Origin of the sequence: Yoonia maricola (genome assembly GCF_002797915.1) — a bacterium.
Lineage (GTDB): Bacteria > Pseudomonadota > Alphaproteobacteria > Rhodobacterales > Rhodobacteraceae > Yoonia > Yoonia maricola.
In genome coordinates this window covers 689,823-1,136,694 of sequence record NZ_PGTY01000001.1, presented here as the reverse complement: position 1 = coordinate 1,136,694, position 446,872 = coordinate 689,823, and the positions used below count along the sequence as shown (strand labels likewise).

The window sequence follows — 446,872 nt, the reverse complement described above, 5'->3', positions numbered from 1 at the left end:
CAGCGCGGAAGGGATCGGTGCGAGCGCTGCCCGTTCAGCAAGGGGCGTGCAGGCGGCACATGCGGCAATGGCCAGAACCATAAGGCGTGAGAACATAATCTACCGTCCAATCAACAGGGAATTAGGGTTGCGTTCAATCGCGCGCGCAAGGGAAGAAATGGCATCAGATGCCTCTTGAATATCGCGCAGTGTGGCCAGTGTTTCCGCGCTGAACCGTGAGCGTTCGCCATAGCTGTTCACCACAGCCTCGGTCTGGGTGACCAATGCATTGGCGCGGGCGGCAAGGGCGGGCAGGGTGCTGACGGCGTCTTCGACAGCGCGTGCAGCCTCGCTGGCAGAGGCAAGGGCCGCGTTGACATTTGCAACGGCACCACCTTCGCGCACGTCATCCAGTAGTTCGCGCATGGTTGATAGGGCGGCATTCGCTTCACCGGGGAATGCGATCGCATCATCGGTGCCAAGGAACGCATCAATCGCATTCAAGGATTCGGTGGCAGAGGCAACCAGCGCCTCAAGTTCCAACGCATTGGCACGCGCGGTCAGCGCTTCGATATCTTGCGTGATCTGCGGCAGGTTCTGGGTGGCAACTTCGATATTGGTCGCAACCTGTGCTGCGGTTGCGATGGCACTATCAAGATCGGTCACAAGGTTTGCTTCGGTGGCAGCGGTCACAAGGCCGTCCAGATCACCAATAACACTGCGCAGGTCGCCGGGTATTGCCTGAACATCGTCTGAATTGATCAGTTCACGGGATTCGTCCAACAGCGTAACCAGTGCCGCAGGTGCCGCGCGCGTGTATTCATCATTGGCCAAACGCTCAAAGCTATCCATCAGGTCAATCGCCCCATCCATCAGTTCTTCGACGGGCAGGGCATTGATCCGGGCCAGCAGACCTTCGGCAGTGGCAGCAACATCAGAGATTTCCGAGTCCGTCGTCGGGATCACCGGGAAATCGCCTGATGTCAGGTTCATAATGGCAGGCAGGGCATCTTCCACCTCGACCAGTTCCACATACAGCGTTCCTGACAGGATATTGCCGGTCACCATACGCGCACGCAAACCGCGTGTGACAAAATCTGATAGCAGTGCAAGCGCCTCCTCGGTCGTTGCATCCGGCCCCATACCCAGGCGGGACGGCTCCACCGCCAATGTGGCTTGCAGGCGTACTTGGGCATCTGCGGCCTGGCCTACAACAATCGCGTTCAGGTCGCTGACTTCGCCAATCCGGATACCCTGAAAGCGCACTTCTGATCCAACGGTCAGGCCACTGACCGATTGTTCAAATAATACGGCCACTTCCAAGACGTCTGCGTTTGGATCAGTGAACAGACTGTCGCGTGCCGTTTCCTCGCTTGGGAAAATATCAAAGCGATGCCCGTCCCTGATCGGCTCTCCACCTGAAACAACGGTATCAAAAGCGATGCCGCCTTCGATAACTGACGCCAGCGAACTCACATTAAGCGATACGCCGCCCGTGCCAAATGACACGCTGAACCCAGAGGTATCCCAAAACCGGGTGCTGCTTGTGATGCGTCTGTCATAGGGGCTTTCGATAAAGGCACTTACAACCACCTGACGACCGTTAAAGGACAGCTCCGGTGCTTCCAGATACCCGACCTCAATCCCCTTATGAAGGACTGGCGCGCCTGCGGCGATGCTGCCGCCGTCATCGGCACGTAAAACAACGCGGGTCCCGCGCTGCCCGGCACGGGTCAGGACCGGCCGTTCCAATCCGGTAAACTGTGTTTGGGCGACATCGGCCTGCGTGTCCCAATTACCCTCGATAAAGACACCAGAGAGGACGGTTTCCAATCCGGTGATCCCGCGCACGGACACGTCAGGGCGCACGACCCAGAATTGCGCATCATCATCCAAAAAAGGCGCTACCGTTTGATCGATCCGGGCATGGACCAACACAACGGAAAGACCCTCTGCAAACTCGACTTGTTCGACTTCGCCAATGGTCACGTCTCGATACTTGATTGTGGTCTCACCCGATGTGATCCCGGAGGCATTTTCAAAACTGATGGTGATCAACTTGCCGCGGTCTGCATAGCTTTGCCATGCCGCCCATAGCGAAATAGCCAGCGCCACGAATGGCACCACCCAGACAAGGGATAGCCGTCGCCAGATCCGTCGTTTGACGGGTCTTACATCGAACGGCACGGGGCCGGTATCATTTGCGTCACTCATTCCTTGGTCCTGGCTACATCCCAAATCAAGCGGGAGTCAAAGGCTTGCGCTGATAGCATGGTGAAAATCACCGACAAAGCAAAGCTGACAGCTGCAATGCCGGGGTTCACTGTGGCAATAGTGTCGAGTTGCACCAGCGCTGAAAGGATTGCAACGACAAAGACATCAATCATCGACCAGCGCCCAATGAATTCAACAACCTCATAGGCCTTATGCCGCTCATGCTGGTTTGCACGCGACCGTCGCTGGACGCTGATCGCCAGATAGATGATTGCCACGAATTTCCCCACAGGGATCATCACGGAGGCCACAAAGACAATGATCGCGATCCCCCAGGATCCATGTTCGACCAGATCGAAAACACCCCCGATGATCGTACTTTCCGACCGTTCAACCAATGTCGACGTCAACAGCATCGGATAGATATTGGCCGGGATATAGGCGATCATCCCCGCAATCAGCCAGGCCCAGACCTTTTGCAAGCTGTCAACGTCACGGCTTTGCAGGCGTCCCTCGCATCGTTTGCAGACCTGCGTACCCAACGGATGCACTTGCCCGCATTGCTGGCATGCAACAAGCCCCGCATCGCGGGCTGTGATCATGCTGTGGCTTTGTCCAGCGCTTCCCAAATTGAATACCTGCAAATCAGTTGATCTTTGAGTACGGTAATCACCACCACACCAGCGAAGGCCCAGAAGGCGGGGCCGATGGTCACAGCGGCCAGACCCGCCACTTTGATCAAGGCAACAGTCACGCCCACGATAAAAATTTCGGCCATGCTCCAGGGACGCAAACGTTCGGCCAGCGCAAAGGCCTTGCGCGCACCCTGACGGGGCTTTTTTTCGCGCACCAGCGGACCAAGGGCGTAGATCAGCGCGACAAGCCGCATCAGGGGGATGACCACGATGAAAAAGGCCACCGCGACCGCCAGCGGAAAGGCATAACCATCATTAAAGGCCAGGACCGCATCAATGACGGAGGTCGCATTGTGCAGCCCGCCCGCATCCAGCGTCAGGAAAGGGAAACTGACGGCGGCGATCATCATGATGAAAGCGGTCAACGCAAGGCTGAGGATACGCGCCATCGCGGCCGGTTGCGAGGTCATCAGAACGATACCGCATTGCTGACAATGCGCACTTGTTTGTTCCGGCAGCATACTGGCCACATGCAGCGTATCGCATTGCGGGCAGGCGACCAGATCGTCAAGGGGCGTTGTGTGCATAGTCACGCAGATAAAGGCTCCTGTAGGTCAATGAGGCTTGCTCTAAAAGTAACACAACGTTATCGCGTCGGTGCTAGATATGCCATGCCTGATCGACTGAAACACTACACGCAGAGAGTGCTATGACAGACACAGTTTTCCCACCCCATCCAACACCCGTGATCCCTGTTCAAGGGGACGCCGGTTTTCCTGTGCGACGGATCTTTTGCGTGGGCCGCAACTACGTCGATCATGCCGCCGAAATGGGGCAAGTGGTCGATCGCGCCGCACCTTTCTATTTTACGAAATCGCCACAGGCGGTGCTTTTGTCGGGGCAAGACATGCCCTATCCCACACGTACCCAGGACTTGCACTACGAAATGGAACTTGTCGTTGCGATTGGGGGCACAGCACACAACATTTCCGAAGCCGACGCCATGGAGGTGGTTTTTGGTTATGGGTGTGGTTTGGACATGACCCGACGCGACCTGCAAGCAGCCGCCAAACTCAAACGTCGCCCTTGGGACACGGGCAAAGACTTTGACAATTCTGCTATTATTGGGCCGTTGACGCCCAAGCAAAGCAATGCCGATATCGGTCACCTGATGATAAGACTCGAAGTCAACGGTACGGTGCGTCAACAGGCCGACCTGGCCGACATGGTCTGGTCCATCCCCGAAATGATTGCCGATCTTTCGACACTCTACGTCCTGCACCCCGGCGATCTGATTATGACAGGCACGCCTGCAGGCGTTGGTCCTGTTGTACGAGGTGACGCATTACGCGGCACAATTGGCGATTTTGCCCCAGTCGAGACGACAATTGTCTGATTGATTGTCTCTTGCGGCCCACCGCTGGATCAGAATACTGCCGCCAGAGTTGATGCCTGATGGAGGAACATCATGACACGCACCCGCCGCATGTTGATAGGGGCTTTCGCCGCTGCCTGTCTTTCAACAACCACAGTCGCGCAAGAGGTCACGCTGCGCCTGCACCAGTTCCTGCCAGCACAGGCCAATGTGCCAGCGCATATCCTTGATGTCTGGGCTGACAATGTAGAGGCCGACAGCAACGGCCGTATCAAGATTGACAGGTTTCCATCCATGCAACTGGGCGGCACGCCGCCACAACTGATTGATCAGGCGATTGATGGCGTGGCCGACATTGTCTGGACGGTGGCAGGTTATACCCCCGGTCGCTTTCCCCAGTTAGAGGTGTTCGAATTGCCCTTTATCTCGCCCGATGCCGAAGCGACCTCGCGCGCTTATTGGGAACTGGCCGAAGCACGGATGATGGAGAGTGATTTTGCTGATTTCAAACCGTTGGGCCTCTGGGTTCATGGGCCCGGTGTAATCCATGCAAACCGCCCCATCATCGATATCGCCGATCTGCGCGGCCTGAAACTGCGCGCGCCGTCGCGGACCACGACAACGCTGTTTACCGAATTGGGTGCCACGTCTGTGGGTATGCCAGTGCCTGCTGTGCCAGAGGCGCTGTCGCGCACCATCATTGATGGCGCCGTCATCCCATGGGAAGTCGTGCCTGCGCTGAAAGTGCAGGAAATGGTGACCTATCACACGGAATTTCCCGGCGACGCGCTTTATACGCTCGCCTTTATCATGGCGATGAACCAGGATGCCTATGATGCGCTGCCGGCTGATCTGCAAGTGGTGATCGACGCGAACTCCGGTTTGGAATTCTCGGCCTTTGCCGGGCGCACCCAGCAGAATGATGATGCACCGGGACGCGCGCTGGCGGTCGAGCGTGGCAATACAATCATCACACTGGATGAGGGCCAAGTCGCCGCATGGCGCGCCGCCAGCCAACCCACAATCGACAATTGGATTGCCGAGGCGACGGCTGCGGGCCTTGATGGACAAGGCATTTATGACGACGCGGTTGCATTGATCGCCAAACACAGCACGGGCAATTAAGGGCGCGTCATGCTACACGCCGCGATCCGACAACTTGCACAGGTCATGGCATTGCTGGGCGGTCTGGTGCTGTGTCTTCTGGTGGCCATGGTCTGCATCAGTGTCAGTGGTCGTGAGTTGAGCGATCTGGCGCATTCCGGCGCACTGCGCAGCCTTGGCGATTGGCTGGTTGAGCTTGGGATCGGGCCCATTCTGGGGGACTTCGAACTTGTCGAAGCCGGGGTTGCCTTTGCGATATTTGCCTTCCTTCCACTCACCCAGCTCAAAGGGGCACATGCCAATGTCGATGTCTTTTCCAAAGCGATGGGGCCGGGCGTGAACCGTGCGCTGGGCACCTTCTGGAGCGTGGTTATGGCCGCGATCATTGTTTTGATCACATGGCGGCTTTATGTCGGGATGCAGGATAAAATGCGCTATGGCGAGACGACCTATCTGATCCAGTTTCCGATCTGGTGGGCCTATGCCGCAAGTCTGATCGCGGCGATCAGCGCCAGCATCGTCAGCATTTATTGCGCAGTCATACGGCTAACAGGTCAGCGCACCCTATGACCGACCTCGCGCTGGGCTATCTGTCCTTTCCCTTTCTCCTCCTCTTGATCTTCCTGCGCGCGCCTATCGGGCTGGCGATGTTGCTTTGCGGGATCGGGGGGCTGTGGCTGGCCACTGACGGGACAAACGTTTTCATGGCGCGGCTCAAGTCCGAAGTTTTCTCGACTTTTTCCAGCTACAACCTGTCGATCATCCCGATGTTTCTGCTGATGGGGCAGTTCGCCACCCATTCCGGCATGTCACGATCGTTGTTCAAAGCGGCAGAGGCATGGTTGGGCCACCGCAAAGGTGGCATGGCCATGGCTTCGGTCGGGGCATGTGCAGGGTTCGGGGCAATCTGCGGGTCATCGTTGGCGACGGCCGCCACGATGAGCAAGGTCGCTTTGCCGGAATTGCGCAAATACGGCTACTCCGGTGGGTTTTCGACGGCAACACTGGCGGCAGGGGGCACTTTGGGTATCTTGATCCCGCCATCGGTTATCTTGGTGATCTACGCCATCCTGACCGAACAGAATATCGCCAAACTTTTCGCGGCAGCTTTTATTCCCGGTCTTCTGGCCGCTCTTGGATATATGATCACAATCGCGATTTATGTGCGGATTTACCCCGATCAGGCGGGCACGCGAGAACGGATCGACTATGCAGATCGGTTTAAGGCACTGGGTGCCGTATGGCCGGTGCTGGTCGTCTTTGGTCTGGTTGTCGGCGGTATTTACAATGGCTGGTTCACGCCCACCGAAGGGGCGGCGGTGGGTGCGATGGGAACAGGGCTTATCGCGCTCTTTTCCGGCGCACTGAACTGGCAGGTTTTCGGCCAAAGCATCACTGAGACTGCGACAGGCACCGGCATGATCTTTTTCATCGTGCTGGGGGCAGGGTTCTACAATGGCTTCCTCGCGCTGACGCAGGTACCGCAAGAACTGTCGGCTTGGGTCTCGATGCAGGGTTTCAGCCCTTGGATGGTGATGGTCCTGATCCTTGTGTTCTACCTGATCCTTGGCTGCCTGATGGACAGCCTGTCGATGATCCTGCTGACAGTGCCCATCTTCTGGCCGGTCATATCCGGCCTTGATTTCGGTATGACGACCGAGGAACTGGCGATCTGGTTCGGGATCATGGTGCTGATCGTGGTCGAGGTCGGGTTGATCACGCCGCCGGTGGGGATGAACCTGTTTATCATCAACAGTATGGATAAAGAGACACCGATGACGGCGACCTATAAGTCGGTTCTGTTCTTTGTGGGGTCAGACGTGGTGCGGGTTTTCATCCTGCTGATGTTTCCCGCGATCACGCTGGTCTTTGTCTAGCCGTTCTGCGCAGGCTCACCGTTCAGATCAATATCGCAAGGTAACGCACGGTCGATGACCCGCTGCGCGTTTTGAATATCATTGCCCTCGGCGCGGCGGGTGGCGACAGCAGAGGAATAATTCAGGCTCAGCCAACGGTGAATCAGCCGCGCGCGCAACTCTGGCATAGGGACATTCACGCGCACAGACAGGTCCCAAAGCCCGGCCAGCGCCGACCAGGGTGGTTCATCGAACATCAGGTAATTGCCTTCGACAATCACCACCTTGGCCGCGTCCGGCACAGCCACTGACCCGGCAATCGCCAGATCACGGGTGCGGTCAAAGGATGGGGCAAAGACCTCTTCCCCAGTTTTCAGCGCATGGATCAAGCGTAGAAAACCGGGTGCGTCAAAAGTTTCAGGCGCGCCTTTGCGCTGGCTTAGGCCACGCGCCTCCAGAATCGCATTATCAAGGTGAAATCCGTCCATCGGCACAACAATGGATTTGCGCCCCTGCGCATTCAGACGTCGGGCCAATTCGCTGGCAAGGGTGGATTTCCCACAGCCCGGCGCGCCGGTAATGGCCACCAGCATGCGGTCACTGTCACGGCTCAAAACACGCTCTGCGAGCGTGTTGGTATGTGCGGTCAGGGTATTCACTGCGTCTGCCTCTGGTGTCAGGGTTTGCCCCTGTTTTGTGAAACCCTAGCGCGCATTGACCTGTGACGCGACATATTTTTGCAATCCAGCGGGCAAATGCCGAAAGCTGTGACAATCATTTGCCAAGAAAAGTGGCGGTTGCCTGCGCGATGGCCTAGGGTGATCCACAGAGGGTAACACGAGTAGGCGGTCAAAAGCGTGGCGATCATTCTCAAGGTTTGGCGTGTCTTGGTCGCGGTCTGGACCACCGCGAGCGAGAAGCATCTTGGCCTCATCGCAGCCGGCGTTGCGTTCTTTGGGATGTTCGGGATTTTTCCTGGTATCGCGGCTGTTATCGCGATTTTTGGGCTGATTGCCGATCCGGTCGTTATCGCCGAACAGCTCGCCCTGATGGAAGATATCATTCCGCCCGATGCCTATAACCTTATTGCCAGTCAGGTGTTTCGCTTGGTGGCCGCCCCGTCAGACGCTTTGGGTTGGGCCACTGCTGTATCCATCGCGCTTGCGCTATGGTCGTGCCGGGCAGGGGTCGCGGCACTTATTGGCGGGCTCAACGCGATTGCCGGACAGCGGATGCGCAACGGAGTTTGGCAAATGGTTGTGGCATTGATGCTGACCGTTGCGTTGGTGACCTTGGCGATTGTAGCACTGACTGTCGTGGTGATCGTGCCGATTGGGCTGGCGTTCATTCCTGTCGCAAACTCAACCGCGTGGCTGTTAGAGGGTATCCGCTGGCTGGTTGCCTTGGGTGTATTGATGATTGGCTTAAGCCTGCTGTACCGTTTTGGCCCTGCACGTATCGGTAGCCGGGGGCGCTGGATTACGGTGGGCGCCTTTGTGGTCGTTGTCCTTTGGGTCGCCGCATCTGCGGGGTTGTCTTACTACCTGACCAACTTTGCCAGCTATAACGAAGTCTATGGCTCTATCGGTGCTGTCATTGGCCTGCTGTTGTGGCTTTACGTCAGCGCCTACCTGATCCTTCTGGGGGCGGCGCTAAACGTTGTGGTGCATGGCTATGACAGCCCGCCAGACGTTGAAGATACGACCTACATCTGATCAGGTCACACCGGATACCTGTTTGTAGACCGGATCATCCCACAGTGCGTTATCCATCACATCGGCAATGACGTTGACAGCGATATCCACGTCGCCCGCGTCAATAAACAAGGGGCAAAAGCCGAAACGCATTATGTTTGGTGCGCGGAAATCACCCACCACATTGCGCGCGACGCAGGCCTGCATCGCGGCATAGCCATGCTGAAACGCAAAGGACACCTGACTGCCCCTTGCATGCGGGTCACGTGGGCTGGCGAGGGTCAGTTGCGGGCAAAGTGCCTCGACCCCCGTGATAAACTGTTCGGTCAATGCGATGGATGCGCTGCGCAGGGCGTCCATATCCACCTGATCCCAAATATCGAGTGATGCATCAAGCGCTGCCATCTGCAAAACGGGTGGTGTGCCAACCCGCATCCGCTCGATCCCCGTGCCGGGGCGGTAATCAAGGTCAAAGGCAAAAGGTGCTTCATGCCCCAACCACCCTGACAGTGCTGGCTGGCAGGTCTCGATATGGCGCGGAGAGACATAAATAAAGGCTGGCGCGCCGGGCCCTGCGTTAAGGTATTTATAAGTGCAACCTACCGCAAAATCCGCGTTGCATCCTTGTAGATCAACCGCCATCGCCCCCGCCGTATGCGCCAGATCCCAACAGGTCACAGCGCCCGCTGTATGGGCTTGGGCCGTCAACGCCTGCATGTCATGCAGGCGGCCTGTGCGGTAATCGACCTGTGTGAGCATCAGCACAGCCAAATCATCATTGATGTGGTTTGCCACATCCTGTGGGTTCACCACACGCAGTTCATGTCCACGCCCCAGTGATTTGATCAGCCCTTCGGCCATGTAAATGTCCGACGGAAAATTCCCGCTATCGGTCAGGATCACTTTACGATCCGGCACCAGATCAATTGCTGCCGCCAAGGCCTGATAGACCTTGATCGACAGGGTATCACCCAGCACGACATGGCCCGGCTCCGCCCCGATCAGTCGCCCGATCCGGTTACCCAACGCAGTCGGTTGCGCCATCCAGCCCGCGCGGTTCCAACCGGTAATCACTTTCTCGCCCCATTCGGCGGTCACTGTCCGTGCCACCCGCGCCGCCGTCGCCTTAGGAAGTGGTCCAAGCGAGTTGCCATCAAGGTAAATCATACCTTCCGGCAGATGGAACATCGCTTTGGTAGCGGCGAAATCGGTCATCAGATTTGGCCCCCTGATATCTGGATGGTCTGACCATTCACACTGCGCGCACCATCCGAGCACAGCCACATTGCCGCAGTGGTCGTTTCATCTACCTCCAAGAGCTTACGATGGCGGTTTCCTTTGGAAATCGCATCAATCGCCCCCTGTTCATCCACGCCAAAGCGTTTCATGAGCCCCGGTATTTGGTTGCGCACAATATCGGTGTCCACATAGCCGGGACAAAGCGCGTTAAAGGTGATGGGACGGCGCATGAATTCCTCGGATAGCCCGCGGATCAGACCAATGACACCATGTTTGGTCACCGTGTAAGGGATCGCATTTTTCAGCCCGCGCACCCCTGCGATGGAACTGACAACAATCATGCGGGCAGGGGTCGCGTCCTCCAGCGTGGCCATAGCTGCCTGAAAGGTCAGGAAAACACCGTCAAGGTTAGTCGTCATCGTCTTGCGCCATTGGGCGAGCGTTGTTTTCTCAAACGGGCCGCCTTCAGCGATGCCGGCGTTGGCCACACAAATCTGGATCGGTCCGCGCGCCGCTGCCGCTTGGGCGATGCCATCCCGGACGGATGTTTCGTCATCCACATCCATCACCAAGACATGTATGCGTTCAGAGTTTGCGGCCAACGCCTCTAACTTGTCAGCTCTGCGCCCCGTGATCGTGACCTCGGCCCCGGCCTCGGCCAAGGCCAGAACAATGCCCGCCCCAATACCCGTACCACCACCAGTGACCAGCGCGTGTTTGCCTGCATGTTCCATGATTTGTCCTCCGTTGTGACAGACCCTAGCGGGAAGCAAGGCATGGACAAGGACAAAGCGCTGCGGCACAAGAACGGGTATGAAATGGATCGATATACCGCCTGTATGGTTGCTGTTCGCCCTCATGGTGACGTGGTGGATCGGGCAGTTGCAGCCGATGGGCTGGGCGATTGGCGGAGCGGCCACAGATCTGTTGGGCGGATTGCTTGTCGGCGGCGGGCTGGTGCTTATCTTGCTTGCCGCGGTCGAGATGCGCAAACAGCACACCACCATCGTGCCGCATATGGAAGCCGATCACTTGGTGAGTTCAGGTATTTTCAAGCGCAGCCGCAATCCGATCTATCTGGGCGATACGCTGGTGCTGGCCGGGCTCGCTTTGCGTTGGGAGGCGCCCATCGCCTTGCTGCTGGTTCCGCTTTTCATGTTTACGATTACGCAGCGTTTTATTGTCCCCGAAGAAAACCGCCTGCGGGTGAAATTCCGTGCCGAGTTCGCGCGTTACTGTCAAAAGACGCGACGTTGGGTGTGACTGTTAGCACATGACATTAAATGTCATAGCCGCCAGTCCCTTGCGAAATATTCTTACGCGCTATAGTGCATCTGCACTGCGAGAACAGATATGGGGGATGGTCCGTGAAGATCGGCACACCAAAAGAGATATTTGAAGGCGAAGACCGGGTCGCGATGACACCGGCCTCCGCCAAGGATCTGCAAAAACTCGGCTATGAATGCATGATCGAAACGGGTGCCGGTGCAGGGGCTGGTTTCTCGGATCAGGCTTACAAGGATGCCGGTGTTGAGGTCGCAAAGACCGCCACGGCCCTTTACAAAGCCGCCGATATCGTCGCCAAAGTGCGCCCGCCCTCGGATGCGGAAACCAAGAAACTGCGTGAAGGGCAAACCCTGATCTCGTTCTTTTATCCGGCACAAAATGAAAAGCTGATGGAGGCTGCCAACAAGAAAGGCGCCACAGTCATCGCCATGGACATGGTGCCGCGGATTAGCCGCGCGCAGAAGATGGACGCACTGTCGTCGATGGCAAACATCGCAGGTTACCGTGCTGTTATTGAAGCCGGTAACAACTTCGGTCGCTTCTTCACCGGTCAGGTCACAGCCGCCGGTAAAGTACCGCCTGCTAAGGTGCTGGTTGTTGGTGCGGGTGTGGCAGGTCTTGCTGCCATCGGGACGGCGACATCGCTGGGTGCCATCACATACGCTTTCGACGTGCGCCCCGAAGTGGCAGAGCAGGTTGAATCAATGGGGGCCGAGTTCGTCTTCCTTGATTTCGAAGAAGAACAGCAGGACGGCTCTGCTACAGGTGGTTATGCCGCTGTGTCCTCGCCGGAATTTGCGGCTGCACAGTTGGCCAAGTTTCGTGAAATCGCACCTGACATCGACATCGTAATCACCACAGCCCTGATCCCGGGCCGTGATGCGCCGGAACTGTGGACCAAGGACATGGTCGACAGCATGAAGCCCGGTTCGGTCATCGTGGACCTTGCGGCGGAACGTGGCGGTAACTGCAAACTGACCGTGATGGACGAAAAGATCGTCACCGATAATGGTGTGACCATCATCGGCTATACTGACTTCCCCAGCCGGATGGCCGCACAGTCTTCGACCCTTTATGCGACAAACATTCGTCACATGATGACGGACCTGACGCCTGAAAAGGACGGTATGCCAAACCACAACATGGAAGACGATGTCATCCGTGGGGCAACTGCGACCCACAAAGGCGAGATTACCTTCCCGCCGCCACCACCCAAAGTGGCCGCGATTGCGGCAGCGCCCAAGAAAGAAGCGCCAAAAGAGCTGACAGCGGAAGAAAAACGCGCAGCCGAAGTGGCCGCCTTCCAAAAAGAGACCAAGACACAAGTGGGTCTTCTGGCCGCTGGTGCTGCACTGATCCTTGGCATCGGGCTCATTCCCGGCATGCCAGCCAGCTTCATGCAGCACTTTATCGTCTTCGTTCTGTCCGTCTTCATCGGCTTCCAGGTGATCTGGAACGTGGCGCATTCGCTACACACACCGCTGATGGCTGTGACAAACGCGATCTCATCGATCATCATTCTGGGCGCATTGATCCAGATCGGATCAAGCAGTGCGCTGATCACGCTGCTTGCAGCACTCGGTATCTTCATGGCGGCGATCAACATCTTCGGTGGCTTCCTCGTGACACGGCGTATGCTCGCCATGTTCCAAAAGTCTTAAAGGGGCAGGGCAATGGATAACGCATTCACAATCGCGGCCTATGTGGTCGCAGGTGTTCTTTTCATTCTATCGCTGGGCGGTCTGTCCGGTCAGGAAAGCGCAAAGCGGGCCGTCTGGTACGGGATCGCAGGCATGGCGCTGGCCGTCTTTGCGACACTTGTCGGGCCGGGTGCCGGTCTGGGGCTGTTGTCAGTTATATTGATTGGTCTGGGCGGTGCTGTTGGCTATCAACTGGCCACGAAGGTCGAGATGACGCAGATGCCCGAACTGGTTGCTATCATGCACTCAATGGTGGGTCTGGCAGCGGTCTTTGTGGGATTCAACGCCGATATCATGATCAACAACATGGCGTCGTTGTACGAGGCGAATGGCCAAGTGCTGGGTGCAGTTGGCCCTGATGGGATCACTGCAATCGGATTGCCGAAAGAGGCTTATGATGGCCTCAGCGCCTTTGGCCAATTGATCGCCAAGAAATCCAGTGTTGAGATTAGCATCCTGCGGGTTGAGCTGGTCTTGGGTATCTGGATTGGTGCGGTGACATTCACTGGCTCTGTGATCGCCTATGCCAAGCTTGCGGGTAACTCTAGCCTGCTGCCGTTTAAGGTCGACACAGGTGCAAACAAGCTGCCCGGTGGGCACTTCCTGAACGCGGGTGCCGCTGCGCTCTCTGTGATCTTGCTGATCATGTACATGGGCGGCTCTGGCTCTTGGGCATTGGTCCTGCTGACATTGGCTGGCCTGTTTATCGGCTATCACCTGATCATGGGCATCGGCGGCGCGGATATGCCTGTCGTTGTGTCCATGCTGAACAGCTATTCCGGCTGGGCGGCAGCGGCCATTGGTTTCAGCCTCGGCAATGATCTGTTGATCGTGGTCGGTGCGCTTGTCGGTTCATCCGGTGCGATCCTGTCTTATATCATGTGTAAGGCGATGAACCGGTCTTTCGTGTCGGTCATTTTGGGCGGCTTTGGCGGCCCTGCCGGTGAACAGATGGCGGTTGAAGGCGAACAGGTCGCGATTGATGCCGACGGTGTTGCCACAGCGCTGAACGAAGCTGACAGCGTCATCATCATCCCAGGCTACGGCATGGCCGTGGCACAGGCGCAGCAGGCCGTGTCTGAACTGGTGCGCAAACTGCGCGCCAAAGGCAAGAACGTGCGCTTTGCGATCCACCCGGTCGCCGGGCGTCTGCCGGGGCACATGAACGTACTGCTGGCCGAAGCGAAGGTGCCTTATGACATCGTGATGGAGATGGACGAGATCAATGATGACTTCCCGGACACGGACGTTGCTATCGTGATCGGGTCCAATGATATCGTAAACCCCGCGGCACAGGACGATCCGAACAGCCCGATTGCGGGGATGCCGGTATTGGAATGCTGGAAAGCCAAGCAGGTGTTCGTGTCCAAGCGGGGGCAGGGAACCGGGTATTCCGGTATCGAGAACCCACTGTTCTTCAAGGACAACACGCGGATGTTCTATGGCGATGCAAAAGCATCATTGGATGCGCTGCTGCCGAAGATCGACTAGAACGATTAACACCCCCGCGCGTCATAGCAAGACAACGCCGCGCGGGGCATGGCCACAGCTGACTGCTTTTGCTACGTGTTGTTGATCAAAACGTCTCATCCAGATTGGACCTCACTTGGCTATTCCTGATATTCTTGGCGCACGCCTGATTGAAACCGTGAAGGATAACGATTTGGGTGGTGCGTTCCTTATGTTGGGGCGCCAAAGTTGGAAGGGCCGCGGCAGAGGTGCAGGGGCAGAAGTCTTTGATGAGACCCTTGCCAAATATCTACCCAACATCGATGCAGAAGACCTCAAAAACCCTGACGATCGCTATTCGGAGCGTTTCTTTGAAACCTTGGGATTTAGCAGCGTTGATTCCTTGGATTTTTCCGATTTCGAGAAGGCGTCAATCGTTCAGGATCTTGGTGGCACGCTCCCATCCGAACTTGAAAACCGCTTTGACGTTATCTTCGATGGCGGCACATGTGAGCATGTTTTTGATTTGCCCACGGCCTATCGCAACATTGACAAAATGCTACGACCGGGTGGCGTATTCATATCTCATGCACCAGCGAACAACTGGGTGGCGCACGGGTTTTATCAGATCAGCCCCGAAATCGTTTTTGGCTTTTGGGCGCAGAGCATGGGTTACGAGGTATTACACTGCGTTTTCCAACCAATCAGACCGCGGGCGGCGCGTCGTGTTGTGGCGATAACCAACCCGCTTGTCACCGGAAAGCGGCCCAAGCTAAAGGGGGCTTTGCCGCGTGGTATGCCAGTGATCATGAACTTCGCGGTGCGTAAATCGAAAGATCCTGTTGAGCCCAAAAGCAGGGTTCTTCAAAGCGATTATGTCGTGCGGTGGGAAGCGGCCCGGAAGTGATACTTATGGCGTGGGTCCGCACATAGGCGGATCCATCGCATAAGCATCATTGCGCTGGAACGGCAAACCGATCGGGCAGGGCGGTTGTTTCGCGAAGACACAGAAGTAGCAAGGTGCAGCCGAGATGCTAAAGCCCTCTGATCCTTGGATCAAGCGCGTCGCGCAACCCGTCGCCGATGTAATTCACAGCCAGCACGGTCAGCGAAATCGCCAGACCGGGCCATAGCACACGCTCGGGAAAGGCGGTCATCCGGTCTACGCTATCAAACAGGATCTTGCCCCATGTGGGGAAGTCCGACGGGAAACCCAGACCAAGGAAGGACAACGCGCTTTCCGTGATGATCGCGGTTGCCAGTCCCAACGTGGCCGACACCATGATCGGCGACAGCACATTAGGCAGAATATGCCGCGTAATCATCCGGCGCGGTGGGGTCCCGATAGAGCGCGCGGCCAGCACGAACTCCCGCTCTTTCAAAGCCATCACGTCGCCGCGCACAATCCGCGCGGTCTGCATCCATGATGTAATGCCAATACCAAAGACAATCAGCAGAAAGATCCCGTTCTCAGGCCCGAAAGCGGCCCGTAAAGGATCGCGGAACAAGAGCATCATCACCAGAAGAAGCGGCAGCAGGGGCAGCGACAGCACCAGATCGGTAAAGCGCATCAGGCCCCAGTCCAGCCGTTTGAAATAGCCGGCCAACACGCCTACCAGCGTGCCAATCAAGATCGCCAGGATCATCGCCGTCCAACCCACGGCCAGCGAAATGCGTCCGCCTTGCATGATATTGGCCATGATATCGCGGCCCAGATGGTCGGTCCCCATAGGCCGCGCCCAGCTGGTTTTCGCGTCGCCATCCCAGATCGCCACGTAAATCGGGCGCACGTCCTTGTTGCGGATATCCAGCTTGCCGGGGTCCACATCCCAAACGAACGGGCCGAAGGCGCAAAACATTGTGATGAAGATCAAAAAGATCAGCCCTGCCATGGCACCTTTATGCGAGCGGAACTGATCCCAAACGTCCAGCCACTGGTTGCGCGCCTTCTCTTCGGGCTCGAAAGGGGCGTTGGGGTCGACGTGGTCGACGGGCTGCACTTGGGCTGAAATATCAGTCATAGCGGATCCTCGGGTCAAGGACGCCGTAGAGAATATCGGCAATCAGGTTCATCATCACGATCAGCACCGCCAAAAGGAAGGTTATCGTCATGACCATTGGAATATCAGAGCCTTGCAGCGCGATAATCAGCAACTGCCCAAGGCCGTTCACCTTGAACACCTGCTCGGTGATGATCGCACCCCCAAAGATCGACGGAATACCCAAGGCGATGACAGTCACGACGGGGATCATGGAGTTGCGCAGCACGTGGCGCATGACCACAACGCTTTCTGACATACCCTTGGCCCGCGCGGTGCGGACATAGTCTTGGCCAAGATTATCGAGCATTGAGGCACGCATATAGCGGCTGACCTGCGCTGTGGTCTGCAAGGCCAGCACCATGACGGGCATGATCATCTGCTGCAGCTGAAACTTGAATGTATTCCAATCAACCACCCTATGGGTGGTATCATAGATCGACGGCAACCAGCCCAGTTGGACCGAGAAAATAACGATCACCAGAACGCCCGAGAAGAAGGGCGGCACCGAAAAGCCGATCATGCTGACAAAGGTGCCCGCCTGATCAAAGACCGAATACTGCTTGTAAGCACTGATAATCCCGATAGGCAGGGCGATGGCCACGCCAACCACATAAGACATGCCGACCACCCAAAGGGTCTGAGGCATCCGCTCTGCGATGGTGTCAAACACGGGGCTACGGGACTGGAAGCTAATGATGCGCTGTGCGCCATCGGCAAAATTGGTGCCAAATGCGTTGTCGATCCAATACTGAGGCTCAACAATAAAGAACTGCTTCAGCCAAAGCGGAAAGCGCACCCACCAAGGTTCCCCCAGCCCAAGCGCCTCACGCATTTGCTGGCGGACCTCGGGTGGAATTGTCAGTGGCATGCTGGCCATTGGGTCACCGGGGGCGAGTTCCAGAAGCATGAATATAACGAAAGCAATAAACAAAAGCGTCGGAACCGACAGGACCAATCTACGGATGGTGTAGTTGAGCATGAGAGAACGCCTTGGGTTATGGTTTTCGGAAGGTGGCTGTAAGGCGGGGAAGAACCCCGCCTTACGGGTTGTGTAGGTCGGGGTTCACCCCGACTTGGACTTAACGGTTATCGCCGGTCCGGTACCAGTCAGCGGCGTTCCACAGCTCACTGTCCCAAACGTTCAACTGAACGCCGCCAAGTGTTTTGGCATGGGCAGAATTACGGCCACGGTGCGTCAGCGGCAGGATGATATATTCTTGCATCAGAATATCGTTCATCGCTTTGGCAATGCGGGCACGTTCGTCGATATCACCGGTGACCGCCATTTCAGCGCGCAACGCGTCATATTCTTCAGAGCAGAAGCGTGGCATGTTGTTGCCCTGCCACTGGTTTTCTGGCTGCGGTGCCTGATCGCAGGTCCAACCTGCCATGTAAGCCTCTGGGTCTGTGCCATCGAAGTTGTTGGTGAACATTTCGACATCGGCAAAGAACTTTTGGAACGTATCAGGTGAACCGGGGTCCGACCCAAAGAACACCGACGCATCGATGTTGCGCAATTCGGTTTCGACACCGATCTCTTCCCACCATTCCTTGATCAGCGCCTGATAGTCCTGGCGCACAGCGTTGGTCGAGGTCTGGTACAGCACTGACAGACGCACACCGTCTTTTTCGCGCACACCGTCACCACCAACGGCCCAGCCCGCTTCATCAAGAAGGGCCTTGGCGCCTTCAAGATCTTGCGTCAGGCAGGCATCGTTGGCGTCTGAGTTGTAGATTGCAGGTGCGGGAAGCACGTTGCAGGTCAGACGGCCAAAGTCACCATAGCCGATTTCTGTCAGCAAAGCGCGGTCGATGGCCATGGACATGGCTTGACGCACGGATTTGTCTGTCAGGAAGGGGTGTGGGTTTCCGATCACGCCGCGCTGGTCACCCAAAGCGGGGTCAACATTGGTCATGTTCATCAAAATACGCTCAACCGAGGTCCCGAAGGACACGACATTTTCGCCCAGACCAGCCTCGGCCATGCCGCTCAGCACATCAGGTGCCAGTTGCAGGTTCCAAGCATAGTCATATTCGCCCGTTTCATGCACAGCACGGCCTGCTGCGGCTGCATCACCGCCACCTTTGAAGGTGACTGTTGCAAAGGCGGGCTTGCCTTCCTCACGGTAGTTTTCGTTTGCGGCCAGCGTGATCACATCATTTGTACGGAACTCTGTCACAACAAACGGGCCGGTGCCGATTGGGTTAAAGTTCTGCTCGGTGCATTCCGGGGCGCGTGGGCCAAGGCAGTCTGCAAACTGCGCCGCCTGGATGATAGGGGCTTGTGCGCCGACGAACGGACCATATGGGAAAGGCTTGGCGACGCTGAAGTTGACGACAACGGTACGGTCGTCAGGGGTATCTACACTTTCGACATCAAGATATTTTTCGGATTGAGCGCATCCACCGCCTTCGGCTGTGCAGTATTCCCACGAAAATTTGACATCTGTGGATGTTACCGGTGTGCCGTCAGACCACAACAGTCCTTCTTTCAAAACCCATGTGATCGAGGTCAGGTCTTCGGAAACGCCGCCGTTTGCAACTGTTGGCACTTCTTCGGCCAACCAAGCCACCAGATTGCCGTCAGTGTCATACCGAGCGAGCGGTTCAATCACGAGGCTGGCAGCCTCGAGTTCTTTTGTACCCCCCGACAGATAGGGGTTCATGATCGACGGCGCCTGCCAATAGATAATGCGCAGTTCGCCATCGCGGCCGCGTTCACCTTCATGCGCATCGGCATAGGCCATTTGCGCCATACAGGCTGTCGCAACAGCGCCCATCAGGGCTGTTTTGAGTTTCATGTTGTCTTCTCCTTGTTGGTCGTCATGTTGTTTGCTCTTTTTTGGGCCTCAGGACCTGCCGTTATTCGGCAGTGTCATTTGCATCGTTGTACAGATGGCAGGCGGTAAACCGGCCGGGTTGTACTTCACGATAGTCGGGCTCCACGCGCTTGCAGATGTCCATCACAGACGGGCAGCGGGTGCAGAAATTACAGCCCTCTGGCGGGTTCGAGGGCGAGGGGACATCACCTTTGAGGATGATCCGCTCGGTTGTGCGGGCAAGGCTGGGGTCCGGTTCAGGCACGGCAGACAGCAACGCCTTGGTGTAAGGGTGCAGTGGGTCGGCATACAGGCCTTCACGCGGGGCCAGTTCAACGATCTTGCCCAGATACATCACCGCTACGCGCGTTGCGATATGGCGCACCATGGACAGATCGTGGCTGATAAAGAGATACGTGAGACCAAACTGCTCTTGCAGGTCTTCCAGCAGGTTCACGACTTGCGCCTGAATGGACACATCCAGCGCCGCAATCGGCTCATCGCAGACGATGAACTTGGGATTCAAGGCTAATGCACGGGCAATTCCGATCCGTTGTCGCTGGCCACCAGAGAACGCGTGCGGGTATCGTTTTGCAAACTTGCGGTTCAAGCCAACGGCGTCCATCAGCTCGCTGACCTTCTTGCGCTTTTCTGCGTCAGTTCCGGTTGTGTGCTCGTCCAGTGGTTCCTTGATGATGTCTTCGACCGTCATGCGCGGGTTCAGCGATGCTTGCGGGTCTTGAAATACCATCTGCATGGTCGGGCGCATTTCGCGCAGATCAGGCTGCGGGGTTGCACCAATCTCGCGATCATCAATCTGAATCGAGCCTGAGGTGATATCATAAAGGCGCAGTACCGCACGGCCACAAGTGGACTTTCCGCAACCGGACTCGCCGACCAGACCCAAGGTCTCGCCCTCGAAAACGTCAAAGCTGACACCATCAACCGCTTTCACCTCACTCACGCGGCGGCGCAAAAGCCCGGCATGGATCGGGAAATGCATCTTAAGGTCTTTGACCGAAACGAGGGGTTTTTTGCCGTCATCAAGCATCGCGGGGTCCCCTCGTGCGCACATCATAGAAACAGGCCGCATCATGCCCATCGCCCAAATCATAGCGTGGCGGGTTCTCAACAGCGCAGCGATCAAACGCCACATCGCAACGGTCGCGGAACGGACAGGATGTCGGCGCACCGGCCATAATCGGTGGCTGCCCTTCGATGATGGTCAACCGGGCCGCACGCTCACCCTGAATGGTCGGGATCGTCTTCAATAAGGCGCGGGTGTAGGGATGCTGTGGATCGGTAAACAGTGCATGCACCGGGGCATGTTCAACGACCTGCCCACCGTACATTACCATCACACGGTCAGCGATGCCTGCGATGACGCCCAGATCATGGGTGATCCAGATCACCGCCATGCCCAGCTTGTCGCGCAGGTCTTTCATCAGTTCCAGAATTTGCGCCTGAATGGTCACATCAAGCGCTGTCGTCGGCTCATCCGCGATCAAGACTTGGGGGTCGCATGCCAAGGCAATGGCAATCATGACGCGCTGGCGCATGCCGCCAGAAAACTGGTGGGGGTAGTCAAGCAGCCGTTGCTTGGCATCTGGAATGCCAACCAATTCCAGCAATTCCTGCGCGCGGGCAGCTGCCTCGCGTTTGTTCATGCCCATATGCTTGCGCAGCGGTTCCATGATCTGAAATCCCACCTGATACACCGGGTTCAGCGATGTCATGGGGTCTTGAAACACGAAACCAATCTTGCCCCCGCGCACCGACCGCAACTGTTCGGGGGTGACGTTCAACAGATCCTTGCCGTCAAATTTCACGCGTCCACCACGCACATCCGCAGGCGGTGACGGCAAGAGCCCAAGCAACGACATCATGGTCACGGACTTTCCGGACCCGCTCTCACCGACCACTCCTAGTAACTCACCAGGCTTCAGCGAGAAGCTGACGTCATTTACGGCGTGGACTTCGCCACCGCGCGTTTGGAAAACAGTTTTGAGGTCCTGGACATCCAGGACGGGCAGCGCCCCATCGGGCATATAGAACCTCCCAAGTGGTTCAGTCGTCTATATTTTTCGCGCTGATCTTATAATAATCAGTCACCCACTCGCAGACGGTATCATCAAATTTCGATCCCGCAAGTCGAATCCTGTTTGCGGCCCGGCCTTTGACAGGTCACACTGGCATTGCTGTTGTTTTGCGCAGAAAATGATCTCGCATCATCGAAATACGGCTGATCTGGAAAGGACCCATATGACCCTCACTGCCCGAGATTTGATGGATCGTCTTGTGGGTTTTCCCACGGTGAGTCGCGACAGCAATCTGGAATTAATTGATTTTGTTGAGGAATATCTGGAAGGATTCGGCGTCCAATCCACGCGCGTGCCGAACGAAGACGGGACCAAAGCCGCCCTTTACGCTCACATCGGACCGCAAGTGGACGGCGGCGTCGTTCTGTCCGGCCATACCGATGTCGTGCCTGTCGATGGGCAAGTATGGGACACAGACCCTTTCACAGTGACGGAACGTCATGGCAAGCTTTATGGACGCGGTACCTGCGACATGAAGGGGTTTGATGCGTTGGCTCTATCCGCAGTACCGCTGGCGCTAGAGCGGGGACTTAAACGGCCGTTGCAAATCGCACTCAGCTACGATGAGGAGGTGGGCTGCACCGGCGCGCCGCCAATGATCGACCATATGGTCAGCATGGGAATGCCGCGCGCAGATACTGTGCTGGTGGGCGAGCCTTCGATGATGAAAGTCGTGACAGGCCATAAAGGCGGGATCGGCTATCAGATGCATTTTCGCGGGTTCGAGGTGCATTCGTCACTGGCCCCAACCGGCGTGAGTGCCATCATGATGGCCGCCAAACTGATCAATTGGGCCAATGAGGTGAACGACGAAAACGCCGCCAAAGAACCCAGCGATCTGGCGGCAGATTTCTTTCCGCCCTACACCACGCTGCATGTTGGCACGATCAGCGGTGGGACGGCGCATAATATCACCGCCAAGGACTGCCACTTCGGGTTTGGTTTCCGCATCGTACCGGGCGAAGATATCGACACATGGAGAGCGCGGTTCATGGCAAAAGTGGCAGAGCTTGAGGCCGAAATGAAAGCAGTACGGCCTGAGGCGGGGATCACGGCAGAGCCGCTGTTCAACGTACCGGGGCTGGTACCAGAGGATCAAGGCAAGGCCGAAGCGCTGGTGCGCCAACTGACAGGCGAAAACGCCAGTAATGTCGTCAGCTATGGAACGGAGGCTGGACAATTTCAGGAACGCGGCTATTCGGCCGTGATCTGCGGGCCAGGCGATATTGCGCAGGCCCATCAACCAAACGAATTTATTAGCGTCGATCAATTTCAAAAAGGCGAAGCATTCATCGGACGACTGGTGGAAATGCTCGCAAAATAACCCACATAACAAATACCACTCATTGGAGAAGTTTATTATGCCAGTTAAGAATAGGTTTGCGGAGTTACTGCCCGAAATTACTGCGTGGCGTCACGACTTGCATGCGCACCCCGAAATCCTTTTTGACACGCACCGGACCTCAGGGATCGTGGCCGAAAGACTCAAGGAATTTGGCTGCGATGAAATTGTCACCGGCATCGGGCGGACGGGCGTTGTGGGGGTGATCAAGGGCAAGTCTGATACATCTGGCAAAGTCATCGGATTGCGGGCCGATATGGACGCGCTGCCGATGCAAGAAGAAACGGATTTACCCTTTAAATCCAAGGTTGATGGCGCCATGCATGCCTGCGGTCATGACGGGCATACCGCGATGCTGCTGGGGGCCGCGAAATACCTATCTGAAACCCGTAATTTTGACGGCACCGTGGTGGTTATTTTTCAACCCGCCGAAGAAGGCGGTGGCGGCGGCAAGGAAATGTGCGACGACGGCATGATGGAACGCTGGGGTATCCAAGAGGTCTACGGCATGCACAACTGGCCGGGGTTGCCCGCAGGGCAGTTTGCGATACGCCCCGGTCCGTTCTTTGCCGCGGCCGACCAGTTCGAGGTGGTGATCGAAGGCAAGGGCGGGCATGCGGCCAAACCGCACACAACGGTCGATACCACGGTTGTCGCCAGCCATGTGGTGATCGCGCTACAAACCATCACCGCGCGGATCGTGAACCCAACCGAACAGATTGTGGTTTCCATCACCAGCTTTGAAACATCGTCGAAGGCGCATAACGTCATCCCGCAAAAGGTGCACCTGCGCGGGACAGTACGCACCTTATCTGATGAAACGCGCGATCTAGCGGAAAAGTCATTCATCGAAATCGCACAAGGCACGGCCGCTGCTTTCGGTGCGACTGCAACGATTGATTACATGCGTGGCTATCCGGTGATGGTCAATAGCGAAGAGCAAACCGCCTTTGCCGCACAGGTCGCCACATCAGTGGCAGGCTCTTGCGGATACGCAGAGCAGACGATGGGCGGCGAGGATTTTGCCTTCATGCTCGAAGAACGGCCCGGCGCCTATATCTTTGTCGGCAACGGCGAAGGGGCTGAGGTGCACCACCCCGAATATGCGTTCAACGATGAAACAATGCCCGCAGGCTGTTCATGGTGGGCCGAGATTGTCGAGCAACGGATGCCTGCCAGTTGAGACGCTTCAATATCTAACCGGCTGGGTCGCACTGTGCCTCCAACGCATGGCATAAGCCGTCAAGATAGCGATCTTGAACGCCACCCATTGCGTAGATGGATACCAGCTTAGGCTCAAGGTCCGGCAAACCAAGGCGGGCGCCGACATCGACCAAGGGTGCAACGATGGCGACTTGCGGCATGACCGAGATCGCCAAACCAGCAGCAAGCACGGCACGCAATCCGATGGGGTCGGGATGTGACTGCAAAGAGGCGGCATGTGCGCCGCCTTTATCAAGGGCGGCAAAGGCATGTCGGCGCAGATCTCGCGCGTCCTCCAAAAACGCGAGCGGTAAGGGTTTTGTGTCATCATGCACATACTTGTCGCCTGCAACCCAAGACAGTTTTGTGCGCATCGTTGCCTGACGCGCCGCATGGGCACCTTGATCAAACATAAGTGCGACATCAATCTCGCCCTGTTCAAGCAGGTCAATAAGGTCGTGGCTGCGCGCTGTTCTAACGGTGACGCGCCGGGTATTCGTGCGATCTGCGCAGGCTGATATGGCCTTGGGGATGACTGAAAGCGCAAAGGTAATGGTTGTTCCCAATCGCAAGGGCGTCATACCAGCCGCAGTTTCGGGACGGCGTGCCATTTCATCTGTCAGGGCCAGCAAGCGACGGGCTTGCACAAGAAAGGCGGCACCATCTGCCGTAATCGTCACAGGTTGACCGCGCCCCCGTTTGATCAGCGTCCTGTCCAATTGCTGCTCCAAAAGCATGACGTGCGTACTAATTGCTGATTGTACGGTATTGGCGCGCGCGGCTGCCGTCGAAAAGCTTAGCGTTTCGGCGACAGAGACGAAGCTTTCAATATGCTTTAGATCGAATGCCATAGGTATCTTCATAATCGATTTTTATTATCAATAAAAACTGTTTTACGAATTGCAGAAAGGCTTTTAGCCAATCGCCATGACGTTTGAATCCTACCTTGTCGCGGCCTTCGCCGTTATCATCACAGGTATCTCCAAAAGTGGTTTTGCGGGCGGGCTTGGGATACTTGGCGTGCCCTTGGTGGCGTTGACCATGCCACCCCAAGCAGCAGCGGTGCTTTTATTGCCTGTTCTGATCGGCATCGATATGCTGTCAGTATGGCGCTACCGCGCGGCATTGAAACCGCGCATGATCGGCTTTCTGCTTCCCGGAGCCAGTATTGGAATTGCCCTTGGAATGTTCAGCTTTTCAAGGGTTAACCCAGACTACCTCCGCATCGCTATCGGCATCATGGCCATTGGATTTGTTGCCCGTTTTGTGTGGTCAAAGGGGGCCGCTGCGCAGATCCATGTAAGGCAAAACCGGGGGGGCGTTTTGATCGCAAGCGTGCTATCAGGATTTGCAGGATTTGTGGCGCATGCGGGCGGCCCGCCAATCAAAGGCACGTTGCTGGGGATGAATCTCGACAAGACCGCCTTCGTTGGGACAAATGCGTTTTTCTTCTTTCTGCTCAATCTTGCCAAGGGGGGCGGGTATGCTGCACTCGGTTTGTTCTCGACGCATGGTCTATTGGCGTCAGCCTCGCTCGTGCCGTTTCTGGTGATAGGTGTTTGGCTTGGTTTCAGCTTGCACAAACGCGTGCCTCAGCAGGCTTTTATGCGCTTGGCCTACGGTTTGCTCGCAGTGGCCGGGTGTAACCTATTGGTTCTGGGTGTCGTCTCGGTTTCCGGCGCGGCTGTTGATTGAAGATGCGTTGGCGATCACCCCCGTATCACCCACCCGTATGCGACATATGCCGACTGACCTGCCCATCGACCTGCTGGCGCGAATAATCAAAATCGTGCCCCTTCGGCTTCAGCGCAATCGCCGCACGGATGGCGTTTTCCAGATCTGCATCGGCTTCGGACGCCCGCAAAGGTGCCCGCAGGTCTGAATGGCCTTCTTGGCCGAGGCATGTGTAAATCTCGCCTGTGCAGGTAATCCGCACACGGTTGCAGCTTTCGCAGAAGTTATGGCTAAGCGGTGTAATAAACCCGATTTTCTGACCCGTCCGCTCAACCCGCACATAGCGCGCAGGACCGCCCGTCTTTTCCGGCAGATCAGTCAGCTCCGAGCGTGCGGCCAGCCGCGCGCGCAGGTCTTCGAGCGACCAATACTGGCCAAAGCGGTCTTCATTGCCCAAATCACCCATTGGCATGACCTCGATAAAGGTCAGGTCCATATCGCGAGATGCGCACCAGTCGGTCAGCGTCTCAAGTTCATCCTCGTTAAAGCCCTTCAGCGCGACGGTATTGATCTTCACCCGCAAGCCTGCCTTTTGGGCTGCATCAATACCACGCATCACCTGGGGCAGGCGGCCCCAGCGCGTAATCTCGGCAAACTTCGCCTCATCCAGCGTATCAAGCGAGATATTGATCCGTCTTACCCCGGCGGCAAACAGATCATCCGCGTATTTCTCAAGCTGGCTGCCATTGGTCGTCAGCGTCAATTCATGCAGCGCGCCGCTTTCCAGATGCCGCGACATGCTTTGGAAAAACGTCATGATGCCGCGGCGCACCAAAGGTTCGCCCCCCGTAATGCGCAGCTTTCGCACGCCAAGTCGGACAAAGGCCGAACACATGCGGTCCAGCTCTTCGAGCGTCAGCAGTTCCTTCTTAGGCAGGAAGGTCATATTTTCGGACATGCAATACACACAACGAAAATCGCAGCGGTCCGTGACCGACACCCGAAGGTATTCAATTGTGCGGGCAAAGGGATCGATCAAGGGCTCTGTCATACCCGTTAACCTATGCTTGAGCGTACCCCTGCGCAAGCGCCAAGCGCGCCGTTGCACGCAGGCCATTCGCAGCATAATGTCGCGATATGAGACTGATTTTGATCCTGCCCATCGCCGCAGTTGCTGGCTGTTCCACCCCCTCTTTTCAAGGCTTGTTCGGGACCACGCAACCCCCTGCCATCACCGCGCCTACGCCTACGCTGGATCCCACACCGCCACCGCCACCGCCTGCAAATGCTGTGACTGCTGACGAATTCGACACGACGAGCGAGGAAGATCGCGCAGCCGCTGTGGTTGAAGAAGAACCTGCCGGTGATCAGGCCCTAGGCACCACGATTGCCGCCTTGGGACCACCAGCAGAGCCGGGTATCTGGCTGAAGACGCCGTTGGTGGATGCACTGACCCCAGGTCGGATCAGCTATCAGGGCAAGACCATCAATGTTGAACTACGCCCTTCAGGCGGGGCCGCAGGCTCTGGCAGTCAGATCAGCCTTGCCGCGATGCGCCTGATCGAGGCACCTTTGACGTCATTGCCGGAACTGACGGTTTTTGCGACTGGCGCCTAGGCGGCAGCTGGTCCAGATCGTCACTGCGATTACTGCATGAAAAAGGCACGGATCATCATTGTCGCATTACTCCTCTTTGCGGCGGGCACCATGACGCAGGCCCAAGACTATAGCTTTGACAGGGGCTGTCGCGTTGTATCGGCAGATGGCACGACGCAGTTTCAGCTTTTGAACATCCTTGCTGATTTGCCAGCTGCCACAAAAAGGTGGCTTGCGACGGTGCCAGACAATGGCGGTATCATACAGGTACCGGGGCTCGATGTCGTTCATGATGGTCGGATGATCACCAGCTTTGTCCTGACGACCGATGACTGGGTCATTTTGGATGGAATCACTGTTGGAATGACAACAAGCGATGTTGTGGCAACAGAGGCCACTCTTGACGAGCTGGGGGGTGTATTTGGTGATACGATGGATGATCCGTACCGGTTATGCGTCATCGATTTAGAAGTTGGCAAAGACGGCACTGTCACGAAAATAACAACGTTTCATGCGCCCATGTCGATCACATGGCTGCCAGAGCCGCCCATGCCAGCCCCTGAATGACCAGCGAAGCCCGGACCTGCGCCTTACTCAGGCAGCTTGCGCCCGGCCTCTTTCACTGCAAAGGGCTTCATGTCGGCACCATGACGATCCAGAAAGTGGCGCACCCGTTCCGGATCATGCTTTGACAGCTCACGCAGCCACCATGCGATTGCCTTTTGTATAAACCAGTCATGGTCGGTGACATAGCCAGCGGCCCATCCCAACACCCGGTCACGAATTGCCAGATCGGCAGGCTTGGGGTGGTTCTGCTTGGTCCAAGGCAGCGTCATTACAAGTGCTGCGCGGCGCGTCCACATGTGATCTGACGTGGTCCAGCGTGCGACCTGATCAAGGCGGGTTGGGTCCGCGACCAGCCGCTTCTGCCCTGCAATACTCGCATGATCGGCCACAGCCCACGCATCGAATTCGGGGACCCATGACACAATCAACGCCCAAGCGCCTGCATCATCTGGCCTGATCCTTGCTTGAGTAAGTAGTTTGGCCGCTGCAATGCGCCCTTCATGTGTGTTGCTTTTCCAAAGGCCCTTGGCAAGCGCCAGCCGCTGCTCAAGATCAACCTCGGCGCGCCATGATTTGACCTGTTCGTCGATCACAGGGTTGGCCACGCCCAGATAGGGGCGATCCACCTTGTGGTACTTGTGCATCTCGGCCGCTTTGACCGGATCACCCAAAGCGCGCAAGGCGGCAATCGCGGCCTTCGGCGTCATGGCAGAATATCCGTGGGCAGGCCATCCAGCGTGGTCTGGTTGCGTTCTTCCCAATAGCGCGCGACACCGTCTTCGCCTTTATCAGCGGTCCATTTCAGTAGCGTCTCACGGTCGCCCTTCTGCTCCATAAAGGGGACAGCATATCCACAGGATGTCTGCACCATGTCAATGGTTTGCACATAGATCTGACGGGCGCCGGGCAGGGCGGGCAGTTGGGCCGCCATGTCATCCCACGCCGCGTCACGCGGATGCAGGGTCCGCGCAGTGCCATAGGTACGCAGGATTTGCGGTTTGATGTCGAAACTGCACCACATCAGCGTCATACGTGGGTGATCCAGCAAGTGCCCCGCCGTCTCATTCCCGCTGCCTGTCACATTGACGTAGGCGATCGTATTGGCGTCCAGCACCCGTAGACTATCCATGCCTTTGGGCGAGATATTGACCTTGCCATCGCGCGCCGCCGTGCCGGTAAAGAACATCGGTTGCGCCGCGATGAATGCCATATGCGCGTCGTCGAGGTGATCGAATTGCTTGCCCATTATTCCACCGTCACTGATTTTGCGAGGTTGCGGGGTTGGTCCACATCCGTCCCTTTGGCGACCGCCGTATGATAGGCCAGCAGTTGTGCGGGGATCGCATAGAGGATCGGCGCAAGGAAGGGATCAATCTCGGGCATGATGATCGTGTCCCAGACACCTTCACCAGCTTCATCCGCGCCTTTTTGATCGGTGATCAACAAGACCTTACCGCCGCGCGCCATAACCTCTTGCATGTTGGAAACGGTTTTGTCGAAGAGGCTATCGCGCGGCGCCATGACGATGACAGGCACGTGTTTATCGACCAACGCGATGGGGCCATGTTTTAATTCGCCAGATGCATAAGCTTCTGCGTGTATATAACTGATTTCCTTTAACTTTAATGCACCCTCAAGTGCGAGGGGATACATTGCACCACGCCCCAAGAATAGAATATCCCGCGCCTCCGCCAGTTTGCGCGAGATATCTTTCGAGGTCTGCTCAATCCCAAGCGCATGGTTCATCAAACCCGGCAAGGCGCGTAAGGCGGTCAGTTTCTCGGCCAATTCCACATCGCTCAGCTTGCCACGCATCTGTGCTGCACGCAGCGCGAGGATCGCCAACGTCGTGAGCTGACAAGTGAATGCTTTGGTCGAGGCGACCCCAATCTCGGTTCCAGCCAAGATCGGCAAAGGTAGGTCACTTTCCCGCGCGATAGAGCTTTCGGGCACGTTGACGACCGACATAATCTTATCTGCCTTGCCCTCCATATACCGCAGTGCGGCCAACGTATCGGCGGTCTCACCCGATTGGCTGACAAACAGCGCGACGGTTCCGGCCGTCACAGGCGGTTCGCGATAGCGGAACTCGGATGCCACATCGACCTCCACCGGCACGCTCGCGATCTGTTCGAACCAATATTTGGCCACCAGACAGGCGTAGAACGCGGTGCCGCAGGCCACCATTGTCATCCGCTCGACTTTTGCAAAGTCGATCTCAGGCTCGGGCATTGTCACAGCCGTGCCATCTGCACTGATGTAATGCGACAGCGCGCCTTGCAGCACGACAGGTTGTTCGGCGATTTCCTTGGCCATGAAATGCTTGAACCCGCCCTTATCAACACGCGTTGTGTCAATCTGGATCGCCTTAACAGCACGGTTAGCTATCGCGCCATTCACATCCCGAATTTCAACGCCATCGCGTGTAACCACCGCCCAATCACCCTCTTCGAGATAGCTGATCCGGTTGGTCATTGATGCGAGCGCGATGGCATCTGAGCCCACGAACATTTCACCGTCACCATATCCAATTGCCAACGGTGGGCCTTTGCGCGCGGCGATCAGCAGATCGTCTTCGCCATCAAAGAGGAAACACAGGGCATATGCGCCTTCGAGCCGCGCAATTGTCTGCTCTGCAGCATCGCGCGGGCTTAACCCCTTATCGCGATAGTAATTGGCCAACAATGCCACGGTTTCCGTATCCGTATCAGTTTCAAATCCAATGCCTTGGTCAGCCAGAAAGGCGCGCAACTCGCGGAAATTTTCGATAATCCCATTATGTACAACAGCCACACTGCCCGCACGGTGCGGGTGGGCGTTGCCTGCATTGGGCGCGCCATGCGTCGCCCAACGCGTATGGCCAATACCCGCTTTGCCGGGCAGGGGATCATGCACCAGAACGTCTGACAGGTTCACCAGCTTGCCTACGGCACGTCGCCGGTCCAGCCGCATATCGTTGATCGTGGCAATCCCGGCGCTGTCATAGCCGCGATATTCTAATCGTTTCAGGGCCTCGACCAATAAAGGTGCCGCCTCGTGATCGCCTAATACACCAACAATGCCACACATGGTTAAGACCCTTTTGCTTTTCTGGCTTTCAGTTTTTCAAACAGGCGCACCGCAAAGCCTGCCTTGTTTTCTTGTTTCGCGCGGGCGATGGCCAAATCACCAGGGGGCACGTCTTTTGTCACAACCGATCCGCTGCCCGTCATCGCTGCATCACCCACGTTTACCGGCGCCACAAGCATGGTGTTGGAGCCGATAAACACATCCTCACCAATCGTCGTTTTATGCTTGAACACACCATCGTAATTGCAAGTAATCGTGCCTGCGCCAATATTGCTGCTCGCACCGATAGAGGCATCACCGATATAGGACAGGTGATTGACCTTGGCCCCTTCAGCCACTTGCGCATTCTTGATTTCAACAAAATTACCGACCTTCACACCCTCGGCCAGTTCTGCACCGGGGCGCAGCCGGGCGTAGGGGCCGACGACGGCATCGCGCGACACATGGCAGCCTTCCAGATGGCTGAACGCACGGATCATGGCGCCGGATTCGACCGTCACACCGGGGCCAAAAACGACATTGGGTTCAATCACCGTGTCACGTCCGACCACCGTGTCATAGGCGAAGAAAACAGTTTCAGGTGCAGTCAGTGTCACCCCGTCGGTTTGCGCCGCAGCGCGGGCTTGTGCCTGAAACAGTGCCTCCGCGTTGCTAAGCTCTGCACGCGAGTTGATGCCCAATGTTTCGGTCTCATCACAGCGAACGACTGTGGCTGAAAGCCCGCGGGCGCGGGCGATGCCAATAATGTCGGTAAGGTAGTATTCACCTGATGCGTTGTCATTGCCAACCGCATCAATCAGATCAAAAAGCGTTGCGCAATTCGCTGAAATAACACCACTGTTACAGAGTGTTACTGCGCGCTCTTTGTCTGTGGCGTCCTTGAATTCCACAATCCGATCCAGCTGATCATCCTTTATGATCAACCGCCCATAGCGCCCAGGATCAGCTGCCTCGAACCCCAGCACAACAACGTCATGGGTCAGGCGCGCGGCGGTCATGGCTGCCAGCGTTTCAGGTTGGATAAACGGCGTATCGCCATAAAGCACAAGCGCGTCACCATCGAACCCGGCCAACGCATCGCGGGCTTGTCCCACGGCGTGGCCGGTCCCCAACTGTTCGGACTGGATTGCGACCGTCACATCGGGGTCATAGGCCTTGGCTGCTTTCTCGACCAATTCAGACCCATGCCCCGCCACCACGACAGTGCGTTCAGGATCAAGTGCCGCGCCTGATTTCATCGCATGCACCAGCATAGGTGCGCCCGCGATTTCATGCAGCACCTTGGGCATATCAGAATTCATGCGCGTGCCCATGCCTGCGCCCAGAATAATAAGTGCGGTTGCCATTGCTGCCTCGAACCTTGTTGTTGCCTGCGACTTCTACTGCCCTTTTTGATTATCACAAGGGGATGGGGGTTCACATCAGTTTACATGGCGTTACAGAAGAAACAGATAATCAAAAGGGAACCCCATGAGCAAACGCACTGTGATCTTCGATCTTGATGGCACGCTTGCTGACACCAGCGGCGATCTGATCGCAGCGGCGAACACCTGTTTTCGGGGGCTGGGGTTGGGTGACCTGCTTGATCCGGCGACGGATGCCGCGACCGCGTTGCGCGGCGGGCGGGCGATGCTGACCTTAGGTTTTTCGCGGGTAGAAGGGTTCGGCAAAGCCCAAGTGGATGCGCAATACCCGGTTTTGCTAGCTGCCTATGCCGAGGATATCGATACGCATACAGTCATGTACCCCGGTGCGATGGATGCGGTCGCACGCTTGCTGTCTGCTGACTATGCCGTGGGAATTGCGACGAATAAGCCCGAAGGCCTTGCAGAAACACTCATGACCAGCCTTGGCGTGCGCGATGCCTTCGCATCGCTCATCGGCGCAGATACGCTGCCGGTCCGCAAGCCGGACCCCGAACATCACTTTGAAGCGGTCAGACGGGCAGGTGGCAATCCCAAGCGCTCGCTCCTGGTCGGTGACACGGCCACCGACCGCGATACATCCCGCAACGCCGGTGTACCATCGGTTCTGGTCACATTCGGGCCGGGGCGCGATGATGTGCTCGCCCTTGATCCTGAGGCGACGATCGACAGCTATGAAGACCTTGATGCGGTCGTGACCCGCCTGATTGGCTGAATTGGCCTTAAAGCCTGTGCCAAAGTGGCCATTTGACGTTGCCTGAAACCGCTTACACAATAACATTATGACAGAGATATTTACCGGCAGCTTCACCCAACAAGAACCCATCCCCGAAGCAGGGATCGCCGCGGCCAACGCTGTGATGCAATCGGGGCGCCTGCACCGCTATAACACCAGCGGGGATGAAATCGCAGAAGTGGCACTGCTGGAAGAAGAATTCGCAGAAACAGTAGGGTCCAAATACTGCCTTGCGGTCGCCTCTGGCGGTTACGCGATGACGACGGCTTTGCGCGCCACCGGTGTGCGGCATGGTGATAAGGTGCTGACCAATGCCTTCACGCTCGCCCCTGTGCCGGGCGCGATTGCAGCGGTGGGTGGCGTGCCAGTCTTCGTTGGCGTGACCGAAGACCTTGTCATCGACCTTGATGATCTTTCCGCCAAACTGGACCAATCCAACGTGCTTCTGCTGAGCCACATGCGCGGCCATATCTGCGATATGGACCGCCTGATGGCGATGTGTGACGCGGCAGGTGTGACTTTGATCGAGGATTGTGCACATACGATGGGGGCCGCCTGGAACGGCGTCCCAAGCGGGCGCTGGGGGCGGTTCGGGTGTTACTCGACTCAGACCTACAAACACATCAACTCCGGCGAGGGTGGTTTCTTGATTTGCGACGATGCCGAAGATATGGCGCGGGCGATCATGCTGTCTGGCAGCTATATGCTCTTCGAAAAGCACCGTGCCGCACCACCGGTCGAAACCTTCGCCAAGATCAAATACGAAACACCAAACATCTCTGGCCGTATGGACAACCTGCGTGCAGCAATCCTGCGCCCGCAGCTACGCAACCTTGCAGAGCAAGCAAAACGCTGGAACGCGCGCTACCGCGTACTTGAGGAAGGTCTGGCCAACACCCCCGGCCTACGCCTGATCCCGCGCCCTGAGAAGGAAGAATTCGTCGCCTCGTCCTTTCAGTTCCTGTTGCTGGATTGGTCACCAGAGACGGTTCAATCCGTCCTGGATCGATGCACCGCACGCGGGGTTGAGCTCAAGTGGTTCGGCGGTGCTGAACCCAAAGGTTTCACCTCGCGCTACGACAGTTGGCAATACGCGCCTTCCAGCCGAATGCCGGCTTCTGACCGCGTATTGGCAGGCGTCGTGGACATGCGTCTGCCATTGACCTTCAGCCTTGAGGATTGCGCTCTGCTCGCCCGCATCATTCGTGCAGAAGTCTCTGCGGTTTATCAAGGTGATGTCGCGGCTGAATGACTTGTCGGGCAGGCTTTGACCGCTAGCTTTAAAGCCCATGACAGACAGACCTGATATTGCTCATTGTACTGATGCCGCCACCTTTAGAAAGTGGTATTACCTCAAAGACGAGCTTGTGACCTACGCGCGTAGCAAGGGGATCAAAACAGCAGGTGGCAAATTCGAGATCGCCGACCGGATTGCCTATTTCCTTGACCACGGCGAACCGCCCGTTGAAGCGAAAAAGACGAAACGGGTGCAATCAAAGTTTGACTGGCACTCAGAGCCGCTTGGCCCTGAAACGGTGATCACCGACAGCTATAAAAACACCCAGAACATGCGGCGTTTCATGCAAGCCGCTATTCCGGGATTCAAGTTTTCGCTTCCATTCATGGATTGGATGAAGGCCAACGCAGGTCGGAATTTGGCTGACGCGGTCATCGCGGCCCAGAAAATCGAAGCTGACAAGAAGGCGGGAAAAAAGCAGCCAAATCAACCACACAACCAATACAATGCGTATACACGCGCTTACTTTACACACGCGCCTAACGGAACGCACAAAGAGCTACGCAGGCTCTGGGCCTTGCGTCGCCAGAAACCGGGGCCCTACGTCTTTGCGCCCGCCGATCTGGATCTGCTCAAAGAGAAATGACTGGACAGGGCGCGCCCGTGCATCCTATTATTGAACAAGCGTTCAATTAATTCCGGAGCCACCGATGTTTCACGCCTCTATGACCTTCGATCTGGGTGAAGATGTGAACGCCCTGCGCGACATGGTGCACGACTGGGCGCAAACGCGGGTGAAACCGATAGCGGCAGAGATTGATCAATCGAATGCGTTTCCACCCGCGCTTTGGCCTGAAATGGGTGAGCTGGGGCTCTTGGGTGTCACCGTCGATGAAGAATATGGCGGGGCGGGCATGTCCTATCTCGCGCATACTGTCGCGATTGAGGAAATCGCGCGGGCGAGTGCCTCGGTCAGCCTGTCCTATGGTGCCCATTCCAACCTGTGCGTCAATCAGATCAAGCTGAACGGGACGGCGGAGCAGAAAGCGAAATACCTGCCGCGCCTGATTTCGGGTGAACACGTCGGTGCCTTGGCGATGTCGGAGGCGGGGGCGGGGTCCGACGTAGTGTCCATGTCCTTGCGGGCTGAAAAGCGCAATGACCACTACCGCCTGAACGGCAACAAATACTGGATCACCAACGGGCCGGACGCCGACACGCTGGTGGTCTACGCCAAGACGGACCCCGACGCAGGCTCCAAAGGGATCACGGCCTTCCTCATCGAAAAGGAAATGACCGGATTTTCGACCTCGCCTCATTTCGACAAGCTGGGCATGCGCGGCTCCAATACGGCCGAACTCATCTTTGATGACGTGCAGGTCCCTTTTGAGAACGTCTTGGGCGAAGAAGGCAAAGGCGTCCGCGTCCTGATGTCCGGTCTCGACTATGAACGGGTCGTACTGGCCGGTATCGGCCTGGGTATCATGGCCGCCTGCCTGGACGAGGTGATGCCCTATGTCAGCAGCCGCAAACAGTTCGGCGAACCCATCGGGAACTTCCAACTGATGCAGGGTAAGCTGGCGGATATGTACACGGCAATGAACTCTGCCCGCGCCTATGTGTATGAGGTCGCGCGGGCCTGCGATCGGGGCACGGTCACGCGGCAAGATGCGGCGGCCTGCTGTCTTTATGCCAGCGAAGAGGCGATGAAACAGGCGCACCAAGCGGTGCAGGCGATGGGTGGTGCCGGGTTCCTGAACGACGCGCCAGTCGCGCGCATCTTCCGCGATGCCAAGCTGATGGAAATCGGCGCAGGGACGTCGGAGATCAGACGGATGCTGGTCGGACGCGAGATGATGGGGGCGATGGGGTGAGGTGGATTGTGCTTTCTTGCTTGCTGGTGTGCCCACCCGTTACTGCTGACGTGCTTGGAAGCGGTCCCCCGCTAACACACCGCAGTTATTCAGTGGATGCCGCTCTGTTGTCAGATTGTGTATCGACAGCAGCCATTGAACGAGATGCTGACTTTGTTATGGAGGCCGAAAGTGCATGTGTTGGGCAAGGCTTTACACAATGCTCTGAGATGCGGAACGACCGTGTGACTATGATCACTTGCCTGTCCTTAGAGCGGCAATACTGGGAGTGGCGCCTAGACCGTATGGTCGAAGGATTGTCCGGTGCTTACTCGCCTCCCGAATTCGTGCAGGGCGTCCAAATGACTGCACCGGAATTGCAAGCAACTGTCATAGTATGGCGGGCTTATGCAGAAACAAAGTGCAGCTATCTTACAAGCCAGTATGGAGTTGGTCGGTCGCGTGGGAGAGAAGGAGATATAGTAGAGTATGCCTGCTTGAATGGAGAAACCGCCCGGTTTTCACTCGAGATAGAAAATCGTCTGAAGGAGCACTGCAGATCGGGACGGCGTCCTGTTTACGGTGAGATTTGCGAGGATTTATCGTGACCCGTGCGTACCTCTTCCTCCCCCTCGCAGCCCTCATCGCCTTTGCAGCCTACCTTGGCCTGCAATGGGGCAAAGTGCCGTCAGAGACCGATATCATCAACCGCTATGCGGCGGCCTATATGGAAACCGCGCCCAGCGGGGCAGCCCCAACCGATTGCGCCGCCACCTCGCATCCTGATCCGGCGGTGCGCATGGTGATCAATTGCACCCATCCTTTCGGGGTCATCACGACCTACTATGTCGGACCACGCGGCGAGGCATTGCCAGAACCAGCGGGGCCGGGGGCATGAAGATTTGGATGGCGATACTGACCTGTGGCGCGCTGGGCGCGGTTCCTGCGCAGGCGCAGGACCTTGTATTTTCGGACATTCACACCGAAGCCTGTCTGCAAGAGGCCTTGGGCGCGGGTGAGCGTCACGCTTGTATCGGGGCATCGGCCAATCAATGTATGACCAATACACCGGGTGGCGAAAGCACCGTTGGTATGGGCGGCTGTCTGGAGCGCGAACGCAGCTATTGGGATGGCCGTTTGAACGATGTCTATCAGCAATTGTTGGCGCAACAGGGCGATGACGCGGCCGTCACGAACAACCTGCGCGCCATGCAGCGCGCCTGGATCACCTACCGCGATGCCCGTTGTGACTATGAATACGTGCAATGGGAGGGTGGCACGGGCGGTGGCCCTGCGCTGCTGGCCTGTCTGATGCAAACAACGGGCGAACAGGTCCTTGTTTTGGAACAATACCTCAGATGAGCGACCGTGATCTGCACCTGCAAGCACTCGAAGATGTGCGTTTGGCGGCCGAGGCCGCAGCGCTTGGCGGCGGTGAGAAATCCCGTGCGCGCCATCTGAGCCGGGGTAAGATGTTGCCGCGTGATCGCGTTGCGGGATTGCTGGACCCCGGCAGCCCGTTTCTGGAGGTGGGTGCGACCGCGGCACATGGTCTGTATGACGGGGCCGCCCCTTGCGCAGGTGTGATCGCAGGGGTTGGCCGGGTGAACGGCCATGAGGTTATGGTCGTCTGCAATGATGCCACCGTCAAAGGCGGTACCTACTATCCGATGACCGTCAAGAAACACCTGCGCGCCCAAGAAATTGCAGAAGCCTGCCATCTGCCCTGCGTCTATCTGGTCGACAGCGGCGGGGCGAACCTGCCCAATCAGGATGAGGTCTTTCCGGACCGCGACCACTTTGGCCGCATCTTCTATAATCAGGCGCAGATGTCGGCCAAGGGTATCCCGCAGATCGCTGTGGTCATGGGGTCTTGCACGGCTGGCGGGGCCTATGTGCCCGCAATGGCCGATGTGTCGATCATCGTGCGTGACCAAGGCACGATCTTTCTGGCGGGGCCGCCTTTGGTCAAGGCGGCAACGGGCGAGGTGGTATCAGCCGAGGACCTTGGCGGCGGGGATGTGCACACAAGGTTGTCTGGCGTAGCCGATTACCTAGCCGAGGATGACGCGCATGCTTTGGCGCTGGCGCGGCAGGCGGTGGCATCGTGTAACATCGATAAATCACTGCAAGGCAATCGGTTGCCGCCTGAACCTCCAGCTTTAGACCCCGATACGCTCTTCGATGTGGTTCCTGCCGATCTGCGCACCCCCTACGATATCTGCGAGGTGATCAAGCGGATCGTGGATGGCTCGCGCTTTGACGAATTCAAAGCACGCTTTGGCGAAACCCTGGTCTGCGGCTTTGCCCATATCGATGGCTGGCCCTGCGGGATTGTCGCCAACAACGGGGTGCTGTTTTCCGAAAGCGCACAAAAGGGCGCACATTTCGTTGAACTGTGCAGCCAACGCAAAATCCCGCTGGTGTTCCTGCAAAACATCACCGGTTTCATGGTGGGGCAGAAATATGAAAACGAAGGCATCGCGCGGCACGGGGCCAAGATGGTCACGGCGGTGGCGACCACAAAGGTTCCCAAGATCACAATGGTGGTGGGCGGGTCCTTTGGGGCTGGAAATTATGGCATGGCAGGAAGAGCTTATAGCCCGAATTTCATGTGGTCATGGCCAACGTCGCGCATTTCGGTGATGGGTGGGGAACAAGCAGCAGGTGTGCTTGCCACAGTGAAGCGCGACGCGATTGAACGAAGCGGCGAAAGCTGGTCGGCTGAAGAAGAAGCGGCGTTCAAACAGCCCACAATTGATATGTTCACAGAGCAGTCGCATCCGCTCTACGCCAGCGCGCGGCTTTGGGACGACGGCATCATTGACCCACGCAAAAGCCGCGAAGTGCTGGCGCTGTCGCTGGCGGCCTCCATGAATGCGCCCATTGAGGACACACGCTTTGGCGTGTTCCGGATGTAGTTGAGTTTGAAACGATGACCCAACCCCGTTCAATCAAGGACAAACTGCTGGATCAGCTGCCTGCGTTGAAGATGCCAACATTGGGCAAGGTTGCCGATATACCGGTCTATGTTATCCACAACAGCAGCGATCCAGAGGACTATTTCTTCATCTTTGATTTTGAGCAGTTTGTGGAACGGTCCCGTGCAGGGATGTTTGTGCGACCAAAATTGACCGTCTGGGCAGGCCGCGAAGACTTTGGCCGCGCCGCTTTTGCCAGACAGTTTCGTGAAAGCTTTGGGCGCGAATTCGATGCCGCCCGCACGGCCTTGGCCGCGGGCGGTGGCAAAAGAAACGGCTGGTTCAGCTGGGGGCTGGGTAAGGACCTGCTGACTGGCGCGATCAGCGGATTTGTCGCTAATATCGTGCTGCTGGTCGCAACCTCGGCAGGCAAGAAGATCTGGTCGTCGCTGCCTTTGCCCAGTTTTCTGCGCGAAAAGAGCGATGCAGAGAAGTTGGAGGCCAGCATCACAGAAACACAAGGCAAGGTGGATGCGGCATTGGCCGAGATGGAGATCACGCTGCACCGAGAATTGCATGACCACGCACGTAGGCATGGGCCGGTGCCGCGGCGCAATCTCGATTACGATGCCTGGCCTTTACCTTCCTACGTCCGCGATCATCTTTCTGACCGGACCTCAACGTCGTGGTGGTAGTGCATGTTCACTAAAATCCTCATCGCCAACCGCGGCGAAATCGCCTGCCGTGTGATCCAGACAGCGCGGTCGATGGGGGTGCGCACGGTTGCCGTTTATTCCGATGCCGACGCACAAGCGCTGCATGTGGCCCAAGCGGACGAGGCCGTGCGCCTTGGCCCGGCACCTGTCGCCGACAGCTATTTGCGTGGTGATCTGATCATTCAGGCGGCGTGGGATACAGGGGCAGAGGCCATTCATCCGGGTTATGGGTTTCTGTCCGAAAACCCCAATTTTGTTGATGCGGTCACGACGGCGGGGCTAACGTTCATTGGACCCTCGGCCGATGCCATCCGCGCCATGGGGCTGAAAGATGCAGCCAAGGCGCTGATGGTCAAAGCCGGTGTGCCGGTGGTGCCGGGCTATCATGGCGAAAATCAGGACCCTGATTTTCTGAGCCAGCAAGCGGAACAGATTGGCTATCCGGTTTTGATCAAGGCGGTTGCGGGTGGTGGCGGCAAGGGCATGCGTTTGGTCGAGGCCGCATCAGATTTTCTGGAGAATCTGGCCTCTGCACAGGCCGAAGCACAGACGGCCTTTGGTAATCCGGCTGTACTGATCGAGAAATACATCACCGCCCCGCGCCATATTGAGGTACAGGTGTTCGGTGATGGCACTGACGCCGTGCATCTGTTTGAACGCGATTGCTCGCTCCAGCGTCGTCATCAAAAGGTGATTGAAGAGGCGCCTGCGCCGGGAATGACAGATGATGTGCGGCGGGCCATGGGCGATGCGGCTGTCAAAGCAGCCAAGGCCATTGGCTATGCAGGGGCCGGGACGATTGAGTTCATCGTTGATGGGAGCGACGGGCTGCGCGCTGATGGCTTTTGGTTCATGGAGATGAACACGCGTTTGCAAGTCGAACACCCAGTGACCGAGGCGATCACCGGGGTCGATCTGGTCGAATGGCAATTGCGGGTCGCGGCGGGACAGCCTTTACCGCTGTCGCAAGATGCCTTGTCGATCAGGGGTCACGCGTTCGAAGCGCGACTATACGCCGAGGACGTGCCGGCAGGGTTTTTGCCTGCCACGGGCACAATTGATCATCTGATCTTTCCGGCAGAGGCCCGGATTGACAGCGGCGTGACCATGGGGGATGCGATATCACCTTGGTATGATCCGATGATTGCCAAGATCACGGTCCACGCGCCACACCGCGCACGTGCGTTGCAGTCTTTGAGCGCAGCATTGGATGCCACCCAAGTCGCAGGTACCGTAACGAACCTTGATTTTCTGCGTGGCCTGTCGCGCGTGAGCGCATTTGTGGCCGGTGACGTTGATACAGATTTGATTGGGCGACATAGCGACACGCTGACCGCGCAGCCTGTAGCTGATGTCGATGCAATCGCTGTCGCTGCTGCGACGGCGGCAGGCCTGCCTGATGATCCCCTTTCAGGGTTTACGCTTTGGCAGCCGCTCAAACGCCAGATCATATTGCGGTTTGCAAGCGATGAAATTGCCGTGTCGCTTGTGGTCACTGGTCCTGCGTCTTGTCAGGTAAAGGTTGGCGACGCACAAGTAGATTTGCACCGCAAAGCCGGTGGGTGGGGCATGCACGCCGTGCGACATGGTCGCTGTGTAACGGTTTTTGGTGCCCAAAACCTGACCTTTGATATCGTGGACCCATTGGATCGCGTGACTGATGCGACCGGTGGGAATACTGTGTTGGCGCCGATGCCGGGGCTTGTGCGCGATGTGGCGGTGACCGTGGGCCAGCAGGTCGCATCCGGTGATAGGCTGGTGGTGTTGGAGGCGATGAAGATGGAACATGTGTTGCGTGCCCCGCGCGATGGGGTGATTGCAGAGGTGACAGTACAAAGTGGTGATCAGGTCACGGCGGGGGCTTTGATGGCCCGGCTGGAGGATGAGACATGATCCGCCTGCATCACTGTCCCCAAACCCGCTCAATGCGCAGCCTTTGGTTGCTGCATGAACTGGATGTCCCGTTTGAGGTGATCACCTATCCTTTCGACAAAACCCTGCGCGAAGAACCCTATCGCAGCCTCAACCCGGCGGGCCGTGTGCCCACGCTTGAGATTGACGATATTGTCCTGACCGAAAGCGGGGCGATAGCGGAGTATCTTTGCGAGCGTTTCCCGCAAAGGGGCTTGGGTCGAGACCCAAGTCACACGGAACGTCCCTTGTGGCTCAATTGGATCCATTTCGCCGAGACGATATCGCAGCATACGGCGGCACTGACCCAGCAGCATATCGCGCTTTACGATGATGCAATGCGTTCACCCATTGTCATGCAGCTTGAGGCCAAGCGATTGGCCAAGACCCTTGGGTTGATTGAGCAGCGTTTGGTGGGGGACTATCTGCTATCGGATTTTTCTGCCGCGGATATTGGTGTGGGGCAGGCCGTTTACATGGCCCGACATTTTGTTGCACTGGACGGTTTTCCGCGCCTGTCGGACTGGTTTGCGCGGCTTGAGGCGCGCCCAGCCTATCGGCAGGCCCTGCCTGATGGGCCGGGCCTTTATGCGCGTGATTTCTATGCCCCGTGGGAGGTGAAGGCGTGATTGGGCCAGCGTTGTCAGGCGCGCGATGACAGGGTTTGTCCGCATCCATGAGGTTGGTCCGCGCGACGGGTTGCAAAATGAACCCGGTGCGATTTCTGTGACCCGTAAGGTCGCCTTGATTGATCTTCTGTCGCGGTCAGGGTTGTCCGATATTGAGGTCGGGAGTTTTGTCAGCCCCAAATGGGTGCCGCAGATGGCCGATACCGATCAGGTGCTCGCCCGGCTGACACCTGTTGCGGGGGTGCGTTACGCGGTGTTGGTGCCCAATTTGCGCGGTTGGGAGGGGTTTTTGCAGGCGCGCCGCCAGGATATGATGATGGATATCGCTATTTTTATCGCGGCCTCTGAAGGGTTTTCGCAGAATAATCTGAACTGTTCGATCGCTGAATCCGTGGCGCGTCTGCGCCCGGTTGTTGCGGCGGCACAGGAGGCCGGTGTCGCGGTGCGTGGCTATGTCTCTTGCGTTACGGATTGCCCTTTTGATGGGCTGATACCACCCGGGCAGGTGGCCGATACCGTTGCATCATTGCGCGATCTGGCGCCGATGCCGGTGTCATTGGGTGATACCATTGGCAAAGGCACGCCGGAACGGGTTGGCGCGATGCTGGAGGCGGTGATGGGTGTGGTGCCTGCCAGTGAACTGGCCGGGCATTTTCACGATACAGCCGGGCAGGCTTTGGCCAATATTGACGTCTCGCTTGATCTGGGGCTGCGCGCCTTTGACAGTGCTGTGGGTGGTTTGGGGGGCTGTCCTTATGCCCCCGGCGCCCCCGGCAACGTGGCGACCGAGGCAGTTTTGGATCTGCTGGAACGACGCGGCTATCAGACCGGGGTGGACCACGAGGTGATTGCGCAGGCGGCACAAGTGGCAAAGGGGATGCGATGATTGAACGATCTGTGGATGCGCGGGGTGTGGCGACCTTGGCTCTGGCGCGGCCGGATAAGCACAATGCCTTGTCGCAGGGGTTAATTGACGCGCTATACGCTGCCGCGCAAGAGATAGCGGCGGACCGGTCCATTCGGGTCGTCGTGCTGACAGGGCAGGGCCCATCGTTCTGTGCAGGTGGTGATCTGGGCTGGATGCAAGAGCAGATGGCCGGTGATGCCGCCATGCGCCGGGCCGCTGCACAATCCATCGCGGGCATGTTGGGGGCAATCAACACATTGCCACAGCCGGTGATTGGCCGGGTGCAGGGCAATGCCTTTGGCGGTGGGGTTGGTATGGCTTCGGTATGTGATGTAGCGATTGCCGTGGACAGCGCCAAATTCGGCCTGACCGAGACGAAGCTGGGCCTGATCCCGGCAACCATCGGCCCGTACGTGCTTGCGCGCATGGGCGAGGCCCATGCGCGGCGGGTCTTCATGTCGGGGCGGCTGTTCGATGCGGCCGAAGCAGTGGATCTTGGCGTTGTGGCCAAGGCAGTGCCGGAGGCGGCATTAGACGCTGCCATTGAGGCAGAAGTTGCGCCATACCTGCAATGCGCGCCGGATGCCGTGGCCGCAGCCAAGGCCTTTGCCCGCAGTTTGGGCTCGACAATCGACGAATCGGTGGTTGCGCGTTCCATCGACGCTTTGATCGCCCAATGGGAGAGTGGTTCAGCCAAAGAAGGCATTTCCGCCTTTTTTGAGCGTAGGAAACCCGATTGGGACGTCACACGCGTGCCTTAATCGTCAGAATTGTGTCTCACTTCTGACCGATTTCGCAGCGCATTCTGTCTCTGAAAGAGGAGACAGCAATGCCGTTTGTATGGCCCACAAGTGAACAAGTCATTTACCGTGTTACACGCTTGCGTCGTTTGATTGCGCTGGCTGTTTTTGTTCCTGTGGTGGTGATGCTGGGCGTCGCTTTGCTTGATCCTGCGGTTCTCTCGCCAGAGCGGGCAACGCTTGCCTCGGTGGCTGTTGCCTTGTTGGTCGTCGGGCATGTCGTTCTGTTCCCCAATGTGACCTTGGAAACGATCAGCCTGTCTTTGTCCGTGACCGCCTTGGTGGTCGCGATGCCAGTTATCAAGATTGTGGCCGGATGGGCGCCAGCTGAACAGCAATCGGCGGCGCTTGTGATCCTTGTGGCGCTTGCCGTCGGTGCGATGGGTGTCTTGATGGCGCTTCTGCAAATCGCCCTGAACGCCTTGGCCTACAGCGGACCGATGTTGCGCCTGCGGCTGAAAACACGGCTTGATTTACCTTGCTCTGCGACTGTGGCGCGACGCCAATGTGCCTTGCAGCCGAACACCCGCCGCGGTCGTGTTTTGACAGGTGCTGCGGATGAAAACGGGTTCTTTGATGTCGCTGTGGCGTCGCATCATGTGCAAGACCCCGAAAACCCTGACCAGCCTTTGATTGTGAAAGTTGATGCAAAGGTGCTGAACACATCCGAAGATCAGCATGACGTCATGATCGTTTTGCCCAATCAATCTGTCACGGTTACCTCACAAACATTTGCGTCGACACAAGACGGTTGCCGGATTGAAGTGACTGATATGCCGGGTGATTTCACGGCTGGCATGCATGCCATGTTTTGGCTGACAGACCAGCAGGCGGACAACCTGACCGAGATGTCAGACGTTATTCTGGGGCATGACGCGCGGGCCAATGGTTTGGCGCATGGGGTGTCGCTTTTGTCGGTGGCAGGCATGATTTTGTCGCCGCGCCAGCCGGTCGCGAACCGCGCCGACTAATTCCATCGCAAGAGGCGGTCTGTGACACGCCGCTTGGTTGACGCTGCGAGGCAGCGACGGTATGCATCTTGCAGCTAACAGACGGCACGCCGACGCGCGGGCCGAGCCGAAAGGAAAACGCCGTGCAGGACATGCTTTCAGAATATCTGCCGATCATGATCTTTCTGGGTCTTGCGATTGCGCTGGGCCTTATCCTGATCATTGCGGCAGCCATTGTCGCTGTGCGCAATCCTGACCCTGAAAAAGTGTCGGCCTATGAGTGTGGGTTTAACGCATTTGATGATGCGCGGATGAAGTTCGATGTGCGCTTTTACCTCGTCGCCATCCTCTTCATCATCTTCGACCTTGAAGTTGCGTTTCTCTTCCCATGGGCTGTTGCCTTCCAAGATGTCAGCATGGTCGGCTTCTGGTCGATGATGGTGTTTCTGGGGGTATTGACCATCGGTTTCGCCTACGAATGGAAAAAAGGCGCACTTGAGTGGGAGTAGACCTGCGCACATGCGCGCGGGCTGTTCAATCTGCACGGCACTGATTTTCACAAAAGAACCGTGGTTTGTCCCTAACGGCGCAGGTTCAAGCTAACCCAATTTGCGGGTTTTATGTCGTGCCATTTGTCGCACGTTGTCACTGTAAAACACCGGGTCCGTCGTGCCACTTGTCTTGGCGTGGTACATCGCGCGGTCTGCATTCTTTTGTAAGTCTTGCCAGCGTAAATTTGGCGAGCCGACCGCGATGCCAATCGATGGCGTGATGGCATGCGCGTTTTCACCAATCCGGAGCGGGGGAGAGGTTGCATCCTTGATCCGGTTGGCGATCTTTTCGGCCGTTGAGGCAGGGTGATCGTCAACCAGCACGCAGATAAATTCATCCCCACCGACGCGCACGATAATGTCGTCGTTGCGCAACGCGCCATTGACCCGCTCGGCAAATATCTTAAGCGCCATATCCCCTGCGTCGTGTCCTTCGGTATCGTTGAGTTTTTTGAAATTATTCAGATCAAGATAGATTATTGCGACCGTCCCCTTCGCGATGGCATCCTTGATCGCTGGCGACACGATAATGTCTTCCAACCCTGCGCGATTGATAAAACCAGTCAGGCGATCTGTCCGCGCAATCTGGCGTTGTTCCAGCAGTGCGGCAGTCTGCGCTGATGCGTTCCTGCCGACCAGTAAAGTTGTCAGAAACGTCAAAGCAGCAAGGGCCAAGACGATAGGGAGTGTCGTATTCAACAAAGCTTGCCCTGGGCGACGCGCCGTCCAAGCCAACTCTGCGATGGGCGCACCATCAATCCCTCGTAGGTTTAAACTGGCCTGAGGTCCGATCTTGGCCTGTCTGCCAAAAGCGATCTGCGGCTTGGCAGCGTTGAGGTCAACATCGGTCAGCAAAAGCCCGCGTGCAATATGATCTAACCGGTCCTGCGTGAGCCGGGTTCCCGCAATCATTATGGGAAAGTCAGACGCGCTGCGACCGCTGTTATTATCAGGACGCATACGCGTGGCAGAAACGGCGGCAAGATGTTCGCCTTCATAGGCGAAATGTGATGCGACAACGTGGTGCATCATCGGAACATCTGCAATTTTGGCATAAAGGTCAGCGCTGAGCTGCGGATCAATGATTGCCATGTCCGATCCGGTGCCACCGCTTTGATAGGCGTAAAGCGGCGAGCCATTCGTATCAAGGAGATAAATGAAATCAAAGGTGGTGGATGTTGTCGCCCCGGTACCGAAGATTTCATATATTTCGTCTGTTTGTCGTTCCGACATCAACTCGACCGCATAATCCCCATATGCGTAATCTCTGGTGCTGATGACAACCTTGTCTAATTCTGCGCGCAAAGCCGTTTCAAAAAGCGTTTGAGAGGTGGCGCGTTCCTGCATATTTGCTTGCCCCGCCAACCAAATGGCAAGGCCCACGATGACAGCAATCGTCACAATTCCGTTCACGACGGACATCACAAAGATATGTCTGGCGAGGCGTTGGGCCTGCTGCTGTGGCGGCTTACCGCGCAATGCCGTTCCCGTCATGTTATCCGTCCAATGCAAGCTCAACGGTTCGTAGCGGGGAGGGATTAATAAACACTTTACTTCTGGCAAGATCAGAGCGGGCGCCGATGCCGCAGTCTGCGCTTGTTGACTTGACCTTCGGCGGGGCTGGGCGTAGTCCAAAGTAAGGGAATAAAGCCATGGGAGAGCCTGCATGGGCGTGATGACCGGAACCTCTGTTGGGGCCGACAAAGAGCACGGCGCGCAGCTGATCAATTCAGAGCTGCAGGACAAGGGTTTCCTTGTCACCTCAACCGCTGACATCGTGAACTGGGCGCGCACGGGCTCTTTGCACTGGATGACCTTTGGTCTGGCCTGCTGCGCGGTGGAAATGATGCATACCTCTATGCCCCGCTACGATTTGGAGCGGTTCGGGACAGCGCCGCGTGCGTCCCCGCGTCAGTCTGACCTTATGATCGTGGCGGGCACGCTGACCAACAAAATGGCCCCTGCTTTGCGCAAGGTCTACGACCAGATGCCAGAGCCGCGTTACGTGATCTCAATGGGGTCATGTGCCAACGGCGGTGGGTATTACCACTACAGCTATTCCGTGGTCCGCGGCTGTGACCGCATCGTACCCGTGGACGTCTATGTGCCGGGCTGCCCGCCCACGGCAGAGGCGCTGCTGTATGGCATTCTGCAACTACAGCGTAAAATGCGCCGGACCGGGACAATTGTGCGGTGAGCGCAGAGATTAAACTTGGTGATACGGTATCACTCAAGAGCGGTGGACCTACAATGACTGTTCGTGGAGTTTGCGAGGATGGGATGGTTTGTCAGTGGTTTAGTAAGTCTGAAACCCTGAAGAAAGACGTTTTCCCAGACTTCATGTTAATGCCCGCGGATGATGTTGGCGGTTTCACAGTGATTATCGACTCCGATGCAGACAAACTTTGAGGATATTTGATGACTGAAGCCCTGCAAGAACTCGGCACTCATCTGGAACTGAAGCGCACTGATTGCGTTTTGTCGTGGGACGTGGCCCATGATGAGTTGACAGTGACCGTTGCCCCATCTTCAATGGTCAGCTTTGTTGAATTCCTCAAAAACGATGCGACCTGCAAGTTCTCGTCGCTTGTTGATATCACAGCCGTTGACTATCCCAGCCGCGCCAAGCGGTTCGATGTCGTCTATCACTTCCTGAGCATGTATCAGAACCAGCGCATCCGCTTGCGGGTCCAGATACGTGAGGAAGATATGCTGCCCTCAATCATGTCCATTCACCCGTCCGCTAATTGGTTCGAGCGTGAGGTGTTCGATATGTTCGGCATCCTCTTCTCCGGCCACCCGGACCTGCGCCGTATCCTGACGGACTATGGGTTCCGTGGGCACCCGTTGCGCAAGGATTTCCCGACAACGGGCTATACCGAAGTGCGCTATGACGAAGTGCAAAAGCGGGTGGTCTACGAACCCGTCAGCCTTGTGCAGGAATATCGCCAGTTCGACTTTATGTCGCCATGGGAGGGTGCTGAATACATCCTGCCGGGGGATGAAAAGAAAGAAGAGAAAGCGGGCTGATGGCCGATGCGGCACCTCTGCAAGGCGCATGCCTTTGTGGGGCGTGTAGCTTTACAGCCACCCCGGCGACGACATCCGCCAATGTCTGCCACTGTGGCATGTGCCGTCGCTGGACCGGGGGCATGTATATGGCCGTGTACTGCGGGAATAGCGTGACTTTCGCCAATACAGACCGGCTTGGGTCCTACAAGGGGTCCGAATGGGGGGAGCGCTTGTTTTGCAAGGATTGCGGCACCTCTTTGATCTGGCAGATGCAAGATGGCAGCGGTTCAAGCGTATCCATCCATGCCTTTGATGATCCGGCGCAATTCACACTGACCGACCAGTGGTTTATCGACAAAAAGCCCGACACATATGGGCTGACCAATGACACGCGCAGCCTGACCGAGGCCGAGACATTGGCGCTTTTTACACCACAGGATGAAGGCTGATGGCGGCGTTGAATGGCAAATGCATGTGCGGCGCTTGTGCTTTCACCGCGACACCCACGCCGGGTGGTCTGGGGGCAGGGGCGTGCCATTGTGGCATGTGCCGCAGGTGGTCGGGTGGCATGTATCTGTCTGTCGACTGCGGGTCGTCAGTTGTGTTTGAAGACGGCGCACCAGTGGGGTCCTATAAAGGCTCTGAATGGGGTGAGCGGTTGTTCTGCACAAACTGCGGGTCGTCGCTGCTGTGGCAAACCCAGGATGGACAGAACCAGCATGTTTCGATCCAAGCTTTTGAAGACCCCAGCCAGTTCGAGATCGGCATGCAGGTTTTCATCGACAAGAAGCCGGATAACTACGCGCTGGCCGGTGAGACGAAGACGATGACCGAGGCCGAGGTCTTTGCGATGTATGCGCCGGAAGGTCAGGACTGATGACCGCGCCGACCCTTCTTTACTGCATCGGTGCCACGAAAGCAGGCACCACTTGGCTTTATCGCTATCTGCATGACCATCCGGAATGCGCCATGCCAGCGGTGAAGGAAGCCCATTATTGGGATACTTTCGATACCGACAGGCGCGAGAAGCAGCTGATCGCTTATCGCGCCCGTATCCGCGAAATGCGTGCGGCCAAAGCAGAGGCTATTGCCGCCAATCGTGGCTGGCAGGTCGACAATATGGATCGTCGCATCAACGAGATGAAAGGGCTGATCGCCGCCCTTGAGGCCGACCGGACCGGTGACAGCGCCTATGCTGCTTGGCTGACGGAAGGGCGGAGCGGAGCGAAGTTGGTTGCTGACATCACCCCCAACTATGCAACGCTTTCGGATGAAGATCTGGCGCGCATGCGCGACCTTTCACCCAATACCAAGTTCCTCTACCTCATCCGTGACCCGCTTGATCGGCTTTGGTCGCATATTCGTATGCAAGCACGCCGCCAACGACAGGCGCATGAGCAGTATGAGAAGAAAGCGAACAACATCCTTTACCGCATGCTCAATCGCGGCCATGAGACACATATACTTGAGCGGGGGGATTACCCTAAGATCATTCGTAAATTGCGGCGGGTGATCCCCGAAGGACGTTTGCTGATCCAGTTTGCCGAAGATATGTTCACGCCTGAAGGGTTGGCGCGGATTTGTACGTTCTTGGGTATCGCCCCGGCGAAACCCGCGGTAGAACGGACCGCAAACAAAGGTCCGGAGGTCGTGATGCTGGACAAACTGCGCCCAAGGGCGCTGGGACTATTGAACGAACACTATGAATGGGTGGCCCGCAATGTCGGCCCCCTGCCACAGCGGTGGCAAGATAATTTAGCAAGGGGTTAGGCCATGATGGACGGCGATATCCGTGTAAACACATATGATGATGGATCATCTGATGCGGCGACTGATGAGCAGCAGATCAGAAATTTCAACATCAACTTCGGCCCGCAACACCCCGCAGCACATGGTGTTTTGCGTCTGGTGCTGGAGCTTGATGGCGAAATTGTAGAACGCTGCGATCCGCACATTGGCCTGCTGCACCGCGGCACGGAAAAGTTGATGGAAAGCCGGACGTATTTACAGAACCTGCCGTATCTGGATCGGTTGGACTACGTGGCGCCGATGAACCAGGAACACGCTTGGTGTCTGGCCATTGAGCGTCTCACAGGCACCGAAGTGCCACGTCGCGCCTCTCTGATCCGGGTGCTCTACTCCGAGATCGGGCGCATTCTTTCCCACCTTCTTAACGTCACCACACAGGCGATGGACGTCGGTGCATTGACGCCGCCGCTCTGGGGCTTTGAAGAGCGTGAAAAGCTCATGATCTTTTACGAGCGTGCCTGCGGTGCACGCCTGCACGCGGCCTATTTCCGCCCCGGTGGTGTGCATCAGGACCTCCCGGACGAGCTGGTCGAGGATATTGATGCATGGGCGGTGGAATTCCCCAAGGTGCTGGATGATATCGACGGTTTGCTGACCGAAAACCGCATCTTCAAACAGCGCAATGCCGATATCGGTATCGTGACCGAGGAAGACATTCAGGATTGGGGCTTTTCTGGTGTCATGGTCCGTGGTTCTGGCCTTGCGTGGGATTTGCGCCGCGCGCAACCCTACGAATGCTACGACGAATTTGAATTCCAAGTGCCTGTCGGCAAAAACGGCGACTGCTACGACCGCTACCTCTGCCGTATGGAAGAAATGCGCCAGTCTACGCACATCATCCGCCAGGCCTGCGAAAAGCTACGCCATGAGAAAGGCGACGTGATGGCGCGGGGCAAGATGACCCCGCCAACACGGGGTGAGATGAAAACCTCAATGGAAGCGCTGATCCATCACTTCAAGCTTTATACCGAAGGGTTCCACGTACCCGCGGGCGAGGTTTACGCCGCCGTCGAAGCACCCAAAGGCGAATTCGGCGTCTATCTGGTGGCTGACGGCACAAACCAGCCATATCGGGCCAAGCTGCGTGCGCCGGGCTATCTTCACCTGCAGGCGATGGACTATGTCTGTAAGGGTCACCAGTTGGCAGATGTAAGCGCGATTATCGGAACGATGGACGTCGTGTTCGGCGAAATCGACAGATGACAATGGGCGATCTGATCCTTGGGCTGCTTGTCGCCTTGGGGTTTTTCGTCTCTGCGGCGGTGTCGCGCATCTTTCGAGGCCGGATGGCGGGCATTTTTATCGGTGGTGTGACAGGATTGGCCGTCTCTGTGTTTATACTCGTCTACGGCCTGACAGATGTGTTCAGCATCGCAGCACCTGCGGCTGAGAATTAAAAAAGGAAGCCTGATATGATCCGCTCCATGACCCTTGTTGCCTGCCTGACGCTCTCGGCCTGTGCTGTGCCTGTTGCTGTGCAAGTGCCGACGCCCACGCCGACACCCATGCCCGCACCGATTGAAGCACCGCAGTCCGCCAAAGAACGCTTTGTCACCAGTGTGGCATCCAATGGCTGTGCGTTCACGAGTGGCAACAGTGATCTGATCATGGCCGATGCCGTGCTGTCACGCGAAGATCTGGCGCGTGTCATGACAGAGTTGAGCGCCGAAGGGCGTGGCGTGATTGATGGCGATGCGTTTCGTGTAACCTCGGGCGCCTGCGCTTGAGCGACAAATCCCTTGCCCGGCGTGGCCGGTGTGTTAGGGGATACTGAGACTATAAAGATGACCGGAAAGACCTGATGCTACGCCGCCTTTACCACGACCAGCCCGAAACATTCGCCTTTACGCCCGACAACCAGAAATGGGCCGAGGCGCAGATGAAGAAGTTTCCCGAAGGCCGCCAGGCCTCGGCGATCATCCCGATCCTTTGGCGGGCGCAAGAGCAGGAAGGCTGGTTATCACGTCCTGCAATTGAACATGTCGCAGCGATGCTTGATTTGGCCTATATTCGCGCGTTGGAAGTGGCCTCGTTCTACTTCATGTTCCAGCTGCAACCTGTGGGGTCGGTTGCGCATATTCAGGTCTGCGGTACGCTATCTTGCATGATCTGCGGGGCGGAGGATCTGATCGGCATCTGCAAGGATAAGATTGCGGACAAACCCCATGCCCTGTCGGCTGACGGCAAGTTTTCATGGGAAGAGGTCGAGTGCCTTGGATCTTGTGCGAACGCGCCAATGGTCCAGATTGGCAAGGACTATTATGAAGACCTGACAACCGAGCGTTTGGCTGAAATCATTGATGAACTTGCTGCGGGTCGCGTACCGGCACCGGGCCCGCAAAACGGGCGTTATGCGGCAGAGCCGCTCAAAGGGCTGACCAGCCTGAAAGACTATGAAAGCGGCAAGGCGCAGTATAACGCCAGCGCCCAGCTTGCCACAGATATCGGCGATACGGTTAAGCGGATCGACGGGACTGAAGTGCCTTTGCTGACCCCTTGGGTAAAAGACACCAAGGCAGCACCTTCGCCAAAGGCAAAGGCCACGACGCCGAAACCGAAAGCCGCCAAACCAAAACCTGTGAAACCGGCACCAAAGCCCGCGGCCTCTGGCGCGGAAAAGCAGCCCGAAGTCCTCAGCGCACCACGCGCTAGCGGGGCTGATGATCTGAAAAAGATCAGCGGTGTCGGGCCAAAGCTGGAAGGCGTGCTGAACGATCTTGGCTTTTACCATTTTGACCAGATTGCGAAATGGACCGCAGATGAAATCGCTTGGGTCGATAGCCGTTTGAAGTTCAAAGGGCGCATTGAGCGTGATGATTGGATGGCCCAAGCGGCAAAGCTGGCCAAGGCCAAGTAAGCGCCTTGTTTTTAGGCGATCACGCGCGCAAGCCGTCAAGACCGCCAAAGGGCAATAGCAGTAATTCTTTACCCTATGCCTGTCTATCGGGTAGAGGTAACAGGTATCGGGCGCTTTTGCCGCAAGGCAGAGCCCCGAAACTTATCTGCAAGGCTGCTCTTGCGGTCACCTGAGGGAGAAGACGGAAGATGAAAGATACAGCACCAATCAGCCAAGGGATCATCGCGGTTGCCGCATTATTTGGCGTTATCGCAGCGGGCGTTGCCTATGTGCTTTATGAATATGGGCTTTTTGGATCGGCCTTTATTGGCGGTATCGTCGCGATCATCGCGGCCATCGTTCTTGCCTTGGGGTGGCGTAACCCTGCACCGGGCCCGAACACCATGTCGGCCCCTGTTGCGGAAAAACCTGCTGTGGCTCCCGCGCCTGCGGCTGCTGCACCCGCACCTGCGCCAGAACCAACTCCCGCACCGGCGCCGGAACCAACTCCCGCACCGGCCCCCGCACCTGTAGCAGAAGCACCTGCCGCATCTGACGATGGCACCCCTGAGTTCTTGAGCGCGGCACGCGAGGGTGGTCCTGATGATCTCAAGCAAATCAAAGGTGTAGGCCCGAAACTGGAAAAAACCTTGCACGGCATGGGCATTTACCACTTCGACCAAATCTCGACATGGGGCCCGAAAGAGCAAGCCTGGATTGACGACAACTTGGAAGGCTTCAAAGGCCGCGCGACCCGCGACAATTGGGTTGAGCAAGCCAAAGTGCTGGCTGCCGGTGGCACGACCGAGTTTTCCAAAAAGGTCGACAAGGGCGACGTATACTAAAGCGTAGCCAAGGCCATGACCCAGCAAGGACATACTGATCAGGGCAAAGCTGGACAACGCGTCGCGTTGATTATGGCTGGAACCGGTGTTTTCTGGGTGGTGGTCATCCTCGTTGGTGACGAATATGGCTGGTCAACCCGCACACGCGCGCTTTTTGATCTTGCAGCGCTCGCCGGTTTCGGGTTTGCCCTGTGGCAGACATTTAGGCTTTGGCGTGCGCGCCAGAATGAAAAGGGCGATGAGTAATGCTCAAGGATGAGAACCGGATTTTCACAAACCTTTACGGGATGCATGACCGCACGCTGAAAGGCGCGCAGGCGCGGGGCCACTGGGATGGCACGGCGGCCATTATCAAAAAGGGCCGTGAGTGGATCATTGATGAAATGAAAGCTTCTGGCCTGCGCGGCCGGGGCGGGGCGGGCTTTCCGACGGGGCTCAAGTGGTCTTTTATGCCGAAGGAAAGCGATGGGCGTCCGGCCTATCTGGTCGTCAACGCTGACGAATCCGAGCCCGGCACATGCAAAGACCGCGAGATTATGCGCCACGATCCGCATACGCTGATCGAAGGTTGCTTGATTGCGTCTTTCGCGATGAACGCAAACGCGTGCTACATCTACATCCGTGGCGAATACATCCGCGAGAAAGAGGCGCTGCAAGCCGCGATTGATGAATGCTACGAAGCGGGTCTTGTTGGACCGAACGCCGCGAAATCTGGTTGGCCGTTTGATATTTATCTGACCCACGGGGCAGGGGCCTATATCTGCGGCGAAGAAACCGCACTGCTCGAAAGCCTTGAAGGCAAAAAGGGCATGCCGCGGATGAAGCCACCGTTCCCGGCGGGTGCGGGTCTTTATGGTTGCCCGACCACCGTGAACAACGTGGAATCAATTGCGGTGGTCCCAACGATCCTGCGCCGTGGCGGCGACTGGTTTGCTGGCATGGGCCGTCCGAACAACGCGGGCACCAAGTTGTTTGCGATTTCCGGCCATGTGAACAACCCTTGTGTGGTGGAAGAGGAAATGTCGATTTCCTTCGAAGAACTGATCGAAAAGCACTGCGGCGGTATTCGCGGCGGCTGGGATAACCTCAAAGCGGTGATCCCCGGTGGGTCTTCGGTGCCTTGTGTGCGCGGCGAAAACATGCGCGACGCGGTGATGGATTTTGATGCGCTGAAGGAAAAGGGATCATCCCTTGGCACTGCGGCGGTCATCGTGATGGATAACTCCACCGATATGATCAAGGCGATCTGGCGCTTGTCGAAATTCTACAAACACGAAAGCTGCGGGCAATGCACTCCGTGCCGCGAAGGCACCGGCTGGATGATGCGCGTCATGGCGCGTCTGGTCGAAGGCAACGCCTCAGTGGAAGAAATCGATATGCTGCTCGACGTGACAAAGCAGGTCGAAGGGCATACCATTTGTGCACTTGGTGATGCGGCCGCATGGCCGATCCAAGGGCTGATCAAGAACTTCCGGGACGAGATTGAGGACCGGATCAAAGACAAACGCATGGCAGGGATGGCAGCAGAATGATGACACGTGGATTGATGTTTGGTGCGGCTTTGACACTGGCCGCTTGTGCAACTGGCGGGCGGAACTTGGACGATCCAGCCGTTCAGAAACTATTCAACATGTCGACGCCGATGTATTATGCAAACCTGACAATTGCGAACCAGATCGCGCAGAACTGTGCCCGTTACAGCTATGACACCGGGCTTGATGCGGCACTGAATGATGCGCGCAACGAGGTCGGTCGCGGCTCGCTCGCCTCTAATAGTCAACGTGCGGGGATTGAACTGGAAACAGATGTCAGCCAGCGCAGCTTTGAAGCAAAGCATGGGGTAGAGCTATCATCGAGCGATTTGTGCCCGGCAGGGGACGCCGAAGTGCTTGAAGGCTCGGGGCTCAGCGCGCTTTTGATCCCGTCGTAAGCGACACATGGCATTTCGCAATATTCTAGATGGGGCCGCGAGCTTTGGCGCGGCCTTTGTCACGTCTGCTATATGCGGCTTGCCCGCGTGGTTTACGGTCGCGGCCGTCCGGTCCGAGATTGCGCCGGTTTGGGCCTATGCCGCAGCCGCTGGTTTGGCCGTGATCGGCGTGATCCTGACTGTGGCCTTCATCCGCAAAGGCTCGGCCGGTGTTGCCCCGACAAGGCAAAGACGGCGTTGATATGAAGGTGATTGGCCGTGGGGGAAATTCACAACATTTGATGAGAAACCCTATGCATGTCGCTAGACTTGACATCGTTCACCTACCAGCCGCCACAAGTGATCCCCGCGTGGTAAAACGACACGACCGTGAAACCTATGGTGAGAGTGATTGCGCTTTCGGTTGCGATTGGCTGCGTGTGGGGGCAGCGCAATGACCCATCATCTTGCGGAATTCAATTTCGGCACCCTGCGCTACCCATGGGGTGACCCGCGCATCGTAGGGTTTGAGGATGCTGTGGATCAGGTCAATGCCATCGGGGCACGCAGCCCCGGTTTTGTCTGGCGTATGCCGGATGATGAGATGGAATTCGCGCAGGAAGACCCCGCCGGGTCACTTTATGATCGTCCCAACACTGCATCCACCCTGTCAGTCTGGGAAGACGCAGGCGCGCTTTACCGCTTTGTCACCAAAACCCTGCATGCCCGCATTATGAAAGGCGCACCGGACTGGTTTGTGCCGGGCGATAGCGGGCATCTTGTTTGCTGGCGGGTGCCGCAAGGCCATCGGCCGGATGTAGCCGAAGGCTTGGCCAGGTGGCATGTCTTGCAAAGGCAAGGTGAGAGTGAAAATATATTCGGTGCCAATATGTTACGGCGCTTGGCCACGCAAAATGCGGCGTAAACATACCTATATCAATACGCTGATATTGAATATCTACGCCGAAATCGCGATCTCTTACGCGACAAAGGCGGCATCCAAGCCGTCACGCAGGAGATATCAGATGAAGAAACTGGCCCTAACTGCCGTATTGACCTTCGCAACCGTGATTTCCGCCGGTCACCTTTCGGCGCAAACCGCTTTGAAAGATGTGGCCAAGGTCCGCGATGGGATTATTTTCGTAGGCATGGCTTATGAAATCTCTGAGCGGTGCGACAGTATCAACGCGCGCCTGTTCCGTGGTCTGAACTACCTGCAATCCTTGCGCAGTCATGCCCGCGATCTGGGATATTCCGAGGCCGAGATTGATGCCTATATCAATGATGATGCAGAGAAAGACCGGCTCGAAGGGATCGCCCGTAGGCAGTTGGCGGACCTTGGCGTTATACGCGGCGATGAGGCCACATATTGCAGCGTTGGCCGCGCCCAAATGGATGCAAATACCCGTGTGGGCTGGCTGTTGCGCTAAGCCGCTGTCAAAGACACGAAAATTGATCGTTTTTTTGTCGATCTGACTGGCATCGCGGTGTCTCACGCGTTAGAACGCGGGGCAACGCGTGTGGTCCCTGCGGTCCATAGCGCGATAGGGAACACATAGGACACGCCATGTCTGATCTGCGCAAAGTCGTCATTGATGGAAAAGAGGTCGAAGTTGACGGGGCCATGACCCTGATACAGGCCTGTGAAGAGGCCGGTATCGAAATCCCGCGTTTCTGCTATCATGAACGGCTTTCAATCGCGGGCAACTGCCGGATGTGTCTGGTTGAGGTTGTGGGCGGCCCTCCCAAGCCTGCGGCGTCCTGTGCCATGCAGGTGCGCGATTTGCGCCCCGGTCCGGAAGGCCAGCCGCCTGTTGTGAAAACCAATTCGCCGATGGTCAAAAAGGCCCGCGAAGGCGTGATGGAATTTCTGCTGATCAATCACCCGCTGGATTGCCCGATCTGCGATCAGGGCGGCGAGTGTGATTTGCAGGATCAGGCGATGGCCTACGGTGTTGATTTCAGCCGCTTCCGTGAACCCAAACGCGCGACCGAGGATCTGGATCTTGGCCCGCTTGTTGAAACCCATATGACCCGCTGCATTTCCTGCACCCGCTGCGTGCGCTTCACGACTGAGGTCGCGGGCATTCACCAGATGGGCCAGACAGGCCGCGGTGAGGATGCGGAGATTACGTCGTACTTAGGCGAAACGCTCGATTCGAATATGCAGGGCAATATCATTGATCTTTGCCCGGTTGGTGCGCTGGTCTCAAAGCCTTATGCTTTTACCGCCCGTCCATGGGAACTGACCAAGACGGAATCGATTGATGTGATGGACGCCCTCGGCTCTAACATCCGGGTCGATACCAAAGGCCGCGAAGTCATGCGCTTTCTGCCACGCAACCATGACGGCGTGAACGAAGAATGGATTTCCGACAAGACGCGTTTTGTCTGGGACGGGCTGCGCAAGCAGCGCCTTGATACACCCTACATCCGCGAAAATGGCAAGCTGCGCAAAGCAAGCTGGCCCGAGGCGCTGTCGGCCGCGGCCGCCGCGATGAAGGGCAAAAAAGTTGCTGGCCTCGTCGGTGATCTGGCCCCCGTCGAAGCGGCATTCGCGTTGAAACAACTTATCGAAGGGCAGGGCGGTAACGTCGAATGTCGTACCGATGGCGCGAAGTTACCCGTGGGTAACAGATCGGGCTATGTTGGGACGGCGACCATCGAAGATATTGATGACGCCAAGATGATCCAACTGATTGGCACGAACCCCCGATTAGAAGCGCCGGTCCTGAACGCGCGTCTGCGCCGCGCTTGGTCAAATGGTGCAAATATCGGGATGATTGGCGAACAGGTTGATCTGACATTTGATGTTGTTCCTGTCGGGACGGATCGTCAGGCCCTGGTTGATACGGCTGCGAAAGACATGGGTGCCGTGAAAGACATGGACAGCCTTGTTGTGATTGGCATGGGCGCGCTGCGTGAAGCAGATGGTGAAGCTGTGTTGAGCCAGGCAATGGCGCTTGCCGACAAAACAAAATCCAAGTTCTTGGTGCTGCACACTGCCGCTGGTCGTGTTGGTGCGATGGATGTGGGTGCTGTGACCGAGGGCGGTCTTGATGCGACACTTGCGGGTGCCGAGGTGATCTATAACCTTGGCGCGGATGAAGTTGATATCGATCCCGGTGCTTTCGTGATCTATCAAGGCAGCCACGGTGATCGTGGTGCACATCGCGCGGATATCATTCTGCCGTCGGCAGCCTATACCGAAGAAAACGGCCTGTTCGTCAATACCGAAGGCCGCCCGCAATTGGCGCTACGCGCCAGTTTCCCGCCGGGTGAGGCCAAGGAAAACTGGGCGATCCTGCGGGCGCTCTCGGCCGAACTTGATGCGACACTGCCCTTCGATAGCATGGCGCAACTGCGTCAGGCGTTGGTTGCGGCACACCCACATCTGGGCGACATCGACGAAGTGGCGGAAAATGAATGGCAGCCGCTGACGGTCAAAAAGCCCGGCAAGGCCGATTTCCGCAACGCCATCACCGATTTCTACCTCACGAACCCGATTGCACGCGCCTCCAGCCTGATGGCAGAGCTGAGCGCGAATGCAAAGGCACGTAAATCCGCGCCCATGGCAGCGGAATAAGGACGACGACAATGGTTGAATTCTTTACCAATACCAACCTTGGCATCGTCATGGTGATCTTGTTTCAGTGCCTACTGGTTCTGATCCCCCTTTTGGTGGCACTTGCGTTTCTGATGTATGCCGACCGCAAGGTCTGGGCTGCTGTGCAGATGCGCAAAGGGCCAAACGTCGTGGGTGCATTTGGTCTGCTGCAATCCTTTGCCGACTTTTTGAAGTATATTGTTAAAGAGATCGTTGTGCCTGCGGGCGCAGATAAGTTCGTCTTTTTCCTCGCTCCGATGATTGCCTTTGTTTTGGCTGTGATTTCATGGTCAGTGATCCCCTTCAACGAGGGCTGGGTGCTGGCCGACATTAACGTGGCCATCCTTTATATCTTCGCGATTGGGTCGCTCGAGGTTTACGGCGTGATCATGGGCGGCTGGGCTTCAAACTCCAAATACCCATTCCTTGGCTCATTGCGGTCTGCGGCGCAGATGATCTCTTACGAGGTGTCCATCGGCCTGATCATCATCGGCGTCATCATCTCCGCCGGTTCCATGAACTTTGGCGCCATTGTTGCCGCACAAGACGGTAATGCGGGCCTGTTCAACTGGTTCTGGGTTGCGCATTTTCCGATGCTATTCCTGTTCTTTATCAGCGCCTTGGCGGAAACGAACCGCCCACCGTTTGATCTGCCAGAAGCAGAATCAGAACTGGTCGCGGGCTATCAGGTGGAATACTCCTCCACCCCGTTCCTCTTGTTCATGATCGGCGAATTGATGGCGGTTGTGCTGATGTGCGCACTGATCTCGCTGCTCTTCTTCGGCGGCTGGCTGTCACCCATTCCGGGGCTGCCAGACGGCATCCTGTGGATGGTGCTGAAGATGGGGCTGGTCTTCTTCATGTTCTCAATGGTGAAGGCCATCACACCACGCTACCGCTATGACCAGTTGATGCGGATCGGCTGGAAAGTGTTCCTGCCGATGTCGCTGGCTTGGGTGGTGATCGTGTCTTTCCTGGCAAAATACGAAGTACTCGGCGGCTTTTGGGCGCGCTGGGCAGTGGGGGCGTGATGCAAGTAGCTGATCGTCATCCAAAACTTTGGATTGCCTACCTGCTGGCTCTTCTGTCTGGGCAAACTGGTCTTTATCATCTCTATTTGGGACGTGCCGGCTCGGCGGTCATCATGACTGGTGCGATCATCTTTGTTATTGCGATATCCCTTGCCGCTCCTTCGCAGCTCACCGGATTGATAGTGATCGTGGTGTTTATTGCCCTAACGGTAATCTGGATATTTGACCTCGTAAGAATGAAGGGTTTTGTGACCTCAGCCCATCATGCGAAGCTTCAAAAGGGGAGCATCTAAGATGACCCAAATCGACTACACCCGCGCTGCGAAATACTTCCTGTTGCAGGATTTCTGGAAGGGCTTCAGCCTTGGCATGAAGTACTTTTTCTCGCCCAAGGCCACGCTGAACTATCCACATGAGAAGGGGCCGCTGTCCCCTCGTTTCCGGGGTGAGCACGCCTTGCGTCGCTATCCCAACGGCGAAGAACGCTGTATTGCCTGTAAGCTGTGCGAAGCCGTTTGCCCGGCGCAGGCCATCACAATTGACGCCGAACCGCGCGATGACGGCAGCCGCCGCACAACCCGCTATGACATCGACATGACCAAATGCATCTACTGCGGTTTCTGCCAAGAGGCCTGCCCGGTCGATGCAATCGTCGAAGGCCCAAATTTTGAGTTCAGCACCGAAACGCGCGAAGAGCTGTATTACGACAAGGAAAAGCTGCTCGAAAACGGCGACCGTTGGGAATCAGAGATCGCGCGCAACCTTGAACTGGATGCGCCTTACCGATGAGCCTTGATCAACCCACATATGAGCGTGGCAAAGCCTTGTCTGAACAGGTGAACCCTGGCATGGAGGACGCATTGGCCGCCCGCTATGACGCGCTGGTTCCGGGCCTGTCTCGTATGGTGGTTGAGGTGCCTTATGGCACTTTTTACGCCCGTGGTGTGGTTGACGAAAAAACGCGGCTTTTGGCTACCGTGGCGGCTTTGACCGCCCAGGGTGGGCAGACGAAACCGCAGTTGAAAGTCAATATTGCAAGCGCGCGCGCCGTTGGTGCAAGCCGTGAAGAGATTTGCGAAATCATCTATCAAATGACGCTCTATGGTGGTTTTCCGGCAATGATCAACGGGCTGAATGCCGCTATCGAGGTCTTCGAGGCGGAGGAGGGCGCATGACCGATCAGAACCCCTTTGAAGCCATGATGAAGATGTCCCAAGACTGGGCCAAATCGATGAATGTCGATATGGATGCCTTCACGCCCAAAGGGTTTGAGAACCTCTGGCCGACCATGCCTGCCGAGACGATGGAGATGTTCTTTGGCAAGGGCGTTAACCCCGAAGGTTTGGACGCGAAAACCCGCCTGATGCTGACGCTGGCCGGGCTGACCGTGCTGGGTGCGCAGGCTGAGGCGCAGATCAGGCTGACGGTCCGCCATTTGGTGGAAGCAGGGGCCAGCAAACAGGAAATCGCCGAAGTCATCGCACAGATGGGCATGTTCGCTGGCGTGCCGGCCATGACCAAAGCCATGGAACTGGCCACAGACGTATTGGATAAGGACGACAACGCATGAGTGTTTTCGCGTTCACATTTTACCTATTCGCGGTGACGACAGTGGCCGGGGGGCTGATGACCGTCATCGCCCGCAACCCGGTGCATTCGGTGCTGTGGCTGATCCTCGCCTTCCTGTCTTCTGCCGGTTTGTTCGTGACCTTGGGGGCAGAGTTCGTCGCGATGCTCTTGATCATTGTCTACGTCGGTGCCGTCGCCGTACTTTTCCTTTTCGTTGTGATGATGCTGGACGTTGATTTCGCAGAATTGAAAGCGGAGATGACGAAATACCTGCCGCTTGCCCTGCTGATCGGCGTGGTGATCATGATGCAACTGGCATTGGCCTTTGGCGTCTGGGGGTACTCTGACGGGGTCGAAGGGCGGATCGCCGCACCAACCGGTGATCTGGATAACACCCGCGCGCTGGGGCTGCTGATCTATGACAAATACATCCTGCTGTTCCAACTCTCTGGCCTGATCCTGCTGGTCGCGATGATCGGGGCGATTGTCCTGACACTGCGCCACCGTGTGGATATCAAACGCCAGAACGTATTGGCGCAGATGTACCGTGACCCTGCCAAGGCGATGGAATTGAAAGACGTCAAACCTGGGCAGGGGCTCTGATGCAAGATTTTTCGCGAAAAATCTTAGTGTCAAAAGAATTTTATCTAAAATTCTTTGCTGTGGGGTTGGCGATGGCAATGGCCACGCAAGCCAACGCCCTGACACTGGCCGATTGCAAACGCACGACCCACCCCAGCCATGGCGGTGAAATCCGCCATATGGACTTGGGCGAGGGCCGTGTGATGTGGATGGACTGGTGGTCGCAGGAAGGCACCGCCAAGGGTTTTTCCCTTGTGGAATGCGCGAGTGGCGAGACGCTGCGTTTTCGCAGTGCTGAGGAAAATATGGGCCGCCGCAGTGCGTTTGACCGCACCGATGACGCGATCGAGGTTTTGGACCGCCATCAGGCCGGTTCCCGCATTTTTGCGACGTTTGAACGGATCGCGAATGATCTGGAGTTCATCGCCCGCGATATCGCGATCACGACAGAAACAGTTGAGACATGCGCCTGCGCTGCGGCTTACCCCGCGCTGCGTGGCGAGAAGACAGAATTTATGCTCGCGGGTTAGACCGCGCTGCAACAGACAAGAAGATCGGGGCGCAGTGCCTCGGAGGGACGAATGAATGATCGGACTTGAACATTATCTCACGGTGGCTGCGGCCCTGTTTGTCATCGGGATCTTCGGATTATTCCTGAACCGCAAGAACGTGATTATCCTGCTGATGAGCATCGAATTGATGCTGCTGGCGGTGAATATCAACCTTGTGGCGTTCTCTAGCTTTCTCGGCGATCTGGTGGGGCAGGTCTTTACCCTCTTTGTCCTCACCGTTGCCGCCGCCGAGGCCGCTATTGGCCTTGCGATCCTTGTATGTTTCTTCCGCAATCGCGGGACCATCGACGTTGAAGACGTCAACGTGATGAAGGGCTGATCGAAAATGGAAACCATTATCCTCTTTGCCCCGCTGGTGGGTGCCATCCTGTGCGGGTTCGGTTGGAAACTGATCGGTGAGACCGCTGCGCAGTGGACCGCGACGAGCCTTCTGTTTCTTGCCGCGATCCTGTCTTGGGTTGTTTTCCTGACGTTTGATCCGTCGGCCCATCCCAACGGCACCTATACCGTCAATATCCTACGCTGGATCGAGAGCGGCACGTTGAGCACTGACTGGGCCATTCGCATGGACCGTCTGACCGCGATCATGCTGATTGTGATCAACACCGTGTCGGCCCTCGTGCACCTATATTCCTTTGGCTACATGGCCCATGACGAGAACTTTAAAGAGGGCGAAAGCTATCGCCCCCGCTTCTTTGCCTATCTGTCGTTCTTTACCTTTGCGATGTTGATGCTGGTGACAGCCGATAACCTTGTGCAGATGTTCTTTGGCTGGGAAGGCGTGGGCGTGGCGTCGTACCTGCTGATCGGTTTTTACTACCGTAAACCATCTGCTGGGGCCGCCGCGATCAAAGCCTTTGTCGTGAACCGCGTGGGTGACTTTGGCTTCGCGTTGGGTATCTTTGCCCTTTATATGGTGACCGATAGCATTCGCTTTGAAGATATCTTTGCCGCAATCCCTGATCTGCAAGATCATACGATGACCTTTGCATGGCGCGAATGGAATACGTTGAACCTGATTGCCTTCCTGCTGTTTATCGGCGCGATGGGGAAATCTGCGCAGCTGTTCCTGCACACATGGTTGCCCGACGCGATGGAAGGCCCGACCCCGGTGTCGGCCCTGATCCACGCCGCGACCATGGTGACCGCTGGTGTCTTTCTTGTTTGCCGCATGTCGCCGTTGATGGAATATGCGCCTGCCGCGACTAACTTTATCGTCTTCCTCGGTGCATCGACCGCGTTTTTCGCCGCTACAGTTGGTCTGGTCCAGAACGACATCAAGCGCGTCATTGCGTATTCTACCTGTTCGCAGCTGGGCTATATGTTTGTCGCCGCTGGCCTTGGTGTCTATTCGGTTGCGATGTTCCACCTGCTGACACACGCGTTCTTCAAGGCGATGTTATTCCTTGGGGCGGGTTCGGTCATTCACGCGATGCACCACGAACAAGACATGCGGAACTATGGTGGTTTACGCCACAAAATACCCAAGACGTTCTGGATGATGATGATCGGCACGCTGGCCATCACTGGCGTGGGTATTCCGTTGCTTTACGTGGGCTTCCCGATTGGTTTCGCGGGCTTTGTGTCCAAGGATGCTATTATCGAAAGCGCTTATGCAGGCACCGCTGGTGGCTATGCCTTCTGGATGCTGGTGATTGCCGCACTGATGACCAGTTTCTACAGCTGGCGTCTGATGTTCATGACCTTCTATGGCACCCCACGCGGGGATGCGCATACGCATGAGCACGCCCATGAAGCGCCGAACACGATGCTGTTCCCGCTTTATGTGCTGGCCATTGGTGCGATCTTTTCCGGTATGGTCTGGTATGGGTCTTTCTTTGGTTCCAACGACAAGGTCGGCAAGTTCTTTGGGACACCCTACGCAGAAGCGTCTGAACATGGTGATGAAGCAAGCCATGGGGATGATCATGCGGATGATCACGGCGAAGACCACGCCGCCGAAGCTGGCCACGGCAAGGCCCACTACAACCTTGTTGGCGCGCCGGGCGAGGGGGCTATTCACAACAGCCCTGACAACCACGTCCTGAATGATGCCCATGAGGTGCCTGTTTGGGTCAAACTGGCCCCGTTCTTTGCAATGTTGGCGGGTCTGGGTTTGGCCTATCAGATGTACATCCGTCGCCCTGACTGGCCGCGCAAACTGGCCGAGCAGCAAGCGCCGCTTTACCAGTTCCTGCTGAACAAATGGTACTTTGACGAGATCTATAACTTCATCTTCGTCCGCCCTGCCTTCGCCTTGGGCCGCATCCTGTGGAAGCAGGGCGATACCAAGACGATCGACGGTGGGATCAATGGCGTGGCTATGGGGATTGTACCGTTCTTGACGCGGCTCGCGGGCCGTGCGCAATCGGGGTATATCTTTAGCTATGTCTTCGCGATGGTTCTTGGCATCGCAATCCTGCTCACCTGGATGACGCTGTTCGGGGGGGCGAACTAATGGGCAATATCCTTTCACTCACAACGTTTCTGCCTTTGCTAGGCGCTGTCATTCTCGCACTTTTCCTGCGCGGCGATGATGAGGCGGCACAGCGCAATGCCAAATGGGTTGCGCTGGTCACCACAGTGGTCACTTTCATATGCTCGCTTTTCATTCTGGCGAACTTCAACCCCGCCGACACCGGATTCCAGATGGTGGAAGCGCGCGACTGGTTGTTGGGCTTGCAGTACAAGATGGGCGTCGATGGCATCTCGATCCTCTTTGTGATGCTAACCACGTTCCTGATGCCGTTGGTGATTGCGGCCTGTTGGGATGTGAACACGCGCGTCAAGGAATACATGATTGCCTTCCTGATCCTTGAGACATTGATGCTGGGCGTGTTCCTTGCCCTTGATCTGGTGCTGTTCTACCTGTTCTTTGAGGCAGGGCTGATCCCGATGTTCCTGATCATCGGCATCTGGGGCGGCAAGAACCGGATCTATGCGTCCTTCAAGTTCTTCCTCTATACCTTCCTCGGCTCTGTCCTGATGCTGGTGGCGATGGTCGCGATGTTTGCGGATGCGGGCACAACCGACATTCCAACGCTGATGACGCATACCTTCGGGACCGAAAACTTCAGCGTTCTGGGCGTGCAGATCGTGGGTGGCATGCAAACGCTGCTGTGGCTTGCGTTCTTTGCCAGCTTCGCCGTCAAAATGCCGATGTGGCCGGTGCACACTTGGCTGCCGGACGCACACGTACAGGCGCCAACAGCCGGGTCCGTGGTGCTGGCGGCGATCCTGTTGAAGATGGGCGGTTACGGTTTCTTGCGCTTTAGCCTACCGATGTTCCCTGTGGGTTCCGAGGTGATGGGACCGCTGGTGCTGACCCTGTCGGCCATCGCGATTGTCTACACATCGCTGGTGGCACTGGTGCAGGAAGACATGAAAAAGCTGATTGCTTATTCGTCCGTCGCCCACATGGGGTACGTGACGATGGGTATCTTTGCGGTGAACCAGCAGGGCATTGATGGTGCAATTTTCCAGATGATCAGCCACGGCTTTATCTCTGGCGCGCTCTTCCTCTGCGTCGGCGTGATCTACGACCGGATGCACACGCGCGAGATTGACGCCTATGGCGGTCTGGTGAACCGGATGCCTGCCTATGCGCTGATCTTCATGTTCTTCACGATGGCGAATGTAGGCCTGCCGGGGACATCGGGGTTTATTGGTGAATTTCTGGTCCTGATGGGTATTTTTCAGGTGAACACATGGATCGCGATCTTTGCGACATCCGGTGTGATCCTGTCCGCGGCTTACGCGCTGTGGCTGTATCGTCGCGTTGTGTTCGGCGACCTGATCAAGGAAAGCCTGAAAACGATTCAAGATATGGGCACGCGCGAGCGGGTGATTTTTGCGCCGCTGGTTGTGATGACCCTTCTGTTGGGCGTCTACCCCGCCCTTGTCCTCGACATTATCGGCCCAAGCGTGTCAGCGCTGGTCGGCAACTATGAAACTGCGCTTGCGACCTTTGAGGCCGCGACGCAGTTCGCTGCGAATTAAGGAAAGCCCGTTATGATTGGCGCTGATATCCAAATCCTGATGCCCGAAGTTGTGCTGGCGATCTACGCCATGGGCGCCTTGATGGCGGCGGTTTACACCACCAAAGACGGCATGGCGCCGTTGCTGACATGGGCAACCTCGGGTCTGTTTGTACTGCTTGCGGTGTGGATCGGGATCAACGGGCAGGGGACGAACATCGCCTTTGGCGGGATGTTCGTCGATGATGGCTTTGCGCGGTTTGCGAAGATCACGATACTGATCTCTGCGGCGGCGGTTCTGCTGATGTCCGAAAGCTATATGCAACAGCGTGGCCTGCTGCGGTTTGAGTATCCGATCCTTGTGGCTTTGGCCGTTGTTGGCATGATGGTGATGGTGTCAGCCGGTGATCTCATGGCGCTTTATATGGGACTGGAGCTGCAATCTCTGGCGCTCTACGTTGTTGCATCGCTGCGCCGTGATAGTGTGAAATCGACCGAAGCGGGCCTCAAGTACTTCGTCCTCGGCGCGTTGTCTTCTGGTTTGCTGCTGTACGGTGCATCGCTGACATACGGTTTTGCAGGTACGACCCTTTTCGCCGGCATCATCGAAGCGACCGCGGATGAGCCATCGCTTGGCTTGCTCTTTGGCCTTGTCTTCCTGATCGCGGGCTTTGCTTTCAAAGTATCTGCCGCGCCGTTCCATATGTGGACACCTGACGTTTACGAAGGCTCACCCACCCCGGTCACAGCTTTCTTTGCAACAGCACCCAAAGTCGCCGCCATGGCGCTGTTTGCACGCGTTGTACATGATGCGTTCGGCGGGATCGTCGGCGACTGGCAACAGATTGTGGCCTTCCTTGCGGTTGTCTCTATGTTCCTTGGTGCGATTGCGGCGATTGGGCAAAAAGACATCAAGCGTCTGATGGCTTACTCTTCCATCGCGCATATGGGTTTTGCCTTGATGGGTCTTGCTGCTGGCACAGCCTTTGGCGTCCAAGCGATGCTGATCTATATGGCGATCTACGTCACCATGAATATCGGCACCTTCGCTTTTATCCTGTCGATGGAACGTGACGGGCGGCCCGTCACCAATATTGACAGCCTCAAGATGTATTCCAAACGCCAACCGTTACGTGCTTTGGCGATGCTCGTGCTGCTGTTCAGTCTTGCCGGTGTACCGCCGATGGTTGGCTTCTTCGGCAAGTTTTATGTGCTGCGTGCCGCCTATGATGGCGGGCTTGCATGGCTCGCTGTGGCTGGTGTCATCGCATCCGTGATCGGTGCCTTCTATTACCTGCGCATCGTCTACTTTATGTACTTCGGTGAAGAGGGCGAAACGCTGGACGGCAAGATGAACCCGGTGCTTTGGGGCTTTCTAATGGGATCTGCGGCCATCATGTTGATCGGCGTTGTGAATCTTTTCGGGATTGAACCTATCGCTGCTGCAGCGGCGGCAACGCTTGTCAATTGATCCCCATGATCACGGGCCGTGGCCAGAAGGCTATGCCCGCATCGTGCTGGACACCGTTGACAGCACCATGGCCGAGGCCGCGCGGCGTGCGACCGACATTGACCGCCCGACATGGATCATGGCCAAGACCCAGACAGCCGCGCGCGGACGGCGCGGGCGGACGTGGATTGTGCCAGAGGGCAATCTGAACGCGACACTGATTTTCCGGCCGGAAGCGACCGCGGCAGAGGCAGCGAAGCGATCGTTCCTTGCCGCTAACGCGCTTTATCAAGCGCTGGCGATCTATGTTTCTGTCGATAAGCTATCGTTGAAATGGCCCAATGATGTGCTGCTGTCTGGCGGCAAGGTGGCAGGCATCCTTCTGGAAAGCAGCGGACAGGGGCCATTTGTGGACTGGCTCTCTATCGGGATTGGTGTGAACTTGGCACAGACGCCGGAAGGTGTGAAAGACGCCAGCTTTGCCCCGACCAGCCTGTCTGAGGCCGGTGGCGAAGCTGTATCGCCCAAAGATTTCCTTTCAACCCTTGCCGATGCATATGCCACGCAAGAGGCAAAACTGCTGCGCTTTGGTTTTGAACGCATCCGTGACGACTGGCTGGCGAATGCCGCACGGCTGGGCGAGATGATCACAGCACGCACGGCGCGCGAGAGTGTGACTGGCATTTTTGACAGTATCGACAGCGACGGCAATCTTGTTCTGATCACCGGCACCGGCCCGCGCGCAATTCCGGCAGCGGACGTATTTTTCTAAAGAAGAAGGAGGCGATCTCATGCTTCTTGCCATTGACTGCGGCAACACCAACACCGTGTTTTCCATCTGGGACGGAACTGAATTCATAGCGACATGGCGCACCAGCACCGAATGGCAGCGCACCGCGGATCAGTATTACGTCTGGCTCTCTACGCTCATGCGGTTTCAAGAGATCGATGCGGTGATTGACGAAGTCATCATCAGTTCGACGGTGCCCCGTGTGGTGTGGAACCTGCGGGTCTTTGCGGACCGCTATTACAACTGTCGTCCCTTGGTTGTGGGAAAGGCTGATTGCCTGCTGCCTGCTGATCCGCGCGTGGATGAAGGGACCCAAGTCGGCCCTGACCGGTTGGTCAATGCGGCCGGCGCCTTCGACCGGCATGGCGGGAACCTGATCGTTGTTGATTTTGGTACGGCCACAACTTTCGATGTGGTGGCCGAAGATGGCGCCTATGTGGGCGGCGTGATCGCCCCCGGCGTCAACCTGTCGCTTGAGGCACTGCATAGTGCGGCCGCCGCCCTTCCACACGTCGATATCACCAAGCCGCAGGCTGTCATTGGCACCAATACTGTGGCTTGCATGCAATCTGGCGTTTTTTGGGGTTACATCGGCCTCGTGCGTGAGATATGCGCGCGCATCAAGGCCGAACGTGGCGTGCCGATGCAGGTGATCTCGACCGGTGGCCTCGCCCCTCTTTTTCAACAGTCTGAGCCGCTTTTCAATGCGTTTGAGGACGATCTGACGATCCACGGTCTGACCGTGATCCATAAGTACAACAAGGACAACGCATGAGCGACCGCCTGATCTATCTCCCACTTGGGGGCGCCGGTGAAATCGGCATGAACGCCTATGTTTATGGCTATGGTGCGCCGGGCAAAGAGCGGCTGGTCGTGGTCGATCTGGGCGTGACTTTCCCGGATATGGACGGCACACCGGGGGTAGATCTGATCCTGCCGGATATCGCGTGGCTGCGGGAGCGGAAGGCGCAGATCGAAGGCATCTTCATCACGCACGCGCATGAAGACCATGTGGGCGCGATTGGGCACTACTGGGAACAACTGGGTGCGCCCGTCTATGCGCGGCCTTTCACTGCGAATATTGCGCGGCGTAAACTGGACGAGCATGGGCATCCGGAAAGCGTGGTAAAGGTTGTGGGTGTTTACCCTGAGATGATCAAATGCGGCCCGCTGACGGTTTCTTATCTGCCGATCAGCCACTCGATCCCAGAAAGTGCGGGTTTGTTGATTGATACCCCCGAGGGTCGCGTATTGCACTCAGGCGATTTCAAAATCGACGAAACCCCAGTGGTGGGTGACCCGTGGAACGAGGCGCTTTGGGAAGAGGTCTCAAAGGATGGCGTCAAGGCGCTGATCTGTGACAGTACGAACGTGTTTTCCCGTGATCCCGGACGGTCGGAGGCCAGCATCGGCGACGCCATTGCGGATATGATGAAAGAGGCGACGGGGATGGTTGTGGCCACAACCTTTGCCTCCAACATCGCGCGGTTGAAGACATTGGCGATTGCTGCACAGAAAGCCGACCGTTCGGTCGTACTGCTGGGCCGGGCGATGCGGCGGATGGTGGAAGCGGCAACCGAAGTTGGTATCTTGGAAGGGTTCCCATCGGTCGTGTCGCCGGAGGACGCGCTGCAAATGCCGCGTGAAAACGTGATGTTGCTGGTGACCGGGTCACAGGGCGAACGGCGCGCGGCGTCGGCCCAACTGGCGCAAGGGTCGTATCTGGGGATCAAATTGAAGGAAGGAGATACCTTCCTGTTCTCATCGAAAACCATTCCCGGCAACGAACGTGGTGTGATCCGCATCATGAATCAACTGTCTGAACTGGGTGTGGATGTGATCGACGACGCAGGCGGCAAATACCACGTTTCCGGGCATGCGAACCGGCCTGATCTGGCGCGCTTGCATCAGATCACCAAACCCCAAACGCTGATCCCGATGCATGGCGAACACCGGCACCTGCGCGAGCATGTGAAGCTGGGGGACGAAGCGGGCCTGTCAGGGATCGTCGCGGTCAATGGGATGATGATTGATCTGTCCGGCAACCAGCCCACGGTGGCTGAATATATCGAGACCGGGCGGACTTATCTGGATGGGTCTGTCCAGATTGGTGCGTTGGACGGCGTGGTGCGCAACCGTATTCGCATGGCGCTGAACGGACACTTGATCGTGACGCTGATCATTGATGAAAACGATGAACCGCTGGGCGATCCTTGGGTGGAAACCAACGGTTTGGCGGAAACCGGGCGCAACAACGCGGCCTTGGTTGAGGTGGTTGAGGAAGACCTGAGCCAATTCGTGAACCGTGCCAATGCCAAGACACTGCGGGATGACGTGAAGCTGGAAAAAGAGCTTAAAACGATTGCACGGCGGTCAGCGCAAGGCGAGATCGGAAAGAAGCCAGAGGTGACGGTGATTGTGTCGCGGTTGGGATAGGGTGTCGTGCGACATGTCTATCTGATGCAATATGCCCGCACGTTTCGCGATGTGGGCAGTGACCAGCATAGCGTACCGCGAAAAATGACCTACATATCGCCACAGTTTTGACCCCATAGATTAAGCATCCTGAGCGCATGTTTGAAATCGATTGAGGTACATGAGATGACACACAAACACCTGCTGCCTGTCGTGGCCGCCCTCACCCTGACCGGCTGTGTGACGACAAGCCCCGACAGTTATCTTGTGGGCACGCAAGGGGCGAACAACGTTTATGAGTTCAGCGTTACACACTATGCTGATAACGTGGGGCGCCAATCCTACGCCCCGCTACGGGATAATCTTGCCAGTCGGTTGTGCCCTCAGGGATATCGCATTATCGACGAGCGCAAAGACGTAAAGATCACGCAGGCGGGTGTACGACAGCTGTCAGAAAATGTGATCCGGATTTCTTGTCCACCGCAATAGGTGCTGCGGCTAAATAGGTCGGGGTCACAGCTATCCTTTTGCGCGCTCCGCGAAGCTGAGTGCGATAAATGCGGGCGGCTCATCGCCCATGCCAACAACCTTTGGTCCGGCGTCCCGACGGTCATTGCCACGACCACGTCCACCACGCTTGCGCTCTTGCCGGGGCTTTTCTTCGGCCTTCGCATCTGATTTTGGTGCCTCAGTTGGCGTCGCTTCATCGGCTTCCGGCACGTCCGTTTTTGCGGCGGGCGCGTCATCTTTCTTGCGGCGGGTGCGCGTGCGCTTGGGCTTTTCCGCGACAGGTTCAGCCTCAGCCGGGGCAGGTGCCTTACCGCCCGGCGCGTCCAGACGCGGGATCGTTTCCTTGACCAGGCGTTCCACGTCCTCAAGGTTCTTCTCGTCCCGCGGCACACAAATCATGATCGCGGTTCCTGTGCGCCCGGCACGCCCCGTGCGTCCGATGCGGTGCACATAGTCTTCGGCGTGGCTAGGCACATCGAAGTTAAAGACGTGTGTCACGGCAGGAATGTCCAAGCCTCGTGCTGCCACGTCAGACGCCACAAGGATGCGCAATTCATTGTCGCGGAACTTGTCGAGCGTTTTGGTCCGGTGGCTTTGGTCCAGATCACCATGGATCGGAGCCGCCTGATAGCCGTATTTATTCAATGATTTTGCAACGATATCCACATCCGACTTGCGGTTGCAGAAGATAATCGCGTTGGTGCAGGCCTCGCCTTCGGCATCTATCAGTTTGCGCAACAGGGCACGCTTTTCTGACGGCTCTTTGGGTTTGGCTGACCCTTTGAACATCACAACACCTTGCTTGATGTTAGTGTTCGTTGTCGCGGCACGGGCCACTTCGATCTTGGCAGGGTTTGACAGGAACGTGTTCGTGATCCGCTCAATCTCTGGCGCCATTGTCGCGCTGAAGAACAGGGTCTGGCGGGTAAACGGCGTGCGTTTGAAGATTTCCTCGATATCGGGGATGAACCCCATATCAAGCATCCGGTCGGCCTCATCCACCACCATGATTTTCACATCTGTCAGGATCAGTTTGCCGCGTTCCAAATGATCCAGCAAACGGCCGGGTGTGGCGATCAGCACGTCGACGCCTTTGTCGATAATCTTGTCTTGATCCTTAAAGCTCGTGCCGCCAATCAGCAGGGCCCGCGACAGTTTTGTATATTTGGCGTATGCATCAAAATTCTCGGCCACCTGTGCCGCCAATTCCCGTGTCGGCGCCAGCACCAGTGAACGGGGCATCCGCGCCCGTGCGCGGCCACGCCCCAAAAGGGTGATCATCGGTAGCGTGAAGGCTGCTGTCTTACCCGTACCGGTCTGGGCAATGCCCAAAACATCGCGGCCTTCAAGTGCAGGTTCAATTGCACCTGCCTGAATGGGGGTGGGGGTATCATAGCCGGTTTCAGCGACTGCCTTGAGAACCTTGGGGGCAAGGTTCAAATCAGAAAACTTGGTCATATACGTCCTATACATGCGGATCGGTCCGCATTTTTGTGAAAGGACGCATTGTGCCGAGCGTCCCGCGTCGTGGGCCCTTGCAGGCCGTTATTGCCGATACCGGATATGGTGTTCTGCGTCAAGTTGAGCGCAACGTCGCAGCCCGGTCGCGCATGATGGCAAAGCGGCGAAAGACAGTGCCGTCGTCTTGGTTGAGGATCGTGAGCAGGTGCCGGGTCAGGGTGCCGATGTTAGGTGCGCTTTCGGCGTCGCGCCAAAGCGGGGCCAGCAGATGCGCCTCTAGATCGCCTTGCAGCACAGAGAAATCTTTCATCCCCATCGGTAGCGGTGATTTGTTGCGATTTTGGGTGCGAAACGGCTCTTGCGCAGCGTTGCCGGAAAAACACCGCTCGGCCTCGTAGATTTTCATCAATGAGAACAGCATGTTCATCCGGGCCGCCAGATTGCGGTCGGCTTCCGTTATCCCGTGCTCGGCGAATGTGATGACGGCCGAAATGAGCCAGCGCGTGGGTAGATTGGCCAGCAACCACGCCTCTTCTTCGGTCCAAAGGCGCAAAAACAGGGCAGGTGCGCTAGCGGGGTAGGTGTGCTTGCGCAGATGTGAGATGAGAAGGCCGTGTAGCAATGCTAACTCGCTATGGCCTGCCAATTCGCCTAACAGCATATGCCGCTTTTTTTCAACGCGTGTCAGGCCATCTGGTCGCGGCAACGTCTGCGGGGGCAGCGGCGTGGCCGCCAAAGCTTTCAAATCGACGTCAAGTGGAGGCAGATCAGCCCCAGTGAGCAACGCCCGCCGTTTTTGGTATTGTGGCAGCAGGGATGCGATGCCGCCGGGAAAGGTGTCTTGGGGCTTATTCATAGGGGCAGTATCCCGAGGCTTGTCTATGCTGACAACCCCGCAGATGGGTGCAACACCGCAAGGTAGCCTGCCGCCAGCACGCGCATGCTGGGTTCAGGTGTCAGCACCGTCAACATCCCCTCGGGGCGTGCCTGCGGTGCACCGTAGCCATCCGGCGTATAAGGCAACGCCTGATCGTCCCACAGCAGACAGGGCAGCTCGTCTACGAGACCGAAGATGCCATTGGGCAGATTGGCAGCCGCGGCCTGATATCGTATTTGGGCACGTTTCCGAGTCACACGCGCCTGATGAAGTGCGTTATCCATCGCCATCCGGTCAGGCACCTGGCCCGCCGCAGCCCCCCATGCATCGCGGTAGGCATGATAGGCAGACCGACGACAATAATGGCATGGGCGGTGACCCGCAGACAGTGCGACGGCCTCATCCAGAAAGAACAGTGGCGACCAGCCGCGCTCTGGCAGCGGTCCGTGATAGCGGCCTTTGGGGTGCTTTAGTGTGCAGATCAACCAGTGCTTATGCGCCCAGCGACGGGTACCCAAAGTCCCGTCGGATTTATGCAAAATGCCACGATTACCTGTGAACAACCCACGAGACGGGTGCGAGATAATATCGCCAGTGGGCTGAACACGGTTCTGTAAAGGCATAGGTCGAGTGTAAGCACAATTCGCGTCGGTTAAAAGTGACAGTTAAACCATCATCTCTTTCGTCGCCGTCAGTGTCACGTCCGGATAATCACGCCCAACCCGGTCGATATCCCATTGCAGCCGTGTCAGGAACACTGTGTCCCCGTCGTTGTCGGTTGCGATGTGCTGCTTGTTGGCATCGGCGAATTTATCGACCGCGTCCTTATCACCGGCCACCCAACGGGCGGAGGTGAATTGTGACGCTTCAAATCGTACCGGTAGCCCGTATTCCATTTCGATCCGGCTGGCGAGCACTTCGAATTGTAAGGCCCCTACGACGCCGACGATGAAACCGGACCCGAAGGTGGGCTTGAACACCTTGGCCGCCCCTTCTTCGGCAAACTGCATCAAAGCTTTTTCAAGGTGCTTGGCCTTTAACGGATCACCCGCGCGGCAGGTTTGCAGCAGTTCTGGCGCAAAGGATGGGATGCCGGAAACGCGGATCGCCTCACCCTCGGTCAGCGTGTCACCGATGCGCAATTGCCCGTGGTTGGGGATACCGATGATATCACCTGCCCAGGCTTCCTCGGCCAGTTCGCGGTCGGCTGCAAGGAAAAGGACAGGGTTCGCAATCGCCATCTGTTTTTTGCTGCGCACATGGGTCAGCTTCATCCCACGTTGGAAATGACCGGATGCCATGCGCACGAAGGCGACCCGGTCGCGGTGCTTGGGGTCCATGTTGGCTTGGACTTTGAAGACAAATCCCGCAACCTTTTTTTCTTCGGGCGCGATGTTGCGCGGTTGCGCAGTCTGCACTTGCGGTTCAGGGCCATAGGTCGCCAGGCCGTCCATCAGTTCCTTCACACCGAAAGAGTTCATTGCAGAGCCGAACCAGATCGGCGTCATCGAGCCGTTGAGCAGTGATTCCGGGTCGAGCGTTGGCAGCAGTTCCTTCGCCATCTCGATTTCTTCAAGGAATTTCTCAAGCAGATGTGCGGGGACGTGTTCGGCCAGTTTGGGGTCATCCAGACCGCTGATTTCAATGCTTTCCGCCACCTTATTGCGGTCGGCGCGGTCCATGATTTCTAGTTTGTCGCGCAGGATGTCGTAACAGCCCATGAATTCGCGGCCCACACCGATGGGCCATGACGCAGGGGTCACGTCAATCGCAAGGTTTTCCTGAATTTCGTCAATGATCTCAAACGTATCGCGGCTTTCGCGGTCCATCTTGTTACAAAACGTCAGGATCGGCAGATCGCGCAGGCGGCAGACCTCAAACAGCTTTTGGGTCTGGCTTTCCACGCCCTTTGCCCCGTCAATGACCATGACGGCAGCATCCACAGCCGTCAGCGTGCGATAGGTATCCTCAGAAAAATCCGAGTGGCCGGGGGTATCGACCAGATTGAACCGGTATTTTTCAAAATCAAAGGACATGGCCGAGGCCGAAACAGAAATCCCCCGGTCCTTTTCCATCTGCATAAAGTCCGAACGCGTCCGCCGCGCTTCACCTTTCGCACGTACCTGTCCGGCCATCTGAATAGCGCCACCATAGAGCAGAAACTTTTCAGTCAGCGTCGTCTTGCCCGCGTCGGGGTGCGAGATGATCGCAAAGGTGCGGCGGCGCGCGATTTCGGGGGGCAGGTCAGGGCGATTTGTCATGGATGACGCTTTATGCGGTTGGGGGACAAAGGGCAATCATATGGCGCGTGCTTAACGGAAGATTTGGGAGTTGGCGTTAAACCGGCGCGGGGAGGGGCCATGTACCGCTTTACGATGACCTTGGTTTTCTTGTTCTGGCTTGCCGCCTGTGGTGGTGGCGGGGGTGGCAGTGACCGCGGCGGGATTGACCCACGCCTTGCCCGGTTGAACATATATGAGGCGCAAAAACTGCGGGTGCTGGGTGATCCCGGGGCCGGAGTGATGGGGATGCCCAGGACTGCGGATGAAAACCTGCCGATGGGGACGATGGACTTTTCCGGCTCTGGCACGATGCGGGTGGAAAACGGTGTCACGCCAATCGTTATCTTTGGTGATGCGACTTTGCGTGTTGATTTTGGCAGTGGCGATGCTGCCGGTGCGATAGAAAACGCCTTTGGGACAAACAGCGCTGATGATCTGGTTGACTACGGCGGCACGATCACGTTGCAAGGTACGGCTGCAGGGCAGGATATGCCGTTGGATTATGCTGGCACTCTCAGTGAGGGTGATCAGACCTTTGGGTTTGATGGCACATTGACTGCCGTTTTTTTGGGTAATCCGACAACTGCGCTTTCGGGGGCAGATCTTGAGGCGGAGATTGATCACAACGGCGTCATGCGCAGTGGTACGCTTGTGATCACTTTAGAGGAAACTGATGCGCCATAACCGTTAACGTGCCGACGCCTTGCGCAGCAACGTCGCGGCCTGTTCTGTTGGGATCAGACTGGTCTTGACCTCATAATCCAAATGCGGCCTGTGGCCGTGATCGGGGGACGCCACGCCAGCGGGCAAGGCGTGGCGGGTGTGTGGACCGATAAGATGGGATTCTGCGCCGATGCCTTCGGCATAGATGATGTGATGGTCATCGAAGATCAGTTGGTAATAATCGACAAACCCACCGCGGCGACGCAGTACAGTGCTGTGATCCACCAGATGGCGTGCCTTGATCAACACCTCTGGGCGGCCTGCGCCCAGATGATCCTCGCGTTGATAGATAAACAGGCGGTGGTCTGGGCGCACCACCAGATCACGTTCGTTGTGCAAAGTACCTTTGGTAATCACAACAGGTGCAAAACGGCCCGTCGCACGCAGGGTTGCCTGCCCGATATGGCGGATCGGTTGGCGGCCAGCATCGCGCGTCAGAACCATGTCACCAGCGGCCAAAGCCTCGATCAGGCGCTGGCGCCCGTCGCCCATGGTAATCTGCGTACCCTTCGCAAAGGACCCGCTTGCCGCTTCGGCAAAACGGCGGGTGGCCGTGTGCCGTTCAATCCCGATCAGCCGGTAGTCCACCAAAGGCAGCAGCTCTCCCAACGGTAGCAGAAAGATATCTGCGGCGCTGTTATCCTCAATCTCGACCAGGATCAGCGCCTCATGTGTGCTGCCATCAGGGCCCATCATGGTCAGGCAGCTATCCAGATGCACCCTGTTACAGAGGCCGTTGGCCAGACGTAGGCCGGTGTCATCAGCCAGCAGGTCCAATGCCATTGTGGTCGCATCGCTCGCGATTTCAAATACATCATCCATCACCAGTTCATCGGCAAAGGACAAAGGCTCACCCCGCATCACACCACCGCTGACTTTGATGTGGGCGGCATGCAGTACGTCGATTGTGAGGGGGCTTTGGGGCATGGCAAAAGGGGTTACACCCACGCGCCGCCAAGGCCAAGCGAGAACAGCAATTCTGTGCGATGGGTTTGCCGAAGGCAGGGTGCAGTGCTAGGTCCAGATCGACGACAATGAAAGGGATGACATCATGGATCTTGGGATCAAGGGAAAACGCGCGCTTGTCTGTGCATCTTCAAAGGGCTTGGGGCGCGGCTGCGCCGAGGCATTGGCAGCGGCAGGTGTTGATCTGGTGCTGAACGGGCGCGGGGCCGAAGCGCTGGAAACGACGGCGTCGGAAATTCGCAGCGCATATGGGGTTGAGGTTGTCGCAGTGGCCGCAGATGTTTCTGCACCCGAGGGGCAGGCCGCACTTTTGAAAGCGGCGGATGGCGTTGATATCCTTGTGAATAATGCTGGTGGTCCTCCGCCGGGCCTGTGGTCTGATTGGGACCGGGATGACTTTATTGCGGCATTGGACGCCAATATGTTGGCGCCCATCGCGCTGATGAAAGCGCTGATGCCCGGTATGATCGACAAAGGCTGGGGGCGTGTTGTGAACATCACATCCGGTTCCGTGAAAGCGCCCATTCCGCAGTTGGGGCTGTCCAATTCCGCCCGCGCGGGGTTGACCGGCTATGCCGCTGGCACCGCACGTCAGGTTGCCCAGTTTGGCGTGAACGTGAACAACATGTTGCCCGGCATCCATGCCACTGACCGCGCCATCAGCCTTGATACTGGTGTGTCGAAGGCGCAGGGCATCGACCTGGCGCAGGCCAAGGCCAATCGCGAGGCGACGATCCCCGCACGCCGCTATGGCACCAAGGAAGAGTTTGGCGCGATGTGTGCTTTCTTATGTTCGCAACATGCGGGCTTTATCGTTGGCCAGAATATCGTGTTGGACGGCGGGGCAATCAACGCAACCATCTGATCACACGTTCGAAATCGCTGTGGGGTAAAGGTGCAGACCTTGCCCCGCAGCCCAACTGTTGTTAGGTGCGCTATACCTTAATGTTTTCGTCAGGGATAAGCCCAGCACCCATGCAGCCCCCCCGCCTTGAGATCAGCAATATCGTCAAAGACTTTGGCGGCCGCCGGGTGGTGGACGATGTTGACCTGACGGTCATGCCGGGGCAGGTGACCTGCCTTTTGGGCCCGTCTGGCTGCGGCAAATCCACGACCCTGCGCATTATAGCTGGGGTGGAAAGCCAGGATAGCGGTACGATCAATGTGGATGGCAAACTGGTGTGCAATGGTGCAATGTCACTGCCGCCCGAGCAGCGCAACATTGGCCTGATGTTTCAGGATTTTGCATTGTTCCCGCATCTGACCGTCGCGCAAAACGTGTCCTTTGGGCTGGCTGGGCGCAAAGTAACGGACCGCGTGCATGAATTGCTGGGCAAGGTCGGCATGGCGTCGCATATCGATGATTATCCGCACCAGCTGTCGGGGGGTGAGCAACAGCGCGTCGCACTCGCCCGCGCGCTCGCTCCGCGCCCCCGGATCATGCTGATGGATGAGCCGTTTTCCGGCCTTGATGACCGCCTGCGCGACGATATTCGCGATGAGACGCTGGCGGTTCTCAAAAGTGAGGGCACTGCTGTTTTGCTGGTCACACATGAACCGGGCGAGGCGATGCGCATGGCTGATGAGATTGCGCTGATGCGGGACGGTAAAATCGTGCAGCGTGGTGCGCCCTATAACATCTATAATGCGCCGGTTGATATTCAGGCGGCGGCTTTCTTTAGTGATATCAACGTAATACGTGGCAAAGTTGAGGGCGCTTTGACAGATACGCCTTTTGGTCAGTTCCTCGCCCCCGGTGTGCCGGATGGGACAGATGTTGATATTGTGATCCGCCCCCAGCACCTGAAAATTGAATTCGACCGCGCCGGACGCGGCCCCAGCCCCACACCTGTCGAAGGCACCGCCGCGCGCGGCGTGGTGGAGCGGGCAAGGTTCATGGGGGCATCAAGCCTGGTCGAGTTTCGCATGGATTTTGACGGGTCGATTTTGAAAGCTGTGGTGCCGTCGGTGTTCCTGCCGAAACCGGGGATGCCGCTGTGGCTGATGATCCGGCGGGACAGGTGTTTTGTGTTTGCGAAAGAGTAATGGCGTTCAATGCCTTCGAAGAGCCGATACATGATAAAAAGCTGATTGCGGTGTATCTACGTTCGCTTTATGTTCTGCTTAAATCTTGAGCTCTAGGAAAATCGCATGACTAAAATCGCAGTGCTCCTAACGCAGGGTTTTGCCGATTGGGAATATGCGCTGATTGGTGGGACTGGTGGCCCCTTTTATGGTCTCGATGTTCAATATTTTTCGCCTGATAGCGGTGAACTCGACTCTCAGGGTGGGCTCAGGGTGCTTGTTTCTCAGGGGTTGGCCGAAATGGTGGAGTGGCACCCGAAAGTTGTTGTGGTCGTAGGTGGGACACTTTGGGAAACGGAAGAAGCACCTGATATTAGTGGTGTTCTTCATACGCTTCATGAGGCTGGTACCTGTATCGGTGGTATATGTGGCGGTACTCTGGCATTGGCCCGTGCAGGCCTGCTGGACAAAGTCCGACATACGTCGAATGATAAAGAGTTTCTCAAGAAGAATGCGGCGCACTACGACGGAGAGGCGCATTATCTTGCAAGCGCATCTGCCATTGGTGCGGATCGGATAATAACGGCACCCGGCACCGCGCCTGCCAGTTTCACGGCGGCAGTTTTTGAAGCTGCAGGCCTTCCGAAAGAAGCCGTGACGCAATTCAAAGGCATGATGGCCGCTGAACACGGCTGAATACAGAACGACTGCTAATTTGTAGAAATCGTCTTTGTCATCGCTTGAAAGAAGTACTTTTTACCTAACAGGCCATTGCCCAAAGGTCCGCGGCTGACGCCACCTTGCGGCACCCAGTTTTCGCGACAGTTGGTAGTGACGTCATCTACCAATTCTTCAAGTGTTAATGCGAAGACCACTTTATATTGCAGCATAGATTTTTCTCCTGCATCCAGCGTTCCACGGTGGGTGTGATGCTACTTTACTTTTGCCGCCCGTCCGCCGCGCCGCTTCGCGATCTGACCTGCCCGCGTTGGTAACTCCGCCATCACCGCCTTGCGTGCCTCCACGGACATCCCCGACCATGCCCCGATTTCATCAATCGACCGTAAACACCCTGTGCACAGGCGGCTTTTTGGTTCGATCACGCAGACCTTGACGCAGGGGCTGTCGATTTCGGCCCGTTTCCAGATGTCGTCGGTGTTTTCAGGGATGTTCACGAGTGCGTCCTTATATGCGCCATGCGGTCCAGCATGCCTTGCAAGATATAGCCGGCGGCCACGTGGTCAATGACCTCTGCGCGACGTTTGCGTGACGTATCCGCCTCAAGCAGCGCGCGTTCGGCGGCGACCGTGGATAGGCGTTCGTCCCAGAAGGTGATTGGTAGAGGGGTCAGTTTTTCCAAGTTACGCGCAAAGGCGCGTGTCGCCTGACAGCGTGGCCCCTCGGACCCGTCCATGTTCATCGGCAGTCCCAGCACCAGCCCGGTCACCAAGCGGTGTGTTGTCAGCTCCAACAGTTTGGTCGCATCGACACCGAATTTCTTGCGTTTGATCGTCTCAAGCGGGGTCGCGACCGAACGCATGACGTCTGAGACCGCCACCCCGATCGTCGCCGTCCCAAGGTCCAGCCCTGCCAGTGCGCCCATGTCAGGGATTTCAGCGACAAAGGCTTCTGGCGTGTCGCAAATCATTCCTCTAATACGCCTGCATCACGGGCGGCGTTGGTCAGAATTTCCATGCCCCGCATGCTGCTGACAAAGACTTGCTGCGCTTCGGTCCAGACCATGCGCGCGGCCTCTTGATCGCCCAGAACACCGTAGGCCCGGATCAGGCGAGCCCAGTCCTGCGCAGGGCCGCCTTCGGTGGCCAGCCTGCTGGCAAGGCCAGAGACCATGCCGCCGATCATCGCTTCGCGGTCCTCAGCCGACATATCCGAGGCCGCATCCATCTGTTCAAACGACGGACCGCGCGCCTCTGGTACGGCATATTCAATGCCTGCGCGGAAGGCGGCATCGCTGACCTGTGACCGCGCACTGGCGATATGGAAATTGTTTGGGTCACCTGTTTCGATGATGTCGCGCCAAAGCCGCAGTGCGAGATCTGGGCGGTCGGTCTGGTTATAAAGCGCGCCCAGATAATAACGCGCCGCTGTATTTTGCTCATCGCGGTCAAAGATCTGGCGGATCACCTCTTCGGCTTCGGGCGAGACCAGACCACCCGCCGCAACCACCAGAAGGTCCAGTAGGCGTTGCAGATCCGCAATCTCAGTCGCCTCGCCTTTGATCAGATTGACCTGCGCTTGCGCATCTGCGGCCCCGGCATAATTGCGCAACTCAACCTCGTGATAGGCAAGCCTGCTCCATGCCTCCAGATCATTGGGGCGGGTGGGGGCGATAACGCGCAACTGGTCAATCGCTTCGCGATAATCATCCGGTACTTCGACAGGGGGCGGGGCGGGGGCTGCGGCCTCTAACGCGGCTTGGGAGGGGCGGTTGGCGCGCATCTCCTCGCTTGCGGCAAGCCGTGCTTGCAACGGCAAGTCCGGGTACCCCGGTGCGCCCAGCGTCCAGTACGTGCCAAAACCAAGGGCGAGCACCACTGCAACAATCGCAGCGGCCAACCAACGGGTCGGTGTGGTTATCCCGGCAGGCGCAACAGCGGCTTTGTTGGCCGCCAGCAGGCGGCGTGCCACTTCGGTGCGCGCGCGCTTGGCCTCGTCCGTCGCCAGCAACTCGCGTTCCAGATCGCGGTCAATTTCGGCCAGTTGGGCGCGGTAAATGGCGATATCGGGGTTGTCGTCGCCCATCTCTTTGGGACGCAACAAAGGCGTTACCATCACCGCTGTCACTGCGAGCGTCATTACAGCGCAAACAAGCCAGAACATCATCAGTTTTGCGTCCCTTACCTTGCAGGTCACATAACCGCCGCGGGGCCGCGTGAAAAGGGGCTGCGACGCCGTGACAATTCACGACATCGCCAGCATGTCGTAAAATGCAAAATATACGCCGCTGTGAGGAACCACTTGGACCTGTGCAAGGTCCAGATAGAGTGGGTAGACGCTGCATGCCTGCCACAAGCATTTGGGACCCCGATGAAACGCTATTCCGCCTTTGCAATCGCTAAAGAAGCCATGCGCCAACATACCGGCTGGGACCGGGCGTGGGCCAAACGTGAGCCGAAGAAGAAATATGATGTGATCATCGTGGGGGCAGGTGGGCATGGTCTGGCCACGGCGTATTTTTTGGGCAAGAATTTCGGGATCACCAATGTGGCGATCCTGGAAAAAGGTTGGCTTGGTGGTGGCAATACGGGCCGGAATACAACGATCATCCGGTCCAATTATTTGCAAGACCCCTCTGCCGCGATCTATGAAAAGTCCCGCTCGCTTTATGAGACGATGTCACAGGACCTTAACTACAACGTCATGTTCAGCCCGCGCGGTGTGATCATGCTCGCTCAGACACAGCATGAGGTGCGGGGGTACAAGCGCACGGCCCATGCCAATGCCTTGCAGGGTGTCACAACCGAATGGATTGAGCCTGCGCGCGTCAAGGAACTTTGCCCGATCATGAACATCGACGGGCCGCGTTACCCGGTTCTTGGTGGGCTGTGGCAAGCGCGTGGCGGCACCGCGCGCCATGATGCGGTCGCTTGGGGGTATGCCCGTGCCTGTTCCGATATGGGCATGGATGTGATCCAGCAATGCGAAGTCAAGGCGGTGCGGCAAGAGGGTGGCAAGGTCGTCGGCGTCGATACATCCAAAGGGCCGATTGATTGCGACAAGCTTGGCATGGTTGTGGCCGGGCATTCTGGTGTGATGGCGCAGATGGCGGGCTTCCGTCTGCCGGTTGAAAGTGTCGCGCTGCAGGCGCTGGTGTCAGAGCCGATCAAGCCAGCGATGGATATTGTTGTGATGGCCAACACCGTGCACGGCTATCTGTCACAGTCCGACAAAGGCGAGATGGTCATTGGCGGCGGAACCGATGGCTTTAATAACTACACCCAGCGCGGGTCGTTCCACCATATCGAGGAAACGGTGCGCGCCTTGGTCGAAACCTTCCCGATGTTGGCACGGCTCAAGATGTTGCGGCAATGGGGCGGGATTGTGGATGTGACAGGGGATCGCTCTCCCATTCTGTCAAAAACACCGGTCGAGGGTATTTTCGTGAACTGTGGCTGGGGCACCGGCGGGTTCAAAGCAACGCCGGGGTCAGGCTGGGCCATGGCCGAGTTGATGGCCAAGGGGCAATCGCCGCTGACGGATGAATTCAGCATGTTCCGCTTTCGCGAAGGCAAGTTCATTGATGAAAGCGTGGCAGCAGGGGTGGCGCACTGATGCTACTCGAACCCATCCTCATCGTCATCGGACAGTCCGCCGCGCATGCGGTCGATGACCATAAAAACAATGGCAGTGGAGAGCACGCCTCCGAGTGTGATCAGCAGAAGTTCCATGACAACAGGATAACATCTGGATTTGGTTCGGCGACCCCGGCGGCGGTCAGCCGAAGGATATCGGCGGAAATGGCTACGGTTTGCTCAAATCATCCGGGGATTTCCGCTTATGTTCCTTTTTCTTATGGGGCTGCGATGTTGGTGGCATCTAAGGAGGAGAATACACCATGGATGAATTCAGTCACACAAACTCCAATACCTCGAGTGGAAGTGGGGTCGGTTTCCTTGTGGCGGCCGTCATTGTTGTTCTGGTTCTGCTTTACGCGCTGTTCGCAGGTGGCGGCGCCAGTACGACCGTTGATCCAGCGACTGTTGGCACAGCCCAAGATGGCGCCCCAGCAATTGAAGAAACGGCACCTACACAACCGGTTGCCCCGACAGCGGGCGAATAACACCAACACCACTCATACCAAAACGACGAAAGGCGGGCGCAGTCATGCGCTCGCCTTTTGTGCGTTTGTGACATCTGCGTGTGCAGGCTGTGTACGCTATTTGTACGCTTTGCATACCTCCAGTATTAAAGGTGCCTCATGCTGATTTTGCGTTGCCCCTATTGCGGCGTCGAGACGGACGAAACTGATTTGCAAGGTGGCGGTCAGGCCCACCTGAAACGCGAAGGGCCGGGGTCCTCGGATGATGATTTTGAGGATTATCTTTTTATGCGCGAAAACCCCAAAGGCGTGCATTTTGAACGCTGGCGTCATGTTTATGGGTGCGGCAAGTGGTTTCTGGCGGCCCGCTGCACCAATACCTTAGAAGTTTTCGGCACCTATCCAGCCCAAACGCTGGAACCGCCGCAGGAGATCAAGGATAAAATCACGGCCAAGCGCCCCGGTTGGTCATGGGGGACGTTCCAATGAGCACCCGTTTGGCCAGTCAGGGCCGTTTGATCAACAAAGACAAAGCCGTCGCTTTTACCTTTAACGGCAAGCACTTGCAGGGGTTTGAGGGCGACACCCTTGCCTCTGCCTTGCTGGCTAATGACCAGATGCTGATCGGTCGTTCCTTCAAGTACCACCGCCCCCGTGGTGTCGTGGCTTCTGGCGCGGAAGAACCTAATGGGTTGGTTAATTTGGGTAAGGGCGCGTCCTTTGAACCCAACGCCCGTGTCACCACGACCGAGCTGTTTGAGGGGCTGACCGCCACGTCGCAAAACCACTGGCCCACGTTGGAATTTGATGTCGGTGCGATCAATACGCAGTTGTCGCGGTTCTTGCCTGCCGGTTTCTACTACAAGATGTTCATGTATCCGCGGTCGTTCTGGAAACATGTCTACGAACCGATCATCCGCAAATCTGCTGGCTTGGGCAAAGCGCCCAAGGATCGTGATCACGATACCTACGAACACTTCCATACACATGTCGATGTGCTGGTTGTTGGCGGTGGGATTGCCGGCCTCGCCGCAGCGAAGGCAGCAGGCGAGCGTGGTGCGCGTGTTTTGCTCATAGAACAGACCGCCGATTGGGGTGGTCGCGCTGTTGTCGATACGCCCACGGTTGACGGTATACCTGCACAAGAATGGATTAATAACACCATTCAAGTACTTGAAAATATGCATAATGTTGATATGCGCCTGCGCTGTATGGGTGCTGGTGTATATGATCACGGATATACGCTGGCCTATGAACGTTTGACCGATCACGCGCCCGGCGACGAAGGCCCACGCCACCGTCTGTGGTGTATTCGTGCCAAACAGATCGTGACGGCGACAGGTGCGATTGAGCGGCCACTGTCCTTTGCCGCTAATGACTTGCCGGGCGTTCTCTTGGCCTCTGCCGTGCGTGACTATGCGGTGAATTTTGGTGTGTCCATCGGTGATCGCACTGTTGTCGTCACCAATAATGACGATGCCTATCGCACGGCGATTGTTCTTAAGGAAGCTGGTCTTGATGTGCCTGTCATCGTCGATGCGCGCGTGCAAGCAGAGGGTGAATTGATCGATCGCGCCCGTGCGCTGGGTATTCGCGTTGAGATGGGCAAAGGCGTTGCATCCGTCAAAGGCGGCAAGCGCGTGACCGGCGTGGCCCTTTGCGCGCAGGCGGGTGAGGGTGCTGTGCTGGAAGAGATCGATTGCGATTGTGTGGCCATGTCCGGCGGCTGGTCCCCGGTCGTGCACCTTTGGTCGCACTGCGGTGGCAAATTGGACTGGGACGCGGATCAAGTCATGTTCCGCCCTGACCCCGAACGCGCGCCTACCGGCGCAGATGGCCAAGCCTTTGTTATCACTGCCGGTGTCGCCAATGGCCACCTGTTTACCGCAGAGGCGGTCAGCGATGGTTGGGCCGCTGGTCGCGCCGCGGCGAAGGCTGCTGGATATACCAAGCGCGGTGCGCAGGCCCCGATGGGTGAAGATGCGGCTGAGGGCCCGATTTCTCCGGTTTGGTTAATGCCGCAAGGCGCGCGCCACGCATTGCGCGCGAAAGCGTGGTTGGATTTTCAAAACGATGTAAAAGTCTCTGACGTGCAACTGGCCGCGCAAGAGGGATTTGAGAGTGTTGAGCACGCGAAGCGCTATACGACCCTAGGTATGGCGACTGACCAAGGGAAGTTGAGCAATATCAATGGCCTCGCGATTCTTTCGCAGTCATTGAACGCCGATATTCCGAACGTGGGTACAACCACGTTCCGCCCCCCGTATACGCCTATCTCTATGGCTTCGATTGCGGGTGTCGCGCGTGACGACCTGTTCCAGCCCATTCGCATGACGCCCGTTTCGGAATGGTCTAACAACAATGGTGCCGACAACGAACCTGTTGGCCAATGGCGCAGGCCATTTGCCTATGTGCGTCCCGGCGAGAGTGTGCAGACGGCCGTCAACCGCGAGGTCAAGAACACGCGTGAGAACCTTGGGCTGCTGGATGCTTCGACCCTTGGCAAGCTGATCGTCAAAGGGCCGGATGCAGGTAAGTTTCTGGATATGATGTACACCAACATGATGTCGACGCTGCCTGTCGGCAAATGCCGCTACGGGCTGATGTGTTCTGAAAATGGCTTCCTGTCTGATGACGGTGTTGTTGTGCGCATGGCCGAGGATACATGGCTGTGCCACACCACGACGGGCGGGGCCGAACATATCCACGCACATATGGAAGACTGGCTGCAATGCGAGTGGTGGGACTGGAAAGTCTATGTCGCCAACGTGACCGAGCAATATGCGCAGATTGCCGTTGTGGGCCCTCATGCACGCAAGCTGCTGCGCAAGTTGGGCGGGATGGATGTAAGCGCGGAAGCGCTGCCGTTCATGCAATGGCGCGAGGGCAAGATCGGTGATTTTGATGCACGGGTCTTCCGTATCTCCTTCTCTGGTGAGCTGTCTTACGAAATCGCCGTGCCTGCGGGGCAGGGTGCGGCCTTCTGGGAAGCGCTGATGGAAGCGGGTGAGGAGTTCGGGATCATGCCTTATGGTACCGAGACACTGCACATCCTGCGGGCTGAGAAGGGCTTTATCATGATCGGGGACGAAACCGATGGCACGGTGATCCCACAAGACCTTAATCTGCAGTGGGCGTTGTCGAAGAAGAAAGAGGACTATCTTGGCAAGCGCGCACATGAGCGGTCCCATATGGCCGATCCCGACCGCTGGAAACTTGTTGGGCTGGCAACAGAGGACGGTTCCGTTCTGCCAGACGGGGCTTACGCCATTGCCGAGGGCGAGAACGCCAATGGGCAACGTAATACGCAGGGCAGGGTGACCTCGACCTATTACTCTGCCAATCTTGAGCGCGGGATCGCGATGGGGCTGGTTCATAAGGGACCGGAACGCATGGGCGAGGTGATTGAGTTCAATAAGGTCGATGGGACGACGGTGCGTGCCAAGATCGTCGATCCGGTGTTCTATGACAAAGACGGGGAGAAGCAGAATGTCTAATGCTGTCAGCGCACTGCAAGGCAAAATTGCCCCCGGTGAGGTCACAATCCGCGAGGCGGGATTGCGCGGTATGATCATCCTGCGCGGTGATCTGAGCGATAAGAAATTGCGCAAGGTCTGTGCTGATATAACCGGGGTGAAGATGCCCGACCGGGGCCAGGCCAATTGCGACGGTGACAAAGGGCTGTGCTGGATGTCGCCGGATGAGTTGCTTGTTCTGGTGCCCTATCCGGAGGCGGCGCAGGCCGTTGGGCAGCTTGATGCGGCTTTGGCTGGTCAGCATTATCTGGCGGAAAACGTATCCGACGCGCGCGCCTTGCTGATCGTCGAAGGCACCTTTTGTCGTGAAGTGATCGCCAAGCTGGCCCCTGTGGATTTGCACCCTGATGCGTTCAAACCGGGTGACTTCCGGCGGACACGTTTAGGGCAGGTGGCGGCAGCTTTTTGGATGCGTGACGAGGATACCTTTGAGGTGATCTGCTTTCGGTCTGTTGCGGGCTATACGTTTGATTTGCTGGCGGCGTCGGCCAAGGCGGGAGCGGTTGGACATTTGGGGTAACGAAAGCGGCCAATCACAGTATCGGTTCATGTCTGCTTGAAGCCCATATCACCATTTTTTCGCGGCGCAGCGAAAGTCCTGCATCAGGACGGCCGACGCGCGTTTCCACAAGCTTAGAAGACCTTTGCAAGACAATTTCAAAGAGCATCCAACTGGGGTGCCCTGTTTTCAATCGATTGTTCATATGCGAAGTCGCAGTCTCTTTGGGAGGCGTCCTAAAATGGTCACATTTATCGTGATAGGATCACATGTCTCAAATATTTTTGGATGACCGCAGTGAACACGCAACTTGCTCTGGCACATGAACTTTTGCTTCTGGCCGAAGAGCGCCGCGCGAACCAGATTGGACAATGGGAATTTGAGGAAAGCAAACGTAGGCTTCTTAAACTGCCGCGTTCTCGTATTCCCGGCGTGATAAGAAACCTGTTGGCGTGTCTTATTGTCAATCTTGTGCTTCTGGCGCTGGCTGTTGCCTTTCCAACATATGCAAAAATGGTGGCGGTAGCCCTACTCATCGTCTTTGTCTATCTGCTGCTGGCGGGCGGGCATTTGCTATCGAAGGTGGCAACAGCAGGCAGGCGTGGTGGCGGCTCTTCGCGGGCGGTCGACTGGGATCACGGTATGCGACACGTCGCTAGTACCGGTTGGTCTAGTCTTGGCATTTTCAAGAACCGCAAGGACTAGACAATGGAGCAAGACCATGATGTGACGCGAGAAGTGGCAAAGCTGCGGTTTATGCGAGATCGTGGGGACATTTCCGAACGTGAATACCTGCGGGCCGGTGCCCTTTTGTTTGGTGAGAAAGACAGTCCACTTCGCACGATTGTGGGGGCCGCGCTGCTTATCGTTTTGAACCTTTTGGTCTTGGCGGCGAGCGTCAGCATCGCCATCAACGCAACCTAGAAATGATCTATCAATACATTACGCAATGACAGTGTGGCGTCGACGTTCTAACTTGCTGAACACCTCGACGTTTCCAGAAGCGGCCATTGAGACGAAACTGATCAATGGTAACTTCGTCCCGCCTTTAAGCATTTCAGACGGCAGGTCACGAAGGTCTGCTGATCACGAACCAGCCATTCGCACCGATCGCGGCGAAAAAGTTATGCGAGCCGTTTTCGACAAATGCTTCGCGATGTTGTAATGGCTGTTGGCAGAGATATCGCCCGAATTGGCGAAACTGAGCTGTGCTTCTGATCTACTCGCACAACCTTGCCCACAAAAGCGGAGGTGGGAATGAAGATAACTGGTGGCTGTCATTGTGGAAAGATCACCTACGAGGGAGAGATAAACCTTGAAAACGTGGTGATCTGTCACTGCACTGACTGCCAGAGTTTGTCCGGCTCCGCATTTCGAACTGTTGCAATGACCGAAAGGGGAGCCTTCAAGTTTCTTACAGGTGAACCCAAAACTTACGTAAAAACAGGAGATAGCGGTAAAAAGCGCGAGCAAACCTTCTGCGGGGACTGCGGATCTCCAATTTACTCTACCTCTGTCGGCGAAGGTTCCAAAACTATATGGAGTTAGGCTCGGTACAGTCGATCAACGAAATCAGATAGCTCCCAGGAAACAGAAATGGATTGGATCATCACAGTCTTGGACGCAAGAAATCAGTCTACTGCCTCTGACAGATAAGAAGTAAGGGTGTACTCATAAATCTCTGTCATCGGAGTCAGCCGCCGTTTGTGACGTTTCGATGTTACCGGCAGCGGGACTTGGCCAAGGTCCACTCCGTCCACTTGCATTCAAGATGGCGGAGAAAGTGACAGACCATCAAATGATGTAAAAATTGCAAGGTCCGTTTTCGAAAGTGTTGACGCGCGGCGAAAGTGATATGCGAGCGACATAGCCACATGCGCAAATCCGAACTGTAGGATGCGTTCTTCGCTAAGGTTGGTGTGCAAAGCGAATAGCCGTGCAAGTTCCAGCATCCGTTCAGGCGTGGCAACGCGATCTGGTTCGTTGGTGGGATTACGAAAAACCACCGCGAATTCGTAACATGGGTCAGCGATGATCCCTTTTGGATCGATAGCCAACCAACCACGGTCCGATTGAATAATGTTGTCGAAATTCAGATCGCCATGCATCAGTTTTGGGCTTTCGGTTGTTACCAGAAGCCATTTGAGCAAAGCCTGCGCCCGAGCGAACGCGGGCTGTTGTTGCTTAGGGAAGCTTTCAATCTTGGTAGATAACAGCGCACCTCCAAAATGATCTTCAAGAGCTATGTAGCCGTCTGCTGGAGGACGATGCAACTTCAGCGATATCTCCGCGATGACCTGTGCCGCAATCGCGTCTTGTCCCTTTCTCACTGTCGCAGCTAGAGACTTGCCATCGAGCCACTCTATGAGAATGGCATCTTCGCTTTCGTCAATGAGACGCACGGCCCCGTCACCATCCCAGAGCCGCAAGAGCCTTGTTCCAATGGTATCGCCAACCTTGAGACCTCTTGCCGAAAACACCTTTAGGACTGCGGGTCCATCATGTCTTTCAACGCGCCAAAGCTTAGCACGAGGGGTTTCAGCCAAAGAGATAGGATTTTCGACTGAGAAGAGGGTCAGATATGGATCAAGGTTCATTCGCCCTTCATACTTTACTAGCCCGTCATTTCCCAATGCAGACATTGACGCAGGTGCAGCGAAAGTTCACTTCGTCCGCGTAGCTCCCTTTCACGCCGTCAAAGACCCACGGCGTCCGACCACCCCCTTGACCTTCGCGTCGCATGTGACATCTAAACCCTTATCACTTTCCTCAACACAGAAAGACCGATCACATGGCATTCTCACTCCCCGATCTTCCTTATGCACATGACGCGCTGGCGTCCAAAGGCATGTCAGCCGAAACACTCGAGTTCCACCACGATCTGCACCACAACGCCTATGTCACCAATGGCAACAAGGCGATTGAGGGGACTGAGTGGGAAGAGAAAACGCTCGAAGACATCATCGTCGGCACCTATGACAAGGCCGCTGTTGCCCAGAATGGGATTTTCAACAACATCAGCCAGCTTTGGAACCACAACCAGTTTTGGGAAATGATGGGACCGGGCGACAGTGCGATGCCGGGTGAACTGGAAAAAGCGTTGGTGGACAACTTCGGTTCTGTCGATGAGTTCAAATCGCAGTTCAGTGCCGCAGGTGCCGGGCAGTTTGGTTCCGGTTGGTGCTGGCTGGTCAAAAACGCTGATGGATCGCTGGCCGTGACCAAGACCGAAAACGGTGTCAATCCGCTTTGCTTTGGCCAAACCGCTCTGTTGGGCTGTGACGTGTGGGAGCATTCCTACTACATTGATTTCCGCAACAAGCGTCCTGTCTATCTAACGAACTTCCTTGATAATCTGGTGAACTGGGAAAACGTCGCCTCGCGCATGTAATCCCCGATCATCTGGACAATCTGCAAGGCCCGTGGGACATCTGTCTGACGGGCCTTTTGCGTGGGAGATTGGGATGACTGGACCAAGTTTGGATGAGATCATCGCGGCCAAAGCAGAGGTGCAGGCGGACCTGATCGAGACGCCCGTGCTACCGCTGACCGCGGCGCGTTGGGACGGTGTTTTACCGCAATGTGCTGGTGTCACCGTCAAGCTTGAGCTTTTTCAGCAGACAGGGGCATTCAAGGCGCGTGGCGCTTTGCTGGGTATCCGCCGTTTGACGGCGGATCAGCGCGCTGCAGGCGTCGTTGCGGCCAGCGGTGGTAATCATGCGCTGGGTGTGTCCTGGGCGGCAAGGGCGGCTGGCGTCGATGCACTGATCACCATGCCCAAAGCGACCGACCCGGCGCGTATAGCGGGTTGCGAGGCGCTGGGGGCCACTGTGACCTTGCATGATGATATGGCCGCAGCCTTTGCGGCGATGAACGCAGCGGCCGAAAGCGGGCGGAGCTTGATGCATCCTTTTGAGGCAGAGCATATGGTGCTGGGTGCGGCCACTTGTGGTTATGAATATGCCCGGCAAGTCCCACAGATTCAGACCTATGTGATCCCCATTGGTGGTGGCGGGATGATCAGTGGGATGGCGTGTGCGATCAAACAGATGAACCCGGACGCGCGCGTCATCGGGGTGGAGCCTTTTGGTGCAGATAGCATGTCGCAAAGCTTTGTCGCCGGTGAGCCAGTGCGGATTGAAAAAGTAACCACCATTGCTGACAGCCTTGGCGCGCCTTTGGCGATGCCGCTGACCTATGGTGTGGCGCGGGCGCATGTTGACCGGATCGTCAAGATCGACGACCGGGAGATGCTGGCGGCGATGGATATTTATCAAAACCTCTTGCGGATCACGGCAGAGCCCGCTTGTGCGGCGTCGCTTGCCGCTATCGTCGGGCCGCTGAAGGATGATCTGGCAGGCCAACATGTGGGGATCATCGCATGCGGATCGAATATTTCCCTGACCCGCTATGCTGAACTGATGTCTGCGTTATAGGACGCAAATACTGGGCCGCCATGTTGCGGGTTTTATGATTGCTCGTGTTCGGGCTGTTTGCAGTACAGGCCTGAAAGAACCAGCGGTCATCTATGCGGTAACGTGAACGGATTTCTGCATTCTATGGTGAATCAGATCGCATCGGGCTAGCATTTCATTATGGCCAGTCATTCCGAAATCCACCGTCCCGACAATGTGCCTTTGGGTGTCGCGACGATTGTCGGAACGGTTTTGGCTTTGTCTTTGGGCGACGCGCTGATCAAGTCGCTCGGTGGCGGCGGTGGAATGGGGCTATGGCAACTCTTTTTTGTGCGCTCTTTGTTGGCTTTTCCTGTTCTTCTTGGCGCAGCACTTGTTTTCTTTAGCAGAACTCGTCTGGCTCCGAGATCGGTTGGCTGGATCGCAATACGATCTCTTTTGCTGACTGCGATGTGGATTGCTTATTATCTGGCGCTGCCGCTCCTTCCGTTGGCTGTTGCGGCGGCGGCTTACTATACTCTGCCGCTTTTCATCGTGGCCTTTGCCGCGTTGTTTGGTGGGGAAACCGTCGGGCGATCCCAATGGGTGGGCGTCGCAGTCGGGTTCATCGGTATACTTCTTGTTTTGCGACCCGGCAGTGACGCTTTTGTCTGGTCCGCGTTGCTCCCCATCTTGTCGGCTGTGCTCTATGCCTTGGCGATGATCCTGACACGCACCAAGTGCCGTAATGAGAATCCTGCTACGCTTGCCCTTGGTCTTAATGCGGCTTTTGTCCTTGTCGGTTTCACAGGGTTGCTGGTCGGTTGGCTCTTTCCTGTTGGAGCGGTAGGGTTCCTATCGCCAGATTGGACCACCATGGGATCAGACGCGTGGCTGACGACTGGTATTCTGGCTATCCTGATCCTTATGGCTTCTGTCGGAACAGCTGTGGCTTACCAAGCGGCGCCCGCATCAACAGTCGGTACGTTCGATTTCGCTTATGTCGGGTTCGCCCTGATCTGGGGGGCTTTGTTTTTTGCTGAGCGGCCTGACAATATGGCACTGGCTGGTATTGCTCTTATCGTCATTGCTGGCGTGCTGGCCGTTCAGCGATCCTGAGGTTGAAAGCGCCCTTTCGTCAAAACCGGACGAAGTTTGGAACGACAACGGGGTCCTGACCCTAACGCCTGATGGCGTTCTGGATTGCCAGATCTGACTGAGGTAGCGTCGACGCACTATCGATATGGTGGATCGCATTCATCTTCAGGATCATCGATAATGCTCAGAACGGAGGTCGATATATGTTGAAAGGAACATGCCATTGCGGTGCGGTTGGCTGGACACTGGGTATGATGCCTAGGTCGGTGACGACCTGCAATTGCACGATCTGTCGTCGCTATGGCGCCATGTGGGCCTATGGCTACGAGGGCGATGATATTGAAGCGACCGGGCAGACGATGACGTATCGGCGTGATGATAGCGGGGACATTGATTTCCACTTTTGTATGAATTGCGGGTGTGTGACGCATTACGTGGGCTGTGCCGCCGACGAAAACGGGCGCAAGCGGGCCGCTGTAAACGTTCGGATGGCTGCGCCCGCATCAATCAACGCGCTGCCGATCCGTCACTTCGAGGGGTACGACAGTTTCAAAGACCTTCCGCGCGATGGCCGTACGGTACGGGATATGTGGTTTTGAACTATTTGCCGATCAGGCGCGGCAAGGGGTGGCTGTCTCGAACGTATGTCTGAGGAAGCCTTCAAATTTGTTAAAAACTGCTGCGTAGCTTTTCTTGCAGATCGTCCACATCTTCAGCCACTTGCACAAAACCAAGGATGTCGTCACCTGCAAAGCCATTGTCGACGACATGTTGCAGCAGATCGCACAGCGGATCCCAGAACCCGTCGATATTTAGCAAGATCAGCGGTTTGTTGTGCAATCTTAACTGCCGCCATGTCAGCGCTTCGAAAAACTCATCCAGTGATCCCGCACCACCGGGCAATACGACGACCGCATCGGCGTTCATGAACATGACCTTCTTGCGCTCGTGCATCGTCTCGGTGATGACAAACTGATCGAGGTCGCGCTTGCCTACTTCCCAATCCAACAGGTGGGTTGGGATCACGCCAAAGGTCTGCCCGCCCGCGTCTTGCACTGCGTTGGCGACGCGGCCCATCAGCCCGACGTCGCCTGCGCCATAGACCAGACGCCAGCCATTCGCGACCAGCATCTGTCCGGTATCAGTTGCAGCCTGTGCGTATTCAGGCGCGTTGCCGTCGCGCGACCCGCAATAGACACAAACCGATTTTAGATTTTCAGACATTCTGATCCCTTTGGGCTAGCTTCACTTTGACCGGTCATAGCGGCGTTGGTAAGGTGGCTCAACCATCGCGGATGGGTCGGCCATGGATTGGCGCTGCAAAAGGGATAAAACGTGACAGAAGAGGCGAAATCAGGCGCAAAGCCTGTCGTTTTGGGCGGGATCGCGGCTGCGGTCATTGGTCTGGTTATTTTCGTGCTGATGCCACAGCCCGATATTGCCGATGCGCCGGTAGCTGCAGGCGATGATGCCGCAGCCGAAACCACGATAGAGGCTGATGACACCACAGAGGTCGCTGCCGAGGTGCCTGAACCTCAAGCGCCTGCTTTTGATACGTTTCGTGTCGAAACTGACGGGAGTATCGTTATCGCCGGGCGCGCATTACCCGGACAAACCGTCGATGTGATGCTTGCCGGTGCGGCGATTGACCGGGTGCAGGCGGATGGCTCTGGCAGTTTTGTGTCTTTGCCGGTTGCAGGCCCTTCTGATCAACCGCGCCGCCTGTCTTTGCTGGCTGATCCAGAGGGGGCTGCGGTTGCATCGACGACCAGCTATATTGTGGCCCCGATTGCAGCGCCAGCGGTTGTGGCTGCCGCACCCGCGCCTGAGGAACCGACAGACACCCCGGTCGGTGATGCCCCCGAGGCACCTTCCGCCCCGGTCGTGGATGCTCCTGTCGCTGCTCCGGCACCGCCGACCGTATTGCAGGCCGATGCGGGTGGGATCCGCGTGGTGCAGGGGGCGCCAACTTTGGAAAGCCCGCAAGTTGATGCCAATGTCGCCCTTGATGCGATCACCTATGACCCGGAAGGCGAGGTGCAGCTTTCAGGGCGCGCGACCGGTGATGGTGCAGTGCAGGTCTATATTGATAATGAACCGCTGACGGCATCCCCTGTCACCGAAGGTGGTGATTGGCGCATTGATTTGCCCGACATTGATACGGGCGTTTACACCCTGCGCATTGATGAGGTTGACACCGCCGGTGACGTTGTATCGCGTCTTGAGACGCCCTTTAAACGCGAAGAACCCGATGATGTCGCCGCCGTCCTGGCAGAGGAAACATCTGTCGAAGGGTTCGAGGTTGCCGTGCGCACAGTGCAACCCGGCGCCACGCTGTGGGCCATTGCGGAGGAAAACCTTGGCAACGGCATTTTCTTTGTCGAGGTTTTCGAGGCCAACAGCGACCTGATCCGCGACCCCGACCTGATTTACCCCGGCCAGATTTTTCGTATGCCGGAGATCACGCAATAGGCCACCTGCCTCTGGTCATCCATGTCCCCCGACCCTAGGTAGGACGTTCGCTGTTGTGGAGTTTTTATGCGTGGCCTAGCCAAAACCGAAGCCAATCTGAACGACGCCCAAATCCAAGGTTGGAGCGTGATCCGCCGCGTTGTGCCCTACCTTTGGCCAGAGGGGCAGGGTTGGGTTAAACGGCGCGTCATCATCGCCTTGGCGGTTTTGATGATATCCAAGCTGATCGCGGTGGGCACGCCGGTTCTTTATAAGCAGGCCGTGGATGCGCTGGCGCCTGAGGGGGCGGATGCAGCTACGGTGCTTGGTCTTGGTGCTGTTGGTCTGACACTGGCCTATGGGTTGGCGCGTTTGATGACCGTGGGTTTTCAACAATTGCGCGATGTCGTCTTTACCAAGGTGGGGCAACGTGCGCTGCGTCAGCTGGCGCTTGAAACATTCACTCATATCCACCGCCTGTCGATGCGCTATCACATCACCCGCAAAACCGGAGGACTGTCGCGGATTATCGAGCGCGGGGTGAAGGGCGTTGATTTCCTGCTGCGCTTTTTGCTGTTCTCAATGGGACCGCTGGTGCTTGAGTTGTTGATGATCTCGGTCGTTTTGTTTTTTCTGTTTGATGTCTGGTATTTAGCGACCGTTGTTCTGACGATCGCGCTTTATGTCTGGTTCACTTTCAAGGTGACTGAATGGCGGGTTAAAATCCGCAAAGAGATGAATGACCAAGACACGGACGCCAACCAGAAGGCCATCGACAGTCTGCTGAACTTTGAAACGGTTAAGTACTTTGGTGCCGAACAATGGGAAGCGGACCGTTATGATGTGGCGATGGCCAATTACGAAAACGCGGCGATCCGGACGAATTATTCACTGGCCTTCCTGAATTTCGGGCAATCGGTCCTGATCACGGGCGGCTTGGTGGCTGTCATGGTGATGGCGGCCTTTGGCGTGCAACGTGGCGATCTGACAGTGGGCGATTTCGTGATGGTAAACGCCTATATGATCCAGATCACCATGCCCTTGAACTTTCTTGGCACCGTTTACCGGGAAATACGGCAGGCATTGATTGATATGGGGGATATGTTTGATCTGCTTGAACAGCCCGCCGAGGTGAAGGACAAGCCGGGCGCGAAGGCGTTGGAGGTGAATGGCGGTCGTGTGGCCTTGCAGGGTGTGACCTTTGGGTACGATGCGGCCCGGCCCATCCTGAAGGGTGTCAGCCTTGATGTGCTACCGGGGCAGACCGTTGCCATTGTCGGTTCATCAGGGTCCGGCAAATCGACCATCGGGCGCTTGCTGTTCCGATTTTATGATGTGGGCGATGGGGCGCTGTTGATTGACGAACAAGACGTGCGCGATGTGACACAGGACAGTCTGCATGCGCAGATCGGCGTTGTCCCGCAGGATACTGTGCTCTTTAACGATACGGTGCACTACAACATCGCCTATGGTCGTCCGGGGGCATCAGAGGATGAGATCATCGCGGCGGCCAAGGCGGCCAAGATTCATGATTTTATCACCAGCCTGCCGGATGGGTATCAAACGACGGTGGGTGAACGCGGGCTCAAGCTGTCTGGCGGCGAAAAACAGCGGGTCGGTATTGCGCGGACCTTGCTGAAAAACCCGCCGATCCTGCTACTGGACGAGGCGACAAGCGCTTTGGATACTGAGACCGAGATGGAGATTCAGGCCGAATTGAAAGCCATGGGGCAGGGGCGCACGGTCATCACGATTGCCCACCGCCTGTCCACGATTGCGGATGCAGACCGCATCGTGGTGCTGGAAGATGGCGTGATCGTCGAAGAAGGTCGCCACGACGATCTGCTGGCGCGCCAAGGACGCTATGCAAACCTGTGGAACCGCCAGTCTGAAGAGGAAACGGCTTAGGACCGGGTTTTATACGACCCCCGTGGAGCATATCGTGATCTTGTTTTTTTACTCTGTAAAAGACGCCGCCTTTAGCACTGCATCCAGAGCTTCAATATCTGTTTCTGCCCAGACCTGAATACCGGCCTGCCCTAGCGCTGCTGCCGTGGCCCCACTACCTTGTTTTGTTTTTCCCAAGAAAGTTCCGTCGTAAATGAAGCTTGAGCCGCAAGACGGCGAGCCATCTGTCAGAACAGCGTGACGGCAACCTTTTTCCTGCGCCAATACAACAGTTTCGTGGGCCGCTCTTACATATAGCTCTGTTACATCCCTGCCAGTGTCTTCAACGATAGATGCATGTCCTGCAAGCACATCTGATCCCTGAAAATCACCCATGGACCCGTTGATGGGCCCACGTATTTCGGCAGGTGGTCGTGGCGTCGGGAAGCCAACGGAAATTTCCGGGCAGATTGATACGAGCCGATGTTCGGTCTTCCAGCGGGCCAAGATGTCGTCGCTGCCGCATGCTTTGGCCGTCCCATTATAGCGTACTGGACGGCCAATAAGACAAGCTGAGATAAGAATGCGCTCCATACCACTTAGATACAGATTTTAGGTCACCCCGCCAAGACACAGTGTCTGTGACACAGTATCATAAAGGGGGGCATTCGCGCTGCCGCGGAAAGTTAAACTAAAGAGCGCTCTGCGATCAATTGAGCCCCTCATGGTGTCGCTCAGCCCTGACTGTTGATCATCTCCCCCAGCTTATCCAGTGCTTGGTTCCAGCCGCCTTCGCCAGCCGTGCCAGCGGGCACGCCCACGTGCACCATGGTCATCTGGGTTTTGCCGTTCTCCTCGCTGAGTTCGACAATGACCTCGGTGATGTCCGGGCTGCCTTCGGGCATGCCCATGCTTTGCGGTGGGATCAGTGTGCCGTCGGGTTCACACATGCTTTCGGTGTAGACAAGGCGATGTGGTGCGTTGATTTCTTTATAGACGCCGATGAACCACATGCTCATCTCGCGTTCGGGCGTTTTCATTGTCATGTTGACCTTGCGGGTGCCGCCGACCTGAACGTCCATTTCGGCGGTCGGGACGCGCATGCCCATGGGACCGTACCATTGCTTAAAGAGGTCGGGGTCGGTCCACATGTTCCAAACCTTGTCGATCGGTGCATCGAATGTGCGCTGCAAACGCACCCAAGTTGGTTGGTCACTCATCTTTTGCATCCTTCATGTTATTGAGTATGCGATCCATCGCATCGAACCTTACGTCCCATATGTGACGGTATTGGTCGGTCCACAGCGCCACAGCCGCAAGCGGCTGCGCATCAAGTGTGCACGGGCGAAACTGGGCATTGCGCCCCCGTTTGATCAGCCCCGCCTTTTCAAGCACGCGGATATGTTTTGAGATCGCAGGCAAGCTCATCTCGAATGGCTCTGCCAAAGTGTTCACGGTTGCCTCGCCCTCGGCCAGACGCGCAAGGATCGCACGTCGAGTGGGGTGGGCTAGGGCCGAGAATGTGGCGTCGAGCTGATCTGAACTGTCCATAGGGCTACTATTAAACCAATTAGTTAATTAATCAACTTGGAAAATAAGCGCGCTGTCGCGATCAAGCAAAAAACACGTTATTACAAATGCTTGCTTTGCATCACCCCTCATATTAGCTAGCAAACACATGTTTTAGGAGTTCTAACTATGCGTATCTTGATCGTGGCAACGATTGTCTGTGTTGCTGGTGTAGGGGCTTTCTTTGTGTGGACTACAGGCAAGACCGAGATGGCACTGCCTGTAGAGTGTGCTGTTCTTCAGGCAAACGTTTGGCCCGAAACAGAGGCGTCCCCGTCAGATGAGAAACCATTGGCGCCCTTTGACGACATACTCGGTTTGCATACCGGTATGGCGGCGGACGCTGCGTGTCGCGCGATGATCGAGCGGGGGTTTGCACTGGTTGATCACGAAAGGCGCCCGATCACATTTGGATCACCGAGCAAGGACATGAGCTATGTTAGAGAGATGACTTTTGAGGCCCCAACTACGCCACTGGGTGTATCGCAGATGCATCAGGCGACGGTGGAGTTGTCTATTGGTTTGCCGGTTACCGGGTATCAGGTCGAGGCGATAGAAGTCAGTTATTTCTTTGCTGATCAGAGTACAGAAGAGCCCGAAAACGATGACATTTACGCTGGGTTCACCGCAAAATACGGCGTCCCGACATCGTCGGATCTGTCCATTGGCGCCCCCTACGCCTTTTGGGTCCTGACAGAGCAAGGGCTGGCAGATGTGCCGCACGACGTTGCATGTGACCGTTTGCATCTGCGTTATCAGACAATGGGCAGCATTCTTGATGGTCCGGCGGATGCGAGTTGTCAGGGTGTCTTAAAGCTAGACTATGGTGGCAACATGAATGAGGAAATCACGACCGCGCGTTACATGCGGTATCGTTTCAATGACAATGCGCGTATCTGGAACAACCGCATCGCCGAGTATGAGATTTCGCAGGCTTACAGAAATCGTTCGTTTTGAGCGGTGAACCATCACTTTTATGAAGTAAAGGGCCCGAATAATATCGGGCCTTTACTTTATTCTGCTGCTTGCACCGCAGCTTTCAATTCAAGCGGCGGTGCTTTTGCCGGTTCGCCATCGTCCCAGATGAACTCGGGGTGTTTGATCCGTTTCGCCTGACGTGCCAGTGCCCAGTCGCGTGCCGCTTTGCTGCTGCGGCCCATTGAGAGTTTCGCGAGCAGTTGCGCGAACCATTGCACATAAGTGACGAACCAGACGCGCACGGCCAGCATAGATGGCGTGAATACCAGCGTCAGCATGGTGGCGATCCCAAGCCCGAAGACAACGGCGGTGGCCAGTTGTTTCCACCACAGTGCTGTCGGGCTGTCGATCGAATAGCCGCCATTCATGAAATCAAGGCTGAGGCCGAACATCATTGGCGCAAGACCTGCCATCGTCGTAATTGTGGTCAGTAACACGGGGCGGATACGCGCCTCTGCTGTGCGCGTGATCGCCTCGGTCCGCGGCATGTATTTGCTGTATTCCTGATAGGTGTCGATCAGAATGATGTTGTTGTTCACCACGATACCCGCGAGTGCCACGATCCCAGTGCCCGTCATGATGATCGAGAAGGGTTGATCCATCACCAGCATCCCCACCAGCGAACCCGCTGTGGACATAACCACGGCCATCAAAACAAGGATGGAGTTGTAGATGCTGTTGAACTGCGCCAGCAGGATGATGAACATCAGACCCAAGGCCCCTGCAAAGGCGGTTTGCAGGAAGGCGCCTGATTCAGCCTGATCTTCTTGATCACCGGTCCATTCCCATTCGATTGAGGCGGGCAGGGGCGTGGTTTCAAGCCATTCTGTCAGTACAGCGATCCGTTCGTTTGCGTTGAGCGGCGTCTCGGAGATATCATCGTTGTTGACATGTTCCGTCAGGCTGGCAAAGGTTGTGTCATCCAGCAGCGTCACCACATCATAGCGGTCCATGCCGGTAGCATCTTCGCTGATGATACGCACCACGGCGATGGTTTCACCATCAACGCTCAGGTTTGTCAGCCCTGTTGCGACACCTGCCTTTACATCGAAATATCGCTTCTGTTCGATCCGGTCGATCTGGGCGAGCTTTTCAACAGGCGTCCGCGTGATGAAGTTCGACAGCGGGATTTGCCCCTGATTTGTGCGCACCTTGAGATTATCAAGTGTGGACAGCACACGGTCTTGTTCGGGCAAACGGACGCGGATTTCGATTTCTTCGTCAGAGCTGTCAACGCGCATGGTGTCCAGCAGAATGCCCCGCGTGACCATCTGTACCATCGCACCAACGGTGGCCACATTCGCGCCGTAGCGGCCTGCTTTTTCCACATCGACGTCGATTTGCCAATCGATGCCGGGCAGGGGGAGCGAATCCTCAATTGTGATCAGGCCGGGCGTTTGGTCGAATTGCGCGCGCGCAATGCTTGTGGCCGCGCGCAGCTCTTCAAAGTTGTCGCTTTTCAAGCGCAGATGCACCGGTTTGGCCGAAGCAGGCCCGCGCGATTGGGCCAGAATTTCAGTCTCGATGCCGGGGATCGTGTTGAGCTGTTCTTGCAATTCGGCCAAAACCACATCGCCATCAAGTTCGGCAATACCGGCGCGGTCTTCCCAAGGGATTGTCTCAAGCTGGACCTGACCGACCGTATCGCCGGGGATGCTGGCCCCGCTGGCATCCGTGTTCAGCCCGCCGTCGCCCGCGAAGGAAAATGCCGTGATAACACCGGGGTGAGCCAGCACGATGTCTTCGGCCTGCCGCACCAGATCGTCTTTTTCCTCAAGCGACAGGTTGCCACGGGCGCGCACGTAGACGATGGCTTGCTCTGGTTCGGATTCCACGAAGAATTCGACGCCATTGTTGTTGTTGCCATAGTAGCCAAAGATCGAAATGACGATGAACACCACGGCCCCAACGGTGACCAGCGGCATCACCGGATTTCCTGCAATAAAGTGCATGATACGGCCAAAGGGTGTGCGGCGGTAGCCTGCCTTGATGGTCTTTGCCTCGCGTTCGATCTTGGCTGCACCGATGGTGATGGACAACAAAAACGCGCCAATAAGGAACAGGATCATACCGGGCAAGCTGTCACTTAGTCCGCTGGTTTGTACCGCTTGACCGGTCAGATAACCGGGGTTGAGCGTGAGCATGGCGCCAGTAAAGACCACCATGATCGCCGGCAGCACCAAGAGCGCGCGTACAAACCACGGCAGCCGCGCACGTAGCGCATCGGATGCGTTGCCGAACAAGCGGCTCATCCGTCCTGTCACGCCGCCCATAACGGGCAGGTAGACCAGTGCAACGACCAGAGATGCCGAAAGAACAAAGATCAGTGTGACGGGGAGCATGCCCATGAATTGCCCCGGCACGCCGGGCCAGAAAAGCATTGGCAGGAAGGCACAGAGCGTCGTCGCGGTGGACGAGATGATCGGCCAGAACATGCGTTTGGCCGCTTCGACATAGGCGTGCATCGGGCCGCTGCCCTCTTTGATGCGCTTGTCGGCATATTCGACCACGACGATGGCCCCATCTACCAGCATACCCACCGCAAGGATCAGGCCGAACATAACGATGTTCGAGATGGTGATTTCCATCACCGCCAGCAAGGCAAAGCATAACAGGAACGATGTTGGGATCGCGAAGCCAACCAGCAGCGCAGGACGCGTGCCTAAGGCTGCCAACACCACGATCATCACCAGCGCAATAGCGGTCAGCACCGACCCTTCCAACTGACTGACCATGGAGGCCACGTTGCGGGACTGATCGTTTGAGGTGCCGACCTGAATGGCCGATTGCAGTTCGGGCGACCAGCTTGCGCGCTCCTCCTCGACCACCTCTTTCACGAGGGCAGCCGTGTCGATCAGGTTGAACCCTTTGCGTTTGACCACTTGCAGGGCCACCGTATTCACCCCGTTAAAGCGCGCCGTGCCAGCGCGATCTTCAAACGTCAGGCGGATCAGCGCCAGATCGCCAAGTGTGATCACCCGGTCACCATTGGTTTTGACGGGCAGGTTATAAATGTCTTGCGGTTCATCGAAAGATGATGGGATTTTGACCGCAAATGTCCCTTGCGCCGTTTCGACCTCACCTGCCGCGATGAGCAAGTTGTTGTTGCTGACAACATTGATCAATTCGTCAGCGGTAACGTTATAGGCCTCCAGCCTTAGAGGGTCGATCACCACCTCCAGCATCTCGTCACGCTGCCCGGCAAGCCCCGCTTCGAGCACGGCATCAAGCCCCTCGATGCGGTCTTGCAAGTCTTTGGCAACGCGCAGCAGTGTGCGTTCCGGAACCTGACCTGTCAGGTTGACGATGACGATGGGGAATTCAGAAAAGTTGATTTCATTGATTGAATACTGGTCCGCACCGCTTGGAAATTGCGCCTCTGCGTTGTTCATGGCCGAGCGGATATCGGCAAGGATCTTGGTTTTATCCCAGCCAAACTCAAACTCAAGTGCCACGCCGGCATAGCCTTCGGCAGCCGTCGCGGACATGGTTTTCAAGCCGTCCAGATCGGAAAGTTCGGACTCCATCGGTTTGACTAACAGGGTTTCGCTGTCTTCGGCGGAAATGCCGGGGAAGGGGACCGATACGAAGATCGCAGGGATTTCGATGTCCGGCTCACCCTCTTTGGGCAGGCCGACATAGGCCATGCCCCCCGCCAGAAGCGAGAGGGCAATGAAGGCCAGAACCATCCGGGCGCGCGAGGCGGCCCAGTCAACCAGTCCAGTCATCCTTTGGCCTCCGTGAATGTTGGTGCGATCTGAACGCCATCGACCACGAATTCCTGTCCAACCGTGATGATATCAACCGTTTCAGGTAGGTCGGTGACCCAGACGCCTTCGGCGGTGTCGCGCAGCAAGGTGACGGGCATGAACTGTGCCAGGTTGCCTTCGGCTACGGTGCGCACGCCCAAGACCCCGTCATCATCCAGCGTCAGTGATGATTGCGCGATCAGATGTGCGGTGCGTCCGTCAGAGGCGATCAGGATTTCAGCCGTCTGACCATCGCTGATTGCAAGGTCTTCATTTTCGACGGTGACTTCCACTCGGAAGGTGCGCGTCAATTCATCAGCGCTGCGCGATAGGAAAGTCACCTGACCTTCCACTTGTTCACCGCTGGTCAGGCGGGCACCGGCCATCGCGCCGACACTGACCTTAGACACATCGGTTTCAGGCACAAAGCCCACCAGTTTGATGGGGTTGAGTTGGATGATCGTCGCACAGGGCGACCCGGTTTGCATCAATGAGCCGAGTTCCGCAGTGTCGGTTTCCAACAGGCCAGAGAAAGGGGCGGTGATCGCCAATTTGTCAATCTCTCGCGCGGCAGTGGCGACAGCCGCTTGCGCAGCTTCGATACCAGCCTCAGCCGAGGTCACCGCAGAGCGGGCGGCCTGCATACCGGCGGTTGCCGCCTCCATGGCGGCTTCTGCGCTGACAAGCTGCGTCTCGGACGCAAAGCCATCCACGGACAGGCGCTGGGCGGCATTGAGGTTGATCTCAGCCTCGCGGACGCGGGCGCCGGCCTCGATCACGCCTGCTTCGGCTTCGGGGACGCGACTTTGCGCTTCGGCGAGCCGCGCGCGCGCTTCGGCCAGCGACGCTTCGCGTGTGCCGGGGTCAAGGTTACACAGCATCTCACCTTCGTTGATGAACGCCCCTTTACGGCGCGGTTCGGAAATCACCAGACCAGAGGTTTCTGCCGCAACGGTTACCTGGCGGGCTGCCTCTGTCCGACCGCGCAGGATGACCGCACTGTCGATGGTCTGAGCAACCGAATGCGTGGCCACGACACCGACAAGGGCTGCTTCGTTTTCTGTTGTTTCTGCCGCTGTCTCATCCGGTGCGACCGCAATAATATCTTCGCCAGCAGGACCTTGGGCAAATGCGACCAGCGTGTCGCGTTCAAATACAACCATATAAAGGCCAGCCAAAACCAGAACGGCGGTGATCACCGGTATTATTTTCATGTCGTTGTCCCCTTTGGCCGAATATCAGACATACAGCCATTCTCTTGGTCTGCTTATTTTTACGCCGCGTCTTAGGACGTGGATCACAAAAATATACTAAACCATTCAGTTCAGTTTATACATAAGATGCCGTTACGGCAAGCGCACTTTTGCGTGTGGATGGCGGGATTCATCCGCCCATTTGCGGCTGGCCTCTTGTTCATTGTGTTGGCTTCACGATATGTACCCGCAAAGACCTTTATAAACCTGCGAGAAATTGGGGACCAAGGTGAGCGACACCGACAGTTTTATCAATGAAGTCACCGAAGAAGTGCGCCGTGAAAAGCTGTATGGCTATTTGCGTCGCTATGGCTGGATTGCAGTTGCGGCGGTTCTTGTGCTGGTCGGCGGGGCGGCTTGGAACGAATATCGCAATGCGCAGGCGCGCAATGCGGCCCAGGCCACAGGTGATGCATTGATGACTGCCCTGGACGAACAAGACCCTTCAGCCCGCGCCGCAGCCATGGCGCAGGTCGAGGGTGAAGGGGCTGCCGCTGCGGTGACATTGCTTTTGCGCGCAGCGACGCAGCAAGAAGCGGGTGATACTGTCGCATCGGCGCAGACGCTGAACGAAGTTGCGATCAACCCTGACATTCCTGAAATGTACCGCGATGTTGCTGCGCTCAAAGCGGCGATGCTGCCGTCAGATGATGCAACCGCGCGCCGTGCAAACCTTGATGCATTGTCGCAGCCGGGCCAGCCGTTTCGCCTGCTGGCGCTTGAGCAGATTGCCTATATGACCCTGGCGGAGGGTGATACGGACGGCGCGATTGTAACCATGCGCCAGATCGTGGAAGACGCTGGCGTATCACGTGGCTTGCTTGAGCGGGTGCAGACCCTCATGGTGGCATTGGGCGAGCCTTTGCCCGACCCTGTGACCCAATAAAACGCAGATTGGATCAGACCCTTGAGAGTAAAAGTAAGCATCGCCGTCGCTCTGAGCCTTTTTGTCTTGGCCGCTTGTGGGGACGAAGACGTGATTTTGCCGGGCGACCGGTTTGATATCCGTGCGCAGACCGCTGCGGAGAACCAGGTCTTACCGGTCAATGTCCCCGCAGCCCGCGCGAACGCGGACTGGGGACACCGCAACGGCAACCCAAGTCACAGCATTGCGCATCCCGCCCTTGGCGCTGATCTGAGCCCTTTGTTTGTCGCAGATATCGGCGCGGGCGATAGTAGCCGTGCGCGCATCACATCCCATCCGGTTGTTGCGGGGGGCGTGATCTATACCGTTGATGCCAGCGCGCTGGTGACCGCGACCTCTGTTGACGGCGCCACCATCTGGACCCGTAACCTGACACCCACACGCGACAATGCAGGCGATGCCTCTGGCGGTGGTATCTCTGTGGGCGGTGGGCAGGTTTATGTAACCACCGGTTTTGGCGAGATTGCAGCGCTTGACGCTGCGACTGGTGCGGAAATCTGGGTGCAGGACCTTGATGCGCCTGCAAACGCGGCCCCCACGCTGCGTGGTGATCTGGTCTATGTTGTCGGGCGCGACAGCACAGCCTGGGCGCTTGATACAACGAACGGACGCATCCGCTGGCAGCGCTCTGGTGCGCCATCGACGGCGAATTACGCCGGTGGGGCATCGCCTGCCGTCAGTGGCGAATTTGTTGTTTTCCCCTTCGCATCAGGCGAAGTGCTGGCAACATACCCGCGCGGCGGGCTGACGCGTTGGTCTACCGTCGTGTCCGGAGAACGTCTGGGGAATGCGGCGGGTATCATCAGCGACATTTCGGGCGATCCGGTGATCGACGGCGACCGTGTTTATATTGGCAACTTTGGTGGTCGTACCGTTGCGATCAATCTGGATGATGGCACGCGGGCGTGGACTGCGACCGAAGGGGCCCTAGGCCCGGTTTGGCCTGTGGGCAACGCCGTGTTTCTGATCAATGATCTGGGCGAGCTGGTGCGGCTTGATGCGAACACCGGCAACCCGGTATGGCGGACGGCCTTGCCAACCTTTGAGGATGAGGAAAGGACGCGCCGTCAAAGGCGTATCTTTGCGCATTATGGCCCTGTTTTGGCGGGTGGTCGTTTGATCGTGACCTCTTCAGATGGGTTCATCCGGCAATTTGACCCCGCCTCTGGCGCATTGATTGGCGAAATTGATTTGCCCGGTGGTGCCGCCTCTGGCCCGGTTGTGGCAGGTGAGACCCTTTACGTCCTGAACAAAAACGGGCAATTGCACGCTTTCCGTTAAGCTGCAACTGGTGTAGCTGCGCGGAAGACATGCCGTCAGGAGCCTTAAGATGAGCTTTACCCTCGCAATTGTGGGTCGCCCGAATGTGGGCAAATCCACCTTGTTCAACCGTTTAGTGGGCAAGAAACTGGCCTTGGTCGATGACCAGCCGGGGGTGACGCGCGACCTGCGTGAAGGCGAAGGGCGCATTGCGGATCTGCGCTTTACTGTGATCGATAGCGCTGGTTTGGAAGAGGCGACCGACGACAGCCTGCAAGGCCGCATGCGTCGTTTGACGGAACGTGCGGTTGAAATGGCTGACGTCTGTTTGTTTATGATTGACGCGCGGGCAGGGGTGCTGCCTGCGGATGAGGTCTTTGCCGATATCCTACGCAAGAAGAACGCCAATGTGATTTTGGCTGCGAACAAAGGCGAAGGCAAAGCGGCCGATGCCTCTATCCTTGAGGCTTATTCACTGGGTCTGGGCGAGCCGATCCGCATGTCTGCTGAACATGGCGAAGGCATGGGCGAGTTGATGGACATGCTGCGTCCGATTGCGGACGCGCGCGCAGAGCAGGCGGCGGCTGATGCACCCGAGGTCGATGTTGATGTTGGCGATGATGATGAGGATGCGGCGCGTGTGCCAACGCGCGCTAAGCCTTTGCAGATCGCTGTTGTGGGGCGCCCGAACGCTGGTAAATCCACGCTAATCAACAAAATTATCGGAGAAGAGCGTTTGCTGACCGGTCCAGAGGCTGGGATCACCCGAGATGCAATTTCTGTCCAGCAGGACTGGGGCAGCGTTCCGATGCGTATCTTTGATACGGCGGGCATGCGCAAAAAGGCCAAGGTGCAGGAAAAGCTGGAAAAGCTGTCTGTATCTGATGGTCTGCGCGCGGTGAAGTTTGCCGAGGTTGTTGTTGTACTGCTCGACGTGGAAATCCCGTTTGAGCAGCAGGATTTGCGGATTGCTGATTTGGCCGAGCGTGAGGGCCGTGCTGTTGTCGTGGCCGCAAACAAGTGGGACGTCGAAGGCGAAAAGCAAAGTAAGCTCAAAGAGTTACGTCAAGATTTTGAACGTCTTTTGCCGCAGTTGCGCGGCGCGCCTTTGGTGACTGTTTCTGCCAAGACTGGCAAGGGGCTCGACCGTTTGCAGCAAGCCATCATGCGCGCGCATGAGGTCTGGAACCGCCGTGTATCGACTGCGCACCTGAACCGGTGGTTGACGGGTATGCTGGAACAGCACCCGCCACCTGCGCCCGGCGGCAAGCGCATCAAGATGCGGTATATGACGCAAGTGAAGACGCGTCCGCCTGCGTTCGTGGTGATGACCTCGCATCCCGATCAAATGCCTGAAAGCTATAAGCGTTATCTTATCAATGGTTTACGCGCCGATTTTGATATGCCGGGTACACCCATTCGGCTGTTCCTGCGCGATCAGGGTGACAAGAACCCTTATAAAGATAAAAAGTCATCGCAGCCGTCACGCCTGTCAAAGCATCTCAAGAAGGGGCCGAGCGACCGTTAGCGCGTGTCGCAGCGATCAGGGTCAGTAGGATGACGATGCCGGTGCCAGCGAGGGCGCTGACGATCCATGCGCCCGTGCCATTGGCCACGATAATCCCGATCAGCGCCCAGATGACTGTTAATCCATAAGGCGCTGCGGGCCTGCGTAGCAGCACGGTGCTTGAGACAGCCAAGGCACCGATGATGCCGATATAGGCCCAGCCTGTCGCATCTGTCAGCACGTCATAACCTGCAGCGGTCGTGCCCAGCGACACAAAAGAGGCCGCCGTCAGCCAACCTGCATAGATGGCCACCGGCGCTTTGAAGGCCCAGTAATCTGTGTCAGGCGCACGTAGCAACGCCGCCACGGCGGTGATGGCCATCACGAAGATCAATATGGTGGCCCAAATCGCGCTTGCATTGGCAATGGCAAGCCATGGGGTGCCAACAGCGAGGCTCAGGATCAATGGTTTGCGCGCCCAGTCCCATGCGGCGTCCCGCAGCCGTTTGACCATGCCGTAAACCGCTGATGCGACAAGCCAGGCATAGATCAGTCCCCAGATCGCAAAGGCATAGCCTTCGGGCTGGATCGGTGGGTCAATCTGTGGGATCGGCAGTTGATCGGCGCGAAACCCGGTGAAGGGGCTGGTCAGGGCGGGGGACAGCACAAAGCTGGCGGTGAAGAGAAGCGTCAGAGCGGCATAAATCTGTTTCATATTTACCAACATAGACCGGTCTGATGCGGTTCCATCCCAAGGTCGGGAAAAGCCGACTTGTTGATGGGCTGACGTTGGGTCAGACTTTGGCCATTTAGCCAAGGACATTACCATGAAACGTATTGCGATTTTTATTGATGGCACGTGGAACCGGACCGATGCGGAACACCCGACGAATGTTGTGCGCCTGTCACGCTGCATTTTTGGCAGCGACGATGAGGGCAACACCCAGCAAGTGATTTACTCACCTGGCGTGGGCTCTGGTGCGGGAAACAACTGGCTGGGCAAGAAGATGGACACAGTCTTTGGCGGTGCTTTGGGGTGGGGGCTTTTGAACCTGATCGAGGACGTCTACCGCGACCTTGTTTTTGCCTATCAGCCCGGCGATGAGGTCTATATTTTCGGATTTTCGCGGGGTGGTTTCGCGGCGCGGTCCTTAGCCGGTTTGATCCGGTCATGCGGTATCCCGCCACGCCGCCATGTTGCGCGCATCCCAGAAGCGATTGCCCGTTACGTCAGCCGTGACAAAGATACAAAGCCAGATGATCCATCCAGCTATCTGTTTCGCGAAGATTTTGCGCCCTACACGGCGACCAGCGCATCCGAGTTCAAATGGCGCTTGGACCGGGGTGATACGGCGGCCATTAACCTTAAAATTGCCTATCTGGGGGTCTGGGATACGGTCAAGGCGCTTGGCATTCCGGCATTTTTGCCGGGTGCCAAGAGGTTTAATGCAAAATATCAATTCCATGATGCCGACCTTAGCCGCTCTGTCAGCGCTGCCCGTCATGCCATTGCCATTGATGAACGGCGCAAGACCTTTCCCGCGTCACCATGGGCCAATCTAGATCGCTTGAACAGCGACGATGATACCCGCGAAACCCCATTGTATATGCAGCAATGGTTTCCGGGCAATCACGGCTCTGTCGGTGGGGGTGGGTCACGCATAGGGCTGTCATCCGTCCCGTTGATCTGGGTCACGCAAGGGGCAGAACAGGCTGGTTTGCGCATCGACTGGGGCGAATTTGACCGGGTGGCGGTGCGCTTTGACCCGGTGACAGAGGCATTGGACAATAAATTCGGCCCTGTTGGCATATCCGGGTTTTTGTTAAATGGATTGCAGGCCTGTCGCAGCGGTCCGAAAGAGGTTGAGGACATTGCGGTAGCGACGCTGGATCGGTTTCGGGCGGATGCAGGATATCGTCCGGATACGCTGAACTTCGTCAAAGACGATTTGGAGGGCCGCGCTGTATCAGAGCTGGATGCGCTGCGTGACTTTCTGGTCGCCCGCGACGGCCTGCCGACCCACGAAGTAGACAGCTCACTGCGCCCACGAGGGTGGGAAGCGCCACGGAATGCAGCGCTTCCATCAGATCACTAGACCAACTGGCCGTCTGCGTTGATACGGGTCTTGCCCCGTAAGTAAGGGAGCAATGCGGCGGGCAGATCAACCGATCCGTCCGCTTGCTGTCCGTTTTCGACAATAGCGATCAGCGCCCGGCCCACGGCCAACCCTGAGCCGTTCAACGTATGTACAAACTGCGGTTTGCCACCGCCTTCGGGCTTGTAGCGCGCGTTCATGCGACGTGCTTGGTAGTCGCCTGCAACAGACACAGAACTGATCTCGCGGTATGTGTTCTGACCGGGCAGCCATACTTCGATATCGTGGGTCTTGCGCATCCCAGCGCCAAGGTCACCTGTGCAGAGCACCACAGTGCGGTAAGGCAGTTCCAGCTTTTCAAGGATCGCTTGGGCACAGCCCGTCATCCGGTCGTGTTCGGCGGCACTATCCTCTGGCTTGGTGACGCTGACCATTTCGACCTTTTCGAACTGGTGCTGGCGCAGCATGCCGGATGTGTCGCGCCCGGCAGACCCTGCTTCGGAGCGGAAGCATTGTGTATGTGCCACGTAGCGGCGGGGCAGATAGCTTTCGTCAACCGTCAGACCGTTGACGATATTGGTCAGCGTCACCTCGGCCGTAGGGATCAGCCACCAGCCGTTCGTGGTCTGATAGCTGTCTTCACCAAACTTGGGCAACTGGCCCGTGCCATACATCATTTCTTCACGCACCAGCACAGGTGTCATTGTTTCTGTCAGCCCATGTTCTTCTACATGCACATCCAGCATGAACTGCGCTAAAGCGCGATGCAGACGAGCGACGGCGCCAGAAAGCAGAACAAAGCGGCTTCCAGAGAGTTTGGCCGCAGTTTCAAAATCCATGCCAGGACGGATGGCGGGGATGTCAAAATGTTCGACCGGGTCGAACGCAAAGTTCTTTGGTGCGCCAAAACGGTGAATTTCGACGTTATCATCTTCGTCGGCCCCATCAGGGATGCTGTCATCGGGCAGGTTTGGAATACCCATGAGCATATCTTTCAGGGCGGTATCCTCTGCCTTTGCCTCATCGTTCAGAGCCGCAACCTGGGCTTTTTTTTCACCTACCAATGCGCGTAGTCGTTCGAATTCGGCTTCATCACCGCGGCCCTTTGCGGCGCCCACTTCCTTGGCGGCTTTGTTGGCCTCGGCCTGTGCTGTCTCGGCGGCCAAAATCTTGGCGCGGCGCGCTTCATCCATGGCGAGGATTTGGGACGATACCGGCGCAATCCCACGACGAAACAATGCCGCATCAAAGGCAGCGGGGTTGTCACGGATGGTGCGAATATCATGCATGGCATCGTTCCTTTTGCATCGTTTCAGTGACGGTGATATGCCTCATCGCGCAGGCCAAGTGAACCCGCGAAACACAGTCAGATCGCAGTGATGTTTTTGTAAATGTAAGGAGGCCGTAATGGAGCCAGATGAAATACTGACCATTAGCGGTGATCAAATCGGCTCTTATTCGTCTTTGTTCGCGTCGGGCAATAACGAGGACCGTGTCGTAGAGCTGAGCGATGTGACCGCTTTAGGGTCAAGTAGCGACGTCTACACCATTGAGGTTTTTCAAACGAACGGTGCTGACCAATTTCAAAATGGTCAAAGGGTGACCATTACTGATCAAGACGGCAACGTCATTGTCGACAACAGAACTATCCAGCCTGATCTGGAGCAGGGGATGGCGTCAGGTGATGAGCATCTGATTATTCCCGGTCAGAACGGTGAGCAGAATATTGTTATCGATGTAGGTGGCGTCCCTGAAGGGCCAACAACGGTCGACTATGGTCAAGTGGATCAAAACGCGGTCGAAGGTGTCGACGACGACGACGGCAATCTGGATTTCGATGCGGTGGTCGCGAATTCGTCTTTTCCGTGCCTTGCTGCCGGAACGCAGGTCGAGACGCCCGACGGATTAATTACGGTTGAGGATCTGCTGCCGGGTATGCAGGTCATGACCGATGGTGATGTGCCGCGCGCCGTTCTCTGGGTCGGTATACGTACGCTTCGCTTCGGCGATCAGCAAACCGATCAACGCCCGGTCTGTTTTGCCAAAGAGAGCCTTGGGCCAGATCTGCCCCGGCGCGATCTTGTCGTTTCGCCGGGTCATCGGATGTATTTCAGTGGTCCATTGTCTGAACGGTTGTTTGGTACCCCAAATGTCCTGCCTGTCGCACGCGGGATGACGCCACTGCCCGGTGTTCGTATCATGGAAGGCAAGCGGCAGATCACCTATGTTTCGGTTTTGCTGGACCAGCATGCGTTAATGAAGGCCGAAGGTGTGCTGACCGAAAGCTTTTATCCCGGACCTTATGCCATGCGTATTATTGGACGCGGCATGCGGCGCGAAGTGCGCAACCTTATCCCCGGTTATGATCGTCTTGGCCCGCAGGCTTACGGCCCGCCCGTAGCCCGTTTCCTGCGATTGCAGGAAGGCCGCGCATTGGCGCGGGCCCACCGCAAAGCATTGCAGGATCATGGTCATGCTGCTTGGGATGATCTTTCTCCAACGATGCACATGGCCGTTAGATAGGTGAACTGGGCCAGCCGTTCATTTCTTGCTTGTGTTGCTGTTGTCCTGTGCGTGGCTTTTGCGATGCCCACGAACAGTTATGCAGATACACCGCCACAAGATGGTTTGCATCTGGTGCTTGAGGTTGATCTGGCCGAGGCGCATGCGGCCGCGCTGGATGACTTTTGGCCCAGCGTGCGTGATGCATTGGCCGCCGCGCGCGATGACGTGGGCTTTGTTGTGCGCGAGGACAGCCCACCCGGCCAGTTGCATGTATCGATCACCAATGAAGCAGGGATTGAAACTGCGACTGAGATTGTGCGCGCCTTGGGTGCACCGGTGGCCGCTGCACAGACAAACATCGACGTGCAAACCAAAGGGGCGATGCTGATGATCACGCTGAATAGTGCGCAGATTGCAACGCTTGACGCGGTGACGCTATCGCATACCGTCGATGCTCTGCGTCAAAGGCTTTATGAGGCAGGGGCAAGTGATGTTCTTGTCGCGCATCAGGATGGGGCGCGCATTGGCGTGGCGGTCATAGGTCCTATGCAAAGCGATGAAATCATATCGTTATTGCGTGCAACGGCGCGGCTTGGCTTTCATACCGTCATAGGCACCTCTGCCGATGCTGACAGTGATCCGGGTACTGGCAACATGCTGGTGCCCTCTCGACAGGATCCTGCGCTGTTTTACATCATCGCGCGCAGACCCGTTGTCACTGGCAAGGATTTTGCTGATGTGCAGGTCAGGCCGGAACAAAACGGCAGTTCCTCGGTGACGTTCAGGTTGAACGCCTTCGCCACACAAAGATTTGGGCAGTATACGGGGGACAACATTGGATCACCTTTCGCAATCGTCCTGAACGATGAGGTGATCAGCGCACCAGTCATACAAAGCCAGATTCCCGGTGGTTCGGGCATTATCGCAGGGCACTTTACCCACGCAGAGGCGGTGAACTTGGTGAATATGCTGCGCGCGGGGCCATTGCCCGGTGCGCTGACTGTTATTTCGGAACGGCCTATCGGCCCGCCGGTGGTCGCGGGCGAATAGGCAAAGCACTGTAGTGCCTTAACGCATCTTTACAGGTCAGATGCAGCAAAACAGTGGTTCCCGTTTGCTTTCCTTCCAGCTTGTCCCCATATGCCACCAAAGCCCGATCAAAACCGCCCAATCGCGGTTGCCAATCATGGGTGCCGGACATAATGTGCCGCGAGTTTCCAAGGCCTAAGCGCCACACGACCAAAAGGGATGGAATATGAGACCTGCCGACCTGATTATGTTGCTACTGATCTTTGGGATCATGTACTTCTTGTTGATCCGTCCACAGCAAAAAAAGATGAAAGAGCACGCCGCCATGCTGGCCGCATTGCGCCGCGGTGATCAGGTGATCACGCAAGGTGGTCTTGTTGGCAAGATCGTGAAGGTGAAGGAAGACGACAGCAACGAAGTTGAGGTCGAGATTGCCAAGGATGTCAAAGTCCGCGTGGTAAAATCCACCATCGCCACCGTGATCAACAAGACCGAACCGGCAAAAACCTAATCACTGGCCGGCGAGGCGCGCTTTATGCTGAATATTTCGTTTCCCAAGCTGCTGCTGATCTGGCTGACAGTCGTGGTTGGTTTGACCTTTGCGATGCCCAACGGGTTTTATGGCCGGGTCGAGACCCATAATGACGCGATGGCGATCATTGAAACGGGTCAGACTAATGCAGAGCTTGAGGCCGATGCAGCCCAATGGCCAAGTTTCCTGCCTTCCAACCTTGTCAATCTTGGCCTTGATCTGCGCGGTGGTGCGCATTTGCTGGTTGAAGTGCAGGTGGAGGATGTGCATGCGTCCTTCCTCGAAGGGTTTTGGCCGACGGTCCGTGACGCGCTTGCGGCAGAGCGCGATACCGTCGGTTTTGTGACCCGCGACGAGAGCCCTGCAACCGAACTTCGCATCCGTATTTCGCAAGCTGATGGTGCAACCCGCGCGTTTGAGATTGCACGCGGGCTGGCCACGCCTGTGGCCTCTTTCACCGGGGCAGCTGCGACCAATATCGACGTCAGTATCAATGGCCCGGTGCTGACCATCACTCTGAGCGATGCTGAGATTGCTGCGATGAATGAGCGCACGATCCTGCAAACGCTTGAGATTATTCGCCGCCGGATTGATGAAGTCGGCACGCGAGAGCCCACTATCCAGCGTCAGGGGTCCGAGCGTATTCTGGTGCAGGTGCCCGGTGTGGGATCTGCCAATGAGATTATCGAATTGCTTGGAACGACGGCACAGTTGACGTTCAACCCGGTTGAAGCTCCGACGGCCAACCCTGATCAGAACCCCGGCACTGGGAACATGATTCTGCCGTCGCTGGATACGCCAGGGCAATATTACATTGTCGAGCGCCGTCCTGTCGTGACCGGCGAAGATCTTGAGAACGCTCAGCTTGATTTTGATCAGAACGGGCGGCCTGCGGTTGCTTTCCGGTTTAACACTTCGGCGGCGCGGGAATTTGGCGATTATACGCTGGAAAATGTCGGCAGCCCTTTTGCGATTGTGCTGGATAACGAGGTGATCTCTGCCCCCACGATCCAAAGCCATATTCCGGGTGGATCAGGGATTATCACCGGCAATTTTACAGTCGATGAGGCCACGAATTTGGCCGTGTTGCTGCGCGCTGGTGCGTTGCCTGCCGAGCTGACCTTTCTTGAAGAACGAACCATCGGGCCAGAATTGGGTGCGGACAGCATCGCCGCCGGTCAGATTGCCTGTATCGTCGCAGGGATCGCAATTCTTGTTTATATGATCCTGAGTTACGGTTTGTTTGGCGTCTTTGCCAACATCGCGCTGGTGATCAACGTGGGCCTGATCTTCGGCTTGCTGAGTATTGTCGGGGCAACCCTGACGCTGCCCGGCATCGCAGGCATCGTCCTGACGATTGGTATGGCGGTCGACGCCAACGTGATTGTGTTTGAGCGGATACGCGAGGAACTCAAAACCGCCAAAGGCCCCGCGCGTGCGATTGAGCTGGGGTATGAAAAGGCGCTGTCGTCGATTGTTGACGCCAATATCACGACGTTCATTACAGCCGTCATCCTGTTCACTATGGGCTCTGGCCCGGTCAGCGGCTTTGCTGTGACCTTGGGCTTTGGCATCATTACGTCCGTCTTCACTGCGATCTTCGTCACCCGGTCACTGATCGTGATCTGGTTCGCGCGCACCCGCCCCAAGACAATCGAGGTTTAATCATGCGTCTGAGACTGGTTCGCGAAAATACGTCGATTGATTTCTTCAGCAAGGCACGGATTTGGCTGGGGATTTCGATGGTTGCCATGGTCATCGCCTTTGCGTCGTTCCTGATCCAAGGGCTGAACTATGGTATCGATTTTCAGGGTGGGACGAGCATCCGGACGGATAGCTCTGTGCCAGTTGATGTTGCGGAATATCGCACAGTGCTTGAAGGATTGAATCTGGGTGATGTCTCTATAGCAGAGGTCGATGATCCGCTGTTTGACGAGGATCAGCATGTTGCATTGGTACGTGTGCAGGCCCAAGAGGGTGATGAGCGTATCGCGACCCAGACCATCGAAGCGATCCAGAGCGCGTTGCAGACAATCGACCCTGACATGACCTTCCCATCTGTCGAATCCGTTGGCCCTAAGGTTTCGGGCGAGCTGATCCAGACAGCGATTATCGCGGTGGCTTTGGCTGTTGTGGCGATCCTGCTTTATATCTGGCTACGCTTTGAATGGCAGTTTGCTGTTGGTGCTGTGCTGGCGCTTAGTCACGATGTGATCCTGACGATCGGGATATTCTCGGAACTCCAAATCAAGTTTGATTTAGCGATTATCGCGGCCTTGCTTACCATTGTGGGTTATTCGATCAACGACACCGTGATTGTGTTCGACCGCGTGCGGGAAAACCTGCGCAAGTACAAGAAAAAGGACCTCAAAGAGGTTCTGAATATCTCGATCAATGAAACGCTCAGCCGGACCTTGATGACCTCGGTCACCACGATGCTGGCGTTGCTGGCGCTGTTCATTCTGGGTGGCGACGTGATCCGCGGCTTTGTCTTTGCGATGATGTGGGGCGTTTTGATCGGGACCTATTCATCGATCTTCGTGGCTTCTGCTATTCTGTTGGTGCTGGGCGTCAAGCGCGATTGGTCGAAGAAAGACCCAAGCGCTGGCACCAAATACGGTCATATCGACACCTAAGCGGGGGGGAACCCATGCGCCTGAACGAGATCAGCTATAACGATGCGGTGCCTATTGATGGCTATGGTCCGGGGTTCTTCCGGGTCGGTGGTAAGAAATACGATGGTGCCTTGCTGGTATTGCCAACTGGTGTGAGCAATTGGGGCGGGTTCGAGGATACCGCTGCCGTGTTGGAACATGTTGCTGATATTGATGTGCTGTTTGTCGGGACCGGGGCAGAGATCGCACACCCGCCCAAAGATTTCCGCATGACGCTGGAAGACGCAGGTATCGGCGTGGAGGCGATGGCGTCACCCGCTGCCTGCCGCACGTACAACGTGCTTTTGTCAGAGGGGCGGCGCGTGGCAGTTGCCCTGCTGCCTGTCTAATGCTGACCGTTCAAAACCTGACCTGCGCGCGCGGCGGTGTGCCGGTGCTGGCCGATGTCAGCTTTGCAGTTGAGGCAGGCCGGACGCTGATCTTGCGCGGGCCGAATGGCATTGGGAAAACAACGCTGTTGCGCACCTTGGCCGGTTTGCAGCCTGCTATCGGGGGGGAAGTGACATTCCCCGAGGACGAAGGCGCATATGCCAGCCACGCCGACGGGATCAAGACCGCACTGACCGTGACCGAGAACCTCAGCTTTTGGGCTGACGTACATGGCGCGCCTTTGCCTGATGGTATCTTTGAAACCTTTGATCTGGCTGACCTGCGGGACCGCTTGGGCGGGACGCTCTCTGCAGGGCAAAAGCGCCGCCTTGGGTTGGCACGGTTGGGGGTGATCGGGCGCAAGGTTTTGTTTTTGGATGAACCAACGGTGTCGCTGGATGGCTTCTCGGTGAAGCTATTTGCCGACTGGTTGCAAAACGCGCATCTGGCGGCCGGCGGTATTGCCGTCATTGCGACCCATATTGATTTGGGACTGGATGCACCCGAACTGGACCTGACCCCGTTCAAAGCTGCGGATGATGCAGGCGGCGGGTCGGATGAGGCGTTCTTGTGATTGCGCTGCTCCTGCGTGACCTGCGGTTGGCGATCAGGGCAGGGGGTGGCTTTGGACTGGGGCTGGCATTCTTTCTGATCGTTGTCGTGCTGGTCCCTTTTGGGGTGGGGCCAGAAACAGAACTGTTGTCGCGGATTGCGCCGGGGATACTTTGGGTCGCTTCGCTTTTGGCAGCGCTTTTGTCGCTAGATCGGATTTTTGCACTCGACTACGAGGATGGGTCGTTGGCATTGCTGGCTACTTCGCCGTTACCTTTGGAAGGGGCGGCGATGGTCAAGGCGCTGGCGCATTGGATTACGACTGGATTGCCGCTCACACTGGCAGCGCCTGCGCTGGGATTCTTGCTTAGCCTTGCGCCCGAGGCCTACGCGTATTTGTTGGTTTCGCTAATGATCGGCACGCCGGCATTGTCGATGATCGGCACCTTTGGCGCGGCACTCACCGTGGGCTTGCGGCGTGGTGGGTTGTTGCTATCACTGCTGGTTTTGCCGCTCTATGTCCCTACGCTCATTTTTGGGGCAGAGGCCGTGCGCCGCGGCGCTGAAGGGCTGGATCCGACTGGCGCGCTGATGTTGATGGCCGGGATCACCGCAGGGTCATTCGCTTTGTTGCCCTTTGCCACTGCAGCTGTGTTACGGATCAATCTGCGGTGATCAGGGATTGAGGGCTGCTATAAGGAAGGATAGATAAAGCCGATGTCGATGTGGGAATATGCCAATCCAAAGCTTTTTATGGGCTGGACCAGACCGGTCCTGCCATGGATGTTTGCGTCGGCCGGGGTCTGTCTTGTGGTGGGGCTCGTTTGGGGGTTTTTCTTTACACCCGATGACTTCCGCCAGGGATCGACCGTCAAGATCATCTACCTGCATGTGCCATCCGCACTGATGGCGATCAACGCATGGATCATGATGCTGGTCGCCTCGTTGATCTGGGTCGTGCGCAGGCACCATGTGTCGGCACTTGCCGCAAGGGCTGCGGCCCCTGTGGGCGTCGTGTTCACGTTGATTGCGCTCTTTACTGGCGGTATCTGGGGCCAGCCGATGTGGGGAACATATTGGGCATGGGACCCGCGGCTGACGTCCTTCCTGATCCTGTTTTTGTTCTATCTTGGCTACATCGCCCTGTGGGAGGCGATTGAAGACCCTGACACCGCCGCTGATTTGACGTCAGTTCTTTGCATGGTCGGATCGGTTTTTGCGATCCTGTCGCGCTATGCCGTGTTGTTTTGGAATCAGGGGCTGCACCAAGGAGCATCGTTGTCGCTGGACAAAGAAGAGAATATCTCGGACGTGTTCTGGTTCCCACTGTTGGTCTGTATCGCGGGCTTTGTGTTGCTGTTTGTTGCATTGGTACTGATGCGCACTCGTACCGAAATCCGCGCGCGCCGTATCCGCGCCTTGGAAGCGAGGGCGCGCCGTGCCTGATTTGGGTGACTACGCGATTGAGGTTCTGTCGGCCTATGCGGTCAGTATCCTGCTGATCGGTGTGCTGATTTGGCTGAGTTGGCGCCGCTATGCGAAGGTCCGCGCGTCCTTGGAGAAGGTTGAGAAGAATGGCTAAAGTCTCACCCCTGATGATCATGCCGCCGGTGATTTTCGCAGCTTTTGCCGGGCTCGCTCTGGCAGGGATTTTGCGGGATAACCCCGATGAGTTGCCTTCGACATTCGTGGGCAATCAAGCCCCCCCCATCCCGGCCGAGGCGGTACAGGGAACCGTACAGCTGACGGCGGACGACCTGCGCGCAGGTGACATCACATTGGTGAATTTCTGGGCCAGCTGGTGCCCGCCATGCCGGGCGGAGCATCCGAATCTGCTGGACCTGGAGGCGCAGGGATATCGCGTTGCGGGCATCAACTTTCGCGATCAGCAGTCGATGGCGTCTGAATATCTGGAGAACTATGACGACCCGTTCTTTGCCACCGCTTTTGATTTGCGGGGCCGGACCGCGATTGACTGGGGTGTGACGGCACCGCCAGAGACGTTTATCGTGGATGGAGACGGGACGGTGCTGTACCGGTTCGTCGGGCCGTTGGTAGGGTCGGATTATGAGCAGCGGTTTTTGCCGGAACTGGTAAAGGCGGTGGAGTAACCGTCATGGGTGTGGGTTTCACCCACCCTACGTAGGGTGGGTGAAACCCACGAAATCAAGCAGCTTTCGCCAAGTTCTGCAGCACATAGTGCAGCACGCCGCCGCTTTTGATGTAGTCGATCTCAACGGCTGTATCGATGCGGCATTTCACGGTGATCTTTTTCAATGTGCCATCGCCCATCGTGATCTTTGCTGTCAGCTCTTGCAGCGGTTTGACCTCTGACAACCCTTCAATGGTCACCGTTTCCTCACCAGTCAGGCCGAGTGAGTTGCGGTTATCGCCGCCGGTGAATTCGAAAGGTACAACGCCCATGCCGACAAGGTTGGAGCGGTGGATGCGTTCGAAGTTTTCAGCAATAACAGCCTTTACGCCTAAAAGCGCTGTGCCTTTCGCCGCCCAGTCGCGCGAGGAACCAGCCCCGTATTGTTCGCCAGCAAAGACGACCAGCGGGGTGCCTTCGGCCTGATGCGCCATGGCTGCGTCGAAGATCGACGTCTGTGCGCCATCCGGACCTTTGGTGTAGCCACCTTCGACCCCATCCAGCATCTCGTTCTTGATGCGGATGTTGGCGAATGTGCCGCGCATCATGACTTCATGGTTGCCGCGGCGTGAGCCGTAGGAGTTGAATTCGCGGACAGGCACCTGACGTTCCAGCAGGTATTGACCCGCGGGGGTGGTGTCTTTGAAAGACCCGGCAGGGCTGATGTGGTCGGTTGTGACCATGTCGCCGAGGACGGCGAGGACTTTGGCGTCAACCACATCGTTGATCTCACCTGCGTCTTTGGACATGCCTTGGAAGTAGGGCGGGTTCTGAACGTAGGTTGACGTGGCGGGCCAGTCGTAGGTTTCGCCTGTTGATGTCTCGACCGCTTGCCACTTTTCGTCGCCTTTGAAGACGTCAGCGTATTTGCTGATGAAGGCTTCGCGGGTCACCGTCTTTTCGACGAGTTCGTTGATCTCGGCCGAGGTGGGCCAGATGTCTTTCAGGAATACATCGTTGCCGTTCTGGTCCTGACCCAGCGGTTCGCTTGAGAGGTCAATGTCCATCGTACCTGCCAGCGCGTAGGCCACGACCAGTGGTGGCGAAGCGAGGTAGTTCGCGCGTACATCCGGTGAAATCCGTCCTTCGAAGTTCCGGTTACCCGACAGGACCGATGTCGCTACCAGATCGCCCTCGGCAATCGCGTCAGACAGTTCTTTCTGGATCGGGCCAGAGTTACCGATGCAGGTGGTGCAGCCATAGCCCACGAGGTTGAAGCCAATCTTATCAAGGTCATCTTGCAGGCCTGCGGCCTCAAGGTATTCCGATACAACCTGCGAGCCGGGGGCGAGCGATGTTTTTACCCATGGCTTGCGGTCCAAGCCAAGTGCGGCGGCCTTACGTGCCACAAGACCCGCGCCGATCATCACGTAGGGGTTTGATGTGTTGGTGCAGGAGGTGATCGAGGCGATCACGACCTTGCCGCTTTCCATGGTGTAGTCTTCGCCAGCGACAGCCACTTCTTTGCCCATGGGGCGCTTGAAGGTTTCTTCCATTTCCTTGGTGAAAGCTGATTTGGCATTTGTCAGTGCCACGTAGTCCTGCGGGCGTTTGGGGCCCGAAATCGCAGGAACGATGGTGCCCATATCGAGGTGCAGGGTGTTGGTGTAGACGGGGGCGTAATCCGCGCCACGCCAGAAACCGTTTTCCTTGGCGTAGGCTTCGACCAACGCGATGCGGTCTTCGTCACGCCCTGTGTTACGCAGGTAGCGCAGGGTTTCATTGTCGATGGGGAAGAAGCCGCATGTCGCGCCGTATTCAGGTGCCATGTTGGCGATTGTGGCACGGTCGGCCAGTGGCAGGACGTCGAGCCCGGCACCGTAGAATTCAACGAATTTGCCCACAACGCCGAGTTCGCGCAGCATTTCGACGACTTTCAGTACAAGGTCAGTTCCCGTGGTGCCTTCCATCATTTTGCCCGTCAGCTCAAAGCCCACGACTTCAGGGATCAGCATGGACACAGGTTGGCCGAGCATGGCCGCTTCCGCCTCGATCCCGCCAACGCCCCAGCCAAGTACGGCGAGGCCGTTGACCATGGTTGTGTGGCTGTCGGTACCGACGAGCGTGTCAGGGTAGGCGACTTCTTCGCCGTTTTGGTCTTTGTCGGTCCAGACGGTCTGGGCGAGGTATTCGAGGTTCACCTGGTGGCAGATGCCTGTGCCCGGTGGCACCACGCGGAAGTTGTTGAACGCGCCTTGGCCCCATTTCAGGAACTGGTAGCGTTCCATGTTCCGCTCATATTCGCGGTCCACGTTCATCTGGAATGCACGGGGATTGCCGAATTCGTCGATCATGACCGAGTGGTCGATGACCAGATCGACAGGGTTGAGCGGGTTGATCTGCTGGGCGTCGCCACCCAAGGCCACGATGCCGTCGCGCATGGCGGCAAGGTCAACCACTGCAGGGACGCCGGTGAAATCCTGCATCAGCACGCGGGCGGGGCGGTAGGCGATTTCGCGGGGGTTCTTGCCCCCCTGATCGGCCCAGGCAGAGAAGGCTTTGATGTCGTCCACGGAGACAGAAAAGCCGCCATCTTCGAACCGCAGCAGGTTTTCGAGAACCACCTTCAGGGCCGCTGGCAACTTTGAAAAGTCACCCAAACCCGCAGCTTCCGCCGCCGGAATAGAGTAGTAAGCGACCGACTGGTCACCGACTGACAGGGTTTTACGGGTGTTTGCGGTATCTTTGCCGACTGTGATCGTCATGGCGTTCCCTTTCGTGGCTGATGCGCGAGCGTGGCTATAGTGATAGGTGATGCACCATGTAGATTCGTCATGCAATGCGGCGCCTTCGCGCGTTGTATACTATTGCACACAATAAAGATCAACGACGTTTGGCGCTGAAACATAGTTAACTTTGTACTCGCAATTCATTGATTGGTTATTTCAGTCATAGCTGATTAAACCGAGTGAGCGAATAATAAATCCCGAGGCCTGCCATGCGTTCCCTTTTAGCGATATTGTCTTTTGCCGGTGTGTTGAATGCAACGCAGGCTATGGCAGAAGACGGCCCCGTCGTGATTGAGCTTTACACCTCGCAAGGGTGTTCATCCTGCCCGCCTGCGGATGCAATGTTGCATGATTTGGCCAAACGCGACGATGTGATCGCGCTTGCGCTGCATGTCGACTATTGGGACTACATTGGCTGGAAAGACAGCTTTGCCAACCCCCAGTTCACCGAACGTCAGCATGCCTATGCCAACGCCGCGAATGCGCCGACCGTCTATACCCCGCAGATGGTGATTGGTGGGGTTGATCATGTGATTGGATCGCGGCCCATGCAGGTGATGGATGCATTGCAAGCGCGCAGCCGCGAGGGCAACGTATTTGATGTCAGCTTGACCCGGCGTGGCGAGTCGGTGCTGGTGACAGCGGTGCCGGGTGATGGTGGCGATTATGTCGTGCAACTGGTGCGCTATACGCCGGAAGAAACAGTCTCGATCCGGCGCGGTGAAAATGCGGGACGTGAGCTGAGCTATGCTAATATCGTCACCTCATGGGATGTGATCGGGCGCTGGGACGGGCGCGCGCCATTGGCGCTGGAGGCTGACGCGCCGGGTGATAGCCCGGTTGTGGTCATCTTGCAGCACGCCACGAATGGCCCCATTGTTGGTGCTGCAGAGCTGAAGTGAACCCAGCTACTTCCAGCGGCGATGCACCCAGAACCATTGTTCCGGGTGTTGCGCGATATGTGCCTCAAGCCGCGCATTCATTTCCAATAACATCTCTTCTGGTGACGCAGGTCTAACCGGCGCCTCGACCTTGACCGCGAACGACAGCCCGTCGGGCTGTCTGATGCCGAAATAGGGGATGACAAGCGCGTCGAGTTTCAGCGCGATCTCCGCGGCGGACAGTGACGTGCGTGCCGGATGCCCCAGAAAGGGCAGCCGCGCACCGGGGGCGGAGACATCGTAAAGCAGCGTGCCGAACCCGCCGTTGCGCAGGTGCCTGACAAAGCCCATCGTGCCCCGGCGCCCTTGGGCAAAAACCGGGCCGCCCCATGATGTCATGGTCTTGGCATAGTGATCATTGAAGTAGGCGTTCTGCATGGGGCGGTAGAGCCCGCCGATTGTGTGGCCCATTCTGGTTAGCACATGGCGCGGAGCCTCGTGGTTGCCGAAATGAGCGGTGACAAAGATGACGGGGCGTTGTGTTTTGGCAGCCTGCGCAAGGGCCGAAAGCCCGTCACCGGTCGCTTCGGTCGTTGACAGCCTTTGGCCGAATTCTTCCCATGAATAGTTTTCGATGATCGTACGTCCGAAGTTTTCGCAACATTTCTCTGCCAACTGGCGCCGGTCAATGACACCCATGTCGGGATAAATGAGGGCCAGATTATCCTCGGCCCGTTTGCGATAGCCGGTTAGCGGGCCGATGGCACGGCGCAGCGCGCTGCCCATCATTGCGACGCGTGTGTCATAGGGCAGCCGCATCAACGTGGCGATCAGCCCGCGCAGGGCGCGGTCGGCCAGCCAATCGGCGCGTGTGCCGTCAGGGACCTTTTGCGCGCTCACGCAGTATCCGGTGATTTGGGCAGGCCGGTGCCGATCATACTGTCGCGGGTGACGAGCGCGGCCAGTGCATCGGCGCTCCAGCCTTCGGTTCCTGCGGGCCGTGCGGGGATTACCACATAACGCATGTCGGCGGTACTGTCATGAACGCGTACAGTGGTTGTGTCGGGCAGGGTGACGCCGAACTCGGCCAGTACCTTGCGTGGTTCCTTGACGGTGCGCGACCGATAGGCACGCGATTTGTACCAATCAGGCGGCAGGCCCAGCAGATTGCGCGGATAGCAGGAACATAAGGTGCAGACGACCACGTTATGTTCATCAGCGGTGTTTTCCAATGCGATCAGACGCATGGGGCCTATGTCAAAGCCCATCTCGCGGGTGGCTGCGCTGGCGTCTTGCAGCAAATCGGCGCGAAATGCCGGATCTGTCCAGGCGCGCGCCACAACGGCGGCCCCTTGCGCGGGGTTTCGTGCATCCATCGCATCGATCTGCGCGCTGATCTCTTGCGCTGTGGTCACGCCTTTTTCGATCAGCAACTCGCGCACGGCGATTTCCATTTGTTGCCAATAGGTCAAAGGGTGGTCATCGTCGGGCCGATACGGGTGGCCAGAAGGGGACATATGATCGTGGTGGTCATGGGGCATGAGGGGCCTCTGCCGGTTCAAGCCAGTGACTGTAGATTTCGGCATCTATCGTGTCATCCGGGGCGTCAGTGGCATTGCCCCAAACCTCTGCCATAGAAAAGCGAATACGCATCAGGGGCAGGGGTGTGGCATTGCGCCCATAGGCCAGTTGTTCGGGGTTTGGAAAGGGGCCAAGAGTGCGTTCCACCCAGCCCACCTTGCCGCGCAAATAGGATGGTGTGCGCACATGGCCGGGGGGCATATCGGCCCGCACGCGCATATATCGGCGTTCAGTCACAGGTTGCCTCACCATAGGTGGGGCCACGCGCGGCGACCTTTGACATACGCTGGGCGAGTTCGGCGGTGGTGTAGACGCCAGCCTCGATCAGGTTCTGGTTGACCGATGCGATCCAGCGTTCGTAGTAGGTCATGGTTTCAAAGGCCTCTTCGCCCATGTCCTCAAGCACGCGGCGCAAACCATCAACGGTGAAATGGCCCTTGCCTGATGCAATGATCATCAATGCGTCAACGCGCTTTTCCCAAAGCGCAAAATCATGCTGCTCTGTGGGAACAGGGCCAGCCGCAGTGCCGCCCATATCATGCCAGCGGCGGCCATCGAATGTGGTGTCCTTCCTCATAGCGCAAAGTCTAGACCATTCTGTTGAGGACATGAATCACTAAATGTAGCAAGTAGGTCAGCTTCGACTTGGTGGGGGGGAAGCTGCCCTTTTGCTGTGTGCGGAGGAGGGTCGGCTGCGTAGCTGTTAAGTATTGCTAAAATGGTCTATTTGAACTTCATGCGCGGAACGCTGAAAAGGCTCTCTATTGCTGTCCTGCTTGTCGGAGCGGGCCTGTGGTTTGGCAATTCATCGCTTTTTGTGTCTGGCCTTGAGCGGCATGAGACGCGCTTGATTGCGCATCGTGGTGTCAATCAGGTTTATACTGGTTCTGACCGTTCGAATGATGCCTGCCATGCATCTCCTGTCGCGCCGGTTAAACACAGCTTCATTGAAAACACGATCCCCTCCATGCGGGAGGCATTTCGCCTGGGTGCAGACGTGGTTGAGATTGATGTTCATCTGACGACAGACTCAGTGTTTGTCGTCTTCCATGATTGGACCCTCGACTGCCGCACTGATGGGACCGGCGTCACAAACGAGAAAAACCTTGCGACGTTGCAAAGTCTTGATGTTGGGTACTGGATTGATGATGGCACAGAAGCTTACCCACTTAGGGGGCAGGCAGTTGGGCTAATGCCCACGCTGGACAGCGTCTTTGAAGAGAATATGGAAGGTCAATTCCTTATCAATTTCAAGAGTCGACGTCGTGATGAAGGTGCTGCGCTCGCCGCGATACTGGAGCGTTCAGAGGTGCGTGATAAAGTCTATGGCGTCTACGGTGGACAGCGACCAACACGCATCGCGATTGAAGCGACGCCCGATCTCCGAGGCTTTGACCGATCGTCGTTGGAAGCCTGCCTGATCCGCTATCTCGCATTGGGTTGGAGCGGGTATGTACCAGAGAGCTGTCACAACACAATCGTTCTGATTCCTCAGAACTATGCAAGATTCCTATGGGGATGGCCGCACCGGTTTACGCGTCGTCTCAAATCCGTCGGAACAGATGTCATTCTTGCCGGAGCCAATGATGGTTCAGGATTCTCAAGTGGTATCGATGATGCAGACAGTTTTCGCGAGGTGCCAGAGGCGTTTGATGGATACATTTGGACAAACCGTATTGAATTGATTGGTCCACTGAATTCTTCCCGCGAATAGAAAGCAGCCCTTTTGATATGCAGCAGCACTTGTCGATATGGGTTCTCTCAACTTTCGTCACAAGTTGCCCCAAGGATTGCGCTCCCCGCTTTGGTCGAGTTTCAATGGAAACGCCAAAGCCATCTGATGTCCCCGGCTCCTCCTAGGTCCCGCTGTCGTCCTCGTCTGTCTCATCGGGGTCGATCAGTGTGATCACCCCAGCATCTGCCATTTCGCGAATGGCGGTCGTGATTGCGGCCATTGCCTTTTCGGCGTCGGCTTTCTTGATGGCCCCACGCTCTTCCGCGTCTTCGCGCAGTTGGGTTGCCATCCGTTGAGACACACTGTTGAGTATGAATTCGGCCGATGCCACAAGTGCGTCATCCCCTTTCAGCGCGGCTGCTATGGCCGTTAGCAGCACATCACCGTCCACGTTGCGGATGGTGTTGGGAATGTCGGTTGGTTTGACCCGCGGTGCGATATCTTTGAAAGTGAAGATGGCCTTGCGCACATCTGTTGCGAATTCGGCGTCCTCTTGGTTCAGGCCGGTCAGCACATCTTCGCGTGTATCAGTCATGGTGGAGTTCAGGATCGCGCCGAGTCGTTGGACCGGTGCCTTTTCAAAGGCCAGATCCGCAGGATGCCCGTATTGTTGTGCCAAGGCGGCCCCGATCCGTCGCACGGTATCGGGTGGGATGCTTTCGGTTTGGGACATCGCATATGTGATTCGTCGTGCGCGTTCGCCGGGTGTGTGCGACAGCACTTCTGCGGCTTTTGCAACCGGAAGCTTTGACAGGGTTACGGCACAGATTGCCGTGCTTTCGGCGAGCATGATGGCGGTAATCCGCTCAATGCTTAACTCAACCACGATGGGCCAATGGTCGCCATTGCGCACGCTGGCCAGTTGGTTGCGCAAATTGCTTGCGATGTCTGGGCTAAGATGATCGGCCAGCGTGGTGATCGCCCCATCGCGTGTGCCTGGTGCGGTAAGGCCAACCGCCTCAAGCTCGGCTGTGAATTCTTCGGCAACGGCTGATACGGTTCCTTTATCGATCAGCCGCAACGATCCAAGTTCTTCAGTTAAGAGAAGTTGCAAAGACGCCGGAAGCTGCCCCAGTGGAAGTGAACCGCCATCGTCAAGCAGCATTTGTACAACCATGGCGGCCTTACGCCGGCGGGTCAGTGTGGTTGCGGGGGATAAAGATGCCAGTGTATCCATACCCTAGCATGCATAAAATAATGTTAAATATCGGTTACTTGTATCGCCTATGATCCCGGATGGGTCACCATAACAGACATTTTTTTTAGTTGCTCGACAGTTTCATCTTCAAGACGGGCTGTCTCGGCGGTGTTTTCGTGAATGCGCGTCGTGATTGCTTCGATCTGCGCAACCTCTTCTGGGGTGAATTCGCGGTCAGGGTGAGCGAAACCACCAATGCTGCGGCTGTCGCCAGAGGCCACGGCAATCACAACCCCGAACTTCATCCCGTATTCCGTCGCCTTTTCCAGCACGCCAGCAGGGTCTTCCAGGTCTGACCATTTTTGGTTGCCGGTGTTTTCAAAACCCCATGCCACCATCGGATCGTTCATGATCAATCCGTTGCTGGAATAATAATCCAACCATGCTTTGGGATACGTCTGAAAGACAAATTTCGGGGTCGTGTACTCGATATGGAAGCCGAGTGCGTATCCCGCGTTTGCGATCTCATGTAGTTGCCCAAGTGCTTCGCTGATCTCAAATTGTGCAGAACTCATATCGTCCAACTCGCTTTCCGGTTGCCAAGCTGCGTAATAAACAAATATTATAGGCGGGACTATGTGTCGACTAAGTTTAAATGCAACTAGGTCGGGCTAACAAGAGCTTTTCTGAAGGGAGGCTCTCTTGAGGATTTTGAATGTCGAAACTTCTTGGTCTGGATGAGATAGGGCAACTTGCCCCGTCAGGCCACTATATTGCGTTGCGCATAGGGTTTGCCTTCCCCATGGAAGAAATCAACGAGCTACGTCCTGATTGGGTAAGCCACTATACAAAGCAGCGGTTTGCCCTTTTTGACCCGGTGCTTAGATGGTCTTATGCGAACGTCGGTGCAGTACGCTGGAGTGAGTTTCCAGTGGATGATCCAAAGGGTATTCTTGCCCAAGCCAAGACGTTTGGCATGGCATATGGCGTATCAGTTTCGGTCTTCGACAGCAGCGCGGACGCGCAGAGGTCATTTGCATCTTTTACGCGATCAGACCGTGAATACACCGCTCTGGAAATCAAGCTGTTTCAAGCCTATCTCACTCGCCGCCACAATGATACGGCACCACCCACCAATTTGACCAAGGCGGAACTAGAGGCTTTGGGCATGGTGAAAGACGGCAAGCGTCTCAAGCAAATCGCCTTTGAGTTGAGCGTTAGCGAGGGGGCGGTCAAGCAGCGCCTTAGGAATGCTAAGTTAAAACTTGCCGCAAAAACGAGCACTCAAGCTGCTACGCTGGCGAATCAGTACGGCTTAATCTGAGAAAACATAAGCCTTTTTTTCTTTCTTCTGAACAATTAGAGCTAAATTGTCGACGGTGCGGTACCGTCGGCTTTTTCGGCGACGGGGGCCGCCATTACTCACGCTACAACCAGAGGGAACACTATGGAGAATATCACTTTTAACCTGACAGAGCTTCACAAGCATGGATCTGCGTTCTTTGAATTTCTTGCACTGCGCAAACAATTTTTTGTGGATCAGCTTGGTTGGGACATTCCGCATGATGATGATGTCGAGATGGATCAATATGACAACCCAAAGGCGTATTACTCGCTTGTTGTGAAGGACGGAAAGGTCGTTGGCGGCATGCGTACGATGGCCACAACAGCGCAATGGGGCTCACATACCTATATGTTGCGTGATGCGGTTGATGGGAAACTGATCGGCATTCCAGCCGATATTCTGCCAGCGGCGGAAGTGACACCGACAGTCTGGGAAGCGACGCGTATCGTTATCTCTGAAGATATCAAAACGCATGCGGAACGGTCGGCATGTTTGGGCATGCTGCTGGATGGTGTGGTGTCGCAGGCACGTGAACATGGCGGGACCGAGATTATGGCGCTATGTCCACCGGTGTTCGCGCGGACGATGCGCCAGCTTGGCTACCCGGTTTATCCGATCGGCGAACCTTACATTAACGCGCATGACAATCGTAAGTATGTCGCGATGAAGGGTAAGATTGCTGGCATCCGTGCAAAAACGTCAGATCAAACAGATGCCGCAACGAATCAGGCCGCTAGTCTGTCTCGGCCCACATATGTGGTGCAGCAAAACGCTGTGCATGCGCCGTCAAAGATCTAACATCGGCATCACAGCAGCCAGCGCAGCATTGATTGTGCCGGGTAGCTAATCCTAGTGTGTCTTAAAGACGCGCGCAAAAATCGTATCAACGTTTTTCATGTGATACCCGAGATCGAATTTTTCCTCGATCTCTGCCGGGGAAAGTGCGTCTAAAACATCCCCATCAGCAAGGAGCTCGGTTTTAAAATCGGCTCCTTGTTCCCAGACTTTCATTGCGTTGCGTTGCACCAGTTTATAGGCATCTTCGCGGCTGACGCCTGCTTGGGTCAGGGCCAAGAGAACCCGCTGGGACATGATTAGCCCACGGAATTTATTCATGTTTGCCAGCATGTTATCGGGGTAAATTACTAATTTTTCGACAACGCCTGCAAGGCGGTTCAAGGCAAAGTCCAGTGTGACGGTCGTATCCGGGCCAATCGCGCGTTCGACAGATGAGTGGCTGATGTCACGCTCGTGCCAGAGGGCTACGTTTTCCATCGCGGGCACCACGGACATGCGAACCAGACGGGCAAGACCGGTCAGGTTTTCGGTCAGCACAGGGTTGCGTTTGTGCGGCATAGCAGACGACCCCTTTTGGCCTTTAGAGAAGAACTCTTCCGCTTCCAGCACTTCGGTCCGTTGCATATGCCGGATTTCGGTCGCGATGTTTTCAATGCTGGAGGCGATGACACCTAATGTCGCAAAGAACATCGCATGGCGGTCGCGGGGGATAACCTGCGTGCTGATCGGCTCGGGCGAGAGGCCCAGTTGCGCGCAGACGTGTTCTTCGACTGATGGGTCGATATTGGCGAAGGTACCGACGGCACCAGAGATGGCACCGGTGGCGATTTCTTCGCGGGCGTTCACCAGGCGCGCACGGCCCCGGTCCATCTCTGCGTAGAAACGGGCGAAGGTCAGGCCCATTGTTGTTGGTTCGGCGTGAATTCCGTGGCTGCGCCCAATGCGGACGGTGTCTTTGTGTTCGTAAGCGCGGGTCTTTAGAGCCGCGAGCACGCGGTCCATATCTGCGATCAACAGGTCAGCGGCACGGACCAGTTGGACATTCAGTGTTGTATCGAGCACGTCTGACGATGTCATGCCCTGATGCACGAAACGGGCGTCGTCTGATCCGATATGTTCGGCGAGGTGCGTTAGAAATGCGATGACGTCGTGTTTGGTGACTGCTTCGATTTCATCAATGCGGGCGACGTCGAATTCAACATCCTTGGCTTTCCATACTGCTTCGGCGTTCTCTTTCGGGATCACGCCGAGCGCTGCTTGCGCGTCACATGCATGGGCCTCGATCTCGTACCAGATGCGAAATTTCGTGGCCGGCTCCCAGATTGCAGTCATTTCCGGGCGAGAATAGCGAGGGATCATGGGCAAGCACCTTATGTCGGGGGTGGGCAGAGGATTCCCGACGCGTCATAAGGGGCCGGGGCAGAACCCTCAAGGGAGAGATGCGTATGTTGTGGACATTGGTGGGGGTCTGATGGTGACAGCGGCAGCATTTGTCGGGCCGTGGGCGTTGCAACGCACGATCCGGGATCACTTGCATGGTCAACATGGCACGCTGCAAGGGCAGGCGATCTTTACGGCAACCGGCTCGATGCATCTGAGCTATGAAGAAATCGGGACGCTGACGCTAGAGAGCGGCGCGCAACTGGAAGCCAAGCGTCGTTATTTCTGGGCGTTCACGCCCGACATTGTGATCGTTACTTTTGAAGACGGGCGTCCGTTTCATCAGTTTACGCCCGTCGGCCATGCTGTGGGGACTGATCACCCTTGCGGTGACGATTTCTATACTGTTCGTTATGACTTCACCGCTTGGCCACAGTGGCGGGCCGTCTGGACAGTCAAAGGCCCGCGCAAGAATTATGTATCGACGTCGCTTTACACGCCAGCGCCGTCCCGGACCTGATCCGGGGCAGTGTTGCGCTTCGTTCTACTTGCGCCGCCTCGCGGCATCGGCAATAAAACCTCCAACGACATAAACAATATGGGAGAGCGGCAGATGGCCCTCGCACTCAACGACAAAGTTCTGACAGAGGCTTTTGGCCCATCCGAGGGGACCGCATTGCGCGTCAAACAGGCCGTGATGGTGGTTTTGGGGATCATGGCCCTCGCGATCTTGGCCAAAGTTAAGGTCGCCGTACCGGGCAGCCCCATTTACATCAGCATGGGGACATTTGCTGTGCTCATGATTGGTGCAGCCTACGGCCCACGTCTGGGTCTTGCGACGATCATCGGCTACATGATTATCGGCATGTTGGGCTTTGATATTTTCCAAAGCTCAACAGCCGAGTTGAATGGTCTGGAGTATATGATGGGCGGCACTGGCGGCTATCTTGTGGGCTATGTTCTGGCCACTTTGGCGCTGGGATTTGCGGCGCGTGCTGGTTGGGATCGGTCGGTTGTCCTGATGGCCGTTGCGCTGCTGGTGGCAAACGTGTTGATCTATGTCCCCGGCGTTGCCTGGTTGACCGTGCTTTATGAAGGCAAAGGGTTGGCTTGGGCCATTGAGGTTGGTTTGACACCGTTTGTTATCGGTGACGCGCTTAAGCTGGGTCTTGCGGCACTGCTTGTACCGGGTTTGTGGAAGCTGATCGGCGACGCGCGCACTTAGGCGTTTGAAATTGAACGACGCAAAAAGGCGCTGCATCACGCAGCGCCTTTTTTCATGCCAGATGGGTTGAGACTGTAGAGGCGCGTTCTAGCGTGCGATGAACAGGGCACTTGTCCGCGATCTCAAGCAGCCTTTCGCGTTGTTCATCGGTCAGGTCGCCTTCGAGCCTGATGGACCGATCAAAGTGGTCTACCTTTGCGCCTGTCTGGGCGGCGGCATCGGCGGCGTGTTCCTTGGCGTGGGTGATATCGACGCTGACCCCAGTTAGCGGCCAGCCTTTACGCCTTGCGTACATACGGATGGTCATTGATGTGCAGGCACCCAGACCTGCAGAGACCAAGCCATAGGGTGTCAGCCCTTTATTGGTGCCGCCGTATTTGGCTGGTTCATCGGCCAGCATATGATGCGGCCCGGATTGTACATCTTGCAGGAAACCATTCGCGTCGGCCTCTGTCACCCGCATGATGCCTTCGGGGACGGCAGCAATGGCTTTGGGTTCTTCTAGTTTGAGGTAGCGTTTGGACCACGCTGCGATCACGTCTGCGGCGTATTCGGCGTCTGCGGGCCTTGTGATCAGGTGATCAGCGTCATCCAAGGTGACAAAGCTTTTGGGGTGTTTGGCCGCGAGGAAGATGTCAGAGGCGTTCTCAACCCCCACTGTCGCATCGCGGGGGGCGTGCAGGACGAGCAGGGCAGCACCTAGCTTGGCGATGGAGGACTTGAGGTTGGCCTGGCTGACATCCTCGACAAAGTCTTTGCTGATGCGGAAGGGGCGACCACCCAGCGAAACTTCGGCGACGCCGTGATCCACAATCTGCGGGATGGCATCGGCAAAATTGTGGGTCACATGTTCAGGATCGAAGGGCGCGCCGATCGTGACGACGGCCTTGACGCTGTCCATCATGGGTGCAGCTTTTAGCACAGCGGCACCGCCCAGCGAGTGCCCAATGATCAATGAGGGCGCCAAGCCGCGCGCGTCCAGCGCTTTGCTGGCCGCGATCAGATCATTGACGTTGGAGGTAAAGCTGGTGTTTTCGAACTCACCTTCAGAATGGCCCAACCCGGTGAAATCGAACCGTAAGACCGCGATCCCCATCGAAGACAGGCGCGCTGCAATCCGTCGGGCAGCGGTGATGTCTTTGGAGCACGTAAAGCAATGCGCAAAAAGCGCTGTCGCCTGATGCGGCCCATTGGGCGTATCAAGGCGTGCGGCGAGCGTGTGGCCTGAATGCCCGGTGAAGGTGAGCTTTTCGGTTGGCATGAACGGACCCTTTCCGTGGCGGTCTGCGTAAAAACTGCGCAAGAGATGGGCGTAAGATGCGCATGCGGCAATGTTTATTGGCCACAATCGCGGCAAGGTGAGAGATGTTACGACAATGAAGGTCTTGGTTTTAATGATGCGTGCGGGGGCGGTTTGCTTGCTGCTTGCCGTGTTCTTTGGCTTTGCGGGTGGTCTGCATCCTGCGTTTGATAGTCTGGCCTTGTTGCGCCTGCCATTGGCGATCATCTGTCTGCTGGTGCTGGTCTTTCCGATGGGCGCGCGCTTGCAGCTGATGTTGGTGGCAGCGGTGATGCTGGGGGCAGGGACGACCGTGCCGATGTTTTTTGGCGCACAACGGGCGGATGATCTGCGGATCTATTCCAAGAACATGTGGTTCGGGAACCGCGAATTGGTCGCACTGGCTGCTGATATTCGCAACAGCGGTGCGGATGTGGTGGCTTTGCAAGAGGTATCCCTGTCCAACCGCGCAATGATGGCAGACCTACGCGATATCTATCCGTATCAGCATATCTGCACATTTTCGGGATGGAGTGGGATTGCGGTGTTGTCGCGCACACCAATCTTGCAAAACAAATGTTCCGACAGACGTGCAGCCGCCGCCGCGCAGGTGCAAAATGACCAAGGGCCAGTTTGGGTGGTTGCGGTGCATCTGCGTTGGCCGTTCCCTTATAGCAATGCGACCTCTGCGCGGTCTGCCACGCGGCTGTTGGAGGCGTTGGACGGGCCTGTTGTGATGGCGGGCGATTTCAACATCTTTCCTTGGGCCAACAGTGTGCACGATATGCAAAGGGCGGCCCGGTTGCAGGTAGCGCAACCTGTGCGCCCGACATTTGATCTGCGCGGCATGCCTTTGTTGCTGGATCACGTCCATGCGCCGGGGGGTGGGACGGCGCAGTATCGTGGCCTGCTTGGGTCCGACCACCTTGGTGTGCTGGCGAATGTATCTTTGACGCGCTAAAGCCCCATCAATGCCGGATCATGTGGATATTTGGTCAGGTTCTCGTAGCCGTCTTCGGTGATCAGAACCTGATCTTCCAGCTTGATGGAAAAGTCGCCACCTTCTGGGCTGATCAGCGCTTCGACACAAAGCGTCATGCCTGCCTCAAGTTCATAGTCAAAGGCACCCGGCACCATCTTGTCAGGGTAGGCGACCAAGGGCCATTCATCGCACAGGCCGACACCATGCATCAGACAGCCGTATTTAAGTTTCTGGTACTTGTCTGGCAGCACATGGGTGTTGCGGCTTAAGTCTTGGATATTCACGCCGGGTTTGAGCATATCCATGTTGTAGCGGATGTGTTCGACGCCTGTTTTCATCGCCTCGATCATATCCAGGCGCGGCTTTTGATCCCCGATCCACCATGTCCGGCTGATGTCCACACAGATGCCGTAAGCGCCCACAAGATCCGTATCAAAGGCCACGATTTCATTGTTTTGCACGATCCGCCCGCCGCATTCCTGAAACCATGGGTTCGTGCGCGGGCCGGATGAGAGCAGGCGGGTTTCGATCCATTCACCGCCGCGTTTGATGTTTTCGGCGTGCAGGACCGCCCAGATGTCGTCCTCTGACATATTGCCTTGGGGTACGCCCACGCGGGCTGCGTCTTCCATGGCATAGCATGCGGCTTCGCAGGCATGGCTGGCGCAGCGCATGGCGCGGATTTCATCGGGGCCTTTGATGCTGCGGGCTTTCTCGGTCAGTTCTTCGCCGGGGTAGACGGTGAAACCGACCGCCTCTAGCGCGCGCAGGCCATGGAGCATGGGTTTATCTACGCCCAGTGCCATGTTGCCGCCGCCGTGTTCGATGATCAGGTCGCGGACTTCACCCGCGAAATTATCAGCGGCGGGTTCCAGTTTGTCGCCACGGTCGAAATAGAACAAGTCAGCCCCGGTGCGTTGTTCATTAACCAGCGGGTTGAACTTGCTGAGGAACATCCCGTTCTTGTAGTCCCACATCACCATGTAACCGTCGGCGCAGACGATACAGGCGCGGAACGGGTTGTGGCTGTTCCATAGCTGCATATTGGTGCTGTCGGTCGCATAACGGATGTTGAGCGGGTCGAACATCAGGATGCCGCCATAATCGCGGGCGTTGACCGCATCGACCAAGCGCTTGTGCCGCCAGGCGCGCATTGCGGGCAGATTGGGCAGTTTCAAACCCGCCGCGGCCCATTCGTGAAAGGCCAGTTGGGTTGGTCCAATTTCGACTCTGTCCTGATCGTTGGGTGTGCCATCGCCGAGTGTTGCACCGCGCGTCGGGTCGATCTTGCGGGTGTCGCGGTAGTGGGTGTTCATCGGGATTGTCCTTGGCCTTGTGAGGCCAAGTATGCGGGCGTTCCCCTTCAGATCATGTCTGTTTTCGACATTTCCCGGTCTTTGCAGCAGGCTATAGACCGGGGTCCAGAGCACCTTGCGCTACCAAAGCATCGTATTTCTCGCGGTCAAACCACCAGAAATCCATATTGCGGAAGAAATCGTAAGGCGCGGGTTCTTCGGGGATGCCGAAGATGTCCCACACGGCCACGCGGTGATTGTCAATCGACCAACCCGGCACCCAGATATGTTTGGACCGCAGCACACGGTCCAGCGCACGGGCGGTGGTGTTCAGCTCCTCTCGTGACTCAGCGATGACCACACGTTCGATCAATGCATCGACAACGGGGTCTGCGATCCCTGTCAGGTTGTTGCTGCCTTCGGCATCTGCGGCGGCCGAGCCGTAGAAGGCGCGCAGTTCGGTGCTTGGCGTTACAGCAACCTGCCATGCGGTGGAGGAGAGATCAAAATCGAAAGCCTGCCTGCGTTGTGTCCATGAACTTGGGTCAATGATATCGAACTCCACATCGATACCCAGCGCTTTCAGGTTTTCCGTGTACGGGATCATGATGCGTTCAAGGCCACGGCTGCTGTCAGGGAAATCCAGTTGCATCGGCTCGCCTGCGGCATTGCGGCGGACCCCGTCATCGCCCACAACCCAACCAGCGGCGTCCAGCAACTCGCCCGCTTTGCGTAATGCGGCCCGGTCACGTGGGCGGTTGCCACTGACATTGGGAACAAAGGCGGGTTCCGTAAAGATTTCGGGTGGTAGCTGATCGCGGAACTCTTCCAGCAAAGCAAGTTCGGCGCCTTCGGGCAGGCCGCTCGCCTGCATGTCGGTGTTCTCAAAGAAGCTATCTGTGCGATAGTATGCGCCGTAAAAAATCGTCTCATTCGTCCATTCAAAGTTGAACGCATAATCGAGCGCCTGACGAACGCGAATGTCTTGCAGCACGGGGTTGCGCATGTTCAGCCATATCCCCTGCGCGCTGCCGGGGCTTCCGTCGGGGATCAGCATTTGTTTGACAAAGCCGGCTCGCGCTGCCGGGAAGTCATATCCGGTCGCCCAGGAGGACGAGCGGTATTCGACCCGCATGTGGTATTCACCGGCGGCGAAGGCCTCTAGTCCTACGGTGTCGTCGGCGAAGTATTCGTAATTGAAGCAGTCAAAATTATTGCGACCGACGTTCACGGGCAAGTTTGCGGCCCAGTAATCCGCGTGCTTGCAGAAGGTGAGCGTGCGCGGCGCGTTAACGTTTGTCAGCTCATAAGCCCCCGAGCCGAGGGGGGTATCCATCCAGCTGTCAGCAAACGGGACGGTATCATAGAAGTGTTCAGGCAAAACCGGTAGCTCTGCAATTGCCCCCAAGAGTCCGCTGCCTGCGTTCCCTGCCAGATCAAAACGCACGCGCAGATCGGTTTCGGCTTCGACGTTCAGGACATCTGCAAAGCGGTTGCGGTAAAGCGGATGCCCTTCGGTCCGCAGCGCGTTGAGCGTAAAGACCACGTCTTGGGCCGTCACTGGTTCCCCGTCATGAAAGCGTGCCTCTGGCCGCATGTTGAAAGTGACGTAGGATAGATCTTCGGGGTATTCGATCGTTTCCGCAATCAGCCCATAAAGCGCGTCGGGTTCATCATTCGCCCGCACCATCAGGCTGTCATATAGATGCACGCTCACCTCCGGTGCACTGTCACCTTTGATGATGAAGGCGTTCAGACTGTCGAAGGTATCGTAACCGAACAACTGTCGCTGGCTGAGTGTGCCGCCTTGGGGTGCGTCAGGGTTGGCGTAGTCGAAATGCGTAAAATCCGGCCCATACTTCAGATCGCCAAAGGTGGAATAGCCGTGGCTGATGGTGACATCGGCGAAGGCAGGGATGGCGAGCGCCACAAAGGGCAGGACGAGGGCAAGACGAGGGTGCATAGCGTGCTTTCGATAGCGTGAAACCGGTGGGCATTACCAGATGGTAGCGCTTCTGCCGAATGCTTCAACATCGCTTTGTCGGTGGTCTCATGTGTCCGGTTGAGCCGTGCAAAAACAGAATTGGCGGGCAGATGCCCGCCAATTCAAATGCTAAACTGGTGCGGCTTACCACTGGAAGGAAACGCCTGCTTTTCCGCCTGCTGTGCCGTCTGCCGCAGCAATGCCGAGGTAGACGATTGTGCTGCCGGTTTCACCGACACGGCCAGCGCCTGTCACAGCGAAGGCACCTTCGCCATCGTGGAAACCCGTGCCGACGTTCAAGCGGAAGTTAGAGCCTGGATCGGGTGCAAAGACCTCCATCGCGTTCGACATGGCCAGACCTTTGTTCAGATCGCCGCGCAATTCAGACAAACCATCCTGAAGGTCAACAATATCTGCCGCATTGGTCGCGATGTCGGCGGTGTTCGTCGCGATGTTATCAGCGTTGGTCTGGATGTTGGTGACGTTGGTTGCAATGTTATCGGCGTTTGTCTGGATGTTGGTGACGTTGGTCGCGATATTGTCGGCGTTGGTTTGGATGTTGTCGGCGTTGGTTTGGATGTCTGTCACGTTGGTTGCGATGTTGTCCGCATTCGTTTGAATATCCGTGTCGTTTGACGCGATGTTGTCAGCGTTTGTCTGGATATCGGTGTCGTTGGCCTCAATGTTGTCCGCGTTTGTTTGGATATCGGTGTCGTTGGCCGCAATGTTGTCCGCGTTTGTTTGGATATCGGTGTCGTTTGACGCGATGTTGTCGGCGTTTGTCTGGATATCGGTGTCGTTGGACGCGATGTTGTCAGCGTTTGTTTGGATATCGGTGTCGTTTGACGCGATGTTGTCAGCGTTTGTTTGGATATCGGTGTCGTTTGACGCGATGTTATCGGCGTTTGTCTGGATATCGGTGTCGTTGGCCGCGATGTTGTCAGCGTTTGTTTGAATATCGGTGTCGTTGGCTGCGATGTTGTCCGCGTTTGTCTGGATATCGGTGTCGTTTGACGCGATGTTATCGGCGTTTGTTTGGATATCGGTGTCGTTGGCTGTGATGTTGTCAGCGTTTGTTTGGATATCGGTGTCGTTTGACGCGATGTTATCGGCGTTTGTCTGAATATCCGTGTCGTTGGACGCGATTGCACCTTCTGCTGTTGTGAGGCGCCCATCGTGCGCATTTACTACGGTTTCGACTGCTGTCATATCGCCGTCGTCACAAAGATTTGTAACAGCACCGCCGTCATCCGTATTGCAGGTAACGCCGAGTGTCTGCGCTTGGGCCGCAAATGGCGCGTTGATGCAAAGTGCAGCAACAGCGGCTAATCCTAATGTTGAAAATTTGGCTTGATTGGTCATTCGGAACTCCAGTTTGAATACATGAACTATGCTTGTTCACATCATCTACGCGCTGGGTCTGGGAACTATTCTCAAGAAAATTAACCATCTGGCAAAAAAAATGAGGCGCCCTTGTCAGACGCCTCATTACAAGTGTTATTCGGAGGAATTTAGCAGCTGTAGTACAGCTTATATTCCATTGGGTGCGGTGTGTGCTCGTAGGCGTAAACCTCTTCCCACTTCAGCTCCATGTAGCCTTCCAGCTGATCTTTGGTGAAGACGTCACCGGCCAGCAGGAAGTCGTGGTCTGCTTCCAATGCTTCGAGCGCTTCGCGCAGGGAACCACAGACCGTTGGGATCGCCGCCAGCTCTTCCGGCGGCAAATCGTAAAGGTCTTTGTCCGAAGACGCACCGGGGTCGATCTTGTTCTTGATACCGTCAAGGCCAGCCATCAACAGGGCTGCAAAGCACAGATATGGGTTTGCGGCCGGATCGGGGAAGCGAGCCTCGACGCGCTTGGCCTTGGGGCTTTCGGCCCATGGGATACGTACACAACCCGAACGGTTACGGGCAGAGTAGGCGCGCAGAACGGGGGCTTCAAAGCCTGGGATCAGACGCTTGTAGCTGTTTGTAGATGGGTTGGTGATCGCGTTCAGCGCTTTGGCGTGCTTGAGGATACCGCCGATGAAGTAGAGCGCTTCCTGCGACAGATCAGCGTATTTGTCGCCTGCAAAGAGCGGCTTGCCGTCTTTCCAGATCGACATGTTCACGTGCATGCCGGTGCCGTTGTCGCCGGCGATCGGCTTGGGCATGAATGTGGCGGACTTGCCGTAGGCTTGTGCGACGTTGTGGATCACGTATTTGTATTTCTGCAGTTCATCCGCCTGATGGGTCAGCGAGCCAAAGATGAGACCCAGCTCGTGCTGGCAAGACGCCACTTCGTGGTGGTGCTTATCGACCTTCATGCCCATGCGCTTCATGGTCGACAGCATTTCAGAGCGCATTTCCTGCGCATCGTCGATCGGGTTGACGGGGAAGTAGCCGCCTTTGACGCCGGGACGGTGGCCGGTGTTGCCCATCTCGTATTCGGTGTCTGTGTTCCATGCGCCGTCAAGTGCATCGACTTCGTAGGACACTTTATTCATGGACACGCTGAAACGCACGTCATCAAAGACGAAGAATTCAGCTTCCGGGCCGAAATAGGCGACGTCGCCGATGCCAGAGGACTTGAGGTATTCCTCTGCCTTCACGGCTGTGCCGCGTGGGTCACGATCGTAAGCTTCCATTGTGTCGGGCTCAACGATGTTACAGTTAATGCAGACTGTTTTTTCCGCATAGAACGGATCGACATAGGCGCTTTCGGCCTGGGGCATCAGTTTCATGTCGGATTGATCAATCGATTTCCAGCCAGCGATTGAAGATCCGTCGAACATGAAGCCTTCTTCGAGGAAGTCTTCGTCGACCAGATCAGCCACAACAGTGACGTGTTGCAGCTTGCCGCGTGGATCAGTGAAGCGGATGTCGACGTAATCGGCTTCCTCGTCTTTGATTAGTTTCAGAACAGCTTTATTGTCCATCGATGATGTCCCTTTTTTACAGTCGTTTTGGATTAAAGTGCGTCGTCGCCGGTCTCGCCGGTACGAATGCGGATGGCTTGTTCAACGGGAGATACGAAAATCTTGCCGTCGCCAATCTTGTCGGTTTTAGCGGCGCCGATAATAGCTTCGATCGCGCCATCAACTTGATCCTCTGAGAGGACCACTTCGATTTTCACCTTGGGGAGGAAATCAACGACGTATTCGGCGCCGCGGTAAAGTTCCGTATGGCCTTTCTGGCGTCCGAAGCCTTTGACTTCAACAACGGACAGGCCCTGTACGCCGACCTCTTGCAAGGCTTCTTTTACTTCGTCGAGTTTGAACGGCTTGATGATCGCTTCGATCTTTTTCATGCCAACGACTCCCCCTTTGGTGTTTCGACAGTGGTGAGACCATTTCTCTTGCATAGGGACAATTCGTAGCAGAACCTGAGAGCAAGCCCGTCAGACGAAAGACTACGCGTTGCTCAAATTTTGTGCAACTTGTCCGTTTGGTGGGCAAATTGAGAACTCTGGGTGCTAAAACCATGACTGAACTGCTGACCGCTGCCCAAATGCGCGCTATTGAACAGGCCGCGATTGCATCCGGCGAAGTGACCGGGCTGGAGTTGATGGAACGCGCGGGCAGGGGGGTGGTGGAGGCTATTTTCGAGGAATGGCCAGAGTTAGCGCCGTCTTGGGGGCCAGCCCCCAAACCCCCGGAGTTTTCCGGCCAAGATGAAGAGGGGCACCGTGCCGTGGTGCTGTGCGGGCCGGGGAATAATGGTGGGGATGGGTTTGTTGTCGCGCGCCTGCTGAAAGAAGCCGGGTGGGCGGTTGAGGTGTTTCTCTATGGGGATGCCGAGAAGCTGCCGCCTGATGCGAAAGTGAATTATGAGCGGTGGGGGGAGATGGGAGAGGTTCTACCGCTCACGCCGCAAGCATCGCTAGAGCTAGCGCACCGGCACATCGTGATTGATGCGATGTTTGGAACGGGCTTGGCACGGCCTCTGTCAGGGTTGGGTCCCTTTCTTAGAGACATCTGTGACTGCGTAGATGCAGGAGGCTCCTTGCAACTTCAGGAACGTTGGCCTTTTTCGCCGCCGGTCGTCGCGATTGATATTCCCTCTGGTATATGTGCCGATAGCGGTCGACCAATCTTTGACGAAGCCGCTGCTGAGAGAATTAGACGAGGTTCCAGTCCGGTTTGTGCGGCAGCTAACCTGACGGTTAGTTTTCATGCTCGAAAACTTGGTCATGCACTCGCATTGGGTGGGTTTTGGTGCGGCAAGGTTGTCTGTGCGGACATTGGAATTTCAAGCCAAGCTTCGCGGACGTTGCCACGGTCTGAATTAGTTAAAATGGCCAATGAAAGCGGATCGCGTTTCAAACGAAATGGGCATAAATACTCCCACGGCCATGCCGTGATCCTTTCTGGTAGTGTCGGCAAAGGCGGCGCAGCACGTCTTGCGGCCCGTGCAGCGTTGCGCGTTGGGGCAGGGGCCGTCACGCTGGGTTGTCCGCCCGCCGCCGTGATCGAAAATGCGGCGCAGTTGAACGCAATTATGCTGCGCGCGGTGAAGGGTGTGGATGGGTTTAACGCAGCGCTGGAGGACGACCGCATCAACGCGCTGTGTTTGGGTCCCGGCATGGGCGTGAGCGATGAGAGCCGTGGCCTCATCGAGGCGGGCTTGAAGAGCGGGCGGGCGATGGTTTTGGATGCGGATGCTTTGACGCTGATCGGGCGCGATGCGCTGCTGTTTGGTATGTTGCATGAAAAATGCGTTTTGACGCCACACGGCGGCGAGTTTGCGCGTCTGTTTCCTGACCTGGCCGAGACGCTGGCCGCACCTGCGACCACAGGCCCCGCGTACTCAAAGGTGGACGCCACGCGTGAGGCGGCAAAGCGGGCAGGGTGCACAGTGCTATTCAAAGGACCTGATACGGTGATTGCTGACCCATCGGGGCGGTGCAGTATTAATGCATCGGTTTATGAGCGCAGCGCGCCATGGTTGGCGACCGCCGGGTCAGGCGACGTTTTGGCGGGCTTTATCACCGGCCTTTTGGCGCGTGGCTTCGCGCCCATGCGGGCGGCAGAGACGGGCGCATGGCTGCATACCGAATGCGCCCTTTCTTTCGGTCCGGGGCTGATTGCCGAGGACTTGCCCGAAGAATTGCCAAAAGTCTTTCGTGCCTTGGGCATTTAAGGCGATTTTTCCTCTCGCATCCCCCGCATTCCTTTGCTAGACAGCGCGCAACCGGGGGCAGGCCCAAAACCTGCCCCTTTTGATCATGCGGGTGTGGCGGAATTGGTAGACGCACCAGATTTAGGTTCTGGCGCCGCAAGGCGTGGGGGTTCAAGTCCCTTCACCCGCACCAAAGTCTTAGAAGAAGAAGGACAGCACATGAAGGTCACTGAGACCCTGAACGAAGGCCTCAAACGCGGTTATGCGATCACCGTCACGGCGGCTGAACTGGATGCCAAGGTTGAAGAAAAGCTGAAAGAAGCGCAGCCAACCGTTGAGATGAAGGGCTTCCGCAAGGGTAAAGTTCCCATGGCGTTGCTGCGCAAGCAGTTTGGTCAGCGTCTGATTGGCGAAAGCATGCAGGAAAGCATCGATGGTGCACTGTCGTCCCATCTAGAAGAAACAGGTGATCGTCCGGCGGCCCAGCCAGAGATGAAGATGACCAACGAAGACTGGAAAGAAGGCGACGATGTCGAAGTTTCCGTGTCTTATGAAAAGCTGCCGGAGATTGACGATGTTGATTTCAGCAAGATCAAGCTGGAGCGCATGGTTGTAAAAGCCGACAAGGACTCCGTGAAAGAGGCCCTTGATAACCTTGCCGAGAGCCCGCAAGCGGTTGATTACCAGCCCAAGAAGACCCAAGCCAAAGATGGCGATCAGGTTGTTCTGGATTTTGTTGGTAAGGTCGATGGTGAGCCGTTTGAAGGTGGTGCTGCTGAGGATTACCCACTGGTGCTGGGCTCCAACTCTTTCATCCCCGGTTTCGAAGATGGCCTGCTGAAGGTCAAAGCAGGCGATGAAAAGGATGTCGAAGTGACCTTCCCTGAGGATTATCAGGCCGAGGCACTTGCCGGTAAAAAGGCTGTCTTCTCTTGCACCATTAAAGAAGTCAAAGGCCCCAAAAAGCCAAAGATGGATGATGAGCTGGCCAAGAAGTTCGGTGCTGAGGATCTGGACGCACTGAAAGCGCAGATCACCGAGCGTCTGGAGGCTGAATATACTGGTGCATCACGCGCTGTTGCCAAGCGCGGCTTGCTGGATGCGTTGGATAAGAAGGTCAAGTTTGATCTGCCTGCGTCCTTGGTTGAAGCTGAGGCGAACCAGATTGCCCATCAGCTGTGGCATGAAGAAAACCCAGAGGTCGAAGGCCATGATCACCCAGAGATCAAGCCCACCAAAGAGCACACCAAACTTGCGGAGCGTCGTGTGAAGCTGGGTCTGTTGCTGGCTGATATCGGTCAGAAGGCTGATGTAAAAGTTTCTGATCAGGAAATGACCCAAGCCATCATGAACCAGGCGCGTCAGTACCCCGGCCAAGAACGCCAGTTCTTTGAGTTCGTGCAGCAGAACGCGCAGTTCCGCCAGCAGCTTCAGGCGCCAATGTTTGAGGACAAGGTCGTTGACCACATCTTTGAAAACGCGGCCATGAAGGACAAAGAGGTCAGCAAGGATGACCTTCAGAAGGCTGTTGAGAAGCTTGAAGAAGAGTAAGTTTGACTGATATTAGTTTTGTAAAAGGGCGCCATTGCGGGCGCCCTTTTTCGTAGATCTGGCTACATTTCAATGCGGAAGAGGGCGAAGCCAGTTTCGCTGGTGCCTGCGGGTGTAATCGTCATTCCTGCCACGCTGTCGGCATAAGCGGCACCGGCCGGGCCGGTTTCAAATATAAGCGATGTGTCTGGCAATGGCGCGAAAGACCAGTTCGCATCTGCCTTGGGATCAATCGTGCCTTGCTCTATAATATAACGTACGATGACATCGCGGTTTGTGTCTGGTGCTTCGAACACAATTGTATCGCCTAGCGCACCGGGAAAACTGCCGCCTCCAGACGCGCGATAGTTATTTGTCGCGATGATGAATTCCTGATCAGGGTCAATAGGTTGCCTTTCGAATTGCAGGTTCACGATACGGTTTGCACTTGCGTTGATCACAGCACCTTCCCGGTCGAATTTCGACGGTTGGGTCAGGTCAATCTGATACGTCACCCCATCCATCACGTCGAAATTGTAACTTGGGAAATCGGGGTTCAGCAGTATGGCATCTGTCGCACCCGGTTCCACCTGATTGAACATGCCAGCAGACCGCTCGAGCCAGTCCTTGACCTGCGCACCGGTGACTTTCACAGCGCGGACTGTGTTCGGATAGAGGTAAAGGTCAGCTACGTTCTTGATGGCCACATCGCCGGCGGGTACGTCGGTGAAGTACTCTGGCCCGCCACGACCGCCCGCCTTGAAGGGAGCTGCGGCGGAGAGAATGGGCAGTCCCTCAAATTCTGTACCGGTCAGTTGGTCCGCAATGTACCAACGTTGGGCGTTTGAGACGATCTGGACCGATGGGTCATCGGCGACCAATGCGAAGTAGCTATGCAGTGGTGCCGCCGTTTTGCCCACCGCGGTACGGACGTAGGCCAGCGTTTCATCATGCACGTCTTGCACGGATGCCAATACCGGGGCGAAGTCCTCGACCAGTGGTGTGACGCTACGATCTTCTTCGCGCCGCGAGATGGGGCGGGCCTCTGCCGTATGCGACAGCACACGCCAGCCCGATCCATCGCGTTCCAGCAAGAGATCAAGCAGACCCATATGGCTGCCCCAGAAACCTGCCATCACACCGGGCTTGCCGCCGATGGTGCCCGCGGCCACATCTACGCCCGCCCAGTCATCGTAGTCTGATGATGGGAAAACGAGATGGCTGTGTCCTGTCAGGATCGCGTCAATCCCATCAATCGCGGCGAGCGGGATTGATGCGTTTTCCATGCCGTCTTCAGCGTTTGCCCCGCCTATGCCGGAATGGGCGAGAGCCACGATAATGTCGGCGCCTTCTTCCTTCATTTGCGGGATATAGGCCTGGGCAGTTTCGATGATGTCGCGCGCCTGCACGTTGCCTTCAAGGTGCTTGCGATCCCAATTCATGATCTGCGGTGGCACAAAACCGATCAGCCCGATCTTGATGGGGGTGGCAGTGCCGTCGCCGTCGATGATGTCACGCTCAAGGATCGTGTAGGGCGGCACAAGGGTTGTATCGGCTGTTGGCGTTGCCCCCATTTCCTTGACCACATTGGCGGACACAATGGGGAAGGCTGCCCCGGCCACGGATTTCATCAGGAATGACATACCGTAGTTGAACTCATGGTTGCCCAAGGTGGAGCCGTCAAAGCCAAGTGTGTTCATCGCTGTGATGACCGGATGCATGTCGCCTTCGTTCATGCCACGCTCATAAGCGATGTAGTCGCCCATGGGATTGCCTTGCAGGAAATCCCCGTTGTCGAGCAGGAGCGAATTGGTTGATTCCGCGCGCACCCCTTCAATGATGCTTGCCGTGCGCGATAGGCCGACCGTATCGACCGGTCGGTCTGCATAATAGTCGTAAGGAAAGACATGCACATGCAGGTCAGTTGTTTCCATAAGCCGCAGATGCGCTTGCCCGGTGGCGGCGTTGACGGAGAACGGATGCATGGCAATCAGGCTGGCAGACCCTGCGATGAAATGACGACGATCAAGACGTAGTGACATTTGAACCCCCAATGTATGAATGATGAGATCAGTAAACGCCTGCATCAGTCATGTGACAAGAGCATATCATCCCAAGGGTACCCCATCGGCGGTCCCTGTCCCGTGTTTTGGTGTCGCAACAAAAAAGGCCGCCCCTGAAAGGAGCGGCCTGACTTTTTGCAAGAAGGCGAGAAGATTATTCTTCTTCGGTCTCTTCTGCTGGTGCTTCTTCTGCGACTTCGACGCCGGCTGATTCAGCCAGTTCTTCGTCGTCAGATGCAGCAGCGCCAATATCGTCAAACAGCTCCTGAATTTCGAATTCAGCAGCGGCTTCTTCTTCGGCGGCCAGTTCAGCAATAGATTTACCAGCGGCTTGCAGTTCTGCTTCTTCGGTAGAGCGCGCAACGTTCAATGTGATTGTCGCGGCGACCTCTGGGTGCAGTTCGACTGAAACGTCGTGCAGGCCCAGTTCTTTGATCGCGCCCAACAGGACAACTTGCTTTTTGTCGACAGAGAAACCGGCTTCAGTTGCAGCTTCGGCGGCGTCACGTGTTGTGACGGACCCGTAAAGCGAACCAGCATCGGATGCAGAGCGGATGATGATGAAGGTTTCACCGTCCAGCTTTTCAGCCAGTGCTGCTGCTTCTTTTTTGGTTTCCAGGTTGCGCGCTTCCATCTGGGCCTTTTCAGCCTCGAACCGTGCCATGTTGGCAGCATTCACCCGCAGAGCTTTGCCCTGTGGCAGAAGAAAGTTACGTGCGTAACCTTGCTTGACGGACACAACTTCGCCCATTTGGCCAAGCTTTGCCACGCGCTCAAGTAGAATAACGTCCATGTGCTTTGCTCCTTACTTGACTGCGTATGGCAGCAGGGCAAGGAAACGGGCACGCTTGATCGCACGGGCGAGGGCGCGCTGGTTCTTGGCACCAACAGCAGTAATACGGGCGGGAACGATTTTGCCGCGCTCAGAGATGTAGCGCTGCAAAAGGCGGGTGTCTTTGTAGTCGATCTTGGGGGCGTTATCGCCCTCAAACGGATCGGACTTACGACGGCGGAAAAATGGTTTAGTAGCCATGATTTTTGTCCTTATCCTAGATCAGCGGCGCTCGCGGCGTTCGCCACGTTCTTCGCGTTTTTGCATTTGCACGGACGGGCCTTCTTGGTGTGCATCGACCTTGATGGTCAGCACGCGCATAACGTCTTCATGCAGGCGCATCAGGCGTTCCATTTCCTGCACGGCAGGAGCAGGGGCGTCTGTGCGCATAAAGGCATAATGCCCTTTGCGGTTCTTGTTGATCTTATAGGCCATCGTTTTGACGCCCCAGTATTCGTTCTCCAGCATCTTGCCGCCGTTGTCGGCAAGAACGGTTCCGAAATGTTCAATAAGGCTTTCAGCTTGCGTGTTGGACAGATCCTGACGCGCAATCATGACATGCTCGTATAGCGGCATGCGTACTCCAGTTCATATATCAGCGCATTTCAAAGGATGGGCGGTTCACCTTGCATGCGTCCCATCCACGAGAGGCTGCGCAGTTCATACGTTTTGCAGCAAGGATGCGGCCTTATACAGCCCATCTGCCGTGATGCAAGCCATGAAACACAAGGAAAAGCTGCGTTTTGGCAACAACTGCAAATATCTTAACCCCGCCTTGAGGTTGCCCCTTTATTGCCGCGTTTAGCAACGATTCTACTGCTGATCAAAAGAGGAGTGGGCACAATGACAGATATGAATGCGACCACCGCAGATTTTTCGACCGTTAGTGCGCGAATTTCGCCCTTTGGCGTGGAAGACGTATTTTGGGGATATAAGATCGGTTCCGGTCATGGCGTGCCGCTTTCCGTTATGGCCGGGCAGGCGATTTGCTTTTTCTTCGGCGTGTGTCTGATGACCGCAACCTTCGGGTTGCTGCTGTTGCCAGCCCTGTTTTTTGACGGTGGTGTCGGCATCATGCGCCTTGGTGCGGCAACGTTGATGGGGGCCGCGGCGTTTTATCTTTTGTGGTTCGCTAGCCGCGGAACCTTGCCCGAAATTCATATCGATACCCGCCAGAATGAAATTCGCCAGGTCGTTTGCAACCGTTCCGGCAAGCCGACAACTGTTGCCACATATACGTTTGATGAGATTGGCGGTATTTTCCTTGAGCCTGATACACAGACGGGTCAAAGCCTTCTTTTGTTGGGATACCTTGATACCGACCAGACAATCGCAGTTGCCACAGGCACAGAGGCGCAGTTGTTGCCCTTGCGTGACAGGCTGGCGCGGGATTTGCTGGGTGCTGACGTGATGTTGCGCGCAGAGGCGGCCTGAGCCGCCAGCGCCTTTTCGCCTGCCTGTTTGCGTATGGATGAACAAGTTGTGTTCATTTTTGAAGCTAGGCAGCACCTGATGATGCCCTAAGTATGTATTCTAGACATGCAAACCTTGGAGACGCATCATGAAATCCCTTTTTGCCACGGTGGCTATCGCTGCTGCAACGCTGACAACCCCTGTTTTTGCAACATCGGGCGACTATGTCCTTGATCCGAGCCACAGTCAGATCGTGTTCACCTACGATCACTTGGGTTATTCCACCACCTACAGCATGTTTTCGGGTTTTGAGGGCGAAATTTCTTTCGACCAGGAAGACCCGGCTGCGTCTTCCGTGAGTGTATCCTTCCCTGTTCAAACGATGCTGACAGGGTGGGAAGCCCGGTTTGACCATTTCATGGGCAGCGATTTTTTTGATGCCGCCGCCGATGAAATGGTCACGTTCACATCGACCGCCATCGAAGTTACGGGGGAAGACACCGCATTGATCACCGGTGATTTGACGCTGAATGGCGTCACGCAGGCAGTTGTACTGGATGCCAAGCTTAATCAGGCAGGGATGCATCCGATGGCTGAAAAGCCTTGGCTTGGGTTTGATGCGACGACGACACTGCTTCGCTCTGACTTTGAAGTCGGCAGTTTTGCCCCCTTTGTTAGTGATGAGGTCGAAGTGCTGATCTCAATCGAGGCGATGCAGGCCGAATAGCGGCGGCAAAAAACCACGCATGACAAAGACTGCTTCCGTGTGACGGAGGCGGTCTTTTTGCGAATATGCTGACCCTAACGGGTTGCTGTCAGTGCGATATCGACTTGCACGGCGAAGGCGAGGTTGCTTTCGTCGTTCATGCTTTGCCCGATATTGAATGTGCGCCGGTCAATCGTCACGGACCCTGCCATTTGCCCAGTATCTTCATCAAGCACCAAGGTGAACGGCAAGCTGAGGGGGGCTGTGACATCTTTGATCGTCAATGTGCCATCAGCCAGATAACTACCATCGTCTGCTGCGGTAATATCTGCAGCGAACACAGCTGTAGGGAAGTTGTCGGCGTTGAAGAAATCAGCGCCCATCGCCTCGCTTGTGACTGACCCCAGTTCCAGTGAGCCAATGGCGATTGTGGTTTCGACATTGCCCAACACGCCTGTTGCAGTTTCATCAAAGGTGATAGCTGCGGTCCAGTCGTTGAATGCGCCGCTGACGGGGCTGCCGAATTGAGTGATGGTGAGGGCGATGTCGCCTTCTGTGACCGTCCACTCGGATGAGACCGTGTCCAAGCTGACCTGATTGACGGTTGTATCTTTCACATAGAGCCCTGCCGCTGCACCGGCTGCTGTGGCTGCCACGTAGATAGCAACGGCGATAATGGGGGCAGTCAGGTTGCTTGCGTGATTGCCAGCCACATAAATAGGGCGTCCAAACCACATTCGCCGCAGTGTCGTATCTTTGTCGATAATGTGATGTTTGAGTGCGCCTGCGATGTGTAGCAGGATCGCTCCGATCATAATCTTGCTCCAGACCCAATGTAGTCCGGCAAAGACATTAGCGATGCTTTCATCGTTGGGCACGAAGGGCAGTTCCTGGCTGATGGGCAGCAGTAGCGGCGCGAACCCTTCGGTTGCTGCGTGGTGGATCCATCCGGTCAGAGGCACAGCCACGAGGGAGATATAGAGCAGCCAGTGCACCAATTCCGCCAGCATCGTTTCGACCTTGCGTTCGGGATGTAAAGACGCAGGCTTGGTTTGCGTCAGTGCCCAGATGATCCGGGCCAGCGCTACAACAAAGATGATGACTCCAAGCGTTTTGTGAAACGAGAAAAGCTGTGCCTTGAAGGCGAGTTGTTCATTGGTTTCATACGGGAGCCTGTTGGCGATTGCGCCCAGCGGAATGACCGTCAGGATCAACAGCGCAGTCAGCCAGTGAAAGGTCTTGGTGACGGTGCCGTAGGTTGTGGATTGCTGTGTGGTGGACATGCGGGTCTCCGAAATCTGGCTTGGTTTGGCTTAACATCTTGGTACGCTTACGCACAGGGTGTGGTTTTTCTTCTCTGATCACGTCAACTTGTGCGTCGCGCTGTGGCGCGTTAAGCCTCTCAGAACAAAAGCAATAGACGGGGAGCGTATCATGCGCGCATTTGTATTTCCGGGGCAGGGTGCACAGACAATCGGGATGGGTAAGGCGCTGGCAGATGCCTATCCCGCGGCGCAGGCCGTATTTGATGAGGTGGATGACGCGCTGGGTGAAGATCTTTCCGGTTTGATCTGGGAGGGTGATATTGAAGAACTGACCCTGACCGCGAATGCGCAGCCTGCGTTGATGGCCACATCAATGGCGGCAATACGTGCTTTGGAGGCTGAAGGTGTTGGCATTGAGTCCGCGTCTTTTGTCGCTGGTCATTCATTGGGTGAGTATGCGGCACTGGCGGCGGCTGGGGCGATTTCATTGGCCGATACGGCCCGCTTGTTGCGCGCTCGTGGCAAAGCGATGCAGGACGCCGTACCTGTTGGTGTCGGTGCCATGGCGGCTGTGCTGGGCCTTGATCTGACGGCTGTGAAAGAGGTGGCACAGGAAGCTGCGCAGGGTGACGTGTGTCAAGCCGCCAACGACAATGACCCCGCCCAAGTCGTTGTGTCTGGTCATAAGGCTGCCGTGGAGCGCGCGGTGGATATCGCCACGGCGAAGGGCGCGAAACGTGCGCTGTTGTTGCCTGTGAGTGCCCCTTTCCACTGCAGCTTGATGCAGCCTGCAGCGGATGCAATGGCACAGGCGCTTGCCGATGTTGTCATTGTGGACCCCAAAGTGCCGGTTGTGGCGAATGTTCTGGCGCAAGCCGTTTCGGATGGTGCGTTGATCAGGGATCTTTTGGCTCAACAAATTACCGGTGCGGTGCGCTGGCGTGAGAGTGTGATGTATATGGCCGCACAAGGTGTGACTGAAGTTTATGAGATCGGGGCGGGCAAGGCGCTGTCAGGTATGGTTAAGCGTATTGACCGTGGGCTGGCGACGGCTGCTGTTGGTACACCGGACAATGTTATCGCAGTTGCTGCTGCGATAAATGAATAGAATAAAGAAGGGATTGTAAATGTTTGACCTGAATGGAAAGAATGCGCTGATCACCGGCGCCTCTGGTGGTATCGGTGGTGCGATTGCGAAGTCCCTTTACGATGCGGGTGCTACTGTTGCTTTGTCGGGTACGCGGGTTGCGCCGTTGGAAGAATTGGCAGCCTCTTTAGGCGAACGCGCGCATGTTTTGCCTTGCAACCTGAGTGATGCGGAGGCCGTAACCGCGCTGCCCAAGCAGGCGGCTGATGCGATGGGATCTGTCGATATATTGGTCAACAACGCGGGGATTACGCGTGACAATATCTTTATGCGTATGTCTGACGACGAATGGGCGTCGGTACTGGAGGTGAATCTGACCTCGACCATGCGTTTGTGCAAGGGCGTGATCCGCGGCATGATGAAAGCCCGTTGGGGACGTATTGTGAATATTTCGTCCGTTGTGGGTGCGACCGGTAATCCGGGGCAGGCGAACTATGCCGCCTCCAAAGCCGGTATGGTCGGCATGTCAAAATCGATTGCGTATGAGGTCGCGAGCCGTGGGATTACTGTGAATTGTGTGGCGCCCGGCTTTATCACCACGGCGATGACCGATAAGCTGACGGATGAGCAAAAGTCTGGTATTTTGACCCAAGTCCCTGCGGGGCGTATGGGCGATGCAGAGGAAATTGCGGCGGCAGTGCTGTATCTTTCCAGTCCAGAGGCTGCTTATGTCACCGGGACGACCTTGCATGTCAACGGCGGCATGGCCATGTTCTGATCAGTGGTCACTTTCGATGACCGAAAGCGTTTGCCAATGCGGAATTCTCTGTTATAGGCCACGCAGATTTGCAGGAATGCGCATGTGACGCCACGTCAAATGTTGCGCGATGCAAATACGAACGCGGCCCGTCAGGGGCGCAAAAGAATGGGTGCAAGCCCGAAAGAACAACGGGCGCAAGCCCCTAGAAACGTAAGGATTTGATATGAGCGACGTTGCAGACCGCGTACGCAAGATTGTTGTTGAGCATCTTGGTGTTGAAGAAGACAAAGTGACGGAAGCTGCGTCCTTTATTGATGATCTGGGCGCTGATAGCCTGGATACCGTTGAGCTGGTTATGGCTTTCGAAGAAGAGTTCGGGATCGAAATTCCTGACGACGCTGCCGAAACTATCCAGACATTCGGTGACGCTGTGAAGTTTATCGACGGCGCAAAGTAAGCGTTTCGTAAGAATTGTCAGGCGGCGTCCCTTGGGGCGCCGTTTTGCGTTTTTGTAATGACCCGTTTTGCAAGAACAATAGTGTTTTGGCCATGTGTCCTGATCCTTGCCGATGTGCATTGCTGCCCTTGCCCCTAGGCCATTCAACGGGTTATCACTGACGCTAAATACGCCAAAGGTGAGGGCAGAATATGCGTCGAGTTGTCGTGACAGGATTGGGGTTGGTCACACCCCTTGCAGACGGTGTGGAAAAATCGTGGGAGCGTATTCTGGATGGCCAGTCCGGTGCGGGCACGATCACGGGCTTTGATCCCAGCAGGTTGACCACGCAATACGCTTGCGAGGTTCCATTGGGCGACGGGTCTGACGGGACATTTAACGCGGATCACTATCTTGACACCAAAGAGCAGCGTAAGGTCGATACCTTTATCATTTTTGGCATGGCTGCGGCGCAGCAGGCAATCGAAGATGCAGGTTGGACGCCCGAAGATCGAGAGGACCTGGAACGTACGGGTGTGATGATTGGTTCCGGCATCGGTGGGCTGAATTCCATCGCCAACACCGCCGTGATGATGGCTGAAAAGGGCCCGCGTCGCGTGTCACCCTTCTTTGTGCCGGGGGCGTTGATCAATCTGATTTCCGGGCAAGTGTCGATCAAATATGGCTTCCGAGGCCCGAACCACGCTGTTGTGACCGCTTGCTCAACCGGTGCCCATGCGATTGGTGATGCCTCTCGCTTGATCCAGCATGGTGATGCTGATGTGATGATCGCGGGTGGTGCCGAGGCTGCGATTTGTGAAGTCGGCATAGCGGGATTCAATGCCTGTAAGGCCTTGAGCACAAAACACAATGATGATCCAACCAAGGCGAGCCGCCCTTGGGATGCTGACCGTGATGGATTTGTGATGGGCGAGGGCGCGGGAATTGTGGTGCTTGAGGAGTACGAGCACGCCAAGGCCCGTGGCGCGAAGATTTATGCTGAGGTGTTGGGCTATGGGTTAAGTGGTGATGCATATCATATCACCGCCCCACCGCCAGATCATGAAGGTGCGGAACGTGCCATGCGTGCCGCCTGCCGTAATGCGGGGATTGAGCCAAGCCAAATCAATTATGTGAACGCACATGGCACATCGACGATGGCGGATACGATTGAGTTGGGCGCTGTGGAGCGTTTGGTGGGGGATGCGGCATCTTCGTTGAAGATGTCGTCCACAAAGTCTGCGACAGGTCACCTTTTGGGTGCTGCTGGTGCGATTGAGGCTATTTTCTCGATCCTGGCGATCCGTGATCAGGTGGCGCCGCCGACGATCAACCTTGATACGGTGGATTGTGAAACGGTGGTGGACCTGTGCGCCAATGAGAAGAAGCCAGCGAAGATTGATGTTGCCTTGTCCAATTCTTTCGGCTTTGGCGGAACAAATGCCAGCGTTGTCTTTGGAAAAATAGACTGATGTGGCGCCATATTGCGTCAAATGCGTTTACGTTTCTGATTGTTGGCCTGTTTCTGGTGGCTGGCGTTGTGGCATGGGGAACCCGCCAGTATTCTGCTGCAGGCCCGCTGGAGGCCGCGATTTGTTTTGAGGTGCCCGGCGGGGGGACCATGTCTCGTGTGACGGCTGATCTTGTTGATCAGGGTGCGATTTCGTCGGCTTTCATTTTCGAGGTTGGTGCGGATTATACAGAAAAATCCGGTCTGCTGAAGCAAGGCCGGTTCCGGGTGCCAGAGGCGGCGTCCATGGAAGAGATTGTGGACATTATCACCCGTGGTGGGCGCAATACCTGCGGTGCGGAAGTAATATATCGTGTCGGGATTAATCGTACGATTGTTGATGTGCGCGAACTTGATCCCGCGACGAATGAATTTGTAGAACTGGCGGGTTTTGTGGTGTCCGATGAGGAACCACCTGCTGCTTATCAAGAGGTGAAGGCGGACGGTGGGGCCACTTTCCGGGTTGTTATCGCGGAAGGTGCGACCAGTTGGCAGACGATGACCGCTTTGAGCCAGATCGATATTTTGCAAGCCGATGTGACGGAGCCGCCTGCTGAAGGGTCGCTGGCCCCGCGCGACTATGAGATTTCTGATGGTGAGACGGTTTCATCGATACTCACCCGCATGCAAGAAGCGCAAGCGGTGATCTTGGACGAGGCCTGGGACAACCGCGCGAATGGCCTGCCGTTGGAGACACCTGAAGAGGCATTGATCCTTGCCAGTATCATCGAGAAAGAGACCAGCATTCGCGATGAGCGTCGTCAGGTGGCCAGTGTATTTGTCAATCGCCTGAACCGCGGCATGCGCCTGCAAACCGACCCGACTGTAATCTATGGTATTACTCAAGGTGAAGGTGTTTTGGGTCGTGGCCTGCGCCAGAGCGAGTTGCGTGGTGCAACGCCATGGAATACCTATGTCATCGAAGGTTTGCCGCCAACACCGATTGCAAACCCCGGTCAGGCCGCTATTGAAGCGGCATTAAACCCTGATACGACGGATTATATTTTCTTCGTGGCTGACGGTACGGGTGGGCACGCTTTTGCCACAAATCTGGAAGACCATAACAGTAACGTTGCCGTGTGGCGCCAGATTGAAGCAGAACGTGCCAACGACGGGTAAGTCTCTGATATTATTAACCAACCGTTAATTCACAGTGCGTGGAGCCTGTCTAGTTGGGTTGACAGTTGATGTGTAATTGCGGTAATTTGTCGCTGCTAGAAGACTGGGATCGGTGAACATGATCCTTGCCGCTCGACCGTAACGGAAGTTCCCTTACAGGTCTGAATTTACAATGAATGAAATGAATGATGAGAGGCCAAGTGCCTCTGACTTGGCAGCTGAACGGCTGGCTGAGGTGGATGCGTTATCACGCGATATTCGGAAGCTGCTGGAGCAGATGACTACCGCGTGTCGCGAAGGCGAAGACGTGAGCATCAAAGAAGTCGTCAACAAGTTAAACGAGTTACATGCAGCGCACCTCAAGGTGATCTCTGCTGAGGATAGATTTCATGCAAAAACCGGAACCGACGTCGACGCAGATGCTATCGATTATGATGAAATCCGGTTTGATATCGGGTGCAGACTTGATCGCATCCGCCGAAGCCTCTTGGCAGAGGCAGTTTCTGGAGACGCTGACACCGGAGCAGTTGGCGAGCTTGCCTTATCTGTTCGACTTTTGGGCGATGCCGCATCAGATAGCGCCGAGCGGTGACTGGCGGACCTGGGTGATTTTGGGCGGACGTGGTGCGGGGAAAACCCGCGCTGGCGCTGAGTGGGTTCGCAAGATGGTAGAGGGGGCTGTGCCGCATGCGCCCGGTACCGCCCGTCGTGTGGCTTTGGTGGGTGAAACCATGGATCAGGCGCGTGAGGTCATGGTGTTTGGTGATAGCGGTATCTTGTCTGTCTGTCCGCCGGATCGCCGTCCTCAGTGGATTGCGGGCCGTCGTTTGCTGATTTGGCCTAATGGGGCGGAGGCGCAGGTGTTTTCGGCCCATGACCCCGATAGTTTGCGTGGCCCCCAGTTTGATGCGGTGTGGGCCGATGAATTGGCAAAGTGGCGTAAGGCGGAAGAGGCGTGGGATATGCTGCAGTTTGCTTTGCGCTTGGGGGATCGTCCGCGCGCTTGTGTCACGACGACGCCCCGCAAGTCACAGATGCTGCGCGATTTGCTGGAATTGGATACGACCGTCAACACCCATGCGCCGACGCAGGCGAACCGGGCGAATTTGGCGACAAGTTTTCTGAAAGAGATTGAGGTGCGTTATGGCGGGACATCTTTGGGCCGTCAGGAGATGGAAGGCCTGATGCTGACAGAGGTGGAGGGTGCGCTTTGGACGGACGCGGATTTGGCACGCTGTCAGGTAGCTGAAGCCCCGCCGTTGAACCGTATCGTCGTGGCGATTGATCCGCCAGGGACGTCGCACGCAGGATCTGATGCGTGTGGGATTATCGTTGCGGGTATCAGTATGCAGGGTGATGTGTGTGATTGGCATGCGGTGGTGCTGGAAGATGCCAGCATGTCGGCGGCGCGTCCCACGGCTTGGGCCGAAGCTGCGATTGCTGCGATGCGCAGGCATGGGGCGGATCGGTTGGTGGCCGAGGTTAATCAGGGTGGCGATATGGTTGAGGCTGTGTTGCGCGGGGTTGATGCGATGGTGCCGTATCGGTCGGTGCATGCCACCAAGGGCAAGGTCGCGCGGGCTGAACCGGTTGCGGCGCTTTACGAACAAGGTCGCGTGAGCCATGTGCGGGGGTTGTCTGACCTTGAGGATCAGATGGCGCAGATGACAAGCCGTGGTTTTGAAGGCACAGGCTCGCCGGATCGTGTCGATGCACTGGTTTGGGCATTGTATGATCTGATGATTGAGCCCGCCGCGAAGTGGCGAAAACCCAGTATTCGTGGGCTTTGAGGGTGTTGCGGGCCGTGCGGGACGGTGCTGTCGCGATTTCCTAAACCATTTAATTCAAATTGTTTTTCGTGAACTGCAGATGGTCACCACCGGCCGGCACTAGGAGTTTTGAATGTTTGAATTTTTAAACCGTACCAAGCCAGATGCGGCCCCGGTTGAGGTGAAAGCTTCGGCCACGGGGCGTGTGATGGCGATGTCTAGTGCCGGTCGTGTTGCCTGGTCGCCGCGCGATGTTGTGTCGCTGACGAAGGCTGGATTTTCGGCCAATCCGATTGGCTTTCGTGCGGTGAAACTGATTGCTGAGGCCGCCGCTGCTTTGCCAATTGTGTTGCAGGATGCGGATCGTCGTTATGAGACGCATCCGGTGCAGGCGTTGTTGGCACGCCCTAATGCGGGGCAGGGCCGGGCGGAGTTGCTCGAGGCTTTGTTTGGGCAGGTTTTGCTGACAGGGAATGGGTATCTGGAGGCAGTGGCCGACGATGCGCTGCCGGTTGAGATGCATGTGCTGCGCTCTGATCGGATGTCTGTTGTGCCGGGGGCAGATGGCTGGCCCGTTGGCTATGAGTATATGGTGAATGGCCGCAAGCATCGCTTTCAAGTAACAGAAGGGTTGAGCCCGATTTGCCATATCAAGAGCTTTCATCCGCAAGATGATCACTATGGGTTTTCGGCTTTGCAGGCGGCGGCCTCGGCCATCGATGTGCATAATGCAGCCTCGCGGTGGTCGAAGGCTTTGTTGGACAATGCGGCTCGTCCGTCTGGTGCGATTGTATATCGCGGGGCGGATGGTCAGTCGGCCTTGAGCAATGATCAATATGCCCGGCTTTTGGATGAGATGGAGAGCCAGCATCAGGGCGCGCGCAATGCGGGGCGGCCGATGTTGTTGGAGGGCGGCCTTGATTGGAAGCCGATGGGGTTCTCGCCTTCGGATATGGAGTTTCAGAAGACTAAAGAGGCCGCAGCGCGTGAGATTGCGATTGCTTACGGTGTGCCGCCGATGCTGTTGGGTATTCCCGGCGATGCGACCTATGCAAATTACCAGGAGGCGAACCGCGCATTTTACCGGTTGACGGTGTTGCCGCTGGCGACGCGCGTGATGTCTGCGATTGCCGTTTGGTTGTCGGACTATGCGGGCGAGGATGTCAGCCTGCGTCCTGATCTGGATCAGATTCCTGCTTTGTCTGCGGAGCGTGATGCGCAATGGAAGCGTGTGAGTGATGCGGATTTTTTGACCGATGCGGAGAAACGCGCGCTGCTGGGTCTGCCTGCTTTGGAGGTTGGCGATGGCGCGTAATGTTGTTGAAATGGACGGCAAGCCGCGCCGTGATGCGCCGCCGCCGGTGTCGGATTTTTGGTTTGCGCAGGTCGATGTTCGGTTGGGCCGGATTGAGTTCATGGTGTCCCGTCTGGAATGGCAGGTCTGGATCATTGTCTGCGGCTGCGCCGGCTTGTTGGTTTTTGAAATTGTTAAAGCGCTGAGTGGAGCACCATCATGAATTTGGAACATAAGTTTTGTGCGCTTGGCACTGAGGTGACGGTCACTGATGGCACGATCATCAGCGGATATGCATCGCTGTTCGGTAAATCCGATCAGGGTGGCGATACGGTTGAGAAGGGGGCTTATGGTGCCTCTCTGGCTAAGGGCCGCGGTGTGAAGATGTTGTGGCAACACGACCCAGCCCAGCCGATTGGTGTGTGGGATGAGGTGCGTGAGGATGCCATGGGTCTGTGGGTCAAAGGCCGCTTGCTGACGGATGTGGCCAAAGGCCGTGAGGCGGCGTCGCTGATTGCGGCCAAGGCGATTGACGGGCTGTCCATCGGATACCGGACTGTGAAAGCCCGCAAGGATGACAAGGGCGGTAGGCTTTTGTCGGAGTTGGAGCTTTGGGAGGTGTCTTTGGTCACATTCCCGATGCTTCCTGATGCGCGTGTGGGCGCCAAAGGGGATGACCCTGCGGAGACTGCAATGCGCGAGATGGCTGCGGCATTTGAGGGTGCGCGCCAAATGATGGCGCGGGACTGAGCCCGCCCGAGCAACGATCAAAGGATTGATTGATGAGTAAGACTGAGACCACGTCTCGGGCCGGGGAAGATATGTCTCCTGCCCAGTCTCTGAATACGGCGATTGCCGGGTTCATGAGCGATTTCAAAGACTTTTCCCACGGCGTGAATGCCAAACTTCAAAAACAGGATGACCGGATGAATAAGCTGGACCGAAAGACAATGATGAACGCCCGCCCTGTGCTGGCACAGGCGGCCGCCGAAGATGCACCGCATCAGAAAGCCTTTGCTGCGTACCTGCGCTCGGGCGATGATGACGGGCTGCGTGGCCTTGAGATGGAAGGCAAGGCGCTGGGCACGGCAGTGGCTGCTGACGGTGGCTATCTTGTGGACCCGCAGACGGCGGACACCATTCAGAACAGCCTGTCTTCGACCGCTTCTATCCGGTCGATTGCGAGCGTCGTGAACGTTGATGCGACGTCTTATGACGTACTGGTTGACCACTCTGACATGGGTGCCGGTTGGGCAACCGAGGCGAGCTCTGTTGGTGAAACCGATACGCCAAAGATCGAGCGTATTTCCATTCCTTTGCATGAGCTTTCCGCATTGCCCAAAGCATCGCAGCGTTTGCTGGATGACAGCGCTTTTGACATCGAAGGTTGGCTGGCTGGCCGGATTGCCGACAAGTTTGCCCGTGCCGAAGCGATGGCATTCATTGAAGGTGATGGCGTGGACAAGCCGACAGGCATGTTGACCTACCCAACAGTGGAGAACGATAGCTGGACCTGGGGCAATCTGGGCTATGTCCCATCTGAAACCGCTGGTGGTATCACCCGTGCTGATCCGATCATTGATCTGGTTTATGCGCTGGGTGCTGAGTACCGCGCCAATGCGACATTCGTGATGAATTCGAAAACGGCGGGTCACATTCGCAAGCTGAAGGACAATGACGGGCGTTTTGTCTGGGTTGATGGCATTGCCGAAGGTGAGCCTGCGCGCCTGCTGGGCTACCGCGTTTTGATTGCTGAGGACATGCCGGATATTGATGACAATTCGATGTCTGTCGCGTTTGGTGACTTCTCTGCGGGTTATACCGTGGCTGAACGCCCTGATCTGCGCGTGCTGCGCGATCCGTTCTCTGCCAAACCCCATGTTCTGTTTTACGCCACCAAGCGTGTTGGCGGTGCTGTGAGCGATTTTGCGGCAATCAAGCTGCTGAAGTTCGCGGTCAGCTAAGGCTGAAACCGTGAAACGGGTGCCGCCTTGAAAAGCGGCATCCATCCCCGGCTGCGCATTCAGACAATCCTCGCATTGTCTAGCAGCTCCCTTCCGTCCGAGCAATGCGGGGGGCGGTGCGGCCGGGGGTCTATCGCCCATAGGGCTAAGAGTTTTCGGAGTAATTCCATGATGTTAGTCGAAGAGACCACCGTGCCCATGTCGGCGCTTCCGGTCGCTGAGTTCAAAGACCATTTGCGCCTGGGATCGGGGTTCGCCGACGATGGAGTTCAAGATACGGTGCTGGAGAGCTATCTGCGTGCGGCTATGGCCGCGATTGAGGCCCGCACCGGCAAGATCCTGATTGAGCGCGAGTTTAGCTGGACCTTGACCGCGTGGCGCGACGCGCGCCGTCAGCCGCTGCCGGTGGCCCCGGTGAACGCTGTCAGCGCTGTGACGCTGCTTGATATGCAGGGGATTGAGACAGTCGTGGATGTGGATAGCTGGTATCTGGAGCCTGATATGCAGCGCCCAAGTTTGCAGCCTGCGGGCACGTGTTTGCCATCCCTGTCGACAGGTGGATCGGTGCGCATTGGCATGCTGGCGGGCTTTGGCCCGGAGTGGAGCGATTTGCCCAGCGATCTGGCGCAGGCTGTCATGCTGCTGGCCGCCCATTTCTATGAATATCGTCACGATGTGTCGCGTTCTACGCCTGCGATGCCTGTGGGTGTGCGGGCTTTGATTGAAAGCTATCGCACGGTCCGCCTGTTCATGGGTGGTCGCGTATGAGTGCGCCACAGCTGAACCGGTCGCTCGTGTTGGAGGCCCCGTTGAAGGTGGCGGATGGCGCGGGCGGTTATACCCGTGATTGGGAGCCGCTGGGCGTGTTATGGGCCGAGGTAAAGGCCGGGACAGGTGCGGAGAAGGCAGAGACGGCGATGACATTCTCGCGCGTGCCTTATCGGATTACCGTGCGTGCCGCACCTTATGGCGCGCCGTCACGCCCGGTGGCCGGACAGCGCTTTCGCGACGGGGCACGGGTGTTTGAGATCTACGCCGTGGCCGAGCAGGGGGTGCGGGCCGCCTATCTGACGTGTCATGCGCAAGAGGAGGTGGCTCCATGAGTTATGGTGTTGCAGCGGCCCTGCAACGGGCTGTGTTCCAGCGATTGAGTGGCGATAGTGCCTTGGCCACATTGATTGGTACGGACATCTATGATGCTTTGCCTACCGGTGCATTGCCCGCCCTTTATGTGGTGTTGGGGGCTGAGGATGTGCGCGATGCGTCGGACAAGACCGGCGCGGGGGCTTGGCATCAATTCACGGTCACGGTTGTGACCCAGAGCGCAGGGTTTGCGGCCGCGAAAGCCGCGGCTGCTGCGGTGAGCGATGCGCTGGTGGATGCGCCTTTGACCTTGGATCGCGGTGCTTTGGTTTCACTGAATTTTTACAAGGCGAAGGCCGCCCGTGTGGGGACGGGCGCTGTCCGCCAGATCAACATGATTTTTCGTGCCCGCGTAGCGGATGACACGTAACCCAATCTGAATATGAGGAGTACGCCTGATGGCTGCACAAAATGGTAAGGACCTGTTGGTCAAAATCGATATGACCGGTGGGGGCATGTTTGAAACAGCCGCTGGCTTGCGCGCCACGCGGATCAGTTTGAATGCTGAAACGGTGGATGTGACCAGTCTGGAAAGCACGGGCGGCTGGCGTGAATTGCTGGGTGGGGCGGGCGTGAAAACCGCCTCGATCTCGGGCTCTGGTGTGTTCAAGGATGAGGCCACGGATGAGCGTGCGCGTCAGATTTTCTTTGACGGCGAAACGCCCGATTTTCAGGTGATTGTGCCGGGGTTTGGCACGCTGCAAGGGCCGTTTCAAATTACGTCGGTTGAATATGCAGGGTCACATAACGGCGAGGCGACCTATGAGCTATCATTGGCCTCTGCTGGTGCGCTGACCTTTGTGGCGTTGATCTGATGACGAACCCCTGGGCCGGTGAGGTCGCTGTTGTGATTGATGGCGTGCCGCATGATTGCAAGCTGACGCTGGGTGCGTTGGCGGAGTTGGAGGCAGCGCTGGGCGAAGGCTCTCTCGTTGATTTAATTCGCCGGTTTGAGGGGGCCGCATTTTCCGGCGCCGATGTGATGGCTGTGGTTGTGGCTGGTCTGCGTGGTGGCGGTTGGGCCGGCACGTCGGCGGATTTGATGACGGCTGAGATTGCGGGTGGTCCGGTGGGTGCGGCGAAGGCGGCGGCATTGATGCTGGCACGTGCTTTTGCGGTGCCGGAGTAACCGATGGATTGGCCGGGGCTGATGCATGCAGGTCTGCATCTGTTGCGGTTGAGCCCGGACAGTTTCTGGGCGCTTACCCCGGCGGAATTGCAGATCATGTTGGGGGCGTCAGGTGCTGCGGTCCCGATGGCCCGCCCGCAGCTTGATGCTTTGCTGCGCGACTTTCCTGATGACGTGAAGGACAAAGATGATGGATGACATCGACAAGATAGACACGCTGGAAGACGGTGTAGGCGCGTTGGAGGCTGCATTAGGCGATGCCTCAGCCATGACGGCGGCGTTTGAAGATCAATTGCATTCGGTGCAGTCATCCTTGGCTGATACAACGCGCGATCTGGGCAATTTGGAGCGTGGTTTTTCCCAAGGTTTGCGTTCCGCCTTTGACGGGCTGGTTTTGGATGGTCAGAGCCTGACTGATGTATTGGGTGGTTTGGCCGAGAAGATGGTGAATACTGCCTACTCGGCGGCTGTAACCCCGGTCACGAACCAACTGGGTGGGCTGCTGTCAGATGGATTGAATACGGTCGTGTCCGGTTTGATGCCGTTTGCCGATGGTGGCACCTTTACGCAAGGCCGAGTGATGCCCTTTGCCAAGGGTGGTGTCGTCAGCAGCCCCACCAGTTTTCCCATGCGAGGCGGCACTGGCCTCATGGGTGAGGCAGGACCAGAGGCGATCATGCCCTTGGCCCGTGGCGCTGACGGCAGTTTGGGTGTGCGCGGTGCGGGTGGGGGTGCCACAACCATCAACATGAATATTACCACCCCAGACGCCCAAGGTTTTCAGCGCAGCCGTACCCAGATCGCAGCACAGATGAGCCGCGCGCTGGGCCGTAGCGCCCGCCATCAATAGGAGCCGTTATGACATTCCATGATGTAAGATTTCCCGCCTCACTGAGTTTTGGTGCCTTGGGTGGACCCGAGCGCCGGACCGAGATTGTCACGCTGGCCAATGGGTTTGAGGAGCGTAATACGCCTTGGGCGCATGCCCGCCGTCGTTACGACGCGGGCTGTGGTCTGCGCTCGCTTGATGATGTGGAGGCGTTGATTGCATTTTTCGAGGCCCGTCAGGGCCAGTTGATCGGGTTTCGTTGGAAGGATTGGAGTGACTATCTGTCATGCAAGCCGTCATGTGCTGTGGAAGCCTCAGACCAGCTACTTGGCTTGGGTGATGAGGTGACACGGGACTTTCAGCTGATGAAGTCTTATCGGTCCGGGGATGCTGTCTATCGGCGCCCGATTACAAAACCAGTCCAAGGTTCTGTGCGCGCTGAAGTCGGTGGCGATCTGGTCCAGCAAGGCGTCGATTTTGAGGTGGACCATAACAGTGGCCTGCTGACCTTTGTGAATGCGCCCGATGAAGGCGCAGAGGTGCGCGCAGGCTTTGAGTTTGATGTGCCGGTCCGTTTTGACACCGATGCGATCATGACCTCGGTGTCCAGTTTCCAAGCGGGTGAAGTGCCTGATGTTCCAGTGGTCGAGGTGCGGATATGAGTGAAGACATCCTTTATGACCATCTACGCAGAGGCGTGACGCATACCTGCCATTGCTGGCTGATCCGCAGGCTGGATGGTACGGCGCTGGGCTTTACCGATCACGACGCCAGCCTGCAATTCGATGGGATTGTCTTTGCCCCCCAAAGCGGGCTGAGCGCACGGGCGATTGCGAGCACGACGGGTCTGTCGATCAACAATACCGAGGCCTTCGGCGTGCTGTCAGATGACGCCATCACCGAAGCTGATATTCTGGCTGGTCGCTATGACGGTGCCACCGTGCAGGTTTGGCTGGTGTGTTGGGATGATGTCGCAGCGCGCAAGACCCTGTTTCGCGGGTCCTTAGGCGAAATCACCCGTGGGGCGGGCGGATTTGAAGCGGAGTTGCATGGTTTGACTGAGGTTTTGAACCAGACCCAAGGCCGCACCTATATGAAAACCTGTGGCGCTGTTTTGGGCGATGCCCGCTGCCGGTTTGCGGTGGATCAGGCGTCGTATCGGCTGGACTATACGTTGACCACGGCCACGGATGGGCAGGTTTTTACGCTGGAGGGCGTTGAAAACTTCAATGCGGGCTGGTTTGAAAGCGGACTGCTTGAGGTTTTGACCGGCGCTGCGGCGGGGCTGAAGGATGTCATCAAATCTGATGTGGGCGAGGGGGACCGCGTACTGACGCTCTGGTCGCCGTTGAACGCGGTGATCGTGCCGGGTGATGTGCTGCGTGTGACGGCGGGGTGCGACAAGACGGCGGCGACATGCCGGGAAAAGTTTGACAATTTCCTGAACTATCAGGGGTTTCCTGACATGCCCGGTGAAGACTGGATGGTCAGCGTGCCGCGTTCGGATGAAACCAACGCCGGCGGCAGCCTGAACCGATGAGTGCGCAGGTGGTCGGTATCGCGCGTGCCTGGATTGGGACGCCCTATTTGCATCAGGCCTCTGTGCAGGGCGTAGGCTGTGATTGTCTGGGTCTGTTGCGGGGCATCTGGCGCGAGGTTTATGGACAAGAACCCGAAGCGATCCCGGCCTATACCCAAGATTGGTCCGAGCCGCAGGGGGCCGAGCGACTGCTGACCGCAGCGCATCGGCATTTGAAGGATGTATCAAATGCCCCCTTTGCGGCCGGTCAGGTGATCCTGTTTCGGATGCGCCAAAGGGCCGTTGCCAAGCATCTGGGGCTATTATCGCATGATGAAGATGCTCTGAAATTTATTCACGCCTATCAGGGGCATGGCGTTGTCGAAAGCCCGCTTTCTGCGCCTTGGCGCAAACGTATCGCGGCGCGGTTTGCATTCATTGAAAGGGACGACTGATGGCAACGATTGCACTTTCCGCCGCCGGAGCGGCGCTTGGCGGCTCTATCGGGGGTGGCATCTTGGGCCTGTCCATGGCGACAATCGGGCGTGCCGCGGGGGCCGCGATTGGCCGCCGGATTGACCAACAGTTGTTTGGCAGCGGTAGCGAGGCGATTGAAACGGGCCGCATTGACCGCTTTCGTGTGACGAGTGCGGTTGAGGGGGCGGATGTCCAGCAAATCTACGGTCGGATGCGGGTTGCAGGACAGGTCATCTGGGCGTCGCAGTTTCTGTCATCGACGACGACCTCTGGCGGAGGCAAGGGAAGCTCTCCTTCCACCCCGGAAACCACGACCTATTCCTATTCGGTCAGTCTGGCGGTTGCCCTTTGTGAGGGGCAGATCAGCCGGATTGGCCGGATCTGGGCCGATGGGACAGAGATTTCACCCGATACGCTGAACATGCGGCTTTATACGGGTACGGATGACCAATTGCCCGATCCCAAGATTTCTGCTGTGGAAGGGGAAGAGAATACACCAGCCTATCGCGGTACAGCTTATGTTGTGTTGGAAGACCTTGCTTTGGGTCAGTTTAGCAATCGCGTCCCACAGCTGACCTTTGAGGTGATGCGCCCCGATCAGAATGCGTCTGGTGATGTCGCCAATATGGTGCAGGGTGTGGCGCTGATGCCGGGGGCAGGCGAATACGCTTTGGCGACATCGCAGCTTTATACGGCCTCAGGTTTTGCTGCGAAGACAGCGATCAACACGCATTCGCCGCTGGGTGGCAGTGATTTTACCGTATCCATGAATGCGCTTGAGGCGGAGATGCCAGCCTGCGGATCGGTGATGCTGCCGATCCATTGGTTTGCCGATGATCTGCGCTGTGGGGACTGTCAGATCGCGCCCAAAGTGGTGCAGGGGCAGCGTGATGCAAGCGCTATGTCTTGGGTTGTCAGTGGTATGACACGCAGTGCGGCGGGCGTCGTCGTCGAGGTGGATGATGTGCCGGTTGCCGGTGGCACGCCAGCGGATGCTGCCGTGGTGGAAGCCATAACTGAGCTGAAAGCGCGCGGGCTCGAGGTGGTTGTGAGTCCGGTTTTGATGATGGAGCAGCTTGACGGAAATATGCTGCCAGACCCGCTGACGGGCGGCACGGGGCAGGCTGCATTGCCCTGGGTCGGGCAGATCACCACGTCTATGGCACCCGGCATTACTGGCTCACCTGATGGGACCGCTGCGGCGGAGGCCGAGGTTGCCGCTTTTATCGGGCAGGCTAGTGCTGCCGATTTCGCCGTGTCCGGGACAAATGTAAGCTATACTGGTGCTACAGAGACCAGCTATCGTCGGTTTATCCTGCATTATGCCCATCTTTGTGCTGCCGCAGGGGGCGTTGACGCCTTTTGCATCGGAACCGAATTGGCGGGGCTGACAAAGGTGCGCGGCGCAAGCGGATTTCCTATGGTTACAGCGCTGCGCAGTCTTGCCGCAGACGTGCGTCAGATTTTGGGGGCCACATGCAAGATCAGCTATACCGCGGATTGGTCCGAGTATCACGGGATGCAACCTGCCGGGACCTCTGACAAGATGTTCCACCTTGATGCGCTTTGGGCGGATGCAAATATTGATTTCGTAGGAGTCTCTGCGGCGTTCCCGCTGGCTGATTGGCGCGACGGCACGGACCATCGCGACGTGAGTGCAGGCGCGATCTATGGGCAGCCCTATTTGCAATCCAACGTTGCGGGTGGCGAATATTACGACTGGTCCTATCCGACCCCAGAGGCACGCGAGGCGCAACGGCGCATTCCGCTGACCGATCCTGACAATGAACATTGGGTCTGGCGTGCGAAAGATTTTTACGGTTGGTGGGCACATCAGCACCACGACCGGGTTGATGGCGTCAGGCAAAGCTTGGCGACAGATTGGGTGCCGCAAAGCAAACCCATCTGGTTTACCTCTGTGGGCTGTCCCGCGATTGACAAAGGGGCCAATGACCCGGGGCATGTTTTGTGCGGGTCAGAGCAGTTGCCTTACGCCTCAAACGGGAACCGTGATGACCTGATGCAGATGCAATATTTGCGGGCCATGACCAGCCATTATGCCCTGTCCGACAATAACCCTGTCTCCACCATATATGCCGGACGCATGGTAGATACCGCGCATATGCATGTTTGGGGGTGGGATCCGCGCCCTTATCCCTATTGGCCCGGCAATACGACGGCCTGGTCTGATGGCGACAGCTTTGCTACTGGGCCATGGCTGAATGGGCGGGTGACACATCGGTCGCTGGCCTCTGTGGTGGCGGAGATTTGTACACGCTCTGGCTTGACGCAATACGATGTCAGCGGGCTTTTTGGTGTGGTGCGTGGCTATAACGTAAGCGATACAGGCACCGGGCGGGCGGCCTTGCAGCCGTTGATGCTGGCCTATGGGTTTGATGCGGTTGAACGTGACGGTGTACTTGTGTTCCAAAATCGGGACGGGCGTGTGCATCATGATCTGAAAGATGCAGAGATCGCCTTTGATCCTGAGACAGATAGCAGTGTATCCCTTAAACGCGCGGCTGCCGCCGAAATCGCGGGCCGGGTTCAGTTTGCCCATATTGATGCCGATAGCGATTATGCTGCGGTTGCAAGTGAAATCGTCCTGCCCGACGACCAGACACTGATCATCACCCGCAGCGAGGCACCCATCGCGTTGACCCGCGCTGAGGGCAAGGAGGTGGTGGCCCGCTGGTTGCAAGAGGCGCGGATCGGCCGCGAAACCATCAGCTTTGCCTTGCCGCCTTCGCAGTTGGCGGTCGCTGCGGGCGATACTGTCGCGCTCAATACGGACAGTGTGAGCGGTACCTACCGCATTGACAGGATCGAGGAGGCCGGGCTGCGCCTGATCGAGGCGACACGGGTGGAGCCCGAAGTCTATCGCAAACGCGCCATCCCCGAAGAGAGCGTGCAATTGCAGGCGTATGTTGCACCAACCCCGGTGGAGTTGTCATTCCTTGATCTGCCTTTGCTGACGGGTGATGAGCTGCCGCATGCGCCATATGTTGCGGTCGCAGGCCTACCTTGGCCGGGCAGTATCGCGCTTTATGGTGCGGCGCAGGACAGTGATTATACCTTGCATGATATCATGCATGATCCTGCCACTGTTGGCGTCACGCAGACAGAACTGGCGCGAGGGCCGGTGGGTATCTGGGACCGTCAAAGCGGGGTCGAGGTGGCATTGACCAATGGCACGCTCAGTTCAGCCCTGTACGAGGCTATGCTGGCGGGTGCGAATACGCTGGCCATCGGTGATGGGTCCAATGACAATTGGGAAATCCTGCAGTTTCAAAATGCCGCTGTGGTTGGCGACCGGGTTTATAGGCTGTCAGGTCTGTTACGTGGTCAGGCTGGCAGTCGGGGGCTGATGCCGGATAGCTGGCCTGCTGGATCGCGTGTTGTCATAATGAACGGTGTGCCAAAGCAAATTGCCTTGGCCACGGCCACACGCGGCACTGAACGGCATTTCCGCTATGGACCGGCCACGCAGGCGATGGATGATGCCAGCTTTCGTTATGAAACACAGACCTTCGCAGGCAACGGCCTGCGGCCTTACCCCGTGGCCCATTTGCGGGCGGAAACAGTGGGGGGCGACATTGCCTTTTCATGGATCAGATGCAGTCGGATTGACGGTGACATCTGGGCGGATGGGGATATTCCTTTGGGGGAAGACAGTGAGCGTTACCGGGTCCGTGTGTCAAAATCAGGCAGCCTCATACGCGAAGAGATCGTGACGACCCCTGCATGGACGTACACCAGCACCGATCTAAGCGCGGATATCGGATATGGATTTTACACCATTGAGGTGGCGCAGATTTCGGACCGTTACGGCGCTGGGCTGAGCGTTGAGATGCTGAAGTACCTATGAGGCCAGTCCAACTGGCCGATATCGAAATGGCGGCGCGCGTTCTGATGGGGGTGGCCCCTGCGGCGCGCGATGCTGTGATGCGTGATATGATCATACAAGCACAGACAGCCGATGCGTATCGGCGCTTTCATGGCAAACCGCATCCCCGGTTTGGCTCTGGCGCGGTTCTGTCTTGCGCGGCGCGTCAAGACCCGGTCCCGCGTCCAGCGGCGCTTGGGCTGGATGCGCTTGCGGCTTATGCTATCGTGATCCAAACGCTTTTGGCCGATGCGTCATATCAATCATCGTGAAATAGGCCATCACAGCTTTGTTCTTGGCTTGGCGGCCCTATCTGATCTATCAAAGAGGTCTGAATAACCGCGAGGTGCGTGCCATGGCGCAACCAAAACACAACCTGACCGAGCTTGATCCTGTCTGGCATCGAATCTGCCAAGAGGCAGAAACAGCTATCCTCAATGAGCCTTTGATGGGGGGGCTGATCCACGCCGGTGTCTTGCACCACACATCGTTTGAGGGTGCGCTTGCCTACCGGATTTCGATGAAGCTGGCCTCGCCTGAGATGTCGGAACAGATTTTGCGCGAGATTGCGGACCAGGCCTATGTTGCGGCACCAGAGCTGGTTGCAGCGGCGCGTGCCGATATCGTGGCGACCTATGATCGTGACCCGGCGTGCCACCGGTTTATGAAACCTTTGCTGTTTTTCAAAGGGTTTCAGGCCGTGCAAGCCTATCGGCTGGGCCACTGGCTCTACCGACAAGACCGCAAGGATCTGGCCTATTTCATCCAGATGCGTACAAGCGAAATGTTTGGCGTTGATATCCACCCCGCCGCCAAGATCGGGCAGGGGATTATGATCGATCACGCGCACTCCATCGTTGTGGGTGAAACTGCGGTGGTGGGCGATAACGTCTCAATGCTGCACTCGGTGACTTTGGGTGGCACAGGCAAGGAAGATGATGACCGCCACCCCAAGATCGGTGATGGCGTGCTGATTGGTGCTGGCGCGAAGGTGCTGGGCAACATCAAGGTCGGACATTGCAGCCGGATCGCCGCGGGCTCCGTGGTGCTTGAGGAGGTGCCGCCGATGAAGACAGTGGCAGGTGTACCTGCCAAGATCGTGGGCGAGGCGGGATGCTCGCAGCCGTCGATTTCAATGGATCAGATTTTGAACACGATGAAATGAGAAAAGGCGGCCTTTGGTGTGCCGCCTTTCTCTTTTGATGTCAGGTACTTAAGCCAACATGGTCATCGGGTTCTCAAGGTTGTCCTTGATCGCGTTCAGCAGGTTTGCACCCAATGCCCCGTCAATTACACGGTGATCTACCGATAGCGTGGTCGACATCACGGTGCCTACCGTCAGTTCACCATCTGGCCCAACGATTGGCTTTTTCGTACCGGCACCGACCGCAAGAATGGCCGCATGTGGCGGGTTGATGATCGCATCGAAGTTGTCGATGCCGAACATGCCAAGGTTTGAGATCGCAAAGCTGCCGCCAACATATTCATGCGGGGCAAGCTTGCGGTCGCGCGCGCGGGTGGCGAGGTCTTTCATCTCTGCAGATAGCGCCGACAGCGATTTCATCTCGGCGTCTTTCAGGACAGGCGTGAAAAGGCCGCCTTCGATGGCGACAGCCACAGCAACGTCTGATTTTTCAAGCTTCAGTGTGCGGTCACCGGCCCAAACGGCGTTGGCTTCTGGTTCTTGTTGCAGGGCCAAGGCGCAGGCCTTGATGATGAAATCGTTGACCGACAGCTTGACGCCGCGTGGTTCCAACTGTTTGTTCAACTGGCTGCGGAACTTCAACAGCGCGTCCAGTTGAATGTCCCGGCGCAGGTAGAAGTGCGGCACGGATTGCTTGGCTTCGGTCAAACGGGCCGCGATGGTTTTGCGCATGCCGTCCAGCTGGACCTCCTCAAAGGGGCGATCCGCGTAGGTTTTGAGCACGACATCGGCATCAGGACCAGCAGCCATTGTCGCGGCTGGTGCGGGGGCCTTGGCAGCAGGTGCGGCACTCTTCGGCGCAGCCGTGGCGTTCTCAACATCGGCTTTCACAATACGGCCATGCGGGCCAGAGCCGGTGATGGTTGTCAGGTCCAGCCCTTTGTCAGCCGCGATGCGGCGTGCCAATGGCGTTGCAAAGATACGCTCGCCATCTTTGGCAGGTGCTGCAGGCGCGGGCTTATCGGCCGCTGGCGCGGCACTCTGCGCAGGTTCAGGTGAAGACGACGCAGGCGCGGCTGATGAACCGGCGGAAACGTCCCCGATATCATCAGCATTTTCACCATCTTCCAGCAACACGGCGATCACATCGTTGACCTTCACACCTTCGGTGCCTTCCGGCACGATGATCTTGCCCATCACACCTTCATCGACGGCTTCAAATTCCATCGTGGCTTTGTCGGTCTCAATCTCGGCCATGATATCGCCAGAGGACACGGTGTCCCCCTCTTTCACGTGCCATTTGGCGAGCGTCCCTTCCTCCATTGTCGGGGACAGGGCGGGCATCAGAATTTGTGTAGGCATACTCTTGCCCTCCGTGTTTAAAGCATTCCGCCATCATTGTTGTTTGTCGGATTGGCGATTTCGGCCTGATAAGCGTCGCGGATCGCGGTCAGTGCGCGGTCTTCGGTCGTAGCCAAGCCCGCATGAGCCAAAGCGCCTGCCATATGCTGTTCAATCGAAGCCAAAATAATTCCCACATTCTCTGCAGAACCAAGTTGATCTGTATCGATTTGAACGTTGAAATCACCCTCTTCATCCACATACCCAACAAGCAGTGGCAGTGCTTCATCGATTTCAAAATCAATTTCTATATCATCCATCGGCATCGCGCTGGCTCCTTAACGGTAGGTGACTTTTTTGCAGGCATCGACGACTTCGTCGGCGGTCAGCAAAGCGTGTTTTTCAAGGTTGGCGGCATAGGGCATCGGCACATCTTTCCCTGTGCAGGTGATCACCGGCGCGTCCAGATAATCAAATGCCTCTTGCATGATCACACCGCTGATGTAGCCACCCACGCTGCCTTGCGGCCAGCCTTCTTCGACGGTGACACAGCGGTTGGTCTTGCGCACCGAGGCGAGGATCGTCGCCGTATCCATAGGACGCAAAGAGCGCAGGTTGATGACCTCCGCGTTGATCCCATCAGCAGCGAGCTTTTCAGCAGCTTCCAGCGCGTAAGTCATCCCGATGCCGAAGCTGACGATAGTGACATCGTCGCCCGCGCGTTCGATCTTGGCCTTCCCGAAAGGAATGGTGAAATCATCCATCACCGGTACATCAAAGGACTTGCCGTAAAGGATTTCATTCTCAAGAAAGATCACCGGGTTCGGATCGCGGATCGCCGTCTTCATCAGACCTTTGGCGTCTGCCGCCGAGTAGGGCATAACGACCTTCAGACCTGGGATCTGCATGTACCATGCCGCATAATCCTGGCTGTGTTGCGCACCCACGCGGGCTGCGGCACCGTTTGGACCGCGGAACACCATTGGCGCACCCATCTGACCACCCGACATATAGAGTGTCTTGGCGGCAGAGTTGATAATATGGTCAATGGCTTGCATGGCGAAATTAAATGTCATGAACTCCACGATTGGCTTCAACCCACCAAAGGCCGCGCCCACCCCGATCCCGGCAAAACCATGCTCGGTAATGGGCGTGTCGATCACGCGTTTGGCGCCAAATTCGTCCAGCAGACCTTGGGAAATCTTATAGGCACCCTGATATTCGGCCACTTCCTCACCCATGAGGAAAACATCCTCATCGCGGCGCATCTCTTCGGCCATCGCATCGCGCAGGGCTTCACGCACTGTGGTCTGCTTGACCTCAACATCTGTGTCCCAATCGGGGGTTGCATCAGCGACCGGTGCTTCGGGGGCAGCGGCGGCAGGCGCGGCCGCGGGGGCAGGTGCCTCAGCGGCGGGTGCAGGGGCAGCAGGTGCGGTTGCACCGGCGGCAGGTACATCTTCGCCTTCTTCCACAAGGATCGCGATGACGTCATTCACCTTCACACCTTCGGTGCCTTCGGCGATGACGATCTTGCCAACGATACCTTCGTCGACGGCTTCGAATTCCATCGTGGCTTTGTCGGTTTCGATCTCGGCCATGATGTCGCCGGATGAAACAGTGTCACCCTCTTTGACAAGCCATTTGGCCAATGTGCCTTCTTCCATGGTGGGCGAGAGGGCGGGCATCAGAATTTCAGTTGCCATGGCTTACGCCTCCACTTCTGCGTAAATATCTGTCCAAAGCTCGTCCAAAGCAGGCTCCGGGCTCTCTTTCGAGAACTCAGCCGCTTCGTTCACAATCGCTTTGATTTCCTTGTCGATGGCCTTGAGGTCATCATCTGTGGCGTGTTTGCCGGTCAGCAGCATATCGCGGATCTGCTCGATCGGGTCACGCTCGTCACGCATCTTCTGCACTTCTTCGCGGGTCCGGTACTTGGCTGGGTCGGACATAGAGTGTCCACGGTAACGGTATGTTTTCACTTCCAGAATATAGGGGCCTTTGCTTGCGCGGCAGTGGGCGACAGCGCGTTCACCAGCCTCTTTGACGGCCAGAACGGACATACCGTCCACCTCTTCACCGGGGATGCCGTAGGCGGCACCACGTTCCCACAAAGACGGGGACTTGGTGGAACGTTTCACCGATGTGCCCATGGCGTATTGGTTGTTCTCAATGACGAAAACAACGGGCAGGTCCCAAAGTTCGGCCATGTTGTAGGTTTCGTAAACTTGTCCTTGGTTCGCAGCGCCATCACCGAAATAGGCGAAGGTGACGCGGTCATTGCCTTTGTATTTGTCGGCGAAGGCGAGGCCAGCACCCAGCGGCACCTGTGCGGCAACAATACCGTGACCCCCATAAAAATGTTTCTCTTTCGAGAACATATGCATGGAGCCGCCTTTGCCCTTCGAAAAACCACCTTCGCGGCCCGTCAGCTCTGCCATGATGCCCTTTGGGTCCATGCCACAAGCCAACATATGACCGTGATCACGGTAAGACGTGACGCGCTTGTCGCCTTCGTCTGCCGCAGCCTCAAGGCCCACAACAACCGCTTCCTGTCCGATGTAGAGGTGGCAGAAACCGCCAATCAGGCCCATGCCGTATAACTGGCCTGCCTTCTCTTCAAATCGCCGGATCAACAGCATTTCACGGTAATGTCCCAGCAGTTCCTCGGCTGAGACGTTGGGTTTCGCGGCGGCCTTTTTGGGCGGCATGAGCACTCCTCCAGCGTATTCGTATATAGTTTAGTATTAAACTATATTCTAAAGCATGCGCGCAAAAATTGCGAGAGTCAAAGTGACCCTTCGTCAAGCGCAGCCAACATAGCTGCGTTGCGTAAGCCGAATGACGGGTTTTGGTTTAGCGGATCACGATTTCATCTGCGCGGATCATGCCCAGCACGTCGCGCGCTTGTTGATCCAGCAGGTCAAGATCAAGAAAGTTGTCGGACAAACGCGCGGTCAGGTTTTCCATCCGCGCAACCTCTTCCTGCAAGGCCGCCAGTTCAACCGCCAGCGCATCGCCTTCCGCTTTCACCTCGATCCGTTTGAACAGCCCATAATCGCCCTGCACGGCCGCAAAGGTGAAATACAAACCCAGCATGATCATGCCAAGAAAGTAAAACAAAGCACCAAGTTGGGGGCCACTGCGTCGGATCATGTCTCTGCCTCAAACGTCACCTCTGACGGGCGACTGGGGGTAAGAATCGCACATCTGATTCGGAAAGGGAATCCCTTAAATGCATGAAACTGCTTAAATTCAGTCGCTGACTACGGCGTAACTTCGCCACGGACTATGGATTTCTGGATGCTGCGTGCCTTGCGCAATCGATGTCGCCGGGCGTAAACGAACTGACAGAACCGCGCCGTCAGACATGTCGTCGGCCCCGCGTCCAGAACGATCCTGTCCCGCCAGAGACATCCGCCATCCACAGGCTGGACGCTGAGCGTATGATCCCAACGCTTGATCGCCTTGTTGTGCTCGCGGCTTTGAACAATACGTGCATCCCGGTCAAGGCGTTCAACATGCATGCAGTGATCCCGCGTTTTAAGAATTTTGAACATTGTGACATCAACGTAAATTGTATCACCTTGCTGCACGGCGCGGTCGGGCAAGCCCTCATAGACGGCAAGACCCTTCATAGCCTCCTGCATTTCTGAAAAATCCAAAGCATCCTCAAAGACGCGATCTGCATCCGCGCCATAGGTGGCGTCGACCGTAATTGTATAAGGCATTCAGGGACTTCCTAGTGTGGTACAATGCCCGGTGTGACTTATGCTTTCCCGCGATAAATATCCATCAGCTTGCCCAGCATCGCCAACGCATCATCCCGGTCACGCTGGAATGAGTTACGCCCGATGATCGACCCGTTGCCGCCACCACCGCGGATGGCGCGCGCATCGTCATAAACCGCATCAGCGCCTTTGGCCGCACCACCCGAGAAAACCATCAACCTGCGCCCATCAAACGCGCTTTGCACGCAATGGCGCACGCGTGCAGCTTGGGTCGCAATGTCGATCTTTTCGCTTTGATAAACCTTCTTCGCCTCAGGCAGGCTCAGGTGATCCGTGCTCAACTTGATCTTGATGATATGCGCGCCCAACAGTGCGGCAATCTGGGCGGCATAGGCTGCGATGTCGATGGCGGTCTCGCCCTCTTTATCCAGCGCCTCACCGCGTGGGTAGGACCAGATCACCGTGGCGATGCCCTTGGCTGCGGCCTCTTTGCGCATTTCGGCGATGTCGCTGAACATGTTTAATGCCGCAGATGAGCCGGGATAGATCGTAAATCCAATAGCCGAGCAGCCAAGGCGCAGGGCGTCATCAACGGATGCCGTAATCGCCTGCGTCTTGGGTGCAGCGTCCGGGATCAGTGAGTTGGCAGAGTTCACTTTCAGAATTGTCGGAATCTGGCCTGCAAAGGTATCTGCGCCTGCCTCGATCATGCCCAAGGGGGCGGCATAGGCATTAAGCCCTGCGTCAATCGCCAGCTGATAGTGATAGTGGGGGTCGTATCCGCCGGGGTTGGGCGCGAATGACCGGGCTGGCCCATGTTCGAAGCCCTGATCCACCGGCAGGATAATCATCTTGCCCGTGCCACCCAGCTTACCATTCATCAATATACCGGCCAGCTTCGCCTTTACGCCGGGCGTTTCACCTTCATAGTTGGACAGGATTTTTTGAACGGTTCTGGTGGTTTTCATAACAAGCCCCTTTTCAGTGTTAATGCACCGATAGGGTCACTGAGCTGGGGTTGCAAATATGTTAGCGCAACCGGGTGTGATGTTATCGCAAACAGCTAGCCAAGAGCGGCCACACCCGGCAATTTCTTGCCTTCCATCCATTCCAAAAATGCCCCTCCGGCCGTCGAGATATAGGTGAAATCATCCGCAGCGCCCGCCTGATTGAGGGCTGCCACCGTATCGCCGCCGCCTGCAACCGAAATCAATCGGCCTGCTTTTGACAGAGAAGCCGCTTTGGCCGCGGCGGCATTTGTGGCTGCATCAAAAGGTGCGATCTCAAAGGCGCCCAGCGGGCCGTTCCAGACAAGGGTTTTGGCTTTGTCGAGAATGTCACTGATATAGGTGACCGTCGCTTGCCCCGCATCAAGGATCATCGCATCTGGGGGGCAGGCGTCGGGTGTCAGTGTTTCGTTGGCGGCACCTGCTTTGAATTCACGCGCCACGACAATGTCGTGGGGTAGAATGATCTCGCAACCAGCGGCCTCGGCTTTGCCCAAAATCTCGCGCGCTGTCTCTGCCAAATCATGCTCGCAAAGCGATTTGCCCACATCCATGCCCTGTGCGGCCAAAAATGTATTCGCCATGCCGCCACCAATCACCAGATGATCAACCTTGCCGACCAGATTGCCCAGCAAATCCAGCTTGGTAGAAACCTTTGCCCCACCCACAACAGCAACCACAGGTCGCTCCGGCGTGCCAAGCGCCTTTTCCAGCGCGCTCAATTCTTCGGCCATCAAACGGCCTGCGCACGCGGGCAGAAGGCGGGCAATCGCCTCGGTACTCGCATGCGCGCGGTGGGCGGCAGAGAAGGCATCATTGACGTAGATATCACCAAGGCTCGCCAGTCTCTTGGCAAAACCTTCATCGTTCTTCTCTTCGCCGGGGTTGAAACGCAGGTTTTCCAGCAACAGAACCTCGTCGCCTTCCATCTCGGCCACGGCATCGCCGTAGTCAGAATTGACCCAAGTGACCGGCAAACCAAGCACGTCCGCGACTGCAGGCGCGATATGTTCCAGTGACATCTCTGGCACAACCTGACCTTTTGGCCGCCCGAAGTGAGCCATCAAAATGACCTTGCCGCCTTTGTCCTGAATATCATCGACTGTGGGGATGATCCGTTCAATCCGGGTGGTGTCCGTGACCACACCATCCTCAACAGGGACATTGATATCCACGCGGACCAAGGCGCGCTTGCCTGCAAAATCCATGTCATCAAGTGTTTTCCAAGCCATCGTCCTGCTCCTGTCCGTGTGCGATTTGATACTGGTGTTGCGGCAATCAAGCGCCCGCGTCAACCGGACTGGCTTGGCAATCGTGTCTTTGGGTCATATGTCAGGGGCGAACGAGAATTTAAGGAGCGCCCCATGGCCGATATCAAAGACCCCGAAAACACCATCATCATGACACTCAAAGACGGTGACGTGACAATCGAACTGCTGCCCGATGTGGCCCCTGCGCATGTCGCACGGATGAAGGAACTGGCGCGCGCAGGTAAATACGACAACGTGTGTTTTCACCGGGTGATTGACGGCTTCATGGCGCAAACCGGCGACGTGGCCAACGGCAATATGGAAGACAATTTCAACATTGGTCGTGCAGGCACTGGCGGGTCCGATATGCCTGATCTGCCCGCAGAATTTTCCAAGATCCCGCATGCGCGCGGGTCCATTGGTGCAGCGCGGTCGCAGAATCCAAACTCGGCGAACAGCCAGTTTTTTATCAATTTCAAGGACAATGACTTCTTGAACGGTCAATACACTGTATACGGCCAAGTCGTGTCCGGCATGGAGCATGTAGATGCCATCATGCGTGGCGAGCCACCGATGAACCCTGATCGCATGATCAGTGTAAAGGTCGCTGCGGATGTTTAAGTATGCCGCAATCCTGGCTGTTGTTGCCACGCCTGCATTAAGCGCGGGTCTGGAGATTGATGTCAAAGGTCAGGCCAACGGCACCATCGTAATCGACCTCTTCGAAGAGACGGCACCGCTTCACACGGCCCAAATTACCGCGATTGCAGAGGCGGGTAGCTATGATGGCGTGGTTTTTCACCGTGTGATCGACGGCTTTATGGCGCAGACCGGTGATGTGCAAAACGGTGTGATGGGTGGTGATCTGTCCCGCGCTGGGACCGGCGGATCTGAATTTGGCGATCTGCCGGCGGAATTCTCGGATATTCCATTTGAACGCGGTGTTGTTGGTATGGCGCGCGGGCAAAACCCGAATTCGGCCAATAGTCAGTTTTTCATCATGTTTGAGCCGGGATATTTCCTGAATGGTCAATATACCGTTGTTGGCGAAGTCACCGAAGGCATGGAACTGGTAGATCAGATCAAGCGCGGCACCGGTGCCAATGGTGCTGTGATCGGTGAGCCTGATATGATGTCAGCGGTGCGCGTGACGGAATAAAGCTGCGCGCCAGCATCAAGCCTTGATGCTGGCGGTGAACGTTTGATTGGCCGAAGAAAGACTTGGCCTAAGTCCCGCAAAATGTCCGTGTGACCTGCTCGTCTTTGCTGGGTGCGCGGGCGAAATCGGGGTGCAGCTGATCAGGCTGGGTCACGGCAGCCAAAAGAGCATGGAACGGCGCATAGTCGCCGTGCCGGCCTGCCACGATAACCTCTTCAATGCGGTGATTGCGCGGGATGACCTGCGGGTTGGCCCGCATCATCAGATCATGCGCCGGGTTGCGTTGATGCCAGCGTTGCGCCCAGGCATCAAATGCATCGCGATTGATGAATTGATCGCGCGCGGCGGCGGTATGCAGATTGGAGAAAGTATTGGTAAAGTCGGCCCCGTCCTTGGTCATCAGATCAAGCAGATCGGTGATTAAGGAGTGGTCACCTTCGTCAGGATTTGCAATGCCAAGCTTTGTTCGGAATACATTTAACCACTCGGTCTCGTAAATGCCCGGCATGCGATGAACTGCGGCGGTGAAATCCGTGATTGCAGCTTCGCGCTCGGGCATCAGCGGAATGAGGGCTGTCGCGAATTGCGCCATATTCCACGCGCCGATGCCCGGTTGATTGGAGTACGCATAGCGCCCGAATTGGTCGATGGCACTGAATACACTGTCGGGATGAAAGCCATCAATGAAGGCGCAGGGGCCGTAATCGATCGTTTCACCCGCGATGGACACGTTATCGGTATTCATCACCCCGTGAATGAACCCCAGCCCCATCCATTTCGCGATCAGCCCCGCATAGCGGGCGATTACCAGATCAAGCAGTTCGGCGGGACCGTTTGCCTGCGGGTAGTGCCGTGCGATGACATGGTCGGTCAGTGCGTGTAGCGCTGTCATGTCGCCGCGACTGGCGAAATATTGGAAAGTGCCGACACGGATATAACTTTGGGCAACGCGGGCGATGACGGCGCCGGGGAAAACTTCTTCTCGGTAAACATCCTCACCCGTGGTCACGGCGGCCAGCGCGCGGGTTGTGGGGACACCCATTGCATGCATCGCCTCAGAGACGAGGTATTCGCGTATCACTGGGCCCAGCCATGCGCGCCCGTCGCCCTGTCGTGAATAGGGGGTGGGGCCGGAGCCTTTAAGTTGGATATCGCGACGGATACCATCCGTGCCCACGACCTCACCCAGCAAGACCGCGCGGCCATCACCAAGTTGCGGATTCCAATTGCCGAATTGATGACCTGCGTAGACTTGCGAGAGTGGGACGGCACCATCGGGGATGTGGTTGCCTGCGAAGACCTGAGCGGCCTCTGGTGTATCAAGGTCAGCCGGATCAATGCCAAGGATCGCCGCAAGATCAGCGTTATAGGCGATCATCTGCGGTGCGTTGACAGGCGTTGGCAGTTGCGCGGTATACATTTGCGCAGGCAGTTGTGCGTATGTGTTATCAAATGGGATATGCATCCTAGAGCCGTGCCAGACGGGCCGCAAGCAGCGCATAGAACCCCGATGCGTCGATGTCCTTCATGAACATTGCATTTGCGGGTCGGTCAGTGACGCGCCACCAATCGGCGACGGTCATGCCCAAGGTCAGTTCGGCCTCTGTTTCGATCTCGACATTGATATGGCGGCCCTCAAAAAGCTGCGGTTCGATCAGATAGGCAATGGTGCAGGGGTCGTGCAGCGGCGCGCCTTCAGAGCCGTATTTTTCCATGTCGAAGCGTTCGAAAAAGTCGGTCCATGCGGCGACCATATCGCCCACTTTCGTATGCATGGAGCGGAAAGCGTCGATGCGGTTGCGCGTGGTCAATGCCTTGTGCGTGACGTCCAGCGGCATGACAACCAAGGGCGCGCCTGCGCCGAACACGATCTTGGCGGCCTCTGGGTCCACGTAGATGTTGAATTCTGCCGTCGGGGTGATGTTGCCGACCTCAAAATAGGCGCCGCCCATCAGGACAATCTCTTGCACACGCTCGATGATGTCGGGCGCACGTTCAAATGCAACAGCGATATTAGTCAGTGGCCCAATAGGGCAGAGCGTGACGGTGCCTGCCGGTTCGGACCGTAGCGTTTCGATGATGAAATCGACCGCGTGCTGGTCTTGCAGCGGCATCGTGGGGTCAGCCATTTGCGGGCCGTCAAGCCCGGTTTTGCCATGCACATGCTCTGCCGTGACCAGTTTGCGTTTCATTGGTGCAGCGCATCCTGCGAAGACCTTTGTTTCAGGCTTGCCAGCCAATTCACACACAATTCGTGTGTTCTTTTCGGTCAGGGGCAGCGGCACGTTGCCTGCGACAGCGGTAATTCCCAGCACCTCGATATCCTCGGGCGAAGCGAGGGCGAGCAAGATCGCGACAGCATCGTCCTGGCCGGGGTCTGTGTCGATAATGATCTTGCGGGGGGCCATATTCTGATCCTGTCTTGCTTGCCCGCTAAGGTGCGCCGAAGGGCGGGCAGGGGCAAGGGGTCAGACGCGACCTTCGGCTTTGAGCCGCTGATAAAGTACCTCTGAGACGGGATCACCAAGCTCCAGTGCGAAGATATAGGCGTGGGTGAGGTAGAAACAGGCGGCATCAACGTTGTTGGTGTTGTCGGCAGCTTCGGCATAAAGCGTGACAAGCGCTTTGCGGTCATCGCGTGCATGCGCCGCTAGCAAACGGTCTTGGAGCGTTTTCATACGCGCGCGACGTGATCCGCGATCCAATCATGAAAGCAATGGGTGGGGCCGTCCATCGCCGGGCTAAAGCGGCCACCGTCAAAACCGGGGGCATGGCGGCCTTGTTGCATGCCTTCGACGACAAAGACGTCCTCTTCAAAAACCTCACGCCATTGGGCCGTGTTCTTTGCGCGCAAGGCGTCATCCGTTTCAGCGGCGGAATAATAAAGATGTATATGTTCGCGGGTCTGGGCATGGTTCACGGGTTCCAGCACGATGACAAACATATGGTCACGCTGCACCCCCAACAGGACATTGGGATAGACGGTGATGTATTCGCCGCCCTCGGTCCATTTGTCATCAAGGTCCGCAAAATCGGGGAAGACGACACCATCGTCACCCGTGATCTGACGGTAAACAAGGGTGCCTTGGCCAGAGTATTTGCCTCTCTCGTTGATGTTATAATGATCCTCCAGCCGGGAATAACTGTTGAGACCGGGGTGGACCCATGGCAGGTGATAGCTTTCGCAGTAATTCTCGACCGCGAGCTTCCAGTTGGTCTGAACCTCCAGCATAAAACGGCTGTCTGGGCCGCCATGATACATCGGTTGGTCGAAGTCGGACCAACGGGCGATCAGATCGGCATGGACCTTTTCGAACGGGGCGGCATTGCCGTCGATGTTGATAAACACGGTATCAAACCAGATGTGGCTGCGCACCTCGATCAATCCTAGCGTTGATTTGTCGATCGCATCATGGGTATTCTGCCCCGGCCCGCCGACATGGGGGGTGGAGACAAGCGTGCCATCGGTGCCGTAGCACCACGAATGATAAGGGCAGCGGATGGCGCCTTCGATCTTCCTGTCTTCTGAAACAAGGATCATCCCGCGGTGGCGGCAGATATTCTGGAATACGCGGACCTGACCGGCACGGTCGCGAAGCAGCAAAAGCGGGATACCTAGAAATTCAATCGGTTTGGCATCACCCGGTTCTCGTACATCAGCCGCAACGGCAAGGCCCGCCCAATTGGCGCATAGTACAGCCTGCTTTTCCACCGCGAACATAGCGGGGTCAATATAATGGGCATTGGGCAAACCGTGGGCGGTTTCAATTGGTTGGCGCACCGCCTCAAGGGCGTTTGGGGCAATATCTTTGGCCATGATTTGAATCCTTGTGCTTTTCAAAACATAGCAAAGTAAGGCCGCAGAATACGGTCTTCCCGCGACGGCGCCTTTTCTCACAGCGACATCAACATACGGCAATTGGCCGATGTTTGCCATTTGGCGCACCCACCTTCGGCCCACAATTGCCAGTTCAGGCAGGGGGGTGGAATCTCAGCGTGGTTCTGCGCACCAAGACCCCACAATGTGGCGCAGGAATGCCGCAAATCTTCTCTTTCTCGCCACGCTATGGAAAGGTAGGGGCAGGACCGCCATCTGTGTTGAGGAAGGCAACAATGTCTTCTTCATGTCCTTAAGTAGGAGAATACAAATGACACGTACACTTAAGCTGATTGCACCAATTGCAGTACTTTCCGCGCTGGCTGTTCCCGGCTTTGCCCAAAACGCCGCAATCGATGTAAACGGCGACGGCATGTACAGCTATCCTGAACTTCAGGCGGTCATGCCGGAGATGACAGAAGACGATTTCACCATTCTTGATACATCAGGCGACGGCCTGCTGGATGCCGATGAGATCGCTGTTGCGACAGAAGCTGGCCTCCTGCCAGCCTAAGAAGTGGCGCGTGGTCTGTGATCAGCCTCTGATCCGGGCCGCCCACTGCGTCCCTCGCGTCACGCCCCAATCGGGCGCGGGGGATTGCGAAAGAGCCCATTCAGCATCCTCCCGCTGAATGGGTTTTGTCACAAATTTGTGACCGACAAAAGACCAACCCTAACACGTTGAATTGGCAGGTTCCGCCGGTGGTTTATGACCACCCGGTCCGCTTAAACCAATATCCGAAAGGGGCTAAACATGACTTTCTTCAAACTTGGTTCAGTGATGATTTTGGGCGCTGTTGCGCTCACCGGATGTGGGGCGAATGAATATTCATTTGACAACCCGTCCAGTGCAGATGGCATGACATATCAAGAAATGAGTGTCGCCTATGACGATCTTGATCCGGTTGAGTTTTCCATTATCGACACCAACAATGATTATGTCGTCGATGCCGCCGAGGAAGATAGTTACGACATCACTATTGATGACCGTTAGACAAAGGGACTGACCGCACCGGCGTCAGGTCCCACGCGACAGGGCAGCGACGCCGGTGCGGGCAATTTCCTGCAAGCCCAGGGGTTGCATCAGTTCCGCGAAGGCATCGACTTTTTCTGATGTGCCCGTGATCTCAAAGACGAATGAAGACAAGGTGCTGTCGACCACATTTGCCCGGAAGATATCGGCCAAGCGTATGGCCTCGATCCGATGCTCGCCTGTCCCTTCGACCTTGAACAAGGCTAATTCACGTTCCACGGATGGCCCCTCGACAGTCAGGTCATTGACTTTATGCACATCGACAATGCGCCCCAGTTGCGCCTTGATCTGTACGATGATCTGCGGTGTACCCCGTGTGACAATCGTAATGCGGCTGCGGTGGCCCAGATGATCGACTTCGGCCACAGTCAGGCTATCGATGTTGTACCCGCGCCCGGCAAACAGGCCAATAACACGCGAGAGGACGCCGGGTTCGTTTTCGACAAGCACGGCGAGCGTATGACGTTCTTCCTTGTCAGAAAACGTAGGTCGTAGGTCATAGGCGGAATGGCTGGTAGAGCCTTTTTTGATTTTGAGCGGTGACATCTGTTTGTCCCTTTAAACGTTATCTTATTGGTACACCGGGGCATACACAGCCTGTGCACAATGCGTGCAGACCGATATGGATCACACCATTACCGCTCCGCCAGCTTGGATGGCATTCGCCGTATCCGCGTTCTCACCCAGCAGCATCTCATTATGTGGCTTGCCAGACGGGATCATCGGGAAGCAGTTTTCGTGCTTTTCCACCAGACAGTCGAACAGAACAGGGCCGTCGTGGTTCAGCATTTCCATGATTGCGTCGTCCAGATTATCCGGATCGTCGCAAATAATGCCCTTCGCGCCAAACGCCTCGGCCAGTTTCACGAAATCAGGCAGGCTTTCCGACCAGCTGGAGGAATAGCGCTCACCATGCAGCAGCTCTTGCCACTGGCGCACCATGCCAAGCCGTTCGTTGTTCAGGATGAACTGTTTCACGGGCAGGCCGTATTGCATGGCTGTGCCCAGCTCTTGCATGTTCATCAGCCAAGAGGCCTCCCCTGCCACGTTGATGACCAACGCATCAGGATGGCCCATCTGTACGCCGATGGACGCAGGGAAACCGTAGCCCATTGTACCCAAGCCACCGGATGTCATCCAGCGGTTGGGGTCCTCAAACCCCAAGTACTGGGCCGCCCACATCTGGTGTTGGCCGACTTCAGTGCAGATATAGCGGTCGTGCTTTTTGGTCAGCTCTTCCAGACGTGCCAGCGCGTATTGCGGCTTGATCACTTTGCCTTCTTGTTTGAATGCCAGACAGTCAACCTTGCGCCAGTCGTTGATCTGGTGCTTCCACTTTTGTACCGCTTCCTTGTCCGTTTTGCGCCCACGAGACTTCCATACGTTCAGCAGGTCTTCTAGTACGTGGGCGACATCACCCAAGATCGGGATATCGACCTTGATCACTTTGTTGATGGAAGACGCGTCGATGTCGATATGCGCCTTGGTCGATCCTGGGCTGAAGGCATCTAGACGCCCGGTAATCCGGTCGTCAAAGCGCGCGCCGATGTTGATCATCAGATCGCAGTCGTGCATCGCCATGTTGGCCTCGTAAAGACCGTGCATGCCCAGCATGCCCAACCAGTTTTCACCCGAGGCAGGATAGCAGCCCAGACCCATCAGGGTGGACGTGATCGGGAAATCGGTTGCCGCCACCAGTTCACGCAGCAGTTGCGACGCCGCAGGGCCGGAATTTATGACACCGCCACCGGTATAGAACAAAGGCCGCTTGGCTGTCTCCATCGCCTTGGCCAGTTCGGTTATCATCTCCATGTCACCTTTGACCGGCGGGTTGTAATGCGTCTCTACCTGACGCGCCTCGGTGTAGGTGCCAGTGGCGAATTGCACATCCTTGGGGATGTCGATGACAACAGGGCCGGGGCGGCCTGACGTGGCGATGTGGAATGCTTCATGCATAACCGACGCCAGCTTGTCAGTTTCTTTCACCAGCCAGTTATGCTTGGTGCAAGGGCGGGTGATCCCAATGGTATCGCATTCCTGAAATGCGTCAGAGCCGATCATGAAGGTTGGCACCTGACCTGTTAGAACGATAATCGGAATGCTGTCCATCAGCGCATCGGTCAGGCCGGTTACAGCGTTTGTGGCACCGGGGCCGGATGTCACCAGTGCAACACCGGGTTTGCCTGTGGACCGGGCATAGCCTTCTGCAGCATGCACAGCACCTTGTTCATGGCGCACCAGCACATGCTTGATGCTGTTTTGCTGAAAAATCTCGTCATAGATCGGAAGGACGGCACCACCGGGGTATCCAAAGACCGTGTCCACGCCCTGATCAATCAGTGCCTGAACTACCATTTTTGCGCCCGTCATGGCTTTTGTCATCTGTCTCGCGTCCTATCGCTTGTCGTTTGCCGTAGTCATAAAAAAACCCCCGAGTTTCTTCGGGGGCGCATGGGATCGTTATGGTTTTACCGTTACCGGCCCATGCGCATCTTTCTCACAATTAGTACGACGTGTGTCATGATTGTTCCTTTGTGTGGCCAGACAATAGTGTGGCGCAGCAGGAGGGTCAACAGTGCAAGTGGAGAAAATGTCGTGATTGGGTTGTTTTTGGTAATTTTATTTCCAATAAGGCTTCGGCGCATGTGTAATCATGCGCCGAAGCTCGCGTATGCGGCAAGCTAAGGTGCTGGTATTAAGCGTCGTCGCCGATTTTGTCCCAAGTCTGCGTTGCAAAGTCGTCCGCATGATGGCGTTCACGCAATTGTTCTGACGGTTCACCCCACGCGCGGTTGACCATCTTGCCACGCGCATAGGCGGGCCGCGCCATCACGGTGTCAGCCCAGCGGTTGACGTGCTCATAAGATGCGACATCAAGGAATTCTGCTGCCTCATAAAGCTGCCCTTTGACCAAACCGCCATACCAAGGTGCAGTGGCCATATCCGCAATGGAATAGGTGTCCCCGCCAAGATACTCGCAGTCTTCTAGCCGCTGGTTAAGGACATCCAACTGGCGTTTGGCTTCCATTGCAAAGCGATTGATGGCGTATTCGAATTTTTCAGGCGCATAGGCGTAGAAATGTCCAAACCCTCCGCCCAGATAGGGGGCAGAGCCTTGCAACCAGAACAGCCAGTTGAGGGTCTCGGTGCGTTCGGCCGTGCCCTTGGGCAAGAAGGCCCCGTATTTTTCCGCCAGATAAAGCAGGATTGCACCACTTTCGAACACGCGCACACCTGTTTCCTTGTCAAAGAGCGCGGGGATTTTGGAGTTGGGGTTTACGTCCACAAAACCACTGCTGAATTGATCACCTTCTTGGATGTTAATCAGCCATGCATCGTATTCGGCGGCGTGACCTGCCGCTAACAGCTCTTCCAGCATGACCGTCACTTTCACGCCATTTGGCGTGGCCAGCGAATGTAGTTGCAGGGGGTGTTTGGCAACAGGCAAATCCTTGTCATGCGTAGGTCCAGCGATTGGCCGGTTGATGCTGGCGAATTTGCCACCGCTTTGTGTGTCCCAGGTCCAGACTTTTGGCGGGGTGTAGGCGGGTGTATCAGGCATGGATGATCCATTGTTGAGAATGTTGATGTAAGTGGATGTGGGGCGGAATGTCGCAACAGCAAGTCTTTGGTGATGGACAATGAGACTGTCGCCGTAAAGTGCGGGCTGAAAACTCTTGACGCGTTGGCGCTACAGCGGTGCATTCATCATGTGGTATTCGAATATTTGCGCTGGCTCTTCTCAATAATTGATGGTGGAAATTTGAGAAAAGCGGGCACCTCGATCTTAGGTGCTAGCGGTGCAGAATACCAACAACAGTTGTCGCTAAAAAATGACAATTTCCTATTTACCCCGTTTTCGTCAACATTTCGCCGCTATTCAAAGGATAAAAGCAATTAAGGAAACACAATAAAGCGAGAACTCATGACCAGATCAAAATTGTATCACAGCCTGCCGAAGAGTGTCGCTTTGACATCAACAAGCCTTGCTGTTGCTACTTTGGCCGCGTCGGGCCTTATGCTGAGCACGCCACAGCAAGCGGCCGCGCAGGAGTTGTGTTCAACCCATACGGTGATCAGCGGTGATAGACTAAGTACGATTGCCGATACTGCAGGCGTGGCTGGTGGTTTTCAGGCGCTCTTTGATGCAAATACAAATGTGCTGGAAAGCCCCAATATTCTTGAAGTGGGGCAGGTGCTGACCATACCGTGTGAAGATGGTTCTTTGCCCACAGGCGTGGTTCGCGTCGCAACCGGCACTGCTGATGCTGCCCCCGCACCCGCGCCGACAACAGCCCAGCCGGGTCGTTCGCTGCGGATTGCCACCGCAACTGGCTATGCCCCATTCACAGATGAGGACGCCCCCGGTGGCGGCCTGATCACGCGGATGGTCAGCCGGTCGATGGAAGTCGGCAATCCGGATCAAGAGTTTGATATGCTGTTTATCAACGACTGGGGGTCGCACCTTGAAACACTGCTGCCCTCAGGCGCCATTGATATGGTGTTCCCGTGGTTCAAGCCTGACTGTGACCGTGTTGAAAACCTGTCGCCGGCCAGCGCGTATCGCTGCACAGATTTCAATCACTCCGCGCCACTTTATGAAGCCCTTGTGGGATACTATACGCTGGCTGGAGGAGAGTATCAGAACGCGGCCAGCTATTCTGACCTCTTTGGCGCGACGCTCTGCCGTCCAGAAGCTTGGTTCACGTTTGACCTTGAGGCGCAGCGGTTGATGCCCCCTAATGTTGAATTGCGCACAACGGTACCACAAAATGGCTGTTGGGAATTATTGCAGAACGGCGAGGTCGATATTGTGACGCTCGATGCGCTGCCCGCAGAAGAGGACTACCGCGAGCTGGGTCTGGAAGGTCAGATCACCAAGCTTGAAGCCCTGACATCAGGTGTGACGATGCATGTCTTCGTGTCCAAAAACAACGCGTTCGCGAATGAAGCGTTGCCCATCATCAACGCGGGTCTGCAAGAACTGCGACTGTCTGGCGAGTGGTTTAATATTGTACGCGAAGGCATCCGCGATACCGTCGAAAACTAACGCCTGAAGATGGCCCCGCGTATCCCAAGGCGCGGGGCTATTTTTTGCGCAAAGTGAAAGTGATGCTGGAACTCAGACCAAACTGTGAATGGTGTGACAAGGATTTGTCACCGGATGCGCCAGAGGCGCGAATTTGCAGCTATGAATGCACCTTTGTGCGGTTTGCGTTGAACAGGTTTTGCAGAATGTTTGCCCGACTTGCGGTGGTGGATTTGCCCCGCGGCCAATCAGACCGCGTGTTGCCTATCGTGATGCGCCTCAACTTGGCCTTGCCCATCAGCCTGCATCAATAACGCGCAAGCATTCGCGCTGGACGGCAGATGATCTGGCGCAGATGACGACCCGGCTAAAGGATGTCCCGCCGCAGGATCGCTAAATCCCGGTTCCCTGCAATACACCATGCTCCAGCGCATAACGGGTCAGCCCCGCGGTCGAGCTGATCCCCAGCTTGCGCTTGATGTTCTTGCGATGCGTTTCCACTGTGCGGACCGAGATATTCAGTGTATTTGCGACATCTTTGTTTGATTGCCCCTGTGCGAGTTCCAAAAGGATTGTCTGTTCGCGGCTGGTCAGCGTCTCGCGCCCGTCGCTGATTTTGGGCTGTAATGATCTTTTGGCTCCGGTGCACAGGTATTCGCCGCCCGTCATCACTGTTTCAATTGCTGTGTGGATTTCGTCGGTCGGCACGTCTTTGAGAATATAGCCGCGCGCACCATGGCTGAGCGCGGTTGAGATGTATTCAGGGCTGTCATGCATCGACAGAATGACAATCCGCGTTTCAGGCCTTTCTTCCAGCAGCATCTCGGTGGCGGTCAACCCCGACAGCCCCGGCATGTTCAGATCCATGAGGATGACATCGGGTTGCAAGCTGTTCACCTGATCCACAGCCTCTTGCCCGTTGCCCAAAGTGCCGACAACGGCGATGTCATCATAGCTTTCCAGTAGCGACCGAATGCCTTCGGCGACCATTGGATGGTCATCAACGATCAGAACGCGAGTTATCATGCGCTTTCCTTTGCCGTGTTTTGCGGGCGCAGCAAATGGCTGAGCGGGACTTGTGCTTCAATCACCGTACCGGTCTGGCCTGTGCGCGCAGAAAGAATACGCAAGCTGCCACCAAGTTGTTCGATCCGTTCCTGCATGTTGCGGAGCCCCAAACCGCCCATCTGATGGCGGGCTGGACGGGGCCATACCATGCCGATGCCGTCATCCTTGATCCGCAGCATTGCACCCTTGCGGTGCCCCTTCAGCGCCATTTGCACGTGCTTTGCATCGGCGTGACGCTCAATATTGTTCAGCGCTTCCTGCGCAATCCGGTAAAGGGCGATGCGCGCTTCTTGGTCCAGCCGATTACGGAAGACGACTGTTTCGAATTCGGTTGTGATCCCGGTGCGCGTGCTAAAGTCATCTGTCAGCGCCTGCAGGGCGGGGCCAAGCCCCAGATCGTCCAGTACGCCGGGGCGCAGGTCGCGGCTGATGCGCCGGACCTCTTGAATGGTTGATCCCAACCCATCAATACCTTTGTTCAAGCTGTCATTGACCGCTTGATCACCGCCGAGCTTGCGCCGCGCCAGTTCCAAAGCGTAGCGCACACCGACCAGCATTTGACTGATCCCGTCGTGCAGTTCGCGGGCCACGCGCCCGCGCTCTTCTTCCTGCGTGTCGATGATCCGCTGGGTCAGTTGTTTCAGCTTGGCATCCGCAAGGCGGCGTTCACGCACATTCAGAAACATGCCGGTCATGAAGACCGCGATCAACGCAGCCACGGCGATGGCAACAATGTAGTAGCTTGTCGTTCTGATCCGCGTTTCCACATCGGCGCGCGCCGCTGCGACGTTTTCCAGCACATCATCAATGAACACCCCGGTTCCAATGGCCCACCGCCAATCTTGCAGGCCGTTGACATAGACGATCATGCGTTCCGTCGCTCCGGTCGACGGGCGGGGCCAGTCAAAGCTGTGATACCCACCGCCCGTACGAGCGATACGGATCAATTCGTCGGTGATTGGGGTGCCGTTTAGGTCTTCGAGGCCCGTCCAGTTCTTTCCGATCAGATGGGTCTGACGGGGGGCAACAAGGTTGTTGCCGTCATAATCGTAGACGAAGAAATAACCATCCTGCCCATAAAGCATCGCGGCCAATTCACGGCTGACGGCCAGTTTTGCCGCATCATCATCGGGCGCAGCGCGACCATAGGTGTTTACGACAGCGGTGCGTGCAATGGACAGATAGTTTTTCAGTTCGGCGCGTTTGGCCTCTATCAGCTGTGCTTCAAGCGCCTGAATTTCGCGTTCGGCCAGCTGGCGCGACTGGGCGCCGACAACAAGTGTTATCAAGAAAACAGCCGCAATCAGGGGCAGGGTCGCCAGAAGGAAAACCTTCTGCCCGTAGCTCATACTGATCATGTCACGCAAGCGCGAAAAAAGGTGGGTCATTGGATGATCGTTAGTCAAGAATCATCCACGAATCAAATGCCAAGATGTGCTGATTGACCTTGTCGTAAGTTCTGTTAGCGCCCAAACAAAAGGCGAAATTGGTTAGAAAAAGTGACAAAAGCGGCATTTCTACGCAGTACTACGTATTTCACCCCAAAAGGTGTCGGGCTAGTGTCGCTCTACGAAATCCATCTGCGGGCGCGAAGGGGCGTCCGGCATTGATGTAACACCCGGGAGGTAACTTTTATGGATCGTCGTTCATTTTTAAAGAATTCAGCACTTGGTGGCTCTGCGGCAGCCGCAACAGCGCTGGCTGCACCTGCATACGCACAGGGCAACCGCACACTCACATTGGTCACGACATGGGGCCGTGGTCTTGCCGGTGTGCATGACGCCGCACAGCGTGCTGCTGACACAATCACAGCCATGTCTGGTGGCTCGCTGACCATCGACCTGAAAGCCGCTGGCGAACTGGTTGGTGCGTTTGAGGTATTCGACGCCGTCACATCCGGTCAGGCCGATATGTACCACGGTGCGGACTACTACTTTGTCGGTCAGCACCCCGGCTATGCATATTTCACATCCGTGCCATTCGGCATGACGCCGCAGGAAATTTCGAACTGGTACTACCAAGGCGAAGGTCAGGCATTCCATGATGAGCTTGGCTCGATCTTTGGCCTGAAATCCTTCTTGGCCGGTAACACAGGCCCGCAGGCCGGTGGCTGGTTTGCCAAGGAAATCGCAGGGCCAGAGGACTTCCAAGGTTTGAAGTTCCGTATGCCGGGCCTTGGTGGTCAGGCGCTCGGTCGTATGGGCGCGTCCGTACAGAACCTGCCAGGTGCAGAAGTGTACCAAGCGCTGGCTTCTGGCGCGATTGACGGGACTGAGTGGATTGGCCCATGGGCTGACGAAAAAGCCGGTTTCCAGGAAATCACCAAGTTCTACTACACAGCTGGTATGCACGAGCCGGGCGCTGCCCTGTCACTCGCGACAAACCTTGATGTGTGGGAAAGCCTGAGCCCAGAACACCAGAAGATCATCGAGATCGCATCTGGCGAAGCACACCAGTGGAACCTTGCGCAGTTCATGAACAACAACGGTGCCGCACTTCAGCGTCTGCAAGCCGGTGGCGTACAGGTTCTGGAATTCCCGGATTCAGTTTGGGATGCTATGGGCACCGCGGCACGCGAAACGCTTGATCAGTACAACGGTGACGACATCTATGATCGTATCCGTGCAAGCTATACTGCTTCAATGGCCGCATCGTCGTCATGGATTCAGCAGTCTGAAGGCGCGTATCGCGCTCAGCGTGACCGCGTAATGGCCTAAGCCCTTTGCGGCTGGCCATGCTTTCATGACCTAGATCAAAGTGAAGGCCCGATGCAGCGTGCATAAGGGCCTTCACACCAAGCGGTGCCGGGGAGGTGCCCAGACTAGCTTCCACGGAGGGGATATCTCATGGGCTTAGGCGATGCATGGGGTGGAAATGCAATAGGATGGTTCTTCGGGAACCTGATTGATGCGTTCTACAATTTTTTTTACGCACTCTTTAATCCCAGCTCATGGCTGTCATGGCTGCCCTCGATCAATGGCGCGATGGAGACCGAACAGAAGGAAGCGCTGATGCGCTTTATTTACTACGGTGCCTCGGTCGAGTTCTTCTTTGTGGTCTTTGCAATTTTCCTTGTCGTTACAATTATCGGCTTCATCAACAATCGCTTTATGTGGGGCTGTGTGCGCAGCCTTGAAGGCTTTGCCAATGTGGTTGGCCGTACTGCCGCCTGGGCTGGGCTATTGATGGTGCTGCAGCAAATTGTGATCATCTTTATGCAGCGTGTGTTCGCGGTCTCAGAGATCAGCATTGGTTTGGGTGTAACTGTAACGCATGATGTCAGTTGGTGGTCAGAGCAGCTGAAATTCTACAACGCGATGATTGTCACACTTTGCGCGTCTTACACATTTGTCCAAGGCGGCCACGTCCGTGTGGACCTTGTGTATTCTGCGATCAGCTACCGCGCGAAACGCGTGATCGACATGATCGGTTCCATTGTGTTGATGGTGCCTGCTGCGATCCTGACATGGCTTTACGGCTGGTTCTTTTTGTGGCGGCACTTGGTCGTGCCGAACCCATCGGCCTCCAGCTCTCTGGATCGTTTGCTGACACAATCCCGTGCGTTGCGCTGGAACGTCGAAACGATTGGTTTTTCACCAAATGGCTTCAACGCCTACTTCCTGTTCAAGATCCTGCTGGTGGTCTTTACCGCAATGATCTTGCTGCAGTCGGTCGCGTTCTTCTACCGCTCTTATCTGGAGTGGAAAGAAGGGCCTGCGAGCGAAGGTAAGAACCTCGACAAAGACAAGATTGGCGATGAAACCGCCGAACTTGCCGCAAATATTCACTAAAGGTAGGGCGGTAGACACATGCTTTTCGGATTAGATGGCATCGAAGTCGGTATTATTATCGTCTTTCTCACACTCTTTGCAGGGATCCTGTCAGGCTTCCCTGTGGCATTTGCAATCTCCGGCTCGGCCGTTATTTCCTTCGCGATTATTGCAGCGCTTGATAGCTCGGGCCTTTTGATCCACGCAGCGGTTGATACGAATTCGACCGAGTACGCGGCGCTGATTGCCGAAGGGGTTCGACCGGATGCGATATCGGTCTTCCGATACCCTGAATTGCCGCGATACGAGGACGTGCTGTTCCCACAAGGCTGGGAAATTGCATTGGACCGCAACGTCGGCTTCATGGTCAACCGGATGAACGAGCGCGTTCTGGCGGGTCAATCGATCGAGACACTGCTGGCCGTTGTCATGTTTGTGATGATGGGGATCGTGCTGGAGCGCAGCCGCATCGCCGATGAATTGCTGACGACAATGGCTAAGGTGTTTGGCCCGCTGCCGGGTGGTTTGGCTGTTTCCATTGTGATTGTGGGTGCGTTCCTTGCCGCTTCCACGGGCATCGTGGGGGCCACTGTTGTGACCATGGGCCTCTTGGCGCTGCCGACGATGCTCAAGAACGGCTATTCACCGCAATTGTCGACTGGTGTCATCGCGGCCTCTGGTACGTTGGGACAGATCATTCCGCCGTCCATTGTGATCGTGCTTTTGGGCACGTTGGCGGGTGATCTATACTCGGCCGCGCAAGAAGAACGCGCGCAATTGGTGGGCTGTTCGGATGCGCTAACCTATCTGGGTGAGCCTGCGGTTGTGTCTGTTGGCACGTTGTTCCAAGCGGCATTGCTGCCGGGTATCATGCTGGCCGTACTTTATGCCGGTTACGCCTTTGTCTTTGCGCTGATCAATCCAAGCAAGGCCCCACCTGTGCAATTTGACGAAGGCCCAGGTGGCGAGGTCATTACCCGCAATGACAGCTTTACATGGTTTCTCGCAGCGCCTGTTGCGATTATCGGTTTGGCGATTGGCATGGGACAGGTGAACTTGGTTGGCTCTCAGTCGGTCATTGTCGATAGCTTCACAGCCTCCGGACAAACCGCATCACTGCGCACCCGCGTGAGCGAAGATTGCGCCGTTGCCATGCAAGAACTGCACGGTGAGGAAGCATGGCAAACGGCGGTCTCCGAGCAAGCTGCCATTGATGATGCCGGTGGCGTTGAACAAGCGCGCGAGTTGTCACCCGAAGAGCGTGCAGAGCTTGTCATGCAGAAGGTAGATGCGGCAGCCCCAATTGGTTCTGGTATCGCGATCTTTGCGGTTCTCATGGGGCTGATGTTGGCCATTGCACGCGGTGTCGCGCCAAGCGCGGATGCGCGTCCATTGATCGTCGGTGCTATCGGTGTCGGCTTAGTATTGTTGACTGATGTTCTGATCGTCTCGCCTCTGACGACACCGGGGAAAACGACCCTGTTTATGGCTATTCCAGTGATCATTGCCTTCTACGGTTTGCGCTTTGCAGCGAAATTGCTGGCTGGCAATGAAATCCTGCGCGTCGTCTTCCCGCCACTCGTACTGATTGTGGCTGTTCTGGGCTCGATTCTGGGTGGTATCACCAATCCGACGCCTGCGGCGGCCCTCGGTGCTGGCGGTGCCATCTTGCTGGCAGCCTATCGGAAACTGCATGATCAAGGACGGTCTGGCCGCATGGTGCTGCTGACGGCGGCAGCCATTGTGGTGATGCTACTGGTGGGTGTGAACTTTGACATGCGCCTTGGGCAAGAGGTCGTCCTGTTTGAAAACCGTCTGGCCTATCTGGTGGCCTTTGGGTGCTTCCTGTTCGCGCTCTTTGGATTGCTATGGTCCTGCTGGGTCCTGATCGCGGGTGGGGTGTTGGCGCCGGTCGTGCGCGAGACGGCGAAGGTGACCTCGATGGTCTTTACCATCCTGATCGGATCACAGCTGTTGAACCTTGTGCTGATCTCCTTCGGGGGTGAGCATTATATCCAACAATTCCTGCGGTCCTTCGACGATGAGTGGATGGTGTTCCTGCTGGTGATGATGGTCTTGTTCATGCTGGGCTTCGTGCTGGATTTTCTTGAGATTATCTACATCGTGATCCCTATCGTGGGGCCCGTCATCTATGGTGGCACGTTTGACCCCAAATGGGTGACGATCATGATTGCTGTGAACCTGCAAACATCGTTCCTGACGCCGCCCTTTGGCTTTGCGCTGTTCTATCTGCGGGGGGTTGCGCCGAAGTCGATCACGACAGGGCAGATTTATAAGGGAGTGATGCCATTCATTGGTATTCAGGTCTTTGGCTTGGCGTTACTGGCCCTCTTCCCGGCGGTCGTCACGATTGTGCCGAACCTGCTGAACTAAGGGCAGGGGACGGCATATAAAAAAAGGCGGTGCCGGTGGCGCCGCCTTTTTCATTCATGATTGTGGTTTAGCTGCGTCCGTCGGGCAAATCGATCCGGGCGACCTGTTCTGCAATCGGATCGGTCGACAAAGGATGCATATCGGCGCTGTAGGAGGCGGGATCGGTCACCGCATTCCATGTGCCATTGCGGTATACCTCAAGCCCTTTGAACTTGGCCTTATAGTCCATCTTCGGGCTGCCAGGCACCCAATAGCCCAGATAGACATAAGGCAGACCCAATTCGCGAGCGATGGCGATATGATCAAGGATCACATAGGTGCCCAAAGACAGTTTGTCATTGGCCGGATCAAAGAAGGAATAAACCATCGACAAACCATCATCGAGGATATCGGTCAGGCACACGGCGGTCAGGTCTTCTTCTGCGGTATATTCAATCAGGCGCGACCTGATCGGGGTTTCCTCGACCATCGCGGCGAATTCGAACATGTCCATATCTGCCATACCACCCGTCGCGTGGCGGCCATCAAGATATTCGCGGAACAGAGCGTATTGTTCTTCGGTGGCCCAAGGTGATGTCGCGCGGCGTTTAAGATGGGCTGCACGTTTGGTCACACGGCGCTGGCTGCGGCTGGGGGTGAACTTGGACACATCGATGCGGGCGGACATGCAGGCCGAACATTCGGCACAAGAGGGGCGGTAAAGTACATTCTGCGACCGACGAAACCCTTGTTTGGATAGGCTATCGTTCAGTTTTGTCGCCATGTCGCCTTGCAAAGCAGTAAACAACTTTCGTTCCATCCTGCCCTCCAAATAAGGGCAGGGCTGGGGGGCAGTCACATAGAACTGCGGGGCAATAGGAAGCGTGTGGCGCATGCAAATTCCGGTTGGTTTTGGGAAAGCTTAACAATGTGTTGATCATTGGCCAAGCCCCTTGCATGTCGCATGCTTAACGATCGGTCTTGATGGCTTCGGTCCCGAGCAAAAGATCAGTCAGACCCTGGCCGCGCGCAGTGACCAGCATCATAATGACCGAGATTAGTTGCAAGGGGGCCATTACCATACTGACGGTGTAGCCAAGCACATGGGCAAAGGCCAAACCGGAACTGAGTGGTGCGCCATGCAGATCTCGCAGCCGGATGCCCATCAGGCGCATACCCCATGTGGACGACGCGCCTGCCAGTGTGAACCAGCGGTAGATGAAGCCAACGACAAGCATCAGGAACGGAAAGAAAAAGATGCCAGTGAAGGCCGTGAATGGCAGAACCAATGCACAAAGCAACGCAATCATGACAACGTCAATGACCCAGGCAACGCCACGTTTGATGGTGACGCCATCATAAAGGCGGGGGTCGTAATTCTGGGCGATGGTGTAATCGGATGACATGGTCATTGCGGCGCTCTTTCGATTTAGGAAAAGGAAAGGGCGACCCGCCGGGGAAAATGGGTCACCCTTGGTCGGTCATGCGCCTTATGCGGGTGCTGGACCGGTGTTTTCGTCGTCAACGTCCGTCATCTTCTTGGCGCGGTCATCCATGAACTGGTCGAACTCTGCCTTGTCCTTGGCGTCGCGCAGACGCTTGAGGAAGGCCTCGAAACTGTCTTGCTCTTCTTCCAGACGGCGCAGGGTTTCGGCCTTATAGGCGTCGAATGCATTGTTGCCGGATGACCGGACGCTGTGGCGGCGGCTGCGGGTCATGGATTTACAGGACGAATTGAACATGCGTTTGCTCCAGATCATATAGGCCAAAAGGGCCAAGCCGACGGGCCAGAAAAAGATAAAGCCAAGAACCATGGCGGCGATCCAGGCACCTTTGCCACGCTCATCAAGCCAAGCTTCGGCACGGGCAAAAAAACCTGGTACGTGGTTCATAGCCATTGCGGGTTGGGAGGTGGCGGTGTTCATGGTTGGGCTCCTTAACTGTCTGTTTGCGGTTGATGTGAATGCTTTTCACATGACAGATATCGGGAGCGGTGGCCTTTGCTTCAACCCTTAATGTAAATGTTTTTTACATTTACTTTTATTATGGCGTAAAATCAGCAGGTTGCGCGCCAGAGATTTCCTTCAGAGTTATCGGGTCTATCGGGAAAATATGCCGTGGCGTCCCCGCTGCGGCATAAATGACCGGGAATTCAGCCAATCGAGGATCGAAAAACGCCTGAATCGGGTTAAGGTGGCCAACGGGGGCCACACCGCCAATGGCGAACCCGGTTTGCGCCCGGATCAGGGCTGCATCTGCTTTGCCCAACGGTTCACCCGCAACAGCGCTGGCTTTATCTGTATCCACCTGATTGCCGCCTGCCGTAATAAAAAGGATAGAACTGCCGCTGATCTGGCCTGCGAATATCACCGATTTGGCGATCTGATCCAACGCACAGCCCGCCGCATCGGCCGCCTGCTGGGCTGTCCTTGTTTCAGGCCCCAGTTCCAAAGGTGTGATATCAAGCCCGTTATCGGCAAGAGCGGCTATCACGCGTTTTAGACTTTTGCTCATGTTCATCCTGTCCTTTTTGGGCAGTCTAGTGATCCGATCTGCATTGACCAGCGCAGATGAGCGCCGCAGTGTTAGGCAATGTCATTTGTCGCCCGCATTACGCGTTTACCGCAACCCTACGACGCCGCACGCGGAGCGGACGCACAGGTGTTATTTCCCACTGTCGCACCGCAGATTGCTGCGTTGATCGGTGGAGCCGCGGGGTGCAGCCCGTATCTGGCTGAACTGCTGCGGCGCGAGGCGGGATGGATTGTGCCGGCGCTGGATGATCCAGAGGCCGCCGTAGCGAAGGTGATCGCGGACCTTCCTGCTATTGCGCTAAATGACCTGCCACCGGCCCTGCGTCAGGCGAAACGCCGTGTGGCCTTGATTGCAGCGCTGGCCGATCTTGGCGGCGTCTGGCCCTTGGAAACCGTCACGCAGGTGTTGACCGATTTCGCCGATGCCGCCGTTCAATCCACGATCACGCAACTGGTCGCGGCTGAGGTGGCGCGTGGCAAGCTGCCAGCAGGCGGGGCGGCGGCGGATGCGGGCGGCATGGCCGTGCTTGCGATGGGCAAGATGGGGGCAGGTGAATTGAACTATTCCTCCGACATCGACCTGATCTGTCTTTTTGATGAGACACGCTTTGACCCCGATAACTATCACGAGGTGCGCAGCGCCTTCATTCGCGTGACCCGCAAGATGACCGCAATCCTGTCTGATCTGCGCGAAGGCGGTTACGTGTTCCGCACTGACTTGCGCTTGCGTCCCGATGCATCTGTGACACCTGTGTGCCTGTCGATGGAAACAGCAGAGCGGTATTATGAAAGCGTCGGACGGACGTGGGAGCGGGCGGCCTATATTAAGGCGCGGGTCTGTGCGGGCGACAAAGAGGCGGGCGCGCGCTTTTTAGAAACGCTGCGCCCCTTTGTCTGGCGCAAGCATCTGGATTTTGCCGCTATTCAGGATGCCCACGATATGCGCCTGAAAATCCGCGATCATAAGGGGCTGCATGGGCCCTTGGTGCTTGAGGGTCATAATATGAAACTTGGGCGGGGTGGCATCCGCGAGATCGAGTTTTTTACCCAGACCCGGCAGTTGATTGCAGGCGGGCGTGACCCATCACTGCGCGCCAGTGACACGCGGCATGGGCTGGCGGCTTTGGCGGCGGCGGATTGGATTGCGCCGGAAACGGCAGATAAGCTTTATGACCACTACCGCTTTCACCGTGAGGTCGAGCATCGCTTGCAGATGATCAATGATACACAAACCCAGACCCTGCCTGTCGACGCAGAGGGCTTTGCCCGGCTCGCGGCTTTCATGGGGCTGGATGTTGCGACATTGCGTGACACGCTACGTGATCGGATCGAGGATGTGCACCAGCTGACCGAGGGGTTCTTTGCCCCCGATGCGCCCGATAGCATGCCAAATGCGCCCGCATGGGGGCAAGATGTCGTGGCCCGTTGGCCCAGCTATCCTGCGTTGCGCACAACCCGCGCGAGTGAGATTTTTGCGCGCATTACGCCCGAGATCATGTCGCGCCTGCAAGATGCCGCAAAACCGGATGAGGCCTTGGCTCAGTTTGACGGGTTCCTTGCCGGGCTGCCCGCCGGTGTGCAGCTTTTTTCGCTGTTCGAGGCGAACCCCCAGCTGACACAGCTGATTGTCGATATCTGTGCGACCGCACCTGCGCTGGCGCAGCATTTGTCGCGAAACGCAGGCGTTCTTGATGCGGTGATCGGGGGCGCCTTTTTTGCGCCATGGCCGGGGCAGGCGGCTTTGGCCGCCGAACTGAAGGGTCTGTTGGATCAGGCGGACGACTATGAAACGCAGCTGTTGACGGCGCGCCGCTGGGCCAAGGAATGGCACTTCCGCATCGGCGTCCATTTTCTGCGCGACCTGATTGATGCTGCGCAATGCGGTGCGCAATACGCAGATTTGGCCGAAGCGGTTGTCGCCGCGTTATGGCCCGCTGTAACGCAGGAATTTGTCCGCAAACACGGGGCGATACCGGGGCGCGGTGGTGCGGTGATCGCCATGGGCTCGCTTGGGGCAGGTCGGCTGACTGCGACCTCTGATCTGGATTTGATCATGATCTATGATGCGCAGGGCGTCGAGCACTCAAGGGGTCACAAACCGCTTGCAACGCGGACCTATTTTGCCCGACTGACGCAAGCCTTGGTCACGGCGCTGAGCGCGCAGATGGCCGAGGGGCGGCTTTACGAGGTTGATATGCGCCTGCGTCCGTCCGGGCGGCAGGGGCCCGTGGCGACCTCATTGGTATCCTTCAAGGATTATCAAAAGAGCGAAGCTTGGACTTGGGAACATCTGGCGTTGACGCGCGCCCGTGCGATTGCCGGTGATCGTGCATTATGTGATGACATCGAAGCTTTTCGGCGGTCCTTACTTGCCTCAAAGGCGCATGGCCCCACTGTTTTGTCCGATGTCGCGGATATGCGTATACGGATTGCCGCGCAAAAGGCGCAAAATACAAGGCTGGATGCCAAGGTCGGGCCAGGGCGCATGCAGGATATTGAGCTTTTTGCACAAACCGCAGCGCTGAAAAGCGCCAGCGCCATGGTTCATACCGGCGGGCAATTGCGTGCAGGTGTCGCGGACGGCTGGCTTGATGCCGCTGATGCGACTGCGTTGGGTGCGGCGTTTGACCTTTTCTGGCAATGGCAGGCCGCCTTGCGCTTTCTGGGTGGTGCGCATGTTGATCTGGACAGGCTATCAGAAGGGGCGCAGCGTTTGATTTTGCGTGAAACAGGATCGCGTGACATGGACCATGTCACGGCGCGCCTACAGTCGGCCGAGGCACAAACCGCGGCGATCATTGCCCGCTATCTGGAGGCAGAATGACCGACAAGTGCTTTTTTGACCCTAAAGGTCTGATCAAGGACGCCTTTGCCATTGATGGCATTGCGGCACCTGAGTGCCGCAGTATTTTCCTGGATTGGGCCTTGGGGCTCCCGCCCAGTCGGGATGTGCGTGAAGACGTGACGGCATTGATTGCGCATTATGCCGGGCAGGCACCAGCATCGCACCCGATGCTGGAAACGCTGCACGCAGCATTGGAAGATGCCGGGCCGCCTCGTCGGCGCGGGGGGCGTAGCGGGCGACAATAGTTGTAGCGGTGGTGCGGCTAGAATTCTTCCCAATTGGGTTGTGCGCCGCCAGGTGATATCGCCGCCAGTTTCGGTTGCGGAGAATGAAGTGTCGGCTTGATGTGTGTTTTTGCGATGGCTTTGGTCAACGCATCCGGTTCGTCAACAGCGGCCAAGGGCGCAGTGCTGCCCGCTGACGTTTTGAAATGGCGGATAAGCCCATTTAACCGCTCCGTGGCGGAAGCGAGCGTATCACCGCGCTTGATCGAATCCTCGACCATGGCTGCGTTTTGCTGCGTTGCCTGATCCAGTTGGTTCACCCCAGTGTTGATCTCTGACAGGCCGATGGCCTGTTCTTCGGCGCTAGTTGCGATTTGCGATGTCATGGCGGAGATATCGTTCACTTGCGTGATAATCTCCGACAGTGCCTCGCCCGCGTCTCCGACAAGCTGCGTGCCCTGTGCGACGTGCCGCGAGCTGTTCTCGATAAGGCCCGAAATCTCTTTCGCAGCGTCGGCAGAACGTTGGGCCAGTGCGCGTACCTCTGAGGCGACAACCGCAAAGCCTTTGCCGGATTCGCCCGCGCGCGCTGCTTCCACCCCTGCATTCAGGGCCAGAAGGTTGGTTTGGAAGGCAATGTCATCAATTACTCCGATGACTTGTGAAATCTGTTTGGAGGATTCCTCAATTTCACCCATCGCACTGACCGCCCGCGCGACAATGTCGCCGTTGCGCGTGGCCTCCGCGCGGGCACGGGTTACGGAACTGTCTACCGCCTTGGCGTGTTCGGCTGCGGATTTGACACTGGCGGTCAACTGATCAAGGGCCGCCGCCGTCTGTTCAAGCGTAGCGGCTTGATTTTCCGTGCGTCGTGACAAGTCAGTGGTCGCAGTATTGCTGTCGGTTGCCGTCGATGCAATGTGCCGTGCGGTTTCAGAAACGCGCGAAATCGCGGATTGCAGCGCAGCAATGGCATCATTGAAGTTACGTCTAAGGTCTTCATAATCTTGTGAAAATGGATCCACGATCTGCGCTGTTAGATCGCCCGCCGCCAGCTCAGCCAGTTCGGATTTCATAATATTGACGACATTGTCTTGTTGCGCGCGCAGTTTGGCCCGCTCTGCCGAAGCCTCTTTGCGTTCGACCTGCGCATCGCGGAACACCAAAAGCGCGCGTGCCATTCGGCCCAACTCGTGTTTGTGTTCGGTGCCCGTTATCGCAATGTCGTCTTCGCCGGCAGCAAGCCGTTCTGTCGTCGCGACAAGTTGCGCGACTGTGCCCGTAATCCACCGGCCAATGAACAGCGCTGCCATGATCGCAATAATGACCGCGATTATGCCAACCGTAGGAATGATCATCTGAAGCCGTGTCACGATATCAGTTCCCGCTTGCCCCAATTGGGTTTGACTAAGGGCAAGCTCGTCTCCTACGCGTGTAAAACCAGCATCAACCTCAGGGCCGATCTGGTTCATAACGACATCTTGCATTTCAAGGGCGGTGGCCCGTGCTTGCGAAAACGCAAGCAGTTTGTCGGCAAACCCATCACTGTCTTCAACAAGTTGCACGAGCTCTGCATTGACAGAACCATTGACGGTCATTGCTTGCATCTGTTGTATGGCGTGATCCAATGCGGCGTTTTCTTCAACAAATTTTTCGAAATCGGGCGTGGTGCCAGACAGAACATACCGTTTGCTTTGCAAAACGGTCGCAATTGTCGCCTGAAGTAGTTGGCCGGCCGTTGTCACAACAAGGGGGCTGCCATTTTCGACGGCTGCCGAAAATACGCTGCTGGCACGTGCGTTTATCAAGGTGGCCTGCGTGTCGATCTCGGCCTGCTGTGCGCGTACATCGGCAAGCTGCCCGGCAAGCATAAAAAACTGATCTCTGTACGTTTGAGTCAACGCCGTTAACCTACCGAGTTCGGTCGCCAAGGCAGAGCTTTGGTCAAAACCGTCGGTCAGAACGTCGTTATTCAAGACCTCATCAATGCTGCTGATGACTTTGTCACGTTCGGCAGAAACCGGTCGTTCGACATAAGATAGTGTTGCGATCTTTGCCTCAGAAAGGTCTTCTATCGCGTCGCTGACAGCGGCCGCCTGTTGCGCGGTGGTGCGGTATTCGGAATATCCGTGCCCCAGCGCCCCGACCGAGCGATGCGAGAAAAGTGCAAGACCGACAAGTATGAAAGTCAGAATAGCAAACCCGCTTCCGATCCGTCTTGGGATTGACCATGATTCCAGCATTTCGCGCTCCGTCCGTTGTCTTGCAAACGGTTAGAGGCAAAACCCTAATGCCTGATGAAGCGATCCCATCTTGTTTGCCTGGACTAAGCCAACGCTGCGGCCTCGGCAGCAAGCGCTTTAATGCCGTCCCAGTCGCCTGCCGATACCTTGTCTTTGGGGGCCACCCAAGAACCGCCGACGCAAAGCGTATTGCTCAGACCAAGGTAATCATGCGCATTCTTAAGGCTGACGCCGCCGGTCGGGCAGAATTTAACCTGCGGGATAGGCGCACCAATGGCCTTTAACGCAGGCGCCCCGCCATTGGCTTCCGCAGGGAAGAATTTTTGCACGGTATAGCCGCGTTCGAGCAGGCGCATGGCCTCTGACGCTGTCGCGGTGCCTGGCAAGAGTGGCAGGTCATTGGCTTCGCAGGCATCAAGCAAAAGATCGGTCGCACCAGGTGAAACTCCAAAGGTCGCCCCCGCGGCCTTGGCATTTTCAACGTCTTTGGGTGTCAACAAGGTGCCAGCCCCCACCACGCCACCCGGCACGGCTGCCATTTCGCGGATCACATCAAGTGCTGCCGGCGTGCGCAATGTGACCTCCAACGCGGGCAGGCCACCTTTGACCAATGCCTTGGCCAGATCTGCAGCGATGCTGGCGTCATCGACAACCAGCACGGGGACAACAGGGGCCAAAAGGCAGATTTTGGCGGCGGCGGCAGAGGCGTCTTGCGGGGTCATTGTACGATCCTTGGATGCGGTGGCCGGGGGCCACAACGGCACCTCCGGCAAAGATGTGCTTGGACATAGAAAGAGATGGGCTAGACCGCAACCCCCGCGCCCTCGGCGGCGAGGCCGACATTCTGCCGGAAGACCTCAAAGAGTTCACGCCCCACGCCGTTGCCATTGCCGCTGAGATCGGCTGCGGCAGGTGTCCTGGTGGATAGGTCCACACCTTTGACTTCAATCGTGCCTGTTGTGGCGTCCAGCCGGATAACATCGCCGTCGCGCACAAGCGCGATGGGCCCGTTATCAGCGGCCTCTGGGCAGACATGGATGGCGGAGGGGACTTTGCCGGACGCACCGGACATGCGCCCGTCGGTGACAAGGGCGACCTTAAGGCCACGGTCCTGCAACACAGCCAATGTGGGCGTCAGCCCATGCAATTCGGGCATGCCGTTGGACTTGGGGCCTTGAAAGCGGACCACGATGATTGTGTCTTGGGTGAATTCCCCGGCCTTGAAGGCGTCTTTTACCGCTTCTTGGGTGTGAAAGATGCGGGCAGGGGCCTCGACGATATGCCGTTCGGGTGCGACGGCAGAGGTTTTGATCACACCGCGGCCAAGGTTGCCGGACAGCTGCGTCAGCCCGCCTTGGGGCTGGAACGGATCATTGGCAGGGCGCAGGATTTTTTCGTTGAGTGACTTGCCGGAACCGGGTGCATATTGCACGCGACCATCGACCAGTTTGGGTTCTTGGGAATACAGTTCCAACCCTTGCCCCGCGACTGTTTTGGTATCGTCATGCAAAAGACCTGCGTTCAGCAGATCGCCAATCATATAGCCCAGCCCACCTGCGGCGTGGAAGTGGTTCACGTCTGCAAGACCATTGGGATAGACCTTAGCCATCAGCGGCGTCACTTCGGACAGATCGCTGAAATCTTGTAGATCAAGGATGACGCCCGCCGCTTTGGCCATGGCGGGCAGGTGGATGACAAGGTTGGTAGAGCCGCCTGTGGCCATCAGACCGACGATACCGTTAACAAAGGCTTTCTCATCCAAGATATCACAGACAGGAGTGTAGTCATTGCCAAGCGCGGTAATCTCCAATGCGCGTTCGGTGCCTGCGGTGGTCAGCGCATCGCGCAAGGGTGTGCCGGGATTGACGAAGGACGCGCCGGGCAGGTGTAGCCCCATGAATTCCATCAGCATCTGGTTGGAATTGGCCGTGCCATAGAAGGTGCAGGTGCCGGGGCCATGGTAAGAGGCCATTTCGGCCTTCATCAGCTCTTCACGACCGACGTTACCCTTTGCGAATTCTTGGCGCACGCGTGCTTTTTCGTCATTGGGCAGGCCCGAGACCATGGGACCAGCGGGCATGAAAAGGCCCGGAATATAGCCAAAGGTGGCGGCGGCCATGACAAGGCCGGGTACGATCTTGTCACAAACACCAAGATAGACCGCGCTATCGAAGACATTGTGCGACAGGCCAACACCTGCGGCCAAGGCGATGACATCGCGTGAGAAAAGCGACAGTTCCATCCCGGTCTGGCCTTGGGTGACGCCATCGCACATCGCAGGTACGCCGCCTGCGACCTGTGCTGTGGCGCCAGCCGCACGGGCTGCGGCGCGGATCAGGTCGGGGTAGGTTTCAAACGGCTGATGCGCCGAGAGCATATCGTTATAGGCGGTAATAATCCCGATGTTGGGGGTGCGCCCACCGGTCAGTTTTGTTTTGTCATCGCCCATGGCGGCATAGGCATGGGCCTGATTGCCACAGGTCAGATGCGACCGGCGTGGGCCTTCGGCGGCGGCGCGGGCCATGGTGTCCATATATTTTGCGCGCGGCCCTTCGGAACGGGCGCGGATACGGTCGGTGACTTCGGCAATTTTGGGGTGCAGCGGCATGGCGTCCTCGGCTAGTTCGCTTTGGAATTACGCTAACATGATGTGTTAGCGCTAACAAGGGGTGATCTTGCCGCAGTATGGGCTGCAAATGAACACATTTGGGTGTTTTACGGCAGCAAATTTGCTGCCATATGGCAGGTGTTATTCAAAGAGTTGACCGCCATGCACCGTCGCACATTTCTCGCATCACTTTCCATTCTTGGCCTTTCAGGCTGTGCCAGTGGCATCGGCTTACGTGGCAATCCACGTTTGCAGATCGACCGGTCCTACGCGTTGCAAGGGTTCAATTTTGACGCCAAGGCAGGGTTGCGGGTTGCGGAAAGTGAATCCTATTATCCCAATGCGGATGTGGTCTGGCGCGGTGATCCGATCGGGCCACGCATCCCGCAAATTGCTGCGATGTTTGAAGAGGCAGCGGCCCGCAACCGCACCCTTCTGGACGGCAGTTTCCCGGTGGATGTCGATGTAACGCTGACGCGCTTTCACGGGGTGACGAACCGGACACGTTATACTGTGGGCGGGGTCTATAACGTGGTCTTTGACATGACGATCCGGCGCGCAGGATCGGATGAGGTGATTGAGCCAACACGCCGTGTGGCAGGTAACCTTGATGCACCCGGTGGTGAACGCGCTTTGCGTCTTGAAGAAGCGGGGCAGACGCAAAAGGTCCGGGTTACAGATTTTCTGACAGAGCTGTTGCGCGCGCAACTGGTCTGACATCTGCCCCTTTTCAGCCCTGCCCAGAGCAGGTAGGAGGCGGGCATGACAGATCACACACCCCATGAACCGACCCCCAAAACACCCGTCGTCCGCCTGATCCCCAAGGCCGAGGCACGGGCGATCCGCCATGGTTTTCCATGGGTTTACGCCAATGAATTGGTCACGGACCGGCGCACGCGCAATCTGACACCCGGCACGATTGCCCGGCTGGAAGATGCCAACAGGGTGCCGATGGGGACGGTGACGGTGAACCCGGCATCAAAGATCATTTGCCGCATGCTGGACCAAGACCCCGAAGCGATGATTGATCAGGCATGGTTTGCGGCCCGCTTGTCGCGTGCGCTTGCACATCGTGCGCGGCTTTATGCAGAGCCCTATTATCGACTGGTGCATGCTGAGGCAGATGGCTTGCCCGGTGTGATTATTGACCGTTTTGGCGATCTGGCCGTGGTGCAACCAAACGCTGCTTGGGCGGATATGTTGATCAACGATTTATGCGCCGCGTTGCAAGAGGTTACAGGTGTCAGCACGGTGATCATGAATGGAACCGGACGCGCACGCACGCTGGAAGGTTTGGACGAAAAGACGGACGTACTGGCAGGCACAGCACCAGAGGGTCCGGTTCCCGTGCCAATGAACGGCGCGACTTACATGGCTGACGTCATGGGCGGGCAGAAGACCGGGTTGTTCTTTGATCAGCGGCCCAACCATGCGTTTGTGGCAGGTCTTTCAAAGGACGCGCGCGTGCTGGATATGTTCAGTCATGTGGGTGGGTTCGGTTTGGCCGCGCTCGCTTCTGGTGCTGTTTCGGTTTTGGCTGTGGATGGGTCTGGGCCTGCGCTGGCGCTTGCGGAAGAGGGAGGCGCGGCGATGAACGTGTCTGACCGGCTGACGACGCGTAAGGGAGACGCCTTTGATGTGCTGGCGGCTTTGGCTGAGGAAGGCGAGACATTTGACGTTGTCGTGTGTGACCCGCCGGCATTTGCCCCGTCCAAACCTGCATTGGATGCTGGGCTGCGCGCTTATGAACGGATTGCGCGGCTTGCGGCACCCTTGGTCGCCGAAGGTGGTTATCTGACGTTGTGTTCGTGTTCGCATGCCGCCGACCTGACGAAGTTCCGCAATGCCTCGGCCCGTGGGATCGGGCGCGGGGGGCGCCGAGGGCAGATCATTCATACCGGGTTTGCAGGCCCGGATCATCCATTGCTGCCACATCTTGCCGAAAGTGGCTATCTCAAGGCGCTGACGTTTCGCCTATGAGGGTGATGATCGACGCCTGCGTGCTTTATCCCACGGTGATGCGCGAGGTGTTACTGGGCTGCGCGCAAGCAGGGTTGTTCGAGGCACGTTGGTCTGCGCGCATCCTGGAGGAATGGGCGCGTGCCGCAGGCAAATTGGGACCGACGCAAGAGGTTTGGGCGCGGGGCGAGATTGCGTCGCTGAGTGCGCGCTTTCCGCAAGCGACCGTGACCTATGATGCCGCCCAAGAGCGGCAGTTTTGGTTGCCTGATCAGGCGGATATTCATGTGCTTACGGCGGCGGTCGTTGGGTCCTGCGATGGTATTCTGACGATGAATGCCAAGGATTTTCCCAAGAACATCTTGGGCGATGAAGCGCTATTACGCTGGGATCCTGATGGGTTTGTTTTGATATTGCTGGTAGATGCCCCCGATCAGGTGCGGGGCGTGGCTGAGGCCGTCTTGGCCGAGGCAAACCGGTTGTCAGATCAGCCTTGGACGATGCGGGCGCTCATGAATAAGGCGCGGATGCCGCGGTTTGGCAAGGCCTTGGACGCGTAGGTTCCGGTGGCAAGTGCAGGAGCCTCCGGCGGGAGTTTTTGGGCCAAGATGAAGCGGAACGCCTGCGCTTAGCTGGCAGACCATTTCGCTTCATTGGCTTCAATCGCGGCAATGCGTTGCGGGGTTTTGGGGTGGCTCATTACCCATGCAGGCATTGACGCGCCGCGCGCCCCGGTAAGGGTTTCGAGTTTCTTGAACAGGGATTTTTGCGGCTCAGTACCGATCCCGGCTTTTACCAGCAAGGCGGAGGCATAGGCGTCCGCCTCGAACTCATCACTGCGCGACAGGCGTGCGGCAAGCAGGCTCATCAGACCGTTTGCGATCCATGGGCCGACGCCTGGGATGAAGCGGCCAAGGATCATCGCAAGGGCTGTGCGCATCGCGTTTTGGCCCGAAAAATCGATCATGCGGCGGCGCGAATGGCCCAGTGCAACATGACCCATCTCATGTGCGATCACGCTTGCCATTTCTTCGGATGTGACTTCGCCTGTGCGGTATTTGTTGAAAAAACCGCGGGTGATGAAAATACGCCCATCGGGTGCGGCAAGGCCATTCACAGGTTCAATCTCATAAATATGCACCTTGATCCGGTCGATATCGAGCGCTTGGGCCATGCGGTCCATCAGCACTTTGAGGATTGGATCGGCCAGTTCGGTTGAATTGGCGTCCAGCTCGCGTTTGGTCCGCCAGACCGAAAAGCGGTACATGGCGAGGCCGTAAAGGACAGCAAGCAGGATCGGCATGAGTTTGATCATGTTGTTGATATGGGCGCGATGCGGCGTTTCTCAAGTGCTCACGGCGGGCACTGATACTCTGGGCTTTGACGGTTCTAAATTTTTTTTCGACATCTCGCGGAATAGTTAGCCGGGCAGAGGCGTAATCATGCTGAGGACGCCGCAACGGTGTTTCTGAAATAACTGAAGGAATTTGAGATGTCATTCACTGGAAAAACGATTTTGCTGACAACCGTATTATTCAGCCTTGCTGCTTGTGGCGGTGGCGTGGGCAGCGACACTCCTGCAAGTTATTCCTTTTCGACGTCGGTTCCTGTTGTTTCCGGGGATGAGATCGCATCTGTTGATGAGGCAACAAGTTCAAATACTTTGCGGATTGAAGAGGCTGTCACGCCAGCGATCCGCATTAGCGAGACCGTCAACACCGGGACCTTCCGCTAAGGGATTGGTCGGATCGGCGTGAGTTTGATCATGCGGTTGATGCGGGTGAGACGCGCGGTTTCTCAAGCCTGTGGGGCCTGTGCGATTTGTCGCTCCCGCGCTTTGCTTGCGCGCCACAGCCAGAGGCCCAGGCCGAACGCCATGAAAACAGCCACAAGAAAACCGGAGACATTGCTTAGGATGCTAGAAATCGCGGTTAGATTATCTGCAAAGAGATAGCCCAGACCTACATAGATGCCGACCCAGAACACCTCGCCTGCGGCCCCCCACATGGCAAAGCGTACCCAGCTGAACCGCGACAGCCCGCTGACGTAATTGACGTATGGGCCCAGCGGGGCCACGAGCCAGCAGGAAAAGAACACAGACGCGCCGCCCCATTTGCCCATGAACACCTCTGATCTGTCACGCAGTGCGGCGCGTTTGGGGTGTGCCTTTAGCCAATCGCCCAGTCTTTGCCCAAGCCCCCGTGCGATCCAATAGCCAGTATTGTCGCCGATCACCGCGCCGCAAAAGGCCGCTGCTGCCACGGCGGGAAGTGACAGATCCCCCGCCGCGGCAAAACCGCCGCTGGCCAGCATCAGCAAGGACGATGGCACGGGCAGGGCCAGACAGCTGAGGAATGTCACACAAAACAGTAAGGGCACGCCGTAGTCGGCGGCAAGGGCGAAGATGGTTTCTGTCATTGCCGGGGCCGGGGGTTTTGCGCGCGCCATGCAGCGACAGCGGTATCGACACGCGCTTGGATGGCGGCCATTGTCAGACCCTGCTCAGCGGCCAATGTGTCGAGTGATATACGTCGTGGTGGACCATCGAAAGCGAGGTCGAGTGCGTTCTGGATCACCTGTGGTGGGACACGGTAGGATTGTGCCACATAGCGCGGCGTCATCCAACCGGCGACCGCTTGGTCCTGATGGGCAGGGTCTGACCAATAGAGAAACTGGCTAACTGATTTGAAGCCAAAAAACCCGGCAAGACACAGCACAAGGCCAAAGGCCATCAAGGCCAACCGGTTATACTGCCAAAGGTCTTTCACACGGTGCCACATCACATTTGCCACGGTCCTATTGTGGTTGTGCTTAATCTCGCTTGAGATAGGGGCAACCACAAGGGTCTAACGCCCCAGCCTCTATGTTCCGCCGCCAGCGCATGATGATATCACCACTATTGCTTTTTAAAGCCAGAACCGAGAACACGCCTGATCCGATACAGTTTTTGACCATCGGGAATAATGCGCTGCTTTGGCGCGTAGAGATGTCAGGGGTGCGATGGTGCCCCGCGACAAGCGTGAGGGGAACGAAATGTCATTTGTAAGTAAATACGTTGTAACGGCCTGTATAGCGCTTGGACTTGCTGCTTGTAGCGGCGGGCTTAACCCTACCACGACCGAGCGTCACTTTTCGTCATCAGTTCCTGTCCTTTCGGGCGGCGAGGTTACACTTGAGGATAAGGCGCCCTTCGATGACCCTGCCGGTGACGCAACTTACCGATAAGATGACTGCATTCTAAATGGGATACTTACAATGCTTCCGTAGAAAGCCCGTTTTGGGGCTGCCGCCATGCGATCAGGTGGCAATTTTCACGTTATTTTACTGTCGCAGCCACAGATGTGAATGGCGAAACGGAAGCGTGTATGGCCATGGCGTATTTGCCGGTTCTGGTCCGACGAGATAGTGCTGACCTAGCGCCCCAAAGCCTTCATCCCTGCCTCAATCCCCGCCAAGGTCATCGGCACCATACGGTCGGCGCCGAAAATCTCTTGGATCATTCCGATGGATTGGGTGTAGGGCCAATAACGCTGGTCCAGTGGATTGATCCAGAGGTGATTGGGCCATTGATCGCGCGCGCGTACGAGCCATGTATGGCCTGCCTCTTCGTTCCAATGCTCGTTTGCCCCACCGGGGTAGGCGACTTCATAGGGTGACATGCTGGCATCGCCCACAAAGATGCATTTGTAGTCCGGCCCGTAGGTGCGCAGCACGTCCCATGTAGGGGTTTGCGCGTTCCAGCGGCGGCGGTTGTCTTTCCAGACCCCTTCATAAAGGCAGTTGTGGAAATAGAAGTATTCGAAATGTTTGAATTCGGATTTGGCGGCGCTAAACAGCTCTTCTACGACCTTGACATGCGGATCCATTGAGCCGCCGATATCCAAGAAAAGCAGCACTTTGACTGCATTGCGCCGCTCTGGCCGGGTTTGCACATCCAGATAGCCATGCTCGGCGGTGGCCCGAATGGTGCCGTTCAGGTCCAGCTCTTCGTGCGCGCCGTCACGTGCCCAGTGGCGTAGGCGTTTGAGGGCGACTTTGATATTACGGGTACCCAGTTCAACTGTATCGTCTAAGTTCTTGAATTCACGTTTGTCCCAGACTTTGACAGCGCGTTGGTGGCGGCTTTCTTTTTGGCCGATGCGCACGCCTTCGGGGTTATAACCATAAGCGCCAAAAGGCGAAGTGCCAGCGGTGCCAACCCATTTGGACCCGCCTTGATGGCGACCCTTTTGTTCTTCGAGCCGTTTCTTGAGCGTCTCCATCAACTTGTCAAAGCCGCCCATCGCCTTAATCTCGGCTTTTTCTTCGTCGGAAAGGTGCTTTTCAGCGAGCTTTTCGAGCCATTCAGCAGGGATATCGACGGCGTTCAGTACGGCCTCGTCCGGGATCGCGTCGAGCCCTTCAAAACTGGCCGCGAAAGCCCGGTCAAATTTATCCAGATGCCGTTCATCCTTGACCATGGTCGTGCGAGCCAGAAAGTAGAAAGCCTCGACATCATAGGTCGCCAAACCTGCTTTCATGCCTTCCAGAAACGACAAGAACTCGCGCAATGACACCGGCACACCGTTGCTACGCAGATTGTCGAAGAAAGGCAGGAACATCGCGTCAGGTCAGGCTGCGTTGCAGGAAGATCAGGACGAACATGCCGATCACGCCAAAGATGATGGCAAAGACTGCACCCCATTGCAGCATGTCTTTGCCTTTACCGCCGCGCGCTTTGGCCCGCAGCGCGCCGAAAATTGCGCCGATAAGAATGCCGGAAAGAGGGATCATGAAACGTGGCCTTTGTCAGCTTGGCGGAATTTGCGGGACCAAAGAAGCAATCTCATTCAGCCTGTCAATCACCTGATCCCGGTCGCCAAAGCCATAAAGCGCCCATCCCAGACTGTCCAGACGCAGTGCCATGCCTGCCTCTGTGTCGCCTTGCAAATCCAAGGCTTCCGCTTTGAACATCATAAGCAAGGACATCAGCGCTGCATTTTCATATTGTTCGGCCACGGCGATGGCAGGGGTGGTGATCGCGATGGTGGCCTCTGCATCTTGTGAGATCAAGGTGAAGGCGGCCAGTTGTAGGGCGATATGGGCAGAATGAATTTCGGTGATAGGGCTTTGCGCATAGGCACGGCGCGCGGCGTTGAAGGCCCCCAATGCCAACGTGGCATCATTGCCGATTTGCAGACGGCCGTAAGCGTAATTGGCAAAACCTTCGCGCGGGCCGGTCCAACCGAGCGCCTGCCCAATGGCGATGGCGCGCGCCGCGGCTTGCCGTTTGCGCGGTTCCGATATGCCATTGCCAAGCGCATCGGTCATCGCATTGATCCACGCCCGTGAAGTCGCCGAAGGAATGGTCCCGCCGGGGCGTTGGCCGCGCGGGTTCAATCGGGCAAGGATGCTTGGCAGGCGCGCGGCGACTTGTTCTTCGGTCATACCGCTGCGCAGCTCTGGCGCGTAGTAGGTGCGCAGCATCAGCATATCAAAGCCGGTCAATACGGCATGCAGGTTGTCGTCATTGAACACGGAATCAGGCAAGCGGTAGAGGTCATTGAGAGGGCCAAGCGCTTGCGCCAGTTCCTCATGCAGGCAATCGCGGACCTCTTGTGATGTTACATCTGAAGGTATGAAAATGCCCGCCTTTTGCCGGGTTTGCAGGGTCGCCCAATTGAGTGTCGCTGTATCGCGCGCGGCGCGCAGTTCAGCCCAGCTTTGCACGCGCGGCACGACAAAGCAGGCCGCATTGGGGGCGGCCCGTTGCAAGGTGCGGTTCGGGATCGTTTCGATCACGATATTGGCCTCTGCCGCATCGGTCAGACGGATATCAATGCGCGCTTCACGACGCAGCCTTTCCAGCAGGGCGTTCAGGTCTTCGCGGTTTTCCGGTCGCAGGTCGCCCACCACGCGCACGGTAATGGGGCCTTCAAAGCGTGTGAGCGTTGGCAGTTCGCGTCCGCTTTCCATCCGAAATGCCAGATCAATAAAATCAAGCGCCATTTCCGAGTTTGGGCGCGTGGCAGGCCCCGGACTGTCACCTGCAAAGCGCTGCACCTCGGGGAAGGTCAGGCGGATGGGGTCAGGTGCATCGGTGGTGGGCACTTCGGCACAGGCGGCCACACAGGCCAGCACAAGGGCTGCAAAACGCTTCATGCCGGTCTCTGATATTTGATGAAGTTGGTCACTTGCCCCACGCGGTCATAAAGGCGGCGGCCAGCGGTGTTGTCTTGCTGCGTCATCCAATAGACGGAAGGTGCGCCTGCGTCATCTGCGGCCTGATAAACGGCCTCTATCAGCTTGCGCCCAATCCCGGTGCCACGCACCGACGGGTCAGCGTAGAGGTCTTGCAAATAGCAGACGTTTTCAATGCGCCAGCAATGGCGGTGAAATACATAGTGGACAAGGCCAACAAGCCTGCCATCAACCTCTGCCACCAACCCGTGAAAATCCTGCAGGTCATCGCCCAAAAGCCGGGTGAATGTGCTGGCATAGACGGGCTCTGGCACGGTGGATTTGTAAAAACCCAAATAGCCTTCCCAAAGGCGGCGCCAATCGGCTTCGTCGTCCGCACGCAGTGGCCGGATTGAGACGGGTGAAGTGGTCGTCATAGGTCATGCTCGTTCTTTATCTTGGGCTGACAATAGCTGTGTTTGCGCGCAGGGCCAGTCAATTAGCTGTGCGGCCTTGTTTTGGACAGAATTTGTTGGCTTTATCACGCCTATGAAACGTATATGTCCTGCCGCGATTGTCCTTTTTGTGGGCGCTGCCAGCGCTGTCACAGCCCAGCCATTCAGCAAAAGCATGGCGGAATGCGCGGGGCTTTATGCCTTTGGACGCGACCATGTAGAGCGTGAAGATGCCGTGCATGCGTTGGAGTTTGGGCAAGCCAAATGGATGAACGCGGCGGTTGTACAGGCACAGGAGGAAGGGGTGCCTGACCCCAACACCTATGTCGATGCGGCCATGACCGCGAAATACGACGAATGGAGCGCACGGGGCGCTATGGCCGTTTTTGCGCCAGACTTTGGCGACTGGATGGATTATTGTCGCGCATTCGGGGCCGATCAGGGGATTGACCTTGTTCCTAACTAAGATGGATCAAGCCGCTCATGCTGCTGTTGAGCATGGCTGAGGGTGTTTCGAAAGAAATATATGCAAATCATTGTGCTCCCCGGTCTCGATGGCGATGGCAATTTGGCGCAACCGTTCTGCGACGCCTTGAGGGGCCATAGCGTTACTGCGCTCAACTACCCCGATCACCTGACCTCCTACGCCGATCTGGTGCCTTGGGTTTTGGCGCAGCTACCCAAAGGGCCGGTGACGCTCATCGCGCAATCGTTCTCAGGACCGGTGGCAGCGCAACTGGTGCAGCAACAGTCGGCGAAAATAGACGCTGTCGTTTATGTCGCAACATTCGCAATGCGCCCACGACGAATACCCAAAGGTGCCGTGAGGGCTGCACGGTATTTGCCGATAACGTCAGGATTTATGATTAAGTTGATGCAACCTTGGATCACAGGGCAGTGGTCCGATGCGGCATTCCTGGCGCAGTTTTCACAATCGCTCTCGCGGGTCAAATCCGAAACGCTCATTGCGCGCCTGCGGGCTGTACTTTCTGTCGATGTCAGGTCCCACATCACTCATGCGACGGTCCCCTCAATTTACCTTCGCGCGTCTTGCGACCGTTTGGTGCCGCGCCGGGCATCTACTGCCTTTTCGAATGTGGTCACGGTGGAGGGCCCACATTTCTTGCTGCAAACCGTGCCGACCGAAGCCGCAGCAGTGGTTGCGGACTTCCTGAACACCCTTAGCGTTGACCGCGCGCCATAAATGCAAGCCGTTCAAAAAGGTGCACGTCCTGTTCGTTTTTCAGCAAAGCCCCGTGCAGCTTGGGGAGCGCATTCGCACCGTCGCGTTTGAGGTCTTCGGCGGTCAGATCCTCGGCCAACAGTAGCTTGAGCCAGTCGAGCACCTCGGAAGTCGAGGGCTTTTTCTTCAAACCTGCCGTTTCGCGGAGTTCGTAGAACTGGGTGAGGGCGGCTGTCAGCAGTTGGTCTTTGATGCCCGGATGATGGACCTCGACAATCTGCCGCATCGTGTCGATGTCGGGAAAGCGGATGTAGTGGAAGAAACAGCGGCGCAGAAAGGCGTCGGGCAGTTCTTTTTCATTGTTGGATGTGATGATGACAATGGGGCGGTGTACAGCCTTCACCGTTTCGCCGGTCTCGTAGACGTGGAATTCCATCCGGTCGAGCTCTTGCAGCAGGTCGTTGGGGAATTCGATATCGGCCTTGTCGATCTCATCAATCAGCAACACGACTTTGCCATCCGCGCCAAAGGCCTGCCACAGCTTGCCTTGCTTGATATAGTTGGCAACGTCATGCACACGGGCGTCACCCAATTGGCTGTCGCGCAGGCGACTGACGGCATCGTATTCGTAAAGCCCTTGTTGCGCCTTGGTTGTAGATTTTATGTGCCACTCAATCATAGGTAAGCCAAGCGCTGCGCTGACCTGCCGTGCCAGTTCTGTCTTGCCTGTGCCCGGCTCGCCTTTGACCAGCAGTGGGCGTTCCAGCGTCACGGCGGCATTCACCGCCATCGTCAGGTCTTCGGTGGCAACATAAGTGTCTGTGCCGGTGAATTGCCCAGTGAGTTGCCCCGTAAATCCCATCGTCTCGTACCCTTATGATTTCGTGGGCAGCCTAGCAGGTCATATGGGATCATCAACACCTTGCGAGCCGTACAAAAAGAGGGGGTGACAGCATGCAGCGAAGGGAGTAAACCCGCGTCAAAACTGGGGTGAGGGCAGCGCGGACGCAGGCGTGCGGCTGCCACAGTGAAAGGATTTACGATGAAGGCCGAAGTGTTTCTAGCAGATGACTATCGCCCAGCAGACGACGAACCATTCATGAATGAAAAGCAGACCGAATATTTCCGCCGGAAACTGCTGAACTGGAAATCAGAACTTCTTGAAGATAGCCGCGACACTGTCGCTGGCATGAAAGACCAGACCCGCAATATCCCCGATGTGGCCGATCGCGCCTCTGAAGAAACCGACCGTTCCCTTGAACTGCGCACCCGTGATCGCCAGCGCAAGCTTGTCACCAAGATCGACGCCGCCCTGCGCAGGATTGAAGAAGGCGAATACGGTTATTGCGAAAAAACAGGCGAGCCGATTTCGCTGAAACGGTTGGACGCACGCCCCATCGCTACAATGAGCCTTGAGGCGCAAGAGCGCCATGAGCGTCGCGAAAAGGTTCACCGGGACGACTGATATGACCCACAACCAAGGCCGCGACATCGCCGTGATCGGCGGCGGCATTGGGGGGCTGACAGCAGCACTGGCCTTTGGGCGCCGTGACGCCAACGTGACCGTATATGAGCAAGCACCTGCACTGACAGAAGTGGGGGCAGGGTTGCAGATTACTCCAAATGGGGCGCGTGCCCTCAATGCGCTTGGCATCGACCGCGCGCTGGCAGCAACTGGAGTGACAGCGCAGGCCGTTGTACCGATGGACGCTGTAACGAGCCGTGAAATCACGCGCTTTGATCTGTCTGGGCAAACCCCGCCTTATCGTTTTTACCACCGGGCCGCCTTGATCGATATTCTGGCGCGGGGCTGCGAGGCCGCGGGCGTGACTGTCAAGCTGGGCACGCGCGTTGATAGGCTCAACCCCGATGGCAGTTTTATGGTGGAAGGCCGCCTTGTCCGGCCAGTGCTGACGGTTGGTGCGGATGGGTTGCGATCTGCCGTGCGCGGGCTGATCAACAGGCCAACGGAACCTTTCTTTACCGGTCAAGTCGCATGGCGCGCGATGATCAAGACCAAGCAAGCCGATCAGGTTGCGCGTATCTGGATGGCGCCGGGGCGGCATCTGGTGACCTATCCGCTGAGCGGGGGGCGTTTGAACATCGTCGCTGTTCAGGAACGTGGACAATGGGCCGACGAAGGTTGGCACCACGACGATGATCCCGGCAACCTGCGCATGGTCTTTGCCGATTGCGGGTGGGAGGTCAAAAGCATCTTGGGCGAGGTTGAAAAGGCGAACCTCTGGGGGTTGTTCCGGCATCCGGTGGCTGAAAAATGGCATGCCGGATCGGTCGCGATCCTGGGGGATGCCGCACATCCAACGCTGCCATTTCTGGCGCAGGGCGCGAACCTGGCGATCGAGGACGCCTATGTTCTGGCGCGCTGTTGCGATGAAAATGCGTCACTCGATAAGGGGCTGCGCAGCTATCAGGACAAACGCCGCGCGCGGGTGGTCAAAGCAATCGCAGCGGCCAACAAGAACGCACGGAACTATCACCTTGGAGGGCTGCAACGCCGGTTGGCCCATGCAGGGCTAAAGGCCATGGGGAAGGCCGCACCTGCGGCGTTTTTGAATCGGCTTGGGTGGCTTTATGATCACGATGTAGCCGGGTGAAAGTCGGCTAAGAACCTAGAATGAGCTATTCTGCGCATCGCGTGAACGTCCGCTTCTCGGTGCCTGGGTAGAATGCTGACCGGCAGCACTTGCGCAAAATCAATGCACAAGACGCCAATTGATGAGAAAGAAACCACAGGCCGGTCTGCAAAGTCGTGTTGCATCGCAGCCGGTGAACCTGGGAATGATGGAGGATGCGATGAATCGATACACCCTCGCAGCGCGTGAAATCCGTAAAAGCCTACCGCCTGAACCGGGCCTGCGCGATATTGTCAGGTTTGCCTCCTTGGCGGCGAATTCTCATAACACGCAGCCGTGGAAATTTCTCATCAATGAAGACACCGTAAATATCTTGCCGGATTTCTTAAGAAGTACCCCGGCGGTCGATCCCGACGATCATCACCTCTATATCTCACTTGGCTGTGCAGCCGAGAATTTGGTGGTGGCCGCCCGTGCGAGCGGACGATCAACTGAAACCACCACACATAGAGATGAGGCAGGTGACACTTTTATCCGGATCGCACTTGGAGAAGGTGAGGTGACTGACACTATGTTAAGTGATGCCATTCCAAAGCGGCAGTCGACAAGGTCAGAGTATGACGGCACCACGTTGTCCGACGCAGAACTAGACCAACTCGCGGAGGCGGCTACCCGAGAAGGCGTCCATTTTCACCTCATTACCCAGCGTATGAAGCTGGATCAGGCGCTTGAATTCATTCAGGTGGGCAACGCTGCGCAGATGGATGACCCTGCATTCGTCGATGAATTGAAAAGCTGGATAAGGTTCAGCAGCAAAACGTCGATAGAAAAAGCTGATGGTCTTTCTGCTCCAAGCACAGGCAACCCAAGTTCGCCGGACTGGCTCGGCCCGATTGTGTTTGGCTTTGCATTCAGAAAGAAGGCCGAAACCGCCAAACTTGCCAGACATTTGGCGTCTTCTGCGGGGTTGGTTGTCTTTGTTGCGGATGACGAAACCCCTGAAGGCTGGATCAACGTTGGACGCAGCTTTGAAAGGTTTGCCCTGATGGCGACGGCTCTTGGTCTCTGCCACGCGCATATGAATATGCCGATTGAAGCGGCGTCTATTCGTCCTGAATTCGCAAAATGGCTCGGCATCGAGGGAAGGCGACCGGACCTTGTCGTGCGTTTCGGACGCGGTGAACCTATGCCGATGTCACTACGCCGCCCCGTCGAGGACGTGATTGTCGCGTGAAGAATTGCCATTGTCTAATGCCTGTCCATGCCGTCGATAAACTGCCCCATGAAATACCTCTGCACCGGGCACGGAAGTCATACCAATATTCAGATCATCCGCGAGTTTTCACACGGGCTTCGCCGCATAGCCGCCCCGCAACAAGACTGTAAATAAACATATTGCCCATGTCGGGCTATTTCGAAAACATTACCGGCAGCTTTGCGTCCCGCAGTAAATCCCGCGTTGCCGCGCCGATCACGAAATCATAGACGCGTGAGTGCCCGAAAGCCCCGGTGATTAGCATATCGGCCCCCATTTCAAAGGCTTCGTGGCTCAGGATGCCTGGCACCTTTTGCCCATCCTTGTCCCGATGTACAATCTCGACTTTGGGTCCGTGCCGCGCGATGGCGATGGCCAGATCGTTGGCTCCAAAATCGGCGAGCGTATCACCGGGAGGCTTGCCGATGCGCAGCACGCGCAGGTTTGCCTCAGTGCTGACCACGCCCAGCATGTCATGCATGGCCCGCGTCGCCTCGCGTGTGTCGCTCCAGCCCAGAAGCACGGTTTCGCCCAGAGTTTCGGCCACGTAATCGCGCGGGATCACCAGCACGGGCCGCCCGCTTTCCTTGATCACCCGTTCAGCAAGGTTGTTGATCAGCGGGCGGTCTTCGCCGTCCTCTTCCTGTGCCATGACCACCAGATCAACATTGCGCGCATTGGCGATGATGCTATCGGCCAGAAAGCCGCTTTCGCTGCTGACTTGTCGCCACTCGCTCGGGAAGGTTTCGACTTGCATTTGCGCATCGAAAATCTCTTTCATCTCTTGCGCATGGGCCTTTTGGCTGGCGATGAAGCTTTGATAGCTGACCTCAGGAATATGCACGGCGATGCCGGGGTAGACCACCAGCGATTCCGTGACATAAAAGCCGATCACATGGGCGTTGTCGCGGCGGGCAAGGTTGGCTGCGGATTTCAGCACATCAGCGGCTGAACTGGTGCTCGTCAGGCAGACAAGAATGGTGCGCAGGGTCATGGCGGGTCCTCCTCATTCAAGCAGCGCCCGGCGATTTCGCCGGGCGCTGGGATACTCATTTGGTGTTGATTTCAATCTTGCGATTGGCCGTTTTCACCTCGGCTGGTTTGGCAATCGACACCCGCAAGATCCCATCAACAAAATGCCCTTCAACGGCATCCTGAGCGGGCGTGAAGCCCAGCGGGATCTGCCGCCGAAAGCTGCCATAGCTGCGTTCCACCAAGTGATAGTTTTTGTCGTTTTCGTTCCGCTCGTCCGACTTTTCGCCTTTGATCACCAGCGTGTCACCGTTCAGCGACACATCCAGATCATCCGCCTTTGCGCCGGGGATTTCGGCGGTGACTTCCACCGCATCATCGGTTTCGGCCATGTCGATGGCCGGGCGCAGGCTGTCTAACACACCAAGGCGCGGCAGCGCGCCTGCGATGGGCGGGTAGCCGCGGAACCGGTCAAAAAGCTGCTCCATCTCTTGTTGCAATTGCTCAAAGAAGGGTTGCGGTTCAGACCGTTTGGACGGGGCAGGGGGGAGGTTTGTTTGCATGATCCAAGTCTCCGTTTTTAGCGACGCATCGGTGCGTCTGACGCAGGTGTAGCGCGCAACGGGCAGGCCGGTTTTGACATTGCTCAATCCTGAATTTGCGCGTCGCTCTATCAGTGGCGGCGCAAACTGACTGACCAAAGGACAAATCCATGCGACATCTCTTGATTGCGACCGTCGCTAGTCTGGCCCTTGCGGGCCCCGGACTGGCCCAAGACGTCAGCCGCACACATGGCGGCGATACCTATATGGCCGGAGAGGCCGTGGCAGACACGCTAAGTGCCACGGGCGATGTCTTTGCCGCTGGCAGTGTCATCACCACCTCTGGCAGCGCCAGTGGCGATATTCATGCCGCAGGCTATGACGTGGATGTCAGCACGCAGACGGGGGGTGACCTTTATGCGGCAGGTAGCACTGTCACGATCAGCGGGACGGTAGGCGAGGACGTCACCGCCGCAGGGTTCAGCGTGCGCAGCAGTGCCGCCGCCGCAGTGGCGGGCAATCTGCGCTTCTTTGGCCGCAACCTGACGATTGAAGGTCCTGTGACCGGTGCATTAACGGCCTTTGGCGGCAAAGTGTATCTGAACGCACCTGTTTCGGGGGATGCGTGGATCGTTGCGAAAACGTTGACCTTTGGCCCAGAGGCCCGGATCGACGGTGCGCTGATCCTGTCTGCCGACGATGAGATCAGCGTGCCAGAGCGGGTAATCCCGGCGGCCCGGATCACCCGCGAAGAATGGAACACAGGCGAGACCTATCGCGCGTTCAATCGCAGCTGGGAAGGCGTCGATATGCCAATGCTGCCGACATGGATGTCGCTTTTTTCAGCCTTTCTGATCTCAACGATCTTCCTGTTGCTGCTTGCCGCGATCTTCCTGACACTGGTGCCCAACCGGGTGGAAAAGATGCGCCGCCGTGTGACGCGCCAGCCCTTGCAGACTTTCCTTTTGGGGGTCATTGGCCTATCGGCGCTCTTTGGCATGGTGCCTGTGACAGCACTCACCATCATTGGCATCCCCTTCGTTCCATTTGCCTTGCTGGCGATCCTTGTGGTCTGGACTTTGGGCTATCTCTTGGCCGCCTACGGCGTGGCCCGGCGCATAGTGCTGGCCTTTAACGGCGATGAGGACCCGTCGTTTCTGATGAAGCTGGTGACGATCCTGCTGGCGATTTGCGCCGTTGCGATCCTCAACTTCATCCCGTTCGTGGGCTGGGTTGTGAATTACACGCTGGTGCTGCTGGGTGTGGGTGCGATGACCGCAGGGCTGTTGTCGGTGTTCATCACAGATCCTGATCCGGCGCTGGACGTGGATATGCGCGAACGGATTGAGGAGTGATGTATAGATAAGGATGCGTGCGCATATTGCGAACACACTCAACCGGACGCAAAGCACGAAAGACATTCTTGATAACATGTCACCGTGATCAAAAAAGCCGAGGCGTTGAGAAGGATCTGCAACAGCCTCGGCAGTCAGGGGGACGTGACACCTATGTGTCGTCGCCTTCCGCGATGCTGCGCAGCGCGATCGGCTTGAGGATGATCACGGTATTGACGTGATCAATCGCGATGATCCCGGACTTGCGCAGTTGCGTGAACGTGCGGCTGACCGTTTCGGTCGTCAGTCCCAGAAAATCGGCGATATCGGCGCGGGTCATAGGCAAGGTGACTTGATTGTAATCACCCAAATGTTCACCCACGCGGTTGGCAAGCACTTGTAGGAAAGAGGCCAGTTTCTCGATCGAGGATTTGCGGCCCAGCATCATGAAATGGTCCTGCATCGCGCTGATTTCGCGCAAGGCGGCAATCAACAGGCGCTGGTGTAAGGCGGCGTCACCGCAGGCCGTTTCAAGATCGCTACGGCGGTGTACGACAAGGGTGGTTGGCACCAGTGCGTCGCAGTCTGTGTGATACATCCCATCGCTGGGAAAACCGACCGTGTCACCGGGATAGCCGAAGGCGATGACCTGACGGCGCCCGTCTTCCATGATCCGGGTCAGGCGGAGCACGCCGCTGGCCACCTCATATATGCGGTCGGCGGGGTCACCTTCAAGAAACAGATGTTTGCCCGGTTTGATCGTGACGGTCCGGTTGCGGATGATGTTGGGTCGTGAGGGTGTCGTGCTTGGGATGTCGTCGGCAGATTGCGTGGCAGTCACATACATCGCAGCTTCCTCTTTTTGCATGAGAGAAAGCTGGGGGTTGGATGTATCCAGCGTAACACCCACAACGTATCGGATTGTATCAATTTGTATCGGTGCCCTCATTCGGATAGAATGAGGCAACGTAGGTCCCTAGATATCGTTGGATTAATGGGCCGGGGACGTCATGAAATCTGCTGTTATCCTTGTTGTTGATGATGATCCGAAGATCAGAAATCTTCTGCGTCGCACCTTTGAGGGCGAAGGCAGTACTGTCCATGAGGCCGGAAACAAAGCCGAAGTGCTGGGCGCATTATCGAAGCATGGCTTTGATTTGGTGACCCTGGATCTGGACCTTGGTGAAGATGACGGGTTGGATGTGGCGACGGCTGTGCGCAAGATATCCTCGGTTCCGATCATCATGGTTACGGCCAAAGATGACGTGATCGACCGCGTTGTGGGGCTGGAGATTGGCGCCGACGATTATATTACCAAACCTTTTCACCTGCGCGAGGTGCTTGCGCGGGTGAAGTCCGTCCTGCGCCGTACAGGCGTCGCGCACCAGTCCGCCGGATTGGCACCCGCAAGCCCATGCGTGGAATTTGACGGCATGAAGGCTATTCCCGCCGAGATGTTGCTGTATGATCGCAATTGCGTGCGGGTCGACATGACCAGCGGCGAATTCAAATTGCTCAATGTCTTTCTCGAGCGTCCCAAGCGGGTGTTGTCGCGTGAACAGTTGATGGACCTGATCGGCGGCTATTCCTATACCCCGATGGATCGCACTATAGACAACCAGATCGCCCGCCTGCGCAAGAAGATTGAACGCAATGCAACATCGCCGCGACTGATCTCGACCATTCGGGGTGTAGGCTATTCCTTCACCTGTGACGTGAGAGAATGCAAAGACGAACCGCCGTCAAACAGGGCCGAAAGGGCCGCAGCCAGATCAGACTGACGATAGGGTTTGCGCAAAATCTTTACACCGGGTTCGTTTGCGCTTTGACGGTTCAGAATGTCTTCGGCATAGCCTGACGTTAGCAAAATGCGCAGGTTGGGATAGCTCGCCACGACGTGCCGCGCCAACGCCAGCCCGTCCAATTCCCCCGGCATCACCAAATCGGTGAATACCACGTCGATATCGTTGTCTTGCTGCAACACTTCGGCCGCGTGGTCGCCCGATGCCGCCTCTTGCACCCTGTAACCCAGATTGCGCAGCCGCACCGTTGTCAGCTTTCGCACCTGCGGATTGTCTTCGACCACCAGAACGGTCTGGTTCGCGCTCGCCCGCTGCTCCAACGGTTTCGGTGGTACAGCCGGGTGCTGGGCAGACCCTTCGCCCAGCACGGGAAAATACAGGGCGATCGTGGTGCCATGCCCAATCTCGCTATAGATCGTGACATGCCCGCCTGATTGCCGCACAAAGCCATAGACCATCGCCAGCCCCAGCCCGGTGCCATGGCCCACCGGTTTGGTGGTATAGAACGGCTCAAACACCCGCTGTTGCGTATCTGGCCCCATACCGCGCCCGGTATCGGTAACCGAAATGCGGACGTAATCGCCTTCGGCCACGTCCAGTTCCTGCGCGATATAGGTGTCATCAATGCTGATCGCCTCGGACCTTATAATCAACTGGCCGCCTTCGGGCATGGCGTCCCGCCCATTCAGAGCGATGTTGAGCAAGGCTGATTGCAGTTGCGTGGCATCTGCCAGAACCTCGGGCAGATCGGCACCTAGTTCAGCCGAAATCTTGTAATGCGGATCAAAGGTGCGTTTGATCATGCCAAGGGCAGCCTTACAGGCGGCATTGACATTGATTGAGGTTCTCTGCGTCGCGGCCTTGCGTGCAAAGGCGGTCAGTCCCGCAGTCAATTGCGCGCCAAGTTCTGCTGCTTCCAATCCGTCAGCAAGCATTGCCTGCGTTTCGTCATCTGTGATCCGGGCCTGCAACAGTTCCAGATTGCCGATCACCACGGTCAGGATATTGCTGAAATCATGGCTGATCCCACCGGTCATCTGCCCGATGGCGTCCAGCCGCGCCGACCGGGCAAGCGCCTCTTCCGCCGCTTGCCGCGCGCTGATGTCGTGGAGGATGGCCACAAAATGCGTGTTCCCGTCGTGATCCGCCCGCCCGATAGAGAGATGCAGTGGAAACGTCTGGCCATTGCTGCGCAAGCCTTCGACCGCGCGGCCCCGTCCAATGATCCGCGCCTGTCCGGTCTCCAGATAGCTGTGCATGAACCCGTCATGCCGGTCCGACAGGGATTGCGGCATCAGCATATTTACGCTTTGCCCGATCAGCTTTGCCGGGTCATAGCCAAACAGGGTGCCTGCGGACGGGTTAGCACGGGTGATGATGCCGTCTGCATCGCTCATCAGCACAGCGTCAGGGATGGCATCCAGAAGGGCCATCAGCATTAGGGCGTCAAAGGTCTGATCAGTCATCATGCGGCCTTCGTTTTATACTATTGTATTCCTATGAAAGGTGACGCGGAATATTGAGAAAAATCAACTGCCCGTGCTGCTGCAAAGCTATTCTAGCGGCAACGTCAGAGGAGCACGCGCATGAAACCGATCAAGACATGGATTGTATTGGCCGACGCCCAAACGGTGCGCGTTGCCGTCAATGATGGGCCTGGTAAGGGGGTCTATGGCCACCACGTTGAGGGTCTCGTGCCACCAGAGGTGACAGAACTGTCAGACGCGCCCGGCATGACCAATGCACCCAACGGTCCGAACCGAGGCGGGATTTCCAACCCTGACCTGAAGGGCCAAGCGGTTGCAGGCTTTGCGACGGATATTGTGGCTTATCTGGACCGCTTCTTTCAGGACTCTGCCTTTCAGCGCCTCGTGCTGATCGCCCCGCCAGCAATGCTGGGCGTGCTGCGCCAGACCCTTTCGGCCCCGCTGCGCGATGCCTTGCTTGGTGATATGCCCAAGGACTTGACACACCTGCCGCTGGACGACCTGCCTGCGCATCTTGAGGACATGATGGTGGTTTAGGGATGAAACATTCGCCCCACGACAAACGCCAAACCCGCCGCCACACCGCCAATCAACAGTGTTTCCAGCCCCGACCGCCACCACAGGGCCAGTGACCAGCGTGACTTGATCGCGCCGATGGCAAAGAATGTCAGCCCGGCGATCCCGATAGACCATGAAAACGCGGGTGTCAGACCTATCAGATAAGGCAAGAGCGGCAGCATCCCTGCCACCACGAAGGCCGCAAAGATCACGACCGCTGCCCGGATCGGTCGTGCCTCGACCGGGGGCAGCCCGTATTCTTCGGACATCATCATAGTGATCCATTGTGTCTTGTTTTCTGCGATCATAGCCGTGGCCTCTTGCAGCACGCGGCCCCGCAGGCCTTTGCGCGCCAGGATTTGTTCCAGCTCTGCGCGTTCGCCGTCGGGGTTTTCGTTGATGTGGTGCTCTTCGACCGTCCAAAGCCTGCGCCGATCATCGGCCACAGCTTTGGTCCCCGCATAGTTTCCTGCCGCCATCGAGAAACCATCCGCCAACACATTGGCCAGACCCAGTGCGACAACCACCCCTACGGATAACCCTGCACCCTGAACGCCGGCAACAATCGCAAAGGTCGTCACCGTCCCGTCAATCCCGCCAAAAATTGCGTCGCGCAGTCGCCCGCTGTCGGTTTGGGCGTCCAGCCTTGCAGCGATCTCTGCTGGCCCGTGTCCGTGTTCAAGCGCCATTGGTTCTTCCCCTCAACATGATCATTTTGAAAAGCTCGGGTACGATGATTAGGGGCAGAGTAAAAAGCCCGATCATCTGCCATTCGGCCCATCCCAGCCCAGTCGTGTGCAGTAAGGTTTGCAGCGGCGTCCAATAGACTGCCACGACCTGCGCACCCAAGGTCACCGCCAGTGCCAGCAGCAGAAACGGATTGCTGGCCCAACCGATGCGGCTGCATGGCTCCCGCAGGGACCGGAAGGCGAAGACGCTGAATTTTTCGAACACAACCATGGCAGTGAAAGCCGCTGTTCGTGCGAGGGTTTCATCAATGTGCAGCAGACTCCAGAAGATCCACAGGCTCGACGTCCCTGTGTAAAGCCCGAAAATGACAATCAAGGCGACGCCCGACCACCCCAAGATAGGCGCGTTCATAGGGCGGGGCGGTTCTTGCATCTGCCCGGCTTCGGGTTTCTCCAACCCGAGTGCCACCGCCGTTAGCCCGTCGGTGATCAGGTTCATCCATAAAATTTGGGTGGCCAGAAAGATCAGTGGTCCACCGATGATGATATTGCAGACCAGCGCGATCACCTCGCCTGCGTTCGATGACAGCAGGTAGCGCACAAATTTGCGCAGGTTGTCGAACTGCCGCCGCCCTTCGCGAATGGCAGCGATGATGGTGGCAAAATTGTCGTCCAAAAGCACCAAATCAGAGGCCTCCTTGGCCACATCCGTGCCTCTGATCCCCATCGCGATGCCGATGTCAGCCTGTTCCAGCGCGGGCGCGTCGTTCACCCCGTCGCCTGTCATCGCCACGATCTGTCCTGTCGCTTGCAGCAGAGCCACGATGCGCATCTTATCCGCAGGTTCCGCCCGCGCGATCAGCGTGTCGCTGTCAAGCCTTTGGGTCAGTTCCGTGTCCGACATCACGGCAAGCGCGTCATGGGTCATCACCGATTGCGGGTTCAGCCCAATGGCCTCTGCAATAGCCTTGGCTGTCACGGGGCTGTCGCCAGTGATCATGATGATGCGGGTCCCGGCCGCATGGGCTTGGGCCACGGCGGCCGCGACCTCTGGCCGGGGCGGATCAATGATGCCTATGAGGCCAAGAAAAACCAAAGCATCCTCACGCAGGGTGTTGTCGGGCGCGGGGGCCGCTGCCAATGCGATCACGCGGTGCCCGTTCGCAGCCATGTCCGTATAGGCGGCTTCAATCTGCGCGCGGCATGCGTCGGTCAGTGGTTCAGGGCCGTTGGGTCCGGTAATCGCTGTGCAAAGATCGCGCAGCTGCTCTGGCGCGCCCTTGGTCAGCACTTTGGGGCCACTGGGTGTGTGGCGCAGAATGCTCATGCGCTTGGCGTCGCTGTTGAAAGGGTTTTCGGCAATGATACCCGCCGGGTCGGGCAGGGCGGTCCAACCTTTGTACGCCAGTGTGATCAGCGCGCCTTCGGTCGGGCTGCCGATCATCGTCCATGCGCCAGATTCGTGGTGCAGGCTGGCATGGTTGCACCCGGCACAGACCTCTAGCAACGCTGCCAGTACCGGATCATTTGAGGCGCGCCGCTTATCCCCGTCCTTCTTGATATGGCCAGAGGGGTCATACCCGGTCCCGGTTACACTGTAGCTGCCCTGCGGCGTCCAGATTTCCGTTGCGGTCATCTTGTTTTCCGTCAACGTGCCGGTCTTGTCGGTGCAGATGACCGAGGCCGCGCCCAAGGTCTCTACCGCTTGCAAACGGCGGGTGAGGGCGTTTTGCCGGACCAGTGCGGCAGCACCCAAGGCAATGGTGATGGTGACCACGGCAGGCAGACCTTCGGGCACCATGGCGACAGCCAGCGAGATGCCGGTCATGAACATCTCGGTCAAAGGGCGCCCGGTCCAGACGCCCAAGCCCATGATCATTGCGGCGATCAGCAAGGCTGCGATACCTAACTGCTTGGCCAGCTGCCCCAACTGCCGTTGCAGATGGGTCTGGCGCTGCACAACTGATCCGGTCAGCACGGCAATCTGACCAAAACGGGTTTGTGTCCCGATGGCCGTCACCCGGCCCATACCGCGCCCTTCGACCACATTTGTTCCGGTGTAGAGTGCCGCACCACTCCCATCCTTAACCACGGGCACGGATTCACCCGTTAGCGCGCTTTCATCTGCAGAAAGCGAGGTTTGTTCGATCACGTCAGCATCGGCCGGCACCCGGTCACCTGCGGCCACAATGATCAGATCGCCGGGAGCAAGATCGCGCGCCGGAATGATCATTTGGCGGCCATCGCGTAGCACAGTCGCTTGAGGGGACATCATGTTGCTTAGGGATTGCAGGGCGTTCTCGGCCCGCCATTCCTGTACGAAACCCAAGATACCGTTCAGCAGGATGACGATGACAATCGCAATCGTGTCAATCCGCTCACCTGCGACAAAGGCGATGACAGCTGCAATGATCAGAATGATCACCAGCACATTGGTAAATTGACGCAGCAAGATGCGCAGGGGCTTCGGCCCCGCACCCTGTGGCAGTTCGTTCCAGCCATGGGTGGTATGCAGCGCGTTTGCCTGATCACTGGTCAGGCCAAGGGTCAGATCATCAGTCATAACCCTGCAATCCATCAATTTAGGTGCGCGGGTGTTGATAGATATCAATCCGCTGCCGATGCGATGCGATAGGATAACACCATCACACAAATCAGGAGGCATATGATGGCAAAGTCAAAACAAAGCTCCGACACAAGGCTAGACCCCGTCGCGATGGGCCAAGCGATGATACAACAGATCGAAGAGGCCGGTCTGGGGTCAATGCGCTGGATGGGCACGGCTTGGTTCGAGGTCATGGCGGACATGAACAGCGAAGTGGTCAGTTTCGTGGCTGACCGTATCCGCGAGGATGTCAAAACCCAACACGCGTTGCTGCACTGCAAGACCGCCGCAGACATGCAAAGGGCGCAGGTGGCTTTTTTGGAGAAAGCCTATACCCAATACACCGAAGAAACGGGCAAGTTAATCAAGATGGGGATGGACATGCTGCCCGATGCAAGCACCACGACAAAGAACACACCGGTCTAATTCGCGAGGATGACACCGGGTAAGAGCGCGCGGGTGATATCGGCCTTGTTTCGCGCGGCGCGGTCGTCACCCGATTGGGACATCTCAAGCCCGATCCGGCTGCAAGCCCACTGCACAGGCGGCCTCGTATTGTGTCAGATATACCTTGCCCGAAAGCTCTTGCAGAAAATGCTCTTGCTGTAGCCTGTCCATCACCGGGCCTTTGACTTCGGACAGGTGCAGCGTGACGCCCATATCGCGCAGGCGGGCGTTGATTGCTTCCAGCGTTTCCAAGGCGCTAAAGTCGATCTCGTTGATCGCGCTGCATTGCAGGATGACATGTGCGATCAGCTCATCATAGGCCAACCGGGTCAGGATCACATCCTCAAGAAACCGTGCGTTGGCGAAATAAAGGCTTTCATCCAACCGCAGCGTCAGGATACGCGGGTCAGTCTGTACCTTGTGCCGGTGAATGTTGCGGAAATGCTCGGTCCCCGGCACCAACCCGACCTCGGCGATATGGGGTCGGGATGAGCTATAGAGATGCACCAGAATGGAAAGGGCGACCCCGGCAGATACACCTGCTTCGACCCCGACAGATAGTGTGACAAGGATGGTCACCAGCACCGCCAAGAAATCGGCCCGTGCATAGGCCCAGCTGCGCCGCAGGATACTGAAATCCACCAGGCTGAGTACGGCGACAATAATCGTGGCTGCCAACGTCGCCTTGGGCAGGAAGTAGATCAACGGGGTCAGCGCCATGGCGGCGATGGCAAGCCCGACAGCTGTGAAAGCCCCAGCCGCAGGTGTTTGCGCACCGGCATCAAAGTTCACGACGGAGCGCGAAAACCCACCCGTGACCGGAAAACCACCTGTGAAGGCCGCGCCGATATTGGCCGCCCCAAGCCCGATGAGTTCCTGATTGGGGTCCACCCGTTGCCGTTTTTTCGCGGCCAGCGTTTGCGCGACCGAGATGGATTCCACAAACCCGATAATCGAGATCAGCAAGGCGGGCAAGAGCAGTTGCTGCAGCAAGGCCGGAGAGAAAGAGGGCAATGTGAAGGGTGGCAGGCTTTGCGGGACGTTGCCTACGATCTGCACGCCTGCATCCGCCAGATCCAGATACCAAACGGCCATTGTTGTGGCGACAACTGCGACCACCGGCCCTGCCTTGGCCGCAATATCTGCCATGGCAGGACCAAACCCGACCCTGCGCAACAGCGGCTTGAGCCCTTTGCGCACCCAGAACAAAAAAACCGTCGCACTGATCCCGATCACCGCCGTGGCCATGTTGATATCATGCAGATGGGCGATCAGCGACAGAGTGATCTCAGCCAGGTTATGTCCCTCAGCCTCAATCCCGAAGACATGCCGCAACTGACTGGCCGCGATGATTAATCCGGAAGCTGTGATGAACCCCGAAATCACCGGATGGGACAGAAAATTGGCCAAAAAGCCAAGGCGCAGCAAGCCCAGCCCCAACAGCATCACCCCTGACAGGCCCGCCAGCGATAGGGCGGCAACGGCATAACCTGCAGTGCCCTGTTCGACGATGTTGCCCAAGGCGGCGGCTGTCATCAACGATACCACCGCCACCGGCCCCACCGCCAAGGCGCGGCTGGTCCCAAAGACGGTATAAAGCAGGATCGGCACAATCGAGGCATAAAGCCCCGCCTCTGGCGGTAATCCAGCCAGCAAAGCATAGGCCAGCGATTGCGGGATCAACATGATCGTCACAATCACCGCCGCGATCAGGTCATTGCCAAAAGCCGCGCGATCATAATCGCGCGCCCATGTCAGGATCGGCACGTACCGAAATAATCTGTTCATCATGTCGGGTAACCTTAGCTCGCGCTGACCTTCTCAGGTTTCGCCATCCATTCGCGACCTTTGAGCATCGCGCGCCAATAGACCGGTGGCAGAATCTTTTCCTTGAGCAGCCATGCCATCCGCGATGGTTTGCTGCCGTCGATCAGAAACTTCGGGAAGCTGGGCAAGAGCGTCCCGCCATAACCAAATTCAGCCAGCACGATCTTGCCCCGTTCCACGGTCAGCGGGCAGGAGCCATAACCGTTATATTGTGCCACTGGCGCGCTGCCCCGGATGTCGGCCACCACGTTTTCGGCCACGATGGGTGCCTGCATCCGTGCGGCTGCCGCGGTCTTGGCGTTGGGCGCGTTCATTACATCACCCAACGACCAGATGTTGTCATAGGTTTTATGGCGTAGTGTGGCTTGGTCCACATCGACCCATCCGGCGGCATCCGCCAAAGGTGACACACGGATGAAATCAGGGGCCGTTTGCGGCGGGCAAACGTGCATCATGTCGAACGCCATCTCGACCCGCTCGACCGGCGTGTCCGGTTTGGCCACGTCGAACCACGCCTTTTTGGCTGGCCCATCAACCGCAACAAGATTGTGAAAGAAATTCAGATCGGCCCCGTATTTCGTGATGTATTGCTCCAACGCGGGCACATAATCTTTCACACCGAACAACACGCCACCGGCATTGTTGAACTGGATATCGATGTTTTTGAGCGCCCCGTTGCGGAACCATGCGTCACCCGACAAATAAAGCGCCTTTTGCGGGGCGCCGGCGCATTTGATCGGCATCGGTGGCTGGGTAAAAATCGCGCGCCCTTCCCGCATGCCGCTGACCAGTTCCCAGGTATAGGGCGCCAGATCATAACGGTAATTTGAGGTCACACCGTTCTTGCCCAGTGTATCCACCAGACCTTCGACCTTGTTCCAATCCAGTTTCAGCCCCGGACAAACGATCAACCGGTCATATTTCACCACCCGGCAGCCATCAAGGATGACGGCGTTATCCTTTGGTTCGAATGCGGCCACCGCAGATTTCAGCCAATGCACCCCCTTTGGGATCAGGCTGCCCATGGTGCGCACCGTGTCCTCGGCGTCAAAAATACCACCACCGACCATGGTCCAGCCAGGCTGGTAATAATGTATGTCGGCAGGGTCGATAATCGCGATCTCAAGCCCCGGTTTGCGAGATTTGAGGCTGGCCGCCAAAGCAATACCAGCCGCACCGCCACCGACAACGACCACTTCGTATTTCGCGTCACCCGTATCCGTTGGTGTCTTTCCGCCATTCACAATGCGTCGGACCACGCCTGCCATGTCATAACCTGCCGCCTTGGTTGCACTCAGGATATCCGCCGTGGCCCGCGTTTCGGCCTGCGTCAGCGACCACAGCGTCGCCGACCGCGTACCTGTCCGGCAGTACGCCAGCACTGGGCCGGGCAGTTCCCGCATCAGGTTAGCGAAATCATCGGCGTCCTGATCGCTGACCTTGCCCGCAACAATCGGCTGATAGGCCACATCAAGGCCCAGCTTGGCCGATGCTTTCCTGATCTCGACATGTGTGGGCTGGTCGGCCCCTTCGCCGTCGGGACGGTTGCAGATGATTGACCGAAAGCCCTGTTCTTTGATCGTGGGCAAGTCAGCCACGGTAACCTGCGGCGTCACCGAAACCTCTGACGTCAGTTTCTTGATATCCATCAGTATCCTCCAGATTTACAGCTGGTTCAGCGGCACTTTGAGCATTTCATTCCCATCTTCATCCTGAGGCACTTCGCCCGCGCGCATGTTTACTTGCAAGGACGGGATGATGAGCTTGGGCATATCCAATGTCGCGTCCCGTTCGGTGCGGAACTTGATGAAATCCTCGCGGGTCTTGCCACCGCCCACGTGGATGTTGTGCGCCTTTTCCTCGGCCACGGTGGTTTCCCACTTAATGTCACGCCCATTCGGGCCGTAATCGTGGCACATGAACAGGCGCATCTCATCAGGCAGGGCAAGCACCTTTTGGATGCTGTCATAAAGCACACCCGCGTCACCGCCGGGGAAATCAGCGCGGGCTGATCCGCCATCAGGCATAAAGAGCGTATCACCAACGAAACACGCATCCCCAATCACATGCACCATGCAGGCTGGCGTATGCCCCGGTGTGGCAATGGCAAAGCCCTGCATGCCGCCGATCACGTAAGTGTCGCCATCCTTGAACAAGGCGTCAAACTGGGACCCGTCCCGCTGAAATTCAGTGCCAGCGTTAAAGACCTTGCCGAATGTGTCCTGCACCACGGTGATCTTGTCGCCGACACCGATTTTGCCGCCCAGCTTTTCCTGAATATATGGCGCGGCACTCAGGTGATCGGCGTGGACATGGGTCTCGATGATCCAGTCCAGCTTCAGATCGCGGCGCGCCACCTCTGCAATCAGCGCATCGGCACTATCGTATGTGATGCGGCCTGCGGCATAGTCGATGTCTAACACACTGTCGATGATGGCGCAGTGATCGCCATCAGGTTCCGACACGATATAGCTGATCGTGTTTGTTGCCTCATCAAAGAAAGCAGAGACATGGGGCGTGACGGTCATATGGATGGGATAAGTCATGGGATACCTCTCTTAATACATTTCATAATCAAAATATGTCAAGAGTTGACAGCCCGCATTGATGCAGATCAATCCCCGGCAGCACAGGTCCGGCAAATCATGGCATGGGGGACAGCATCCAGGCGCGCGGGCGAGATTGCTTCGCCGCATTTCTGGCAAATACCATAGCTGCCGTCCGCGATCCGCCCCAGCGCGTCTTGCAGCAATCGCAGCTCGTGCTGGTTGGCGCGGCCAATTCCTTCGAGTACCTCGTCGTCTTCCAGATCAATTGCCTGATCCTCTAGGTGCGCGGGCAGGGGTTGATCCAGATCATCCGAGATCTTTTGCAGATGTGCCGTCAATTCCTTGATGCGGTCGGTGATGTGCTTTTTGCGTTGCGTGATGTCCACGGGGTTGCCTCCTGTCATTGGGTCGGCCCCATTGTGGCGGGATCACGTGCAAGGCGATTGACCTATATCAGTTTCTCCGCTGTGCGTTGCTGCAAACTCTCCCAAACAGATGCTGGAGGATTGCACATGGCCGACACACCCCTTGTTCTGAATTTCACCGCTTTACGGCGTGGTGATGTAGAAACCGTAGGCGGCAAGAACGCCTCATTGGGCGAGATGATCCATGCGTTGGGGCCCAAAGGCATTCTGGTGCCACCGGGGTTTGCAACCACAGCGGATGCGTTTCGGCTATATCTGACAGCCAATGATCTGGATGCGCAGATTGGAGCGGCGCTGGATGCATTGGCAGATGGCAAGGCAACGCTGCAAAGGACAGGGCAGGCGATCCGCGAGATGATACTGAGCGGCGACTGGCCCAAGGATACCGAAGCCGCAATCATCGCCGAATACAGCGCATTGTCAGAGGCCGCAGGCGAGGCAGACATCCCCGTCGCCGTCCGTTCCAGCGCCACAGCAGAAGACCTGCCAGACGCCAGTTTTGCAGGCCAGCAAGAGACGTTTCTGAACGTGATCGGCGAGGCCGCATTGTTAGAGGCATGCCGCAAATGCTATGCCTCACTCTTCACCGACCGGGCCATTTCCTATCGTCAAATTCAGGGGTTTTCGCACCAGCAAGTCGCATTGTCCGTCGGCGTTCAGCAGATGGTGCGCGCTGACACTGGCGGGTCCGGTGTGATGTTTTCTATCGACACCGAATCCGGCTTTCCCGACGCCGTGCTAATCAACGCCGCATGGGGCCTGGGCGAAAACGTCGTTCAGGGGGCGGTGGACCCAGATGAATATGAGGTGTTCAAGCCGTTTCTGGATGATGACACCAAAGTGCCGATCCTCGAAAAAGCCTTGGGCGCCAAAGAGATCAAGATGATCCACGACCGCGACGGCACCCCGCGCAATGTACCGACCTCCAAGGCCGAGCGTGGGGCCTTTGTGCTGAGCGACGCTGAAATCCTGACCCTCTCACGGCAGGCCAAGGTGATCGAGGATCATTACGGCGGCCCGATGGACATGGAATGGGCGCGCGACGGGAAAACCGGTACATTGTATATCGTGCAGGCGCGGCCCGAGACGGTGCAATCGCGCGCTGACGTGGGATCGTTGAAGTCCTACGAGGTTTCTGACCCCGGCGAGGTTCTGGTCACCGGCCTGAGTGTCGGCAACGCCGCCGTTACGGGCCGGATCAGCATCATCGAAAGTGCTGCTGATATTGCGCGCTTCGTGGATGGCTCTGTGTTGGTGACTTCAACGACTGACCCCGATTGGGTGCCCATTATGAAACGGGCGTCTGCGATTGTGACCGATCACGGCGGACGGACATCGCATGCAGCAATTGTCAGCCGCGAGTTAGGCTTGCCCGCGGTCGTGGGCTGCGGGAACGCAACGCATCTGTTGCATGACGGGCAGGATGTGACCGTTTCTTGCGCGGGCGGCGAAGAAGGGGTCGTGACCGAAGGCATTTCTGACATCGTCGTGTCTGAGGAAAAACTCAAGGCGTTGCCAGAGGTCAACACCAAGGTCATGCTGAATCTGGCCAACCCATCTGCCGCTTTGCGCTGGTGGCGGTTGCCGGTGGATGGCGTGGGCCTCGCGCGGATGGAATTCGTAATTAATAATGCGGTGAAGGTGCACCCGATGGCCTTGCTGAATTTTGACAAGGTCAGCGACGCGAACACGCGCGACAAGATCGCCGCGCTCACGGCTGGCTATAACAACAAACCCGACTATTTCGTCGACCACCTCGCGCGCGGCCTGTCACGGATTGCCGCCTTTTGCTATCCTAAGCCCGTCATCGTGCGGATGAGTGACTTCAAAACCAACGAATATGCCGACCTTTTGGGCGGGCGGGATTTCGAACCCCATGAAGAGAACCCGATGATCGGGTTCCGAGGCGCCTCACGCTATTATTCCGATCACTACCGCGATGGTTTTGCGCTGGAATGCCAAGCGATTGCACGGCTGCGCGGCAAGATGGGCTTTGAAAATGTGATCATGATGATCCCCTTTTGCCGGACGCCAGAAGAAGCCGATTTGGTGCTCGCGGTGATGAAGGAAAATGGGCTGGAACGCGGCAAGGATGGGCTGCAAGTCTATGTCATGTGCGAAATTCCGACCAATGTTGTGCGGGCGGCAGAGTTCGCGCAGCGGTTCGACGGGTTTTCCATAGGGTCCAATGACCTGACGCAATTGACGCTTGGGATCGACCGGGATTCAGATGCGCTTGCGGATCTCTTTCGCGAAGACGATGCAGCGGTGCTCTGGATGATCGAAACCGTGATCCGCGAGGCGCATAAGGCAGGTTCAAAGGTCGGGTTCTGCGGGCAAGCGCCCAGCAACGACCCCAGCTATGCGCAAAAGCTTGTGGGGTTCGGGATCGATAGCATTTCAGTGACGCCCGACAGCTTTGTCAACGTGCTGCGGAACGTAGCAAAGGCGGAAGGGGGTTAGCCGCACTTGTGCGGGATAAATCAGCGATGCCCTCAAAATTTCTTGAAAGTCCGCTTGCCTAACGTCGTTCCGAGCACTACCCCCAACATAAGTTATGCATCCAAGCAGAGCGATGGAGTTTTTATGTCTACGATTGCGGCCCGCCGCTAAGGTCCACCTGATTGGACCATTTTGAATCAAAGACCTTCTGCGCGCGATGCCAGAAGACCTTTCGGCTGACCTAAACTCAAGAGACAATCCATTGAATATCTCAAAGCACGAAAAGCGTGTTTTGCACGTTCTTGCACAGGGTGGAGCCATCCACTTTGAATACATGACGAACGGCAAAATGCGCAAAGCCTCCTGCATCACACAAGACGGCCATGTTCTGGCTGACGGCTCGCTGAAGCTCTTCGACCGCCTGAAAAAACGGCGCTTCGTCAAATCCGAAAACGGGCGACCTTATCGGACCACAAGGCGCGATATCCGATCCGTTAATCCCCAATACGACAGTCGATAAGGACATACAGAAAATGACAAACCCAATGATCAAAGCCACCTCAAGCGATGACATTCCAGGGCTCAGAACGGTGCTGGACGGGACAGAGCTTTTCCCAAGTGAAATGCTGGCCGATATGCTGGCCCCCGCGTTGGCGGGTGAGACAGACGCCTTTTGGCTGACCTGCCACCACGACGGTGAGGCCGTTGGCCTGTGCTACACGGTTCCCGAAGACCTTACCGATCGCACCTGGAACATGCTCGCGCTTGCTGTGCGCCCTGACCTGCAAGGCAAACGGATGGGCGCTGCCTTGGTCCAAGCCGCTGAACAGCACCTGAAAGACAAGGCGCAGCGTATCTTGATCGTAGATACGTCCGGGACCGATGACTTCGCTCTGACGCGCAAGTTCTATGCTCAAAACGGCTATGAAGAAGAAGCGCGTATCCGTGACTTCTGGGCGGAGGGTGATGACAAAGTGATCTTCCGCAAGGCCCTTTAATACACGAAAGCCCTCCGCCATTCATTTGGCGGAGGGCTCCTTTATAGATATTCATGCAGTTTGGGCTAACACCAGCCATTTCGCGCAAGGCGCATCTAAGCCGACTTGGGCTGTAACCAACTGCCCGACCACTTTGCTAAATCCTCTCCACCTTGCATTCCCCGAACCGCACCTCTGCGTCGCTTTGCTGACAAAGCGCGGTGCCTTCGGTTTCCACGGTCGCGCTGGCTGCTGCGACGCCTCTCTGCAGCGCCTCGCTTGGGCTGGAGCGACGAGCCAGCGCCAAAGTTGCGGCTCCGACGAAAGCGTCGCCCGCCCCGATCTTGCTGCGTTCCTGCACCGACGGCGGGTGGCAAATGAACCTGTCATGATTGGACACCATCACCGACCCATCGGCCCCATGTCCGGTGATCACGTGATCGGCCACACCCCGCGCGACCAGTTCTGCGGCATAATCAACGCTGTCAGAAAGCGCCGGCATGGCATGACCCGCAGCCTGTTCCGCCTCGGCCTGATCGATGCGCAGCAGATGCAGCGGCGTTTGTGGCTGTCTGATCAACAGGTCAAGCGGTTTGCCGGATGTATCGACAATAACCTTGGCAGAAATAGCCGCTACAATCTGGCCCAGAAAATCATCGGGCAGGCCGGGGGCAACGCTACCACTGATCACCAGATAGCCGTCCGGCGGGGCTTGCGCTACGATAGCCGAAAGCAAGGCGTCGGCGTCTGGCGTCGTCATCACATCACCCGGCACGCTGAACCGGAATTGCCCGCCGGTGCTGGCATCGGTCACGGCAAAGCTTTGCCGGGTTTCGCCCGACACCGCCACGGGCAGGGCAGGGACCGCTTCACCCGCCAGCAGTGCCAGCAACCGGTCCCCCATCGCACCGCCCACAGCGACCAGCGCTGTCGCGGCACCGCCCAGTTTGCACACGGCACGCGCCACATTCACGCCGCCACCACCCGGATCAAAGCGCGGCGGTCCACAGCGCAGCTTTGGCCCCGCGATCACCTGCGGTACCGTTGTTGCCACATCGACCGCAGGGTTCAGCGTGACCGTCAGGATATCCGCCTGGGCCACCTTATTTCTTCTGAATCATCGCCAGCCGCAGCACAGCAGCCAAAATCGCCTGACCCAAGACTGGCGCCCGCCCCGCACCGATAACCGCATCACTGTCGCGCCTTTCGTTTTCGCGTAAGGTGCAATGCCAATGGCCATCGCGGTCATTGGCCCGCCCGCGAATATGGATCGACCAATTGGGAAAGGCGTCGTCGGCGATCAGAATAGCCTGATCGCTTGTGCCAATCCGGTCAGCAAGCGGTGTTTCAACATCGGGGCGCAGAAAGCCAAGCGCGTGGATCACACCGTCAAAATCCGCGATGCTCATGTCGCGCGTGGTTTCCAGTTGCTTGATCAGAAGCTCCAGTTCGGGGTCTTTCATGCACGTCACTCCACTTGGGTTTTAAGGGGCAACGCCCCATGATGAACCGAGACCTATACAAACGAACACGGTCAGGTTTTGACATTGATCAATCCCACCAAGGGCCGATCCGTTAAGACTGGGCGCATCACCCCGAAAGAGGAGTTGGCCATGACACGTATGATCCACGTTTTTGAACGCACAACCCATGAGGCCCATGAATGGGTCAATGATTTGGCGGGCCGCACCGGCTGGACCAACGAACGCGAGGTTTTGCGCCTGCTGCGCGTTGTTCTGGGCAAGATCCGTGATCATTTACCCAATGAGGAAATGGCGCAGTTCTCCGCACAGCTTCCCCTGATCCTGCGGGGCATGTTTTACGAAGGCTGGCAGCCCAAATTGACCCCTGTGCATGAACGGCACGCGGCCGCATTTGTCGCGGCGGTTGAAGAAAAGGTCGGCGATGTCATGACCTATCGTGGGGTTACAGACATCAAGGCGGTCTTTAACACGATCAACGCGCATGTCTCGCGCGGTGAGGTTGAAGACGTGCGGGCCTGCCTGCCGCAAGAACTGCGAGATCTATGGCCATCGCCTTAGGGCGCGTTTGCACGGTAAGGGAAATGAGGTGGCGGTAATTGAACTCAGTTCCTCTCCCCGCGGCCACCGATCCTATATCTCCGACGTCTGTCGTTCCGTATAAGAACCTTCGCCTGCCGTATTTCATATCTATCTCAACACTCTATCGCTCTAAAAAGACTAAAGTGTTGCGACGACCCATTGAATCCTTACCCGCAAAGGGCTCATCTCAACTTTAACTGCCACAATCCGGGATGCGGGGTTACCAATTCCGGCTCGCCTGATCTGTCACCCGCTCCAACACTTCATGGCTGCGCCAATCCACCCGATAAATTTCGTCCTCGATGCGGAAATAGACCCAGCCGTTGCTGACCGTCGGCAACCCGTAATAGCGTGCATTCATCAGCATTGAGTATCGGCCACGTTCCAATATCTCGCCAATCTCGACCGGGCCGGGGGCCGGGGTCAGCGGTTGGGGGATAGCGACGCAGTTCGTGCCAGCCACGGCGATGCGGCATTGCGCTTGTGCAACTGTGGGCAGGGCGGTGGCGATGATCGCGGCGCAAAGAAGTGGGCGGAGCATGGCAGCATTCCTGATAAACAAGGCGCCACTTTAGCTGATTCCACCCTCAGGCGGCAAGATCGACCCAAACGGGCACATGATCAGAGGGTTTTTCACGACCGCGTACCTCGCTTTCAATCCAGCAGTTGTTCAAAAGGTCAGCGCATTGCGGGGTCAGCAGGAAGTGGTCGATGCGGATGCCGTCGTTCTTATCCCAAGCGCCGGCCTGATAGTCCCAGAACGAATAATGGCCGGCACCAGCCTCGCGCGCACGGAAGGCTTCGGTAAAACCAAGGTTGAGGATACGGCGATAAGCATCGCGGCTGTCTTGGCGAAACAGCGCGTCATCGCGCCATACATCAGGGCGTGCTGCATCCTCGGCCTGCGGAATAATATTATAATCCCCGCACATTAGCGCCACTTCTTCATGTGCCATTAGGTGCTTCGCGCGGGCATGCAACCGTTCCATCCAGCGGAGTTTATAGTCATACTTCGGCCCCGGCGCGGGGTTGCCATTGGGCAGGTACAGACCGCAGATGCGGACCGCCTTTTCACCAACGACCGTCGCTTCAATATAGCGGGCCTCTTCGTCATCGACACCTTCGCGCCCGGCCCCTTCGGCGCCGGGTAGGCCGCGGGTGACGTCCTCCAGCGGCAATTTCGATAGCAGGGCCACGCCGTTAAATCCCTTTTGGCCATGGGTTTCGACATTATAGCCTTTGTCCTCGAACACCTCGCGGGGGAAGCCTTCATCGACGGATTTGATTTCTTGTAAGACAGCGACATCCGGCTGCGCCTCGTCAATCCAGTCGGTCAGCGCACCGATACGGGCTTTGACGCCATTGATGTTGAATGTCGCGATTTTCATATGCGCTGTCCCCGTCTGGTTCTCGATCAATGTTTTGAGCGAGGGTGGACGGAAAGGCAACTGTTGCGTCCCGAATGTGCGACGAAAGTGCCAGTGAGGCGCTCGGTTCCAGGCTATATTGTATAACAGTTGTCAGCCATTCAATGTCAGCTGTGCGGACGAAGCTGCCGTTCATTGCGTAGAGCTCACGGTTTAGCGAGCATTGGCACAATGCGACCCCACTGCGTTTCTTGAGGCTGCCCTGAAGGCACAAATCCTAGCTTTTTATAAACTGCAATCGCCCGGTTGTTGTCAGGGTGAGGGTCGGTAGCTATCACGGGTGCGCCATTTTCAAAGAGAACCTTCATCCTCGCGCCGATGAATGCAGTGCCATGTCCAATGCCGATCATTTTGGGGTCGCCGATGTATTGATCGATTCCGCGCGCGCCCTTCGGAAGTTGCGCAAAGTGATGATCATCCCAGCCGTGCACAGTGTAATCCTGCATGAAGGCAAATGGACTTTCCTGCATGGACACGATCCAACGCGACACGCGAGGATCGGCTAGCGCCTTATGATCGTACGGATCGTCTGAATCCCACCATTCGCGGACATGTGGCCGCGCCTGCCACTCCAACAGCAAAGGCAGATCGTCCATCTTCACTCTGCGGAAATCGTATTCTCTGTCTGCCATCATTCCGGTAGCTTAGCATATCACCGATTGGTGAGTATGGGCTCAAGCCAGACATGCGCTGAAAGCACCCAAGTATCGCCTCAGACATTACATCGAAAACGATGTCCCACACCCACAAGAAGACGTCGCATTCGGGTTATTGATCACGAACCGTGCTCCGATCAGCTCTTCGCTGAAATCGATCACTGCGTCGGCCAGAAACGGCAGTGAAACGCTGTCGATTACGACCTTTTCGCCTTGCTCGGAGAGCACCAGATCATCATCCCTTGCTTCATCGAGGTCAATTTCATACTGAAACCCCGAACAACCGCCACCTTCGACGGCGACGCGCAAGGCCTTGCCTTGGGCCGATGCGCCGATCTCGGCCAGACGCTCAAAGGCGCGGGTCGTAACTTTGGGGGGGACAGTGAACATTTGCAGGCCTATCGGTTCTGTTACAACTGCAATATAGGGGTGACAGGCAAACGCGACAAGACAGGCAATCACGATGGCAGCGTCCTATGCGACCGATCCGGCAAATCCGCGCGGGCGGCTTTATCCAGAGGAAGAAAGCACCTTTCGCTCGCCCTTTCAGCGCGACCGGGATCGGATTATTCATGCATCGGCCTTTCGGCGGCTTAAGCATAAGACCCAAGTTTTTATTGAACATGAGGGCGATTATTTTCGTACCCGACTGACCCATTCGATTGAAGTCGCGCAGGTGGCGCGCACCGTGGCGGCGGCATTGGAGTTAAACGTGGAACTGACCGAGGCGGTGGCACTGGCCCATGATCTGGGCCACACGCCATTCGGGCATACAGGTGAGGAGGCGCTGGACGCGCTCATGCAACCCTATGGCGGTTTCGACCACAACGCCCAAGCCCTTCATATCGTGACGAATTTAGAGCGGCACTATGCCGAATGGGACGGGCTGAACCTGACGTGGGAGAGCCTTGAAGGGATCGCTAAACACAATGGGCCGGTAACGGGTGACGTGCCCTATGCGTTGGCTGCTTACAATGGGCGCCACGATCTGGAATTGCACACCCATGCGAGTGCAGAGGCGCAGGCAGCGGCTTTGGCTGATGATATTGCGTATAATAATCATGATTTGCATGACGGTCTGCGGGCAGAGCTATTCAGCACGGATGAATTGGCAGAGTTGCCAATCTTGAATGACTGTTTTGCAAGGGTGGACGCGAAATATCCCGATCTTAACTATTACCGCCGCAGGCACGAGGCTTTGCGTCGCTTTTTTGGGGTGTTGGTCGAAGATGTCATTACAGTCAGTCGTCGCAATCTCACTGAATTGGCACCGGCAACGGTACATGACATCCGCCATGCGGGCCGGATGATGGTACAGTTCTCGCCAGAATTATGGAAAGACCTCACGGTGATCCGCAAATTCCTGTTCAAGCGCATGTATCGCGCGCCAGCGGTGGTTGAGATGCGGGTGGTCGTGACCCAAATGATCAACGACCTCTTCCCGTTTTTCATGGAAAACACGGGTGAACTGCCCAAACAATGGCGCAAGGATGTGGCCGAAGCGCCCGACAAGACGGCGCTCGCACGGATCGTGGCCGATTACATCGCTGGGATGACCGACCGCTTTGCCATTCAGGAACACAAGCGCTTGATCGGGGGTGAGGATATTCCCGCGGGTGTGATCGACGGCAATTGAAGGTAAGAACTTCTTTGGGAAGAAGTGAGGCAAATCCTTCGAAGGATTTGTGGCCAGACTTTTGTCAAAAGTCTGCTTGCTCTGTGGGGCACGGGTGGTAAACCCCAAACAAACAACGTTTTTGGAATAACAATGAACCTTTTCGCCGATATTCGCGCTCTTGTGCTGGATTGCCTCGACCAACTGGTCGTTGAAGGCAAGCTGCCCGCTGGCCTTGCCACCGCTGCTGTCTCGGTTGAGCCGCCGCGCGATGCCAGCCACGGTGATATGGCGACGAATGCCGCGATGGTGCTGGCGAAACCTGCCAAGATGAACCCACGGGTGATTGCCGATGCGTTGGCGGCCAAGCTGCTGGCTGATCCACGGGTGGCTGTGGCCGATGTCGCGGGGCCCGGTTTCCTGAACATGCGGCTCGACCCGCAGGTCTGGCAGGGTGTAGTGAAAGCCGCCTTGTCTGATCCAACTTACGGTCAATCCAGCTTGGGGCAGGGCCAAAAGATGATGGTCGAATATGTCTCGGCCAACCCAACGGGTCCTTTGCACGTGGGCCATACGCGGGGCGCTGTATTCGGTGACGCACTGGCGCGGCTGCTGGATTACGCAGGCTTCGACGTGACCAAAGAATACTACATCAACGACGGTGGTGCGCAGGTCGATGTGCTCGCGCGGTCAGTGTACCTGCGGTACTTAGAGGCGCACGGCCAAGAGGTGGCGTTTCCCGACGGGACCTATCCGGGTGACTACCTGAAACCTGTGGGCGAAGCGTTGAAAGCCAAGGTGGGCGATGCGTTTGTCGACAAGGGCGAGCAGTTCTGGCTGGAAGAGATCCGGGAATTCGCAACAGAAGCGATGATGGACCTGATCCGCGCCGATCTGGCCCAGTTGGGCGTCGTCATGGACAACTTCTTTAGCGAAAAATCGCTCTACGGGACTGGCTTGATTGAGAAAGCCATTGCCGAGCTGGACGATAAAGGCCTGATCTATCGGGGCACCTTAGAGCCACCGAAAGGCAAAATGCCCGAGGATTGGGAGCCGCGGGAGCAGACGCTTTTTAAGTCCACCGAACACGGTGACGACGTCGATCGGCCGGTGCAGAAATCCGACGGGTCATGGACCTATTTCGCACCCGACATCGCATACCACTATGACAAGGTGCAGCGGGGCTTCGACCAGCTGATCGATGTTTTCGGTGCCGACCACGGTGGCTATGTCAAACGGATGAAGGCGGCTGTCTCGGCGCTGTCGGACGGGCAGGTGCCGCTGGATGTGAAGCTGACGCAGTTGGTCAAGCTCTACAAAAATGGCGAACCGTTCAAGATGTCCAAACGGGCAGGGACCTTTGTGACCTTGCGCGATGTGATTGATCAGGTTGGTGCAAACGTGACCCGGTTCCATATGCTGACGCGCAAGAATGACGCGCCGCTGGATTTTGATTTCGATAAAGTGTTGGAGCAGTCCAAGGATAACCCGGTTTTTTACGTGAACTACGCATATGCGCGGGTGAACTCAGCTGTGGGCAAGGCCGCCGCATTTACAGATGTGTCGGACAAAGCGCTGGCGGGTGTTGACCTGTCTGGCCTGACCCATGACGCGGAACTTACACTCATCAAAAAACTTGCTGAATGGCCGCGTCTGGTCGAGATTGCAGCACGGGGGCATGAGCCGCATCGGATCGCGTTTTACCTCTACGATCTGGCCTCTGACTTCCACGCGCTCTATCACCAAGGCAACGCGGATGAGGCGCTTCGCTTTGTCCAGGAAGGTGACTCAGATGCCACACAGGCGAAAATTGCCCTCATTCGGGCTGTGGCGATTGTTATTTTGCACGGTTTAGGTATTCTTGGGGTCACTCCGGCGGAAGAGATGCGCTAACGCACGAACTGCCGGATCGAGCTAAGATGACCCCGACAAAGCCATAAGGCATGGGGCGTGTAAGAGGCGAAGATGGCAGTATACGATGAGGGGTTCGCCCCTGCGGTGGGTGCACCGCGTGTTACCAATTTAGTGAATTATGCAGGTGCCGCCTTGTCGCTGGCACTAATCCTTGGCGTAAGCTTTTGGGGTTACAAGCTGATCGTGCGGGATGTCAGCGGTATCCCAGTGGTTCGCGCCATGGAAGGCGATATGCGGGTGCTGCCGGATAATCCGGGTGGTGGTGTTGCTTCGCATACTGGGCTGTCTGTCAACGAAGTGGCCGCTGTGGGCGAGGCCGGTGGCCCTGAGGATCGGCTGGTTCTGGCCCCGCGCACCTCTGGTCTGGCGCCAGAAGATCTTGACGTGCAACCCAGCGCACAGGCCATTGCAAACGCCGTAGCAGAGGAAACCCCCGCTGATGAGGGGGGCGTCGCGCAAGACGATGTCAACGCGCTTGCAGCACAACTGGCAGCCCTTGCGGAAGCAGCGCCCGAAGAAACAGCAGATGAAGCCGCGGCGGTCATCCCGGCCAGCGTGCCCGGTGTGTCCACATCTTTACGCCCTGTGGTCCGCCCCGCGAACATGCGCATTCCCGCACCTGCCGCTGCAGCGCCGGCCGCTTCTGCTGCGACCACCAGCGAAGTTGCGGTCACTACAACACCTTTCCCGGCAGGCACTAATCTGGTGCAACTGGGTGCTTTCCCAACGCCTGCTTTGGCAGCAGAAGAATGGGACCGCCTGCAAGCCCGTTTTGGCCAATTGATGAACACGCGTGATCGCGTCATTCAGGTCAGCAACCAAAGCAGCGCCACATGGTACAGGTTGCGGGCCAGCGGCTTTGCCGATCGGGCAGAGGCCCGCCGTTTGTGTGCTGCCTTGCAGGCCGAAGGTGCTGATTGCATCGCAGTCGTGGTCAACTAAGTGGCTTTGAATGCGACGATTTTCGGCCCGGAGGGCTTGGAAATCACCGATTGGGAGCGCGGGTTCTTTCGCGAGGTTCAACCGCTTGGCTTTATCGTCTTCGCGCGCAACATTGAAACCCCGCATCAGTTACGCCGCCTGACGCATGACCTGCGGGAAGCCGTGCAACGTGATGCACCGATCCTGATCGATCAGGAAGGTGGCCGTGTGCAACGGATGCGTAGCCCGCACTGGCGCGAATACCTGCCGGCTTTGGACCAGATGGCGCAAGCGAGTGACCCGCTGCGCGCCCATTGGGTCCGCAACAGGCTGATCGCGGCGGAATTGCATGATGTTGGCATTGATGCCAATTGCGCACCATTGGCTGATATCGCCGAGGATGCGACCCATCCGGTGTTGAAGAACCGTCTCTACGGATATGATGTTGAAACGGTGGTCGCTGCGTCAAAAGCATGCGCCGACGCGCATCTTGCGGGCGGGGTTTTACCGGTGCTTAAACATATTCCCGGTTATGGTCGGGCGGCTGTCGATAGCCACCAGGATTTGCCGTGTGTCGACGCGCCGCGCGCTGATCTGGATGTGTGGGACTTTGCCCCTTTTGCGGCACTCACCGACATTCCGATTGGCATGACCGCTCATATCGTCTTTTCGGATATTGATGCCGCGGCACCCGCCACAACATCCGCAAAAATGATGGAAGTGATCCGCAAGGACATTGGTTTCAATGGTCTTTTGATGACAGACGATTTGTCAATGGAGGCGCTTTCCGGCACTGTGGCAGAACGGGCTGAGGCGAGCATCGCGGCAGGTTGCGATATTGTCTTGCACTGTAATGGCGATGCCAAGGAAATGGAGGCGGTTGCCGCCGCCTCGGGCGAAATGACCGCCGCCGCAATAATCCGCGCAAATCGCGCTTTGGCGATGCGAAAAACACCCGCAAATATTGACATCCCGGCGCTGGAAGCGGAACTTGCACGCCACTTAGGCTGAGGGCAGATGCAAGACGACGCGTTTCAAGAAGACACGATGAGTGTCAGCGACCGTGTGGCCGCTGAAGCCTTGATCGTGGATGTTGGGGCCTTTGAAGGGCCGCTGGACCTGTTGCTGACGCTGTCGCGAACGCAGAAAGTGGATTTGCGCCAGATATCTATCCTTGCGCTGGCTGAACAATATCTCGCTTTCGTGGAGCAGGCCAAACGCTTGCGGCTGGAACTCGCGGCAGATTATCTGGTGATGGCGGCATGGCTCGCTTTCCTGAAATCACGGCTGTTGTTGCCGCCAGACCCGTCAGAGGAAGGGCCATCTGGCGAAGAACTCGCCGCGCACCTTGCGTTCCAATTGGAACGGTTGGAGGCGATGCGCAACGCTGCTGCCAAACTGATGGCGCGCGATCAGCTGGGCCGCGACTTCTTTGCGCGCGGCATCACCGAAGATGTCCAACGCGTCCGCCGCGTCACCTATACCGCGACTTTGCTGGATCTCATGCAAGGCTATGCCCGTATCCGCACACGCGATGATTTCCGCCCCTTTGTGATGGACCGTCAGCATGTGATGACGATGGAGCAGGCGCTGGAGCGGATGCGCGGGTTGATTGGCTTTGCAGGTGAGTGGACCGATTTCGCAACCTATCTGCCCGAAGGCTGGGATGTTGATCCACAGCGCCGCCGGTCAACCACCGCCGCCACGTTTGCCGCCTCGCTGGAACTGGCCAAGGAAGGCAAAGTTGAAATCCGGCAGGGCGAAAACTTTGCCCCCATTCAAATCCGCAAGAAAGTGCCCGGTGATGAGTAAGACAGACGCCCCCGCAAACGACAGCCTGTTCGAGGCACCTCCGATGGGCGAACAAGAACGCATGGTCGAAGCAATCCTTTTTGCGACGGCGGACCCTGTGACCGTGACCGAACTGACAGGCCGCATGCCACATGGCTGTGATCCGGCCGAAGCGATTGCGAACCTGCGCAAACGCTACGAAGGGCGGGGGGTCAATGTGGTCAAAGTGGGTGATGCCTGGGCGATCCGTACCGCAGGCGACCTGGGGTTTCTGATGCAGAAAGAGACGGTCGAGACACGCAAGCTAAGCCGTGCCGCGATTGAGACTTTAGCGATTGTAGCCTATCATCAGCCGGTAACACGGGCAGAAATTGAAGAAATCCGCGGTGTGAGCGTTAGCCGCGGTACGGTGGATCAACTGATCGAGTTGGAATGGATACGTTTTGGCCGTCGCAAGATGACACCGGGACGACCTGTCACCTTCGTGGTCACGCAAGGGTTTCTCGACCACTTCGGGCTTGAAAACGCACGTGACCTGCCAGGGTTGAAAGAGCTCCGCTCCGCCGGGCTGCTAGAAAACCGGCCACCACCGGGTGCTGCATTGACCGAGGCCGAAGAAGGCGAAGCCGATGAAGATCAAACCGAGTTGTTTGAAGATTAACCCAAGCGCCTTATCTTAACGGTATTCGCGAGGAGAGATGCAGATGAACATGAACCGACTGATCAATATGGGCATGCGGATGTTAATGCGCAAAGGCGTCTCATTGGCGGCGACCAAGGGCAAACGACCCGAGGATATGACGCCGGAAGAACGCGCGCAGTCCAAGAACGCACAGCAAACGGCCAATAAAGCGCAAAAGGGCATGCGGGCAGCGCGGCGGTTTATGCGGTAGAGGCCGGGCGTTAGATTAACGAGTCGTTCGACGACTGCTGCGTGGACTCAATGATATTGATTAGTAATCCTTGATCTCTTTGTTCGCTTAAAGGTATTCGGCAACCGAATGCTTAAATTTTAAGGGCAGAGTAGCGTGTGGACTGCTGATACGATTGAACAACTTGCTAGTTACGATCTGCGATTGCCGGATGGATTCCTCCTAGCATTGGCACAAATTGAGAATAGCTGGTCTGAATGCTTCACTGAATTGAATGAGCCTGCGTCCGCTGATCCTTTATTTTTCTCTGCTACAGCTGATGGTTTGGGTCTTCCGAGTTTGGGATTTGTGCCATTTTGGCAAGAGAACGCTCATGAAGAAGTGGTCTTGGTTGGCTGCAGGGAGCCCTTCGTCGGTGTTATTGGCGTTCAGGGCGTATTGTTGAACGAATTTGGTGGACTTCTATCACCTACATTCGATGCGTTTTTTGATGGCATCAGAACGTTGGGAAATACTGCACAAGGTACTTTTACCGACATTTGCGATCTGTGTGGTGCGCTGGCCTATAAGGGAATTTTTTCGAGTAAAGTGAGTAGCGAAGTAGGAAGAATAATCGCCAAAGAACGTGATGGATTCGCAAATCAACTTTATGGGGCTATCTCACCCGATCTGGCATTGAATCTACTGCGCTCAGACGACTTTCTTGAGGTGGAAGCTGCATGTTGGCGCCTAGCGGCTCTCGGTTCAATTGAAGCAATTCCTGCTCTCGAAGTTTTGTCAAAAACCACGGTTGAGCGAGGCACAGTTGACCAACATATTCGCGCCGCGAAAAATGCCCTCCACGAACTGAAGAGAAGAAAATACTCATTAAAACAGGGTTAGTCTCAAGTTGTTTGCGCTGGAAGACGCGCGTTGCTATGGGCTCGAAGCGGTTTTCGTTCTCTACCGCTCAAACAGTTTTCTCTTGTTAGCCCTTGCGAGCTTTCCTCACCCTTCACCCCCGAAAATGCTTCGACAGCTTCAACCCTTGTCCTTGGTAATTCGACTTGATCTCGCGCCCATAGAGTGCCGCTGGCATCGCGGCCATGTTCTCATACACCAACCGTCCCACAACTTGCCCATGCTCCAGTACGAAAGGCGCTTCGTGGCAGCGCACCTCTAGCACCCCGCGAGAGCCTGATCCGCCTGCTTCGGCGTAGCCGAAACCCGGATCGAAGAAGCCTGCGTAATGCACCCGGAATTCGCCGACCATCGCCAGATAAGGCGCCATTTCGGCGGCCTGCATGGGGGGGATCACAATCGCTTCGCGGCTGACCAGAATATAGAAGGCACCGGGATCAAGAATGATCCAGCCGTCTTTGGTATGCACCTCTTCCCAGAACTCAGCCGGGTCGTAGTGGTTGAGTTTCGAGAGGTCCACGACGCCGGTATGCGGCTTGGCACGGTAGCCCACCAGCGTGCCTTCAGTGGGCCGAAGATCGACCGAGAAGCCCAAGCCATCCGAGATGACCGGATCACCTGATACGATGGGCGTCTGCGCGTGTAGGGCGCGCAATTCATCGTCTGACATCAAGGTCTTGCCTTGCCGAAAGATGATCTGGTTCAGCATCTGGCCCGGGCTGGCCACGACCGAGAAGGACCGTGGGCAAATCTCAACATACAAAGGCCCGTCATAGCCTTCGGGCACCCGGTCAAATTCCACCCCATGATCGGTGATGATACGCGTCAGCAGATCAAGCCGCCCGATGGATGACTTGGCGCTGGCGGCGGCTGTCATGCCTTGGGGCAGTTTCAGCCGTTCCATCAAGGGCACGACATAGACGCAGCCTTTTTCCAGCACAGCACCGCCGGTCAGATCGACCGCATGCATTTGGAAATCCGCCAGCCGGTCTTTCACCGTCCGCGCGCGCCCGGCAAGGAAGGATGCGCGCACACGGTAGGCGGTGGCCCCCAAGCGTAAATCAAGCGAGGCGGGCTGGATCTGCCCCTCTGCAATCGGGGTTTCGGCGGCAATCCCACCGCTGGCGATCATATCGCGGATTTGATGGTCGGCCAGGACACCTGAACTTGTCATTTGATCCCCCAAGTGGATGTCAAAACGCCCGCCGTGCGACAGCAACGGCGGGCGGTTATGAGTGGTCGGGCTAGCAGGACTCGAACCTGCGACCTTCCGTCCCCCAGACGGACGCGCTACCAGGCTGCGCCATAGCCCGACTGGCAGCGTTCATACCCCAAAACGGTGCAAGGGCAAGCCCGAAAAACATCTGTCAGCCGCGCATCCGTGCGCGCACGGCCTCAAGCCGGGCCACCAGCGGTGCAATCTCGTCGGCGCGGGCTTGCAGTGCCGCAGGATCAACCGGAATGCGCCCGATCAGGCGTGGTGCGGCAGCGGGCAATTCTTTGGGCGGCAAAGGAAGATCGATGGTGAAACCGGGCTGCGTCTTCTTTGCCGGCGTATCCAAAGGAAACAGCTCTTGCTGTGGTTTGGGGGCGATTGGGACAACAGGGGGCTGCGCGACCGCGGGCGTTGGTTTCGCCGGGGCAGGCTCTGGGGCTGCCTTTGACTTTGTCGCGACTGCTTCCGCCGAAGGGGCAGTCATGGACTGACCCAAGGTGGCGACGTATTTGGCGCCTTTTTCGCGCAACAGTTTCTGGGTGCCTTTGATGGTCAGCCCGTCTTCATGCAGCAGTTTTTTTATGCCACCCAGCAAATCCATATCGGTCGGGCGGTAATAGCGCCGTCCACCGGCCCCTTTGACGGGTTTGATCTGGCTGAACTTGCTTTCCCAAAAGCGCAGCACATGGGTGGGGGTATCCAACCACTCAGCCACTTCGCTGATTGTACGAAATGCGTCTTTGGCTTTGGCCATGGCTTAACTTTTGTTCCCTGCCGCGACACGATCTTTCATCAGATGCGAAGGGCGGAAGGTCAGCACGCGGCGGGGATGGATCGGTACCTCTTCGCCCGTTTTAGGGTTGCGGCCAACGCGGGCCGCCTTGTCGCGGACCGAAAAAGTGCCAAAAGAAGAAATTTTGACAGTTTCGCCTGCGACCAAACTGTCGGAGACGTGACCAAGGACACTCTCTACCAAGTCGGCGCTATCGTTGCGAGAAAGGCCGACCTGGCTGTGTACCGCATCTGCCAAATCCATCCGCGTCAAAGTCTTATCGGTCATTGTACACCCTCTTACAAACTATCACCGAGAATAGGCGCGCGGTAAATTCAGAGTCAATAACAACGGGTTGGCAAACGGCGTTAACAGTGCGTTTCCGCGGATTGGATTGCTTTTACCAGCGGATCACCACCGCACCCCAGGCCAAACCACCGCCGATGGCCTCTGTCACAATCAGATCGCCCTGCTTAACTTGGCCATTCGCAACGCCCACAGATAGTGCGAGGGGAATCGATGCAGCCGAGGTATTCCCGTGGTCTTGAACGGTCACAACCACCCGGTCCATGCCAACGCCTAGTTTCTTGGCGGTGGCCTGAATGATGCGGATATTGGCCTGATGGGGGACCACCCAATCAACGTCATCTGCGCCAAGTCCGATTTTCTCCAGCGCTGCATCGGCGGTCTGTGCAAGCTTTTCAACGGCATGGCGGAAGATTTCCTTGCCTTCCATCCGCAGCATGCCGGTGTTCTGGGTCGACACACCACCATCAACATAAAGCAGGTCCCTATATCGCCCGTCTGAATTGAGATCGGTCGAAAGTACACCACGGTCTGCGGTTTTGCCGGTGCCGTCTTCGGCTTCAAGGATCAGCGCACCCGCACCATCACCGAAAAGCACGCAAGTGGACCGGTCGGTCCAATCCATGATCCGGCTGAATGTCTCTGCCCCGATCACAAGCACGCGGTCTGCCTGACCGGACACAATCAATGCGTTGGCATTGGACATCGCATAGACAAAGCCCGCACAAACCGCTTGTACATCAAAAGCATAGCCGGATGTATTGCCTATCGCATGTTGCACCATCGTGGCCGCAGAAGGAAAGGTCAGATCAGCGGTCGAGGTGGCCAAGACGATGGCATCAATATCCTTACCGTCTATGCCTGCCATGGCAAGTGCGGCCTTGGCGGCTTTGGTCGCAAGATCAGAGGTCGTCTCGCCTTCGGCTGCGAAATGGCGGCGTTCAATTCCAGAGCGTGACTTGATCCATTCGTCCGACGTATCAAGCGATTTTTCGAATTCAGCGTTGGGGACTACACGTTCGGGCAGGTAGTGACCAACCCCTTTGACGACTGCGCGACGCATCATGCCTATTTGCCCGTATTTGTATTGAGACCGTCTGTCTCACTTTCTGTTCCGGCATCTTGAGCAAGTGACGCAGCGGAAGCAACCCTTGCAGCCACTTTATCTGAGAATCCACTTTGTGCGAGGCGGTAAGCCAGATGCAGGGCCGCCGCAACACCTGTGGCATCAGCAGAGCCGTGACTTTTGATGACCGTTTGGTTGAGGCCCAGAAATACGCCGCCATTGACCCGGCGCGGATCGATTCGCTTGCGCAAGCGTCCCAGTGACCCACGGGCGAGCAGGGCGCCAAACATGGACAATGGGTTCTTCAATAGCGCCCCGCGCAACAGTTCACTGATCAGCGTGGCCGTGCCTTCGCCGGTTTTCAAAGCGACATTGCCGGTAAAGCCATCCGTCACGATGACGTCCACCTTATCGGATGGCAGATCACCGCCTTCGATAAAACCGACATATTCAAAATCACCAATAATGGCTGCGTTTCCAATAAGTTCATGGGCGACTTTCAACTCTGCCCGGCCTTTGTGCTCTTCCGTTCCGACATTTAGCAGGCCCACACGGGGCTGCGCGATATCAAGGCCATTGCGTGCGTAAGACGCCCCCATGAGCGCATATGTCAGTAAATCATCCTGATCGGCGCGGATGTCAGCGCCTGCGTCCAACATGACATTAAAGCCCGATGGGTTGCGCGATGGCCAAAGGCACGCGATGGCGGGGCGATTGACGCCTTCTGCTTTGCGCAGGCGCAGCATCGACATGGCCATCAGACCGCCGGTGTTGCCGCAGCTGACAGCAACAGCCGCCTGACGTTCGCGCACGGCTTCGATAGCGGACCACATCGAGGTTTTCTTGCCATTGCGAAGCACATGGCTGGGTTTGTCGGTCATCTTCACGACGTCCGATGCGTCGTGGATGGTCACGCGATCTGATATCCGGTGCTTGGCAAGCATTGGTTCCAGCTCGGCTTTGGGGCCATGCAGAATGACGCGCGCTTCTCTTTCATCGCTTAAAAATGCCGAAAGGCCCGCAACAACAGTTGCAGGCCCCTGATCTCCGCCCATGGCGTCAACGGAAAGCACTTTGTTTGCAGCATGTCCCTGCGTCGGAGCAGTGTCCGTCTGGGGTGTTGTCATGCCACCGGTGCCTTTGCGAATTTACGCAGCGTCGTCGTCGAGGTCGATTTCTGTTGTGTCAGCAATCACTTCGCGTGTCGCATAGTGGCCGCAGGATGGGCAAACGTGGTGGGGGCGCTTCAGCTCACCGCAGTTGTCACATTCGTTGGGATTTGCCGCAACGAGACTATCGTGCGCGCGCCGGTTGTTGCGGCGTGATTTGGATACTTTGTTCTGCTGGACAGCCATGTCTCAACCCTATGATATAAAGGGCCGCGGCCCAGATTTCTTTCGTGTCTGCGCGGGTCCTACGCCATTGTGGCAGCCCTGTCGAGACACGATGTAAAAGAGGCCGCGAACATACTGCGATTCCCTCTATGTGCAACCCTTTTTAGCGGCTTTCGCGCAGGCATTTATTTGCCTTTCTTTTCAAGGCTTTCGCGCAGCGCACCCAGACCGGCGAACGGCTTGGCATCATCGTCTGTCATCGGCGTCAGACCGGGTTCGGTGAAAACGGCGTTCGACAGATCAGCGCCTTCACGGCGCGGGTAAGGCGGCAAAGCCAATGACAGGGCCTCGATCATCACTTGTGCCAGATCAAGCGTTTCTGGCAAAGCCTCAACAGTGTCATCCTCTGGCATCTCAACCTCAGAGGCCTCGATTTCGGGCATGTCAGCAGTGTAACTGCGGGTAACAGACTCATCTATGCGGGTTGTCACCGGGTCCAGCGTGACAACACAGTCCTGCACCACGGTCGCGCCTAGATCGCCGGTCAATGTCCAGTCCTGCCGCCCTTGGGGGGCCAAGGATCCTGTGAACCGCAGCTTCTTGATGCCCACAATCTCCAGCTTTGCCGCAATCGCCTTGCGCTCATTGGCTGTGGGTTCCAAGGCGAATGCGGTGGGTTTGCGCGTTGCAAGATCGGCCAAACGCAGATGTGACTTGTGTAAGGTGGCCATGGGTACTTTCGATTCTTGAACAGAGGCGGGGTGTGATGTATCGGGGATAAAAGGCGCGCTGCGTCAAGGCAAGAGGGTGACGCGCATGCGTGCGATGACAGGCAAACTGCACAGGACGATCAAAATCGCGGGGTTTGTCTCTGTGTTGGCGGTGATGGCCGGCTGTACCGAGCTGGACCGGTTTCACGGGTTCATTCCGCCCGAAGAAGAGCTTGCAACGCTCAACGTAGGCTCAACCACTAAGGCGGAGGTGATCACGCTCTTCGGCCCGCCTAAATCTGAACGCGGGCTGCAAAACAACACGGTCTATTATGCCTCTAGCCAGTTTCGCCGCTTTGGCCCCTTCGCGCCAGAAGAGGTGGACCGACAGGTGCTGGCGATCGATTTCGACGCCAACGACCGGCTGCGTAACATTTCGCGCTATACGCTTGAGGATGGGCGGGTCGTCGTGCTGGACCGCCGCGTGACCGAGGATGGGATCAACGATATCACTTTCCTCTCGCAATTGCTGGGATCTTTCGGGCGGATCGATGCGGGGCAGTTCTTGGGTGAACCCTAGGATTGACCCTTATTAGGTGTCTGCGTCTCTTCTTTGGCTGCAACATTATAAGGTGACGGACGGTTACCAACGCAATAGTCGTAGATCGCCATTATTTTGGCGATACGCAGTCCTGCACTGCCAAACTTAATCCTCATCTCCGTACGATTGGATAATACAACGAACGCGCCTTTGATTATGTCTACTAGGAAAAACCTAAGATTGCGCTTCAGGTCTTTCACCAGCATGCGTCGCGCAATTCCTGCGCCCATGTTTATCCGATACAGAAAGTATAAGTTTGTATGCTCCCACTGGGTACGGCGAAAATGATATTTATAAGTGCGACGCTCGCCATGTTTGAGGTCGTATAGAATAGCTTCCGGGACGCTACAGAGCCTCAGCCCTTCGTTCCTAATCCGCATGAAAAAGTCGGTGTCTTCACCGCCGGAAAAATTGAACCGCGGATCAAACCGAAATCCATAATGATCAGATGCAAAGATAGCGCGTCCAATCATGCAATTGCCAGTTTTCAGAATGGTGGGTGCTGTGCCAAGCTTCTTATCGCGTGGCCGAACAGCGCCAAGGTACTCAGAGTAATCTGGCGGCAATTTTTCCTTGTCTTGCCCAAAGAAGGCAAGGCAATCTGGCAGTTCTGATGCGGCCTGTTCAAGCCGTAACAGCCAGTGTTCGTGCACTTGATCATCATCGTCCAACAGACCAAGCCAGTCTGCGCCCATCTTTTCAGCCTCGTCCAGTGAACGGTTACGCCCGCTTACAAGACCAAGCGCCGGTTCATGCACATGATGAATGTCGAACGGAAAGTCCAAAGCGCTCAATTCAGCGCCCAGCTTGGGTTCCTTTTCATTTTCAATAATGAGAACAGAGACGTCATAATAGGCTTCGGTTTCAAGCTTTGAGACTGCTTTTAGAGCTGCCAGGAGTAATTCGCGGCGGTTATGCGTGCAAATCGCGATAACAACCTTTTTGTCAATAAAGGCGTCTTTCAAGAAGTAAGTTGGACGTTTTTTAGGGGGGCTTTTCTTGGAGATGCGCACGTTAGTACCAATCAGACAAACTGAATAAAGTTGTGTTTCCTTAGGTATGCCCGTTAGTGCTTTACAATATTTGCCACATCTATGACCTACATCTCGTCTGGATATAACTGACGGTGTCGCGATGTCTGCGAATGCGCAAGTTAGTGCTTGTTATACTAGCCGGTCACAATCTGCTGTCGGTGCGTACTATTCTGTTTTATAGTCAGTTTCCACACCAGAATTCGATCAATGCGCCGATGATCGGCATCTAAACTCACTCCTCAGGCTCGAACGCCAATGCAACCCCGTTGATGCAGTACCGTAACCCTGTGGGTTGTGGACCGTCGGGGAACACATGCCCCAGATGCGCATCACAGCGGTTACAATGCACCTCGGTCCGTTTCATGAAGAAACTGCGGTCCACGCTTTCGCCGACCATTTCGCCATCAACAGGTTGATAAAACGACGGCCAGCCGGTCCCGCTTTCGAACTTGGCCTCTTGATCGAACAAAGGGGCGTCGCAACAGATGCACATGTAGGTGCCGGGGTCCTTGGGGAAATCTTCATGCGTGCCGGCCCGTTCGGTCCCATGCTTGCGTGTCACCTTATAGGCCATATCTGACAGTTGCGCGCGCCACTCGGCGTCTGATTTCACGATCTTATCCATTGGTTTGGCGGTCCTTTCATCTGTATTGCCAGATAACCTAGGTCTTTGGGCACAGTTCGCCAAGGCATTCACTTGCGCTTATCACGTCACTGTCATAGCCACGCAAGCATGGCTAAAACTCCGCTTCTCCAAGTCTCTGACATTGCGCTGACCTTTGGTGGCGATCCTGTTTTTGAAGACCTGTCTTTGATTGTCCAACCGGGGGATCGTGTCGCCCTCGTCGGCCGCAACGGATCAGGTAAATCAACGTTGATGAAGGTCATGGCGGGACTGGTACTGCCCGACAGCGGCACCCGCGTGGCCGCCCCCGGCGTGCAGGTAGGGTACATGGAGCAAGACCCGACGATGGCCGGTTTCGCCACTTTGGGTGACTATGCGTCCAGCGGGTTAGATATTGATGAGGCCTATAAGGTGGATATGGTCGCCGAAGGTCTGAAATTTGACCCTGCAGGCGATGTGAATACAGCGTCTGGCGGGGAACGCAGGCGCGCGGCATTGGCCAAGCTGATGGCAGAAGCGCCAGAGCTGATGTTGTTGGACGAGCCGACCAACCACTTGGATATCGAGGCGATTGCCTGGCTTGAAAACGAGCTTAAGGCGACCCGCGCAGGATTTGTCCTGATCAGCCACGACCGCGCATTCTTGCGCGCGCTCACCCGCGCAACGCTGTGGATCGACCGGGGACAGGTGCGCCGGGCCGAACAAGGGTTTGAACATTTCGAAGGCTGGCGCGACAAGATCTGGGAAGAAGAAGACCAGCAGCGCCACAAGCTGAACCGCAAGATCAAGGCCGAGGCGCGTTGGGCCGTCGAAGGCATCTCGGCCCGGCGCAAGCGCAACCAAGGCCGTGTGCGTGCCTTGCAGGAATTGCGCGCACAGCGGGCCGCACAAATCACGCGGCAGGGCACAGCGGCGATGGCCTTTGATGGCGGCAGCACTTCTGGCAAAAAGGTGATGGAGGCCTTTGGCCTGACCAAAACCTTTGACGGCAAATCTATTGTCAGGAATTTTGATCTGACCGTGCAACGCGGCGACCGGATCGCCTTTGTTGGTCCCAATGGTGTTGGGAAAACGACGTTGATCAAGATGCTACTGGGGCAGGTGGCCCCTGACGAAGGATCGGTCAAACTGGGTACAAACCTAGATATTGCGGTCTTTGACCAGACCCGCGCGGCGCTGAACGAAGAGATGACCTTGTGGGAAAATCTGGCCAATGACCCTGAACTGGGCGTGTCAGGCAAGTCTGATCAGGTGATGGTGCGGGGCAATCCCAAACATGTTGTGGGCTACCTGAAAGAGTTTCTGTTCAACGAAGCCCAAGCGCGCGCACCGGTCCGGTCATTGTCGGGTGGCGAAAAAGCACGTCTCTTGCTGGCGCGGCTGATGGCGCGGGAAAGCAACTTGTTGGTGCTAGACGAACCAACCAACGATCTGGACATTGAGACGTTGGATCTGTTGCAGGACATCCTTGGCGATTATGATGGTACTGTGCTTCTGGTCAGTCACGATCGTGACTTTCTGGACCGGGTTGCGACCACGACCATCGCGATGGAAGGCAACGGGCAGGCCGTGGTCTATGCCGGTGGCTGGTCGGACTATCGCGCGCAACGGGGCGGCGATTTTGTTGAGGCGAAACAGGCAAGCAAGCCATTGGCCAAGAAGGAAAAACCTGCGGAAAAGAAGGTGGTGACGGGACTATCGTTCACCGAAAAGCACCGATTGGAAGAGTTGCCGGATTTGATTGATACGATCACTGCGGAGATTGCGAAACTCGAAGAGCTACTTGCTGATCCCGAGTTGTTCACTAAGCAACCAGTGAAGTTTCAAAAGGCCACGGAAGCCTTGGTTGCCCGTCAAACCGCGCTATCCGAAGCGGAAGACGAATGGTTAATCCTCGAAGAAAAAGCAGCCGGCTAAGGCATCCGCAGCGCGCCATCCAGACGGATGGTTGTCCCGTTCAGATAGTCGCACTCCACGATAAACCGCGCGAGGGCTGCAAACTCTGCCGGATCACCCAGCCGGGCAGGGTAGGTCACGTCTTGGGCCAATCCATCCATCACCTCTTGGCCCAGACTTTCCAGCATCGGTGTGCGGAAAATCCCTGGCGCAATCGCCATCACGCGTATCCCGTTACGCGCCAGGTCGCGTGCCATGGGCAGCGATAGCCCCGCAATCCCGGCCTTGGAGGCGGCATAGGCTGCCTGACCTTTTTGCCCATCAAAGGCCGCGACCGAGGCGGTGTTGATGATCACACCACCGGGGCCTATGCGTGCCGCTGCCAACCGGGCCACATTAAACGTGCCGTTGAGGTTGATATCGATAGTGCGCGTAAAGCTGTCCTGCCGATGCGGCCCGTCGCGCCCCAGCGTCTTTTCGGCGGTGGCAATGCCTGCGCAGTTGATCGCGACATTGATGGCACCGGCCTGATCAAGACCGGCGGTCACGCTGGTTTCATCCGTCACGTCCACCTGTGCAAATGCCGCACCGATGCGGTTGGCAAAGTCTGCACCTGCGCGATCACGGTCAAAGATCGTGACAGTGGCACCCGCCGCAACAAAGGCCTCTGCCGTCGCGGCACCCAAACCCGAAGCGCCACCGGTGATGATGGCGCTGACATCCTTCATTTGCATCGCAACCTTCCGTTATGCCCTTATCATGCGTCTTTTTCGGCGGCTTTTACCTGATCCCACAAAGCGTCCATCTCGGCCAGATCACTTTGATTGGGCGTCTTTCCCAAGGCCGCAAGCCGGTCTTCGATTGCTGCAAAGCGCCGCTCCACTTTGGCATTGGTGCGGCGCACGGCGGCTTCTGGGTCGACGCCCAGATGGCGCGCCAGATTTGCCATCACAAAAATCAGATCGCCAAATTCGGCTTCAACCTCATCCTGCGAAAGCTGGTCGCGCGCTTCAACCAATTCGCGGCTTTCTTCGACAATCTTATCCAGAACGCTGTCTGTTTTGTCCCAGTCAAAGCCAACCCGCGCCATCCGTTTTTGCAGCTTCACCGCGCGCGTCAGGCCCGGCAAACCAAGCGCTACGCCATCAAGCGTACGTTGCTGTGCCTTACCGGCGCGTTCTGCCGCTTTGATCTTTTCCCAATCGGCGGTTTGCTGTTCCGCCGATTTATCCCGCGAGGCATCGCCGAAGACATGCGGGTGGCGGGCGACCATTTTGTCGCTGATGTTGCGGACGACGCTGTCAAAGGTGAAATGACCTGCCTCGGTCCCCATCTGGCTGTGATAGACGGTTTGTAACAACAGATCGCCCAATTCGCCTTCCAACTCGTCCCAATCGCTGCGGGCAATGGCATCAGCGACCTCATAGGCCTCTTCGATGGTGTAGGGGGCGATGGTGTTGAAGTCCTGTTCGATATCCCAAGGACATCCGGTTTCAGGGTCGCGCAGGCGGCGCATGATTTCCAGCAGGCGGGGCATGCCGCCATGCGGGTCGTGGATTAACGGGTTTTCGGTCATGGCACCTCGCATCGGTTGGCGCGACGCTAGCGAAATGCAGACGGCGCGCCAAGGTACAAGCTGCGGGACAGCTTAGAAGTTGAACGATGCGCGCACGGCGAGCGTGTCAAAGTCCACATCTGCATCAATACCGTCATCGTTTGTGCCAGTGGTCCGCCGCGCAAGATACTCGGCACCAAGCGTGAATTGATCGTTGAATTGATAATCAACACCAAGCCCAAAACTTGCACCGTCAAAGTCGACATCTTCGCCAGCCGCAGCTTCCGCGTTGACTTGTGAATACCCCAAGACCCCATAGACCATGCTATAACCAAGATCATATCCGGCCCGCGCCTTGAGATCGATAAAGCTTGCGTCAAAGCTAAGCTCATCGCCGTCGTCAAAACGTTGATCCACATTGGTCTGTCGCGCAATCTCGATTTCACCGCCGTAGATGATCAGGCCCTGCTGGATTTGATACCCGCCAAAGGCGCTCAAAATCGGGTCAGTTTCGAATGTTGAGACGTCCGTAAATCCCTCATCATCGGCGCTCATTTCGCCGGATGTCGATTGACCCAGCGACAGCCCGGCGTAACCACCGCTCCAGTCGGCCAGGCCAGCTGACGGGAGCCAGGCCATAAGCAGGCATGTCGTCGCAAAGCTATTTTTGAAAGAAATAGGTTTCTTTTTCATGGTCGTTATCCTTGTGAATGCCGCTGCGCAATGCGCAAGCACCTTGCAGGCGTCCAAGCGACTGCCCACAAGGTGCGGCGCGCATTTTAGAAGTTATACGCGGCACGAATGCCCAGTGATTCGACTTTTGAATCGATGCGTACCGAAGTAAATTCATCGAATTCATCTTCAGTCGCCAAATCACGGATCAGATACTCAGCGCCGACAGTGAACTGGTTAGTGATCCGATAGTCTACGCCGAAGCCGTAGTTGACCCCGGTTGATGTATCGAGATCGAGGCCTAGAAAGTCTTCCTCTTCGTCAACATCAAGCAGGCGCGACTGGGAAAAGCCAGCAACGCCGTAAATCAGAGTTTCACCCAGATCATACCCAACACGCGCTTTGATATCGATGAGGCGGGCGTCGGTTGCAATGCTGTCAAAGCCATCAGCTGTCAGGCCGTTGGCTTGTCCGATCGCGAGTTCGCCGCCGATGACAAAGTCGCCTTGCTGAAGCTGATAGCCAGCAAAACCGGAAAAGACGGTGTCTACTTCGAGAGAGTCTTCCGGCACAGCGATGCCTTCGAAAATGGTTGTAACGAAAACATCGTCACCAACCAATGCATCCAATTGCAGACCAGCGTAACCGCCGCTCCAGTCAGCCGAGGCGACCGTAGGTGAAAGAAAAACAGCGGCCAGCGCTGTTTGTTTGAGCGCTGTGCGAAAGGTGGCGCGAGCCTTTGTACGTTTGAGCATGCTTCATTCCTGTTATATGTGATGCAGGACCGCGAAAATGCCGTCCTTAGAAGGCAATACGCGCGGGCTGTCAGATCTATTCCCGCGACAGACGATTTTATTTTCGGGGCGTAGCTGCGGATCGGCCATTGCGCAGGCAGTTATGTTGCGGTCAACTGTGCGGGCAACCAAAGAGACCAACGGACCCGCCATGCCTATTATCAATCGTATCGCCGATTTTGCCGAAGACATGACTGCGTGGCGCAGGCATTTACACATGCACCCGGAGTTGCAGTTCGCATGTTTTGAAACCGCCAAATTCGTCGTGGAAAGATTACAGGACTTTGGCGTGGATGAAATCCATGAGGGGATCGCCACCTCTGGTGTGGTCGCGATTATCAACGGCAAGGCGGCTGGCCCGACGATTGGATTGCGTGCCGATATGGATGCGCTGCCGATGCAAGAAGAAACAGGGTTGCCCTATGCCTCAACCGTTCATGGCAAGATGCACGCCTGCGGTCATGATGGGCATACAACCATGTTGTTGGGCGCGGCGCGCTATCTGGCTGAAACCCGCAATTTTGCAGGCAGTGTTGCGCTGATTTTTCAACCCGCCGAAGAGGGCGGTGGTGGCGGTCAGGTGATGGTGCAAGAGGGCGTTCTTGATCGGTTTGATGTTCAGGAAGTCTACGCGCTGCACAGTGGCCCCGGTGACGCGGTCGGGACCTTTTATACGACCCCCGGCCCGATTTTGGCGGCCGTTGACACTGTGCATATCCACATCACAGGCATAGGTGGACATGGCGCTTATCCTTACGAGACTGCTGACCCCGTTGTGGCCGCAGTTGGCATGGTAAATGCAATCCAGACCATCGTGAGCCGCAACAACAAAGCCTATGAGGATTTGGTGATTTCCGTCACACAGATCCATACCGGCACTGCGGACAATATCATTCCCGATAAGGCCTATATCAACGCCACGATCCGCACGATGTCAAAAGAGACACGAGCGATGGTGCATAAGCGCCTGACCGAGATCGTGAATGGGCATGCTGCTGCCTATAACGTGCAGGCAGAACTGGTTTATGAATACGGCTATCCGGCGACGATCAATGATGCCGCGAAAACTGCATTTGCAGCCGATGTCGCACGCGAAGTTTCACCCGATGTTGATGATACGCGCCAATATGAAATGGGGGCGGAGGATTTTGCCTATTTCCTTGAACAACGCCCCGGCGCTTATCTTTTTATTGGCAATGGTGACAGCGCGGGTTTGCATCATCCTGCCTATGATTTTGCCGATGCGGCAGCGCCTGCTGGGGCGTCATATTTTGCGCGTTTGGTGGAGCGCGCGTTACCCGTTGGATAGGTTTTGCCTTACAGGCGTCGGAGCCTCCGGCGGAAGTTTGATTGGACGAAGAAAGAGGTGGGGCGGTGACATTAAGTAAAGCGAGAGATACGGCTGATCGGGCGTTTGCAGGCGGCGATCCCCGCGGGCTGGCCTATGAGAACGCCTTTGGCGGAGCGACGTCGTTCTTGCGCCGCGCCTACACCAAGGATTTGACCGGGTTTGATCTGGCTGTGACGGGCGTGCCGTTTGATCAGGCGGTGACACACCGCCCCGGCACCCGGTTTGGTCCGCGCGCGATCCGGGAAGCGTCCAGCCTGCAACCCTTTGATCCGCCTTATGGCTGGGATGGGTTTGATCCGTTGAGCGAATTTGCCATCGCGGATTATGGCGATATGCCCTTTGATTATGCCGATGTGCCGGGCGTGCCGGACCTGTTGCAGGCCCATATCGCGGGCATTCTGGCGCAAGGGTGCGGGACGATCACTTTGGGTGGCGATCACTTTATCACGTTGCCGATTTTGCGCGCTTATGCTGAGAAATATGGCCCCCTGTCTGTGGTGCAGTTTGATGCCCATTCTGACCTATGGCCCGACGATGACATGGCCCGCATTGATCACGGCACGATGATGTACAAGGCCGTGAAGCTGGGCGTTGTGGATGTGACCCGCTCGATCCAGATTGGTATTCGCACAGAATGTGAGGATTATCTGGGCATGCCTTACATCGATGCCCGCACCTGTCATGAAAAGGGCAGTGCCTGGGTGGCCGATCAGATCAAGGCGCGGGTGGGGGATCATCCGGCTTACGTGAGCTTCGATATTGATGCGCTGGACCCGGCCTTTGCACCGGGTACGGGAACGCCCGTTTGGGGTGGTCTGGCCTCTTGGCAGGCCGCAGCGATGCTGCGTGACATAGCGGGCATCAATATGGTGGGTGGCGATGTGGTTGAGGTATCGCCGCCTTATGACACCACCGGTGCGACCGCCATTGCAGGCGCTCATGTCGCGATGGAGCTGTGCTGTCTTGCGCTTTGGAATAGAAGGAAAAAGTGATGCCGAACCAGCCTATATCCGGCAATGACTTGGCACGCTTTTCCGGGCCGCAGACCTTTATGCGCTTGCCTGAGGCCGAGACGGCAGAGGGGCTTGACGTGGGCTTCATTGGTATCCCCATGGATATCGGCACGTCATGGCGCTCTGGCACGCGGATGGGGCCAAAGCAGCTGCGTGAGCAATCGGCGATGATCCGACCTTACAACATCCAAACGGGGGCGGCACCATTCGATGCATTGCAATGTGCAGACCTAGGTGATGTGGCGATTAATACCTTTTCTCTGAGTGAGAGTATCCGCATTATTACAGAAACTTACACCGCATATTTAAAGTGTAATTTCATTCCTATGACCCTTGGTGGGGACCATACGTTGACCTTGCCGGTGCTTCGTGCGGTGGCTGAAAAGCACGGGCCGCTGGCCTTGGTGCATGTAGATGCTCATGCCGATGTGAACGATGAGATGTTTGGTGAACGTGAAACGCACGGCACTGTTTTCCGTCGCGCCTATGAAGAAAAGCTTATCACGCCGGACAAGGTGTTTCAGATCGGGTTACGTGGCACAGGCTACACGGCAGATGACTTTACCGAAGCTGCTGGTTGGGGCTTCAATCAATACCTGGCGCCGGACCTATGGCATAAGTCGCTGACACCCTTGGCCACTGATATCAAAGCGAAAATTGGTGATCAACCGTGTTACATCACCTACGACATCGACAGTCTCGATCCGGCCTATGCCCCCGGCACCGGTACGCCGGAAATCGGCGGTCTGACGACCCCGCAAGCGATGGAACTGATCCGCGGCCTGCGCGGTTTGAACATCGTAGGCTGCGATTTGGTTGAAGTCTCGCCGCCTTATGATACCTCGGGCAATACGGCGCTGACCGGGGCGAACCTGATGTTCGAGATGCTGTCGATCCTGCCGGGCGTGCCGTACAGATAGCGTACAGACAGCGTACAGATGCTGTACGTACAGTTGACAGACGGAGAGATATCTTGCGCATCCTGATCCTACTTGTGGTCCTGATCCTTGGGTTGATGGCCTATGTCCGGTTTGCGCCGACAGATGCGGCGCGATGGCACCAGATGCCCGATGCGGCAGAGCCCGGTGATCATGTCGGCGAAGGGTCCTTTCGTGCGGTCCGCCGGATCACGGCCCCCGCAGCCGAGGTTTTGACTGCCATCGAACAACGCGCGCTGGCGACGCCGCGCACCAAACTGATCGCAGGCAGCGTTGGCGAAGGCATGATTACCTTTCAAACGCGTTCGGCCCTGTGGGGCTTTCCCGATCACACAACCGTAGCGGTGCAGGGTGATCTCTTGGTAATCTATGGCCGATTGCGGTTTGGCCGTTCGGATCTGGGTGTGAACAAGGCCCGGATTGCGGGTTGGCTGGAAACGCTTGGCCCCTTGACCGCGCCGTTGTGATCAGCCAAGCGGTTAACCATGATTGCCTCGGATAGAATTGAACAGCTGATCGACCGGTTCCAGTTTCTGGAGGCGAAGATGGCTGATGGTTCGGCTGGCAATGAGATTGCAGCCTTGGGCAAGGAATATGCTGAACTACGCCCTGTGGTTGAGACGGTGACGGCCTATAAAGCGCTGGTTCAGCAGATTGAAGATGCTGAAGCGATGCTGGCGGACCCCGAGATGAAGGAATTGGCCGAGGCCGAACTGCCAGACCTGAAGGCGGCTTTGGCGGCGTCTGAGCATGATGTGCAGCTTGCGCTTTTGCCGAAAGATGCCGCGGATGCGCGCCCTGCGCTGTTGGAGATCAGACCGGGGACGGGGGGCGATGAGGCGGGTCTTTTTGCTGCCGATCTGCTGCGCATGTACCAGCGCTATGCTGAAAAGCAGGGGTGGCGGTTTGAGATATTGGAAGAAAGTCTGAGCGAATTGGGCGGCGTGAAAGAGGTTGTCGCCCGTATCGTGGGCGACGGCGTCTTTGCCAAGATGAAATACGAGAGCGGCGTGCACCGCGTGCAGCGTGTGCCCGAGACAGAAAGCGGGGGGCGCATCCATACCTCCGCCGCCACCGTCGCGGTGCTGCCAGAGGCCGAGGATGTGGATATTGAAATCAATCCAAGCGATATTCGGATTGATACGATGCGCGCGTCGGGGTCCGGCGGGCAGCACGTGAATACGACGGATTCTGCTGTGCGGATTTTGCATGAGCCGACCGGGATTATCGTCGTGAGCTCCGAGAAATCGCAGCACCGCAACCGCGAGATCGCGATGCAGGTGCTCAAGACCAGGCTGTTTGATCTGGAACGGCAGAAGGTTGATGATGAACGCTCTGCTGATCGTAAGGCCCAGGTGGGGTCGGGGGATCGATCCGAGCGGATCAGGACCTATAATTTTCCGCAGGGGCGGATGACGGACCACCGCATTAACCTGACGCTTTATTCGCTGGGGCAGGTGATGCAGGGCGATCTGGAAGAAATCGTGAGCGCCTTGCAAGCCGATGCGCAAGCGACGTTGCTGGCGGAAATGGGCGCGTGACAGGCAGCCAGATGCTGGCCATGGCTGTTAAGCAATTGGCCGCTGCCGGTGTGTCCGACAGCGCGCGGGATGCGCGCAAGCTTTTCGCTTATGCATCCGGTGTGGATGCCAGCCGCGTGACCTTGATCCTGTCTGAGGATGTGACAGAGGAGGTTGCCACCCGTTTTGACGCGCTGATTGCCCGGCGTGCGCAGTTTGAACCTGTGTCGCATTTGATAGGAACGCGTGATTTCTATGGCCGCAGTTTTCAGGTTACCAAGGATGTGCTGGATCCGCGGCCTGAGACCGAGACGCTGATTGAGGTGGCGTTGCGCGACCCGTTTGAGCGGGTTTTGGACTTGGGAACAGGGTCAGGGTGTATCTTGGTTACATTGCTGGCCGAGAACCCAAAGGCCACGGGCATCGGTGGAGATGCATCATCTGCTGCATTAACGATTGCCTCGTGCAATGCCCAACGGCATGGCGTGCAAGCGCGCGTCAGATTTGTACAAAGCGATTGGATGGCGGCGATCAGAGATCCATTTGATCTGATTGTCGCCAACCCGCCCTACATTGCGGCTGATGAAATGGACGATCTGCAACCAGAGGTCTGCTTGCATGAACCCCGCATAGCACTCACCGACGAAGCCGACGGCCTGACCGCTTATAATAAGATCATCGCCGGAGCGCCCGACTACCTGACACCGGGCGGGCGCCTGATTGTCGAGATCGGGGCGACGCAGGCTGAGGCTGTGTCTGAGATGATGCGAGACGCAGAGTTGCAGCAGATTCGCGTGATCCCGGACCTTGATCATCGCGACCGGGTTGTAGAGGCGCGAAAGCCGTAAATTCAGGCCAAGACCCGCCCAACAAGCGGCAAATAGCGCCTTTTTTTCACTTTAGCCTTGTCTTGGCCCCACCCACATGTTTATTCAGTAGCCATTGGATGGGACGAGGCTCGCCACTGACCTCCCCCCGATGAGTTGCCAGACATTTTTGCAAGGCTCCGAGAAAAAAACGCGCATAGAGAGCGCGATGTGGTTTAGCGTAACGACAGCCAAAGGCTTGAAAGCACTTACATGAGATCATCGAAGTCACGGTCGCGGAATAAGAACCGCAATAACCGGCCCTCGGGCGGAAACATCATTAACCGGGTGTTTGACAGCTCTGGCCCAGACGGCAAGGTGCGCGGCACCCCGCAGCAGATTATTGAAAAATACAATCAGCTTCACCGCGACGCCGTTTTATCTGGCGACCGGGTGGATGCCGAGAACTTTGCCCAACACGCAGAACACTACACCCGCATGCTGGCCGAAGCGCAGCGCGAGGTCGAGGCCAAACGCGAAGAGCAGGAAGAGCAAAACCGCCAGCGTCAGGCCGAGCGTGACCGCGAACGCCAAGAGCGTTTGAAAGCGCAAGAGGCTGCCGCAGGCGATCCGGCCATCATGGATCAGCCCGATGTGGCGGCTGACGCAGGCGAGAGCGGGTTGGTTGAGACGCCCGAAGAAAAACCGCGCAAACCGCGCAGGCCACGCAAGCCGCGCAACGTGCCTGATGAGGGCAATGCGCCTGAGGCTGCAGAGTGATGATAAAGCCCTCCGATTTCGGGGGGCTTTTTCTTTGGACAGATGGGGATGCCTCCGGCGGAAGTTTGATTGGACGAAGAAAGACAGAGGTGTTTGAGCGGGCCATTGTGGTTGGTGCGAATGGTGCTGGCAAGACATGGTTGGCAAGGCAGATTGCGGAACAATATGACATCCCCGTTATTCATAACGACGCGTTGGCGCTTTTGACCCGTTGGCAGCACCGCCCGCAGGCTGAGGTCGCGTCACGGCGTAAGATGGCTTTGGCTGGTGATCGTTGGGTCCTCGAAGGGGGGCCGTCGATTTTGTCAAATGAGGTACTGAACAGTGCAACGCTGGTGGTCTGGTGTGACACGTCACCGGGATTGCGGGCGTGGCGTATCTTTCGTCGCAGTATGTATTATTTGGGGCGCAACCGGCCGGAACATCCTGATGGCAACCGGGATTGGCCCGGTCCGCGCCAATTGCGGTTCTTTACACGCGCCCTGATGGGCGGCGCGCGTTTTGAGGCCGCAATAGAGGCGGCTTTGTCTGGGTATGGCGGACCAGTGGTCAGGTTGAGAACCAAGGCCGCAGTATCAGGCTTTCTGAAGGCTGCGTGCCAAGGCGCAGAAGGCTTCTAGCCCCACCTGTTCGGCCCGTTCGGTGGGTTTGATCCCGGCGGCGATCAAGTGGTCTTCGATATCGGGGCTGACGGATTTAAGTGCTGAGCGCAGCATTTTGCGCCGCTGGTTGAACGCCGCTGCGACCACTTTGTTCAATGTGCCAGGGTCTGCGGGGTATCGTGGTGTGGGTAGGGCCGTCAGGTGTACCACGGCTGAGTTGACTTTGGGCGGCGGGCTGAACGCCTCTGGTGGTAGGTCCATCACGATTTTTGGATCACTGCGCCATTGGGCCAGCAGCGCCAGCCGACCGTATGCCTTGCTACCGGGTGCTGCGACTATCCTTTGGGCGACCTCGCGTTGAAACATCAGCGTCAGGCTGTGCCAGAAGGGCGGCCAGTCTGGTGGTGTCAGCCAACGCACCAGCAGTTCGGTGCCGACGTTATAGGGCAGGTTGGCTGCAATTTTGATAGGTTGTGTCAGGTGTTCAAGCGGGTTTACCGTGAGCGCGTCGCCGTTGATGGCTTGCAGCCTGTCGGGGTAGGCGGCGGCGATTTCTGCCAAGGCAGGCATACAGCGTGGGTCTTTCTCGATCGCCAGTACCCGGCGCGCGCCTTCCGCCAGTAGACCGCGGGTCAGGCCGCCCGGACCGGGCCCGATTTCGAGAACATCCGCGCCCGACAGGTCGCCTGCAAGCCGTGCAATCTTGGCGGTGAGGTTGAGGTCCAGCAGAAAGTTCTGACCGAGCGATTTCTTTGCGGCAAGATCATGGGTCGCGATCACCTCGCGCAGGGGTGGCAGGTCGTCAATCACGGGCGTCGGCCATTTGTGCGGCCATGCGGATGGCGGCGATCATGGAGGTGGCGTCGGCGCGGCCTTGTCCCGCGATATCAAATGCTGTGCCGTGGTCGGGCGATGTGCGGATGAAGGGCAGGCCAAGGGTGACGTTCACGCCGCCGGAAAAATCGAGTGTCTTGATCGGGATCAGTGCCTGATCGTGATACATGCAGACGGCGACGTCATAGTTTTTGCGAGCACCGGCGTAGAACATTGTATCGGCTGACATCGGCCCGGCGATGTCCATGCCTTGCGCACGCAGTGCGTTTAGCACGGGCGTGATCATCTCGATCTCCTCACAGCCCATCTTGCCGTCTTCGCCTGCGTGCGGGTTGAGGCCTGCAACGGCGATGCGCGGCTTGGTGATGCCAAAGTCGCGGCGCAGGGCTGCGTGTGTGATCAGCAATGTATCAGTGAGCAAGCTGGCGGTCAGTGCGTTGCGGACCTCTGCCAGCGCGATGTGGATGGTGGTGGGCACCACCCGGAGTGCGTCGCAAGCCAACATCATCACCACCTGATCGGTGCCTGCCAATGCGGCAAGATATTCAGTATGTCCGGGGTATGCGAAGTCAGCACCATCAATCAGCGCGGCCTTGTGGATCGGCGCCGTGCAAAGGGCGCGGGCCGCTCCTGATTGCACCAAGGCCACACTATCTGCGATCGCACTGATTACGCCACTGGCATGGGCGGGATTAGGGCGTCCGGGCGTGGCGAGGCTGCCGAAGTCGCGTGCCAGAACGGTCAGTTTGAACGGGTGGATATCAGCCGGGTCCGTGGCGGCGTGGTAATCCGTGCCCTCAGGCAGATGTTGTGGATCACCTAGCCAGAGCAGGGGCACTTCGTTTTTAAGAGCCTGCCAGGCCATAACAGCGATTTCAGGCCCGATCCCCGCCGGTTCACCGCAACTGATCGCAATAGGTTGCATCAGGGGCGGATGACGGCAGAGGCCCGCAGATCCTCAAGTAGAGCGTCGGCAAGTGCGGTCAGTCGCTGACCGCGGATTTGGTTGCGGATGCCCTCCCGATTAATGCCATCCGCACCTGCATTGTTGCGCGCGCATAGCATCAGGAACACCAGTGTTTCACCATTGTCGCGGGTCAGATTATAGGACACTTCGCCGGGATCAAGCCGGGCTAGTTCAAGGGCGACGTCATTTGAGATGGCTGCAGGTGCCTCGGTCAGGCGGTCTAATACCTCGACAGGTTGGTTGCGCGCTACGCCATAGAGATCATCACAGGTATCGACCTGATCACGCACAGTAGCTGCCTGTGTCAGCCCCGCATCGCTGCGCCCGCCGGGGATATAGTATGCGGCATATTCGATGCTGACCGGTGTTGGGGCGGCCTGAACGGCCTCACGCGTGCCGCGCAACTGGAACAACGCGATGGCATTTGGGATTTCGATGGGGTCGGTGACCTCGCCTGGTTCCAAATCAAGCACAATGCTGCGAATCTGCGGCGGGAAGTTATTCACCGGCGTCCAGTCCAGTCTCCCGCCATTTTCACGTGAGGGCAGTGCCGATACCTGACGTGCCGCCGCCTCGAAATCTGCAAACGACCGCATCCGCGAGATTTGCTCAGCGGCTTGGCGTGCGTCCGCCTCGCGGCCTGCTGGCGGCGCAATGATAATTTCGCTCAACAGCACTTCAAGTTGTGATGACGTATTGCCCTGCTGGGCAATGGCCCGTTCGATATCGGCATCGGTGATGTTGACCTCGCGGTTAAACCGCGACCTTACAAAATCGCGCCAAAGGATTCCCACTTCGACAAAGTCACGCAAGGTGCTGATATCAATGTTATTTTGCGCCAAGACCTGAGTGAACTGCGGCAAGTTCATATTGGCCCGTCCGGCAAATTCTTCCATCGCTTGCTGCAGTGCAGCTTCGGACACTGCGACCCCAAAGCGCGCCATTTCCTGCTGCTTTAAGCGATCTTCGATCAGGGCGGTGCGGGCTGCTTCGTTCAGATCGCCGGGGGTGCGGAACACCTCAAGCAGGCGGATCCGCTGTGTCAGCTCATATTGGGTGATTACCCTGTCATTGACGGTGATCACCGGGGTCAACTGGCCTTGAGCGAGCGCGCCTGTACACATGCAAAGTGCCGCTATCACGGCAGCTATCTGTCCTTTAAGCATCCTGAAACTCTTCATTCGTCTAGTATCCGCATCCTGTTGCCGTGCTACCGGTTGTTTGCCCTGCATCAAAGCTCCCGATAGTGCCGCTTATCCCATAAGTCGTTGTTGCATCAACCGTACTGGAAGACGTGAAGCGGCGCGAGGCCGAAACGGTCACGGTCACGCATTCGTTTTGCCATTCAAGGCCCATTCCGGCGCTTATTGGCTCATCTGCGGCGACATCATAGCGTCCGTCAACCTCTAGCGTCCATGTCGTGTTCAGATCAAAGGCAGCGTCAACCTCCCATTCTGAAATTGTGCTCGTGCGGTCTTCGTCGGCATCGGGGCCTAACCATACATAGTTGGCCCCAAGCGATACCCGGTCATTTTGCCATGCAACCCTGCTGTCAGCTACGGTAAGCCCGTCATCGTCGTCCCACAGGCTGCGCGCATCGATCAGGAACCCGCCGGGCGCCGTAATTTGGCCGGCGACAAGCCAGTCAGAGTTTTTCCCGTCCAACCCTGATGTTGCTGTAAATCCGTCCTGCGTTTCCTGCCTGATGATGCGTCCAAAGCTGACGGTTGATGTCACGCCGCCAGCGCCAAACCGTGTCCATTGCAGCCCTGCGGCGGCCTGCGCGCCTGTTTCAATGCGGTCTTCCCCTGCAAAACGCGATGCTGCGGTCAGGTTCGCCCAATCCAGTTCGGTGCGCAGGCTGTCTTCGTTGGGGGGCGTAGCGCCATAGCTGTCAGACCAACTCAGGCTTACCACGGGTTCAAGCAGGTGCGATGTCCCATTGTTGCCCAACCGTGCCAGCGGCCAACGCAAAGTAAACCCCGTGGTGGGGGCGACACGTAGGTCTTCGTCAGCGAAGTCATCGTCATCATCAACAACATAAACGTCCGCGCGCAAACCGATCTGTGCTTCGGCCAGCACGCCGTGGGGCAGAACCCAGCTGTCAGACCAGCTACCATCCGCTCCGATCCGGCTGACATCGCGTCCGTCGTCGCCGTCCGTGTCATCGGTCCGGTAGGCCAGATCAAAGCTTGTCCCATAGCGTAGAATACCGCCAAAGGTTGGCTCCCAACTGGTTTCATAGGATATATCTGCAACAATCGGGGGCAACGATGCATTGTCTTCGTCATCAAGCAAGGTCTGATAATAGGTCAGGCGTGCATTATAGAGAGTGTCATCATCGACCCGCAGCAGTTGAACCGCACTGTCCAGCCGGTCTTTGTCTGCATAATCATAGTCAACCAGATACGCCTTGTCGCTGACCGTTTCGAGGTCAAAGATCAGCTGATAGCTGTCGCCAAGATAAAATGTCCCTTCTGCAAACAGATAAGAGCGGTTTCCGTCCACAACGGTATCGTCACTGATCGCCCCCTCAACTGTGATATCGCCTGTGGCGAAAGCCTGTCTGTAGCGCAACTCCAGTGTGGTGGTCTCGGACGATAGATAGGGTGTGATGGTCAGATCCCGATGATCACCGAGCGTGATGAAATACGGCAGCTTTACACCGAAACCCAGTTGTGTGGTGTTGCGCTGTTCGGGCACCAGCAGTCCAGTGGATCGTTCAAGGTCAGGGTCGGGCAGGCGCATTTGCGGCAACCAAAGGATTGGCGTACCTTTTACCCGCAGGGTGGCGTTGCTGAAGTAGATTTGTTGCTCTTGCTCGTCATAAACGACTCGTTCGGCGCGGATATCCCATAGTGGGGGGGCCGTGCCGCAAACCCGGCAGGATGTAGCGGTGGTTTTATAAAGCTGTGAAAACCGGCCATCGCGTTGATCAATCTGGTAGGCGGCCAATTGCAGTTGTTGATCCAAAACGATCCGCGCGCTTTGCAGTATCCCGTTTTCAAGCCGTGGGTCCAATGTCGCGCTATCTGCTGTTAAAATGGTGCCGTCATTGGCCTGAATAACAATCGGGCCCAAAATCCGCAGCGTGTCGCTTGGCTCATCATAGGTGATCTGGCTGGCTGTCAGGCGGTTGCCGTCAAACAGTACTTCGACATTGCCGCTGGCGATCAGTTGATCTTCCCCATTCAGTTCAACCCTGTCGGCCACCAAAGTGGCCGCACCTTGGGCGCTGGCCACCACTGGTGCCAATAGTAAAAACAACATCGAGAGGACGCGCATTATCCATCCTCATTGTGGAGCAGAAACCCCATCGAAATCCCGATGGCTGCAAAGGGTGGCGCCCACGCTGCTAAAAGCGCGGGCAATTGACCATTTTCGCCCAGAACCAGCGCGAAGTTGCGGATGAAATAGGTGACAAAGGCCAATATAACGGCAAACATCACCATCAGCCCCGTGCGCCCGCCACGTTGGTGGCGCAGGGTGAAGCTCGCACCGATCAGCACCATGGAGACCAGAAAAATGGGCAAGGCCAGTTCAGTATGAAACCAGACCAAATGGCGCTGTGCCGAAAAGCCTGCCGTTTGCAGCCGGTCAATGAAGGCGGGCAATTCCCAGATAGGAATGGACGATGGGGTGCCAAAGCTGTCTCTGATCTGGTCAGGGGTCAATGTGGATTGGATCGTGCGCTCAGGTTCTGCGACAGCGCTTGCCTCTGGCGTGGTGACACCGGCAAGCTGCCACGATTTTGTATCGCGCAAGACCCATGCGCCTGTAATCAATTCGGCTGAGGCCGCGTTGATCCGCGCGGTGGGGCTGCCATCGGGCGCGAATGTCAGAAAGGTCACATCTGTCAGGCGCGTGCCGTCAAGATTGGCGCTTTGCGCGCGAATAACGGCCTGACCGGTCTCGTTGCCCTGACGCAACCATAGACCCGATGAGCCAAAAGACAGCACAGAGCTACTGCCGCGCAATGCGTCGCTGCGCGCCTCGTACTCTTTCGATGTGCCTGCGACGATGGGGTTCATGACCCCGACCGCAAAAATGCCCAGCAGCAAAGCCACCGTCAGCGGGGCCAGTAGCGAGTGAAGCGCAGAGCGGCCTGCGGCCCGTGTCACGACCATTTCGGACGACCGCGACAAGCTGAGAAAGAGTGCAATTGTTGCAAGGATCATGATCAATGGCAGGATCGCGTAGAAGGCCTGGGGAATATTCAGCAAGCTCAACATCAAAAGATCGGCAAAGCTCGCATCATCGCCGCCAAAGCGCCGCAGTTGATCGACCAGATCAACAAAAAGCATGATCAGAAAAAACACCATGCCCACGCCCAGAAACGTGCGCAGAAAACGGCGCGCAAAGTAACGATGCAGGATCATGACGCGGCCATCTCTTTGATCCGACGTTTGAACAGATAGGGGCGGCTGGCCCAGAACAACAGGAACCAGATTATCACAAAGCCGACCGCACTTTGCAGATAGGTTACCATCCAAAGCTGCGGGTCGCTGCGGGCGATGCGCAGGCCGGTGGTTTCGACGGCCTTCACCACGATGATCAGAAAAATAGCGCCGATGATCTGTTTCCACACACCAAAGCGGCTGTAACCGCCGACCATCAGCGCAGAAAACCCCAAGAGTGCGGCCACGATACCCAGGATCGATTGACTGAACCTGTCATGTCCGCGCGCAATCAGGCGCGCGGCGTCGCGTCCCGTTTCCTCTTCAAGTGCAGGGGTGGGGTTTAACAGCTCCCATGTAAACAGATGCGAGTCGCGGCGCCCCCCGCCTTGATCGTCAACGATCAGGTTGCTGATGTTATAGGCAAAGTCATCAAAGGTGGTCGTGAACAAGCGTTGGTTTTCTGTGCGCAGTGTTTGGACCATCCCGTCCAGCATCACCAACTGGGTTGTATCATTGTCGCGCACCAAAAAGGCCTTGGACGCTGTATAGGTAAGCTGTTCGCTTTCAGAACGGCTGTCAGACAAGAAGATATCCTGCAACTCGCCCCCTGGGGTAATTTCGCGAATATAGAAGGTGATCCCTTTGACGGGTTCCAGAAACTGCCCTTCCGTCAACAGGCGTGTGGTGATGTTTTGCGCGATCTCTGCTTGTCGTTCGGCTAAGCGCGCGCTGCTCATGGGCACTAGAAAATGCATCAGCGCTGACATCATGAGGGCCACGATGATCCCAAAGAAGAGGACCGGGCGGGCCAGACGAAACGGGGAGTAACCTGTAGCCTGCACGACAGTCAGTTCTGATTCTGTTGACATGCGGTTGGTGACGTAAACAGCCGCAGCAAAGGCTGCCAGCGGTAGGGCCAGCCGCATGACGGACGGGAGTGATAGCGCCGTGAATTCAAGAAAAACACCGGCAGACTGTCCGTCAGCGATCAACTGATCAAACAACACAACTGCCCGGTTGATCCAGTAGATTAGGATCAGCACAAGGCTGAAGAAGCCAAACAACACCATCAGTTGCGACAACATATATCTGTCAAACCGCGCCAAATAGGATGTCCTTTGTGGTGCCCGTACGTTTCTTTGTATGCAAACTAGCCTAACCATGCAGCGGACCCAACAGCTATCTGGTCAATAGGGTGGGTGCGGGCTACCTATTGGCGGACAGACACTTATTCCGACAGGAGCTACCATGACCACACCCGCCGAAATTCAGTTCAAAGAGGTTGATTTAGATGCGGTGGCTGACGCCCCCGGCAAGGTGGTCGTTTTTGTCGATACCGATGGCAAGCTGGACGCCGGTGCGCGCAAGGTGAACACGCTGACGCGCAAAGCGCTGGCACGGTTTTTGGAGAGTGCGGCTTTTGAGAAGATGGCAGCCGGGGATGTATCATCGCTGGGCTATCCCGGCGGTATGGCGGCAGCTGCGGTTTGCGTGGTCAAACTGGGCCGCAGGCCGAGCAGCCAAGAGGCGCGCAAGGCTGGCGCGCAACTGGCCAAGGCACAGGGCGGCAAGGATCTGTTGGTTCTGGCAGGTACAATTATGCGCGCGGACGAGATCGCACTGGGATTGGCGCTGCGTGGATATAAGTTCGATGCGCATAAAACAGGCGACAGCAAGCCCGCTGGGAGTGTGAGCTTTATGGTGTCCAAGCCGGAAGACGTGGCGAAATCAGCTGCTCCGATGGCGGCGATCGCGGAAGGTGTCTTCTTCACCCGCGATCTGACCAACGAACCCGCGAATGTGCTGACAACAGATGACTTTGCAGCCCGCCTCGCGGCGATGCAGGAATTGGGTCTCGATGTTGAAATCCTCGAAGAGGATGAACTTGCCAAGCTGGGGATGCGTACGCTGTTGAGCGTGGGCCAAGGCTCGGTCAGCCCATCCAAGGTTGTTGTCATGTCATGGAATGGCGGCGGTAAGGAAGCACCCTTTGCGCTGGTCGGTAAAGGTGTCGTTTTTGATACGGGCGGGATCAGCCTGAAACCGGCAGGCGGCATGGAAGATATGACCATGGATATGGGCGGCGCGGGTGTTGTGGCCGGTGTGATGCGCACATTGGCGCTGCGCAAAGCCAAGGCCAATGTCGTGGGGCTTGTCGGGCTGGTCGAGAATATGCCGTCGGGCAATGCGACGCGTCCGGGCGATGTGGTCAAGTCGATGAAGGGTGACACGGTCGAGATCATCAACACTGACGCCGAGGGCCGTTTGGTGCTGGCTGATGTACTGTGGTACGCGCAAGAGCGGTTCAAACCGGTTGGCATGATCAATCTGGCGACCTTGACGGGGGCGATCCTCGTGGCTTTGGGGCATGAAAATGCGGGGCTGTTTTCGAACTCCGATGAATTGAGCGATGCGTTTCTGAAGGCTGCCAAGGCTGAAGGCGAGGGTGCTTGGCGCATGCCTATGGCGCCTGCTTACGATGACTTGCTGAAGTCGCGGATCGCCGACATGAAGAATGTCGGTGGCCGCATGGCCGGCTCCATTACAGCGGCACAGTTCTTGCAGCGCTTTGTGAAAGACGATGTACCTTGGGCGCATTTGGATATTGCTGGGACCGCCAGTGTGAAAAAGGAAACCGGACTGGCACCTGCGGGGGCGACGGGCTGGGGTGTGATGGCGCTGAACCGGTTGATCGCGGATAAATACGAGGGCTAAACTTGGGCGCTGCGTTCTTTTATCACCTGACCGATAGCCCGTTGGAGGCAACCTTGCCGATGCTGATCGGCAAGGCCCGCGGCGCGGGCTGGCGTGTTCTGGTGCGGGGGCAGGATGCGGCACTATTGAAGCGGTTGGATGATGTGCTGTGGCAGGGGCCGGAGGATCAGTTTCAGCCGCATGGTCTGGCCGGTGGGCCGCATGATGCAGACCAACCGGTTCTGTTAGGTGATGGGCCCATTGATGGTTTCGGTTGCGTGATGAGCGTGGGTGGCGCCGCGGTGGCCGCGGATGAGGTGCAGACGTTGGAGCGGACGTGTATTCTGTTCGACGGACATGACGAGGTCGCGCTTGAGACGGCGCGCGGGCAGTGGAAAGCGCTAACCGAGGCTGGGTGCACGGCGCAATACTGGGCCCAAGAGGGCGGACGGTGGACGAAGAAGGCGGAAAAGTAAGGTGGATCATGATCCACCTTACCTGTGGTACGGCTAAGGCCTAGAACGCGAAGCTGGAGTCGAAACCTTCGGGCAGTTGCGCCGGTTGCGCCTCGCAGGCGGCGAGCAGGATGAGGAGGGCGAAGGTGCGGATCATCGGTTCAGCACCAATTGTCCGTTTGAAATCTCGATCCGGTTATAAAGTCCCAGATATGTCATGCCCAGCAAGGACACATCCATTTCCCCACCGTTGACGACCGCGGGGACGCTGCGATCTGTGATGTCACCGAGCACAACTTCATCCAATGTCACGGGGGCAGTCGATACGACGCCATTGGCGGTGTTGGCAAAGCTCGAATAGGTCAAGGACGCAGGGTCAATTCCAATCAGAGCTGCATCTTGCTCTGTCAGAACAACCTGACTGGCCCCGGTATCTATGACGAATGCGATTGGCACGTTGTTGATTTCAAGCGTCAGGTGATAGTGCCCGTCGTTGCCGCGTGGGACAGCGACTGTGCTGCTGTCAATAATAGCCTGACGCGGGTTTACATCGTTGCTGATGTCCTCCCAAAGCCCATATGCGCCGATGGCGCCGATAAAGATCAGCGCCCAGACTGCGGCTTGTTGTGCCATTTTACCCATGTTCTTGCGGCCCGCCACGATAGCAGAACCGGCAATGGCGGCCCCCAGCAGGACAAGATAGGTCAATTGCATGATTTGGTCTGTGCTCATGGTGTCTATATAGGCCTTAGCCGCCGATCCCAAAACCCCGTAAACCATCAAGCACGAATTGCACGGCCAAGGCGGCCAGCAACATGCCCAGCACGCGGGTCACGATGTTGAGCCCGGTTTTGCCCAAGGCCCGTTCAATCGCCGGGGCGGCGAGGAAGGCCAGAAGCACAATAAACAGCACTGCGACAATGATACCAGCGATAGCGGCTATATCAGCGGCGCCTTGTGCTTCGCCCGCCAGTAGGATCACGGTCGTGATCGCGCCGGGCCCGACGATGAGGGGCAAAGCAAGGGGAAAGACAGAAGGGTCATCTTCGTGTTCGGCTTGTCCTTCGCTGGCTTGATCTTCGCGCCGTGCTTGTCTGCGTTGGAAGAGCATGTCGAGTGCTGTGAGAAACAACAGGATTCCGCCTGCAATGCGGAATGCATCCATTGAGATGCCGACAAAGCCCAGCACGGCCTCGCCCAGCAGCAGGAACACCATCATGAGGCCTGCAGCCACCATGAACGCCCGGATCGCGATGGCACGCCTTTGCGCGGCATCCATGCCTTGGGTCAGCGCGATGAACACGGGTGCCAGACCTGGCGGATCAATGATGATGAAAAGCGTGGTGAAGGCCGCGATCAGGGCTGGAAGTTCGGTCATGGTATTCTGTCTGACAGATGCTGGCGCTTGGACGCAAGCGCTGTGATGCCTCCGGCGGAAGTTTGATTGGACGAAGAAAGAGGGGGGTCAGCTTTTCTCCGCTTTCTCGAGCTTTTCAAGCGCTGCCATCCACATGGTTTCAGCGCGTTCGAGGCCGTCCATGACTTCGGCGTATTTCTTGTTCCATGTCGCCAACTCGCCTGCTTTGCCATCTTCGTAGAGGACAGGATCGGCAAGCTTTTTGGCCAGCTTGTCGCGCATGTCATTGATCTTTTTGACCCGCTCTTCGTTTTTGCGCACGTCGGATCGCAGCGCCATAAGTGCTTCGCGTGAGGGCTTGGCCGTCTTGACCGGAGCAGGCTTGTCTTTTTCGCGCGGCTTTTCTGGTGTCAGCAGCATCTTGCGATAGGCTTGAAGGTCTTCGTCATAAGGGTTCACGTGCCCGTCTTTGACCAGCCACAGCCGGTCGGCGACCATGCTGAGAAGGTGCATGTCATGGCTGACCAGAATGACGGCGCCGGAATAGGCCGTCAGCGCCTCGACCAGCGCTTCGCGGGACTCAATGTCGAGGTGGTTTGTCGGCTCGTCCAGGATTAGCAGATGCGGCGCGGGCAGGGTGGCCAGCAACAAAGAGAGGCGTGCTTTTTGGCCGCCAGAGAGGCGACCCACTGCGGTATCGGCTTGGTCTGCCCCCAGCCCGAAACCGGCAAGGCGGGCGCGCAGTTTGGCTTGGCCTTCGCCCGGGCGTTCGCGGAACAGGTGGTCGAGCGGGGTTTCCTCGATCCGCAGCTCATCCACCTGGTGTTGCGCGAAAAAGCCGATGCGCAGTTTGTTCGATGTCACCATCTTGCCGCGTGCGATGGGCAGTCGGTCCGACAGCATTTTCGACAGCGTTGATTTGCCTTCGCCGTTGCGGCCCAGAAGGGCGATGCGGTCGTCCTGATCGATGCGCAGGTTCAGGTCATGCAGGACGATATTGTTGCCATAGCCGACAGCAGCACCTTCGGTTGCGATGATGGGTGGCGAGAGTTCTTCGGGTTCGGGGAAGGTGAAAACGGTCCGTGCGGCGTCCTCGGGCGCGCGGATGGTTTCCATTTTTTCCAGCATCTTGACGCGGGACTGCGCTTGTTTCGCCTTGGACGCCTTGGCTTTGAACCGATCCACAAAGGCTTGCAGATGTTGGCGTTGTGCATCTTGTTTCTTGGCCGCTGCCGCTTGCACAGCCCGGTTCGCCGCGCGTTGTTTGGCGAATGTGTCGTAGGGTCCGGTGTAGTAGATCAGCCCCTTGTCTTCGAGGTGCAAGATGCCGCCGACGGAACGGTTGAGCAGCTCGCGATCGTGGCTGACGATCAGCACGGTATGGGGGTATTTGACGAGATAAGCCTCGAGCCAAAGCGCGCCTTCGAGGTCGAGATAGTTTGTCGGCTCGTCCAACAGCAAAAGGTCGGGTTCGGAGAAGAGAACAGCCGCCAAAGCCACACGCATGCGCCAACCGCCGGAGAAGGCAGAGCAGGGCATTTGCTGTTCTTCATGGGTAAAGCCAAGGCCGCGCAGGATGGTGGCCGCGCGGGCCTCGGCCGACCATGCCTCGATATCTGCCAGACGCGTCTGGACTTCTGCGATGCGGGCAGGGTCAGTGGCGGTTTCGGCCTCTGCCAGCAGCGCTTCACGTTCAGTGTCGGCGCGCAGGACGGTGTTGATAAGCGAGACTTCGTTGCCCGGCACCTCTTGGCTGACGCCGCCGATTTTCCACCCCTTGGGGATACTCACATTGCCCGTGTCCAGCACCATCTCGCCCCGGATCACGCGGAACAGCGTTGTCTTGCCGGAACCGTTGCGGCCTACAAGCCCCACCTTGTGCCCGGCGGGAATGGTCACGGTCGCATGTTCGACCAGCGTGCGGCCTTCGACGGAGTATGTGATGTCTGAAATCTTGAGCATGAGGCGGCTATGCTTGATCCTTTGTGCGGGGTCAATTGGCTGTTTTTGTGGCGCTTTGGTTTTGCTGTGTTTAAGCACGCAGAATGGACAGCAATCGGACCGTTATTCTGGCGAGCTTGATCGTGATTGGTTTTGGCGTTCTTTGGGGCTTTTACTGGTTACCATTGCGCCAGATTGATGCGCTTGGGTTCACGGGGCCGTGGGGTACTGTCGCGATCATGGTCGTGGGCGCCATTTGCCTGGCACCTTGGGGATGGCGGCGGCGTAAGGTGTTATTTGCGTCGCACCCGATGGCAATCGCCTCACTCATTCTGGGCGGGTGTTCGTTGATGTTTTATTCGCTCGGACTGCTTTATGGCCGCGTCGCTATCATTGTTATCCTATTCTACCTGACGCCGGTTTGGAGCACGATCATCGGGCGCTACCTGTTGGGTTGGCCAATCACCCGGTCGCGTGTCGCGGCCTTGCTCGCAGGCATCGTGGGTTTGGTGCTTATTTTGGGTGCGGATGGTGAAGTGCCGGTCCCGCGTGGTTTGGGCGAATGGTTGGGGCTTGCCAGTGGGTTTGCCTGGGCTGTCGCCTCTATCGGCATCAAGGTTAAGTCTGCGGCTGGACCAGCAGAGAGCACTTTCCTTTTCGCTGTCGGCGCTCTTGTGGGAGGGTTGATCTTGGCACCCATGCTTGCGCCGATCCCCGATTTTGAGAGGCTGGCTGATCCATTTGCTATTGTGTCCTGGGTGGTTTTCACCGGAGTCTTATGGTGGGTTGTGTCAATCATCGGGTTGCTTTGGGCGACCACAAAACTTGAACCGGCACGGGTGGGTATCCTGTTGATGTCAGAGGTGGTCGTGAGCGTACTCTCCGCAGCTATGATTGCTGGGGAACACCTATCGGGTGTTGAACTGATCGGTGGGGCGTTGGTGTTGATTGCTGGCGTGCTTGAATTCTTGCCTGACGCTAGCCGTTTGTCGGCCAGACGTGGTGCGCGTCATCAATAACGTAGGCATGCGCATGTTTGCGCCCGTGTTCTTTGACATGTGGGTGATCGTCCGGCAGGTCGGTGTGCGTATGGGGCACCACAACCGGATCGCCTTCGGGCCAGAGTTTGAGCGCAAGCGTGACGCCAACAGCGCCCAAAACGCCAAGAAGACCCAGCGCTGGCCCCATGCCCCATGCGGTCATGGCGTGTCCAGCCAATGGGTATGTTACCAGCCAACATGCGTGAGATAAGGCAAATTGCGCCGTAAAGACCGCGGGGCGGTCATCAACATGCGCAGACCTGCGCAACAGGCGACCCTGCGGTGTCAAGGTGGTTGAGTAGCCGATGCCGGTCAACGCCCAGAGTATCAGAAAGATAGGCCAACTTGGCGTAAGGAACGCCTGTCCGAGCATCAGCACGGTCAGTAGTGATGCACCAAACAGCATTACCGGCCTGTCGCTGAGCCGTTTGAGCAGGCCGGGCAGGGCGAGTGCCGCGAGCATGGAGCCTGCACCAAAACAGGCCAGTGCAAGCGACATCTCGGTCCGTGCCACTAAAGCCGCTACGGACAACGACCACCGTGTTTACGATAACAAAGGCGCTGGCAGCTGCGCCGGTGAGCGTCAGCGCAAGCAAGCCGCGAAGGCGCGGTGTTGCCAGATATATGCGGATGCCACGCGTCAGACGGCTGCGAAACGGGAGTTCCTTGCTTGGTTTGCGCACGGGTAGGGCAGTACCGAGGATTAACAGGGCGGAGAAGAGAAAACCGATGACCGTGCCACCAAAGAGCCAATGATAGTTGATGATCAACAAAAGGACCCCAGCAAAGGCGGGGCTGATCAGGTTTTCGATGTCATAGGCAAGCCGCGACAGCGATAGCGCGCGCGAATAGTCGTCCTCATCGGGCAGCACATCGGGAATTGTTGCCTGAAACGTCGGTGTGAAGGTTGCCGAGGCGGCCTGCAGCAGGAAGATCGCAACATAGACTTGCCAGACCTCAGTGATGAAGGGGAGTGAGAGGGCAACGGTAGCGCGCGCCAGATCAGCGGTAATCAGAATGGGACGACGGGGCAGGTTTGCCACCAACGCCACTGCTACTGGGGAAAGGCCGACATAGGCCACCATTTTGATTGTGTAGGCGATCCCGAGAACAGCACCGGCGGTGGCACCGGCCAGATCGAAAGCCAAGAGGCCAAGTGCCACGGTCAACAGCCCTGTGCCGAGGAGCGCGACGACTTGCGCTGCAAAAAGGCGGCCAAAGACCTGATGTTTTAAAAGGGCCCACATGTACCAAGGCTAGCCCAGCCAAAGGGTTGGCGTAAATGACGGCTTTTCATGTCCAGATGTGCATGGTAGGGCGCAGCCATCATTTCACCGGGCCAATCCGTCCGTCAAAACCAAGAGGCTTCACATGGCTATTCAGCGTACTTTTTCTATCATCAAACCCGACGCGACAAAGCGTAATCTGACAGGCCAGATCGTGGCCAAGTTCGAAGAAGCAGGTCTGCGCATCGTGGCCTCCAAGCGTATCCAGCTGACGTTGGCACAGGCGCAGCAGTTTTATGGCGTACACTCCGAGCGCCCGTTCTTTGACGAATTGTGTGAATTCATGATCTCTGAGCCGATTGTTGTGCAGGTGCTGGAAGGCGAAGACGCGATTGCGAAGAACCGTGAAGTCATGGGGGCAACAAACCCCGAAGACGCCGCACCCGGCACGATCCGTAAGGAATTTGCGCTGTCCATCGGTGAAAACTCAGTCCACGGATCCGACGCGCCGGAGACAGCCGCAGAAGAGATCGCGTTCTTCTTCTCAGGGCTTGAGCTGGTCGGTTAAGCGATACGCCGGGGCAGGCCCCGGCCTACGTAGGTCGGGGCCTGCCCCGACCTATGCATATGCAATTTGAGCCGTCTGCACCGTTTTGGCGTGGGCGGCTTTTTTGTTAAGATTGCGCTCTAACGCACGGTAATTGCGGATATTTGCGTTGTAGATGACATCGAAGATATCCCCGACCACCGGGACCATACCGACAAAGAAGTCGAGCACTGTGTTTAGCGTCATATAGGCCAGCGTGCCGGGCGATGCGCCCAGTTTACGCGCCTCGTTGATCAGCCAAAGCGATGGCAGGGCTGTTAGTGCATCACCTATGACAGGGACAAGACCCACGATGTTATCCAGACCCACAGAAATATTGGTGCGGGGGACGTAGAAAAGGGCGTCCATGCGCCACGCGACGTTGCGCAGCCGTGCGAGTTCTAAATCAATGTTTTGCTCTATGTTCATACCATTAACATAGCGGGGTAATGTGTCAATGTAAAGGGTATTCACTTTTGTGGTGCTTCGATTACGCCAATCTGGTTCAGAAACCGTTCCAGTTCGGAGCGATTTTCGTCAAAACTACTTGCTTTGATCTTGTCAAAGCTTCTGCGCAGGGCCTTCTTTTCTTCGCCCTTGCAGTCGTTCCAAGGGCGACCTTGAAGCGCCATGTGCAGCACGTAGTAGCCGATGAAATGAGGTTTAGAGCCGCCTTCGAGCAGTTTCGCATAGGCGGCATCAGCGCCAAGCGCGCGTAGCTCTTCGGCGGTGCTTATCCCCACGGATTTCAACGATGCCTCAAACGCGGGGCCGATGTTTTTGATGGATGTCAGCTCTGCCATATCCCGATTTTACGGGAACGCAGAAAAAAGGCCAGTGAGGTCAGTGGCGGATCTGGGAGGGCGACCCTACGGCAGCGGCCTCACTGGCCAATAGACGTCTTGTAACCCTTAGATACTCGCAAAATCAGTATAAACGGGTGTCTGCGGTTTGGTCTGCGCTTGCGGTGCCGGCGTCGCAGGTTTTGGCGCTGCAGGGGCAGGTGGGGTATTGGGTTTTGCTGTGGCCATTTGTCTGGTCCTTTAGCTTGCTCGTGACTTTACACTACTGAACGTAGCGCCAATCTGACGAGAGGGGTGTGCCCTCAACATGCTTGTGACGTGACAAAAATGTGACCAATGGGTCGGGTTTTACGATTTACCGCGCCGGGGTGCAGCATTCCCACCTTTACCTAAACCCTTACGAGGCTTAGATTTTCCGCCCGGTGGGACGAACCGTTTAGAGGTGTCTTTGGCGTTACCGGCAGGCTTTCCACCCGGCTTGCCACCGCCACCGCTGCGCGGTTTTGTGTCAGAGTTGTAACCTGATTTACCCTTACCGGCAGGTTTTTTCCCATCGGATTTGCCCTTGTGCGGCGGCTTGCCACGCTTTTCAGTCAGCGCTTCGCCATGGTCACGGCGGGCTGGTTTATGGCGCGGCTTACGGCCTTTATAGTCATCGGCGGCACCGGGAATGGGTTGGATTGCCGCGACATCTTTCTGCTGCGATGGCGGCGGGGCAGCCTGATCGCGCGGTGCGTGGCGCTTGGGCTTGTCGCCGTAGTCCCGTTTCGGTTTGCCGCTTTGTTTGGGCCTATCATCATAGTCGCGCTTGGTCTTGCGCGGCCCGCGTTCGCCCAGTTGCGGCGCGCCGTCGAGCGCTTTTAACGTGCCTTGGTTTTCCAGCTTCATGTCGCTGCCAACGGATTTCAGAAAACCGGGGACCGCAGGGGCAGAGATTTCGATGAAGGTCTCATTAGGTTGAATGCGGATCGCGCCGATTTCGTTCTTCGTGATCCCACCCGCCTTACAGATCATAGGGAGCAGCCAGCGCGCCTCGGCCTTACCTTCGCGGCCAATGTCGACACTGAACCATTTGGAGGGGCCAAAGGATTTCGCCTCGCGCGGCTTGCGTTCTTTGGCGGCAGAGCCGTCTTTGTATTCTGAGATGAACTCGGGGGCGGATTGCTTGCCCGCATAAAGCCGCAGATAGGCCGCGGCTATTTTTTCTGCGTCGTGTTGTTCCAACAGACGCTTAGCGAAGGCGTGTTCGTCTTCGGTGAAGTCGGCGGACCATACTTCGTCGGTCAGCAGGCGTTCTTCGTCCTTGGCGCTGACGTCCTCGGCTGTGGGTGGTGTCGCCCAAGTGGCCGTTAGCTTGCCCCATTTGAGCAGGTTTTCACCGCGCCGTTTCATCTTTGCAGGCACAATCATGGCCGAGATGCCCTTGCGCCCGGCACGACCGGTACGGCCTGAGCGGTGCAGCAGCGTTTCGGCATTGGTGGGCAGTTCGGCGTGGATCACCAGTTCGAGGTTGGGCAGGTCAATGCCGCGTGCGGCCACATCTGTTGCCACACAAACCTTGGCACGCCCGTCGCGCATGGCTTGCAACGCGTTGGAGCGTTCTGATTGGGTGAGTTCGCCGGACAGAGCCACAACGGAGAACCCCCGGTTCGACAGCCGCGTCGTCAAACGTGTCACCATCGCGCGGGTGTTGGCGAAAACGATAGCGTTGGGGGCGTCGTAATAGCGTAAGACATTGATGATGGCGGCGTCGATGTCGTGGTTGGCGACAGACAACGCGCGGTATTCGATATCGCTGTGTTGTTTTTCTTTGGTGGCCGTGGCGATGCGCACAGCGTCGCGCTGGTATGATTTTGCCAGGGTAGCGATCATTGGCGGCACGGTAGCCGAGAACATCAAGGTGCGGCGTGTCGCTGGTGCTTCGCCAAGGATGAATTCGAGGTCTTCGCGGAACCCCAGATCAAGCATTTCATCTGCTTCATCCAGCACCACGGCTTTGATATCAGACAGATCAATCGTGCCGCGCATGATATGGTCGCGCAGACGGCCCGGTGTGGCCACAACGATATGCGCGCCACGTTCAAGGCTGCGCCGTTCATCGCGGAAATCCATGCCCCCGACACAAGAAGCAAGTGTGGCGCCAGCACCAGCATAGAGCCACTGCAACTCGCGCTTGACCTGCAAGGCCAGCTCACGCGTGGGCGCGATGATCAGTGCGTGGGGGCGACCTGCGGGGCCAAATGTGCCGTCTTCGGCCAGGATCGTCGGGCCAATCGCCAGACCAAAGCCCACGGTTTTACCAGATCCGGTTTGCGCAGATACCAACAAGTCCTGACCGACAAGTGCCTCATCAGTGACAGCCTCTTGCACGGGTGTCAGGTCAGTATAGCCTTGTTTGGCAAGGGCATCGGCGAGGGTCGTGATCATGGGTCAGGGCTTTCTGGCGGCGTCAGACCTGCGCCCTACGCCTGTGATTGGTGTTTGTATAGGGGCAATCACGCAAAACGGTTGCCGGGACGCCGGGTCATGTGTCGATGTTATCATTAGGAAGCGACGTCATTCCGGAGAACGGTGGCAGCCAGTCCTCGCGGCGCTCGGTCCAGATTTCATAGGTGGGCACAAATTGGTTGGGCGCATCAAAAGCGCCCAGATGCAATTCGATCTCGACACCACTCTCGGCAAAGACGGACGCCCCGCATTTGGGGCAGAAATGCCGCCCGTCATAATGGCGGGTTTTTCCGGTGATGGTGACGGCGTCGCGTTGAAAGATCGCGGCAGCAAAGAAAACAGCACCATGGTGTTTGCGGCAATCCATACAGTGACAGATACCGACACGGAGAGGTTTGCCGCGGGCAACAAAGCGGATCGCACCACAAAGGCATCCGCCGATATGCTTTGTCATGGCAGGCCTCCCTCAGTTTGCAGTGTTACGCACAAACCAGTCGTCAATGCGCGCCTTGAGCGCCGCCCAGATGGCTGGTGCGCCTTTTTGTACTTTGACGCCGACCCGTGTCTGCAGCTGCTCAGCAGTCACATTGTACTCTGGCCAGGTCCCGCCGTCTGTTTCAAGGTTTGAAACCACGGGCTGCACCCTGTCGATGGATTTGGCGAAGATGGCGTCGTTACTCTGCGCCGCTTCGAATTCATCCCAAAGCGCGCGGAAGGCCTGCGCTTGATCGGGGGGCAGCAGGCCAAAGATGCGGTCGGCGGCGGCTTGTTCAATCGCCTCCATCTTGGCGGGGTCATGGCCCCCGTGGATCGGGTTGTCGCCTGCGTCAATTTCCACGATGTCATGGATCAACAGCATCTTGATCACCCGGTCGATGTTGATGGGTCGATTGGCATGTTCGGCCAACACCATCGCATAAAGGGCGATGTGCCAGCTATGTTCGCCCGAATTCTCGCGCCGCGATCCATCGCAAAGTGTTGTGCCGCGCACAACGGACTTAAGTTTGTCAGCCTCGGTCAGGAAGGCGAGTTGCGCGTCGATCCGCGTCACTACACTTGCCATCAGCCGCGGGAGGGTTTTTTAGGGGAGATGTTTGGCTTGTCGTCGCTGTCGGCATCGTCTGTCTGCAAGAATTCATCGAGCGTGCTAAGCACGTCTGCGAATGCGGCGTCTTCTTCGCTTTGTGGTTCCGGCTCTGGTGCGGGTTCTTCCGTGCTATCTGGCATTGCGATGGCGTCTTCTGCGGCGTCAGTTGTGATCATCCGCGATTTGACCTTGGCAGGCTTGCCTGCACGTGTGGCCAAAAGTTCGCGCGCGCGGGCTTCGGCGCGGCGCACGCGTACGGCTGTCAGGAACGCCTCTTGCAGCGTTTGCGAAGACGACCCAAGGATTTCGCCAATCGTGTCGACGATGTTTTGATCACCAGAGGCTGCGGCGTCTGCCAGCGCGAGATCAGCCAATTCACCTGCAACGCGTTCGACGTAACTATCAGCCATGGTTCACTACCGCGTGTTCTCTGTCAGGCGGCGGCGCACGTAGGTGCGTACGGTGTCGATCATGGGGTCCATGTGTGGGTCTTCAAAGAAATGACCAGCACCTTCCATTTCATCGTGTGTGATCGTGATGCCTTTTTGCTCGTGTAATTTGTTTACAAGGCTGACTGTATCGGCAGGAGGCGCCACGCGGTCGTTGGAACCGTTGATGATCAGACCAGAGGACGGGCAGGGTGCCAGAAAGCTGAAGTCATACATATTCGCCGGTGGGCTGACTGAGATAAAGCCAGTGATTTCCGGACGCCGCATCAAAAGCTGCATCCCGATCCACGCGCCAAAAGAGAAACCAGCAACCCAGCAGTGTTTGGCGTTATTGTTCATTGATTGCAGGTAATCGAGTGCAGAGGCTGCATCTGACAGCTCCCCCACGCCTTGGTCATATTCGCCCTGTGAACGCCCGACACCACGGAAGTTGAACCGCAGTACGGTGAAACCCATGTTGTAAAATGCGTAGTGCAGGTTGTAGACGACCCGATTATTCATGGTCCCGCCAAATTGCGGATGTGGGTGCAGTACGATGGCAATTGGCGCGTCCCGGTCCTTTTGTGGGTGGTAGCGCCCTTCAAGGCGACCTTCGGGTCCGGGAAAGATGACTTCAGGCATGCGTATTTCCGTTACTGCTGTTGGTGGCTGTCGCATTCTTGACGAAAACGCTTGGACACCTTAGAAAGATTCTAAACTAGGGCTGAGCCCTGAATTGTGATGGTCACGGTGAAGTAATGATGCAGCACCGTGCAGTCAATGAAATTGCACCAGTGTGCGGGGGGACGCCGATGAAATTAAGCACCAAGGGCCGCTATGCGATGGTTGCTTTGGCTGATCTGGCCCTGCAAGAGGGCGACGCGCTGGTCAATTTGACGGAGATTTCCAAACGTCAGGATGTCTCGTTGCCCTACCTTGAGCAGCTTTTTGTAAAACTGCGTCGTGCAGGGCTGGTCGATTCTGTGCGTGGCCCGGGCGGTGGTTATCGCTTGGCACGTCCTGCCTCGGATATTCGCGTGGCCGAGATCTTGGGTGCAGTGGATGAGACCGTTTCGGCGATGCACAAAGGGGCAGGGGCATCTGGTGCCGCCTCGGGGTCGCGTGCCCAGTCGATGACGAACCGTTTGTGGGAAGGGCTAAGCGCGCATGTTTATGTGTTTCTGCATCAGGCCCGGCTGTCTGACGTCGTGAGCAATGAATTGGCCCCGTGCCCTGCGGTGCCTGCCTTGTTCGAAGTGGTTGATGAAACCTCTTAATGGAGCTTTGCCCTCGCCTTCAGCTCCCCGGAGGTATTTTGGAACATGAGAAGATATGAGAGCCTATCTGGATCATAATGCGACCACGCCTTTGCGGGCAGAAGCCCGTGCTGTGATGATTGCGGCGATGGATGTCGTGGGCAATCCATCTTCTGTGCATGCGGAGGGTCGCGCGGCGAAGGGCATTGTTGAGACGGCGCGGGCGCAGATTGCGGATGCTGTGGGGGCCTCTGGTGCGGATGTTGTGTTTACCTCTGGTGCGACTGAGGCTGCGGCACTAGCTTTGGCTGGCCGTGCGTTGAAGGCGGCCCCGATTGAACATGATGCGGTGCATGCATGGATTGAGCCGTCTTTGACTGTGGTTGATGGCGCTGTGGAGGTTGATGATCCCGCTGCGTCGACCATGCAACTGGCGAATTCCGAGACAGGCATCGTGCAAGACCTGCCGCAGGGTTTGGCGGTAAGTGATATCACACAAGGGTTTGGCAAGGTTCCCTTCGCTTTTTCATGGTCCGGGGTGGGGATGGTGTTTTTATCGGCCCATAAGTTTGGCGGGCCCAAAGGTGTTGGTGCGCTGATCTTTCCGCAGGGTACTGATGTTTTGGCGCAGATCAAAGGTGGTGGGCAGGAAATGGGCCGCCGTTCTGGCACCGAAAACGTGGTTGCGATTGCTGGTATGGGTGCGGCCGCCGTGGCGGCTCAGGCCGATTTGGCGGCGGGGAAATGGGACCGGGTTGCTAAACTTAGAAATATTCTAGAAACAGCCATTGAGGACGCCGAAAAGAGTACTATTTTTATCAGGAAAGGGTTTGATCGCCTGCCGAACACCAGCTGTTTCTCCTCGCCGGGGTGGAAGGGTGAGACACAGGTGATGGCGATGGATCTGGCTGGTTTTGCTGTCTCTGCAGGCTCTGCCTGTTCCAGCGGCAAGGTGAAAACCAGCCGGGTGTTGCAGACACTGGGACTGAACGATGAGGTGGCATCAAGCGCGATCCGCGTGTCACTGGGCATCGACACGACAGAAGATGAGGTCATGCGTTTTGTGCAGGCCTGGAGCGAAAAAAGAGCGCGGCGCAGGGCCGCTTGAGAGGATAGAAAAGATGACAGCTTTGGATACCGTTGAGGTCAAAGAAGGCGTTGATCAGGAGACCGTGGATGCGGTCAAGGAACTCTCGGGCAATTACAAATACGGCTGGGAAACCGAGATTGAAATGGAGTACGCGCCAAAGGGCGTGAACACCGATATCGTCAAGCTGATTTCCAGCAAGAACAAAGAGCCGCAATGGATGACAGATTGGCGTCTGTCAGCCTTTGAACGCTGGGAAAAGATTGAAGAGCCGACATGGGCGATGGTCAACTACCCTGACATCGATTTTCAGGATATCTATTACTACGCTCGCCCCAAGAGCATGGAAGAAAAGCCAAAGTCCTTGGATGATGTGGACCCGAAACTGCTGGCGACCTACGCCAAGCTGGGTATCCCATTGAAAGAGCAGGCTATTTTGGCCGGTGTCGAAGGTGCCGAGGACATGCCCGCAGAAGGCCGTAAGGTTGCTGTTGATGCTGTGTTTGATAGTGTGTCGGTCGGGACAACCTTTCAGGCCGAGCTGAAGAAAGCTGGCGTGATCTTCTGCTCTATCTCTGAGGCGATTGAGAACCACCCTGAACTGGTAAAAAAATACCTTGGTACGGTCGTCCCGCCATCTGACAATTTCTATGCGACGCTGAACTCGGCCGTCTTTTCGGATGGGTCCTTCGTCTACATTCCACCGGGCGTGCGCTGCCCGATGGAGCTGTCTACCTATTTCCGCATCAATGCCGAGAATACGGGGCAGTTTGAGCGGACGCTGATCATTGCTGATAAGGGATCATACGTGTCCTACCTCGAAGGCTGCACGGCGCCCAAGCGCGATACGGCGCAACTGCACGCGGCTGTGGTTGAGATTATCGTCGAGGAAGACGCCGAGGTAAAATACTCCACCGTGCAGAACTGGTACCCCGGTGATGAGGATGGCAACGGCGGCATCTATAATTTTGTGACCAAGCGTGCCGATTGCCGTGGTGACCGGTCCAAGGTGATGTGGACGCAGGTCGAAACCGGCTCTGCCGTCACATGGAAATACCCAAGCTGTATCCTGCGCGGCGACGACAGCCAGGGGGAATTCTATTCCATCGCGATTGCCAACAACATGCAGCAGGCCGACACCGGCACAAAGATGGTGCATCTGGGCAAGAACACGAAGTCGCGGATTGTGTCCAAGGGGATTTCTGCGGGTAAGGCGCAGAACACCTATCGCGGGCTTGTGTCGATGCATCCCAAGGCGAAAGCTTCGCGGAACTATACCCAGTGCGACAGCCTGCTGATTGGTGATAAATGCGGGGCACATACGGTGCCTTACATCGAGGTCAAGAATAACTCGTCCCGAGTGGAGCATGAGGCAACGACATCCAAGGTTGATGATGATCAACTCTTCTATTGCCGCTCACGCGGGATGGACGAGGAGGAGGCGGTCGCGCTGGTCGTAAACGGGTTCTGTAAGGAAGTGCTGCAAGCGCTGCCGATGGAATTCGCTATGGAAGCGCAGGCGTTGGTTGCTATTTCGCTGGAAGGCTCTGTTGGCTGACCATGCCAGTGTTTTACCAAGATATTTGTCGCGTCTCTGTCACGTCGCGGCCCCTTTCTTGCCCTAGTTCGATGCAATTAAGCATTGGACAAGCAATTTATGGGATCTTGAAGCATGGGGATGGCAAAGCAGGATATCAACGACTTTCGTGCGCGGGTGAAGAATATCAACAATCCGCGCAACAACTCGTATTACGATCCCGATCTGGGGATGCATATTCCCAAGCGCGTGCCGCGCAACAAGCTCAGAAAGCAGAAGGTCCAACACGGCGAGGACGCTTTTGTCGGCGCATTCGTCGTTGCGTTGGTGCTGGGCGCCGTCGCGCTGGTTTGCGCCCAAGTGGTGCGCATCCGGTACTTCGGCCTGCCCGACGGCAGCAATCTGGTGATGTTTCTCGATCTGTTCATGGCATTTTGGGCCATGCTTGTGATTTCGGCCTTGCTGAAAAAGCGCACCATGTTCGACAAGGTCGGTCAAATTGTGGGGATCGCTGCCATGCTGGTGGCCGGGCACAACCTGATCTGGCGCTGGCCCGAGCAGATGGCCTATATTTACACCGCAGAGCATGTAGAACAGGTGCTGGAAGTGACGACGCAGCACTCAATCGTGTATCGCGGGACCATTTACGGCCTCTAACCTTTCACTCAATTCGCGACAATTGCCCCGGCGGGACACCCCGCTCTGGGGCTTTTTGCGTTGTCGCCGACACTTATCTTTAGGAGAAACTTATGCTGGAAATCAAAGGCCTAGAGGTCAAACTGGAAGAGGAAGACAAGCAAATCCTGAAGGGCGTCGATTTGTCGATTGAACCCGGAAAGGTGCATGCGATCATGGGGCCGAATGGGTCGGGGAAATCAACCCTGTCTTATGTCCTGTCCGGTAAGGATGGTTATGAGGTGACGGCCGGGTCAGCAGCACTCGAAGGCGCAGATTTGCTTGACATGGAACCGGAAGAGCGGGCCGCCGCTGGCCTGTTTCTGGCCTTTCAATACCCTGTTGAAATCCCCGGTGTTGGCAACATGACCTTCTTGCGCACCGCTGTGAATGCGCAGCGCAAAGAACGCGGGGAAGAGGAATTAAGCGCTGCTGATTTTCTTAAAGAGGTGCGCGCCAAGGCAAAAAGCCTGAAGATTGACGCAGAGATGCTTAAGCGTCCGGTCAACGTTGGCTTTTCGGGTGGTGAGAAAAAGCGCAATGAAATCCTGCAGATGGCGATGCTTGAGCCGAAGATGTGCATTCTGGATGAAACGGATTCGGGCCTTGATGTCGATGCCATGAAATTGGTGTCGGAAGGCGTGAACGCGCTACGGTCCGAGGGCCGGTCTTTCCTTGTGATCACGCACTATCAACGCCTGCTCGATCACATCAAACCGGACATTGTGCATATCATGGCTGACGGGCGTATCGTGAAATCTGGCGGTCCTGAACTGGCGCTGGAAGTGGAAAACAACGGATATGCCGACATTCTGGCGGAGGTCGCCTGATGGCGCTGGCACAGTTGAAAATAGACACCACAGAGGCGCGATTGGCCGATGTGGAGGTCCCGCAAGGGGCGGCTTGGGGCAATGCGGCGCGCGCCGATGCGATGGCGCGGCTGCGCCAGATGGGCCTGCCCACCAAGCGCGATGAGTATTGGAAATATACCGACCCAACGTCGCTTACCGCGGTTGCTGCGCCAGAGGCGGCGTTGTTTCACAATGATGAAGTGCCGCTTTTTAATGCAGTGGACCGTGTGAAAATTGTTTTTGTCGATGGTGTTTTCGATGCCGATGCGTCTGACGATCTGACCGCAGAAGGTGTTGAAATCGAACGATTGGCCGATGCGATGGACACGGACATTCACTGGGCGAAAGACCTTTACGGTGTTCTGGAAGCGCGCGGACAAAAACCGGTTGAGCGTCCTTTGGCGGCTCTCAATACCGCGTTGGCCACCGATGGTGTGGTGATCCGCGTCACAGGCAAGGCCAGCAAGCCGGTCAATTTTGTCTACCTGCACAAGAACACGGCGTCTGATGCTGTCTTGCATAATCTGGTGAAGGTTGAGGCCGGGGCAGAATTCACTTTATTGGAGACAGGTCCAGCCGCCGCGCGGTTTTCGAAGCAGTTGGAGGTTGAGGTCGCCGAAGGTGGCACTTTCCACCATGTGCGTTCGCAGGGGCGAGATCATGAACGTCGCGCTGTAACGCATTGTTTTGCAAGGATTGCGTCTAACTCAACCTTCAAGTCTTTCACATTGACATTCAACGGCGTGCTGACGCGCAATGAATGCGTGCTCGAGATTGTCGGCGATGAGGCGACAGCCCATGTTGCCGGGGTTTGCGTTGGCGATGGTACCGATTTCCACCATGACGACACGGTTTTCATCACCCATGACGCAGTGAATTGCGAAAGCCGACAGGTGTTCAAAAAAGTGCTGCGCAACGGCGCGACGGGTGTGTTTCAAGGCAAGATCTTGGTCAAGGAAGGCGCGCAAAAGACCGATGGCTATCAGATCAGCCAATCGCTTTTGCTTGATGACGACAGCGTTTTCCTGGCCAAACCAGAGCTTGAAATCTACGCCGATGATGTTGCTTGTTCGCATGGGTCCACATCCGGCGCGATTGATGAAACGGCACTGTTTTATTTGCGCTCGCGCGGTGTGTCGCATGATGATGCACGTAATTTGTTGACGCTGTCATTTCTGGCGGAGGCATTGGAAGAGATTGCGGACGAAGGATTGGCAGAAGAACTGCGGGACCGGCTGGAAGGCTGGCTGTCGCGGCATCGCTAATGCCCGTCACCAACGATATAGTGCGGACCTGGCGTAGGCCACGTGCGGTGATGCGCGACCTTCTGGGGCAGGGGCGACGCGAGGATCGCGCAATTGTCTATTTGATGGTCAGTTGCTTTCTGATCTTCGTGGCGCAATGGCCGCGTCTGCGCCGTGTGGCCGATGGGTATGAACCGTCGCCTTGGCCCGCAGATATGAACTTTGAAGGGATGATGACATATACGTTCTTTAGCGCGGTCATCATCCTGCCCCTGTTTATGTATGGCGTTGCAGCCCTGTCGCATTTGATTGCCAAGGTCTTGGGCGGTAAGGGAAGTTGGTTTGGAGCAAGGCTTGCGCTGTTTTGGACGCTGTTGGCGACCTCACCGTTGTTTTTGTTCTATGGGTTAGTGCGTGGCCTGATCGGGCCGGGATCTCAGGCCGCACTTGTCGGCGTGATCGGGGCGCTTGTGTTTCTTTTGATATGGGTTCAAACCTTGCGCGAGGCTGAAAGCAGACCATGACTATTGATTTTCAAACATGGATGCGCGCCGTCTGGACCAGCATCATGGAGCCGTCAGACAGCGCGCGCAAAGTCATCAACATGGATGTCCCGCGCGATGCGTTGTGGACGGCATTGGCGCTTGTCGCTGTGTTGAATGTCATCCTTGTGGTACTTTTGCAGTTGATATCGCCTATTCCGGTGGCGTTTGAGGACCGCGCCATCGCGTTTTCGCCCTTTGGGTTTACTGTCATCATGGGGACGTTTCTTGTGCTGTTCGTTTTTGGGACGTTCTATGCAGGAAAAATGCTGGGCGGGGTTGGTACGCTGACCGCCAGCCTGGCTATTGTTGTCTGGTTTCAATCCGTTAGCCTTACGCTGGAAGCAATCCAACTCGTCTTGATGTTGATCAGCCCGGCGATTGCATCGATTTTCGGTCTGTTGTCTTTTGGCGCGCTGATCTGGTGTTTTCTGAATTTTGTTAACATCCTGCATGCGTTCAATAATTTGGGCAAAGCCTTTGTCGCAATCCTTCTCGCTTTCGTCGGCACAGCCATTATCGCTGGCATTGTCGCCACCATCCTTGGCGTTGTCCCAACGGAGGGTCTGGCATGAGTTTCGATATCGCAAAAATTCGCAGTGACTTCCCGATCTTGTCACGCGAGGTGAATGGCAAGCCATTGACCTACCTCGACAATGGGGCATCGGCCCAGAAACCACAGGTGGTGATTGATGCAGTCACCCGTGGCTATGCAGAGGAATACGCCAATGTGCATCGCGGTTTACACTACCTCAGCAATCTCTCGACCGAACGCTATGAAGGCGTGCGCGGGATCATTGCGCGCTTTCTGAATGCGCCGTCCGAGGATGAGATCATCATCAATTCCGGCACAACCGAGGGCATCAATATGGTGGCCTATGGGTGGGCCATGCCGCGCATGGAGGCAGGCGATGAAATCGTCCTGTCGATCATGGAGCATCACGCCAATATCGTCCCATGGCATTTTCTGCGCGAACGCATGGGTGTCGTGATCAAATGGGTCGATGTGGATGCCAACGGTGATCTGGACCCGCAAAAGGTGATTGATGCGATTGGGCCGAAGACCAAGCTCGTTGGGGTCACGCATATGTCGAACGTGCTGGGCACTGTGGTCGATGTAAAAGCGATCACGGCAGGTGCCCATGCCAAAGGCGTTCCTGTATTGGTTGATGGCAGCCAGTCTGCCGTACATATGCCGGTCGATGTGGCCGATATTGGTTGCGATTTCTACGCTATCACCGGACACAAACTTTACGGCCCGTCCGGCTCTGGCGCGATCTATGTGCGCAAGGAACGGATGGCCGAGATGCGCCCCTTCATGGGCGGTGGCGATATGATCCGTGACGTCAGCCGCGATGCGGTGACATGGAACGATCCGCCAATGAAGTTTGAGGCAGGCACACCGGGGATTGTGCAGACCATCGGCCTAGGCGTGGCGCTGGAATACATGATGGACATTGGCATGGACCAGATTGCGCAGCATGAACAGGGCTTGCGTGACTATGCACGTGACCGGCTGGATGGGTTGAACTGGCTCAGCGTGCAGGGGCAGTCGGCCACGAAGGGTGCGATTTTCTCATTCACACTGGAAGGGGCGGCACATGCCCACGACATCTCGACCGTGCTTGATAAAAAGGGTGTCGCTGTGCGCGCTGGCACCCATTGTGCAATGCCCTTGATGGAACATATGGGCGTCGGGGCTACCTGCCGTGCATCTTTTGGGGTGTATAACACTACTGATGAGGTTGACGTGCTGATCGACGCATTGGAGCTCTGCCACGATTTGTTCGCATGAGGGTGCTGGTGGGCTTCGGATTACTGGCGCTGGCAGCCTGCGCAGAGGTCGCTATTGAGACGTCGAAAGCCCCGATTTTGGTGACGGGCTCGTCGTCGCCTATTGAACCTCAATGCATCAAGGATAGCGAATTTGCGATTGGCGGCGTGCCGATTGGTGCGTCGGAACAAGACGTGATTGACGTTCTGGGCGCACCGGACATGCGGCAGACGGGTCAGAGTTTGATGCTTGACTACGTCGATTTGCGTCTGACCTATCCGGGTTTGGATATCTTGGTGTTCCAAGACCGCGTTGTGGATATCACGGTCAAAGATCCCCGCTTAACCACGCCGTCCGGTCTGCGCCTTGGCATGACTGAGGCAGAACTTTTTGACGTATTTGGTGCAGCTGCGCGGCCAAACCCCCGGTGGTCGACGTCTGAAAAGACAGTTTACGACATCTATTTTTGCAATGGCGGAGAATTGTTTGATCTTGGCTCCTCGTTTCATATCGAGGTCGGGCCAGATGGTACGGTGAACAAATTGCGCATTGGAAGCGATACGCCTTAGGACGTTTCAAAGCTAGTCTGGTTGATTGCCCGTTGCAGCGCGTCAAGGCCCGGTTTATAGGGAATAAACGCACCCGTAGCTCAGCTGGATAGAGCGCCGCCCTCCGAAGGCGGAGGCCAGAGGTTCGAATCCTCTCGGGTGCGCCATTTATATCTATAAATCAGTATCTTATGCATCAAAGCGATTTTGGGACCAGTGCTTACGCGCTGCTTATGTGATCGCCTCACTGCCCAAATGGTCATCATGGTGACGTCCCACGGATTTCGGTCGCCGTACGGTCGCGCGCAATCACCATGAAAGTTATCTCCTGCGGAGAGTAAGAAGATGTCTTCATCAAAAGTTCAGGAAAGACTGACACAGAACTGGTCCTATATTTCTCCGACCAGGGTTACTCGATCCGTTCAAGCGGAATAACCGGTTCCTCAATTTCAAACTCTTCAGGCAGGGGATTTTCAGAGTTACCAGGCAGGTCCGCACTAGGGCCAAAGGTCCGGGTCGGAAGCGCCAGATCGTAAACAAAAGGAATGCCGTTTCCTGAATCGGGTCGCTCTACCAATGCAGTGTCGGCAGTTTCACTCCGGGTACATCTGACGAAATTATGGATTCTTGCACTTGCATCGACTTCTTCCGCGTCGGGATGGCCCACATATTTCTGATCGTATCTGACAGCCCCGGCACCATGAGATTCTAACCCGTCCTTACCAACGGCCATACCGAATGCGACATACCATCCGGCGTAATATTCATCTTGGCCGACATGCGTGGTACTGGACCAGTAATACCCATAGTCTGTGGTTCCGCCTTCATTGATCATCTCTGCGAAGCTGAACATCGGATCGATTGCGGGGAAATATCCTGAATAATCCACAAGAATCTGGAGTTCTTTAATGCCAGGCAGCCGCCAATCATCGTAACCGGCTGTGTCAGCAGATTCGCAGTAGGCGAGGGCATCTTCCCAGTCCATCCCATTGCTGTCCGCCTGTTGCCACATCAGCCCAGAGGCAAGATCGGATACAGTTCCATCACCGTTATCCTCAAGTCGATTAATGCCGTATTCGTCTCCCCTGACACATTTGGCGTATTTTGCACGCTCACCGGCAGACCAGGCAGGATAAGCCTTGATGTGGCCCGATATGAAATTCACGCCAAACGCGATATCGTCACGATTGACCAGTGCGTTGCTGCCAGCCAAGTAGTAGTTGTTTGACCAATATTGCTCTGACTTATCAGGCGTATCGCTTGTAAGAATAAAATTTTCAAGATCGGCGTACGGCCAGCCTGTCTCGAATTTATCAATTGAAAATAGTTCCTTGATGTTTGGCAGACGCCAATCGTCATACCCAGCGTGCATGCTGTTTTCACAATATTCAACCGCGCCATCCAAGGGTAGCTTTCCGCTGTTGATACCTTGCTCCCACATTAAGCGCGTGACGTTATCCGTTATGGTGCCGTCACCATTGTCGGTGAATGACATTGGATTTGTTGAGTATTGAGCATCTTGTCCAAAAAATGCATCGCCTTCCTCTGGGCAGGCGATCTCATCTGTATTCGAATAGCATCTGGTCTGTCCCGAGTCGGGAATGTCAAAGGTGCTTTGAACGTCACCAGAAATCTGTGCAAGCCGAAGTTGAAGAGTTTCAACTTGTGTCTGCGCTTCAGCCTGCGCTGATAAGGGCACAAGAGCGCACAAGAACATCGACAGAGCACACAGTGCCGGAAAGTGAATTCGCAGTTTCGATTCAATCATTTCCAATCCCTTCCTCAATGCACGTGAGATGGTTTGGTTTGAGCGACCGCTCCGGTCGATGGCGTCGCCGCAAGTGCTGCCACACACGTCATCAACTATTTGCCCGAAGCGCTGTTTGGGTGTTCTACGTGACTGCGCAAAGTTTCCGTCGGCTGTTTCAAAGACCTTCATCAAGTCTGTCGCAGACGCCGGCCAGTATGCGCCTGTTCCTGAAAAGCCGACATTGGCGCATCATGCAGCACCCGCAAGTCTGGGCTTAGACCGGAAATCTGAAGGTTTCTGTCAGGTTTTCACGGCAAAACGGTGGGCCAAAGCCTGCAACGCGGACATGTGCTGCCGTTCGTGCTAAGGTTACGGCATCAAAGGAAGAGAACCTATGTCTCAATTCCGCTACATTGTCTCAGATGTCGATCAGGCAGTGTCTTTTTACTGCGAACAGCTGGGGTTTGAACTGATCGAACAATATGGACCAGCGATGGCCATCGTAAGAAGGGGAGACCTTGATCTTTGGTTGGCTGGCCCACTAGCGTCTGCCGCTAAACCAATGCCGGATGGTACTAAACCCGAACCGGGTGGCTGGAATCGATGTGTTCTCGTCGTTGATAATCTCGATGGACTGGTTGCATCGCTGCGAACAGAAGGAAAAACATTCCGCAACGAGGTCACTGAGGGCCCGGGCGGCAAGCAAATACTCTGCGAAGATCCATCAGGAAATGTATTGGAGCTGTTTGAGCCATCTTAGCTCATCTGCCGGAAGCACAACAGGCAGCAGACACTTCGGGCCCAAACCTGGCTTAAGCTGCATGCGGCCGCGACGACCTCTGGGCGGGACAAAGTTGTCGTCGTGCCGTCGCCTACAAACGTCTGTTGACGTGGCAATTGAACTTTTATGTGCAACAGGCGGTCGCATCTTGCGTTGCGGTCACCGCGTCGCAACATGAAGATTTTTGTGGTGAAGGAATAGCAGTGCCGCAACAGCCACCTTGATCTTCCACATCTCGTTTGCGTCGTACTGCTGGCTTACAAACCGCACGAACATCGCCAAGAGATAACGCAACCGTCTCATCCGAAACTTCCGGTCCATGCAAAGACATGAGGACCAGCTGTTCATTATTGTGGCCAAACTCGACCATGAGGGGTGTGTTTCTCAACTCAGGCAGAGCGGACAGGCTTTTCTGAATGATGTTTGTGAACTTGCCCACGGTCATATGCGTCGACCCTGGCCCATCAAGGAGTTGCAACTTTGCGTCCTCCCAAGTCTCGATACTTCCTCCACAATCGATCCCTTTTGATATCGAGTGCCGTAGCTCTGTGACATGATATCCCGCCCCAATTTCGCCATCGGCAGTTATAAAAACCAAGGGCTTAATCGGGTCTTGGCTCTGCAGGCGCTTCAGCAACTCATCAAAGGTAATCATTTCGAAACCTTTCATTTCAACGATTCTTGAAATATTATACGAACAACACTATTTATTTCAAGAGGTGTTGAAATATGATCGAAGCAGAAGCCGCTATATTGTTTGGAGCCCTCGCGAATGCAGATCGACTAAAAGTTATCCGGACTTTAGTCGAAGCGGGGCCAGATGGCATGAACGCTGGAGAAATTGCGCAAAGGATCGGAGCAAGCCCGTCGCGTGCATCGTTTCACTTGGCGGCGTTGGCCGAAGCTAAGCTTGTTATTAAGGAACGGCGATCACGCAGTCTCATCTATCGCGTAAACTTCCCGCGTGTTGGAGGATTGGTTTCGTTCTTGTTAGAGGACTGTTGCAACGGAAGCCCTAGCCTCAAAAAGTGCTGCAATTTATGATCGGGGTTACGGCGAAATCTAATTTCACTGACGTAACGCGGACATTCGCGCAATGTGCAGCATTGGTCAGATTGGGTTCCAACCGATCATCTGAAAGATTCAGTCAAGATCATGCGGCGCTGATCTGCCCTCAATGTCGGCGGTATGGGACGAAGCCCGCTTTTGCTGCGGCTGCGCCAATGGCGGCTTTGTTGTAACTTGCCTTTTTGCCCCTCATGATGCTCTTACGTTAGCTTAGCATGATCCAATCGGAGTATTAAACGCAGTATGGGTAATAATTACCCTGAATGGGCATCCGCAGCCGCGGAGTTTCTCTCGAGAAATTTGCCTAGAGCTATGGACCGTCCTGGCTGGAACGATATGGCTTCAACGGCGTATCAGATAGGTTGCATGAGCTTGGTCAAGTTAGGCTTTGCGGACACAACTGAGTGGGGCGCAATACCAAAGGACCACCCAGAGCGGCCAGAAACGCTGCCGCGATGGGACGATATCTGCATTTCTGTTCTTTGGCTGGCGGCACAACAGAACAAGCTGTCATACAGGTTGCAGGATGGAAGTGTCCTACCACGTCGTATTGGTAATGGGTTTGTGATGGTAAGGAAGGACGCTCCACCACCAGCTACGCCCAATATTGCTGCGCGTTTCGGATTGGGTCCTGCGCTAGCCCAATCTGAAGTTGAAAGACTACTCGATCAACTAGGTCTAGTCGCAGATGGTGCGTGGACCAAGGAAGCCGTTTTCGTCTTATGGCGAACGTCACCCAAGAGTTGGGCTTTAGATTATACGAGCGATAAGCGTTTTCTGGATTCAGTTCAAAAGGCGGTCGCCTCTGTGCCTGATGAGTTTGCCTCCGAGATATCAAAGCTGATTGTTATCACCGATGATGACATCGATGCGCTCATAAACCGGCATGCGGAGATGATCGACCAAGCCCGCGAAAAGTACGGGCCAAAGGCGCGTCTAGGCGAGATCCCATCACATGAACAAGCCCAGCGATCGCTGGAGTTCTCACGGAGAAACGAATTGGATTGGTTGTTTTTCCGCCGCTGGAGAATTGATGATGGATGGCTTTCGGATAAAGAGGCAAGCCGCGCTATTGAGATCTTTCACGACCGACTCGCGATTTCGATGCGCAAGGCGGTGCTTCGGCGATTACACCCGACAAAACCAAGCTTCTTCGAATGAAGTTGCAATTCGACTCGGGCGGGGACTTCGATCTCATGTCATGTTAGCCGTCGTTCAAGCAAGCCGCAGCATCATGCAAAATGGGCGCGCTGCCGACATCTGACGGTTTTGGTCGGATGACTGGTGCCAGCCCGAACCGGACATTGGGTTTTGCGGCGGTTTGGCCGATCAGCCGGACTTTTCGACCATCCATTAACTCTAATTGAATGGCAGCTTCCGAGAAAGCATTGGGGTAATCGTGTTTCGATACGCATGTCGATGTCCTGTCAACAAAATCTCAGGACGATGCCACGTTATCGGCTATGACATTTAGTTCTAACTCGCTAAGTTATTGCAAAGACTATGTAGGATCAGCCAGTGATGCCTGAAAAGACCAATGACATATCGCCGAGCATACCGCGCCGCACGCTGTTGGCTGCGATGTGCAGTGCCTGTGTCGCTGGTGGAGCGGTCTATTTGGCCACCGTCGGTCAAGTCACCGCACCCGAGACGCAAATCTTTCGCTTTGTCAGAGGCGTCAGCCTTGCCACAGGTGAGGAGCAACGTTTGCGGGCATATCTTCTGAATGCGCTGCGCGATGACCGGATGCGTGTGGTTATTGTCGGGCATAGTGGCACCTCTGGTGACGCGACCGCAAATCAGCAACTCAGCGAGGCGCGGGCGATGTTTGCCGCAGATATCGCGACAGATATTGGCATTGATCCGGCGCGCGTTGATTTTGCAGGCGTTGGGGGCTTTGCACCGCTGGCGCGGTCCGAAGGGGTGGCCGAACGCGCCTGGCAAGCGGAGCTTGCGCGGGTGGAAATTACGATACAGGTGCGTCGTTGAAGCCTGTGCGGTTCCCTTGGGTGGTTGCAACGATTGTGGCTGTTTTGGCTGTGATTTTTGGCATCTTCATGCGCCTGCCGTTGCCATTTGACGGATTTGCAGCGGTTGCGGCAGCGCTGATTGCGGGCACGTTGACCTTATCATTAACCATGATGGCCCCGGCTGGTTGGATCTGGACCGACGCGGAGCGGTTACGCCATGCCTTCGCGCAGCGGCACAAGATGTCAGAGCTTAGAAGCGAAAATGTGCTTGATGCGATGACCTCTGCACATGCGCGCGCAGACCGATTGCGCAATGGCGCTGCATTGTTTGCGGCTCCCTTGGATCGACGCACGAGAGACATGGCCGACCGGCTGGACGACATTGCACGTGATTTGTTTTATCATCCTGATGCGCTTGATGTGCATCGGCAGGCTTTAGTGCGGTCTGAACTGATAGAAGAGGCGGTGCTCAGCCATGCCAGCCTGCGCAAACGTGGGCAGGACGACATAAACGCCCCACAGATTGCGCAAAGCAGGGACAGGGTAGATGCGGCGTTGAGCGCACTTGAAGACGCCTTTGATCATAACGAAAATCGGCTTGCAGACCGGTTGGTGCGGCAGGTGGATGTCTCCTCTGCGACCGCAGAAATGCTACTGAAACGACGCAGTGCTTAAGTCTTGAAAGGATCACTCATGCTTGGAAGAGCTTTATCAATTGCCATTTTGACTGTGCTCGGGCTGCCTGTTGCGGTGCAGGCGAACCCCGGTGATCCTTTGGTTCAAACCGTCACCTCCGATGTGCGGGAGTGCCGGTCCGGCTGGAACGCGGACATGCCTTTGATCGCATGGGGCGCTGATGGTGTGGTTGCATGGGCAAATGGTGCGTCGCTGTCGCCCAATGGCGGGTTGCTGGGCGATGCCGGTCTGTCGCTTGCATTGCAGGTTGAGGACAACTTTGAGGCACAGTTAGAAGCCTATCTCGCGTGCGAAACACCTTATCTGCGCGGTACGCTTGGGATGCTGGCCGCAGCCGCGCCAGTGACCGAGGATGATCCACGCACCGAACAGATCGTGATTTACAAGCATTCGTTTTCCGCTGGTGACGGCATCGTTGGTGGCGAAGGCGTTCGCCAGATCGGTGATCTCGCTGGTCAGCGTATCGCGATCCAAGCCAACGGTCCGCATGTTGATTTCGTCGGACGTATTCTGGCAGACGGCGGCTTGAGCTTTGAGGACGTCGAAATTGTCTGGACCGCTGATCTGACCGGCGACGGGGATACGCCCTCGGCTGCTTTGGCCGATGGGCGCGCAGATGCCGCGGCCGTCATCCTGCCTGATGCCCGTTTCCTGACCTCAGACGGCACGGTGGGTACCGGTGCAGAAGGGTCTGTGCGCGGTGCATCCATCCTGATTTCCACCCAAGAGGCTGCTTCGGTCATCGGTGATTATATCGCGGTGCGCGCAGATTACTTTGACGCCAATCGCGATCAGATCGCTGAAATGGTGAACATCCTCTTCCGCGCCGAAGAGGAAATGCGCGGCTTTATGGCCAACGAAGGCGACCCGCGCCGCGCGCAAATGGCGGCACTGATGGCGCAAGAGTTCTTGGGCGGTCTGCCCGATGAGGAAGGTGTCTTTCTGTGGCAGGATGCGATCACCGATGGTTGGTCAGGCAATGCGCAGCACTTTGCAGACCCCAATGAGGCGCGTCGCTTTGATGTCTTGCTGGAAGAGGTCAACATCGCCTTGCGCGGGGCGGGCCGTATCAATGCACCGGCCCGGTTGGCAACCGCCGGTTGGGATTATACCGCGCTGACAGACGGGTTGAGCAATCTGGATGCACGCCAGATTGCAGCCTTCGATCCAGAGGCTGCCGCCGCTGCGGTGCGCACCTTGCGGCGGACAGGTCAGTTGGACGCAAACACCCGGATCGACTTTGAGGTGTTCTTTGCACCGGATTCGACTGAATTCCCAGTCGCTCTTTATGAGGCTGACTTTCAGGAAATTCTGCGATTGGCCTCAACCTACTCGGGCGCGATCATCACTGTGGAAGGGCATTCCGACCCGCTTTACTTTTTGCAGCGAGAGCAGGACGGGGCCGATAACACCGAGTTGCGCGCAATCCGCACATCGGCGCAAAACCTGTCGCTTGACCGGGCGATCGCCGTTGTTGATGCACTCAATAGTTATGCAGGCGACACAGATCTACGGATGAACCGCGACCAGTTCACGGTGGACGGTGTTGGCATCACCAGCCCGCGCCATGACCCGCCCCAGACCGAAGCGCAGTGGCGTGAAAACATGCGCGTTGTTTTCCGTGTTCTGACCGTACAAGCGGAGGCCACAACCTTCGCGCCACTCCAGTAGGGGGCTGCAATGGCACGACTGAACAAGACAGCGAACCTTGTCATATTTGGCGCGATCGGCCTTGTGGTCCTTAGCCAGTTTGGCCTTCTTGACGACACGTCCAATGGTGGGGGCAACCAACCAGTGGCCCCTGACTGGACCGCGATTTCCGCATGGCCGGGCAGCCAGGCCGATGAGATTGAGGCGCAGCCAGACCCCAACAGAGTATATACAGCCATCGTTCTGGACGATTCCGGTTCAATGGGTGATGACATCACGCCTGCGAAAGCAGCCGTGCTCACGGCCATTGATGCAATGGACCCGCAAGATCAGGTTGCTGTTATTGCACTCAACGATGGTCTGATCCTGCCGTTTATGCCTGTGGCCGAGGCGCGCAGCGCGTTGCCCGAACCTTTGTCGCGTGTTTTCAGCGATGGCTCTACCCCGTTGACCAAGGCGTTGCAAACCGCGCGTGAGGGTTTGGCGGGCGAAGCAGCACGCGTGGGAAGTTTTGGCACCTACCGCATATTGGTTACAACGGACGGGGCTGCGGACGATGGGGATCGCCTGCGGTCCGAAATCGAAGATATTGCGCGTCAGACACCAATCCAGATTGCTACAATTGGCGTGGGGATCGACGGTGGGCATGTGTTGGCGCGCCCCGATCTGGCGGCCTTCGTTTCGGTCAACGACATTACAGGTCTGGCTGACGCTCTGCGCAATGCAATCGCCGAAGAACAGAGCTTTTCTGCCATTACAGCATTCGGAGACGAGTAACATGGGACGTCGCATTGATCTGAACTGGGAAGAATGGAACCCCGGCCTTGATACAGATGACATGACCCTCGCTGAGGTTCTGGCCACCTTGCCGGCAGCCAACGCAGAAGACGTGCCAGAGATTATCAAGAAATACGAGAACCCCGAAAGCCCGGATGCACTGCCCGGTGCCATCCATCTGAACCGTCATGATTGCATTCATGTCTTGCTGGGGCGTGGTCTTCATGTCCAAGACGAGGCTTTTATCATCGGTGTGACGATGGGCGCTGCATCGGACATTACGAACGAACATGTCGATACCTTTATTCGCGTCTCGACAACCGACTATCCGAAGCACTGGCGTTTTGAAGAGGCGCATATCGCCTCTTACCGTTTGGGTGTCGGATATGCCGTCGATAATCTGGCGGGCAAAGACCTGCATCTGATCCCTTTGGAGGATGAGCCTTGGCAGTCCATGACGGTCGGTGCAGCACGCAAAGCCCTCGGCATGTCTAAACATGAATTGCGTGCGTACTACCGCAAGGCCGAACTGCTGGTGCCCGGAACACCGGCCTCGCGGCGGCTGGATACATCGGCGCTCAGGACCGACAGAAGCCTGAACCAACCGAAAAGCTAGCAGGCGTTTTCAACGAAAACCCATGATCGTATCCGGTAGGTTGAACGCCCCCTTTGGCAGCGATTGCGACCGAAGTCGGTCGCGACGGTAGCCGCTTTCGTCCGGTGGCCGCCTTTCCCGAGAACAAGGCCTGCTTCCATGTCGGCAATGTACTTCGCCCACGGTCACCGCACGGCGTTCCTCTTCTCTTTCGGCAGCAGGATATTCTTCCTGAGTAACCTGGCCAAGCAATGCCTTCGCTTTGCGAAGAGTGGTCTTGGGTGTCCAAACGCCATAGATTCCGATCGTGTAGCGCGGCAAGCGACCTTTCACTCTATGCTGAATTAGGTAGCTTCGTTTTCCTGAGGAATAGTCACGAAGACCGAAACCCGGCAGCTCGTCGTCCCAGACGACGTGACCTTTGCTCTGCGGCTCGACTGCCTCTACAAACCGTTTGGTCAGTTTGGTCATGCTCCCATCCCTCGGAAGCCCCGATTTTGAGTAAGCACCACGCAAGCACGCGGAAGGAAATTAAGGCGTGTTCTGGGATAGGGACTTCGGAGTTTTGATTCTAAAAAGCATTTTATTTCAGTCTGTTATCGTGCTCCAGCATGCTCTATCGTATAACTCGGATGGCTCCTTGAACCAGCTCCGAAGGCGGAGGCCAGAGGCTCGAATCCTCTCGGGTGCGCCATTTTATAGACCAAGTGATTTTAGTTTCACGGATTGTCGTGCCGCCAATGCATTGACTTCTGCTTTGCTTGCAGCACTTAAAACAGTGCCCGGTTTGCGTACCGTATCATGCGCAATTACACCGCGCTGTGCCAATGTGTATTTGCGGATGGCCAACCCCAGTCCCGGCTGTGCCTCGTACCGGACCATGGGCATGTAGGCGTCAAAGATATCGCGTGCACGATCCAGATCGCCGCCGCGAAGTGCTGCCACGACCTGCGCCATCATTTCGGGATAAGCGAAACCTGTCATTGCCCCATCTGCCCCGCGCAGCATTTCTTCTAGCAGATAAAGCCCGCCATTGCCGCAAAGGATCGAAATGCGCCGCGCGCCAGCATCAGAGGCGGCGCGCAGTGCGCTGATTTTCTCCAGCCCTGGCCAATCCTCGTGTTTGAGCATTACACAAGTTGGGCAATCCTCTACCACTTGCAGGATGACCTTGGTGGGGATCACCACATTTGTGACCAGCGGAAAGTCCTGCAGCACGAAAGGCGCGTCTCCCAGTACCTCGGCGGTGTTGTGGTAGTAGGCCACGATCTGGTCGTCGGTTTTCAGGCTACCGGGTGGGGCGACCATCAAGCCTGCCGCCCCGAGTTCCATCGCCGCATCGCTGAGGGTCTTCATCGCAGCAAAGCCGGGGGCTGAGACACCTACAACGATCGGGACCGTGCTGCGCGCCGTGACCCGCTTGACCACTGCGATGGATTCTTGTGCCATCAGCTTGCCTGCCTCGCCCATCATGCCGAGGATTGTCAGGCCCGTTGCCCCTTTTTCGATATAGAAATCGACCATGCGGTCGATGCTGTCCCAATCCAGAGCGCCATCCGATAGGAAGGGTGTGACAGCGATGGTAAAGACCCCTTGGGCGGTTTCATCCAGCATCGTACGTTCCTTTGTGGCTTAGGTTCAGGGCAATTTGACCAAGTGCCATCGTTGCCGCTGCTTGACACGGTTCCACGACCGGCAGCCCGGTCTCATGCTCCAGCGTGGTGCGATACTGAGCCATACCAGCGCAGCCCATGATCAGGACGTCTGCGCTGTCTTCGTCGCGTAGGCGTTTGCCTGCTGCAATCAACGCATCAAGGCTTTTGTTCTGGTCTGCAAGGTCTGTCACCGATAGCCCCAAAGCCCTGTCACCCGCGAACCGATCCAGCACGCCCATCGACCCGAATGCGCGTAGATGGCGCGGGATTGATTGTGGCAAGATCGCTATCACACCAAAGCGCTGGCCAAGGGTGAGGGCTGTCATGACGCCCGCCTCCTGAATGCCCAAGGCGGGCAGGGCGGTTTGATCACGTAGCGCATGCAGACCCGGATCTCCGAAACAGGCAATGACATAGCCTGCGGCATCTTTTTGACGAGCTGCGAGGCGTAGCATGGGGCCGATGGTCAGGTCGGCTTGGCGTTGGTTTTCAATACCGTGCGGACCTTCTTTCAGCGTCAGACACCGGATTGGCGTTCCAAATCGGCGCAACGGGTCGAGCGCCAGTTTGATCCCATCCGTCACTGTTTGTGAAGAATTAGGGTTGATGACAATGAGGGTATCGCCGCTCATGCGTCAGCTCGTCTGGCGATGATTGTGAGAATGAGCGGTGTATTGGGGCGGTGCATGTCTATCCTTGGCGTTGGGGTTTTGTGGGTGTGGTCGCAAGTGCAGGGCGGTCAATCCATACGCCGGAGCCAAGTGCGGCGGCGAAGGCGCCGTTTTGAACAATATGGGTGCCACGCAGCCAGACATCTGTAGGCCAGCCGGTGATCCTGCGGCCGACCCAAGGATTGTAGCCTACATTGTCATGCAGATCGTTGTCGCCATAGGTGACGGATTTGTCAGGATCCCACAGCGTGATATCTGCATGCATGCCAACCGCAAGGCGGCCTTTGTTTTGCAGCCCATAGATTTTCGCGGGGGCCGTCGCAGTGAGCCTCGCAAATGCCTCTGGCCCCCCGCGTCCTTGGTTGACCATCGCGTCGAACATCAGCGGCAGGCGCGTCTCCAATCCCGGCAACCCGTTCGCTATGTCTTGGAATGCAGCGTTTGCGCCTGCCGACAGCTTGCCCGTTTTATCGTAGCGGTAAGGCGCATGGTCGGAGGAGACAATTTGTAGATCGTCCTCATGCAGCGCGTCCCACAACGCCTCTTGATCAGCGACCTCGCGTTGCGGGGGCGAACACATCCATTTCGCACCTTCCAGGCCTTCGCGGTGCAGGACCTTTTCAGTCATGAAAAGATAATGCGGGCATGTTTCGGCCCAAATCGGTGCACCACGCGCACGCGCAGCGCGGACAGCGGCGGCCCCTTCAGCGGTCGAGACGTGAAAGATCATCACTGGCTGCCCAAGGTATTCAGCAAAGCGGCACATCCGCTCAATCGCCTCAATCTCGGCCATGCGCGGGTGGGATGCGGCGTGGTGATGTGGTGCAGTCTTGCCGTCGGCTATGAGGGCGGCCTTGGCCTCTGCGATGATGGCATCGGTTTCGGCATGGACGCAGACCAGTGCGCCATATTCGCGGGCGATCTGCATGGTTTGCAGGATTTGCGCGTCAGAAAGCTGGATGTTGTAAGTGGTAAAGACTTTGATTGAACGGTGCCCGGCGCCGATTAGCGCAGCCAGATCATTTTCGAAATCCGGCACGTCGGTGTCGCTGACGATCATGTGAAAGGCATGGTCGATCATCGCGCCGCGCTTTGCCAATTTTTCATAACCGGCCACGGTCTTGGCTAACCGCGCACCTTTGGCCTGTGCGGCAAAGGAAATCACGCTGGTTGTTCCGCCCATTGCAGCAGAGCGCGTTGCGGTTTCGAATGTATCGGCGTTCATCACCCCCATGCCTGACATCTGCTCGATATGTGCATGTGGATCGACGCCGCCAGGCATGACGTACTTGCCGGTGGCGTCAATGGTGGTCTTGGCAGGCCCCAGGTTGGGACCAATCGCAGCAATCGTATCACCGCACACGCCTAGATCGCCAGTGATGACCCCTGCAGGCGTCACGATCTGACCACAGGTGATACACAGATCGAATGGGTTGGACATGCGTGCACGCTCCTTCACAGTGGGTCACCTCATGTTGCCCGCCGCCATAGCTGATCCGCAAGGGGGGTTACGCGTCGTCGTTTGCTTTGTTGTGCTTCTTTTTCAGATTATCGACCGACGCGCGACCGATCATATGCGCGCCAATTGGTGTCGTGAGCATCAAGAAGACGATGATCGCGACGACGCGGGCGGTGATTTCGATCTCCTGCAGGAAGATCGCGCCGGCGATCAGAATCAGACTACTGCCAAGGACGCCGGCCTTGGTTGACGCATGCATGCGCATCAGCACATCTGGCAGGCGTAGTACGCCGATAGCAGCGATCAGTGCGAAGAACCCACCCAAAAGCAGGAAGATGGAGATGATAATTTCTATCATTCCGAGTCCCCGTTCTGGCGCAAGTCGCGGCGTTCTGCATAACGGGCGAGGGCCACTGTCGCTAGAAAGCCCACGAGCGCCAGCACAAGTGCCACGTCCAGCATGGCAAAGACTCCGGTGGCAACGGCCACGACACCGCAGACGGCTATGATTGACATTGTCATCATGTCCAGCGCGACCACACGATCGGCAAGCGTGGGGCCCTTTGCCAATCTGATAAAGGCGATGGCCAAAGACAACATCACCATCACAAAGGTTGCATAGATAGACCAATCAAGAAACGCTGCGGGTGTCATGCTTCGAATACCTCTTTGACCATACGTTCCATGCCAGATTTCAGACTGCGGATTACTTCATCGGGGTCATCTGCAAACATCGCATGCACGATCAGTGTTTTGCGATCCGGTGTCACATCAAGGCTGAGTGTGCCGGGGGTGAGGGAGATCAAGTTGGTGACCAAGAGTATTTCCATGTCAGACTGAACATCCAGTGGCATCTCAAGGATCGCAGGGTTGCTGTGATCCTGCGGGGTCAGCACATCATAAGCAACGCGAATGCTGGAAACGCAAAGATCGTAGATGAAGAACAGGATCAGCCGGACGATCCGGTAAGCGCGTAGATAGTAACCGTTTGGCCCGCCAAAAAGCGGTTGTGCGATCCAAAGCGTCAAGAACCCTATCACAAAGCCGAATGCCAGTTGTGTCAGCGTGAAGCTACCCCAAAGCCCCGCCCAGATGACGGCGAGGAGGAGGTTGAGAAGAAACAGGTTCATGATGTCACCCCCAATACGGCAGCAATATAGGCGGTGGGGTCCAGTAATTGTTCTGTTGTCCGCTCGGCGAATATCACGAAAGGTTCGGGGTTCAGGCCGATGATTATCGTCAGCACGGCGAGGCCAGCAACGGGAATGATCTGTGCGGCTTTGTTGGTCAGCGCCTTGAGTTCCGGCTCGATCCCGCCGGGGTGGGGTTTCCAAAAGGCCTCGGCCCAGATTTTGGTCATTGAATAGATGGTCATCAGGCCCACAGCGAGGGCAATGAAGGCCACGAACCACATCTCAAGGTCGAGAGTTGCTTTCACGATGATGTATTTTGCCCAGAACCCTGACAGCGGTGGAAAACCTGCCAGTGAGAATGCGGGGATCAGGAATAGGATGGCCAGGAATGGGGCGGATTTGTAGAGGCCACCGATCTGGTAGACATCTGTGCCGCCTGTCAGTCGTTTAGCGATGCCCGCGATCAGGAACAGATTCGCTTTCACAATGATATGGTGAACCAGATAGAAGACAGCGCCGACAATGGCGAGCGGAGTCATGAGTGCAAGGCCCAGTATCATGTAGCCGATCTGGCTGATGATGTGGAATGACAGAATTTTGCGGAAATCAGACTGTGCTGCCGCACCCAAGACCCCGATTACCATCGTGAAACAGGCGACCCAGAGCAGCACGGTATGCGTGAACCCAATGTCGTGGTCAAAAACCATCGTGAACATGCGGATCAAGGCGTAGACGCCCACCTTGGTGAGCAGTCCGGCAAAGACGGCGGAGACCGAAAAACTGGGCGTGTGATAAGCCGCAGGCAGCCAGAAGAAGAGGGGGAAGACAGCCGCTTTCACCCCAAAGGCCACCATGAACATCATGGCGACGACGGTGAGCAGGCCTTGGTTTTCAACCTCTTCGACCTTCAGTGCGAGGTCCGCAAAGTTGAGCGTTCCAGTCATGCCATAAAGTAGGCCGATGCCAGTTAGGAACAGAATGGTCGAGATCAGGTTGAGGGCTACGTATTTGACGCCGCCGTCGATCTGTTCTTTGCCTCCGTTCAGGATCAGCAGCCCGAAAGAGGCAATCAGCATGACCTCGAACCATACATATAGGTTGAATAGATCGCCCGTTAGGAAGGCCCCGGTGACGCCCGCGAGCAGGATCTGGAACAAGGCATGATAGCCCAGCTTTGCCTGCCGTTCAGTAATGTCGCCCAAGGCGTAGATCGCCACTGCAAAGCCTGTAATCGCTGTGATCAGCACCATCACCGCAGACAATAGGTCTGCAACCAGCGTGATCCCAAAGGGCGCAGGCCAATTGCCCATCTGCCCGGCCACAACGCCCGCATCCAGCACCACCGCCATAAGCGCGATGGATGCAATCAGCCCCAGCCCCGATCCGATGATCGACACCCAGCCGCCAAGGGGCGAGGACCGCAACAGGTATGCGATGATCGAGGCCACGAAGGGGATGACCAGTGGAAGGGTGAGGTACCAACTCATGTATTAATTTTCTTTAGGTTCGGCGACGCGCATCTCGTCGGTGTTCAGGGTGCCAAGGCTTTGATAAGCGCGGAAGGCAAGGATGAGGGCGAAGGCGAAGAGGCCAAAGCCGATAACGATGGCGGTCAGCACCAAGGCTTGGGGCAGGGCGTTTGCCACATCACCGATGGGCGCATCAAGGCCGTCAGGCACCAAGGGTGGTGCGCCCGGCGTCAGGCGACCGGCGACAAAGATTGTCAGGTTTGCCGCGTTCGACAGCAGGATAAGCCCAAATAGGAAACGCAACAGGTTGCGCGCCAGCATCAGATAGACAGACGAAGCGACCAAAACGCCGATCAGGACAGACAGCAATTGTTCCATCAGACAGCCTCTTCCAGTGAAAACGCAATCGACAGGACAGCACCCAGGACGACCAGATAAACGCCAATGTCGAAGATCAGAACGGTTGAAAGGGGGATGCCCTTGTCATCCTCTGTCGCGCCGATGAAGAGCCATTGGCCGGTGAATAGCGCATCGCCCCAAAGTGCGGCCATCAGGCCTGCAAAGAGCGCGATGCCCAGCCCGGCACCTGCAATACTGCCGGGATCAAACCGCAATGCCTTGCGCGCGTCAGCCGTGCCGCAGGCGATGGCGTAGACCACGAACCCGGTTGCTGCGATCAGACCACCGATGAAGCCACCACCGGGCGCATTATGACCGCGCAGCAGCATATAGGCCGAGAAAACCAAGAGCAGTACTGCCTGCAAGCGTGCGCCTGCGATCAGAATGACAGAGTTCATTATTTCTCTTCCTCGGGCTTGGCCTTGAGCAGGGCAAAGATGCTGATGGCGGCGATCAGGACGACCGCGATTTCGCCAAAAGTATCCAGCGCGCGGAAGTCGACGAGGATCACGTTGACGATGTTCTGTCCAAAGGCCTCGGGCCAGCTGGACGTTTCAAAGAAAGTGGTCAGCTCGCGGTCAATGGGACCTGTTGTGACCTTGAGCAAGATGACGGTTGTGACAACGCCAAGCCCGATCGCGATCAGCGCATCAAGCCAGCGCCTGCTGAGCGGCTCGGGCGTCAGATGCGGCAACTTCAAAGCGGCAGCGGCAAAGAGGACGACCACCAGCGTTTCCACCAAAAGCTGCGTAATCGCCACGTCAGGCGCGCTGTAAAGGATAAAGATCATCGCCATGCCGATGCCAACAACACCCAAGCCAGCAATGGCAGTGATTCGTGAATTGGTGATCAGCGTGAGTACCGCGCCCAGCAGAACAAGCAGGAATACCAGCCAGTCCCATAGCTCCACCTGCGGCACGCCCATCGCCGGAATACCTGTGCTGCGGAACCATAAGGTCACGGCAAGCACTGCAAGTGCTGTGCCGAAGGTCACGATCATATAGTGATAGAGGACCCCGGTCTGGATCGTCCGCGTCAGCGCCTTGGACCCAGATGCGATCCCGGCCATCAGTTTGTCCCAACCATTGTCAAAGCTGGGGCCGCGTGTGGTCATACCAATCAGGATGCCGCGCAGTTTCTGCTTGTAGTAGTAGATCGTGAAGCCCAGCACGAACGTCGCAATGCTCAGGAACAATGGCAGGTTGACCCCGGCCCAGAGTTTGAGTTCCTTGGCCGGTTCTGCATTGCCGATGATCGCGGCGACGGTCGGGTTGACCAATGTGGTTGCCAAAGTCTCGGGGAAGATGCCGAAGAACGCGCCCAGAATGGCCAGTACGACCGGGCCGACAAGCATGGGCCACGGCGCTTCTTTGACGTTTGGAATGGGCGTGCCCGATTTGCTCCAGAATGGGCGGAAGGACACGATGCCCGCGATGGCGACCATCAGCGCGCTCGAGATCAAGACTGCACCGGCCACAAAGATCGGCTCGGATGCAACCGCGATCGCGCCCGCATACTTCAGCTCTTTGCCGATAAAGCCAAGGAAGGGCGGGAAACCGGCCATCGAGAATGCGGCAATCGCGGCTGCGGTCGCGGTGATTGGCAAGGCGCGGGCCAAACCAAAAAGGCTGTTGGCGTCGCGCGTACCCGTTTGCGCATCCAGAATGCCGACAACAAGGAACAACGCCGCTTTATAGAGAGAGTGCACAACGAGGAACGTCGCGGCGGCCGTAATAGTATACCCGCTTTCATTCCCCAAAAGCAGTGTCAGCGCGCCAAGCGCCATCAAGGTTGTATACGCCAGCGCGAGCTTGAGGTCGGTCTGGCGTAGTGCCATGATGGATGCAAAAACCATTGTCACGGCACCAAAAATCGTCAGTGTCCAAAGCCAGAAATCGGTGCCCGCCAATGACGGATGCGTGCGCGCCATCAGATACACGCCTGCTTTCACCATTGTGGCGGAGTGCAGATAGGCGCTGACCGGGGTGGGGGCTGCCATCGCGTTGGGCAGCCAGAAGTGGAACGGCATTTGCGCCGACTTGGTAAACGCTCCGGCCAGCACCAACAGCACGATCGGCAGGTACATCACGCTGTCTTTCAATACGCCATCCATCGCGTTGATCTCGGACATCTCGAACGTGCCAGCGGTCGTGCCGATTAGGATGATGCCGGCAAGTAGGGCCAGCCCGCCAACACCTGTCATCATCAACGCTTGTAATGCCGAACGGCGCGCTTTTGCGGTGTCATGGCTAAACCCGATAAGCAGGTACGACGTGATCGTCGTTAATTCCCAGAAGACGAACAATGCCAATAGGTTATCGGATATAACTAATCCAATCATCGCAAGCATGAAGCTGGTCAGATAAAGCGAAAACCGGGCCTGATGCACATGCCCGGCAAGGTAGCGCGCGGAATAGAGCATCACGAGCGCACCAATGCCGGTGATCAGCAGCGCAAAGGTCAGGCTGAGCCCGTCAATATAAATGCTGACGTTTACCCCAAGGCTGGGGACCCATTCCCAGACATAGCGTAGTGTATCGCCGCCGCCGATCACCGGGATCATCTGTGCAAACCAGATAAACAGGCCCCCAGCGATAGCGACTGGAATGAGGCCAGCGGGTGTGATCCAGCGAGTAGGCGTTGAGGTATCCAATTGGGTATTCCGGTCCGCAAAACATAAGGGTTTAAGGGTGAATTAGCGCCGTAGGGGGCAGAAACAAATTATGTTGTATCTACGAAGGTCAGTCATTCATCGTCGCATCTTGTCATCAACCCCGCAGTGATCACGCGCATCGCGCAAGTCATTGCCAGATCGTGCCTTTCTTTACCTGCCTGCGACTGGATGTAGCACCTTATCTGATATAGTGAAGTCAATGAGACATTAACTTTTGATAGGAAATACCTATCAAGTGAGGACGAGATGCCAAATCTGCCAAGCTTGCGTCAGTTACGCTACATCGTGGCCCTGTCCGAGGCCCGCCATTTTCGGAAGGCAGCCGAGGCGATGGGGATCAGCCAGCCGTCGCTGAGCCTGCAAATGAGTAATCTGGAGGCGCTGTTGGGTGTCCGCTTGATTGAGCGGGGACGAGGGCCTGTCACACTCACGCCAGAAGGACGTGAGGTTGTAAAGCGTGCGGCCCGCATCATGGATGAGGTGCATGGGATCGTGGATTTGACGGCCTCTTTGCAAACCGGGCTGACAGGGACGATCCGGTTGGGTACGACGCCGACTATTGGTCCTTATCTGATGCCATTCGTGGTCGAGCGGCTTCATGCGAAATACCCTGATCTGCGGCTTTACATTCGCGAGGTCGTGCCGCGTGATTTGCGCGGTGATTTACTGGCGGGCAGTCTGGATGTGATCCTGACACAATTTCCCGAAGGCGGGGTCGATCTGACGTCGCAGCTTTTGTTTCGTGAACCGCTCTTGCTGGCGATGCCAGATGATCACGCTTTGGCCGCCAGGACAGAGGTGACCGAGGCGGATATTGCCGATCAAAACGTGCTGTCCTTGGGTCCAGACTATGCGATGCACGCCCAGATCGCCGCACTGTGCCAGCAGCACGGCGGGATCATGGCGCGCGATTATGAAGGCACCAGCCTTGATGCGATCCGTCAGATGGTGGGGATGGGGATGGGGGTGGCGTTCCTGCCGCGGCTTTATGCACGATCCGAGATTGATAGCCGGTCCAGCAACGTCATCGTGCGTCCGTTTCGGCGCAGTACGGTCATGCGGTCCATTGGATTGGTGTGGCGCAAGGCAGCGAATGCGGGGATGTTTGAGCGGTTGTCAGATGTTATCAAAGATGCTGCCCGCGCAAACCTGCAAACGGGTCAATCGCCAGTGATCCTAGATTAAAAATTGACCTAGCCGCGCCAGCTGCGCACCTGACCGCAATCCATATGGACAAAGTTTGAGCGGCTGTAGCGTCCAACGCCACCAGCACGACAGGCCAATGCGGCATTTGCCATCTGAGTTGTCGAACGGCCGGTCAGCCGCAAGTCGGCCGCCTGGCCACGCATGTGCAGCGAGTTGCGTGCCACGCCACCATTGGTCGCGCTCAGCATCTGATTGGTACGTGGCGACCGGTAACCGGACAAAAGCAGATAGGGCTCTGTCGTATCCATCAGGTTCAATGCGGCGGACATGATGTCGATCGTACGCAGATCCATTTGGACGGCTTCACCGGTACGCCAGTCACGCATGTGGATGTTGATCTCGCGGACGGCTTCGGCGATGTATTCGCCTTCGATCCAGTAGATCGTTTCAAGACGTTCGCCGGTGCGACCGGAATGCATTGCAATACGGCGGATGTCACCGGCACCGCGCAAGAAACCTGCTGCATTTGAATAGCTTGGTGCCGCGGCCACTGCTGTTGCGGCAAATGCCCCCAGCAATCCACGCCGGGTCAACCCGGAGGAGTTTTTTTCTGTCATGTGTTTCGCGCCTGTCCCGTCGCTCGACTTAATTCCACCGCCTTACGGCGATTTTGTGCCCACATCTCCCCAGATGTAGGCGTTATATGGCACATTTCGAATCATTGACCAAGACCTGTTTAAGAGTTTCGCATTAACAAACCGGAAACTGGCGAGATTTTGCTTAGATGTTGCAATCTGGACTCTTTGTCGCATGACGAAGGCTGCATTGGTGCAACACTTTCGCGCTGCCTGCGCATATCGCGGTTTTGTCATTAGACTATTGTTTGATAACGCTACTGATACTGCCAAAAGATCATAGCGAAGTTAATGGTCTGCCAAGAATTTAGGGAACGATAACGATGTCTGCTTATTTAGTACGTCAAACTTTTTTTATCCGTGTTTTGCCAGTCGTCTTCGCGGCCTTTGTTTTGTTATTTGTCGCCCCGCAGGCGCGCGCGCAAGTCACAGAATTTCGTCAGGCCGTGGCGCAGGCGGCATCCGGTGATCCAGACCTTCTTAGCTTTTACCGCGAACGTGGTTTTGACGGTATCTGGAGCACCCGCAATGATCGCAGCCGCCGCAATGCACTGATTGAGGCGTTCAACACAGCCGCTAACCACGGTTTGCCGGGTGATCGCTATGACGCGGAAGGATTGATCGCGCAGTTACAGGCGGCATCAACACCGCAGGAACAGGGGCGTCTTGAGGTCGCAGTTTCGCGTCAGTTCCTTGATTACGCCCGCGACATTCAGACCGGTCTTTTGACACCGTCACGTGTCGATTCTGCCATTCACCGACAGGTGCCTGTACGATCACCGCTAAGCACGATGCGCGCCTTTGCGCAGTCTGACCCCGCTGCTTTCATACGTGCGCTGCCGCCAAGCGCGCCCGAATATACCCGCCTGATGGCTGAAAAAATGCGGTTGGAGCGGTTGATCGGTGATGGGGGCTGGGGTCCAACAGTGCCTGGCCGGAAATATGAGCGTGGTGATAGTGGTGCAGGTGTGGTCGCGTTGCGCAATCGTCTGATTGTGTTGGGCTTTTTGCCGCGTACGAACACGCAGACCTATGACGATGATATTTATGGTGCAGTGACGCGTTTTCAACAGGCGCATGGGCTGGCCATTGATGGCACTGTCGGGCCCGGCACGCTGGAGCAAATCAACATCCAACCAGAGGCGCGCTTGCAATCCATCATTGTCGCAATGGAGCGTGAACGCTGGATCAATCGACCCCGCGGAGAGCGCCATATCTGGGTAAACATCACTGATTTTACTGCCAAGATTATCGACAATGGAGTCGAGACATTCTCGACACGTTCGGTTGTCGGTGCGCGCGATCGCGATCGGGTGACGCCAGAGTTTTCGGACGTGATGGAATTTATGGTCATCAACCCAAGCTGGTACGTGCCGCGTTCGATCATCACCAAAGAATACTTGCCGCAATTGCGTGCAAACCCCAATGCTGTCCGCAATTTGCTGATTACGGATCGTCGGGGCCGTGTTGTTGACCGTAGCACTGCAGATTTCAGCGGCTATACTGAGACGAATTTTCCATATTCCATGCGTGAACCCCCAAGTCAGGGCAACGCCTTGGGTCTTGTGAAGTTCATGTTCCCGAACCGCCACAACATCTATCTGCATGACACACCTGCAAAGAGCCTCTTTGGCCGCGAAACCCGCGCCTATAGCCATGGCTGTGTCCGTCTTGCTGATCCGTTTGACTTTGCCTATGCCCTGCTGGCCAAACAGGTTGGCAACCCAGAAGAGGTTTTCCAGGCGCATCTGCGCACCGGACGTGAACGCCGCGTCGATCTGGAAGCACCGGTGCCAGTGCATCTGGTTTACCGCACAGCAACCGTGCCTGCTGATGGCAATGTCCAGTACCGCCGGGACGTCTATGGTCGTGATGCTCGGGTCTGGAACGCACTGGCACGCGAAGGGGTGGTCCTTCGCGCCGTTCGCGGGTAAATCTGACCCTGGGATGAAGTCCGGGGGGCAAAATGGCACATTCGATAAAAGATATCGCAGCGGCGCTGGGGGCAGAAGCCTTTGGCGCCGTTGATATTTTTGTAAATGGCGCAGCCGAACCGGCGGCCGCAGGGCCGGATGATCTGGCACTTGCAATGACCCCTGCCTATGGCGATGCATTGGCGCAGGGCAAAGCATGCGCTGCCGTGGTCTGGCCGGGTGCCGATTGGCGGGCGCTGGGGTTGAAGGCCGCGATTGTTGCACCGCGCGCGCGCCTTGCGATGGCGGGTTTGACCCAGATGCTTGACCAACCGCTGCCAGGCTCAGGGATCAGCCCGCAGGCTTTCGTTGATCCTACCGTGCAGATTGGACGGAATGTGACCATTGGTGCCTTCACTGTGGTCGGACCTGATGCCGCCATCGGTGACAATACATGGATCGCAGATCAGGTCAGTATCGCAGAAGGTGTTGAAATCGGCCCGAACTGTCAGATCCACTCCGGTGCGCGGCTGCGGCGTGGCGTGCAGCTTGCTGCGCGGGTGATCCTGCAACCGAATGTGGCCATTGGCGGCGACGGGTTTTCCTTTGTGACAGCTGAGCCCTCCAACGTCGAAAAGGCTCGCGAAACACTGGGCGAGGGGGATATGGAAATCCCTGATGATCCGACATGGCATCGTATTCATTCGCTGGGTGGGGTGACAATCGGTGATGACGTGGAGGTCGGCGCGAATTCTTGCATTGACGCAGGCACGATCCGCGCGACGCGCATCGGGGCGGGGACAAAAATCGATAGCCTCGTGCAGGTAGGCCACAATGTGATCGTAGGAGATCATTGCTTGTTATGTGCACAGGCCGGTGTCGCAGGCTCCACCGTGATTGGCGACCGTGTGGTCGTTGGGGGCAAAGCTGGCGTTGCAGACAATCTGATTGTGGGGGATGACGTGGTGCTGGGTGGCGGCAGTGTCGTGTTGTCGAATGTGCCCAAAGGCCGTGTCATGATGGGTTATCCGGCGACCAAGATGCAGACCCATATTGAAAGCTATAAAGCGTTGCGCCGGCTACCGCGCCTGATGCGTGACCTCGCAAAGCGTTAATCGCCTGTTTCAAATTACCGTCAGAGTGACTACATCGGCGCAAAACAACATGAGTGTCATGAGATGAGCATCAAAGATCAGGTCATCGCGATTGTCGCCGAACAGGCCATGCTGGAACCTGGCGATGTTGCCATGGAGAACAGTCTGGAAGATATCGGGATCGATAGTCTGGGGCTGGTCGAATGCATTTTCGCGATTGAAGAAGCCTTTGATATCGATGTGCCTTTCAACGCCAATGATCCGCAGGCGAGCGACTTTGATATCTCATCCATTGCCGCCATTGTGGCAGCGGTCGAGACGCTCAAAGCGGAACAGGCTGTATAGATGAACCGCGTGGTGATTACCGGGGCAGGGACGGTCAATCCGCTTGGTGCGGATGTGCCTGCTACCTTTGCTGCCATGCAAGAGGGGCGTTGCGGTATCGGCCCATTGGATATTGCGGATGTGGACCGCCTATCGATCCAGATCGGTGGGCAGGTCAAGGATTATGACGAGACCACGCATTTCAATCGCCAGCAAATATCGCTCTATGATCGGTTCACGCAGTTCACCCTGCTGGCCGCACGCGAAGCGATTGGGCAGTCGGGACTGACGTTTTCAGGCGCGCTTGCTGATAAATCAGGTGTGGTGCTGGGCACCTCAGGTGGTGGGCTGAATACGCAGGATGAAAACTACCGCGCCGTCTATGAGGCGGGCAAAAACCGGGTGCATCCGTTTATTGTGCCCAAACTGATGAATAACGCCGCGGCCAGCCATGTGTCGATGGAATGGAACCTGCGGGGGCCGTCCTTTACCGTCGCAACCGCCTGTGCATCATCCAATCACGCCATGGGACAGGCATTCAACATGGTGCGCTGTGGCATGGCATCGGTCATGGTGACGGGGGGATCAGAGGCGATGTTGTGCTTTGGCGGGATCAAGGCGTGGGAAGGGCTGCGCGTGATGTCACGCGACGCCTGCCGTCCGTTTTCGGCGACGCGCAATGGCATGGTACAGGGCGAAGGGGCAGGGGTATTTGTCTTTGAGGATTACGCGCACGCGAAGGCACGTGGGGCCGAGATCCTTTGCGAAGTCGTGGGCTTTGCGATGTCATCGGACGCCTCTGATATCGTGATGCCGTCAAAACAGGGCGCGGCGCGGGCGATCGCAGGGGCCATCACCGACGCCAAGTTACCCAAAGATATGGTTGGTTACATCAACGCGCACGGTACAGGCACCGCGGCCAATGACAAAACCGAATGCGCCGCTGTCGCCGATGTCTTTGGTGCGCATGCAGATAATCTGATGCTGTCCTCGACCAAATCCATGCATGGTCACCTTATCGGGGGGACTGGTGCGGTCGAGTTGCTGGCATGCATCATGGCGCTGAAAGACGGGATCATCGCCCCGACCATCGGTTACGAGGAACCGGACCCGGAGTGTGCGCTGGACGTGGTGCCAAATGTGGCGCGTGAAGCAAGTGTGGATGTGGCGCTGTCAAACGCTTTCGCCTTTGGCGGGCTGAATGCCGTATTGGCCCTGCGTAAGCATTAAAGCGTTTCGCTTTTACCTAAGACAATCCTATCGCGAGACGCATTTATCAGGAGGGCGAGGTCACGAATTGCGTTTCAAATCAAACGCAATAAGCTTTAGAGGCAGCTAGCGTCCTTGGTCACTCACCTTCTGATACCGAGGTCGCTGTGAAACCTGCAGTAAATCCGGTTAACGAGACAGCAAGAATGACCTCTTCGGTGGGGGCAGCTGCCGGCACCAGACGTATGCTTGCAGCATTGCCGCGTTTGAGTTCATCGATTTCCTCTTGTGTAAACCCAATGCGGGCTACGCATCCGGCACGGTTACAGAACGTGAATGGGTAACGGCGAGCGTTCTGGCCATCGACCGCGATCGTCAGTTGCTGTGTCAAAAGTGTTTCGAGGGGGACGACAATTGTTGCCCCTGCAGCTGCACGCTGTTGTCCTTGAGGTAGCGGAAATACGTTGAATTCAGCGACGGCAACGCCGTCCTCATTGCTGAGAAGCTGATAGAGGTTGCAAGGGTCCGGCGCGCCATCTTGTGCCTTGACGCAGCGCAGCGCCCAGTCGCCGAATTCGTCGCGCACATATGGCTCACCCGGTTGCGGGCCGACAGGCTGACCCAAGGCCAGACCGTCGTCTGCAGGGGCCTCGGTCTCTTCTGCCGCACTGGCATCGTCCGTCGTTTCCTGTGCTGTGGCCAGCATGGGGTGGCTCAGCAAAGCCGCGAGAAAGAGGGTATTGAGAATACTGCGCATCAGTCCGGTCCTTGATTGTTTTGCGGCGACTTAACATGGGCAGCACGAGGTGTCAGGGTCAAAGGCAAGACCTTGCGCTGTCTTTCGCTCACGTTTTCGCGGGGCTCCCAGAAAAGAAGAAGGGCCCCCCAAAGGACCCTGCTTCATGTTCTCCCTGCCGGACTTTGCCGACTAATTGCACAGGAAGCTACGCAAAGCCAAACCAAGCGTCAACCTGAAACCTTGGGTAAATCGTTCAATAGTGTCACACCACGCGGAAAAAAACCGTGCCCGAAGGCACGGCAAGTCTAACAGGGAGGAAGTATGCCAATTCGCAGCAAAGACCGCGAAACGGCGCGCTTTGTTGTGGCATGAAAGGATTAACAATGTATTTTGGCTGAAGAATACATGTAGGGAACGGTTTGAATGTCTGAGAGTATCTTTATTGGCGGCGGCGGTGACAGCTATGGCGCACCACAGACCCTTTTGCTGGATAAGGCAAACCGCCATGGGCTGATCGCCGGGGCGACAGGGACAGGCAAGACGGTGACTTTGCAGATCATGGCCGAAGGGTTTTCGGCTGCGGGCGTGCCGGTGTTTCTATCTGATGTGAAGGGTGACCTTTCGGGTTTGGCAGTCAGTGGATCAGCAGATTTCAAACTACATGAGCCCTTTATGTCTAGGGCCGAAACGATCGGCCTTGATCTGCAATACGACAGCTTCCCTGTCACCTTTTGGGACCTCTTTGGCGAAAAGGGCCACCCAATCCGCGCCACGGTGGCTGAAATGGGACCGTTGCTCTTGTCGCGCCTGATGGACCTGACGGATGTGCAGGAAGGCGTGCTGAACGTCGCCTTCCGCGTGGCCGACGAAGACGGCCTGCCGCTGCTGGACCTCAAAGACTTGCAAGCCCTGCTGGTCTGGGTCGGTCAGAATGCCAAGGAGCTTTCTTTGCGGTATGGCAATGTGGCGTCATCCTCGATCGGTGCGATCCAGCGACAGTTGCTGGTGTTGGAAAACCAAGGTGGCACCGCGCTTTTCGGGGAACCTGCTTTGGACCTGTCGGATATGATGCGAACCAAAGATGGCCGCGGCGAGATTAATATCCTCGCCGCGGATCAGCTGATGGGCAGCCCACGCCTTTATGCCACGTTCCTGTTGTGGCTGCTGTCCGAGCTTTTTGAAGAACTGCCAGAGGTCGGCAACCCCGACAAACCCAAGCTGGTCTTCTTTTTTGACGAAGCACACCTGTTGTTCGACGGCGCACCCAAGGCGCTGGTTGATAAGGTGGAACAGGTCGCGCGCCTGATCCGATCAAAAGGGGTGGGGGTCTATTTTGTGACCCAGAACCCCGGCGATATCCCCGAGGATGTGCTGGGGCAGTTGGGCAACCGGGTACAACACGCGCTGCGCGCCTTTACTGCCAAAGACCGTAAAGAGCTGAAAACAGCCGCCGAAACTTATCGCGACAACCCTGGCTTTGACACGGCAGAGGCCATTCAAGAGGTCGGCACGGGTGAGGCTGTGACATCTTTTCTTGATCGCAAGGGTATTCCGCAGGTGGTGGAGCGGACACTAATCCGGCCCCCATCATCGCAATTGGGGCCAATCGACGGACCAACGCGCAAAGCGATCATGGCCGCCTCGGATATGGCCGGCAAATACGATCAGACAATGGACCGCGAAAGCGCGTTCGAGATGCTGCGCAAACGGGCCGAGGCGGCGGCCAAGGCGGCAGAAGACGCCGAGGCTGAAGAAGAGCGGTTGGAAGAGAAGGAGCGCGAATTCAAAGCCGCACGGCGGTATGACGGCGGGTCTGGCTCCGGGGGCTCTACCGGATCGCGCAAGTCATCTGGCGACGGGTTTGGTGGGGCGCTGGCGTCTGTTGTGGTGAAAGAGCTGAAAGGGACGACCGGACGGCGGCTGGTACGCGGAATTTTGGGGAGTTTGTTTAAGGGGCGATGATGTGCCGCGCTTTGTTGGTGCGCAGCGAATATCAGATTCGAGCCCAACTTGCGTATTCGCGGTGGCGAACCGAACGGCGGCTTTCTTAGCCTTTGGTCAGAAACGCTGCGCGGACAGCCTCCTTCATGGCCTCCAGTGGCCCGTTCTCCGACGAGCCGCTTGCTGCCATGATCAACTTCGATGCAGGTGTCGGTCCAAAACCGAAACTATCGCCCGCGACTGACAAGCCAGAATGCAAGGAAGATCGACCCAGCAAGCCCACGGCGATTCCGGCTTCGACCGCAGCGATCACTCCAGATACGCTTTGACTGGAATAAGCGATCCGGTAAGGCCTGGCACCCGCCTCAGCGGATGCAATAGCCACGTCGCGCCACCAGCAGGCATGGTCGAACAGGGCTACAGGTATGTTGTCATATGTCGCAAAACTTCGATGCGCGGATGATACCCAGCATGTCGGATCTTCGAACAAGACCTCTTCATGTTGCTTCGGGCGTTCTACTTCGTAGATGGCAAGATCGAGCGCCCCTTTGTCCAGTGCGTCGGGAAATCCTGTGCTTAAGGCACAGGTCACATCCAGCTCGACCTGCGGATGGTGACGCGCAAAAGTCGCAACAATATCCGCAAGTTTTGTTCGGCCATGGTCGTCAGGAATGCCCACACGCAGTTTGCCGGACACCTCACGCTGTGAAATCTCCCGCAGCGCCGCGTCCAGTTGCGTCGTCACATCCTGTGCAACGGGAAGAAGCCGGCGTCCGGCCTCACTCAGCACGACCCCGCGCCCGTGACGCTCGAAAACGGGCTGTCCAAGAATTGTCTCAAGACGTTTGATCTGAAGGCTGGTGGCGGATTGTGACCTATGGATGCGCGCTGCACCATCCGTGACGCTTCCCGCCTCAGCGACGGCCAAGAAGGTGCGCAGCAGGTCGCTGTCAAGGTTTTCCATTCGTAAATCCGATGGCAGATATTTGAACTATTCGTTTTACACATGAATAGTTGACCGCAATATTGCAAGGTCAAAGGAGCTGTCCATGGCCGATCAAACCGTCATTCTAAGTCGCACACGTAAGAGGCGCGTGGTTTGGGCTCTGTGCCTTACCTTGCTTGCAGGGATCGCTGCCGTATGGCCCGACCACTCGATGAATGCTACCATGTTTGTCGGATGGGGCTTGATCGTTGTCGCCCCGATCGTCATTCCGGGCATCCTTCTTGCCGCGTGGATCATCGCCAGTGGCGCAGATGCACATATTGCAGGCGCGTTCGAAGGACGAACGCTGCGTACGGTGGTGGCTGCATCACTGATCGGGGCGATCACGCCGGTTTGCGGCGTGACGGTTTTGCCGTTGATGGCCGGGCTATTGGCGGCAGGTGTGCCGCTGGCACCGATCATGGCATTCTGGCTGTCGTCGCCGATCACTGACCCCGCCATGCTTGCCACAACGGCTGCAACCCTTGGTCTGAGCTTCGCTATCGGCAAAACTCTTGCGGCGTTCGGGCTGGGCGTTTTCGGCGGCGCGATCACCGCATTGTTCGCCAAGACGCCTTGGTCAATAAATGCGCTTCGCGACAATGGTTTGGTTCGGCAACTGAGTGCCGCCCGATGCGGTGCTGCTCAAACCTTCCAACCAAAAGTCTGGTGCACCGAGGAGCGGCGGCGGTCCTTTGCCACGCAGTTCTGGGCAACCACGCGGCTTATCCTGATCTGCCTGATCCCTGCCTTTGCAGCCGAATATGCCTTGAATGCGGCGCTCACACCGGGGGCGCTTGCCGCCTATGTCGGCGAGGATCAGTGGTGGGCCATCCCTGCCGCCGTGTTTGTTGGTGCACCAGCCTATATCGACGGCTATGCCGCCTTGCCGTTGACGCGCGGTCTGATTGAGAATGGCATGTCAGAAGGTGCCGCGATGGCCTTTCTGATTTCGGGCGGTGTGGTCAGTATTTGGGGAGCGATGGCCATTGCACCGGTGCTGAAATTGAAGCCGTTCCTGCTGTATCTGCTGCTCGCGGTGTCGGGGTCGCTGGCTGCGGGTTATGTTTTTGGGTGGCTCGTTTGAAATCTAGTGAAGGAATGAAAGCGGACGTTGGTTAAGGTCCGCAAAGTCCACAAGGCGGCTCTCCTGTCGCAACCTGCCTTAGCCTACTTATAACTTCCTGATCTTCAACGTCGCGATACGGTTTTCATCCTTCGACATCACCTCAAACCGGAAGCCGTGGAAGGAGAACACCTGCCCTTCGACAGGGATCATTTGTGCCTCGTGTATCACCAGCCCGGCGACCGTGTTCGCCTCATCATCCGGCAGGTTCCAGTCGTGGGCGCGGTTGAGATCGCGGATCGTCATGACGCCGTCGACGATATAGGCGCCATCCTCGGTCGCTGCGATTTGTTCTTCTTCGTGGGTGTCGAATTCGTCGGCGATCTCGCCTACGATCTCTTCGAGGATGTCTTCCAGAGTGATCAACCCCTGCAATGCGCCGTATTCATCGACCACCAGCGCGAAATGCGTCTTGCGCTTGAGAAAGTTGCGCATCTGATCGTCCAGCGTCGTGGTTTCGGGCACAAAGTAGGGGGGCATCGCCACTTTGGTGACGTCAAAGGCTGCAAGCCCCTGTGCATCTTCCTTGCCACCGCCTAGCAGCTTGTGCATTGCACGCAGCAAGTCTTTGGAATGGATCATGCCCACTATATTTTCCTGATCGTCGCTATAAAGCGGTAGGCGTGTGTAAGGGCTTTGCAGAATCTGGGCGAGGATATCCTGTGGGGGCAGCGCGGCATCAACCATCTCGATCCCGGAACGGTGCAGCATGATTTCTTCCACGGTACGTTCATTCAGGTCCAGCGCGCCGAGGATACGGTCGCGATCTTCTTTCTGCACAATCCCTTCGGAGTGCCCCAAGGATAGTGCGCCTGCGATTTCTTCGCGTACGGCAAGGATGTTGCTGTCAGGGTCCGTGCGCACACCGAAAACAAACAGCACACCGCGCACAAGGTACCGCACGGCGGCGACGATGGGCGAAAACATCACAACGACCAGACCAATGGGCCGCGCCACGCGAGAGGCGACAGTTTCAGGGTAGGTAATCGCCAGCGTCTTGGGCAGCACTTCCGCAAAGATCAGGACCAGCAAGGTCATGATCAGCGTGGCGACCGCCACCCCGTTTTGGCCAAAAAGCTTGGTCAACACGGCGGTGGCCAGTGATGTGGCCAGAATGTTGACCACGTTGTTGCCCAGCAAGACTGACCCGATCAGCCGTTCATTGTCTTCGGTCACGGTCAATGCGCGCTCTGCCCCTTTGGAGCCTTTATCCGCAGCCGAGCGTAGTTTGCCGCGTGATGCTGCCGTCAGCGCTGTTTCAGAGCCCGAAAAGAAGGCCGAAAGGACAAGGAGGATAAGAATGGCGCCGGAGGTGATCCAGAATGCCGCGTCAAGAGAGGTGGTTTCCATCAGGTGCTTTCAAGCAAAATCATAAGCGTTATGTCGGGTCCGCGCATCAGCTTCAAGCTTTGCCTGCTTTTGCAAGGGGATGATGGTCGAGGACAAGCTCCTTGAGCCGCTCATCCAGCACATGGGTATAGATTTCAGTGGTCGCCACATCGGCGTGGCCCAGCATCGTCTGGATCGAGCGTAGATCGGCACCGCCCGCCAGCAGATGCGTGGCAAAGGCGTGTCTTAATGTGTGCGGTGTCACCTTGGCAGGCGAGACGCCGCCAGCGCCCGCGAATTCCTTGATCAACCCAAAGAAACGGTGCCGGGTCAGGTGCCCGGATTTCCCGCGCGAAGGAAATAGGAATTTTGAGGCGGGTTTGCCATCCTTTCGTGCGGCGTCCTCTGCTTGGTCCCGGTGCTTGAGGTAGGCCGCCAACGCCGCACGTGCCGGGGGTGACAGCGGAACGAGCCGTTCCTTATCGCCCTTGCCGCGCACCAACAGCATCCTTGGATCACCACGTGCGGCAGATACAGGTAAACTGACCAATTCGGTAACCCGCATGCCGGTCGCGTAGAGCAATTCCATCAGGCAGGCGTTGCGCAGGGCCTCTTTGGGTGTGTTGCGTGCCGCGTCGAGTAGGCGGTCAACCTCTTCGACCGAGAGCGTTTTGGGCAGGCGTTGTTCGCGCCCAGGCCCTTTGATCTGGATCGCGGGGTTATCATCGCGCCAGCCTTCCTCGAACGCAAATCTGTAAAGCTGTTTGATCGCAGACAAACGCCGGGCGCGGGTGGATTTGGCCAGACCCTCGGCCTCGCAATCAATCAGGTAGCTTTCGACATGATCCTGTGATGCACCGGCGAAATGCAGACCCTTGGGCGCAAGCCAGCCTGCGAAGTCTTGTAAATCGCGCGCATAGGCCAATTGGGTATTTGTTGCGGCGTCCAGTTCTGCCGCCTGCGCTTCCAGAAAAACCTGCACCCAGCGGGCCATCGGTTGATCGTTCGGGGTCATGTCGCGCGGTCCAGTATCATCAACTGAAGGGCCGCACGCCGGGCCACATCCTCCAGCCCCACGGAGCGCAAGAGTTTCAGCGCATCGGACACCGACCGCAAATCACCCTCTGATCCGGCTTCAAACAAGGCCAGCGCGCGCAGCAAGGCTTCGCCAAGCTTGCCATCATCAACCTTGCTTTGCAGATCAGCCGGTGGTGGGGTGCTGTCAAAGGCATCCTGAATGGCTTGGGTTTGCCGCGAATTGGCAGGCAGGTTTTGTGGCGTGCCTTGGGCGATGCCGATCAAGAATGGGTCAAAGCCTGCGTCGGCCTCTTGGGCCGCGTTCGCGACGGCCTCATAATCAGGCGACAAAAGCCCGACCTCAAAGGCGATGACAGCGGGGTCACCGGATAGCGGTAACTCTTGCAAGGCAGCCCCGTAGAGCTTGGCGAATTGGATTTCTGCGCGGGCTTGGCGCATCGCCGCCCAAGCGTCAGGCAAGGTGCGCGCAACGTCGGCCGGATCGCGGGCGGTCATGGCCATATCAAACCGCTGCATGGCTGCAGCCCGATCCCAGATACCACCTGATGCGGCAGGGGTGCGGGCGGTGTAGTTCTGCAACAGCACGTTTTCAGAGACCGCACCATGGCGGGCCAACCTTTCTGTTGCTTCAAGCTGGGATTTCCATGCAGCCGTCGATTGCAGATCAGCATGTGAAAACGCAAGCGGCAGGTTAGCAGTGATCAGCGGTTCACCAATCGCGGCATGCATGCGGAACGTTAAAGGGCTGACGCGGGCAGGGGCGGCAAGGGGCGGTTCGCCTTCGTAGAGTTCTGGATCAAGAAAGCGGGATAAAAGCGCCTCTTCCTGCGGTGTGATATCGCCCAGCACGCGGTGGGTGTTGAGCGTGAGCGCGGCCGCAGACCAATCGCCATTGCGCGCAAGACAAAAAATGCGTGCCGAGAATGTCGGCGCGATGGACGGCGTGTCGCGCATGGCGTCGCAGGCATTGTCTTCGGTCCCGGTCAGCAGGGCTACGTCAAACCAGCGTCGGAACAGCGGGCCGGTATCAGGATCAGCCTGTTCGATCAGGGATTGAGCCGGTTCAAGCGCGCCAAGATCCAAGAGCTTGTCCACGCGGGCCAGAAACAGCGCGCCTTCACCACCCGCATCCAAGGGCGGGTCCGCTTCGGCCAGCATCAGCACCTTGAGAAAATCTTGCAACGCAGGCAGCGTATCGACGCGTTCGGCGCGCACAAGATCAACAAGCACGGCCTCTGCGGTGCCTGACCAGATATCGCGGGGCAAGCCTGTCACCTCGGATGGCAGCAGGCCGATGGGGTCTTTGGACGGGCGATCCAGCGGTGTGACAGTCACATTTGGGGTTGTGGCATTGCCTACGGCGGGCGGCTCAAACAATGGGGCTGTTTCCACACTGCGCGATAGCCAGTCAATTGCGGACAGGGGTTCGCCCACAGGATCACCCTGTGCACAAACCACTGTGCCAGCGCCACAAAGTACCGCAGTCGCGAGCGACTTAATTTGTTTCCAGCGTAACAGGGCGCGTGACCTCTTCTGACGGGGCGGCAAAATCAGCCGGAAAAAAGAGCGGACCGACATAGGCATAGGCCACCAGACATACCCCCGCGAGTATGATCAAAAACAATAGCGCCTTGATGAACCGCCACATGGCCTGCCCCAATCTTTACAATTCTGCCTCAATATGTGGGTTTTTCCCCACGTGTTGAAGGGATTATATATGGCCTTTCGCGCAAGATCACGGCATTCATTCATTAAATTTTGCGTTCGGCGTGCATTGGCCGAAGAGAAAGGCAGTTTTTGCATGGCCGCAGGGCAGCAATATCAGCTGAAACGGACCGTTGTACTGGTGGGGATGATGGGGTCCGGCAAGACAGCGATTGGCCGTGCCCTTGCGGCTGCTTTGGATGTGCCTTTCATGGACAGCGATGCCGCCATTGAAGAGGCAGCCGCTGCGAGTATTGCTGAAATCTTTGCACGCGATGGCGAGAAATTCTTTCGCAAACGCGAAGCAGAGGTGTTGCGCAGGCTTTTGTCCGGCCCGCCGGGGATCGTTTCGACCGGTGGCGGTGCCTTTTTGGCAGAAGCCAATCGTGATGCTATTGCCCAGATGGGTGTGGCTGTCTGGCTTGATGCCGATCTTGAAATTCTGTGGGAACGTGTCCGCCATAAAGACACGCGCCCTTTGTTGCGGACAGCGGACCCGAAGGCGACCTTGACCGGGATTTTTGAGGAACGCGCGCCGATCTACGCGCTTGCGGGCCTCAGGATTGATGTCAAAGAGACCGCCAGCATTGAACAAACCACGCTATCCGTCCTGCGCAGGCTGGCCAGCCGCCCTGATATTCTGGAGACCAAATAGATGACCACCACCGTCCATGTCGATCTGCCGGGCCGTGCCTATGACATTGAGATCGGGCCGGGTGTGCTGGATCAGGCAGGCACACGAATTGCTGCGATGGGCGGGCGCAAGCATGTCTGTATTTTGACGGACGAGACCGTGGCCGGGTTGCATCTGACACAACTGCAAACAGCTTTGTCGGGGGCTGGTGTGACGTCAGAGGCTTTGGCCTTGCCGCCGGGTGAGGCCACGAAATGCTGGGCGCAACTGGAACGGTCGGTTGAATGGCTCTTGGCGCAGAAAGTGGAACGCGGTGACGTGGTTGTGGCCTTTGGTGGTGGGGTCATCGGTGATTTGGCGGGCTTTGCGGCGGCGATCCTGCGCCGGGGGGTGCGGTTTGTGCAAATCCCGACCTCGCTTTTGGCGCAGGTTGATAGCTCTGTCGGGGGCAAGACGGGGATCAATTCGCCCAGTGGCAAGAACCTGATAGGGGCGTTTCATCAGCCAAGCCATGTGTTGGCGGATACTGCGCTTTTGGGCACGCTCACACCGCGCGATTTTTTGGCCGGATATGGCGAGGTCGTTAAATATGGGCTGTTGGGCGACGCCGGGTTCTTTGACTGGCTGGAGGCTGAGGGCCCCGCATTAGCCGCCGGTGACACGGATGCGCGGGTGCGGGCCGTCACGCGGTCTTGTCAGATGAAAGCCGATATCGTGCAACGCGATGAGACCGAGCAGGGCGATCGGGCTTTGTTGAACCTTGGCCACACGTTTTGTCATGCGCTGGAGGCCGCGACTGGTTATTCCGACCGTCTGTTGCATGGCGAGGGTGTTGCGATTGGTTGCGCGCTGGCGTTTGAGCTATCGGCGCGTCTGGGCCTTTGCAGTCAGGAGGACCCAAGCCGCGTGCGTGCCCATTTGTGCGATATGGGGATGAGGGTTGATATCCGCGATATTCCGGGCGATCTGCCCGATGCAGCGGGGCTGCTCGACCTGATGGGACAGGACAAAAAGATGCTGGACGGCAAGCTGCGGTTCATTTTGGCGCGCGGGATTGGTGAGGCGTTTATTACGTCGGATGTGCCGCGTGAGACGGTGTTGGGTGTTTTGGAGGATGCGCTTCGGATGCCCTAGGCGTCGGGCCGGCGGATTACCATTGCGGTTTTGTCTTCGGGGCTGAACCCCACCGCCTTGTAAAACCCGGTGGCCGCCCGTTTTTTGCCTGTCATGAGCATGATCTTGAAAGCATCAGCCACCCAAGCCTGTGCGATGGCGTGTTGCATCAGTTGCCTGCCGATCCCGCGTCGACGGTGGGTTGCAGCCGTGATCACATTTTCGATCAACGCGTAGGGCCGCGCACCCCATGTCACATTTGGAAGCAAGTGAAGCGTGAGCATCGCGACTAAGGCACCATGATCAAACGCGCCATAAATGGTCGTTCCAGGATGTGTGACAACGGCGTTGAACGCCGCATGATCCTGCGATGCAGGACCAAAGGTCAATTCGTTGTAAAGCGCCAGAGCATCTTCAGCATCAGCACCCGAAAGCGGCTTGATATCAAGGCCGTTCGTCATTCCGGGTCATCATCATCGCGCCCATCCAGCCGGATGCCATGCGCCTTGGCGAAGTTTAGAAACAACGGGATTTCGATCAGCGCGTAGGTCACGATGGTGAAGATCACCCAATTCGTCTCGTAAAAGACCAAGGTGAATTGCACGCCGGTCCCCCAGAACCACGCGCCTGCAATGATCAGGGCAAGGATATTCAGCGCAAAATCGATGCCCATCAGCTTGTTGAGTGTCTTTTCCTTAAGCGTAGGGAAGATGCCCAGATAAGCGACAGCCAGTATCAGGCCAACGAGGATCAGAATTTGCGCTTCGGGTGAAACGACCATGGGCTTTAGAAGGGGATTTCGTCATCCATGTCGCCGCCACCGCCGCCTGATGGTGCACCACCGCCGCCATAGCCGCCATCATTACCGCCATAACCACCGCCGGATGATCCGCCGCCATAACCGCCGCCGCCACCATAGTTACCGCCACCGCCGCCTTCGTTGCGGCTGTCGAGCATGGTCAGCGTGCCATCATAGCCGTTCAGAACAACCTCGGTCGAATACCGGTCCTGACCGGATTGGTCCTGCCATTTGCGGGTTTGCAGTTTGCCTTCGATAAAGACTTTGGAGCCTTTTTTCAGGTACTGTTCTGCGATGCGCACCAGACCTTCTTGAAAAATGGCCACTGTGTGCCATTCGGTCTTTTCCCGACGCTCGCCGGTGTTTTTGTCTTTCCACGTCTCGGATGTGGCGATGCGCAGGTTGGCGACTTTGCCGCCGTTCTGGAACGTCCGCACTTCGGGGTCTGCGCCCAGATTGCCGATAAGGATAACTTTGTTCACTGATCCGGCCATACCTGGCACCTCCCACGATTCTGCGATGCCGTTGTCCGGCTTTCGACACATGGCGTAACAAGGTTAACGAGAGGTTTCCAGAGGCAGGGTTGGCGGATTGGCAGAAAAGGCCTAAGTATGGGGGGTCGTAACGAGCGAAAGCAGTTGAACGTGCCCAGATTTGTCCTGACAGCCAGTCTGATTGCCGCCTTTGGCATCCCGCCCGCCGTGGCGGAAGAGCAGGTTTCAACCATGTCCCGCTCTGGTCTGTTGCAAAGTCAGACTTCGATCTTGGATGGGCGCGCCGCAGAACAATATCAGAATTCTGTCCGGCTACTGCCACCCCGCGGTGCGGGCTTTGTTGTGACACCTGCTTATACCGGTGATTATCGCGGCCCGTTCATCCGTTTGGCACAGGCTGCGGCGACCAGACACGGCGTGCCTGTTGGCTTGTTTCTGCGGTTGGTAGAACAGGAAAGTGGCTGGAATGCATCCGCCCGGTCCGTCAAAGGGGCGCTGGGGTTGGCGCAGTTGATGCCTGCGACCGCACGTAGCTTGGGTGTTGATCCGCTTGATCCGGCAGAGAACCTTGATGGTGGCGCACGGTATTTGCGTACGCAATACGAGACGTTTGGATCATGGCCGCTGGCTTTGGCCGCCTATAACGCAGGGCCGGGGGCCGTGACGCGCTATAGCGGCGTGCCGCCTTTCGCAGAGACCCAGAATTACGTGCAGGTGATCTGGGGGCAATGATCGCGCCCGCTGAAGGGTTCGGAGCCTCCGGCGGGAGTTTTTTGGCCAAGATGAAGGGCTATTCTGCCGCGATCTGGATGACCGGTTCCATGTTGTCCAGGTCCGCATCGCTGAGATGGCATTTGATCTGATGGTTGTCGGCCAGCATCCGCACCGGTGGCACTTCTTTTTCGCATAGGCCGTCAGGCACTTTGGACTTCCAGTTGCAGCGCGTTTGGAACGGGCAACCGCTGGGCGGGTTCATCGCCGATGGGATGTCGCCTTCGAGTACGATGTTCTTTTTTTGGACACTTGTATCGGCGATTGGCACGGCTGAAAGCAGCGCCTCTGTGTAGGGGTGGTAGGGGGGCGAGAAGACCTGATCGGTCGTGCCCAATTCCACCACATGGCCCAGATACATCACCATGACCCGGTCCGACAGGTAGCGCACGATAGACAGATCGTGGCTGATGAACAGCAGTGTCGTTTTGTGCTCGCGCTGGATTTCCATCAGCAGATCCGTGACCGCCGCCTGTACCGACACGTCAAGCGCTGAGACGGGTTCATCGGCCACAACAATTCGTGCGTCGCCGGCAAAGGCGCGGGCGATGCCGACGCGCTGCTTTTGACCACCGGACAGTTGCCGCGGCATGCGATCGGCAAAGGCGCGGGGGAGTTTGACGAGATCAAGCAGGTTCAACATCCGCTCGCGCCGTTCATAGTCATTCTCACCGATGCCGAAGATTTCAAGCGCGCGCATAATTTGGCGGCCGACCGTCATTGATGGGTTCAACGTGTCGAACGGGTTTTGGAAGACCATCTGGATGTCCGCAACCGTCTTGGTATCGCGGTTTTCAATGGCAGTGTCCCCAATCGATTTATTGTCGAGCAGGATTTCCCCTTCGGTCGCTGTTTCCAGCCCCATCAGAACCTTGGCAAAGGTCGATTTCCCACAGCCAGATTCACCCACAATCGCGAGCGTCTCGCTCTCGCGTGCTTCAAAACTGAGGGTTTCATTGGCTTTCACGACCTTCTTGTCGCCACCGCCGAACAGGGCGTTGGCCGCGACCTCATAGTATTTCTTGAGGTTGTCCATTTTCAGGACCACTTGCCCCGGCGCTGGCTTGGCCGTTTGTGGGCCCACATCAATTGGGGCGTTCCAGTCGATTTCCTTGAACTTCAGGCAGCGCGATTGGTGGCGATCGTTGCCGGGTACAGCTTCCATCGGGATAAAGCCCGCGTCGCAGCGGCCGACCTCAAAATAATCGCAGCGGGGGCCGAAGTTGCACCCCTGAGGCCGTTCGTGTGGCAGGGGGAAGTTGCCGGGGATCGCCACAAGGGGGCGCGCATTTTTGTCGGCGCCGGGCAGGGGGATCGAACGGAACAGAGCTTGGGTGTAGGGGTGCTGCATTTCGTCGAAGACGTCTTCGATGCTGCCCCGTTCCACCGCTTCGCCGGAATACATCACGCAGATACGGTCACAGGTTTCCAAGACCAGCCCGAGGTTGTGGCTGATGAATAGCATCGAGGTGCCGTATTTCTTGCCAAGGTCTTTGACTAGCTCCACAACGGCGGCTTCCACGGTCACGTCAAGCGCCGTTGTGGGCTCATCGAGGATCAACAACGATGGCTTTGACATCAACGCCATGGCAATGACGATCCGCTGTTGTTGGCCACCGGACAGCTGGTGCGGATAGCTTTGCAGCATCCGTTCCGGATCGGGTAGTTTCACGTCAGTGACCACTTCCAGCGCACGCGCATAGGCTTCTTTTTCGCCCACGCCTTCGTGGATCATGGGCACTTCCATTAGCTGTTTGCCGATTTTCATGGCCGGGTTCAGGGACGCCATTGGTTCCTGATAGATCATGGCGATTTCAGAGCCGCGAATGTCGCGCAGCTCCTCTGGCGTCATCTCGCACAGGTCGCGGCCTTTGAACTTGATGGATCCGCCAACGATGCGGCCATTCACGCCAAGGTCTTGCATGACCCCCAGCGCCACAGTGGATTTGCCGCAACCGGACTCGCCCACAAGGCCAAGCGCCTCGCCCGGCATGACGGTCGCAGAAAAATCCATCACGGCGGGGATTTCGCGCAGGCGGGTGAAGAAGGAAATCGAAAGCTTGTCGATCTCAAGGATGGGTTGGTCAGTCATCAGATTAATCCTTCAAGCTTTCTTCACGCAGGCCGTCAGCCAGCAGGTTGAGTCCTAAGACGAGGCTCAGCAAAGCGCCGGCTGGCGGCAAGGCAGGGTGTGCGAAAATCAAGAGGAGCTTACGGCCCTCGTTAATGGTCGATCCCCAGTCAGGGCTTTCAGACGAAAGACCCAAGCCGAAGAAGCCCAAGGTGCCTAGCAGGATGGTTGTATAACCAATCCGTAGGCAGAAATCGACGATCAGCGGACCCCGCGCGTTGGGCAGGATTTCCCATAGCATGATGTACCACGCGCCTTCGCCGCGGGTCTGGGCGGCGGCAACATAGTCACGTGTGCGCAGATCCAGCGTCAGACCACGCACGATACGGAACACGGTGGGCGCGTTCACGAAGACCACGGAGACAAAGACCACAAGGATGGAGATATCAAAGAGGTCCAACCATGCAGGCAGGAAGTCGATGACCGTGCCTTTCTGGTTGATGACTGACAGGTAAAGCCAGCCCAAGATACCCAACACTGGGACCAAGATCGCTGTGCGCTTGGCCGGTTGGGTGTAGTAACGCGAGTTTAGCAAGACGCCGAAGAAGATGAGCGGGAAGACGAACAGAAACGCAGCCATATAGGAGGGGATACCTGTTTCCACGATTTCCGGTGTGACCAGCAGATAGAACAGCAGGATCACGGGGAAGGCGAGGATCAGGTTCGCAACGAAGGACAGGAACGTGTCCAGCTTCCCGCCGTAGAAACCTGCCGGCAGGCCCAAAGTAATCCCGACCATGAAGGCAAAAATCGTGGCCAGCGGTGCGATCGCAATCACGAAGACGGAGCCCTGAACCACGCGGCTGAAGATATCGCGCGCAAGGTTATCGCCGCCCAGCAGGTAGTGCGGGATCAGGCCTGCGGTACCTTCCGGCACGGGTATACCGGGGCCCTTGTTCTTCAGGCCAGAGACCTGGCTAAGATAGTCATGTGTGGCGATCATGTCGAAGAGGCCGACAAAAAGGGCTGTGAAGACCCAGAACATTACTAGCCCAAAACCGATCATGCCGACGGTGCTATCAAACAGCTTGCCGTAAAGGCCCAGCTTGCGCTTGTAGATGATTGACACTGCGAAAAGCGCGATCAGCGATATCCACACTGGTAAAAACCGCTTTGTGATCTCGCCGACGATCCCAGCGGCCCCATAAGGCATAATCTGTGGGACAACGATATAGGCGATCACGATTAAGAGGATGCCGAGGAAGGTGTACTTTACCCCTGTCTCAGCCAGCCCTAGCGGACCGGTGGTTGCCGCAATCGTTCCATCAGGGTTTGATTGCAATGTTTGGGCCGGGGCAAAGAACCCCAAGATCATCTGCGCCACGATCGCAACGGCCAGCAGGGCCAGAAGTATCATAAGCACGGGGTTGAGGATGGTGCCGAGGCTGCCTGTCCATGTGAGAGCTTCCATGTCCTGATCCTCCTTTTAAGAAATGCGAATGCGTGGGTTCAGGAACACATAGCCGATGTCGGATATCAGCTGTGTCACAAGGACCACGAAGACGGAAACGATGGACACACCCAGCAACAGCTCGATGTCGTTATTGCCGGCGGCCTGCACCAACACCCAGCCGAAACCCTTGTAGTTGAACAAGGTCTCGACAATGACGACGCCGTTCAAGAGCCACGGGAATTGCAACATGATCACCGTGAAGGGTGCAATCAATGCGTTGCGGAGCGCGTGTTTCAAGACGATCTTGGGGAAGCTGACACCTTTCAGGCGGGCTGTGCGGATATATTGCGCGGTCATGACCTCGGTCATCGAGGCCCGCGTCATCCGCGCAATATAGCCCATGCCGTAAAGGGCGATGGTGATGACGGGGAGGAAGAAATTCTCGAACGTTGCGTCTTCCATGGCACCTGTTGCGGTGCCTTTGAACCACTGCATCCCGAAGGTTGCCGTTGCAAAGACCGAGATGAAGACAACGCCAGAGACGTATTCAGGCGTTGCGGTTGAAACGATAGAGACTGTGGACAGGCTGCGGTCGGTCCGTGAGCCTTCGCGCATGCCGGCGAGCACGCCGATGATCAAGGCGCCCGGGACCATGACCATCATGACCCAGAACATCAGCTTACCGGTCAGGCCAAGGCGGGTGGCGACGATGGTTCCGACCTCGTCTTTGAAAACCGTTGAATACCCCCAGTCGCCTTGCAAAATGCCGCAGAAGGTTGCTGCGTCCTCGACCGGTTGGCCTTGTGCAGCACAACGGGCGCGAACCTGTCCGTCGGTGCCTTCAATGATGTAGCCAGGCAAAACACCGAGCCATTGACCATATTTGATTGGCAAGGCCTGATTATAGCCACGATTATCAAGCCAGCTGACGACCGCTTCGTCCGACATACGAGCGTTGCCTTGGGTCTTGGCGAGTTTTTCGAGGTTCGGTGCAAGGTTCGTCAGCCAGAAAACAATGAATGTCAGGCAAAGTGCCGTGAGGAGCATGACCCCAAGGCGGCGCAGAATAAACAATCCCATAAAGGCCCCTGTTGGTGAGCAGCGTCAGGACTTTGCCTGACTATACATTACACTGCGGCCCCGGTTTGCCGGTGGTCCACATTCTATTACAAAAAAAGGCCATCCGATCATGGATGGCCTTATGTTTTTGCAGGTTAGGCAGCCAGTGCCACTTTGTACATCTGTGGCAGATAGGCGATATGCATATCCCAACCCACAAAACCCGGCTTGGAGTGGCGGTAGAGCGAACGCCAGTACGGCTGGATCGTCACACCTTCTTCGGTCATGATAGCCTGAAGCTTAGCCATCACTTCGCGACGCTCATCTGCATCGGCGATTGAGTTGGCCTCGGCCAGCAGAGCATCAAACTCTGCATTCGCAAAGCCGCTTTCGTTCCACGCTTCGCCAGAACGATACGCCAGACCCAGAATTTGCGTGTCCAGCGGGCGGTGGTTCCAGTTTGTGGAAGAGAACGGATACTTCGTCCAGTCGTTCCAGAAGGTCGAGCCTGGAATGATTGTCCGCTTTACATTGAAACCAGCGTCACGCAACTGGGCTGCAACAGCGTCAGTTGTGTTCTTGCGCCAGTCATCATCAATGGACACGATTTCCATCTCAAAGTCAGCCATGCCAGCTTCTGTCAGCAAGGCAAGCGCGCCCTCTGGATCATGTGCCATGCCGGGAACATCTGCCCATGCAGGGTGCATGGGGCCTACGTGCTGGTTGCGGGCAACCTGACCAAGGTTAGAGTAACCAAGCTCAAGACAAACCGCGTTATCGACAGCCATGGCGATGGCTTGACGCACGCGCTTGTCAGCGTAGGGCTGCATGCCGTCCACTTCGGCCAGTTGGTTCGGGCGAATGGCGATCGTCGCAGCTGATGCGATTTCAGAACGCTCCCAGCCGATCCCTTCGACGACCTCAACAAAGTCGCCAACAGTTTCGTAAAACATGTCAACTTCGTCAGCAGCCGCAGCAGCAACCCAAGCCGATGGATCTGTGCCATAGTCGATGTATTCGATCCGGTCGAGGAATGCGCCTTTGCCTTCGGCATAGCCCCACCACTCAAAACCTTCGTTACGAACCAGCACCCCTTTGACGCCCACTTCAAGGCTTTCTGGCAAGTATGGGCCCGTGCCAACCGGGTTGCCGGTCATGTTTTCCGCATCAAAATCAGCAGGCACAATCGCCGCAGGATAATCTGCCATGCCTGCGATGAGCGAGATGTCGGAGCCTGGCAAGTTCAGGCGCACGGTCAGATCATCAACGACCTCGATACCGCCTTCGACAGCCATGCCTGTGGCTTCATCGACCAGGATCGCGAAGCGGCCGGCCATCGAGTTGCCTTCCATGTTCTTGTCACACCAGCCTTCGATGTTACGGGCAACATCAGCGGCGGTGAAGTCAGAGCCATCGTTCCATTTTACACCCGGACGGACGTTCAGCGTGTATACTGTCGCGTCGTCGTTCACGTCCCAGCTGGACAGCAGCATTGGGGCAAAGGAACCGTCGTTGTTGTATTCAACAAGATACTCCAGCCAACCGTGCGAGAAGAATGCGATTTGTGTCCAGTCATAAGTGCGTGGGTCTTTCAGCGCGCGCACTTCCATTTGCATGCGGACCGTGCCGCCTTGCTGCGCGTGTCCGGCGGCCTGCGCTGGTTGTGCAGCACCGATCAGCCCGTAAGCTGCCGTCGCCGTCACACCAAGCGCGGTTGAGCGAGCGAGGAATTCGCGGCGGTCAATTTTGCCCGCCTTCGCTTCCTCGGCATACATCAACGCGGCCGGATGGATTGGTTTTTGTGAGTGCGTCATTCGTTTCTCCCTGTGACACATTTCTTTTTTTTTGCATAGGTGTAGGTGCCACCAATATTTCTATTGCCGACATCACCTTCCCCTGTCCGGATGCTATTCGGCACAATTTTCGGGCATAGGTCAACCGGACGTTTCACAATTCGAATGACAATTACGACAAGTTGATATGCCAAAAGCGACATTTGTGGCGCCAGTTTCAAAGCGCTTTGGCGTTGCCGGTGGCAAAAAGAGCCGCTTAGGAACGCGCAGAAATTGCACCCTTTTGCCTGAAGTCCCGCGGTGTCTGCCCCGATTTTTCCTGAAAACTTCGGGTGAAATACGCCGGTGACCGAAAGCCGAGATGTTGCGCGATGTCTTGTATCGGCATCTTTGTTTCTTTGAGCATCATGCAGGCTTCAAAATATATGCTATCATTCAGTAAAGATAGCGCAGAGCGCCCGCAGGTCTTGCGGCAACTTCTTGTCAGATGCGTCGGTGTCACTCCAAGCGTTTCGGCATAGCTGGCAACACTACGGCCAGAACGCATGTTTTGCGCGACCATCGCTGTGTATTGTGCCACAAGTTGCGCCGCAGCCGTCTTGCGCCGCGCATCCACATGGGCAGGATCACGGTTCTCTAACTGCCGTTCGACAAAGATACTCAGCAGCCCAAAGTGGCAATTTGCCGCGCGCAGATCCCCGTTGGGCTGCAATTCGCGTTCGATCGCCTCAATCAGACCGACCAGTTCTTTTTGAGGATCAACATCAAGCAGCCGCAGGTGGAAGGGCGCATCAGGCCAGCCTGTGACGTCAGGCAAAGTTAGGATCTGGCCAAATACGGTCGGTCCCACTTCCATCCCATACATCGTGCCGGGTGGAATATAGATCAGGTTGTTGGGGCCATACCCATTTGTTAGCCCTGCAACCGTGATCCGGCCCTGACCTTTGGTGATATGGATCAAACGCCCGCCTGCATGGCTGCGCATCGCCTCGGTCCTCCAGCGTGCGCTGGGTCCGCCATAGGTGATCGCAGCCAGCGCGAGGGCCGGTTCCTGTTTGCTCATCATATTCATCAACTTGCCTCAATGTTGATTTTTAACAAGTCTGTTCAGAAAACTGTTGGGCATCAATCCGCCGGCTCATCAGCAAAGCGCAGTGTTGCAGATAAGTCAGGGCTATCAGCGGCAATATGATGCCATTCTTTGTGTCGCGCGCGGAACCATGTGCGTTGTCGCTTTGCATATTGGCGCGAGGCGATGATGGCTGCGTCGCGTGCTTCTATCAGGGTCATCTGCCCTTTGAGATGTGCAATTAGTTCCGGCGCACCGATTGCCTTGGAGGACAGATGATCAGGGTGCCACTTTGGCAGCATGGCGCGCGCCTCATCAAGTGCGCCTTGGTCAAGCATCAGATCAAAACGCTGTTCGATGCGGCTGTTTAGCCAATCCTTTGGTGCATCAAGGGTGATGCAGGTGGCCTTGGAAAGAGGCAGCAAGGGTGGTGGTGTTGTGTCCTGCCATGCAGCGAGGCTTTTGCCTGTCGTTTGCAACACCTCCCATGCACGTTGTACCCGCATGCGATTTTGCTGATCGATGCGGCTGATGGTGTCGCTGTCCAGCGCGGCAAGTAAATCGGGCAGGCTTTGGGCATTTGCCGTCTGGCGCACGGTCGTGGGTGTCGCTGGGATATCGGCCAAGCCTTGCGTCAGAGCATTGAAGTTCAAACCGGTGCCGCCCACGATGATCGGGCGCTTGCTGCCTGTCAGGTAGGGGGTGACGTCACGCAGCCAGTGCCCGACAGAATAATCGGCATCAAAGGGGACATGTCCATAAAGCGCGTGATCAGCCGCCATCAGGTCGGCATCGTCTGGTCGTGCAGTCAGGATACGCCACCCATCAAAGACCTGCAGCGCGTCCGCGTTCACGATCACGCCGCCTTGGGTCTTTGCGATATGCAGGGCAAGTGCAGATTTCCCTGAAGCCGTCGGCCCGGCGATCAGCACCGGGCGGTCGGGCAGTAGGTACGAAGCCCCTTGCGGATCAGGCTTCATTGCGGCTGTCGGCGGCTCGCGCTGGTTTAGCGCGACCCTTGGAACGCACCTTGCTCATATTCCGGCCCATCATCGCCAAAGTCGAAATCTGCATCACCTGCAACCTGGTCCGCGCTTTCATCCACGTCCAAGAAGTTACCTTGAAGGTCCAAAGTTGTGTCGTAATCCGTGTCAAGAATCTCGAGTTCCCCGGTCAACTGCATTTCAAAGTGATCCCCGTCCGTACCCACGTCCTGTGTAAATTCGGAATTGCCCTCCAAAGTGCCAGAAACCTCGCCATCGTTGCTGTGGAAGAAGTTGCCTGCCGTTCCTTCAACCCTGCTGTTGCTAAGATTAGCAACAATCTCAATCTGGCCAATCAACGTCCCGCCATCATCACTTTCCTCTGCAATAACCGCCCCATTATAGGTGACCGAGCCTGCTGTGATCGTTTCAAAATCCTCGCTGTCGGATATCTGAGAGGCATTGTCGATAAGTGTGCCATCCTCTTGAACGATAGCTGATAGGTCTGGTTCAAGCGCAGCCTCGATCTCTGCGAAAGAGCTGAATGTTGTGTCAAATTCATTATCATCTGATGTATCGTCACATCCAGCCAGGCCAAGGGCGCCGATAAAAAGAAGTGATGTCTTGGTCGCAGAGTACATGGCAGTTCCTTTGGTCTCGTATCTGGCGCAGCATGCGCAACAGTTAAAAAAGTGTTAATTTCGTGTCGTGACCATAGGATGTGGTGTTCACGATGGTCAACGCCCAACCGACTATTTGTGGTGAATGTAGCATTGAAACTATTATCGTTTTGAGACAGGTTGCCCGACAATTGGATAGACTGCAGGGGTGGATCATGATCGCGACTGGGAAAACGGCATATAAACGTGTGATGCTTAAAATCTCGGGTGAGGCGCTGATGGGCGATACCTCATTTGGTTTGCACCCGCCCACGGTGCAGCGTGTGGCCCGCGAGGTGAAATCGGTGCATGATCTGGGCGTCGAGATTTCCATGGTCATCGGCGGCGGCAATATCTTTCGCGGATTGCAGGGCTCGGCTCAAGGGATGGAGCGGACAACCGCCGATTACATGGGCATGCTTGCGACAGTGATGAACGCGCTGGCGATGCAATCGGCGCTTGAGGAACTGGGGATACATACCCGCGTCATATCGGCCATCACGATGAATGAGGTTGCCGAACCTTACATTCGCCGTCGCGCCGTCCGACACCTTGAGAAAAAGCGGGTTTGTATTTTCGCCGCGGGCACAGGAAACCCTTACTTCACGACTGATACAGCGGCCACGTTGCGCGCCAGTGAGATGAACTGTGAGGCGATTTTCAAGGGAACGAAAGTTGACGGCGTTTATGACAAAGACCCCGCAAAACATGATGATGCGGTGCGCTATGGGACAGTTTCATACGACGAGGTGTTACAAAAACACCTTGGGGTTATGGATGCCAGCGCTATTGCGCTGGCGCGCGACAATGATCTCCCGATTATTGTGTTCTCACTTGATGAGCCGGGTGGTTTCCAAGGTATTTTGGCCGGCGAAGGCACCTATACCATTGTAAAGGATTAAACGAAGCGGCCCCGCCGCAGGTGATTTTACAAGATAAGGGGCGCTGCCGCACAAACGACCGGCGGTATTTTGAAACATGAGAAGGGGTTATGCGCAGAAACTGCACGAATAGGTAAGGTTTGCCTGTCTATACAAGGTGGTCTCTTTCGCCTAAAACGGTGAAAACCGGGCAAAGGCCCGACGAGGAAGAGCAAAGAAATAATGTCTGACGATTTTGAACTTGATACCGATGATCTGACCCGCCGCATGGAAGGTGCCATTGCCAACCTGCGTGTTGAACTGGCCTCTTTGCGTACTGGCCGTGCTTCTGGTTCGATGTTGGAGCCGGTGATGGTGGATGCCTATGGTTCCATGACGCCGATCAATCAGGTCGGTACTGTGAATGTGCCTGAACCACGTATGGTGACGATCAATGTCTGGGACAAAGGGCTTGTGGCCAAAGTCGAAAAAGCCATTCGTGAGAGCGGGTTGGGAATCAACCCTCAACTCAACGGCACGATCATTATGCTGCCGATCCCAGAGCTAAATGAAGAGCGCCGTCGCGAATTAACGAAGGTGGCGGGCCAATATGGCGAAAGCGCCCGTGTATCGATCCGCAACTTGCGCCGTGATGGTATGGACCAGATCAAAAAGGCCAAAGCCGATGGTCTGTCCGAAGACGATCAGAAATTCTGGGAAGGCGCAGTACAGGAAGTGACCGACGCCCATATCAAAATCGTTGATGAAACGATTGAGAGCAAACAAGCCGAGATCATGCAGGTCTAAGCCAAGCAGGAAAGGGCACCCATGCCCAAAGACGCAGATGCCAAGACCGCACCGGCCCACGTAGCCATTATCATGGATGGGAATGGGCGTTGGGCCCAGAAACGCGGGCGCCCCCGCCTGTTTGGTCACCATGCAGGTGCGCGCCGGGTTCGCGATATTCTAAAGGCCTGTCCCGATCTGGGCGTGAAATATCTGACGATCTTTGCGTTTTCGACAGAGAATTGGAAGCGAACCCAAACTGAAGTAGCTGGCCTGATGTCCTTGTTTCGGCGCTATCTTGAGCGCGAGGCGACAGATCTACACGAAAGCGGTGTTTGCGTGCGGTTCATTGGGGATCGCATCCGCCTTGACGACAAATTGGTCGCGCTCATGGATGAGTTGGAGCTGCGTACGGCGGATAATGATCGCGTCCATCTCACCGTCGCCCTGAACTATGGTGGTCGCGACGAGGTCACTCGCGCGGCAAAGCGTTTGGCCTTTGAGGTCTCACAAGGGCGTTTAAGTCATGATGATGTGGATGCCGAAACCCTTGCCGGGTTTCTGGACACCCATGTGCTGCCCGACCCCGATCTGGTGATCCGCACGAGCGGTGAGGCGCGGATTTCGAATTTCCTGCTTTGGCAGTCGGCTTATGCTGAATATGAATTTGTCGATACGCTCTGGCCGGATTTCACAGCCAATGAATTTGCGAAAATATTGCAAAGCTATGGCAGCCGTGATCGCCGTTTCGGGGCCGTGCGCGCCTGACGATGAATACCCCGGCACCACAACCTGCTAAATGGGATGATCTGACCGTCAGGCTGATCTCAAGTGGTGCGATGGTGTTTGTTGGTGCCATCGGCGTGATCCTTGGCGGCGTCTGGTTTCAGATGCTGGCGGTTTTTGTCACGGCGGTGATGGTGTGGGAATTGTGGATGATGATCCGCCCTGACGAGCCCACCAAGGGGATGCTCTTAACCGCATTGGTGGCCTCTGTCATGTCGGGCCAATTGGCCGGCGGCAGCCTTTGGGGCATGGTGTTGTTTTTGGTTGTTCCAGTGATTGGCGCGTCGCAGCTGAAAACCGAGATAAAGACGTTCTTCATCTTTGCTTTGGGCATTCAGCTAGCCGGCTGGGGCTTGGTTCATTTCCGCATGGATTATGGTTTCTTTTGGCTGCTGTGGCTGATGTCTGTGGTCATTGTGACGGATATCTTTGGTTATTTTGCGGGCAAAGCCTTGGGCGGACCCAAATTTTGGCCCAAGATCAGCCCCAAAAAGACGTGGAGTGGTACTGTTGCTGGGTGGATAGGGGCGGCATTGGTCGGGTTTCTATTCACGTTGTTCACAAATGCTGGCCTTTGGATCATCTTGATTTCTATGGTGCTGAGTTTTGCAGGTCAGATGGGCGATATTGCCGAAAGCGCGTTGAAGAGGCGTATGGGTGTGAAGGACAGTTCGACGCTCATTCCCGGCCATGGCGGTTTATTCGACCGGTTCGATGCGCTTTTGGGGGCGTCGCTGTTTCTGATCGTGGTTGCCGACATCTTTGATGTGCCTGGGGTTGTTTGGTGAGACGGATCACGGTTTTTGGCGCGACGGGATCCGTGGGGCAAAGTGCGCTTGATCTGGTGGCGCGCGACGCTGAAGGATATGATGTCGTAGCTCTGACAGGCGGGCGTAACGTGGTGCAATTGGCCGCTGATGCGCGACGCTTGAATGCTGATCTGGCGGTGACGTGCTATCCTGAATGCTACAAAGAATTGAAAGACTTGCTAGCCGATACGGAAGTCGAGGTCGCTGCTGGACCGGATGCAATTGCACAGGCGGCGACCCGTCCCGTGGATTGGGCGCTGTCGGCGATTGTAGGGGCTGCGGGCTTGGTGCCTGGGCTGGAGGCGCTGTCTCATGGCACAACATTGGCGCTTGCCAACAAGGAGTCGCTGGTGACCGCAGGGCCACTTTTGCTAGGGCGTGCCAAGGCGTACGGCGCAACCGTTTTGCCAGTGGATAGCGAACATTCAGCGGTGTTTCAGGCGTTAGTCGGCGAACATATGGCGGCGGTTGAGCGGGTGATTATAACCGCTAGCGGTGGTGCGTTTCGTGATTGGCCGGTAGAAAAGCTGGTGACGGCGACATTGGCGCAAGCCTCTAGTCATCCAAATTGGGATATGGGTCAGCGGATCACGATTGATAGCGCGTCGATGTTCAATAAGGCGATGGAGCTAATTGAAACCAAAGAGTTTTTCAATGTCTCGGCTGATAAGATCGAAGTGTTGATCCATCGCGAAAGCCTGATCCATGCGATGGTGGGTTTTCATGATGGTGCGCTGATGGCCCATGTGGGTCCACCGGATATGCGCCACGCGATTGGCTATGCGCTGCATTGGCCCGAACGCAAAGCCTTGCCTGTTGAACGGCTGGATCTTGCCAAGATTGGCAGCCTGACGTTTGAAGCGCCAGACGATGCGCGCTATCCCGCGCTCAGCATCGCAAAGCGGGTGATGGCAGAAGGCGGTTTGTCGGGCGCTGTGTTTAATGCCGCAAAAGAACATGCTTTGGATGGGTTTATTGCGGGTGACATTGGGTTTTTGGATATGTCAAAAGTGGTTTCAATGACGCTCGACAAAATGTCATCGCTGGGAGGGCTGCAAAATGCCCAGATCACCCTAGATAACGTACTTGAGACAGACAGGCTGGCGCGGATTTATGCCGCGGAAACCTTTAGCCAATTAGGATAACGCTTTGGACTTGACGCAATTTGTGCCGATGTTTGGCAACTTCGCCTTTATGATCGCGGCCTTCGTGGTGGCGCTTTCGGTGATCGTCGCGATCCATGAATATGGCCATTACATCGTGGGCCGCTGGTGCGGTATCCACGCGGATGTGTTTTCGCTTGGTTTTGGTCCTGTGATTTACAGTCGCGTGGACAGACGCGGGACCAAGTGGCAAATCGCAGCGCTTCCTTTGGGTGGTTACGTCAAGTTTATGGGCGATGCGACTGCGGCCAGTGTAGGTACAGACGGCACAGTCTCAGAGGCCGATATGCGCCGGACAATGCTGGGGGCACCACTGTGGGCGCGCACAGCCACTGTGGCGGCGGGGCCGATCTTTAACTTTGTGCTGGCGGTTGCGATCTTTGCAGGCTCGATCATGTATCAGGGCCGCGCGGCTGAACCGCTGACCTTTGGCGAGTTACGCCCATTGCCTGCAAGCTATGCCTCGGACCTGCGCGAAGGCGATGTCATGATCGCTGTAGAAGGGGTGCTGTTCAACGATCCCGCGCGTGACGTGCCGATCTCTGATCTGGTGCCGGTGCAAGAACGGCTGGAATATACCGTTTTGCGCGAGGATGATGAGCTAACGCTTGACGGCCCTTACTATTTTCCGGCAGCCGTCGCCAGTGTCAGCCCGCGCTCTGCCGCTGATGATGCCGATATCAAGGTTGATGACGTGATTACTGCGGTCAACGACACGCCGATTTTCGCATTTTCGCAGGTGCAAGAGGTCGTTTTGGCCGCGGAAGGCGCACCCTTGGAATTTGAGATTTGGCGCAACGGTGAAACGTTGACCAAAACGATCGCACCGCGCCGCGTTGACCTGCCAAACCCTGATGGCGGATTTGAAACCCGCTGGCTGATTGGCATCACCGGGACAATCTTCTTTAATGAAGAAACCGTCGGCGTCGGCCTGTTCGAGGCGGTCACCCTTGGGGCAGAGGGGCTTTGGGATATGCTCAAGACCTCATTGTCGGCGATGCAGCATATTTTGTTTGGCCAGATTTCAACCTGTAACCTGTCCGGCCCGGTCGGCATTGCCGAAACCAGCGGATCAATGGCAGAGCAGGGTGCGCAAAGCTTTATCTGGTTCATTGGCGCGCTGTCGGCGGCTGTTGGGCTGATCAACCTCTTCCCGATCCCTGTTTTGGATGGGGGGCATCTTATTTTTTATGCCTATGAGGCCATCACACGCCGCAAACCGAATGACCGTGCGGTACAGGTATTTATGTTTGTGGGCCTGTCACTGATCCTGTCTTTGATGACATTCACGATCCTGAATGATACGATCCTCTGCCCATAAAATAAGATCGTTACAAAGGCTGAAATAGACCTTTTGGCGTTTTGACATCGCTGACCATTGTCGATACTCAAATGATTAACGGTGGTATAAACACGGGCGGTCAAAATGAAGACAGGTTTGGGGCGCGTTATCGCGCAATGTGGTGCAACGATGCGGTCGATCTGGATGGCGGGTTGCATCGCTGTTTTGGCGGCGGGCGTGGCGCATGCACAGAATTTTGCATTCAGCAGTTTTAACATCGAAGGCAACCAGCGCGTTGCTGATGGCACGATCCTGACATTTGGGGGGTTGCAACCTGGTGCCGGGTTATCGACGGCAGAGTTGAACACCGCAGGGCAAAACATCCGTGAATCCGGCCTGTTTGAAAGCGTGGATCTGGTGCCTCAGGGCAGCACATTGCTGATCCGCGTCGTCGAATACCCCACCATCAATCGCATCAATATCGAAGGCAATAGCCGCTTGCGTGACGCGCAATTGCTGACCCTCGTGCAATCGCAATCGCGCCGGGTGTTTACGCCCGAGCAAGCAGAGGCCGACACCGCTGCAATCACCCAAGCCTATGCTGAACAAGGCCGGATCAACGCAACTGTTACGCCGCGCATCATCCCTTTGTCCGACAACCGTGTTGATTTGGTGTTTGAGGTGGTCGAATCTGCCATTACCGAGATTGAGCGCATTACATTTGTGGGCAACCGCACCTTTTCCGAAGGGCGTTTGCGCCGTGTACTTGAAACCAAAGAGGCAGGTATCTTTCGCGCCTTGGTCGGGCGCGATACGTTTTCGTCCCAGCGCGTGGCGCAAGACCGCGAAGTTCTGACCGATTTCTACCGCTCGCGTGGCTTTATCGATTTTGTCATTCAAAACGTCGATGTGTCGCTGACCCGCGAACGCGACGCCTATCTGGTGACCTACAACGTCCGCGAGGGGCAACGATACTCCATCGCGGATGTGACCGTCACAAGCGAGATCAACGGCGTCAACGCCGCCGAGTTCGAAGAGGCCGTGCGTTTGCGCAGCGGATCAACCTATTCGCCGGTGTCCGTTGACAATGACATCACACGGATTGAGCGTCTGGCAGTGCAGCGCGGGATCCGTTTTGTACAGGCCGAAGCGCAGATCAGCCGCAACCCCCGCGATCTGAGCCTGAATGTAAACTATGTGCTGGTCCCGGGCGAGCGCGTGTTTATTGAACGTATCGACATCGAAGGTAACGGCACCACGTTGGACCGTGTGATCCGCAACCAGTTCCGTTCGGTCGAAGGTGATCCGCTGAACCCGCGTGAGGTGCAGGAAAGTGCGCGTCGCATTCGTGCGCTGGGGTTCTTTCAGGGTGTCAACGTTGACACGCGTGCCGGAACAAGCGCGAACCAACGCATTATCGATGTTGATGTAGAGGAAGGCCCAACCGGGACGCTGTCCTTTGGTGCGAACTTTAATACGGATACAGGTGCTAGCCTGTTGGCCTCGTACAGCCAAAGCAACTTTCAGGGCCGTGGCCAAGGGCTCGACTTTAGTTTTTCGACCGCTGAGTCAAACCGAAGTGTTGGCTTCAGCTTCACTGAGCCGCAATTGTTGGGGCGCGATCTGCGTGGATCGATCAACCTGTCCTACAGCACGACAGATAATGAAAATGCGCTTTATGATACCGAAACGCTACGGATCAGTCCGGCGATGAGCTTTCCAGTCAGCGAATTGGGGCGTTTGTCCTTGTTCTATGCTCTTGAATATAATGACCTGTTTGATGTTTCCAGTTCAGCGAGTGAAGTAATCAGCCAAGAGGCGGAGCTTGGTGGTATCTGGACAAATTCGCTTGGCTATACCTATAGCTTTGACAACCGCCGCACCGGATTGAACCCGGATGTCGGGCTTGTTTTCCGCTTTGGACAAGAGTTTGGCTTTGGTGACACACAATTCATCAAGACCACTGCATTGGCTGGGGCCGAAACTGACGTGTTGAACGAAGAGGTGACGCTGCGTGCAACTTGGGAGGGTGGCTTGCTAAGCTATCAAAAAGGCAACAGCCGCGTGACGGATCGTTTCTTTTTGGGCAGCCGCTTGATGCGCGGTTTTGAGGCCGGGGGGATCGGTCCGCGGGATGCAGATACAGACGACGCATTGGGCGGCGATGCGTTCTCGGTTGTACGGCTTGAGGCAGAGTTCCCCTTGGGCCTGCCCAGTGAATATGGTATTAGCGGCGGTGCCTTTATCGATTATGGGTCGGTCTGGGATGTGGGCGAGACGTTTGGTGAGGATGTCGTTTCCAACGACTTTATTGGCCGGTCTGTCGCGGGCCTGTCGATCTTCTGGACAACGCCAATTGGGCCGTTGCGGTTCAACTTTACCGAACCGCTTGATGTGCAGGACGTCGATGAGACGCGGAACTTTGATGTGACTATTTCGACGAGCTTCTGATGGCGTTTCTACGGGCGTGTTTGATCTGGCTGATACTGGCGCTGCCGGCGTCAGCCCAACAAACATCGCCACCTGTATTGATCATTGATAGTGAGCGTTTGTTCATTGAAACGCTTTATGGACAGCGCCTTGCGTCGGAACTGGCCCAGCAGGCGTCTGAATTGCAGGCCGAAAACGACCGCATTGTTGAATCGCTGACACTCGAAGAACGCAGCCTGACCGTGCGTCGCCCCAATATGACTGCCGAAGAGTTTCGCACCGAGGCAGAGGCTTTTGACGACAAAGTGCAAGAAGTGCGTCGTGTGCGCGACGCCAAGAACGTAGAGCTGCAACTGGCCAGCGCCGGGGCAAGGACCGAATTCGAACAGCGGGTTCAGGGGATCGTCGCGAATATCATGATTGAACGTGACGCCGCCCTGGTGCTGGAGCAACGCAATGTTGTGCTGTCGGTTCGCGCTGCCAATATCACCGACGACGCCATTGTGCGCATCGATGCGGAATTGGGCGACGGTTCACAGTAGCGCAAGCTTGCCGCTTTGAGCAGGGCTTGCTACTCATAACGCTACGGCGGCCCCGGCGCGCCAATAAAAAGATAAAGGAGCCGCGCGCATGACCGAAACTGTGACCACAGCCGATATCCAATTGATTCAGAGAATCCTGCCGCACCGGTATCCGTTCTTGCTGGTCGATAAAGTGCATAGCATCAATGGCACAACCTCTGCTGTTGGTATCAAGAATGTCACCATGAATGAGCCGCATTTTCAGGGCCATTTCCCCGGAAATCCGATCATGCCCGGTGTGACAATTGTTGAGGCGATGGCACAGACCACGGCGGTGATGGTTGGTACGTCACTGGGTCTGACCGATGGCAATTTGCTGGTGTACTTCATGGCCATTGATGGCTGTAAATTCCGCCGCAAGGTCGTACCCGGTGATGTGCTTGAAATGCACGTCGAAACCACGCGCGGCAAGCCCGGTGGTAAGGTCTGGCGTTTCAAGGGTGTGGCCACGGTGGATGGCGAAATGGCTGCTGAGGCTGAATTTACGGCCATGATGGATATGCAAGACTGATGGGCGACATTCACCCCTCGGCCGTGATCGCGGATGGTGCGCGGATTGGCGCAGACTGTACCATCGGCCCGTTTTGCGTGATTGGTGCTGATGTTGTATTGGGCGAACGGGTGCATCTGAAAAGCCATGTTGTGATCGACGGTGATACGCATATTGGCGACGACACTGTGGTTTTCTCTTTCGCCGTTATCGGTGAAATACCCCAAGACCTAAAATTCGATGGTGAAAAATCGCGCCTGCGCATCGGTGCGCGTAACCGTATCCGTGAACATGTGACGATGAACACCGGCACCACTGCTGGCGGGGGCGAGACGCGTGTTGGCGATGACGGGCTGTTCATGGCTGGCTGTCATATTGCCCATGATGCGCAAATCGGTGATCGGGTGATTGTGGTCAATTCCTCTGCTGTGGCGGGCCACTGCATTATTGAGGATGACGTAATTATCGGCGGCTTGTGCGGCGTGCATCAGTTTGTGCGCATCGGGCAGGGTGCCATTATTGGCGCGGTGACAATGGTGACCAAAGATGTCGTCCCACATGGGTTGGTGCAGGCCCCACGCGGTGCCTTGGACGGGCTGAACCTTGTCGGGCTGAAACGAAAGGGTGTGGCCCGGTCCGATATTACGGCGCTGCGTGCCGCCTTTCAAATGCTCAAGGACGGCGAGGGGACATTTCAGGATCGCGCCCATCGGCTGGCGGATGAAAGCGACAGTGCCTACGTGCAACAGATGGTTGCTTTCATTCTGGGTGATACTGACCGCAATTTCCTGACACCGGGCTGATGCTGGCGCTGATTGCGGGTACGGGTGATCTGCCGCCTGCGCTTGTCGCGCGAATGGCGGTACGTCCTTTGGTTTGCGCCATGGCAGGGTTCCGCCCGGCGCTGACCCCTGATCTGACCTTTCGGATCGAACAACTGGGCAGCTTTTTGAACGCCCTGCGTGACCGCGGCGTGACAGACGTGTGTATGGCCGGTGCCGTAACCCGCCCAGCCATTGACCCCGCAGCGATTGATGATGCGACCAAACCGCTGGTGCCCCGCATTATCGGTGCTGTGGCACAGGGCGATGACGGTGCCTTGCGCACCATCATCGCGATTTTTGAGGAGGCGGGTTTCGCCGTCAAAGCTGCGCATGAGATTGCACCGGATTTGCTGCCTGATGCCGGGGTGATCACACGTCAACCCGTCACCATGGACAACCGGCAAGATGCGGTGACCGCTGAACAAGCGGTCGCAGAGATGGGCAAGGCCGACATGGGGCAGGCATGTGTTGTGCGCAACGCCCGCGTCCTGGCCCGCGAAAGGCAGGCTGGCACTGATGCGATGCTGGCGCAATTCGCGCCCAGTGATGATCCGCTTTGGGGGGCTGTGGATGGTTTGGGGTCTGTCCTTGGCAGTGCCGCTGAGTGGCTGAGCGGCACCGAGGGAGAGCCGATCGATGCGCGCGGTGCAATCCTTTTCAAAGCGCCAAAACCCGGTCAGGACCGGCGTGCTGATTTGCCCGTGATTGGGCTGCAGACAGCCAAAGCGGCGGCCGCTGCGGGGCTTGCGGGGGTCGTGATTGAGGCGGACGGGGTAATGGTCCTCGACATTGGCAATGTTGTGTCGATCTTGGATCAAGCGGGCCTCTTTCTTTGGGTGCGACCCCGAGGTGGGGCATGAAAGTCTTTGTGATCGCAGGCGAAGCCTCTGGCGACAAACTGGGGGCGGCGCTTATGGCAGGGCTCAAAACGCTGCGCCCAGATGTAACGTTTGACGGCGTTGGTGGACCTCTGATGCAGACCGAAGGATTAGACAGCCGCTTTCCGATGGAAGAACTGAGCGTCATGGGGTTGGCAGAGATTCTGCCTAAGTACCGCGCGCTTAAGGCCCGGATCAGGCAGATGGCACAGGCCATATTGGCCGATCCACCTGATGTGCTGATCACCATCGACAGCCCGGATTTTTGCCTGCGTGTGGCGCGTCTGGTGAAAGCTGCAAGTGATATCCGGACGGTGCATTATGTGGCCCCGACAGTCTGGGCCTGGCGGCCCAAGCGCGCGGAAAAGATGGCGCGCCACATTGATCATGTGCTGGCACTATTTCCGTTTGAACCGCCCTTGATGCAGGCCGCCGGAATGGCCTGCGATTTTGTAGGACATCCGGTGGTGGCAGAACCTGTCGCCAGTCAGACCGATGCGGATGCTTTGGGCAGTGGCACGGTCGTACTGGTTCTGCCGGGCAGCCGCAAAGGTGAGGTGTCGCGCCTTGCAGACCGGTTTGGCGCGGCAGCAGCGAAGATCGCCGCCGCCGTGCCGGATGCCCGGTTTGTTATTCCCACAACCCGGGGCGTGCAGGATCTGGTGCAGGCGCAGGTGGCCGGCTGGGACGTGCCGGTCACGGTACTGCCGCCTGGATCGCCTGATAAGGCTGCGTGGTTCAAGCGGGCAGATGTGGCCCTTGCGGCTTCGGGCACCGTGTCGCTGGAATTGGCGGCGAGCGGTACGCCGATGGTCATCGCTTATGATATGGCATGGCTAAGCCGGATCATCATCAGCCGGATGCTGATGGTGGACACGGTGACGCTTGTGAACCTTGTCAGCGAAACACGTGTGGTGCCGGAATTCATCGGTGCTGATTGCACACCCGGCCCGATTGCAGAGGCAGTTCTACAGGTATTGGCCGACCCACAAGCACAGCTTGCAGCCATGCGGATGACCATGGAACGCTTAGGGCAAGGCGGTGATCCACCGGGGCTACGCGCGGCGCGTGCGGTTTTGCAACGGCTTGAATAGCCGTCCGTCAAGGACGATCAGGCCAAGGGCCAGAGTGGCAAATCCTATATAGGCACGCAGCGGTAAGGCTTCTCCCAAGACAAACGCGCCCAGCACAATAGCAACCGGGGCAACCATCAGCGTGCACAGCATCAGATTGCCGCTGCCCGCCATCGCCAGCACGCGGTAATACAACATATAGGCGATCGCGGTGGCCACGATGGCGTAATAGGCAATGGCGGCCCATGTTTGCGGTTGCAGTGACAGCGTGATCGGCCCTTCAAATGCCCAGGCCACCGGGAGTGTCATGATGCTGGCTCCGGTCAGCATCCCTGCGGCAGCCACCTGCGGTTTCAGGTGGCCCAGCCTTTTACGCGCCCAGACCCCTGCGAGCGCGTAGCTGATCGTCCCACCAATAACGGCCAGTTGGCCAAGCGAGCGGATGTCGAAATCCTTGAATGCGGCCAAACCTATCGCCGTTGACACACCGATGAAGCCCAATGTAACGCCTGCAGCCTTGCGTGGCGTCAGACGTTCATCCGCAAAGAAGACTGCGGCCGCTATGACGCCAAAAATCGCCGTCGCGGCATTGAGGATTGAAGTGAGACCGGTTTCGATATGGAGCTGCCCCCATGCCATCAAGCTGAAGGGGATAACGTTGTTGAGAAGGCCCATCACAACGAACGCCGCCCAAACGCGCGGCTCTTTCGGTACGGTCAGGCGGCGGGCCAGGACATAGGCCCAAAGGATCAGCATCGCCCAACCGGTGCGGTGGGCCACAGCCGTCAGCGGCCCGATTTCATTGAGTGCGATGCGGATCGACAAAAACGACGCCCCCCAAATCAGCGAGAGCATCATCAACTCGACCCAAGCGCGGGGCGATACGGTTTTCTGGATCGGTGCCATGGGGACGACATGATCGGTTTGCACAAGCCTACGCAACCCGGATCATGCGGGAGGTCAAAGAAAAAGCCCCGCCGGGTCGGGCGGGGCTTTGTATGCCTTCAACGATATGAAAGCTTAGAAGTTGTAGGCAACTTTCACGCCGATGGCGACAGCACTGCTATCGGTAAAATCAGCTCTTGCAGTATCAGGTGTACCTGTTTCCGCGCTTGCATCGCCTGGAACGATATAGCGAATTCCCGCAGAAATTGCGTAATCGTCCAACTGGTATTCACCACCAACAGCGATCGAGTAGTTTCCGTTTGTTGGTGCCAATGGTGACACCAAATCACTGTCGCCTTCGGGCTCATATCCGACAGAAACGGACCCCGAAAAGACGTCGTTGAATCTGCGACCAACACCAAGAGTGTATCCAAAGCCGTCATCGATGTCTGTTAACGAACCGAGAGGAAATGCCTCAGGTTCAACGACAACAACACTATACTCGGCCCATCGTACCGAACCAAACAGCAGAGTGTCAGCTGCAATACCCGTTTGGAAGTCGAGGTTCACCGCCTGTGGCGTGGTCACTTCTGTATCCGCAGTACTGCCAAAATTATCGGATGTACCAAATTCATGCTCAATCTCAGAGATGTAGGTCAAGGCGACACGCAGGGCGATATCCGGAATTTCATAGGCCGCGCCAAGCGTGTAACCATAGCCAACATCACGATCCAAATCAACGCTATAGCCAGAGACGCCCGCAGGCGCAGCGCCACCATATGCTGCACCGTCAAGTGTCACGCTTGCTTCGATTGCCTGTGCTCGCACACCTCCATAGATGCTAAAATTCTCATCGAATTTATATCTAAGCAGACCGGTCAGAGCTATCGAGTCGAGAACTGCTTCTGTTCCTCCTAAAGAGACCGAGTCACCAACTGGATAGCTGATATCTGCTCCATAGGGTTCATCGATAATCAAGGCGAAAGACATTTTTTCGTCGATGTCCCTCTTGTAGCCGAACCCAACCACACCGTAATCGTCTGCTACATTACCTGTTGGTCCTCCTCCGAGTGGATCAAATGCTGCGACGTCATCGCCTTCAACAGTTGGCATGACATAGCCAAAGCTGAATTCAGCATAATTACCTTCCTCAAAGATAATACCTACTGATTGCCCCGAACGGTCAAGCCCAACCGCTTGCACCATGCTGGTTGAAAGCAGCAAAGCTGCCCCCGCTGTCATTACGTTTTTCATGTCCTCATCCCTGTCATGAATATTTTATGTGCGGTCCACCCTATGGATTGCCTAAGCTTTACGTCAATTAATGACGCCGCGTCATTTAAAAGACCGCTCCGCGGCGTCACAAAATTACAATAAGTCGGGTTATCTTGGTGTTTCGTTAATTTTTCGCGGCGCGCATCGCAAAAGCAATATTAAGGTAATTGGCGCCAAAGATCAAAAAAGCACCTATGAAAACCCAGATTTCAAGCGGTTCCTGATAGAGCAACATACCGACGATCGCGATTGTTGGCAGGCGCACAAAGTCAATGGGCATCACGATGCTTGCGGGTGCGATGCTGAGCGCTTTGGTCAGGCAGAAGTGGGCCAACAACCCCGCACATCCAATCAGGATCACCCAAGGGAGTGCTGTGCCCGAGGGTAGGGCGATGTCGCCATCATAGCCTGCGCAGACGAGCCCGAACACCGCCTGCATGACCGTTAGATAAAACAGGATTGTCGTAATCGTCTCGGTCTGGGTCAGCTTGCGGGTGAAGATCGCAGTGAGCGCAAAAAACACCGCGCAACCGGCTGCGGCCATCAGCCCAAGGCTGATATTGGCGGGGTCGGGCCGGGCTACAATAAGGATGCCAATAAAACCGATCGCCGCGCTGAGTAAACCGATGGCCGTCATCCGTTCTTTCAGGATAAGGGGTGACAGCAGGATCACCCAGATCGGCGTGGTGAACTCCAGTGCAAACACCTGCGCCAGCGGGATCATGGTGATGGCGTAAAACCACAGGTTTTGACCGGTGAAGTGAAAGATGTTGCGTATGGCGTGCAGCCCTAGTCGGCTTTGATTAATCTGGGACACTGTGCCTGTTGCCACAGCTACGCTCACGACGATGGCGATGCCGGTCAGGCTGCGAAACAGCATGATCTCGAACGTATCCAGCTCTGCGCTGACCGCCCGCCCTGCAATAGCCATCAGCGTGAAAGATGAGATCGCCCCGATCATCCAGGCGGTGGCTATGACAAGATTATTCATAGGTGCAGTTGTCATCGCGCGGCACTGTTTTGCAACCCCGGCCGTGATGTATTTGGTTGGCGCGATATCAAACGGGGGCGAAGATATTGAAATTTGCGATTGTGATGATGTTGGCAAGACAGCTTGCGGCCCCGATGCGTTCACCACCGATCTGCCTCTTGATGTGTGGAACCGCTAGCCTGCGCGCGTGGCAAAGACATTGCCATCCATCTGCGCAGCCGCGGTGATTGGCGTGCCGTCGGGCTGCGTCAGGTTGAAACCACAATCGCGTAGCATGTCAAAGACCGCTTCGTGGTCGCGCGATACTTCGATCATCACGCTGCGTGCGGCTTGCAGCACCTGGAAACCGCCGCGTAGCACGGCCAGTTCTGCCCCCTCGACATCAATTTTCAGGACTGCGGGCCAGACATTATGCGCGCGGGCATAGGCATCAAGTGTGATCGTGTTCACCTTACGCGCCTGAACCTCCAGCTTGCTGCGTTGTGTACGCGCGATATCGCTGGATGATGCAAAATCAGCCTCAAGCGAATTCATGAAGCCGCCCATGTTTTCTTCGTAAAACGTGGCCTTGCCGGTGTAGTCCGTGACAGCGGCATTGATATGAACGCATTGCATGCAGCGCGCGATATTTTTGCGTAGGAAATGCTGGTTTTGTTGCCCTGGTTCAAAAACATGTATTTGCCCGGTATGGCTGACCTGCCGCGCGAAAAACTGTGTTAGATAGCCGATATGTCCACCCACCTCGAACACGGTGTCGCTGCGGCGGATCAACTGTGCAAGCCGCCGCATGGTCTCTGTTTCACGGTGTTTGCCATAAAACCAGTAGCCCTTATGCGTATAGCTGAGCAGATGAAAAGGCAGCCCAGAGAACGGGTTAGTGATCGTCATGCGCCGGTCGATCCGGCGTAGGATGGGCAACGCGATAGATCTCAGCAGTTGGCTGGAGGCGAGCCCCTCACGAAAGGGGCGGGGTGATACTTTGGACAATGTTGGTTGCACGCTCGTTACTCATCAACTCAGGATTGTGCAACTTTCCTTTAGAGTTCTTAACAGTTCGTTAAGAGTGATAGGATTTGTGGTCCTTATCATTCCCATTCAATCGTGCCGGGTGGTTTGCTGGTGATGTCGTATGTCACCCGATTAATCCCTTGCACTTCGTTGATGATCCGCGTTGCAGTTTCGCCAAGGAACTCATGGCTGAACGGATAGTAATCGGCCGTCATCCCATCGACCGAAGTGACCGCCCGCAGCGCGCAGGCAAAATCATAGGTCCGCCCGTCGCCCATGACACCAACGGTGCGCACCGGCAGAATGGCGCAGAACGCCTGCCAGATGTCATCATAAAGACCGTGCTTGCGGATTTGGTCGATATAGACGGCATCGGCCTTGCGGAGTATTTCCAGCTTTTCGCGCGTGATCTCTCCAGGGCAGCGGATGGCAAGGCCGGGGCCGGGGAAGGGGTGGCGGCCGATGAAGGACTTGGGCAGGCCCAATTCAACACCCAAAGCGCGCACCTCGTCTTTGAAGAGTTCGCGCAGTGGTTCGACCAGTTTCAAACCCATCTTTTCGGGCAGACCGCCGACGTTGTGATGGCTTTTGATCGTGACCGACGGACCACCAGAAAAGCTCACGCTTTCAATGACATCTGGGTAGAGGGTGCCTTGGGCGAGGTATTCGGCACCTTCGATCTCATTGGCGTATTTCTGGAATATATCGATGAAGAGCTTGCCGATGATCTTGCGCTTGGTTTCGGGGTCGGACTGGCCCTCCAACTCACCCAAGAACAGCTCACTTTCGTCGGCATGGATCACCTTAAGGTTCATGTGATCGCGGAACATGCCGACGACCTCTTCCGCTTCGTTCAGGCGCAGCAGACCGTGATCAACGAAAACGCAGGTCAGTTGATCGCCGATCGCTTCATGTAGCAAAGCGGCAGCGACCGACGAATCCACGCCACCTGAAAGGGCGCAGATCACATGCGCGTCGCCGACCTGTTCCTTGATTGCTGCAATGGCCTGTTCGCGGTAGGCACCCATTGTCCAATCGCCGGAAAATCCAGCGAGACGCACGAAGTTTTCATAAAGCTTCGCGCCGTTCGGCGTGTGGTGGACCTCAGGGTGGAATTGTACGGCATAGAAATTGCGAGCGACATCGGCAGTAATGGCGTAGGGCGCGTTTGGCGACGTGCCATAAACCGCAAAACCTGGTGCGATTTCAGAGACATGATCGCCATGGCTCATCCAGACTTGTTCCTTGTCGGCCGAGAACCATCCGTCCAATAAAGGCAGCTTGCTTTCAGGCGTCACATAGGCCCGCCCAAACTCTGCGGTGCCGTGCCCGCTGGTTACTTTGCCGCCCAACTGGGTCATCATCGTCTGCTGACCATAGCAAATGCCCAGCACTGGCACGCCCATTTCAAATACCAATTGCGGGGCGCGGGGTGATCCCTCGCGCGTCACGCTGTCTGGACCGCCTGAGAGGATCACTGCTTTCGGGGCAAAATCGGTCAAAAACGCATCGGTGACGTTCTGATAGGGGTGAATTTCGCAATAGACGCTGAGTTCGCGCAAACGACGCGCGATAAGCTGCGTCACTTGGCTGCCAAAATCGATGATGAGAAGGCGTTCGTGGGTGCTGATATCCATGGCGCTTGGCGTAATAGCAGGGCCGGATTTGTGCAAGAGGGGGCGGCGATATTCGCAAGCGCATTTTTGTGCTATGATACCACCATTATTATTGGAGTTTTTTGATGCAGATATTTGAACACACATTGGCGCGGGTCGCCGTTTGGAACCTTGCAGGCTTTGGCGGCATTGATAGCGACCGCATGAAACGGCAGGCCGAAGGGCTGGCGTTGCTGGATGCGGAACTGGTGACTTTGGTTGAGGTGAACCCCGTCAGCTATATTGATGCGCTGGCCGCCGAGATTGGCACCTATGGATTACATTACGATACGACGATCGTGGCACAGCCCGGTGACCTGCATATCGGTTTTTTGCATAAGAAAGGCGTTGAGGTCACGAACGCGACTTTAGTGCCGGGCTCTGAAGGGGCCTATGCCAATGGGCGCCGTGCGGTGTCGGTTGATATCAAGATGGGTAAATTCTCGGCCCATTTGCTTGGGGTCCATCTGAAATCAGGGCGGGACAAACCGGAACAAAAACTGCGCGATACACAGTGTATCGCGATTGGAAACTACCTGACCAATCTGCGCAACACCCCTGGTTTCAAACGCAAAACGCTGCTGCTGATGGGTGACTTCAACATGATCCCCGGTCAGGATGTTAGTAATTTTCACCACTTGGGCGGTGATGACCTGATGGATTTTGTATCCTCTTGGGACCTGCAAGATCGGTTCAGCCATATCCTTGATAAGGGCCGCGCGAACCTGCTGGACGGGTTTGCGGTGTCGCGCACTTACGCCACCGATTATGTTCGCGGGTCTTTGCGTTTGTTTCCAATGCATTGGACGATGGACATGGGCCGCGAACGGTTCAAGGATGAGGTGTCGGACCACTTGCCCTTTGTGGCGAGTTTCAAGGTCTACTGACACTACATGTCGTTTTCGCGCCTCAGGGGCCGCAATTTGGGCAAGGTGAGCCGGGTTGGAGTTGTAAGAGAGACGCACCAGTCAGAGAACCTATGAGGGATGAGCCATGTCGGACGCAGCAGCACCAGTCAGAGCAGGGCGCAGAGGGCGCGGGGGTGGTGGTGCCGCGCGTAGGGCTGAGCGAACTGCTGTCAGCGTCGAGACTGCGAAGTATATTGAGCGGAACATCCCCAATTATGAGGTCCTGACCGAAGGGGCGCTCGACACGATTGAGGCGAATGCCGAGATGGTGCTGGCCGAAATCGGTGTGAACTTTGTTGATAACCCCGCGGCGCTGGAGCGCTGGAAATCTGCTGGAGCGCAGGTGGATGGTGAGCGTGTGCGCATCCCGCGCGGTCTGGCCCGCAAGCTGTGTGCGACTGCGCCGTCCGAATACACCCAGCATGCCCGCAACCCTGAACGTAATGTGGTTGTAGGCGGCAAGAACCTTGTGCTTGCCCCCGTCTATGGCCCGCCCTTTGTGCGCGATGCCGAAGGTGGCCGCCGCTACGCAACGATGGATGATTTCGAGAAATTCGTGAAGCTGGGCTATATGTCGAAATGGCTGCACCACTCCGGCGGCACAGTTTGTGAGCCTACGGATGTGGCCGTCAACAAGCGTCACCTTGATATGTTGCTGGCCCATATGGTCTATAGTGACAAACCATTTATGGGGTCTGTGACAGAACCCAGCCGCGCGCAGGACAGCCTTGAGATGTGCGAGATCCTGTTTGGCAAAGAGTTCGTGCAGGATCACACGGTGATGACCTCTTTGATCAACATCAACTCGCCGTTGACCTTTGATAGCGTAATGATGGGCGCGTTAGAGGTCTTTGCAAAGAATAACCAAGCCTCGATTATCAGCCCGTTTATTGTGGGTGGTGCGATGGCGCCGGTGTCGGTGGCGGGTACACTGACGCAGGTGTTGGCCGAAGTACTGGCCGGTGTGGCCTATAGCCAGATCGTCCGTCCAGGTGCGCCGGTGGTGATGGGGACCTTTGTGACCTCGATAGACATGAATTCCGGTGCGCCGACATTCGGGACGCCAGAGGCCAGCCATATCACCTACGGGGCAGGGCAATTGGCCCGCCGTTTGGGGTTGCCGTACCGTTCCGCAGGATCGTTCTGCGGATCGAAATTGCCGGACGCACAGGCAGCCTATGAAACGGCGAACTCCTTGAACATGGGACTGCTGGCAGGCGTCAACTTCATGCTGCACAGCTGTGGTTGGCTTGAAGGCGGGCTTGTCGCCTCGTTTGAGAAGTTCGTCATGGACGCCGATATGCTGGGCACCCTGCATCACTTCGCGCAAGGCGTGGATATGTCTGAGAACGGGCAAGCAATGGGTGCAATTGAAGAGGTGGGGCCGGGCGGGCACTACCTTGGATGCGAACATACGCAGGCAAACTTTAAGACAGCGTTCTGGCGTTCCGATTTGTTTGACTACAAGCCGTTTGAGACATGGGATGAAGAAGGCGCACGCGACACCCAGACGCTGGCAACGGCGCGGGTGGCCAAGCTGCTGGACACTTACCAACAGCCAGCGCTGGACCCAGAGATCGAGGCACGGTTGCGTGCCTATGTTGCAGAGAAAAAAGCCAGCATGCCGGATGCGTTCGGCTAGGGCCCGTGGGGAATGCCCACAGGCCCTAGACCAATCGTAGGGCGGTGGCGCGCATCAGCTGCGCTTCGCCCAATATTGCGATCAGAACCTCGACATGATGTGCAGGGCGATAATCAGCGGCATCATCGACCCGCAGTTCATTCATCCTGGCTTCAATATCAAGCAGTTGCACCAGTGCCGCGCCATGGCGGGGCAGGGTGTCGCTCTGCAATATCCGACGTAAATGGACGGAGCGGCGATAGTCATCGACCCCAAATCTAGCAGCGCGTGCAAGCAGCACAGGGCGGGTCAGCGTGGCAATCCGGGTGTAGAGATCAAGCATGTGTCAATTGTCCATTACATATGTGGCAGTACATTCAATATTACACAACCTAAACGGGTGTTGCGTAATCGCCATGAGATGAGAACGCATCGGTTAGGTTTGTTTATCTTTTGGAAAGAATGGTTGACGAGCAATTTACGCCGTTAACAGAAATGTGGCTATGCACGCACAGGTGGAATGTGCCCGACATCTTTGGATGGGGCGGTTCGTCTGTTGCGTCGGACATTTCGACAAAAGGATACGTAACCATGACAGCAGCAGAGGGGCAGACTGCCTCGCCCTATTTACCACGTTGGGTTCCGGATGCAGCCCGCCACTATCTTGTTCACACACAGACGGGTCTTTCGATCCGTGCGCTTGCGCGGGCCAGCGACTGTCACCCGTCAACAGTGCTGCGGCAGGTGCGCCGGTTTGAAGGGCGGCGTGATGATCCATTGATCGATTCGGCCTTGCGCGCGCTTTCAGCGCAGGTGTCCGCCCGCGATATTTTGAAAGAGGGGAAAGAGAAGACAATGAAAATGGAGTGTTTGAAGAGTGATCCGCACCAGCCTGTCGGCTTGTCACAGCTGCGTATAGACCAGGAAGCCAAGCGCATTTTGCGCCGCCTGTGCGAACAGGGCGCGGTTTTGGCTGTGGCGCGTGAAATGGAAACCGCCGTTGTGGTGCGCGTTACACCGGAAGGGGAGCAGGTGCGCACAGCCGTTGTGGACCGCGAGATTGCACAGGCGATGGCCCTGAAAGACTGGATCACTTGCCCTGAACCCGAGGGGCGCATAGCACGTTATTTTGTTACCAATACGGGCCGGGCCGCCTTGCGGCGTTTGACCGCGGAAGATGAAAATCGGGCCAGCGGGTTCGCCGAAAAATCCAGTGATCCGCAGGGGGATGCGGGCTGGGATATTGCTGCAATCGAAGGTGTCACACGGCCGACCTATCGTGGTTACCCGAATGAAAGCCCATTGGTGGGATTGTCGCGCCGCAAGGACCGTGACGGTAAACCTTTCCTGCCCCGTGACCTGGTTGCTGTGGGCGAACGTCTGCGCGAGGACTACGAACTGGTCGAGGTCGGCATGGCCGGCAGGGAAAGCTGGGAAAGTTTTATGAATGGTGGAACGCCCGCCGAAATGACCGAAGGACCCAAAGAGGCCGTCGCAGCATATGGTCGGATCAAAGATGCATTGGCCGAGCTTGGACCAGGCTTGGGGGATGTGGTGTTGTACTGCTGCTGTTTTCTGGAAGGGTTGGAGCAGACTGAAAAGAAAATGGGATGGTCGGCGCGTTCGGGTAAGATCGTGCTGCGCATAGCACTCCAACGCCTCAAACGCCATTATGAGGAAACGCAGGGGCGCTATGGTCCGATGATCGGGTAGCAAGCCAGGTCATGCACCGGGCGCAGTGCCGTCATGCGCGGCACTGTGAACATTGGACTTTTCGGTTTGCCGGGGCTAGGTATCCTCTAACAAGACCGGAGCCTGATATGCCCACACGCGATCTGAAAATTCCAGCACAGCGCCACCCTGAAAAGCAGCGGCGGCCTGATGCTCCGCAGCCCAAAAAGCCGGATTGGATCAGGGTAAAGGCGCCCGTGTCAGAAGGGTATAAGAAGACCCGCGACATCATGCGCGAAAACAAGCTGGTCACGGTCTGCGAGGAGGCGGGCTGCCCCAATGTCGGTGAATGCTGGAGCCAGGGCCACGCAACCATGATGATCATGGGAGAGGTCTGCACGCGGGCCTGTACGTTCTGCAACATCGCCACCGGCAAACCGCCCGAGGCTTTGGACGTGTTTGAGCCGGGCCGCGTGGCTGATGCGGTCAAGAAACTGGGGCTGAAACACGTCGTTATTACGTCAGTGGATCGTGATGATGTGGAAGACGGCGGGGCGGAACATTTTGCCCAGACTATCCGTGCCGTCCGCCGCCAGTCACCTGATACCACAATAGAGATTTTAACACCGGACTTTATTCGCTGTGATCCGGCTGTGCTGGAGGTCGTCGTCGCGGCGCGCCCTGATGTGTTCAATCACAACCTTGAAACGGTGCCGGGACTCTACCCGGAAGTGCGGCCCGGCGCGCGTTACTTCCATTCGCTACGCCTGTTGCAGCGGGTCAAGGAACTTGATCCAACGATGTTCACCAAATCCGGCATCATGGTTGGTTTGGGCGAAGACAAGCAGGCGGTGACGCAGGTAATGGAAGACATGCGTGCTGCCGACATCGATTTCCTCACGATTGGTCAGTATCTGCAGCCGACGCCGAAGCATCACAAGGTCGATCGCTTTGTGACACCAGAAGAATTCGCGACCTACGAAAAAGCCGCCTATAACAAAGGCTTCCTGATGGTGTCCGCTACGCCACTGACCCGGTCATCCTATCACGCAGGCGAAGATTTCGCGCAGCTGCGCGCTGCGCGGCAAGCCAAGTTGGGGACGGCCTGAGGCATAGGTTTCAGGTGAGATGAGGCGAGCGCCGCGAATCTTTAGCGCGAAATTTCCGAACGCCACAAGTGGGCCGTATGATGCGCTACCAACGCAGACCAGCTATCCAGCGCGGCGGCTTAAATGCGGGACAAAGTGTGATTTCGCTGCAGTTGCGCCAAGGTCTGCTTCCGTAGCGGTCAGATTAGCTCATGTCGTCTTTCAACCAAGTCACGAAAGTCCGAATAGATGGCTTTTCGAATGTTTCCGGAAGGGCCACGGCGTAGTAGGCAAACGTGGTTGGCCACACGGTCTCCAAAGCGCGTACCAACTCGCCTGAAGCCAAACCGTCCTTGACGTATATGTCATTGAGCAAAGCCAAACCTTGGCTTTCGGTCGCTGCTTTGACGGTTAGAAAGTCATTTCCATATTGCGGGCCATATTGTGCGTCTGAGGCGTTGACGTCCTGTGCTTCAAACCAGATCGACCAGTCCTTTCCGGTCGAATCCGGCAAAAGACGGAAGTGTAAACAATCTGCAGGTGCTGTTAGTGGCCCATGCTTTTCCAACAACGCTGGGCTTGCGACCAAGATAAGCTCGGGCGCGCAAAGCCATTCAGAACGAAGGCCGGGATACCTGCCAAGACCATGGCGGATTGCGAGATCAATTGGTTCAGATTTGAAATCGACCAACCGGTCGTCAGTTTCGACCGAAATCCTGATCCTGGGGTAGTTCTGTGCGAACCGCCCCACACTGGACACAAGCCTGGAATGGGCGAAGGTTGCCGATGCGCTTATCCGCACGGAGTCACGATGGGTTGAGAAATGCTCTTCATGTGCAGCTTCAATCTTGGAGAATGCAGACCCTATATCAGATTGAAGTGCAAGCCCCGCTGCCGTTAGCGTAATCCCGTGTTTGCTGCGATCAAACAGACGCGAACCGTGACGCTCTTCGACCGCCCGGATACGCTGGCTTATGGCACCAGGCGTAACCCCCAGTTCTTGCGCGGCATCCTGCATCGCGCCGGTTCGGGCAACAACATGAAAAGTATAGAGGTCTTGAATACGAATAGCCATATTTGACTTTAGTACAGCTAAAGTGAGGTGACCAGCATATCGTTCGTCAAAGCGCGGACTTGATGGCATCTGCATATCAAGTAGACGCGTTATGTCAGATACACACACCCATCCGTCACGCCAAAACTGGACCGTTGTTGTTTTTGGTTTTTTGGCACTGTCACTCGCCTTTTCCAGCCGTGCCGCCCTTGGGCTCATCATGCCTGTCTGGCAAACGGAGTTTGGCTGGACCAGCAGTTACATTTCAAGTGTGGGCGCCGCTGCTCTGGTTGTCATGGCCATTGTCGCGCCCTTCGCGGGGCGGCTCGTGGACAGACGCGGATCGCAGTTCACGCTCAACCTTGGCATGGGACTACTCGGGATCGGCTGCGCCATCGTCGCGTTAATGAATAGCAAGCTGATGTTTGTCATCGGCTTTGCCGGTTTCAGCGCAGTTGGTTTTGGCATCGTCGCCACACATGTGGTGGCCACTGCCGTCACCCGAAGTTTTTCTGAAAACCAAGGTCTGGCAACCGGTATCGGCACGTCTGGCGCAACGGGAGGGCAGTTCCTGATTGTCCCACTGATTGCTGCGTTGCTGGCTTTTGCAAGCTGGCGATGGAGTTTTGGTGCCTTGTCTCTCGCCAGCCTCGCACTCATCCCCTGTATCCGCATGAGCATGAGGGCAGATGAACCGGCAGAGGAGGAAACTGGGGTCAGCGATGTACCCTCCTCCATGAGGCAAGACTTTGTGATGATCGTCCGACAACCAGCATTCCACCTACTGTTTTGGAGCTTTCTGATCTGCGGGTTTACCACAACCGGCGTGATCGAAACGCATTTGCTCCCGTTTGCTGCCTTCTGTGGGTTTCCCCCGATCCCAAGTGCGACCGCCTACGGTTTACTGTCACTGGTGAACCTGATCGGCATGATTGCTGCGGGCTGGCTGACTGATCGCGTCAATCGTCCAGTGCTTCTGGCTTCAATCTATATGCTGCGGGCTTTAACATTTATTCTGCTTGGCAGCCTTCCTGGCACATCCATCGAAATGTTGTTCTTGTTCGCAGTTCTGTTTGGGGCAGTCGATTATTCTACCGTGCCCGTCACAGCCAGCTTGGTGGCCAGCCATGTCGGTATCAAGATGATGGGCCTCGCAATGGGTCTAATATCCGCCGGACACGCGATTGGCGGGGCGATGGGCGCATTCGCCGGCGGCTATCTGTTTACCGCGACACAAACATACGATCTTGTCTGGACCGGCTCGGTATGGCTTGCTGTGGGTGCAGGCGTGCTGGCGCTTTTCCTTAAAATTCAGCCAACAAGCAGGGCAGTTGCATAGCGGTCGTTCTTGCAGAGCGCAGCAAATGACAGGGCTGAGGCCTCTTTGACCGATGCTGCGCTCTGCAAGAACGACCGCTTCGCGATTTGCCTTGAACTCAGCGCAGTCAGTGATGGAGATGTCAAAGCATTGTGACGTTCGGCAATATGGGTTCATGACTCGTCAATAAACCGTACCTTGCCGATGAATGGCAGGTTGCGGTTGCGTTGGGCAAAGTCGATGCCATAGCCCACGACAAATTCATCGGGGATTTCGAAACCAATGTAGCTTGCTTTAAAATCAACCTCGCGCCGCGCTGGTTTATCAAGCAGCGCAATGGTTTTCATTCGCGCAGGTTTGCGGGAACCAAGAAACTTGGTGACATGGGCCAATGTGTGCCCGGTATCCACAATATCTTCGACAATCAGCACATCGCGCCCTTCAATCTGCCCGCGCAGGTCCTTGAGGATACGGACCTCGCGGGTGCTTTCCATGCCATCACCGTAAGACGACGCCTCAAGAAAATCGACCTCAACGGCCAGATCCAGCTCACGCACCAGATCGGCGATGAACACGAAGGACCCGCGCAAGAGGCCGACGACCACCAGTTTGTCGGTATCTGCAAACTCGGTTCGGATTTCGCGGGCCAGTTCCTCGATCCGTGCGGCGATGGATTTGGCACTGATCATTTCGTCAATCGCGTAATTGGGGTGCGGCATAGGGGCTCCGGTGTGGGGAAATGGGTTGATTTTCGTGCCTAAGTCTAAGACATCCTCAGCCGAAGTCACCCGCGAAAGACACCGCATGCCAAGTCATTCTGAAACCAAGTTTCTGCCCTACACAGCGCAGCAGATGTACGATCTTGTCGCGGATGTTGATAACTACCCAAAGTTTTTGCCATGGACCGCCGCTGCGCGCGTCCGCAGCATCACTGACAAAGGTGATCATCGCGAAATGCTGGCCGATCTGGTGATTTCGTTCAAGGTGTTTCGTGAGAAATTTGGCAGTCGCGTGACCCTTTGGCCTGATGCGATGAAGATTGATACTGAATACCTTGATGGTCCGATCCGCCATCTGGAAAGCCAGTGGCGTTTCAAAGATGTGGCGGGTGGCTGCGAGGTCTCTTTCGATGTCGATTTTGAGTTTAAGAGCCGTTTGTTGCAAGGTGCGGCAGGGATGTTCTTTAATGAAGCCATGCAGCGCGTGGTGCGTTCGTTTGAACGGCGCGCGACAGAGCTTTACGGGTAAGCTGACGTCTCGTTAATAATCACGCGTCGAAGCGTCCGGCGGGAGTTTTTCGGCCAAGATGAAGGGCAGGGGCGGTTATCAGAATACACCGAGCGCCCGCGCAAAGAGAGCCAGACCATGATCACGGGCCGCCCTGCGCACGCCGTCCCGACCCAAGGCACCGAATTCGATCGTTTCAGTGCTGATGTCGGCTTCGCGCGCTACTCCAAAGCAAACGCGGCCTTCGGGTTTGTGCTGTGATCCGCCCGGTCCCGCAATCCCTGTGATTGCCACCGCAATATCGGCATCGGAGTGACGCAATGCACCCGCGGCCATTTGTGCGGCAACCTCTTCTGACACCGCGCCATAGGCGTCCAATGTGGCTTGCTCGACATCCAGCATCTGCATTTTCGCGGCATTGGTATAGGTCACAAAGGCTCTGTCAAAAACGGCAGAACTGCCGGGGATATCCGTGATTGCCGCGCTCAACATGCCGCCGGTACAGCTTTCTGCGGTGGCCAGCATCACGCCCTTTGCTTTCGCGTTATTAAGCAAGTCAGCTGGGGTCATATCAACACGATATGGTAAAGGGCGGCGAGTGCGCCCACCCCGATGGCTGCAAAAAACCCGGCGATCACATCATCCAGCATCACGCCCTGGGGGCCGTGCATTCTGTCAGCCCAGCCCACTGGCCCCCATTTGGTGATGTCAAACAGACGAAATAATGCAAAGGCTGCGATCCAGCCGGGCCAAAGTGCCAGAATATCCACATCTTGCCGCGCAGCACCAAAGGCAAGCGGCAGCAAGGCGATCCACTGGCCGCAGACCTCATCAATCACAATCTCGGATGGGTCGTGATTGTCTTTGCCTTTTGTCTCGACCGCGGTGGCCCAGACGCCCAGGACGTAGGACAGCACAACCCCCGCGAAGAGGCCCCAAGGGCCGGTGAGCGTATATATGAGCCAACCTGCGGGCAGGGCCGCGAACGAGCCCCATGTGCCGGGGGCAGGGCGCATGTGGCCGACATAAAAGAAGGTGGCGATCAGGTGGCTCATGACTTGATCAACGTCACCGTGGCGAGAGAGGCGATGCCTTCCTCGCGCCCAGTGAAGCCCAACCTTTCCGATGTGGTTGCCTTGACGCTGATCCGGTCACTGTCCAACCCCATATAGGCCGCCATCACGGCCTTCATCGCGTCTTGATGTGGGCCGATCTTGGGGAATTCGCACACCAGCGTGCAATCTACGTTGCCGAGGGCGTAGCCGTCCGCCTTGGCCAACGCCACTGCATGTTCGAGGAAAATATGGCTCGCGGCCCCTTTCCACTGTGGGTCGGACGGGGGAAAGTGCTGCCCGATGTCGCCTTTGCCCAATGCACCATAGATCGCATCCGTAACCGCATGCATGCCCACATCGGCATCTGAATGCCCCTGCAAGCTGCGCGTATGGGGGATTTGTACACCGCAGAGCCAGACATGATCGCCCGGTCCAAAGCGGTGCACGTCATAGCCGTTGCCTGCGCGAATATCCATGTCCTGCCTCATCAGTTTGGCGACCCGCGCGAAATCAGCGGGCGTGGTGATTTTGATGTTGTCTTCATCGCCCGCCACGATGGCAACGTCCATCCCCCCCGCGCGTGCCAAGGCGACATCGTCGGTTTCCCGCCCGGTACTGCCAGCATGTGCCGCGAGAAGCGGAGCGAGGAGAAACCCCTGTGGGGTTTGGGCACGGTAAAGCTTGTCACGATCTTGCACCCCTTGCACAGCACCGTCTGTGCCGTACCACAGCGTATCAGTGACGGGGACAGCAGGTGCCGCACCGTCACTGTCATTCAATGCGGTCAACACGCGGTCAATCACTGCATCGGTCAGCAAAGGACGGGCCGCATCATGGATCAACACTTTGTCGATGTCGTCGTTTACCGCGGTAAGACCTGCCATCACAGATGCAGCACGGGTCGCGCCACCGATAGCGATTGTGACCGCAGGTTCGCGCGGCCAGACATCGCTATCGACGTCATCAGGGTGCAAAACCAAGACGACCTGTGCAATGGCCGGGTGCTGGGCAAACTGCCCCATTGCATAGGCGGCAACGGGCCTGCCACACAGGTTTTGCCATTGTTTGGGGGTATCACCACCTGCGCGTGTGCCGCGCCCGGCGGCGACGATGATTGCCGCTGTTGCCATCTGCATTCCGTCATTGCTTGTCTCAGGTTTAGGGTGCCTGTCACCGCAACGCAATTCGGCAGTTTTTGATGCGATATGCACAATTATTAGGCAATTGCTATTTTGTTGGGAGTTATTGCATGGAGTTTCGTTGAGAGAACAAAGAGATGGCGGTAAAACATGCGCAACGCGCAACAGATAAGCGAATGATTATTCCTTTGGCACTGACCGAATCTCTGGTTCTTGACACCGTGGCTTTGACGCCGCCCGTTGCCCTTGCGCCGCTCGCAGGGATCACGGATTTGCCGTTTCGCCAGTTGGTGGCCTCTTTTGGTGCTGGCTGGGTGGTGAGCGAAATGGTGGCCAGTCAGGAAATGGTGCAAGCCAAACCCGGCGTGCGCGAACGTGCTGAACTCGGTTACGATGAAGAAGGTACTGCGGTGCAGATCGCGGGGCGGGAAGCTTATTGGATGGCGGAGGCCGCACGCATGGCGGCGGGCAATGGTGCTGCGATCATCGATATCAACATGGGCTGCCCGGCCAAGAAGGTGACGAACGGTTATTCTGGCTCTGCCTTGTTGCGCAAGCCGGATCACGCGTTGAGCTTGATCGAGGCGGTTGTGAAGGCTGTCGATGTGCCGGTCACCCTCAAGACACGGCTGGGGTGGGATGATGAAAGTCTTAATGCTGCTGATGTGGCGAAACGGGCCGAGAATGCGGGCATCAAGCTGGTCACGATCCACGGACGCACGCGTTGTCAGTTTTACAAAGGCACTGCGGATTGGGCAGCTATCGGCAAGATCAAAGAGGTGGTGTCGATCCCCGTCATTGCGAATGGTGATATCGTCGATGCCGGGACAGCCCGCCATGCTTTGCGCCTTTCAGGCGCGGATGGCGTCATGATTGGACGCGGTGCGCAGGGGCGACCTTGGGTGTTGGCGCAGGTGTCTGCGGCTTTGCATGGTACAGCAGTGCCGCACATCCCGCAGGGTCATGATCTGATTGAAATGGTATGCAAACATTACGAGGCGATGTTGTCTTTTTATGGCGCAGAACTGGGTCGCAAAGTCGCCCGCAAACACTTGGGCTGGTATATGGATGATGTCGGCACCGCAGCGGGCTTGCGCAAGGCCATACTGACCCACGGCAATCCGGCAGATGTGCTGCGGGATATTCCTGATGCACTCGATATGCAGGTGGCCGCATGATTTTGGGACAAGCCCTTTGGTCATCCTTGCCGGTGCCTTCGCTGATGCTTGATGGCGATGACGTCATCACGATGAGCAATCCTGCCGCCGAAAGCTTTTTAAACATGTCTACCAAGGCATTGGTGGGCGAAAAGCTTTGGGAAAAAGTGATGATTGATGCGCCACTTGAGGCGCCCTTTGCGCGTGCGCGCAAAAACCGGACCTCGCTGTTCGTGAACGACGTGGACGTTGGTAGCGGCGAACGCGCACCGATGTTGTGCAATTTGCAGTTTGCGCCTCTACAGGGGACAGATGACACGATGATCGTGATGATCAGCCCGCGCGAGATTGCGAGCCGGATCAATCAAAACCATTCGTCCGGCAAGGCCGCAAAATCGGCGATCGGCATGGCGGAAATGCTGGCCCATGAAATTAAAAACCCATTAGCGGGTATCACAGGGGCTGCACAGCTTTTGTCTATGGGGTTGACCCCGGAAGATCAGGAAATGACCGATCTGATTGTCGAAGAAAGCCGTCGCATTGTGAAGCTGCTTGAACAGGTGGAGCAGTTCGGCAATCTGCGCAAACCGGTCCTGAAGCCCGTGAACATCCACGACGTGCTGGACCGCGCCCGCCAATCGGCCGCTGTCGGGTTTGGTGCGCATATGCTATTTATTGAGGAATATGATCCATCCTTGCCGTCAACGCTGGCTGATGGGGATCAGCTTTTGCAGGTGTTTCTCAACCTTCTCAAGAATGCATCCGAAGCGGGGGGCGAGGCCGGTTCGATCCGGCTTCGCACGTTCTATGATACCGCGCTGCGCGTGCACCGGTCGGACGGAACACAAGCGCGCCTGCCGCTGCAGGTGGAAATCATTGATGATGGCCCAGGTCTGCCGCGCGAGATTGCGGACGATATTTTTGAACCCTTCGTATCGGGCAAGGAAAATGGCACCGGGCTTGGCCTTGCCTTGGTGTCCAAGCTGATTGGCGATGCTGGCGGATGGATATCCGTGGATAGCGTGCCGGGGCGCACCGTATTTCGGATATCGCTGCCGGTGGTGCCCAAAGACTATGAAACAGGAGAAGACTGATGGACGGGACAGTACTTGTTGCCGACGACGACCGCACAATTCGCACCGTGTTGACCCAGGCGTTGACCCGCGCGGGTTGCAAGGTACACGCGACCTCTTCCATCGTGACCCTGATGCGGTGGGTGGACGAAGGCAAAGGTGATCTGGTGATCTCGGATGTTGTGATGCCGGATGGGAACGGGTTGGACCAACTGCCCAAGATCGCCGAGGCACGCCCTGGCATGCCTGTGATCGTCATTTCGGCCCAGAACACCATCATGACCGCCATTCAGGCGGCAGAGGCCGACGCCTATGACTATCTGCCCAAGCCTTTCGATCTGCCCGATCTGATGAAACGTGCCGCCCGCGCCTTAGAGGTCAAGCGCCGCGCGCCTGTGACCCGTGCCCCGGACGTGACCGCAACAGAGCAGGGTGGTGATCTGCCTCTCGTCGGGCGGACACCCGTCATGCAGAACCTTTACCGTCTTGTCGCGCGGGTGATGAACACGCAACTGCCTGTGTTGATCACTGGCGAAAGCGGGACCGGCAAGTCGTTGATCGCACGCGCCGTACATGATTTTTCTGACAGGCGGAGCCTGCCGTTCGTGGTCGTTTCGGCCGGTGATCTGGAAGGGATGGATGGGCCATCGACAGTGCTGAGCCGCGCCAAAGGTGGCTCGATCCTGTTTGATGAGGTCAGTGACCTATCAGAACAGGCGCAAGGCCGCATCGTGCGGATGTTGGATAGTCTGGGTGACAATGCGCCGCGGATCATGTCGACCTCACAGTCCGACCTGATGGCACGGATGGAGGACGGGCATTTCCGCGAAGACCTGTTTTATCGTCTGGGTGGTGTCACGGTCGATGTGCCGTCTCTGCGCGAGCGGGTTGATGATATTCCGCTGTTGGCAGAGCATTTCTTGGCCCGCGCCGAGCGCGATGGCGCGCCGCTGCGCCGTTTTGGCGATTCCGCCCTCGATCTGGTGCGCGCCTATAGTTGGCCGGGCAACGTGCGGCAGTTGGAAAACGCGGTGCGACGATTGGTGTTTACGGCTGCAGAAGAGGAAATTACCCGTGCCGAGGTTGAGATGGTGCTGGGCAACCAGCCTGCCATTGAACCGCTGCGATCTGGCGGCGAGGGCGACAAGCTGAGCGCAAGCGTGGGCAAACACCTGCGCCGTTATTTTGATCTGCACGGGGGCGTTTTGCCGCCGCCTGGACTTTATAACCGAATCCTCAAAGAGGTTGAGGCCCCTTTGATCGAGATTGCACTGGATGCGACCGGTGGAAATCAGGCGAAATGTGCTGATTTACTTGGGATAAACCGCAATACACTGCGCAAGAAGATCACAGACCTCGATATCCGCGTGACACGGCGCCGCAAGTTGATGTAAAACCGCAACAGAACCGTGGCATGGCTACGTCAGCGTAGCGCAAAGACCACAGCAATTGGCGGTACCGTGAGGGCAACCTCACCTCAATAACAGGGCTTTGCGCGTGGGGCGTACCCTTCTGGGCTTGAATATGACGCGACTAAGCCGCTGGTTCCGCCAGCGGCACGTGCGGTCTGCGTTCACATTGGGGTTGGTCGTTGCTGCACCGGTTCTGGCCTTTCTGACCTACATCGTTGTGGGTCCACTGGACCGTGGTGCAGCCTCTACCGCGCTGCGTTTAATCCTGTTGTTAAACTTCATCTATGTACTGGTGGTTGCGGCACTCGTGATGCGGCAGGTGGCGCGGATGGTGTCTGCACGGCGCGCCAGATCAGCGGGTTCACAGTTGAGTCTGCGACTGACCGGTGTTTTTGCGCTGTCGGCGCTGGTCCCCATTGTTTTGGTTGCCGTGTTTTCCATTACGCTGATTTCCATTGCCTTGGATGGGCTGTTTTCGGAACCCGTGGGCAATGTTCTGCGGACGTCATTGACCACCGCGCAAGCCTATGAAGAAGAGCACCGACAGGAACTTACCCGCGACGGCCGCGGATTGGCGGCCTATCTGAACCGGGAACGCCGCGCGAACCTGTTTATGGATGATGGTGAGGTCAGGCGCGCCTTGGGTGACGTGCAGGCGCAGGTCGAACGGGGATTGAGCGAGGCTTTCGTGATTGACGGGCTTGGCACGATCACAGCGCGCGGTGCGCGGTCTTATGAGTTTGGGTATGAGCGCCCGTCGGCACAGGATTTCACCCGTGCTGATGAAACCGGGCTGGCGATCATTCAGGACTTTGCCAACAACGAATTCCGCGCCCTGATCCCACTAAGTGCGTTTCGGGATCGTTATCTTTATGTCACCCGTCCGGTGGATGGCAACGTCCTGTCCTTGCTGGACGATACCACCGAAACCGTAGCGCAATATGAGGAATTGCAGAACGAACGCGGCCAGCTGTTGTTCCAGTTTGGTCTGCTTTATCTGGGCTTTGCGGTTATTTTGATCCTTGGGGCGATTTGGGGCGGGCTTTGGTTTGCAGAGCGGCTGTCCCGTCCTGTGGGTCGCCTCGTGTCTGCGTCGCAGATGGTGGGTTCGGGCGATCTGGACGTGCGTGTGATTGAGGATGATGGCGAAGATGAGATTTCGCAGCTGGGCCATTACTTTAACCAGATGACCAGCCGCCTGAAGGGGCAGCGTGACCAGTTGATCGAAACCAACCAACGTACAGAACAGCGGGGGCGCTTGTTCGATTCTGTGCTGACCTCGGTCACGTCGGGTGTTGTGGGCCTCGATGCCTTTGGCCGTGTGACCTTTGTGAACCCATCGGCGCGACGCCTGCTTTCGGTCGAGGATCATCCGGAGGAAAGTGCAATCTCGGTCGCGATCCCGGAATTCGCTGATCTGTTTACGCAGGTTTGCGAAACCGATGTTGAAAACGTGCAAGAGCAGATCAACCTGATCCGCAAAGGCCAACAGGAAAGCCTGCTTGTGCGCATGGCCCAGCGTCGCAATCTGGACGGTACGCTGGAAGGCTATGTTGTGGCCTTTGATGATGTCACCGATCTGGTCAGCGCACAGCGGATGGCGGCCTGGGGTGATGTGGCACGTCGCATCGCGCATGAGATCAAAAACCCGCTGACGCCGATCCAACTGTCCGCTGAACGCATCAACCGCAAGTTTCAAAAACAGGTCGGCCATGATGCCGACAAGCTGGAACAGATGACCGATGTGATCGTGCGGCAAACCAATGACCTGCGGCGCATTGTCGATGAATTTTCGAAGTTTGCGCGCATGCCGGAGCCTGAGCTGCACCTCAACGACATGACGCAACTGGTCCATGACGCGCTCTCATTGCAGATTGCCGGGCAACCGGACGTGCATTTCGCGGCGAGCATCCCCGAAGAGGCGGTGCTGGTGGATATGGACGACACGATGATTGGGCAGGCCTTGACCAATCTGCTGAAAAACGCAGGCGAGGCGACCCAAACCTATATTCAACGCCATACGCCCGAAGCGTATCGCCCGGAAATCCAGTTGCGCATGTCCTACGACGCGCGCAACGTCACGATCAAAATCTCGGACAACGGGATCGGCCTGCCACAGGACCGCGCCCGTTTGTTTGAACCCTACGTCACGACACGCGGCGAAGGGACAGGCCTTGGCCTGCCCATCGTCAAGAAGATCATTGAGGAGCACGGCGGCACACTGACCCTGACCGATGCCGATCCTTTCGCAGGCCATGACCACGCGGGGGCCTGCGCCATTATTCAACTACCCGCTGCTGCGCAATCTGCGCGGGCACCTAAAATTCCAGCATGAGGTAAACCCATGGGCGATATTCTGATTACGGACGATGAACGCGACATTCGCGAACTTATCTCAGAAATTCTGATTGATGAGGGGTATACGACACGGCTTGCGGGCACATCTGATGAATGCATGGCCCAGATCGCGGCAGAGCAGCCTGCGCTGATGATCCTCGATATCTGGTTGAAAGACAGCAATATGGACGGGATTGATATCCTCAAATCCGTCAAGCGCGATCACCCTGATGTGCCGATTGTCATCATTTCAGGCCACGGCAATATTGAAATTGCTGTCGCGGCCATCAAACAGGGGGCTTACGATTTCATCGAAAAGCCCTTTAACATCGATCAGTTGCTGGTTGTCATCCGGCGCGCGATGGAAACCTCGCGGCTGCGTCGCGAAAACGTTGAATTGAAGCGCGGTGAAGGTCACACAGCCGAGATGATAGGCGACAGTGCCGCCTTTCGCACATTGAAGTCACAGCTGGACAAGGTGACAAAATCCAATGGGCGGGTGATGCTGACAGGCCCTGCAGGCGCCGGCAAGGAAATCGCGGCGCGCTATATTCATGCCAATTCTAACCGGGCCTCTGCGCCTTTTGTGGTCGTCAACTCTGCCTCGATTGAGCCTGAACGCATGGAAGAAGTGCTTTTCGGTCGTGAAGACGGTGGACGCGGCATCGATCAGGGCTTGCTGGAAGAGGCGAACGGCGGTGTTGTCTACTTTGACGAGATTGCAGATATGCCGCTGGGAACCCAATCAAAAATCCTGCGAGTCTTGGTCGAACAGCGGTTTCAACGTGTGGGGGGCAACGACAAGGTGCAAGTCGATCTGCGCGTTATTTCCAGCACGAACCGCGATTTACCGACGGCGATTGAAATGGGAACGTTCCGTGAAGAGCTCTATCATCGCCTGAACGTCGTGCCGATTGCCGTGCCGTCACTGGAAGAACGGCGCGAGGATATACCACTATTGGCCGAACATTTCATCGAGACCTGCAACAAAGCTCAGGGTTTGCCGCTGCGCAAACTGGCTGAAGATGCGCGCGCGTTGCTGCAAACCATGCTTTGGCCGGGGAATGTGCGTCAGTTGAAAAATGTCGTGGAACGTGTTCTTATTCTTGGGGAAAATACAGGTGATATCAGGGCTAAGGAACTCCCCAATAGTGATGAGGGCGGCGGTGAGGAAGGCCGTATCGTACTGGCTGGTGGGTTGGCCACGCTGCCCTTGCGTGAGGCGCGCGAATTGTTTGAACGCGAGTATCTGCTGACCCAGATTAACCGTTTTGGTGGCAATATCAGCCGGACAGCTGCTTTCGTGGGCATGGAACGGTCGGCCTTGCACCGCAAGCTAAAGTCCTTGGGGGTTGTGACCACAAACAAGGCTGGTGGCCGCGTGGCATATGTTGAAAGCGACGACGCATGAAAGTGATCATCTGCGGCGCAGGGCAGGTTGGCTGGCAGATTGCCCGCCATTTGTCGGGCGAAAATAACGATGTCACAGTTGTTGACAACAACCCCGAACTGGTGCGGCGCGCGACAGATACCCTGGATGTGCAGGGGATCGCGGGCAACGCAAGCTATCCTGATGTACTGGACCGTGCAGGCGCGTCCGATGCTGATATGGTGATCGCGGCGACCTATTCGGATGAGGTCAACATGGTCACCTGTCAGGTGGCCCATTCGGTGTTTTCGGTCCAACGCAAGATTGCGCGATTGCGCGCGCAAAATTACCTTGATCCGTCCTATGCCGATCTTTACCGCCGCAACCACCTGCCGATTGACGTGGTAATCTCGCCCGAACGCGAAGTGGCAGAGGCAGCTTTGCAGCGATTGGCGGCCCCTGCGGCCTTTGATACCGAAAGCTTTCTGGAGGGGCGTGCGCAGCTTTTGGGTATCACAATTGATCAGGATTGCCCTGTGATCAATACGCCGCTGCGGCAATTGACGGATCTTTTTTCAACATTGCGTGCGGTTGTCGTTGGCATTCGCCGGGACGGTGCTTTGTTTGTCCCTTCGGCTGGTGATCAGGTTTTCCCCGACGACGAAATCTACGTCTTTACCGATACCGAGGATATGACACGCACGCTTGAAATTTTTGGCAAAACCCAGTCAAAACAGGAACGTATCGTGATTATCGGTGGCGGTAATGTGGGTCTTGGGGTCGCACAGGCGCTGGAGGCACGGACTGAGCGCGTGCGCGTGAAAATGATCGAAAACCGCCGTGAATGTGCAGAGCGCGCGGCAGATGCGCTGGACCGGACGATTGTGTTAAACGGTGATGGGCTTGATAGCGCGCTTTTGGAAGAGGCAAATATCACGACCGCTGATGCGGTATTGGCGGTCACGGATGATGATAAAACGAACCTGCTCGCGGCAGTGCGCGCCAAGGAAATGGGCTGTCCGATGGCGATTTCCCTGGTGAATGATCCAACGCTCATCCCGTTGATGGCACCGCTGAATATTGATGCTTATATCAACCCGCGCGCCACGACCGTCAGTTCGATCCTGCGCCATATCCGGCACGGGCGGGTGCGCGGCGTTTATTCCATCGGTGACGCAGAGGCAGAAGTGATCGAAGCACAAGTGCTTAGCACATCACCCATCGCAGGCCAGAAAGTGAAGGATATCGATTTCCCCGAAGGCACGCTGATTGGCGCAGTCTTGCAGCAGGGCAAAATCGTGCGCCCTACCGGTGAGACGCGGATTGAGGAAGGCAATGTCATCACCATCTTTGCGATGTCGGACGATGTACCCGAAGTGGAACGCCTGTTGCAGGTTTCGATAGACTTCTTCTGATGGGTTGGATCGTTCGCCTGCCATTCTTCGTGATCCTGATGGGTCTGGGTGCGATTGCGATGCTGCTGCCTGCGGGGCATGCTGTGGTGCTGGAAGATTTCAACACCATGCGGGTGTTTTTCTATGGGTTTATCTTATTTTCCGTTCTGACTTTGACAATCGGCTTAGCAACAGCTGGATATGCACCACGCAGTGTGGCGAGAAGCCAATTGATCGGACTGCTGGCAGCCTTTAGTGCTTTGCCCATCATGTTCGCAATCCCGTTTTATGTGGCGGTGAGCAACACCAGCTTTCTGCATGCGTGGTTTGAAATGGTATCAAGCTTCACCACAACCGGGGCCACGGTCTATGACACGGCGGGTCGGTTGACGCCATCACAGCACCTTTGGCGAGGGCTGGTCGGCTGGATGGGCGGGCTGTTGGTGTGGATCACGGCTGTATCCATTTTTGCACCGATGAACCTTGGCGGGTTTGAGGTGCGCGCCGCCGGAAATGCAGGCAAGGGGGCAACGGGTACATTTTCGCAGATTGCGCAAATCGCCGATCCGTCCGAGCGGTTGCTGCGCTATACGCTGACGCTGGCACCGATCTATATCGCTTTGACCGGCGCTTTGTGGATTGGTTTGGTGATCGCAGGAGAGTTTCCCTACATCGCACTGATGCACGCGATGTCGACACTTTCGACATCTGGGATCTCCGCGATTGGTGGGCTTTATTTTGCGGCCTCGCGGTTTTGGGGCGAATTACTGATCTTTTGCTTTTTTATCTTCGCGCTATCGCGGCTGACCTTCAGCAGTGGTTTGATCGGAGAGCGCGATCAAGGCTTGCGGCGTGACCCGGAATTTATCACCGCGTTGATCCTGATCGGTACAGTGACATCGCTGCTGTTTCTGCGGCATTTCATCGGGGCTGTAGATCAGGCAGAAACCGCAAACGCGCAAGAGGTGGCGTCTGCCCTTTGGGGGGCTTTGTTTACAGTCACCTCTTTTTTGACAACCACAGGGTTCGAGTCCCACTATTGGGATGGGGCAACAGACTGGTCTGGGCTCAGCACGCCGGGGCTTTTCCTGATCGGCATGGCGCTGATCGGGGGCGGTGTGGCGACCACCGCAGGCGGGGTCAAACTACTGCGGATTTATGCGCTTTACCGGCATGGGGAACGTGAGCAAGAACGTTTGCTGCATCCATCATCCATCGGGGGCGGCGGCAAAGATGCGCGACGGATTCGCAAGAAGGGCGCATATATATCGTGGATATTCTTCATGCTTTTCGCGCTCAGCATCGCCGCCGTGATGCTGATGCTGTCACTGACGGGGGTGCAATTTGAAACCGCCATGGTGTTATCTGTTGCCGCTCTGTCTACGACCGGGCCGCTGGCCTCTGTCGCCGCGGAAACGCCGATCGCTTATTCAGGTATCCCTGACGCGGCCAAGGTGATTTTAGCTTTTGCAATGGTGCTGGGCCGGTTGGAGGCATTGGCGATTATCGCGCTCTTCAATCCTGAAATCTGGCAGCGCTAAGCGCTTCATTTGAATTGTATTTTGGGGGTGGAAAGTCCCTTAAACCCGCGACATACTACGGCCAATACCTCTGGGGGGCCGGTGCGCGGCCGTAAGAATAAGAAAAAGGGTGTCGCGATGGCTGCCGATAAAGCAAATCTGCAAGATGCATTTCTCAACCATGTCCGCAAGGTCAAGGTTCCCGTAACTATTTTTTTGGTGAATGGGGTGAAATTGCAAGGCGTGATCACATGGTTTGACAGCTTTTGCGTGCTTTTGCGTCGTGATGGTCAATCACAGCTTGTCTACAAAAGCGCGATTTCCACAATCATGCCAGCACAGCCGATCAGCCTTTACGAAGGTGAAGAGTAGCATTGCTCGAACACGACCGCCCCATTACGCGGGCTTGGGTACTGCATCCCGATCTGAAAACAGACTACAGCCGCCGTGCGGCTGAACCCGCCTTGGAAGAAGGCGTGTCATTGGCCGCCGCGTTGCCGGATTTGCAAGTTGTCGGCGCGGACGTCGTGCGTCTACCACGCATTCACCCCGGCAAACTGTTTGGTAAGGGCAAGATTGAAGAACTCAAACATGTGTTCCATGATGCTGAGGTCGAATTGGTTCTGATTGATGGACCGGTGACGCCCGTTCAGCAACGAAATCTTGAAAAGGAATGGGGCGTAAAGCTCTTGGACCGCACGGGTCTGATTTTGGAGATTTTCAGTGACCGTGCGCGCACCTCTGAAGGTGTCTTGCAGGTCGAGATGGCGGCGCTTTCATATCAGCGCACGCGGCTGGTGCGCGCATGGACACACCTTGAACGTCAGCGCGGCGGATTGGGCTTTGTCGGTGGCCCCGGTGAAACCCAGATCGAAGCTGACCGCCGTGCGATTGATGAACAGCTCAACCGGTTGCGCAAGCAGCTCGCCAAAGTCGTCAAAACCCGTGAACTCCATCGCGCCTCGCGTGCAAAAGTGCCATTCCCGATTGTAGCTTTGGTTGGCTACACAAACGCGGGCAAGTCGACCCTGTTCAACCGGCTCACGGGGGCAGAGGTCTTTGCCAAAGACATGCTCTTCGCCACGCTTGATCCGACGATGCGCAAGATCGTTTTGCCGACCGGGGACGAGGTGATCATGTCCGACACCGTGGGTTTCATCAGTGATCTGCCAACCGAACTGGTCGCGGCCTTCCGCGCGACCTTGGAAGAGGTGCTGGATGCTGACCTGATCGTGCATGTGCGTGACATCAGCCATCCGCAAACCGAAGAGCAGGCGGCAGATGTGCATGCGATCCTGCAAAGCCTTGGGGTGGCAGAGGAAGCGCCGATCATTGAGGTGTGGAACAAGACCGACCTGTTGGAAGGGGACGCACGAGACGCGGTGCTGACGCAAGCGGCGCGTCTGGATGATTTATTCGCAGTCTCAGCAATCACGGGCGAGGGGATGGACCCGCTGTTGGCGGCAATCCCCGACAAGCTGAAAGACCCGCGGACGGAAGAAAAGCTGTCGCTGCCGTTCGCCGACGGCAAGAAACGCGCATGGCTGTTTGAGGCAGGTGTGGTGACAGATGAGGCGCAGACTGAAGAAGGCTATGACCTGACGGTGTTTTGGACGGCATTGCAAAAAGAGCGGTTTGTACGGTTGTAAGTAAGTGGTCCGTTATGTGGACGAAGCCGTTACTTAAGCATTTCGAACCAAGGCAAGGTTTCATAAGACGCGAAACCACCGAGTTCAACCGTTCCTACACAAAGCAAGTCCTCAAGACCAACTTGAACGCTCGCTGTGCATTAGATCAGATTGGCGAGATCATTCACCGCTTTAAGAACTTGAGGGCCGTTTGTGTGAATACCTCTGCCTGTTCGCCAAAGATGGGGCAATGGCCAGCATCGGGCAGAATCCACAGACTTGCCTCGCCGATATTGGAATAAAGCTCTACGGCGCTCGAAATCGGGTAAAGGGGATCCTGATCTCCATGCACAATGAGGCTTGGGCCCTGAATGAGGCCAAGAACGGCCGGTGTGAAATTCACATCCCAGTAGCTGGCGTGAAATCCTTGTGCGGTTTCGAATAGGCGGCGCACCTGATCATCTCCGCCAGGATGTTTTCTGCGCAGCTCATCCCAAGCCTCCTTTGGTTGCTGCTCTGGTCCCGCTTGCGCCATGAGTTGTCTTGCCACGTCAGGAAAATAGGGTGCGGTGCTGATGAGAACTGAACGAGTCACAAGCTCGGGCTTACGCGTCGCAATGTGCAAAAGCACCTGTGCCCCACCGCTCATCCCCATGGCGGGCAGTGATCCGTACCCCATCTCTTCAAGGTCCGCGATGATCAAGCGCGCGCTTTCCTCAAAAGTGAATGAATCAAGGGAAGGTGAAAGGCCATGCCCAGGCAAATCAGGCATGAGACACTTAAATCCTATCACGGCATCACCGAACACAGCGCCCCAGTCCGCGCCAATACCGGTAAACCCGTGCAGCAACAGAAGCGGCGGCCCTTCGCCGCCATATGTCCAGTTCAACCGCATTTTCAGTGTCCCGTAACCCTGTTTGTCAAAATGGTAATTGTGGACGCCAGTTACAGTCACCTAACGCGCTGCGCAACCAAGCTTCTCGGCACGGGCTAAGTAGACAATTGGGGCCTACGCCCCACTACTGTGGGCTTAGCTCCTCGGACAAAAGTTGACGTTGAAATTCGGCGCAGCGTCTTACACTTTGCGGGCGAAACGGTCATTCACCAGATGGCGTCAAAACCGTCACCCCAACCGCCGCTGCCCGCGCCAAATCAGGATCAAGCGACATCGGAATGTATTCACCGCGCCGCCATAGCTCGCCCAGATTGTCGTAGTGTCGTGACAGCGGATGCCCTGATTGCCCTGTCGAGGTGATGAACACTGAACTGTCGGGATCGGCGAAGTCGTATACCCCCCGATAGGCCCCGGCGTGGACGTTGTAAAACGGGTGTGGATCAACGCCAGAGGTTTTGGCCCGTTGCAGCGTGTGATCGCCACCGCTGGTGGATTGCCGGATATTGACCACCCATTCAAGGATCGGCGTATTGCCCAGAACGGGGTGATCATGGGTCGCTACATGCGCATCGCCCCAGCGCACGGCCTCGACCGCACCACCGTAGTTTTCGGTGATCCAGAGCAGCGCATCATCCAGCGATTGCCGGGCGATATCGGTACAGCTTTCCACCGGGGCGGATTGGATCACGTCGCACCAGATGCTCGCACCGTTGATGTCGCGTAGCACCCGTTCGATGAAGACGGGTTCGATATGGGTGAATTCCTCGGCCAGTGGTCCCAGCTCATCCCGGATCAGCCGTTGCTGGAACGCACGAACCCATGCTGCATAAATCAGCGGCTCTGGTAGGTGTTCGTTCATTTCACCGTTCCATGCCGATAGCAGGTTCAACGCAATCTGACGCTGCCGTTCAGGCGTGCCGTCAGGGGCGGCGTCGCCTGTGAACCACAGATCAGCGCCCATGAGCGTTGACAGGGTGCGGGCGGTAAAGCTGACCGTGTCCAGCTGCGCCTCGATAAAGCTGTCGCGGGTATGCACCTCGCGCGCCTGCATTAGGCGACGCCAGCGATTGACCCGTTGGGTGTCACCCCATTTATGGGTGATATGGCGGGGGAAAGGACGATCCACCGTCTTATTGTTGGTGTTGCCCAGAATGCCGCCGGGCGGATCAAGGAATTCCGGATTATCGCTGTAAGGAAAGCGCCCCTGCCAGCGGTTTTCAGGTAGGTAACCAAAGGCGGGCAGGCGGCCCTGACTTTGATGGCCCACATCGCGCGCGGGAATGGCACCGACGGTTTTCATTGAGATGCGGTTGCGATCGGCCAGCGTCAGGTTTTGTGCTGGCGCGATAAAGTCCTCACCGGCGGTGATGGCCTCTTCCACAGAGCGTGCGTGGTTCAAGTCGAACGCAGCGGACATAGTGGTGTCACGGTCGGATAGGGCGGTCCATGAAATAGCTGTGACATGCCCGGGTGGGGTAATCGTGCCAAGGTCATATTGGCCGCGCGGCATCACCGGGCCGTTCGCTGTCCAGCGCAGGCGCAATGTGACCGCTGCGCCGTCTTTGACGTTAACGATGCTATCGCGCGTCCGAAACGGCACCCAGCCGTTGGGGCTGCGGTATTCTTCAGGGTTGTCGGGGTTCACCTCTTCGACCATGATATCCACGTCATCGACCTTGGCCGTGGTCACGCCCCATCCCAAAGCATCGCTGCGCCCGCTCAGTACCAATGGCATACCGGGGATTGTCCCGCCGATGACACCGCCTGTTTCAAGCTCTAGCCGCGCAAGATACCAGATCGATGGCGCGGTCAGCCCCAGATGCGGATCATTGGCCAGCAAGGTTGATCCTGTCGTTGAGCGCGACGCGCTTGCCGCCCAAGCGTTCGACGCCCCCCGCAGCGGCGCCGGTTTGACTGGCGACAACGGATCATGGGCCAAGCGCATGTTGGGCGTATAAGGGGCCACACCCGGCACAAGGCTGGCATATTCGGGCAAGGCCGCGATACCGCTGGTCGGGTCATCGGGCAAAATGTCACGCAATCGGTCATTGTCGAGCAACAGTGATGTGCGCGCGCGCAGCACTTCATCTTCAAGGCCGGACGTCAGGTCAAGCGCCATCAGCTTGAGCACCGCAATGGAGTCAGCGGGTTGCCAAGGAGCTATTGCATGGTTGAACAGCCACATCTCTGGCGCTCCGCGGCCCAACGCGCCTTTGTTCACCTCTGCCAACCATGCGTTCACGCCACTGGAATAGGCTTCGAGATAGGCTTTCGCCTCATCCGTTTGCGCATCAACCGAGTTGACTGACAAAGTATAGAGGTCAAACCTCCGCAGCACTTCATCAATCCTGACGGTGCGTTCCCCGAACAGCTCGGACAGTCGCCCTTGGGCTGTGCGCCGCAGCATCGTCATCTGCCAAAGGCGGTCTTGCGCATGTGCATAGCCAAGGGCGAAATAGACGTCTTCGTCCGTATCGCCAAAAATATGCGGGACGTTGGCGTTGTCGCGCACGATCTCGACCGGTGCCGAGATGTCGGCCACTGCGCTCGTGGTATTGTAGTCGGGCAGAGACCTTGAGGCAAAGTAATAGGCCAGCGCTATCGCCGCCACGCTTAGAAAAATCAGGGCAGTGGCAAGTCGGACAAGCCAGCGAAAGATCAGCGCCATAGGGTCCTCGGGGTGTTAAGTCTGCCCTGTTCTAACAGGGCAGACAGTAAGGACAAGTTATCGTTCCGGGATCAGGCCGCGCGGGCTGAACCGCAAGACCAGCAACAGGATAACGCCCATGGTGAACAGGCGCATATGTGCTGCGGATTCGATCATACGGTCTTTCAGCGCGCTGCCATCCGCCAGCCCACTGCTGAGGATATTCATCAGCCCCAGCCCCAAGGGTTCAACCTGTACCCAAAGCCACCAGATCAGCATACCGCCCAGCACCGCGCCAAAGTTATTGCCGGACCCGCCGACAATGACCATGACCCAGATCAGGAAGGTAAAGCGCAAGGGCTGATAGGTGCCGGGTGTGAGTTGGCCGTCCAGTGTCGTCATCATTGCACCCGCCACGCCACATACGGCGGATCCAAGGATAAAGATTTGCAAATGGCGCCCTTTGACGTCCTTGCCCATCGCCTCGGCTGCCGTTTCATTGTCGCGGATCGCGCGCATCATACGGCCCCATGGGCTGTTCAGCGCCTTTTGGGCAAGCCAGAGGATGATCAGCAGAACGATGGTAAACAGAATGGCATACCCAATCTTTGTGTAAAGCGTCGAAGCCGTCACCGGGTCCAGCCCAAGGCTGGCGGCCCGCTCGACGAAACCGGGGTCTTGTTGCAGGTCAATCTCGTAAGGCACGGGGCGGTCCAGGCCGATCACGTTTTTGACGCCACGCGCAAGCCAGTCTTCGTTCTTCAAAACCGCAATGATGATCTCGGCAATCCCCAGCGTTGCAATCGCCAGATAGTCGGACCGCAGACCAAGGGCCGTTTTGCCAATCACCCACGCCGCGCCAGCGGCCAGCAGACCACCCACAGGCCAGCTAAGCAGGATTGGCAGGTTCAGACCGCCCAGGTTGCCGGTAGAGGCGGGGTTCACCGCCTCAACCGCCACTTTTCCGGGATCGAAGACGGCGCGGTACAGGAAGAAACCGCCAACAAGGATCACAAGCGTCGCGATCGTCTTGACCCGGCCTTCCAACCGCTTTTGCGCCTGAACGGCAGCAACAACCGTCAACGCGCCCAAGACGAGCCCGGCCATGATGCGCAGACCACCCGCCTGCCATGCCTCTGGCACGGGATCGGTCGAGACCAGTACAGTGGCCAAGCCACCAAGTGCAACAAACCCCATGACACCAATGTTAAAGAGCCCGGCAAAGCCCCATTGCAGGTTCACACCCAACGCCATGATCGCCGAAATCAGCCCCATGTTCAGGATCAGCAAGGCCGAGTTCCAGCCTTGGATCATGCCCGTTCCTATCAGAAGGACGGCGACAAGCCCAAAAAGGGCGGTATCTCTGACTTGGGTGCTCATACCGATTGTCCTTTGAACAGGCCGGTGGGTTTGAACAGCAGCACGATGATCAAGATCGCAAAGCTGACGGCGAATTTATAGTCGGTAGAAAGAAGCTGGACGAGGCCATCGGGCTCAAGGCTTTCGGGCATCAGATAGGTCAGCACTTTCTTCCATGCGTAGGTGATGGTGACCTCGCTGAAAGCGATCACAAAGCCACCGGCGATGGCTCCCAATGGGTTACCAAGACCACCGACAATAGCGGCCGCAAAGATCGGTAGCAGCAGTTGGAAATAGGTGAATGCCTTGAAGGATTTATCAAGACCGTAAAGGACGCCAGCAGTGGTCGCGAGGGCTGCAACGATCATCCATGTGACCTTGACCACCCAATCGGGGTTGATCCCTGATAGCAGTGCCAAGTCTTCATTGTCGGAAAACGCCCGCATGGATTTGCCAGTGCGGGTTTTGTTGAGAAACCAGAACAAAAGTGCCATCGCAATGAGCGCTACAACCACAGTAATCACCTGTGTTGTCCTGATCGCCAGACCTTCGCGCAGCCCGGTCAGGTCGCGGAATTCGCGCGCCGTAATAATGAACCTTTCGCCATCGGCAAAGCGGATGTCATCCACCCCAATATAAAACCGCACGATCCCGTTCATTACGAACATCACACCCATGGACACGATCACAAGGATCACCGGAGAGGCCTTTTGCTGGCGATAGAATTGGTAAACCAGCCAATCAATCAACAAGACCAGTACGATCGTTGCTCCGATCCCAAAGGGCAGGGCGAGCAGCGCCGTCGGCAGTGGCCCGAATGACACCCCCATGGCGATCAAAAGCGCCGTCATCTTGATCGTGACGGCTGTGCCAAAAGCCATCGTATCGCCATGGGCGAAGTTTGAGAAACGCAGGATACCGTAAATCATCGTGACACCCAGCGCGCCAATGGCAAGCTGCGCGCCATAGGCAAGGCCCGGGACAAAGACAAAGTTCGCGAATGCGACAAGGGCGTTGAGGAAGTCCATTTCGTTACTCCGTACAGACCAAGCCGTGCATGCGATGTTCTGAGTTCCAGAGCATGCACCACAAGCTTCCTTCGCGTTTTTGTGGGGCCGCATCTGTGACCATTACGCGTGCTTCGTTTACTATTGCGGCTTCGCTGGGGTGCAGAGCGGGCGAGCCATCCGCGATGAAAACACCCGGCTGTGTTTCGACCCATATCGCCATATTGGTAGGGATGATGCGACCGTCGTAGGTCTTGCCGAAAAGATCTTCTCCGGGTTCAAACCATGTGCTGTATTCCATGACATCTTGTGCCTTGCTTGCGGTCGGAACTGATGTCGCGATGAACGCCGATATCAGCAAAGTTAACGATAGGGCTCTATACTGGAAAACCGGTAGTTTCATTGTGATACCTCGCAGGTGCCCGTAAGGCGCGCGCCAGTGCTGGTATCAGCATAGACGGCAGAGCCATCGCCTTGCATTACCATCATAATGTCTGATCCGCCTGCGCCTTCTGCCCAAAACCCGCGTATGTTATCCATCATGATGGGTTCTGCCGGGAACTGCGCGTCACCCATTTGCACGGTTGTCACCCGGCGCTGGGTCGGCTCGTTAGGGTTCATGGGTGGGGCGAATTGCGAGCGCTCAATCTCGAATCTTACAAGCGTGCCTGACAGGTCGCAGGACACAACCTCCGCCATTGCAGGCCCGGCCATTACGGCGCAGAGGACGGCGGGCACCTTCATCCGCCCAAGAAACTCCGCCGAACTTGTTCATCGGCCAGCAGCTCTTTACCCGTGCCTGTATGCGCATTGCGCCCTTGCACTAAAACATAGGCTTTATCTGCAATTTCAAGCGCTTGTCGCGCGTTTTGTTCCACCATGAGGATCGGGATACCGGTGCGTGCCACCTCAATAATGCGGTCAAACAACTCGTCCATGACGATCGGCGAGACACCCGCCGTCGGTTCATCCAGCATCAGCACTTTGGGTTGTGTCATCAGCGCGCGGCCCACGGCGACTTGCTGGCGTTGTCCGCCTGAAAGTTCACCCGCCGCTTGATTGCGTTTGTCCTTGAGAATGGGAAACAAATCATAGACTTGCGCCATGGTATCGCGGAAGTCATCGCGGCGAATGAAGGCGCCCATCTCTAGGTTCTCTTCCACCGTCATCGACGTGAAGATGTTCGAGGTTTGTGGCACAAACCCCATCCCCTTCACCACGCGCTGTTGCGGCGACAGCTGGGTGATATCCTCGCCATCCAGCCGCACAGCACCTTCGTTGACGTTCAGCATCCCGAACACGGCTTTCATCGCTGTGGATTTGCCAGCGCCATTGGGGCCAACAATCACGGCAATCTCGCCTTTTTCGGCGGCAATAGTGCAGGAATGCAGAATATCGGGGCCTTTGCCATACCCACCGGTCATGGCGTCCCCGATCAAAAACGGGTCGCTCACGGGGTGATATACTCTTCCAAGAATGGCGCATAGGTCAGCAGCGTATCACGCATCAGCGCTTGCTCGGTCCCGTCGGCATGGTTGACGTAGATATAATAAAACGTCGCGGCAGAGCCCAGAATGGCCCCGAAGAGGACAGTTAGAAGAAATTTCATGTCGCACTTACCTTATCTTTGTTTTTCAACCCGGTGCCGAGGTAAGCCTCGATCACCTGTTCATTGGCCTTGATTTCCGCCAAGGTCCCTTCGGCCAAAACGTGGCCTTCCGCCATGCAGATCACGGGATCGCAAAGGCGGCCGATGAAATCCATGTCGTGTTCGATGACTACAAATGTGTAGTTGCGTTCTTTGTTCAGGCGGATGATCGCGTCGCCGATGGTATTGAGCAGGGTGCGGTTCACGCCCGCGCCGACCTCATCTAGAAAGACGATCTTGGCGTCGACCATCATGGTCCGTCCCAGTTCGAGCAGTTTTTTCTGTCCCCCGGACAGGTTGCCTGCCTTTTCTTCTTTCAGATGGTCAATCGTTAGAAATTCGATGACCTCGTCAGCTTTGGCCTGCAGCGCGCGTTCTTCATCAGCGATCCGCTTGCGGCCGAACCATGTGTTCCACAGCGCCTCGCCCGATTGCCCGCCGGGGACCATCATCAGGTTTTCGCGCACGGTCATGGATGAAAATTCATGTGCGATCTGAAAGGTCCGCAGCAGTCCTTTGTGAAACAACTTATGCGGGGGCAGGCCGGTGATGTCTTCGCCCTGCATGGTTACGCGTCCGGATGTTGGTTTAAGAACGCCTGCTATCACATTGAAAAGCGTTGTTTTTCCGGCGCCGTTAGGGCCAATCAGGCCCGTAATTGTGCCTTCTTCAATGGTCATCGTCGCACCATCGACGGCCCGAAAGCCCCCAAAGGTTTTGACCACATCTTCAACGATGATCATTCAGTTTCCCCTTACGCGCAGGTCTTTGGACCTGTCTTGTTTTGCAAAACGGCGCGGGACAAACCCGCGCCGTTTCGTTGTCATATCACCATATTAACGGTAGTTAATCGTGGAGTATACGCCATCAGCAAATTCGATTTCCTGATAGTTACCTGCGCTTTCACCGGGGCCGATCAGTTCCACGGCGGATGCACCAACATAGTCGATGTCCTCGCCAGCTGCGAGCAGTTCAAGACCTTTGGCCAATTCGCCGGGCATGATTTCCACGCCGGGTGCATTTGCGACGTCAAAGACGTGGTCTTTGAAATCAGCCGAGTCAGCCGAGCCTGCCGCCTGCATCGCCAACATGATCAGCGCCGCCGCGTCATAGCTTTCAGGTGAAAACGCACCTGTACCATCGAAACCGGCAGCTTCAGCCAGTTCAACATACATGCCCGCACCTGCGTTATCGGTGCCGGGGTAGGCGCCGAAAGAACCATCCAGCTCGGATCCGAAGTTGTCATTCAGAACCGCACCAACCATGCCATCTGGCAGGTAGAATGTGTCGAACGCGCCACTATCAAGGCTGGAACGGATGATGCCGGACCCACCTTGATCCACGTAACCTGCAACAACCAGCACTTCACCACCGGCAGAGGCCAGTGCGCCGACTTCAGCAGAATAGTCTGCTTTGCCGTCTTCGTGTGCCGCAGAGATTGTCACAGTGCCGCCTGCTTCTTCAAAAGCTGCCTGGAACGCGTCAGCAAGGCCTTTGCCGTAGTCGTTGTTGGTGTATGTCAAAGCCACTTCGCTGACACCACGATCCTGCAGGATCTCTGTGATGATCACACCTTGGCGCGCGTCAGATGGGGCTGTGCGGAAGAACAGGTCGTCATCGTCAGCCGTGGACAGGCCGGGGGATGTGGCGGATGGCGAAATCATCGCAACACCGTTTGGACGTGCCACGTTTTGCAGGATCGCACCTGTCACGCCGGAACAGTCAGCGCCCATGATGGCATCCACTTCGTCGGATGTGACCAGACGTTCGGCTGCCGCAGTCGCTGCACCTGCGTCAATGCATGTGCTGTCACCGCGTACGGATGTGACGGTTGCGCCATCCAGCAGCGCGCCGGATGCGGTCACTTCTGCCATGGCAAGCTCTGCGCCAGCGCCCATCGCGGGTGTGATGGATTCAAGTGGGCCTGTGAAGCCAAGGATGACGCCGATCTTGACGTCCTCAGCATGGGCGGTGCCAGCCATCATAGCGACGGCAGATGTCGCCAAAAGTAGTTTCTTCATATCGTTCTCCCAAGTTGGATTTTTTATCCTGCGCGCCAATCTAGCAGGGCGTTTCCAAAAGGAAAGTCAGAAACCCGGGTCATTGTCCCTTTGTGCCCTTTCCGATCAGGCGATTGGCCCGCACTATTCATGTTCGTGGGAATAGCCTTCCACCGTCATATCTACAGCATCCCAATTCTGGGCCAGCAGATCATCCTCGGTGATCCAGAACTGTACCACGCCTTTGTCGCCCCACACCCAATGCGCTAGCTGGTCGGAATGCAGTTGCAACAGCAAATGGTGATGGGTGTGATCTGATACAGCGGTCTGTATTTCGCTGCCGAGGCCAAACATCTGGTGCCATCGGCCCTTGGACGCGATGCGGTATTTGGTATCGATGTCTTCGCGCACCTTCATTGGCAGTGTGGCATAAACGTCGGGGCTTTCGTTTGCGGCTGCTACCAGGGTTGCTGTCGCGGCCTCTTGAAGGGTCAACATCTCGCCTTGGGTGAATTGGTAAAAAGGTTTGAACGGGGCGGTTTGCCCGCCAATATCGCGCACCTGCGCGAAGTGGCGTTCAAGCTCAGCGATATCGGCAGGTGTCATCCGGTCCCAAGGTTCGTGCGAGACGGCCCAGATACTGACCTCATCCACGAAGGCTGAGAAGGCATCTTGTTGGTGCAGAAGTATATCAAGAGCGGGCTGATAGACGTCACCATGCTGTTTGACGCGTTTGTCCATCTGCGCGACAGTCTTGATGATGTCATCGCGGGCCAATCGGATTGACATGGTAAAGCGGTGTGCGGTGTCCCAGAAGTAGGCGCGCGCGAATTCCGGCACCTTTTTGTGATAATTCTTGGGGCTGAGGTCTTCTGTGGCCTGAAAGGGCAACAGTTCGGCCATCAGTTCCTGCGCGTCATCGTCCCGGTTTTGTTCGGTCAGTGGCAAAAGAACGAACTCAACTGGCCAACGCGGGAAGGTATCGGGTGCGTTCTCGCGGGCATGGCCCTTGACGTAATAGCCCCATTCGGGCCCATCATAGATGGGCACCAGATCTTTGGGTGGCTCGGTTGCCGTGTTCCCGATCTGAGGCAGGTATATAACCTTCCCCTGACGCGGTCCATTGCTTGCCGTTGTCATAAAGAAAGCCATCGCCCCGGTCGTTGGCATCCCCTTGGGCAAAAGAGGATCAGGCACAGTACCAAGATCGATCTGGGCCATATGATGCATCGCGCGGCCCAGATCATCGCGAGGCCACGGCGTGTCGCCAAGCGTCGGAAGCCCGCCAAGCCAGCTTGTCCCGCCAACCTCAACGTCCAGATCAAAGCGCTGCATGCGGACTATGGCAACGCCTGGTGTGCGCACAAAGGTCTTGCCGCGTAAATCGCGGCGATCGATTTCTGCGGCTAGACGATCAACATCATCGGGCTGCAATGGAGCCAGCCCGTTGGCAGCGACGATTTTATCAACATTAGCGCGAAAGGCTTCCCCGGTTTTGAAGCCCGCAAGGCGTGAAAAGACGATATAGAGTTCATCATCCTTGATCTCTGCTGGGTCGTCCAATGGATCAATACGTGGTTTGGGCCGTGTCTGCACTTCAGGGGGCGGCGCCGCCGGTTTTGAGGGCTGTTGTGGCCGTCTTGTCGAAGGTTGGTTAGATTGTGCTGCCTGGGCCGTGCTTTGAAACATGCCCAGCGCGTAGGCTGCCGCTATCACGACAGCAAGAAGGCTTAACGCGGTCCAGCGAAGATCAACGTCTTGGGTCACTTCGGCATAGAGCGTCAAACCAATGGTCAAAACGCCGAAAACCTGCACCAGTATTTTGAGAGATCGGAATACCATTGCGCCCAATCAAACCGATAGCCGGGCAGCATGGCTGCCGCGTTCGCGGTAAGGTGTTGTGTCATAATGCGACCGATAGCATTTGGAGAAATGCGAAGGCGACGCAAAACCACAGGCAAGGGCGACGTTGATCACAGTCATATCTGTCTGCATCAGCAGGTTGCGGGCCTTCTGCAGGCGCAACTCCATGTAATACCGTTTTGGGCTGCGCGACAGATAGCGGCGAAACAGCCGCTCAAGCTGACGGGTGGACATCCCCACATCTTTGGCAAGGATCGCCGGGCTGATCGGATCTTCGATGTTTTGTTCCATCATCTGGATCACACGGCTTAACTTGGGGTGGCGCACGCCGATCCGGGTGGGAATGGACAGGCGCTGCGTGTCCTGATCCGTGCGGATTGAAGAATAGATCAGAATATCAGCCACGGCGTTGGCAAGGTCTTCGCCGTGGTCATCGGCGATCAGTTTGATCATCAGATCGATCGAGGCTGTCCCGCCGGCGGTCGTGATCCGGTTGCCATCGACGACAAAGACGGATTTGGTCAGTTCAACTTCTTCAAACTCTTCCGCAAAGCTATCCTGATTTTCCCAATGGATCGTGGCCTTCTTGCCATCCAGCAAACCGGCCCGTGCCATTGTATAGCCTGCGGTGCAAAGCCCTGCGATGGTCACACCGCGCCGCGATTCGCGTCTGATCCAGTTGAGCGTGCGTTTCGTGGTGGCTTTTTGCACATCCACACCGCCGCAGAGCATGATCGTGTCGTCGCGATCAAGTTCACTCAGGTCACCATCGACCCGGAATGTGCAGCCGTTTGAACAATTCGCCTCGCCACCGTCTTCGCTGATAATTGACCATGTATAAAGTTCTTTTCCCGCCGTCCGATTGGCAATGCGCAGGCTTTCGACAGCGGCTGCAAAGCAAAGCATTGTAAAGTTATCCATCAGAACAAAAACAAACCGGCGGGGTTTGCCTTCGTGGTCAACTTCGACAACTTGGGGTTCGTTCTGCATCGCCATTATCCGTGGTCACATGGGGCAAAAAGAACCTCATCAGGTTTGCCTGCCGTCGACAAGTGAAAAGTCGCTTCACAGGTTGATCGCTTGTGCACCTGCAAATCGCCATTTTCCCATTGGCGCAGGGCACGCTGCGCGCTATACGCAAGGCCTGATAACGCTAACCCAACTGCTATATGGAGCAAGATGATGACTGACTGGCAAAAATCTGACTGGCGCAAAAAGCCCCGGATCCAGATGCCTGAGTATACCGACGAAAGCGCGCTGAACGCGGTTGAAGGTCGTCTTGCCAGCTATCCACCCTTGGTTTTTGCCGGTGAAGCGCGCAAGTTGAAGGCCGAATTGGGGGCCGTCAGCCGCGGCGAGGCGTTTTTGCTGCAAGGTGGTGATTGTGCCGAAAGCTTTGCCGAGTTTAACGCTGACACCATCCGCGACACCTTCAAGGTGATGCTGCAAATGGCGATGGTTCTGACCTATGGCGCAAAAGTGCCTGTGGTGAAGGTGGGTCGCATGGCAGGGCAGATGGCCAAGCCACGTTCGGCTCCGACCGAGACGATGGATGGTGTGGAATTACCCAGCTACCGTGGTGATATCATCAACGGGTTCGATTTCACTGCTGACAGCCGCATTCCTGATCCAGAGCGTATGACCCAAGCCTATATGCAGGCAGCGGCGACGCTGAACCTGCTGCGTGCCTTCTCAACCGGTGGTTTCGCCAATGTGCATGAGGTCCATAAGTGGACCCTTGGCTTTACCGACCAAAATGAGGTCAAGAAATACAGCGATATGGCGGGCCGTATCAGCGATACGCTTGATTTCATGGAAGCGGCCGGTTTGACCACGGAAACCAACCACGAATTGCAGACGGTTGATTTCTACACCAGCCACGAAGCTTTGCTGCTGGAGTACGAAGAGGCGCTGTGCCGTTTGGATTCGACCTCTGGCAAATGGTTGGCCGGGTCCGGTCACATGATCTGGATTGGTGACCGCACGCGTCAGCCTGACGGGGCGCATGTGGAATTCTGTAAAGGTGTGCAAAACCCCATCGGCCTGAAGTGCGGCCCGTCGATGACATCTGGTCATCTCAAGGCGCTAATGGCTTCGCTGAACCCAGCGAACGAGGCAGGCCGTCTGACCTTAATCGCGCGCTTTGGCGCGGGGTCCGTGGGTGAGCATCTGCCACGTTTGATCAAAGCCGTGGAAGAAGAAGGTGCCAATGTGGTTTGGACCTGTGACGCCATGCATGGCAACACCATCAAGTCATCGACGGGTTACAAAACCCGTCCTTTCGACAGCGTGCTGCGTGAAGTGAAAGAATTCTTCGCAATCCACAATGCCGAAGGCACAGTACCGGGTGGCGTGCATTTTGAGATGACGGGCAAAGACGTGACCGAATGCACCGGCGGTGTGCGGGCTGTGACAGACGAAGACCTGTCCAGCCGCTATCATACGGCCTGCGATCCGCGCCTGAACGCATCACAATCACTGGAGCTTGCCTTCCTTGTGGCCGAAGAGCTTTCGGCCCGCAGAGACACGATAGCGCAAGCCAAAGCGGGCTGATCAGCCGTTATTGACCACCAGTTTCAGGGCCGGGCGTGCAGCGTCTGGCCCTTTTGCATGGGCACGCGGCACCAATTGTGCCGTGGCAAGCTGTACGCCAATCGGTTCGTGCCGGATGCGCGCGCCTTGCGGGATTTCAAAGCGGCGGGGCCGTGCGCCGCCATCCTGATCGGTTACTAAAGCGCCCAGCATTCGGGTGCTGTTATTGTCCCTGTCACGCAGCGGTAAAAGTAGCATCGTACCGTTTAACGCAGGGCGCATCAGCGTACCGGGCGACGAAAGCGGGATACTGACAATCGCAGGACCGGCGAAGGCAGCTTCGATCAGTTGTTGCGCTTGCTCGCGCGACCCAGACTGGAACAGCGTGCCCAAAGGCATCCCGCGGGCATCCATCTTGAGCAAGTCATGCAGGCGCTGTCCTGCAACGCGAAAACGGGCCATTCCGGGTGCCACGCGTTGCAGGATAAAGGCGTGGGGCAGGGCCTCATCGATTTTGCTGGGCGCAATGTCTGTCCGGGCTGGCAACTGCCGGGCGTTGCGCAATGTCTGCCAATAGGCCTCAAGATGACGCAAGATCGGATCATCGTGACCCGGCATTTGCACCTGCCGCCGTTCCTTTGATTGATCGCTGATATCCATACCGGTGTCCTCGTATCTTGCCCCATATCAGGGACGATGTGATGTGTTGCTTTAACGAGTTTTTAACAAACTCTATCGCGTTAACCATTTAACAAAGTGTTAAGTGGTTAACGGATCGAATGCCGCGGCCCCTTGCTCCACCCTTGGGATTGGCTTTAGGTGCAGATGCAATAAGACCAAAGACGGAACGACCCCGATGACCCATTCAATGACAGCTTTCGCCAGCCGGACCGGCACCCTTGGTGCCACCTCTTGGAGTTGGGAAATGCGCGGGGTGAACGCCCGTGGCCTTGATATCCGCCTGCGTCTGCCCGAAGGCATCGAAGGGCTGGAGCCTGCCTTGCGCGGCGCCCTGACCAAAGCCTTGGCGCGGGGCAATGTGACCGTCAATCTACGCCTGAACCGCGAAGAGGTTGCGGGCGGTCTGGCCGTGGATGAAGCCCATCTTGATGAAGTCCTTAAGGCATTGGATCTGGTGCAGGAGCGGGCCTTTGCGATGGGTGTCACCTTGGGCCAGCCGACAGCGGCCGATGTGTTGGCCCAGCGCGGCGTGCTGACCACCGCAAAGGCGGAGGATGATGTAAATGAGCTGGCGGCGGCATTGATTGCCGATGTTGCCCCGCTGGTTGCTGATTTTGTCGCCATGCGTGCCGGTGAGGGGGCGTCGCTTGGGGCAGTTGTGGCACAACAACTTGATCAGATTGCGCAGTTGACAGAAGCCGCTGCAACGGCTGCGGCAGCGCGCGCGCCGCAGGTCAGGGAAAACCTGACTGCCGCCTTACGGCGCGTGATGGAAGATGCGGCCGAGATTGAAGAAGGGCGCGTGGCACAGGAACTCGCATTGCTGGCGGTCAAATCAGATGTGACAGAAGAGATCGATCGCCTCAAATCTCATGTCGCTGCTGCGCGGGATCTTTTGGCACAGGATAAACCCGCAGGTCGCAAATTTGATTTTCTTGCACAGGAATTTAACCGCGAGGCAAATACGCTTTGTGCCAAAGCACAAGCACCTGCGCTGACGGCCATTGGCCTTGACCTCAAGGCTGTCATCGACCAGATGCGCGAGCAAATTCAAAATGTGGAGTAGCGCATGACCAGACGCGGCCTTTTGATTATTCTATCCTCACCGTCGGGGGCTGGGAAATCCACCTTGGCGGGTCGTTTGCGGGCATGGGATACAACGTTGCAGTTTTCAGTCTCGGCCACCACCCGCGCCCCGCGCGAAGGCGAGGAAGACGGGAAGGACTATTTCTTTGTTTCAGTCCCCAGCTTTCAAGATCAGGTCGCCGAAGGCGGGATGCTGGAACATGCCCGCGTCTTCGGGAACTACTATGGATCGCCCAAAGCCCCTGTGCAGACAGCCATCGAAAGCGGGCGTGATGTGCTTTTTGATATTGATTGGCAGGGTGCGCAGCAGATCAGCAACTCTGCCTTACAGGAACATGTGCTGTCGATCTTTATCCTGCCGCCGTCGATCGCCGAATTGCATCGCCGTTTGGTGAAACGAGGTCAGGATGCTCCGGATGTGATCGAAGGGCGCATGCAAAAAAGCTGGGATGAAATCAGCCATTGGGATGGTTATGATTATGTCCTCGTCAATGATGATCTGGATACCACCGAAGACCGGCTGAAGACGATCATCAGCGCGGAACGTTTGCGCCGGTCGCAGCAGCCGCAGCTGGTTGATCATGTCCGCGCTTTGCAATCACAATTCGGAGACAGAACATGAGCCTTTATGCACTCGGAGATATCGTACCAAAGGTTGCCGATAGCGCATGGGTGGCACCCGGATGCTATGTTGTGGGCGATGTTGTGCTAGAGGCGCAAACCTCGGTTTGGTTTGGCAGCACGCTGCGCGGCGACAACGAACAGATCACGGTTGGCGCAGGCAGCAATGTGCAGGAAAATGCGGTGCTGCATACCGATATGGGGTTTCCGCTGACCATTGGCGCGGGCTGTACAATTGGGCATAAGGCAATGCTGCATGGGTGCATCATTGGTGAAAACAGTTTGATCGGCATGGGGGCCACCGTATTGAACGGGGCCGTCATCGGTCAGAATTGCCTGATCGGGGCCGGGGCACTGATCACCGAAGGCAAGGTGATCCCGGATGGGTCACTGGTCATGGGCGCACCGGGCAAGGTTGTGCGCAACCTTGATACAGCAGCAATTGATGGGCTACGCCTGTCGGCTCTCCATTATCAGGAAAACGCCGCGCGATTTGCCCGTGACTTGAAACCATCAACCTAGCCGTCGTTTGCGATGGGCGACATCATCAGAAGGTCAAAATCAAGATCGGGTGCATGCGCGCGCACCTCCTTGCGGATCATGTTTCCATTGGGCAAATCTTCTGCGATGGCGCGATAACGCCCGGTATATTTCAGTTCGGCCAAGCGAATGGCGATATCAATCACATCAAAGCCGTCCGCAACAAGCGGGGATAGCACCATTATTGGGGAAACCTCTGTGAACATTGGCGCAGTCAGAGCACCGAAATCACTGAACTGAAAGTTTTCATAAGAGACGGCGGTGCGGCCTTGCGCGTTCCACCGCGCCAGATCCCCAATGATCAAAATTATTTCATTGGGTCGAACATTTTGATCCAAACCCAATCGTCTTGCCTGTAGCAGCAGTCTGTCGCTCATGTTCCTCAAATGCCCTAAACTGTTTACCTTTGTGCAGACGCACGGTCTATCTTTCCGCGCCTGCGAAATAAATCTCAATGCAGTTGCACTAATGCTCTCTCTGGTTGAAGTTCAATATAATTGGGGCTGGAAATTTCATAAACTGTTAGGACATTTTGTCTCAGCCTTTCACAAATGCTGGAAAAGGCATAATGAAACCTGATGACCGCAGAACGTATCGCATCTGTTATTGCCGCTTTGCCTTTGCCCGTCTTGTTGATCGGGCCGGATGAAAGGGTGCGGGCGGCCAACCGGTTAGTTGACCCGATCCTTGGAACAGATCTAATCGAAAAGCACTATATCACAGCGGTGCGTCAGCCAGCTGTCATAGCTGCTATAGCTGAAACGCGCCGTAGCCTGAAACCGGGTATCGCCCGCTATACCGGTCGCGACGGTTCTCGCGATACGATCTACCGCGTCAGCTTGGCTGCTGCCGATGGTGACGTGCTGCTGACCTTTGAAGATCAGACAGCAACCGAAGAAGCAGGGCAGATGCGGCGTGATTTTGTTGCAAATGTCAGCCATGAGTTGCGCACCCCGTTGACCGCACTATTGGGTTTCATCGAAACGCTCAGCGGTGCGGCGAGGGACGATCCTGCCGCGCGCGACCGTTTCCTGGGCATCATGGCACATGAGGCCAACCGGATGACGCGGCTTGTCGATGATCTGATGTCGCTAAGCCGGGTGGAAGAGGATGAGCGCGTGCGCCCGCGTGAACATGTGGATCTGGGCGCGCTGCTATCATCGGTGATCAAAGGGTTGGAACCGCAGGCCAATGCCGCGGGTGTCAATGTCACGCTTGATCTGGTCGCATCCGATGAAATGGTGCCGGGCGATGCAGGTCAGCTGGTGCAGGTCTTTACGAACCTTGTCGAGAACGCGATCAAATACGGCGCCTTTGGCAGAGAGGTAACAGTACAATTGCTACCGCGCGAAATGAACCAACGGTTGCGCGGGGATGCGGTGCAGGTCAGCGTCACAGACCGGGGCGACGGGATTGCAGAACACCATATCGCCCGCCTGACCGAACGGTTCTACCGGGTGGATAACCACCGGTCCCGCGAAGTGGGAGGGACGGGGCTGGGTCTGGCCATCGTCAAACATATCATCAACCGTCACCGGGGCAGGCTGCTGATCGAAAGCGAGGAAGGGCAGGGTACAAAAGTATCGGTCTTTCTGCCCAGCCAGCCTGTGTCATAAAACTTTTACAATACTGTCACAAAAGGTTTGAGCACGCGGCCTACTTGGGCCGTGATGGTGGGGCGGCTCGCGCCCTACCGATGTTTGACTGACAGGAGTAAACGGATGTCTTTCATGAAGCTGACCGCGACGACAGCGGCCATTGCCCTTACTGCCACAACTTCTTTTGCACGTGACAACGTGCAGGTTGCCGGGTCTTCCACGGTGTTGCCTTACGCGGCCATCGTTGCCGAAGTCTTTGGCGAAAACTTTGACTACCCGACGCCAGTTGTGGAATCAGGTGGGTCGTCCGCTGGTCTGAAGCGTTTTTGTGAGGGTGTTGGCGCCAACACAATCGACATCGCCAACGCATCCCGTGCGATCCGTCCGACAGAAGTAGAAGTTTGCGCCGCCAACGGTGTGACTGACATCATCGAAGTCCGCATCGGCTATGACGGCATCGTTTTTGCCTCTGACATCAACGGGAACTCTTTCGAATTTACGCCAGAAGACTGGTACAAGGCGCTGGCGAATGAGCACTTCATCGATGGTGAGTTGGTTGCGAACACGTTCGAGACTTGGGACCAAGTGAACCCGGATTTCCCCGCACAACCGATCCAGGCCTTCATCCCCGGCACCAAGCACGGCACACGTGAAGTCTTTGAAGAAAAAGTAATCCTGGCGGGTTGTGAAGAAGGTGGTTTCTTTCAGGCAATGCTGGATGCTGGCGTTGACGAAGACACAGCCGAAGGCAAATGCATGGCGATCCGCACGGATGGTCGTTCGGTGGATATCGACGGCGACTACACCGAAACTTTGGCCCGGATTGAGGCCGACACAAATGGTATCGGCGTCTTTGGTCTGTCGTTCTATGAAAACAACACGGACAAGCTGCAGGTTGCGACAATGAACGGAATTGTCCCAACAACCGAAAGCATCGCGGCGGCTGAATATCCGGTGTCGCGTCCGCTGTACTTCTACATCAAGGCTGCCCACATCGAGGTGATCCCCGGCCTGAAGGACTATGCAGAGTTCTTTGTTTCTGATGATATCGCGGGCCCAGATGGCCCGCTCGCCGAATACGGTCTGGTCTCTGACCCAGAGCTGTTGAAGGTTCAGGAAACTGTTTCGAATGAAATCGTGATGGGTTCCGGCTCTTAATCTCGACGAAGACCTCGGGGGCATCTATGGATGCCCTCGAAACACCTCTGGCAATGGAAAACATCCCATGCAATCGCTGACGACCCCGCTTCTTTTGATCTTCGCGCTGGCCGTCATCGGCTATTTTCTGGCGAAATCACGCGCCCTGCACGTGGCGGGCGGTGATATCCGCACACTTGTTTCGCTACCCAATCAGCACGCTTTGAATACGGCCCTGTCCACGATTGTTCCGCCTGCTGCTGCTGTTCTTTTATTCGCACTCTACGCCCGCCTGACAGGGGGAGAGCCGAACTGGTTCTTTTCATTGGTCATTCTGGGGCTGGGTGTCACGGGCTGTGCCCTGTCACTGATCGGGATCAAGACCGACAGCCGCGCGCGCACCTATGCTGAGCGTTGGATTTTGGGGCTGCTGATCTTTGCCTCCAGCATCGCGATCCTGACGACGATTGGCATCGTCTTTTCGATGCTCTTCGAGACCTTCAATTTCTTCGGCCAATATGATTGGCGCGATTTCTTCTTCTCACTCAGCTGGTCGCCGAATTTCCGTGGCAACTCTGATCTGGGGATCATCCCGCTGTTGTGGGGTACGCTCTACGTCAGCTTTATCGCGCTCCTGTTTGCGGTGCCAATAGGCCTTTTCGCGGCGATCTACCTGTCTGAATATGCAGGTCCGCGTCTGCGCTCGATTGCCAAGCCCGCGATTGAGGTTTTGGCGGGGATCCCGACGATCGTTTACGGGCTTTTCGCCCTGATCACCGTCGGCCCACTCTTGCGTGATGTCTTTGCCGAACCGATGGGGCTGGGTCAAAGTGCGTCCTCTGTCATGACCGCTGGTCTAGTGATGGGAATCATGCTGATCCCATTTGTTAGTTCGCTGTCTGACGACATCATTAATGCGGTCCCACAGGCCATGCGTGATGGGTCACTGGGCCTGGGCGCCACACCCTCCGAAACCATTCGCCAAGTCGTGATCCCCGCGGCCTTACCCGGCATCGTTGGCGCGGTCCTCTTGGCAGCCTCGCGCGCGATTGGGGAAACCATGATCGTTGTCTTGGGGGCAGGGGCCGCCGCCCGATTATCCCTGAACCCGTTTGAGGCTATGACGACCGTTACCGTGAAAATCGTCAGCCAATTGACCGGCGATACCGATTTTGCCAGCCCTGAAACGCTGGTGGCCTTTGCCCTTGGTTTGACCTTGTTTGTCATCACCCTCGGCCTGAATGTGTTCGCCCTCTACATCGTGCGCAAATACCGGGAGCAGTACGAATGAAAACCTCCCTTCTGGCGAGCGACGCACGCACCAAGAAACGCAATGCAGCAGAGGCGCGGTTCAAGGCCTACGGTCTGTCAGCTATCGTTGTAGCTATGTTGGCCCTTGCGATCTTGCTGACCTCGGTGCTGACCAACGGGTTAAGCTCTTTCCAGCAAACCTTCATCGCCTTGCCTGTCGAACTCTCCGCAGAACGCGTTGACAAGCAGGGTAATCGCGATCCGGCAGAGATGGCGAAGACCACCACGATTGGCTATGCGCCATTGCTGCGTGACGCGATTGTGGCAGAGGTAGAACGCCAAGGGCTGACGACTGAGATGTCAGACAAAGACCTCGGCGACATGATTTCGAAAGAGGCGGCAGCGACGGTGCGTAACCGTGTCCTCGCAAACCCTGATTTGGTGGGCGAAACGGTCACGTTTGATTTGCTGGCCGCTGGCCGGATTGATGGCTATTTCAAAGGCCGCGTGACGCTGGAAAGTGCCGCCTTGGATGGCAACACATCGCCCGAGGCGCTGATGATCGCCCAAGAACTGGCCGACGCGGGCGTGATCGAGACCAAGTTCAATTGGAACTTCTTTACCGCCCCCGATGCATCGGTGCAGCGACCAGAGGCGGCAGGGCTAGGCGTCGCGATCCTTGGCTCGCTTTATATGATGCTGGTGGTGTTGTTCCTTGCGCTGCCCATCGGCGTGGCCTCATCCATCTATCTGGAAGAATTCGCGCCAAAGAACCGGATCACGGATATTATTGAGGTGAATATCTCAAATCTCGCTGCCGTACCGTCGATTGTTTATGGTATCCTCGGCCTTGCGATTTTCATTAACTTTATGGAATTCAACCAATCATCGCCCTTGGTCGGTGGTCTGGTGCTGACCTTGATGACCTTGCCCACGATTATTATCTCAACGCGCGCGGCGCTGAAATCTGTGCCCCCATCCATCCGTGATGCGGCTTTGGGTGTGGGCGCATCAAAGATGCAATCGGTGTTCCACCATGTGCTGCCCTTGGCGGCACCCGGTATCCTGACAGGCACAATCATCGGATTGGCACAGGCCTTGGGGGAAACAGCACCTTTGCTGCTGATCGGCATGGTGGCATTCGTGCGCGAATATCCGGCGGCCTATACGCCGGAGGCTGGGTTGTTTGGTGAGGCATCAACAGCGCTGCCGGTGCAGGTGTTTAACTGGACACAACGCTCTGATCCGGCCTTTGTCGAACGTGCCTCAGGCGCGATCATTACATTGCTGGTGTTTTTGCTTATTATGAACGCGGTCGCAATTTACCTGCGTCGCCGCTTTGAACGGCGCTGGTAGGAGGGCTGACAAATGGAAGATATGGTACATGTGGATCGCGCGATGAGCACTGAGCAAGACATCAAAATCTCCGCCAAGGGCGTGCAGGTGCATTACGCTGACACCCACGCCATCAGGGATGTGGACGTCGATATCGACGACAAGACGGTGACGGCGTTCATCGGCCCATCGGGGTGCGGTAAATCCACTTTCTTACGTTGTATCAATAGGATGAACGACACAATTGATATCGCGCGGGTCACCGGTGACATTCGGATTGATGGCGAGGATATCTATGATCCCAAGGTCGATCCGGTGCAATTGCGTGCCAAAGTGGGCATGGTGTTTCAAAAGCCAAACCCCTTCCCGAAATCGATCTATGACAACGTCGCCTATGGCCCCAAAATCCACGGATTGGCCCGCAACAAGGCTGATCTGGACGAGATTGTTGAGAAATCGCTGCGCAAAGCCGCCCTTTGGGATGAAGCCAAGGATCGTCTGACAGCACCCGGTACCGGGCTTTCAGGCGGCCAGCAGCAACGCCTGTGCATTGCGCGCGCGATTGCGACAGCGCCGGAAGTCCTGCTTATGGACGAGCCATGCTCGGCGCTTGACCCGATTGCAACGGCACAGGTCGAGGAGTTGATTGACGAGCTGCGCCGAAGTTTTTCTGTCGTCATTGTCACACACTCCATGCAGCAGGCGGCGCGTGTCAGCCAAAAGACGGCGTTCTTCCATCTGGGCAACCTTGTGGAATACGACGACACCGACAAGATTTTCACCAACCCGCAGGACCCGCGCACGGAAAGCTATATTTCCGGCCGGATCGGGTAAGGAGCAGTGGTAATGAACGAACATATTTCGTCGGCCTATGACCGTGATCTTGAAGGGATCACAACCCTGATCATGAAGATGGGTGGCCTTGTGGAAGAGGCGATCTTGAAAGCGGCCAAATCGCTGGCCGATCGCGACGTTGAACTGGCTGAGGAAGTGCGCGAAGGTGACAAAGTTATCGATGCCATCGAAATCCAGATCAACGAAGAGGCTGCACGCACGATTGCCCTGCGTGCCCCTGTTTCCAAGGACTTACGGTCCGTTCTTACAGTCCTGCGTCTGGCCGCGTCGCTAGAACGGATTGGCGACTATGCCAAGAACATCGCCAAACGCACCAGCGTGTTGGTCGAAATGAACCCGGTAAACGGGTCCGACGCCGCCCTGCGCCGCATGGCGCGCGAGGTAGAGCAGATGTTGAAAGACACGCTCGACAGCTACATTCGCGGTGACGCTGATCTGGCCGAAGATGTGCGGCAGCGCGATCAGGAAGTGGACCAGATGTATAATGCGTTGTTCCGCGAATTCCTGACATTCATGATGGAAGACCCGCGCAACATCACCGCCTGTATGCACCTGCATTTCATGGCAAAGAACATTGAACGCATGGGCGATCTGACCACCAACATGGCCGAACAGGTGATCTATCAGGTCACCGGTGAGATGCCGGATGAGGCCCGCCCAAAGGGTGACAAAACCGCATATGTGACAGACCCGAGCTAAGAAAATGGCACAACAACCCCATGTTCTGATTGTTGAAGATGAGGCCGCCCAGCGTGAAGTACTGGCCTATAACCTGGAAGCCGAAGGGTTCCGGGTGACCCGCGCCGAAAATGGTGATGAAGGGCTCTTATGCGTGGATGAAGACGCACCCGATGTGATCGTGCTGGATTGGATGATGCCGAACTTGTCCGGGATCGAGGTGTGTCGCCGCCTGAAGATCAAGCACGAAACACGCAGCATTCCGATTATCATGCTGTCGGCCCGCTCTGAAGAGGTGGATAAGGTACGTGGTCTGGAAACGGGTGCGGATGATTATGTGGTCAAACCCTATTCAGTATCGGAACTTATGGCGCGTGTGCGCACGCAGTTGCGCCGGGTCCGCCCGGCGACGGTGGGGCAGGTGCTGACCTTTGATGACATTGTGCTGGACGCTGAAACCTACCGCGTCACCCGTGATGAAACCCCGCTGAAACTGGGCCCTACAGAATTCCGCCTGCTATCGACCTTTATGGAAAAGCCGGGTCGTGTCTGGTCACGCGATATGCTTCTGGACCGGGTTTGGGGGCGCGATATCTACGTTGATACGCGCACTGTCGATGTTCATGTCGGCCGTCTGCGCAAGGTGCTGACGCAGAATGGCGGCAGTGACCCTGTGCGTACCGTGCGCGGGGCGGGCTACGCGCTGGGTTAGGCGGCCCACGGCCCGTGGTGACCTGATCCGCCATCTATGCGCGCAAACCCATGTGCTCCAAAGAAATCACGTTGTCCTTGGATCATATTCGCGGTGCCACGCCCTGTCCTCATGGCATCAAAATACGCCAAACCGGACGACAAGGCAGGCAGCGCCAGCCCATGCAACGCCGCCTGTGCCACGACCTGTCGCAATGCACCATGGGTCTGTTTCAAGGTATCTGCAAACCGTGGCGCCATCATTAGATTGCGTTCAGGGTTTTCCCGCAAGGCCGTTGCCATGTCGTCCAACATCGCAGAGCGGATGATACAGCCTTCGCGCCAGACCTCGGCAATGGCGGGCAGGGGCAGCGCCCAGTCGAATGCGTCAGATGCCTTTGCGATCATGTCAAAGCCCTGCGCATAGCACAGTATCTTGCCCGCGATCAGCGCATCTTCGATGGTCGACAGCGGTAGCACATCATGGGCGATATGATGCGGGGCTGAACCAAAGAGGACTTCGGCCGCGGCCCTTGCCTCGCGCTGTGACGACAGATTGCGCGCGACGACCGCGGCCTCAATCGCCGGAATGGGGGCCGCCAGATGCTGCGCCTCGATCACCGTCCACCGCCCGGTGCCTTTTTGACCCGCGGCATCAACAATAACGTCCAGCATTGGGCGCCCTGTGGCGGGGTCCTGCGTTGCGGCAACCTTACCAGATATTTCAATGAGATAGCTGCGAAGAGCGCCGTTGTCCCAATTTGCAAAGGTTTCTGCGATCGCGTCTGACGTCATTGCCAGACCATCGCGCATGATCCCGTAAACTTCCGCGATCATCTGCATATCGGCGTATTCAATCCCGTTGTGCACGGCCTTGACGAAGTGACCTGCACCTTGTTCGCCCATCCAAGTGGCACAAGATATGCCTTTGTGCTTGGCGGCAATTGCGGTCAGGATATGCTCCACACGATCCCAAGACTCGCGCTTGCCGCCGCCCATGATGGATGGACCAAACCGCGCACCTTCCTCACCCCCTGACACACCTATCCCCAGAAATGGAAGATCGCCTGCCTCGGCGCTGCGGCGGTTGGTGTCATGAAAATTGGCATTGCCTGCATCGATAATCAGGTCATCGGCATCCAGAAGGGGGCGCAGAGCGGCAATTTGGTCATCAACAGGCTGTCCTGCAGGCACCATCAGGATAATGGCGCGGGGCGATTTGATGGCAGCGACGAATGCTTCAAGCGTTTGTGTTGGCGTAATCCGCCGAGCAAGATCACCGGCGCCTTCATGGAAAGCATCGGTTTTTGCGCTTGTCCGGTTCCAGACGGCGATGTCAAACCCGTTGTCCGCGATGTTCAATGCAAGGGCCGCGCCCATTGTGCCCAGGCCGATGAGGCCAATTTCTGCTGTGCTCATGTCGCGGGGTCCTTTTCATAACTGTGATGAAGGACAGATAGGCGCTTCAAAACCAAATGAAAACGGCTTGTGCGGGATATGGCGCGATAGCGACCCGGTTTCTAGACGGCTATTTGGGGCGCTACGTATTGGACGGCAATGAATATGACGTAAGCAATCATCATGACAGTTCCGACCGGTTTGGTGATTTTACCAATCGTCAGCATCCAGAGTGCGAATAATACTGCCACGGCAACCGTGACCCACAGCTCCATCCCCAAGAGGACGGGATCAACATCAAGCGGTTTGATCGCAGCCGTTAGTGCGATGATCGACAGGATGTTAAACGTGTTAGACCCGATAATATTGCCAAGGATAAGACCGACCGACTGTTTGCGTGCCGCGGCGATGCAGGTGGACAGCTCTGGCAGCGAGGTGCCGAAGGCCACGACAGTCATGCCGATCACGGCTTCAGGCACGCCGATGGCTGTCCCGGTCTGGACTGCGCCTTTGACCAGCAGTTCTGACCCAACGGCCAGGGCAGCAACCCCCCCCAACAGGATGATCGCCGCACTTTTCATGGTGGTGATCCCGGCGCCGTCGTCATCGTCGTCATCTTCTTCCACAACGATGTTGTCGGTTCTGTATTGATAGACAACAAAAGTGACCAGGATCGCAAACATGATCAGGCCGAACACTTGGGTAAAGCTGTCCGAGATCATGCCATAAACCATAATGGCTGTCGCCAGCAGCATCATAGCGAGGTCTTTGAACAGGTGCTTGGGGTCTGCTGTGACCTTGAACACAAAAGCTGTGGCACCCAATACCAGCAGGATATTGGCGACGTTAGAGCCAAGGACATTGCCCAATGAAATGCCGGGGTAGCCTTGCAGGTTGGCATTTACGGATGTGAAAAGCTCAGGCACCGAGGTGCCGAATGACACAATCGTTGCGCCGATAAAGAGCGGCGAAAGCCCTGTACGTTCGGCGACGAAAACGGCCGCATCGACCGTCCAGTCACCACCTTTAATCAGTAAATAAAGGCCAAATGCCATCGCACCAGCGGCCAGCACAAAAAGCTCGTAGGTGGTGAGTTCAATCAACGCATATTTCCTGATTGGTTTCGGGCTGCGGCGTGCGGGCTGGGATAGCGTAGATAGTGGCGGAGTGTAATAACCATTATTGCAACTCTCATGTCCGATCTTGTTCAAACACAGCTTGCGCCGTCTGCAGTGACTTAGCGTGTCGCACAAGGGTTTAAAGGTTTTACACCGTCGCATTCCAAAAAAGGAAAAGGGAGCGTGGTTTTCACCACACTCCCTATTGTTGTTTTCTGAAACGGGGGCTTACTGTGCCGCGACCTTTCGGCGGGTCATCTGCGCAATAAGATAAAGTGCTACAGCTCCGCCAATCCCGATCAGGTCGGAAATCCAACCGCCCTCGATCATGAACAGGGCGACCACCAGCAGTCCGATGCGAATGGGCCAGGCGGCACGGTCACCGACCCACCAACCCTGCACACCCGATGACAGCAGGAAGACCCCAAAGACAGCAGTGATGCCCGCCCGGATCACCTCAAACCATGTGCCATCCATCAGGATCGCTCCGTTGTAGAAAAACATGAACGGCACGATGAAGGCCGAGATACCGATCTTGAACGATGCCACCGACGTTGCCATCGGGTTCGACCCCGATATGCCTGCGGCGGCATAACTGGCCAAAGCCACAGGCGGCGTGATGGCCGAAACGACGGCGAAGTAGAACACAAAGAAGTGGGCAGTCAGCATCGGGATGCCTAGTTGCACAAGGCCCGGTGCGACGACAGAGGCCGCGACCGCATAGGCCGCTGTTGTTGGCATACCCATGCCCAGCAAGATCGCGATACACATCGCAAAGAAGAGGGCAAGCAATTGGTTGGCTTCTGCAATGTTCAACAGCACGGATGAGAACCGCGCGCCGACACCAGTCAGTGAGATCACACCAACGATGATACCTGCACAGGCACAGACCGCGATGATCTGGATCGACATGATGCCAGCGAGTTCGAACGCCTTCGTGACCGATCCCAACCCCATACGATAGGGTGTGAACCAGCTTACAACTGCGGCCGAGGCTGTCGCTAGTGTCCCCGCGCGGATCACCGAATATCCCATGAAGAGCGCGCCGATCAGAATGATAATGGGAAGGAAAAGAAAGACGCGGCGCACCATGTCTTTGAACTTTGGCAGCTCGTCCTCGCGCATGCCGCGCATACCCAGCTTGGCGGCCTCAAAATCCACCATGAAGTAGATTGAGACGAAGTAAAGGATCGCCGGAATGATCGCGGCTACAGCGATGTCGGTGTACGGAATGCCGGTAATCTCGGCCATGATAAAGGCACCAGCGCCCATGATAGGTGGCATGATTTGACCACCTGTCGATGCTGCAGCCTCGACCGCGCCAGATGTTGTCGGCTTGTAGCCAACCTTTTTCATCAGCGGGATTGTCAGTGATCCAGTCGCCACCACGTTACCCGCCGAAGTGCCATTGATCATACCCATCAGACCGGACGCAAAGATCGCTACTTTCGCCGGACCACCGCGTGCGCGGCCCGCACAGGCGAAGGCGAAATTCACGAAGTAATCACCAACTTTGGAGGCCTGCAAGAAGGCTGCAAAGATGATGAAGAGGATAATGTAGGTTGATGACACAGCAGTCGTCGGCCCGAGGATACCAGCATCAGTATAGACTTGGCTAAAGAAGCGCTGCCATGTGATATCCGGCGCGTTCAGGAAGCCGGGCAGCAGGTCACCGACGAAAACGTATAACAGAAACACCCCAGCGATGATAATCAGCGCCATCCCTGCCACGCGGCGGGTCAGTTCCATGATCAGTGCGGTGCCTGCCACAGCGGCAAGGCTCATCCCGATAGGGGCAAAGGGCGTACCTGTTGAATTTCGCATCAGGGTGCCAAAGATCGTGATCAGATAGATCGCCACTGCGACGCCGCATACGCCAAGCACCAGATCAGCAGGTGCGATCGTGCCGCGCACGCGCGGGCGCAGCCAGCCCAGCACGATCCCTGCGATGGTTGCTGCGATCAGGGGATACCCATAGTGGTAGATTTCGGCATTGCGGATACCCTCATCGATCCCGTTCCACATCACACCGCCTCGAATGTCAGCGGCAAAGCCGACAGCGGTGTAGCAGGCATAAATGGCCGGGAGCAGGGCAAGGTAGGCAAAAAAGTCCAACGGTCCGGCGTTATCGTGATCACTGTCGGGAAACGCGCGTGCGGAATAGAGGGTAAACCCAAGGATCAGCGCGCCAGCGATGTGAACGATACGGAAGTTCCATGTCTCCAGCGGGAAAACCGGCAAAAGCGGAATATCAATGCCGGTCCAACTGCGGATTGACCAACCGTTCAGTGCGGCCATGTGAAACAGCGCATAAAAAGCCGACATGCCAGCGATGATCAGATAAGTGCGCCCGGTAAAGATGCGGCGATTATGCTCAACCGGTTCCTCGTCAACACCTTCCGCAAGGACGGGGCCCTCTGTCTGGTCGTCTTTTTGGGTATCGGTGGTCATGGTGTGGTCCTCGCATGCGGCCAGAATGCCCTGACGGGCTTTCAGCGTGCATCAATCATATCGAAAAAATCAAGTATACCGAGGCCGCTTGTGATGAGCGGCCTCGGCCCAATCAAAGATTAGTTACCAAAGATTTGGTCAGCAGGGATATCTGCGCCTGCGTTCTCGATGAACCACTCAGCCGCACCGGGGTGCCACGGCAGAACACCGGCGTTCTTGTCATAGTTTTCTGGCAGTGTGGAACGGGCAGCACGGTGGATGTTCACCATACGCTCGTTGTCGGACATCACGACATCCACGGCTGCTTTGACGAAGGATGCAGGCAGATCGCAGTTTGCAATCGCAAAGTTCCACATAGAAACGGAGCGCGCATCGCTTTCCAGCGTTGTGTAGGTGTCGGCAGCGATCTCAAACGCAGCGACAGGGAAGGCGGCCTGAATAGTCGCTTGCTCTTCTTCGGTGAACTCAATGATGTTCACGTCCGTTTGTACTTCCAACTGAGATACAGCAGGCACCGGTACACCAGCAGCAAATGCGATCACGTCAAGCAGGCCGTCCTGCAATTGACCACCAAGGTCGCTCCAACCGCCGTTACGACGCTCAAAGTTCACGCCGAGCTCTTCCATCATGCGTGGAAAATATGTGTCCGATGTGGAACCAGCAGGACCAAATCCGATACGTGCGCCATCAGGGATTTCATCGATGGATGTGATGCCTGATGAGGACAAAGCCGTGACCGAGAACGGTGTCTGGTACATCGGGAACATTGCGCAAGCATTGGTCATTTGCAGACCGGGCGCGATTGGGTTTGTACCGGCAATGGATTCAGCCGCTGGACCCATTGTTGTCATGCCGAACTGCGCGTCGCCAGTGTGGACCAGCGCCATGTTCTGCATTGGGCCGCCGGTGACTTCACCGCCACCTGTCAGGCCCAGTTCTTCTGCAACCAGGTTCGCCCAGCCAGACCCATAAGCGAAATATGTACCACCTTGTGATGCTGTACCAACCGTAAAGCTTTCGGGCCAATCGGCTGTGTGGCCATCGGCGAATGCTGTTGTGGCCGTCAGGGCTGTTGTCGCGATAAGTGCTGCGAGTTTCATTTGGATCGTCCTCCACTAGAATTATCTGATCTCTTCTGGATCAGGTCGTGACTGTATGCACTGCACGAGCAGTTAGCACAGATCGTGGGTACTTCCACTGACGGCCTGTGGCAAAACAAGAAGAGTTAACAAATGTTTGCGCAAACATGCGGTATTCTGATCATGCTATGTGTCGAATAGGGGGCAAATGGCGGATTGCGTGGGTTGAAAAGGGGACAGATCATGCCTCGTTCTCGGCGTCAGCCTTGGAAATCCCATGCTTTTGCATCTTTTCATAAAGCGCTTTGCGGGACAGACCCAAAGCTTCATAGGTATGTTTCAGACTGCCATTTTGCGCAGTAAGGGCCGCAAGAATAAGCGATCTTTCATACGCAGCCATCTTTTGGGCCAAGGTATCCACCACAGGTTCGGATGTGTGGCCGGCAGTCGGGTCAAGCCCCAGCACAAACCGATCCGCTGCATTGCGTAACTCGCGCACATTGCCTGGCCAGTCTTGGGTCGCCATCGCCGACAGAACCTCTGCCGGTATATCAGGCAGCTGTTTGGAATAGCGCGCCGCAGCCTGTGCCGCCAGATTGATGAAGAGCGACGGGATATCGTCGCGTCGATCACTGAGAGGCGGAACATGAAGCGTCACAACATTCAGACGGTAAAGCAGGTCGGCGCGGAAATGACCTGCCTCGACCGCTACCCCAAGATCTGTTTTCGCCGCTGCGATAATGCGGATATCGAGCGTAACAGGATCATTCGCCCCAAGCCGCGTGATCTGCCGCTCTTGAATAGCGTGCAATAGCTTGGCCTGCACTGTGACAGGCAGGCTGTCGATCTCATCCAGAAAGACGGTTCCTTGTCGCGCAAACTCAAACTTGCCAAAGCGTGCGCGCATCGCACCCGGAAAGGCGCCGGCTTCATGTCCGAAAAGCTCGCTTTCGACCAGTTCCACGGGCAGGGCGGCACAATTGATATGCACAAAGGGATGTGGGCTGCGCGCCGATAGATCATGGAGCGCATGGGCCGTGACATCTTTGCCGACACCGGTGTCGCCCGTGATCAGCACATCGGCATCGGTCGCAGCAATTGTACGCACTTCCTTGCGCAAAGCGACCATGGCGTCGGAACGCCCGATCAAACGCGCCTCAAGCTTGTCGCGCCCTCCCACCTCGCGCTTCAACGCCCGATTCTCAATCGTCAGCCTGCGCTTTTCGAGGGCGCGTTGAATGGTGGTGATCAGACGGGACGGCGCAAACGGTTTTTCGATGAAATCATATGCGCCTTCGCGCATGGATTGGACCGCAAGGTTCACATCACCATGGCCTGTCACAAGAATGACCGGGAACTCCGGGTCGACCTCCAGCGCTTTGCGCATCAACCACAATCCGTCATGCCCCGGCATACGGATGTCCGTGACCAGAATACCAGGAAAGCCGCGGCTGATCTGGGCCAGTGCGCGTTCTGCCTTGTCAAGGATCGTTGCCGGGATATCGGCGAGCATCAGTGACTGGCTGGTCGCGTGCCGCAGCTCTTCTTCATCATCGACGAACAGGACTGTTTGCTTCATTGGGCCGCGACCTCAATCGGTTTGGCAGGCTGCAGGCGGACAGTAAAAACAGCGCCCCCACCGGGGTGATTTTCAGCGGACAGCGTACCGCCAAAATCGCTGACGATATTGTAGGAAATCGATAGCCCAAGACCAAGGCCCTTGCCGGGTGCTTTCGTGGTAAAGAAAGGGTCGAAAATATGCGCAACCTGTTTGTCTGCGATCCCTGATCCTGTATCACGAACGCGCAAAGTGGTGCCTTCAACTTCTATCCGGACGATGCGATCAGGCTCATCCTCCATCGCATCAAGTGCATTATTGATGAGGTTCACGATCACCTGTTGCAGGCGTACATGACCGCCATTGATCCAGATATCTGTCTTGGGTGGGTTATATGCAATCGCTCCTCCCTCTGCGGCCAAGCGCACATCAACTACGGCAATCGCGTCATGTATCACGGCGTTCAACAGTAAGGGGCCTGTCGCTTGCTGCGGTTTGCGGGCAAAATTGCGTAGATGAGCGGAGATGGTTGCCATACGGTCAGCCATTTTTGAAATGCGTAAGATGTTATCGCGGGCCTCTGACATACGGTCACGATCCAGAAAGGCAGTGGCGTTATCGGCATAGGATTTCACCGCTGCCAGTGGTTGATTGAACTCGTGGCTCAATGCTGCCGACATTTGTCCAAGCGCGGACAGCTTGCCGGCCTGGATCAGATCTGTTTGTGTTTGTTTCAGATCTGCCAATGCAGTCTGCAAATCTGCCGTCCGTTCGGTCACGGCGGTTTCAAGACGGCGTTTTGCATCTTGCTCCTTTGCAAATGCCTCTGCCAGCCCCGCCTGTTTCAGAAGATAGGCCAGAAGGGCGGCAAGGACCAACCCTGCTGTTAGCCCAGCAATCAGCAGGGTGTTGAGTGCGTTCAACGTCGCAGGGCGCCTTGGCGAGAGGGCGGACATCGTCCAATCCAGATCAGTGAGCCGCTGTGATGTGCGGACAAAACGTTCATCCGGCGTACCCTGAATATCGACCTGCTGCGCGTCGGCATTCAAAGGCGTCGCTGTCATTGGCAACAGATCAATCCGGTCGATCGGGTATTGGAGGTTTTGGGCAATCAACCGCAGTGTTCCGTCGCTGAGCGGCCGGATCGCGCGAAAATGCCAATCCGGGCGTGACGACATAAAGACAAAATCGTTGCGGTCCGTGACCATGAATTCGCTATCCGCCCCGCGCCAGATGCTTTCAAAAGCAGCAATGTTGAACTTGATCGCCAAGACGCCGACGATACGTTCGCCGTCTTCGACTGGTGCGGCATAGAAATACCCCCGTTCCCCGCTCGTCGTGCCATAGACTGAAAAGCTTGACAGATCGCCGTTCAGGGCTTGGGTAAAGTAGCTTTGGTAATTGAAGTTGCGGCCCAGATAGCTGCCACTTTCCAAATAAGTTGCCGCAGCAATAGTGCGGCCGGATATATCCATCAGATAGACATCGGATGCTTTCACTGTGGCGGCTGTCTGGCGCAGATCCTCGTTGACCTGCGCGAGCACAGTTTGATCGCCGGGGTCATTGAGCAACTCGGTCAGTTCTGACCGTTCAGCAATCAAGGCGGGCAGGGGGGCATACCGTTCAAGCGCGGCGCGCAGGCCTTCGACCGCCAATTTGAGGGGAACTGCATTTTGCGCGGCTTGCTGGCGCATGTAATGCCGTTCGAGTGCAGGAAAAGACAATGCGCCCGCCATCACCGTGATAACAGCGATGGCTATGATTAGTCCAAAGATGCGGCGGCGCGAAAATTGCATTTGCCAATTATGAGGCAGAGCCGTGTGGATGCACAATCTCAAAATTAGCGCGGAGCACTGAAGGGCCTGAAAAATGCAACCGGTTGCAAAAAAATGAAACCGAGCTAGACTGAGTCGTGCTAGGGGGAGATAACGTTGCATTCATTGCTGCCGATCATTTCACGAAACCACATGAGACAGCGCCGCCTGCTTTGGCGGGTGGCGGGTGGTTTTGGTGTGGTCCCCCACATCCACAATATGAAAGACCTGACCGCTGCTTGGATTGGGTCAATCGCCTCATCAGAGGCCCCGGCATCATAACGCGTGCGCCGGGCACGTTCCTTGGGAGGAAAACTATGAAGAAGATCCTTTTGGCCGCTGGCCTATCCACGCTCATGATGGGCACCACAGCAATGGCAGAAATGCAAATCGGTGTGTCCGTTGCACGCTTTGACGACAACGGTCTGACTGTGATGCGCAACGGCATGACAGCCTTTGACGATGCCAGCGACGACGTCAGCCTGCAAATGGAAGATGCAACAGATGATGTGGCCAAGCAATTGGACCAAATCAACAACTTCATCGCCTCTGGCGTCGATGCCATCATCGTCAATGCCGTTGACACAAACGCAACCGAGGCAATGTCAAACGCAGCTGCTGCCGCAGGCGTGCCATTGGTCTATGTCAACCGCCAGCCCATCAACATGGACACACTGCCAGACGGTCAGGCCTTTGTTGCATCCAACGAGATTGAATCAGGTACCTTGGCTGCATTCCAGATGTGTCGTCAGCTGCGCGCTGAAGGCAAGTCCGGCGGTGCGCGGGTCTATGTCTTGGTCGGTCAGCTGTCCAACCAAGCGGCTGTGCAACGTACGAAGGATTTCCATGACGTGATCGGTATGGATATGTGTAACTTCATCACAATCATTGACGAGCAGACAGCAAACTGGTCCCGCGACGAAGCCAACGACCTGATGACAAACTGGTTGTCCTCTGGTGACGAATTTGACGCGGTTTTTGGTAACAACGACGAAATGGCGCTGGGTGCTATTCAGGCAATGAAAGCGGCTGGCATTTCCATGGACGACGTGGTTGTCGGTGGTGTTGACGCGACATCCGACGCGCTGTTGGCAATGTCAGTGGGCGATATGGACGTTACGGTGTTCCAGGACCTCGCAGGTCAGGGTGCCGGGTCCATCCAAACGGCCATGGCGCTGGCAAATGGTGAAGAAGTCGACAAAACAGTCTTCATTCCGTTCAAGCTGGTCACACCAGAAAATCTGGCTGACTTCCAGTAAGCCTTTGATCAGAAAATAGAGTGACGGGGCAGTATGCGTTGCCCCGTTTCCTACATGGCACCAAGAGGGAGCTGACCGATGTCAGACGCAAGCGAAGGTACAGGCGGCCTCACATTCGATAAATCCAAACGAAGCTGGCCCAATGAGTTGAATGTCTTTGGCGCGTTGATCCTGATCATCGTTGCCTTTGAAATCCTTGGTGCCATCTTTATGCAGCAAAGCCTGTTGTTTGACACGCGCGACCGCTTTGACAGCATTTTTAATGAAGCGCGTTTGCGGATCATCATCATTCAAGTTGCCATCATCGGGATTATTGCCATTGGCGTGACCCAGGTCATCATCACCGCTGGTATTGATCTGTCATCAGGCTCTGTCGTGGGGGCTACGGCCATGATCGCGATGAGCTTCGCACAGGTGGCAACAGTGAACGGTGCGGCGAACCCCAAGGCGATTTTTGGCGAATGGGCGCTTGATTTGCCGTGGATCATCCCGGTGTTTGTTGGTCTTGGTTGTGGTTTCATCGCGGGCTTTATTAACGGTGTTTTGGTGGCCTATGCCCGCATTCCGCCCTTCATTGCGACACTTGGCATGATGCTTTTTGCGCGCGGTGTGGCGCAGTGGTGGTCGCTGGGCAACCCTGTGTCTTTCCCAACCGAGGGCTACGCCAAAATCGGGGCAGGGATGATGCCAGTGATCATTTTTCTTTCATTGGCAGTGCTGTTCCATTTCATCATGAATTACACCGTCTACGGTAAACACACTTACGCCATCGGATCGAATGAGCAAGCCGCCCGGATGTCAGGCATCAATGTGCCACGCCACCTTGTGCTGGTCTATGTCATCGCAGGTATGCTGGCTGGTTTGGCGGCTGTGATCCTGACATCGAAGAACCTGACAGCGCAATCTGGCATGGGCTTGTCTTATGAGCTGGAAGCGATTGCGATGGCTGTGATTGGTGGTGTTTCGCTCTTCGGTGGACGCGGTTCGATCATCGGTACTGTGATTGGCGCGCTGATCATCGGTGTCATCACCTCGGGCTTTACCTTTCTGCGCCTTGGGGCGTTCTATCAGGAAATGGTGCTTGGCATGATCATTGTCGGTGCGGTCGCACTTGACCAATGGCAACAACAACGTGCTGCGGCGCGGGCATAGGGGGTACCAATGTCAGATATCATTCTGGAAACCAAAGGCCTGACGAAACACTATGGCGGTGTGCATGCGCTTGAGGATGCGGACTTTGTACTGAGGCACGGCGAGCACGTCGCGATCATGGGGGACAATGGGGCGGGGAAGTCGACCTTTGTGCGACAGATCACGGGGGTGGAACAGCGGACACGAGGCACCGTTTTGTTTGACCAGCAAGAGGTGAATTTTTCAGGGCCCTTGGATGCGCGAGAAGCGGGCATTGAAACGGTGTTTCAGACATTGGCCCTGGCTGATGACCTGAACGTGCCGGACAACTTGTTTTTGGGGCGTGAGAAGACCAAGTTTGATTGGCTCGGCCCGTTCCGCTTGCTTGACTACAAGGGTATGCGCGATGACACATTGGCCGGACTGGTGAAAACAGGGGTCAAAATCCCCAATATTAAAAACACCATCGCCAATATGTCCGGCGGTCAGCGCCAATGCGTGGCTATTGCCCGCACGGCAACCTTTGCCAGCAAGCTGACCATCATGGACGAACCAACCGCTGCACTTGGCGTACAGGAAACCGAACAGGTAGAAAACATCGTCCGCACGCTGAAAGAGCAGGGCGAAAGCCTGATCCTTGTCTCGCACAATATGCGGCAGGTCTTTGATCTGGTCGATCGGATCATCGTCTTCCGCAGGGGCCGTATTGTGGCCAACCTCAATAAAGAGGATACAGACGGGCAAGACGTCGTTGCCTATATCACCGGCGCCAAAACCGGAGCAGAATATGAAGGTGCCGCCTGACCGACAAAAACCGAAGTTCTTTGATCTGGCAGTGCCGTTCTTTTTGCCTATATGGCGCAGGGTCCTGACCGCTGTGGTCCCAATTCTGTGGGCTATGGTTGAATTGGCAAACGGACAGGCCTTCTGGGCCTTGATATTCTTTGCCCTTGGTATCATGGCAATATGGAAGTTCTACACAGCCGATTGGGCGGCTGTTGCCGCACAGGCGGAAGAGGAGGGCCGCTAAGGTGGCGGTGACGCTGAAAGACGTTGCAGAACGTGCCGGGGTGTCCCGCTCTGCCGTGTCGCGTACCTATACCGAAGGGGCGTCGGTGTCTGAAAAGACCCGTGCGAAGGTTGAAAAAGCGGCGAACGCCTTGGGCTATAGCCCCAATGCGCTGGCCTCATCGCTGACAACCGGGCGGACCAAGCTGATTGGGCTGGTGTCCAACAACTTTCACAACCCGATTTTTCTGGAGGTCTTTGATCTTTTCACTAAAGGCCTGCAAGCGCGGGGCTTGCGGCCTTTGCTGGTCAACCTGACGGATGAGGTAAACCCTGAAAATTCCATCCGCATGCTACGCGCCTATTCGGTGGACGGTGTGATCGTGGCCTCATCTACCCTGCCTGCGACCTTTGCCGAAGGGTTCAAAGATGCCGGCGTGCCGGTCGTGCATTCCTTTGGGCGCCAGTCAGCCAGCCCCAAAGTGAACGTGCTGGGCATCGACAATATCGAGGCAGGGCGGATGGCGGCGCAAACACTGATTGATCGTGGGTATAAACGGGTGGCGTTCCTTGGCGGTCCAAAGTCCGCAACATCGACCCAGGACCGTTTCGCCGGGTTTGCCGAAGTGATGCGTGCGTCAGGGCGCGATATGACGGTCAGCTATGCCAACAATTACTCTTTCGAGGCAGGGCGGGCCGAGATGCAGCGCCTGTTACAGGAGGTGCCCGCCGAGGCGTATTTTTGCGGTGATGATGTGCTGTCGATTGGCGCGCTGTCGGCGATTGATGACGCAGGCCTTGCTGTGCCGCAAGATATTGGAATCATTGGCTTGAACGACATGGAGATGGCGGGTTGGGAAAACATCAACCTGACCACGATCCGCAATCCGATCAAGCAAATCATCAGCTCTTCGATTGAGCTGATCGAGGCGTCGCTGAAGGATGACAGCCGCTACCCGGAGGCACGGCTGTTCGCGTGTTCGATTGTCGAAAGGGGCACCTTACGCCCCCTCCTGTAAGGTGGGTTTAAACCCACCTTACCTGAACATCGGTGGGCGCGCGTCCAGCCACTTGCCCTCGGCTTTGCCAGACTCAGCAACCGCATAAACCGCGGCCATCGACCGCAATCCATCCTCAGCCCGTGGATAAAGGTTCGCGGCCGGATCCATCGTGCGACCCTCCTTGCGTGCGCTGATGGCTTCGGCCAGATCGGTGTAGATATTGGCAAAGGCCAGCGGCATCCCTTCGGCATGCCCGATAGTGACGCGCGTGGTGCGATCGCCCTCGGGTGACAGGTTTGCTTCGCCACGTTCGATAATCTGCAAACGCTCACCCAGCGGCATGTAATAGAGCTGGTTGGGGTGTTCCTGTGACCAGCGCAAGCCGCCGGTTTCGCCAAATACCTGAATACCCAAACCATGCTGGCGCCCAATCGCGACAGAGCTTGTCCACAGCCGCCCTACGGCCCCGCCATCCATGCGGAAATTCACCATTGCGTCGTCTTCCAAGGTGCGTACATCAATGCAAGATACTGTATCTGCTGATAATTTCGTCACTTCCTGTCCGGTGACGAAACTCGCCATATGCATCGCGTGAATGCCGCAATCTGCGAACTGTGCCGAGATACCGGCCTGTGCGGGATCATAGCGCCAGCGCACGCGGGGGTTATCGGCGTCGGTCGCATCGGCATGGTGACCATGGGCAAATTCGGCGTTGACCAGACGAACCTTGCCGATGTCGCCGCGAGCGATCATTGCCTTCATATGGCGGACCAGCGAATAGCCAGTGTAGCCATAGTTCACAGCGCAGATATTACCGGTTTTCTTGGCAATCTCGACGATCTCTTCGCCTTCTTCGACGGTCATGGTCATTGGCTTTTCGCAAAGCACGTGAAAGCCGTTTTCAAGGAAGGCTTTGGTGATTTCAAAATGCGTCGCATTTGGCGTCGCGACGGTCACCAGATCAACGCGATCATCGCGTTTCTTTTCGCCTTCAAGCATGTCCTGCCAACCGCCATAGGCCCGATCTCCAAGGCCGAGCCGTTTGCCATAGTCGATGCCGTATTCGGGTCGGTGGTCCAGCGCGCCTGCGCTGAACTCAAAAAGGCTATCCAGCCCAGCACCCAGCCTATGTGCCGGTCCGATTTGGCTGCCTTCGCCGCCACCAATCATACCCCATTGGAGTTTTGTCATCGTGTATGTCTTTCAAAGGAGGCTCAAAAGCCGATTGATTCCAGATAATTGCGGTTGCTTTCAGCATCTTCCAACGGCGTGCCGGGCAGGGATGGATCGCAATCTTGTTCAACTGTGCACCAGCCCTTGAAGCCAGCGTCCAGCAGGACTTGGCGGACCACCGGGAAATCCACGTCGCCTTGGCCGAGATTGCAGAAAATACCCTGACCGCAGGCCTTGTAGAAATCCGTGCGTTTGGCGACAACATCGGCCTTCACCACCGGGTCGATATCTTTGAAGTGCATGTAGCTGATCCGATCGATGTGCCGTTTCATAAAAGCCACGGGATCGTACCCCGCATAAGAATGGTGGCCAGTGTCGAAGCAAATTTTGAGGATGCTGGCGTCAACCTCATCCAAGAGCCGCTCTAACTCTGGCTCAAAGTCGATGAAGCCAGCGGCATGAGCATGTATTCCGACGGTCAGCCCGTAGTCCTCGGTTCCCATCTTGGCGATCGTGGCGATGCGATCACGAAAGGCGCTCCACTCGGCGGTGTCCATCTGCTCGGCCTCATCTGCGCGGCCTGCGGTGGGTGCGCGGCGCGGCGAGATGCTGTCGATCAACACCAGATGTTTGGCACCATGGGCGACTAAGGCCTCGCAGGTCCGTTTGGAGGCATCAACAACTTCATCCCATTTCGCGGCATCATGGAAGGGCCGAAAGACGACACCGCCGATAATGCTGAGGTCATTCTTGGCCAGTTCATCACGCAGGATTGCGGGGTCTTCCGGCATATAGCCAATAGGCCCAAGTTCGATCCCCTTATAACCTGCGCCCGCGCATTGGCTCAGGACCGATTGCCAAGTGGGATAGGCGGGATCAGAGGCGAATTCGATACCCCAGGAACAAGGCGCATTGCCGATTTGGATCATGTTTTTGGTCTTTCTTAGGTGTAGTCCGCGACCTTGACCCAGGCGTTCTTTGCACTGGATTCAAGGGCGGCAGTGACGATGCGGTTGACCTCTAGCCCTTCGGCAAAGGTTGGCCAGATGTTGGTTTTGGTCGCGATGGCGGTCAGGAAATCCTTGGCCTCGATGATAATTTGATCCTGATAGCCCGTGCCATGGCCGGGGCCTTGGCAGAAGGGCAGATAGTCGGGGTGAGTGGGACCGGTGAGAATTTTGCGAAAACCGCGTTCGGCTTCCGGGCCATCCATCGTGTAAAGGTGCAGGGCGTTCTGATCTTCCTGATCGAAACGGATGGCACCTTTTGTGCCATGAATTTCATAGGCATAGCCCATCTTGCGCCCTGTGGCGACCCGGCTGAAGAACAGGTGACCCTGCGCGCCATTTTCAAAGCGACACATCATTTGTGCTTGGTCATCATTCGTCACTGTCTCGGCGCCGCGCTTGGCATGCACCGTTTCAACCTGCGCACAGAGCGCCGTGATTGGTCCGATCAGTGCCCGTGCGCCGTTGATCATATGCGGCGCAAGGTCGCCCATCGTCCCGTTGGCCACACCTTGGGTGCGCCATGTGCCGGGCAGTGCAGGGTCGGCGAGGAAATCTTCAGTATGTTCGCCACGAAACCAGGTAATATCGCCGATCCGCCCTTCGGCGATGAGTTGGCGCGCGTATTGCGAGGCGGGGGTGCGGATGTAGTTGAAGCCGACCATATTGATCGCACCGCTGGCGTTTGCCGCATCCGTCATGGCGATTGAATCAGCCAAGCTCGCGCCAAGGGGTTTCTCGCAGAACACAGGTTTACCAAGCGCAAGGGCGGCGCAGGCGATGTTTCGATGTGTGTTTTGCGGTGAGGCGATCACGATGGCCTCGACCTTGGGGTCGTTCACCAGCATCTGCCAATTAGCTGTCCCACGCGCAAAGCCGAAGGCGCTTTTGTACCGTGCAGCCGAAGCTTCTGACGACGCGCAGACCATCTCCAACCGGGGCCGGAGTGCGGTATCAAACAGCGTTGCGACCGACCCATAGGCTGCTGCATGTGCTTTGCCCATGTAGCCGCCACCGACAATCCCGATGCCAATCTCTGCCATTGCTGGTGCTCCTCCCAAAAACCGGTTGCAACCGGTTGCAATTTTGGTATCGTTCTTTTAGGCCACAGGTCAATATGCAATCGTGACCAAAGTACAATTCGTACGCACTGCCGGGGGGAATATCATGAGGCAAGCTGTCGAAACAGTGACGCTGACTACGGCGCAGGCCATTGTGCGCTATCTGTCAAACCAATGGATTGTTGCCAATGGGGTGGAAACCCGCGTTTGCGGTGGCGGCTTTGGTATTTTCGGGCATGGCAATGTAACCTGCCTGGGCGAGGCTCTTTATGAACATCGTGCTGAACTGCCGCTTTATCGTGGGCAGAATGAGCAGGGGATGGGCTTCGCAGCAGCGGCCTATGCCAAAGCGTACAAGCGTCACCGTTTCATGTTCTGTACAGCCTCCGCTGGTCCCGGCACGGCAAATCTTTTGACCTCTGCCGCATTGGCCCATGCCAACCGTTTGCCTATGCTGATGCTATGTGGTGATGCGTTTCTGACGCGCCTGCCTGACCCGGTGTTGCAACAGTTGGAACATTTCGGCAATCCCACTTTCGGTGTGAATGACGCATTCAAGGCCGTCAGCCGCTATTGGGATCGGATCACGCATCCGGCACAAGTGATCCAGTCCTTGCCGGCCGCTTTGGCGACCATGCTGGATCCGGCTGATTGCGGCCCAGCCTTTATCGGCTTGCCGCAGGATGTGCAGGGGTGGACCTATGACTACCCTGTCAGTTTCTTTGAAAAACGTGTTCACCGTGTCCGGCGTCAGGCGCCTGATGAATATGAGGTTGCGCAGGCCGTTGCATTGCTCAAAGACGCCAAACGCCCAATGATTATCGCCGGCGGTGGTGTGCAGTATTCCGGGGCGGTTGCTGAATTGACCGCCTTTGCAGAGGCGACGGGGATCCCTGTCGTCGAAACCATCGCGGGGCGCGCGAATATGGTCCATGATCATCCGCTCAATATCGGGCCGATTGGTGTGACCGGTTCGGACTCCGCAAATGTGATTGCGGAAGAGGCCGATGTGATCCTTGCCGTCGGCACACGCTTGCAGGACTTCACCACCGGGTCCTGGACCGCATTTGCGCATGACGCCAAGATTATCGGTCTGAATGCGGCGCGCCATGACGCGGCCAAGCATCTGTCAACGACTGTTGTGGGCGATGCGCGGCTGGGGCTGGTGGCTTTGACTGCTGATTTAGCAAAATATCAAGCACCCGAAGGCTGGACCGCGAAGGCGACAGCAGAGCGCGCCAAATGGAACGATTACGTGGCCGAGAATACCCGCGTGGGCAATGGCCCTGCATCCTATGCCCAAGCGATCGGTGAGGTGAACCGGCTTTGTGACCCGCGCGACCGCGTGGTTGCGGCGGCGGGTGGTCTGCCTGCTGAAGTGACGGCCAATTGGAAAACACTGGATATCGGCACTGTTGACGTCGAATTTGGGTTTTCTTGCATGGGTTACGAGATTGCGGGCGGTTGGGGTGCGCGCATTGCGCAGGCGCAGATGGAGCCTGAACAGGATACCATCGTCTTTACCGGAGATGGATCGTATCTTTTGATGAACTCCGATATATACTCCTCTGTTATAACAGAGAAAAAGATGATCGTTATGGTGCTGGACAATGGTGGCTTTGCTGTCATCAACAAATTGCAAAACAACACCGGCAACGAAAGCTTTAATAACCTGATCGCGGATACACCAACAGCCACCACCAAAGTGGGCGTCGATTTTGAGGCCCACGCCAAGTCAATGGGTGCAGCAGCGGAAACGGTAAGTTCACCCGCTGAACTGGAGGCGGCATTCCTGCGCGCCAAAGCGGCGGACCGCACCTATGTTATTTGCATGAAGGTTGATCCTTACGAGGGCTGGACCACCGAAGGTCATGCATGGTGGGAAGTGGGAACGCCGCATGTCACAGGATCTGACAAGGTCCGCGCAGCGCATCTGGATTGGGAATCCACACGCCACAAGCAGCGTAAGGGTGTGTAATGCGCAGGTTTACCGCTGATACCGCCGAGGCAGGCGTCATTTCTCAGGAATTGATGCACGGCAAAGGCGCTGTGTTGATCACTGGCCTGTTTTCAGATGTGCAGATCGCTGAAGCACGCCAGATCATACACGCGCATTCGGAAGAGGCTGACAAGGTCACGCATTTTCAAGGGCAAGCTGAGGAGGATGGCCGCCTCGCGCTGCAACGAAGGGTTTGGAACCTGTTGGCAAAGGGTGATGTGTTCTCTGATATGGCAGCCCATCCTGTGATCATGAAGGTTTTACGGGGCTTTCTGGGAACCGAATTCATCATGGGCTCGATTGCCGCGAACCGTATTCTGCCCGGTGGGCCGGGGCAGGAACCGCATGTCGATTACCCGTATTGGGATATGTACAATGCCGAGACCCATCCTATCGGGTTGAACGCATCTTTTCCAATGAATGCACAAGTGTCCATCCTGCTGGATCCGTTTACCGCAGAGACCGGAGCGACAGCCTATGTGCCGGGATCGCAGAAAGAATTGCGCTATCCCACGGAAGCGGACGACTTCTATGGCAAATGTGAACGTATGTTGGGCGCGCCGGGCGATGTTGCCTTGTTCTTTGGCGCAGCATGGCATTGTGCGATGCCCAATACCTCTGACATTGATCGCAGCGCGGTTTTGATCAATTACGCGCCCAAATGGCTGACCCCGATTGAGGAAATGCATCAGGCTTTGCCGCCCGGTTTTGTAGAGGCGGCCTCGGACGATATGCGCCAACTTTTGGGTCTGAATTACCCGCACCCGCAATCCTTCGATGCCGCAGAGGCCCGCAACACAATAGGCCGCAAATGAACGCGCTTCTGGATGGGATACGGCAAAACAACTTTGTTGTTGTGGGGCGGGCAGGGATCGACCTTTATACCGATCCCGGTGTGGCGACCGAGGATGCAGAGACGGTGAACGTCGGTCTTGGTGGATCATCCGCCAATATTGCGGCGGGCATTTGTAAACTGGGAGGTCAGGCGTCGCTGGTAACGCGTGTGTCGGATGACAGTATCGGCAGCTACTGTATCGGACAGCTTAAGCGTTATGGCGTTGGTACGGATTATGTCACGCCTGTGGGCGGTGAGTATCGCAATTCGCTGGCGCTCTACGAAAGCCGGGTAGAAGGGCACCGCAATGTGATCTACCGCAATGGTGCCGCTGATTTTCAGATGGATGCCGATGATGTGGCAGCGGTTGATTATGGCAAGTTTGGTGCGCTGATCACCGCAGGTACGGTCTTTGCTGCTGAACCTTCGCGCAGTGCCACTTTTGACGCCTTTGATCGCGCCAAGGCCGTGGGCCTGCCGATTATCTTTGACGTGGATTACCGCCCTTATTCGTGGCCATCGCCAAAGGTTGCTGAAAAGGTGCTGAGCCGGGCCGCCGCTGCGTCTGATATGATTGTCGGCAATGACGAAGAATTCGGTTTTATGGCAGGTGGCATCGACAAGGGTCTCGCCAAAGCCAAAGCGCTTGCCGAGGATACGGCCACCGTTGTTGTCTATAAGATGGGTGAGAAGGGCGCTGTGACTTTTGCCGGTGATAAGGAAATCCGCACGGGTATTTGGCCAGTCGATGCGCTGAAACCCACCGGTGCTGGCGACAGCTTTATGGCAGGCATGGTCACAGGTCTGGCCGAGGGCCAAAGCCTGCATGATGCGATACTGCGTGGCTCTGCCTGCGCGTCCATTACCGTATCCCGCCCCGGTTGCGCACCCGCGATGGCTGATACATCGACACTGACCCAATTCATGGCCGACCATCCTGGCCCGACAGACGCTTAAAGGAACACGCCTATGCATATCCCGCCGTTTGATAACCAGAACAAGCCGATCGTCGATGTAGATGATCCAACTGTTCCGCTGAATTACTTCAACATAGTGAAGATGACGAAAGGACAGGCGTTTGAATATGCGGTACCGGGATACGAGACTTGCATCGTGCCAGCGACCGGGACCGTTGATATTGAGATTGAAGGGTTCAAGGCAGATGGGATCGGCGACCGGACCGAGGACGTTTGGGATGGTGAGCCGGAAGGGGTTTATGTGCCCGTGGGGGCCAAGGCGGTGATGGTCTGCACGTCAGATGAGGCAGAGGTGTTTGTTTGCGGCGCGCGCTATGACAAGGTGCTTGAAGCTTTTGCCGTGCGTAAGGATGAGCTGGATCTGGTGCAATACGGGTCTGACGACACCAAAACTCACCGTAAGATCAAGCATATCCTTGGCACAAAATATCACGACAAGGTTGGCCGTTTGCTGGTGTCTGAGTTGTTTACCGTGGGCGAGGGCGGCTGGTCCGGTTTCCCGTCGCATAAACACGACACCGACCGTCTGCCTGACGAAACGCGGCATGATGAGACCTATAACTTCCGCTTCAAGCCGAACCATGGTTCTGGCGTGCAAATGCTCCAGCGCGAGGATGGCAAGGCGGGGGATGCCTATCACATCGTTGATGGGTCCACGATCTGCCTCGATAGCGGCTATCACCCCTGTGCGGTGTTGCCGGGCTATCAGATGTATTATTTCACCATTCTGGGTGGTTTGTCGCAGCGTAGCCTGATCCAGTACTTCCAGCCGTCACATGCCTATCAGATCGAAACCATACCGGGCATCAAAGACATGATTGCCAAGTTCAAATGACCCTTGTGACGTTAAAAGACGTGCTGCAACCTGCGTTGCAGCAAGGTTACGCCGTGGGCGGGTTGGTCTGTCTGGGCTGGGAAGACATGCGTGCCTATGTGGCGGCGGCGGAGGCTGAAAACTGCCCGGTGATCCTGCAAGCGGGGCCAGGGTGCCGGGCGCATACGCCTTTGCCCGTTTTGGGCAAGATGTTCCGGCATTTGGCGGAAGAGGCGTCAGTGCCTGTCGTAGCGCATCTGGATCATGGTTACACCTATGATGAATGCGCGGAAGCGTTGGATTCCGGATTCACATCATTGATGTTTGACGGGTCGCGCAAGCCGTTGGCTGACAACATTAAGGAAACGCTGCAAATATCTGAATTAGCACATAATACGGGGATTTCCTGTGAAGGCGAAATTGGGTTTGTTGGCTATGCCGGCGGCGAGGGTTCGGCGGGAACTGATCCGATGGAAGCCGCTGAATTTGCACGCGAAACGGGCGTTGATGCGATGGCCATTTCCGTCGGGAACGTGCATTTGCAGCAAGACAAGGAAGGTGGATTGGATGAGCCGCGGATTGCGGCTATTCAAGCGGTCACGGATGTGCCGTTGGTCATTCACGGTGGCTCGGGCGTCCCTGTCTTGCAACGTAAGGTGTTGGCCCAGAATACAAATATCTGCAAGTTTAACATCGGGACCGAGCTGCGCATGGCCTTTGGTGCGGCAATGCGGGACGCGGTCAACCGGGACCCTGATCGGTTTGATCGCGTGGCGATCCTGAAAGAAACACATGATCCTGTGATGGCGGCTGCATGCAGCGTGCTGCGCAATCTGAAAGGGTAGGGCATTGATTAATATCGGTATTTTAGGCTGTGGCAGGATCGGTCAGGTCCATGGTGCGACGCTGCGCGGCATGACAAACGCGCGCGCTGCCGCTGTCGCGGATGCGATGCCCGAAGCGGCTGCCGCCTTGGCGACCGCAACCGGTGCCAAAGTGATGGACGCAGACGCATTGATCAACGATCCGGGCATTGACGCGATCATCATCGGCACGCCGACGACAACGCATTATGATCTGATCCATGCGGCCGCCGCGGCAGGTAAGGCGATTTTTTGCGAAAAACCCATCGATCTGTCGGTTGCGCGCATCAAGGACTGTCTTGCCGTGGTCGCAGATGCGGGCGTCCCCTTCATGACGGCGTTCAATCGGCGCTTTGACCCTAATTTCGCGCATCTCCAGCGACAGATCGCGGATCAAGCCATTGGAAACGTAGAACTTGTCACCATCCTGTCGCGTGATCCGGCACCACCGCCAATTGGCTATGTCAAAACCTCTGGCGGGATTTTCCGCGATATGATGATCCATGATCTGGATATGGCCCGGTTTTTACTGGGCGAAGAGCCGGTTGAGCTGTCGGCGGCAGCGTCCTGCCTTGTTGACCCAGACATCGGGCAGGCGGGTGATTTTGATACGGCTGTCGTGACGCTGAAAACCGCCAGTGGCAAGATTTGTCAAATCTCAAACTCGCGCCGGGCGACATATGGCTATGATCAACGTATTGAGGTCCATGGCAGTGCCGGAATGTTGCGTGCCGATAATATGCTTGCGCATACCGTAGAGCTTTCAAACGCGGATGGCATGAGCAAGGCGGCGACACAGCCGTTTTTCCTTGAACGCTATGCGGCGGCCTATCGCGCTGAAATGGAACATTTCGTGGCCGCGCTTGAAAGTGGTGCGGCAGTCACACCAACGGGCGAGGATGGGTTGAAAGCGCAGGTGCTGGCGGATGCGGCAGATGCAGCCGCGCGGGACGGTCTGAGGAAGATGCTTTAGGGCCAGTGGTTCTGCGCTTTTCGAATGAAAGGCGAATGCGACACTGCGTCTGAGCGCAACAGGCCCTGATCATCAAAGTCGCCGTCTGCGTTGAATGTCATCCGCGGCAAGTCGTCATATTTGGCGATGGTCTGGGCATGGCGGGTCAATTCTGTGCCCAGACGTGTTTCAAGGCCGCTCTGCGCGTCGCCGCGATGATAGCCGTGCACGCCGTGGATGATCTTAGGCGCAAGCACATCCAGACCCAGATACCGTAGAGTATAGGCTAGGGGCCAAAGATGCAGCGCAACATCGCCTTCCTTGCCGTTATAGGCGCTTTCCGCAGCGTCAGAACCTGTGGTAACACAAAACAAGGCTGACTTGCCCTGACATTGACCAGTGTCGAACCGTGCAGCTGTGCTGTGCAGCGCGCCGTTGGCCAAGACGCGCTCGCACCAACCCTTGATCATCGCGGGGGGTGCAAACCACCATAAAGGAAAATGAAAGATCAGCCTGTCTGCAGCCCTGATCCTCGCGATTTCATCGTTGACGATTTGCGGTAGCGTTCCGTTATGTGCGGCGGCCTCTTGCGTTTTCAGGACATCAAAAGGCATGCCTGCATGTACTGATGGATAATGGCCCGCTGCTTCCGCCGGATCAAAACCCATCGCATAAAGGTCGGAGACCGTAACTTTCTGCCCAAGCGACATGCAAGCCTCACGCGTTGTGGCGGCCCAGTCTGCGGTAAAGGACTTTGGGTCAGGGTGGGCGAGGATGACATGCGTTGTGGTCATGGCGTCGGTTTTGCGGCTTTTACAATGGGTTGCAGGCCTGATCATAGATGGTCAGAACGCGTTGCACACTGCCTTTCAACAATGCGGCTGCTGTTGGGTCTTGCGCGCCAGACATAACCCCCGGCCACGCCATCGGCAGATACTGCGAGATCAGGGTTTCCGGGATCGGCTTATCGGCAAGACGGGCAATCAAGTCTTGCACCAGCGCCTCTGCCTCACTGGTGGCCCAGTAATACCGGATGCGATCCGAATAGCTAAAATGCCTTTGCAGGCGCTGGTTATCGGCGCTGCCGTGGTAATAGCCTTGCCAGTGTTCAGGATGCGCGATCATCAGGTTTTCCATACCGGATTGCAACGATGCAACGCCCGTGAGTTCCTGCGCGATAGCGTCCAACCCATAGAGCGCCTCGCGCAAGGCGAAGGTCAACCATGGGCCAACCTTGAGGATCGCAAAGCCGTCATTGACCAAGGCTGCAAGGGCCTCTGGTGATTGGTAGTCGGTTGAATGGGCCTCATAGATCAGCCCCATGTTCTTGCGGGCCTGTGATAGTGGTGCGGCAGCTACGGGCGCGTAGGGCACGACATTTTCATGTCCGAACTCCACCCCCGGCTGGACGACCAAACTGACGATCCGATCAATGGCCTTGCCAAGCCCTGCTGATCGAAAAGCCTCTTTATGCAGACCGACCGTTGTTGCCGCATCTGTGGGTGATGTCAGGGTTAGTGTCTCGACATGCTCTGTTGCGCCGCCCGGCACCGGCACTTCAGTTCCGATGACATAAACGATGTTTTGGCCTGCGGCGTGATCTTCGGCAACGGTGGCCAGGCTGGCCGCACGGGTGGTGATCACCTCTTCAGAAAGGGGCGCAGTATCATCGGCGCAGGCCATGCTTGTATCAAGGTGGATCTTGCCGAAACCGGCGGCGGCATAGGCTGCAACCATGGCCTTGGCTTTGTCCATCGCTTGCGCAGCGGGCAAATGTCGCCATGGATTTGGGCCCAAATGATCGCCGCCGAGGATCAGATTATTGGTGTCAAAGCCCTCGGATTGAGCCGACTGGTGCACGCGGGCGTGAAAGTCCGCCGGCGTCATCCCTGTATAGCCGCCGTCCTGATTTACTTGATTACACGTGGCCTCGATCAACACAGGACGGTCACTCTTTGCCCCCTGTGCCAGCGTTGCGGCGAGCACGATGGGGTGAGCAGAACAGATCGCCGCGATTCCCTTTGGGTTTCCAAAGTCATGGGCGGTAATCAGGTCGCTCAGATAAGATGTCTGCATGGTGCTGCTCCACTTTCGATACATTCAAAATATCAATAATGATCATTTTATTGATTGACAATGATCATTACTGATTAATAACTTGATCGTATTCGAAGGATTCTGCATGAAAACCGACCGCGCTACCGCCATTCGTCAAACGCTGTTCTCGAACGGGCATATGTCTATTCCCGAGATTGCTGAGGCTGTCGGCGCGTCCGAACCAACCGTGCGCCGTGATCTGGCCGCACTTGAGCTTGATGGCGCGATCACCCGCACGCATGGCGGTGCGCAGATCGCCGATGCCTCCGCAACCGAGATTGAGTTTGAAAGCCGGGAGCAGATAAACTTGGAAGCCAAGCGTGCGATTGGCGAGGCCGCATATGCGCAATTGCGGCCGGGATCAGTTGTATTCTTGGATGCAGGAACAACAGTGCTGCAACTGGCACGGCTTATCCGGCTGCGGCCTATGGCGCTGAGCGTCTTTACCAATTGTCTTCCCGTGGCCCAGATGCTGATGCCCTTGCAAGAGGTGTCAGTCGCCCTTTTGGGTGGCACATTGCGGATGCAGAACGCGTCAATGGTCGGACCACTTGCCGAGGCTGCGCTGGATCAGCTGTGGTTTGATCAATTGTTCTTGGGTGCGACTGCGATTGCGCCTGATCTGTCGATCTATTCGACAAACGAAAACGAAGCGCGGTTGAACCGTCTCATGTTGGGCCGCGCCGAGCAGTCCATTGTCCTGACCGACAGCAGTAAGCTTGGGGCCCGCGCAACCCACCGGGTCATGCCCTTGGACAGTCGCATGTCGATCATTACTGACGCCGGTGCTGCCACTGATTGGACAGCAAAAATCGCTGAGACAGGCGCAGGCCTTTCCATCGTGGACCCGAAATGATGGATCAGGTTGTAGGCATTGACGCAGGCGGCACGAAGACGTTGATAATAGCTGTGGATGCCGCCGCGAATGTGCAGGGTGTTGTGCGTACCAAAGGTTTTGATCCGACCCAGACATCTGATGCCAGACAACAGCTCAGGGCCATATTGGACGACGTCCCGATCAATGACGCGGTGACGCTTGGGCTACCATACTATCAGGAAATCCCCGAAATAACTGCTTCACAAGATAGCATCGTCCAAGACCTTTTGGGCGCGCAGGCCTGCATCATGAATGACGTGGCTCTCGCGCAATTTGCCGCTTTCGCGGGCGGAGAGGGCGTGTTGATCCTTGCAGGAACCGGCTCAATGGCGTGGGCGCAAGGCCCGCTGGGCACGTCGCGGGCAGGCGGGTTTGGTGATCTTTTTGGCGACGAAGGATCAGCTTATTGGATTGGGTGCCGTGCGCTTGCCTTTGCGTCGCGTCAGATCGATGGGCGGGACGCGGATACCGGTTTTGCCAAATCCCTTTGCGTTCAAATTGATATCGCATTGGAAGAGCTGATGGCATGGGCCTATACGACCGAAAACCGCCGCGCGCATATCGCAGGTATCGCGGGCGCGGTGTCCCAACTTGCCCGACAAAACGATGCGACAGCCCTGGCTATCCTGCGGCAGGCGGCCCGTGAACTGGTTGCAATCGGCGTTGCTGCGGCAGGCGCTGCTGGGCTGTCTGACACATTTGTGTGGTCTTACGCGGGCGGTGTCTTATCCGACGATACGGTTTTGTCATTTGTGAGTGAGGGTATTGGACACCCGCCCAAAACGCCGCTGTTACCACCCGTAGGTGGAGCTGCCTTCGATGCCGCACGTCGTGTCGGTTGGCAGGTGGACGATGCATGGGTCGCGACATTGGCCAAAAATCTGGCGGCAGAGGACGTTTCATGAGCGGCCTCAACTTAAACTGAAAGGGCTTTTTATGCCATCGATTACCGAACAGGTTATGCGTGATCAATTTGACTATTTGGCTGATGCCATCGCACAGCCCTTGCCCGATATTGGGGGGCGTACGCTGGTCTTTCTTGGCTGTGGGACGTCATACTATCTGGCACAAATACTTGCGGCGGCCGCAAACTTGGCCGGACGGCCCGCGATTGCCGCGCCAAGTGCTGAATGGATACAACGGCCCACCGCCTATCTGGCTGATCTGACCGGTGCGATGGTCATTGGCCTGTCGCGGTCAGGCATGACAACCGAAACCGTCAATGCCATGCGCATGGCGCGCGCAGGTGGGCTTGGGACGCTGGGTATATCCTGCGCGGCTGACAGTGATATTTTAGGTGCGGCTGAACACAGCATCTATCTACCCACTGATCCGCGCGAAGGCATTGTCATGACTGTGTCAGCAAGCCTGATGCTTTTGGCTGGGCTGCGGCTGCTCGGGCAGAGCGTCACCGCCAAAGACCTTATCGTAGGCAAAGAGGTCATGCAGGCGATGCAAGACAGTGCGGGCCTACTGAAACAAGGCCAACACCTTGTCTATCTGGGTGCTGGGCCATTCTTTGGTTTGGCAAATGAAGGTGCGTTAAAGGTGCAGGAAATGAGCCTGAGCTATGCGCAGGCCTTTCATCCACTGGAATACCGCCATGGCCCTATTTCATTGATCGATGAGGCGTCGTTGGTGACGATCATTTATGCGCCCGACAGCGCGCCGGAAGAGGCCCTTGTCGCCAAAGACGTGCAGGCCAAAGGGGCGCGTGTCATCGGGTTGGGTGGTCCGGGTGATCTGACTATTCCCATTCCTGACCGTGGGCCCGTCTCGGCGCTGATCGCCTTGCCCGCACTACAATTAATGGGCGAGATGGTCGCCCTGCGCAAAAACCTGAACACTGAAACGCCCAGACACCTGTCAAAGGTTGTCATGCTGAGCGAGGGATAAAAAATGGCAAAGATTACACTGGTTGGCGCGGGTTCTACGGTTTTTGCGCAGAATATTCTGGGTGATGTCCTGTCCAATCCTGAATTATCCGACAGTGAGATCGCACTGTTTGATATTGATGCAGAACGGCTTGCTACATCGGAAATCATGACCCGCCGTATCGGGTCGACACTTGGTTTGACAGATTTACGCGTGAACGCCACGACAGACCGCCGGGCTGCTTTGCAAGACTCGGATTTTGTTATTCTGATGATGCAGATCGGGGGCTATAAGCCGTCGACAGTGACGGATTTCGATGTGCCCAAGCAGTTCGGCCTGCGCCAGACCATCGCTGACACATTGGGCATTGGCGGCATCTTCCGCGCTTTGCGCACAATCCCTGTTGTGTTCGATATCGCGCGCGACATGGCAGAGCTTTGCCCCAACGCCTTGATGATGAACTACGTCAATCCCATGGCGATGATCACATGGGCGATGCAGGAGAAATACCCGGATATCGCCTATGTCGGCCTCTGCCACTCTGTTCAGGAAACATCGACCCATCTGGCCGAGGTGCTGGGTGAGGACATTACCCAGATTGATTATCGCGCCGCCGGGATTAACCATGTGTCGTTCTTTTCAGAGTTCACCAAACGTCTGCCCAACGGCGAGATCAAGGACCTTTACCCCCGGTTGCGCGAGATGGCGGCTGCGGGTGATGCGCCCAAGGGCGACAAGGTCCGTTTTGAGGTGATGAAACACTTTGGTCATTTCGTTACCGAAAGCAGTGAACATTTCAGCGAATACACCCCATGGTTCATCAAGCAGGCCCGCCCCGAGTTGGCGGCCCAATTTGAAGTGCCCCTTGATGAATATATCACGCGTTGTGAAGATCAGATCAGCGAGTGGGAAACGCTGAAAGCCGAACTTGAGGATGAAAGCCGCCCGCTGGAGGTCGAACAATCCAATGAATATGCCGCAGGCATCATTCACGGGATGGTCACCGGCACTAATCACCTGATCTATGGCAACGTGCGCAACAATGGGTTGATCGAAAACCTGCCTCATAATGCCGCCGTGGAAGTGGCTTGCCATGTTGACCGCAATGGCATTCAACCTATCAAATTTGGCAAGGTGAAACCGCAGCTTGCCGCGCTGATGCGCTGGCAGATCAACGTGCAGGAAGCCACCGTTGAGGCAGCTTTGACCAGCAAGCGCGAGCATATTTACCACGCCGCCATGCTTGATCCGCACACAGCGGCAGAGCTTTCACTGGATGAAATCCGCCAGCTTTGTGATGCGATGATCGATGCGCATGGCAATTACCTTCCGGCATATCACTGAGGCGCGCGGTATGGCTGATGTTTCCATCACTGCTTTGGACAAAACCTATGGCACGTTTGACGTGCTCCATGGCGTCAGTTTTGACGTGGCGGATGGGGAATTCATCGCATTGGTCGGCCCATCGGGCTGCGGCAAGTCCACCCTGCTGCGGATGATTGCGGGGCTGGAAGATATCACCGGCGGCAGTATCGCCATCGGCGGGCGGGTGATGAATGATGTAGCCCCCAAGGAACGCGATATCGCGATGGTTTTTCAGAACTATGCGCTTTATCCGCATATGACGGTCGCGCAGAATATGGGCTTTTCGTTGCGGCTGCATGGCGCGCCGAAAGCGAAAATCGCCGAACGGGTCGCCAAGGCTGCTGATGTGTTGGGGCTGATCGATTATCTTGACCGGATGCCAGGCCAACTGTCAGGTGGGCAGCGCCAGCGCGTGGCGATGGGCCGTGCCATCGTGCGCCAGCCGCAGGTGTTCTTGTTTGATGAACCGCTGTCAAACCTTGATGCCGCACTGCGTGTCCAGATGCGCGCCGAAATTCGCAATCTACATGATCGCCTTGGGTCTACCTCAATTTTCGTAACCCATGATCAGATCGAAGCGATGACAATGGCTGATCGCATCGCAGTACTGCGCGATGGCTGTCTGGAACAGGTTGGGCGGCCGCTGGATATTTATGACTATCCCGCAAATGCCTTTGTCGCAGGCTTCATAGGCTCGCCCGCAATGAATATCGTGCCAGCACATGCGGCAGAGCATCATGTCACCTTTGGCTCCGACGTGCGGGTCCCCGTTAACAATAGCTACACTGGCCCGGTGCAATGGGGCATCCGGCCAGAGCACTTTGAGCTGGTGCCCGCAGAGACGCCAGACGCTATTGCGGCCGTCGCGCAGCGTGTTGAAAGTACCGGAAGTGATGAATTTGTGATGACCGCAGTTGGTGATGTGCGCTTTGACGCGCAGCTTGCCAATCGTCCCGGCGTGAAACAGGGCGATCAGATCTGGCTGCGGCCCGATCCTGCAAAATCGCATCTTTTCGATGTGCAAAGCGGGGTGCGCCTGACATGACCTTGGCTTTGGCAGATTTCCAACCGGCGCCTCAGGTCATCAGGCCGCAAACCACTGTGACCGGGCCGGCCATGCCGTTTATTGATGCCCACAACCATCTGGGGCCTTTCGGCGGCAGTTGGAGCGAAAAAGAGCCTGCCGCGTTCTTTGATCATCTGTCGGGCACGGGCTGTGTTCACTATGTCGATCTGGATGGCGGCTGGGGCGAAGATGTGCTTGATGACCGTCTGCGGCGGTTCAAAGCCTATGATCCTGATCGCTACCGTGTGTTCGGTGGGGTGGATT

At 56.7% G+C, this 446,872-nt stretch carries 465 protein-coding genes, 3 tRNA genes and 2 pseudogenes (2 of these 470 only partly in view); 267 read left to right on the top strand and 203 right to left on the bottom strand.

The genetic code is table 11. From position 1 onward, the window contains the following. The 4 genes in view from BC777_RS05765 to BC777_RS05750 are tightly spaced (at most 3 nt apart) and all read right to left on the bottom strand, a layout consistent with a single transcriptional unit that may run on beyond the window. Positions 1 to 96, bottom strand: partial view of a PqiC family protein gene (locus BC777_RS05765; protein ID WP_100367159.1) — the beginning only. It extends 462 nt beyond the left edge of the window; 96 of the gene's 558 nt are visible here — the first part of the coding sequence; the start codon lies at positions 94 to 96; its stop codon lies off the left edge, out of view. Between the two features lie 3 nt (positions 97 to 99). Next, positions 100 to 2,193, bottom strand: coding sequence for a PqiB family protein (locus tag BC777_RS05760; protein WP_100367158.1), 2,094 nt, complete (start codon positions 2,191 to 2,193; stop codon positions 100 to 102). After that, positions 2,190 to 2,795: a paraquat-inducible protein A gene (locus tag BC777_RS05755; protein WP_245834176.1), complete on the bottom strand. Its 606-nt coding sequence runs from the start codon at positions 2,793 to 2,795 to the stop codon at positions 2,190 to 2,192. Before BC777_RS05755 ends, BC777_RS05760 begins: the two co-directional genes overlap by 4 nt. Then, positions 2,792 to 3,415: a paraquat-inducible protein A gene (locus tag BC777_RS05750; protein WP_100367156.1), complete on the bottom strand. Its 624-nt coding sequence runs from the start codon at positions 3,413 to 3,415 to the stop codon at positions 2,792 to 2,794. Before BC777_RS05750 ends, BC777_RS05755 begins: the two co-directional genes overlap by 4 nt. A 122-nt stretch (positions 3,416 to 3,537) precedes the next feature. Here BC777_RS05750 and BC777_RS05745 point away from each other — a divergent pair, with 122 nt between their 5' ends. From BC777_RS05745 to BC777_RS05730, 4 genes are all read left to right on the top strand, one after another. After that, positions 3,538 to 4,224: a fumarylacetoacetate hydrolase family protein gene (locus BC777_RS05745; RefSeq protein WP_100367155.1), complete on the top strand. Its 687-nt coding sequence runs from the start codon at positions 3,538 to 3,540 to the stop codon at positions 4,222 to 4,224. Positions 4,225 to 4,296: 72 nt separating this feature from the next. Beyond that, the gene (locus BC777_RS05740; protein ID WP_100367154.1) at positions 4,297 to 5,328 is read left to right on the top strand and encodes a TRAP transporter substrate-binding protein; all 1,032 of its coding nucleotides are present in this window, start codon (positions 4,297 to 4,299) and stop codon (positions 5,326 to 5,328) included. A gap of 9 nt (positions 5,329 to 5,337) precedes the next feature. Beyond that, positions 5,338 to 5,877, top strand: coding sequence for a TRAP transporter small permease (locus BC777_RS05735; protein WP_100367153.1), 540 nt, complete (start codon positions 5,338 to 5,340; stop codon positions 5,875 to 5,877). Beyond that, a complete protein-coding gene (locus BC777_RS05730; RefSeq protein WP_100367152.1) occupies positions 5,874 to 7,184 on the top strand; it encodes a TRAP transporter large permease in 1,311 nt (436 codons plus the stop codon). The genes BC777_RS05735 and BC777_RS05730 overlap by 4 nt, the downstream gene beginning before the upstream one ends. Here BC777_RS05730 and BC777_RS05725 read toward each other — a convergent pair. Continuing rightward, a complete protein-coding gene (locus BC777_RS05725; protein ID WP_100367151.1) occupies positions 7,181 to 7,822 on the bottom strand; it encodes a P-loop domain-containing protein in 642 nt (213 codons plus the stop codon). The two genes, BC777_RS05730 and BC777_RS05725, sit on opposite strands and share 4 nt — an antisense overlap. A gap of 198 nt (positions 7,823 to 8,020) precedes the next feature. Between BC777_RS05725 and BC777_RS05720 the strand changes: the two genes are divergently transcribed. Further along, positions 8,021 to 8,878 carry a YihY/virulence factor BrkB family protein gene (locus tag BC777_RS05720; protein WP_100367150.1) on the top strand — a complete coding sequence of 286 codons (858 nt, stop codon included), beginning with the start codon at positions 8,021 to 8,023 and terminating at the stop codon, positions 8,876 to 8,878. Here the strand turns inward: BC777_RS05720 and kynU are convergent, their stop codons facing one another. Together kynU and BC777_RS05710 are read right to left on the bottom strand one after the other, a co-directional pair. Next, on the bottom strand, positions 8,879 to 10,072 hold the full coding sequence (gene kynU / locus BC777_RS05715) for a kynureninase (RefSeq protein ID WP_100367149.1): 1,194 nt from the start codon (positions 10,070 to 10,072) through the stop codon (positions 8,879 to 8,881). After that, positions 10,072 to 10,830, bottom strand: a complete 759-nt coding sequence (locus BC777_RS05710) for an SDR family NAD(P)-dependent oxidoreductase (RefSeq protein ID WP_100367148.1) — start codon at positions 10,828 to 10,830, stop codon at positions 10,072 to 10,074. Before BC777_RS05710 ends, kynU begins: the two co-directional genes overlap by 1 nt. A 79-nt stretch (positions 10,831 to 10,909) precedes the next feature. Between BC777_RS05710 and BC777_RS05705 the strand changes: the two genes are divergently transcribed. The 4 genes from BC777_RS05705 (at position 10,910) to BC777_RS05690 (ending at position 15,439) form a co-directional block, all read left to right on the top strand. After that, positions 10,910 to 11,359 carry a methyltransferase family protein gene (locus tag BC777_RS05705; protein ID WP_100367147.1) on the top strand — a complete coding sequence of 150 codons (450 nt, stop codon included), beginning with the start codon at positions 10,910 to 10,912 and terminating at the stop codon, positions 11,357 to 11,359. Positions 11,360 to 11,463: 104 nt separating this feature from the next. After that, a complete protein-coding gene (locus BC777_RS05700) occupies positions 11,464 to 13,044 on the top strand; it encodes a Re/Si-specific NAD(P)(+) transhydrogenase subunit alpha (protein ID WP_100367146.1) in 1,581 nt (526 codons plus the stop codon). A 12-nt stretch (positions 13,045 to 13,056) separates the two neighbouring features. Further along, positions 13,057 to 14,574, top strand: coding sequence for an NAD(P)(+) transhydrogenase (Re/Si-specific) subunit beta (locus BC777_RS05695; protein WP_100367145.1), 1,518 nt, complete (start codon positions 13,057 to 13,059; stop codon positions 14,572 to 14,574). Between the two features lie 115 nt (positions 14,575 to 14,689). Then, a complete protein-coding gene (locus BC777_RS05690; RefSeq protein ID WP_100367144.1) occupies positions 14,690 to 15,439 on the top strand; it encodes a class I SAM-dependent methyltransferase in 750 nt (249 codons plus the stop codon). Positions 15,440 to 15,566: 127 nt separating this feature from the next. On the opposite strand, the gene BC777_RS05685 is transcribed toward BC777_RS05690, so the two are convergent. From BC777_RS05685 to BC777_RS05665, 5 genes are all read right to left on the bottom strand, one after another. After that, positions 15,567 to 16,553 (bottom strand): ABC transporter permease, encoded by a 987-nt coding sequence (locus tag BC777_RS05685; protein ID WP_211095328.1) that lies wholly within the window; start codon positions 16,551 to 16,553, stop codon positions 15,567 to 15,569. Beyond that, positions 16,546 to 17,553, bottom strand: coding sequence for an ABC transporter permease (locus tag BC777_RS05680; protein WP_100367143.1), 1,008 nt, complete (start codon positions 17,551 to 17,553; stop codon positions 16,546 to 16,548). The genes BC777_RS05685 and BC777_RS05680 overlap by 8 nt, the downstream gene beginning before the upstream one ends. A 100-nt stretch (positions 17,554 to 17,653) precedes the next feature. Next, positions 17,654 to 19,375 carry a peptide ABC transporter substrate-binding protein gene (locus BC777_RS05675; RefSeq protein ID WP_100367142.1) on the bottom strand — a complete coding sequence of 574 codons (1,722 nt, stop codon included), beginning with the start codon at positions 19,373 to 19,375 and terminating at the stop codon, positions 17,654 to 17,656. 61 nt (positions 19,376 to 19,436) lie between these two features. Then, positions 19,437 to 20,444: an ABC transporter ATP-binding protein gene (locus BC777_RS05670; protein ID WP_100367141.1), complete on the bottom strand. Its 1,008-nt coding sequence runs from the start codon at positions 20,442 to 20,444 to the stop codon at positions 19,437 to 19,439. Then, on the bottom strand, positions 20,437 to 21,441 hold the full coding sequence (locus BC777_RS05665) for an ABC transporter ATP-binding protein (protein WP_100367140.1): 1,005 nt from the start codon (positions 21,439 to 21,441) through the stop codon (positions 20,437 to 20,439). The genes BC777_RS05670 and BC777_RS05665 overlap by 8 nt, the downstream gene beginning before the upstream one ends. 214 nt (positions 21,442 to 21,655) lie before the next feature. On the opposite strand from BC777_RS05665, the gene argE reads away from it, so the two are divergent. Both argE and BC777_RS05655 read left to right on the top strand, forming a co-directional pair. Next, on the top strand, positions 21,656 to 22,816 hold the full coding sequence (gene argE, locus BC777_RS05660; RefSeq protein WP_100367139.1) for an acetylornithine deacetylase: 1,161 nt from the start codon (positions 21,656 to 21,658) through the stop codon (positions 22,814 to 22,816). Between the two features lie 37 nt (positions 22,817 to 22,853). Further along, positions 22,854 to 24,017 (top strand): M20 aminoacylase family protein, encoded by a 1,164-nt coding sequence (locus BC777_RS05655; RefSeq protein ID WP_100367138.1) that lies wholly within the window; start codon positions 22,854 to 22,856, stop codon positions 24,015 to 24,017. A 13-nt stretch (positions 24,018 to 24,030) separates the two neighbouring features. Here BC777_RS05655 and BC777_RS05650 read toward each other — a convergent pair whose 3' ends face one another. Next, a complete protein-coding gene (locus tag BC777_RS05650) occupies positions 24,031 to 24,888 on the bottom strand; it encodes a LysR family transcriptional regulator (protein WP_168769083.1) in 858 nt (285 codons plus the stop codon). A 76-nt stretch (positions 24,889 to 24,964) separates the two neighbouring features. Here BC777_RS05650 and BC777_RS05645 point away from each other — a divergent pair, with 76 nt between their 5' ends. Then, positions 24,965 to 25,732, top strand: a complete 768-nt coding sequence (locus tag BC777_RS05645; RefSeq protein ID WP_100367136.1) for a sulfite exporter TauE/SafE family protein — start codon at positions 24,965 to 24,967, stop codon at positions 25,730 to 25,732. Positions 25,733 to 25,757: 25 nt separating this feature from the next. Here BC777_RS05645 and moaA read toward each other — a convergent pair whose 3' ends face one another. Then, positions 25,758 to 26,762, bottom strand: a complete 1,005-nt coding sequence (gene moaA, locus BC777_RS05640) for a GTP 3',8-cyclase MoaA (protein WP_100367135.1) — start codon at positions 26,760 to 26,762, stop codon at positions 25,758 to 25,760. 86 nt (positions 26,763 to 26,848) lie between these two features. Here moaA and BC777_RS05635 point away from each other — a divergent pair, with 86 nt between their 5' ends. After that, complete coding sequence (locus BC777_RS05635; protein WP_245834174.1) at positions 26,849 to 27,328, top strand: D-galactarate dehydratase; 480 nt, start codon at positions 26,849 to 26,851, stop codon at positions 27,326 to 27,328. Between the two features lie 36 nt (positions 27,329 to 27,364). Then, on the top strand, positions 27,365 to 27,874 hold the full coding sequence (locus BC777_RS05630) for a hypothetical protein (RefSeq protein WP_100367134.1): 510 nt from the start codon (positions 27,365 to 27,367) through the stop codon (positions 27,872 to 27,874). Positions 27,875 to 27,897: 23 nt separating this feature from the next. Here the strand turns inward: BC777_RS05630 and BC777_RS05625 are convergent, their stop codons facing one another. Genes BC777_RS05625 through glmU form a run of 4 tightly spaced genes read right to left on the bottom strand, consistent with a single transcriptional unit; the run spans position 27,898 to position 32,289 of the window. Next, entirely contained in the window at positions 27,898 to 28,581 is a 684-nt protein-coding gene (locus BC777_RS05625) for a DNA alkylation repair protein (protein WP_100367133.1), read from the bottom strand. After that, positions 28,578 to 29,120 carry a pyridoxamine 5'-phosphate oxidase family protein gene (locus BC777_RS05620; RefSeq protein ID WP_100367132.1) on the bottom strand — a complete coding sequence of 181 codons (543 nt, stop codon included), beginning with the start codon at positions 29,118 to 29,120 and terminating at the stop codon, positions 28,578 to 28,580. Before BC777_RS05620 ends, BC777_RS05625 begins: the two co-directional genes overlap by 4 nt. Continuing rightward, the gene (gene glmS, locus BC777_RS05615) at positions 29,120 to 30,943 is read right to left on the bottom strand and encodes a glutamine--fructose-6-phosphate transaminase (isomerizing) (protein WP_100367131.1); all 1,824 of its coding nucleotides are present in this window, start codon (positions 30,941 to 30,943) and stop codon (positions 29,120 to 29,122) included. The genes BC777_RS05620 and glmS overlap by 1 nt, the downstream gene beginning before the upstream one ends. A gap of 2 nt (positions 30,944 to 30,945) precedes the next feature. After that, positions 30,946 to 32,289, bottom strand: a complete 1,344-nt coding sequence (gene glmU, locus BC777_RS05610; RefSeq protein ID WP_100367130.1) for a bifunctional UDP-N-acetylglucosamine diphosphorylase/glucosamine-1-phosphate N-acetyltransferase GlmU — start codon at positions 32,287 to 32,289, stop codon at positions 30,946 to 30,948. Between the two features lie 124 nt (positions 32,290 to 32,413). Between glmU and BC777_RS05605 the strand changes: the two genes are divergently transcribed. From BC777_RS05605 to BC777_RS05540, 15 genes are all read left to right on the top strand, one after another. Continuing rightward, complete coding sequence (locus BC777_RS05605; RefSeq protein ID WP_100367129.1) at positions 32,414 to 33,082, top strand: HAD-IA family hydrolase; 669 nt, start codon at positions 32,414 to 32,416, stop codon at positions 33,080 to 33,082. A gap of 67 nt (positions 33,083 to 33,149) precedes the next feature. After that, on the top strand, positions 33,150 to 34,355 hold the full coding sequence (locus BC777_RS05600) for a DegT/DnrJ/EryC1/StrS family aminotransferase (protein WP_100367128.1): 1,206 nt from the start codon (positions 33,150 to 33,152) through the stop codon (positions 34,353 to 34,355). 37 nt (positions 34,356 to 34,392) lie between these two features. Continuing rightward, positions 34,393 to 34,986, top strand: coding sequence for a DUF6434 domain-containing protein (locus BC777_RS05595; RefSeq protein WP_133122516.1), 594 nt, complete (start codon positions 34,393 to 34,395; stop codon positions 34,984 to 34,986). A gap of 64 nt (positions 34,987 to 35,050) precedes the next feature. Then, positions 35,051 to 36,214 (top strand): isovaleryl-CoA dehydrogenase, encoded by a 1,164-nt coding sequence (locus BC777_RS05590; RefSeq protein ID WP_100367126.1) that lies wholly within the window; start codon positions 35,051 to 35,053, stop codon positions 36,212 to 36,214. A gap of 158 nt (positions 36,215 to 36,372) precedes the next feature. Further along, the gene (locus tag BC777_RS19685) at positions 36,373 to 36,801 is read left to right on the top strand and encodes a lysozyme inhibitor LprI family protein (RefSeq protein ID WP_375342420.1); all 429 of its coding nucleotides are present in this window, start codon (positions 36,373 to 36,375) and stop codon (positions 36,799 to 36,801) included. Next, positions 36,798 to 37,091: a hypothetical protein gene (locus BC777_RS05585; RefSeq protein ID WP_100367125.1), complete on the top strand. Its 294-nt coding sequence runs from the start codon at positions 36,798 to 36,800 to the stop codon at positions 37,089 to 37,091. Before BC777_RS19685 ends, BC777_RS05585 begins: the two co-directional genes overlap by 4 nt. After that, positions 37,088 to 37,555, top strand: coding sequence for a lysozyme inhibitor LprI family protein (locus BC777_RS05580; RefSeq protein WP_100367124.1), 468 nt, complete (start codon positions 37,088 to 37,090; stop codon positions 37,553 to 37,555). The genes BC777_RS05585 and BC777_RS05580 overlap by 4 nt, the downstream gene beginning before the upstream one ends. Continuing rightward, positions 37,552 to 39,114, top strand: coding sequence for a carboxyl transferase domain-containing protein (locus tag BC777_RS05575; protein ID WP_100367123.1), 1,563 nt, complete (start codon positions 37,552 to 37,554; stop codon positions 39,112 to 39,114). Before BC777_RS05580 ends, BC777_RS05575 begins: the two co-directional genes overlap by 4 nt. Before the next feature lie 14 nt (positions 39,115 to 39,128). Further along, the gene (locus BC777_RS05570) at positions 39,129 to 39,809 is read left to right on the top strand and encodes a hypothetical protein (protein WP_100367122.1); all 681 of its coding nucleotides are present in this window, start codon (positions 39,129 to 39,131) and stop codon (positions 39,807 to 39,809) included. A 3-nt stretch (positions 39,810 to 39,812) separates the two neighbouring features. Beyond that, positions 39,813 to 41,723, top strand: coding sequence for an acetyl/propionyl/methylcrotonyl-CoA carboxylase subunit alpha (locus tag BC777_RS05565; protein WP_100367121.1), 1,911 nt, complete (start codon positions 39,813 to 39,815; stop codon positions 41,721 to 41,723). Continuing rightward, positions 41,720 to 42,370 (top strand): glutathione S-transferase family protein, encoded by a 651-nt coding sequence (locus BC777_RS05560; protein WP_100367120.1) that lies wholly within the window; start codon positions 41,720 to 41,722, stop codon positions 42,368 to 42,370. Before BC777_RS05565 ends, BC777_RS05560 begins: the two co-directional genes overlap by 4 nt. A 25-nt stretch (positions 42,371 to 42,395) precedes the next feature. Next, a complete protein-coding gene (locus tag BC777_RS05555; RefSeq protein ID WP_100367119.1) occupies positions 42,396 to 43,256 on the top strand; it encodes a hydroxymethylglutaryl-CoA lyase in 861 nt (286 codons plus the stop codon). Beyond that, positions 43,253 to 44,038, top strand: coding sequence for a crotonase/enoyl-CoA hydratase family protein (locus BC777_RS05550; RefSeq protein WP_100367118.1), 786 nt, complete (start codon positions 43,253 to 43,255; stop codon positions 44,036 to 44,038). The genes BC777_RS05555 and BC777_RS05550 overlap by 4 nt, the downstream gene beginning before the upstream one ends. 68 nt (positions 44,039 to 44,106) lie before the next feature. Continuing rightward, positions 44,107 to 45,048: a hypothetical protein gene (locus tag BC777_RS05545; RefSeq protein WP_100367117.1), complete on the top strand. Its 942-nt coding sequence runs from the start codon at positions 44,107 to 44,109 to the stop codon at positions 45,046 to 45,048. Between the two features lie 122 nt (positions 45,049 to 45,170). Further along, positions 45,171 to 45,536: an NADH-quinone oxidoreductase subunit A gene (locus BC777_RS05540; protein ID WP_100367116.1), complete on the top strand. Its 366-nt coding sequence runs from the start codon at positions 45,171 to 45,173 to the stop codon at positions 45,534 to 45,536. 90 nt (positions 45,537 to 45,626) lie between these two features. Here BC777_RS05540 and BC777_RS05535 read toward each other — a convergent pair whose 3' ends face one another. Then, positions 45,627 to 47,072, bottom strand: a complete 1,446-nt coding sequence (locus BC777_RS05535) for a diguanylate cyclase (protein ID WP_168769082.1) — start codon at positions 47,070 to 47,072, stop codon at positions 45,627 to 45,629. 172 nt (positions 47,073 to 47,244) lie between these two features. On the opposite strand from BC777_RS05535, the gene BC777_RS05530 reads away from it, so the two are divergent. The 33 genes from BC777_RS05530 to BC777_RS05370 all read left to right on the top strand — a co-directional run bounded on the left by BC777_RS05530 (position 47,245) and on the right by BC777_RS05370 (position 72,471). Next, positions 47,245 to 47,775, top strand: coding sequence for a NuoB/complex I 20 kDa subunit family protein (locus BC777_RS05530; RefSeq protein WP_008235406.1), 531 nt, complete (start codon positions 47,245 to 47,247; stop codon positions 47,773 to 47,775). Then, positions 47,772 to 47,987: a YodC family protein gene (locus BC777_RS19680; protein WP_100367114.1), complete on the top strand. Its 216-nt coding sequence runs from the start codon at positions 47,772 to 47,774 to the stop codon at positions 47,985 to 47,987. The genes BC777_RS05530 and BC777_RS19680 overlap by 4 nt, the downstream gene beginning before the upstream one ends. A gap of 9 nt (positions 47,988 to 47,996) precedes the next feature. After that, the gene (locus BC777_RS05520; protein ID WP_100367113.1) at positions 47,997 to 48,608 is read left to right on the top strand and encodes an NADH-quinone oxidoreductase subunit C; all 612 of its coding nucleotides are present in this window, start codon (positions 47,997 to 47,999) and stop codon (positions 48,606 to 48,608) included. Continuing rightward, positions 48,608 to 49,039 (top strand): GFA family protein, encoded by a 432-nt coding sequence (locus BC777_RS05515; protein ID WP_100367112.1) that lies wholly within the window; start codon positions 48,608 to 48,610, stop codon positions 49,037 to 49,039. Before BC777_RS05520 ends, BC777_RS05515 begins: the two co-directional genes overlap by 1 nt. Beyond that, positions 49,039 to 49,467: a GFA family protein gene (locus BC777_RS05510; RefSeq protein ID WP_100367111.1), complete on the top strand. Its 429-nt coding sequence runs from the start codon at positions 49,039 to 49,041 to the stop codon at positions 49,465 to 49,467. Before BC777_RS05515 ends, BC777_RS05510 begins: the two co-directional genes overlap by 1 nt. Next, positions 49,467 to 50,360 (top strand): sulfotransferase, encoded by an 894-nt coding sequence (locus tag BC777_RS05505; protein ID WP_100367110.1) that lies wholly within the window; start codon positions 49,467 to 49,469, stop codon positions 50,358 to 50,360. The genes BC777_RS05510 and BC777_RS05505 overlap by 1 nt, the downstream gene beginning before the upstream one ends. A gap of 3 nt (positions 50,361 to 50,363) precedes the next feature. Further along, positions 50,364 to 51,602, top strand: a complete 1,239-nt coding sequence (locus tag BC777_RS05500; RefSeq protein ID WP_100367109.1) for an NADH-quinone oxidoreductase subunit D — start codon at positions 50,364 to 50,366, stop codon at positions 51,600 to 51,602. Positions 51,603 to 51,604: 2 nt separating this feature from the next. Further along, positions 51,605 to 51,796, top strand: a complete 192-nt coding sequence (locus tag BC777_RS05495) for a hypothetical protein (protein ID WP_245834171.1) — start codon at positions 51,605 to 51,607, stop codon at positions 51,794 to 51,796. A 15-nt stretch (positions 51,797 to 51,811) separates the two neighbouring features. Beyond that, positions 51,812 to 52,126: a hypothetical protein gene (locus tag BC777_RS05490; RefSeq protein WP_100367107.1), complete on the top strand. Its 315-nt coding sequence runs from the start codon at positions 51,812 to 51,814 to the stop codon at positions 52,124 to 52,126. Between the two features lie 74 nt (positions 52,127 to 52,200). After that, positions 52,201 to 53,256, top strand: a complete 1,056-nt coding sequence (gene nuoE, locus BC777_RS05485; protein WP_100367106.1) for an NADH-quinone oxidoreductase subunit NuoE — start codon at positions 52,201 to 52,203, stop codon at positions 53,254 to 53,256. Positions 53,257 to 53,444: 188 nt separating this feature from the next. Continuing rightward, on the top strand, positions 53,445 to 54,080 hold the full coding sequence (locus tag BC777_RS05480) for a helix-hairpin-helix domain-containing protein (RefSeq protein ID WP_100367105.1): 636 nt from the start codon (positions 53,445 to 53,447) through the stop codon (positions 54,078 to 54,080). Positions 54,081 to 54,095: 15 nt separating this feature from the next. Further along, on the top strand, positions 54,096 to 54,326 hold the full coding sequence (locus BC777_RS05475) for a DUF5337 domain-containing protein (protein WP_100367104.1): 231 nt from the start codon (positions 54,096 to 54,098) through the stop codon (positions 54,324 to 54,326). Then, positions 54,326 to 55,612 (top strand): NADH-quinone oxidoreductase subunit NuoF, encoded by a 1,287-nt coding sequence (gene nuoF, locus BC777_RS05470; protein WP_100367103.1) that lies wholly within the window; start codon positions 54,326 to 54,328, stop codon positions 55,610 to 55,612. The genes BC777_RS05475 and nuoF overlap by 1 nt, the downstream gene beginning before the upstream one ends. Further along, entirely contained in the window at positions 55,609 to 56,010 is a 402-nt protein-coding gene (locus BC777_RS05465; RefSeq protein ID WP_100367102.1) for a hypothetical protein, read from the top strand. The genes nuoF and BC777_RS05465 overlap by 4 nt, the downstream gene beginning before the upstream one ends. Positions 56,011 to 56,017: 7 nt before the next feature. Next, positions 56,018 to 56,251, top strand: a complete 234-nt coding sequence (locus BC777_RS05460) for a hypothetical protein (RefSeq protein ID WP_100367101.1) — start codon at positions 56,018 to 56,020, stop codon at positions 56,249 to 56,251. 192 nt (positions 56,252 to 56,443) lie between these two features. After that, positions 56,444 to 56,914 (top strand): DUF3291 domain-containing protein, encoded by a 471-nt coding sequence (locus BC777_RS05455; protein ID WP_100367100.1) that lies wholly within the window; start codon positions 56,444 to 56,446, stop codon positions 56,912 to 56,914. Beyond that, entirely contained in the window at positions 56,904 to 57,419 is a 516-nt protein-coding gene (locus BC777_RS05450; protein ID WP_245834169.1) for a DUF5333 domain-containing protein, read from the top strand. Before BC777_RS05455 ends, BC777_RS05450 begins: the two co-directional genes overlap by 11 nt. A 137-nt stretch (positions 57,420 to 57,556) precedes the next feature. Beyond that, positions 57,557 to 59,575 carry an NADH-quinone oxidoreductase subunit NuoG gene (gene nuoG, locus BC777_RS05445; RefSeq protein ID WP_100367099.1) on the top strand — a complete coding sequence of 673 codons (2,019 nt, stop codon included), beginning with the start codon at positions 57,557 to 57,559 and terminating at the stop codon, positions 59,573 to 59,575. 11 nt (positions 59,576 to 59,586) lie between these two features. Continuing rightward, on the top strand, positions 59,587 to 60,627 hold the full coding sequence (nuoH, locus tag BC777_RS05440) for an NADH-quinone oxidoreductase subunit NuoH (protein ID WP_100367098.1): 1,041 nt from the start codon (positions 59,587 to 59,589) through the stop codon (positions 60,625 to 60,627). After that, complete coding sequence (locus tag BC777_RS05435; RefSeq protein ID WP_100367097.1) at positions 60,627 to 60,920, top strand: hypothetical protein; 294 nt, start codon at positions 60,627 to 60,629, stop codon at positions 60,918 to 60,920. Before nuoH ends, BC777_RS05435 begins: the two co-directional genes overlap by 1 nt. Position 60,921: 1 nt before the next feature. Then, positions 60,922 to 61,416 (top strand): NADH-quinone oxidoreductase subunit NuoI, encoded by a 495-nt coding sequence (gene nuoI, locus BC777_RS05430; RefSeq protein WP_037294259.1) that lies wholly within the window; start codon positions 60,922 to 60,924, stop codon positions 61,414 to 61,416. Further along, the gene (locus BC777_RS05425) at positions 61,413 to 61,802 is read left to right on the top strand and encodes a carboxymuconolactone decarboxylase family protein (RefSeq protein WP_100367096.1); all 390 of its coding nucleotides are present in this window, start codon (positions 61,413 to 61,415) and stop codon (positions 61,800 to 61,802) included. Before nuoI ends, BC777_RS05425 begins: the two co-directional genes overlap by 4 nt. Then, positions 61,799 to 62,197: a carboxymuconolactone decarboxylase family protein gene (locus BC777_RS05420; RefSeq protein ID WP_100367095.1), complete on the top strand. Its 399-nt coding sequence runs from the start codon at positions 61,799 to 61,801 to the stop codon at positions 62,195 to 62,197. The genes BC777_RS05425 and BC777_RS05420 overlap by 4 nt, the downstream gene beginning before the upstream one ends. After that, on the top strand, positions 62,194 to 62,799 hold the full coding sequence (locus tag BC777_RS05415; RefSeq protein WP_100367094.1) for an NADH-quinone oxidoreductase subunit J: 606 nt from the start codon (positions 62,194 to 62,196) through the stop codon (positions 62,797 to 62,799). The genes BC777_RS05420 and BC777_RS05415 overlap by 4 nt, the downstream gene beginning before the upstream one ends. A 77-nt stretch (positions 62,800 to 62,876) precedes the next feature. Then, a complete protein-coding gene (locus tag BC777_RS05410) occupies positions 62,877 to 63,308 on the top strand; it encodes a hypothetical protein (RefSeq protein ID WP_245834167.1) in 432 nt (143 codons plus the stop codon). Positions 63,309 to 63,363: 55 nt separating this feature from the next. Continuing rightward, the gene (gene nuoK, locus BC777_RS05405; RefSeq protein WP_100367093.1) at positions 63,364 to 63,669 is read left to right on the top strand and encodes an NADH-quinone oxidoreductase subunit NuoK; all 306 of its coding nucleotides are present in this window, start codon (positions 63,364 to 63,366) and stop codon (positions 63,667 to 63,669) included. Between the two features lie 6 nt (positions 63,670 to 63,675). Then, a complete protein-coding gene (gene nuoL / locus BC777_RS05400; protein ID WP_100367092.1) occupies positions 63,676 to 65,808 on the top strand; it encodes an NADH-quinone oxidoreductase subunit L in 2,133 nt (710 codons plus the stop codon). After that, positions 65,808 to 67,349, top strand: a complete 1,542-nt coding sequence (locus BC777_RS05395) for an NADH-quinone oxidoreductase subunit M (RefSeq protein WP_100367091.1) — start codon at positions 65,808 to 65,810, stop codon at positions 67,347 to 67,349. The genes nuoL and BC777_RS05395 overlap by 1 nt, the downstream gene beginning before the upstream one ends. 12 nt (positions 67,350 to 67,361) lie before the next feature. Further along, positions 67,362 to 68,798, top strand: coding sequence for an NADH-quinone oxidoreductase subunit NuoN (nuoN, locus tag BC777_RS05390; protein WP_100367090.1), 1,437 nt, complete (start codon positions 67,362 to 67,364; stop codon positions 68,796 to 68,798). Continuing rightward, positions 68,788 to 69,549 carry a biotin--[acetyl-CoA-carboxylase] ligase gene (locus BC777_RS05385; RefSeq protein WP_281251769.1) on the top strand — a complete coding sequence of 254 codons (762 nt, stop codon included), beginning with the start codon at positions 68,788 to 68,790 and terminating at the stop codon, positions 69,547 to 69,549. The genes nuoN and BC777_RS05385 overlap by 11 nt, the downstream gene beginning before the upstream one ends. 19 nt (positions 69,550 to 69,568) lie before the next feature. Then, complete coding sequence (locus tag BC777_RS05380; RefSeq protein WP_100367088.1) at positions 69,569 to 70,342, top strand: type III pantothenate kinase; 774 nt, start codon at positions 69,569 to 69,571, stop codon at positions 70,340 to 70,342. Continuing rightward, positions 70,339 to 72,003: a ribonuclease J gene (locus BC777_RS05375; protein WP_100367087.1), complete on the top strand. Its 1,665-nt coding sequence runs from the start codon at positions 70,339 to 70,341 to the stop codon at positions 72,001 to 72,003. The genes BC777_RS05380 and BC777_RS05375 overlap by 4 nt, the downstream gene beginning before the upstream one ends. Positions 72,004 to 72,168: 165 nt before the next feature. Next, complete coding sequence (locus tag BC777_RS05370) at positions 72,169 to 72,471, top strand: hypothetical protein (protein WP_100367086.1); 303 nt, start codon at positions 72,169 to 72,171, stop codon at positions 72,469 to 72,471. A 30-nt stretch (positions 72,472 to 72,501) separates the two neighbouring features. Here the strand turns inward: BC777_RS05370 and BC777_RS05365 are convergent, their stop codons facing one another. The 4 genes from BC777_RS05365 to BC777_RS05350 all read right to left on the bottom strand — a co-directional run bounded on the left by BC777_RS05365 (position 72,502) and on the right by BC777_RS05350 (position 77,091). Next, on the bottom strand, positions 72,502 to 73,950 hold the full coding sequence (locus tag BC777_RS05365) for a DEAD/DEAH box helicase (RefSeq protein ID WP_100367085.1): 1,449 nt from the start codon (positions 73,948 to 73,950) through the stop codon (positions 72,502 to 72,504). 118 nt (positions 73,951 to 74,068) lie between these two features. Next, positions 74,069 to 74,809 carry a hypothetical protein gene (locus BC777_RS05360; RefSeq protein ID WP_100367084.1) on the bottom strand — a complete coding sequence of 247 codons (741 nt, stop codon included), beginning with the start codon at positions 74,807 to 74,809 and terminating at the stop codon, positions 74,069 to 74,071. Positions 74,810 to 74,832: 23 nt separating this feature from the next. Further along, the gene (locus BC777_RS05355; protein ID WP_100367083.1) at positions 74,833 to 75,453 is read right to left on the bottom strand and encodes a hypothetical protein; all 621 of its coding nucleotides are present in this window, start codon (positions 75,451 to 75,453) and stop codon (positions 74,833 to 74,835) included. Positions 75,454 to 75,495: 42 nt separating this feature from the next. Next, complete coding sequence (locus BC777_RS05350) at positions 75,496 to 77,091, bottom strand: peptide chain release factor 3 (RefSeq protein ID WP_100367082.1); 1,596 nt, start codon at positions 77,089 to 77,091, stop codon at positions 75,496 to 75,498. A 99-nt stretch (positions 77,092 to 77,190) separates the two neighbouring features. On the opposite strand from BC777_RS05350, the gene BC777_RS05345 reads away from it, so the two are divergent. Further along, positions 77,191 to 77,796, top strand: a complete 606-nt coding sequence (locus BC777_RS05345) for a hypothetical protein (protein WP_100367081.1) — start codon at positions 77,191 to 77,193, stop codon at positions 77,794 to 77,796. A 3-nt stretch (positions 77,797 to 77,799) separates the two neighbouring features. On the opposite strand, the gene BC777_RS05340 is transcribed toward BC777_RS05345, so the two are convergent. Continuing rightward, positions 77,800 to 78,762 (bottom strand): Hint domain-containing protein, encoded by a 963-nt coding sequence (locus BC777_RS05340; RefSeq protein WP_100368014.1) that lies wholly within the window; start codon positions 78,760 to 78,762, stop codon positions 77,800 to 77,802. Positions 78,763 to 78,886: 124 nt separating this feature from the next. On the opposite strand from BC777_RS05340, the gene BC777_RS05335 reads away from it, so the two are divergent. The 3 genes from BC777_RS05335 to BC777_RS05325 all read left to right on the top strand — a co-directional run bounded on the left by BC777_RS05335 (position 78,887) and on the right by BC777_RS05325 (position 81,522). Further along, entirely contained in the window at positions 78,887 to 79,666 is a 780-nt protein-coding gene (locus BC777_RS05335; protein WP_100367080.1) for an SDR family oxidoreductase, read from the top strand. Positions 79,667 to 79,776: 110 nt separating this feature from the next. Continuing rightward, positions 79,777 to 80,847 carry an ABC transporter ATP-binding protein gene (locus BC777_RS05330; protein ID WP_100367079.1) on the top strand — a complete coding sequence of 357 codons (1,071 nt, stop codon included), beginning with the start codon at positions 79,777 to 79,779 and terminating at the stop codon, positions 80,845 to 80,847. A gap of 105 nt (positions 80,848 to 80,952) precedes the next feature. Beyond that, positions 80,953 to 81,522, top strand: a complete 570-nt coding sequence (locus tag BC777_RS05325) for a DJ-1/PfpI family protein (RefSeq protein WP_100367078.1) — start codon at positions 80,953 to 80,955, stop codon at positions 81,520 to 81,522. A gap of 14 nt (positions 81,523 to 81,536) precedes the next feature. Here BC777_RS05325 and BC777_RS05320 read toward each other — a convergent pair whose 3' ends face one another. From BC777_RS05320 to ccmI, 4 genes are read right to left on the bottom strand one after another with little or no spacing between them, the layout of a single operon-like run. After that, a complete protein-coding gene (locus tag BC777_RS05320; protein WP_100367077.1) occupies positions 81,537 to 81,716 on the bottom strand; it encodes a hypothetical protein in 180 nt (59 codons plus the stop codon). Positions 81,717 to 81,758: 42 nt separating this feature from the next. Then, positions 81,759 to 82,001, bottom strand: a complete 243-nt coding sequence (locus tag BC777_RS05315) for a DUF1289 domain-containing protein (protein WP_100367076.1) — start codon at positions 81,999 to 82,001, stop codon at positions 81,759 to 81,761. Next, positions 81,998 to 82,474: a Holliday junction resolvase RuvX gene (gene ruvX, locus BC777_RS05310; protein WP_100367075.1), complete on the bottom strand. Its 477-nt coding sequence runs from the start codon at positions 82,472 to 82,474 to the stop codon at positions 81,998 to 82,000. Before ruvX ends, BC777_RS05315 begins: the two co-directional genes overlap by 4 nt. After that, complete coding sequence (gene ccmI / locus BC777_RS05305) at positions 82,471 to 83,670, bottom strand: c-type cytochrome biogenesis protein CcmI (RefSeq protein ID WP_100367074.1); 1,200 nt, start codon at positions 83,668 to 83,670, stop codon at positions 82,471 to 82,473. Before ccmI ends, ruvX begins: the two co-directional genes overlap by 4 nt. A 204-nt stretch (positions 83,671 to 83,874) precedes the next feature. Here ccmI and BC777_RS05300 point away from each other — a divergent pair, with 204 nt between their 5' ends. The 8 genes from BC777_RS05300 (at position 83,875) to BC777_RS19675 (ending at position 91,189) form a co-directional block, all read left to right on the top strand. Next, the gene (locus BC777_RS05300) at positions 83,875 to 85,119 is read left to right on the top strand and encodes a sarcosine oxidase subunit beta family protein (RefSeq protein ID WP_100367073.1); all 1,245 of its coding nucleotides are present in this window, start codon (positions 83,875 to 83,877) and stop codon (positions 85,117 to 85,119) included. Between the two features lie 283 nt (positions 85,120 to 85,402). Continuing rightward, positions 85,403 to 85,627, top strand: coding sequence for a hypothetical protein (locus BC777_RS05295; RefSeq protein WP_100367072.1), 225 nt, complete (start codon positions 85,403 to 85,405; stop codon positions 85,625 to 85,627). 138 nt (positions 85,628 to 85,765) lie between these two features. Beyond that, complete coding sequence (locus BC777_RS05290; RefSeq protein ID WP_100367071.1) at positions 85,766 to 86,095, top strand: sarcosine oxidase subunit delta; 330 nt, start codon at positions 85,766 to 85,768, stop codon at positions 86,093 to 86,095. Further along, complete coding sequence (locus tag BC777_RS05285) at positions 86,092 to 89,103, top strand: sarcosine oxidase subunit alpha family protein (RefSeq protein WP_100367070.1); 3,012 nt, start codon at positions 86,092 to 86,094, stop codon at positions 89,101 to 89,103. Before BC777_RS05290 ends, BC777_RS05285 begins: the two co-directional genes overlap by 4 nt. After that, positions 89,096 to 89,662, top strand: a complete 567-nt coding sequence (locus BC777_RS05280) for a sarcosine oxidase subunit gamma (protein ID WP_100367069.1) — start codon at positions 89,096 to 89,098, stop codon at positions 89,660 to 89,662. The genes BC777_RS05285 and BC777_RS05280 overlap by 8 nt, the downstream gene beginning before the upstream one ends. A gap of 276 nt (positions 89,663 to 89,938) precedes the next feature. After that, a complete protein-coding gene (locus BC777_RS05275; protein ID WP_133122514.1) occupies positions 89,939 to 90,346 on the top strand; it encodes a hypothetical protein in 408 nt (135 codons plus the stop codon). A 3-nt stretch (positions 90,347 to 90,349) separates the two neighbouring features. Next, entirely contained in the window at positions 90,350 to 90,565 is a 216-nt protein-coding gene (locus tag BC777_RS05270; RefSeq protein WP_100367067.1) for a hypothetical protein, read from the top strand. Positions 90,566 to 90,898: 333 nt separating this feature from the next. Then, the gene (locus BC777_RS19675; RefSeq protein ID WP_211095327.1) at positions 90,899 to 91,189 is read left to right on the top strand and encodes a GFA family protein; all 291 of its coding nucleotides are present in this window, start codon (positions 90,899 to 90,901) and stop codon (positions 91,187 to 91,189) included. A 218-nt stretch (positions 91,190 to 91,407) separates the two neighbouring features. Here BC777_RS19675 and BC777_RS05260 read toward each other — a convergent pair whose 3' ends face one another. After that, positions 91,408 to 92,238 (bottom strand): aminoglycoside phosphotransferase family protein, encoded by an 831-nt coding sequence (locus BC777_RS05260; RefSeq protein ID WP_245834256.1) that lies wholly within the window; start codon positions 92,236 to 92,238, stop codon positions 91,408 to 91,410. Positions 92,239 to 92,432: 194 nt separating this feature from the next. On the opposite strand from BC777_RS05260, the gene BC777_RS05255 reads away from it, so the two are divergent. The 4 genes from BC777_RS05255 (at position 92,433) to BC777_RS05240 (ending at position 95,732) form a co-directional block, all read left to right on the top strand. Beyond that, on the top strand, positions 92,433 to 93,032 hold the full coding sequence (locus BC777_RS05255) for a superoxide dismutase (protein WP_100367065.1): 600 nt from the start codon (positions 92,433 to 92,435) through the stop codon (positions 93,030 to 93,032). A gap of 73 nt (positions 93,033 to 93,105) precedes the next feature. Then, a complete protein-coding gene (locus tag BC777_RS05250; protein WP_100368013.1) occupies positions 93,106 to 94,077 on the top strand; it encodes a threonine ammonia-lyase in 972 nt (323 codons plus the stop codon). Between the two features lie 159 nt (positions 94,078 to 94,236). Further along, positions 94,237 to 95,154: a DMT family transporter gene (locus tag BC777_RS05245; protein WP_100367064.1), complete on the top strand. Its 918-nt coding sequence runs from the start codon at positions 94,237 to 94,239 to the stop codon at positions 95,152 to 95,154. Between the two features lie 182 nt (positions 95,155 to 95,336). Further along, positions 95,337 to 95,732 (top strand): GFA family protein, encoded by a 396-nt coding sequence (locus tag BC777_RS05240; RefSeq protein WP_100367063.1) that lies wholly within the window; start codon positions 95,337 to 95,339, stop codon positions 95,730 to 95,732. 70 nt (positions 95,733 to 95,802) lie between these two features. Here BC777_RS05240 and BC777_RS05235 read toward each other — a convergent pair whose 3' ends face one another. After that, complete coding sequence (locus BC777_RS05235) at positions 95,803 to 96,357, bottom strand: LOG family protein (protein ID WP_100367062.1); 555 nt, start codon at positions 96,355 to 96,357, stop codon at positions 95,803 to 95,805. A 111-nt stretch (positions 96,358 to 96,468) separates the two neighbouring features. On the opposite strand from BC777_RS05235, the gene BC777_RS05230 reads away from it, so the two are divergent. Continuing rightward, a complete protein-coding gene (locus tag BC777_RS05230) occupies positions 96,469 to 97,605 on the top strand; it encodes a LysM peptidoglycan-binding domain-containing protein (RefSeq protein WP_100367061.1) in 1,137 nt (378 codons plus the stop codon). A gap of 66 nt (positions 97,606 to 97,671) precedes the next feature. Beyond that, positions 97,672 to 99,492: an ABCB family ABC transporter ATP-binding protein/permease gene (locus tag BC777_RS05225; RefSeq protein ID WP_100367060.1), complete on the top strand. Its 1,821-nt coding sequence runs from the start codon at positions 97,672 to 97,674 to the stop codon at positions 99,490 to 99,492. 48 nt (positions 99,493 to 99,540) lie between these two features. Here the strand turns inward: BC777_RS05225 and BC777_RS05220 are convergent, their stop codons facing one another. From BC777_RS05220 to BC777_RS05210, 3 genes are all read right to left on the bottom strand, one after another. Further along, the gene (locus tag BC777_RS05220) at positions 99,541 to 100,065 is read right to left on the bottom strand and encodes a 2-thiouracil desulfurase family protein (protein ID WP_100367059.1); all 525 of its coding nucleotides are present in this window, start codon (positions 100,063 to 100,065) and stop codon (positions 99,541 to 99,543) included. A gap of 140 nt (positions 100,066 to 100,205) precedes the next feature. Next, complete coding sequence (locus tag BC777_RS05215; RefSeq protein WP_100367058.1) at positions 100,206 to 100,691, bottom strand: SRPBCC family protein; 486 nt, start codon at positions 100,689 to 100,691, stop codon at positions 100,206 to 100,208. Then, the gene (locus tag BC777_RS05210) at positions 100,684 to 101,022 is read right to left on the bottom strand and encodes an ArsR/SmtB family transcription factor (protein ID WP_100367057.1); all 339 of its coding nucleotides are present in this window, start codon (positions 101,020 to 101,022) and stop codon (positions 100,684 to 100,686) included. The genes BC777_RS05215 and BC777_RS05210 overlap by 8 nt, the downstream gene beginning before the upstream one ends. Before the next feature lie 147 nt (positions 101,023 to 101,169). On the opposite strand from BC777_RS05210, the gene BC777_RS05205 reads away from it, so the two are divergent. Then, positions 101,170 to 101,997: a hypothetical protein gene (locus BC777_RS05205; RefSeq protein WP_100367056.1), complete on the top strand. Its 828-nt coding sequence runs from the start codon at positions 101,170 to 101,172 to the stop codon at positions 101,995 to 101,997. A 56-nt stretch (positions 101,998 to 102,053) separates the two neighbouring features. On the opposite strand, the gene BC777_RS05200 is transcribed toward BC777_RS05205, so the two are convergent. Both BC777_RS05200 and BC777_RS05195 read right to left on the bottom strand, forming a co-directional pair. Further along, positions 102,054 to 105,746, bottom strand: coding sequence for an efflux RND transporter permease subunit (locus BC777_RS05200; RefSeq protein WP_100367055.1), 3,693 nt, complete (start codon positions 105,744 to 105,746; stop codon positions 102,054 to 102,056). Further along, positions 105,743 to 106,981, bottom strand: coding sequence for an efflux RND transporter periplasmic adaptor subunit (locus BC777_RS05195; RefSeq protein ID WP_100367054.1), 1,239 nt, complete (start codon positions 106,979 to 106,981; stop codon positions 105,743 to 105,745). The genes BC777_RS05200 and BC777_RS05195 overlap by 4 nt, the downstream gene beginning before the upstream one ends. Positions 106,982 to 107,249: 268 nt before the next feature. Here BC777_RS05195 and BC777_RS05190 point away from each other — a divergent pair, with 268 nt between their 5' ends. Genes BC777_RS05190 through der form a run of 3 tightly spaced genes read left to right on the top strand, consistent with a single transcriptional unit; the run spans position 107,250 to position 110,733 of the window. Beyond that, entirely contained in the window at positions 107,250 to 107,906 is a 657-nt protein-coding gene (locus BC777_RS05190; RefSeq protein ID WP_100367053.1) for a tetratricopeptide repeat protein, read from the top strand. Between the two features lie 21 nt (positions 107,907 to 107,927). Beyond that, entirely contained in the window at positions 107,928 to 109,226 is a 1,299-nt protein-coding gene (locus tag BC777_RS05185; protein WP_100367052.1) for a PQQ-like beta-propeller repeat protein, read from the top strand. 49 nt (positions 109,227 to 109,275) lie between these two features. Continuing rightward, positions 109,276 to 110,733 (top strand): ribosome biogenesis GTPase Der, encoded by a 1,458-nt coding sequence (gene der, locus BC777_RS05180; RefSeq protein WP_100367051.1) that lies wholly within the window; start codon positions 109,276 to 109,278, stop codon positions 110,731 to 110,733. Here der and BC777_RS05175 read toward each other — a convergent pair. After that, positions 110,708 to 111,427 (bottom strand): TspO-related membrane protein, encoded by a 720-nt coding sequence (locus BC777_RS05175; RefSeq protein ID WP_168769080.1) that lies wholly within the window; start codon positions 111,425 to 111,427, stop codon positions 110,708 to 110,710. The genes der and BC777_RS05175 overlap by 26 nt on opposite strands. 112 nt (positions 111,428 to 111,539) lie before the next feature. On the opposite strand from BC777_RS05175, the gene BC777_RS05170 reads away from it, so the two are divergent. Continuing rightward, the gene (locus tag BC777_RS05170; RefSeq protein WP_100367049.1) at positions 111,540 to 112,808 is read left to right on the top strand and encodes a T6SS phospholipase effector Tle1-like catalytic domain-containing protein; all 1,269 of its coding nucleotides are present in this window, start codon (positions 111,540 to 111,542) and stop codon (positions 112,806 to 112,808) included. Here the strand turns inward: BC777_RS05170 and serS are convergent. Then, positions 112,805 to 114,097, bottom strand: a complete 1,293-nt coding sequence (serS, locus tag BC777_RS05165) for a serine--tRNA ligase (RefSeq protein ID WP_100367048.1) — start codon at positions 114,095 to 114,097, stop codon at positions 112,805 to 112,807. The genes BC777_RS05170 and serS overlap by 4 nt on opposite strands. A 118-nt stretch (positions 114,098 to 114,215) precedes the next feature. On the opposite strand from serS, the gene BC777_RS05160 reads away from it, so the two are divergent. From BC777_RS05160 to BC777_RS05110, 11 genes are all read left to right on the top strand, one after another. Then, positions 114,216 to 115,331, top strand: coding sequence for a Hint domain-containing protein (locus BC777_RS05160; protein WP_100367047.1), 1,116 nt, complete (start codon positions 114,216 to 114,218; stop codon positions 115,329 to 115,331). Positions 115,332 to 115,394: 63 nt separating this feature from the next. After that, positions 115,395 to 116,363 (top strand): SecDF P1 head subdomain-containing protein, encoded by a 969-nt coding sequence (locus BC777_RS05155; RefSeq protein ID WP_133122513.1) that lies wholly within the window; start codon positions 115,395 to 115,397, stop codon positions 116,361 to 116,363. 205 nt (positions 116,364 to 116,568) lie between these two features. Continuing rightward, positions 116,569 to 116,853, top strand: a complete 285-nt coding sequence (gene yajC, locus BC777_RS05150; protein WP_100367045.1) for a preprotein translocase subunit YajC — start codon at positions 116,569 to 116,571, stop codon at positions 116,851 to 116,853. Positions 116,854 to 116,877: 24 nt separating this feature from the next. Further along, on the top strand, positions 116,878 to 118,539 hold the full coding sequence (secD, locus tag BC777_RS05145; RefSeq protein WP_100367044.1) for a protein translocase subunit SecD: 1,662 nt from the start codon (positions 116,878 to 116,880) through the stop codon (positions 118,537 to 118,539). Between the two features lie 2 nt (positions 118,540 to 118,541). Beyond that, complete coding sequence (secF, locus tag BC777_RS05140; RefSeq protein WP_100367043.1) at positions 118,542 to 119,510, top strand: protein translocase subunit SecF; 969 nt, start codon at positions 118,542 to 118,544, stop codon at positions 119,508 to 119,510. A gap of 14 nt (positions 119,511 to 119,524) precedes the next feature. After that, a complete protein-coding gene (locus BC777_RS05135; RefSeq protein WP_100367042.1) occupies positions 119,525 to 119,878 on the top strand; it encodes an Mth938-like domain-containing protein in 354 nt (117 codons plus the stop codon). Beyond that, positions 119,878 to 120,492, top strand: coding sequence for a heme ABC exporter ATP-binding protein CcmA (ccmA, locus tag BC777_RS05130; protein WP_100367041.1), 615 nt, complete (start codon positions 119,878 to 119,880; stop codon positions 120,490 to 120,492). The genes BC777_RS05135 and ccmA overlap by 1 nt, the downstream gene beginning before the upstream one ends. Continuing rightward, positions 120,489 to 121,145: a heme exporter protein CcmB gene (gene ccmB, locus BC777_RS05125; protein WP_100367040.1), complete on the top strand. Its 657-nt coding sequence runs from the start codon at positions 120,489 to 120,491 to the stop codon at positions 121,143 to 121,145. Before ccmA ends, ccmB begins: the two co-directional genes overlap by 4 nt. Positions 121,146 to 121,187: 42 nt before the next feature. Further along, positions 121,188 to 121,916 (top strand): heme ABC transporter permease, encoded by a 729-nt coding sequence (locus tag BC777_RS05120; RefSeq protein ID WP_100367039.1) that lies wholly within the window; start codon positions 121,188 to 121,190, stop codon positions 121,914 to 121,916. Then, positions 121,909 to 122,052, top strand: coding sequence for a heme exporter protein CcmD (gene ccmD, locus BC777_RS05115; RefSeq protein WP_100367038.1), 144 nt, complete (start codon positions 121,909 to 121,911; stop codon positions 122,050 to 122,052). The genes BC777_RS05120 and ccmD overlap by 8 nt, the downstream gene beginning before the upstream one ends. Continuing rightward, on the top strand, positions 122,045 to 122,581 hold the full coding sequence (locus tag BC777_RS05110; protein ID WP_100367037.1) for a DsbE family thiol:disulfide interchange protein: 537 nt from the start codon (positions 122,045 to 122,047) through the stop codon (positions 122,579 to 122,581). Before ccmD ends, BC777_RS05110 begins: the two co-directional genes overlap by 8 nt. Positions 122,582 to 122,636: 55 nt before the next feature. On the opposite strand, the gene acnA is transcribed toward BC777_RS05110, so the two are convergent. Beyond that, positions 122,637 to 125,327: an aconitate hydratase AcnA gene (acnA, locus tag BC777_RS05105; protein ID WP_100367036.1), complete on the bottom strand. Its 2,691-nt coding sequence runs from the start codon at positions 125,325 to 125,327 to the stop codon at positions 122,637 to 122,639. A 233-nt stretch (positions 125,328 to 125,560) separates the two neighbouring features. Here acnA and BC777_RS05100 point away from each other — a divergent pair, with 233 nt between their 5' ends. Continuing rightward, complete coding sequence (locus tag BC777_RS05100) at positions 125,561 to 126,253, top strand: DUF1223 domain-containing protein (RefSeq protein ID WP_100367035.1); 693 nt, start codon at positions 125,561 to 125,563, stop codon at positions 126,251 to 126,253. 6 nt (positions 126,254 to 126,259) lie between these two features. On the opposite strand, the gene BC777_RS05095 is transcribed toward BC777_RS05100, so the two are convergent. The 4 genes from BC777_RS05095 to BC777_RS19600 are packed head-to-tail and all read right to left on the bottom strand — an operon-like array spanning position 126,260 to position 128,390. Further along, positions 126,260 to 127,132, bottom strand: a complete 873-nt coding sequence (locus BC777_RS05095; RefSeq protein WP_245834163.1) for a lysophospholipid acyltransferase family protein — start codon at positions 127,130 to 127,132, stop codon at positions 126,260 to 126,262. Continuing rightward, on the bottom strand, positions 127,129 to 127,773 hold the full coding sequence (nthA, locus tag BC777_RS05090) for a nitrile hydratase subunit alpha (protein ID WP_100367034.1): 645 nt from the start codon (positions 127,771 to 127,773) through the stop codon (positions 127,129 to 127,131). Before nthA ends, BC777_RS05095 begins: the two co-directional genes overlap by 4 nt. Then, positions 127,763 to 128,032, bottom strand: coding sequence for an SH3-like domain-containing protein (locus BC777_RS19605; protein ID WP_100368012.1), 270 nt, complete (start codon positions 128,030 to 128,032; stop codon positions 127,763 to 127,765). The genes nthA and BC777_RS19605 overlap by 11 nt, the downstream gene beginning before the upstream one ends. Positions 128,033 to 128,042: 10 nt before the next feature. After that, entirely contained in the window at positions 128,043 to 128,390 is a 348-nt protein-coding gene (locus BC777_RS19600; protein ID WP_281251767.1) for an SH3-like domain-containing protein, read from the bottom strand. A gap of 270 nt (positions 128,391 to 128,660) precedes the next feature. Here BC777_RS19600 and BC777_RS05075 point away from each other — a divergent pair, with 270 nt between their 5' ends. Beyond that, on the top strand, positions 128,661 to 129,527 hold the full coding sequence (locus tag BC777_RS05075; protein ID WP_211095326.1) for a glycerophosphodiester phosphodiesterase family protein: 867 nt from the start codon (positions 128,661 to 128,663) through the stop codon (positions 129,525 to 129,527). A gap of 142 nt (positions 129,528 to 129,669) precedes the next feature. Here the strand turns inward: BC777_RS05075 and BC777_RS05070 are convergent, their stop codons facing one another. Next, positions 129,670 to 130,725: a FliG C-terminal domain-containing protein gene (locus tag BC777_RS05070; protein WP_100367033.1), complete on the bottom strand. Its 1,056-nt coding sequence runs from the start codon at positions 130,723 to 130,725 to the stop codon at positions 129,670 to 129,672. A 47-nt stretch (positions 130,726 to 130,772) separates the two neighbouring features. Continuing rightward, entirely contained in the window at positions 130,773 to 131,261 is a 489-nt protein-coding gene (locus BC777_RS05065) for an autoinducer binding domain-containing protein (protein ID WP_100367032.1), read from the bottom strand. A 140-nt stretch (positions 131,262 to 131,401) separates the two neighbouring features. Here BC777_RS05065 and BC777_RS05060 point away from each other — a divergent pair, with 140 nt between their 5' ends. Further along, complete coding sequence (locus BC777_RS05060; RefSeq protein ID WP_100367031.1) at positions 131,402 to 132,010, top strand: autoinducer binding domain-containing protein; 609 nt, start codon at positions 131,402 to 131,404, stop codon at positions 132,008 to 132,010. 123 nt (positions 132,011 to 132,133) lie between these two features. Next, positions 132,134 to 132,829, top strand: a complete 696-nt coding sequence (locus BC777_RS05055; RefSeq protein WP_100367030.1) for an acyl-homoserine-lactone synthase — start codon at positions 132,134 to 132,136, stop codon at positions 132,827 to 132,829. Between the two features lie 51 nt (positions 132,830 to 132,880). Here the strand turns inward: BC777_RS05055 and purB are convergent, their stop codons facing one another. Next, positions 132,881 to 134,188 (bottom strand): adenylosuccinate lyase, encoded by a 1,308-nt coding sequence (gene purB / locus BC777_RS05050; RefSeq protein WP_100367029.1) that lies wholly within the window; start codon positions 134,186 to 134,188, stop codon positions 132,881 to 132,883. A 112-nt stretch (positions 134,189 to 134,300) separates the two neighbouring features. Between purB and BC777_RS05045 the strand changes: the two genes are divergently transcribed. Both BC777_RS05045 and BC777_RS05040 read left to right on the top strand, forming a co-directional pair. Next, positions 134,301 to 134,729: a DUF6314 family protein gene (locus BC777_RS05045; RefSeq protein ID WP_100368008.1), complete on the top strand. Its 429-nt coding sequence runs from the start codon at positions 134,301 to 134,303 to the stop codon at positions 134,727 to 134,729. Positions 134,730 to 134,822: 93 nt separating this feature from the next. Continuing rightward, complete coding sequence (locus BC777_RS05040) at positions 134,823 to 135,434, top strand: biotin transporter BioY (RefSeq protein ID WP_100367028.1); 612 nt, start codon at positions 134,823 to 134,825, stop codon at positions 135,432 to 135,434. Positions 135,435 to 135,486: 52 nt separating this feature from the next. Here the strand turns inward: BC777_RS05040 and BC777_RS05035 are convergent, their stop codons facing one another. After that, positions 135,487 to 136,695 (bottom strand): bifunctional alpha/beta hydrolase/OsmC family protein, encoded by a 1,209-nt coding sequence (locus BC777_RS05035; RefSeq protein ID WP_100367027.1) that lies wholly within the window; start codon positions 136,693 to 136,695, stop codon positions 135,487 to 135,489. 115 nt (positions 136,696 to 136,810) lie between these two features. Between BC777_RS05035 and BC777_RS05030 the strand changes: the two genes are divergently transcribed. After that, positions 136,811 to 137,674 (top strand): endonuclease/exonuclease/phosphatase family protein, encoded by an 864-nt coding sequence (locus tag BC777_RS05030; protein WP_168769079.1) that lies wholly within the window; start codon positions 136,811 to 136,813, stop codon positions 137,672 to 137,674. Here BC777_RS05030 and dddP read toward each other — a convergent pair. The 5 genes from dddP to BC777_RS05005 all read right to left on the bottom strand — a co-directional run bounded on the left by dddP (position 137,671) and on the right by BC777_RS05005 (position 144,263). Continuing rightward, on the bottom strand, positions 137,671 to 139,011 hold the full coding sequence (dddP, locus tag BC777_RS05025; protein ID WP_100367025.1) for a dimethylsulfonioproprionate lyase DddP: 1,341 nt from the start codon (positions 139,009 to 139,011) through the stop codon (positions 137,671 to 137,673). The genes BC777_RS05030 and dddP overlap by 4 nt on opposite strands. Positions 139,012 to 139,102: 91 nt before the next feature. Next, positions 139,103 to 140,953 carry an extracellular solute-binding protein gene (locus BC777_RS05020; protein WP_100367024.1) on the bottom strand — a complete coding sequence of 617 codons (1,851 nt, stop codon included), beginning with the start codon at positions 140,951 to 140,953 and terminating at the stop codon, positions 139,103 to 139,105. A 165-nt stretch (positions 140,954 to 141,118) separates the two neighbouring features. Further along, entirely contained in the window at positions 141,119 to 142,336 is a 1,218-nt protein-coding gene (locus BC777_RS05015; RefSeq protein WP_100367023.1) for a YadA-like family protein, read from the bottom strand. 149 nt (positions 142,337 to 142,485) lie between these two features. Continuing rightward, positions 142,486 to 143,892, bottom strand: coding sequence for a type I glutamate--ammonia ligase (gene glnA / locus BC777_RS05010; protein ID WP_100367022.1), 1,407 nt, complete (start codon positions 143,890 to 143,892; stop codon positions 142,486 to 142,488). Positions 143,893 to 143,924: 32 nt separating this feature from the next. Further along, complete coding sequence (locus BC777_RS05005; RefSeq protein ID WP_100367021.1) at positions 143,925 to 144,263, bottom strand: P-II family nitrogen regulator; 339 nt, start codon at positions 144,261 to 144,263, stop codon at positions 143,925 to 143,927. 173 nt (positions 144,264 to 144,436) lie between these two features. Between BC777_RS05005 and BC777_RS05000 the strand changes: the two genes are divergently transcribed. The 3 genes from BC777_RS05000 to tig all read left to right on the top strand — a co-directional run bounded on the left by BC777_RS05000 (position 144,437) and on the right by tig (position 147,625). Then, positions 144,437 to 146,095, top strand: coding sequence for an NAD(P)H-hydrate dehydratase (locus BC777_RS05000; RefSeq protein WP_100367020.1), 1,659 nt, complete (start codon positions 144,437 to 144,439; stop codon positions 146,093 to 146,095). Positions 146,096 to 146,182: 87 nt separating this feature from the next. Beyond that, a tRNA-Leu gene (locus BC777_RS04995) sits at positions 146,183 to 146,267 on the top strand. Between the two features lie 26 nt (positions 146,268 to 146,293). After that, positions 146,294 to 147,625 (top strand): trigger factor, encoded by a 1,332-nt coding sequence (gene tig, locus BC777_RS04990; RefSeq protein ID WP_100367019.1) that lies wholly within the window; start codon positions 146,294 to 146,296, stop codon positions 147,623 to 147,625. A gap of 62 nt (positions 147,626 to 147,687) precedes the next feature. Here tig and BC777_RS04985 read toward each other — a convergent pair whose 3' ends face one another. From BC777_RS04985 to rpsF, 4 genes are all read right to left on the bottom strand, one after another. Further along, complete coding sequence (locus tag BC777_RS04985) at positions 147,688 to 149,646, bottom strand: bifunctional 2',3'-cyclic-nucleotide 2'-phosphodiesterase/3'-nucleotidase (protein WP_100368007.1); 1,959 nt, start codon at positions 149,644 to 149,646, stop codon at positions 147,688 to 147,690. A 175-nt stretch (positions 149,647 to 149,821) separates the two neighbouring features. Continuing rightward, on the bottom strand, positions 149,822 to 150,460 hold the full coding sequence (gene rplI / locus BC777_RS04980) for a 50S ribosomal protein L9 (protein ID WP_100367018.1): 639 nt from the start codon (positions 150,458 to 150,460) through the stop codon (positions 149,822 to 149,824). Positions 150,461 to 150,472: 12 nt separating this feature from the next. Then, positions 150,473 to 150,700 (bottom strand): 30S ribosomal protein S18, encoded by a 228-nt coding sequence (gene rpsR, locus BC777_RS04975; protein ID WP_008235217.1) that lies wholly within the window; start codon positions 150,698 to 150,700, stop codon positions 150,473 to 150,475. 21 nt (positions 150,701 to 150,721) lie between these two features. Next, complete coding sequence (gene rpsF / locus BC777_RS04970; protein ID WP_100367017.1) at positions 150,722 to 151,075, bottom strand: 30S ribosomal protein S6; 354 nt, start codon at positions 151,073 to 151,075, stop codon at positions 150,722 to 150,724. 267 nt (positions 151,076 to 151,342) lie between these two features. Here rpsF and BC777_RS04965 point away from each other — a divergent pair, with 267 nt between their 5' ends. Beyond that, positions 151,343 to 151,933 (top strand): hypothetical protein, encoded by a 591-nt coding sequence (locus BC777_RS04965; protein WP_100367016.1) that lies wholly within the window; start codon positions 151,343 to 151,345, stop codon positions 151,931 to 151,933. A 127-nt stretch (positions 151,934 to 152,060) separates the two neighbouring features. After that, complete coding sequence (locus tag BC777_RS04960) at positions 152,061 to 152,639, top strand: YceI family protein (RefSeq protein ID WP_100367015.1); 579 nt, start codon at positions 152,061 to 152,063, stop codon at positions 152,637 to 152,639. A gap of 74 nt (positions 152,640 to 152,713) precedes the next feature. Here the strand turns inward: BC777_RS04960 and BC777_RS04955 are convergent, their stop codons facing one another. After that, positions 152,714 to 153,901, bottom strand: a complete 1,188-nt coding sequence (locus BC777_RS04955; RefSeq protein WP_100367014.1) for a cytochrome b/b6 domain-containing protein — start codon at positions 153,899 to 153,901, stop codon at positions 152,714 to 152,716. 151 nt (positions 153,902 to 154,052) lie between these two features. On the opposite strand from BC777_RS04955, the gene fabD reads away from it, so the two are divergent. From fabD to cysE, 23 genes are all read left to right on the top strand, one after another. Then, on the top strand, positions 154,053 to 154,991 hold the full coding sequence (gene fabD, locus BC777_RS04950) for an ACP S-malonyltransferase (RefSeq protein WP_100367013.1): 939 nt from the start codon (positions 154,053 to 154,055) through the stop codon (positions 154,989 to 154,991). A gap of 19 nt (positions 154,992 to 155,010) precedes the next feature. Next, positions 155,011 to 155,748 carry a 3-oxoacyl-[acyl-carrier-protein] reductase gene (fabG, locus tag BC777_RS04945; protein WP_100367012.1) on the top strand — a complete coding sequence of 246 codons (738 nt, stop codon included), beginning with the start codon at positions 155,011 to 155,013 and terminating at the stop codon, positions 155,746 to 155,748. A 205-nt stretch (positions 155,749 to 155,953) separates the two neighbouring features. After that, positions 155,954 to 156,187 carry an acyl carrier protein gene (locus BC777_RS04940; protein ID WP_100367011.1) on the top strand — a complete coding sequence of 78 codons (234 nt, stop codon included), beginning with the start codon at positions 155,954 to 155,956 and terminating at the stop codon, positions 156,185 to 156,187. 191 nt (positions 156,188 to 156,378) lie between these two features. Continuing rightward, positions 156,379 to 157,638, top strand: a complete 1,260-nt coding sequence (fabF, locus tag BC777_RS04935; protein ID WP_100367010.1) for a beta-ketoacyl-ACP synthase II — start codon at positions 156,379 to 156,381, stop codon at positions 157,636 to 157,638. Continuing rightward, positions 157,638 to 158,795: an endolytic transglycosylase MltG gene (gene mltG, locus BC777_RS04930; protein WP_100367009.1), complete on the top strand. Its 1,158-nt coding sequence runs from the start codon at positions 157,638 to 157,640 to the stop codon at positions 158,793 to 158,795. Before fabF ends, mltG begins: the two co-directional genes overlap by 1 nt. Before the next feature lie 431 nt (positions 158,796 to 159,226). Further along, entirely contained in the window at positions 159,227 to 160,585 is a 1,359-nt protein-coding gene (locus BC777_RS04925) for a DNA-packaging protein (protein WP_211095356.1), read from the top strand. Positions 160,586 to 160,697: 112 nt separating this feature from the next. Further along, a complete protein-coding gene (locus BC777_RS04920) occupies positions 160,698 to 161,879 on the top strand; it encodes a phage portal protein (protein ID WP_100367008.1) in 1,182 nt (393 codons plus the stop codon). Further along, positions 161,869 to 162,081, top strand: coding sequence for a hypothetical protein (locus BC777_RS04915; RefSeq protein WP_100367007.1), 213 nt, complete (start codon positions 161,869 to 161,871; stop codon positions 162,079 to 162,081). The genes BC777_RS04920 and BC777_RS04915 overlap by 11 nt, the downstream gene beginning before the upstream one ends. Beyond that, complete coding sequence (locus BC777_RS04910) at positions 162,078 to 162,608, top strand: HK97 family phage prohead protease (RefSeq protein WP_100367006.1); 531 nt, start codon at positions 162,078 to 162,080, stop codon at positions 162,606 to 162,608. The genes BC777_RS04915 and BC777_RS04910 overlap by 4 nt, the downstream gene beginning before the upstream one ends. Before the next feature lie 32 nt (positions 162,609 to 162,640). Then, the gene (locus tag BC777_RS04905) at positions 162,641 to 163,822 is read left to right on the top strand and encodes a phage major capsid protein (protein WP_100367005.1); all 1,182 of its coding nucleotides are present in this window, start codon (positions 162,641 to 162,643) and stop codon (positions 163,820 to 163,822) included. 168 nt (positions 163,823 to 163,990) lie between these two features. Then, the gene (locus BC777_RS04900) at positions 163,991 to 164,590 is read left to right on the top strand and encodes a head-tail connector protein (RefSeq protein ID WP_100367004.1); all 600 of its coding nucleotides are present in this window, start codon (positions 163,991 to 163,993) and stop codon (positions 164,588 to 164,590) included. Beyond that, positions 164,587 to 164,925: a head-tail adaptor protein gene (locus BC777_RS04895; protein WP_100367003.1), complete on the top strand. Its 339-nt coding sequence runs from the start codon at positions 164,587 to 164,589 to the stop codon at positions 164,923 to 164,925. The genes BC777_RS04900 and BC777_RS04895 overlap by 4 nt, the downstream gene beginning before the upstream one ends. Then, entirely contained in the window at positions 164,922 to 165,335 is a 414-nt protein-coding gene (locus BC777_RS04890) for a DUF3168 domain-containing protein (RefSeq protein ID WP_100367002.1), read from the top strand. Before BC777_RS04895 ends, BC777_RS04890 begins: the two co-directional genes overlap by 4 nt. A 28-nt stretch (positions 165,336 to 165,363) precedes the next feature. Beyond that, entirely contained in the window at positions 165,364 to 165,780 is a 417-nt protein-coding gene (locus BC777_RS04885; protein WP_100367001.1) for a phage major tail protein, TP901-1 family, read from the top strand. Then, positions 165,780 to 166,094, top strand: coding sequence for a gene transfer agent family protein (locus BC777_RS19330; RefSeq protein ID WP_168769078.1), 315 nt, complete (start codon positions 165,780 to 165,782; stop codon positions 166,092 to 166,094). The genes BC777_RS04885 and BC777_RS19330 overlap by 1 nt, the downstream gene beginning before the upstream one ends. Before the next feature lie 3 nt (positions 166,095 to 166,097). Further along, a complete protein-coding gene (locus BC777_RS19325) occupies positions 166,098 to 166,292 on the top strand; it encodes a rcc01693 family protein (RefSeq protein WP_168769077.1) in 195 nt (64 codons plus the stop codon). After that, positions 166,285 to 166,944 carry an RcGTA-type gene transfer agent tail tape measure protein gene (locus BC777_RS04875; protein ID WP_100367000.1) on the top strand — a complete coding sequence of 220 codons (660 nt, stop codon included), beginning with the start codon at positions 166,285 to 166,287 and terminating at the stop codon, positions 166,942 to 166,944. The genes BC777_RS19325 and BC777_RS04875 overlap by 8 nt, the downstream gene beginning before the upstream one ends. Positions 166,945 to 166,952: 8 nt before the next feature. After that, on the top strand, positions 166,953 to 167,585 hold the full coding sequence (locus BC777_RS04870) for a DUF2460 domain-containing protein (RefSeq protein WP_100366999.1): 633 nt from the start codon (positions 166,953 to 166,955) through the stop codon (positions 167,583 to 167,585). Beyond that, a complete protein-coding gene (locus tag BC777_RS04865; protein ID WP_100366998.1) occupies positions 167,582 to 168,463 on the top strand; it encodes a phage/gene transfer agent baseplate hub protein in 882 nt (293 codons plus the stop codon). The genes BC777_RS04870 and BC777_RS04865 overlap by 4 nt, the downstream gene beginning before the upstream one ends. Then, positions 168,460 to 168,897, top strand: a complete 438-nt coding sequence (locus BC777_RS04860) for an NlpC/P60 family protein (RefSeq protein ID WP_100366997.1) — start codon at positions 168,460 to 168,462, stop codon at positions 168,895 to 168,897. The genes BC777_RS04865 and BC777_RS04860 overlap by 4 nt, the downstream gene beginning before the upstream one ends. Next, positions 168,897 to 172,787, top strand: a complete 3,891-nt coding sequence (locus BC777_RS04855; RefSeq protein ID WP_100366996.1) for a baseplate multidomain protein megatron — start codon at positions 168,897 to 168,899, stop codon at positions 172,785 to 172,787. Before BC777_RS04860 ends, BC777_RS04855 begins: the two co-directional genes overlap by 1 nt. After that, the gene (locus BC777_RS04850; protein ID WP_100366995.1) at positions 172,784 to 173,077 is read left to right on the top strand and encodes a DUF7742 family protein; all 294 of its coding nucleotides are present in this window, start codon (positions 172,784 to 172,786) and stop codon (positions 173,075 to 173,077) included. Before BC777_RS04855 ends, BC777_RS04850 begins: the two co-directional genes overlap by 4 nt. A gap of 83 nt (positions 173,078 to 173,160) precedes the next feature. After that, positions 173,161 to 173,970: a serine O-acetyltransferase gene (gene cysE, locus BC777_RS04845; RefSeq protein ID WP_100368005.1), complete on the top strand. Its 810-nt coding sequence runs from the start codon at positions 173,161 to 173,163 to the stop codon at positions 173,968 to 173,970. 48 nt (positions 173,971 to 174,018) lie between these two features. Here the strand turns inward: cysE and BC777_RS04840 are convergent, their stop codons facing one another. The 8 genes from BC777_RS04840 to BC777_RS04805 all read right to left on the bottom strand — a co-directional run bounded on the left by BC777_RS04840 (position 174,019) and on the right by BC777_RS04805 (position 181,260). After that, positions 174,019 to 175,311, bottom strand: a complete 1,293-nt coding sequence (locus tag BC777_RS04840; protein ID WP_100366994.1) for a pyruvate dehydrogenase complex dihydrolipoamide acetyltransferase — start codon at positions 175,309 to 175,311, stop codon at positions 174,019 to 174,021. A 17-nt stretch (positions 175,312 to 175,328) separates the two neighbouring features. Continuing rightward, positions 175,329 to 175,616, bottom strand: coding sequence for a DUF5076 domain-containing protein (locus BC777_RS04835; protein WP_100366993.1), 288 nt, complete (start codon positions 175,614 to 175,616; stop codon positions 175,329 to 175,331). Positions 175,617 to 175,628: 12 nt separating this feature from the next. Continuing rightward, positions 175,629 to 176,996, bottom strand: a complete 1,368-nt coding sequence (locus BC777_RS04830) for a pyruvate dehydrogenase complex E1 component subunit beta (protein WP_100366992.1) — start codon at positions 176,994 to 176,996, stop codon at positions 175,629 to 175,631. A gap of 3 nt (positions 176,997 to 176,999) precedes the next feature. Then, positions 177,000 to 178,001: a pyruvate dehydrogenase (acetyl-transferring) E1 component subunit alpha gene (gene pdhA, locus BC777_RS04825; protein WP_100366991.1), complete on the bottom strand. Its 1,002-nt coding sequence runs from the start codon at positions 177,999 to 178,001 to the stop codon at positions 177,000 to 177,002. A 145-nt stretch (positions 178,002 to 178,146) separates the two neighbouring features. After that, positions 178,147 to 178,446, bottom strand: coding sequence for an FtsB family cell division protein (locus tag BC777_RS04820; protein WP_168769076.1), 300 nt, complete (start codon positions 178,444 to 178,446; stop codon positions 178,147 to 178,149). Positions 178,447 to 178,556: 110 nt separating this feature from the next. Continuing rightward, the gene (locus BC777_RS04815) at positions 178,557 to 179,021 is read right to left on the bottom strand and encodes an SRPBCC family protein (RefSeq protein ID WP_100366990.1); all 465 of its coding nucleotides are present in this window, start codon (positions 179,019 to 179,021) and stop codon (positions 178,557 to 178,559) included. Positions 179,022 to 179,059: 38 nt separating this feature from the next. Then, positions 179,060 to 179,989 carry a class I fructose-bisphosphate aldolase gene (locus tag BC777_RS04810; protein ID WP_100366989.1) on the bottom strand — a complete coding sequence of 310 codons (930 nt, stop codon included), beginning with the start codon at positions 179,987 to 179,989 and terminating at the stop codon, positions 179,060 to 179,062. A gap of 95 nt (positions 179,990 to 180,084) precedes the next feature. Then, positions 180,085 to 181,260 (bottom strand): phosphoglycerate kinase, encoded by a 1,176-nt coding sequence (locus BC777_RS04805; RefSeq protein ID WP_100366988.1) that lies wholly within the window; start codon positions 181,258 to 181,260, stop codon positions 180,085 to 180,087. Positions 181,261 to 181,392: 132 nt separating this feature from the next. Here BC777_RS04805 and BC777_RS04800 point away from each other — a divergent pair, with 132 nt between their 5' ends. After that, a complete protein-coding gene (locus BC777_RS04800) occupies positions 181,393 to 181,899 on the top strand; it encodes a peptidylprolyl isomerase (RefSeq protein WP_100366987.1) in 507 nt (168 codons plus the stop codon). Further along, positions 181,892 to 182,437: a peptidylprolyl isomerase gene (locus BC777_RS04795; RefSeq protein ID WP_100366986.1), complete on the top strand. Its 546-nt coding sequence runs from the start codon at positions 181,892 to 181,894 to the stop codon at positions 182,435 to 182,437. The genes BC777_RS04800 and BC777_RS04795 overlap by 8 nt, the downstream gene beginning before the upstream one ends. A gap of 67 nt (positions 182,438 to 182,504) precedes the next feature. Here BC777_RS04795 and BC777_RS04790 read toward each other — a convergent pair whose 3' ends face one another. Genes BC777_RS04790 through BC777_RS04775 form a run of 4 tightly spaced genes read right to left on the bottom strand, consistent with a single transcriptional unit; the run spans position 182,505 to position 186,254 of the window. After that, complete coding sequence (locus tag BC777_RS04790; protein ID WP_100366985.1) at positions 182,505 to 183,902, bottom strand: protein adenylyltransferase SelO; 1,398 nt, start codon at positions 183,900 to 183,902, stop codon at positions 182,505 to 182,507. A 1-nt stretch (position 183,903) separates the two neighbouring features. Further along, positions 183,904 to 184,845 (bottom strand): nucleoside hydrolase, encoded by a 942-nt coding sequence (locus tag BC777_RS04785; protein ID WP_100366984.1) that lies wholly within the window; start codon positions 184,843 to 184,845, stop codon positions 183,904 to 183,906. Positions 184,846 to 184,905: 60 nt separating this feature from the next. Then, positions 184,906 to 185,115 carry a hypothetical protein gene (locus BC777_RS04780; RefSeq protein ID WP_100366983.1) on the bottom strand — a complete coding sequence of 70 codons (210 nt, stop codon included), beginning with the start codon at positions 185,113 to 185,115 and terminating at the stop codon, positions 184,906 to 184,908. Beyond that, entirely contained in the window at positions 185,112 to 186,254 is a 1,143-nt protein-coding gene (locus BC777_RS04775; RefSeq protein ID WP_100366982.1) for an aromatic ring-hydroxylating oxygenase subunit alpha, read from the bottom strand. Before BC777_RS04775 ends, BC777_RS04780 begins: the two co-directional genes overlap by 4 nt. A 331-nt stretch (positions 186,255 to 186,585) precedes the next feature. Between BC777_RS04775 and BC777_RS04770 the strand changes: the two genes are divergently transcribed. Together BC777_RS04770 and BC777_RS04765 are read left to right on the top strand one after the other, a co-directional pair. After that, the gene (locus BC777_RS04770; protein WP_100366981.1) at positions 186,586 to 186,828 is read left to right on the top strand and encodes an EF-hand domain-containing protein; all 243 of its coding nucleotides are present in this window, start codon (positions 186,586 to 186,588) and stop codon (positions 186,826 to 186,828) included. A 240-nt stretch (positions 186,829 to 187,068) separates the two neighbouring features. Next, complete coding sequence (locus BC777_RS04765) at positions 187,069 to 187,308, top strand: hypothetical protein (RefSeq protein WP_100366980.1); 240 nt, start codon at positions 187,069 to 187,071, stop codon at positions 187,306 to 187,308. A gap of 24 nt (positions 187,309 to 187,332) precedes the next feature. Here the strand turns inward: BC777_RS04765 and ilvN are convergent, their stop codons facing one another. The 3 genes from ilvN to yghU form a co-directional block, all read right to left on the bottom strand. Further along, positions 187,333 to 187,893: an acetolactate synthase small subunit gene (ilvN, locus tag BC777_RS04760; RefSeq protein ID WP_100366979.1), complete on the bottom strand. Its 561-nt coding sequence runs from the start codon at positions 187,891 to 187,893 to the stop codon at positions 187,333 to 187,335. An 81-nt stretch (positions 187,894 to 187,974) separates the two neighbouring features. Beyond that, on the bottom strand, positions 187,975 to 189,729 hold the full coding sequence (locus BC777_RS04755) for an acetolactate synthase 3 large subunit (protein WP_100366978.1): 1,755 nt from the start codon (positions 189,727 to 189,729) through the stop codon (positions 187,975 to 187,977). 313 nt (positions 189,730 to 190,042) lie between these two features. Next, a complete protein-coding gene (yghU, locus tag BC777_RS04750) occupies positions 190,043 to 190,909 on the bottom strand; it encodes a glutathione-dependent disulfide-bond oxidoreductase (RefSeq protein ID WP_100366977.1) in 867 nt (288 codons plus the stop codon). A 363-nt stretch (positions 190,910 to 191,272) separates the two neighbouring features. Between yghU and BC777_RS04740 the strand changes: the two genes are divergently transcribed. Both BC777_RS04740 and BC777_RS04735 read left to right on the top strand, forming a co-directional pair. Beyond that, a complete protein-coding gene (locus BC777_RS04740) occupies positions 191,273 to 192,397 on the top strand; it encodes a LysM peptidoglycan-binding domain-containing protein (RefSeq protein WP_100366975.1) in 1,125 nt (374 codons plus the stop codon). A gap of 62 nt (positions 192,398 to 192,459) precedes the next feature. Next, positions 192,460 to 192,773 (top strand): annotated as a pseudogene (locus BC777_RS04735) (DUF1272 domain-containing protein). On the opposite strand, the gene BC777_RS04730 reads toward BC777_RS04735, so the two are convergent. Then, positions 192,770 to 193,402 carry a response regulator transcription factor gene (locus BC777_RS04730; protein ID WP_100366973.1) on the bottom strand — a complete coding sequence of 211 codons (633 nt, stop codon included), beginning with the start codon at positions 193,400 to 193,402 and terminating at the stop codon, positions 192,770 to 192,772. The pseudogene BC777_RS04735 and the gene BC777_RS04730 overlap by 4 nt on opposite strands. After that, positions 193,399 to 194,832: a cache domain-containing protein gene (locus BC777_RS04725; RefSeq protein ID WP_100366972.1), complete on the bottom strand. Its 1,434-nt coding sequence runs from the start codon at positions 194,830 to 194,832 to the stop codon at positions 193,399 to 193,401. Before BC777_RS04725 ends, BC777_RS04730 begins: the two co-directional genes overlap by 4 nt. 246 nt (positions 194,833 to 195,078) lie before the next feature. Between BC777_RS04725 and BC777_RS04720 the strand changes: the two genes are divergently transcribed. From BC777_RS04720 to BC777_RS04710, 3 genes are all read left to right on the top strand, one after another. Then, positions 195,079 to 196,161, top strand: coding sequence for a TRAP transporter substrate-binding protein (locus BC777_RS04720; protein ID WP_100366971.1), 1,083 nt, complete (start codon positions 195,079 to 195,081; stop codon positions 196,159 to 196,161). Positions 196,162 to 196,290: 129 nt separating this feature from the next. Continuing rightward, a complete protein-coding gene (locus BC777_RS04715) occupies positions 196,291 to 197,235 on the top strand; it encodes a TRAP transporter small permease subunit (RefSeq protein ID WP_100366970.1) in 945 nt (314 codons plus the stop codon). 18 nt (positions 197,236 to 197,253) lie between these two features. Beyond that, positions 197,254 to 199,608 carry a TRAP transporter large permease gene (locus BC777_RS04710; RefSeq protein ID WP_100366969.1) on the top strand — a complete coding sequence of 785 codons (2,355 nt, stop codon included), beginning with the start codon at positions 197,254 to 197,256 and terminating at the stop codon, positions 199,606 to 199,608. A gap of 67 nt (positions 199,609 to 199,675) precedes the next feature. On the opposite strand, the gene BC777_RS04705 is transcribed toward BC777_RS04710, so the two are convergent. The 4 genes from BC777_RS04705 to BC777_RS04690 form a co-directional block, all read right to left on the bottom strand. Beyond that, a complete protein-coding gene (locus tag BC777_RS04705) occupies positions 199,676 to 200,482 on the bottom strand; it encodes an arginyltransferase (RefSeq protein WP_100366968.1) in 807 nt (268 codons plus the stop codon). Positions 200,483 to 200,555: 73 nt separating this feature from the next. Then, positions 200,556 to 200,999 carry an RDD family protein gene (locus BC777_RS04700; RefSeq protein WP_100366967.1) on the bottom strand — a complete coding sequence of 148 codons (444 nt, stop codon included), beginning with the start codon at positions 200,997 to 200,999 and terminating at the stop codon, positions 200,556 to 200,558. A gap of 78 nt (positions 201,000 to 201,077) precedes the next feature. Further along, positions 201,078 to 201,512 (bottom strand): DUF2852 domain-containing protein, encoded by a 435-nt coding sequence (locus BC777_RS04695; RefSeq protein ID WP_100366966.1) that lies wholly within the window; start codon positions 201,510 to 201,512, stop codon positions 201,078 to 201,080. A gap of 118 nt (positions 201,513 to 201,630) precedes the next feature. Beyond that, positions 201,631 to 202,101 (bottom strand): YbaK/EbsC family protein, encoded by a 471-nt coding sequence (locus BC777_RS04690; RefSeq protein ID WP_100366965.1) that lies wholly within the window; start codon positions 202,099 to 202,101, stop codon positions 201,631 to 201,633. A gap of 78 nt (positions 202,102 to 202,179) precedes the next feature. On the opposite strand from BC777_RS04690, the gene BC777_RS04685 reads away from it, so the two are divergent. Next, positions 202,180 to 204,945, top strand: a complete 2,766-nt coding sequence (locus BC777_RS04685) for a [protein-PII] uridylyltransferase family protein (protein WP_100366964.1) — start codon at positions 202,180 to 202,182, stop codon at positions 204,943 to 204,945. Continuing rightward, a complete protein-coding gene (locus BC777_RS04680) occupies positions 204,942 to 205,211 on the top strand; it encodes a hypothetical protein (protein WP_100366963.1) in 270 nt (89 codons plus the stop codon). The genes BC777_RS04685 and BC777_RS04680 overlap by 4 nt, the downstream gene beginning before the upstream one ends. A 17-nt stretch (positions 205,212 to 205,228) precedes the next feature. Here BC777_RS04680 and BC777_RS04675 read toward each other — a convergent pair whose 3' ends face one another. The 3 genes from BC777_RS04675 to edd all read right to left on the bottom strand — a co-directional run bounded on the left by BC777_RS04675 (position 205,229) and on the right by edd (position 210,041). After that, positions 205,229 to 207,433: a methyl-accepting chemotaxis protein gene (locus BC777_RS04675; RefSeq protein WP_100366962.1), complete on the bottom strand. Its 2,205-nt coding sequence runs from the start codon at positions 207,431 to 207,433 to the stop codon at positions 205,229 to 205,231. An 83-nt stretch (positions 207,434 to 207,516) separates the two neighbouring features. Continuing rightward, a complete protein-coding gene (gene eda / locus BC777_RS04670) occupies positions 207,517 to 208,155 on the bottom strand; it encodes a bifunctional 4-hydroxy-2-oxoglutarate aldolase/2-dehydro-3-deoxy-phosphogluconate aldolase (protein WP_100366961.1) in 639 nt (212 codons plus the stop codon). A gap of 80 nt (positions 208,156 to 208,235) precedes the next feature. Further along, positions 208,236 to 210,041 (bottom strand): phosphogluconate dehydratase, encoded by a 1,806-nt coding sequence (gene edd / locus BC777_RS04665; RefSeq protein WP_100366960.1) that lies wholly within the window; start codon positions 210,039 to 210,041, stop codon positions 208,236 to 208,238. Positions 210,042 to 210,203: 162 nt separating this feature from the next. Between edd and BC777_RS04660 the strand changes: the two genes are divergently transcribed. The 3 genes from BC777_RS04660 to BC777_RS04650 are packed head-to-tail and all read left to right on the top strand — an operon-like array spanning position 210,204 to position 212,560. Next, positions 210,204 to 210,758: a DUF6778 family protein gene (locus BC777_RS04660; RefSeq protein WP_245834159.1), complete on the top strand. Its 555-nt coding sequence runs from the start codon at positions 210,204 to 210,206 to the stop codon at positions 210,756 to 210,758. Positions 210,759 to 210,803: 45 nt separating this feature from the next. Further along, positions 210,804 to 212,021, top strand: coding sequence for an RSP_2647 family RNA methyltransferase (locus BC777_RS04655; RefSeq protein ID WP_100366959.1), 1,218 nt, complete (start codon positions 210,804 to 210,806; stop codon positions 212,019 to 212,021). Further along, positions 212,018 to 212,560, top strand: coding sequence for an RSP_2648 family PIN domain-containing protein (locus BC777_RS04650; RefSeq protein ID WP_100366958.1), 543 nt, complete (start codon positions 212,018 to 212,020; stop codon positions 212,558 to 212,560). Before BC777_RS04655 ends, BC777_RS04650 begins: the two co-directional genes overlap by 4 nt. A gap of 68 nt (positions 212,561 to 212,628) precedes the next feature. Here BC777_RS04650 and BC777_RS04645 read toward each other — a convergent pair whose 3' ends face one another. Beyond that, positions 212,629 to 213,315: a M48 family metallopeptidase gene (locus tag BC777_RS04645; RefSeq protein ID WP_100366957.1), complete on the bottom strand. Its 687-nt coding sequence runs from the start codon at positions 213,313 to 213,315 to the stop codon at positions 212,629 to 212,631. 177 nt (positions 213,316 to 213,492) lie between these two features. On the opposite strand from BC777_RS04645, the gene BC777_RS04640 reads away from it, so the two are divergent. Continuing rightward, positions 213,493 to 213,735 (top strand): hypothetical protein, encoded by a 243-nt coding sequence (locus BC777_RS04640; RefSeq protein WP_100366956.1) that lies wholly within the window; start codon positions 213,493 to 213,495, stop codon positions 213,733 to 213,735. 62 nt (positions 213,736 to 213,797) lie between these two features. Here BC777_RS04640 and BC777_RS04635 read toward each other — a convergent pair whose 3' ends face one another. The 6 genes from BC777_RS04635 to BC777_RS04615 all read right to left on the bottom strand — a co-directional run bounded on the left by BC777_RS04635 (position 213,798) and on the right by BC777_RS04615 (position 218,596). Beyond that, positions 213,798 to 214,418 carry a DedA family protein gene (locus BC777_RS04635; RefSeq protein ID WP_100366955.1) on the bottom strand — a complete coding sequence of 207 codons (621 nt, stop codon included), beginning with the start codon at positions 214,416 to 214,418 and terminating at the stop codon, positions 213,798 to 213,800. Beyond that, positions 214,415 to 214,780 (bottom strand): hypothetical protein, encoded by a 366-nt coding sequence (locus BC777_RS04630; protein ID WP_100366954.1) that lies wholly within the window; start codon positions 214,778 to 214,780, stop codon positions 214,415 to 214,417. The genes BC777_RS04635 and BC777_RS04630 overlap by 4 nt, the downstream gene beginning before the upstream one ends. A 633-nt stretch (positions 214,781 to 215,413) precedes the next feature. Next, on the bottom strand, positions 215,414 to 216,601 hold the full coding sequence (locus BC777_RS04625; protein ID WP_100366953.1) for a vWA domain-containing protein: 1,188 nt from the start codon (positions 216,599 to 216,601) through the stop codon (positions 215,414 to 215,416). A gap of 4 nt (positions 216,602 to 216,605) precedes the next feature. Continuing rightward, positions 216,606 to 216,773, bottom strand: a complete 168-nt coding sequence (locus BC777_RS19320; RefSeq protein ID WP_168769075.1) for a hypothetical protein — start codon at positions 216,771 to 216,773, stop codon at positions 216,606 to 216,608. Positions 216,774 to 216,788: 15 nt separating this feature from the next. Then, positions 216,789 to 218,141, bottom strand: coding sequence for a DUF2927 domain-containing protein (locus BC777_RS04620; protein WP_100366952.1), 1,353 nt, complete (start codon positions 218,139 to 218,141; stop codon positions 216,789 to 216,791). Next, a complete protein-coding gene (locus tag BC777_RS04615; RefSeq protein WP_100366951.1) occupies positions 218,138 to 218,596 on the bottom strand; it encodes a GNAT family N-acetyltransferase in 459 nt (152 codons plus the stop codon). Before BC777_RS04615 ends, BC777_RS04620 begins: the two co-directional genes overlap by 4 nt. A 112-nt stretch (positions 218,597 to 218,708) precedes the next feature. Here BC777_RS04615 and BC777_RS04610 point away from each other — a divergent pair, with 112 nt between their 5' ends. Beyond that, positions 218,709 to 219,080 carry a hypothetical protein gene (locus BC777_RS04610; RefSeq protein WP_133122512.1) on the top strand — a complete coding sequence of 124 codons (372 nt, stop codon included), beginning with the start codon at positions 218,709 to 218,711 and terminating at the stop codon, positions 219,078 to 219,080. Between the two features lie 60 nt (positions 219,081 to 219,140). Continuing rightward, positions 219,141 to 219,818 carry an alpha/beta fold hydrolase gene (locus BC777_RS04605; protein ID WP_100366949.1) on the top strand — a complete coding sequence of 226 codons (678 nt, stop codon included), beginning with the start codon at positions 219,141 to 219,143 and terminating at the stop codon, positions 219,816 to 219,818. On the opposite strand, the gene BC777_RS04600 is transcribed toward BC777_RS04605, so the two are convergent. After that, positions 219,796 to 220,659 (bottom strand): AAA family ATPase, encoded by an 864-nt coding sequence (locus BC777_RS04600; RefSeq protein WP_100366948.1) that lies wholly within the window; start codon positions 220,657 to 220,659, stop codon positions 219,796 to 219,798. The two genes, BC777_RS04605 and BC777_RS04600, sit on opposite strands and share 23 nt — an antisense overlap. 180 nt (positions 220,660 to 220,839) lie before the next feature. On the opposite strand from BC777_RS04600, the gene dksA reads away from it, so the two are divergent. The 3 genes from dksA (at position 220,840) to BC777_RS04585 (ending at position 223,625) form a co-directional block, all read left to right on the top strand. Further along, positions 220,840 to 221,262: an RNA polymerase-binding protein DksA gene (dksA, locus tag BC777_RS04595; protein WP_100366947.1), complete on the top strand. Its 423-nt coding sequence runs from the start codon at positions 220,840 to 220,842 to the stop codon at positions 221,260 to 221,262. 1 nt (position 221,263) lies between these two features. Next, positions 221,264 to 222,412 (top strand): FAD-dependent monooxygenase, encoded by a 1,149-nt coding sequence (locus BC777_RS04590; RefSeq protein WP_100366946.1) that lies wholly within the window; start codon positions 221,264 to 221,266, stop codon positions 222,410 to 222,412. Between the two features lie 199 nt (positions 222,413 to 222,611). After that, on the top strand, positions 222,612 to 223,625 hold the full coding sequence (locus BC777_RS04585; RefSeq protein ID WP_100368002.1) for an Acg family FMN-binding oxidoreductase: 1,014 nt from the start codon (positions 222,612 to 222,614) through the stop codon (positions 223,623 to 223,625). Between the two features lie 175 nt (positions 223,626 to 223,800). On the opposite strand, the gene BC777_RS04580 is transcribed toward BC777_RS04585, so the two are convergent. Together BC777_RS04580 and BC777_RS04575 are read right to left on the bottom strand one after the other, a co-directional pair. After that, positions 223,801 to 224,640 (bottom strand): universal stress protein, encoded by an 840-nt coding sequence (locus tag BC777_RS04580; protein WP_100366945.1) that lies wholly within the window; start codon positions 224,638 to 224,640, stop codon positions 223,801 to 223,803. 55 nt (positions 224,641 to 224,695) lie between these two features. Beyond that, entirely contained in the window at positions 224,696 to 225,181 is a 486-nt protein-coding gene (locus BC777_RS04575) for an Hsp20/alpha crystallin family protein (protein WP_133122511.1), read from the bottom strand. 149 nt (positions 225,182 to 225,330) lie between these two features. Here BC777_RS04575 and BC777_RS04570 point away from each other — a divergent pair, with 149 nt between their 5' ends. Beyond that, positions 225,331 to 226,515: a DUF8173 domain-containing protein gene (locus BC777_RS04570; RefSeq protein WP_100366943.1), complete on the top strand. Its 1,185-nt coding sequence runs from the start codon at positions 225,331 to 225,333 to the stop codon at positions 226,513 to 226,515. A 151-nt stretch (positions 226,516 to 226,666) separates the two neighbouring features. Here BC777_RS04570 and BC777_RS04565 read toward each other — a convergent pair whose 3' ends face one another. Beyond that, on the bottom strand, positions 226,667 to 227,341 hold the full coding sequence (locus tag BC777_RS04565) for a helix-turn-helix domain-containing protein (protein WP_100366942.1): 675 nt from the start codon (positions 227,339 to 227,341) through the stop codon (positions 226,667 to 226,669). A gap of 163 nt (positions 227,342 to 227,504) precedes the next feature. Between BC777_RS04565 and BC777_RS04560 the strand changes: the two genes are divergently transcribed. Beyond that, entirely contained in the window at positions 227,505 to 228,275 is a 771-nt protein-coding gene (locus BC777_RS04560; RefSeq protein ID WP_100366941.1) for a response regulator, read from the top strand. On the opposite strand, the gene BC777_RS04555 is transcribed toward BC777_RS04560, so the two are convergent. Beyond that, a complete protein-coding gene (locus BC777_RS04555; protein ID WP_245834157.1) occupies positions 228,191 to 229,762 on the bottom strand; it encodes a PAS domain-containing hybrid sensor histidine kinase/response regulator in 1,572 nt (523 codons plus the stop codon). The two genes, BC777_RS04560 and BC777_RS04555, sit on opposite strands and share 85 nt — an antisense overlap. 120 nt (positions 229,763 to 229,882) lie before the next feature. Between BC777_RS04555 and BC777_RS04550 the strand changes: the two genes are divergently transcribed. Next, the gene (locus BC777_RS04550) at positions 229,883 to 230,320 is read left to right on the top strand and encodes a host attachment protein (protein ID WP_100366939.1); all 438 of its coding nucleotides are present in this window, start codon (positions 229,883 to 229,885) and stop codon (positions 230,318 to 230,320) included. Here BC777_RS04550 and BC777_RS04545 read toward each other — a convergent pair. After that, a complete protein-coding gene (locus BC777_RS04545; RefSeq protein WP_100366938.1) occupies positions 230,317 to 231,030 on the bottom strand; it encodes a VIT1/CCC1 transporter family protein in 714 nt (237 codons plus the stop codon). The two genes, BC777_RS04550 and BC777_RS04545, sit on opposite strands and share 4 nt — an antisense overlap. After that, positions 231,020 to 233,593: a cation-translocating P-type ATPase gene (locus tag BC777_RS04540; RefSeq protein WP_245834155.1), complete on the bottom strand. Its 2,574-nt coding sequence runs from the start codon at positions 233,591 to 233,593 to the stop codon at positions 231,020 to 231,022. The genes BC777_RS04545 and BC777_RS04540 overlap by 11 nt, the downstream gene beginning before the upstream one ends. Before the next feature lie 105 nt (positions 233,594 to 233,698). Between BC777_RS04540 and BC777_RS04535 the strand changes: the two genes are divergently transcribed. Further along, positions 233,699 to 234,061, top strand: a complete 363-nt coding sequence (locus tag BC777_RS04535; protein ID WP_168769074.1) for a phasin family protein — start codon at positions 233,699 to 233,701, stop codon at positions 234,059 to 234,061. A gap of 84 nt (positions 234,062 to 234,145) precedes the next feature. Here the strand turns inward: BC777_RS04535 and BC777_RS04530 are convergent, their stop codons facing one another. The 4 genes from BC777_RS04530 to BC777_RS04515 all read right to left on the bottom strand — a co-directional run bounded on the left by BC777_RS04530 (position 234,146) and on the right by BC777_RS04515 (position 238,844). Next, complete coding sequence (locus BC777_RS04530) at positions 234,146 to 235,873, bottom strand: SulP family inorganic anion transporter (protein ID WP_100366936.1); 1,728 nt, start codon at positions 235,871 to 235,873, stop codon at positions 234,146 to 234,148. Positions 235,874 to 235,884: 11 nt separating this feature from the next. Beyond that, positions 235,885 to 237,558, bottom strand: coding sequence for a bifunctional protein tyrosine phosphatase family protein/NAD(P)/FAD-dependent oxidoreductase (locus tag BC777_RS04525; RefSeq protein WP_100366935.1), 1,674 nt, complete (start codon positions 237,556 to 237,558; stop codon positions 235,885 to 235,887). Between the two features lie 15 nt (positions 237,559 to 237,573). After that, positions 237,574 to 238,455, bottom strand: a complete 882-nt coding sequence (locus BC777_RS04520) for an MBL fold metallo-hydrolase (protein WP_100366934.1) — start codon at positions 238,453 to 238,455, stop codon at positions 237,574 to 237,576. Positions 238,456 to 238,523: 68 nt separating this feature from the next. Beyond that, entirely contained in the window at positions 238,524 to 238,844 is a 321-nt protein-coding gene (locus tag BC777_RS04515; protein WP_211095324.1) for a TraR/DksA family transcriptional regulator, read from the bottom strand. Between the two features lie 126 nt (positions 238,845 to 238,970). On the opposite strand from BC777_RS04515, the gene ppsA reads away from it, so the two are divergent. From ppsA to BC777_RS04500, 3 genes are all read left to right on the top strand, one after another. Continuing rightward, positions 238,971 to 241,346, top strand: coding sequence for a phosphoenolpyruvate synthase (gene ppsA, locus BC777_RS04510; protein ID WP_100366932.1), 2,376 nt, complete (start codon positions 238,971 to 238,973; stop codon positions 241,344 to 241,346). A gap of 196 nt (positions 241,347 to 241,542) precedes the next feature. Then, complete coding sequence (locus tag BC777_RS04505) at positions 241,543 to 241,845, top strand: YjhX family toxin (RefSeq protein WP_245834153.1); 303 nt, start codon at positions 241,543 to 241,545, stop codon at positions 241,843 to 241,845. A gap of 13 nt (positions 241,846 to 241,858) precedes the next feature. Further along, a complete protein-coding gene (locus tag BC777_RS04500; RefSeq protein ID WP_245834151.1) occupies positions 241,859 to 242,323 on the top strand; it encodes a GNAT family N-acetyltransferase in 465 nt (154 codons plus the stop codon). A 136-nt stretch (positions 242,324 to 242,459) separates the two neighbouring features. On the opposite strand, the gene BC777_RS04495 is transcribed toward BC777_RS04500, so the two are convergent. Next, positions 242,460 to 243,404, bottom strand: coding sequence for a 1-phosphofructokinase family hexose kinase (locus tag BC777_RS04495; RefSeq protein ID WP_100366930.1), 945 nt, complete (start codon positions 243,402 to 243,404; stop codon positions 242,460 to 242,462). A 1-nt stretch (position 243,405) separates the two neighbouring features. Then, the gene (locus BC777_RS04490; RefSeq protein ID WP_100366929.1) at positions 243,406 to 243,765 is read right to left on the bottom strand and encodes a hypothetical protein; all 360 of its coding nucleotides are present in this window, start codon (positions 243,763 to 243,765) and stop codon (positions 243,406 to 243,408) included. Between the two features lie 150 nt (positions 243,766 to 243,915). Between BC777_RS04490 and BC777_RS04485 the strand changes: the two genes are divergently transcribed. Beyond that, positions 243,916 to 244,344 (top strand): DUF2267 domain-containing protein, encoded by a 429-nt coding sequence (locus BC777_RS04485; protein ID WP_100366928.1) that lies wholly within the window; start codon positions 243,916 to 243,918, stop codon positions 244,342 to 244,344. A 241-nt stretch (positions 244,345 to 244,585) separates the two neighbouring features. Here BC777_RS04485 and BC777_RS04480 read toward each other — a convergent pair whose 3' ends face one another. The 4 genes from BC777_RS04480 to BC777_RS04465 form a co-directional block, all read right to left on the bottom strand. Further along, entirely contained in the window at positions 244,586 to 244,906 is a 321-nt protein-coding gene (locus BC777_RS04480; protein WP_100366927.1) for a hypothetical protein, read from the bottom strand. A gap of 46 nt (positions 244,907 to 244,952) precedes the next feature. Beyond that, positions 244,953 to 245,753 carry an exodeoxyribonuclease III gene (gene xth, locus BC777_RS04475; protein ID WP_100366926.1) on the bottom strand — a complete coding sequence of 267 codons (801 nt, stop codon included), beginning with the start codon at positions 245,751 to 245,753 and terminating at the stop codon, positions 244,953 to 244,955. Between the two features lie 185 nt (positions 245,754 to 245,938). Beyond that, complete coding sequence (locus tag BC777_RS04470) at positions 245,939 to 246,424, bottom strand: GNAT family N-acetyltransferase (RefSeq protein ID WP_211095354.1); 486 nt, start codon at positions 246,422 to 246,424, stop codon at positions 245,939 to 245,941. A gap of 87 nt (positions 246,425 to 246,511) precedes the next feature. After that, positions 246,512 to 246,838 carry a HesB/IscA family protein gene (locus tag BC777_RS04465; RefSeq protein ID WP_100367998.1) on the bottom strand — a complete coding sequence of 109 codons (327 nt, stop codon included), beginning with the start codon at positions 246,836 to 246,838 and terminating at the stop codon, positions 246,512 to 246,514. A 73-nt stretch (positions 246,839 to 246,911) separates the two neighbouring features. Here BC777_RS04465 and BC777_RS04460 point away from each other — a divergent pair, with 73 nt between their 5' ends. The 8 genes from BC777_RS04460 (at position 246,912) to BC777_RS04425 (ending at position 254,443) form a co-directional block, all read left to right on the top strand. After that, positions 246,912 to 248,084 (top strand): deoxyguanosinetriphosphate triphosphohydrolase, encoded by a 1,173-nt coding sequence (locus BC777_RS04460; RefSeq protein WP_100366925.1) that lies wholly within the window; start codon positions 246,912 to 246,914, stop codon positions 248,082 to 248,084. A 132-nt stretch (positions 248,085 to 248,216) separates the two neighbouring features. Then, positions 248,217 to 249,956 (top strand): arginine--tRNA ligase, encoded by a 1,740-nt coding sequence (argS, locus tag BC777_RS04455; RefSeq protein ID WP_100366924.1) that lies wholly within the window; start codon positions 248,217 to 248,219, stop codon positions 249,954 to 249,956. Positions 249,957 to 250,028: 72 nt separating this feature from the next. After that, the gene (locus BC777_RS04450) at positions 250,029 to 250,919 is read left to right on the top strand and encodes an SPOR domain-containing protein (RefSeq protein ID WP_100366923.1); all 891 of its coding nucleotides are present in this window, start codon (positions 250,029 to 250,031) and stop codon (positions 250,917 to 250,919) included. Next, positions 250,920 to 251,909, top strand: coding sequence for a glycoside hydrolase family 3 N-terminal domain-containing protein (locus BC777_RS04445; RefSeq protein ID WP_168769073.1), 990 nt, complete (start codon positions 250,920 to 250,922; stop codon positions 251,907 to 251,909). 6 nt (positions 251,910 to 251,915) lie between these two features. After that, positions 251,916 to 252,710, top strand: coding sequence for a segregation and condensation protein A (locus BC777_RS04440; protein ID WP_100366922.1), 795 nt, complete (start codon positions 251,916 to 251,918; stop codon positions 252,708 to 252,710). Further along, entirely contained in the window at positions 252,703 to 253,350 is a 648-nt protein-coding gene (gene scpB, locus BC777_RS04435; protein ID WP_100366921.1) for an SMC-Scp complex subunit ScpB, read from the top strand. Before BC777_RS04440 ends, scpB begins: the two co-directional genes overlap by 8 nt. A 43-nt stretch (positions 253,351 to 253,393) precedes the next feature. Then, positions 253,394 to 253,582, top strand: coding sequence for a hypothetical protein (locus BC777_RS04430; RefSeq protein ID WP_100366920.1), 189 nt, complete (start codon positions 253,394 to 253,396; stop codon positions 253,580 to 253,582). A 135-nt stretch (positions 253,583 to 253,717) separates the two neighbouring features. Then, on the top strand, positions 253,718 to 254,443 hold the full coding sequence (locus BC777_RS04425) for a hypothetical protein (RefSeq protein WP_100366919.1): 726 nt from the start codon (positions 253,718 to 253,720) through the stop codon (positions 254,441 to 254,443). Between the two features lie 112 nt (positions 254,444 to 254,555). On the opposite strand, the gene BC777_RS04420 is transcribed toward BC777_RS04425, so the two are convergent. The 8 genes from BC777_RS04420 to BC777_RS04385 form a co-directional block, all read right to left on the bottom strand. After that, entirely contained in the window at positions 254,556 to 255,635 is a 1,080-nt protein-coding gene (locus tag BC777_RS04420) for a 2'-deoxycytidine 5'-triphosphate deaminase (RefSeq protein ID WP_100366918.1), read from the bottom strand. Positions 255,636 to 255,697: 62 nt separating this feature from the next. Further along, positions 255,698 to 255,774 (bottom strand) — tRNA-Pro (locus BC777_RS04415). Positions 255,775 to 255,828: 54 nt separating this feature from the next. Then, the gene (locus tag BC777_RS04410) at positions 255,829 to 256,431 is read right to left on the bottom strand and encodes a MerR family transcriptional regulator (protein ID WP_100366917.1); all 603 of its coding nucleotides are present in this window, start codon (positions 256,429 to 256,431) and stop codon (positions 255,829 to 255,831) included. A gap of 3 nt (positions 256,432 to 256,434) precedes the next feature. Then, positions 256,435 to 256,737 (bottom strand): integration host factor subunit alpha, encoded by a 303-nt coding sequence (ihfA, locus tag BC777_RS04405; RefSeq protein ID WP_100366916.1) that lies wholly within the window; start codon positions 256,735 to 256,737, stop codon positions 256,435 to 256,437. A gap of 112 nt (positions 256,738 to 256,849) precedes the next feature. After that, positions 256,850 to 257,821 (bottom strand): beta-ketoacyl-ACP synthase III, encoded by a 972-nt coding sequence (locus tag BC777_RS04400; protein ID WP_100366915.1) that lies wholly within the window; start codon positions 257,819 to 257,821, stop codon positions 256,850 to 256,852. Positions 257,822 to 257,823: 2 nt separating this feature from the next. Further along, positions 257,824 to 258,948 (bottom strand): phosphate acyltransferase PlsX, encoded by a 1,125-nt coding sequence (gene plsX / locus BC777_RS04395; protein WP_100366914.1) that lies wholly within the window; start codon positions 258,946 to 258,948, stop codon positions 257,824 to 257,826. A 21-nt stretch (positions 258,949 to 258,969) separates the two neighbouring features. After that, positions 258,970 to 259,176: a 50S ribosomal protein L32 gene (gene rpmF, locus BC777_RS04390; protein ID WP_008236104.1), complete on the bottom strand. Its 207-nt coding sequence runs from the start codon at positions 259,174 to 259,176 to the stop codon at positions 258,970 to 258,972. Positions 259,177 to 259,340: 164 nt separating this feature from the next. Next, complete coding sequence (locus BC777_RS04385; protein WP_100366913.1) at positions 259,341 to 259,886, bottom strand: YceD family protein; 546 nt, start codon at positions 259,884 to 259,886, stop codon at positions 259,341 to 259,343. A gap of 85 nt (positions 259,887 to 259,971) precedes the next feature. Here BC777_RS04385 and BC777_RS04380 point away from each other — a divergent pair, with 85 nt between their 5' ends. Then, complete coding sequence (locus BC777_RS04380) at positions 259,972 to 260,445, top strand: outer membrane protein assembly factor BamE (RefSeq protein WP_100366912.1); 474 nt, start codon at positions 259,972 to 259,974, stop codon at positions 260,443 to 260,445. Here BC777_RS04380 and BC777_RS04375 read toward each other — a convergent pair. Together BC777_RS04375 and msrB are read right to left on the bottom strand one after the other, a co-directional pair. Beyond that, positions 260,442 to 261,479 (bottom strand): glycosyltransferase family 2 protein, encoded by a 1,038-nt coding sequence (locus BC777_RS04375; protein WP_168769072.1) that lies wholly within the window; start codon positions 261,477 to 261,479, stop codon positions 260,442 to 260,444. The genes BC777_RS04380 and BC777_RS04375 overlap by 4 nt on opposite strands. 253 nt (positions 261,480 to 261,732) lie before the next feature. Further along, a complete protein-coding gene (gene msrB, locus BC777_RS04370; protein WP_100366910.1) occupies positions 261,733 to 262,125 on the bottom strand; it encodes a peptide-methionine (R)-S-oxide reductase MsrB in 393 nt (130 codons plus the stop codon). 108 nt (positions 262,126 to 262,233) lie between these two features. On the opposite strand from msrB, the gene BC777_RS04365 reads away from it, so the two are divergent. Next, positions 262,234 to 264,042: an ABC-F family ATP-binding cassette domain-containing protein gene (locus tag BC777_RS04365; RefSeq protein WP_100366909.1), complete on the top strand. Its 1,809-nt coding sequence runs from the start codon at positions 262,234 to 262,236 to the stop codon at positions 264,040 to 264,042. Here BC777_RS04365 and BC777_RS04360 read toward each other — a convergent pair. The 4 genes from BC777_RS04360 to BC777_RS04345 form a co-directional block, all read right to left on the bottom strand. Continuing rightward, complete coding sequence (locus BC777_RS04360) at positions 264,039 to 264,755, bottom strand: SDR family NAD(P)-dependent oxidoreductase (protein ID WP_100366908.1); 717 nt, start codon at positions 264,753 to 264,755, stop codon at positions 264,039 to 264,041. The genes BC777_RS04365 and BC777_RS04360 overlap by 4 nt on opposite strands. A gap of 23 nt (positions 264,756 to 264,778) precedes the next feature. After that, entirely contained in the window at positions 264,779 to 265,597 is an 819-nt protein-coding gene (gene mazG, locus BC777_RS04355; protein ID WP_100366907.1) for a nucleoside triphosphate pyrophosphohydrolase, read from the bottom strand. 72 nt (positions 265,598 to 265,669) lie between these two features. Continuing rightward, a complete protein-coding gene (locus BC777_RS04350; protein ID WP_100366906.1) occupies positions 265,670 to 266,269 on the bottom strand; it encodes an outer membrane protein in 600 nt (199 codons plus the stop codon). Positions 266,270 to 266,355: 86 nt separating this feature from the next. Then, positions 266,356 to 267,003 carry an outer membrane protein gene (locus BC777_RS04345; RefSeq protein WP_100366905.1) on the bottom strand — a complete coding sequence of 216 codons (648 nt, stop codon included), beginning with the start codon at positions 267,001 to 267,003 and terminating at the stop codon, positions 266,356 to 266,358. A 190-nt stretch (positions 267,004 to 267,193) separates the two neighbouring features. On the opposite strand from BC777_RS04345, the gene BC777_RS04340 reads away from it, so the two are divergent. The 8 genes from BC777_RS04340 to BC777_RS04305 all read left to right on the top strand — a co-directional run bounded on the left by BC777_RS04340 (position 267,194) and on the right by BC777_RS04305 (position 274,070). After that, positions 267,194 to 268,351, top strand: a complete 1,158-nt coding sequence (locus tag BC777_RS04340) for an amidohydrolase (RefSeq protein WP_100367996.1) — start codon at positions 267,194 to 267,196, stop codon at positions 268,349 to 268,351. A 65-nt stretch (positions 268,352 to 268,416) separates the two neighbouring features. Further along, positions 268,417 to 269,385: an agmatinase gene (gene speB, locus BC777_RS04335; protein ID WP_100366904.1), complete on the top strand. Its 969-nt coding sequence runs from the start codon at positions 268,417 to 268,419 to the stop codon at positions 269,383 to 269,385. Then, positions 269,385 to 270,326 (top strand): agmatinase, encoded by a 942-nt coding sequence (gene speB, locus BC777_RS04330; protein WP_100366903.1) that lies wholly within the window; start codon positions 269,385 to 269,387, stop codon positions 270,324 to 270,326. The genes speB (BC777_RS04335) and speB (BC777_RS04330) overlap by 1 nt, the downstream gene beginning before the upstream one ends. 53 nt (positions 270,327 to 270,379) lie before the next feature. Then, positions 270,380 to 270,811, top strand: coding sequence for a DUF1499 domain-containing protein (locus BC777_RS04325; RefSeq protein ID WP_311135467.1), 432 nt, complete (start codon positions 270,380 to 270,382; stop codon positions 270,809 to 270,811). Positions 270,812 to 270,829: 18 nt separating this feature from the next. Further along, a complete protein-coding gene (gene prfA, locus BC777_RS04320) occupies positions 270,830 to 271,885 on the top strand; it encodes a peptide chain release factor 1 (protein ID WP_100366902.1) in 1,056 nt (351 codons plus the stop codon). Positions 271,886 to 271,896: 11 nt separating this feature from the next. Further along, positions 271,897 to 272,712, top strand: coding sequence for a peptide chain release factor N(5)-glutamine methyltransferase (gene prmC, locus BC777_RS04315; RefSeq protein WP_100366901.1), 816 nt, complete (start codon positions 271,897 to 271,899; stop codon positions 272,710 to 272,712). A 231-nt stretch (positions 272,713 to 272,943) separates the two neighbouring features. Beyond that, entirely contained in the window at positions 272,944 to 273,450 is a 507-nt protein-coding gene (locus BC777_RS04310) for a DUF4167 domain-containing protein (protein WP_100366900.1), read from the top strand. Beyond that, on the top strand, positions 273,450 to 274,070 hold the full coding sequence (locus BC777_RS04305; RefSeq protein WP_100366899.1) for a P-loop NTPase family protein: 621 nt from the start codon (positions 273,450 to 273,452) through the stop codon (positions 274,068 to 274,070). Before BC777_RS04310 ends, BC777_RS04305 begins: the two co-directional genes overlap by 1 nt. Here the strand turns inward: BC777_RS04305 and rsmA are convergent. Genes rsmA through lptF form a run of 6 tightly spaced genes read right to left on the bottom strand, consistent with a single transcriptional unit; the run spans position 274,026 to position 281,338 of the window. After that, the gene (gene rsmA / locus BC777_RS04300; protein WP_100366898.1) at positions 274,026 to 274,862 is read right to left on the bottom strand and encodes a 16S rRNA (adenine(1518)-N(6)/adenine(1519)-N(6))-dimethyltransferase RsmA; all 837 of its coding nucleotides are present in this window, start codon (positions 274,860 to 274,862) and stop codon (positions 274,026 to 274,028) included. The two genes, BC777_RS04305 and rsmA, sit on opposite strands and share 45 nt — an antisense overlap. Then, positions 274,855 to 275,811, bottom strand: a complete 957-nt coding sequence (gene pdxA / locus BC777_RS04295; RefSeq protein ID WP_100366897.1) for a 4-hydroxythreonine-4-phosphate dehydrogenase PdxA — start codon at positions 275,809 to 275,811, stop codon at positions 274,855 to 274,857. The genes rsmA and pdxA overlap by 8 nt, the downstream gene beginning before the upstream one ends. After that, positions 275,811 to 277,019, bottom strand: coding sequence for a peptidylprolyl isomerase (locus BC777_RS04290; protein ID WP_110590632.1), 1,209 nt, complete (start codon positions 277,017 to 277,019; stop codon positions 275,811 to 275,813). The genes pdxA and BC777_RS04290 overlap by 1 nt, the downstream gene beginning before the upstream one ends. Before the next feature lie 19 nt (positions 277,020 to 277,038). Continuing rightward, a complete protein-coding gene (locus BC777_RS04285) occupies positions 277,039 to 279,138 on the bottom strand; it encodes an LPS-assembly protein LptD (protein WP_100366895.1) in 2,100 nt (699 codons plus the stop codon). Next, the gene (gene lptG, locus BC777_RS04280; protein ID WP_100366894.1) at positions 279,138 to 280,232 is read right to left on the bottom strand and encodes an LPS export ABC transporter permease LptG; all 1,095 of its coding nucleotides are present in this window, start codon (positions 280,230 to 280,232) and stop codon (positions 279,138 to 279,140) included. Before lptG ends, BC777_RS04285 begins: the two co-directional genes overlap by 1 nt. Then, on the bottom strand, positions 280,229 to 281,338 hold the full coding sequence (lptF, locus tag BC777_RS04275) for an LPS export ABC transporter permease LptF (protein ID WP_100367994.1): 1,110 nt from the start codon (positions 281,336 to 281,338) through the stop codon (positions 280,229 to 280,231). Before lptF ends, lptG begins: the two co-directional genes overlap by 4 nt. Positions 281,339 to 281,501: 163 nt before the next feature. Between lptF and BC777_RS04270 the strand changes: the two genes are divergently transcribed. After that, positions 281,502 to 282,968 (top strand): leucyl aminopeptidase, encoded by a 1,467-nt coding sequence (locus BC777_RS04270; RefSeq protein WP_100366893.1) that lies wholly within the window; start codon positions 281,502 to 281,504, stop codon positions 282,966 to 282,968. A gap of 2 nt (positions 282,969 to 282,970) precedes the next feature. Further along, entirely contained in the window at positions 282,971 to 283,423 is a 453-nt protein-coding gene (locus tag BC777_RS04265; RefSeq protein WP_100366892.1) for a DNA polymerase III subunit chi, read from the top strand. A 40-nt stretch (positions 283,424 to 283,463) separates the two neighbouring features. Here the strand turns inward: BC777_RS04265 and BC777_RS04260 are convergent, their stop codons facing one another. From BC777_RS04260 to BC777_RS04245, 4 genes are all read right to left on the bottom strand, one after another. Then, positions 283,464 to 283,559 (bottom strand): DNA polymerase III subunit chi, encoded by a 96-nt coding sequence (locus BC777_RS04260; RefSeq protein WP_100366891.1) that lies wholly within the window; start codon positions 283,557 to 283,559, stop codon positions 283,464 to 283,466. Beyond that, positions 283,556 to 284,134, bottom strand: a complete 579-nt coding sequence (locus tag BC777_RS04255; RefSeq protein ID WP_100366890.1) for a retropepsin-like aspartic protease family protein — start codon at positions 284,132 to 284,134, stop codon at positions 283,556 to 283,558. The genes BC777_RS04260 and BC777_RS04255 overlap by 4 nt, the downstream gene beginning before the upstream one ends. A 16-nt stretch (positions 284,135 to 284,150) precedes the next feature. Beyond that, positions 284,151 to 284,780, bottom strand: a complete 630-nt coding sequence (locus BC777_RS04250) for a MarC family protein (RefSeq protein ID WP_100366889.1) — start codon at positions 284,778 to 284,780, stop codon at positions 284,151 to 284,153. 87 nt (positions 284,781 to 284,867) lie between these two features. Next, complete coding sequence (locus BC777_RS04245) at positions 284,868 to 286,721, bottom strand: ABC-F family ATP-binding cassette domain-containing protein (RefSeq protein ID WP_100366888.1); 1,854 nt, start codon at positions 286,719 to 286,721, stop codon at positions 284,868 to 284,870. Positions 286,722 to 286,804: 83 nt separating this feature from the next. Between BC777_RS04245 and BC777_RS04240 the strand changes: the two genes are divergently transcribed. Then, entirely contained in the window at positions 286,805 to 287,719 is a 915-nt protein-coding gene (locus tag BC777_RS04240; RefSeq protein ID WP_100366887.1) for a DMT family transporter, read from the top strand. Here BC777_RS04240 and BC777_RS19740 read toward each other — a convergent pair. Both BC777_RS19740 and BC777_RS19735 read right to left on the bottom strand, forming a co-directional pair. After that, on the bottom strand, positions 287,679 to 288,203 hold the full coding sequence (locus tag BC777_RS19740) for an MFS transporter (RefSeq protein WP_446001707.1): 525 nt from the start codon (positions 288,201 to 288,203) through the stop codon (positions 287,679 to 287,681). The genes BC777_RS04240 and BC777_RS19740 overlap by 41 nt on opposite strands. A gap of 109 nt (positions 288,204 to 288,312) precedes the next feature. After that, a pseudogene (locus BC777_RS19735) lies at positions 288,313 to 288,987 on the bottom strand (MFS transporter); the annotation flags it as partial. A 124-nt stretch (positions 288,988 to 289,111) separates the two neighbouring features. On the opposite strand from BC777_RS19735, the gene ndk reads away from it, so the two are divergent. After that, the gene (gene ndk / locus BC777_RS04230; protein WP_100366886.1) at positions 289,112 to 289,534 is read left to right on the top strand and encodes a nucleoside-diphosphate kinase; all 423 of its coding nucleotides are present in this window, start codon (positions 289,112 to 289,114) and stop codon (positions 289,532 to 289,534) included. 51 nt (positions 289,535 to 289,585) lie between these two features. Here the strand turns inward: ndk and BC777_RS04225 are convergent, their stop codons facing one another. The 7 genes from BC777_RS04225 to BC777_RS04195 form a co-directional block, all read right to left on the bottom strand. Next, complete coding sequence (locus tag BC777_RS04225) at positions 289,586 to 289,981, bottom strand: DUF4112 domain-containing protein (protein ID WP_100367993.1); 396 nt, start codon at positions 289,979 to 289,981, stop codon at positions 289,586 to 289,588. Between the two features lie 41 nt (positions 289,982 to 290,022). Beyond that, positions 290,023 to 290,355 carry a TfoX/Sxy family protein gene (locus tag BC777_RS04220; protein WP_100366885.1) on the bottom strand — a complete coding sequence of 111 codons (333 nt, stop codon included), beginning with the start codon at positions 290,353 to 290,355 and terminating at the stop codon, positions 290,023 to 290,025. A 348-nt stretch (positions 290,356 to 290,703) separates the two neighbouring features. Next, positions 290,704 to 292,782 carry a DEAD/DEAH box helicase gene (locus BC777_RS04215; protein WP_100366884.1) on the bottom strand — a complete coding sequence of 693 codons (2,079 nt, stop codon included), beginning with the start codon at positions 292,780 to 292,782 and terminating at the stop codon, positions 290,704 to 290,706. 97 nt (positions 292,783 to 292,879) lie between these two features. Next, positions 292,880 to 293,257 carry a GFA family protein gene (locus tag BC777_RS04210; protein ID WP_100366883.1) on the bottom strand — a complete coding sequence of 126 codons (378 nt, stop codon included), beginning with the start codon at positions 293,255 to 293,257 and terminating at the stop codon, positions 292,880 to 292,882. 12 nt (positions 293,258 to 293,269) lie between these two features. Further along, positions 293,270 to 293,866: an HD domain-containing protein gene (locus BC777_RS04205; protein ID WP_100366882.1), complete on the bottom strand. Its 597-nt coding sequence runs from the start codon at positions 293,864 to 293,866 to the stop codon at positions 293,270 to 293,272. Further along, positions 293,866 to 294,300 carry a hypothetical protein gene (locus tag BC777_RS19635; RefSeq protein ID WP_311135466.1) on the bottom strand — a complete coding sequence of 145 codons (435 nt, stop codon included), beginning with the start codon at positions 294,298 to 294,300 and terminating at the stop codon, positions 293,866 to 293,868. Before BC777_RS19635 ends, BC777_RS04205 begins: the two co-directional genes overlap by 1 nt. Positions 294,301 to 294,306: 6 nt before the next feature. Next, positions 294,307 to 294,960 (bottom strand): alpha/beta hydrolase, encoded by a 654-nt coding sequence (locus BC777_RS04195; protein ID WP_008236002.1) that lies wholly within the window; start codon positions 294,958 to 294,960, stop codon positions 294,307 to 294,309. A 170-nt stretch (positions 294,961 to 295,130) separates the two neighbouring features. Between BC777_RS04195 and iscR the strand changes: the two genes are divergently transcribed. The 11 genes from iscR to BC777_RS04140 all read left to right on the top strand — a co-directional run bounded on the left by iscR (position 295,131) and on the right by BC777_RS04140 (position 303,999). Then, entirely contained in the window at positions 295,131 to 295,595 is a 465-nt protein-coding gene (gene iscR, locus BC777_RS04190; RefSeq protein WP_100366881.1) for a Fe-S cluster assembly transcriptional regulator IscR, read from the top strand. A 55-nt stretch (positions 295,596 to 295,650) separates the two neighbouring features. Further along, a complete protein-coding gene (locus BC777_RS04185) occupies positions 295,651 to 296,682 on the top strand; it encodes a cysteine desulfurase family protein (protein WP_100366880.1) in 1,032 nt (343 codons plus the stop codon). A gap of 13 nt (positions 296,683 to 296,695) precedes the next feature. Continuing rightward, positions 296,696 to 298,219, top strand: coding sequence for a Fe-S cluster assembly protein SufB (gene sufB / locus BC777_RS04180; protein WP_100366879.1), 1,524 nt, complete (start codon positions 296,696 to 296,698; stop codon positions 298,217 to 298,219). Positions 298,220 to 298,333: 114 nt separating this feature from the next. After that, positions 298,334 to 298,855: a hypothetical protein gene (locus tag BC777_RS04175; protein WP_100366878.1), complete on the top strand. Its 522-nt coding sequence runs from the start codon at positions 298,334 to 298,336 to the stop codon at positions 298,853 to 298,855. A 92-nt stretch (positions 298,856 to 298,947) separates the two neighbouring features. Next, positions 298,948 to 299,703, top strand: a complete 756-nt coding sequence (gene sufC, locus BC777_RS04170) for a Fe-S cluster assembly ATPase SufC (RefSeq protein ID WP_100366877.1) — start codon at positions 298,948 to 298,950, stop codon at positions 299,701 to 299,703. Then, positions 299,703 to 300,989, top strand: a complete 1,287-nt coding sequence (locus tag BC777_RS04165; RefSeq protein ID WP_100366876.1) for a SufB/SufD family protein — start codon at positions 299,703 to 299,705, stop codon at positions 300,987 to 300,989. The genes sufC and BC777_RS04165 overlap by 1 nt, the downstream gene beginning before the upstream one ends. Continuing rightward, the gene (locus BC777_RS04160) at positions 300,989 to 301,492 is read left to right on the top strand and encodes a YIP1 family protein (RefSeq protein WP_100366875.1); all 504 of its coding nucleotides are present in this window, start codon (positions 300,989 to 300,991) and stop codon (positions 301,490 to 301,492) included. The genes BC777_RS04165 and BC777_RS04160 overlap by 1 nt, the downstream gene beginning before the upstream one ends. Then, positions 301,489 to 302,085, top strand: coding sequence for a YIP1 family protein (locus BC777_RS04155; protein WP_100366874.1), 597 nt, complete (start codon positions 301,489 to 301,491; stop codon positions 302,083 to 302,085). The genes BC777_RS04160 and BC777_RS04155 overlap by 4 nt, the downstream gene beginning before the upstream one ends. Next, complete coding sequence (locus BC777_RS04150) at positions 302,082 to 303,305, top strand: cysteine desulfurase (protein WP_100366873.1); 1,224 nt, start codon at positions 302,082 to 302,084, stop codon at positions 303,303 to 303,305. The genes BC777_RS04155 and BC777_RS04150 overlap by 4 nt, the downstream gene beginning before the upstream one ends. Positions 303,306 to 303,313: 8 nt before the next feature. Continuing rightward, complete coding sequence (locus tag BC777_RS04145; RefSeq protein ID WP_168769071.1) at positions 303,314 to 303,853, top strand: hypothetical protein; 540 nt, start codon at positions 303,314 to 303,316, stop codon at positions 303,851 to 303,853. A 69-nt stretch (positions 303,854 to 303,922) separates the two neighbouring features. After that, positions 303,923 to 303,999 (top strand) — tRNA-Arg (locus BC777_RS04140). Between the two features lie 242 nt (positions 304,000 to 304,241). Here BC777_RS04140 and BC777_RS04135 read toward each other — a convergent pair. Beyond that, positions 304,242 to 305,771: an Lcl C-terminal domain-containing protein gene (locus BC777_RS04135; protein WP_100366871.1), complete on the bottom strand. Its 1,530-nt coding sequence runs from the start codon at positions 305,769 to 305,771 to the stop codon at positions 304,242 to 304,244. A 205-nt stretch (positions 305,772 to 305,976) separates the two neighbouring features. On the opposite strand from BC777_RS04135, the gene BC777_RS04130 reads away from it, so the two are divergent. Beyond that, positions 305,977 to 306,342 carry a VOC family protein gene (locus BC777_RS04130; RefSeq protein WP_100366870.1) on the top strand — a complete coding sequence of 122 codons (366 nt, stop codon included), beginning with the start codon at positions 305,977 to 305,979 and terminating at the stop codon, positions 306,340 to 306,342. Positions 306,343 to 306,487: 145 nt separating this feature from the next. Here BC777_RS04130 and BC777_RS04125 read toward each other — a convergent pair whose 3' ends face one another. Further along, entirely contained in the window at positions 306,488 to 307,033 is a 546-nt protein-coding gene (locus BC777_RS04125; protein ID WP_100366869.1) for a DUF6428 family protein, read from the bottom strand. A 59-nt stretch (positions 307,034 to 307,092) separates the two neighbouring features. Here BC777_RS04125 and BC777_RS04120 point away from each other — a divergent pair, with 59 nt between their 5' ends. The 7 genes from BC777_RS04120 to BC777_RS04090 all read left to right on the top strand — a co-directional run bounded on the left by BC777_RS04120 (position 307,093) and on the right by BC777_RS04090 (position 313,140). Further along, positions 307,093 to 307,407: an ArsR/SmtB family transcription factor gene (locus BC777_RS04120; protein ID WP_100366868.1), complete on the top strand. Its 315-nt coding sequence runs from the start codon at positions 307,093 to 307,095 to the stop codon at positions 307,405 to 307,407. Positions 307,408 to 307,797: 390 nt separating this feature from the next. Continuing rightward, positions 307,798 to 308,592: a hypothetical protein gene (locus tag BC777_RS04115; protein WP_211095323.1), complete on the top strand. Its 795-nt coding sequence runs from the start codon at positions 307,798 to 307,800 to the stop codon at positions 308,590 to 308,592. Positions 308,593 to 308,952: 360 nt separating this feature from the next. Beyond that, positions 308,953 to 309,420, top strand: a complete 468-nt coding sequence (locus BC777_RS04110; RefSeq protein ID WP_100366866.1) for an OmpA family protein — start codon at positions 308,953 to 308,955, stop codon at positions 309,418 to 309,420. Continuing rightward, on the top strand, positions 309,417 to 310,076 hold the full coding sequence (locus BC777_RS04105) for a hypothetical protein (protein ID WP_100366865.1): 660 nt from the start codon (positions 309,417 to 309,419) through the stop codon (positions 310,074 to 310,076). Before BC777_RS04110 ends, BC777_RS04105 begins: the two co-directional genes overlap by 4 nt. Before the next feature lie 18 nt (positions 310,077 to 310,094). Beyond that, entirely contained in the window at positions 310,095 to 311,768 is a 1,674-nt protein-coding gene (locus BC777_RS04100; protein WP_100366864.1) for an ABC transporter substrate-binding protein, read from the top strand. A gap of 9 nt (positions 311,769 to 311,777) precedes the next feature. After that, positions 311,778 to 312,524, top strand: a complete 747-nt coding sequence (locus tag BC777_RS04095) for a VWA domain-containing protein (RefSeq protein ID WP_100366863.1) — start codon at positions 311,778 to 311,780, stop codon at positions 312,522 to 312,524. Position 312,525: 1 nt separating this feature from the next. Further along, positions 312,526 to 313,140, top strand: coding sequence for a hypothetical protein (locus BC777_RS04090; RefSeq protein WP_100366862.1), 615 nt, complete (start codon positions 312,526 to 312,528; stop codon positions 313,138 to 313,140). Between the two features lie 9 nt (positions 313,141 to 313,149). On the opposite strand, the gene BC777_RS04085 is transcribed toward BC777_RS04090, so the two are convergent. From BC777_RS04085 to mbhE, 11 genes are all read right to left on the bottom strand, one after another. Then, positions 313,150 to 313,590, bottom strand: a complete 441-nt coding sequence (locus tag BC777_RS04085) for an Arm DNA-binding domain-containing protein (protein ID WP_211095322.1) — start codon at positions 313,588 to 313,590, stop codon at positions 313,150 to 313,152. Positions 313,591 to 313,815: 225 nt separating this feature from the next. Continuing rightward, the gene (locus tag BC777_RS04080; RefSeq protein ID WP_100366861.1) at positions 313,816 to 314,733 is read right to left on the bottom strand and encodes a dihydrodipicolinate synthase family protein; all 918 of its coding nucleotides are present in this window, start codon (positions 314,731 to 314,733) and stop codon (positions 313,816 to 313,818) included. After that, the gene (locus BC777_RS04075) at positions 314,723 to 315,406 is read right to left on the bottom strand and encodes an aspartate/glutamate racemase family protein (protein ID WP_100366860.1); all 684 of its coding nucleotides are present in this window, start codon (positions 315,404 to 315,406) and stop codon (positions 314,723 to 314,725) included. The genes BC777_RS04080 and BC777_RS04075 overlap by 11 nt, the downstream gene beginning before the upstream one ends. A 58-nt stretch (positions 315,407 to 315,464) precedes the next feature. Further along, entirely contained in the window at positions 315,465 to 316,886 is a 1,422-nt protein-coding gene (hydA, locus tag BC777_RS04070; protein WP_100366859.1) for a dihydropyrimidinase, read from the bottom strand. A 67-nt stretch (positions 316,887 to 316,953) separates the two neighbouring features. After that, positions 316,954 to 317,262, bottom strand: a complete 309-nt coding sequence (mnhG, locus tag BC777_RS04065; RefSeq protein ID WP_100366858.1) for a monovalent cation/H(+) antiporter subunit G — start codon at positions 317,260 to 317,262, stop codon at positions 316,954 to 316,956. Further along, positions 317,259 to 317,558, bottom strand: coding sequence for an MrpF/PhaF family protein (locus tag BC777_RS04060; protein WP_100366857.1), 300 nt, complete (start codon positions 317,556 to 317,558; stop codon positions 317,259 to 317,261). Before BC777_RS04060 ends, mnhG begins: the two co-directional genes overlap by 4 nt. Next, complete coding sequence (locus BC777_RS04055) at positions 317,555 to 318,034, bottom strand: Na+/H+ antiporter subunit E (RefSeq protein WP_100366856.1); 480 nt, start codon at positions 318,032 to 318,034, stop codon at positions 317,555 to 317,557. Before BC777_RS04055 ends, BC777_RS04060 begins: the two co-directional genes overlap by 4 nt. Next, entirely contained in the window at positions 318,031 to 319,524 is a 1,494-nt protein-coding gene (locus BC777_RS04050) for a Na+/H+ antiporter subunit D (RefSeq protein WP_100366855.1), read from the bottom strand. Before BC777_RS04050 ends, BC777_RS04055 begins: the two co-directional genes overlap by 4 nt. Before the next feature lie 3 nt (positions 319,525 to 319,527). Next, on the bottom strand, positions 319,528 to 319,884 hold the full coding sequence (locus tag BC777_RS04045) for a Na+/H+ antiporter subunit C (protein ID WP_100366854.1): 357 nt from the start codon (positions 319,882 to 319,884) through the stop codon (positions 319,528 to 319,530). Further along, positions 319,884 to 320,303, bottom strand: coding sequence for a Na+/H+ antiporter subunit B (locus BC777_RS04040; protein ID WP_100366853.1), 420 nt, complete (start codon positions 320,301 to 320,303; stop codon positions 319,884 to 319,886). Before BC777_RS04040 ends, BC777_RS04045 begins: the two co-directional genes overlap by 1 nt. Beyond that, positions 320,303 to 322,558 (bottom strand): hydrogen gas-evolving membrane-bound hydrogenase subunit E, encoded by a 2,256-nt coding sequence (gene mbhE / locus BC777_RS04035; protein WP_245834147.1) that lies wholly within the window; start codon positions 322,556 to 322,558, stop codon positions 320,303 to 320,305. Before mbhE ends, BC777_RS04040 begins: the two co-directional genes overlap by 1 nt. Positions 322,559 to 322,825: 267 nt before the next feature. Between mbhE and BC777_RS04030 the strand changes: the two genes are divergently transcribed. Continuing rightward, positions 322,826 to 323,764, top strand: a complete 939-nt coding sequence (locus BC777_RS04030; protein WP_100366852.1) for a hydrogen peroxide-inducible genes activator — start codon at positions 322,826 to 322,828, stop codon at positions 323,762 to 323,764. 8 nt (positions 323,765 to 323,772) lie between these two features. Here the strand turns inward: BC777_RS04030 and mepK are convergent, their stop codons facing one another. Continuing rightward, positions 323,773 to 324,342, bottom strand: coding sequence for a peptidoglycan L,D-endopeptidase MepK (gene mepK / locus BC777_RS04025; RefSeq protein ID WP_100366851.1), 570 nt, complete (start codon positions 324,340 to 324,342; stop codon positions 323,773 to 323,775). Between the two features lie 341 nt (positions 324,343 to 324,683). On the opposite strand from mepK, the gene BC777_RS04020 reads away from it, so the two are divergent. From BC777_RS04020 to BC777_RS04005, 4 genes are all read left to right on the top strand, one after another. After that, positions 324,684 to 326,294, top strand: coding sequence for a L,D-transpeptidase family protein (locus BC777_RS04020; protein ID WP_100366850.1), 1,611 nt, complete (start codon positions 324,684 to 324,686; stop codon positions 326,292 to 326,294). A 32-nt stretch (positions 326,295 to 326,326) separates the two neighbouring features. Beyond that, a complete protein-coding gene (gene lpxD / locus BC777_RS04015; RefSeq protein ID WP_100366849.1) occupies positions 326,327 to 327,388 on the top strand; it encodes a UDP-3-O-(3-hydroxymyristoyl)glucosamine N-acyltransferase in 1,062 nt (353 codons plus the stop codon). Positions 327,389 to 327,451: 63 nt separating this feature from the next. Further along, the gene (locus BC777_RS04010; RefSeq protein WP_100366848.1) at positions 327,452 to 327,712 is read left to right on the top strand and encodes an acyl carrier protein; all 261 of its coding nucleotides are present in this window, start codon (positions 327,452 to 327,454) and stop codon (positions 327,710 to 327,712) included. Continuing rightward, complete coding sequence (locus tag BC777_RS04005) at positions 327,713 to 328,921, top strand: beta-ketoacyl-[acyl-carrier-protein] synthase family protein (protein WP_100366847.1); 1,209 nt, start codon at positions 327,713 to 327,715, stop codon at positions 328,919 to 328,921. It begins immediately after the preceding gene. 118 nt (positions 328,922 to 329,039) lie between these two features. Here the strand turns inward: BC777_RS04005 and BC777_RS04000 are convergent, their stop codons facing one another. Continuing rightward, positions 329,040 to 329,657: an invasion associated locus B family protein gene (locus BC777_RS04000; protein ID WP_100366846.1), complete on the bottom strand. Its 618-nt coding sequence runs from the start codon at positions 329,655 to 329,657 to the stop codon at positions 329,040 to 329,042. Between the two features lie 405 nt (positions 329,658 to 330,062). Here BC777_RS04000 and BC777_RS03995 point away from each other — a divergent pair, with 405 nt between their 5' ends. Further along, complete coding sequence (locus BC777_RS03995; protein ID WP_100366845.1) at positions 330,063 to 331,601, top strand: helicase HerA-like domain-containing protein; 1,539 nt, start codon at positions 330,063 to 330,065, stop codon at positions 331,599 to 331,601. Positions 331,602 to 331,686: 85 nt separating this feature from the next. Here the strand turns inward: BC777_RS03995 and BC777_RS03990 are convergent, their stop codons facing one another. Next, positions 331,687 to 332,544, bottom strand: coding sequence for a LysR substrate-binding domain-containing protein (locus BC777_RS03990; protein ID WP_100366844.1), 858 nt, complete (start codon positions 332,542 to 332,544; stop codon positions 331,687 to 331,689). Positions 332,545 to 332,629: 85 nt separating this feature from the next. Here BC777_RS03990 and BC777_RS03985 point away from each other — a divergent pair, with 85 nt between their 5' ends. After that, positions 332,630 to 333,652, top strand: coding sequence for a permease (locus tag BC777_RS03985; RefSeq protein ID WP_100366843.1), 1,023 nt, complete (start codon positions 332,630 to 332,632; stop codon positions 333,650 to 333,652). 87 nt (positions 333,653 to 333,739) lie between these two features. On the opposite strand, the gene BC777_RS03980 is transcribed toward BC777_RS03985, so the two are convergent. The 4 genes from BC777_RS03980 to BC777_RS19315 form a co-directional block, all read right to left on the bottom strand. Continuing rightward, entirely contained in the window at positions 333,740 to 335,041 is a 1,302-nt protein-coding gene (locus BC777_RS03980; RefSeq protein ID WP_100366842.1) for an HlyC/CorC family transporter, read from the bottom strand. A gap of 52 nt (positions 335,042 to 335,093) precedes the next feature. After that, entirely contained in the window at positions 335,094 to 336,035 is a 942-nt protein-coding gene (locus BC777_RS03975; RefSeq protein ID WP_100366841.1) for a site-specific tyrosine recombinase XerD, read from the bottom strand. Then, complete coding sequence (locus tag BC777_RS03970) at positions 336,032 to 337,492, bottom strand: hypothetical protein (protein WP_245834145.1); 1,461 nt, start codon at positions 337,490 to 337,492, stop codon at positions 336,032 to 336,034. Before BC777_RS03970 ends, BC777_RS03975 begins: the two co-directional genes overlap by 4 nt. Positions 337,493 to 337,553: 61 nt before the next feature. After that, positions 337,554 to 337,706: a hypothetical protein gene (locus BC777_RS19315; protein ID WP_168769070.1), complete on the bottom strand. Its 153-nt coding sequence runs from the start codon at positions 337,704 to 337,706 to the stop codon at positions 337,554 to 337,556. Positions 337,707 to 337,859: 153 nt separating this feature from the next. Here BC777_RS19315 and BC777_RS03965 point away from each other — a divergent pair, with 153 nt between their 5' ends. Further along, positions 337,860 to 338,417 (top strand): shikimate kinase, encoded by a 558-nt coding sequence (locus tag BC777_RS03965; RefSeq protein ID WP_100367991.1) that lies wholly within the window; start codon positions 337,860 to 337,862, stop codon positions 338,415 to 338,417. Next, positions 338,418 to 339,530 (top strand): 3-dehydroquinate synthase, encoded by a 1,113-nt coding sequence (aroB, locus tag BC777_RS03960; RefSeq protein ID WP_100366839.1) that lies wholly within the window; start codon positions 338,418 to 338,420, stop codon positions 339,528 to 339,530. Here aroB and BC777_RS03955 read toward each other — a convergent pair. The 3 genes from BC777_RS03955 to ssb are packed head-to-tail and all read right to left on the bottom strand — an operon-like array spanning position 339,527 to position 340,802. Continuing rightward, positions 339,527 to 339,970 (bottom strand): GNAT family N-acetyltransferase, encoded by a 444-nt coding sequence (locus tag BC777_RS03955; RefSeq protein ID WP_100366838.1) that lies wholly within the window; start codon positions 339,968 to 339,970, stop codon positions 339,527 to 339,529. The genes aroB and BC777_RS03955 overlap by 4 nt on opposite strands. Then, entirely contained in the window at positions 339,967 to 340,290 is a 324-nt protein-coding gene (locus BC777_RS03950; protein WP_100366837.1) for a hypothetical protein, read from the bottom strand. Before BC777_RS03950 ends, BC777_RS03955 begins: the two co-directional genes overlap by 4 nt. A 5-nt stretch (positions 340,291 to 340,295) precedes the next feature. Continuing rightward, complete coding sequence (ssb, locus tag BC777_RS03945; RefSeq protein ID WP_100366836.1) at positions 340,296 to 340,802, bottom strand: single-stranded DNA-binding protein; 507 nt, start codon at positions 340,800 to 340,802, stop codon at positions 340,296 to 340,298. Positions 340,803 to 340,919: 117 nt separating this feature from the next. On the opposite strand from ssb, the gene BC777_RS03940 reads away from it, so the two are divergent. After that, positions 340,920 to 341,534, top strand: a complete 615-nt coding sequence (locus tag BC777_RS03940; RefSeq protein ID WP_100366835.1) for a lytic transglycosylase domain-containing protein — start codon at positions 340,920 to 340,922, stop codon at positions 341,532 to 341,534. A gap of 58 nt (positions 341,535 to 341,592) precedes the next feature. On the opposite strand, the gene BC777_RS03935 is transcribed toward BC777_RS03940, so the two are convergent. The 7 genes from BC777_RS03935 to BC777_RS03905 form a co-directional block, all read right to left on the bottom strand. Further along, positions 341,593 to 343,665 carry a dipeptide ABC transporter ATP-binding protein gene (locus BC777_RS03935; protein WP_100366834.1) on the bottom strand — a complete coding sequence of 691 codons (2,073 nt, stop codon included), beginning with the start codon at positions 343,663 to 343,665 and terminating at the stop codon, positions 341,593 to 341,595. Positions 343,666 to 343,669: 4 nt separating this feature from the next. Next, positions 343,670 to 345,115 carry an ABC transporter permease gene (locus tag BC777_RS03930; RefSeq protein ID WP_100366833.1) on the bottom strand — a complete coding sequence of 482 codons (1,446 nt, stop codon included), beginning with the start codon at positions 345,113 to 345,115 and terminating at the stop codon, positions 343,670 to 343,672. Between the two features lie 15 nt (positions 345,116 to 345,130). Beyond that, positions 345,131 to 346,177: an ABC transporter permease gene (locus BC777_RS03925; protein WP_100366832.1), complete on the bottom strand. Its 1,047-nt coding sequence runs from the start codon at positions 346,175 to 346,177 to the stop codon at positions 345,131 to 345,133. A 134-nt stretch (positions 346,178 to 346,311) separates the two neighbouring features. Beyond that, positions 346,312 to 347,970 (bottom strand): ABC transporter substrate-binding protein, encoded by a 1,659-nt coding sequence (locus tag BC777_RS03920; RefSeq protein WP_100366831.1) that lies wholly within the window; start codon positions 347,968 to 347,970, stop codon positions 346,312 to 346,314. A gap of 235 nt (positions 347,971 to 348,205) precedes the next feature. Beyond that, positions 348,206 to 349,021, bottom strand: coding sequence for a helix-turn-helix domain-containing protein (locus tag BC777_RS03915; protein WP_100366830.1), 816 nt, complete (start codon positions 349,019 to 349,021; stop codon positions 348,206 to 348,208). 53 nt (positions 349,022 to 349,074) lie between these two features. Further along, positions 349,075 to 349,998 (bottom strand): tRNA (adenosine(37)-N6)-dimethylallyltransferase MiaA, encoded by a 924-nt coding sequence (miaA, locus tag BC777_RS03910; RefSeq protein WP_100366829.1) that lies wholly within the window; start codon positions 349,996 to 349,998, stop codon positions 349,075 to 349,077. 26 nt (positions 349,999 to 350,024) lie between these two features. After that, a complete protein-coding gene (locus BC777_RS03905; protein WP_100366828.1) occupies positions 350,025 to 350,642 on the bottom strand; it encodes a hypothetical protein in 618 nt (205 codons plus the stop codon). A gap of 194 nt (positions 350,643 to 350,836) precedes the next feature. Between BC777_RS03905 and pyrH the strand changes: the two genes are divergently transcribed. From pyrH to lpxB, 12 genes are all read left to right on the top strand, one after another. Then, positions 350,837 to 351,562 carry a UMP kinase gene (gene pyrH, locus BC777_RS03900; protein ID WP_100367990.1) on the top strand — a complete coding sequence of 242 codons (726 nt, stop codon included), beginning with the start codon at positions 350,837 to 350,839 and terminating at the stop codon, positions 351,560 to 351,562. Positions 351,563 to 351,763: 201 nt separating this feature from the next. After that, entirely contained in the window at positions 351,764 to 352,327 is a 564-nt protein-coding gene (frr, locus tag BC777_RS03895; protein ID WP_100366827.1) for a ribosome recycling factor, read from the top strand. Positions 352,328 to 352,348: 21 nt separating this feature from the next. Beyond that, positions 352,349 to 353,074 (top strand): polyprenyl diphosphate synthase, encoded by a 726-nt coding sequence (uppS, locus tag BC777_RS03890; protein WP_100366826.1) that lies wholly within the window; start codon positions 352,349 to 352,351, stop codon positions 353,072 to 353,074. A gap of 2 nt (positions 353,075 to 353,076) precedes the next feature. Then, positions 353,077 to 353,880: a phosphatidate cytidylyltransferase gene (locus BC777_RS03885; RefSeq protein ID WP_100366825.1), complete on the top strand. Its 804-nt coding sequence runs from the start codon at positions 353,077 to 353,079 to the stop codon at positions 353,878 to 353,880. Then, complete coding sequence (gene dxr, locus BC777_RS03880; RefSeq protein ID WP_100366824.1) at positions 353,877 to 355,046, top strand: 1-deoxy-D-xylulose-5-phosphate reductoisomerase; 1,170 nt, start codon at positions 353,877 to 353,879, stop codon at positions 355,044 to 355,046. The genes BC777_RS03885 and dxr overlap by 4 nt, the downstream gene beginning before the upstream one ends. A 4-nt stretch (positions 355,047 to 355,050) precedes the next feature. After that, positions 355,051 to 356,385: an RIP metalloprotease RseP gene (gene rseP, locus BC777_RS03875; protein ID WP_168769069.1), complete on the top strand. Its 1,335-nt coding sequence runs from the start codon at positions 355,051 to 355,053 to the stop codon at positions 356,383 to 356,385. Between the two features lie 105 nt (positions 356,386 to 356,490). Continuing rightward, entirely contained in the window at positions 356,491 to 358,797 is a 2,307-nt protein-coding gene (gene bamA / locus BC777_RS03870) for an outer membrane protein assembly factor BamA (RefSeq protein ID WP_100366823.1), read from the top strand. Then, complete coding sequence (locus BC777_RS03865; protein WP_100366822.1) at positions 358,797 to 359,318, top strand: OmpH/Skp family outer membrane protein; 522 nt, start codon at positions 358,797 to 358,799, stop codon at positions 359,316 to 359,318. The genes bamA and BC777_RS03865 overlap by 1 nt, the downstream gene beginning before the upstream one ends. Positions 359,319 to 359,406: 88 nt before the next feature. After that, the gene (gene fabZ, locus BC777_RS03860; protein ID WP_100366821.1) at positions 359,407 to 359,868 is read left to right on the top strand and encodes a 3-hydroxyacyl-ACP dehydratase FabZ; all 462 of its coding nucleotides are present in this window, start codon (positions 359,407 to 359,409) and stop codon (positions 359,866 to 359,868) included. After that, positions 359,868 to 360,650, top strand: coding sequence for an acyl-ACP--UDP-N-acetylglucosamine O-acyltransferase (gene lpxA, locus BC777_RS03855; protein WP_100366820.1), 783 nt, complete (start codon positions 359,868 to 359,870; stop codon positions 360,648 to 360,650). The genes fabZ and lpxA overlap by 1 nt, the downstream gene beginning before the upstream one ends. Beyond that, positions 360,650 to 361,531, top strand: a complete 882-nt coding sequence (locus BC777_RS03850) for an LpxI family protein (protein WP_100366819.1) — start codon at positions 360,650 to 360,652, stop codon at positions 361,529 to 361,531. Before lpxA ends, BC777_RS03850 begins: the two co-directional genes overlap by 1 nt. Next, positions 361,528 to 362,643, top strand: a complete 1,116-nt coding sequence (gene lpxB, locus BC777_RS03845; protein WP_100366818.1) for a lipid-A-disaccharide synthase — start codon at positions 361,528 to 361,530, stop codon at positions 362,641 to 362,643. The genes BC777_RS03850 and lpxB overlap by 4 nt, the downstream gene beginning before the upstream one ends. Here the strand turns inward: lpxB and BC777_RS03840 are convergent. The 3 genes from BC777_RS03840 to BC777_RS03830 form a co-directional block, all read right to left on the bottom strand. Continuing rightward, complete coding sequence (locus BC777_RS03840; RefSeq protein ID WP_245834143.1) at positions 362,605 to 363,528, bottom strand: DMT family transporter; 924 nt, start codon at positions 363,526 to 363,528, stop codon at positions 362,605 to 362,607. The genes lpxB and BC777_RS03840 overlap by 39 nt on opposite strands. Positions 363,529 to 363,642: 114 nt before the next feature. Next, positions 363,643 to 364,761, bottom strand: coding sequence for an OmpP1/FadL family transporter (locus BC777_RS03835; RefSeq protein ID WP_100366817.1), 1,119 nt, complete (start codon positions 364,759 to 364,761; stop codon positions 363,643 to 363,645). Positions 364,762 to 364,906: 145 nt separating this feature from the next. Continuing rightward, positions 364,907 to 365,773, bottom strand: a complete 867-nt coding sequence (locus tag BC777_RS03830; RefSeq protein ID WP_100366816.1) for a DMT family transporter — start codon at positions 365,771 to 365,773, stop codon at positions 364,907 to 364,909. On the opposite strand from BC777_RS03830, the gene BC777_RS03825 reads away from it, so the two are divergent. Then, positions 365,757 to 365,951, top strand: a complete 195-nt coding sequence (locus tag BC777_RS03825; RefSeq protein WP_100366815.1) for a hypothetical protein — start codon at positions 365,757 to 365,759, stop codon at positions 365,949 to 365,951. The genes BC777_RS03830 and BC777_RS03825 overlap by 17 nt on opposite strands. Here the strand turns inward: BC777_RS03825 and BC777_RS03820 are convergent. After that, positions 365,948 to 366,772 (bottom strand): FkbM family methyltransferase, encoded by an 825-nt coding sequence (locus BC777_RS03820; protein WP_100366814.1) that lies wholly within the window; start codon positions 366,770 to 366,772, stop codon positions 365,948 to 365,950. The genes BC777_RS03825 and BC777_RS03820 overlap by 4 nt on opposite strands. An 86-nt stretch (positions 366,773 to 366,858) precedes the next feature. After that, positions 366,859 to 368,418 (bottom strand): glutamine-hydrolyzing GMP synthase, encoded by a 1,560-nt coding sequence (gene guaA, locus BC777_RS03815; RefSeq protein ID WP_100366813.1) that lies wholly within the window; start codon positions 368,416 to 368,418, stop codon positions 366,859 to 366,861. 104 nt (positions 368,419 to 368,522) lie between these two features. Between guaA and BC777_RS03810 the strand changes: the two genes are divergently transcribed. Next, entirely contained in the window at positions 368,523 to 369,323 is an 801-nt protein-coding gene (locus BC777_RS03810; RefSeq protein WP_100366812.1) for an exonuclease/endonuclease/phosphatase family protein, read from the top strand. A gap of 106 nt (positions 369,324 to 369,429) precedes the next feature. Next, positions 369,430 to 370,986 carry a trimethylamine methyltransferase family protein gene (locus BC777_RS03805; RefSeq protein ID WP_100366811.1) on the top strand — a complete coding sequence of 519 codons (1,557 nt, stop codon included), beginning with the start codon at positions 369,430 to 369,432 and terminating at the stop codon, positions 370,984 to 370,986. A 25-nt stretch (positions 370,987 to 371,011) separates the two neighbouring features. Here the strand turns inward: BC777_RS03805 and BC777_RS03800 are convergent, their stop codons facing one another. Further along, the gene (locus tag BC777_RS03800) at positions 371,012 to 371,308 is read right to left on the bottom strand and encodes a DUF6477 family protein (RefSeq protein WP_100366810.1); all 297 of its coding nucleotides are present in this window, start codon (positions 371,306 to 371,308) and stop codon (positions 371,012 to 371,014) included. Positions 371,309 to 371,556: 248 nt separating this feature from the next. Here BC777_RS03800 and BC777_RS03795 point away from each other — a divergent pair, with 248 nt between their 5' ends. Both BC777_RS03795 and lipA read left to right on the top strand, forming a co-directional pair. Then, a complete protein-coding gene (locus tag BC777_RS03795) occupies positions 371,557 to 372,678 on the top strand; it encodes a DUF6456 domain-containing protein (protein ID WP_100366809.1) in 1,122 nt (373 codons plus the stop codon). Positions 372,679 to 372,785: 107 nt separating this feature from the next. After that, complete coding sequence (gene lipA, locus BC777_RS03790) at positions 372,786 to 373,745, top strand: lipoyl synthase (protein ID WP_100366808.1); 960 nt, start codon at positions 372,786 to 372,788, stop codon at positions 373,743 to 373,745. A gap of 184 nt (positions 373,746 to 373,929) precedes the next feature. On the opposite strand, the gene BC777_RS03785 is transcribed toward lipA, so the two are convergent. After that, positions 373,930 to 374,799 carry a LysR substrate-binding domain-containing protein gene (locus BC777_RS03785; RefSeq protein ID WP_100366807.1) on the bottom strand — a complete coding sequence of 290 codons (870 nt, stop codon included), beginning with the start codon at positions 374,797 to 374,799 and terminating at the stop codon, positions 373,930 to 373,932. A gap of 91 nt (positions 374,800 to 374,890) precedes the next feature. Here BC777_RS03785 and BC777_RS03780 point away from each other — a divergent pair, with 91 nt between their 5' ends. Next, positions 374,891 to 376,117: an MFS transporter gene (locus tag BC777_RS03780; RefSeq protein WP_100366806.1), complete on the top strand. Its 1,227-nt coding sequence runs from the start codon at positions 374,891 to 374,893 to the stop codon at positions 376,115 to 376,117. A 152-nt stretch (positions 376,118 to 376,269) separates the two neighbouring features. Here the strand turns inward: BC777_RS03780 and hpt are convergent, their stop codons facing one another. Continuing rightward, on the bottom strand, positions 376,270 to 376,815 hold the full coding sequence (hpt, locus tag BC777_RS03775; protein WP_100366805.1) for a hypoxanthine phosphoribosyltransferase: 546 nt from the start codon (positions 376,813 to 376,815) through the stop codon (positions 376,270 to 376,272). A gap of 85 nt (positions 376,816 to 376,900) precedes the next feature. Between hpt and BC777_RS03770 the strand changes: the two genes are divergently transcribed. Next, the gene (locus tag BC777_RS03770; protein ID WP_100366804.1) at positions 376,901 to 377,344 is read left to right on the top strand and encodes a type II toxin-antitoxin system RatA family toxin; all 444 of its coding nucleotides are present in this window, start codon (positions 376,901 to 376,903) and stop codon (positions 377,342 to 377,344) included. A gap of 78 nt (positions 377,345 to 377,422) precedes the next feature. On the opposite strand, the gene BC777_RS03765 is transcribed toward BC777_RS03770, so the two are convergent. The 3 genes from BC777_RS03765 to BC777_RS03755 are packed head-to-tail and all read right to left on the bottom strand — an operon-like array spanning position 377,423 to position 379,508. Beyond that, positions 377,423 to 377,893, bottom strand: coding sequence for a CinA family protein (locus BC777_RS03765; RefSeq protein WP_100366803.1), 471 nt, complete (start codon positions 377,891 to 377,893; stop codon positions 377,423 to 377,425). Further along, the gene (locus BC777_RS03760) at positions 377,890 to 378,378 is read right to left on the bottom strand and encodes a phosphatidylglycerophosphatase A family protein (RefSeq protein WP_100366802.1); all 489 of its coding nucleotides are present in this window, start codon (positions 378,376 to 378,378) and stop codon (positions 377,890 to 377,892) included. Before BC777_RS03760 ends, BC777_RS03765 begins: the two co-directional genes overlap by 4 nt. After that, entirely contained in the window at positions 378,375 to 379,508 is a 1,134-nt protein-coding gene (locus tag BC777_RS03755) for a bifunctional 2-C-methyl-D-erythritol 4-phosphate cytidylyltransferase/2-C-methyl-D-erythritol 2,4-cyclodiphosphate synthase (protein WP_100367987.1), read from the bottom strand. The genes BC777_RS03760 and BC777_RS03755 overlap by 4 nt, the downstream gene beginning before the upstream one ends. Before the next feature lie 185 nt (positions 379,509 to 379,693). Between BC777_RS03755 and dusB the strand changes: the two genes are divergently transcribed. The 9 genes from dusB to hflX all read left to right on the top strand — a co-directional run bounded on the left by dusB (position 379,694) and on the right by hflX (position 391,428). Beyond that, positions 379,694 to 380,695: a tRNA dihydrouridine synthase DusB gene (dusB, locus tag BC777_RS03750; protein ID WP_100367986.1), complete on the top strand. Its 1,002-nt coding sequence runs from the start codon at positions 379,694 to 379,696 to the stop codon at positions 380,693 to 380,695. Continuing rightward, a complete protein-coding gene (locus tag BC777_RS03745; protein ID WP_100366801.1) occupies positions 380,692 to 381,768 on the top strand; it encodes a two-component system sensor histidine kinase NtrB in 1,077 nt (358 codons plus the stop codon). Before dusB ends, BC777_RS03745 begins: the two co-directional genes overlap by 4 nt. Further along, entirely contained in the window at positions 381,768 to 383,141 is a 1,374-nt protein-coding gene (locus BC777_RS03740; RefSeq protein WP_168769068.1) for a response regulator, read from the top strand. The genes BC777_RS03745 and BC777_RS03740 overlap by 1 nt, the downstream gene beginning before the upstream one ends. A 130-nt stretch (positions 383,142 to 383,271) precedes the next feature. Then, the gene (locus tag BC777_RS03735) at positions 383,272 to 385,494 is read left to right on the top strand and encodes a sensor histidine kinase (protein WP_100367985.1); all 2,223 of its coding nucleotides are present in this window, start codon (positions 383,272 to 383,274) and stop codon (positions 385,492 to 385,494) included. Between the two features lie 9 nt (positions 385,495 to 385,503). Next, complete coding sequence (gene ntrX, locus BC777_RS03730; protein WP_100366799.1) at positions 385,504 to 386,907, top strand: nitrogen assimilation response regulator NtrX; 1,404 nt, start codon at positions 385,504 to 385,506, stop codon at positions 386,905 to 386,907. Continuing rightward, complete coding sequence (trkA, locus tag BC777_RS03725) at positions 386,904 to 388,280, top strand: Trk system potassium transporter TrkA (protein WP_100366798.1); 1,377 nt, start codon at positions 386,904 to 386,906, stop codon at positions 388,278 to 388,280. Before ntrX ends, trkA begins: the two co-directional genes overlap by 4 nt. Further along, positions 388,280 to 389,800, top strand: coding sequence for a TrkH family potassium uptake protein (locus BC777_RS03720; protein ID WP_100366797.1), 1,521 nt, complete (start codon positions 388,280 to 388,282; stop codon positions 389,798 to 389,800). Before trkA ends, BC777_RS03720 begins: the two co-directional genes overlap by 1 nt. Positions 389,801 to 389,917: 117 nt before the next feature. Beyond that, positions 389,918 to 390,151, top strand: a complete 234-nt coding sequence (hfq, locus tag BC777_RS03715; protein WP_008235856.1) for an RNA chaperone Hfq — start codon at positions 389,918 to 389,920, stop codon at positions 390,149 to 390,151. Between the two features lie 2 nt (positions 390,152 to 390,153). Then, a complete protein-coding gene (gene hflX, locus BC777_RS03710; protein WP_100366796.1) occupies positions 390,154 to 391,428 on the top strand; it encodes a GTPase HflX in 1,275 nt (424 codons plus the stop codon). Between the two features lie 163 nt (positions 391,429 to 391,591). Here hflX and BC777_RS03705 read toward each other — a convergent pair whose 3' ends face one another. The 12 genes from BC777_RS03705 to BC777_RS03655 form a co-directional block, all read right to left on the bottom strand. After that, a complete protein-coding gene (locus BC777_RS03705; protein WP_100366795.1) occupies positions 391,592 to 392,302 on the bottom strand; it encodes an alpha/beta fold hydrolase in 711 nt (236 codons plus the stop codon). Between the two features lie 202 nt (positions 392,303 to 392,504). Then, complete coding sequence (locus BC777_RS03700; protein ID WP_100366794.1) at positions 392,505 to 394,970, bottom strand: penicillin acylase family protein; 2,466 nt, start codon at positions 394,968 to 394,970, stop codon at positions 392,505 to 392,507. Positions 394,971 to 395,027: 57 nt separating this feature from the next. Beyond that, on the bottom strand, positions 395,028 to 396,329 hold the full coding sequence (locus BC777_RS03695) for a branched-chain amino acid ABC transporter permease (protein ID WP_100366793.1): 1,302 nt from the start codon (positions 396,327 to 396,329) through the stop codon (positions 395,028 to 395,030). Continuing rightward, a complete protein-coding gene (locus BC777_RS03690; RefSeq protein WP_100366792.1) occupies positions 396,326 to 397,336 on the bottom strand; it encodes a branched-chain amino acid ABC transporter permease in 1,011 nt (336 codons plus the stop codon). Before BC777_RS03690 ends, BC777_RS03695 begins: the two co-directional genes overlap by 4 nt. Before the next feature lie 4 nt (positions 397,337 to 397,340). Continuing rightward, positions 397,341 to 397,616, bottom strand: coding sequence for a hypothetical protein (locus BC777_RS03685; protein WP_133122508.1), 276 nt, complete (start codon positions 397,614 to 397,616; stop codon positions 397,341 to 397,343). A 98-nt stretch (positions 397,617 to 397,714) separates the two neighbouring features. Beyond that, positions 397,715 to 398,059: a hypothetical protein gene (locus BC777_RS03680; protein ID WP_100366790.1), complete on the bottom strand. Its 345-nt coding sequence runs from the start codon at positions 398,057 to 398,059 to the stop codon at positions 397,715 to 397,717. Next, positions 398,056 to 398,769, bottom strand: a complete 714-nt coding sequence (locus tag BC777_RS03675) for an ABC transporter ATP-binding protein (protein WP_100366789.1) — start codon at positions 398,767 to 398,769, stop codon at positions 398,056 to 398,058. The genes BC777_RS03680 and BC777_RS03675 overlap by 4 nt, the downstream gene beginning before the upstream one ends. After that, the gene (locus BC777_RS19310) at positions 398,766 to 398,924 is read right to left on the bottom strand and encodes a hypothetical protein (RefSeq protein WP_168769066.1); all 159 of its coding nucleotides are present in this window, start codon (positions 398,922 to 398,924) and stop codon (positions 398,766 to 398,768) included. The genes BC777_RS03675 and BC777_RS19310 overlap by 4 nt, the downstream gene beginning before the upstream one ends. Next, on the bottom strand, positions 398,921 to 399,706 hold the full coding sequence (locus tag BC777_RS03670) for an ABC transporter ATP-binding protein (RefSeq protein ID WP_100366788.1): 786 nt from the start codon (positions 399,704 to 399,706) through the stop codon (positions 398,921 to 398,923). Before BC777_RS03670 ends, BC777_RS19310 begins: the two co-directional genes overlap by 4 nt. Before the next feature lie 93 nt (positions 399,707 to 399,799). Continuing rightward, positions 399,800 to 400,984, bottom strand: a complete 1,185-nt coding sequence (locus BC777_RS03665) for an ABC transporter substrate-binding protein (RefSeq protein ID WP_100366787.1) — start codon at positions 400,982 to 400,984, stop codon at positions 399,800 to 399,802. Between the two features lie 123 nt (positions 400,985 to 401,107). Further along, the gene (locus tag BC777_RS03660) at positions 401,108 to 402,805 is read right to left on the bottom strand and encodes a DUF1963 domain-containing protein (protein WP_100366786.1); all 1,698 of its coding nucleotides are present in this window, start codon (positions 402,803 to 402,805) and stop codon (positions 401,108 to 401,110) included. Positions 402,806 to 402,814: 9 nt separating this feature from the next. Further along, positions 402,815 to 403,822: a GlxA family transcriptional regulator gene (locus BC777_RS03655; protein ID WP_375342413.1), complete on the bottom strand. Its 1,008-nt coding sequence runs from the start codon at positions 403,820 to 403,822 to the stop codon at positions 402,815 to 402,817. 186 nt (positions 403,823 to 404,008) lie between these two features. On the opposite strand from BC777_RS03655, the gene BC777_RS03650 reads away from it, so the two are divergent. Then, a complete protein-coding gene (locus BC777_RS03650) occupies positions 404,009 to 405,379 on the top strand; it encodes a class II 3-deoxy-7-phosphoheptulonate synthase (protein ID WP_100367983.1) in 1,371 nt (456 codons plus the stop codon). Here BC777_RS03650 and BC777_RS03645 read toward each other — a convergent pair whose 3' ends face one another. Next, positions 405,380 to 406,018, bottom strand: coding sequence for a PAS domain-containing protein (locus BC777_RS03645; protein WP_100366785.1), 639 nt, complete (start codon positions 406,016 to 406,018; stop codon positions 405,380 to 405,382). A gap of 196 nt (positions 406,019 to 406,214) precedes the next feature. Here BC777_RS03645 and BC777_RS03640 point away from each other — a divergent pair, with 196 nt between their 5' ends. The 3 genes from BC777_RS03640 to BC777_RS03630 are packed head-to-tail and all read left to right on the top strand — an operon-like array spanning position 406,215 to position 408,268. Continuing rightward, positions 406,215 to 407,105 (top strand): YicC/YloC family endoribonuclease, encoded by an 891-nt coding sequence (locus BC777_RS03640; protein WP_100366784.1) that lies wholly within the window; start codon positions 406,215 to 406,217, stop codon positions 407,103 to 407,105. Between the two features lie 3 nt (positions 407,106 to 407,108). Further along, on the top strand, positions 407,109 to 407,747 hold the full coding sequence (gmk, locus tag BC777_RS03635; protein ID WP_100366783.1) for a guanylate kinase: 639 nt from the start codon (positions 407,109 to 407,111) through the stop codon (positions 407,745 to 407,747). After that, the gene (locus BC777_RS03630; RefSeq protein WP_100366782.1) at positions 407,744 to 408,268 is read left to right on the top strand and encodes a gamma carbonic anhydrase family protein; all 525 of its coding nucleotides are present in this window, start codon (positions 407,744 to 407,746) and stop codon (positions 408,266 to 408,268) included. Before gmk ends, BC777_RS03630 begins: the two co-directional genes overlap by 4 nt. Here BC777_RS03630 and BC777_RS03625 read toward each other — a convergent pair. Beyond that, positions 408,265 to 408,591, bottom strand: coding sequence for a hypothetical protein (locus BC777_RS03625; protein WP_168769065.1), 327 nt, complete (start codon positions 408,589 to 408,591; stop codon positions 408,265 to 408,267). The genes BC777_RS03630 and BC777_RS03625 overlap by 4 nt on opposite strands. 273 nt (positions 408,592 to 408,864) lie before the next feature. On the opposite strand from BC777_RS03625, the gene BC777_RS03620 reads away from it, so the two are divergent. The 7 genes from BC777_RS03620 (at position 408,865) to phoB (ending at position 415,852) form a co-directional block, all read left to right on the top strand. Continuing rightward, positions 408,865 to 409,902 (top strand): sensor histidine kinase, encoded by a 1,038-nt coding sequence (locus BC777_RS03620; RefSeq protein ID WP_100366780.1) that lies wholly within the window; start codon positions 408,865 to 408,867, stop codon positions 409,900 to 409,902. 105 nt (positions 409,903 to 410,007) lie between these two features. After that, positions 410,008 to 411,042 carry a substrate-binding domain-containing protein gene (locus BC777_RS03615; RefSeq protein WP_100366779.1) on the top strand — a complete coding sequence of 345 codons (1,035 nt, stop codon included), beginning with the start codon at positions 410,008 to 410,010 and terminating at the stop codon, positions 411,040 to 411,042. A gap of 67 nt (positions 411,043 to 411,109) precedes the next feature. Further along, on the top strand, positions 411,110 to 412,312 hold the full coding sequence (gene pstC, locus BC777_RS03610; RefSeq protein ID WP_100366778.1) for a phosphate ABC transporter permease subunit PstC: 1,203 nt from the start codon (positions 411,110 to 411,112) through the stop codon (positions 412,310 to 412,312). Then, a complete protein-coding gene (gene pstA / locus BC777_RS03605; protein WP_100366777.1) occupies positions 412,309 to 413,628 on the top strand; it encodes a phosphate ABC transporter permease PstA in 1,320 nt (439 codons plus the stop codon). Before pstC ends, pstA begins: the two co-directional genes overlap by 4 nt. Before the next feature lie 12 nt (positions 413,629 to 413,640). Continuing rightward, complete coding sequence (gene pstB, locus BC777_RS03600; protein ID WP_100366776.1) at positions 413,641 to 414,441, top strand: phosphate ABC transporter ATP-binding protein PstB; 801 nt, start codon at positions 413,641 to 413,643, stop codon at positions 414,439 to 414,441. A 12-nt stretch (positions 414,442 to 414,453) separates the two neighbouring features. Beyond that, the gene (phoU, locus tag BC777_RS03595) at positions 414,454 to 415,161 is read left to right on the top strand and encodes a phosphate signaling complex protein PhoU (RefSeq protein ID WP_100366775.1); all 708 of its coding nucleotides are present in this window, start codon (positions 414,454 to 414,456) and stop codon (positions 415,159 to 415,161) included. 4 nt (positions 415,162 to 415,165) lie between these two features. Continuing rightward, a complete protein-coding gene (phoB, locus tag BC777_RS03590; RefSeq protein ID WP_100366774.1) occupies positions 415,166 to 415,852 on the top strand; it encodes a phosphate regulon transcriptional regulator PhoB in 687 nt (228 codons plus the stop codon). On the opposite strand, the gene gnd is transcribed toward phoB, so the two are convergent. The 6 genes from gnd to BC777_RS03560 form a co-directional block, all read right to left on the bottom strand. Beyond that, positions 415,849 to 417,249 (bottom strand): NADP-dependent phosphogluconate dehydrogenase, encoded by a 1,401-nt coding sequence (gene gnd / locus BC777_RS03585; RefSeq protein ID WP_100366773.1) that lies wholly within the window; start codon positions 417,247 to 417,249, stop codon positions 415,849 to 415,851. The genes phoB and gnd overlap by 4 nt on opposite strands. A 101-nt stretch (positions 417,250 to 417,350) precedes the next feature. Next, positions 417,351 to 418,331: a calcium/sodium antiporter gene (locus BC777_RS03580; RefSeq protein ID WP_100366772.1), complete on the bottom strand. Its 981-nt coding sequence runs from the start codon at positions 418,329 to 418,331 to the stop codon at positions 417,351 to 417,353. Positions 418,332 to 418,574: 243 nt separating this feature from the next. Next, positions 418,575 to 420,797 carry a TRAP transporter permease gene (locus BC777_RS03575; protein ID WP_100366771.1) on the bottom strand — a complete coding sequence of 741 codons (2,223 nt, stop codon included), beginning with the start codon at positions 420,795 to 420,797 and terminating at the stop codon, positions 418,575 to 418,577. Between the two features lie 119 nt (positions 420,798 to 420,916). After that, a complete protein-coding gene (locus BC777_RS03570; protein WP_100366770.1) occupies positions 420,917 to 421,897 on the bottom strand; it encodes a TAXI family TRAP transporter solute-binding subunit in 981 nt (326 codons plus the stop codon). 220 nt (positions 421,898 to 422,117) lie between these two features. Beyond that, positions 422,118 to 423,455: a sigma-54-dependent transcriptional regulator gene (locus BC777_RS03565; RefSeq protein ID WP_100366769.1), complete on the bottom strand. Its 1,338-nt coding sequence runs from the start codon at positions 423,453 to 423,455 to the stop codon at positions 422,118 to 422,120. After that, positions 423,452 to 425,230: a sensor histidine kinase gene (locus BC777_RS03560; RefSeq protein ID WP_100366768.1), complete on the bottom strand. Its 1,779-nt coding sequence runs from the start codon at positions 425,228 to 425,230 to the stop codon at positions 423,452 to 423,454. The genes BC777_RS03565 and BC777_RS03560 overlap by 4 nt, the downstream gene beginning before the upstream one ends. A gap of 171 nt (positions 425,231 to 425,401) precedes the next feature. Here BC777_RS03560 and BC777_RS19595 point away from each other — a divergent pair, with 171 nt between their 5' ends. The 6 genes from BC777_RS19595 (at position 425,402) to BC777_RS03535 (ending at position 429,665) form a co-directional block, all read left to right on the top strand. After that, positions 425,402 to 425,530 carry a hypothetical protein gene (locus BC777_RS19595; RefSeq protein ID WP_281251761.1) on the top strand — a complete coding sequence of 43 codons (129 nt, stop codon included), beginning with the start codon at positions 425,402 to 425,404 and terminating at the stop codon, positions 425,528 to 425,530. 35 nt (positions 425,531 to 425,565) lie between these two features. Continuing rightward, positions 425,566 to 426,507: a sugar ABC transporter substrate-binding protein gene (locus BC777_RS03555; protein ID WP_100366767.1), complete on the top strand. Its 942-nt coding sequence runs from the start codon at positions 425,566 to 425,568 to the stop codon at positions 426,505 to 426,507. A 78-nt stretch (positions 426,508 to 426,585) separates the two neighbouring features. Next, entirely contained in the window at positions 426,586 to 427,659 is a 1,074-nt protein-coding gene (locus BC777_RS03550) for an ABC transporter permease (protein WP_100366766.1), read from the top strand. A 9-nt stretch (positions 427,660 to 427,668) separates the two neighbouring features. Then, the gene (locus BC777_RS03545) at positions 427,669 to 428,442 is read left to right on the top strand and encodes an ATP-binding cassette domain-containing protein (RefSeq protein WP_100366765.1); all 774 of its coding nucleotides are present in this window, start codon (positions 427,669 to 427,671) and stop codon (positions 428,440 to 428,442) included. Continuing rightward, on the top strand, positions 428,426 to 428,668 hold the full coding sequence (locus BC777_RS03540) for a hypothetical protein (RefSeq protein WP_100366764.1): 243 nt from the start codon (positions 428,426 to 428,428) through the stop codon (positions 428,666 to 428,668). Before BC777_RS03545 ends, BC777_RS03540 begins: the two co-directional genes overlap by 17 nt. A gap of 1 nt (position 428,669) precedes the next feature. Continuing rightward, the gene (locus BC777_RS03535; protein WP_245834141.1) at positions 428,670 to 429,665 is read left to right on the top strand and encodes a LacI family DNA-binding transcriptional regulator; all 996 of its coding nucleotides are present in this window, start codon (positions 428,670 to 428,672) and stop codon (positions 429,663 to 429,665) included. A gap of 18 nt (positions 429,666 to 429,683) precedes the next feature. On the opposite strand, the gene BC777_RS03530 is transcribed toward BC777_RS03535, so the two are convergent. From BC777_RS03530 to BC777_RS03520, 3 genes are read right to left on the bottom strand one after another with little or no spacing between them, the layout of a single operon-like run. Next, a complete protein-coding gene (locus tag BC777_RS03530; protein WP_100366762.1) occupies positions 429,684 to 430,838 on the bottom strand; it encodes a Gfo/Idh/MocA family protein in 1,155 nt (384 codons plus the stop codon). A 23-nt stretch (positions 430,839 to 430,861) separates the two neighbouring features. After that, positions 430,862 to 431,749: a sugar phosphate isomerase/epimerase family protein gene (locus BC777_RS03525; RefSeq protein ID WP_100366761.1), complete on the bottom strand. Its 888-nt coding sequence runs from the start codon at positions 431,747 to 431,749 to the stop codon at positions 430,862 to 430,864. A gap of 14 nt (positions 431,750 to 431,763) precedes the next feature. Then, the gene (locus BC777_RS03520; protein WP_100366760.1) at positions 431,764 to 432,870 is read right to left on the bottom strand and encodes a Gfo/Idh/MocA family protein; all 1,107 of its coding nucleotides are present in this window, start codon (positions 432,868 to 432,870) and stop codon (positions 431,764 to 431,766) included. A gap of 124 nt (positions 432,871 to 432,994) precedes the next feature. On the opposite strand from BC777_RS03520, the gene iolD reads away from it, so the two are divergent. Genes iolD through iolG form a run of 6 tightly spaced genes read left to right on the top strand, consistent with a single transcriptional unit; the run spans position 432,995 to position 439,349 of the window. Further along, positions 432,995 to 434,866 (top strand): 3D-(3,5/4)-trihydroxycyclohexane-1,2-dione acylhydrolase (decyclizing), encoded by a 1,872-nt coding sequence (gene iolD / locus BC777_RS03515; protein ID WP_100366759.1) that lies wholly within the window; start codon positions 432,995 to 432,997, stop codon positions 434,864 to 434,866. Then, positions 434,866 to 435,702 carry a phytanoyl-CoA dioxygenase family protein gene (locus BC777_RS03510; protein ID WP_100366758.1) on the top strand — a complete coding sequence of 279 codons (837 nt, stop codon included), beginning with the start codon at positions 434,866 to 434,868 and terminating at the stop codon, positions 435,700 to 435,702. The genes iolD and BC777_RS03510 overlap by 1 nt, the downstream gene beginning before the upstream one ends. Continuing rightward, complete coding sequence (locus BC777_RS03505) at positions 435,699 to 436,679, top strand: PfkB family carbohydrate kinase (protein WP_100366757.1); 981 nt, start codon at positions 435,699 to 435,701, stop codon at positions 436,677 to 436,679. Before BC777_RS03510 ends, BC777_RS03505 begins: the two co-directional genes overlap by 4 nt. 12 nt (positions 436,680 to 436,691) lie before the next feature. Continuing rightward, positions 436,692 to 437,534 (top strand): 5-deoxy-glucuronate isomerase, encoded by an 843-nt coding sequence (locus tag BC777_RS03500; protein WP_100366756.1) that lies wholly within the window; start codon positions 436,692 to 436,694, stop codon positions 437,532 to 437,534. Continuing rightward, positions 437,531 to 438,358 carry a class II fructose-bisphosphate aldolase gene (locus tag BC777_RS03495; protein WP_100366755.1) on the top strand — a complete coding sequence of 276 codons (828 nt, stop codon included), beginning with the start codon at positions 437,531 to 437,533 and terminating at the stop codon, positions 438,356 to 438,358. Before BC777_RS03500 ends, BC777_RS03495 begins: the two co-directional genes overlap by 4 nt. Positions 438,359 to 438,362: 4 nt before the next feature. Next, positions 438,363 to 439,349, top strand: a complete 987-nt coding sequence (gene iolG / locus BC777_RS03490; RefSeq protein ID WP_100366754.1) for an inositol 2-dehydrogenase — start codon at positions 438,363 to 438,365, stop codon at positions 439,347 to 439,349. On the opposite strand, the gene BC777_RS03485 is transcribed toward iolG, so the two are convergent. Further along, positions 439,346 to 440,122, bottom strand: coding sequence for an NAD(P)H-dependent oxidoreductase (locus BC777_RS03485; protein ID WP_100367982.1), 777 nt, complete (start codon positions 440,120 to 440,122; stop codon positions 439,346 to 439,348). The genes iolG and BC777_RS03485 overlap by 4 nt on opposite strands. A gap of 19 nt (positions 440,123 to 440,141) precedes the next feature. Further along, positions 440,142 to 441,404 (bottom strand): D-tagatose-bisphosphate aldolase, class II, non-catalytic subunit, encoded by a 1,263-nt coding sequence (locus BC777_RS03480; protein WP_100366753.1) that lies wholly within the window; start codon positions 441,402 to 441,404, stop codon positions 440,142 to 440,144. A gap of 106 nt (positions 441,405 to 441,510) precedes the next feature. Here BC777_RS03480 and BC777_RS03475 point away from each other — a divergent pair, with 106 nt between their 5' ends. The 6 genes in view from BC777_RS03475 to BC777_RS03450 are tightly spaced (at most 31 nt apart) and all read left to right on the top strand, a layout consistent with a single transcriptional unit that may run on beyond the window. Next, positions 441,511 to 442,281: a DeoR/GlpR family DNA-binding transcription regulator gene (locus tag BC777_RS03475; protein ID WP_100366752.1), complete on the top strand. Its 771-nt coding sequence runs from the start codon at positions 441,511 to 441,513 to the stop codon at positions 442,279 to 442,281. Next, positions 442,278 to 443,207 (top strand): BadF/BadG/BcrA/BcrD ATPase family protein, encoded by a 930-nt coding sequence (locus BC777_RS03470; protein ID WP_100366751.1) that lies wholly within the window; start codon positions 442,278 to 442,280, stop codon positions 443,205 to 443,207. The genes BC777_RS03475 and BC777_RS03470 overlap by 4 nt, the downstream gene beginning before the upstream one ends. Positions 443,208 to 443,238: 31 nt before the next feature. After that, the gene (locus BC777_RS03465; protein ID WP_100366750.1) at positions 443,239 to 444,198 is read left to right on the top strand and encodes an SIS domain-containing protein; all 960 of its coding nucleotides are present in this window, start codon (positions 443,239 to 443,241) and stop codon (positions 444,196 to 444,198) included. 3 nt (positions 444,199 to 444,201) lie between these two features. Then, a complete protein-coding gene (locus BC777_RS03460) occupies positions 444,202 to 445,521 on the top strand; it encodes an alpha-glucosidase/alpha-galactosidase (RefSeq protein WP_100366749.1) in 1,320 nt (439 codons plus the stop codon). A 10-nt stretch (positions 445,522 to 445,531) separates the two neighbouring features. Next, on the top strand, positions 445,532 to 446,587 hold the full coding sequence (locus tag BC777_RS03455) for an ABC transporter ATP-binding protein (protein ID WP_100367981.1): 1,056 nt from the start codon (positions 445,532 to 445,534) through the stop codon (positions 446,585 to 446,587). Next, positions 446,584 to 446,872: the 5' portion of an amidohydrolase family protein gene (locus BC777_RS03450; RefSeq protein WP_100366748.1), read on the top strand. The gene runs 809 nt beyond the window's last position; the window shows 289 of its 1,098 coding nt (coding positions 1–289); it begins with the start codon at positions 446,584 to 446,586; its stop codon lies beyond the right edge, outside the window. Before BC777_RS03455 ends, BC777_RS03450 begins: the two co-directional genes overlap by 4 nt.

Excerpts from the sequence above, each read along its gene's own strand:
- BC777_RS05760 (WP_100367158.1), bottom strand. The coding sequence starts at position 2,193 with ATGAGTGACGCAAATGATACCGGCCCCGTGCCGTTCGATGTAAGACCC.
- BC777_RS05755 (WP_245834176.1), bottom strand. The coding sequence starts at position 2,795 with ATGATCACAGCCCGCGATGCGGGGCTTGTTGCATGCCAGCAATGCGGG.
- BC777_RS05750 (WP_100367156.1), bottom strand. The coding sequence starts at position 3,415 with ATGCACACAACGCCCCTTGACGATCTGGTCGCCTGCCCGCAATGCGAT.
- BC777_RS05745 (WP_100367155.1), top strand. The coding sequence starts at position 3,538 with ATGACAGACACAGTTTTCCCACCCCATCCAACACCCGTGATCCCTGTT.
- BC777_RS05740 (WP_100367154.1), top strand. The coding sequence starts at position 4,297 with ATGACACGCACCCGCCGCATGTTGATAGGGGCTTTCGCCGCTGCCTGT.
- BC777_RS05735 (WP_100367153.1), top strand. The coding sequence starts at position 5,338 with ATGCTACACGCCGCGATCCGACAACTTGCACAGGTCATGGCATTGCTG.
- BC777_RS05730 (WP_100367152.1), top strand. The coding sequence starts at position 5,874 with ATGACCGACCTCGCGCTGGGCTATCTGTCCTTTCCCTTTCTCCTCCTC.
- kynU (WP_100367149.1), bottom strand. The coding sequence starts at position 10,072 with ATGACCGATTTCGCCGCTACCAAAGCGATGTTCCATCTGCCGGAAGGT.
- BC777_RS05710 (WP_100367148.1), bottom strand. The coding sequence starts at position 10,830 with ATGGAACATGCAGGCAAACACGCGCTGGTCACTGGTGGTGGTACGGGT.
- BC777_RS05705 (WP_100367147.1), top strand. The coding sequence starts at position 10,910 with ATGAAATGGATCGATATACCGCCTGTATGGTTGCTGTTCGCCCTCATG.
- BC777_RS05695 (WP_100367145.1), top strand. The coding sequence starts at position 13,057 with ATGGATAACGCATTCACAATCGCGGCCTATGTGGTCGCAGGTGTTCTT.
- BC777_RS05685 (WP_211095328.1), bottom strand. The coding sequence starts at position 16,553 with ATGACTGATATTTCAGCCCAAGTGCAGCCCGTCGACCACGTCGACCCC.
- BC777_RS05680 (WP_100367143.1), bottom strand. The coding sequence starts at position 17,553 with ATGCTCAACTACACCATCCGTAGATTGGTCCTGTCGGTTCCGACGCTT.
- BC777_RS05675 (WP_100367142.1), bottom strand. The coding sequence starts at position 19,375 with ATGAAACTCAAAACAGCCCTGATGGGCGCTGTTGCGACAGCCTGTATG.
- BC777_RS05670 (WP_100367141.1), bottom strand. The coding sequence starts at position 20,444 with ATGCTTGATGACGGCAAAAAACCCCTCGTTTCGGTCAAAGACCTTAAG.
- BC777_RS05665 (WP_100367140.1), bottom strand. The coding sequence starts at position 21,441 with ATGCCCGATGGGGCGCTGCCCGTCCTGGATGTCCAGGACCTCAAAACT.
- argE (WP_100367139.1), top strand. The coding sequence starts at position 21,656 with ATGACCCTCACTGCCCGAGATTTGATGGATCGTCTTGTGGGTTTTCCC.
- BC777_RS05655 (WP_100367138.1), top strand. The coding sequence starts at position 22,854 with ATGCCAGTTAAGAATAGGTTTGCGGAGTTACTGCCCGAAATTACTGCG.
- BC777_RS05650 (WP_168769083.1), bottom strand. The coding sequence starts at position 24,888 with ATGGCATTCGATCTAAAGCATATTGAAAGCTTCGTCTCTGTCGCCGAA.
- BC777_RS05645 (WP_100367136.1), top strand. The coding sequence starts at position 24,965 with ATGACGTTTGAATCCTACCTTGTCGCGGCCTTCGCCGTTATCATCACA.
- moaA (WP_100367135.1), bottom strand. The coding sequence starts at position 26,762 with ATGACAGAGCCCTTGATCGATCCCTTTGCCCGCACAATTGAATACCTT.
- BC777_RS05635 (WP_245834174.1), top strand. The coding sequence starts at position 26,849 with ATGAGACTGATTTTGATCCTGCCCATCGCCGCAGTTGCTGGCTGTTCC.
- BC777_RS05630 (WP_100367134.1), top strand. The coding sequence starts at position 27,365 with ATGAAAAAGGCACGGATCATCATTGTCGCATTACTCCTCTTTGCGGCG.
- BC777_RS05625 (WP_100367133.1), bottom strand. The coding sequence starts at position 28,581 with ATGACGCCGAAGGCCGCGATTGCCGCCTTGCGCGCTTTGGGTGATCCG.
- BC777_RS05620 (WP_100367132.1), bottom strand. The coding sequence starts at position 29,120 with ATGGGCAAGCAATTCGATCACCTCGACGACGCGCATATGGCATTCATC.
- glmS (WP_100367131.1), bottom strand. The coding sequence starts at position 30,943 with ATGTGTGGCATTGTTGGTGTATTAGGCGATCACGAGGCGGCACCTTTA.
- glmU (WP_100367130.1), bottom strand. The coding sequence starts at position 32,289 with ATGGCAACCGCACTTATTATTCTGGGCGCAGGCATGGGCACGCGCATG.
- BC777_RS05605 (WP_100367129.1), top strand. The coding sequence starts at position 32,414 with ATGAGCAAACGCACTGTGATCTTCGATCTTGATGGCACGCTTGCTGAC.
- BC777_RS05600 (WP_100367128.1), top strand. The coding sequence starts at position 33,150 with ATGACAGAGATATTTACCGGCAGCTTCACCCAACAAGAACCCATCCCC.
- BC777_RS05595 (WP_133122516.1), top strand. The coding sequence starts at position 34,393 with ATGACAGACAGACCTGATATTGCTCATTGTACTGATGCCGCCACCTTT.
- BC777_RS05590 (WP_100367126.1), top strand. The coding sequence starts at position 35,051 with ATGTTTCACGCCTCTATGACCTTCGATCTGGGTGAAGATGTGAACGCC.
- BC777_RS19685 (WP_375342420.1), top strand. The coding sequence starts at position 36,373 with ATGGAGGCCGAAAGTGCATGTGTTGGGCAAGGCTTTACACAATGCTCT.
- BC777_RS05580 (WP_100367124.1), top strand. The coding sequence starts at position 37,088 with ATGAAGATTTGGATGGCGATACTGACCTGTGGCGCGCTGGGCGCGGTT.
- BC777_RS05575 (WP_100367123.1), top strand. The coding sequence starts at position 37,552 with ATGAGCGACCGTGATCTGCACCTGCAAGCACTCGAAGATGTGCGTTTG.
- BC777_RS05570 (WP_100367122.1), top strand. The coding sequence starts at position 39,129 with ATGACCCAACCCCGTTCAATCAAGGACAAACTGCTGGATCAGCTGCCT.
- BC777_RS05565 (WP_100367121.1), top strand. The coding sequence starts at position 39,813 with ATGTTCACTAAAATCCTCATCGCCAACCGCGGCGAAATCGCCTGCCGT.
- BC777_RS05560 (WP_100367120.1), top strand. The coding sequence starts at position 41,720 with ATGATCCGCCTGCATCACTGTCCCCAAACCCGCTCAATGCGCAGCCTT.
- BC777_RS05555 (WP_100367119.1), top strand. The coding sequence starts at position 42,396 with ATGACAGGGTTTGTCCGCATCCATGAGGTTGGTCCGCGCGACGGGTTG.
- BC777_RS05550 (WP_100367118.1), top strand. The coding sequence starts at position 43,253 with ATGATTGAACGATCTGTGGATGCGCGGGGTGTGGCGACCTTGGCTCTG.
- BC777_RS05545 (WP_100367117.1), top strand. The coding sequence starts at position 44,107 with ATGCCGTTTGTATGGCCCACAAGTGAACAAGTCATTTACCGTGTTACA.
- BC777_RS05535 (WP_168769082.1), bottom strand. The coding sequence starts at position 47,072 with ATGACGGGAACGGCATTGCGCGGTAAGCCGCCACAGCAGCAGGCCCAA.
- BC777_RS05530 (WP_008235406.1), top strand. The coding sequence starts at position 47,245 with ATGGGCGTGATGACCGGAACCTCTGTTGGGGCCGACAAAGAGCACGGC.
- BC777_RS05520 (WP_100367113.1), top strand. The coding sequence starts at position 47,997 with ATGACTGAAGCCCTGCAAGAACTCGGCACTCATCTGGAACTGAAGCGC.
- BC777_RS05515 (WP_100367112.1), top strand. The coding sequence starts at position 48,608 with ATGGCCGATGCGGCACCTCTGCAAGGCGCATGCCTTTGTGGGGCGTGT.
- BC777_RS05510 (WP_100367111.1), top strand. The coding sequence starts at position 49,039 with ATGGCGGCGTTGAATGGCAAATGCATGTGCGGCGCTTGTGCTTTCACC.
- BC777_RS05505 (WP_100367110.1), top strand. The coding sequence starts at position 49,467 with ATGACCGCGCCGACCCTTCTTTACTGCATCGGTGCCACGAAAGCAGGC.
- BC777_RS05500 (WP_100367109.1), top strand. The coding sequence starts at position 50,364 with ATGATGGACGGCGATATCCGTGTAAACACATATGATGATGGATCATCT.
- BC777_RS05495 (WP_245834171.1), top strand. The coding sequence starts at position 51,605 with ATGGGCGATCTGATCCTTGGGCTGCTTGTCGCCTTGGGGTTTTTCGTC.
- BC777_RS05490 (WP_100367107.1), top strand. The coding sequence starts at position 51,812 with ATGATCCGCTCCATGACCCTTGTTGCCTGCCTGACGCTCTCGGCCTGT.
- nuoE (WP_100367106.1), top strand. The coding sequence starts at position 52,201 with ATGCTACGCCGCCTTTACCACGACCAGCCCGAAACATTCGCCTTTACG.
- BC777_RS05480 (WP_100367105.1), top strand. The coding sequence starts at position 53,445 with ATGAAAGATACAGCACCAATCAGCCAAGGGATCATCGCGGTTGCCGCA.
- BC777_RS05475 (WP_100367104.1), top strand. The coding sequence starts at position 54,096 with ATGACCCAGCAAGGACATACTGATCAGGGCAAAGCTGGACAACGCGTC.
- nuoF (WP_100367103.1), top strand. The coding sequence starts at position 54,326 with ATGCTCAAGGATGAGAACCGGATTTTCACAAACCTTTACGGGATGCAT.
- BC777_RS05465 (WP_100367102.1), top strand. The coding sequence starts at position 55,609 with ATGATGACACGTGGATTGATGTTTGGTGCGGCTTTGACACTGGCCGCT.
- BC777_RS05460 (WP_100367101.1), top strand. The coding sequence starts at position 56,018 with ATGGCATTTCGCAATATTCTAGATGGGGCCGCGAGCTTTGGCGCGGCC.
- BC777_RS05455 (WP_100367100.1), top strand. The coding sequence starts at position 56,444 with ATGACCCATCATCTTGCGGAATTCAATTTCGGCACCCTGCGCTACCCA.
- BC777_RS05450 (WP_245834169.1), top strand. The coding sequence starts at position 56,904 with ATGCGGCGTAAACATACCTATATCAATACGCTGATATTGAATATCTAC.
- nuoG (WP_100367099.1), top strand. The coding sequence starts at position 57,557 with ATGTCTGATCTGCGCAAAGTCGTCATTGATGGAAAAGAGGTCGAAGTT.
- nuoH (WP_100367098.1), top strand. The coding sequence starts at position 59,587 with ATGGTTGAATTCTTTACCAATACCAACCTTGGCATCGTCATGGTGATC.
- BC777_RS05435 (WP_100367097.1), top strand. The coding sequence starts at position 60,627 with ATGCAAGTAGCTGATCGTCATCCAAAACTTTGGATTGCCTACCTGCTG.
- nuoI (WP_037294259.1), top strand. The coding sequence starts at position 60,922 with ATGACCCAAATCGACTACACCCGCGCTGCGAAATACTTCCTGTTGCAG.
- BC777_RS05425 (WP_100367096.1), top strand. The coding sequence starts at position 61,413 with ATGAGCCTTGATCAACCCACATATGAGCGTGGCAAAGCCTTGTCTGAA.
- BC777_RS05420 (WP_100367095.1), top strand. The coding sequence starts at position 61,799 with ATGACCGATCAGAACCCCTTTGAAGCCATGATGAAGATGTCCCAAGAC.
- BC777_RS05415 (WP_100367094.1), top strand. The coding sequence starts at position 62,194 with ATGAGTGTTTTCGCGTTCACATTTTACCTATTCGCGGTGACGACAGTG.
- BC777_RS05410 (WP_245834167.1), top strand. The coding sequence starts at position 62,877 with ATGGCCACGCAAGCCAACGCCCTGACACTGGCCGATTGCAAACGCACG.
- nuoK (WP_100367093.1), top strand. The coding sequence starts at position 63,364 with ATGATCGGACTTGAACATTATCTCACGGTGGCTGCGGCCCTGTTTGTC.
- nuoL (WP_100367092.1), top strand. The coding sequence starts at position 63,676 with ATGGAAACCATTATCCTCTTTGCCCCGCTGGTGGGTGCCATCCTGTGC.
- BC777_RS05395 (WP_100367091.1), top strand. The coding sequence starts at position 65,808 with ATGGGCAATATCCTTTCACTCACAACGTTTCTGCCTTTGCTAGGCGCT.
- nuoN (WP_100367090.1), top strand. The coding sequence starts at position 67,362 with ATGATTGGCGCTGATATCCAAATCCTGATGCCCGAAGTTGTGCTGGCG.
- BC777_RS05380 (WP_100367088.1), top strand. The coding sequence starts at position 69,569 with ATGCTTCTTGCCATTGACTGCGGCAACACCAACACCGTGTTTTCCATC.
- BC777_RS05375 (WP_100367087.1), top strand. The coding sequence starts at position 70,339 with ATGAGCGACCGCCTGATCTATCTCCCACTTGGGGGCGCCGGTGAAATC.
- BC777_RS05370 (WP_100367086.1), top strand. The coding sequence starts at position 72,169 with ATGACACACAAACACCTGCTGCCTGTCGTGGCCGCCCTCACCCTGACC.
- BC777_RS05365 (WP_100367085.1), bottom strand. The coding sequence starts at position 73,950 with ATGACCAAGTTTTCTGATTTGAACCTTGCCCCCAAGGTTCTCAAGGCA.
- BC777_RS05360 (WP_100367084.1), bottom strand. The coding sequence starts at position 74,809 with ATGAATAAGCCCCAAGACACCTTTCCCGGCGGCATCGCATCCCTGCTG.
- BC777_RS05355 (WP_100367083.1), bottom strand. The coding sequence starts at position 75,453 with ATGCCTTTACAGAACCGTGTTCAGCCCACTGGCGATATTATCTCGCAC.
- BC777_RS05350 (WP_100367082.1), bottom strand. The coding sequence starts at position 77,091 with ATGACAAATCGCCCTGACCTGCCCCCCGAAATCGCGCGCCGCCGCACC.
- BC777_RS05345 (WP_100367081.1), top strand. The coding sequence starts at position 77,191 with ATGTACCGCTTTACGATGACCTTGGTTTTCTTGTTCTGGCTTGCCGCC.
- BC777_RS05340 (WP_100368014.1), bottom strand. The coding sequence starts at position 78,762 with ATGCCCCAAAGCCCCCTCACAATCGACGTACTGCATGCCGCCCACATC.
- BC777_RS05335 (WP_100367080.1), top strand. The coding sequence starts at position 78,887 with ATGGATCTTGGGATCAAGGGAAAACGCGCGCTTGTCTGTGCATCTTCA.
- BC777_RS05330 (WP_100367079.1), top strand. The coding sequence starts at position 79,777 with ATGCAGCCCCCCCGCCTTGAGATCAGCAATATCGTCAAAGACTTTGGC.
- BC777_RS05325 (WP_100367078.1), top strand. The coding sequence starts at position 80,953 with ATGACTAAAATCGCAGTGCTCCTAACGCAGGGTTTTGCCGATTGGGAA.
- BC777_RS05320 (WP_100367077.1), bottom strand. The coding sequence starts at position 81,716 with ATGCTGCAATATAAAGTGGTCTTCGCATTAACACTTGAAGAATTGGTA.
- ruvX (WP_100367075.1), bottom strand. The coding sequence starts at position 82,474 with ATGATTTGCGACACGCCAGAAGCCTTTGTCGCTGAAATCCCTGACATG.
- ccmI (WP_100367074.1), bottom strand. The coding sequence starts at position 83,670 with ATGATGTTCTGGCTTGTTTGCGCTGTAATGACGCTCGCAGTGACAGCG.
- BC777_RS05300 (WP_100367073.1), top strand. The coding sequence starts at position 83,875 with ATGAAACGCTATTCCGCCTTTGCAATCGCTAAAGAAGCCATGCGCCAA.
- BC777_RS05295 (WP_100367072.1), top strand. The coding sequence starts at position 85,403 with ATGGATGAATTCAGTCACACAAACTCCAATACCTCGAGTGGAAGTGGG.
- BC777_RS05290 (WP_100367071.1), top strand. The coding sequence starts at position 85,766 with ATGCTGATTTTGCGTTGCCCCTATTGCGGCGTCGAGACGGACGAAACT.
- BC777_RS05285 (WP_100367070.1), top strand. The coding sequence starts at position 86,092 with ATGAGCACCCGTTTGGCCAGTCAGGGCCGTTTGATCAACAAAGACAAA.
- BC777_RS05280 (WP_100367069.1), top strand. The coding sequence starts at position 89,096 with ATGTCTAATGCTGTCAGCGCACTGCAAGGCAAAATTGCCCCCGGTGAG.
- BC777_RS05270 (WP_100367067.1), top strand. The coding sequence starts at position 90,350 with ATGGAGCAAGACCATGATGTGACGCGAGAAGTGGCAAAGCTGCGGTTT.
- BC777_RS19675 (WP_211095327.1), top strand. The coding sequence starts at position 90,899 with ATGAAGATAACTGGTGGCTGTCATTGTGGAAAGATCACCTACGAGGGA.
- BC777_RS05260 (WP_245834256.1), bottom strand. The coding sequence starts at position 92,238 with ATGAACCTTGATCCATATCTGACCCTCTTCTCAGTCGAAAATCCTATC.
- BC777_RS05255 (WP_100367065.1), top strand. The coding sequence starts at position 92,433 with ATGGCATTCTCACTCCCCGATCTTCCTTATGCACATGACGCGCTGGCG.
- BC777_RS05250 (WP_100368013.1), top strand. The coding sequence starts at position 93,106 with ATGACTGGACCAAGTTTGGATGAGATCATCGCGGCCAAAGCAGAGGTG.
- BC777_RS05245 (WP_100367064.1), top strand. The coding sequence starts at position 94,237 with ATGGCCAGTCATTCCGAAATCCACCGTCCCGACAATGTGCCTTTGGGT.
- BC777_RS05240 (WP_100367063.1), top strand. The coding sequence starts at position 95,337 with ATGTTGAAAGGAACATGCCATTGCGGTGCGGTTGGCTGGACACTGGGT.
- BC777_RS05235 (WP_100367062.1), bottom strand. The coding sequence starts at position 96,357 with ATGTCTGAAAATCTAAAATCGGTTTGTGTCTATTGCGGGTCGCGCGAC.
- BC777_RS05225 (WP_100367060.1), top strand. The coding sequence starts at position 97,672 with ATGCGTGGCCTAGCCAAAACCGAAGCCAATCTGAACGACGCCCAAATC.
- BC777_RS05220 (WP_100367059.1), bottom strand. The coding sequence starts at position 100,065 with ATGGAGCGCATTCTTATCTCAGCTTGTCTTATTGGCCGTCCAGTACGC.
- BC777_RS05215 (WP_100367058.1), bottom strand. The coding sequence starts at position 100,691 with ATGAGTGACCAACCAACTTGGGTGCGTTTGCAGCGCACATTCGATGCA.
- BC777_RS05210 (WP_100367057.1), bottom strand. The coding sequence starts at position 101,022 with ATGGACAGTTCAGATCAGCTCGACGCCACATTCTCGGCCCTAGCCCAC.
- BC777_RS05205 (WP_100367056.1), top strand. The coding sequence starts at position 101,170 with ATGCGTATCTTGATCGTGGCAACGATTGTCTGTGTTGCTGGTGTAGGG.
- BC777_RS05200 (WP_100367055.1), bottom strand. The coding sequence starts at position 105,746 with ATGACTGGACTGGTTGACTGGGCCGCCTCGCGCGCCCGGATGGTTCTG.
- BC777_RS05195 (WP_100367054.1), bottom strand. The coding sequence starts at position 106,981 with ATGAAAATAATACCGGTGATCACCGCCGTTCTGGTTTTGGCTGGCCTT.
- der (WP_100367051.1), top strand. The coding sequence starts at position 109,276 with ATGAGCTTTACCCTCGCAATTGTGGGTCGCCCGAATGTGGGCAAATCC.
- BC777_RS05175 (WP_168769080.1), bottom strand. The coding sequence starts at position 111,427 with ATGAAACAGATTTATGCCGCTCTGACGCTTCTCTTCACCGCCAGCTTT.
- BC777_RS05170 (WP_100367049.1), top strand. The coding sequence starts at position 111,540 with ATGAAACGTATTGCGATTTTTATTGATGGCACGTGGAACCGGACCGAT.
- serS (WP_100367048.1), bottom strand. The coding sequence starts at position 114,097 with ATGCATGATATTCGCACCATCCGTGACAACCCCGCTGCCTTTGATGCG.
- BC777_RS05160 (WP_100367047.1), top strand. The coding sequence starts at position 114,216 with ATGGAGCCAGATGAAATACTGACCATTAGCGGTGATCAAATCGGCTCT.
- BC777_RS05155 (WP_133122513.1), top strand. The coding sequence starts at position 115,395 with ATGCCCACGAACAGTTATGCAGATACACCGCCACAAGATGGTTTGCAT.
- yajC (WP_100367045.1), top strand. The coding sequence starts at position 116,569 with ATGAGACCTGCCGACCTGATTATGTTGCTACTGATCTTTGGGATCATG.
- secD (WP_100367044.1), top strand. The coding sequence starts at position 116,878 with ATGCTGAATATTTCGTTTCCCAAGCTGCTGCTGATCTGGCTGACAGTC.
- secF (WP_100367043.1), top strand. The coding sequence starts at position 118,542 with ATGCGTCTGAGACTGGTTCGCGAAAATACGTCGATTGATTTCTTCAGC.
- BC777_RS05135 (WP_100367042.1), top strand. The coding sequence starts at position 119,525 with ATGCGCCTGAACGAGATCAGCTATAACGATGCGGTGCCTATTGATGGC.
- ccmA (WP_100367041.1), top strand. The coding sequence starts at position 119,878 with ATGCTGACCGTTCAAAACCTGACCTGCGCGCGCGGCGGTGTGCCGGTG.
- BC777_RS05120 (WP_100367039.1), top strand. The coding sequence starts at position 121,188 with ATGTCGATGTGGGAATATGCCAATCCAAAGCTTTTTATGGGCTGGACC.
- BC777_RS05110 (WP_100367037.1), top strand. The coding sequence starts at position 122,045 with ATGGCTAAAGTCTCACCCCTGATGATCATGCCGCCGGTGATTTTCGCA.
- acnA (WP_100367036.1), bottom strand. The coding sequence starts at position 125,327 with ATGACGATCACAGTCGGCAAAGATACCGCAAACACCCGTAAAACCCTG.
- BC777_RS05100 (WP_100367035.1), top strand. The coding sequence starts at position 125,561 with ATGCGTTCCCTTTTAGCGATATTGTCTTTTGCCGGTGTGTTGAATGCA.
- nthA (WP_100367034.1), bottom strand. The coding sequence starts at position 127,773 with ATGCCCCATGACCACCACGATCATATGTCCCCTTCTGGCCACCCGTAT.
- BC777_RS19605 (WP_100368012.1), bottom strand. The coding sequence starts at position 128,032 with ATGCGCGTGCGGGCCGATATGCCCCCCGGCCATGTGCGCACACCATCC.
- BC777_RS19600 (WP_281251767.1), bottom strand. The coding sequence starts at position 128,390 with ATGAGGAAGGACACCACATTCGATGGCCGCCGCTGGCATGATATGGGC.
- BC777_RS05070 (WP_100367033.1), bottom strand. The coding sequence starts at position 130,725 with ATGGATACACTGGCATCTTTATCCCCCGCAACCACACTGACCCGCCGG.
- BC777_RS05065 (WP_100367032.1), bottom strand. The coding sequence starts at position 131,261 with ATGAGTTCTGCACAATTTGAGATCAGCGAAGCACTTGGGCAACTACAT.
- BC777_RS05060 (WP_100367031.1), top strand. The coding sequence starts at position 131,402 with ATGTCGAAACTTCTTGGTCTGGATGAGATAGGGCAACTTGCCCCGTCA.
- BC777_RS05055 (WP_100367030.1), top strand. The coding sequence starts at position 132,134 with ATGGAGAATATCACTTTTAACCTGACAGAGCTTCACAAGCATGGATCT.
- purB (WP_100367029.1), bottom strand. The coding sequence starts at position 134,188 with ATGATCCCTCGCTATTCTCGCCCGGAAATGACTGCAATCTGGGAGCCG.
- BC777_RS05045 (WP_100368008.1), top strand. The coding sequence starts at position 134,301 with ATGGTGACAGCGGCAGCATTTGTCGGGCCGTGGGCGTTGCAACGCACG.
- BC777_RS05040 (WP_100367028.1), top strand. The coding sequence starts at position 134,823 with ATGGCCCTCGCACTCAACGACAAAGTTCTGACAGAGGCTTTTGGCCCA.
- BC777_RS05035 (WP_100367027.1), bottom strand. The coding sequence starts at position 136,695 with ATGCCAACCGAAAAGCTCACCTTCACCGGGCATTCAGGCCACACGCTC.
- BC777_RS05030 (WP_168769079.1), top strand. The coding sequence starts at position 136,811 with ATGAAGGTCTTGGTTTTAATGATGCGTGCGGGGGCGGTTTGCTTGCTG.
- dddP (WP_100367025.1), bottom strand. The coding sequence starts at position 139,011 with ATGAACACCCACTACCGCGACACCCGCAAGATCGACCCGACGCGCGGT.
- BC777_RS05020 (WP_100367024.1), bottom strand. The coding sequence starts at position 140,953 with ATGCACCCTCGTCTTGCCCTCGTCCTGCCCTTTGTGGCGCTCGCCATC.
- BC777_RS05015 (WP_100367023.1), bottom strand. The coding sequence starts at position 142,336 with ATGACCAATCAAGCCAAATTTTCAACATTAGGATTAGCCGCTGTTGCT.
- glnA (WP_100367022.1), bottom strand. The coding sequence starts at position 143,892 with ATGGACAATAAAGCTGTTCTGAAACTAATCAAAGACGAGGAAGCCGAT.
- BC777_RS05005 (WP_100367021.1), bottom strand. The coding sequence starts at position 144,263 with ATGAAAAAGATCGAAGCGATCATCAAGCCGTTCAAACTCGACGAAGTA.
- BC777_RS05000 (WP_100367020.1), top strand. The coding sequence starts at position 144,437 with ATGACTGAACTGCTGACCGCTGCCCAAATGCGCGCTATTGAACAGGCC.
- tig (WP_100367019.1), top strand. The coding sequence starts at position 146,294 with ATGAAGGTCACTGAGACCCTGAACGAAGGCCTCAAACGCGGTTATGCG.
- BC777_RS04985 (WP_100368007.1), bottom strand. The coding sequence starts at position 149,646 with ATGTCACTACGTCTTGATCGTCGTCATTTCATCGCAGGGTCTGCCAGC.
- rplI (WP_100367018.1), bottom strand. The coding sequence starts at position 150,460 with ATGGACGTTATTCTACTTGAGCGCGTGGCAAAGCTTGGCCAAATGGGC.
- rpsR (WP_008235217.1), bottom strand. The coding sequence starts at position 150,700 with ATGGCTACTAAACCATTTTTCCGCCGTCGTAAGTCCGATCCGTTTGAG.
- rpsF (WP_100367017.1), bottom strand. The coding sequence starts at position 151,075 with ATGCCGCTATACGAGCATGTCATGATTGCGCGTCAGGATCTGTCCAAC.
- BC777_RS04965 (WP_100367016.1), top strand. The coding sequence starts at position 151,343 with ATGACAGATATGAATGCGACCACCGCAGATTTTTCGACCGTTAGTGCG.
- BC777_RS04960 (WP_100367015.1), top strand. The coding sequence starts at position 152,061 with ATGAAATCCCTTTTTGCCACGGTGGCTATCGCTGCTGCAACGCTGACA.
- BC777_RS04955 (WP_100367014.1), bottom strand. The coding sequence starts at position 153,901 with ATGTCCACCACACAGCAATCCACAACCTACGGCACCGTCACCAAGACC.
- fabD (WP_100367013.1), top strand. The coding sequence starts at position 154,053 with ATGCGCGCATTTGTATTTCCGGGGCAGGGTGCACAGACAATCGGGATG.
- fabG (WP_100367012.1), top strand. The coding sequence starts at position 155,011 with ATGTTTGACCTGAATGGAAAGAATGCGCTGATCACCGGCGCCTCTGGT.
- BC777_RS04940 (WP_100367011.1), top strand. The coding sequence starts at position 155,954 with ATGAGCGACGTTGCAGACCGCGTACGCAAGATTGTTGTTGAGCATCTT.
- fabF (WP_100367010.1), top strand. The coding sequence starts at position 156,379 with ATGCGTCGAGTTGTCGTGACAGGATTGGGGTTGGTCACACCCCTTGCA.
- mltG (WP_100367009.1), top strand. The coding sequence starts at position 157,638 with ATGTGGCGCCATATTGCGTCAAATGCGTTTACGTTTCTGATTGTTGGC.
- BC777_RS04925 (WP_211095356.1), top strand. The coding sequence starts at position 159,227 with ATGATGAAATCCGGTTTGATATCGGGTGCAGACTTGATCGCATCCGCC.
- BC777_RS04920 (WP_100367008.1), top strand. The coding sequence starts at position 160,698 with ATGTTTGAATTTTTAAACCGTACCAAGCCAGATGCGGCCCCGGTTGAG.
- BC777_RS04915 (WP_100367007.1), top strand. The coding sequence starts at position 161,869 with ATGGCGCGTAATGTTGTTGAAATGGACGGCAAGCCGCGCCGTGATGCG.
- BC777_RS04910 (WP_100367006.1), top strand. The coding sequence starts at position 162,078 with ATGAATTTGGAACATAAGTTTTGTGCGCTTGGCACTGAGGTGACGGTC.
- BC777_RS04905 (WP_100367005.1), top strand. The coding sequence starts at position 162,641 with ATGAGTAAGACTGAGACCACGTCTCGGGCCGGGGAAGATATGTCTCCT.
- BC777_RS04900 (WP_100367004.1), top strand. The coding sequence starts at position 163,991 with ATGATGTTAGTCGAAGAGACCACCGTGCCCATGTCGGCGCTTCCGGTC.
- BC777_RS04895 (WP_100367003.1), top strand. The coding sequence starts at position 164,587 with ATGAGTGCGCCACAGCTGAACCGGTCGCTCGTGTTGGAGGCCCCGTTG.
- BC777_RS04890 (WP_100367002.1), top strand. The coding sequence starts at position 164,922 with ATGAGTTATGGTGTTGCAGCGGCCCTGCAACGGGCTGTGTTCCAGCGA.
- BC777_RS04885 (WP_100367001.1), top strand. The coding sequence starts at position 165,364 with ATGGCTGCACAAAATGGTAAGGACCTGTTGGTCAAAATCGATATGACC.
- BC777_RS19330 (WP_168769078.1), top strand. The coding sequence starts at position 165,780 with ATGACGAACCCCTGGGCCGGTGAGGTCGCTGTTGTGATTGATGGCGTG.
- BC777_RS19325 (WP_168769077.1), top strand. The coding sequence starts at position 166,098 with ATGGATTGGCCGGGGCTGATGCATGCAGGTCTGCATCTGTTGCGGTTG.
- BC777_RS04875 (WP_100367000.1), top strand. The coding sequence starts at position 166,285 with ATGGATGACATCGACAAGATAGACACGCTGGAAGACGGTGTAGGCGCG.
- BC777_RS04870 (WP_100366999.1), top strand. The coding sequence starts at position 166,953 with ATGACATTCCATGATGTAAGATTTCCCGCCTCACTGAGTTTTGGTGCC.
- BC777_RS04865 (WP_100366998.1), top strand. The coding sequence starts at position 167,582 with ATGAGTGAAGACATCCTTTATGACCATCTACGCAGAGGCGTGACGCAT.
- BC777_RS04860 (WP_100366997.1), top strand. The coding sequence starts at position 168,460 with ATGAGTGCGCAGGTGGTCGGTATCGCGCGTGCCTGGATTGGGACGCCC.
- BC777_RS04855 (WP_100366996.1), top strand. The coding sequence starts at position 168,897 with ATGGCAACGATTGCACTTTCCGCCGCCGGAGCGGCGCTTGGCGGCTCT.
- BC777_RS04850 (WP_100366995.1), top strand. The coding sequence starts at position 172,784 with ATGAGGCCAGTCCAACTGGCCGATATCGAAATGGCGGCGCGCGTTCTG.
- cysE (WP_100368005.1), top strand. The coding sequence starts at position 173,161 with ATGGCGCAACCAAAACACAACCTGACCGAGCTTGATCCTGTCTGGCAT.
- BC777_RS04840 (WP_100366994.1), bottom strand. The coding sequence starts at position 175,311 with ATGCCTACACAAATTCTGATGCCCGCCCTGTCCCCGACAATGGAGGAA.
- BC777_RS04835 (WP_100366993.1), bottom strand. The coding sequence starts at position 175,616 with ATGCCGATGGATGATATAGAAATTGATTTTGAAATCGATGAAGCACTG.
- BC777_RS04830 (WP_100366992.1), bottom strand. The coding sequence starts at position 176,996 with ATGGCAACTGAAATTCTGATGCCCGCCCTCTCGCCCACCATGGAAGAA.
- pdhA (WP_100366991.1), bottom strand. The coding sequence starts at position 178,001 with ATGCCGCCCAAAAAGGCCGCCGCGAAACCCAACGTCTCAGCCGAGGAA.
- BC777_RS04820 (WP_168769076.1), bottom strand. The coding sequence starts at position 178,446 with ATGATCCGACGCAGTGGCCCCCAACTTGGTGCTTTGTTTTACTTTCTT.
- BC777_RS04815 (WP_100366990.1), bottom strand. The coding sequence starts at position 179,021 with ATGCCTTATACAATTACGGTCGACGCCACCTATGGCGCGGATGCAGAT.
- BC777_RS04810 (WP_100366989.1), bottom strand. The coding sequence starts at position 179,989 with ATGAAAACCACCAGAACCGTTCAAAAAATCCTGTCCAACTATGAAGGT.
- BC777_RS04805 (WP_100366988.1), bottom strand. The coding sequence starts at position 181,260 with ATGGCTTGGAAAACACTTGATGACATGGATTTTGCAGGCAAGCGCGCC.
- BC777_RS04800 (WP_100366987.1), top strand. The coding sequence starts at position 181,393 with ATGGCCGATATCAAAGACCCCGAAAACACCATCATCATGACACTCAAA.
- BC777_RS04795 (WP_100366986.1), top strand. The coding sequence starts at position 181,892 with ATGTTTAAGTATGCCGCAATCCTGGCTGTTGTTGCCACGCCTGCATTA.
- BC777_RS04790 (WP_100366985.1), bottom strand. The coding sequence starts at position 183,902 with ATGCATATCCCATTTGATAACACATACGCACAACTGCCTGCGCAAATG.
- BC777_RS04785 (WP_100366984.1), bottom strand. The coding sequence starts at position 184,845 with ATGGCCCCCCGCAAGATCATTATCGACACAGACCCCGGCCAGGACGAT.
- BC777_RS04780 (WP_100366983.1), bottom strand. The coding sequence starts at position 185,115 with ATGAAAACGCTCCAAGACCGTTTGCTAGCGGCGCATGCACGCGATGAC.
- BC777_RS04775 (WP_100366982.1), bottom strand. The coding sequence starts at position 186,254 with ATGGCCAAAGATATTGCCCCAAACGCCCTTGAGGCGGTGCGCCAACCA.
- BC777_RS04770 (WP_100366981.1), top strand. The coding sequence starts at position 186,586 with ATGACACGTACACTTAAGCTGATTGCACCAATTGCAGTACTTTCCGCG.
- BC777_RS04765 (WP_100366980.1), top strand. The coding sequence starts at position 187,069 with ATGACTTTCTTCAAACTTGGTTCAGTGATGATTTTGGGCGCTGTTGCG.
- ilvN (WP_100366979.1), bottom strand. The coding sequence starts at position 187,893 with ATGTCACCGCTCAAAATCAAAAAAGGCTCTACCAGCCATTCCGCCTAT.
- BC777_RS04755 (WP_100366978.1), bottom strand. The coding sequence starts at position 189,729 with ATGACAAAAGCCATGACGGGCGCAAAAATGGTAGTTCAGGCACTGATT.
- yghU (WP_100366977.1), bottom strand. The coding sequence starts at position 190,909 with ATGCCTGATACACCCGCCTACACCCCGCCAAAAGTCTGGACCTGGGAC.
- BC777_RS04740 (WP_100366975.1), top strand. The coding sequence starts at position 191,273 with ATGACCAGATCAAAATTGTATCACAGCCTGCCGAAGAGTGTCGCTTTG.
- BC777_RS04730 (WP_100366973.1), bottom strand. The coding sequence starts at position 193,402 with ATGATAACTCGCGTTCTGATCGTTGATGACCATCCAATGGTCGCCGAA.
- BC777_RS04725 (WP_100366972.1), bottom strand. The coding sequence starts at position 194,832 with ATGACCCACCTTTTTTCGCGCTTGCGTGACATGATCAGTATGAGCTAC.
- BC777_RS04720 (WP_100366971.1), top strand. The coding sequence starts at position 195,079 with ATGGATCGTCGTTCATTTTTAAAGAATTCAGCACTTGGTGGCTCTGCG.
- BC777_RS04715 (WP_100366970.1), top strand. The coding sequence starts at position 196,291 with ATGGGCTTAGGCGATGCATGGGGTGGAAATGCAATAGGATGGTTCTTC.
- BC777_RS04710 (WP_100366969.1), top strand. The coding sequence starts at position 197,254 with ATGCTTTTCGGATTAGATGGCATCGAAGTCGGTATTATTATCGTCTTT.
- BC777_RS04705 (WP_100366968.1), bottom strand. The coding sequence starts at position 200,482 with ATGCGCCACACGCTTCCTATTGCCCCGCAGTTCTATGTGACTGCCCCC.
- BC777_RS04700 (WP_100366967.1), bottom strand. The coding sequence starts at position 200,999 with ATGACCATGTCATCCGATTACACCATCGCCCAGAATTACGACCCCCGC.
- BC777_RS04695 (WP_100366966.1), bottom strand. The coding sequence starts at position 201,512 with ATGAACACCGCCACCTCCCAACCCGCAATGGCTATGAACCACGTACCA.
- BC777_RS04690 (WP_100366965.1), bottom strand. The coding sequence starts at position 202,101 with ATGAGCAAAAGTCTAAAACGCGTGATAGCCGCTCTTGCCGATAACGGG.
- BC777_RS04685 (WP_100366964.1), top strand. The coding sequence starts at position 202,180 with ATGTCATTTGTCGCCCGCATTACGCGTTTACCGCAACCCTACGACGCC.
- BC777_RS04680 (WP_100366963.1), top strand. The coding sequence starts at position 204,942 with ATGACCGACAAGTGCTTTTTTGACCCTAAAGGTCTGATCAAGGACGCC.
- BC777_RS04675 (WP_100366962.1), bottom strand. The coding sequence starts at position 207,433 with ATGCTGGAATCATGGTCAATCCCAAGACGGATCGGAAGCGGGTTTGCT.
- eda (WP_100366961.1), bottom strand. The coding sequence starts at position 208,155 with ATGACCCCGCAAGACGCCTCTGCCGCCGCCGCCAAAATCTGCCTTTTG.
- edd (WP_100366960.1), bottom strand. The coding sequence starts at position 210,041 with ATGCCGCTGCACCCCAAAATTGCCGAAGTCACCGACCGTATCCGCGCC.
- BC777_RS04660 (WP_245834159.1), top strand. The coding sequence starts at position 210,204 with ATGCACCGTCGCACATTTCTCGCATCACTTTCCATTCTTGGCCTTTCA.
- BC777_RS04655 (WP_100366959.1), top strand. The coding sequence starts at position 210,804 with ATGACAGATCACACACCCCATGAACCGACCCCCAAAACACCCGTCGTC.
- BC777_RS04650 (WP_100366958.1), top strand. The coding sequence starts at position 212,018 with ATGAGGGTGATGATCGACGCCTGCGTGCTTTATCCCACGGTGATGCGC.
- BC777_RS04645 (WP_100366957.1), bottom strand. The coding sequence starts at position 213,315 with ATGATCAAACTCATGCCGATCCTGCTTGCTGTCCTTTACGGCCTCGCC.
- BC777_RS04640 (WP_100366956.1), top strand. The coding sequence starts at position 213,493 with ATGTCATTCACTGGAAAAACGATTTTGCTGACAACCGTATTATTCAGC.
- BC777_RS04635 (WP_100366955.1), bottom strand. The coding sequence starts at position 214,418 with ATGACAGAAACCATCTTCGCCCTTGCCGCCGACTACGGCGTGCCCTTA.
- BC777_RS04630 (WP_100366954.1), bottom strand. The coding sequence starts at position 214,780 with ATGTGGCACCGTGTGAAAGACCTTTGGCAGTATAACCGGTTGGCCTTG.
- BC777_RS04625 (WP_100366953.1), bottom strand. The coding sequence starts at position 216,601 with ATGTTCCTGCCTTTCTTCGACAATCTGCGTAGCAACGGTGTGCCGGTG.
- BC777_RS19320 (WP_168769075.1), bottom strand. The coding sequence starts at position 216,773 with ATGATCCCTCTTTCCGGCATTCTTATCGGCGCAATTTTCGGCGCGCTG.
- BC777_RS04620 (WP_100366952.1), bottom strand. The coding sequence starts at position 218,141 with ATGAAGCGTTTTGCAGCCCTTGTGCTGGCCTGTGTGGCCGCCTGTGCC.
- BC777_RS04615 (WP_100366951.1), bottom strand. The coding sequence starts at position 218,596 with ATGACGACCACTTCACCCGTCTCAATCCGGCCACTGCGTGCGGACGAC.
- BC777_RS04610 (WP_133122512.1), top strand. The coding sequence starts at position 218,709 with ATGAAACGTATATGTCCTGCCGCGATTGTCCTTTTTGTGGGCGCTGCC.
- BC777_RS04605 (WP_100366949.1), top strand. The coding sequence starts at position 219,141 with ATGCAAATCATTGTGCTCCCCGGTCTCGATGGCGATGGCAATTTGGCG.
- BC777_RS04600 (WP_100366948.1), bottom strand. The coding sequence starts at position 220,659 with ATGGGATTTACGGGGCAACTCACTGGGCAATTCACCGGCACAGACACT.
- dksA (WP_100366947.1), top strand. The coding sequence starts at position 220,840 with ATGAAGGCCGAAGTGTTTCTAGCAGATGACTATCGCCCAGCAGACGAC.
- BC777_RS04590 (WP_100366946.1), top strand. The coding sequence starts at position 221,264 with ATGACCCACAACCAAGGCCGCGACATCGCCGTGATCGGCGGCGGCATT.
- BC777_RS04585 (WP_100368002.1), top strand. The coding sequence starts at position 222,612 with ATGAATCGATACACCCTCGCAGCGCGTGAAATCCGTAAAAGCCTACCG.
- BC777_RS04580 (WP_100366945.1), bottom strand. The coding sequence starts at position 224,640 with ATGACCCTGCGCACCATTCTTGTCTGCCTGACGAGCACCAGTTCAGCC.
- BC777_RS04575 (WP_133122511.1), bottom strand. The coding sequence starts at position 225,181 with ATGCAAACAAACCTCCCCCCTGCCCCGTCCAAACGGTCTGAACCGCAA.
- BC777_RS04570 (WP_100366943.1), top strand. The coding sequence starts at position 225,331 with ATGCGACATCTCTTGATTGCGACCGTCGCTAGTCTGGCCCTTGCGGGC.
- BC777_RS04565 (WP_100366942.1), bottom strand. The coding sequence starts at position 227,341 with ATGTATGTGACTGCCACGCAATCTGCCGACGACATCCCAAGCACGACA.
- BC777_RS04560 (WP_100366941.1), top strand. The coding sequence starts at position 227,505 with ATGAAATCTGCTGTTATCCTTGTTGTTGATGATGATCCGAAGATCAGA.
- BC777_RS04555 (WP_245834157.1), bottom strand. The coding sequence starts at position 229,762 with ATGACTGATCAGACCTTTGACGCCCTAATGCTGATGGCCCTTCTGGAT.
- BC777_RS04550 (WP_100366939.1), top strand. The coding sequence starts at position 229,883 with ATGAAACCGATCAAGACATGGATTGTATTGGCCGACGCCCAAACGGTG.
- BC777_RS04545 (WP_100366938.1), bottom strand. The coding sequence starts at position 231,030 with ATGGCGCTTGAACACGGACACGGGCCAGCAGAGATCGCTGCAAGGCTG.
- BC777_RS04540 (WP_245834155.1), bottom strand. The coding sequence starts at position 233,593 with ATGACTGATGATCTGACCCTTGGCCTGACCAGTGATCAGGCAAACGCG.
- BC777_RS04535 (WP_168769074.1), top strand. The coding sequence starts at position 233,699 with ATGGCAAAGTCAAAACAAAGCTCCGACACAAGGCTAGACCCCGTCGCG.
- BC777_RS04530 (WP_100366936.1), bottom strand. The coding sequence starts at position 235,873 with ATGATGAACAGATTATTTCGGTACGTGCCGATCCTGACATGGGCGCGC.
- BC777_RS04525 (WP_100366935.1), bottom strand. The coding sequence starts at position 237,558 with ATGGATATCAAGAAACTGACGTCAGAGGTTTCGGTGACGCCGCAGGTT.
- BC777_RS04520 (WP_100366934.1), bottom strand. The coding sequence starts at position 238,455 with ATGACTTATCCCATCCATATGACCGTCACGCCCCATGTCTCTGCTTTC.
- ppsA (WP_100366932.1), top strand. The coding sequence starts at position 238,971 with ATGGCCGACACACCCCTTGTTCTGAATTTCACCGCTTTACGGCGTGGT.
- BC777_RS04505 (WP_245834153.1), top strand. The coding sequence starts at position 241,543 with ATGCCAGAAGACCTTTCGGCTGACCTAAACTCAAGAGACAATCCATTG.
- BC777_RS04500 (WP_245834151.1), top strand. The coding sequence starts at position 241,859 with ATGACAAACCCAATGATCAAAGCCACCTCAAGCGATGACATTCCAGGG.
- BC777_RS04490 (WP_100366929.1), bottom strand. The coding sequence starts at position 243,765 with ATGAAAGACCCCGAACTGGAGCTTCTGATCAAGCAACTGGAAACCACG.
- BC777_RS04485 (WP_100366928.1), top strand. The coding sequence starts at position 243,916 with ATGACACGTATGATCCACGTTTTTGAACGCACAACCCATGAGGCCCAT.
- BC777_RS04480 (WP_100366927.1), bottom strand. The coding sequence starts at position 244,906 with ATGCTCCGCCCACTTCTTTGCGCCGCGATCATCGCCACCGCCCTGCCC.
- xth (WP_100366926.1), bottom strand. The coding sequence starts at position 245,753 with ATGAAAATCGCGACATTCAACATCAATGGCGTCAAAGCCCGTATCGGT.
- BC777_RS04470 (WP_211095354.1), bottom strand. The coding sequence starts at position 246,424 with ATGGCAGACAGAGAATACGATTTCCGCAGAGTGAAGATGGACGATCTG.
- BC777_RS04465 (WP_100367998.1), bottom strand. The coding sequence starts at position 246,838 with ATGTTCACTGTCCCCCCCAAAGTTACGACCCGCGCCTTTGAGCGTCTG.
- BC777_RS04460 (WP_100366925.1), top strand. The coding sequence starts at position 246,912 with ATGGCAGCGTCCTATGCGACCGATCCGGCAAATCCGCGCGGGCGGCTT.
- argS (WP_100366924.1), top strand. The coding sequence starts at position 248,217 with ATGAACCTTTTCGCCGATATTCGCGCTCTTGTGCTGGATTGCCTCGAC.
- BC777_RS04450 (WP_100366923.1), top strand. The coding sequence starts at position 250,029 with ATGGCAGTATACGATGAGGGGTTCGCCCCTGCGGTGGGTGCACCGCGT.
- BC777_RS04440 (WP_100366922.1), top strand. The coding sequence starts at position 251,916 with ATGCAAGACGACGCGTTTCAAGAAGACACGATGAGTGTCAGCGACCGT.
- scpB (WP_100366921.1), top strand. The coding sequence starts at position 252,703 with ATGAGTAAGACAGACGCCCCCGCAAACGACAGCCTGTTCGAGGCACCT.
- BC777_RS04430 (WP_100366920.1), top strand. The coding sequence starts at position 253,394 with ATGAACATGAACCGACTGATCAATATGGGCATGCGGATGTTAATGCGC.
- BC777_RS04420 (WP_100366918.1), bottom strand. The coding sequence starts at position 255,635 with ATGACAAGTTCAGGTGTCCTGGCCGACCATCAAATCCGCGATATGATC.
- BC777_RS04410 (WP_100366917.1), bottom strand. The coding sequence starts at position 256,431 with ATGGCCAAAGCCAAAGACGCATTTCGTACAATCAGCGAAGTGGCTGAG.
- ihfA (WP_100366916.1), bottom strand. The coding sequence starts at position 256,737 with ATGACCGATAAGACTTTGACGCGGATGGATTTGGCAGATGCGGTACAC.
- BC777_RS04400 (WP_100366915.1), bottom strand. The coding sequence starts at position 257,821 with ATGATGCGTCGCGCAGTCGTCAAAGGGGTTGGTCACTACCTGCCCGAA.
- plsX (WP_100366914.1), bottom strand. The coding sequence starts at position 258,948 with ATGACAACACCCCAGACGGACACTGCTCCGACGCAGGGACATGCTGCA.
- rpmF (WP_008236104.1), bottom strand. The coding sequence starts at position 259,176 with ATGGCTGTCCAGCAGAACAAAGTATCCAAATCACGCCGCAACAACCGG.
- BC777_RS04385 (WP_100366913.1), bottom strand. The coding sequence starts at position 259,886 with ATGGCCACCTTACACAAGTCACATCTGCGTTTGGCCGATCTTGCAACG.
- BC777_RS04380 (WP_100366912.1), top strand. The coding sequence starts at position 259,972 with ATGCGTGCGATGACAGGCAAACTGCACAGGACGATCAAAATCGCGGGG.
- msrB (WP_100366910.1), bottom strand. The coding sequence starts at position 262,125 with ATGGATAAGATCGTGAAATCAGACGCCGAGTGGCGCGCGCAACTGTCA.
- BC777_RS04365 (WP_100366909.1), top strand. The coding sequence starts at position 262,234 with ATGGCTAAAACTCCGCTTCTCCAAGTCTCTGACATTGCGCTGACCTTT.
- BC777_RS04360 (WP_100366908.1), bottom strand. The coding sequence starts at position 264,755 with ATGCAAATGAAGGATGTCAGCGCCATCATCACCGGTGGCGCTTCGGGT.
- mazG (WP_100366907.1), bottom strand. The coding sequence starts at position 265,597 with ATGACCGAAAACCCGTTAATCCACGACCCGCATGGCGGCATGCCCCGC.
- BC777_RS04350 (WP_100366906.1), bottom strand. The coding sequence starts at position 266,269 with ATGAAAAAGAAACCTATTTCTTTCAAAAATAGCTTTGCGACGACATGC.
- BC777_RS04345 (WP_100366905.1), bottom strand. The coding sequence starts at position 267,003 with ATGCTCAAACGTACAAAGGCTCGCGCCACCTTTCGCACAGCGCTCAAA.
- BC777_RS04340 (WP_100367996.1), top strand. The coding sequence starts at position 267,194 with ATGCCTATTATCAATCGTATCGCCGATTTTGCCGAAGACATGACTGCG.
- speB (WP_100366903.1), top strand. The coding sequence starts at position 269,385 with ATGCCGAACCAGCCTATATCCGGCAATGACTTGGCACGCTTTTCCGGG.
- prfA (WP_100366902.1), top strand. The coding sequence starts at position 270,830 with ATGATTGCCTCGGATAGAATTGAACAGCTGATCGACCGGTTCCAGTTT.
- prmC (WP_100366901.1), top strand. The coding sequence starts at position 271,897 with ATGCTGGCCATGGCTGTTAAGCAATTGGCCGCTGCCGGTGTGTCCGAC.
- BC777_RS04310 (WP_100366900.1), top strand. The coding sequence starts at position 272,944 with ATGAGATCATCGAAGTCACGGTCGCGGAATAAGAACCGCAATAACCGG.
- BC777_RS04305 (WP_100366899.1), top strand. The coding sequence starts at position 273,450 with ATGATAAAGCCCTCCGATTTCGGGGGGCTTTTTCTTTGGACAGATGGG.
- pdxA (WP_100366897.1), bottom strand. The coding sequence starts at position 275,811 with ATGCAACCTATTGCGATCAGTTGCGGTGAACCGGCGGGGATCGGGCCT.
- BC777_RS04290 (WP_110590632.1), bottom strand. The coding sequence starts at position 277,019 with ATGCTTAAAGGACAGATAGCTGCCGTGATAGCGGCACTTTGCATGTGT.
- BC777_RS04285 (WP_100366895.1), bottom strand. The coding sequence starts at position 279,138 with ATGCGCGTCCTCTCGATGTTGTTTTTACTATTGGCACCAGTGGTGGCC.
- lptG (WP_100366894.1), bottom strand. The coding sequence starts at position 280,232 with ATGATCCTGCATCGTTACTTTGCGCGCCGTTTTCTGCGCACGTTTCTG.
- lptF (WP_100367994.1), bottom strand. The coding sequence starts at position 281,338 with ATGTTGTCGCAACTGATGGTGTTGTTTGGCTTCTTCAGCCTTGTGCTG.
- BC777_RS04270 (WP_100366893.1), top strand. The coding sequence starts at position 281,502 with ATGACCACACCCGCCGAAATTCAGTTCAAAGAGGTTGATTTAGATGCG.
- BC777_RS04260 (WP_100366891.1), bottom strand. The coding sequence starts at position 283,559 with ATGATCCGCACCTTCGCCCTCCTCATCCTGCTCGCCGCCTGCGAGGCG.
- BC777_RS04255 (WP_100366890.1), bottom strand. The coding sequence starts at position 284,134 with ATGAGCACAGACCAAATCATGCAATTGACCTATCTTGTCCTGCTGGGG.
- BC777_RS04250 (WP_100366889.1), bottom strand. The coding sequence starts at position 284,780 with ATGACCGAACTTCCAGCCCTGATCGCGGCCTTCACCACGCTTTTCATC.
- BC777_RS04245 (WP_100366888.1), bottom strand. The coding sequence starts at position 286,721 with ATGCTCAAGATTTCAGACATCACATACTCCGTCGAAGGCCGCACGCTG.
- BC777_RS04240 (WP_100366887.1), top strand. The coding sequence starts at position 286,805 with ATGGACAGCAATCGGACCGTTATTCTGGCGAGCTTGATCGTGATTGGT.
- BC777_RS19740 (WP_446001707.1), bottom strand. The coding sequence starts at position 288,203 with ATGCTCGCGGCACTCGCCCTGCCCGGCCTGCTCAAACGGCTCAGCGAC.
- ndk (WP_100366886.1), top strand. The coding sequence starts at position 289,112 with ATGGCTATTCAGCGTACTTTTTCTATCATCAAACCCGACGCGACAAAG.
- BC777_RS04225 (WP_100367993.1), bottom strand. The coding sequence starts at position 289,981 with ATGAACATAGAGCAAAACATTGATTTAGAACTCGCACGGCTGCGCAAC.
- BC777_RS04220 (WP_100366885.1), bottom strand. The coding sequence starts at position 290,355 with ATGGCAGAGCTGACATCCATCAAAAACATCGGCCCCGCGTTTGAGGCA.
- BC777_RS04215 (WP_100366884.1), bottom strand. The coding sequence starts at position 292,782 with ATGATCACGACCCTCGCCGATGCCCTTGCCAAACAAGGCTATACTGAC.
- BC777_RS04210 (WP_100366883.1), bottom strand. The coding sequence starts at position 293,257 with ATGACAAAGCATATCGGCGGATGCCTTTGTGGTGCGATCCGCTTTGTT.
- BC777_RS04205 (WP_100366882.1), bottom strand. The coding sequence starts at position 293,866 with ATGGCAAGTGTAGTGACGCGGATCGACGCGCAACTCGCCTTCCTGACC.
- BC777_RS19635 (WP_311135466.1), bottom strand. The coding sequence starts at position 294,300 with ATGGCTGATAGTTACGTCGAACGCGTTGCAGGTGAATTGGCTGATCTC.
- BC777_RS04195 (WP_008236002.1), bottom strand. The coding sequence starts at position 294,960 with ATGCCTGAAGTCATCTTTCCCGGACCCGAAGGTCGCCTTGAAGGGCGC.
- iscR (WP_100366881.1), top strand. The coding sequence starts at position 295,131 with ATGAAATTAAGCACCAAGGGCCGCTATGCGATGGTTGCTTTGGCTGAT.
- BC777_RS04185 (WP_100366880.1), top strand. The coding sequence starts at position 295,651 with ATGAGAGCCTATCTGGATCATAATGCGACCACGCCTTTGCGGGCAGAA.
- sufB (WP_100366879.1), top strand. The coding sequence starts at position 296,696 with ATGACAGCTTTGGATACCGTTGAGGTCAAAGAAGGCGTTGATCAGGAG.
- BC777_RS04175 (WP_100366878.1), top strand. The coding sequence starts at position 298,334 with ATGGGGATGGCAAAGCAGGATATCAACGACTTTCGTGCGCGGGTGAAG.
- sufC (WP_100366877.1), top strand. The coding sequence starts at position 298,948 with ATGCTGGAAATCAAAGGCCTAGAGGTCAAACTGGAAGAGGAAGACAAG.
- BC777_RS04165 (WP_100366876.1), top strand. The coding sequence starts at position 299,703 with ATGGCGCTGGCACAGTTGAAAATAGACACCACAGAGGCGCGATTGGCC.
- BC777_RS04160 (WP_100366875.1), top strand. The coding sequence starts at position 300,989 with ATGCCCGTCACCAACGATATAGTGCGGACCTGGCGTAGGCCACGTGCG.
- BC777_RS04155 (WP_100366874.1), top strand. The coding sequence starts at position 301,489 with ATGACTATTGATTTTCAAACATGGATGCGCGCCGTCTGGACCAGCATC.
- BC777_RS04150 (WP_100366873.1), top strand. The coding sequence starts at position 302,082 with ATGAGTTTCGATATCGCAAAAATTCGCAGTGACTTCCCGATCTTGTCA.
- BC777_RS04135 (WP_100366871.1), bottom strand. The coding sequence starts at position 305,771 with ATGAAGGTCTTTGAAACAGCCGACGGAAACTTTGCGCAGTCACGTAGA.
- BC777_RS04130 (WP_100366870.1), top strand. The coding sequence starts at position 305,977 with ATGTCTCAATTCCGCTACATTGTCTCAGATGTCGATCAGGCAGTGTCT.
- BC777_RS04125 (WP_100366869.1), bottom strand. The coding sequence starts at position 307,033 with ATGAAAGGTTTCGAAATGATTACCTTTGATGAGTTGCTGAAGCGCCTG.
- BC777_RS04120 (WP_100366868.1), top strand. The coding sequence starts at position 307,093 with ATGATCGAAGCAGAAGCCGCTATATTGTTTGGAGCCCTCGCGAATGCA.
- BC777_RS04115 (WP_211095323.1), top strand. The coding sequence starts at position 307,798 with ATGAGCTTGGTCAAGTTAGGCTTTGCGGACACAACTGAGTGGGGCGCA.
- BC777_RS04110 (WP_100366866.1), top strand. The coding sequence starts at position 308,953 with ATGCCTGAAAAGACCAATGACATATCGCCGAGCATACCGCGCCGCACG.
- BC777_RS04100 (WP_100366864.1), top strand. The coding sequence starts at position 310,095 with ATGCTTGGAAGAGCTTTATCAATTGCCATTTTGACTGTGCTCGGGCTG.
- BC777_RS04095 (WP_100366863.1), top strand. The coding sequence starts at position 311,778 with ATGGCACGACTGAACAAGACAGCGAACCTTGTCATATTTGGCGCGATC.
- BC777_RS04090 (WP_100366862.1), top strand. The coding sequence starts at position 312,526 with ATGGGACGTCGCATTGATCTGAACTGGGAAGAATGGAACCCCGGCCTT.
- BC777_RS04085 (WP_211095322.1), bottom strand. The coding sequence starts at position 313,590 with ATGACCAAACTGACCAAACGGTTTGTAGAGGCAGTCGAGCCGCAGAGC.
- BC777_RS04080 (WP_100366861.1), bottom strand. The coding sequence starts at position 314,733 with ATGCTGGATGAAACCGCCCAAGGGGTCTTTACCATCGCTGTCACACCC.
- BC777_RS04075 (WP_100366860.1), bottom strand. The coding sequence starts at position 315,406 with ATGAGCGGCGATACCCTCATTGTCATCAACCCTAATTCTTCACAAACA.
- hydA (WP_100366859.1), bottom strand. The coding sequence starts at position 316,886 with ATGTCCAACCCATTCGATCTGTGTATCACCTGTGGTCAGATCGTGACG.
- mnhG (WP_100366858.1), bottom strand. The coding sequence starts at position 317,262 with ATGATAGAAATTATCATCTCCATCTTCCTGCTTTTGGGTGGGTTCTTC.
- BC777_RS04060 (WP_100366857.1), bottom strand. The coding sequence starts at position 317,558 with ATGACACCCGCAGCGTTTCTTGATTGGTCTATCTATGCAACCTTTGTG.
- BC777_RS04055 (WP_100366856.1), bottom strand. The coding sequence starts at position 318,034 with ATGAACCTGTTTCTTCTCAACCTCCTCCTCGCCGTCATCTGGGCGGGG.
- BC777_RS04050 (WP_100366855.1), bottom strand. The coding sequence starts at position 319,524 with ATGAGTTGGTACCTCACCCTTCCACTGGTCATCCCCTTCGTGGCCTCG.
- BC777_RS04045 (WP_100366854.1), bottom strand. The coding sequence starts at position 319,884 with ATGGAACAATTGCTGTCTGTCCTGATCGGCGTTTTGGTCGCTTCGTCT.
- BC777_RS04040 (WP_100366853.1), bottom strand. The coding sequence starts at position 320,303 with ATGAACTCTGTCATTCTGATCGCAGGCGCACGCTTGCAGGCAGTACTG.
- BC777_RS04030 (WP_100366852.1), top strand. The coding sequence starts at position 322,826 with ATGCCAAATCTGCCAAGCTTGCGTCAGTTACGCTACATCGTGGCCCTG.
- mepK (WP_100366851.1), bottom strand. The coding sequence starts at position 324,342 with ATGACAGAAAAAAACTCCTCCGGGTTGACCCGGCGTGGATTGCTGGGG.
- BC777_RS04020 (WP_100366850.1), top strand. The coding sequence starts at position 324,684 with ATGTCTGCTTATTTAGTACGTCAAACTTTTTTTATCCGTGTTTTGCCA.
- lpxD (WP_100366849.1), top strand. The coding sequence starts at position 326,327 with ATGGCACATTCGATAAAAGATATCGCAGCGGCGCTGGGGGCAGAAGCC.
- BC777_RS04010 (WP_100366848.1), top strand. The coding sequence starts at position 327,452 with ATGAGCATCAAAGATCAGGTCATCGCGATTGTCGCCGAACAGGCCATG.
- BC777_RS04005 (WP_100366847.1), top strand. The coding sequence starts at position 327,713 with ATGAACCGCGTGGTGATTACCGGGGCAGGGACGGTCAATCCGCTTGGT.
- BC777_RS04000 (WP_100366846.1), bottom strand. The coding sequence starts at position 329,657 with ATGCGCAGTATTCTCAATACCCTCTTTCTCGCGGCTTTGCTGAGCCAC.
- BC777_RS03995 (WP_100366845.1), top strand. The coding sequence starts at position 330,063 with ATGTCTGAGAGTATCTTTATTGGCGGCGGCGGTGACAGCTATGGCGCA.
- BC777_RS03990 (WP_100366844.1), bottom strand. The coding sequence starts at position 332,544 with ATGGAAAACCTTGACAGCGACCTGCTGCGCACCTTCTTGGCCGTCGCT.
- BC777_RS03985 (WP_100366843.1), top strand. The coding sequence starts at position 332,630 with ATGGCCGATCAAACCGTCATTCTAAGTCGCACACGTAAGAGGCGCGTG.
- BC777_RS03980 (WP_100366842.1), bottom strand. The coding sequence starts at position 335,041 with ATGGAAACCACCTCTCTTGACGCGGCATTCTGGATCACCTCCGGCGCC.
- BC777_RS03975 (WP_100366841.1), bottom strand. The coding sequence starts at position 336,035 with ATGACCCCGAACGATCAACCGATGGCCCGCTGGGTGCAGGTTTTTCTG.
- BC777_RS19315 (WP_168769070.1), bottom strand. The coding sequence starts at position 337,706 with ATGTGGCGGTTCATCAAGGCGCTATTGTTTTTGATCATACTCGCGGGG.
- BC777_RS03965 (WP_100367991.1), top strand. The coding sequence starts at position 337,860 with ATGGCCGCAGGGCAGCAATATCAGCTGAAACGGACCGTTGTACTGGTG.
- aroB (WP_100366839.1), top strand. The coding sequence starts at position 338,418 with ATGACCACCACCGTCCATGTCGATCTGCCGGGCCGTGCCTATGACATT.
- BC777_RS03955 (WP_100366838.1), bottom strand. The coding sequence starts at position 339,970 with ATGACGAACGGCCTTGATATCAAGCCGCTTTCGGGTGCTGATGCTGAA.
- BC777_RS03950 (WP_100366837.1), bottom strand. The coding sequence starts at position 340,290 with ATGGTCGTTTCACCCGAAGCGCAAATTCTGATCCTCGTTGGCCTGATA.
- ssb (WP_100366836.1), bottom strand. The coding sequence starts at position 340,802 with ATGGCCGGATCAGTGAACAAAGTTATCCTTATCGGCAATCTGGGCGCA.
- BC777_RS03940 (WP_100366835.1), top strand. The coding sequence starts at position 340,920 with ATGGGGGGTCGTAACGAGCGAAAGCAGTTGAACGTGCCCAGATTTGTC.
- BC777_RS03935 (WP_100366834.1), bottom strand. The coding sequence starts at position 343,665 with ATGACTGACCAACCCATCCTTGAGATCGACAAGCTTTCGATTTCCTTC.
- BC777_RS03930 (WP_100366833.1), bottom strand. The coding sequence starts at position 345,115 with ATGGAAGCTCTCACATGGACAGGCAGCCTCGGCACCATCCTCAACCCC.
- BC777_RS03925 (WP_100366832.1), bottom strand. The coding sequence starts at position 346,177 with ATGGGATTGTTTATTCTGCGCCGCCTTGGGGTCATGCTCCTCACGGCA.
- BC777_RS03920 (WP_100366831.1), bottom strand. The coding sequence starts at position 347,970 with ATGACGCACTCACAAAAACCAATCCATCCGGCCGCGTTGATGTATGCC.
- BC777_RS03915 (WP_100366830.1), bottom strand. The coding sequence starts at position 349,021 with ATGAATATGATGAGCAAACAGGAACCGGCCCTCGCGCTGGCTGCGATC.
- miaA (WP_100366829.1), bottom strand. The coding sequence starts at position 349,998 with ATGAAGCCTGATCCGCAAGGGGCTTCGTACCTACTGCCCGACCGCCCG.
- BC777_RS03905 (WP_100366828.1), bottom strand. The coding sequence starts at position 350,642 with ATGTACTCTGCGACCAAGACATCACTTCTTTTTATCGGCGCCCTTGGC.
- pyrH (WP_100367990.1), top strand. The coding sequence starts at position 350,837 with ATGATCGCGACTGGGAAAACGGCATATAAACGTGTGATGCTTAAAATC.
- frr (WP_100366827.1), top strand. The coding sequence starts at position 351,764 with ATGTCTGACGATTTTGAACTTGATACCGATGATCTGACCCGCCGCATG.
- uppS (WP_100366826.1), top strand. The coding sequence starts at position 352,349 with ATGCCCAAAGACGCAGATGCCAAGACCGCACCGGCCCACGTAGCCATT.
- BC777_RS03885 (WP_100366825.1), top strand. The coding sequence starts at position 353,077 with ATGAATACCCCGGCACCACAACCTGCTAAATGGGATGATCTGACCGTC.
- bamA (WP_100366823.1), top strand. The coding sequence starts at position 356,491 with ATGAAGACAGGTTTGGGGCGCGTTATCGCGCAATGTGGTGCAACGATG.
- BC777_RS03865 (WP_100366822.1), top strand. The coding sequence starts at position 358,797 with ATGGCGTTTCTACGGGCGTGTTTGATCTGGCTGATACTGGCGCTGCCG.
- fabZ (WP_100366821.1), top strand. The coding sequence starts at position 359,407 with ATGACCGAAACTGTGACCACAGCCGATATCCAATTGATTCAGAGAATC.
- lpxA (WP_100366820.1), top strand. The coding sequence starts at position 359,868 with ATGGGCGACATTCACCCCTCGGCCGTGATCGCGGATGGTGCGCGGATT.
- BC777_RS03850 (WP_100366819.1), top strand. The coding sequence starts at position 360,650 with ATGCTGGCGCTGATTGCGGGTACGGGTGATCTGCCGCCTGCGCTTGTC.
- lpxB (WP_100366818.1), top strand. The coding sequence starts at position 361,528 with ATGAAAGTCTTTGTGATCGCAGGCGAAGCCTCTGGCGACAAACTGGGG.
- BC777_RS03840 (WP_245834143.1), bottom strand. The coding sequence starts at position 363,528 with ATGGCACCGATCCAGAAAACCGTATCGCCCCGCGCTTGGGTCGAGTTG.
- BC777_RS03835 (WP_100366817.1), bottom strand. The coding sequence starts at position 364,761 with ATGAAAAACGTAATGACAGCGGGGGCAGCTTTGCTGCTTTCAACCAGC.
- BC777_RS03825 (WP_100366815.1), top strand. The coding sequence starts at position 365,757 with ATGACAAGATTATTCATAGGTGCAGTTGTCATCGCGCGGCACTGTTTT.
- BC777_RS03830 (WP_100366816.1), bottom strand. The coding sequence starts at position 365,773 with ATGAATAATCTTGTCATAGCCACCGCCTGGATGATCGGGGCGATCTCA.
- guaA (WP_100366813.1), bottom strand. The coding sequence starts at position 368,418 with ATGGATATCAGCACCCACGAACGCCTTCTCATCATCGATTTTGGCAGC.
- BC777_RS03810 (WP_100366812.1), top strand. The coding sequence starts at position 368,523 with ATGCAGATATTTGAACACACATTGGCGCGGGTCGCCGTTTGGAACCTT.
- BC777_RS03805 (WP_100366811.1), top strand. The coding sequence starts at position 369,430 with ATGTCGGACGCAGCAGCACCAGTCAGAGCAGGGCGCAGAGGGCGCGGG.
- BC777_RS03800 (WP_100366810.1), bottom strand. The coding sequence starts at position 371,308 with ATGCTTGATCTCTACACCCGGATTGCCACGCTGACCCGCCCTGTGCTG.
- BC777_RS03795 (WP_100366809.1), top strand. The coding sequence starts at position 371,557 with ATGACAGCAGCAGAGGGGCAGACTGCCTCGCCCTATTTACCACGTTGG.
- lipA (WP_100366808.1), top strand. The coding sequence starts at position 372,786 with ATGCCCACACGCGATCTGAAAATTCCAGCACAGCGCCACCCTGAAAAG.
- BC777_RS03785 (WP_100366807.1), bottom strand. The coding sequence starts at position 374,799 with ATGGCTATTCGTATTCAAGACCTCTATACTTTTCATGTTGTTGCCCGA.
- BC777_RS03780 (WP_100366806.1), top strand. The coding sequence starts at position 374,891 with ATGTCAGATACACACACCCATCCGTCACGCCAAAACTGGACCGTTGTT.
- hpt (WP_100366805.1), bottom strand. The coding sequence starts at position 376,815 with ATGCCGCACCCCAATTACGCGATTGACGAAATGATCAGTGCCAAATCC.
- BC777_RS03770 (WP_100366804.1), top strand. The coding sequence starts at position 376,901 with ATGCCAAGTCATTCTGAAACCAAGTTTCTGCCCTACACAGCGCAGCAG.
- BC777_RS03765 (WP_100366803.1), bottom strand. The coding sequence starts at position 377,893 with ATGACCCCAGCTGACTTGCTTAATAACGCGAAAGCAAAGGGCGTGATG.
- BC777_RS03760 (WP_100366802.1), bottom strand. The coding sequence starts at position 378,378 with ATGAGCCACCTGATCGCCACCTTCTTTTATGTCGGCCACATGCGCCCT.
- BC777_RS03755 (WP_100367987.1), bottom strand. The coding sequence starts at position 379,508 with ATGGCAACAGCGGCAATCATCGTCGCCGCCGGGCGCGGCACACGCGCA.
- dusB (WP_100367986.1), top strand. The coding sequence starts at position 379,694 with ATGATTATTCCTTTGGCACTGACCGAATCTCTGGTTCTTGACACCGTG.
- BC777_RS03745 (WP_100366801.1), top strand. The coding sequence starts at position 380,692 with ATGATTTTGGGACAAGCCCTTTGGTCATCCTTGCCGGTGCCTTCGCTG.
- BC777_RS03740 (WP_168769068.1), top strand. The coding sequence starts at position 381,768 with ATGGACGGGACAGTACTTGTTGCCGACGACGACCGCACAATTCGCACC.
- BC777_RS03735 (WP_100367985.1), top strand. The coding sequence starts at position 383,272 with ATGACGCGACTAAGCCGCTGGTTCCGCCAGCGGCACGTGCGGTCTGCG.
- ntrX (WP_100366799.1), top strand. The coding sequence starts at position 385,504 with ATGGGCGATATTCTGATTACGGACGATGAACGCGACATTCGCGAACTT.
- trkA (WP_100366798.1), top strand. The coding sequence starts at position 386,904 with ATGAAAGTGATCATCTGCGGCGCAGGGCAGGTTGGCTGGCAGATTGCC.
- BC777_RS03720 (WP_100366797.1), top strand. The coding sequence starts at position 388,280 with ATGGGTTGGATCGTTCGCCTGCCATTCTTCGTGATCCTGATGGGTCTG.
- hfq (WP_008235856.1), top strand. The coding sequence starts at position 389,918 with ATGGCTGCCGATAAAGCAAATCTGCAAGATGCATTTCTCAACCATGTC.
- BC777_RS03705 (WP_100366795.1), bottom strand. The coding sequence starts at position 392,302 with ATGCGGTTGAACTGGACATATGGCGGCGAAGGGCCGCCGCTTCTGTTG.
- BC777_RS03700 (WP_100366794.1), bottom strand. The coding sequence starts at position 394,970 with ATGGCGCTGATCTTTCGCTGGCTTGTCCGACTTGCCACTGCCCTGATT.
- BC777_RS03695 (WP_100366793.1), bottom strand. The coding sequence starts at position 396,329 with ATGAGCACCCAAGTCAGAGATACCGCCCTTTTTGGGCTTGTCGCCGTC.
- BC777_RS03690 (WP_100366792.1), bottom strand. The coding sequence starts at position 397,336 with ATGGACTTCCTCAACGCCCTTGTCGCATTCGCGAACTTTGTCTTTGTC.
- BC777_RS03685 (WP_133122508.1), bottom strand. The coding sequence starts at position 397,616 with ATGGAATACAGCACATGGTTTGAACCCGGAGAAGATCTTTTCGGCAAG.
- BC777_RS03680 (WP_100366790.1), bottom strand. The coding sequence starts at position 398,059 with ATGAAGGTGCCCGCCGTCCTCTGCGCCGTAATGGCCGGGCCTGCAATG.
- BC777_RS19310 (WP_168769066.1), bottom strand. The coding sequence starts at position 398,924 with ATGAAATTTCTTCTAACTGTCCTCTTCGGGGCCATTCTGGGCTCTGCC.
- BC777_RS03670 (WP_100366788.1), bottom strand. The coding sequence starts at position 399,706 with ATGATCATCGTTGAAGATGTGGTCAAAACCTTTGGGGGCTTTCGGGCC.
- BC777_RS03665 (WP_100366787.1), bottom strand. The coding sequence starts at position 400,984 with ATGAAGAAACTACTTTTGGCGACATCTGCCGTCGCTATGATGGCTGGC.
- BC777_RS03660 (WP_100366786.1), bottom strand. The coding sequence starts at position 402,805 with ATGGTATTCCGATCTCTCAAAATACTGGTGCAGGTTTTCGGCGTTTTG.
- BC777_RS03655 (WP_375342413.1), bottom strand. The coding sequence starts at position 403,822 with ATGGCGATGCAGAACGAACCCCAAGTTGTCGAAGTTGACCACGAAGGC.
- BC777_RS03650 (WP_100367983.1), top strand. The coding sequence starts at position 404,009 with ATGACTGACTGGCAAAAATCTGACTGGCGCAAAAAGCCCCGGATCCAG.
- BC777_RS03645 (WP_100366785.1), bottom strand. The coding sequence starts at position 406,018 with ATGGATATCAGCGATCAATCAAAGGAACGGCGGCAGGTGCAAATGCCG.
- BC777_RS03640 (WP_100366784.1), top strand. The coding sequence starts at position 406,215 with ATGACCCATTCAATGACAGCTTTCGCCAGCCGGACCGGCACCCTTGGT.
- gmk (WP_100366783.1), top strand. The coding sequence starts at position 407,109 with ATGACCAGACGCGGCCTTTTGATTATTCTATCCTCACCGTCGGGGGCT.
- BC777_RS03630 (WP_100366782.1), top strand. The coding sequence starts at position 407,744 with ATGAGCCTTTATGCACTCGGAGATATCGTACCAAAGGTTGCCGATAGC.
- BC777_RS03620 (WP_100366780.1), top strand. The coding sequence starts at position 408,865 with ATGACCGCAGAACGTATCGCATCTGTTATTGCCGCTTTGCCTTTGCCC.
- BC777_RS03615 (WP_100366779.1), top strand. The coding sequence starts at position 410,008 with ATGTCTTTCATGAAGCTGACCGCGACGACAGCGGCCATTGCCCTTACT.
- pstC (WP_100366778.1), top strand. The coding sequence starts at position 411,110 with ATGCAATCGCTGACGACCCCGCTTCTTTTGATCTTCGCGCTGGCCGTC.
- pstA (WP_100366777.1), top strand. The coding sequence starts at position 412,309 with ATGAAAACCTCCCTTCTGGCGAGCGACGCACGCACCAAGAAACGCAAT.
- pstB (WP_100366776.1), top strand. The coding sequence starts at position 413,641 with ATGGAAGATATGGTACATGTGGATCGCGCGATGAGCACTGAGCAAGAC.
- phoU (WP_100366775.1), top strand. The coding sequence starts at position 414,454 with ATGAACGAACATATTTCGTCGGCCTATGACCGTGATCTTGAAGGGATC.
- phoB (WP_100366774.1), top strand. The coding sequence starts at position 415,166 with ATGGCACAACAACCCCATGTTCTGATTGTTGAAGATGAGGCCGCCCAG.
- gnd (WP_100366773.1), bottom strand. The coding sequence starts at position 417,249 with ATGAGCACAGCAGAAATTGGCCTCATCGGCCTGGGCACAATGGGCGCG.
- BC777_RS03575 (WP_100366771.1), bottom strand. The coding sequence starts at position 420,797 with ATGACCACCGATACCCAAAAAGACGACCAGACAGAGGGCCCCGTCCTT.
- BC777_RS03570 (WP_100366770.1), bottom strand. The coding sequence starts at position 421,897 with ATGAAACTCGCAGCACTTATCGCGACAACAGCCCTGACGGCCACAACA.
- BC777_RS03565 (WP_100366769.1), bottom strand. The coding sequence starts at position 423,455 with ATGAAGCAAACAGTCCTGTTCGTCGATGATGAAGAAGAGCTGCGGCAC.
- BC777_RS03560 (WP_100366768.1), bottom strand. The coding sequence starts at position 425,230 with ATGCAATTTTCGCGCCGCCGCATCTTTGGACTAATCATAGCCATCGCT.
- BC777_RS19595 (WP_281251761.1), top strand. The coding sequence starts at position 425,402 with ATGAGACAGCGCCGCCTGCTTTGGCGGGTGGCGGGTGGTTTTGGTGTG.
- BC777_RS03555 (WP_100366767.1), top strand. The coding sequence starts at position 425,566 with ATGAAGAAGATCCTTTTGGCCGCTGGCCTATCCACGCTCATGATGGGC.
- BC777_RS03550 (WP_100366766.1), top strand. The coding sequence starts at position 426,586 with ATGTCAGACGCAAGCGAAGGTACAGGCGGCCTCACATTCGATAAATCC.
- BC777_RS03545 (WP_100366765.1), top strand. The coding sequence starts at position 427,669 with ATGTCAGATATCATTCTGGAAACCAAAGGCCTGACGAAACACTATGGC.
- BC777_RS03540 (WP_100366764.1), top strand. The coding sequence starts at position 428,426 with ATGAAGGTGCCGCCTGACCGACAAAAACCGAAGTTCTTTGATCTGGCA.
- BC777_RS03530 (WP_100366762.1), bottom strand. The coding sequence starts at position 430,838 with ATGACAAAACTCCAATGGGGTATGATTGGTGGCGGCGAAGGCAGCCAA.
- BC777_RS03525 (WP_100366761.1), bottom strand. The coding sequence starts at position 431,749 with ATGATCCAAATCGGCAATGCGCCTTGTTCCTGGGGTATCGAATTCGCC.
- BC777_RS03520 (WP_100366760.1), bottom strand. The coding sequence starts at position 432,870 with ATGGCAGAGATTGGCATCGGGATTGTCGGTGGCGGCTACATGGGCAAA.
- iolD (WP_100366759.1), top strand. The coding sequence starts at position 432,995 with ATGAGGCAAGCTGTCGAAACAGTGACGCTGACTACGGCGCAGGCCATT.
- BC777_RS03510 (WP_100366758.1), top strand. The coding sequence starts at position 434,866 with ATGCGCAGGTTTACCGCTGATACCGCCGAGGCAGGCGTCATTTCTCAG.
- BC777_RS03505 (WP_100366757.1), top strand. The coding sequence starts at position 435,699 with ATGAACGCGCTTCTGGATGGGATACGGCAAAACAACTTTGTTGTTGTG.
- BC777_RS03500 (WP_100366756.1), top strand. The coding sequence starts at position 436,692 with ATGCATATCCCGCCGTTTGATAACCAGAACAAGCCGATCGTCGATGTA.
- BC777_RS03495 (WP_100366755.1), top strand. The coding sequence starts at position 437,531 with ATGACCCTTGTGACGTTAAAAGACGTGCTGCAACCTGCGTTGCAGCAA.
- BC777_RS03485 (WP_100367982.1), bottom strand. The coding sequence starts at position 440,122 with ATGACCACAACGCATGTCATCCTCGCCCACCCTGACCCAAAGTCCTTT.
- BC777_RS03480 (WP_100366753.1), bottom strand. The coding sequence starts at position 441,404 with ATGCAGACATCTTATCTGAGCGACCTGATTACCGCCCATGACTTTGGA.
- BC777_RS03475 (WP_100366752.1), top strand. The coding sequence starts at position 441,511 with ATGAAAACCGACCGCGCTACCGCCATTCGTCAAACGCTGTTCTCGAAC.
- BC777_RS03470 (WP_100366751.1), top strand. The coding sequence starts at position 442,278 with ATGATGGATCAGGTTGTAGGCATTGACGCAGGCGGCACGAAGACGTTG.
- BC777_RS03465 (WP_100366750.1), top strand. The coding sequence starts at position 443,239 with ATGCCATCGATTACCGAACAGGTTATGCGTGATCAATTTGACTATTTG.
- BC777_RS03460 (WP_100366749.1), top strand. The coding sequence starts at position 444,202 with ATGGCAAAGATTACACTGGTTGGCGCGGGTTCTACGGTTTTTGCGCAG.
- BC777_RS03455 (WP_100367981.1), top strand. The coding sequence starts at position 445,532 with ATGGCTGATGTTTCCATCACTGCTTTGGACAAAACCTATGGCACGTTT.